This is a genomic window from Ewingella sp. S1.OA.A_B6, from assembly GCF_049889095.1.
GTDB lineage: Bacteria > Pseudomonadota > Gammaproteobacteria > Enterobacterales > Enterobacteriaceae > Ewingella.
This window is the reverse complement of sequence record NZ_JBLJFK010000001.1, coordinates 913,844-1,375,216: the sequence shown is the minus strand read 5'-3', so window position 1 is coordinate 1,375,216 and position 461,373 is coordinate 913,844. Positions and strand designations below refer to the sequence as shown.

The window sequence follows — 461,373 nt, the reverse complement described above, 5'->3', positions numbered from 1 at the left end:
GCGGAAGAAGAGAAAGTATGAAGCATCAGAGCCATCCCATCGTTGTAGTGCGAAGGAAAAAGGGCAAGCACGGCGGTGGGCACCATGGAGGCACATGGAAGATTGCATATGCAGACTTTATGACGGCCATGATGGCATTTTTTCTGGTGATGTGGCTGATTTCGATCTCCAGTCCAAAAGAACTGGTACAGATTGCCGAGTATTTCCGTACTCCTCTGGCGGTGGCGATCACTAACGGTCCGCGTAGCAGTGACGCGACGAGCCCAATCCCCGGCGGCGGCGATGACCCGACACAGCAGGAGGGTGAAGTTCATAAAATGACCCAGTCTGAGGGCGCTATGCGTGAAACCGGTGATTTGCAACGCTTGCAGGAAAAACTCGAGCAGATGCTTATCTCGGACCCGCGTCTGAAGGATTTGCGCCCCCATTTGCTGATCAACCTGACAGAAGAGGGGCTGCGCATCCAGATTATCGATAGTCAGAATCGCCCGATGTTCCAACTCGGCAGCGCGACGGTAGAGCCTTACATGCGCTATATCCTGCGTGCAATTGCGCCGGTTCTGGATGATTTTCCGAACAAGATAAGTTTGGCTGGCCACACCGATGACATGCCCTATGCGATGGGAGAACGTGGCTACAGCAACTGGGAACTCTCGGCTGACCGTGCTAATGCTTCACGCCGTGAAATGATTTCCGGTGGACTAAGCGAAGGAAAAGTTCTGCGTGTAATGGGGTTGGGATCAACCATGCAGTTGAAAAATCATCCGACTGGAGATGCTATCAACCGCCGTATCAGCATTTTAGTTCTTAACAAACATGCTGAAGAAGCGATTGAGCGCGAAAACAGTGAAGGCGAAGCGATTAACATCAGCAACGCCGGGCAACTGAAAAAAATGATGCCGGGTAATGACGCAGTGCCCGCACCTGAAGTACCTAATGCCAAAACGTCGCCAGCACTGACACCACACCTGACGTCTAAAGAGCCAGAGCCTGGCGCGTCAATACCGGCAACGTCTTTACCTTCGACAGAACAACAACCCAAGAATGAGACGGTGAAACCGGTCGTTTCTTCCCCGCCTGACAGACCGACGACGGCAATTCCTGCCGCCGCCGACGTCACGGCGCAACCGGCTTCACCGGCAAGCCGCGATTCACAGCAGAGGTGATCACGTGAGCATGGATATTAGTGATTTTTATCAAACGTTTTTTGATGAAGCAGATGAACTACTGGCGGACATGGAACAGCATCTGCTGTTGCTCGATCCGCTGGCACCTGACATCGAGCAACTTAACGCGATATTCCGCGCGGCACACTCGATAAAGGGGGGGGCTGCTACGTTTGGGTTCTCGGTTCTGCAAGAGACCACGCATTTACTTGAGAACCTGCTCGATGGCGCACGACGTGCAGAAATGAGCCTGAGCACCGACATCATCAACCTGTTTTTGGAAACGAAAGACATTATGCAGGAGCAACTGGACGCGTATAAATCCACCCGGACTCCCGATGCCGAGAGTTTTGAATACATTTGCGCCGCTTTGCGCCAACTCGCTCTGGAAGTTCAGCAGCAGGGGACGCCGGCAGCGGATCTCCACGGGGTGTCTGGCGGATTGGCCATCGGCGCAGCAATACCCACTGTCAAAGGCGGGATGCGTATTTGTCTCTCTGGGCTGAAAGAGGCGGAAATTCCGCTCATGCTCGAAGAGCTTGGCAATCTGGGCGACGTTGAGGATCCATTGCAAACTGCGACCAGCGTCGAAGTAACGCTCATCACTACACTCAGCGAAGATGATATCAGCGCCGTATTGTGCTTTGTGATTGAACCTGAACAGATAAGCTTTAGTTGCAGTGCCGCCAACGATGTGCCGGATGAGGAACCGAAAGCGGTGGCCGTTATCTCGGTGGCCGACGTTGCGGTGGTTGTACCTCGCGAAGCGCCGGTTCTGACCGCCGTGCCAGATGTCGCACAGCATAAGGTCCAGGCACCTAAGGCCCCTGAATCCACCAGTATTCGTGTAGCGGTTGAGAAGGTCGATCAGTTGGTCAACCTGGTCGGCGAACTGGTGATCACTCAGTCGATGTTGGCTCAGCGTTCAGACCTGCTGGATCCGGTAGCGCACAGCGACCTGCTAAACAGCATGGGCCAGCTTGAGCGCAACGCCCGCGACTTGCAGGAATCGGTGATGTCGATTCGTATGATGCCGATGGAGTACGTCTTCAGCCGCTTCCCGCGGCTGGTGCGTGATCTCGCCAGCAAGCTCAACAAGCAGATTGAGCTAACCCTGCTCGGCAGCTCAACCGAACTCGATAAGAGCCTGATCGAGCGGATCATCGATCCGTTAACGCACCTGGTGCGTAACAGCCTAGACCACGGTGTCGAAACCGCAGACGTACGTATTGCCAATGGGAAAAATCCGACGGGTAATCTGACCCTCTCTGCGGAACATCAGGGCGGCAATATCTGCATTGAAGTGACCGATGACGGTGCGGGTCTGAACCGTGAGAGGATCCTCGCTAAAGCGGCATCGCAGGGAATGAATCTTAGCGAAAACATTAGCGACGAAGAGGTCGGCATGTTGATTTTCGCGCCGGGCTTCTCTACGGCAGAAAAAGTGACTGACGTCTCCGGCCGCGGTGTTGGCATGGACGTGGTTAAACGAAATATTCAGGAGATGGGCGGTCACGTTGAAATCCACTCCCAACAGGGTAAAGGCACCACTATCCGCATCCTGCTTCCGCTGACGCTGGCTATTCTCGATGGTATGTCGGTCAAAGTGGGTGACGAGGTATTTATCCTGCCGCTGAATGCGGTGATGGAGTCGCTACAACCGCTGGCCGAAGATCTGCATCCACTGGCCGGTGGTGAGCGGGTGCTCCAGGTACGCGGCGAGTACCTGCCGCTGGTCGAGCTTTATAACGTCTTTGACGTCACTGAGGCCAAAACTGAAGCCACGCAGGCCATTGTCGTTATCCTGCAAAGTGCGGGACGCCGTTACGCATTGCTGGTGGATCAACTGATTGGTCAGCATCAGGTGGTAGTGAAGAACCTTGAAAGTAACTATCGCAAAGTACCGGGTATTTCTGCCGCTACCATTTTAGGCGACGGCAGCGTGGCGCTGATTGTTGATGTATCGGCTCTTCAGGCGCTGAACCGCGATAAACGCGCAGTGAATGCGACTGCGGCATAATAAAATAACTTCAGGCATCGCCTCACCATTGAAATTGGGGAGGCTAAACAATATCTGACCGATTGAAGGGTGATTAACATGGCAGGACTTGCAACCGTGGCGAAAATGGCGGATGAAACTGTAGGACAGGAATTCCTGATTTTTACACTGGCTGATGAAGAGTATGGCATTGATATCCTGAAAGTGCAGGAGATTCGTGGTTACGATCAGGTCACGCGTATTGCCAATACCCCGCCGTTTATTAAGGGTGTCACTAACCTGCGCGGTGTGATTGTGCCGATCATCGATCTGAGGGTGAAATTTGCCCAGAAGAATGTGGTCTACAACGAAAATACCGTAGTGATCGTGCTGAATTTTGAAAACCGTGTCGTCGGCATCGTCGTTGATGGCGTTTCTGACGTGCTATCGCTGACCCAGGAGCAGATCCGCCCGGCCCCTGAATTCGCGGTAACCTTGTCCACCGAATACCTGACCGGCCTCGGCTCATTGGGTGAGCGTATGCTGATTCTGGTTGATATTGAGAAATTACTGAGCAGCGAAGAAATGGCACTTCTTGAGAGTGTGGCGAAAGTATAACGTTTGCCAGTGGGCGGGCGGCCCACGAGCGCTTTTAAATTCAACTTCAACTTCAAGGTCGTGGGCGTCGGGCCACACCGACCAAAACCTTGGGTTGCCACCCAAACTGGCCTTAAGGGTGGCTTATCGCCGCCACCCTTAAGAATCCCGGCTCTTTTAACTGCGCGCTATCGCTGAATCGGGATGGCGGTGTTTCAGGGACCAACGAGATAACCGCAAAATACCGCCGCGTTGCGGTTCCCTCCGTTCGGGTTCCAACCCGCGCCAAATGATGCGCGGTTTTCCACCTCTCCTCCGGCGGCATTTTTGAATGCGGCCCACGCCTTTTTAAAAGACGAACACCCTACGTTTTTGAATTTGAATTTGAATTTAGAAAAGCTTCGGCCGTGTTCAAAATGTCACCGGCAAGTTGGTGGAGAGACAACGTCTTTACCGTTGGCTCGAACCCGCAGCCGGGAAGCCCGCAGGGCTGACATTTTACGGCTATAGCTGTAATACCTGAAACACGGCCATTGTGACCTGCGCAGCTGCTGTTTTTAAAAGAGCCGGAGATTTTTAAGAGGCGCCGCGACAGGCGCCTCTTAAAGCCAGTTTGGGTGGCAACCCAAGGCCTTTAAGTTGAATTAAAACGAAATTTGCCAGCTTTCCAAAAGCTGAAACAAAATTTTCCACCGCTTTTTCAAAAGCGGTATGAAGTTCTCACTTCCCCTGCCGATAACCCTCTTAGATGAATCACATTAAGAAAGGGACAACATGTTTAACCGTATAAAAGTGGTCACAGCTATCGTGATCTTACTCGTGGTATTCGGTGCCTTACAGTTGATTTCTGGCGGACTGTTCTTCCAGTCGCTGAAAACCGATAAAGACAACTTCACCACTTCCCAACAAATTCGCTTACAACAGGCTGAGCTGAACGCCAGCTGGGTGTATCTGTTGCAAACCCGTAACACCCTGAACCGTGCGGGTATCCGCTTCATGCTTGATGCCAACCAGATGGGCAACGGTGCGACGGTAAAAGAACTGACTGACATTGCGCAAAAAGATCTAAACATTGCCGCTGAACATTACGCCAATTATCTAAAGATGCCTGTTGATGCCAGCCAGAACCCGGCGTACGCGGCAGAAGTGAAAAAGAAATATGAAGTGCTTAACGGCGCACTGAACGAGCTGATTGAACTTATTGGCATAGGTCGCATCAATGACTTCTTTGAACAACCGACTCAGCAATATCAGGACGGATTTGAAAAAGCCTTTGTCACCTACATTGACCAGAACGACCGCCTGTATAACGGCGCGGTGCATGTCAGCGAAAACTCCTTCAACCATGCAGTGTGGGTGCTGGGTGTGATTCTTGCGGTGCTGATTTTGTTCATCGTACTCGCGTGGTTTGGCGTGCAACGTATTTTGGTGCGCCCGCTGCGCACGCTGGTTGAGAATATCCGTCACATCGCCCGGGGTGACCTGACGCAGGAGATAACGGTCGCCAGCCGTAACGAAATCGGCCAGTTGGCCGACAGTCTTCGCGATATGCAGGACGAATTGATCCGTACCGTCTCCGGTGTACGTCATGGTGCCGATGCGATTTACAGTGGCGCGAGCGAAATCTCGGCCGGTAATACTGACCTTTCATCACGTACCGAACAGCAGGCTTCTGCTCTGGAAGAGACCGCCGCCAGTATGGAACAGCTGACCGCGACGGTGAAACAGAATGCCGAAAATGCCCGCCAGGCCAGTCAACTGGCACTGAGTGCGTCAGAAACCGCGCAGAAAGGCGGAAAAGTGGTTTCCAACGTGGTGCAAACTATGAATGAAATCGCTGCCAGTTCGAAGAAAATAACCGACATTACGGGTGTTATCGACGGAATTGCTTTCCAGACCAACATTCTGGCATTGAACGCTGCGGTTGAAGCTGCACGTGCCGGTGAGCAGGGTCGTGGCTTTGCGGTGGTCGCCGGTGAAGTGCGCAGTCTGGCACAGCGCAGCGCCCAGGCCGCGAAAGAGATCAAAGGGCTGATCGATGACTCAGTCAGTCGTATCAATACCGGTTCCGTCCTGGCCGAAAGCGCCGGCGAAACTATGAGCGATATGGTGAGCGCGGTAACCCGCGTGACCGACATTATGGGTGAAATTACCTCTGCGTCCGACGAGCAGAGCCGTGGAATTGAACAGGTTGCACAGGCTATTACTGAAATGGACCGCGTCACCCAGCAGAACGCCTCGCTGGTGGAAGAGTCCGCATCGGCTTCAGCTGCACTGGAAGAACAAGCCAGCTTATTAACTCAGTCAGTTGCGGTGTTCATCCTGGGCCAACACCAAAATCAGGCGGTGCGCCAGAACTCATTATCGACCAACAAATTAGCCTTGTTAACTCCGAACCTGTCAGGTTCAAAAGCCGGTACAGGCAGAGCTTCAGATAATTTGACCGAAAATTGGGAAACCTTCTGAGTCACACCGTTTCGCAGGCCGGCACTGTCGCGGCCTGCACCAGAGCAGAGTCAGAACAATTAGAAAAAAGCGCCGGTCAGGTCTGACGCAACAAGAGGTTCACCCCATGTTTAAGCATATCCGTGTGTCCACCTGCTTATTATTACTGTTACTTGTATTCTTTGTGATGCAACTCGCCAGCAGTGGTCTGGCGCTACTGGCCGCGCATACGGATAAATCCAACTTTGAACATATCGCTGGCATCTCCGAACAGCGTGATGCGTTAAATCAGAGTTGGTCGTCGATGTTGCAAACGCGCAATACGCTAAACCGGGCCGCCACGCGTCTGGCACTCAAGCAGCCGCAGGAGAGTGTCACCGGGCTGATGGGTGATGCCCGCCAGAGCCTGAAAAACGCCGAGCAATCTTATCAGACGTTTTTGGCTCAGCCGCGCAGAACTGAGCGTGCCGTTGAACTGACCAAAGTCAATCAGGCCAGTTATCAGCAACTGCATGACATGCTGCAACTGCTCAATGATCTGCTTTCGAAAGGCGATATGCAGGGGTTTCTTGATAGCCCGACGCAAAAATATCAGGACCAGTTCCAAAAAGATGTCTCCGACTATGCCACTTATGTCGGCGGCCGTTTTAACCAGGTAAAAGATCAAACCGCCGCTTCTTACCAGCACGTAGTAATAAGTGCAGTAACCGTGGTGATCCTGCTGCTGGTGATGACTTTACTGGCGCTGGTGATCACCCGCCGTATTCTGTTCCGCCCACTGGACCAAATGCGCAGCCATTTTGATCGCATCGGTGCGGGTGATATCTCGATTCCTATTGCCGTTGAAGGTCGTTACGAAATTAGAATGATGCTTGCCAGCCTGCAGGAAATGCAGGCATCGCTGGCTAATACAGTACGCACGGTTCGTCACGGCGCAGAAGCTATATTCAGCGGCCTGAAGGAGATCTCCGCCGGTAACCAGGATCTCTCCGCTCGCACCGAGCAGCAGGCCTCTTCGCTGGAAGAGACCGCTGCCAGCATGGAGCAACTGACCGCTACGGTGAAACAAAACGCTGAAAATGCCCGCCAGGCTACCCAGTTGGCGCGCGACGCGTCCAATACGGCAGAGAAGGGCGGCGAACTGACCGGCAACGTGGTGAAGACCATGAACGATATTGCCGGCAGCTCAAAGAAAATCAGCGCGATCACCAGCGTTATCGACGGCATCGCGTTTCAGACCAATATTCTGGCGCTCAATGCGGCGGTAGAAGCTGCTCGCGCCGGGGAACAGGGCCGTGGTTTTGCGGTGGTTGCCGGTGAAGTGCGCAGTCTGGCGCAGCGCAGCGCGCAAGCCGCCAAAGAGATCAAAGAGCTGATCGATGAGTCAGTCAGCCGTGTGACACAAGGCTCGGCGCTGGTGGAATCGGCCGGTAATACCATGGATGACATTGTGCGTTCGGTCACCCGCGTGACTGACATCATGGGTGAAATCGCTTCCGCCTCTGATGAACAGAGCAAGGGTATTGAACAGGTATCGGTAGCAGTAATACAGATGGATCAGGTCACTCAGCAGAATGCTGCGTTGGTTCAGGAAGCTTCCGCTGCCGCTCACGCACTGGAACAACAATCAGGACATCTTTCTGAGGTCGTGTCAGTATTCCGGCTGGCCGCAGAAGATAAAAATCCGGCTTCACGCGGAACAGGCATCGCGCAAAGTATACCGCGCCAGGCATCCACCGCGTCATTTTCGCCCGTAAAAGCCTTAGCTTCAGGCCAAGAACCGGGTCGCTGGGAAAAATTTTGATGCCCAATCCTAATACAAATCAGGTACTGGACAACACGTCAATTATGGCGCAGATGATCCAGCGTTTACCGCTATCGGATACCCATTTCCGCCGTATCAGTGAACTGATTTATCAGCGTGCTGGTATTGTGCTGGCGGACCACAAAAGAGAAATGGTTTATAACCGTCTGGTGCGTCGTCTACGGCTATTAGGGATTAATGATTTCGGCCAATATCTGGCCATGCTGGAAAGTGATATCAACAGTGCGGAATGGCAGGCGTTTATTAATTCGCTGACCACCAACCTGACGGCATTTTTTCGCGAAGCACATCACTTCCCGATTCTGGCCGAACATGCCCGTTCACGGCCGAATAACTACAGCGTCTGGAGTACGGCGGCCTCTACTGGTGAAGAACCTTACTCGATAGCGATGACGCTGAGCGAAGCACTTGGGCCACGCATGTCGACCTGTAAAATTCAGGCCAGTGACATTGATACGCAGGTACTGGAAAAGGCGACCGCCGGGGTTTACCGACAGGAGGAGTTGCGCACGTTGAGCGCGCAACAGATGCAGAAATTCTTTTTCAAAGGTACCGGGCCACACAGCGGTCTGGTGCGCATCCGACCTGAACTGGCGCAAATGGTGGCTTTTCAGCAGCTCAATTTGCTGGCGAGCCAGTGGCAGCTCAATGGACCCTTTGACGCCATTTTTTGCCGTAACGTAATGATCTACTTCGATAAAGAAACACAGGAGGCGATTTTACGCCGATTTGTTCCGTTACTTAAGCCTGGCGGTCTGATGTTTGCGGGACATTCCGAAAACTTCAGCCAGATAAGCCGGGAGTTTTATTTGCGTGGCCAGACAGTTTACGGCCTCGCCAAGGAGAGGTAATGAATAAAATCAGAGTATTAAGTGTCGATGACTCGGCGCTGATGCGCCAGTTGATGACCGAGATTATTAACAGTCATCCCGATATGGAAATGGTTGCTACGGCGCCCGATCCGCTGGTGGCCCGTGATCTGATCAAGAAATACAATCCGCAGGTCCTGACGCTGGATGTCGAAATGCCACGCATGGACGGTCTGGATTTCCTTGAGAAACTGATGCGATTGCGTCCGATGCCTGTGGTGATGGTTTCTTCGCTAACCGGTAAGGGATCGGAAATTACCCTGCGGGCACTGGAGCTGGGCGCCATTGATTTTGTGACCAAACCGCAGTTAGGTATTCGTGAAGGGATGCTGGCCTACAGTGAGCTGATTGCTGATAAGATCCGCACCGCATCGAAAGCACGACTGAACAAGAGCGTCAATCTTGAGCAGCCACGCATGCTTAGCTGTGCGCCGCTGCTCAGCAGTGAAAAGCTTATTGCTATTGGCTCATCGACTGGCGGTACCGAAGCGATCCGCCACGTGTTGCAACCGCTGCCACCGACCTGTCCGGCGCTGATGATCACCCAACATATGCCACCGGGATTTACGCGTTCATTCGCCGAACGGTTGAACAAACTGTGTCAGATCACGGTGAAAGAAGCAGAAGACGGCGAACGCGTATTACCGGGTCATGCCTATATTGCACCAGGTGACCGGCATATGGAGCTGGCCCGCAGCGGCGCTAACTATCAAATTAAGTTGAACGACGGCCCGGCGGTCAATCGCCATCGTCCGTCGGTTGACGTGTTATTCCGTTCGGTGGCGCAGTACGCCGGGCGCAATGCCGTTGGGGTGATCCTGACGGGAATGGGCAATGACGGCGCAGCCGGCATGCTGGAGATGCATCGTGCCGGGGCTTATACCCTGGCGCAGAACGAAGCCAGTTGCGTGGTGTTTGGGATGCCGCGTGAGGCGATTGCCACTGGTGGGGTCAATGAAGTGGTGGATCTCAGCCAAATCAGCCAGCGCATGCTGACACAAATATCAGTTGGACAGGCGTTACGTATTTAATTTTCAGACCGTACAGGGCTGAACGAAACAGAATTTTAGGAGCAAAAAAATGGCCGATCCAAACCTGCGTTTTTTGGTTGTAGACGACTTTTCTACCATGCGTCGCATCGTGCGCAACCTGCTTAAAGAGCTTGGTTTTCAGAATGTTGAAGAAGCAGAGGACGGCGTTGATGCGCTGAACAAACTGCGTGCTGGGGGCTTTGACTTCGTGGTATCTGACTGGAACATGCCAAACATGGACGGTCTTGATCTGCTGAAAACCATCCGTGGTGACGCGACGCTGGCTAAATTGCCGGTGTTAATGGTGACTGCCGAAGCGAAGAAAGAGAATATCGTGGCGGCAGCGCAGGCCGGGGCCAGCGGTTATGTTGTGAAGCCATTTACGGCGGCAACGCTGGAAGAGAAGCTCGGTAAAATTTTCGAAAAATTAGGCATGTAGGAGTGAACATGAATAACGTAAATCCTGCAGCAATAACTATGCCCGCAAATGATGCGGCAACCGCGGGCGATATCATTACCCGCATTGGGCAACTGACTCGCATGTTGCGTGACAGCATGCGTGAGTTAGGACTGGATCAGGCTATCGCGCAGGCGGCGGAGGCCATTCCCGATGCACGCGATCGTCTGGACTATGTCGTCACCATGACCGCTCAGGCGGCTGAACGTGCGCTGAACTGTGTTGAGGCCGCCCAGCCGCGCCAGAATAAACTGGAGTCTGGCGCCAAAAAGCTCGATGCGCGCTGGGACCAGTGGTTCGAAAACCCTATCGAACTCTCTGATGCTCGCGAACTGGTGTCTGACACCCGCAGTTATCTGAAAGAAGTGCCGGAACACACCAGTTTCACTAATGCGCAACTGCTTGAAATCATGATGGCGCAGGACTTCCAGGATCTGACCGGCCAGGTGATCAAACGCATGATGACCGTTGTGCAGGAGATTGAAAACCAACTCCTCATGGTGTTGGTGGAAAATATTCCGGAACAAAAAACCAAAGCCAAGCGTGAGAATGATGGGCTGCTCAATGGTCCACAGCTTAAGGCTGAAGGAGCCGGGGTCGTCGCTTCACAAGAACAGGTTGATGATTTACTGGATTCATTGGGTTTTTAGGCCATCCTGCTTACGCGCTCCGTTTGCCAACGTGGGTAAACGGAGCGCGTTTTTTAAGCGCAATTTCCTCATCAAATGAATAACCCCTATTTATCCCCTTTGTTCCATCCATGACTCTTCGCCAGCTTTGTCATGCTATGCGTGAAATTATGCCCGCAGAAGAGACAGGAATCCCCCGGTGGCTGAAGAAAGCGATGTCGAAAAAAGCGAAGCCCCCACGTCCCACAAGCTTGAAAAAGCGCGAGAAGAGGGGCAGATCCCGCGTTCGCGCGAACTGACGTCTATGCTGATGCTGGGCGCCGGTCTGTCGTTGCTGTGGATGTCCGGTGAATCGATGGCCCGTCAGTTGGCGGTGATGATCGCCCAGGGGCTAAACTTCGACCACGATATTATTAGTAATGACCGTCAGATGCTGCAACAAATAGCCGCGCTACTCGGCCGCGCTGTGTGGGCATTACTGCCGGTGATTGGCGGGCTGATTCTGGTTGCGTTAGCGGCACCTTTACTGCTGGGCGGGCTGAACTTCAGCGGAAAATCTTTCGCGCCGAAATTCAGTCGCATGGACCCCGTTGCCGGGATCAAGCGAATGTTCTCCGGTCAGGTATTGGCTGAACTGTTGAAAGCCATTCTGAAAGCGACCATTGTTGGCTGGATATGCAGTCTGTATCTTTGGCATCACTGGCCGGAGATGATGCGTCTGATAGCCCAGCCGACTATTCCGGCGCTGAGCGAAGCGCTGAACATGATCATATTTTGCGGGCTGATGATCGTGCTGGGACTGACGCCGATGGTCGGCTTTGACGTCTTCTGGCAGATCTGGTCGCACATTAAAAAACTGCGCATGAGTAAGCAGGATATTCGCGACGAATTCAAAAGTCAGGAGGGTGACCCTCATGTTAAAGGGCGTATCCGTCAGCAACAACGTGCTATGGCCAAACGGCGCATGATGGCCGATGTACCAAAAGCCGACGTTATTGTTACCAACCCAACTCACTATGCGGTGGCGCTGCAATACAGTGAAAACAAAATGAGTGCACCAAAAGTACTGGCGAAAGGGGCGGGAGACGTCGCCTTACGCATTAAAGAGCTGGGTGCAGAACACAAAATTCCGATGCTGGAGGCGCCCCCGCTGGCGCGTGCGCTTTATCGTCATAGTGAGATTGGCCAACAGATCCCCGCCGCGCTCTACGCCGCCGTGGCAGAAGTGTTGGCGTGGGTTTATCAACTGAAGCGCTGGAAGCGCGAAGGCGGATTGGCTCCGAAGAAACCTGAACGTTTACCCGTGCCTGAAGCACTGGACTTTGCTGGAGAGACAGAAATAAATGGGTAATTTGGCTGCGCTGCTGCGCTTACCAAGCTTTAAAGACACACAGTGGCAGGTGCTGGCCGGACCGATCCTGATTTTGATCATCCTGTCGATGATGGTGCTGCCGTTACCACCGTTTATCCTCGACTTGCTGTTTACCTTCAACATTGCGCTGTCAATTATGGTGTTGTTGGTGGCGATGTTCACGCAGCGCACCCTCGAATTTGCCGCATTTCCGACTATTCTGCTGTTCTCTACCTTGCTACGTCTGTCACTCAACGTCGCCTCGACCCGTATCATTTTGCTGGAAGGTCATACCGGTACGGCAGCAGCGGGGCGGGTGGTCGAAGCTTTTGGCCACTTCCTGGTCGGCGGCAATTTCGCCATCGGTATTGTGGTGTTTATCATACTGGTGTTGATCAACTTCATGGTGATCACCAAAGGGGCTGGGCGTATTGCTGAAGTGGGCGCGCGTTTCGTGCTCGACGGGATGCCAGGTAAACAAATGGCGATCGATGCCGACCTCAACGCCGGGCTAATTGGCGAAGATGAAGCCAAGCAGCGCCGTTCCGAAGTGACCCAGGAAGCCGATTTTTACGGTTCGATGGACGGTGCCAGTAAATTCGTGCGCGGTGATGCCATCGCGGGCTTGATGATCATGATCATCAACGTGGTCGGCGGCTTGCTGGTCGGCGTAATGCAACACAATATGGATGTTGGCCACGCAGCAGAGAGTTACACCCTGCTGACCATCGGTGATGGTCTGGTCGCGCAGATCCCCGCGTTGGTTATCTCCACGGCGGCCGGTGTTATCGTTACGCGCGTAGGGACCAATCAAGACGTTGGTGAACAGATGGTCACCCAACTGTTCCGCAATCCGCGCGTCATGATGCTGAGCGCCTGCGTGCTGGGGCTGCTCGGGATGGTGCCTGGCATGCCGAATTTCGTGTTCCTGTTGTTCACCGGTGGTCTGCTTGGACTGGCATGGTGGACCCGCGGTCAACAACAAAAACCGGCCGTGGCCCAAGCAGTGGCTCCAATCGACACCGACAACAAACAGCTGGTCGAAGCCAGTTGGTCTGACGTTCAGCTGGAGGATTCGCTGGGCATGGAAGTCGGATACCGTCTGATCCCGATGGTGGACTATGCGCAGAATGGTGAACTGCTGGGGCGTATCCGCAGTATTCGCAAGAAGTTCGCGCAGGAGATGGGTTATTTGCCGCCGGTGATCCACATTCGTGACAACCTCGAACTGCCACCGGCCGGTTATCGCATTATGATGAAGGGCGTTGAAATCGGTACCGGTGAAGCGCATCCGGGCCGCTGGATGGCGATTAACCCTGGCAACGCGATAGGCGAATTGCCGGGAGAAATCACACAAGATCCGGCCTTCGGTTTGGCCGCGGTGTGGATTGAACCGGCGCTACGGGAGCAGGCTCAAATTCAGGGCTTTACCGTGGTTGAGGCCAGTACCGTGGTCGCTACTCACCTTAACCACCTGATAAGCCTGCATGCGCAGGAGCTGTTCGGGCGTCAGGAGACGCAAGAGCTTCTCGATCGCGTCTCCAAAGATCTGCCGAAACTGACCGAAGACTTCGTGCCGGGCGTGGTAACCCTCACTACGCTGCATAAAGTGTTGCAGAATCTGCTCGCTGAGAAGATCTCGATTCGCGATATGCGCACTATTATCGAAACCCTGGCCGAACATGCACCAAACCAGAATGACCCGAACGAACTGACCTCAGTGGTGCGCGTGGCGCTTGGCCGTGCCATCACTCAGCAGTGGTTCCCTGGCACTGGGGAGGTGCAGGTTATCGGACTGGATACCTCGCTTGAACGCCTGCTATTGCAGGCATTACAAGGCGGCGGTGGGCTGGAACCCGGCCTTGCTGAACGTCTGTTGACCCAGGCTCAGGCCGCGTTACAACGTCAGGAAATTAACGGTGCGCCGCCGGTTCTGCTGGTTAATCATGCATTACGTGCACTACTTTCACGCTTCCTGCGGCGCTCACTGCCGCAGATTGCGGTGATGTCGAATTTGGAAATGAGCGACACGCGGCAGATCCGCATGACCGCGACCATCGGAGGCGAATAAGCATGAGCAAGGTTTGCGCAGGATTGTTGATAGTGGGTTGGTCAACATCGCTCTTGGCTGCTTCAGGTTCGTGGTCAGACAGCGGGCAGGGCGTGACCCTGCAAAACCGGGGCGTGATGAGTTCAGCACCGGCGCTTAATCCACCTGCCAGCTCGCCCGTCATGCAAACGCCAGCGGCAACCATTGAATCTGTTGGTTGGAACTACCGCTTATTCGGCCCGCAACCTGCGGGGTTGCAGGTCAGATTGTGCAATACCAATAATCGCTGTGCTCAGCTTGATGCCGCCAGTGGCAGTACCCGTGCATTCTACGGTCAATCAGCACAAGCCCCTTTCCGGCTGGTGTTTTATGTCGAAGGTAAAGGCAGGCTCAATCCGCCGCTGCGCATCGTCAGCCAGCAGGTGATGGTGAATTATCGTTAATTTGAACGTCGCTTATGCGGCGTTTTTAATGGTCCGTCAGCAGGTAAACCCCGTCCCATCGCTCGCAGGAAACGCTGCTGAGCGGCCAGTATATCCCCCAACGAAACGCAGTGATATGTCACCCCATGTCGTGGTGCGACGTCTGCAATAATGTCTGATAGCGCGGAATAATGACGATGATTCCAGTTAGGGAAAATATGGTGCGTCAAATGCCGGTTCAGTTCTCCAAGCCAGTAGGAAGCCTGACGCGGACGCGGTACCCAATCAATGGTGGTGGCGAACACATGGCGATAGCGCCCATGTTTGAATTTCCCATCAGCAGGCATATCGTAAAAAGTGCCCATCGCCCAATGGGATCCTAAAATAAGCACCACAAAAATCAGCGATGAGAGCATCTGGCTGCCTAAATAGCACAGCAGCAGCACCTCGGCGCTCATTCCCTGCTGGCGAAGAAACCAGTAAGGAACCGCGAGTGTCAAAAGCAGGTGCAGGGCTTTTGCGGTAAGGAAAATACTCCAGCCGGTCACTCCATGGTAACGCATTCGTGGTTTTACGCGGGTCTTTCCGGCGCAGTCATACCAGTCAAAAAACCAGATAATGCAGGGGAAGGTCAGGGCAGCGACAAACGGCCAATAGTATTGCTGGGCGCGCATAAAGCCTTTTATTCGCTGAAAAGGTGTCTGGCGCAGCACGCCGTTTTCTTCGATATCCAGATCGAAACCTTTCACATTGAGGTGCGCATGGTGACACTCAACGTGCCGTACCCGCCAGCAATCCGGATCCAGCCCCAGTGGAATACAAATCACCATGTTGAGCGCCCGATTAGCCCACTGCTGGCGAAAGAAAGCATTATGTGAAGCATCGTGAACGGCATTTATTGCCAGCATCATGGCGGTAAAAATAAAGCTAATATATCCGCAGGCAAAACCCAGAGTGCTGCCTGCCGTCAGGCTCCAACCGTAAAACAGCCCGCAAAGTGCCACCAGGAAAAGTAATTTACCGATCATCCAGCCATCGGCGAAGCGGTGGTCATTCTTGTCGAGCAGATAGCGGTTCGCTGCCTGTATCAGATCCCGATGCAGGGCCAGATCGTCACGCTGCTGATAGGTTGGGGCCTTTACTTCGGCTGCCATGGACTCTCCGTATGACCGGTCCGCCGATCATTTCCGCTGCCCATGGCTTTAAGGAATTGCTGCTGTTCGCGCATGAGTTGACGATAGCTGATACAACGGTAATTCATGCCGTGCTGGTGGGCTACGTGTGCAATGATTTTTGCCAGCGCGGGGCAGTGGCGATGGTGCCAGCCGGGGAAAAGATGGTGTGTCAGATGCAGGTTAAGCATACCAAACCAATTTTGCAGCCATAACGGTGAAGGCTGCCAGTCACAGGCAGTGGCAAAATTATGTTTATACCAGCCCTGTGGCATTCGTCCGTTGGTTGGGGCATCGAAAAACTCAGCCTGCGCCCAATGGGTACCCAACAGTAAAAATACCACCATCAATGAGGCAATCATCTGACTGATCACATAGCTGGTAATCACCACGCCGGTGCCGATACCATGGGCATATGCTGCCCAGAGCGGGATCACCAGCACTAATAGCAGATGCCCTATTTTGGCGGCGGTAAATAGGAACCAGCCCCGCTTGCCTGGCAGGGCACCTTTTTGTGCCAGCGGCGTTTTCCCCAGTCTGTCTGACCAGTCAAATATCCAGGCAATATAGGGCAGCGAAAGGGCAGCAATCAGCGGCCAGTAAAGGTGCTGAAAACGCATATAAGCACGGTGCTGCTGATAAGGGCTCTGACGGAAGAAGCCGTTCTCTTCGGTGTCCAGATCATAGTGTTCTACATTGGCGTAACGGTGATGAAACTCGACGTGGCGTAAGCGCCAGAAGTCCGGATCAACACCCAGCGGTAGCGTCACCAGGCGTCCAATAATTCGGTTGGCGCGTGGGCTGCGTAAAAACACGTTGTGTGAGGCGTCATGATTAACATTGACGTTCAGTAACATGCCCATCATCACAAACAGCAAATACCCACCGAAGAAGCCCCAACTGCTTTGCTGTGTCAGACAGATGAGGTAGCCGCCAACGCATAGCAGCGCCAGCAGCAAGGCTTTGCAAAGATGAGCACCGTCTGCGAAACGGTGATCCTGTTGCTGTTTAAGGTACGCCTGGGCTTCGCGGTGCAACTGGCGATGAAATGCCTGTTCACCGTCCGGCATAAATACCGGCATCTCTGATGATTTACTCATGATTGGCTATCTGAGATAACTGACTGCGACCCAGGCCTAATGCCAGCGTGACGGCGTGCAGCGCAGCGAGCGGCATCATCAGCAACCAAAACGAATCACGCCAGTGCAGCAGTGCGATGAAAATAAACGGCAGGCTCAGGGTGATGGCCAGCCACAGCACGACGCCCCAGCGCCGACCTTCTGAGATCCCGCCGAGCGCCAGAGTCCCTGCCGCCAGCAGCAAAAACAGACTGATTTGCGGCAGGGCCATCGTGTCGTAGCCGTAGCCAAACCGGTAGACATAGCCAATCACCAGCGAGAACAGCAGCATTGCGCCAATAAACAAACTGGCGACTGAGCAGTGAAACTGTGCTGTTTTCTGCTTAGCGCGGAAGGGCCATTTTAGATAGCGGAAGAAGGGCTGATTGCTGGCCCAGAATGGGTTTTCCGAGTGGCGCTCTTTACCTGCACCGTAGCTGAAATCGCCTTCAGGTAGCGCCGGACAGAACGTCCCGAACCATTTATCCCAGAAAATAAAACTGCCGCCGAAGTTTTTATCCGAGTAAAAACGGTCGTTTACATGATGGATTCGATGATGTGACGGTGTCACAAATATTTTCTCAAGAAAACCTAACTTCGGGGTCAGGGCATTATGGTTAAACAGCTGTAACGTGTAGTGCAGCAGCGACACGCTGATAAAAACGGACAACGGCACGCCGACAATAGCCAGCAGCATAAAGAAAGGAATTGAAGTCAGGGAGGAGTACCACGAATTACGCACCCCGAGAGACAAATTAAAATGCTCCCCCTGATGATGAACCACGTGTACTGCCCACAGTGCGCCAAGCCGGTGATGTAAACGGTGCAACCAGTAAAAACCGAAGTCCCATGCCAACAAAGCAAACAGCCAGACCAGCGGTGCAGGCCAGTGACTCAACCCGTTCAGGCTGAAATGTGCGGCCACCATTCCATAACAAAATATCTCCAATCCACGGAAAAGCCACAGCATGATATGGCCGGAATTAAGGTTAAAAATCACGTCACGCCAGTTCACCGGTTCTTTGCGTATGACTTGTAATATCAAGGCTTCACCCGTAACGACAACCAGCATAAAGATGATGGGAATAATCAAATCCGTCATGGGATTTTTCCTTGTGATGTCGTTCGTGCCGGTCTGACAACACGCCATAACAGCGCGCCGGTGCCCACTGCCAATGCTGTACCGCTCAGTAAATCGACAAACAGATGACGGCGCAACTGTAAAATAGAGAAACCGATCGCCAGCCCCCACAACAGATAAAGCCCCGTTCTTAGCGGACGTTCACGGCGGCTCATGGCCCACACTGCTAATACGGTAAGTGCCATGTGGAGTGAAGGCAGGCAGTTTTGAGCTGAATCAACCTGAACAAGCTGGGCCAGCATTTTCGCGCTGAGTGATGAATCAGGGACAAACGTCGGGTAAAGCAAGGTGGTTGGCCACAGCAGATAGACCGCACCGGAACACAGTGCGGTGATCACCATGGCATTGCGTAGCCAGCGTAACCGCCAGACCGGGCAGGTCAGATAGGCCAGCGGAATAATCAGGAAAAAAGAAAAATAGAACCAGATACCGATGGGATTAAAGGTGACCATCTGGTCGATAAATGACGGAGAGAGCACGGTTCCTGAGCGTTGCAAGGTATCGGTGAGGTTGTAAACCACGCCGACGGCGCCCCAGCCTGTCAACAAGTACCATAAGCGATCACGCATTGCGGGTCTCCTTGCTACGCATTATCCGTCGTTTCTTATGCATGAAATTCTGCGAGATTTCCCCTGCTTGTAATACCCATTGCAATAGCTCGACATCGACTCCCTGCACCGCGAAATACTTTTCCAGTTGCGTTTTACAGTACTCAAGTTCTGCATCACTACAGTCGCTGTGCAGGTGCAATTCCCGCGTATTGTGTTGTACCAGCCGGTAATCGGCAGTGAGCGGCAACGCATTAGCCAGCACGCGGTTGCAGGCATCGGCAAACATCACTCTCTCTGCTTCTTGTTCCGTTCCTGGCAATACCAGCCAGTCATCACAGCGACCTTCAATGCGCTCCAGTGCCAGCGTTACCCGGCCGCAGAGGCAAGGTTGCTGGCGTTTAACCAGTACATCATCCAGGCGGTAGCGAACAATGGGCTGTGTATGGCGGGTAAAGTCGGTGATCACCGGAACAAAGCGATATTCATCGATCCACTCCGGCTCGACGTGAATAAATTCTTCGTTCAGATGCAATGTCCCCAGCTCACAGGTCGCGGCAAGAAAGCCTTCTGTTGCCTGGTAAACTTCGCCAACCTGATGAAAAACCTGTTCTAACAGCTGATGATCCTGTGGCGTGAGCACCTCTGCGACGGAAATCACTTTGTTGACCGTTACGTTCAACTGCTGATTCGTTACCGCCAGCGCCAGTTGCCGCAGGACCTGTGCCGGGGCAACGATGATTGTTGGGGCGAACTGCTGGAGTCGGGCAATTTGTTGGTCGAAAGGTGAGAACAGGTCGAAAAATTCCAGGCTCAGCCAGCGGTTATTGACGCTGTGATAAAGATGATTATCTGCACGCAGAAACATCGCAACGCGTTCCCCACGGCGAAAACCCTCTGGCAGCATTTTTGCCAGCATTCCACCTGCCCACATCTGCTGTTCATGATTGCTGACGACAAACAACCCACGCTGGCCTGAGGTGCCGGAAGACAACCCAACGCTAAAACCTCTCACCTGTGGCGTAAAATCGCGGTCTTGTTCCGCCCGCTGCGCGCAGGCCAGCAGTGCCTCTTTATCTAGCCCGGCAGTATTCATTTGGTTGAAATTGGCCATCATCAGCGCCTTGTTCATTATCGGCCAGTCATGATGATGTGCGGGTTGGTATTCACGAAACCATGGGCTGTGAGAGAGTGTCCGGCGGGCAAACTGACGGAGTTTTTTCTGTTGCCAGACCAGCAGCGCGTTGCGGTCACGAAACGTTAAACGTCGGGTGCGCAGATAGTGCCAGAGCGTGGTCAGCGAAATCATAAATCACCCTCGTGACACAGACGGATCTCTACTTTTCCGCCCAGGGACAACTGGTGCAGTTGGTTAAGCGTATGGTAATACGCTGAGACATCATCCATCACCAGGTGCGCCAGCCGCGACGGGCCCCGCAGACGTTGATAACTGACCGGGGACCAGGCGGCATCGCTGGCCAGCAATACCCAGCCCTGCTCCGTTTGCACAAACGCGCCGATATGCCCGGCGGCGTGACCCGGCAATGGCACCAGGATAATCTCTTGCTGGCTGCCCGGTAAGGCGAAACCCTGCTCAAAGGGGGCGAGTTCAGCGGGCAGCGCTATCTGCTCAAAACGTTCCATAAATGCTAAGCCGGTTTCAAAGTCATCGGGGATCAGGCCTGGAACGAAAGCACGTTTCAGGGCGGCAAACCCGCGTAGTGAGCGGCTTGATTCCCATCCCACAGCGCTGCAAATGGAAGGCACACCAGCGAAATCGCGTAAACCGGCGATATGATCTCCATGGAAGTGGGAGATGATTAGTGCCTGAATGTCCGCCAGTAATATCCCCTGACTTGCCAGTTGGCGAAATAAGGCATCGCCTGAATTAAAATGTACCGGAGTCGTTTTGCGGTACAGGCGGAAAATTCCCTTGGCGGTGTAGTATTCAAAGTGATCGGCATAACCGGTATCCCACAACCAGCGCTTCCCCTGAGCTTCCAGTAACCAGGCTCGGGCAGGAAATTTGCACACCCGCCAACCGGCACCTTTCAGCGCCATGCAGCCAGGATGCAGACAGTAACCCACCTCAAACGTTGTGATGTTAGCCATTGAAACCTCTTTTATTTTGCTGCATGGCTTTGGCGGTCAGGGCGATACCTTCATCAAGGGAATAGACGGGCTGATACTTCAGTTCGCTGGAAGCGCGCGTCTGGCTCAGCGTCATATCAAAGTTGACCGCAGCGACACTGTAACGGGTGAGCATGGGTTCCTTCTGATTAAACCGTGCCACCATCTCCATACTTGCTGCCAGGCTATAAAGCAGAGGATAGGCAACGTTCTTAATGTTGAAGTCGATTCCCAGATGTTCCCCCAATAACTGTCGAAGCATGACTTTCAGTGGCTGAGGTTGGTGGTTGGTTATGTTATAGGCGGCACCTGCTGGCAGCGCCTCCTGAATCGTTGCCAGCCACATGGCCTCAACCACGTTCAGCGAGAACGTGAGATCGAGCAGCGCATCACCGCCGCGCGGCAACCGTAATACCCCTTTTTGCTGGCGAATCTGCTGTAATACGCGCGGCACAATCACCCGGTCATGCGGCCCAAACAGGCCGCGAGGGCGCAAAATTGTAAAATGGGTCTGCGGAAATTGTTGCTGGCGTTGCTGGATATGACCTTCGGCGATGAATTTGCTTTTCGCATAATAATTGGCAAACCGCCTGACACGAAAATCCTCATCAATGTCGGTGTGATGGCTGAAATCAAAGTAAATAGCCGGCGTGGAAATATGGACAAATCGCGGTACGCCAGCCTGGCCGGCTGCGTATGCCAGCCGGTCTGTAACCTGGACGTTGGTGACCATAAATGAGGACTCACTCCCCCAGGGTGACGACTTCGCCGCGCAGTGCCAGACGGCTTCGCACCCCTTGACCAGTGACAGATATTCCGCAGGGGTGGCGTAGTCCAGATCGATGAAATGGAATTCAGCACCCCGTTGAACCAGCTCTTTTCCCTGGCGCAGATCCCGGCCTGTCGCTATCACCTGATGCCCTTTCGCCAGTAGCCATTCGGTAGCGTTACGCCCGAGGCCGCTGGCCGCACCCGTCACTAATATTTTCACGGCATCAGTACCATACCGCCCAGCGTTAAACCTGCTGCGGTTCCCACCAGAGCGACGGGCCTGCCAGGTTTGAAGCGGTCATGGGTGATGGCATAGTGCAGGGCGGTCGGAATGGAAGCTGAGACCTGATTGCCATGTTGACGATAGATATCCACCAGCACGTCTGTAGGAACGTTTAACCGGCGGCGCATGTGTTCCAGTGAAACGTGGCTGGCCTGATGTGGGATCACTGTCGCCAGATCCTCAAGGCAACAGCCAGCGGATGACAGCAGCCGTTGCCAATATCCCTCAATCAGCGCTGCTGCCTGGCGGAACAGGCGTTTTCCGTCCATCTGGAACAGGAAATCACTGTTATCCAACCCGGCGCGCGGGTTGCGGCGTGTCCCTCCGGCACGGATCTGACATAAGTCGATCCCGGCGGGATAGGTCTCCAGTAAGCAGGAGAGAATGCCGCTCTGCCCATCGCCCTGTTCAACAATGGCGCAGGCCGCACCGTCGCCAAGAATAATCGACGACTCTTCATGTTCCCAGTCGATCCCCCGCGATGCGAGTTCGGCGCTGACAATGGCTATGCGTCGATAAGCGCCGGTATTCAACAGGCCGGCGGCAACCTGTAAAGCAGAGATAAAGCTGACGCAACTGGTATTAATATCAAAACTGCTGATGCCCTTTTTCAACGGCGATGCTTTCAACACATGCGCTGCGCTGAAAGGCAGTGCCTGAACCGGGATCGCTGAGGCGTATAACAGCAAATCTATGGACTCAGGAGCAATGGCCTGGCGCTTTAGCGCATCACGCAGTGCAGCAACGGCCAATTCAACCTGACTGGCGCTGTCACTGCCGTGAAAACGGAAGTCGATACCGGAACGTTTTTCAACAAAACCGGCGGGTTTACCCAGTCTCAGATCCAGCTCTGCTGAGGTGACTTTTGTTGCCGGAAGTGCCGCGCCGGTAGCGATGATTTTTAGTGGAATCAGCGGAACGGATAGGGTGCATGCAGGCCCTGTGTTTCCTGGTAGAGTCACAAGTATCCTTATTTAAATCTGCAAATCTGCGGGGGCTTTGCTGGCAGAGAAATAATCGCTGTCAGAACGCATTATGTAACGGCATATTACCGGTTTTTCTGGGGTTCGCTAGCGGGAAATGGAGGGTGGCGTTTGTTTTTTGAGCAAAATGAGTGTGCGCTGGGGAAATCTCTCATCCCCAGGGCTGAAGATGGACGCTGCGGGGTAACTACACCGAAATCTTACGTACGATTTGTCCGCTGACCGAAGTCTGCCCATCAGGACCGTACAATTTTTGCGTTTGGCTGGCATTGAGGATCGCCATTGCCTGAGTGTTGTAGTCGAGTTGTTTATCGAGCAGCATGCCGTTGTGGCGGTTAATGTGGCTGAGTCTTTCACTTAGCTGCACCACAGTCTCCCACATGTCAGCAATTTCGTGCTGACGACTTCCCTGTTGATCTATGCCGTGCTGATCTAAGTAGGGTGCCGATTGCTTAAGCCTGACATCGTGGTCACGACGCTGTTTATCAAGATAGTCTACGGTGGTCAGCAATGAACTTTTCTGCTCGGTGATGTGCTGCAAAGCCACCCCGTTGACACGCCCGGAACATAACAGGGTCTGCTCATGATTGATGATCAAATCCAGAGCACGCAACGTTTCAACCAACATATTCATGGTCTTGATAAAAGTATTCATCGGGCTTTATGACCTTTCAACATAAGTACCTTTCAACGCAAAACCTTCACACTAAATGTTTTTCAGATAGTCCTGGGTGTCTTGCAATAACGCATCGGCGATTTTGCCGGTATCCATCGTCAGTTTGCCATCGCGAATAGCCTGTTTCAGCTCTTCCACACGGGCAGTATTAATGTCTTGAGAGGTAGACTTAGTCAGGATGGCCTGCGCGTCGCTCAGCGTCACGGCGGTACCACTAACCGGAGCCGCAGCGTTACTCTCTTTTTTAGTGGCAGGGGCTGCCACGTCTGAAGGGTCACGCTGTTTGATCGGGCTGACAGACTGTGATGCCTGTGTACGTTCGATGCTCATAATATTTCTCCCAATAGGGCGGATCTGTTGACTGATAACCCGCTAAATAATACGAAAATGCCGCCGGATAAGGCGCTGATATTAGATTATCGTCATTTCACAGGAAAACTTTAGTCTTTATTCTCATAGTGAGGAGAGCCAGTGCGATCTGCATTAGGGTTGATTTAAATCGCGATGCTTACCGTGCCATCCGCACTTACTGTACCGTTAACAATTTGGCCGGACGGCATTCTGACTCGTACGCTTTCAGCGGCGGCGGCATTATTCATGGCTTTACCTGCACTGGATACATTGAAACCGCTGCCGGTCGCCTGTACCTGAACCTGCTGTCCTGCGTGCACCATCCAGGGACGGCGCAGCATCGATAGCGTCAAAGGCTGGCCGATATTAATGTTGCGCAACGTGACTGCGTTCAGCGCCTGCTGGCTATCAATGATAACCCGGGGCGGCAATAAATCCAGCCTTCCGCTTTTTTGTTGCATATCGTTGGCACTGATATGGGCTCCGGAGGAGACATTCCTTGCCGCAACCCAGTAAGTGCCGCTGACCTGTACCTTCGCCTGCACATAACTTTTCTGTCCGTTGCAGTTCACGGCTACTGACACATTACCCCAGCTGCGGGCGTTCTGCGACAGAGAAAACTGCGGCGACAAACATTGTGGCTGGCGGGCCGCAGGGGTGGTGATAATGGTCTTCACCTGCATGGCGCTGCTGGCATATTGTTGTTGGAAAAACTGCTGAATCTGACCGGCAAACAGCGTATCGCTATTAGATGACACCGCCACCGGTTTAACGGGGGCAGCCAGCGTCAGCGCAGGTATCAAACCAAGGCACAACCCCAGTATCCGTTTAAATTTCCCGATCCTCAGCTTGTTCATTCCGCTCCTCGCCCGCCAATAAAAACGTTGTGGATCTCCACTTCTGACGACAAGTCTACCTGCAGCCCCTATTTCCCAATGCGACAAATAGCGTGGCATTTTGCGCTTATTCCCACGATAGGTTGTTGACAGGGAGATTTATGCTGTCGGCTCCAAATTCCCATTTTGCGGAGGGCGCATGCTCGACAAATTGAACGCCGCACTACAGTTCCAACAGGAAGCGCTCAACTTGCGCGCCCAACGGCAGGAAATACTTTCGGCGAACATTGCCAACGCGGATACCCCAGGGTATCAGGCGCGGGATATCGATTTCGCCAGCCAGTTACAGAAGGTAATGGAAGCCGGACGTACCAACGGCAGCGGGATGTCGCTTGCGTTGACCAATACGCATCATATCCCTGCCTCTACCAGCGCGGGCACGGATCTTGACCTGATGTACCGCATCCCCGATCAGCCGTCGATGGATGGAAACACGGTCGATATGGACCGTGAACGAACCAACTTCGCCGATAACAGTGTGCGATATCAGACCGACCTGACCGTGCTTGGTGGCCAGGTGAAAGGGATGATGTCGGTACTTCAAGGATAACCCGCATGTCGATGCTCAATATTTTTGATATCGCCGGATCGGCGCTCTCAGCCCAGTCGCAACGTATGAACGTCAGTGCCAGTAACATGGCCAACGCCGACAGCGTTACCGGCCCGGACGGTCAGCCGTATCGCGCGAAGCAAGTGGTATTTCAGGTTAATGCCGCCGCCGGGCAGGAAACCGGTGGTGTAAAAGTGGCACAAGTGATCGATGACCCGGCCCCGATGCGTCTGGTGTATCAGCCCGGTAACCCGATGGCCGATGCCAAAGGTTACGTGCAAATGCCCAACGTGGATGTGGTCAGCGAAATGGTCAACACCATCTCCGCTTCCCGCAGTTATCAGGCCAACGTCGAGGTGTTGAACACCACCAAGTCGTTGATGATGAAAACCCTGACACTGGGTCAATAACGGAGCGTCTTATGTCAGTTTTAAGCTCGATTAACGACACCGCCGACAACACCATTTCCACGACCGGCACGTCGACCACTAAATCGACCGCAGAAGATCTGTCGAATAACTTTCTGACGTTGCTGGTGGCGCAGTTGAAGAATCAGGACCCGACTAATCCGATGGACAACGCCCAGCTCACCAGTCAGTTGGCGCAGATTAATACGGTCAGCGGCATTGAAAAACTTAACACCACGCTCGGCAGCATTTCAGGCCAGATCAACAGTAACCAGTCTGTACAGGCGACCTCGCTGATTGGTCATGGCGTGATGGTCGCGGGCAAGGCGATTCTGGTCGGTAGCGCCGATGGTAAAGTCAGCACCACGCCGTTTGGTCTGGAGCTGGAACGTTCTGTTGATACCGCCAACGTCACGATTAGCGACGCAACCGGCAAAGTGGTGAAAACCATCAGTCTCGGCGCGCAGACTGCGGGTGTTCACAGTTATACCTGGGACGGTACGCAGGACGACGGTACTGCCGCACCGGATGGCAGCTACGGCTTCAGCGTCAACGCGACCAGCGGTGGCGAGCAGATGGTGGCCACCACGCTAAATTACGCGCTGGTGAATGGTGTCACTAACGACAGTTCCGGCGCACTGCTGGATCTCGGCGTACGTGGCAGCAGTACGCTGGCCAATGTAAGACAGATTTTGTAATTGCATTACGTTTCACACAGCAACATATAAAACCTTTTTAAGAATTCCAACAGCCAACCTCCCTGCAATGTGCAGAATGCAGAGAATAAAGGAATAGACCATGAGCTTTTCCCAAGCAGTCAGCGGCCTAAATGCAGCATCGTCAAACCTGGACGTCATTGGTAACAACATTGCCAACTCCGCCACGTCCGGTTTTAAATCAGCGACCGCGTCTTTTGCCGATATGTTTGCCGGTTCACAAACCGGTATGGGCGTGAAAGTTGCCGCCATCACTCAGGATTTCAGCGACGGCACCACCACCACGACTAACCGTGGTCTGGATGTCGCACTGAGCGGTAACGGTTTCTTCCGCATGACCGACGCCAGCGGTGGGGTATTTTATTCCCGTAACGGCCAACTCTCCCTCGACGAAAACCGCAATCTGGTGAACTCACAGGGTCTGAGCCTGACCGGCTATCCGGCAACGGGTACACCACCGACCATCGCGCAGGGCGCGCAGCCGGTGGCGTTGAATGTTCCGAACACCATGATGATCGCTAAAGCGACCCAAACTGGCACGATGGCAGCCAACCTGAACTCCACTGATAAGACGCCAGTCACCGCGACTTTCAATAGTTCAGACCCGACCAGCTACAACTACGTCAACACCATCACGACCTATGACTCACTGGGTAACTCGCACGACAACAACGTCTACTTCGTCAAGTCAGCCACCGTGGCGAACTCGTGGGATCTTTACTCCCAGGACAGCAGCGTCGCAGGTTCCACCGCGGGCAAAATCGGCAGCCTGAACTTCAGCACTAGCGGCACATTAACCAGTACGGCTGATGCAGCGGGTGTCGTCAGCAACCCGGCGATCCCACTGACTTTGCCAATGAATACGGCTGCCAACGGTGCAGCGACTCCGCAAACTGTGGCACTCAGCTTCCAGGGCAGTATTCAGCAGAACACCGGCAGTAACAGCATCGGTACGCTGAAACAGGACGGTTATGCGGCAGGTCAAATGACCGGTTATCAGATCAACGATGACGGCACCATCGCTGGTGTTTACTCCAATCAGCAAACCCAGCTGCTGGGTCAGATCGTGCTGAGCAACTTCTCAAACCCTGAAGGTCTGAAATCCGAAGGCGACAACGTGTGGTCCTCCACCCAGTCTTCCGGTCAGCCTATCACCGGTCTGGCAGGCTCTGGCGGCTTCGGCAATATGACCAGCGGTGCGCTGGAAGCGTCGAACGTCGATCTGAGTAAAGAACTGGTCAACATGATTGTTGCCCAGCGTAACTACCAGTCGAATGCGCAAACCATCAAAACGCAGGACTCCATCCTCAACACGCTGGTCAACCTGCGCTGATCTTATTAAACGACGCGCAGCAATGACAGACGCAACAGGAACGCACTATGGATCACGCAATCTACACCGCAATGGGCGCCGCCAGCCAAACGCTGAATCAGCAGTCGGTCACCGCGAGTAATCTGGCGAATGCGTCAACGCCGGGTTTTCGCGCACAGCTGATGGCTCTGCGTGCCGTGCCGGTGAACGGGCCAAGTATTGAAACTCGTACGCTGGTGACGGCCTCAACGCCGGGCGCTGACATGACGCAGGGACAGCTCAACTACACCGGACGCCCGCTGGACGTGGCGCTGCAGCAGGATGGCTTTCTTGCGGTGCAGATGCCTGACGGTTCTGAAGCTTATACCCGCAACGGCGATATTCAGGTATCGCCGAACAACCAACTGACGATTCAGGGCAATCCGGTCATGGGCGATAACGGCCCGATCGAAGTGCCACCGAATGCGCAGTTGACCATCTCGTCTGACGGCACGATTGCCGTGCTTGAAGCGGGGGCTGATCCGAACACGATGGGCCAGCTCGGTAAGCTGAAATTGGTGAAAGCGGCAGGTAACGAAGTGGCGCGCGGTGATGACGGCATGTTTCGTCTGACCCCGGCCACGGCGCAAGCCAGAGGTAATGCCCTGCAGGCTGATGCGAGCATCCACGTGATGCCCGGTACGCTTGAAGGCAGTAACGTCAAGCCCGTCGAAACCATGGTTGACATGATCGCCAATGCCCGTCGTTTCGAAATGCAGATGAAGGTCATCCACAGCGTGGATGAAAACGAACAACGCGCCAACGCACTGCTGTCGTTGAGCTGATGACCGCAGAGGAGTAACAACATGATCCCATCGCTTTATATTGCGAAGACTGGCCTGGACGCGCAGCAAACCAACATGGACGTGATCGCCAACAACCTGGCAAACGTCAGTACTAACGGCTTTAAACGTCAGCGTGCGGTATTTGAAGATTTGCTGTACCAGACTATCCGCCAGCCGGGTGCACAGTCGTCTGAGCAGACCAATCTGCCGTCCGGCCTGCAAATTGGTACCGGTGTGCGTCCGGTAGCGACTGAGCGTTTGCATGCGCAGGGCAACCTGTCACAGACCAACAACAGCAAAGATATCGCCATTAAAGGGCAGGGTTTCTTTCAGGTGCAACTGCCTGATGGAACGACCTCTTATACTCGCGACGGCTCATTCCAGGTTGACCAGAATGGTCAACTGGTGACCTCAAGCGGTTATCAGGTGATCCCGGCCATTACCATTCCGGCCAACGCTTTGTCTATCACTGTGGGCCGCGACGGTATTGTCAGCGTTACCCAACAGGGACAGACGGCGGCGCAGCAGGTAGGGCAGATCACGCTGAGTACGTTCATCAACGACAGCGGTTTGGAATCGATGGGTGAAAACCTGTACCAGGAAACGCAAAGCTCTGGTGCGCCAACGGAAAGCACGCCGGGCCTCAATGGCGCAGGTTTGTTGTATCAGGGTTACGTTGAAACCTCGAACGTTAACGTGGCGGAAGAACTGGTCAATATGATCCAGACCCAGCGTGCTTACGAGATCAACAGTAAAGCGGTCTCTACTTCCGATCAGATGTTGCAGAAGCTGACTCAGTTGTAATAACCAAAGACAGTAAAAGCAGGGCACAGCAGACCCATTAAGGTGCTGTGCCCTAAGTATTAAATGTCGATATTTTTAAGACTAAGGCGATATCTGTGGTGACCATGAAATTAACGTCGGTAACCCGCGCAGCCGCTCAGCGGCCTGCTGTGTTGGTCGTGCCGCTTTTGGTGACGTTGCTGCTCAATGGCTGCGCGTATTTACCGCATAAACCGTTGGTAGAAGGCACGACGTCGGCACAACCGGCCCCTGCGGCACCACCGGTTCCGAACGGCTCGATTTTCCAGTCCGTTCAACCGATGAACTATGGCTATCAGCCCCTATTTGAAGATCGTCGACCACGTAATATCGGCGATACCCTGACCATTGTGTTACAGGAAAACGTCAGCGCCAGCAAAAACTCGTCCGCTAACGCCAGCCGCAATGGTGCCAGTAAGTTTGGTGTAGCTGCGGCTCCGCGCTATCTCGCAGGGTTATTCGGTAATGCCCGCGCTGACATGGACATGTCCGGCGACAACACCTTCGGTGGTAAAGGCGGCGCGGCGGCCAACAACACCTTCAGCGGCACGCTGACCGTTACTGTCAGCGAAGTGCTGGCGAACGGCAACCTGCGCGTGGTGGGTGAGAAACAGATCGAAATCAATCAGGGCACCGAATTTATCCGCTTCTCCGGCGTGGTCAATCCGCGCACCATCAGCGGCGCCAATGCCGTGGTGTCAACACAGGTGGCGGACGCCCGGATCGAGTATGTGGGTAACGGCTACATCAATGAAGCGCAGAACATGGGCTGGTTGCAGCGGTTCTTCCTTAATCTCTCGCCGTACTAAGAGGCAATCATGCGAAAAATTTGTACCGCGCTATTGTGTTTAACACTGTCAGCTTTAGTGGCGCTGCCTGCTTTCGCCGAGCGTATCCGTGATCTTGCCAGTGTTCAGGGAGTGCGTGATAACGCCCTGATCGGCTACGGGCTGGTGGTGGGGCTGGACGGTTCCGGTGACCAGACCACCCAAACGCCGTTCACTACCCAAACGCTGACTAACATGTTGTCCCAGTTGGGGATCACCGTGCCTGCGGGCACTAACATGCAGCTGAAAAACGTTGCGGCGGTGATGGTCACGGCAAAAATGCCTCCGTTCTCTAAAAGCGGACAGACCATCGACGTAGTGGTTTCATCGATGGGTAACGCCAAAAGTATTCGCGGCGGCACATTGCTGATGACCCCGCTCAAAGGCGTGGACAACCAGGTTTATGCGCTGGCACAGGGTAACGTACTGGTGGGTGGTGCAGGTGCATCGTCCGGTGGCAGCAGCGTAACCGTCAACCAACTCTCAGGCGGACGCATCACTGCGGGCGCGACCATTGAACGAGAATTGCCCAACACCTTCGGTGCCGAAGGGGTGATCAATCTGCTACTCAATGACGAAGACTTTAATCTGGCGCAGCAGGTCAGTGATGCCATCAACCGCCAGGGCGGCCTGGGTTCCGCTACCGCGCTGGATGCGCGCAATATTCGGGTGATGGTGCCGCGAGGCAATAGCTCGCAGGTGCGAATTCTGGCTCAAATCCAAAACGTTGAAGTGAATGTCGGCCCGATGGACGCCAAAGTGATCATCAATTCGCGTACCGGTTCTGTGGTCATGAACCGTGACGTCACGCTTGATTCCTGTGCCGTGGCGCAGGGGAATCTTTCCGTGGTCGTTGACCGTCAGAATGACGTCAGCCAGCCGAACACGCCGTTTGGTGGCGGTCAGACGGTGGTTACGCCAAACACCAACATTTCCGTTCGTCAGTCCGGTGGCGCACTGCAACAGGTTAAGTCTAGCGCCAGTCTGAACAATGTGGTACGCACGTTGAACGCGCTGGGTGCAACGCCTATCGACCTGATGTCAATCCTGCAGGCGATGAAAACCGCGGGCTGTTTACGTGCCGACCTGGAAATTATCTGATGAGCGATCTGATGTCGATGTCCGGCGCAGCGTATGACACGCAGTCGCTGAATAAACTCAAGCTGGCGGCGCAAAAAGATCCGCAGGCGCATATTGCGGAAGTCGCGAAGCAGTTCGAAGGCGTTTTTGTACAGATGATGCTTAAAAGCATGCGTTCTGCCTTACCGCAGGATGGCCTGCTCAGCAGCGATCAAACCCGGCTTTATACATCGATGTACGATCAGCAAATTGCCCAGAACCTGTCGGCCAAAGGGCTTGGCATGGCTGAAATGATGGTGAAACAGATGACCGGCGGCAATCCTGAGCCTTCTGAAATGGCCGGTACGGTGCCCATGGCGCTCGATAAAGAGGTGCTAAACACCCTGCCGGTGCTGGCGATGGAACAGATGATCCGCAAAGCCATTCCCAATGCGCCTGACCGCACCTCTGGCGGCGCGCCATTGGGGCAGGACAGCGGGCAATTTGTCTCGCGCCTCAGTATTCCGGCTCAGGTTGCCAGTAAAGAGAGCGGGATATCGCATCAACTGATTTTGGCGCAGGCTGCGCTGGAGTCAGGCTGGGGGCAGCGGGAGATCCCCACCACGAATGGTAAACAGAGTTTTAACCTGTTTGGTATCAAAGCTGGCAGCAGCTGGGACGGGCCTACCACCAATATCACCACCACCGAATACACCAACGGCGTGGCAAAAAAAGTACAGGCCAGTTTCCGCGTCTATGGCTCTTATGTCGAGGCCATTGGCGACTACGTGAAACTCTTGTCTAACAACCCGCGCTATGCCCAGGTGATGGCCGCAGGAACGCCGGAGCAGGCAGCTCATGCCTTACAGGCTGCGGGTTACGCTACCGATCCGAACTATGCCGACAAGCTGGTCAGTGTTATTCAAAAAATCAAAGGTGCAGGCCAGCAGGCGGTAAAAGCTTACAGCACCGATTTGAGTAAGATTTTCTGACGATTAACTCTCAAGTTTCATCAGCTAAGGCCGATAACACTTCTAGTTTAGAGCTAAACATCAGTTTAGAGACCAGCAGCAGGGGAATAGGGAGTGCTCCCGATTTTCACAACCCTTAAATTTATAAAAACGTCAGCCGGCGTCACTTTGGGATAAAACACTTATGTCCAACAGCTTGATCAATACCGCAATGAGCGGGCTGAATGCGGCGCAGGCTGCGCTCAGTACGGTCAGTAATAACATCGCCAACGTCAGCGTGGCCGGTTATAACCGCCAGACGGCAATTATTGGCCAGAGCAATGGGACGAATACTGCAGCAGGCTACATCGGTAACGGCGTTAGCGTCAGCAGCATTAACCGTGAATATAATGCGTTTGTTGTGAATCAGTTAATGGGTGCCAGCAACGTTAATAGCGCGCTCTCTACCCAGTATGCACAGGCCGGACAGATTGATGATTTGTTGTCAAACACCACTACCAGTCTTTCGACCGCCATGCAGAAGTTTTTCACCGGCCTGCAAACGCTGACCAGTAACTCAGGCGACAGCGCCGCGCGGCAGGCGGTACTCGGACAGGCTCAGGGGATGACCTCGCAGTTCAACAGTTCAGCGAAATATCTGGCAGATATGAGTAGCGGGGTCAATCAGCAGATCACCGACAACGTCAATCAGATCAATAATTTCGCGGCGCAGATTGCTAAGCTCAACACCCAAATTACCACCACCCGTGGTACGACAGGCCAGGAACCCAACGCGCTGCTCGACCAGCGCGATCAGATGGTCAGCCAGCTAAACGATATCGCGGGCGTGACGGTAACCCAGCAAGATGGTGATGCGTATAACGTCTCTTTCGCCAACGGCGTGCCGTTAGTGCAGGGGTCAAACACCCGCACTATCGTGGCAACCCCGTCCAGTGCAGATACCAGCAAACTGACGGTGGGTGTTACACAGCCGGACGGCACAGTATCTGAAATCGCTGAAAGCCGTATCACGACAGGGGCACTGGGCGGGGTACTGAACTTCCGTAAAGACAATCTCGATCCGGCCATTAACCAGTTGGGTCAGTTAGCGCTGTCGTTGGGCGACAGTTTCAACACTGTCAACCAAGGCGGCTTCGACATGAACGGCGATAAGGGCGGAGACTTCTTCAGCTTCAACCAGCCATCCACCGTCTCCAACATCAAAAACACGGGTAATGCAGTAGTTAGCGCAACCTTCAGCAATGTTTCTGCGGTTAAAGCCAGTGATTACGTAATGTCTTATGACGGCACAGCCTGGACCGCGACCCGTACGTCAGATGGCGCAAAAATTACCCCAACGGCGGGCACTGACACTTCAGGCACCCCAACCCTGAATTTCGACGGACTGGAAGTTTCTGTTACCGGTACACCGAACGCCAAAGACAGCTTCACGGTAAAAACCGTCAGCGGTGTGGCCGGTAGCCTTAATCTGGTAATCACCGACTCTTCAAAAATTGCTGCCGCCAGCGAAGTGGATCCGGTCACCGGTGCCGTGGGCGCCAGTGACAACCGCAACGCCCAGAAATTGCTCAACTTACAAACGGCCAAGCTGGTAGAAGGTAAATCTACGCTGTCAGGGGCTTACGCCAGCATGGTGAGTAACGTTGGTAATCAGGTATCGACTCTGAAAATCAATAATACCGCGCAGACCAACATCGTGACGCAACTGAGTGCGCAACAGCAGTCAATTTCCGGTGTGAATACTGATGAAGAGTACGGCGATTTGCAGCGCTTTCAGCAATATTATCTGGCTAATGCGCAGGTGATCCAGACGGCGTCTACCATTTTCGACGCGATCATCAACATCCGTTAATTAAACACTTTGATGCGATAAGGAATTGATGCTATGCGCCTTAGTACAAATTTGATTTACCAGCAAAATATGGACAGCGTCCTCAATGCACAGTCACGCTGGCAAGATACGAGCGTACAGCTCGCGACCGGTCTGAAGGTTAATAAACCTTCTGATGACCCTCTGGCTGCATCGCAGGCGGTGATGGTTCAGCAGGCACAGGCTGAGAACGATCAGTATGGGGTTGCCCGTACTTTTGCCACGCAAAGCATGAGTCAGGAAGAGTCATTACTACAGAATGTGACATCGAGTATTCAGGACGCACAGACGCTGATTGTTCAGGCCGGCGACGGTACATTGAGCAACGATGACCGTAGTTCATTGGCGACCAAGCTGCAGGGCATTAAGGATCAGATATTGAACCTGGCCAACAGCACCGACGGTAATGGGCGCTATATTTTTGCCGGTTATAACAGCGATAAACCGCCATTTACCACCGATGCCACTACCGGCGCTGTGACCTATAACGGCGGCACGCAATCTATTTCCCAGCAGGTTGATGCCAGCCGCACCATGATCATCAACCATACAGGTTCGCAGGTATTTAATGCGTTGACCGGGGATGCGGTAAAAGAGCCTGACGGTTCGGCGAGTGAGTCTGATCTGTTTAAGACCATTGATACCGCGCTGAAGGCGCTGAAAACGTCGAAAGAAGATTTCCCTAACGATACTGATTACACCGACGCGATTGATAAGACCAACCGTGGCCTGCGTAACTCGCTCAACAATGTGCTGTCTGTACGTTCCGAGTTGGGTACTCAACTGAGTGAACTCGATAAGCTGGACTCGCTGGGAGATGACCGCAAATTGACTAACAGTGACAAACTCAGCTCGCTGGTCAATGCCGACTGGACAGCGGTCATTTCACAATATTCTCTACAGCAGGTTGCACTGCAGGCGTCGTACAAAACCTTCAGTAACATGCAGGGCATGTCACTCTTTAAAATGAACTCCTGATCCTTTCATACTGATCTGCTTTCCAGAACGGAGGGGCAAAGTCTCCGTTCTGACACGCTTTTCTGAGCATGCTTAAACCGGGTGCGCTCAGCTTTGTATGTCACTCTGTGTTGCAAAGAGCAGGGTGGCATACACCTTTTAGCGTTGATCTGTCAGCCCCTCAAGCGTTTCAATCCTCTACGAATTTACCCAAATACTGCTAATAACACCGGAAACAGGAACGGGGCCAGCAGCGAAGTGATGATCCCGCAGATCACCAGCGCCAGCGAACTGAACGCACCTTCCTGAAAATCCACCTCAGCGCAGCGAGCGGTGCCCAGTGCATGTGAGGCCGTACCCATCGCCAGACCGCGTGAGGCTTTGGTCGTGATCTGCAGAATATTCAAAATAATGTGACCAAACACCGCACCTAAAATGCCGACGAAAATAACGCACACCGCACTGATGGCCGGTATTCCGTTGATGGATTGTGCCGTAGCCATAGCTATCGGCGTGGTAACAGATTTTGGCAATACGGACGCCGCTATTTCAGGTGTGGCACCCATCCATAAAGCAATGGCGGTGCCGGTGACCATCGCCACCACGCTACCGATAAAACAAACACTGATGATCGACTTCCAGCGCGCGCGGATCTGATGCAACTGCTCATACAGCGGGAAAGCCAGCGCGACCACGGCGGGTTGCAGCAGGTCGTTGAGTATTTTGCTGCCGGCGAAATAACGGGCATAAGGGATATGGGTGATCAGCAGCAAAGGGATGATGATCACCATCGACATCAACAGCGGATTGAGCAACGGCAGTTTGAGCTTCACCGCCAATTTGCGAGTGCCGAAAAACACCAGCAACGTTAAGGGCAGGGACCACAGAATGTCGATCATGGTTTCTCCTCCGCCTCGCCGGTGACCGGACGCTCCCGGTGAACATAGTGGGAGCAGTAACCGGTGACCAACAACACGATTAGCGTGCTGATAAAGCAGGAGACGACCAGCGGGCCAAACTGAGTACGCAACACATCGTAATAACTCATTACGCCGACACCAATGGGCACGAACAGTAATGCCATATAGCGAATCAGCACATTACAGCCGGGTTTCACCCAGCGATAAGGTAAGATCTGGGTGCAGAGCAGGGTAAACAGGATCAGCATACCAATGATACTGCCAGGGATGGTGAGCGGCAGCAATGATGAAACACCAATACCTGCGTACAGGCAGAGGTAAATCAATACAAATGCCCTGATATACTGCAATAACAGCGTTATGATGTTGCGCATAGCCTTCTTTCCAGTGGGGTGACGTATTCATCATACAATTAAAGCGTGATCTATACCACAAAACTGAGTATGAAATTAATGAATGAGTGTATGCCATTTTTGAGCGAGGAGGCACTTGATATGCAGAAAATTATGCAGAGATTATCGGGTGCGAGTGGATCATGTTCTGGCCATGAAAAATCTTCACAAAGTTACATTACTATTGAATTCCCCACTTTAAAGATAACTCCAGGGGTCATGAGCACTAGAGCAACTGTGGGTATTTTGGCTTGTCCCGTTAATCGGTGGCGTTGTGGGTGGATTGATATATCGATTCCTGCTTCAGAAGAACGAGTAGGTTGTAGGGGAATAAGTAGGATGAACACCAAAAGGCGCTTTTTCGAGCGCCTTTTGGCTTAAGTGCACTTGCTCCATGTACAGTGCTGTCTGTAAGCGAAATTCAACTCATTAAGGGTAATAAACGTTGATACAGCTCACTGAATACCTTGCGACGGGAGCTGTAGGCGAGGTGCCTGACCTTATCCGGCTGGTGGGTTTGTTCTAAAGGCAAAGCTGGCAGTAATTGCGCCAGGGATTTCTGCGGGTTCATGGCAATTTGCGCCAGTCTGGCCGCGCCCAGTGCTGGGCCCACATCCCCACCGGTGCGATATTCGAGAACTTGACCGCTGATATCTGCCAGCATTTGCCGCCAGTAAGGACTGCGCGCGCCACCGCCAATCAGGATGATCGAATCCGGTTTCAGACCGGTGGCATGCAGCGCGTCCATGCCCTCTGCCAGGGCAAAACCTACGCCTTCAAGTACTGCACGGCCGATATCCGCTGGCCCATGCTCATGCGTAAGACCAAACAGCGTGCCTTTGGCCTGCGGGTTATTGTGCGGCGTTCGTTCGCCGGACAGGTAGGGCAGGAACCATACCGGCGTTTCTGAGGGCGTCGATTGCTCAACCAGCTTCAGCAAGTCACCTACCGAGGCCATCCCGGTCAGTTTTGCAGCCCAGTCAAGGCAAGAGGCAGCGCTGAGCATCACGGACATCAAGTGCCAGGTATCGGGTAAGGTGTGACAGAAGCTATGTACGGCCTGTTGTGGATTACTGAGGAAACCGTCGCTAACCGCAAAATAGACGCCTGACGTCCCGAGAGAGAGCATGGCCTGACCTGCACGGTATAAGCCAACACCTACCGCACCTGCCGCATTGTCACCGCCACCCGCAATCACCGGTATGCACCCGATGCCCCAGCGTTTTGCCAGTTCGGCTGAAACTTTGCCCGTCATCTGGCAGCCTTCGAACAGCTCAGGCATCTGCTTCCGATGCAGGAAGCACGCGCTGAGCATGGCGTCACTCCAGTCGCGTTTAGCGACATCCAGCCACATAGTCCCCGCTGCATCTGACATATCAGTGGCAAAATTTCCGCTGATGCGCCAGCGCAGGTAATCTTTGGGTAGCAATACTTTATCTATCTGGTTAAATACCTCAGGCTCATGCTGTTTTATCCATGCCAGTTTAGGCGCTGTGAAGCCCGGCATCATGACGTTTCCTGTGATATGGCGGGATTCGGGCACGGTTTTTTCCAGTTCCAGACATTGTTTAAAACTGCGTCCGTCGTTCCATAAGATAGCCGGGCGTAATATCTCTCCGTGCGCACCGAGCAGCGTGGCACTGTGCATTTGACCCGTCAGGCCAAGGGCTTTGACGGTAGAGAGATCCTGTATTGTTGCCAGCGCCAAAATGGTTCTGTCGGTCGCATTCCACCACTGCTCAGGATCCTGTTCTGACCATAAAGGATGAGGGCGAGAAAGGGTGAGTGATTCGCTGTGAGTGGCGACTACCTGCCCGGATTCGCTGAGCAAAATGGCTTTTACGCCGGATGTACCGAGATCGATACCGAGATACATATTCACCTCTTTCTGCACCCGTTATCCTCGTCATACTTCAAGTAGCATGTGCGTTAGCTGCCCCCATTCCCCCCAGTACCTTGTTATTCATGTTCCTGGGGGGAATGGGCTTGCCGCCTGACTGCAATTCGAATTATGTAGAGTATATCTTCCGGTCGTTTGAAATTTATCGGGTACATTCATCGTGGTTATCACCCGGCAGTTTTCACCGGGACGTTTTATACTCGTCATACTTCAAGCTGCATCTTTGTTGGCCACGCTCACTCACCCGAATCACTTAGTTTACTAAGCTCATCGGGATTCCTTCTCTTGCCGCCTCGATGCACCTCGAATTATTTGGGGTATAGCCATTACGCAGTGATTAACTGAACAGGTAGCGGTTAACCAGATTTTCTAGCTTTTCCTGATGGCCGCTCTGATGCACCGGCGCTAACTGTTGCTGCTGTGCAAACTTCGCCAGTTCATCCAGTGACATTTTACCCTGCAAAATCTGTTGGCCCAGCTCAGTATTCCAACCTGAATAGCGTTGGGCGACGTGCTTGTCGAGTTCACCATCAGCAATCATTTTCGCCGCGACTTTCAGCGCCAGCGCCATGGTATCCATGCCGCCAATATGCCCATAGAACAGGTCATACTTGTCGGTGCTCTGACGGCGAACCTTAGCATCGAAGTTCAGACCACCGGTTGTGAAACCGCCCGCTTTGATGATTTCATACATCACCAGCGCATTCTCTTCAACGCTGTTAGGGAATTGATCGGTGTCCCAGCCACACTGCGGGTCACCACGGTTAGCATCCACGGAGCCAAAGATACCCAAGGCAATGGCGTTAGCAATTTCGTGATGGAATGAATGGCCTGCCAGCGTCGCATGGTTAGCTTCTACGTTAACCTTGATCTCTTTTTCCAGCCCAAATTGCTGCAGGAAGCCATAGACCGAGGCAACGTCATAATCATACTGATGCTTGGTCGGTTCCTGCGGTTTTGGTTCAATCAGTAACGTTCCCTGGAATCCGGTTTTGTGTTTGTGCTCAACCACCAGTTGCATGAAACGACCAATTTGCTCACGTTCCTGGCGTAAATCAGTGTTAAGCAACGTTTCGTAACCTTCACGTCCACCCCAGAGAACGTAATTTTCACCGCCCAGTTGCTTAGTGGCGTTCATTGCAGTGAAGACCTGTGTAGCGGCCCAGGTAAAAATTTCAGGATTCGGATTGGTCGCCGCACCGGCACCGTAGCGTGGATGGGAGAAACAGTTAGCTGTGCCCCACAACAGTTTTACGCCGCTGCTCTCCTGCTTTTGCGCCAGCACGTCGGTCATAACGGCAAAGTTATTGACATACTCTTTCAGCGAGTTGCCTTCCGGCGAAACGTCGACGTCGTGGAAGCAGTAATAAGGCACGCTGAGTTTTTGGAAGAATTCAAATGCCACATCGGCTTTACGTTTTGCCAATTCCAAAGCGTCGCCGGGTTGCTGCCATGGGCGATCAAAAGCCCCCACGCCAAACATGTCCGAACCGTTCCAGCAGAATGTATGCCAGTAGCAAGCGGCAAATCTCAAATGCTCAGCCATGGTTTTGCCGAGAATGATCTCATTCGGATTGTAATGGCGGAATGAGAGCGGGTTTTTGCTGTGAGTTCCTTCGTAGCGAACCGCGTCAAGCTTGTCAAAATAAGCGTGCATTGAAAACTCCTTGGAAACTGGCCCAGACCTGCTGGGAGGTGAGAGCCGTTATCTTCGGAGTTGTGGCGGTGTCTCACAATTACGATATTTAACACTCAAATTAACTTAATTATTATCTGTGCGGCAGATCGCAAAAATAGCCGTTTTTACACCGTTATTTTTATAATTACGAGAGTTCCGGAGAAAGTCGGTGTTGGAAGGGTGTCTATGGCAATCAAACCATGATCTTCATCAAATATTAGAAAAGAAACTAAAAATCGTAATGCTACGGTTAAAATCTGCAATTGCTGAATAATTGCTGAGCGACAACAATTCATTCGCCACAACGTTCCCTGTGGTTGCTTCCACATTTATTTATTTCTCTTTCCCTGCCTCTTTATAAAAAAGGTTTTAGAAGATGAAAATGAAAACATTGTTACTCAGTGCCAGCGCAGCCATACTCCTTTTTAGCCATGTCGGGATGGCAAAAGAAATAAAAATTGGTATGGCAATCGATGACTTACGACTGGAGCGTTGGCAGAAAGACAGGGATATATTTGTGGCGAAAGCCAAAACGCTGGGAGCCGATGTGTTTGTGCAATCTGCCAACGGAAACGAAGAAACACAGATGGCACAGATTGAAAATATGATCAATCGCGGTGTCGATGTGCTGGTGATTATCCCCTATAACGGCGAAGTGCTGAGTAATGTTATTGCCGAGGCCAAACGCGAAGGTATTAAAGTTTTAGCCTATGACCGGATGATTAACAACGCAGATATTGATTTTTATATTTCGTTTGATAACGAAAAAGTGGGTGAATTACAGGCACAAAGCTTGGTTGAGCGCGTGCCACAAGGCAACTATTTCTTGATGGGCGGCTCGCCGGTCGATAATAACGCCAAACTGTTCCGCGCCGGGCAGATGAAAGTGCTAACTCCTTTGATAAAAGAGGGGAAAATTAAGATTGTTGGCGATCAGTGGGCTGATGGCTGGTTGCCGGAAAATGCCCTGAAAATCATGGAGAATGCGCTGACGGCCAATAATAACAAAATTGATGCGGTGGTAGCGTCCAATGATGCGACTGCGGGCGGTGCAGTTCAGGCACTTTCTGCGCAAGGGCTGGCAGGCAAAGTCGCGATTTCTGGACAGGATGCCGATCTTGCCGCCATTAAGCGTATCCAGGCGGGAACGCAGACCATGACCGTTTATAAACCCATCACTAAACTGGCTAATGATGCGGCTGAAATTGCTGTACAACTGGCCAAAGGTGAAAAGCCTAAATCCAACGCAACCTTAAATAATGGTAAGAAAGATGTGCCTTCTTATTTGTTAACGCCTATTCAGGTTGATAAAAATAATATTGAAAGCACGGTGATTGCTGACGGCTTCCATAAAAAATCTGATCTTAAATAATTTTTATTTTTGCACTCTTTCCTTCATTGAGCGGCTCTGACATTTTTTGAATTCTGACAAGAATGTCAGAGTGCTGCGAGGTTAATTATGTCTGGATCGTCTGTATCTGGATCGCCTACGTCTGGATCACCGGGAAAAACCTGCCTGCTTGAGATGCGTAATATCACCAAGCAATTCGGCATGGTAAAGGCCGTCGATAATATCAGTATCCAGCTGGACGCCGGAGAAGTGCTCTCACTTTGCGGTGAAAATGGTTCCGGTAAATCGACCCTGATGAAGGTGCTGTGCGGCATTTATCCTTTTGGCACATTTGACGGAGAGATTTATTTCTCCGGCGAGAAGCTGATGGCAAAAGGTATCCGCGAAACTGAACAAAAAGGCATTGCGATTATCCACCAGGAACTGGCGCTGGTGAAACAGTTGAGTGTTTTGGAAAATATGTTTTTGGGTAACGAGTGGGGGCAATACGGCCTGCTCGATACTGACCAGATGTATTTACGCTGCCAAAGAATGCTGGCACAGGTCAAATTAGATATTGACCCGCATACACTGGTTGCTGAACTGGGGCTTGGCCAGCGCCAACTGGTGGAGATCGCCAAGGCGCTCAATAAGCAAGTGCGGCTATTGGTGCTTGATGAACCGACCGCGTCGCTGACAGAAAGTGAAACGGAGATCCTGCTGGAGATCATCCGTGACCTGCGCAATCACGATATTGCCTGTATTTACATTTCCCACAAACTCAATGAAGTCAGGGCAATTTCCGACAAACTTTGCATCATCCGTGATGGTCAGCATATCGCTACCCGCGAGGCCAGGGGCGTGAGTGAACAGGAGATCATCGCCATGATGGTCGGACGGGAATTGACCGAGCTTTTTCCTCCCCGCCAACGTCAGCCTGGTATCGAGGTACTGCGGGTCGCACATCTGAGTGCGTGGCATCCGGTAAATCGCCATATCAAACGGGTCGATGATGTGAGTTTCACTCTGCATGCCGGAGAAGTTCTGGGCGTCGCCGGGCTGGTTGGCGCAGGGCGAACAGAAACCATGGAGTGCCTGTTTGGTGTCTATCGTGGTCGCTGGATGGGGGAAGTATGGCTGGAAGGAAAGAGAGTCAACCTCACCAATTGCCGTGACGCCATGCGGCATGGCATGGCCATGGTGCCAGAAGATCGTAAACGCGATGGCATTGTGCCGGTGATGGCGGTTGGCAGCAATATCACACTGGCAGCGCTGAGTGATTTCACGTCGGCGGGAGTAATTAGCGATGCTCGCGAGCAGCAAACTATCAGACAATCGATCGCACAACTCAAAATTAAGACCACCACATCCACGCTGGCGATTGGCCGGTTGAGTGGGGGGAATCAGCAAAAGGCCATTCTTGCCCGCTGTCTGTTACTTAAACCCAAGATCCTCATCCTTGACGAGCCTACACGCGGTATCGACGTCGGGGCGAAGCAGGAAATATACAAACTCATCAGTCAATTGGCCTCTCAGGGTATGGCGGTCATTGTTATCTCTTCTGAACTGCCCGAAGTCCTCGGCCTGAGTGACCGGATCTTGGTTATGCATCTGGGGCAGCTTAAAGCCTGTCTTAAAAATGACAATTTAACCCAGCAACAGGTTATGGAATCTGCTTTAAGGAGTGAAATTCATGTCTAAATTTACGTCATCGGGCGCGCCGGTATCGGCGGACGAACCCATAAGAACAGCATCACTGTTCTCGTTACAGCGGCTGAAAAATATCAATTTGCAGGTATATGTCATGCTGGCGGCGATTGCCGTCATCATCGTATTCTTCTCGCTAACTACCGACGGTGCCTATATCAGCGCCCGCAATGTTTCCAACCTGCTGCGCCAGACCGCCATCACCGGCATTCTGGCGGTCGGTATGGTATTTGTCATTATTTCGGCGGAAATTGATCTCTCAGTCGGTTCCATGATGGGTTTACTGGGAGGGGTTGCCGCAATTTTTGATGTTTGGCTGGGCTGGCCGCTACCTCTAACCATTGCGGTGACCTTACTCCTTGGTTTATTACTGGGTGCCTGGAATGGCTGGTGGGTGGCCTATCGAAAAGTACCTTCCTTCATTGTTACCCTGGCCGGGATGCTGGCATTTCGCGGGATACTCATTGGCATCACCAGCGGGACGACCGTCGCGCCAACCACGGCATCAATGTCGCTGATTGGGCAAAGCTATCTGCCTGATGGTGTGGGGTTTGGCATCGGCGTTGTCGCTCTGACGTTGTTTATCGGCTGGCAGTGGCGCAGGCGCAAACAGCGGGCAGCATTGGGACTGCCGCTCACACAGGTGAAAAGTGATATTACCCGGCAGGCGCTAACCGCGGTTATCGCGTTGGGGGCAGTGCTGTTGCTTAATGAGTATCGCGGCGTGCCAACGCCGGTGCTGGTGCTGGTTGCCCTGATGCTCGGCGGTATCTTTATGGCATCACGCACTGCATTTGGCCGCCGTATTTATGCCATTGGTGGCAACATCGATGCGGCTCGTTTATCCGGCGTGAATGTCGAACGGAGCAAGCTGGCCGTATTTGCTATCAACGGCCTGATGGTGGCAATTGCGGGGCTGATCCTCAGCTCGCGATTAGGGGCAGGTTCACCTTCAGCAGGCAACATCGCCGAACTGGATGCCATTGCCGCCTGCGTTATTGGTGGCACCAGCCTGGCCGGTGGTGTGGGCAGCGTGGCCGGGGCGGTGATGGGGGCTTTCATCATGGCATCGCTGGATAATGGCATGAGTATGCTGGATGTCCCGACGTTCTGGCAGTACATCGTCAAAGGCGCGATTTTACTGTTGGCGGTATGGATGGATTCTGCGACCAAACGGCGTTCCTGAATATAGATTTCAAGCCGCAAGTGCGTGGGTTACGTGTGATATTGAACTGATTCATACAGGCCGTGGTGCGAACTACCCGGTTTGTTTTTTGCGTAAATCATCGTAGAGAAACCGGCATGTTTGAAAAGCGTTATCGCATCACATTGTTATTCAATGCCAACAAAGTCTATGACCGTCAGGTCGTCGAGGGTGTTGGCGAATATTTGCAGGCATCGCAAAGCGACTGGGATATTTTCATCGAAGAGGACTTTCGCTGCCGCATTGATAACATACGTGACTGGCTTGGCGACGGTGTAATTGCTGATTTTGATGATCGTGCCATTGAAGGGGTGTTGAAAGGCCTGAATGTGCCGATCGTCGGTGTCGGGGGGTCATACCACCGTGAAGAGGACTATCCACCGGTGCATTACATCGCGACCGATAATTATGCGCTGGTGGAAGCGGCATTTATGCATCTTAAAGAAAAGGGCATTAACCGCTTTGCCTTCTACGGTTTACCCGGCGCTGGGGGCAAGCGCTGGGCTCAGGAACGTGAGCACGCGTTCCGCCAGTTGGTGTCTGCTGAACAATATCAGGGGGTCGTCTATCAGGGAATGGAAACTGCGCCGGAGAACTGGCAGCACGCACAAAACCGACTGGCCGACTGGGTGCAAACCTTGCCACAGCAGACGGGAATTATCGCCGTAACGGATGCCCGCGCCCGCCATCTTTTGCAGGTTTGCGAACAGCTGGATATTCCGGTGCCAGAAAAACTCAGCGTGATTGGCATCGATAACGAAGAGCTGACCCGCTATTTGTCACGAGTTGCGCTGTCGTCAGTGGTGCAGGGCACCAGACAAATGGGTTACCGCGCCGCGAAGCTATTACACCAGCTGCTGAACGAGCGTGAGTTACCGTTGCAACGTATCTTGGTCCCTCCGGTGAAAGTGATGGCACGCCGTTCTACCGACTTTCGTTCACTGCGCGATCCGGCAGTGATCCAGGCGATGCACTATATCCGCCACCATGCCTGTAAGGGCATTAAGGTTGAACAAGTACTGGATGCTATCGGTATTTCACGTTCTAACCTCGAAAAACGATTCAAAGATGAAACCGGTCAAACTATTCATGGTGTGATCCATGATGAGAAGCTGGCGCGAGCGAAGAACCTGCTGGCAGCAACATCGATTTCTATTAATGAGATCTCGCAAATGTGTGGCTATCCATCACTGCAATACTTCTATTCCGTGTTTAAAAAAGGCTATGGCATGACGCCTAAAGAGTATCGTGACCGGCATGGCGAAGTAATTTATTGAGTCGCCTGCCATAAAACAGCCCCACAATAGTTTCATTGCAGGGCTGGGCATATCATTTTACTTATTTAGAGCTTTATCGTCATATTGGTGGTGCCATCGTCAGGCTGAATCAACAAGCCGTTGATATGTACAGTCTGAGACCCTTTGGTTATCTCTGTTACTTTAACCCTATTACGCAAGCACAAGGTCCACCGGTTGGCTTTGCCACTCGAGGTCACGCTTATCACGTCACCGCTGCGCATTATTGTCAGCGTAAATATTTTTTTTCCTTTTAAGTCAATCAGTTGACTTTCTGCGGTGCCGCCATCCTCAAGTTCAAATAAGTGGAATTCTGGCCGTTCGCTGTAATCATAATCAGGCTTCTGGTTGTTGCTGCCGAGCGCCAGTAAGGTATTCGGACGGACATACAGCGGCAAACTGTTGAAGCCGTGCTGCTCACGATGCCAGCGAGATCCCTCTGCCACGTTGTTGTTCAGCAGATGCGTCCAGCGTCCCTGTGGCAAATAAAAATCCACGCTGCCCTGTTCGCTGAACACCGGCGCAATCAGCAGTGCGTCGCCGAGCATATACTGGCGGTCCAGATAGTCGCAGGCTGGATCTTCAGGGAATTCCAGCATCATGGCGCGCATTAACGGCGTACCCTGGCTGGCGGCCTGCGCTGAGGTCGGATACAAATATGGCATCAGACGACATTTCAGCTCAGTGAACTGACGGACGACATCACAGGCTTCATCGTCATAAACCCAGGGTACACGATAGGATTTACTGCCGTGCAGGCGGCTGTGGCTGGATAACAGACCGAAGGCGCACCAGCGTTTATAAATATGTGCAGGCGCGGTATTTTCAAATCCGCCGATATCATGGCTCCAGAACCCAAAGCCGGAGAGGCCGATGGAAAGACCGCCGCGCAGGCTTTCTGCCATAGACTCATAGGTTGCGTAGCAGTCACCGCCCCAGTGAACCGGGAATTGTTGAGCGCCAACCGAGGCTGAGCGGGCAAACAGTACGGCTTCGGATTTGCCGAGTTTATCCTGCAGCGTTTCGTACACCAGCTTGTTGTAAACAAACGCGTAGTGGTTATGCATTTTCTGCGGGTCACAACCGTTGTGCCACACCACGTCCGTTGGAATTCGTTCACCGAAATCGGTTTTAAAACAGTCAACACCCATATCGATTAATCGTTTCAGATGCCCGGCGTACCAGGCACTGGCCTCAGGATTGGTGAAATCTACAATAGCCTGTCCCGGTTGCCATTTATCCCATTGCCATACCCGACCGTCCGGGCGTTTCAGCAGGTAGCCTTTTTCTTTACCTTCTCTAAATAACGGGGATTTCTGTCCGATATAAGGGTTGATCCATACACAGATTTTCAGGCCTTTTTCTTTCAACCGCGTGAGCATGCCTTGCGGATCAGGGAAGGTTTGCGGGTCCCATTCAAAATCACACCATTGGAAGGCCTTCATCCAGAAACAGTCAAAATGGAACACGTGCAGCGGCAAATTGCGCTCGGCCATACCGTCGATAAAGCTGTTCACCGTCTGTTCATCGTAATTGGTGGTGAATGAGGTCGTCAGCCATAGTCCGAATGACCAGGCGGGTGGCAGAGCAGGGCGGCCGGTGAGGCGAGTGTAGCGGTCGAGCACTTTTTTAGGGGTTGGACCGTCGATGACGATGTATTCCAGATATTCACTTTCGACGCTGAACTGCACTTTTGACACTTTTTCGGAACCAACTTCAAACGAAACCGCTTCCGGATGATTGACCAACACACCATAACCACGGTTAGTCAGGTAGAAAGGAATATTTTTATAGGATTGCTCGGTGCTGGTGCCGCCATCCCGGTTCCAGGTTTCAACCATTTGGCCATTTTTGACCAGCGCGGTGAAACGCTCGCCAAGGCCGTAGACCGTTTCACCTACGCCTAAGTCCAGGCGCTCCATCATGTAGTTTCTACCATCGTGCACGTTTTGCACATAGCCGTTGGATTTAGCTACGCTGCCGGTAATGCGCTGCCCGTGACGCAGGAAATCCAGTGACCAGTTTGCGCCTTTGGTGATTTTTACGCTCAGGTCACCGCTGTGTAGCACCGCGAATTGGTCCGTCTCTTCAATGCGCACGTCATGCTGCGATTCGCAAAACAGCGGATAATGCGGGCCGAGGTCCAGACCGCCGTCAAAATGGGTGATCCGTACCCCAATCACGCCAGTTTGCGGCGAGAAAAAGCGCAGGGTAAACAAGGGCGTGTCGAGCTGGTTCGCGCGTTCACTCGCGTCGTGCGGGGCAGCATAGATAATCATTTCTCTGGCCGACTTCTGCACTTCTGAAACATACAGCGGGTGCGTAAGGGTCAGTCCATCCTGTATTAACCAGTTACCGTCGCTGATTTTCATTACTCTCTCCTTTTATCCTTGATTTTCTTTAACTGACAGGATCTCTGGGCTCATGAGCTTAGTACTTGGATTTATAATGTGAGTGTAGAGTTGTAACGGTTACCGGGTTGACCGGCTATTGAGATTTTTAGTTCTGAATTTACGTTTCTTTATTTCTGTGATCAAGCAGGGGAACTGGCGGAGTATCGGGGAGAATTCTTTTACAAAACAGCCCGTTTCAATTTACGGAAAGGGGCTGGATGTTATGGAAAAACGTGTTGGTTACTTCTTATATTTGGCTTCCAGCGTGGCAAACCATGGGGCGGTAAAATCTTCAGACTTGCCCCAGCCCGGAATAATCTTGCTCAAACCGGTCACATTAATGCCACCGCTTTGGCTTTGTAGCAGGGCTTGCGGTATCGCCTGAGCCGGGAACTCATAAGTGGCTGGCGTTTTTTCACCGGCAATTTTCAGCGCGACGATGCGCAGGTTTACCGCACCGATCAGTTGAGTATCGACAGCCGCGGTGATTTTCCACGGGCTCCCTTCCTCGCGCATCATCTGCAAATCCTGATTGGATGCATCAATACTGTAGAGTTTGATTTCAGTGCGGCCGTTTTCCTTCAGCGCTTTATACGCACCTTGGCTGAAGGCATCCCATGCGCCCCAAATAGCGTCAATTTTACCTTTCGGGTATTTGGCTAAAATGGCACCGACTTTATTGGCGGTATCTCCCTGAACATCAGACGAGACTGCGCCGATGGACTCCAGCTGATGAATGCCCGGATTTTGTTTGAGAATTTCTTCATAAGTTTTCTGACGACGTTCCATCGGCGGGAAACCGGCAACCCATAATTTGACGATATTGGCTTTACCGTTGAAATCCTTGACCAGTTGCCCTACGGAGGTATGGGTCAGCGAGGCATCATCCTGACGGGTGACCGTCACACCCGGCGTGTTATCCGGGACTTCAGTATCGAATACGGAGACGGCAATGCCTGCAGCGGTAATGCGCTTCACCAGTTCTGCGGAGTAAGGGCCACGGCCCTGCGACAGGATAATCCCGTCATATTTCTGGCTGATGGCCTGATTGACGAAGTCCTGGAATTTGGCGTCGTCACCGTTGCTGAGGAAGGTGTCGACTTTAAAACCCAGTTTGCGGCCTTCTTTGATGGCACCCGCTAAAAATTGGGTGGTGTTATCGTCAGAACCCAAATTGCGGATCACTGCAACGCGTACCGGACCTTGATGCTGAGCAATCACCGCCGGAACAGCGGCGAGCGTGGTTTCTGCGGCGAACGCAGGGGCAGCGGCCAACAGACTCAGAACCAATAAAGAGGTGGATATTTTTTTCATTAACAACTCCGGCAGGCAGTGAACGCGGTTTCGCAAGGTGGTTTACGGGGCTCAATAAGAGTCACCCAATGTGAGGATGTGCAGAAGTCTGTCTGTCCAGACGTCTATCTGTGCAGGCAGTTTACCCAGTTGTTAATAAATAGGGAATGCTTTGTAGTTAGTATATTTCGTCTCTGCGTTATTCCAGTTTGGAATAGATAATTCGGGGGTTGAACTTCAGCAGCTGACAAATAGAGCTAAGTGTCGGACGTGTCTGCATCCGACACTTAGCTGTAGATTAACTCAGCGGGATCATCACCCGCTTCTGATAAGCCGGGCGCTGTGTCAGTTGTTGATACCAGCGCTCAAGGTTTGGATGAGGCTGACGTTCAATATCCAGCCCGAACCACGCGTACGCCAGGCAGCCCATCGGTATATCGCCAATACCGAATTTGTCTCCGGACAGCCAGGTTTGTTTAGCCAGTACGGTATCGACCACTGGCCATAGTTTCTCAAACGCTGCCATGCCGCTGGCGACGGCTGCCATATCACGCTTACCTTCAGGCGTGCGGATCAGATTGATATAGACCTGGCGGAAGGGAATATTCAGCGAATTACTGGCCCAGTCGAGCCATTTATCCGCCGAGGCGCGCTGCTGCAGATCGTTGCCCCAGAACAGCGGGTTGCCTGAGCGCTCCGCCAGATAGCGTAAAATGGCGTTCGATTCCCACAAAACAAAGTCATCATCCTGCAGGCAAGGTACCAGCCCGTTCGGGTTAAGTGACAAATAGAGCGGTTCGTTGACTTTACCGAAAACGCCGCCGGCGTTTATCGACGTGTACACTTCACCGAGCTCATCCAGCAGCCACAACACTTTCTTCACGTTGGTCGAGTTATCACGACCCCATACTGTCAGCATCTTTACTACTCCCTGAATGAGTTGACTTAGTAAACCAATTTAAAAACCCGCTGAAACTATAGGCGTGAAAAAAGCTTTATGCATCTGTGTTTTGCCACCATGACATTATCGCTGTAACTTCTGCGCTCGTAATAAAGCCCATACGCTGAGCAGCGCGACCGCCATCAGATAGTATCCTGGCGCCAGACTGCTTCCGGTCATCGAGATAAGCAGCGTACAGATGAACGGGGCAAAACCACCGAAAACGGTCACCGCCACGTTGTAACTTATCGCCATTCCGCTTGCCCGGGTACCGACCGGAAATAGGTCAGCCATCATCGAGGGAACGGTGGAGAAATAGACAGATTTTAGCAGGGCCAGCCAGCCAATCAGCAGAATCAACGACAGCGCGGAAGTGTATTGCAGCATTAGCCAGAACGCCGGGTAGATGGTAACTAACAGCAGGATCAGTGACCCCCACATCAATGGCAAACGCCCGACTTTCTCTGCCCATAGCCCCATCAGCGGAGTCACAACGGTCAAAATGATACCGGCAACCAGCGTGGCGCTAAAGCCGACCGAAGACGGCAGATGCAGCGTTTTGGTGGCGTAAGTAGGGACGTAGTTGAGCATATAGTTGATGGCGGTTGAGACCACCATCAGCCCGACAGCAATGAAAAACAGGGACTTCTGCGCCCGGACAATCTGCTTCAACGGCGAATGGTTTTTCTCTGCTTTTTGGAAGCTTTCTGATTCATGAATATGGCGGCGAATATACAAACCTACCGGCCCGATCAGCAGCCCGAAAATAAACGGAATGCGCCATCCCCAGTCTTGCAGTTGAGTTTCGGTTAATACGTGCGCCAGCCCTAAACCAAATGCTGAAGCCATCAGCGTGCTTGCACCCTGAGTGGCAAACTGCCAACTGGCGATGAACGCTTTACGTTCTGGAAAATGCTCAACCAGAAATGCAGTGGAGCTACCAAATTCACCTCCTGCCGAGAAGCCCTGAATCAAGCGTGCAAGCAGGATAAGCAGAGGGGCCGCTACGCCGATAGTGGCGTAAGAGGGCGTGATTACGATGATCAGTCCACCTAACATCATCAGGCTTATTGACATCAGCAGCGAGGCTTTGCGGCCATGGCGATCGGCATAGGCACCTAAGACAATGGCGCCCAGTGGGCGAATAAGGAAAGAGACACCAAAGCTGCCGAAGGTCAGCAATAATGACACTGTAGGGTCAACTGCGGGAAAGTAGGCGTGGGCAATATAACTGGCAAAGAAACCGTAGATGGCGATGTCAAACCACTCCAGTGCATTACCGATACAAGTGGCAAACAAGGTTCTCATCAGGCTCGGTTTACCAGAGGAAACCGTGTTTTGCCCGGCAGTATGCGCAGAAGATTGATTCATTTTGCACCTCCCAGAGCAGCATGTTCTCGATGTTGTTGCAGCAGGGACGTTCCCTGTTCACCCAAGTCCCACAACAGGCGTGTCATGATCTCCAGCCCTTCGCGCGCGACCGAGCGCAGCATATGTTCATTCACGCCATGCTGACCGCACGCCGGGTAAGAATGGGGAACCCACAGCGTCGGCAGTCCGAGGATGTCAGAGAAAACTTCATTAGGTAACGAGCCGCCAAGATTGGGTAACAGGGCTGGTTTTTTACCGCTGCAGTGTTGCATCACGCCGAGCGCCCAGCCAACCAGCGGGTCAGTCGGGTCGAAGCGGGTAGCGGGTGAACCGCGCAAGAATTCGACCTCAACCTGGGAAAATCCCCGTGAATCAAGATGAGCGCGAACGTGCTGCGCCAGGTTTTCCCAATCAGTACCGACGACAAAACGCAACTGACACACAGCAGTTGCCTGACCTGGAATTGCATTCATCGGGCGTTGCGGGTTGCCGGTGAGGAAAGAGAGCACTTCAAGTTGGTTCCAGGCATACAGGCGTTCGGTGGGTGTCAGACCGGGTTCGCCCCAGTTGGGGTCAATGTGCGGGTCGGTATCACCGCCGCCCACGGCGATATCACTCAGGATCTGCCGAATCTGCGGGCTGACAGCCTCAGGTTTCAGGGCATCGACCAGTAACTGACCGTGCTGATTGACCAGGCTGGCCAGCGCATTAGCCAACTGCGTGCCGGGGTTGGTCAGCAAGCCGCCCCAGTTACCCGAATGGTAAGCGTTGTCACGGGCATTTATGCTCAGGCGGAAATTGACCGCACCGCGTGACCCCAGAAACAGCGTTGGGCGAATGGCGCTCAGGCGCGGGCCATCCGAAGCGATCAATAAGTCTGCGCTGAGCGTCTGGGCGTGATCGCGGCATAAATCTGCCAGACCAGGCGAACTGATCTCCTCGCCCATCTCGAACAACACTTTGCAATTGAATCCTAAACGACCGCCGCGGGCCTGAAAAATATGTTCCAGCGCGGCGATATTTATACTGTGTTGGCCTTTATTATCGGCGGTGCCACGGCCATACCAGCGGTCACCTTCCTCCACCAGGTGCCAGGGCTTCAGCCCTTCACGCCAGTGTTCATCGTCGCCGAAAACCACGTCGCCATGGCCGTAGGTGAGCAAAGTGGGCAATGCCGGATCTTCAATCCGGCTGGCTATCAGAAACGGACGTTGCGCGGCGCGAGGATTATCAACGCTGAGCAGTGAGAAGCCCATGGCAGATAACGCCGGTTTGATTTCGTCGTCTAAATAGCGAGCCAGCTCGTTATCACGTGTGCTGCTTTGGCTTTCGGTGGTCATCGCCACGCGGCGCGTCAATGTGGTTTTAAATTCACCCCTGTCGAACCAGGCCAGAGCCTGTGCTGCTGCTTTATCCGCTGTCATAAAGTTGTCCATTGTGTTGGTTGTTTTTTTATCTGTTTTTTTATCCATGTTATCTAAACCAATACGTAGCGTTGCTACAATAATAATAATTGCAACCAACCTTTGCTTTTTGTGCAATGCTGGTTTGCACGTTTATGAAGCAGGGAAAATGAGATGCAAAGTACCGAGATTCGCTATTTTTTGGCCGTTGCTCACACAGGCTCGCTCAGCGCAGCCAGTAAACAATTATTTGTTGCGGTGTCGGCGATCAGCCGGCAGATCCAGCGGTTGGAAGAGCGTATCGGGGATAAGCTTTTTGAACGTCATGCCCGCGGAATGGTGCTCAATGACGCCGGTCAGATCCTGGAAAACCACGTGCGCAAAAGCATGATGGACATGGAGCATGCCATCGGGGAGATTAAGGGGCTGAATGCAGTACGGCGAACGGTTATCCGCATGGCATGCACCGACGGCCCGGCATTTGATCTGCTGCCACAGCTATTTATTCGCTTTCGACAGCGTAATCCTGGCGTCATGTTTTCGCTGAATGTGGGTACGGCGCTGCAGGTGGCTGAGATGATCCGCAGTGGTGAGAGCGAATTCGCGTTGCAGTTCAGCCTGACCGCCGAACGGGGTGTTGAAGTGATCGCGACTTTTCCGGCCCCGGTAAGAATGGTGATGCGTACCGATCATCCGCTGGCCAACACCTCATTACAGTTGGCCGATTTACACCCTTATCCGCTGGCAATGAACGAGCCGGGCAGCACTATCCGCCAGCTGTTTGATTTGTCATGCAGAATGAGTGGAATATTTCTTGAACCGGCGCTCAGCTGTAACCGTTTTTCAACGTTATATGACTTTATGCTACAGACTCCGGGCGCCATTGTGGCTTGCAGTCACTTCTCCATTTTATATAAAGCACGGCGCGATGGGCTTTGTGTGAAACCGGTCAATATTGAGCAACTCAACCAGCGCACATTGCAGTTGCAAACTGTCGCAGGCAAAAGGCGTTCAGCGATGCTGAGCCAATTTATCGAGTTTGTCCGTGATGAACTGACACAAGAAGGTGACCTGTTTCGTCATGAGTTTGGTCTTTAGCTTTCAGACGTGAAAGCGGGTCCAGAGGGAGATAAGCAGCCAGGCGGCCAGTGACCAGCAGATCACGCCGCTAAGCAGGGCGTATGGCAGTTTCATCCAACCGATGAAAAAATAAAGAGAAATCAGATACACCATATAGGGGATCACTGCCCACAGGCCGAAGATGATGGTCGTACGCAGCGCATCAATACTGCGTTCGGTACCGACGATATAATGTGCAATCAGCGCAAAAGTCGGAAACAACGGCAGTAAACCGGCGATGTAATAATTACGTGTTTTTGATAATAAACCGATCGCCACCACCATCAGTGCGCCAATCAATGCTTTAATTACGAGTCCTGTCATGCTATTTCTCCACCGTTTTACCCTGTGCATTGATTACCGATAAGCGTTTTATCGATCTTTAAAATGTTATAGGAGCACAAACTTGCCCGACTCATCGCATGTGGTCAATACGTGGGCGATAGAATAGAAAATGAGCGAAAAAAGCCATCAGGGGCATAAATGACGTTCATTCTAAGAATCTTTACATTGCAATGGTTTCTTCGCGGCCTATAAACCGGTAGCTTTTAGCATCGGTCAACGTCTTATTCGCAATTCATAAAGCTGTTTGAAAGATAAGATAAATTTCAGTTACCCGGACAAAAGCGCTGATAAACCTATGATAACCTCTCCTAAATTAAAACGGACCTTTCTTTGTACACTCGGCGGTGGTTTTATGCTGCTGGCGCTTCCCGCTGCACAAGCAGATACCAACCCTGCCGCCCCGCAGATTAACGCTAAATCTTGGGTATTGATGGATTACAGCAGTGGCAAGGTGCTGGCTGAATCTAATCCTGATACCCGTCTCGATCCTGCCAGTCTGAGCAAAATCATGGTCAGCTACGTGGTCGGCCAGGTCATAAAATCGGGTAAAGTGACGCCGGATGACATGGTCACCGTTGGCCAGGATGCCTGGGCGACCGGTAATCCCGTACTTCGGGGGTCATCGCTGATGTTCCTCAAACCCGGCGATAAAGTGCCGGTATCCGAGTTAAACAAAGGCATTGTTATTCAGTCTGGCAATGACGCCAGCATTGCACTGGCCGACTATGTAGCTGGCAGTCAGGACTCTTTCGTCAACCTGATGAACCGTTATGCCCAACAGTTGAAGCTGGAAAATACCCATTTCAAAACCGTGCACGGCCTGGATGCGGACGGGCAATACAGCTCGGCCCGTGATATGGCGCTGTTATCGCAGGCGTTAATCCGCGACACGCCGGAAGAGTACGCGCTGCATAAAGAGAAAGAGTTCACCTTCAACCATATTCGTCAGATAAACCGCAACCGTTTGTTGTGGAGCACCAACCTGAACGTCGACGGTATTAAAACCGGCTACACCTCAGGCGCTGGCTATAATCTGGTGTCATCTGCCAGCGACCCCAGCGGTATGCGTTTGATTGCGGTCGTCATGGGTGCGCCGAGCGATCGCGTGCGTTTCAATGAGAGTGAAAACCTCCTGACCTGGGGCTTCCGTTTCTTCGAAACCCTGACCCCAATCAAGGCCGGTGATGCGTTCATCAGCCAGCGAGTCTGGTTCGGTGAAGACAAAATGGTACCGCTCGGCGTAGCTGAAAATGCATCGCTGACGACACCTAAAGGGCAGTTGAAAAACCTGAAAGCCAGTTTTACGTTGACTAACAAACAGTTGGAAGCGCCGTTGGCGAAAAATCAGGTTGTAGGTACGGTGGATTTCACCCTGAATGGCAAAGTGGTCGATCAGCGTCCGTTGGTCGCATTGAAAGAGGTCAAAGAGGGCGGGTTCTTCAGCCGAATCTGGGATTTCGTGATGATGAAAATCACCGGGCTATTTGGGTCGATCTTCGGCAAATGATCTGAGAAATAAGAAATATCGGGCGCAGTTTACTGCGCCCGTACTGTTTAGCTTAACCCTGTACCCAGCCCTTGCGAATTAGAATGGCAAAACTGAAGCGATAGAGCTTATCCAGTCCGCCGGAGATTTGCTCTCCGAACAGGTTCCACACCATTTGCGCAAACAGGCACCCAATCATTCCTACCAGCAGTCCGCCCAGCATGTCCATCGGCCAGTGTACGCCGAGATAAACTCTTGACCAGGCGATGCTCAATGCGGTGATGCACAACAGTGCACCAGACCATAAGCGATGCCAGCACAGAAAAGCGATAGCAAAAGTAAAGATGGCGGTGCCGTGGTCGCTTGGGAAGGAGTCGTCAGGCGAATGGTGTAGGAAGTTATAGCCAAAACCCTCGACGAAAGGGCGCGCATGGGGGAAAAGAATCGACAGTGTTTTGGCGGTGGTCATCGCGAAGCCGAGGGCAATCACTGTTTTGGCGACCAGCGCGCGCTGGGAGGCGATATGTTCATGTTGCCCCCAGAGCCATAAACCGATGATCAGCAGCGGCACAATCATTATCATGTCATTGGCCATAAATATGGCCAATTTGATCAAAGCGGTTGATGATTCAGGCGTGGCGTTGATCCAGGTAAAAAGCAGGTGATTTAGCTGTTCCATACCTGAACCCTTAAAGTATCTGTCCGCAAAATTAATATCCTCATTATAAATACTGGCCAAAGAGTGGCCGCAAATTATTCCAGTAACTGACTGACTTCAAATCTGAATTTCGGTTAAACGTTAGATTGTGCGGGGAGCCAGGTAAAGGGAGATCGTCTGAATATTCGACTCCATTTAAGCGTGGTATAGTTTCACGATAAAATTAAGAAAGCCTTAAGGCTTGCGGGAAGGACTAATCCGCTATTGATTGATTGGCTAAGTTGTCAAAAATCCTCGAAAAATCCCTATCCGTCAAAAATCTTTTGCGTCATTTTAATGACCTCTTTAAAACGTTATCCTGCGTGATCACCGACGGTCCTGGTATCGTTATTAACGTCATGGAGAAAGAAACAGTTGAACATTCGTCAAGCGGGTATTGCAGATATTGAGCGGCTGCGCAACATGGGGATGGAGACCTACCGGCACTATTTTGGCGCACTCTGGCAAAGTGCCGCAGAGCTGCAACAGTTTCTGGACAATGATTTCTCAAGCACCACTTTGCAGCAGGGCTTGAGCGACTCGCAGCAGCACTGGTGGCTGGCGACGGATTGCGGGCAGGCGGCAGGCTTTGCAAAAGTCCATTACTATCAGCCGCTTCCTGAGAGCGACCAGCAGGGTGCGATGTTGTGTAAACTGTATTTGCAGCCAGTGGCAAAATCACGAGGTTTAGGCGCGGCGCTGTTTTCCCACGCAGAAATCCAGGCAGTTGAGCGGCAACAGACTTGCTTATGGCTGACTGTACTTCAAAGCAATACCAGCGCAATTCGTTTTTACGAACGTCAGGGTATGTCCATCCACTGCGAAAGCGCTTATGTTACAGAAACGCAGACCACCGGGCTGTGGGTGATGAGAAAGAACATTTTATGAAAAAGGAATTTGGATGATTAAAGTCAAACTCGGCGGGCTTTTTATTACGCTGGAACCGGAAGAAGAGATCCCAGCGGATGAAGAACTGTATGAGCACTACACCTATGTCATCCGTTCGCAGCCACGCGGTTTCGAGATTCTGCGTTATGACGCTTATGCGGGTTGGAATCGTAAGCCAGACCGCTGGTTTTCTAACGGCCATAACGCTTTTGTGTTTGCCTACGAGTCCTATATCCATGAATGGAACCAGGTTGATGGCCGGTTAGGCGGCGTGGCGCAAAAAGTGCAGCGTATTATTTGATCATTTTACTGTCGGAGTGATAATCAGTGGATCACTTTTCAGCCAACAACATCATTGATTTATACCAGCAACACAGCGCCCACTGGGACCGTATCCGCAGTGACCAATGTTATGAAGAATCCTGGTTGAACCGGTTTCTTGCTTTACTGCCTGCCGGTGCCGATATTTTAGACATTGGCTGCGGCTCAGGTAAACCCATCGCAAATTACTTCATGAAGCAGGGTTTTAGCGTGACCGGTGTTGATGCGTCTACATCGATGATCGCCCTCTGCCGCCAGCGTTTCCCCGCGCAAAAATGGCACGTGGCTGACATGCGTGCATTATCGCTGAATCAACGATTTGACGGGCTGGTTGCCTGGGACAGTTTTTTCCATCTTACCCGCGACGATCAACGCAAAATGTTTCCCCTCTTTGGCGCGCACGCCAGTGATAAGGCTGTACTGATGTTCACCAGCGGGTCGGGGAATGGCGAGGCGATAGGGGAGTTTCAGGGAGAGCCTTTGTACCATGCAAGTCTGGCGCCGGAGGAATATCGAACATTGCTGGCAGACCATGGTTTTAGCGTCATCAAAATGATAGCAGAAGACCCGCAGTGCACCGGACATACCATATGGTTGGCGCAGAAAGGGGTTTGATAAGGTGCCAGATGATTTGGCTGTTTGTCTTCACCGAGCCGTTCCGCTGAGCTTAATGCAGAAGTCCTCACTAACATCACATTAAAAGCCTATAGCCTCAATAATAAATGCAATAAATTCAAAGGGCGGTAAAGGTGTGAAAAATAGAGGGGATTTATCTCAATGAAATTTGATAGATGGTCTGTAATTATTAATCTTCTTTTAGATCTTGGAGTGTCGTGCTAATAACCTATTTTTAGTTTTAATGCATCGTATCTTAATGAATTTATTTTAAAGGTGCTAAAATTGAAAAAATTTGCAGAGCCTGCCAGGGATGATGTGAATGAATGGTTAAGGACTTGCCGTGATAAACAACTACCCTATATTATTCTTTTGAAACAAGGGGAGTATTGTTCAATACAATGGGACTACATACAGTTTCGGACGGATATCCAAAAGGTTATTCGCAACCAATCTGTTGAGGTTCGTCTTTTGATGACGGAAATTTTTATTCGACATAGCAATAAAAACTCCACCTTTGAGGGAACGGCATTGATAGGGATTATCAAAGGTATTCGTGCAGAGAATGCAATGCCTCTTGCTGACGAAATGTTTAATTTGCTTAGTAAGCATGCGCATAAGTACAGCCCTGACCAAAAAACTCAAGTTGATTCGAGATAAATACATTCAGCCAGAATGTAAAACCCACACTTCACGCAGGAGAGACAGATGGCATTCGACTGGCACAGCGCTCCTTTAACGCGCACGACACGCGTGAATGAAAACTATAAAAATACACAAAATGTACGACGCTTCATGCTTGAGCAGTGCGGTGCAGGTTTCAAATTCGACCGGGATTTTATGGCCTGGATCCGCAATGACATTTCAAAAAACCTGGGTGATGTAGCGGCTGAATGGAAGCGCCGTCAGGCGTGATGCATTCAATCGAGCCGAACATAAAAGGCTCTAAAAGCAGAAAAGAAAAAACCCGCTAATCTCAGTGGGCCTTTAAAATCAATTAATTACAGTAAATTCAAGGGGTTGATTCTGTGGTGAGTGGTGACAAATTAGGGGTAATGCCTTTGTCTGTCGCCACTTTGTCGCCATTTTTCATGGTGGCTAAGGGGTTGAAGTGCAGGGCAGTTTCCAGGTGTTCTGGGGCGAAGTGCGCATAGCGCATGGTCATCTGAATATCAGAATGGCCAAGGATTCTTTGCAGTACCAGGATGTTGCCACCGGACATCATAAAGTGAGCGGCGAAGGTGTGGCGCAGAACGTGCGTGAGCTGGCCACGCGGTAGAACAATATCGGTTGAATCGATGGCTGCCATGAAGCGGAAATAGCACTCACTGAAAAAGCGGTCACCATCAATGCTGGTGATTTCTTTGTACAGTTCTTTGCTAATAGGTACGCTGCGGTTCTTTTTACCTTTGGTTTTAACAAACGTTATCTTATGAGGCGTTACCTGGGAGCGTGTGAGTTTTTCGGCTTCACTCCAGCGTGCGCCGGTTGATAAGCAAACTTTTACTACCATGGGTAAATCAGGTCTTCCTTTGCTGCAAGCTGCCAACAGAGCGGCTATTTGATCATGTCTCAGCCAGGCCATTTCTTTCTCGGCTACTGCGAACTTACGCAACGTCTCTAACGGATTAGGTTGCTTCCACTCACCCAGCCGGATCAATTCGCTAAACATCCCGCTCAGATAGCTTTGTTCCAGATTGACTGTGACCGGGTCGGCTCCCTGCCGCCAGCGCTCTGAATAGTAGATTTCACCATTGAGCCGTTTGTCACGATAGTGGGCAAAGTCTTTGGCGGTGAAAGTAGTGGCAGGGGGATTACCTAAAGCGTCAACGATGAGGCAGAGTTTTTTATAGGTGCGCTTACCGGCAGACAATGCCTGTCCATGCAGGTTAAACCAAAGCTTGGCGATGTCCTCCATGCTCCGGCGGTCAGTTTTTTCTCCGAGCCAGGGCTTGTTATCAGCCTCATCCATGGTATGACGTTCAAAGGCCAGAGCTTCGCCTTTGGTAGCGAACTGTTTACGTACCCTGCGGCCAGAACGGCCCGCAGGATAGCATTCGCAGATCCATAAGCCGGTTATAAGTTTGCGAACTGCCATTGTCATCCCCTTCTGTGAAAGGGCTATTTAACTGTATATAAAAACAGTGGTCAATGTGCGTTTTAACAAAAACAAACATTACTATTAACCATCATTCTAAATTTTCCAATAACGTAACTGTTTGCGAAAGGCTTAGTGAGTTTTCAAGAGCTCTTCTAAAAGACCAGGTTTCGGTCACGAATTTTGTAAGTATTGTGTTGTAGGAAAGCCCAACTTTACTAATGGATTTAGCTTTGGGAGGTATTCCATTTTTAGCGACGCTATTTTTGCAGGCTTTAGCTAGATTTATTAATTTACTTTTGGGGTCGTCTAAACTGTCGGGTAACCTATCTATTTTTTTTTCGGATATGTTTAGGAAGTTACTAAGACCCTCTCTATCAGCGAGAATCCAGCTCTCAACCTCCCTAGTTGGCACTGAGAAAATGAGATTTTCGTGGCGATTTTTTAAGTTTCTTGTTAAATAAAGAAGGTACTCATCACTTGTCCTGTTCATATCTAAATCGATAACAACTAAAACATTACCGGTGTTAGCTAGAGTGTTAAAATTTTCTATTTTTTTAATTAAATAGCCACATCCCTTTCTCCCAAGCTTATGCAATAAATTAAAATCGCCTAGTTCGGTAAGTATCTTAGAAATAACTTCTTCAGAAAGTATGTCTTCAGTAGCAATTGAAATGTCAATCATCGCTTCACCTTTAATATATCTTTAACATTTTTAGGTGATGTTTTAGGTAGCATTATTTCAGCCGGAGTGAAACCTGAGCTCATGGCATTTCTTTCATTTTCATCTGGAGTTCTGGCTGTAGTACCATTAGTCGATGGTTCAAGGATAATAATGCTGTTAGCATCAATGCTATTGTCAAGGAGAGCTTCACTGTGAGTGCTTAAAATTATTTGTTTTTGGTTTCTAGCACCCTTGAGGGTATTTTCAATTATTTCTGGGATGTATCTCACGATTTCATTGTTTAACGACAACTCAGGTTCTTCTAGAAGAAGTAATTGTCTCTTTTCTAACAAAGACCAAAGTAGTCCAATTAAACGGAGTGTACCATCAGAGAATTGGTCTTCTCTCTGCCACCCGGCATTAGGCCGCCAGTGGTCATATCGGGCCTCAAGATGAGGTAATCCATTGTTATCTTTCTCAAATCGTAATTCTTTGAATTGCGGAACTGCTATTGATAATCCGTACTGAATTTTTCTTAACCAAGCATCTCGAGTTCTTATCGGAGTCGCTGCAATCCTTTCAAGGAAACCTTGTCCAAAAGGGTCATCATCAGGCCTGCTGGTATTTATTTCGCCAGGATATTTAAGCAGTTGAGGTACTAAGTGTAAATAAGTTATTGATGTAAAGAAATCAGACAACTCTCTGAAAAGATTGTTGGCTAAAATTTGTTCAAGATAGGTTTGCGTTAATTGTAAGTTATCTGAGTTATCTCGATCGTTTGGTCTGGATATCAGAGTTTTATTGTTTTTTGTAACTTTCTCTTTGGTTACATTTATCCTTTGACGGCCCTTGCCTTCTGCGCGAAATACTAATTCATAAATCCAATTATTTGAAATAAGTTCTTCGTCTTCAAGATAAAGAGTAATTCCAATTTCTGGTTCATTTCGGGCTTGAAGACAACGAAGTTTTGTAATGCCACCTCTGTCTTCTACTGCTTTTTGTAACCCTCCACCAGATTTTGAAATATCATTCATAAATCGAAAAACATCAAGGATGTTTGATTTTCCAGCAGCATTCGGCCCGATTATGTATGTTCTATCTAACAGAGATACATCAACATTTCTGAAATTTTTCCAGTTCTTTAGCACAACTCGTGAAATTCTCATAAGTTAACGCCTTCCTTTGAAATAACTAACTCTATTTTAAAATTGAAACTGATGTCATTTATTAGACAATCAAATGATGTGTCGCCAGTGCCTACCTTTACCTTTTCACCAGGAATTCTAATGATTTTTCGAATGGATTGTTTTCCATCGATATCAATTAACCAAAGTCCATCATTAATTGATTTTAGTCTTTTTTCTGCGATATAAGTATTTTCAGCATCAATAATAACTAATGGCTCAATAAATTCAGATGTCAGTAATGCTTGGTCTAAAAATATATCTCCTGCATCGAATAGTTGCCCTTCTATCAACTTCAATCTTTGTACTTTCGCAAGGTCAGTCATTGGGTTTTCAAAAGCCGAACCGATACCTGTAGTAAGCCATTCCAACGAAGCTTTAGTTTCCAAAGCACACTGAATTACCCACTCTGCAGGGAATGAATCGCGCATATACCTATTCGCCAATGTTCCCTTACTGACTTCTAAGTGGTCGCAAAGCGCCTGGCGAGTGGTGAAACCATAAGCTTCGACCATACGCTCTATCGCCCCACGTCCGCCTTTTTCCAAATCCATAAGATCACACCATGTATACTTTTTAATTGACGTTACCAAATGGTGATCATATAGTTCCGTTGTCTACAAAACGTGAACCACCACAACTTATAACTTCTAATCACTGCTTAACGAGGAATGTTGCCCCATGAGACCTAACATTTCAATCACTCTGATCACGCCACACGTCACAATTGAACGCTATAGCGAACTCACTGGATTAGCTGAAGATACCATCAACGATATGCTGGCTGATGGCCGTTTGCCACGGCACCGCCTGCGGAAAGATAAAAAGCGCGAAAAAGTCATGATTAATATGGCGCTCTTAACGGTTGATGCGTTATCAAATTGTGACCTTGCGGTTGCTTAGTTCGATATTGCAATACGCTGAGGGTTACAACTATGTTTGATTATCAAACCTCCACACATCAGCATCTGGACATGGCTTGTCGGCGTTTTTCGTTGGCACACAATCTGACAGAGCTTGCCGCCATCATGGGTATTTCCGCCCAGGTGTTACGCAACAAGCTGAATCCAGATCAGCCACACCGCATTACTCTGCAAGAGCTAATCATTCTTACTGATATTACGGATGATTCGGCCGTACTGGATGGCTTGCTGGCGCAGCTTAAATGCTTGCCCGCTGTTCCGATGAATGAAGCCAAGCCTGACAACCTGCCAATACACGCACTGAGTGCAACGGCCGCAATCGGCGTAATTGCCGGTGAGGCCATATCAACTGCGCCTATGACGCAGACACGTAGAAACGCCATTTTAGACCGAGCCAATCAGGCGATCCGCGATCTGTCTTTGCTCGTTGTGTCCGTTGAATCGCGTTTCCATACCGCCCCAGCATTAACCAGCGCCATGGATGTATTAGGTGCGCTTGGTGTCATGCCTGGTCTGAACTGAGGTAATTCGATGCAAATTTTCACACGATTTTTAGTAAAGCAGTCGCCGACAATCCAGTTGCCAAGCCACGGCCATGGTTGGTTGGAGTTGCCGAACGGTCAGCGTTGGCAGCCAATGGCCAGCAAAGTGCAGTTTCTAAGTGGCTGCCGTATGCCAGCCGTTAAGACCAAGCGCCGCCCCTGGTGGTTTCGTCTGATGGGGTTAAGGGGGTAAGCGTGGAAACACAGAAGCCTAAATGGATAGCTGAGGCCCGCAAGATGATTTCGGGCTGTGATAGTCGGGTGAAGCATTACTGGAACAATTTGGATGAGGAAGACCGGCGTTATCTGTGCTTTCTCGCAGGACTTAAGCAGCGTCACATCGAATGCGGTTGGGATGAATTGAGTGAAGCGGATAAAGTTTCTTTGTGGGGCGCGGTGTTGAAGGTCCGGCGATTGCAGCAAGACACATGCTACTTCACCCCAGAGGATTTTAAAGGCGCAGGGGCTTGCCGGGTGGCACGCCGAGAAGTTGAACAAGACATTACAAATTCAATGCACTGAGGTAAGTATGAAAATGATAACGGTAGAGAAAGCAGGGCTTAAGGAAGATTTTATAGCCTGGAATGTTGCACCTAATTATGCCCGTATTTTCCTGGATAAGTGCCAGGAGTTCGACGGTTTGATCGCGCTGTCGCCGCAAATGTTTAATGATTCGATGCACCTTGATAACCCGCACCAGTGGTTTGCAGTGAACTGCGCATTTTGGTGCCGTGTTTATCGAGAGGCCGAAACCAGCAAAGGCCAGCTTGAAGCCCTTGCGTCTATCCGCGCCACTTATTACCTGGCCAATTTTCTTGGGCAGGGTTCCATCACTGTGTTGATCGCTCGTTGGTGGGATTGCGCCAAGCAGCTGCACGGCCTGCATTCGCTGAATGTGTCCCCCGTTGCCCGTCAAAGAATCGAAGTTAAGCACTTTCATTAAGTAACCAACTGCTAAGAATTCCCACGGCTTCCCCTTGGTGGCCGGGGTTTCTTGCTGCCAAAATTTGGAGTTTTTACCATGCAAATGAAACGTAATGATCGCAACCAGTTCCCAGCCCTTTGGAATGGTTTTGATGCCGCAAAGGCTGGATGTGACCAAACCGCCATATTGATTAAAGGTGCACGCGCTGAGGCAATGAGTGATGCAGCGGTGAAATATTCGGGTCACTTGGATCGCCTGGCCACGCATGTGGCTAATGAAGGGTTAAGCGCTACCGAAATTGTGGAGCTTATGCGCCAGGAGTCTGAGCAACTTGGCCGCCTTGGTCGTGAGGCTACATTATGAAAACAGTCCTGAAATGGGCCGGTTCAAAGGTACGCATTATTGAAACCCTGAAACAGCATTTACCTGCTGGCCAGCGCCTCGTTGAGCCGTTCGCCGGTTCCTGCGCCGTGATGATGAATACTGATTATCCGGCCTACCTGATCGCCGATGCCAATCGTGATCTGATCGATATGTATAAGTTGATTGCTCAACAACCCTTTGCATTTATCCAGGCTGCCGAAGCGATATTTGTAACCGGAAATAATGAGGAAGAATACTACCGTTTGCGCTTTGCATTTAACTCAAAGCCGGTTGGGGACAAAGACCGTGCGCCGCTTTTCCTTTATCTCAATCGTCATTGCTTTAACGGTCTGTGCCGATACAACAAAAAAGGAGAATTCAACGTTCCCTTTGGCAAGTACAAAAAGCCTTACTTTCCAAAAGACGAAATTCTGGCCTTTGCCGAAAAAGCCAAGCTGGCCACGTTTATGTGTGGCAATTACAGCGAAGCATTAAATGCTGCGAAATTGGGTGACGTAGTGTATTGCGATCCGCCGTATCTGACGGAATCAGCAAATTTTACGGCGTACTACTCTGACGCATTCGGGCATGAGGAGCACGGGCGGCTTGCCAGAAGTGCCAGACGCCTTGCTGGGCGAGGTGTTCCCGTCGTTGTATCAAACAGTGATGCCAGCATGGTGAGGTATCTTTTTAAGGATTTCTCAATCAGTGAAATCACCGCCCCGCGCTCAATTGGCGCAGCGGCCGGCAGCATTAAATCCGCACAAGAAATTATCGCCAAGCTGTTTCCCGTCGCACAGCTGCCGGAGGTAAGCAGCTGTGAATAGACAAATCATTGATGGCAAATACGCTATATCTTTCTTGAAGCCGCGTAAGACGTCGCCGGTACGCCAATTATCACTGCAACAAATCGTTATCTATAAAGGAGATTCTAAAAATCCTTGTTACGAGGTAATGGCCATTTACGATTCAGAAGTCATTCTGACTTTGGATCTGATCCGTCATCACATGGGGACCGGTGTTTTTGCAGGGGGAATACGTTCACGCGCTGAACTGGGTACTGAGTTTGTGCGGCTGAGCGAGTTATGTGACCTGGCGCTGGTAAACCTCAAGGCGGGTGCTAGTGAACCCGCTTAATCATGAGTCTGGTGCAGGCCATCACAAGCTGCGTCAGTGGCAGCAAGAGCAGTTTTCTCCTGGTGCGCCGGGTGATATCAGTCTGACCGAGCGCCAGTTATGGCACTTGGACAAAACCGATCACGCCTGGCGTGCTAAATATCTGGCAGGGATGCCGGATTATTTGGCGCGTTATTTTGGTCAGCGTTATACCAAGTTAATGGAGGCTGGTCCCCAGGGCCGCCGCCGTGCTAATACGTTTTTACGCACTACGGTAGGTAAAAACGTATTGCCACGTTTGGTTAAAGTGCGCGCACAGTACGCCACTGATTTCCAGGGCGCGGGCGGCGTACATATCCCGTTCCTGAAAGATTTAGAAAAACTCCCTACCTATGGCCGTGACGAAGTTCGCAACCTGGCGCACGTCATTGCCGATTTCATGGCCGAGTCGTTCACCGATTTAATCCGCACCGCTTTCCACGAAGACGCAAAAACGCCAGAAGATATGGAGTTTCGCACGCTGGCAACTTACCGCCATTTGGGTGAGCTGGTTAAGCAAGTGGGAGTCGTTCCACCTTACTGGCAGCCATTCCAGGCTGGCCAATCCTTTACGGTCCGTCACGCCGAGTCTGGCTTGTTGCGCATGATGGCCCCGGATTGGTGGCGTGCGAAGTTAAAACGCATCCGTGATCTACTGCGTGAGCATATGGCCATCGCCGTTGGCCAGGTGCAAAAGGCGGCATCGGCATACGTCAGTCGTTCTGCCCAGGGGGAATGGGTTGAGCAGAAGAAGCGAAACCGTGAGTTCTTTAAATCCCGTGATGCCCAAAATCTGGCAACAGGCGAACGTAAATCCCTGACCGACATGATCGACGGCAGCAATGCTAACCCGGCAAAGCGCCGCTGTGAGCTGATGGTAAGAATGCGCGGGTTTGAGGATTTGGCTGATGAAATGGGCATGGCCGGTGAGTTCTACACCATTACCGCTCCCTCTTCCTATCACGCCGTACACAGCAAGGGCGGGTTTGTTTCTCAGTGGAACGCCGCCAGCCCACGGCAAACACAAAAATACCTCTGCGGTGTATGGGCCAAAGCCCGTGCGGCGTTTTCGCGTGCCGGTATCAGCGTGTTTGGTTTCCGTGTCGTAGAGCCACACCACGATGGGACGCCGCACTGGCATATGCTGCTGTTTATGCGGCCCGCTGACGTTGAGCAGGTACGCGATATTCTTTGCTACTACGCCCGCCTGGAAGACTCCGAAGAACTGCAATCAGCTAAGGCGCTTAAGGCGCGTTTTCACGTTGAGCCTATCGACCCGGAGAAGGGCAGCGCAACCGGCTACATCGCTAAATACATTTCTAAAAATATCGATGGTTACGCCCTGGACGGCGAAGCCGATGACGAAACCGGCGAAAACCTAAAGGACATGGCCAGGGCTGTTTCAGCCTGGGCCAGCCGTTGGCGTATCCGTCAGTTTCAGCAAATCGGCGGTGCGCCTGTCACTGTCTGGCGTGAGCTGCGCCGTATGCGTGACGCCACCTTGGAAAACAAACTGATGGATGCCGTGCTGGCCAGCGCGGACGTGGGCGACTGGGCTGCATACACCCAGGCCCAGGGCGGCGCGTTGGTAAAGCGCCGGGATCTGGTTGTGCGTCTAATGTATGAAATCACTGAGTGCGGCAATGAGTACGCCGAAGATGTGCAGCGCGTGCAGGGGATTTATTCCCCGCTCGTTGGCCGTGGTTCCGAAGTAGAAACACGCCTGGTTAAGTGGGCGATTGTTCCGAAGTTGGCAGCCAGCGAAGCGGCTGCTGCTTTTCCTGGCGGCCCCGCCGCCCCTTGGAGTTCTGTCAATAACTGTACGCAAAGTACGATCACCGCGTTGAAAAAGGGTTTTGGTATTCAGCACCAGGATGGTGATCAGATGGCAAAAGCACTGCTGAGGGGGAATATTGTGCGCCTGGATGATGAAAGCGAGATGGTTTTGCGTGATGGAGAGCTGAGGTTAAGGCCGAGGCGGCAGTACTGCCGTTCATGTGGTGACCTCTTAAAATCCGGTGCATCCTCCTTCGATAAGGAAGGGTATTGTCTGGCCTGTGAAGACGGAGAAAAGCATAAAATCTGTGCATCTAAGCGGGATTTAGATAACACATTCAGCCTATTAGAAATATAGGATTAGTCGTTAGCTTAAAAAAAGCATGCTCGTTGTGCTTTCATCAATGCTAACAATATTGTACTGTACATACATACAGTAATGATTATGTAGGGAGAGGAAGGATTCTATGCGGGATTTGTTTTTTGAGGCCATTGCGTTGCAACGCATCGAACTGGTGACCCGGCTTGTGTCACTGGGTAAATGTGAGGCGGAAGATAGAGCGTTAGTGGTTGATTGGGTGGCGGAGTTGTCGGCCGATTTGGTGAAAAGGTTGGATGAGTATGAAAAACAAAACCCCCAAGATGGGGGCGATGAATCAGGCGGTTTGTTGCAATAGGGAAAGAAGAAGTTGTTTGTCATCACCTTTCAGAGAATCAACCAATCCTTTTAATAAACTGCCCTGAGATTTTGCGCTTGGGCTAATTGTGTGCGAAAAGGTCATATTTACTACAAAGGTATGGCCGCACTCATAATTTGAACAGGCGCAATAAACATCAGAGATATCACGATGTTTGCGCGCCGTTTTTTTTATTACCGCATTAGCCCCGCATTCACGGCACACTACTTTCATTACGCGCATGTTGATGACTCCAGGGGAATAATAACCTGGATAGTTTAGCTTTTTTCGGCTCATTTTTCATCACCGACTTCATCTTCAAACGCAAATTTCAAATATAAATGTTCTGGGATATCCGGCACGTTATTTACTGCATTCATGATCATCCGCTGTAATGGGATAACTTCATCTTTTCGGTAGGTGGTGCGGGATTTCTCCGGGTCAGGCAGTCCGCCCGCATTCACCGGGATAATACCCGCCAGGCCAGCCGGGAAGCGGTGCGCGTTAAGTACGTCCTGGGCGCTGATATTTTTCACGTTATTAAATTCATCGTTCGCGCCAATATCCCCCACGGGAATAAACTGGATCGCTTTTTCGGCTCCGCCTGGAATATTCACAAAGATGGTGGAGAAATTACCAATGCCCTTGGCGCTTTCCAGCCTGTCCGCAATTTCGTCCTCCACTTCATCCGTCATATTCGGGTCATTGGTGTAGATAATGCCGCCCGTGTGCGCCCCGTTGTGATAATAGCGGCGGCGGAAAATCGTCGCCTCACTGTTTAATAAAGCCGAATGGATACCGCTGATATAATCCGGCAAGCCATAAACCTGCTGTTGTGGATCGTACTGCTTCAAGAAAATCACATCTTCCGGCGCGTAAACCAAGGGTTCGCCGTCCTGCAGAACCACAAATTCACCTGTTTTACGCAATCGCAGATAAAGAGACGGCAACGGTGCCAGGCCAATGATGTTGCCGAACCAGTCTCGCAATTTGAGAATGGCCAGGTCACCGAACGAAAGAAAATCAAAGATGCCGCCGCGCAGCTGCTGATGTGTTAGCCCGCCGCCCTGGTAATCAGCCGCCACCATATTATGGCGGGCGTAAATGACGCCGCCGTGCTGGCTGTTTAGGTTACTGAGTTGCGCCAGCGCCAGGCGATCCATGGGTAGTGTGAAATGGTCAAATTCATTGTCGTACCAAATATCACGGTAATTGGTGCCGGTGGTCAAAATTGGCTCCGGCTTGCCCAGGGTGATGATGCTCATTTTTTTGCTGCTGGCGGCGTTTGTCGCCTTCTGGTTTTTTGGTTGGCGTGTTGGTTTGCGCTTGCTCATGCGGCTTTCTTCCCTAATTTCCATTTAGATTTACGTTTGTGCTCAAAGTTAATCGGCTCATTGATAACGGCGTGGGCAATAGCCCAAAAGGCATCCGCATGACCGGTTTCAACGGTGCGATCTGCCTTAAACGTCATGGCATTGCCGCTGGCCGTGCTGGTGTGGCGGATGGCCAAAAATGACGCGGGGATCTCTTTGTTGTCTTTATTCCATTGCAGGCGCTTGGCCCCGATAACATCAATCATCTTAAGTACCAGGCGTGTTTTGGTTTCCATGCCGTAGTGAATGGCCACCGCCTCACGCAGCGCAAAATGCTCAATCAGTTCAAACACGCCGCGCCCGATGCCGGTCACGTCAACGCCGATATAGGTCATGTTGTACTGGCCAAACAGCTTTTTGATCTGCGCCGCCTGATAGCTAAAATTCATTCCTTTCCAGTGCAGAACGCGCAGGACACGGAAAACTTCCACGGCGTGGATCGGGGGTGCAACGATCACAAACGTAGAGGTATCCCCTGAGCGGGCCGGGTCAAAGCCGCCCCAGACTTCCCGGCCACCGAATGGCCGTTCGGCTGTTTCGTCATGATCGTCCCAATCGTCAACATCGACGCCGCACCGTTCCAGGTCGCTGAACTTGAAAACGCTGTCTTTGCTGTCCACGAATACACACATGTAAAGCATGTTGAACGTGTCGCGGTTGTAGCGATTCCGTAGTTTGTCGATGCTGGCCAGGTTGAAGCCACTGCGGATCGCATCTTCCAGCGTAATGACGTAGCGCCACTGCCCATCTGGGCAAAGGCAACCGCCGTTCTGCATTTCCTTGAAGCCAGGGAACTGAACGGCCGTCCTGTTTTTGTCTCCACGCTTCCACTCTTCACCCGTCCAAAACGGGTAAGCCTGGTGCGTTTTGGCGCTGGGTGTGGAAAAGTAGGTGGTGCGCCAATGGTCGTGCGTGGCCATGGCGCTGGCCACTTCGTTGAGCCTGGCGAAGTTCGGCACCCAAAAATATTCGTCGCAGTACAAATGCCCGCTGTAGGACTGCGCAGTATTTTTATTGGTAGACAGAAAACGCATTTCTGCGCCGTTGCTTAAGCGGATCGGGTTGCCGGTCAGTGTCACGCCGAAATACTGTTCTGCAATATTGACGATGTACGAGCGGAAGACCTCCGCCTGTGCTTTGGACGCTGAGAGAAAGATTTGTGGGTCACCGGTTAGCGCCGCGTTTTCAAAGGCTTCAACCGCAAAATACCAGGTGGCCCCAATCTGGCGGCTTTTGAGGATGTTGCGCACTTGCTGCGTGATGTTGAGGCGTAAATGCTTCTGGTACCCAAATAAATGCTCTTCTGCAAAAGCGTCAAAATCATCTTTGGTTAGGCCGGAAATGTCGTTTTTCTTATATTTGCGTTTCTTCGCGGGTTCTCCGTTGTCACCCTCGCTCTGGTATTCTCCTTTACTGCCAGAGGTTGCGGCGGCCATTTTTTCTTTGTGCTTATTGGATTGCGCCCGCAGCTTTACTGCGTGCCCAATCAGCGTATCCATTTCTTTTATTTCTAATTCGGTTTTACCGTCGCGCCCGGTCAGTAATTGATAACGGCGCTCAATGGCTTCCTCTGTGGATTCATGGCTAAGTAAATTCGCCCATTCCCATTTTGTTGCCCAATAGTAAATAATCCGCGCATTGGGCAGATTCAAGTCTCTGGCGATTTCTTTTGGTGTCGCACGCTTCAAATAAAGCGAGCGAGCCACCCCGATTAATTCCTCTGCATAATATGCCACTTATTAGTCCCTTAATTTCTGATTCCTTCGGATAACGCCCATAGCCGTAATTATGCGATGCCTAAATCTTTATTTCGTTAACTTAATATCGGCTCTATTCGTTTAATGGCCATATCCGATATTAACCAGGTGCGAGGGTGTAAATAATTGGCGATACTGCAATCCACGGAAGAAAGGAGATAAATTCCGATATGTCAGGCTCTCAATTAATGACGAATTGGATCTGTATCGCTACCGAAGGGGAAACAGTTGATAAACGTTTTTTAACACGGGAAATGTTAATTGACGCAGCGGAAACCTATAACCCGAACTTATACACCGCATTGCTCTGGCCAGAGCATGAGCGCTACGCAGGGAATGCGGGTGAAGTTCTGGAAGTGGAAGCCGGTGAGGATGATGCGGGGCAGGTCAAGCTATACGCCCGCTTGTGTCCATCGACTGATTTAATTTATGCCAACCGAAATGGAAAGCTTTTGTTTACGTCAGTCGAATTAACGCCTGATGGCAACTTTCGCGGAACAGGGCGGCATTATCTTGAAGGGTTGGGCGTTACAGATGAACCCGCAAGCGTTGGCACTACACGAATGCGATTTAATAAGCGGAAGGATAATTACTTCATCGGTAATAGTTCGCCGCTGGTGATTAACGAAATAAAGGAACTGGATATGGCAGGGAAAGTAAAAAATAAATCAACGTGGCGCAGTCTTTTCAGTATTGAAGACGAACAACCTGTAGTGGAAGAAGTGCCACAGGGCGATGATAAATTGCAAGCGTTAGCCGAAGCGCTGGCGTCATTGGAATCTCGCGTTGCTGCGCTGGAAACCAAAACGGAAGAAACAGATTCAACCGTTGTTGATATTCAAAGCGATGTTGAAACCGTAAAAGGCGTGGTGGATACCGAAGAGTTTGCCCGTCTACGTGACAACCTCCCGGCTATCGTTAAGAACTTTAGCAAGCAGGTGACACCGCTGCCAAAAAGTAACCCCAAAGGCACGAAGACGGAATTTAAATTCTTATAAGAATTTGACCAGGGAAATTATTAACCGCCGATGGCGATTAAGGACAAATAAGCAATGATTTTAAATGCAAAGGCGCGTGGCTTTTTAAAGCAATTCGCGGCGGGCCTGGCTGCGGCCAACGGTCTGGATGTGGGGGAAGTCTCTAATTACTTCTCATTGTCTGACCCGAAAGAAACCCAGCTGCGTGATGCACTGCTGGAAAGCTCTGAATTCCTGAACTGGATCACCGTCGCGGACGTTGATCAGCTGTCTGGCCAGGTGGTGAGCGTGGGCAGTTCTGGCCTGCATACCGGCCGTATTGCTGATGGTCGTTTCCGTCGCCAAGTGGGCGTTTCAGGTAACGATTATAAGCTGGTAGAAACGGACTCTTGCGCCGCGCTGCGTTGGGATCTGCTGTCTATCTGGGCGAACGCCGGTTCAGAAGAGGAGTTCTTCCAACGCGTCACCGCTTTCACCACTCAGGCTTTTGCGCTGGATATGCTGCGTATCGGCTTTAACGGTAAGGAAGTGGCGAAATCTACCGACTACGAAAAGAACCCGAACGGCGAAGATGTGAACATTGGCTGGCATGAAATCGTGCGTCAGTACGAAGCCGGTAAGCAAATCATGACCGATCCGGTCACGCTCGATCAGAGCGGTGATTACAAGTCACTGGACGCGATGGCATCGGATTTGATTAACGCCAAAATTCCGCAGGAATACCGCAATGACCCGCGCCTGGTGGTGTTGGTGGGTGCTGACCTGGTGGCCGCAGAGCAGTACCGCCTGTATCAGGCTGCTGACCGCCCAACGGAAAAAATCGCCGCGCAAATGCTGGAAAGCACCATTGCAGGCCGCCGCGCCATTATCCCGCCATTCATGCCGGGTAAGCGCATGGTGGTTACCACGCTGACCAATTTGCACATCTACACGCAGCGTAATACCCGCCAGCGCAAAGCGGAGTTTGTCGAAGACCGCAAGCAGTACGAAAACAAGTACCTGCGCAATGAAGGTTACGCGGTTGAGTACCTGGAATTGTACGCGGCGATTGATGAAAGCGCGGTGACCATTGGCACCGTGGCCGAACCTGCCGAAAAAGTAGGGGAATAAGCATGATGTCACCCGCGCAACGCCATTCGGCCAAGTGTGCCGCACAGGCCAAATTGAAACAGCGCCAGGCGTTGGACAGTTCGGACAGTATGCATGTGATGGCCGCCGCACTGGAAAAGGACGTGGAGGCGTTGCACGGGCTGACACTGGCGCAAAAGGTAGCCATCAAGCGTGATACCTATTTGCCGCGCTGGATGCCTACGGTTGAAAAGTACCTGGCAGAGGGCGTCATTCAGCGTAACCCCGTTCTGGCCTGGTGTGTGATTTGGCTGTTTGACGTGGGCGATTTGGATGCTGCCCTGGATTTAGCGGATATCGCCATTGAGCAGGGGCAGGACACCCCGGACGCACTGAGAAGCAACTTTGTCACCTTTACCGCTGACACGGTGCTGGCCTGGGCGGAAAACATGGCCAGGGAGGGCCAGCCGATTGAGCCGTATTTCTCCCGCACGTTGACCAACGTGACGGGAAAATGGGAGCTGTACGAGGTGATCCGCGCCAAGTGGTTCAAGTTTGCCGGTATGCGGCAGCTGTTTGACTCGCAAGGCGTACCGCGTCCCACAGTGACGGAAGATGTGGCACTGCTGAAACAGGTTGATGAATTGCTGGCCCAGGCGCACAAGCTGCATAGCGGCTGCGGGGTTGGCACCATGCGAAAACAAATTGCTGCCCGCGTGCGAGCGCTTGATAAGAAATCAGGGGAAACAAGTGAAAAAATTTAAGTTTGAATTAGCGGCGCAGGTAATGATTTTGATCAGCGGTGAGGCTGGCCAGATTAAAGCGCGTGCGGAATACATGAATCATGCCAACGCCTATCTGATCCACTACAAAGCCGCAGATGGTCGCGCCGTAAATAGCTGGTTTGATGAAAACGAGATCCAAGCCGCACAGCATCACTGAGCGACACGGGCCGAAGCCAATAGTTATTTAGTGGCGGGTTTACATGCCCGCACTTTGTAAAGTCTACCGCAAGCCGGGGCGGGCGCGGGGAAGGTAATACCCTTGGGTTATGTACCGTGGATCCCGTTATGCCCGCTTCTCTTTTCGGGGGAATTTTATGTTTAGCGGAACACCGATTGAGTACCAGGATGAGCCGTTAAAAAACGAGGGTTTTTGGCCGGACTTGAACCTGCAAGAGTTTCAGGAACAGCGGAGCATTCCGGCCGATATTGACAGCGGAACGGTGGCCACAGCGCTGCTGACCGCAGCCGGTGAAGTGAATGATTTGCTGGCATTAGTCAGGGACGACTACCAGGCCAAGGGGATTGGCCAGGCCAGCGAAGCGCCAGGCATCAGCATGACGGATGAAAATCTGCTGTGCGCCCGCTACAAACGGGCGGTGTATGCCAGGGCAAAGGCGGATTTGATGGGGGAGTTTGCCAGCATCGGACGCCGAGAAACGCACCCAGGACAGGAAAGCGAGGAAACCCGTAACAGCCTGCTGGCAGAGGGTTCAATTGCTATCCGGGCCATCAAAGGAAAGCGCCGTGTGGGAGTACGCAAAATATGAGCCAGTTGGATGAGCTGACCGCTTTCATCACTGAGTACATGCCAAAACGTACCTTTCAGGGCGCAGGATTTGCCAGTTTCATGGATGAAATGAAATTCATCCCGGCGCAGCGGGATTTAGGGCTGGATCAGTATCGCCTGGCGGTTATCCGCTATGACGCGGCGCTGACCTGGGACAGATTCCCCTATCGCCTGTATGACCCGCGCAATCTGGCCGCGCTGTTGCTGGTCTGGCTTGGGCAGGTTGACCGGTCACTGTTTGAAGAAATGGGCATTGATGATGAATTACCGGATTTCGACATTGATGTGATCGACGAAGAAACGGCGGTGCTGGCCATTTCGGTGCCGATGGTTGAAGCACTGAACATGGTCAAGGATGAAAAGGGAAATATCCCCATGGATGGGGCCATGTGGCGGCTGGCGGATCCTAAAATTTGGCTGGCCAGCGAGGCGCATGTTTACGGCGTGGATAGCCAGGGCGCGCCGATTGGCGGTGAAGCGCCGTGATCCGGGGTGAACTGGACGCCGCACAGCTGAAAGCGTTGCGTAAGCAGCTGAACAACCTGGCGCTAACGCCTAAAAAGCGTCAGCGGTTGTTATGGCGCTTAGCCAAGTATGGATTGATGCCTGCGGCCAAACGTAACGTGCGCAACCAGGCAGGGCCGGACGGACAGAAATGGCAGGGACGCCAGACCAAGCGCAAAGGGAAGATGCTGCGCAATATGCCCAAACTGCTACACATCCGCGAAATGCCCGAAATCGACGGCGTGCGGGTGTACTTAAGCGGCGGCGGTTATCGCAACGGTAAGAAATCCATTGCGGCCGGTACGGTGGGTTATGCCCAGCAAAACGGCATGAACGTGACGGTAAACCGTCGCCAGGTCGAGAAAAAAGGCCGGGCGGCGAGTTTGCCGGCCAGCACACGCCAGGCTAAACGGCTGCGGGCGCTGGGGTACAAGGTCAAAAAGGGCAAGCGGTGGCGTAAGCCAGCGTTTAAGGAAATTCAGGAAAGCATGACGATGGCCAAGGCGGGCCTGTTAATCAGGATGCTGTCCGGTAAGGCGGTAAAATCGTCCTGGTCGGTGGATGTGCCAGCGCGTCCGTTCCTGGGTATTTCGCCAGAGGATTTTAACAAAGCGTTAGCGCGTCAATTGCAGGGCATTGGCTACGGCGCAGGATGAGAGGGAACGGCATGACATGGCCAACGGTTCAAGTTAACCAGGTTAACCAGCTTCAGGGTGAAACCAAAGAGATTGAGCGTGCAGTGTTGTACGTGGGGAAAGGGAAAACCAACGCGGGCAAAACGCTGCCGGTGAATACCCAAACGGATCTAGACGTGTTGCTGGGCGCTGACAGCGTGCTTAAACGTGATGTTAACGCCGCCATGCTGAACGCAGGGCAGAACTGGAGCGGGTTCGTTCACGTGCTGGCAGAAGAGGCGGAAGAGGGCGCGTGGGTGGATGCGGTCATAGCCGCCCAGGCGGTGGCTTCGGTTGAGGGCGTGGTGTTGTCGGATGATATCAGCGATAAAAAGCCGATCAACGACGCTGCCAGTCTGCGTGCCAGGCTGCTGGCAACGATGGGCCGCTGGTGCTGGTTTATCCTGGCGGTGGAAGGGCCGCAGGAGGCAGAGGATTGGTCTAAATATTTGGTGCGTTTGGCTGCATTGCAGGCGCAGATCGCCGCACCGTCCGTGCAACTGGTGCCGCGCTTGTTCGGTAATGAGCCAGGCGTGTTGGCAGGCCGGTTGTGCAGCCGGGCGGTCACCATTGCAGACAGTCCGGCACGGGTGCAGACCGGTGCGCTGGTTGAGCTGGGCCGTGACGACATGCCGGTTGATGGCAGCGGGGTGGCACTGGATTTGGCCACGTTGCAGGCGTTGCAGGAAAAGCGCTTTAGCGTGCCGATGTGGTACCCGGATTACGACGGGCTTTACTGGTCAGACGGCCGCACGCTGGACGCGGAGGGCGGGGATTATCAGGCCATTGAGTACCTGCGCATTGTGGATAAAGCGGCGCGGCGCGTGCGTCTCCAGGCGATTGCCAAGATTGCGGACCGCTCGCTGAACAGCACGCCGAGCAGCATCGCCGCACATCAGGCTTATTTTGCGAAGGTACTGCGTCAGATGGCGGTATCCACGCAGATTAACGGCGTGACCTTCCCCGGCGAAGTCAAACCGCCGTTAGACAGCGACGTGACGATCACCTGGAAATCCGCCACGCAGGTGGAGATTTATATCGTGGTTCGCCCGTATGAATGTCCGAAAGGCATCACGGTCGGTCTGTTACTGGATACCAGCGCCGCAGGGAGCAAATAACCATGAAACGTATTTCAGGGCAATCCACCGATGTGCGCATGGACGGCGATCTGATCCACATCGAAAAGGTGAGTTTGGATATCACCGATAACACATCGGCCGCACAAACCCAGGGCGTACCTGATGGTCATGTGTCGGGTGACGTGGCCGGAGAGGGGGAGATTGAAGTCACCACCAAAGTGCTGGGGCAGCTTACCGCCATTGCACGCCGTGCCGGTTCCTGGCGCGGCATTGAGCCGGTGGATCTGATGTTCTACGCCAAGGCCGGGAACGAAGAGTTAAAGATTGAGGCTTTCGGCTGCAAGCTGGTGTTAAGCAACATTCTGGACGCCGATCCGAAGGGCGGCAGCGTCATGACGCACAAAATTAAGTACTTCATTACCGATCCGAACTTCGTGCGGATCAACGGCGTGCCGTATCTGGAAGACGAAGACACGCGCAACCTGATTGGATAAGGAATGGCAGGGATGCAAGAGCATGAAAAAAGCCTGTTAAGCCTCATTATCCTGGGCGCACTGATTGCCCTGGGTAAGGCGCTTAACAGCAGCGAACCCATTACCGCGAAGCTGTTTGTTGGTCGCATTATTTTGGGTTCGGCCACGTCGGTGGCGGCGGGGGCGGTCTTGATTTGGATCCCCGGTATTTCTCCGCTGGCCATTGCGGGTGTCGGTGCCGCGCTGGGGATTGCTGGCCACCAGGTTGTCGAGGTGTGGCTTAAACGCAGGGGAAGCAGTTTGTTACCGGGGAAGGGAAAACCAGAATGACACTGAGCGAAAAACAGCAGCTGTTTACGCAGCTGATTGCCCAGCTTGTTGAGTGGGCAGGAGAACGCGGCTACCGGCTGACCTTTGGCGAAGCCTACCGCACGCCGGAACAGGCCGCGCTGAATGCCAAAAGCGGCAAAGGGATCGGTAACAGTTTGCACACCCAGCGCCTGGCCGTTGATTTCAATCTGTTTATCAACGGCCAGTACCAGACGAAAACCGAGGCTTATTTACCGTTGGGTGAGTATTGGGAGTCGCTGGGCGGCACCTGGGGCGGACGCTTTAAAACGCGCCCGGACGGGAATCACTTTAGCCTAGAGCATAACGGGGTGAAGTGATGGCTAAGCAGCTGGTGATCGCCGTTCTGGCATTGTTGGCCGCGTTTGCCGCTGGGTGGCGGGTGAATGCCTGGTACGGCGACAGCGTGGAACTGGCGATCGCCAACGCCGCCCACGCTGCCGGTGAATCCTCCCGCCTTGCCGGTGAGAAGGTGGCCAGCGAATCAGGCCGTAAGCTTGAAGAAAAATTGGAGGCGTTGAGAAATGCGCAGCCTGTGGAAATTCGCACCGAAGTGGTTAAGCCGGTATTTACTAACGTGTGCGTGTCTGCTGATTTTGTCAGCCTGTACAACGCCGCCGCCGCCAAAGCCGAACGTGCCTTATCAGGAAAATCTGTTAACCAAATGCCCGGAGAAACTCCCGCGCATTAATGGGGTAACGGGTAAAGATATTGCCGAACCTTTATTAATACTGACGCCGCAATATGCAGATTGCGCGGCGCGTCATAATCAATTAGTCGACGAAATTAACCAGCGAAAGGAAATGTAATAATGAGCAACGTTGTCATGACCGTAAACGGCACAGAATTAACCTTCGAGCCAAACACCACCGCGTATAACAAATTCATTAATGAAATGGCCATGGACAATAAAATGGCCCCGGCAAATAACTACCTGCGCCGCATTGTGGCCTCAGAGTGCAAAGAAGCGCTGGACGTTATTCTGGAAATGCCCGGCGCGGCATTACAAATTGTTGGCTTCGTTAATGACCACTACGCGCCGAAGTTGGATATTGAACTAAAAAACTAGCGGCGCGGGTTCGCGCCATCGAAAATAATGGGCTAGAGCAATACCTTATTTTACGCCGCCATTATTTACCGCATGAAAATGACGATCCTGAAAACTTAGCCCGCGCCGTATGGTTGGATAATCGGCAATGGGAATATAACCGCATTGCCGTGGCGAATGGCATTGCCCTGGCATTTAAAGGCGAGTAATGGCTGATTTAGATTTTACGCTGAGCTTAATTGACCGAATTACGCGCCCGCTTAAACAGGCGCAAACGTCGGTCGCTGGTTTTGCCCAGGAAAGCCAGGCCGCCTTTGGAAAAATGGCGATAGGCATCGGGGCATTGTGGGGGGTAGGGGCGTCGGTGAAAGCCGCGCTAGATCCGGCGATCCAGATGTTTGATGCCATGCAGGAAGCCAGTGCGCGGGGGATTGGTGACAATCCCCTGGCTAAGGTCACCGATGATGCCTTTCGATTCAGCGTGCGTTATGGCGAGTCAGCGGTGGCGTTTGTGCAGTCTTCTGCGGATATCAATGCGGCGGTGGCCGGGCTGACCGAGGGTGAGTTACCCCGCGTCACCTATGTAGCCAACACCGTGGCCAAGGCATTGAAGGGAACGGCAGCGGAAGCGGCTGAATTTATGGGCCAGATGTTCACCCAGTTTGACAACGACGCCGCGCAGATCGGCAAGGTGCAGTTTGCCGAAGAGTTGGCCGGAAAAATGGCCTACATGAAAAACCAGTTCGGCACGGACATGGGCGTGATTAAAGACCTGATGGAAGGTGCGCGCGGTGTCGGTTCAAACTACGGCGTAGGGTTGGATGAACAGCTGGCCGTGCTGGGTGAGTTGCAACGTTCTTTAGGCACGGAAGCCAGCGGATCGTATGAGGGATTTCTCAGTGGTGCGCAGGAAGGTGCTAAAAAGCTGGGATTAAGTTTCCAGGACGCGCAGGGCCATATGCTGTCCATGCCCGCCATGCTGGAGAAACTTCAGGGCAAATATGGCAAGAGCATTGACGGCAACCTCAAGGCCCAGGCTGAGCTAGATGCGGCGTTCGGTGGCAGCGCGGCGGTGATTAAACAGCTTTACGGCAACGTCGATATGTTAAAGCGCAATATCACCGAGCTGGGCAGTAATGACGGCATGAAGCGGGCCACGGAAATGGCCGAGAAAATGACGCGCCCCTGGGACAGATTGACCGCCATCTGGTTTGCCATGCGGGCGGCCATCGGTGCCACTTTGTTGCCGGTGCTCTATCCGCTGGTGAATAAGATTGCAGACGGTGGCGAAAAGCTAACCCGCTGGATGCGGCTATTTCCCAACATTGCGCGGGTGATCGGTTATGCCACGCTGGCGCTGCTGAGCTTTGCGGCGGTGGGCGCGATTGCCAATATCGTGATGGGGATCCACGGTTTTATTATGCTGGGTGTCACGCGGCTTTTGGCCCCTATGTCCAAGCTGCTGGGCATCAACCGGCTGGCCATGGTGGCCAGCAATGCCGTGACGGGGTTATTCAGTAACGGATTGCGGGCGCTGCGCGGCACGTTGTTGGCGGCCAGCATCGCCGCCCGCACCGGGGCTATGTCATTTCTCCTGGTGCTTTCGCCTATCGCGCTGATCGTGGCAGCCATTGCGGGCGTAGTGATCGCGGTGATTAAGTTTTGGCAGCCGATTAAGGCGTTTGTCAGCGGCTTTATCAGCGGGTTCGCTGAGGCGTCCGGGGCATTAGCGCCGTTTAAGCCGCTGTTTTCCGGCATCGCGTCGGCGGTGGGCTGGGTATGGGACAGCATCAAAACGCTGATCGGCTGGTTTGGCAATCTGCTGACGCCGGTGCAGATGACCGAAGGGCAGTTAACCAGGGTGACCACGGTCGGGGAAATGTTTGGGCGTATCGTGGCGAACAGCATCGATATTATTTTGATCCCGCTGGGGCTGGTGATGCGGGCAATTGAAACGCTGTTTGATTTATTTGGCATTCTGCGTGACGGCTGGCTGGACGTGGTGAAATCCTTTGATATTAATTCCCCGGTGGAATCGTTTGAGAAAATCGCCGGTATTATCGGCAACGTATTTTCTAAACTGTGGGATACGTTGAAAGAGTCCTTTGCCGGGACGTATAACTGGATCGTCGAGAAGTTAAATAAATTACCTGGCGTCAATATCGAATTAAAAGATGTGCCAGGCACGCCACCGCCCGGCGTTAATCCTCCGCCAGGGTTTGCGGCCGCAGAAAATAACATGCCAGAAACGGCCATGAAAAAGACCTTGCCGCCGCCGCCCGTGGCGATGGGTAATCAAATGTCTACCGGTGGAATAGTGAAAGGCGTGGATCGTGGCGGATTGAGTAAAGAAATTAACTCGACCACGAAAACCACAATCGATAACAGCAAACAAATCGGCACCGTGAATATTCATCCGGCAAAAGGAATGACACCGGCCGAGCTAATGGAATGGCAGGAATTGGGAGCATGACGGACGCGCTTTATATTGACCTTTTAATTACGGGGCGAAATTTCACGCTGAACGCCGGAAATGAGCCAGGGCTTTGTAATAATAAAATCAGCATTGGGCAGGATATTGTTCACGCCATTATTGAAAGCGGGTTAACCACCAAACTGGTGGCCGAGCGAAGCCCTACGCTACGCGCTGATGTGATAACGCAATTAACGCTATTGATTGAAAGCGATGAGCGAATTATTCCCGGCACGGTCAGCATCACCGAAGAAACGTTAAAAAAGCTGTGGGCGGAAGCGGAAACCTACGATTTCGGCAAAGTCTCTGCGGGGGTGGATTATGAATAACAAACCAACGATTGATTTTGAAAAGGTACTGAGCGACGGCGGAATGCCGACGACGCAAGAGGCCATTGCCGACAAGTTCAACGCCATCGTAAAAGCCGAAGGGTTGATCACCAACACCTCTCGCATGTCGCCGTTCTGGCGGCTGGTGACGGCGATTGTGACCACGCCGGTGCTGTGGATTAAAGACGCGCTGGTGACTACGGTGCTGGCCAACATGTTTCTGGCCACCGCCAGTGGGCAGATGCTGCGCCTCCTGGCATGGGGCGTCAATTTGGAGGCTAAGCCCGCCAGTTTTGCCCAGGGTGTGATCCGCTTTATTAAGGAAGACGCAAAGCAGGCGGTGACCGTGCCAGCCGGAACCCTTATCCAGACCGAGCGCATTAACGGCGTGGTCTATGCGGTCACCGTGGAGGCGGATACCACTCTGGCGGCGGGGGCTAACGATGGGCTGATTGCCGTGACGGCCAGCCAGGCGGGCGGTGCGTTCAACCTGGCACCGGGTTATTACCGCATTTTGCCGGTGGCGGTGACCGGCATTAGCCAGGCAGTAAATGAGGATGATTGGCTGCTGACGCCCGGTGCGGATGAGGAATCGGATGATGAGCTGCGCGAACGCTGCCGCAATCAGTTCAACCTTGTCGGCAATTACCACACCGATGCGGTTTACCGCAGCATGATCGCCAGCGTTGTTGGCCTGAGCGTTGACCGAATTTTCTTTTTGCACGATGCGCCCCGTGGGCCCGGCACGGCCAATGCGTATTTGTTGCTGGACAGCGGCGTGATCTCCCAGCCGTTTATTGATGCGGTCAATGACTATATCAATAGCCAGGGCCACCACGGCCACGGCGACGATATGCAGTGCATGGCGCTGCCGGAAACCAAGCACACCCTGAGCGTTACGCTGTTTGTGACTAACCCGGACAACATGACCGACGAAGAGCGGGCCGGTCTGATCGGTAACGCCAGCAATCTGATCCGCAGCGCGTTTCGTGAAAACGCTGACTACGACGTGAAAAAGACCTGGCCCTATTCGCGTTTCTCTTTTTCCAACCTGGCCAGGGAAATGCACCGGGCGTTTGATGAGGTGGATTCCATCACCTTTTCCCTGGGCGATATCGTCAGTGAGTTAACGGTTCCTCGCCTGTCATCCCTCACGCTGGAGATAAAAAGTGCCTGATTTTCAGACCAAATTAAAAAGCCTGGCGTTGCCGTCATGGATGAGCCAGGGCGAACCGGTCAAGCTGCTGCGGGCCTGCCGGGCATTTTGGCAGGGTGTTTATGAGTGGGTGACGTGGCCGCTGCGTCAGTTCGATCCGCTGACGTGCGCCGAGCCTTTGTTAAGGCTGCTGGCCTATGATCGCGACATAACCCGCTTTAACGGCGAGCCGCTTAGTTTGTTTCGTAAGCGTGTGGCCTACGCCTTTATCAACGCCAGTGACGCCGGTTCTGTGGTGGGGTTTATCGCCATCTTTGCCCGCCTGGGGATCGGTTACGTGGAGTTGCTGGAGCGTCAGCCGGGCATTGATTGGGATGTCATTGTGGTGCGCGTCACTGACAGCCAGATCGCCGATAACACGGAATTGCTGCTGGAAATCATCCGCCAGTATGGGCGCACCTGCCGCCGCTATCAGTTTGAAGTGATCACCACCTCCGGGTTGAATATCCGGGCCGGATGGGATCAGGGGGAGTACGTGTGTTATCCGGCCACCCTTGGCACCGAATCAACCACCGCCACCTTTGGCGCAACATTATCGTAAGGACGCGAAATGTCTCAGACCGTAATTACCGAAGCCTTTGAGCAGTGGAAAGCGCAGCAGGCCACCGATAACAAGCCGGTTGTCCTGGATGAATTTGTGCTGGCTAATGTGCCAGGGCTGGATCCGTCAAAAGCGATTGACCGCAAAGAGGGCTTACCGCCAGCGGCGCAAATTGTTTACCGTCAGACGGTCAGTAAAACTGGCCTGGTGAACGATAACGCCGTGGTGTATTCCGTGACGATGGGTGCGGATGTGGGCGACTTTGCTTTTAACTGGATCGGCCTGGTCAATAAGGCGACCGGCACAGTGGCCATGATTGTGCACGCGCCCGTGCAAAGCAAAGTGAAGAACGCCAACGGCCAGCAGGGTAACGTCTTAACCCGTTCTTTCCTGATGGAGTACAGCGGCGCGGTCAGCCAGACGTTGATCTCAACACCGGCCGCCAGCTGGCAGATTGATTTTACCGCCCGCCTGGCGGGCATGGATGAAGCGCTGCGGTTGGCGAATCTGGACAGCTACGGCGACGGTGCATTTTTTGATGCGGGCTTTTTGGTGGCTAAAACCGGTAGTCAGCATTTTGTCACCCAGGGGCTGGGATATGTCAGCGGCCTGCGTGCGTCACTGGCCGAAAATACCAATATTGCCGTGGCCACTAAGCCAACCAAAGTCTGGGCTGATGTGAGCTTTAGCGGGACATTAACCAGCGCTTACCAGACTGCGATTAAGTTTACCGTGGCCCCAACGCTGGTCAATTACACCACCAACGGCGTAATGCACTACGTGTTTGCGCTGGCCAGTATCGACGCGGCCGGAGTCATTACCGACCTGCGGCCGAAAGGGTCACTGGACGATCAGCAGGGCAGTAAGGACTTTCTGCGCAAAGACCAAAGCCTGGCCGAACTGAAAGCGCTGGGTGCGGTGGCCCAGGCTGAGGCGAGAAAGAATATTGCGGCATTGGCTGAAGACGGCACGGCGGTAGCCGCCACCAAACTGGCGACGGCGCGAAAAATTGCCGGTGTGGCATTCGACGGAACCCAAGATATTAACCTGACGCCGGATAGCGTAGGCGCTCTGCCCTCTGGCGGCACGGCCGTAGCTGCCAACAAGCTGGCGACGGCACGAAAAATTGCCGGTGTGGCATTTGATGGGTCAAAAGATATCAGCCTGACGGCGGCCAACGTTGGCGCTGTGCAGCAGGGCGGCGGTGTCGGGATGTCAAATAACGTGGTGCGTATGGGGTGGGATGGCGCCAAGCTGTTGGCGCAGGTTGATAGCCTCCAAATGGGTGCGCTTTACAGTGAGTACAACAAGCCCACGTCATCCGACGTGGGCGCATTGCCAGCGGCGGGAGGTGATGCCGGTTACGTTGATAATGCCGCCCATTACCGAATCAAGCCGGGCGTATGGGAAGGTGCGGGAGCTTATGCCAGCCAGTACGCCAATAATATTGCCCCGTTTATGGTGCCGAGTGGCTTTGTTGCCATGCGGGATGCCAGCCAGTACCACCCCATCGTCAAAGGAATAGTTGAAACGAAAGGGTTTGGCTATGGCACGGCGATCAGTTTAGGCGCACTGACCTCCGGTGCTGCCAATTTTGCGCAAGCGGCTATTCACGTTATCGGCGATAACGGTATCTCTCAGGCATGGACATTTAACCCAGCGGATGGCGCTTTTCGCAGCGGTGGGGATATTGTTTCCGGGCTAAATATCGTCGCGGGTGGGGGGGTATACGAGTCAGGCGGTGCAGTGCGTGCCTATAGCCCAAATTATCGGCCCTCACCCGACGCTATTGGCGCTATTGCGCGGGATACCTGCACCTATGCTGGGTTTGCAGCGGCTGATCCGCAATTACCCTACATGCGAAATTCAAACAACAATGAGGTTGTTTACCTGGCGCGTCAGGATTGGACGCGGGGAAATTTCGCCACGATAGCTTGGGCCAACAACGATTTACGCAATGACATTTACAACTGGGTTACTCGTAGTTTTGTTACCTCGGTGCGATTGGCCGGTCGAGCCGTCATCGCTGACACTGGGGGGCGTATAGATTTACCCGCTGGTTGCGTGTTTACGGGCATGTCTGGTTCAAACTATAACCCACAAACGTGGGCGGCTTATTCAGCCATACAAATCTGGCTAAATGGTGGCTGGGTCACCATAGGAACGGCATAACATGATGCACATGAAAAAATTGGCGCAGTACACTCCAGAAGAAAATAACTTTGGCGAAAGCGTGTTATTTCTTAAGGATGAACAAGGCGCTGACTGGTATGAAACTCAGAAGAATTTCGCAAAAGACACACTTAAAATCGCTTACAACGATGCGGGGGTGATCTGTTCGGCCTATGAGGATATTTCCAGGCTTTGGCCTATTAACCTTTCCGTGACTGAAATTAAAACGTCAAAAGTGCCTGAAGATTTTGCCATTGATGGTAATTGGATTTTTGACGGCAACAAAATCAAGAAGCGCATAGAAACCAAGGCCGAAGCTACAAAGCAGGCCGACGCAAAACGTGCCGAACTCATTTCACGCGCTACGCAAGTGATCGCCCCCTTACAGGATGCCGTAGAGCTAACGATTGCAACGGATGATGAGGCGGAACGCCTCAAAGCGTGGAAGATCTACCGCATTGCACTGACCCGCGTTAATACCAGCAATCCGTCATGGCCAGAGGTGCCGCAGTAATGTGGCGTAAAGCGACGTTAAGCATTGGCCAAAATATGGCGGCGCTGGCCTGCTCTATTTTGCCGGTGCATCCCTGGGTTTATGGCGTGGGCCAGGAAGCAGGCGAAGGTAGCTATTTAAGCCCAAAGAATGCCACTGAATACCTGGCCAACAAGCTGGAAGGGACGGGCGGAGAAATTACCGCCGTGGTGTTCATGGTCTGCGCCACCACGCATGCCGATTTCATGAAGAGCCTGGCGGCGTTTTCGTCCGTGCTGCCGTTGCCGATATTCTCCCAGGTCACACGCCGGGCGCAGGAGGCCGCCACACTGGCCATCACAAAAATGCAGATCCCCGGCAAGGCGTTGGGTGGGTTACCGGCTGCGGTGCCACTTTCTACCGCCACTAATCGGCTGGCCATGAATGCCCAGCGTATCGCCCAGGCCAAAGCCGAGGCGGCCACCGGGGCCAGCGTTAGCGGTCTGGTGTCGGCACTGTCTGATTTCACCAGCGCCCGCAGTTCGGCCCTGGCGGGTATCGGTCAGGCGTTGGCTAATTTACAGGGCAAAGCGGCACCGGCCTGGGTATTTACGGCCAAAGGTTCTCCGGCGTTTATCGCCAGCGAAATGCGCAAAAACATCCCACAGCAGGATGCCATCTTTACCCTGGCCACGTTGTTTTCTGGCCCGGATTTATCGCCACTGGAGGGCATGATAAATGACGATCACCACCCTGGCGCTTAACGGGGAAGCCATTGCGTTGATGGGCCTGAAAGTGACGCCCACGCTGCAATTTCAGGAAAAAGACCAGTCCGGCCAGTCATCGAGCACGGCCACCGCAGAGCAGGGCATAAAAGCCAAAGAACTGCGGATCTCCGGCATGATCACTTTTCGTAACGCGAAAGTGCTGAAACGTATTTTCGAGCTGGCCGAAGCCAAAGACGCCAGCGGCCAGATGCAAACCTACCGCGTGGCCAACCTGGCCGCCCAGGCGATTAACTTTCGTGAGGGGACGTTTACCGGTGCCGTGGATGCCCCGCCGCAGGACGGAAAAATGGCCTGGTTGGTGACGTTTACCTTGCGGGAAAAAGGCAGCGTGGCCGAAAAACGCGAAGCTCGCGCCGGAGGCAAAACGGCCGCAACCAAGCAGGGCGGAAAAGGTGGGGCGGGCGGAAACGGCGCGGCCGAGGATGAAGATAAATTGAGTTGGTTTGAAAGCAAGGTGCTGAAGCCAATCAATAGCGCGTTGGGGCCAACATGAAACCCGTCAAAAGATTGTACCTGTCAAACGTGGCCGCGCACCTGGTGGACGTTAACCTGGCGCTGGAATTGAGCGCGTGCGGTCGGGGCTTTATCACCGCGCAAACGGATGAGGATTTTACCGGCAAGCTGGTGCGCCTGGACATAGGTTATCCCGATCTGGTGCTGCGTTGGTTTACCGGTTTTGTGGAGCGTTCACAGCCTGCGGAAACCGGCTATCAGCGGCTTTTTGTCCGGGAGTTGGTCGGCGTATTCGAACGCGCTTGGCCATGTTCGTTCCAGCATCCTACGCTGCGAGAGGTGGCCAATTGGCTGACCGAAGAAAGCGGCCTGGAATTTACCGTTCCAGCAGCCAGTTATGCCGATAAGCCGATCCCTCACTTCACGCACAGCGGCACCGGTTATCAGCTTTTGGCCAGCCTGGGCCGCGCTTTCTCTATCAATGATTATATTTGGTATCAGCTTCCTGATGGCGGCGTGTTCGTTGGCAGTGCCGCCGATGCGCTGTTTGCGGGTAAGCCGGTGGATATCCCCAACGAATTTAGCCAGGGAACGGCGGCCGGTAACACCATGACCGTGCCGGTTATTCAGACTCTGCGCCCTGGCGTTGATGTGAACGGCCAGCGGTTAACCACGGTTCGCCTGCATAACGATGATATGGCCATTACCTGGACACCGCGCAATAAGGCCACCGGCCAGGCATTGCAGAAAACGCCGATCCAGCGCCAGGTTGAGGGGGTTTTTCCTGAGCTGGCCAGCGGTCTGCACCTGCCAAAGTTCGCCAGGGTAGAAGCACCCAGCGAAGACGTGAGCAACGGAAATATTGCCGATCCCTATCGTCCGCGCTACGCCGTCGATTTGCAGCTGTTAGACGCAGACGGCAAACCGGCGAAGGATACGCCGATTTATTCCGCCGTTCCCCTGCCGCTGCCGATGGCGGGCAGTGAGTCCGGGATGTTCCAATTTCCGCCCGTTGGCACGCTGGTTGAGGTGGGATTCAACGAGGGGCGGCCAGATAAGCCCTTTGTTCGCCAAACCATGGCCCAGGGTAACAGCCTGCCCGCCGTGAAACCGGGAGAGCAATTACAGCAGCAGCGTGATGGCGTATCCCAGCGCGTGACCACGGCGGGCGATTGGGAGCGCCAGACAGACCAAACGATCAGCGAATCTTCCATGCGTCGGGTTATCCAGGCGGATGAAGAAACCCGCACGCTGGTAGCCCGTGAAACGACCATTCAGGCCACGGATAAAACGATGGTTCTTGGTACATATAAGTTGCTGGCCGGTGCCGTGCAGCAGGTTGCCCAGGGGGATTTCAGCCTGGCCACCCAGGCCAACTATGTGGCCAGCATCCAGGGGAATGCCACTACTGACGTGAACGGCGATAGCACGGTTAACGTTGTAGGCCAACTGGTTGAGAAGGTCGGAAAGTTGCGCAGCAGCGTGGCGGCCGTGCGTCAGGAAGTGATTGCGCCGGTGGTGTGGATCGGGAGTCAGAGCATTAACGTCTGCCAGTTGATGCTGGAAACCCTGGACGTGGTGAAGCAGCTGGCTGAGCTGACGGCGGCACACACGCACCAGGATACCGGAGGGCCGCTGAACATGTTGGCCATCACGGACACTGGAAGTAAGACGACTACACTGAAAGAGAAATATAAACAAGTTATTGGATAGCGATAACTACCTACACTGTTTATTGGAGAACTCCATGGCGTTTCAAACAAGAGTCGATATTCAACAACGTGTTGAGATTTATCAATTTTCCATGTGGGATATAAGAGAAGATATGCCAGTTACATCAAGCCGTTGGGGAACCTCTGGTGCGATAGAACACCACCGCGGCACAGTTCTAAGGGAAACAGGAGTGTTAGTTTCGGCCTCAGATGTTGGGCCTGATGGCTTTACGGTAAAAGGCTATAAACCGAAATAAATAGTATTTCCATCAAAAGCTGCCGCGTGAAGTGAGTCCCATACCGGGAACTACGTCCGCCACAGACTCAACTAAGTCAAGCCCGCCACACGCGGGCTTTTCTTTGCCTGTCATATGCCAGCCTGTAGCGGTCACCACGCGCCGCACCATTCCAAACTCGCCCCGTTCGATTGAAAACGATCAAGCCAACCTGATGGCGCACGCGCAGCGGCACCCCCACGGAACAAAGCAAGAGGTGACGGAAATTGCACTACACCGCACCCGCCTGCGGCTTTTGCGTCAGTTATTTTTTTCAGTTTTGAAATTCTACAAACCACACCGCCAGCCCGCGCCGTGTCTGGGGTTCTGCCGTCATACCCAAACTGAAAAGATTGAAACGGATTTCAGTGTTTTACAGTTTGAACGATCAATGGGGGATCGAGGTAAAAACGCAACGTTATGTAATTAAATAGATTTATTTGCTTTTTGTCATTTAGAAAGATCAATAAAACGATCAAATTGAAGTGGCCGCTAAACGCAGCGAAGCCAGGCGCGGCAAGTGCTGTGGGGGAATTGCAGCGGGTTTGTAAAATTGAAATCTGTGAAATGTTACTTTGGAAAAAGCAGAAGCATTTTTAGATATTTAGGCACTACAAAAAGTGTGGTGCCTATGCTTTTTGTTGAATTGTCTCAGTATGTTGATCATCAACGCTTTGGTGGATAATCAAAGCCTCCGTTCGGATATTTACACCTCAATATCCTCGAAAGGCCCAAACGCCAGCCCTTTATGAAGCCGAAGCGTTTCAGGCAAATAAGTGTGTATTTTGAACAGGAGGGGGTATGTCTGCATCGGCCTCTTATGGAGTCTGGTGCAGACTTACGATACAAAAGTACAAATTGAATACTTAGCCAGCGCAACATTTATTAAGCAGGTTTACGGAATGTGATGACATAGTAATATACAAGTCCCTGCTTATTTGCGCTAAAACAGCCTGGTTTTTCTTCAATCCCGATAGTGTCAACACGCTGGAATTCCCATCCTTCAGCAGCCCAAGTATTAACAACATTCTCAAGGTACTGAGCGGCAATGCCACTTTTATTGTCTTTGGCTTTGACTGAAATGTTCGGCGGTACTTGGACCATTTTATATGTGTACATTCAATTTCCTTATCATCACAAAGATATCTAGACGTTAAATGGCTTTAGTTTCTGTCGCCATTTTAAAGAACAAGGGGTTACGTTTTCACGTAACCCCTTGTTTTATTTGGTGCGGCTGGGGGTGCCAAAAATTACTACATTTTCGGAACGAAGCCATACATTAATTTGGGGTGATGCAAGAATTTTGGTATGAGCAATGGAATAAAGGCGGTAGATCGCTCTCATTACTTAGGGTTAGCAGGTCACTCAGTCGGCTGCCACATGATTCAGTAAGACTGTTAAATTGTCACTGAATACGCGCCCTGTTCATTTTCTTCGTTCTTGCATCTGTCCATTACCACTTTTTACGGCTACAAAGCCAACTACCATCATTTTAGGCCGAACTAAAAATCCAAAGCGGTGTGCAAAAATTGGGTCAAAAAAACCTCCTTTTGCATTTCTGTTACAGACAGATACATCTTACTAAATCATTAAAAAAGTGGCAAGAGGCAGCCATACGTATGGGTTTTAGAAGTTGTGTCGCCACTTTGTCGCCAAAGAGAGTACGATATGTTCTTATGTTTTTGATTCTAAACAATTTTAAAAGCAGAAAAGAAAAAACCCGCTAATCTTGAACCTAAACAGGCGGGATTAGCGGGCTCTCCAAAGTGGGGACTTCAAAGAAAAGCAGTGGCATTAATTAAGACTGCCTTTCCTAAATAAAGTTCGTTCAATGCTGCAAAAATTCAAAAAAATTATTGATTTTTTACATGTTCATTACGAATCAGTGGGTTGTATTATGCCCCGGGCCAAATTATTACGATGAGCGTACCGGCCAACGTCAGCAATACGTTAGCGATAGCGTAGGTTCCGGCGTAACCGAGGGCTGGGATATTACTGCGCGCGGTGTCGCTGATGATCTCCATCGCAGGTGCGCAAGTACGTGCACCCATAATGGCACCGAACAGCAGAGCGCGGTTCATACGCAATACATAAGCCCCGAAGATAAAGCAAATCACCACCGGTACCAGGCTGACAATCAGACCGGAAATCAGCATTTGACCACCAATGACTCCCAATCCCTGACTGATACCCGAACCCGCACTCAGACCAACGCCCGCCATAAACACCATCAGCCCGAACTCTTTAACCATATTTAGTGCGCCCTGCGGGATGTAGCCGAAGGTCGGATGGTTAGCGCGCAGGAAGCCCAGCATGATACCGGCAAACAGTAATCCTGCAGCATTACCAATGCCAAAACTAAAGTTCTTAAACTGGAAGGTGATGAGACCAATCATCAGGCCGACGATAAAGAAGGCGCAGAAGGCCAGCAGATCGGTGACCTGGCTGTGGATCGAAATAAAACCAATGCGCTCAGCCACCGCTTTTACGCGGCGGGCGTCACCGCTGACTTGCAGTACATCACCTTTGTTGAGCACGATGCTGTCATCAATAGGCATTTCAATCTGGCTGCGGATAACGCGGTTAAGGAAACAGCCGTGATCGGTCAGGTTAAGCTGACTGAGACGTTTGCCGACGGCGGTGTTGTTTTTGACCACCACTTCTTCAGTGACAATGCGCATGTCGAGCAAATCACGGTCAAATACTTCTTTACCGTTACGAAAACTCGGATCAAGGCGTGAGTGAGCATCGGGATAGCCGACCAGCGATATTTCATCACCGACCTGCAACACCGCGTCACCGTCCGGTGTTGCCAGAATACCATTGCGACGAATACGTTCGATATAACAGCCCGTTTGGCGGTAAATACCCAGCTCACGCAGGTTTTTACCATCCGCCCAGGCGACCAGTTCCTGACCCACGCGATAGGCGCGAATAACCGGCAGATAGACTTTGCGTTGGCTGTCGGTATCCAGGCCGCGCTCACGGGCAATTTGCTGTGCGCTGGTTGGTAAATCCTGATGCTGTAATTTTGGCAGATAACGGGCGCCAAAAATTAGACTCACCAGCCCGATGAGATAGGTCAGCGCGTAGCCGAGACTTAAATTATCCAGTTCTGTACCGAGCAGTCTATTGCCGCCAAGCGTATTCCTGAGCGTATCGCCCGCTCCGACCAGCACGGGTGTGGAGGTCATCGAACCGGCCAACATACCGGCGGTCAGGCCGATGTCCCAGCCGAAAAATCGCCCGAGCCCGAACGCTAACAGCATGGCGCTACCCACCATCACCAGTGCCAGCATTAGGTAGTTTTTACCATCGCGAAAGAAAATAGAGAAAAAGTTAGGACCGGCTTCGACACCAACACAAAAAATAAACAGCATGAAGCCAAGGTTTAGCGCTTCGGTGTTAATGCTGAAGTGTTGTTGCCCGAGCAGTAGGGATACCACTAATACGCCAATGGAATTTCCTAACTGGACGGACCCCAGCCGGACTTTCCCCAGGCAAAGCCCGAGCGCTAGCACTACGAATAATAACAGGATGTAATTCCCGTTTAACAAACTGATGACGTTTATATTCACAAGGGTAACTTATTGTTTACCAACAAATTCTTGATATGAGAGAGTGGAGGAGATAAATTCGATTGCATTATATTTTAACTGCTAACTCAAAGGCCAATAAAATAGTCAGTGATCATAACAACGCAATTTTTAACGTTATTTTAACCACACTATAGTCATTCAGCCAGAGAAAAGGCGGTAGCAATATCCTGAAAGCATGATTTGTGTTGTATTGGAGCCTGTTGCACCTTGAGAAAGGTACGTGCAATAACAGATAACACCACAAAGCAGAAAGGCGCTCAATGAGCGCCTTTCTGCTTTGTGGTGTTTGTCTACATCATTAACACTGGAACAGTGCCAGGTTCTCTTTTGCATAGGCTTCAAAATCTGTGAAACCACCGATGTGGGCGGAATCGACGAAAATCTGTGGGACGGTTTCAACGGGTTTACCGACTGTTTTTTCCAGATCGGCTTTAGAAATGCCTTCAGCGTGGATATCAATATAACGGAAATTGAAATCGTCACGTTCTTCCGTCAATTTTTCAGCCAACTCTTTTGCACGTACACAATAAGGACAGCCAGGACGCCCGAAAATTACTGCAAACATGGAAGCTCCTTGTTTTTTATGCCAATAAAATGAAAGAAATAAAGTGTAACTTGCTCAATTTTTGTTAAGTACGTCACCTTTCTGTTTCGCTTACTATGCCTGTTACCCATGCTAAAAAAAAGCAGGAAATGCCTTTCGGTCCAATCCATAGAACCTATCGTTATGCTGACAAAAGGTTTTTATTTGTGACGAGTCAATTCGCGAATGCAGCTTTTGTTACAGCAATCAGCCGGCAAGCTATTGCAAAGCGTTGGTGGAGCATCAATGATAATTGATAGTTTGTTTAACCTTTTTCTGTTCAAGGATCTCCAATGACACCCACTATCGACCTCCTGCGCTCTCACCGCTCGATTCGTTCGTTTACAGACCAGCCTTTGTCCGATGAGCAACGTGAAGCCATTATCGGCGCCGCACAGGGGGCATCCACATCCAGCTTTCTACAATGTGTGTCAATTATTCGTATTACCGATCCTTCACTGCGCGAAAAGCTGGTGCAGTTCACCGGCGGTCAGAAGTATGTCGCCAGCGCCGCTGAGTTTTGGGTATTTTGCGCTGATTTCAATCGCAATCAGCAGATCAACCCGGAGGCGGAACTCGGCCTGGCCGAACAGCTGTTGCTGGGTTGTGTTGATACCGCGTTGATGGCTCAAAATGCCATGACAGCGGCAGAATCTCTTGGTCTGGGTGGCGTGTTTATTGGCGGCATTCGTAATCAGGTTGATGACGTGATAGCCCTGCTGAAACTGCCAAAATTTGTCATGCCGTTATTCGGTTTTTGCATCGGTTACCCGGCGCAGGACCATCAGGTAAAACCGCGTATGCCGCAGTCTCTGCTGGTGCATGAGAATAGTTATCAGCCGGTCGACAAGCAAATTTTGGCTGAATATGACGACCAGCTTAACAACTACTACCTGCAACGCGACAGCAATGCACGTCGCGACACCTGGAGTGACTTGATTGTCCGCACGCTGAAAAAGGAACAGCGTCCACATATGCTGGATGCTTTGCACAAACAAGGCTGGATCACGCGATAACGGTGACGGAGTGTCGGATGAAAATAGCTATTCTTTCCTGCGATGGAAATTTGTATTCGTGCAAACGTCTGCGGGAGGCGGCGGAAAGCCGTGATCATGAAATCGATATTATCGATCCCCTGTCTTGCTATATGAATATCAATCCGGCCGCGCCCAGTGTGCATTATCAGGGACGCCAACTGGATAAATATCACGCGGTGATCCCGCGTATTGGTTCCACCATTACATTTTATGGCACCGCCGTACTGCGGCAGTTTGAAATGCTGGGCAGTTTTCCGCTTAACGAATCAGTGGCTATCACCCGTGCACGTGACAAGCTGCGCTCAATGCAGATCCTGGCACGTGAAGGGATTGATTTGCCGACCACCGGTTTTGCCAACGCGCCTGACGATACCTCAGACCTGATTTCGCTGGTGGGTGGTGCGCCGCTGGTAGTGAAACTGGTCGAAGGGACGCAGGGCATTGGCGTGGTTCTCGCCGAAACACGCCAGGCAGCAGAGAGCGTCATTGACGCCTTTCGCGGTCTGAAAGCGCATATTCTGGTACAGGAATATATCAGCGAAGCGCAAGGGCGTGATATTCGCTGCCTGGTGGTCGGTAAGCGCGTTGTGGGGGCAATTGAACGCCAGGCCAAGGCCGGGGATTTTCGCTCTAATCTGCACCGTGGCGGCAAGGCCAACAAGGTTAAGATCACCGCACAGGAAAAGGCTATTGCTATCAAAGCTGCATCTACACTAGGGCTGGACGTGGCGGGCGTTGATATTTTGCGATCAAACCGCGGGCCGCTGGTGATGGAAGTTAATGCCTCGCCGGGTCTGGAGGGCATTGAAAGTACCACCGGACTGGATATCGCTGGCATGATGATCGACTACATCGAACATCGCGCGCTGCCGGGTTTTCGGTTGAAATCTGGAGGATGAGTTTCGATAACACTGACGCATTATTCATTCGATCAAGCAAATTGTTCATCAAGGGCGTTTTGATCATAGCGTTGCCTGGCAATATTCCGTAAGCTATGTCCCCTTCGCGCCTGACGCAGGGGCGCTTTTCTGCTGTTTGATTTCATTGTTTTGAACTTATGAGGCATTTTATGGATTCACTCATCGTCCCTGATTTAGCGCTGCTTCGGCGCTGGCTGGATCAGTTGGGCATCTCATTTTTCGAGTGTGATTCCTGTCAGGCTCTCCATTTGCCGCATATGCAGAATTTCGATGGCGTATTCGATGCTAAATTGGATATTGTCGACAACGTAATTCTGTTTTCGTCACTGGCGGAAGTGAAGCCTACGGCGCTTATTCCGATCGTGGCCGACCTCAGCCAAATCAATGCCAGTTCGCTGACGGTGAAAGCCTTCGTCGATATCCAGGACGATAACTTACCGAAATTGATCGTTTGCCAGGCCTTGTCGATAGCCGTTGGCATCGCCCAGTCCCAGTTCGCTCATTTCCTGCAACAGGCAGAGGAGCAGATGTCGATGATTATCCTCGAAGCACATGCTAACGATATGCTGTTCATGGGTGAGGAAGAAGAGGGCGAGCCGGTCGTCGGCGTGAATGTTCCGCTTCTGCACTAATTCCCTCCGTTACGTCCCAATCACCTTTGTGAGCTGTTACAACCGGATAGGAACTAATTACGCAGAATGCGATTTCAATTTGTACCCGTACCCGTAATGATTGGCGCGTCGGCGATTGTGGCGACGCGTTGTCTGCAATTTATTCTGCTGTTTGATGCCTTGGGGTTGGCGGGTCTTACCGATTTTGTGCGTGCCAGCGCCAGTTCGTGGCTCAACGCGATTATTCTGCTCGCCAGCATGATTATCGTGCTGGTTGAGTGCCGCGCTGCCTATGCCATGATGCGTGGTCGCAATTGGGGACGCTGGGCTTATATCGGCTGTCAGGCGATAGTGGTCAGTTACATGCTGCTGGCCTCTTTTGATTGGTTCGGGCCAAAAATTTTCCGCTTTGATACCGACACCCAGGGCCAGTTTCTCTATGCCTTACTGATGCAGAAACTGCCCGATATCCTGGTGATCTTGTTGCTGTTTATTCCACCCGCCAGCCAGCGATTTTTCCTGCGCCGCAAAGCAGCCTTTAAAGCCGCACGGTGATACACTTCGCGCCAACTTTTCTTCTGTTTTTCAAATAACGGTCATATTTTATGCATTGCGCACTTTATACCGCCGGGACCTGTCGCTCTTGCCAGTGGCTCGATAAACCCTACTCACACCAGTTAGCTGACAAACAGCGGGACCTGAGCCAACTGCTTAATGGTCTGCGGGTCAGAGAATGGCGTGAACCGGTTACCGGTGCGGAAAGTGCGTTTCGCAATAAAGCCAAAATGGTCGTCAGCGGCAGCGTTGAACGGCCGCTATTGGGCATGCTGCATCGCGACGGCACGCCGGTTGACCTGTGCGAATGCCCGCTTTATCCGGCCAGTTTCTTAGCGGTGTTTGTCATGCTGAAAAGCTTTATCGCCCGCGCCGGACTTACCCCCTACAATGTTGCCCGCAAACGCGGTGAGTTGAAGTTTCTGCTGCTGACTGAAAGTCAGAAAAACGGTGACATGATGCTGCGCTTCGTGCTGCGTTCTGAAACCAAGCTGGCCCAGTTGCGTGCCGCCTTGCCGTGGTTACGGCAACAACTGCCTCAGCTGAAAGTGGTTTCGGCCAATATTCAGCCGGTGCATATGGCTATTCTCGAAGGCGATGTCGAGATCCCGCTGACGTCGCAGCAGGCGCTGGAAGAGATGTTTAATCATGTGCCGCTGTTTATCCGCCCACAGAGTTTCTTCCAGACGAATCCTCAGGTTGCTTCAGCGCTTTATGCCACGGCGCGTGAATGGGTGACCGATCTTAATATCAGCAGCATGTGGGATCTGTTTTGCGGAGTCGGTGGGTTTGGTCTGCACTGCGCCACGCCTGAAATGAAACTGACGGGGATTGAAATTAGCGCTGAAGCGATTGCCTGCGCCCGTGAATCGGCGGCAAGATTGGGATTAAAAAACGTAGAGTTCCAGGCGCTGGACTCAACCGGTTTCGCCACGGGCAAAGGTGAAGTACCAGACCTGGTGCTGGTTAATCCGCCGCGGCGTGGTATTGGTAAAGCACTCTGTGATTATCTCAGCCGCATGGCACCGCAGACCCTGCTTTATTCCAGCTGCAACGCGCAAACCATGGCGAAGGATCTGATTCAATTACCTGATTATCACATCGAACGGGTGCAGTTGTTTGACATGTTCCCCCACACCGCACACTACGAAGTGCTGACGCTACTTTCCCGCCGTTAATTGCCAGAAGGTCACCCCGCCAGTTGGCTTAATATTAACACCAGTTTGTCGAACACTTCGCTGAAGAGGTGTTCGCAGAAGGGCGCGATCAGCGGCATCATCATGCCAATCGACAAAAGACCGATACTCAGTGTTACCGGGAAACCGATCACGAACACTGATAGCTGTGGGGTCACTCGGTTAAGCACGCCGAGCGCCATATTGATCGTCAGCAATACCGTGACGATCGGCAGCGCCAGCATCAGGCCACTACTGAAAATTATACTGCCACCTTTGGCCAGCGCCATAAAACCGTTGCCGTTGAGCGGGTGTGAACGTATTGGCAGGGTATGAAAACTGTCTGATAGCATCGAAATCAGCCACAGGTGGCCGTTGAAACTCAGAAACAGCAGTACCGCCAACAGGTTCAGGAATTGCGCCAGAACCGGTGTGTTGAGACGGCTACTGGGGTCGAAGAAGGTGGCAAACGAGATACCCATCTGCAGGCCGATAATTTCCCCCGCCATGCGCACGGCGGAAAACGCCAACTGCATGGTGAGACCAAGCGCGGTACCGATGATAATCTGCTGCGCTGCCAGCCACAGGGCGCCGCTAGAGAACATCGGGACGTCAACGGGGGGTAAACCGGGCGCAATGAGAAACGTGATCATCAACCCGAGGCCGAGTTTAACTTTCTTCGGCACCTGTTTTTCGCCGGTGACAGGCGCAGTGCTGAGCAGTGCCAGAATGCGCAGCAGCGGCCAGAAGTACATGCTCAACCAGCCGGCAAGTTGCGTGCTGTCAAAAGAGATCATCGGTCAGCCGATAATATAGGGCAGGCTGGTAAACAGCGTACGCATGTAGTCCAGCAGCAGGTTAAGCATCCACGGACCGGCGATCACGATAGTGGCAACCACGGCCAGGATCTTAGGGATGAATGACAGCGTTTGTTCGTTAATCTGCGTCGCCGCTTGCAACAGGCTGACAATAAGCCCGGTGACCAGCGCAGCCAGCAGTAAAGGTGCAGCAACGGCCAGTGCAATTCGCATTGCCTGGTTACCCATGGCCATCACCGATTCAGGAGTCATAGAATTCTCTTAAGGATTAGTCTGCATGGGCTCGCTTACTTGCCATTTTCAATCCGGTCAGTGCCCGGAATCCTCACGTACTCCTGTACGCAGCGGTTCCTCCGCGCTGACCGTTTTCAAACTGACTGCGACGCTGACGCCCAACCGTCGTGAAAACAAGGCTGGAAACTTAACTATAAAAACTCTGTGCCAGCGAGCCAAGCAGCAGCTGCCAGCCGTCCACCAAAACAAAGAGCATTAGCTTGAAGGGCAGTGAGATGGTTGCGGGCGGCACCATCATCATCCCCAGTGCCATCAGCACGCTGGCAACCACCAGGTCGATGATCATAAATGGAATAAAGACGGTGAAACCTATCTGGAAGGCCGTTTTCAACTCGCTGGTGACGTAGGCCGGTAACAGGATACGCATCGGTACCGCTTCCGGGCCGGCCAGCGGGGGTAAATTCGCTAAACGTGCATACAGAGCCAGATCGCTTTCGCGGGTTTGACGCAGCATAAACTGGCGCAGCGGTTCAGCCCCTTTATCCATGGCGACCTGCATACTGATTTTATCTTCGCTAAACGGCTGATAGGCGTCGGTGTAGATCTTATCGAAAACCGGCGACATGACAAAAAAAGTCAGGAACAGCGCCAGACCCAGCATCACCTGGTTCGGCGGTGCCGAAGGTGTACCGAGCGCATTGCGCAGCAAACCGAGCACGATAATGATGCGGGTAAAGCTGGTACACATCAGCAGTATGGCGGGCAGCAGTGTCAGCGTGGTGATAAACACCAACGTCTGTACCGGCAAAGACCAGCTTTGGGTCCCGTTAGAAAGCTGCTGGCTGATGATCCCAGGCAGTTGCGCGAAGGCCGCAGGGCTGACCAGTAGCAGCACCGGCAACAGCCAGTGCGTATACCCTTTATATTTCACGTTGCAGCGTTGTTGGCTGCCTTCATTCGCCCCAGTCACAGGGGATGTCCATGCTCCCGGGGACTCATTTAGTTGCCGCCGCGCTGCACCTCGAATTATTTTGGGTATAGAATATTTCAGCGAGCTCATGCCTTATTTCCCGGACGTTTTAACACTTTTTTCAACAACTGACCGAAGTCAGTCGATTTTTGTGACGCTGTCACCTCGCCCGGTGTGGTAGTCACCGGTGGTGCACTCAGCGTATGCAGCAGGGCGATCTGCTGTGAGGTCACGCCAAGTACCAGCCAGGTTTTATTTACTTCAACAGAACCCACTTCCACCACCACGACTTTTTCACCGCGTCCTACCTGACAACTGGCCGTCACTTTGAGTAGCGAGTTATTTTTTGACTGTGGCGCGAAGCCGGTACGTTTCGCCACCCAGCCGATAAATAAAATCAGCAGTAATATACCGCCCAGTACGCTGCTGACCTGCGTCAGTACCGTACTGGTGGGAATGGCGGGAGCCGCCTGTTGCGCGGCAGTGTGCGAGGCTGACGGCGTGAGGTAGGGGGAATCCGGATTGGCGGGCGCGTTACTCATTAGCGGCTCAGACGACGCATACGTTCGGATGGGGTGATGATATCGGTAATACGCACGCCGTATTTGTCGGCGACCACCACCACTTCACCCTGGGCAATCAGATAGCCGTTGATGAGAATATCCAGCGGTTCGCCCGCCAGCCCATCCAGCGACACCACGGAACCCTGCGACAGACGCAACAGTTCTTTGATGGTCATTTTGGTACGGCCTAACTCTACGGTCAGCTTGACGGGAATATCGAGGATCATGTCGATATCTTGCAGGCTTCCGCTACCTTCCTGGGCACCCAGCGCGGCGAACACACCGCTGGTGGAGGGTTTTTCAATGCCGCCCGCCGCTTGCTGTTCGTTAAACGCATCAGCCCATAAATCGTCAACGTTGTCCGATCCGCTGTCAGACGGTTTATTGGTGTCACTCATGGGACTGTTCCTCATCCAGGGAATTCAAAATTGGGTTTATCAAATGTTCAACGCGCAGGGCGTACTGATCGTTCAGAGTGCCATATTTACTGGTCAGAACCGGGACACCGTCGACGTGCGCAATCAGACGATCCGGTTTTTCAATGGGTAGCACATCGCCAGGCTGTAGCTTAAGAATTTGCGACAGCCGCAGCGGAATATCGACGAAGTTTGCCACTAATTCCAGTTGAGAATGCTTAACCTGATGCACCAGATTTTCACGCCACTGGCTCTCTTCATTACGCGAGTTCTCTATCGGCGGGTTGGTCAGCAGTTCGCGAATCGGCTCAATCATGCTAAACGGAATGCAGATGTTGAAATCACCGCTTAGCGCGCCGATCTCGACATGGAACGGGGTGGTGACCACGATGTCATTGGGGGAAGACGTAATATTGGTGAACTTCACCTGTAACTCGGCCCGTACATACTCCACGCTGAGTTTATAGACAGCGCTCCACGCATCCTGGTAGGCATCGAGCGCCAGCGTCAGCATGCGTTTGATCACCCGCTGTTCGGTGTGGGTGAACTCGCGTCCTTCGACTTTTGTCGGGAAACGTCCGTCACCGCCGAACAGGTTATCCACGGCGATAAACACCAGGCTTGGCGCAAACACAAACAGCGCCGAACCGCGCAGCGGTTTCAGGTGGATAACGTTAAGATTGGTTGGCACCGGCAGGTTGCGGGCAAAATCATGGTATGGCTGGATTTTAATCGGGCCGACGGTGATGTCCGGACTGCGTCGCAACAGGTTGAATAGACCCATGCGGAAGTGGCGTGCGAAGCGTTCGTTAATAATTTCCAGCGCCTGCAACCGCTCGCGAACCACGCGTCGCTGGGTGGTGGGGTCAAAAGGTTTTACACCATCGTCAGTTTTACCCGCCTTGGTGTCGACCTCCTGTGGACTGTCGCTGTCACCGTTAAGCAACGCGTCAATTTCCGCCTGTGAAAGAATGCTGTCGGCCATAATTTGATTATCGCAGTATGAAAGCAGTGAAAAGCACGTCGTTGATCACCAGGCTAGGCTGACCTTTGACAAAAGGAGTACTCAGAACTTGTTTAATCTCGGCGATCAGTTGCTGCTTGCCATTCTCACTGGCTAAGTCATCGCTTTTCTGGCGCGACAGCAGTAACAGTAAACGGCTGCGGACTTCCGGCAGGTACTCGCCCAACATGGTGCGATTTTGTTGATCCGACAGTCGCAGGGTCAGGCCAATGTAAAGTACGCGATCGGGGTTGTTATCTGCGTTTTGCAGATTCACGGTAAAGGTATCCAGCGCCAGGAAAATAGGTGGTGCGGGTGGTACGTTTTTCTTAACCTGCTCTGACCCCGACGTCGCGGTCTTATTGTGCAGCATCCACCATGCATAACCCCCGGCAGCACAGGCAGCGAGGGTCACTAAAACCAGCAGGATAATCAGCATCGGGCGTTTACTTTTACGCTTGGTCGAAATGGCAGAGTCAGACATGGATAAGCGAATTTCCTGTTATTTGGGTAAGTCAGATAATTAATTTCTGTTTAGGATTATCCTGCGTATCCCTTCTTTCAATAGTCGGAATAGGCAGGATAAATGTGTCTAGATCACGCCTTAACCCTATTTGGGCATCAGGGTGCTATCTATCAGGCAAAAATATCCACGCCGCTTTTACCGTTAGCCAACTGCTGTAACGAGGCGGGGACCGGCAAGGCCTCGCTGTCAGAAACGCCGCTGATACCGTTAAACGCGGCCCAACTGGAGGCATTACCCTGGGATGAGCCAGACTGCTGGCCGGACTGTTGGAAACCCTGCTGCGGCTGTTGCCACTGCGAGGTATCGCTGCTGACGTTGCTCTGGCTGAGGTTGATACCACTGTCAGCAAGTGAGGTGCGCAACTGTGGCATTGCCGCTTCCAGCGCGGCACGCACACCGCTGTGGCCGGAGACAAAGTGCATCTGCGCCTGACCATCTTCAATCTTCATGCTGATTTGAATCGAGCCTAAATCCTGTGGATTCAGGCGCAGTTCAGCCGTTTGCTGGCCCTGACGATTGAACATCATCACCTGCTGGCCTAACTGCTGCTGCCATTCCGCAGTACCGAGCTGTGCGTTCAATTGTGGAACACTGGGCGCGGTGACCAGGGAAGTGGTGGTTGGCGTGCTGGAAACGGTCGCTGAAGGTGCCGACATGGCTGCGGTATTCGCCTGACTCAGCGTCTGTAACAGGCTGCTATTGTCAGTGCTTTTCTGTTGGACATCCGGCTGGGTGGTGGCGCCTGACGCTGCGGTCATCGCCGCCAGTGCGTTGTTGAAATCAGTCGCGCCGTTGGTTTTACTGGCGGCAGCCGGGCTGTTGCCAGATTTACTGTCAGTCACGGCGGTTTTGTGATTGGCCGTTTTATCGCCATCGGCCAGTAACGCCTTGGCATCGCCACTCAGGCTTTGCAGCAGGGCGCTTTTATCTTTTCCATCATCGGTTTTGGCAAGCGTAGTGCTTTGCGCGGCGGCTGCGGTGACCTGTGGTGCAGGTTGCGCCGCCAGCATGGCGAATAACGCCTGAACCGGCAGGGCACTGGCATCTTCCGTTTTGGCATCACGGACTTTATTTTTATCGTCAGTAATGAGGTTTTTAAGCGCATTAAGGTCGGTGGTTTTCAGGCTACCTGCCGGTAAGCTCTGAACTGCGGCCATGACCTGTTTAAGCTGGGTTTGGTCGAGCAGCGAAAGCGTGCCCGCTTTTGCTCCGGCTTTGACAGCCTGTGCCAGGGCGAGGTTGTCTACGGCCTGATCCTTGCCACTTAGCTGTTTAGCAAACTGCCCACCCGGCAAGCCTGTTTTGGCGCCCAGTTGCGCTTCCAACTGCGTCGCGAAATCGCCGGTTACTGTACCTGTACCCGCCTCCGTCATCAGACTGTCGTCAGTGGCATTGCTGGTTTTGCTGCCGGTGCCTGCGGTTTGGGTGGGTGTCACGGCAGCGGGCACAATATTCATATTCATCAGTGTTTTTTCCTGTTTGTGCCGCGCTGGGCAAACTCATCTGTCTGTTTTTGGTCCATGCGGTTTTCATGCTGGCGTTGTTGTTCGCTGGCACGGCTCTGCAGTGTTTGATAAGCGTTCAATCGCTGCTGTTTTTCTTGCCACTGGTTAACGGCGGCGTTCAGCCGCTGGTTCCATTGCGCCAGCTGTTGGCGGTGCTGATCGATAGCCACTTCCAGCGTCGTAATAAACTGCTGGTAATTCTGCCAGGTGTTGGCCGCGATCCCTGCGGTCATGCTGGTATTGAGCTTCTGCCGGTACTCGCTCTGATAATTGAGTAACATTGACAGCTGTTCTTGTGCCTGATTGTGTGACTGTCTGATCTGACCCAGATGATTGGTGGCCTGATCAAGCGCCTTCTGCGCCAAAGAGCAGAGAGTAATCAATGGGGAAGAGCTTTGCATAAGATCTCCTTAAAGGATTAACCCGGTAACAGCATTTTCAGTTGGAGACAGGCGTCTTCATACGCGCTGCGCTCCATGATGTCCTGCTGTAAAAAATCTTCTATTTGCGGGTAGAGCCGGATAGCACGGTCAAGCAGCGGATCGCTGCCTGCGGCGTAGGCTCCCACGCTGACCAGATCGCGGTTGCGCTGATAGCTGGACAACAGTTGTTTGAAATCACGTACACGTCCGTACTGAGCATCATCAATGAGCGACGTCATGGCACGGCTGATAGAGGCTTCGATATCAATGGCCGGGTAGTGGCCTGACTCAGCGAGACGGCGAGATAGCACCACATGGCCATCAAGGATGGCGCGCGCAGAGTCGGCGATAGGATCCTGCTGGTCATCCCCTTCGGTCAGTACGGTATAAAAAGCGGTGATCGAACCGCCGCCGCTGATGCCGTTACCCGCACGTTCAACCAGTGCAGGCAGTTTGGCGAACACGGAAGGCGGATAGCCTTTGGTGGCCGGGGGTTCGCCAATGGCCAGGGCAATTTCACGCTGCGCCATGGCGTAGCGGGTCAGGGAATCCATGATCAGCAACACGTGCTGACCCCGGTCGCGGAAGTCTTCGGCAATGCGGGTGGCATAAGCGGCCCCCTGCATACGCAATAATGGCGAGACGTCTGCCGGCGCGGCGATCACCACCGCACGGGCGCGGCCTTCATCACCCAAAATATTTTCGATGAAATCCTTCACTTCACGGCCACGCTCACCGATCAGGCCGACCACAATCACGTCAGCCTGCGTATAACGCGCCATCATGCCGAGCAGCACCGATTTACCGACGCCGGAACCGGCGAACAGGCCCATACGTTGACCCCGACCCACGGTCAACAGGGCATTTATGGCGCGCACGCCAACGTCGAGAACGTCAGTAATGGGTGTACGTTGCAGCGGGTTGAAGGGCGGCGTGATCAGCGCAGCACGATAGCCGGTATTCGGCGGTGGCAGGCCATCGAGCGGTTTGGCGCTGCCGTCGAGTACGCGGCCAAGCAGCTGTGGGCCGAGCGGTAACTGTTTGCTGGCGGTATGGCCTTCCGGCGAGATACGGGCATAAACACGTGCGCCGGGCAGGACGCCTTCGACTTCCTCCAGCGGCATTAAAAACAGATACTGGCCGTTAAAACCGACCACTTCGCTTTCCACTTCCTGCACCTTGTCACCGTCATGCCGTTCAATCAGACAGGTGGCACCCAGCGGTAATTGCAGGCCGGTGGCTTCGAGAACCAGACCTGTAGCGCGGGTCAGTCGACCATAACGGCGCAGTGCAGGCGTGCGTTCCATACGCTTCTCGGCGTCATCGAGCGTTTTGAGCAGGCGGGTAAGGCGGGCGGTCATAAGAGTGTACCCGGTGCAGCAAGGCGGCACAGCTCGTGCCAGCGCGTGGCGAGCGACGCGTCCATGTCGCCATCTTCCGCGCTGACTTTGCAACCACCGGCGTGGATCTGACTGTCGGCCAGCAGACGCCAGCCGTGCAGGCTTAACGTCACACCCATCTGTAGTTCAACCCGTTCGAAATCAGCCGGGTTAACCCGCAGCTGTGGCTTGCCTTTGAACATCGGCTCTTGTTGAATTAATTGCTGAATTTGATTGAGCAGGGCGGAGCCGTCGCAAATCGGCGGCTGTCCCAGTACCTGTTTCGCAGCGGTCAGCGCCATCTGCATCAGACGCGAAGCGATCACGCTGTCCAGCGCATCTAGGGTTTGCTGGAACTCGGTCACCATATGCTGCCAGTGTTCGGTCAGAACAGCCTGTTGTTGCTGCCCTTCTTGCATACCCTGTAGTTGTCCTGCTTCCTGACCGGCCTGAAAACCGGCCTGATAGCCCTGCTGCTGACCCGCGTCATAACCTTGTTGATGGCCCTGCTGCTGTGCCTGCATTTGCAGACGTTGCAACTCATTTTGATCCACCTGAACCTGAGTCAGCTCTTCGCTGCTGTCATGCTCATCTTCGGCAAATAGCGGTTCTATCGGCGTCTGGTAAGACGGCGTATTCAAGTCCTTGAGCCTCCACGGCTGCCATGGCAGGGCATTGATTAGCTCGGCCTTCTTCTCCGCGGTGCTTTTTTTCGGCTCGTCCGGTGTATCTTGTGGCGTCAGGTCATCAAACATAAGATTCTTCGCCTCCGCCAATCATCATCTCGCCAGACTCGGCCAGACGACGTACTGTCTGCAGGATAGCTTTCTGTTCGTTTTCCACCAGAGACATGCGCATCGGGCCGCGGTTGGCCAGATCGTCGCGCAGTATATCGGCGGCACGTTGTGACATGTTGCGCAGGAACTTGTCGCGCAGCGGCGCATCGGCCCCTTTCAGTGCAATAAGCAGCGCTTCGCCTTCGATCTCCTGCAACAGCCGCTGGATACTGCGGTCGTCGACATTGACCAGGTTTTCGAACAGGAACATTTCGTCGATGATTTTCTGCGCCAGTTCGCCGTCGTAACCGCGCATGGCTTCGATAACCGCCTCTTCCTGCTGGGATTTCATCAAGTTGATGATCTCCGCCGCAGTGCGAACGCCGCCCATCTTCGCCCGCTTGAGGTTCTGACCGTCGAGCAAGTTGTTGAGCACTTCGGTCAGCTCAGCCAGCGCTGCGGGCTGGACTCCGCCGAAGGTAGCGATACGCAGCATCACGTCGTTGCGCTGACGTTCGTCGAACAACGCCAAAATATCGGCGGCCTGACCACGTTTAAGGTGAACGAGAATAGTGGCGATGATCTGCGGGTGCTCGTCGCGGATAAGATCGGCCGCAATCTGCGGTTCCATAAAGTTGAGCGTTTCCATACCGCTGGTGGTTTCGCGCGACTCGAGAATGTCCTCCAGCAGACTGGAGGCACGCTCTTCGCCGAGCGCTTTGGTCAGCACTGAACGCAGATACTCGCTGGTGTTCACGCTGAGTGCTGCGTACTGCTCTGATTCATCCTCAAATTCACTCAGCACTTCGCTCAGTTGTATATTGGAGATTTGATGGATGTTCGCCATCGCGCCGCTGATTTGCTGAACTTCGCGCGGGCTAAGGTGTTTGAACACTTCCACCGCACGGTCTTCACCCAGCGTGATCATCAGAATTGCGCTTTTTTCAGTTCCAGTCATCGTCATGATTGTTCGTTACTCATCCATTGGCGGATAACCAGGGCGACGATACGCGGATCTTTATCCGTCAGCTCCTGAACACGTTGGGTCTGCACTTCGACACTGACTCGTTGTTGTGAACGTTTACGTTTGGCCAGCTCGTCGTTGGAGAGTTTGACGCTCACGCCACCCTCGGTCGGCGGAGCTGAGGTGGTCACATTGGCGGCGGCCACGGCTTCGCGTTCTGTTTGTTGTTTACGCAACAGTGGGCGAACCATTTTGCGCCACAACAGCCAGGCGACGATCAGCACCAGCAACCAGCGACCGGCGTTCATCAACAGGTCGAAGAAGGCTGGCGATTTCCAGAATGGTTGGGCGGTGGCATCATCCAGTGTTTCATTGAATGGCGTGTTCACCACGTTCAGTGTGTCACCACGGTCGGCGGAGAAGCCCATCGCTTCGCGCACCAGTGAGTCAACTTGCTTAAGTTGCTCATCGGTCAGCGGTTTGGATTTACCGCCCGCGCCTGGCTGATAGTTGACCACGACAGCGGCCGACAGCCGCTGTACGGCACCGGCGCTGTGCTGAGTATGTGTGATGGTGCGATCAAGCTCATAGTTGGTGGTTTCATCGTGACGATTGCTGCTCGGACCACTTGGTGCGGTGGTACGGTTGGCTGCATTATTCTGTGCATTGGCTGGCTGATTCGCCGCCGCGTTCGGGTTGTTAACATTGGTCGCCGCGTTGTTGATAGGCGCGGTTGCCGGGGCAGTAGGCTGATTGCTCAATGCGCCCGGTACGCCACCGATACCTGAACCACCGATTTGATCGCTGGTACTCAACTGGCGTGAACGTACAGCCGTTTTGTCAGCTGACCCGTTTGGCTGATAATTCTCATCAGTCTGCTCGCGGACGGCGTAGTCAATCTGCGCGGTGATTTGCGCGTGAACGTTGCCGTTACCGACCACGGGCTGAAGGATAGACTCGATACGGTGCTGCAGGCGGCCTTCCACTTCGTTGGCATATTTCAGCTGTGCAGCGTTCAGGTCACGCCCGTTGTTGTCGGACTGGGTCAGCAGGCGACCACTTTGATCGACCACGGTCACATTGGCGGGTGGCAGCCCGGAGACGCTGCTCGACACCATATAAACGATGGCATTGATCTGACCATCATCCAGTGCGCGGCCGGATTGCAATGCCAGGGTGACGGATGCAGACGGATTTTTCTGTTCACGTACGAACAGTGACGGTTTGGGAATAGCCAAATGGACTCGGGCGCTTTGCACCGGTCCCAGGGTTTCAATCGTGCGGGAGAGTTCACCTTCCAGTGCGCGCTGGTAGTTAATCTGTTCGCTAAATTGACTGATGCCGAATTTTTCCTGATCCATCAGCTCGAAGCCGACCGCACCGCCTTTTGGCAAGCCGGCAGAAGCCAGCTTCAGGCGCGTTTCATAGACTTTGTCGGCAGGAATGAGGATCGCGCCACCGTTATCAGAAAACTGATAGGGGATGTTCATGGTCGTCAGCTGAGTGACAATGGCGCCACCGTCTTTATCATTAAGATTGCTGAACAGAACCCGGTAAGTCGGTGTCTTGGCCCACAACATCATTACAACAACAATCGCCATTGCGGCCGCAGCAGCAATGGCGATTGGAATTTTCGGGTTAGCCCGCAGTCGATCGATAAACGCAGTCAGTCCGTTTGCAGGAGTGCCAGCACCGGCTATTGCGGAGCTCATAGAAAATTCCTGTTTAGCAGTTGAACGGCGATATTAGTGTTGTGTCGTAACCGATTGTGTCGTAACAAAACGGACTCCCAGATGCGCAAACCTGTTGGGTTGACCTCAACAGGCATTAAATTTTTTATCGTTCCTCTCAGGCAACACAAGAGGAACCTGATTTTTCAGGTAAGCCATTATTTGCCTCCTTATGCAAAGTTAATGGGTCGATAAGCCATGTTTTTTGCGGTCAATTAGCGCGTTTAGGGAAATTCCTATGTGATAGGGTGGCGTCCTGTGAATCTCGTCCGTTTCATATTTCAGGTTTCGGCCCGATCCAGATAGTGACGACAGCAAAAATAGTTACGGCAGCTAAAACTGAGGAATTTATGGCAATTCAAGGCATTGAGAGTGTTTTGCAGCAATTACAGGCCACGGCGTTGCAGGCAGGCATGAAGCAACCGGTCGAACCGTTACAGGAAGCTGGCTTTGCCAGTGAAATGAAAGCGGCGTTGGGTAAAATCAGTGAAACGCAAAACACCGCCAAATTGCAGTCAGAGAAGTTTGAGCTGGGCGTACCCGGCGTCGCTCTTAATGATGTGATGGTCGATATGCAGAAATCCAGCATCTCGCTACAGCTGGGTATCCAGGTGAGAAACAAATTGGTGGCGGCATATCAGGATGTAATGAATATGCAGGTGTAGGGGATTTACTCCGGCATCAGGGCATTAAAATCTTCTTCGTAGAGCGCTTTGCACTCGGCGATAAATTCGGCGTACCCCAGTTCTGAAGTTTGTACCTCGCGGCCCAGTCGGGATTCTAAATCGGTGTGAAACCACTCGAACTCACCGTGTAAAATGCCGGTAAAACCGGTGAGGATCACACACTGTTGTTGAGTCAGCTTAATCATTGAATTTCCTTGTGGTCTTTAAGGCGGATGGCTTTGAAGTGTTCTATCCTCTTATTAATCATCCCGAAAAACAAGGAAACGTAGAATGAACGAGGATATCTTCGAGCAAGCGCCGTTACCCATGCTCACCCGTTTTCAGATCGGTGATAAAGTGAAGCTGCTGACTTTTCCCGTTGGTGTCGAACCGGCAAGTTATCAGTTGGAGGTTACCATCAGTCGCATTCTGGACGGTGAATTTGAAGGGGAGATCGTCCGCGTCTCACCGTTAGGGCGGGTCTCCACTACTCACCGGCATTTTGAGATTGGCGGTTACGTTGAGTTCCACGCCGCCAACGTTCAGGGTATGGCTGGCTAAATTTCCAAACCTCTGAAAAAAAACCAACCCCGCAACCGGAGGGGCTATTTTTTACTGCGTTCAATGCAGCAGGAATAAACAACATAATGCAAAATGACGACATCGTTGAACTGGTTATGTCGGTGAATAATCAGTTGCAGGAGACGACCCTGCAAGGTGTGGTACTGCGCAATCTACTCATTGTGATGTGTAACCACCTGAGTGCGGAACAACGCGGGCACATCAAACAGCAAATGAGGCAAATTCACCATGTGCCTGACGGCCTGAATAACCCAAGTGATAAAGAGATGTTAGTCAGGACGCGTCGCGATGTTGATATCATTCTTGAGATGATTCGGTAACTTTTATTACGCCACGTCATCATGTTCCGACAGATTAGGCTTCCAGCATTTTTTTATGCACCTGTGAGGTGAGCGTTTCGATGCGCTCGGTTAGTTGTTTGGTCATGTTGGTCAGTTCGGTATTTTGTTTCAGCAACTCAATCATATGTTCTGCATTCTGGGCGGCTATGGTCAGGCGTTGCTCGTTGGCCAGCGCCAGTTCTTCACGGTGCTGTGCATCGGCATCCGCGTGGGCTTTATCGCGTTCGGCTTGCCGGGTTTGTGCTAGCAGGATCAGCGGAGCGGCATACGCAGCCTGCAGACTGAAGGCGAGGTTCAGTAAAATAAACGGATACACATCAAACTTCACCAGACCGGTGACGTTAACCACAATCCAAACCGCCACAATCAGCGTCTGGCCACCAAGAAACAGCGGTGTGCCAAAAAAACGCGCAAAGGCTTCGGCCTTCAGGGCAAACCAGCCTTCACCAAAAGTTGGGGTGAGGTGGGCATGTTTACGATGAAAGCGGAAAGGGTCACGTTTTTTGGGCGATGTTTCAGGCGCGTTGGTTTGCATAATAAATCCCGGTAAAAGTGGAAGAGATGAAGGTTGGCTAAAACGTCACGTTTCAGATGACTCATTATTCACACTGTTTGCCCGAATGACGCCATATTATTTTGTATCTGTCATTTACACTTCCAGGTAAAAACCCTTTTTCACGAATTGTCCGATTGTTAGATCACAGATTCTTGACTATCTTTTTATTCATCATCAAAAAGGAGAGAGATATGGGTTTTTGGAGAGTGTTAATTACTATTCTTATGCCGCCATTGGGCGTGCTTATCGGCAATGGCTTGGGCTTACAATTTCTGCTTAACATCGTGCTGACTCTTTGCGGCTACCTGCCAGGTCTTATCCACGCATTCTGGATCCAGACTCGTCAGTAGTATGCAGACAACAAAGCAATCCATGAGACAGGAAACCCGGTTCAGTACCGGGTTTTTTAATGACAGATGTTTTAATAGCATGAATAGAGGTCAGCGTGCAGACTAGAAGAGTGAGAATAGCAGGACAACAGGAAAGCTCATCGGCCAGGTAAACCCGATAATGCCTGAGGTCAACAAGCGGATTTTAAAGGTGCCGCGACTCATTAACAGCGTGAAAATTACCGCCAGAGCTAAACCGCCCCAATAAATTGTTTTAATCACTTCCCACCAAACGTGCAAAACAGACCCCTAAATACGCCAAAGTAAAAACAGTGATCATTGTATGGCGTTAACATTTAGTAATCAATTAGTCAGAGCTATTTGTCGCGTTTTTACAAATTTCACATTTACACCCAATGGTCAGACCCGGTTGTAACTCTGCACTTACCTTTTAAATCAGCCTGTAACGTTATTATAACGGGCGCAAATGACCGCGAATGGACGTTGGCGCGAAACCAAAGCGTTTGCGGAAGCGTTCCGCAAACCGGGAACTGCTCTCGTATCCGACCTGATGAGCAATATTGGAAATCGCCAGATCGGTACATTGCAGCAGACGCAGCGCGTGGGTCATGCGCACATCAATCATCAGATTGCGCAGCACGCTATTTTCCGTTGCCAGACGACGGCGCAGCGTCACTTCGTTCATCTTTAACTGCTCAGCGACTTCCGCAGCGGTAAAAGACTTATGCAGATTATTTATCAGCATATCGCGCACCTGCTGCGTCAAGGTTTCGACCCGCCGACGTGAATAACGGATACCGAGCTGCGACAACCACAATAGTTGTTCAATCATCCTGTGACGCGCAATAATCGGCGGCAGGCTGCTATGCCACAGCATCGATTGGTGGGTATCACTAAATGACTGCTGGAACGCGAGGGGAATATGGGGGATCACCCGAATATCTTCAACGCTGCTTAATGCCCCCTCGAAGGGCGAGGCGTGTAAACGGACATCGCTGAACAGGGAGCTATCCCAGGCCATTATCGCACAGCTAAATACGCCGTTGTCTGACAGCGAGTTGGTCATGCTTACAGTCTGTCCGCTATTAACCGCCAGCATTTCACCGCTGTTAACGCGGGTTTCCTGTAAACCATGGCGGATAATGGAGTAGCCCTGCTGAATAAAAATAAGTTCGGGTTTATCGACAAAAATATTACGGATAAGCAGCCCACTATGCTGTATGAGCAATGATGATGATCCGATCCCTGGAGATACTTTAATTTTACGTACCATCGTGTCTTTGCTCGAAGCAGCACATTATATTGCCGGTATCACCCAATGCCCCAAGACCACTGAACGATTGCCAGTATTCCGCCGGTTAAATGATATCAGAGAGGCGACAGAGAAAAGAAACCGCTAACGGGCTGCTTATTCTCTGTCTCAGAAGTCTTTAATATACACAAGAAATAGGACGAACGGGTAATAAAGGTCTTAACGTATTTATTGCTGATCGCGCATAGCGATTTCGCGATTGGTAAAACGTCCATAGGTCGTGTTGACTTCCTGCTGTTTTACGGACTGACCGATTAACTCAGCCAGTATCTGCATCCGTGCTTGTAGCAATATTTTAATCTGGGTTTCGTTGTCCAGAATACGTCGCAAATGCAGGCGAATCAAATTCTGAACACCTATGGCAACCTCTTCCGACAGGGGCAGAATGGTGGTTGCTTCAACGGCTTTCAGATAGCTGACTTCCAGTTCAACCAGTTCATCCCACTTTTCTTCCTGCGCCAGCGCCAGCATGTGCTCGCTCAACGTCAGGATCATCTTATATTCATTAACCAGGTACTGATGTCGATCCATTATATTGGTCCTGCGACGGGTGATAGTTAGGGCCGATTTGCCGCCAGGCATCGGCAATATTTTCAAGTAAGACTTGCACTTCTGTGATGGCTTGCGAGTCATTATGTAAATTGGCATATAATAAGCGCTGAACCATGTAGGAATAGAGCGCTTCTAACTTATCGACTAAATCCGGATTCCCTTTTTCACGGCTTAATCCAGCCTTGAGACCGCTATCGATAATATTAATCGCTTTCGACAGGGCAGCGCCTTTCTCGGCGATATTACCCTGTTGAATAAAAATACCGGCGCGAATAAGGGCGCTGCGCGCCCCATCAAATAACATCACCACCAGTTGATGAGGCGTTGCACTCATCACCGCACTTTCCACGCCTATCTGAGCGTAGGCCTGAGTTCCTTTAGCCTTATACATAATTTTCTTCCTTACTAACTTGAACTGGATGTGGACATGGCATCGAACTGCTTGGTCAGATAATCCGCCGTACTGTTGAGCTTCTGAATGGCGACGTCGAGCGCAGTGAACTGCGTTTTGTAACGTGCAATAGTGGCGTTGATGCTGTCATTGACCTTGTTGTACTGCTCTGTGAGACCTTTCAGAGTGGTATTAACTGCAGTTTTCGCATTCGCAATCGTGCCAGTGGATGAGTCAAGGTAAGAAACATTGAGGTTATTAAGCTTAGTAATAACACCTGTAGTAGAACCATCACCGAGTAACATAGTTTTTACGTCACTGGTATTATTAGCTAATGCATTGTCAAGCTTGGTACTGTCAACTTTCAGATTGCCCGTACCTGGATCGGTTGTAATACCGATACTGGACAGCGAACTTATCCCGTTAGAGTTGAAAGCAGATGAAACCGCTGATTTCAATTGAGTCTGGATAGTTCTCAGGGCGCTGTCGCCCAACAATGCACCATTGCTTGTGTTTTGAGTGTCCGTATTGCTATCAACGGCTGTGTATTTGGTGAGGCTCGTAAAAGTGGTTTGCAAAGCATTATAAGCGGTGACAAAGGCTTGGATCTTAGTGTTGGCGTCGCTGGTGTCTTTCTTCACCGTCAGTGTCGCTGCACTATCGGTAGTTGCCAGCAGGTTTAGCGTGATCCCTTCTGGAGCATCCGTCACGGTATTGCTCTGGCGTTCCAGTGCAATACCATTTACGCTGAGCTGAGCATTTTTTGCTTCAACGTTCTGGGACATGCCGCCGGTGTTGGTCGCTGAGTCATATCCGACGAATTTATTAAGAGTGTCATCACCGGTAACGCTAAGCGTCATTTTGGAATCAGTGCCAGTATCGTTTGCAGAAACAATCAACTGATAGCTGCCATCAGTCACTTTCAAAATACTGGCAGTCACCCCCGCATCAGCACCATTTATGGCATCACGCATGCCCGCCAGCGATGTCTGGTCGTCAGTTAACGAGATAGTGACTGGCTTGCCATCCCCCTGAGTTATAGACAGGCTACGCGTGCCGTTAGTCGACGTGCCACCCAACGCAGTACTACTGTCTTTCGCGGTACCTGAAACCAAAACCTGAGCTTGTGCCAGCGTTGTTACATTTACTGCATATCTGCCCGCCGCTGCACCTGCTGCAGTGGTCGCCGTAAAAGCGGAAGTATTGCTGGAGGTCGCGGTAGTTGCCGCATACACGTCAGGGCTATTTAGTGCAGCAGTCGCATCTGCAAAAGACTGCAGAGAACTTTGCAAGGTTCCATAGGCCGACAATTTCGCGCTATAGCTGGTTTGGGCGGTAGTAATGGGCGCCAAACGTGCTTTCTCACCGGTCGTCAGGTTTGCCAGCAGAGTATTAAGGTCTAAACCTGAACCGATGCCTAATGAAGAGATAGTGGCCATAAATATCCTTTATGAGTTATTTACCCTACGTAATTGAATTTGCAGCGGCGTCAGCATCGCTTGTGCATGTGAGTCACTGACTTCAGGACTCACTTCCTCGCTGCCTTGCTACAACTCAAACTACTTGGGGTATAAAGAGTCTTTAAGCCCTATCGGCACGATGGAGAAAAAGTTTAATGGATTACAATAAAAAGTAATGGCGTGAATAGCCGGTATAAGGAGGGGTATTTCTCAAAGTAAGAAAATACGCTTTTTTTAGAAATAATCCTAAAGGTTACCGGTGTAGCGCCGATACAAGTTTGGACGGTGATGAACACCGAGGGCAAGCAAGCCCAACCCCCTTAACCAGATTTGAAGGAATACACTCATGGGCCAAGTAATTAATACCAACACGCTGTCTCTGATGACTCAGAACAACATGAACAAATCCCAGTCAGCACTGGGCACCGCTATCGAGCGTCTGTCTTCAGGTCTGCGTATTAACAGCGCCAAAGACGATGCAGCGGGCCAGGCAATTGCTAACCGCTTCACCTCTAACATCAATGGTCTGACTCAGGCTTCACGTAATGCCAACGACGGAATCTCCGTTGCGCAGACCACTGAAGGCTCACTGAGCGAAATCAACAACAACTTACAACGTATTCGTGAGCTGTCTGTTCAGGCGGCTAACGGCACCAACTCCGATACCGACCTGTCTTCAATCCAGGACGAAATCACTTCCCGTCTGGACGAAATCGACCGCGTATCCGGCCAGACTCAGTTCAACGGTGTAAAAGTATTAGCATCTAACCAGACTATGTCTATTCAGGTTGGTTCTAACGACGGCGAAACTATCGATATCGACCTGCAGAAAATCGACTCTAGCACTCTGGGTCTGAGCGGTCTGAACGTTCAAACTGCTAACGTATCTACCGGTAAAGCACTGACAACTGTTCCTATAAGTGTGACGCTGACTGGTGTTGCAGCAGCAGCTACAGCAAAAGATGCTACAGCCACAGCAACTATTGAAAAATCTGAAGACGGCAGTTACTTCGCGAAACTGGCAGCTTCAACTGCGCCAGCCAACGATGGCTACTACTCTGTGACTATCGACAACACTTCTGGTGCTGTGACTATCGGTTCCAAAGTAACTGACCAAACTTCAGTGAAAACTGATGGTGTTTCGCAGACGGCTGTAACGGTAAACAAAGCTATCGATATGACCGATGCATCGGTGACTGCTGTTTCTGGTGCAAAACTTTATCAGGTAACTAACGCGTCAGGAGCCACTGCTTATGCTGTTAAAGGTACTGATAACAAATTGTATTCAGCGGCTGTAGATACTGCGGGTAAAGTGACATTGGATACTGTGACTTACACCGATGCTGCTGGTACTGCAGGTGTTAAAGCTAATGTAATGTTGGGTGGTACTGATGGTTTGAGCAAAGTTGTGACCGTAGGTACTGGTGAGAACACTAAAACCTACAAATCTGCTGACTTGAGCGGCGCAAACTTACAAACTCAAACGCTGAGCTCGATCAAAACCTCTACAACAGATCCGATGGCTGCAATCGACGCGGCAATCGGCCAGGTTGATAAGTTCCGTTCATCATTGGGTGCGATTCAGAACCGTTTCGATTCTGCTATCACCAACTTGAGCAACACTACTACTAACCTGCAATCTGCACAGAGCCGTATTCAGGATGCTGACTACGCAACTGAAGTTTCGGCCATGTCTAAAGCGCAGATCCTGCAGCAGGCGGGTACTTCAGTGTTGGCTAAAGCTAACCAGGTCCCTCAGTCAGTGCTTTCTCTGCTGCAGGGCTAATCGCCTTCCCGCTGAGTATTCAACTGCAAAACCCCGCTTCGGCGGGGTTTTTTTATTCTTTTGGCTCAATATTTTAACTAATTATTACCTTTTAGTATGATGCTGTGAACAAAGTCGCTGCTATAGTTGCCGTCCGTTATTGCTTCGCGGTGTCGACATAATCCAAATAGCCGCGTTTTTCAGTCCTTATTCAGGCGATTGGAAAGGGCTAACGAAAGGATAATAGTACGGACCTTCCCACTGCCAGGTTAGAATAGTGAGCGATCTGTATACCGCCAGCGGCGTGATAGACAAAAATTCTTTATGGCAGCGCTATGTTCCGCTGGTGCGTCATGAAGCCCTGCGTTTGCAGGTACGGCTTCCCGCCAGCGTCGAGCTTGACGATCTGCTGCAAGCGGGAGGCATAGGCTTATTGAATGCGGTTGACCGGTTTGATGCTATGCAGGGCACGGCGTTTACCACCTACGCGGTGCAACGTATTCGAGGCGCGATGCTCGATGAGCTACGCAGCCGTGACTGGGTGCCGCGCAGCGTGAGACGCAATGCGCGTGAAGTCTCAAAAGCGATGCATCAGGCTGAACAGCAGTTAGGGCGACCACCGAGCGAAAGCGAAGTGGCGCAGGCGTTAGATATTCCTATTGAGGAATACCGCCAGATTTTAATGGATACCAACAGCAGCCAGTTGTTCTCTTATGACGAGTGGCGCGAAGAACACGGCGATACAGCAGAAGCATTGATGGAAGGGCACGAAGAGGCCAACCCGTTACATCTCTTACTGGAAGGTAATTTACGCCAGCGGGTGATGGATGCCATTGATGCACTACCAGAACGGGAAAAGATGGTACTGACGCTTTACTACCAGGAAGAGTTGAATTTAAAAGAGATCGGGGCAGTACTGGACGTTGGGGAATCCCGCGTCAGCCAGCTACACAGCCAGGCTATTAAGCGCTTACGGGCGCGTCTGGCTAACGACCACTGATCCGCTTTTTCCTGGCCGGTTAACTACTCGTCATACTTCACGTTGCAGTCACGTTGGTGACTTTTGTGCAACTCGAATTATTTTGGGTATATATTTAAACTTCCTCACCAGGAAAACATTATGTCAGCGGGAATGAAAACGCGGCCGCTCAGCCGCTATCTAAAAGATTATAAACATAGCCAGACTCACTGCTCACAATGCGGTAAAGAACTCGATCGGATGGCGCTGGTGTTTCGCGGTCAGATCATCAATAAAGACGCCATTGCCAAGATGGACCAGCCTATTGATGACGAAGTGTGGAGTAATCTTTCGCAGGAATTGGCCGCACTGTGCCGTTTTTGCAGTGAGATTAGCTGCAACACTCATCCGGCCTATTTTGACATTATGGCGTTCAAACAGTATTTGTTTGAACAAACCGAAATGAATCACAGCACGGTGCGCGAGTATGTTGTGCGACTGCGTCGTCTGGATGAAATTCTGGTGGCCCATAATTATCCCCTTGAACGTACCCGGGGGGAGAGCATCCATGAACGTATTATCAGTGACCTGCCGTTGGCAGCGCATGATAACTACCGTATTGCGTTGCGCAAATATGATCAATATCTGGCATGGCAAAAATCCGCATAACCGTTTTTTGCTAAACGCTTTGCTATCAACAGGCACCTTCGGGTGCCTGTTTTTTTGTGTTGCATGCACGGTAAGATTGTATAAATTCTGTCTATAATCTTTTGATCACAATACAAACAACCTATTTTTATAACCTAATTCATATCAAGCGCTTCAGGGGAACACTGTGCCTGCTAAAATTTCATTAGTTAAACTTCGGCTGGAAGCCTTTCCGCGTTTAGACTTGCTGGGCAGCATGACGCCGCTGGAGAAACTGAACCGTCTTTCAGATTATGTCGGTCGCCCAATTTACATAAAACGTGACGACGTCACGCCGTTGGCTATGGGCGGTAACAAATTGAGAAAGCTGGAGTTTCTGGCGGCTGCCGCGCTTGAAGAGGGCGCGGACACTTTGCTCACCGCCGGGGCTATTCAGTCTAACCACGTCCGCCAGACCGCTGCCGTTGCCGCCAAGCTGGGGATGAGATGCGTGGCGTTGCTGGAAAACCCAATCGGTACCACCCAGGCCAACTACCTCACCAACGGCAACCGCTTACTGCTCGATCTGTTCAACGTCGACGTAGTGATGTGTGAGGCGCTGCATGATCCGATGACCCAACTGACGGATGAAGCCGAAAAACTCGAAGCTCAGGGGTTCCGGCCCTATATCGTGCCGGTTGGCGGCTCCAACGCCCTCGGGGCGCTGGGGTATGTACAATGTGCGCTGGAAATTGCCGAGCAAAGCGCCTCCGGTTTTGTCGATTTCAGCGCCATTGTGGTGGCTTCCGGCAGTGCAGGCACCCACGCAGGACTGGCCGTAGCTCTGCAGCATCTCATGCCAGCCACGCAGCTGATTGGTGTGACGGTGTCACGTACGGCGGAACAGCAGCGGCCCAAAGTTGAGGCCATTGCACGTGATGTTGCCAAAAGACTGCAGCTGGACGCACCTCTGCCGCCGATACATCTGTGGGATGAGTATTTTGGTCCACGCTACGGTGAGCCGAGTGAGGAAGGGCTGGCGGCGATCAAATTACTGGCTGCGCAGGAAGCGATGTTGCTGGACCCTGTCTACACCGGCAAGGCGATGGCGGGTCTGCTGGACGGTATTGAGCGCGGGCGTTTTCCGGGAGACGGGCCGATTCTGTTTATTCATACCGGCGGCGCGCCCGCGTTGTTTGCCTATCACCCTCATATTTAAAATTCCTTTTACGGTCACGAAAAAAGGAATAATCGCAGTGATAAGCGTGGCCTAACGGCCCGCTTATGCCGTCTCAGCAACGCTTATGCTTTTATGCGCTAAGATTAGAGGATTATATTGCTGATAATCTTCCTGCGCGGTGCTAACGTGCGGCAGGTGATGAAAACATGATAACAATTAGACGTTTCCGTCAGTTAAAGAGGTATTAACTTGCCTCAAAGCTGATAACTGAAATTGAATCGAATGAGGTGAATATGGTTTTTTCTACATTACGTCGTCGTTTACTTCTGGGTGCCGTAGCCGTGACGCTGACCAGCGGTATGGTCAGCAACAGCTTTGCTGCCGATGAAGGTCTGCTGGCGAAAGTTAAAGAGCGCGGAACGTTAATTGTGGGCCTCGAAGGCACCTATCCTCCGTTCAGTTTTCAGGGAACCGATGGCAAGCTTACCGGCTTTGAAGTGGAGTTTGCGGAGTCGCTGGCACAGCACATGGGTGTGAAAGCTAAACTGCAACCGACCAAATGGGATGGCATGTTGGCGTCGCTGGAATCCAAACGGATCGACGTGGTGATAAACCAGGTGACCATTTCCCCAGAGCGCCAGAAAAAATATGACTTCTCCACGCCCTATACCCTTTCAGGTATTCAGGTGCTGACTAAAAAGGGCAACGAAGCCAAATTTGCTACCCCTGATGCTCTGAAAGGCAAAAAAGTAGGTGTAGGTCTGGGCAGTAACTATGAACAGTGGCTGCGGGCTAATGAGCCGGGTGTGGATATCCGCACCTATGACGATGACGCCACAAAATCTCAGGATTTGCGCGTAGGCCGTATCGACGCCATTCTGGTTGACCGTCTGGCCGCGTTGGATCTGGTGAAGAAAACGGGTGATACGCTGGCGGTGGCTGGCAAACCGTTTGCGAGTCAGGAATCTGGCGTCGCGTTACGTAAAAATAACCCTGAGCTGCTGGCTGCTATCAATAAAGCCATTGCCGACATGCAAAAAGACGGTTCTCTGGCGAAAATATCAGATAAATGGTTTGGGGCTGACGTCACTAAATAATTCTCGCCATGCCCGTTATTCTTGGGGCTGTTTCTGCGCGTTAGCTGCACGTGTTCGCCTGAATCACTGACTCATGTCAGCTCATCGGGACTCACAAGCTTGCCGCCTTGATACAGCCTCAATTATTTAGGGCGTAGCAATACATTGAAGTTGTAAAAGGCTTAAAGGTTTTAGATGCAAGAAAGTCTCCAACTGGTGCTGGATTCAGCACCCTTTCTATTAAAAGGTACGCTGTTTACCCTTCAACTCAGCTTGGGTGGGATGGTCTTCGGGCTGCTGCTGGGATTTATGCTGGCGCTTATGCGCTTGTCAAAATTCTGGCCTCTTTCATGGTTGTCGCGTTTTTACGTGTCAGTTTTTCGCGGTACGCCGCTTATCGCGCAGTTGTTTATGATCTATTACGGCCTGCCTCAGTTCGGCATTGAGCTGGATCCTATCCCGTCAGCGATGATTGGTTTGTCGCTCAATACAGCTGCTTATACTTCGGAAACCCTGCGTGCTGCGATTTCTTCTATTGAGAAGGGCCAGTGGGAGGCCGCCGCCAGTATTGGTATGAGCCGCTGGCAAGCCATGCGCCGCGTGATTTTACCGCAGGCCGCCCGTACCGCGCTGCCACCGCTGGGTAACAGTTTTATTGGTTTGGTGAAAGATACCTCGCTTGCCGCCACCATTCAGGTCCCGGAACTGTTCCGTCAGGCGCAACTGGTGACCTCGCGCACACTGGAAGTCTTCACCATGTATCTGGCCGCCTCGCTGATTTATTGGGTGTTAGCCACCGTTTTATCCTTCCTGCAAAATCGTCTGGAAGACCGCGTTAACCGTCAGGATCAGGAGCCTTCATGAGTACCATTGACGTTAAACAGCTGACTAAAAAATTCAACGGTCAGACGGTGCTGCACGGTATTGATTTACAAGTGAACTCCGGCGAAGTTGTCGCGATTATCGGGCCGAGTGGCTCCGGTAAGACCACGCTGCTGCGCAGTATTAATCTGCTCGAAGAGCCGGATTCAGGCACCATTACCGTTGGCAACATCCAAATTGACGGCAATCGTCCCATTAGTAAGCAGAAAGAAAACGTCCGCAAGTTACGTCAGCAGGTCGGTTTTGTGTTCCAGAACTTCAACCTATTCCCGCACCGGTCGGTGATAGATAACATCATCGAAGGGCCGGTGATTGTGAAGGGTGAACCGCGTGCCAGGGCCATCGCCTACGCCCGCGAGTTGCTGGAAAAAGTCGGTTTGAGTGGCAAAGAAGACGCCTACCCACGGCGTCTGTCCGGTGGTCAGCAGCAGCGTGTGGCTATTGCCCGTGCGTTGGCGATGAACCCCGCCGTGATTTTATTCGATGAACCCACCTCGGCGCTGGACCCCGAGTTGGTCGGCGAAGTGCTCAATACCATCCGTGCCTTAGCGCTGGAGCGCCGAACCATGGTGATCGTCACGCATGAAATGAGCTTCGCGCGCGATGTTGCCGACCGGGCTATTTTTATGGATGAAGGGCGGATCGTGGAGCAGGGACCCGCGAAAGAACTCTTTTCGAATCCGCAACACCCACGGACTAAGCAATTTTTGGAAAAATTCTTAACCCATTAAGAGCGGATGGCGATTCGCAGACGCTTTTAAATTCAACCTCAACATCAAAACCCTGGGTTGCCACCTAAACTGGCCTCAAGGGGGTCTATCGCCACCCCCAGAATCCCGGGCTGTTTTAAAAACAGCTGCTGCGCAGGTTACGATGGCCGTGTGTCAGGAGCCGCTGTTATAGCCGCACTTCTTGTTTATAAAGAGGCGCCGCGGCGCGGGACTCTCAGTTCGGGCTTCAACCCGCGTAAACCCCGCGCGGTTTTGCGCCTCTCCCTCGACGTCGTTTTGAACGCGGCCGAAACTTTTGTAAATTCAAATTCAAATTCAAATTCAAATTCAAATTCAAACTCAAACTCAAACTCAAGGCTGTTTTTATCTTTTAAAAAAGTGTAGGCCGCATTCAAAAATGGCGCTGAGCAAGTGGTTCGAGACCATAGGCTCGAAACCCGAAGCGAAGGTACCGCCTAAGCGGCAACATTTTGCGGCGATAACCAAGGTGGCTGAAACACGGCCATCCCGATTCAGCGAAGCGCGCAGTTAAAAAAGCTCGGATTCTTAAGGCCCGAGCGACTGCGGGCCTTAAGGCGGGTTTGGGCGGCAGCCCAAGGTCTTGAAGTTGAAATTCAAAGGCCCGTTTGGGTGGCAGCCCAAGGTCTTGAAGTTGAAATTCAAAGGCCCGTTTGGGTGGCAGCCCAAGGTCTTGAAGTTAAAATTCAAAGGCCCGTTTGGGCGGCAGCCCAAGGTCTTGAAGTTAAAATTCAAAGGCCAGTTTGGGCGGCAGCCCCAAGATCCCAGACTATCATCCAATAGTCATCAAACTCGCATTACCCCCGGCCGCCGCCGTATTAACGCTTAGCGAGCGTTCATGCAACAACCGTTCAAGCAGAATATTGTCTTCGCCACGCGCAAACCCCTGCACAGAAACAATCGGTCCGGTCCGCTGGGCAATGACCTTGCATAGATCACATAGCTGATCGGCGTCACCGTGGTAAATCACCGCGTCGAACACCGGCGCATCGGTTTGCCAGTCTTTCGCGAAATCAATCCGTTCCTGCACCGCTTTTGGCAACTGTTTAAACAACTCTTGCTGTAAAGGTGCCTCCGACCACAACACGCGGCAACCAGTGGCAGTAACGGCGGCGAGTTGAATCAACACATCGTCCTGATTATCCGCCAGCGCCAGTACGCGTTCACGCGGTAACAGGGCATAGGTATTACGTTCCCCCGTTGGGCCTGGAAGGATCCGAACCGTACCGCCCTGAGCCGCGAGCGCAAAGCGTTTGCATAGCGCCGCTAACGGCTCGCGGTTTTTCTGGCCCATTGCCCATTGTTGCAGAGCGTGATGGGGTACCAGCAAGGCCTCGCGCAGTGAGATATCCAGCGGCAGTTCCTGATCCTGAACGCTTAGCGCCCGGGACACGGCTTCCAGCGGACGGCTGCACAGCAGGCGATACAGATACAGCGGCCCGCCAGCTTTCGGCCCCGTACCTGACAGCCCTTCGCCGCCAAATGGCTGAACGCCAACCACTGCACCGACCATGTTGCGGTTGACGTACATGTTGCCAACCTTGGCTTTTGACGTAACGCGGTTAATGGTTTCGTCAATTCGGGTGTGAATACCCAATGTCAGACCGTAACCGGCGGCGTTGATTTGCTCAATCAGCGCATCGAGGTCCTGACGCGCGTAGCGCACCACGTGCAGCACCGGGCCAAAGATCTCTTTTTGCAGTTCATCGAAGCTATCCAGTTCGATCAGTGTGGGCATAACGAACGTCCCGCGAGCCCACTCCTGCTGATCCTGCGTATTGTGTTGTGCTGCCTGATAGACCGCGCGGCCTTTGGCACGCATCGCTTCGATATGCTTCTCAATGCCTGCCTGTGCTTCGCTATCAATGACCGGGCCGATGTCAGTAGACAGGCGTTCTGGGTTGCCCATTCGACATTCGGCCATGGCACCGCGCAGCATTTGCAGCGTGTGCTCGGCGACATCTTCCTGAATACACAGGATGCGCAGTGCGGAGCAGCGCTGCCCGGCACTGTCAAAGGCCGATGCCACGACGTCGGTCACTACCTGTTCAGTCAGCGCCGATGAGTCGACAATCATGGCGTTCAACCCACCGGTTTCGGCAATCAGCGGAACAGGGCGGCCCTGCGGGTCCAGCCGTCCGGCAATGCCGCGTTGTAAAATACACGCCACGTCGGTTGAACCGGTAAACAGCACGCCACGTACGCGCTCATCATTAACCAGTTGTGCTCCCACGGTTTCACCCTGGCCTGGCAACAGTTGCAACACGCCAGTGGGAACGCCTGCTTCATGCAGAATGCGTACGGCCTGTGCGGCAATCAGCGACGTCTGTTCGGCCGGTTTAGCCAGCACGCTGTTACCTGCCGCCAGCGCGGCGGCGATCTGACCGCTGAAAATCGCCAGCGGGAAGTTCCACGGACTGATGCAGACAACAGTGCCTAATGGGCGGTGAGTGTTGTTGTCAAACTGCTCGCGGATCTGCCCGGCGTAGTAATGCAGGAAATCCACCGCTTCGCGTACTTCTGCAATGGCGTTATTAAAGGTCTTGCCAGCTTCGCGTACCAGTAGGCCAAGTAGACTTTGCAGTTCGCCTTCCATCAATTCTGCGGCACGTTGCAAGATTGCAGCACGTTCTCCGGGAGGTGTTGCAAACCAGATCGGACCTGCAGCAGCAGCGGCATCGAGTGCGCGGCTCACCTCAGCGTCGGTCGCTTCTCTTACGTGGCCGACGATGTCTTTCGGCTCGGCCGGATTAATGACGGCCGCAAACTGGCCGTCATCAAGTTCGGCGTCAATCATCGGCTGGGCCTGGTAGGGGTGCGCTGCACTGCTCAGGAGGGCGCTGGAGAGCGAGGCCAGGCGGTGTTCGTTAGACATATCCAGGCCGGAGGAGTTAACGCGAGTACGCTCCTCTAAGCCACCTTCTGAGCCTGAGCCGCCATATAAGTGACGCGGTAACGCAATGCGAGGATGCGGCAGGCCAACCTGACCCTCATTGACGGCCAGCGCTTCAACCGCTTTCACCGGATCAGCGACCAGTTCGTCAAGCGGCAATGTGGCATCTGCAATACGGTTGACAAAGGAGGTGTTGGCCCCGTTTTCCAACAGGCGTCGTACCAAATAGGCGAGCAGGGTTTCATGGGTACCCACCGGCGCATAAATGCGGCAAGGGCGGTTGAGTTTGCCTGCGGATACTTTACCGACCACCTGTTCGTACAGCGGTTCGCCCATACCATGCAGGCACTGGAATTCGTACTGTCCCGGATAGTAGTTATTGCCTGCCAACTGGTAAATGGCGGCCAACGTATGAGCGTTGTGGGTAGCGAACTGCGGATAAATTAGGTTCGGTACCGCCAGCAGTTTACGGGCGCAGGCCAGATAAGAGACGTCGGTATATACCTTGCGGGTATAAACCGGATAATCTTCCAGGCCGTCCACCTGTGCACGTTTGATTTCGCTGTCCCAATAGGCGCCCTTCACCAGACGGATCATCAGACGACGGCGGCTACGCTGCGCCAGACCGGTCAGATAGTCGATCACCATTGGGCAGCGTTTCTGGTAGGCCTGAATGACGAAACCGATGCCGTTCCAGCCGGCCAGTTCCGGTTCAAAACAGAGTTTTTCCAGCAGATCGAGGGAGATTTCCAAACGATCGGCTTCTTCGGCATCAATATTGAGACCGACATCATACTGGCGGGCCAGCAGCGTCAGCTCCAGCAGACGAGGATAGAGTTCGTCCATCACGCGCTCGTACTGCGCGCGGCTGTAGCGCGGATGCAGAGCAGAGAGCTTGATAGAGATGCCAGGGCCTTCATAAATGCCGCGCCCGTTGGAGGCTTTGCCGATGGCGTGAATGGCCTGTTGATAGGAGAGCAGATAGGCCTGCGCATCCTTTTCAGTCAGTGCCGCTTCGCCGAGCATATCGTAGGAGTAACGGAACCCTTTCTCTTCGTGTTTACGGGCGTTGGCCAGCGCTTCCGCGATAGTTTCGCCGGTGACAAACTGCTCGCCCATCAGGCGCATTGCCATGTCTACGCCTTTGCGGATCACCGGTTCGCCGCCTTTGCCGATAATACGGCTGAGGGAGCGCGACAGATTGGCTTCATTGTGGGTCGCCACCAGTTTACCGGTAAACAACAATCCCCAGGTTGCGGCATTCACAAACAGTGACGGGCTGCGGCCAAGGTGTGAATGCCAGTTGCCGGTGCTGATTTTGTCGCGGATCAGCGCATCACGGGTTGGTTTATCGGGAATACGCAGCAGCGCTTCGGCCAGACACATCAGGGCCACGCCTTCATGCGAGGAGAGTGAGAATTCCTGTAGCAGGCTCTGTACCATTCCGGCGCGCCCGTTGGCACTCTTTTGGTTGCGCAGTTTGCTGGCCAGATCATAGGCCAGCTTATGCGCGGCCTGATCCATCGGTGCAGGTAGACGGGCTTGCTCCAGTAGCATGGCGACGGATTCGGCCTCCGGGCGACGGTAGGCGGCGGTGATGGCTGAGCGGCTAACCGACTGTGGGAGGATCTGCTCGGCGAAGTCGAGGAAGGGCTGATGTGACTCGATCAAAGCCGGGGAAGGGTGCTCATCGTTTTCGGCCACGTTGCCAGCGTTAAGCGCCGGGATCTCAGGCAGCGCATCGCCATTTTCCAGTCGCTCAAGATAGGAATAAATCGCCTGTTTGATCAGCCAATGTGGTGTGCGGTCAATACCCTGTGCGGCCACTTTCAGCCGGTCGCGGGTGGCCTCATCCAATTTAACGCCCATCGTCGTCATGCCCATCTAGCAACTCCGTAATTAAGGCCCGCAGTCCCTGAAGCCGCAGCATCAATGACCAGAGCATCGCCGTTATGCAAAGTACGTATGTGCAGCAATATCTTCTAAGTTGCAACTTTGTGCAACCTTGTTAAATACATGGTGTGCGGCAACGCTAAAACTCGGTCGATTATTAACATTTTTTGTGGCATGACCATGGCTGTTAGCCCATGGATGTAGAAACTGTGGCAGGTGCAACTGCGGATAATGTAAGGTGCAACCCATCATCATGATAACTGTGACTGGGAATGGTTTTTTGTAATCGATTTGTTAAAAATGTTGAAATTCTACTTTATGTCGCCGAGTATCCGGCCGAATTCGATTTTTAGCTGGAGCTAAAGCCTGTCAGGGACGCATCAGAATTAACCGGCTTTTTCTTTTTTCATAAAGAACTAAGTACAGGACAACACGTGGAGAGCTTGCATGACAATGAATACGCCCATGATGGTGACATTTTGTGTTTATATTTTCGGTATGATCCTGATTGGGCTGATCGCCTATTTGCGGACCAAGAATTTCGATGACTATATTTTGGGCGGTCGCAGTCTCGGTAGCGTAGTGACCGCACTGTCCGCCGGTGCATCTGATATGAGCGGCTGGCTATTGATGGGCTTGCCGGGTGCGATTTTTATCTCAGGCATTTCCGAAAGCTGGATTGCCATAGGGCTTACTGTCGGTGCCTATCTCAACTGGAAGTTGGTGGCAGGGCGTTTGCGGGTGCATACCGAAGCCAATAACAATGCGCTGACTCTGCCGGATTACTTCACGCATCGTTTTGAAGATAAAAGCAAAATGCTGCGTATCATTTCCGCCATTGTCATCTTGGTGTTTTTCACTATCTATTGTGCTTCCGGCATTGTTGCCGGTGCGCGCCTGTTTGAAAGTACCTTCGGCATGACTTATCAGACTGCACTGTGGGCCGGGGCGGCCGCAACGATTCTGTATACGTTTATTGGCGGTTTTCTGGCGGTCAGTTGGACGGATACTGTGCAGGCCAGCCTGATGATTTTCGCGCTGATCCTGACTCCGGTGTTTGTCATTCTTGCGGTGGGCGGTATCGATACCTCAATGATGGTGATCAACGCCAAAAGCCCTGAATATACCGATATGTTTAAAGGGATGAATCTGGTCGCTATTTTGTCACTGCTGGGCTGGGGACTGGGCTATTTCGGCCAGCCACATATTCTGGCACGCTTTATGGCCGCTGACTCTCACCGCACGATCCGCAGCGCACGCCGCATCAGCATGATCTGGATGATCCTCTGTCTGGCAGGTACCGTTGCCGTCGGTTTCTTCGGCATTGCCTATTTCAGCGACAATCCGGGGCAGGCGGGCAATGTGACGCAAAACGGCGAGCGAGTGTTCATTGAACTGGCGAAAATTCTGTTCAACCCGTGGATAGCCGGGGTGTTGCTTTCGGCCATTCTGGCTGCAGTAATGAGTACGTTAAGCTGCCAGTTGCTGGTCTGCTCAAGCGCCATCACCGAAGATCTCTACAAAGCGTTCCTGCGCAAGAATGCCAGCCAGTTTGAATTGGTATGGATTGGCCGCGTCATGGTGCTGGTGGTTGCGCTGGTAGCAATTGCGCTGGCAGCAAACCCTGAAAACCGCGTGCTTGGTCTGGTGAGTTATGCGTGGGCAGGCTTTGGTGCGGCTTTTGGTCCGGTGATCCTGATTTCCGTCATGTGGAGACGCATGACGCGCAACGGGGCGCTGGCCGGTATGCTGGTCGGTGCGATCACCGTGCTGGTGTGGAAGCAGTACGCCTGGCTGGATCTGTATGAAATTATCCCTGGCTTTATTTTTGCTTCGCTGGCGATCTGGATTGTCAGCCTGATGGGAAGTCAGCCGTCTGCCGCCATTGGACAGCGTTTCGACGCTGCCGAAGCGGAATTCAAGACCGTCTGATACTCAATCAGAAACCGCGGAGTCAGGCCTTCTGGCTCCGTTTATTATCATGAGTAACCGCCGTTATTCCCCCCACAGAAATAATCAGCAATAAATTATCGGACTGAAAGCCACGCTGCAGTGCAAAAAATCCTCCACAGCCACTTGTTTTTATTTTTGCAAGAATGATAATCACTATCGTTTTCATTTTACTTATCTTTACACGATAGGTTCGCATTTAAATGTTCAGCATTCCGGTGCCGGGAGTCTCTTTTATGTTCGTCCCCTTTCTCATTATGTTCCGTGAAGGGCTGGAAGCCGCGTTAATTGTCAGCCTGATCGCCAGCTACCTGAAGCGAACGCAGCGCGGGCAGTGGCTCGGCGTAGTATGGATTGGTGTGATTGTCGCCGCGGGCCTGTGCCTGGCGCTGGGCATTTTCATCAATGAAACCACGGGTGAGTTCCCACAAAAGCAGCAGGAGTTGTTTGAAGGCATTGTGGCGGCCGTTGCCGTCTGCATTCTGACCTACATGGTGTTCTGGATGCGTAAGGTGTCACGCTCCATCAAAGTGCATCTGGAAGGCGCGATTGATCATGCACTGAACTCAAACCGCGGGCAGGGCTGGGCACTGGTAGCGATGGTGTTTTTCGCCGTGGCACGTGAAGGGCTGGAATCCGTCTTCTTCCTGTTGGCAGCATTCCAGCAAGATGTCGGTATTGAAGCACCGATCGGCGCCTTGCTTGGCTTAGGCGCGGCTATTGTGCTCGGCTTCCTGATCTACTACGGCGGCGTAAAGCTGCATTTGGCGAAGTTCTTTAAATGGACCAGCCTGTTTATTCTTTTTGTCGCAGCCGGTCTGGCAGCGGGCGCCATTCGCGCCTTCCATGAAGCGGGTTTGTGGAACCGCATGCAGGATGTCGCGTTCGATCTCAGCGGCATGCTGTCCACCCATTCCTTATTCGGCACCTTGCTGGAAGGGATGTTCGGTTATCAGGAAGCGCCGACGGTTAGCGAAGTATCGGTCTATTTCCTCTACCTGATCCCAGCGCTGTTTCTGTTCTTTATGCCCCAGAGTAAACCAGCTGTAGCCGTTCCGGCATCTGCCGGGCAGAAAACGCCACGTTGATTTCGCAAGTCTGCTGTTTATAAAACGATTGCTCATACACCTATTTTCTATCACATCGTCTCTGTCAGGGAGTTGTAAATGTCATATTCATCCCCACTGTTTCGCCATAAAGCTTTACAGGTTGCACTGTTATCTCTGCCAGTCTTTGCGCTGAGCGCCAACGTGTTGGCTGCCGATGTTCGTCAAGTCAAAATTACCGTCAATGATAAACAATGCGAACCGATGGCACTGACCGTGCCTGCAGGTAAAACTCAGTTTGTGGTGCACAATGCCAGCCAAAAAGGGCTGGAGTGGGAAATTCTCAAAGGCGTAATGGTCATCGAAGAGCGTGAGAACATCGCGCCGGGCTTTACCCAGAAAATGACCGCTAATCTTGAGCCGGGCGAATATGACATGACCTGCGGTTTGCTGAGCAATCCAAAAGGCAAGCTGACCGTGACGGCTGAAGGTGCTGCCGTTGCGACCAAGCCTGATGCCATGGCGCTGGTTGGCCCGATTGCTGAATACAAAGTCTATGTGACCCAGCAGGTAGGTGAACTGGTTTCACACACCAAAGCCTTTACCGACGCGATTAAGAAGGGCGACCTGAAAAAAGCTCAGGCACTTTATCCGTCAACCCGCGTTTACTATGAGCGTATCGAACCTATCGCCGAGCTGTTCTCTGATCTGGACGGCAGCATCGATGCCCGTGAAGACGATTTCGAGAAAAAAGCCGAGGATCCTAATTTCACCGGTTTCCACCGTCTTGAAAAAATCCTCTTCGCGGATAAAACCACCCAAGGCACCGAGAAGTTCGCCGATAAGCTCAACATTGATGTGCAGGATCTGCAAAAGCGCATCACCGATCTGACCTTCCCACCAAGCAAAGTGGTCGGTGGCGCCGCGGGCCTGATTGAAGAAGTGGCTTCAAGCAAGATCAGCGGTGAAGAAGACCGTTACAGCCGTACCGATCTGTGGGATTTCCGTGCCAACCTTGATGGGGCACAGAAAATTGTTAACTTGCTGCGCCCGTTGCTGGTGAAGGCTGATAAACCGCTGCTGGATAAAATCGACGCTAACTTCAAAACCGTCGATGCACTGCTGGATAAATACAAAACTAAAGAAGGCTATGAGCATTACGAGAAGTTGTCTGACGCTGACCGTAATGCCATGAAAGGACCGATCACCACACTGGCAGAAGATCTCGCCAAGCTGCGTGGCGTGCTCGGCCTGGATTAATTCCTCATTCGGCCTGCTCCTTCCCCTTTCACGAGGGGAAGGTTGGGATGGGGTGTGGGTTTTAGCTACAGAATCGGCTGCAAACCCCCTCCCAGACTCCCCCTTGGCAGGTGGAGGCGCTAAAAACTAAACCTGAAAACGGCGCAGACTGTGTGAGCTTTGACTTTTTTCGAGAGATCAGCAATGAGTGATAAACACGACAATAAGTTTGATTCACAGGACGTCTCTTCTTCCCGCCGCCGCTTATTGAAAGGCGTCGGTTTATTGGGTGGCGCATTTGCCCTGGGCGGCGCTGCCGCTGCCGGTATTGAAAACGCTTCACCCTCGAAAACTACGGGGTCGAAGCCAGGTTACCAGCCAGGCACCGTTTCCCCTGACGAACGTTGGAGCAAGCAACCCTTCCACGGTGAGCATCAGGCTGGCATTTTGACGCCGCAACAGGCGTCAATGATGCTGATATCCTTCGATGTCTTGGCGACGACCAAAGCCGATCTCGAACGTCTGTTTCGCCTGCTGACGGCACGCTTTGCGTTTCTGACCACCGGCGGCACCGCACCTGAAGTTGACCCAAAATTCCCGCCGATGGATTCCGGTGTGATGGGGCCGGAAATCTATCCGGATAACCTGACCATGACGCTGTCGGCCGGAGATTCGCTGTTTGATGAACGCTTCGGACTGGCGGCGCATAAACCGCTGAAACTGCAACGGATGGCGCGTTTTCCGAATGACTCGCTGGACGCCAAACTGTGCCACGGCGATCTGCTATTACAAATTTGTGCGAACAACAGTGACACCGTGCTGCACGCGCTGCGTGACATCATCAAGTACACACCTGATTTGCTCAGCGTGCGCTGGCGGCGCGATGGCTTTATCTCATCCCATGCTGCGCGCAGTGAGGGCAAGGAGACGCCAATCAACTTGCTAGGTTTTAAAGACGGCACCGCCAACCCGGATGCTAAAGATGCGCCGCTGATGGACAACGTTATTTGGGTGACGCCAGAGCAGGGCGAACCGGCCTGGACGGTGGGTGGTAGCTATCAGGCGACGCGTATTATTCCATTCCATGTCGAATTCTGGGACCGCACGCCGTTACAGGAACAGCAGACTATTTTTGGCCGCCACAAACATACCGGCGCACCGCTGGGTATGGAAAAAGAACATGACGTGCCGGATTATTCTAAGGATCCTGACGGTAAGGTGATCCCGCTCGACGCGCATATTCGTCTGGCCAACCCACGAACAAAAGCCACCGACGATAACCTGATGCTGCGCCGTGGCTACAGTTATTCACTCGGCGTGACGAACTCAGGGCAGCTTGAAATGGGCCTGCTGTTTGTGTGCTTCCAGCACGATCTGGAAAAAGGATTCCTGACCGTACAAAAACGGCTAAACGGTGAGCCGTTGGAAGAGTATATCCGCCCGGTTGGCGGCGGTTTCTTCTTCACGCTGCCTGGCGTGAAAGATGACAGTCACTATCTGGGACAGGCATTGATTGAGGCCTGACTGAGCGACGCCGGCTATTCAAGTCGCCGGCGTCGTTAAAATAGCCAACAGTAATAAACATGCAGCCATAAAGGCACACGCCTAAGGATCTGAAAAAGATCTTTAAAGATCTTGTTGACCTTCTGCTCAAACCTTTTTACATTTCATTAAGAAGTTGGTAACGAATTTTTATAGCAAAGGTGTCAGCTGTCACTATACTGACATTATCAGGCGGTACTTTTAGTGGGTGCGTAATGTTTAGCACCGAACAAAACTAAAAGTTTACTCGGTGTACGGTAAATGGCCGTAAATATCACAGCGGGGATCGCGAATGGGAATGTCCAGTTTTGGGCGCGGATATAAAAATACACTTTTTAACCACACCACTCGTTGTTGTCGCACAAACGCCAACGAGGGCCAAAACGTCGACTCTCTGATATTTACCCGTACGTTTTCTTCTACTTCACGACTATTCCGAATTTTTCCACTCACACACCAGCACCTACGTTGTTTAACTGAACCCACCCTGATATTGAAACTGACTGATTATTTTTCTGGTATGCACACTGGATTGAATGCTGCGTGGGTCAACGGTTGGTCGTTAATGGCAATGCCTCTTCGTGAACAGAAAATAGATCTAAAGAGAATAAGCAACAGATCGTTTATTAATCGATTACGTTTATTTTCCTCTTCACGTTATTCATTGGCTTTACTTGGTCTAAAAGGAGACCAAAACCTCATTTGTTAGTGAAACATAACCGAGCGGGCAACTGCCTTAGCGTTAAGTGAATCAAACTGTAAGGTGCCACTATGGGAAGACAGAAAGAAGTGATCAAAGCTCGTCGTGAAGCGAAACGTGTTATTCGTCGCGATTCACGCAGTCACCGCCAACGTGAGGAAGAAACAGTGACCTCTTTAATACAAATGGGCGGTGTGGAATCGATTGGTATGGCGCGCGATACTCGCGACTCGTCAACAATCCAGGCGCGAAATGAAGCTCAGGGTCATTACTTATCAGCCATAGAGAATAAGCAGTTAATTTTTGCTACCGGCGAAGCAGGCTGCGGCAAAACATTTATCAGCGCAGCGAAAGCTGCTGAGGCATTAATCCACAAAGAGATAGACAGAATCATTGTCACCCGTCCTGTATTGCAGGCAGATGAAGATCTCGGTTTCTTACCTGGTGATATATCCGAGAAATTCGCTCCTTATTTCCGTCCGGTATACGACATTTTAGTCCGTCGTCTGGGGTCGTCATTTATGCAATATTGTTTGCGACCGGAAATAGGCAAAGTCGAAATTGCTCCTTTCGCGTATATGCGTGGGCGTACTTTTGAAAATGCGGTGGTTATTCTGGATGAAGCCCAGAATGTCACGGCCAGCCAAATGAAAATGTTCCTGACCCGTCTGGGTGAGAACGTGACGGTTATAGTTAATGGTGATATTACCCAATGCGATTTACCGCGAGGGGTTATATCGGGTCTCAGCGATGCAATGTCCCGCTTTGAAGAAGACGAGATGGTTGGCATCATAGAATTTGGTAAAGAGGACTGTGTGCGCTCGGAGCTGTGTAGACGCGCTCTGGACGCCTATTCTTAATTCTTATCAATATCAATAATAGAAAGGCCGCCTGGAATAAGGCGGCCTTTTATTTACTTAAAATGCACTTTACTCGAAGGATGAAGAGTTAAAGCATAATGATCATCATATAGGCACAGAACAGCGCCAAATGCGCAGTGCCGTTTAATACATTGGTACGACCGGTCGAGAACGAAATCTGACACAGAATCAGCACCGCCAGCATCACGACGATATTCGCCGGAGCCAGACCGAAAATCAGCTGCTGGCCAGTGAGGGTAGCAATCAGTGTTACCGCAGGTACGGTCAGGGAAATGGTGGCCAGCACTGAACCGAAAAACAGATTCATCGCGCGCTGTACCTGATTTTGCATAACGGCCCTCAACGCACCCAAGCCTTCAGGGGATAGGATCAGCAATGCAACCAGGAAACCAGTGAACTGTGCCGGAGCGTTCAATTCCGTCAGCAATGTTTCCAGCGGATTCGCATTAAACTTGGTCACGGCGATAACCAAGACCAGATGCACAATCAACCACAGAGTATGTGTGAGATTGCTTTTCGAGGAAGGCTTTCCATGACCCTCTTCTTCGCCATCATCTTCATGCTCGTAAATAAACAGGCTCTGGTGGGTCTTCGTTTGAATTAGCAAAAATACGCCGTACATCGCTGCAGAAATCACCGCCACGAACAGGGCTTGTCCGGTGGTGAAATTGCCATCCGGCAGCGCCGCCGGTAACACCAATACGATGATAGCCAGCGGAAAAATCGCCATCAGATACTGTTTGATACCGCCAAGATTCACATACTGCGTAGCAAATTTACGCCCGCCCAGCAGCAGGGAGAAGCCCACCAGACCGGCCATTACGATCATAATTATCGAGAACAGTGTATCGCGCATCAGCGCTGGAGCGGCATCGCCGGTGGCCATTAGGGCGGATATCAGACTGACTTCGAGAATAACCACTGACAGGCTGAGGATCAGGGAACCATAAGGCTCGCCCAGCCGATGGGCTAATACGTCGGCATGGCGCACGACGCTGAATGCGCTGGCGAGAATACCCACCAACGCAATTAAATTGATGCCGACAACGGTGAGAAAGTCGCTGCTATTACTAAAAAATACCAACCCCAATAATGCGACGATGGGAAAAACCAGTGAATATTCCTGATGACGAGATTTATGTTTTGGGGACTCCTGAGATGACACCATGATGATTTTCCTCCTTATAAACACACGCGGCCCCGGATAAACCGGATTCACGAAGCGGCAGTCTTAACCTTGTCAGTCGAGCACAACTGCCAGTACAAAAACACGCTAATATCTAACGATTTAACCCGCTTACTATAGTGGAAAAAGCACTCAATTAACAGAAAAAATGGACTTTGATGAGATAAAATAATCAACAACCGATTTTGTGCAGTACAATCTGATTAATAATGCCAATTAAGCATCTTTTGGTGATTTTATTTTTTTTATAAGGTTATTAAAAACAATGCAATAACAACATAATCATGATTTATAGTGGTTTTGCTTACTTTATTATTTAGTGGTGGTGTATTTACATTAATTTATAGGGGGCTGTAAGTTGTTCCAGCTTAAATAAACTTTGTTTTTTCAATATTTTGTTCGAGTAATCAGTCTGATAACATGTATGGGCGTTAACTTATTTAGCGTAGCAGCCAAACTTCATTATGTGCCAGTTGGCGGTAAGGTGAATTTGACAAATTCAACGACCAGCAGGGTGCGACTACCGGGGAGGAACGGCGCACTGAGTGCACTTCAGGGGCGGGCTTTATTTTGCCATTCGGGTCAACACTTTCTCAATGTTCATAAAAAAGTCACTTAATTTACGTTTTGTGATCACCATCAATCTTGATTGATGGTGCAGAAACGCATAAGGTTTGAACTATTAATAGGATAAAGAAATTCTGCAGCGTAGGCATTTTAACGGAGATGACAGCGTCAACAGCATGGTAAGTACTTTAAGCAGTGGCTTCGATGGAGGGTGTTAATGATGTTAACCCGTGATTTTCTGCGCAATGCAGATTGCAAAACAGCATTCGGCAGCATCGATGAATCGATGTTATTGACCATGGAACAACGCACTGCTTCACTGGACAGCACCCTTGCACGACGTCCGGGCAACAGCCCGGTGTGGATATTTGGCTACGGCTCTTTGATGTGGAATCCGGTGTTCGACTCAGAAGAGGCGCGTCCGGCAATGCTCAACGGTTTTCACCGTGCATTTTGTTTACGTCTGACTGCCGGGCGTGGCACCCACGCGCAGCCTGGACGTATGCTGGCGCTTAAAGACGGCGGACGTACCACCGGCCTGGCGTTCCGCCTGCCCGAAGAGAAGCTGCGCGATGAGCTGGAACTCCTGTGGAAGCGTGAAATGCTGACTGGCTGCTACCGCCCGACCTGGTGCGAGCTGCAACTCGACGATGGGCGTACCGTCACCGCGCTGGTATTTATTATGGATCCCGCGCATCCGCTGTTTGAAGCCGATACCTCCTATCAGGTCATTGCACCGCTTATCGCCAAAGCCAGTGGGCCGCTTGGCACCAACGCCCAATATCTGTTCGCACTGGAAAAAGAACTGGCCAATTATGGTATGCGTGATGACTGCATGAGTGAACTGGTTAATCAGGTGCGTATGCTGCTGTCCGTCTCATCGGGCGAGGGTATTCCGGGCCTCGGTTAAGATTCTGTTTAATGTATCGAATGCCCATGACGCCGCCGAATGATACTGCTCCTTCGGCGGCGTTTTTATTGGTTAACTTGATACTGAATATTTGCCTAAATGCAGTTTTTATAACTATACGACTACTCTTATACAGAATTTGCATAAGGTTAGTCATTAAACGACTTTCTTGTGGGTTAAAGACTCACATACAATTAATAAATTATTAGCAATTTCGCTATGTTGGAGAGTCATCATTATGAGAGCCTTTATCCCTTCCGTTCTGTTTGTTGCTATCGCAGCCAGCTTTACCGTTCAGGCTGCGACACCTGCAAATACCTTGGTTATTGCGCAATCTATCGATGACACATCAAGCTTCGACCCCGCGCAGGGTTTTGAACTGACTACGGTACAAGCATTTAACAATATTTATCAGCGTCTGGTGCAATCTGATCCACACAACCCAATTGATCTGAAGCCGACGCTGGCTAAATCCTGGGAAGCGGGTGCCGACAACCGTAGTCTGACCTTTACTCTGGATCCGAAAGCCACCTTTGCCAGCGGTAATCCGCTGACCGCAGATGACGTTATTTTCTCATTGTCCCGCGTGGTGAAACTTAACCTTGAGCCATCATTCGTCCTGACGCAGTTAGGCTGGGATAACAAAAACGTCGACGGCCTTTTGACGAAAGTCGATGACCATCACGTAAAAATCAGCTGGACTGCTAACGTCAGTCCGTCCTTCGTGCTAAGCCTGCTCTCTGCGCCAGTCTCATCCATCGTCGACAGCAAACAGGTGAAAGAGAATGCCAAAGGTGATGACCTGGGTCACGGCTGGCTGAGCAATCACTCGGCGGGCAGTGGTCCGTATAAAATCCGCACCTATGTGCCGCATGAAGTGTTGGTACTTGACGCCAACCCGACATCGCCTGAAGGCGCGCCGAAGCTGAAAACCATTCTGATCAAAAACGTGCCGGATCCGGCTGCCCGCCGCTTGTTGATTGAGCAGGGCGACGCCGATATAGCGCGCAATCTGGGTGCAGACCAGATGGCCGCACTGGCCAAGACGAAAAACGTTAAACCGCTGGCGATCCCTTATGCCTCATTGTACTTCCTGCAATTCAACGCCAAAGCCTCTCCTGCGCTGGGTAATCCTGCCTTCTGGGAAGCGGCCCGTTATCTGTTTGACTATCAGCGCATCGCCCATGATCTGATGAAAGACAACTTCCAGATCCATCAGGCTTTCCTGCCGGAAGGTTACCTTGGCGCGTTGAATGACAATCCGTACACCTATGACCCGGCCAAAGCGAAAGCCATTCTGGAAAAAGCCGGGTTGAAAGACGTCACGTTCACGATTTCAACCTCTAACCAACCGCCGTACCTGGACATTGCTCAAGCCTTGCAGGCCAGCTTCGCGCGGGGCGGTGTGACGGTGAAACTGGATCCGGGCCTGAGCCAGCAAATTTCCACCAAGGTGAAAGCGCATGACTATGACGCGTATATGTCTTCGTGGGGACCGGATTACTTTGACCCGAACACCAACGCATCGGCCTTTGCATTCAATCCGGAAGATGGCAGCAAAACTCTGGCGTGGCGCGCCAACTGGTCAATTCCTGCACTGAACAAACTGACGCTGGCTGCCATTGCGGAACCGGATCAGGCCAAACGCGTGGCTGATTACCGTCAGTTGCAACTGGAAGTGCAGAAAAACTCGCCGTTCGTCATTGGCCTACAGGCGAAAAGCCTCATCGCCGTACGCGACAATATTCAAGGTTACGTGCAGGGCATCAACCCTGACATGGTCTTCTACAGCAAGGTCACCAAGTAATGACCGACAGTTCAACACCCGCCGGATTCGTCCGGCAGGGTTGGCGTTGGTCAGGCCGTTTATTGACCAGCGTGATATCGCTGGTGCTCACGCTGCTGGGCTTACTGGCCTTTACTTTTACGCTTTCCCATCTCGCCCCCATTGACCCAACGTTGCAAATCGCCGGGGACCATGCCAGCGAAGCAACTTACGCTCAGGTGCGTCACGACCTGGGTCTCGACGAGTCGGTGCCGGTGCAGTTCGGCCGCTATATTCAACATCTGGCGCACGGTGACATGGGCATGTCGCGGACGACCGCGCAGCCGGTGGCCAGTGATTTAGCCCGCACTTTCCCGGCAACGGTTGAACTGGCGACTTGTGCGATCATCCTCGGCGCTTTCTTTGGCATTTCGCTGGCGCTGCTGGCGGTGTGGAAGCCGGGAAGCTGGCTGGATAACGCCGCGCGACTGATCTCACTGCTCGGCTATTCTGTGCCGATTTTCTGGCTGAGCCTGCTCGGCTTACTGCTTTTCTATGCGGTATTGCATTGGGCTGGTGGGCCGGGACGGCTCGATGATGTGTATCTCTACAGCATGGAGCCGAAAACCGGCTTTGTGTTGATTGATACCTGGCTGTCAGGCGACCGCGAGATGTTCTTTAACGCTATTAGCCATATGTGGCTACCGGTCACGGTGCTGGCGATGCTGTCGATGGCGGGGATCACCCGTCTGCTGCGTGCCTCGATGCTGGGTGAAATGAACAAGGAGTACGTGATCCTGGCCCGTTCGAAAGGTGCCGGACGCGGCCGTGTGCTGTTACGTCATGTCTTTCCGAATGTGCTCGGCACGCTGATCACCGTACTGACGCTCTCTTACGCCAGCCTGCTTGAAGGTGCGGTATTGACCGAAACGGTCTTTGCATGGCCGGGCGTTGGGCGTTACCTGACTACCGCGCTGTTTGCGGCTGACACACCGGCTATCCTAGGCGCGACGTTGCTTATCGGCACCTGTTTTGTGCTGCTGAACGCACTGGCTGATGCCCTGACGTATCTGCTCGATCCGCGAACCCGATAACTGGCTGAATACTATGACTCAACGCATTCCCGAACCGTTAACGCAGTCCGATGTCACCCGCACATGGCGACCCGCTTGGCGTATTACCGCACTGTCGATCGGCACTACGCTGGTGATTATCCTGATTGCCTGCGCGCTGCTGGCCCCGTGGCTGGCCCCTTTTGCACCCAACATTCAGCATATCGAGTTGCGTCTGTTACCCCCGTCCTCTGAGCATTGGCTGGGCACCGACGGTTTTGGCCGTGACCTGCTGTCGCGCGTGATTTACGGTGCGCGGCCAACGCTGTTGCTGGTGTCGCTCATTTTAGTGCTGACCATCCCGGTCGGGCTGCTGGTGGGCATCAGCGCCGGATATATTGGCGGTTGGTATGAGCGGATTATCATGCGTATGACCGACATTGTCCTGTCGTTGCCAAGTTTGGTTATCGCACTGGCGCTGGTGGCGATCCTCGGTCCCGGTTTGATGAATGGCGCACTGGCTTTAGCTTTTACCAGTTGGCCGCCTTTTGCCCGTCAGGCGAGGGCGGAAACATTGGCATTACGTCGCAGTGATTATCTGGCGGCAGCGCGTATGCAGGGCATTGGCGGACTGCGTCTGATGTTTGGCCATATTCTGCCGCTGTGCCTGCCAAGCGCTGTGGTGCGCGCAGCACTCAGCCTGGGCGGTATTATTTTGGCGTCGGCCGGCCTTGGCTTCCTCGGTATGGGCATTCAACCGCCGACCGCCGAATGGGGTTCGATGGTGGCAGAAGGCAGTAAGGTGATTTTTGACCAGTGGTGGGTGGCCGCCGCACCGGGTGGCGCCATACTGTTCGCCAGCCTGGCTTTCAACCTGCTGGGCGATGGCCTGCGTGACAAAATGGATCCACGACATGGCAAATGATTTCGAACTAAATCAACAGAAAATCCTGCACAACGACATACTGATCGCCAAAGATCTGACCGTCTATCTGCCAGGCCCGCAACCGGTGGAGCTGGTCAAATCTCTCTCCTTCAGCGTAGGTAAAGAGCGGGTGGCGATGGTGGGGGAATCTGGCTCGGGGAAATCCCTCACGGCGCGTGCGCTGATGGGCCTGTTACCTTATCCGTGCGCGATGCGCGCCAGACAGTTGACGCTGGGCGAACAAGATCTCCTGACCCTGAGCGAGCGCCAGTGGAATCAGTTGCGAGGCAACCGCGTAGCCATGGTGATGCAGGATCCTAAACACGCACTCAACCCGGCCCGTCCGATTGGCTGGCAGGTCGAAGAACCGCTGCGGCTACATACCCATCTGGGGCGTAAAGAGCGGCAAGAGAAAGTGCTGGATATGCTCAATGCCGTGGGGTTGCCGGATCCAAAAAGATTATGCAAACAGTATCCGCACCAGCTTTCTGGTGGCATGGGCCAACGCGCCATGCTGGCGATTGCGCTGATTAACGATCCGCAATGGTTGATTGCTGATGAACCCACTTCGGCACTGGATTTCGATATGCGTGAGCAAGTATTGGATCTTATCGAACGTCTGGTCGAGCAACGTAATATGGGGCTGATTTTGATCAGCCACGACCTGCAACAGGTATCGCAATTCTGTGAGCGGGTACTGGTGATGTACAAAGGCGATCTGCTGGATGAGCTTCCCGCCGACCAACTGGCGCACGCCACGCATCCGTATACACAAACGCTCTGGTCATGCCGTCCGAGTAAATTAACCCATGGCGAACGCCTGCCTGTGCTGGATCGCGCATTGCTTGAATCTTTGAAACAGAAGTCTTCTCAGTACGTTTCATCGCCCGAAGCCTCATTACAGGAGCCACATTCATGAATCAGGTCGTCGCCGAATTTGCCGGTCTCAGCGTCTCGCACCGTCATGGCTATGAGCTACGCACTGTCGTGCATGACGTAGACCTCACCATTAATCAAGGTGAATGTTTCGGCTTAGTCGGGCCTTCCGGTTGCGGTAAATCATCGCTGCTTTGGGTGCTGGCCGGTTTGAATGGGCAGTGGAGCGGTAACCTGACGATGCTTACGCAGAAACTCACGCCAGGTAAACCTTTCACCGGCAGCCTGCGCCGCGACGTGCAGATGGTGTTTCAGGATCCGTACGCCTCGCTGCATCCTAAGCACCGGCTGCGACGTACGTTGGCTGAGCCGCTGAAAATTCTCAAAGAGCAGGGTATTGAGCAGAAAATTGCCGAAGGCTTCCGTCAGGTTGGGCTCGACCCGGACATGATGAACCGTTATCCGCATCAGCTTTCCGGCGGTCAACGCCAACGCGTGGCCATCGTAAGGGCATTGTTGCTCAAACCCAAATTGCTGCTGCTCGATGAACCGACCTCCGCTCTGGATATGTCTGTGCAGGCCGAGATCCTCAATCTGTTAAATGATTTGAAAGCCTCAAGTGATCTGACGATGTTGCTGGTAAGCCATGATGCCGATGTGATTGATCACATGTGTGATAGGGCGGTTCATATGGATAAGGGGCACATCATCGGGTGATGTTGGGCGGCTGCCCAACCTGCTTTATTTTTTAAATTCAAATTCAAATTCAAATTCAAATTCAACTTTAAGGTCGTGGGCTCGCCGCCCACACTGGCCCAAAGGAGGCATAAACGTGCCTCCTTTGGAATCCTGCGTTTTTTAACTGCGCGCTATCGCTGAATCGGAATGGCCGTGTTTCAGTTACCACGGCTATAGCCGCAAAATGCCGCCGCTTAGGCGGTTCCTTCGCTGCGGGTTACAACCCGCGCAAGAGACGCGCGGTTTTCCACCTCTGGCTTAGCGCCATTTTGAATGCGGCCTGAACTTTTAAAACAGAACTCGGCTCGGACATCGGCTAAGCCGGGTGTAGGGAAGGGGATTAATGCCTTTCATTGTCTTAATCTATTTAACTAAAATACGAAGCGTTATTTGTTTTTTCTGTCCTTATTTTTTTACCCCTGTTTACATCACTTAATAATCGCGTATTATGCCGAGAGTAAAAACCACATATTATATAAGGATGTTATATATGGCAATTCCAGCATATTTATGGCTAAAAGATGATGGTGGCGCGGATATCAAGGGGTCAGTTGACGTAAAGGATAGAGAAGGGAGTATTGAGGTACTCAGCTTTATGCACGGTCTGAGTATCCCTACAGATAGTCATACGGGGAAACTGACCGGAACGCGAGTCCACAGTGCGCTTGAATTCGAAAAAGAATTTGATTCTTCCAGCCCCTATCTCTACAAGGCTGTCTCTTCTGGGCAAACTCTAAAAAGTGCATAGATAAAGTGGTATCGTATTAACCACGCCGGACAGGAAGAGGAGTATTTTAATATGTTCCTTGAAAGCGTTAAGGTTGTTTCAGTCAATCCACTCATGCATAACATAAAATCCATTCAGAATATGAACTACCTCGAGTCGGTAACACTTCGTTATGAAAAAATAACATGGAAGTATTGCGATGGAAATATTGTTCACTCTGATTCATGGAAAGAACGAACGTAGTTAATTAATGGCACTTAATGTGCCATTTTAAAATGAGGGATCACAATGAGTTGGGTTTATGATGTCAGAAAAAAATCATTCACACTGGATGGTAAATATCAGTTTAGTGCAATGTATGCAGGTGCGGAAGGGTATAAAAATGATCCAGCACTTGAGTGTGAGATTAATAAGGGCCCATTGCCACACGGTAAATATCATATCGGCCACCCGATAGCAAAACATCCTACTGCCGGGAATTTTGTTATACGTCTCAATCCCTACTCAGAAAATAACATGTGTGGACGTGCTGGATTTCTTATCCATGGTGATAATGGGCGAGGAACAGCATCTAATGGCTGTATGGTTTTAGCTCCAAATTTTAGGAAATTAATTGCAGATAGTGGAGATAAGGAGTTAATTATTAAATGAAAATCATGGCAGCTATTCCTTTTTTTTGGGTTTTGGTATTGTCTGGTTGCCATGTCGCTAATGATGAAATATCTAATCCAGAAGATTTACTTTACAATAAAGTCCTGCATGCAATAAGAATCCAAAATCAGAATATTATAACTGACTCAGAATACGACCAGGTTGTGGGGTATATTTCTAAGGGCGGAAGTAAATGGGTGGCCCTATATCCAAAATTGAAAAGTACCCCTTTCTATGGTGAAACCTCATTTCAAGAGGGATTAAATATTTCAATGGCCTATTCCCTATCTCATAATCCTTCTGAAACTCTTCAGTTTGTCGATAAAGATAATATAGGCAGCATATGCGGTATTCCTTTCATAGAACCAACTAATAACGAAATATATACATACTATCTAAAAACCCGAACAGCAATAGCTTCCAAAGCTGCGGAAAGTCCATGGGCAGAAAAATGCCTATTGCAGCTTGAGAAATCAATGGAATCTATGAATTCACTGTCTGAATAGTAATGTATTGATCGCGTTAGGTGACAACGTCACTGACGCTAGATCGCTGTTAATCCGCTTTATCTGCATAATGCAACGAGCAAATTTTTTATTGATATTTTTTTACCGATGCCGGTAATGCACTGTGGTGGACGGTATTACCGGCCACCACGCTTGTGGCCTACTTGTTGCCAAAGCGGCCGATAATACCTGCTGCTCCCTTGCTGTGACCCTCCAGTTTTTCGAACAATTGGTCTCGGGTTAGACCAGCGGGCAAAGCGTCGGGCGCTAAGTCGGTGGCGATCAGCGTGAAGACGTAATGATGGACACCTGCGTTAACCGGTGGACAAGGGCCGTTATAGTGGCCATTGCCCTGAGTGCTTTTCCCGCCATTAAACCCTTTTGCGGCAGACAAGTCGTTTTGCGCAAAACCTTTCACGTCAGCAGCGATGCCATAAGCAACCAGATGATTCACACCCAGGCCGCCACGGCCCTCGGGATCCACCATCGTCAGAGCCAGACTTTTGGTACCCGCCGGAACATTCTCCCAATTCAGGGCGGGGGATATGTTATCCCCGGTACAGAAGGCGTTACCTTTCATGTTTCCGGCGAATTTCTGCGCCAGTAGCGCGTTGTCCTGAAAATCTGGCGATGAAAGGATAAATATTCCAGCTGCATTTGCCAGCGGTAACCAGACTGCCACCGTGGCGGCAGTGGCTGTTTTTAACATTATTTTAGATGAAAACATTGTTTTTCCTTAAAGGGGATCCGCTTGAAAAGCATAGCAGATGAGAAAAACGCTGTGGGGTAGGAAAAGTATTCACCGGTTTATCTAAGGCATGGGTATTCTTAGTCACACTTCACTATTCGATTCACACTCTTATGCAGATTAGAAACTACGGATATACATTGGGCGCACTGTGCTTCGCCTTGGGTGGCTTGCAATATCTTCTGGCCGAAAAAATTACCGCCCTGAGTTGGGAGGATCCTTTCTACAGCTACGCGGCTAACTACATCAGCGATTTAGGTGTGGCACAGTGCGGGACGATGCCAGATGGCAGAAATTTATGCTCTCCTTTTCATTCCGTCATGAACAGTGGGTTTGTTATCGAAGGCATACTGTTCTTTATTGCCTGCTGGTTGTTAAGGCCCATTTTTAATGGACGGGCGGGGAAACTGTTTCTGGTGTTTGGACTTTTTCATGGATTGGGTGGCGTGATCATCGCTATTTTTCACAGCGAACCGCAAGGCGCGATGCTGGGAAGTGTCTCAGCGCATCAGCTTGGTGCAGTGTTGGCCATTATCGGCGGGAATCTCACCGTGCTGGCGGCGGGATCCAGTCAGTGGCAGAAGCCTGGATGGCGTGGTTTTAGCCAACTAAGCATCGTGTTGGGATGCGCCGGGCTACTCAGCGTGGCGATATTGACCCAGGGAGTTTTGCCGGTGGGCTTGATTGAACGCTGTTCAGTTTACGCCATTACTTTCTGGCAAATTTTTACCGGTATCTATTTGCTGACGCGGGGTAACGTGCTTGGCAGCCAAAGATAACTCAGAATACGAGGTCTTGTGCCGCCCAAACGAAAAACTTCACCAGGAATAGTTATCTTTTATCGCCGCGCTCTTTTAACCAGCGAACCAGTTGACCGACATTATCAGTCTGGAACGCCCGTACGCCCGCTTCTATCAATACGCCCCAAACGCCTTCGGGATCCTGTGCCGCACGGCTATCGCAGAAATCGAGCGAATGAGAGACATCCAGCGTGTTGACCCACACTCTTACGCCAAGGCGTTTCAGCTCGTCTCGGGCGGCAGTTACGTCGGCGAGATCGGTAAAATTAAGCTCAATCATCTGCGCGCCGAACTGCTCTATGTTACGTAAGTCCTGTGCAAACAGGCCCGGACGAGCGTGCAGGATCGGCATAAAGGGGATCCGCTGAGACGCATTACTCAGCACCAGAGGGAAACGCTGCGTTGCCATATCCATTTTGCTTTTTAACAGCACGCCATCGGCCATATTCATGCTGAGAATAAGCGACGCGACGCGGTCTGCATCACGCGGGTACTTAATGTCCACGTTTACCACGATCCGTCCGCGGGCTTCCTCGAGTAACTCTTCCAGTAACGGAATGCGTTCGCCGGTGAGCACCATGCCTTCTCGTCCGTCACTGGCTTTTAATCTGGCGCGGCGCACCGCTTCCAGTGACATGGTCGCCACTTCGCCCTGATAATTACAGGTACGGTCGAGGTGCGCGTCGTGGATCACCACCAGTTGCGAATCGGCGGTGGTTTGCGCATCAATCTCGATAATATCTGCGCCCTGATGAATAGCCTCATGCAGCGCAGCCAGAGAGTTTTCGGCGGTGGTTTGCCACACACCTCGGTGGGCAATGACCAGAACATTCGGGTTTTCGGGACCAATCAACGTGTGAGTAAAGGCTTTCATCATAACTCCTGATATCGGGGGAATTTACCCCGTTACTGTTTGCAGCGTTCGATTACTTTCCTGCGATCGACTGTTCAAAACGGCGTAACAGCACGTTTCCGCGCGTGACCATGTTATCGAGCGATTGTTTCGGTGTTTCCTGCCCGTTCCAGACTTTTTCAAGCTCTTCATCCATGATGGTACGAATTTGCGGCATATTGCCCAACCGCAGACCTTTGGTAAAAGGCAGCGGCGGCTTGTTGAGCATCTGTTTCATGGCGATATCTGCTCCCGGATGGCTTTTATAAAAACCTTGCTCCTGAGTCAGTGCATACGCCGCGTTAGTGATCGGTAAATAGCCGGTGTTCTGGTGCCACTGGGCGGCATTTTTCGGTTCCGTCAGGAAATGCAGAAATTCCGCCACACCTTTGTAGGTTTCAGCCGTTTTGCCTTTAAACACCCATAAGCTTCCACCGCCAATAAAGGCATTTTGAGGTGCGCCTGGCACGCCGTCCTGATAGGGCATCATGCCTACGCCAACATCAAATTTGGCGTAGTGGCGGATGGTGTTTAATGCGGCCGAGGAGGTGGTCAGCATGCCGCAGTCACCGGCGTAAAAATTGTTGGTTGCGTCATTTTGACGGCCATAATAAGAGAAGTCGCCTTTCTTATGCATGGCGTTGAGTTGTTCGATGTGGGCGACCTGCAGGGGGCCGTTGAAATTGAGTTCAGCGTCGGTTCCGTCAAACCCGTTGTTACGGGTCGCTACCGGTAAACCATTCCAGGCACTAAAACCTTCAATCTGGATCCAGCCCTGTTGACCGGCATTGGTGTAGCCACATTTCATTCCAGCCGCGCGTAGTTTCGCGGCATCTTCCGCCAGCTCATTCCAGGTTTTTGGCGGTTGTTCCGGGTTCAACCCGGCTTTCCTGAACGCTTCTTTGTTGTAATAGAGAACGGGCGTCGAGCTGTTAAACGGCTGTGAGATCAGATGTCCAGTCTTGCTGTCGCTGTAATACGCCGCCACTGAAGGCACAAAGTTGCTTTCATCGTTAGGGATCCCCGCGTCTTTAAAAACCTGCGACACCGGCACTACGGCGTTACTGGCCATCATGTTTGGCGTACCGACTTCATACACCTGCAATATATCCGGCGCATTGCCGTTGCGGTAGGCTGAAACACCAGCCGACAGGCCGAGTTCATAGTTGCCTTTATAAATGGGGACTACGTGGTAATCGGGGTGAGTTTGGTTAAAACGGTCCGTCAGTGCGTTGACCTCTTTACCTAAATCACCGTCCATGGAATGCCAGAAAGTCAGCGTGGTTTGTGCCTGTGCGCCAAAGGCCATCATCAACAGTAAGCTAATGCATGTGAGCTTTTTCATCGACTATCCGGTTGGAATGTTTATGGGTATCAAGTGGTTACCTTGGCATGTGTTTGTGACAAACCGGAGGGAAAATAATGAATAAAAAATGACAAAGTGCTCACCGATTTGCCGGTGACATTTTGCACGCGGCCGCATTCAAAACTGAATGTCTCCTGCTGACAAGCGAAAAAAAGGCGCTTTTCAGCGCCCAACACTTGCGATTATGAAGACAAAACCTTAATTACTTTTTCAGCTCTGTTCGCAAATCCTTAACATCAGAGGCCGCCACCGCGGTGGCAGAATTCCCCCAACTGTTGCGAATGTACGTCAGCACGTTGGCGATATCTTCATCGCTCATGTTGGCGTCAAACGACGGCATTGCTGGCGCGGTAGGCAAGGCATTGGTGGCGACCGGGCGGCTGCCGGCTAACACGACGCGGATAAGCGAGGTGGCGTGATCCTGGTTAATCAGTGCAGAGTCAGCCAGACGTGGGAACATGCCTTCTTGTCCTTTGCCGTCCGGCGTGTGGCAGGCTGAACAACGGTCTGCGTAAATATGCCTGCCGGCAACCATTGCTTTATTATCGGCACTCAGAGGTTCCTCTGCTTTGGTGCCACTGTCGTGGCCGCTGTCTTTAAGGTAAACCGCCACGGCTTTAAGGTCTGCATCGGTCCAGTGCTGCGATGAATGCTCAACTTCATCAGCCATCGGCCCGGAGGCAATATCAAAACGGTTAGCTCCGGTCTTCAGATATTGCGTAAGATCCTGTTCGCTCCAGTTGCCAATCCCGGTGCGCTTATTGGTCGTGATGTCCGGTGCGACCCAGTTTTCTATCACTGCGCCTTGCAGGAATTCACTCTCTTTATCACCGCCAATCATGTTTTTTGGTGTATGGCAGGTGCCGCAGTGGCCCAGACCTTCAACAATATAAGCGCCACGGTTCCACTCCGCTGACTTGTCCATCTTCGGCTTATATTCACCTTTGCTGAAGTTAAGCCAGTTCCAGCCCATCAGGCTGGTACGGATATTAAACGGGAAGGGTAACTGGTTAGATTCCACTTCGCTGTGCACCGGCTGCAAGGTTTGCAGGTAGGCCCAGATAGCGGCGTTATCTTCGCGGGTCACTTTGGTGTAAGCAGTGAATGGCATCGCGCCGTACAGGCGTTTGCCACCGTGGCCGATGCCTTCAGACATAGCACGCTGGAAGTCGTCAAAGGTCCATTTGCCGATACCCGTTTCAGCATCCGGCGTGATATTGGCACCCACTAAACGACCAAAAGGTGTCTCGATAGGGACACCACCGGCAAAAGGTTTGGCATCCGGCGTAGAGGCCGTGTGGCAGGCCGCGCAGTCGCCTACGGTGGCCAGATAGCGCCCGCGCTCGACCTGTTCGAATGCGCCATCACCGGCAGCATGTACCATCCCGGATACAGTCAACGCCACCAGTCCGAGTGAGAATGAGGTTAAGGTTTTCATACGATCATCTCTCCCGGTTTTTTCAGGTAACTCTTGCGAATGGCTTCGGCGGCTTTAAATGCCAGCGCACCGACGGTGCCGGTTGGGTTATAGCCTGGGTTTTGTGGGAAGGCCGAAGCGCCGACCACAAACAAGTTGGGCACATCCCAGACTTGCAGATGCTTGTTAACGGAGCTGGTGGTCGGATCGGCGCCCATCACGAAGCCGCCGACAATGTGTGAGGACTGATACGGCGAGCCGTTCCAGTGGCCTTTCATCGGTTTTTCCACATATTGCCGTGGGTTCATGGCTTTAGCGATCTCGCCAACTTTACCGGTGCAATACGCGGCCATTTTTAGATCGTTCTGCGCGAAGTCGAAGGTGACGCGCAGCAGCGGGCGGCCCAGACGGTCTTGATAGTTTGGATCCAGCGACAGGTAGTTCGTTCGCGTGGTGTAGCTGCTGGCCTCACAACCGATCGACATGCTGCTGAGGTAGTTGCTGACCGTGGCTTGCTTCCATTCTTTACCCCATTTCGGCGTTCCCGGCGGAACAGGGCGGTAACCGATGGGCGCGCCACCGATTGGCGTCACGCGGATACTCCCACCGCCAAAGAAACCGAGGCCGGAGTGGTCGAAGTTATCGTTGTTGAAATCATCAATACCCATGCCGACCGCACCTGCGCCAATAAACGGGTTGAAGTTCTTGTCATCGAAGAATAACTGTACGCTGTTGGCGGTCTGATAAGCATAGTTACGGCCGGTGGTGCCGGTGCCGCTGATCGGGTCGTAAGGTTTACCAATGCCAGAAAGCAACATCAGGCGGACGTTTTCGAAGGTGAACGCCGTGACCACGATCAGATCTGCGGGTTGTTCCCACTCGTCGCCGGAGGAGTCGATGTAAATGACGCCGGTGACCTGTTTTCCATCAGGGGAGGTGACGATTTTCATCACTTCGCAGTTGGTGCGCGCTTCGAAATTGTCCTTTCGCATCAGCGAAGGCAAAACGGTGGTGATGGCGCTGGCTTTAGAGTAGTTGGCACAGCCGTAGTTGGTACAGAAACCACAATAAGTACAAGGCCCCATTTTGACGCCAAGTGGGTTGGTGTAGGCTTCAGAAACCAGCGAGGAGGGGACCGGGAAAGCGTTGTAACCCATGTTACGTGCCGCTTCGGCAAACAGCGTCGGGCCGTAGGGCATATCCATTGGTTTGGTTGGATACTCAATCGAGCGCATGCCCTCGTAAGGATTGCCGCCTTCATGGTGCCCGCCGTTGACATTGCTGGCTTTACCGGAAACACCGGCCAGTCGCTCAAAGGAGGTGTAATGCGGTTCCATCTCTTCCCAGTCGGTGCCCCAATCCTGCAATACCAACTCTTCAGGAATGGCATTGGCACCGTACTTTTCGGTCAGGTGGCTTTTGAGACGAAACTCATCAGGCTGGAAGCGGAAGGTGATGCCCGCCCAGTGGTTGCCTGCGCCGCCAGTGCCATTACCCGGGTGGAACGAACCCCATTCGCGCATGGGCAGCGCGGTTTGTGAAGGCGTGTTACGAATGGTGACCGTGTTTTGTGCAGTCTGCACCATCAATTCCTGGCGGCTGCTGTAACGCAGTTCATCGGTGACAGTCGCCACGTTGAAGTCACGGGCAGTATCTCGCCACGGGCCACGCTCGATGGCGACCACATTCAGTCCTTCATCAGCCAGTTCATTAGCAATGATTGAACCGGCCCAGCCGAGCCCAATCACGACCACATCAGTTTTGGGTAATTTCTTTGCCATAATATTTATCTTCGCCCCTAGCTTTTAATCTTCCATGCATCTCCACCGGAGATACTCAGCGGTTCCAGATCTAATTTCTGGTTATGCTTGCTGACGTATTCACGGTAGTCATAGCGTGCGCCCGGAAAACCGAGCATTTTCCACGACACCATGTTGCGGTTTCCGCCATAAATTGGGTCGGCGAAGAAACCTTCCATGGTGTTCTTCAGCGTGATATCAAAGAAAAGTTTGGAATCGATCCCACTCAGGACAATTTTTCCGGCCTCTAAACCACGGAGGATTTCATCTTGCTGATCGCCGGTCAGTTCCTGGAAGGGTTTTTTATGTTGGGCCTGAGTATATTGCTCAAGCGCTGCCAGCCCGAGACGGTAACGCTGTTGCGGCACCAGCGGAGACTGGTCGCCTTGCTCAGGCGTACCTGGCCGGAAAGGGCCTTGCATATAGAGGCGCGAATAGTTGCCGTAAAAGCCGGCCAACTGACGATCGATAAACACCGCACAACCGGCATCTTTGCCGCCTACGCTCAGTTCGTCGGCGGGGATTAGGCGGTCAACAATGGCTTCCAGGGCAGCCGCTTCGGCGTCAGTAAAGAACACCCAACCTTCAGTTTCAATCTGCGGTGGCGGGCTGGCATCAAAGGGGCTCCATATTGGCGTACCTTTGAGCGTAACGGCATTGGCGATTTTAGCTGCCCCAAGCATGGCAGAGGCTGCGGTGAACGTCAGGATTTGCCGACGCGTAACGCCGGGCAAGGTTTTTTTGCTCATCTATGTTCCCTTGTTTTTATAGAGTGCGCACTTCTCACTAACCCGCCGAAGTGGGTTGGTGAGTGGGAGACGTCGTGCTGATAACGTCATTGAACCGTGATGATAGTCACGCACTGCAAATAAAAATTTGCATTCGGGTGGCGTAGCCACATCAAACGTACGTCTTTAGGATAGATGAAAAACACTTGTAAAGAGAATGCGAAAAGATGTTAAAAATGTTATGAAATGTGTGTATTTTGGTTGAGATTCTAGTAGAAACGCGGTTGATTTACATCATCGTGCAAACCTTCGCCGATCGACTAAAAACAGCACCCTAGGGGAGATAAAACGGCATTGAGGGTTGAAATATGCCTACCGTCGGGTAAGATCGAAACTCATTCTTAATTTGTGCAAAATATGACTGAAGTCACGGTTTTTTCTCCCTATTTATTCAAACGAATTGTGCCTGTACTGCGTAGTCCCTTGTTGTTTCTAATGAGTTCAGTTTTTTATACTGCATGCGCCAACGCGCTGACGGTAGACGTCTATCAGCCATTGTCTCATGATGTTGACCTTTCTGCCCCGGCGGGTGATGTGGATTCCCAGTTCAACGTGGGGACTCCGGCCACGGATCCTAACGACTTGCCGAGCCTTGGCAGCGCCTATTACAGACCCTCATCGGGTGCCAGCGCCACTGCAACCAAAATTGCCAACGCCCTCAAGCAGTTCGGTGAACAGAGCACGTCCAGTGATAGCCAGGATCCTTTGCGTGAGCAGGCTGAAACACTGGCACTCACCCAGGCCGCTAAATTGGTGCAGAAAGAGACCAGCAGTCTGCTTTCTCCGCTCGGGACTGCCAGCATGTCACTTGACGTCAGTGGGCGTAATCTTGACGGCAGTTCAGGGCAACTTTTCAGCCCGTTGCATAATAGTAAAAACCTGCTGACCTATAGCCAGGTTGGCGTCAGCAGCTCAACCGATGCAACGGTGGGGAATTTCGGCCTGGGCCAGCGCTGGAGCGAAGGGGCGTGGATGCTCGGGTATAATGCTTTTGTCGATAACGATTTTGACCATCAGCTGACGCGCGGCAGTCTTGGCGCAGAAGCCTGGACCGATTACCTGTATTTTTCCACTAACTATTACCATCCATTCTCCTCCTTCCAGCCCGACAACAGTACCTCGACCCAGCTAAGGCGACAGGCGCGGGGTTACGACATCACTACCAAAGGTTATTTACCGTTCTATCGCCAGATTGGTGCTTCACTGAGCTATGAACAGTATTACGGCGATCGGGTGGATTTGTTCGGCAATGGTACACGGCAGACCAATCCGTCAGCCATGACGTTTGGCGTTAATTACACACCGGTCCCGCTGGTGACGGTGAAGGCAGCCCATCAGGCGGGGCAGGATGGCGATAATCAGGATACCGTACAGTTGTCGCTTAATTATCGTCTGGGCGTGCCGCTGGCTCAGCAACTCTCAGCCAATTATGTGGATGATGCTCACTCGTTACGCGGTAGTCGTATGGACACTGTCGAGCGCAACAATGTGCCGGTGATGGATTTCAAACAGCGCAAAACGCTCTCGCTGTTCCTTGCTACGCCGCCGTGGACGTTACAGCCGGGCGAAACATTAACGCTTAAACTCCAGGTCAGAGCGCTCAATAGATTGACCGCATTGAGCTGGCAGGGTGATACCCAGGCGCTTAGCCTGACGCCGCCGCAGGATAACCGCGATACCGAGGGTTGGAGTGTGATCATTCCGCCGTGGGACAGTTCGCCGGGGGCCAGCAACAGTTACCATCTGTCAGTCACCGCCGTTGACAGCAAGCAGCAGCATGTCACCTCAAATTGGATCACTCTCAACGTATCGCCGCCACCGCTCAGTGTCGGAATGCAAGATCAGGGGCTTAATTTTTAAGCTGTGGGCATGCTGCCCACGGCTGCTTTAAATCTTCAATTTCAATTTCAATTTCAATTTCAACTTCAACTTCAACTTCAACTTCAACTTCAACTTCAAATTCAAGGTCGTGGGCGCCGGCCCACCGCGGGTTAAGGGTGGGAAACGCCACCCTTAACAATCCTGCGTTTTTCATGAGACACCGACAGCTTCGCCGCTGGCAGGGCACGTGTTTCAGCCACTTCCGTTCACGGCGCAAAATGTCACGGCTGCGCCGTCCCCGTATTTCGGGATTCGAGCCTTGGGTCTCGAACCTCTCATCCGGTGCCATTTTTGACTGCGCCTTAGTGGCTATGTAAGTCAAGAGAGAAAATATAAGAAAGGATTGGATTGGGTTGGTTTTGACTTTAGAAAAGCCTCGGCCGCGTTCAAAACGACGTCGAACGAGGGGTGGAAAACCGCACGTTTATTTGTGCGGGTTGTAACCCGAAGAGAGAGCACCGCGCAGCGGCGGAGTTTGCGGCTATAACAAAAGTGCCTGAAACACGGCCATTGTGACCTGCGCAGCTGCTGTTTTTAAAAGAGCCGGAGATTTTTAAGAGGCGCGGCGATAGGCGCCTCTTAAAGCCAGTTTGGGTGGCAACCCAAGGTCTTGACGTTGAATTTAAAAAACGGATTCGGCGCGTTTACGCCTACCCTGGTCGGTGTGGGTCGGCACCCACGACCTTGACCTTAAAGCCCGTTTGGGTGGCAACCCAAGGTGTTGATCCTAAATCACGTTGCTTTGTAACACCCACACCGCCGCTTCGACGCGAGATTTCAGCTTCATTTTTTTCAGCAGATGTTTCACATGGACTTTGACGGTACTTTCCGTAATGTTCAGACGGCGGGCGATGACTTTATTGGGTAATCCTTCGGCGATAAGTTTGATGATATCGCGCTCGCGCGGCGTCAGGGACTGAATGTCCCGGTCACCGCTGGGGCGGCTTTCGCGCAGGCTGGCAGCCAGCACCGGCGTAAGTGCTTCACTCAACACCATCTTACCGGCAGCGGCGTTGTGCAGGGCTGCGAGAAGATCCTCCGGCTCCATATCTTTCAGCAGATAGCCATCAGCCCCGCGTTTGAGCGCTGTAACCACATCATCTTCATGATTCGATACGCTAAACACCACGATACGGCCTGACAGTGAGGTCTGGCGCATTTTGTCCAATGTATCTAGACCGTTCATGCCGGGCATGTTGAGATCCAAAAGGGTCAGGTCTGGATCCAGTTCTTTTGCCAGCTCCACGCCTTGTTCGCCATTACTCGCTTCGCCAATCACCAGCAGCATGGGGTCCAGCGCGATGAGTTGCTTAACGCCATTGCGCAGCATCGGGTGGTCGTCGATCAGCAGGATCGTGGAAGGGGTCATGTCGGTCATACTTGCTCCTGGGGATTAATGGGCAATGCGTCGGGGTGAAAGCGAACGGTAACGTTAGTGCCACCGCTGGCCCTGTGGGCAATGCTGCATTCGCCGTGCAAACTTTTGGCGCGATCCTGCATGATGATCAAGCCATAGTGACTTTGTCGTTCAATATTCTCGGGCAGTCCGCGGCCGTCATCGTCCACCTGCATAAGAATCTGGCCCTTTTCGCAGGTCAGCCTCAGAGAAACTTCGGTGGCATTGGCATGTTTAAACGCATTATTGAGTGCTTCGCGGGCGATGTGCAGCAGATGAATTGCCTGATTCGCCGGTACAGAACGCGGAGGCAGCTGGTAATCAAAGGCAATGTTGACGCCCATTCGACCGGAGAATTCATCCACCGCATGTTGCAGCGCCGCCCGTAAACCCGGCGCATGCATCTTCAGGCGGAAGGTGGTCAGCAATTCCCGCAGCTGTCGGTAAGCCGTATTCAGCTCATCGCGGATTTGCTGAATTAGCAGGCTGTTTTCTTCGCTCAGATTGCCGCCCTGCATCTGCAGACAGGCAATCTGAATCTTCATGCACGAAAGCGACTGGGCCAGCGAGTCGTGCAGTTCCCGGGCGATGGCCGAACGTTCATCCATGAGCATCAATTGCTGCTGATGCTCAGCCTGCCGTGCCAGCATAAGCGAGCTGGTCAACTGCTCCAGCAAGGTGGTGATCAACTGCTGTTGATCGTCGTTAAGCTGGCAGCCCTGAGGCAGTTGAGCCAGTAATACGCCGTAATTTTCCCGTTCGTCGCGCAGGCTCCAGCTCAGTGGCTGGCGCGGATGGCCTGCATTCGGTTCAATATTATCACTCAGCAGATGATGTTGGGCCTGCGTCTGAGTGAGACTTTGGTCTTTATCCGCGGGTTGCGGACTACCAATGTCATTAAACAGCTCGGCGCTGTTGTTCTCGTATAAACGTAGCTGTACGGATTGCAGTGGCGTCAGGGTTTGTAACTCTTCCAGCACGGGGACCAGACGCTGTTCGATCGGTGCGCTGGTGTGCAACTGGCGACTCACGCGGTAGAGAAAATCCAGCACCTGATTCTTCTGTTGCAGATCGGCCGTTTTGTCGGCAACCATTTGCGCCAGACTGTCTACCAGCCGCTCCATTGCCAGCGACATGCTGTTGAGCGACTGGCCGAGAATATCCATCTCATTATGCGGGCGTCGTGCGTCGGCCGCAGAAGAGTGCATGGGCTGATAGCGTTGGCTGAATTCCCCGGCGCTGACCGCATTGGCTTGCGCCAGCAGGCGCCGCCACGGTTCGAGTAACCGGCGGCGTAAAAACCAGATGGTCAGCGCCAGCAGTATCAGGGTTAATGCCAGCAGACCGCGCTGCACCATAGAGATCAGCGCCAAATGGTATTCGGTTTTATGCTCCAGTGCGGCGACCATTTTATCGAGCTGGCTGACGTACACTGCTACATTGGACTTCACCTGATCGGGGTGCTGCGCCCGTTGAATCTGGCCTTTCAGCGTGGTCATCCAGTAACTGCGCAGAGCGTCGAACTCTGGTTGCAGGTTCTCGCTTTGTACGGCATGGCGTAAATCCGAGCTGTCCTGATCCCGCTCCATCTGACGTAAATATACGTCACTCTCTTTTGTCAGGGGGATGGAAGCCAGTAAGCGATAACTTTGCATGCGCAGCGAGCCTGCTTTATTGATGGCATGGGCATTCCCCTGAATACTTTGTGCCATCCAGGCTGCTACGCTCATGCTGCCAATACCCAGCAGGCCGAGCAGCAGCATCAATAATGCAATCTGGCTGACCAGAGAAAGCGGGGTGAGGGCGCGTTTAATCATTAATAGATCCCTGTTGATACATCTTGTGGGACAAACATCTTGCCCGTGGGTACATATTTTTTATTATCCCGGCCTAACCAAAAATACCCCAATGGGAGTACTCACTAATTTCCAGTGCGTATGTGGGGAACGCGGGTGAGTAAAATAATTAACTTCAACATTTTGAATTATAGTTGTTTATTGGCCTGATGTGACCTACTCATAAAGGGCGTGTGTCGTTATAACATCGAAAACTTACTCATCATCTGGTTGATTTATATCAACATCATGTAAGAGAGCACTACCTAGTGTGTGCAGCATTCATAACGCCAATGTTCTGCATACCGAGGTTTCTATGTCGCACACTTCTTCCACACAGACTGAAAAAAAGTCACGGCTGCTCCAGGACTGGAGACCGGAAGATCCGGCCTTCTGGGCTGAAAGCGGTCACAAAGTTGCCAGCCGTAATTTATGGATCTCCGTTCCCTCGCTGCTGCTTGGCTTCTGCGTTTGGATGCTGTTCAGCCTGGTTTCGGTCAACCTTAATAAAGTCGGTTTCAACTTTACGACCGATCAGCTGTTTATGCTGACGGCTATCCCCTCGGTGTCAGGCGCCATTCTGCGCGTCCCTTACTCCTTTATGATCCCGTTGTTTGGTGGCCGTCGCTGGACCGCCATCAGCACTGTATTTCTGATTATTCCTTGTGTCTGGCTGGGCTTTGCGGTGCAGGATATCACCACGTCCTACAATACCTTCCTGATCATCTCCCTGTTGTGTGGTTTTGGTGGTGCGAATTTTGCTTCAAGCATGGGGAACATCAGCTTCTTCTATCCGAAAGCTAAACAGGGCGGTGCGCTGGGCATTAACGGCGGGCTGGGTAATATGGGGGTGAGCGTGATGCAACTGCTGGCACCGCTTGCTATCTCTTTGGGCATTTTTAGCGCGTTCAGCGACCCGCAAACACTGGCCGATGGTAGCAGCATGTGGCTGCAAAACGCGGCATGGATCTGGGTGCCGTTCCTGCTGATCTGTACCGTAGCGGCGTGGTGCGGTATGAATGACCTGGCGTCATCGAAAGCCTCAATCCGCCAGCAACTCCCGGTTCTCAAACGCGGCCATCTGTGGATCATGTGTGTGCTCTATCTGGCGGCATTTGGTTCGTTCATCGGTTTCTCCGCCGGTTTTGCGATGCTGACTAAAACCCAGTTCCCTGACGTGAATATCATGCACTACGCCTTCTTCGGCCCGCTCATCGGGGCGCTGGCGCGTTCAGCCGGCGGTATGCTCTCTGACCGTCTGGGTGGTGTGCGAGTGACTTTCTGGAACTTCGTGGTGATGGCGATCATGGCGGCGCTGCTGTTCCTGACGTTGCCACACGGTGGCGTCGGCGGTAACTTTGCGGCCTTCTTCGGCGTGTTCATGGTGTTGTTCATGACTGCCGGTCTGGGGAGTGGTTCGACTTATCAGATGATTGCGGTGATTTTCCGCAAACTGACCACTGACTCAGCGCTGGCTCGTGGTGATAACGCAGAGTCTGCGCAGCGTGAAGCAGTGACCGACACCGCAGCGGCGCTGGGCTTTATCTCTTCGATTGGTGCAATTGGCGGCTTCTTTATTCCTAAAGCTTTTGGTACCTCACTGGCAATGACCGGTTCACCCGCGGGTGCGATGAAAGTGTTCCTGGTGTTCTATGTTGTCTGCGCGGTGATCACGTGGGGGGTTTACTGGCGTAACCTGAATAAAGGTTTCGCCACCAAAAAACCGCGTTAATTGTTTTATCATTATGGGCCGCAAGGCCAGACTCTGAGGCTGCCTTCTGGCAGCCTTTTTTGTGATTAAGGTCGTTAGGCGATTTCTGCTGGATACGGCGTCGATATGTGCTTTATACGATAATGCTGTCCGTGACTGGCGATGATTTTTTTTCCGGCCGTGAAATGGATTTTTTTCCAATTTGCCGTGTCCCAGGCAACGATATCAATGAGCGCGTCTGCGATGGGTTCACCGACAAGTTGCGACAGATCGTTGAAAGGGGCGATATCACTTATCTCTCTGGTGGCGAAAATAGCCCCGGTGATGTTGTCGCTTAAACGTGCGGCAACCACCGGATATGTTCTGACCTGAGGCCATCCAAATGCTTTAGCTACGTTTTGAAAACCGGCGCTAATGAGAAAGTGATTCAGGCTTTCTGCATCGTGCCACAAATAAAAGGGTGCATAGAGATTCTCTGCACTGTCGGTTTGTAGATCATCGCGGCGCGCATAGAGATACGTTTTAAAAATCAGCCCTGGATAGCCATCCAATAAATGCCCATTGTCGGTGATGCGCTTTTCAATAATCGCCATGTCGTAATCCGCAGGCAGGGTGAAACTGTATTGCATGGCAATCATAATATTGAGCCTTGTGCAGTCGAGAACATGTCTCCGTGACTGAATGACCAATCTTCCGGCTGAGTAAAGCTGACGACGATCATGACATCAGCGGGGGAAATCCCCAGTTGATGATGTAATTTTTCAACCAGATATCGGTATAACGCCTGTTTTTGCGCAGCGTCACGTGGCTTACCTCCCGTAATGTGGAAAAGCAGGAAGTCTTCTGAACGCAGGTCGTCTTGCCCCGACTCTTTTTTTCCACACAAATAGGTTGGGTTAATCACACGCTGACCTCTACTGGCCGGTTCAAACAGTTGAAAGCAATCCTCTTCAGGAACGGAAAATGTGCTGACCAGCGCCTCCTGCAACGTGGCAGATATCACGGATTGCCAGGCATGAATACGGTGAGCCGGCAGAGATATTCGGGTAAATGGCATGGTTATTTTCCTTTTTATTCCAGAATCAGAGGGGAAAATTGGGTCAGGGCTGAAGCCGCCGCTGGCCATCCTGCATAAAAGGCCAGGTGGGTAATTAACTCACTCAACTCCAGTTGAGTTACACCGTTTTTCATCGCCAGAGTCAGATGAAAAGGCAGTTGTTCAACGCGGTTCAGCGCAACCAGAGTTGCGACAGTGATCAGGCTGCGGTCACGTGCCGGGAGTTCACTTCTTTCCCAAAGATCGCCAAACAGCACCTGTTCAGTAAGCTCAGCCAATTTCGGCGTCAGAAGCGCCATGGTTTCCAGTGTCAGTGTTTGAGTGGTGTTTGTGCTCATGTCAGGTTCCTTTTGTCCGGGTGTGAAAAAGAGCATAAGCGGTTATAATTATCCTGAAAATAGAAAATATCAGTAAGTTTAATCCACAAAAACGGGATGATAAGGCATGACTAAACGACCAGTAACGTTCGATGCTGAAGCGCTGCGTAGTTTTGTGGCGGGAATTGAGCTTGGTAGCTTTGTACTGGCCGCTGACCGCTTGGGGCGCTCGACATCTGCCGTAAGTGCTCAATTGAAAAAACTCGAGCAGCAGGCAGGTACGCAATTAGTACAAAAATCTGGCCGGCATTTGATACTGACCGAGAAGGGTGAAGTCATGCTGAGCTATGCGCGGCGGATTCTGAGCCTGAACGATGAAGCCAGTGCGGCCCTGCTGGCCAGTTCGCTGAATGGCAGTCTGAATCTGGGGATGCAGGAAGACTTCGGTGAAACCTTGCTACCGGCCATTCTCGGTACTTTCACCCGTGCACATCCTCAGGTGCAGCTTTCAGCCAGTATTACCCGTAACCAACAATTGCTGGAGGGGATACGCCATAGTGAATTCGATCTGGCGGTAAGTTGGCAAGCCGTTGATGAACCCTGTTTTCCGACCAGTCAGTCTCTCGGGCGTATTGCTTTACGCTGGATTGGCCCTGATCATTTTTCTCTTGAGCACTATTTACACGCGGGTGAGCCGCTGCCTTTACTGGTGTTTGAAGCGCCCTGCTTGATGCGCAGTGCAGCCACCGCTGCGCTGGACCATGCGGGTATCCCCTGGAGGATTGCGTTTACCAGCCGTAGCCTTAGCGGGATCTGGGCAGCGATGTCAGCGGGGCTGGGTATCACCGTGCGTACCGATTTCGGGATGCCTCAGACATTACGCGTCTTAAACGAATTACCCGCACCCGGTGAAGTAGGAATCAGTCTACATCAGAGCCAGTCTCAGCCTGGTGAAGCGGCGAGCTGTCTGAAAGAGGCAATCATTGGCTTTTTTGCGGGCCATCAATAAAGTGCTAACGGTTTTTAAAAGCAGAGAAACGACCTAAGCCGACAGGTGTGTTGATCATCAGTAAAATGCTACTCTGCGGGACCGGCCGATACCGCAACTTACGGAACAACATGACTTTGAAAGCCCCTGACGCCTGGCAAAAGGGCGACCTGATTAATCTATTGATTGCCATTCCAGCTGGGATCATTGCCGCGCTGGTGACTATCGCTTTTCGCGGGGCGATTTCGGGTATTAACGGTCTGATGTTCACTGACGGCAACGACATTACCAAAGCATTTCTCGAATACCCGCGTGCGATATGGCCACTGATCACCACCGTTGGCGGCGTGATCGCCGGTTTCATCCTGCTTTGGGCGCTGAACGTTGAACGCAGACACGGTAACATGCCGGATTATCTCGACGTAATTGACCAGCGTCTGCCGGGGATCCCATTGCGCAGCACCTTGCTGCGGGCGGCTTCCTCACTGGCCAGTATCGCCAGCGGCGGATCGATTGGCCGTGAAGGGGCCATGGTGCAGCTTTCAGCGCTCAGCGGCAGTCTGCTCGGGCGTTTTTCCCGTTTGCGCGTTTTGCATCAGTCGGATGTTATCGCGATGGCGGCGGCTGGCGGACTGGCTGCGGTATATCATGCACCCTTTGCGGGGGCGTTGTTCGTGGCCGAGATCGCCTTTGGCGTGACCGCCGTACAGCGGCTGATCCCGCTGTTTATTTCTGCTTCGGTGGCGGTGCTGACCGTGCGCTCGATCACCGACTACGAACCACTCTATCTTTACTCCACGGCCACTTTCAGCCCATCGGCGGGCGCCATCGTCACCGTGCTGGCGATTGGTGTGGTAACCGGCACGCTCGGGCCACTGTTTATAGGCTCCATCGACAAAGTCCGTCAGTGGATGAAACCCATTTCGCATCCGGTGTTGCGCCTCGGGCTGGGGGGTTTGGCGGTCGGGTTGGTGGCGATGGTGTCACCGCTGGTGCTGGGCAACGGTTTTGAAGTGATCGACCTGATCCTCAACAACGGCGACCTGCAAACCTCGCTGCTGCTGGTGCTGGTATTGAAAATTGTCGCCACGGCGATCACCGTCGGTTCTGGGGCGGTAGGTGGGTTGTTTACGCCGTCGCTGCTGATCGGTGCCGCCAGCGGGGCACTGGTCTGTACTTTCCTGCAGTGGTTGGGCTTTGATCCGGGACCGGTCGGTTTGTATGCAGCAATCGGGATGAGCGCACTGTTGGCGGCGACCAGCCACGCGCCGCTGATGTCGATCATGATGGCGTTCGAAATGACGCTCAACAGTTCGCTGCTGTTCCCGCTGATGCTGGCAACGGCGATCTCCTATGTGGTGGCCTCAAGGTTGAAAACCGGAGGAACCTATCCGGTGTTGTCCCGGCATAATGCGCGTTTTGCTGCGAAAAATGAGTTTGAGTACAGCACCGTTGCCTCGCTGATTTCTCCCTGCTCGAAGATGTACGTTGATGCCACACTCTCTCAAGTGGTCAGCGAAGGGCTGAAGCAGCGCACGCGCTATGTCTACGTGGTTGACCGCGAAGAGCGTTTTCTCGGCGTAGTGCCGACCAACGTACTGGCAAGCGGCATTATTGACGGCAGCCTAAAAACCGACAGCGCAATTGATCCCTTTATCGAACAGGAATTCACCACATTACTTCAGCAGGACAGCTACGAACAGGCATGGGCGATGTTCAGCAACTCGCCGCTTGAGCGTTTGCCCGTATTGGACAACGCGGCATCTCGCCGGTTGCTCGGTGTTATCACTAAGGCAGCGCTGCTCAATAAAGCCAAAGACTTTATGTAAGCGTCAAAAAAACGTTAATTGTCGTCTTTTCTTTTAAACGCGTACCAGCCTGCCAGAAGAGTAAACATTCCCACAATCACCACCAGTAAAATAAAACCGTGGTGATTGTTGGCAAGCGGAATTCCCCCGACGTTCATGCCAAAAAAACCCGCCACAATATTGATCGGCAACGCCAGAACGGTGATAACCGTCAGCACGTACAATGTGCGGTTACTTTGCTCCATCTGGCGTGATGTGATCTCTTCCTGCAACAGCCTGATGCGTTCGGTCAAGGCAATCAAATCGTTCAGCACCACGGAAAATTCTTCGGCAAATTGACGTAAATCCTGTACTACGTCTGGCGCAATCCAGGCCGGAGGACGGTTGAGCAGTCGAAATAGCGCGGTCGGTTCGGGAGCCAGCAAACGCTGGAAGCGCAGCAGCATTCGCCGCAAACGCCCCAGATTGGCGCGGTTCTTCTTTACGTGATGGCTGAGCAGGCGCTCCTCAATGTTGTCAACGTATTGATTGGCGCGGCGGACAATTTGCTCCAGTAAATCCTCCTGTTCCTCCAGTAAATGCACTAATAGCGCTGTCGGTGAGCCAATATTCAAATGTTCCAGTCGTTTGAACAGGCGTTCGATCAATCTCACCGGTTTATGCCGGGCGGTAACGACCAGTTGCTGATGACAGCTTAGCCAGAGTGTAGAGGTTTCATCGCTGGTTTCTTCCGGATCAAAAATCACGTCATTAAGCACGGCCAGCAGTGTGTCATCCAGCCGCTCAATGCGTGTACTTCGTGATCCTTCACGGATCTCCTCGAAGAAAACATCGCCTACGGAAAAATGCTTCTTAAGCCACTTTTCTGACATGGCATGATTGAGATTAACGTGGATCCAGATGAATCCCTGTTCGTGACAGACTTTCTGATACGCCTCCTGCACCTGATGAGAGGAAACGCTTTCGGGCGGTTTGTCAGGGCGAAAAACAAAGCCGTAAATCATTCCTGTGACTTCATTATTGAAATTGAGTACGGCGGGTTTTTCTGTCTGCATGTCAATGTTCTGATGGCGGAAACGGGTGACTCCATTACGCCAGTAATCGGCGTAAATACAATAACCGACATGCTAATTTCACAATTTTGTAATAATTCTAAACGTCTTACCCCTAATTTTCCGCTGTGACGCTCCCGGTGCCAATTTTAGTTATAAACTAATATTTTTGCATTAAAAAACAATAGGTTAATCTTTGATTTCACGATACCTATTTGGAGGTATTTGTCGCTATGTAAATAATTACCTAACGATGAGGCCTTGATCGCAATCAATTAGGCGCGCGGGTTGACTGCATACCCTGAAGGCATATTGAGCAATGACGTTGTATTCCCCGCCATTCACATAATGACAAAGCGCTATAAGCCTTTGCACAGGAGAGTTCCGGATGAGCAAGTTTCTTGACCGGTTTCGCTATTTTAAAACACTAGCTGAACCTTTCGCGGATGGCCATGGCCAAACGCTGAATACCAATCGTGACTGGGAAGACGGCTACCGTAGCCGCTGGCAGCATGACAAAGTGGTGCGTTCCACCCACGGTGTTAACTGTACCGGCTCCTGCAGTTGGAAAATTTACGTCAAGAACGGCCTGGTCACCTGGGAAACCCAGCAGACAGACTATCCGCGTACCCGTCCTGATTTACCAAACCATGAACCGCGCGGCTGCCCACGTGGCGCGAGTTACTCTTGGTATCTCTACAGCGCCAACCGTCTTAAATATCCATTGATGCGTAAAAAACTGATTCAACTCTGGCGCGAAGCCAAGCTGAAATACAGCGACCCAGTGGATGCCTGGGGTTCGATCATCAGTCAGCCTGAACAAGCCAAGCAGTATAAAGCCGCACGCGGTCGCGGTGGTTTTGTGCGTTCCAGCTGGCAGGAAGTCAATGAGCTGATTGCCGCGTCTAACGTCTATACCGCGAAAACATTCGGCCCGGACCGTATTATCGGCTTCTCACCCATTCCGGCCATGTCGATGGTGTCTTACGCAGCGGGTGCCCGTTACCTGTCGCTGATCGGCGGCGTCTGCCTGAGTTTCTACGACTGGTATTGCGATTTGCCGCCAGCGTCGCCGATGACCTGGGGTGAACAAACCGACGTGCCGGAATCTGCCGACTGGTACAACTCGTCATATATTATTGCCTGGGGTTCCAACGTCCCGCAGACCCGTACGCCAGACGCCCATTTCTTCACCGAAGTGCGGTACAAAGGCACCAAGACGGTGGCGATCACGCCGGATTACGCCGAAGTGGCCAAACTGTGTGACCACTGGTTAGCACCGAAACAGGGCACCGATAGCGCACTGGCACTGGCGATGGGCCACGTTATTCTCAAATCTTTCCACCTCGATAACCCAAGCCAGTACTTCATCGACTATGTGCGTCGTTACACCGACATGCCTATGCTGGTCATGCTGGAACCGCGTGAAGATGGCTCTTATGCCGCTGGCCGTATGCTGCGTGCTTCTGACCTGGTGGATAACCTCGGTCAGGAAAATAACCCGCAGTGGAAAACCATCGCTATCGATGAAACCAGCGGCGAACTGGTTTCTCCGCTGGGGTCTATCGGTTACCGCTGGGGCCAGAAAGGCAAGTGGAATCTGCAGGCCCGCGAAGGTAAAGATCAGCAAGAAGTCAGCCTGATGCTGAGCCTGATGGACAAGCGTGACGAGGTGGTTGAGGTTGGATTCCCTTACTTTGGTGGCGCCGTCAGCGAGCACTTCAACAGCGTTGCGCTGGAAGAAGTATTGCTGCACAAGCTGCCGGTTAAGCGCCTGCAACTGGCCGATGGCAGCACCGTGTTGGTCGCCAGCGTCTACGACCTGACCCTCGCTAACTATGGCGTTGAGCGCGGTCTGAATGATGAAAACTGTGCTAAAACCTTTGATCAGGTGAAAGCCTACAGCCCGGCCTGGGCCGAGCTTATCACCGGGGTTTCACAACAAAATATTGTGCGTATTGCGACCGAGTTCGCCGATAACGCCAACAAAACCCACGGCCGCTCAATGATCATCGTCGGTGCCGGTATGAACCACTGGTACCACATGGACATGAACTACCGCGGCCTGATCAACATGCTGGTGTTCTGCGGCTGCGTGGGTCAGAGCGGAGGCGGCTGGGCGCACTATGTCGGTCAGGAAAAACTGCGTCCGCAAACCGGCTGGCAGCCTCTGGCCTTTGGCCTGGACTGGCAGCGTCCGCCGCGCCATATGAACAGCACCTCGTTCTTCTATAACCACTCCAGCCAGTGGCGTTATGAAACTGTCGCGCCGCAGGAGTTGCTGTCGCCGCTGGCAGATAAATCGCAGTTCACTGGCAGTATGATCGATTTCAATGTGCGCGCCGAACGTATGGGTTGGTTGCCTTCCGCGCCGCAGTTGAACGTCAACCCGCTGAATCTGGCGGAAATGGCGAAACAGGCCGGTAAAACGCCGCAGGAATTTACGGTCGACAGTCTGAAGGACGGCAGTGTGCGTTTTGCGGCTGAACAGCCTGATGATCCGCAGAACTTCCCGCGTAACTTGTTTGTCTGGCGCTCGAACCTGCTGGGCTCGTCCGGCAAAGGCCACGAATACATGCTGAAATATCTGCTGGGTACAGAGCACGGTATTCAGGGAGAAGATCTCGGTGTGCAGGGCGGTATTATGCCGGAAGAGGTCGAATGGCAGGCTCAGGGCGGCGAAGGCAAATTGGATCTGGTGGTGACGCTCGATTTCCGCATGTCCAGCACCTGTCTCTATTCCGACATCGTGCTGCCAACCGCGACCTGGTACGAAAAAGACGACATGAATACGTCGGATATGCATCCGTTTATTCACCCGCTGTCTGCCGCCGTGGATCCTGCGTGGGATTCAAAAAGTGACTGGGAAATCTATAAAGGCATCGCCAAAGCGTTCTCCCGTGTTTGTGTCGGCCATCTTGGCGTAGAAACCGATCTGGTGACCCTGCCGATTCAGCACGACTCTGCCGCTGAAATGGCGCAGCCCTTTGGCGTGGAGGACTGGAAAAAAGGCGATTGCGACTTAATCCCTGGCGTGACCGCACCGCATCTGGTGACGGTGGAGCGCGACTACCCGAACACCTACGAACGTTACACCTCGCTCGGTCCGTTGCTGGACAAATTGGGCAACGGCGGTAAAGGGATTAGCTGGAACACCGAAAGCGAAATCGAGCTGCTTAAAAAACTCAACTACACCAAGGCTGACGGTGCGGCTAAAGGGCGTCCGAATATTGACACCGCCATCGACGCCGCCGAAGTCATTCTGACGCTGGCGCCGGAAACGAACGGTCAGGTTGCGGTTAAAGCCTGGGCGGCACTCAGCCAAAACACCGGTATCGACCATACGCATCTGGCGCTGAACAAAGAAGATGAGAAGATCCGCTTCCGCGATATTCAGGCCCAGCCGCGCAAAATCATCTCCAGCCCAACCTGGTCTGGTCTGGAAGATGAACACGTTTCCTACAATGCCTGTTACACCAACGTGCATGAGCTGATCCCGTGGCGCACGCTGTCAGGCCGCCAGCAGATTTATCAGGATCACGCGTGGATGCGTGCTTTCGGTGAGAGTCTGTTGGTGTACCGTCCACCCATTGATACCCGCGCGGCGCAGCCGTTGCTCAATGCCAAACCGAACGGTAACCCGGAAATGGCGCTTAACTTCCTGACACCACATCAGAAGTGGGGCATTCACTCGACTTACAGTGACAACCTGCTGATGCTGACGTTAAGCCGCGGTGGTCCGATTGTCTGGCTGAGTGAGGATGATGCCAAACAGTTGGGTATCGAAGATAACGACTGGATCGAAGCCTTTAACGCTAACGGCTCACTGAGCGCCCGTGCGGTAGTCAGCCAGCGAGTGCCATCGGGGATGACCATGATGTACCACGCGCAGGAACGCATCGTGAACATTCCAGGTTCTGAAATCAGCCAGCAACGCGGCGGCATTCATAACTCGGTGACCCGCGTTTGTCCAAAACCGACCCACATGATCGGCGGCTATGCCCAGCTTTCTTACGGCTTCAACTATTACGGCACTGTGGGTTCCAACCGGGACGAGTTCGTCATTGTGCGCAAGATGAACCGTATCGACTGGTTGGACGACGAAGGTAACGACTACGTGCAGAGCGCGGTTGTACAGAAGAAAGCACAGGAGAAAGCCAAATGAAAATTCGTTCACAAGTCGGCATGGTGCTGAATCTCGACAAATGCATTGGCTGCCATACCTGTTCCGTAACCTGTAAAAACGTCTGGACCAGCCGGGAAGGCATGGAGTACGCCTGGTTCAACAACGTCGAAACCAAACCTGGCCTGGGTTACCCGACCGACTGGGAAAACCAGGAAAAATGGAAGGGCGGCTGGATCCGTAAAATCAACGGCAAGTTGCAGCCGCGTATGGGCGGCAAAATGAATCTGCTGCACAAGATTTTCCTCAACCCACATATGCCGGAAATTGACGACTATTACGAGCCGTTCGATTTTGACTACCAGCATCTGCACACCGCCAAAGAGAGCAAACATCAGCCGGTAGCGCGTCCTCGCTCGCTGCTGACCGGTAAACGCATGAACAAAATCGTCGGTGGCCCGAATTGGGAAGATGATTTAGGCACCGAATTCAGCAAGCGTTCCGCTGACCAGAACTTCGCAAACATGCAAAAAGAGATGTATGGCGAGTTCGAAAACACCTTCATGGCCTATCTGCCGCGGTTGTGCGAACACTGTCTCAATCCTGCCTGCGTGGCGACCTGTCCGAGCGGCGCGATTTATAAACGCGGCGAAGATGGCATCGTGTTGATCGACCAGGATAAATGCCGCGGCTGGCGTATGTGCCTGACCGGTTGCCCGTACAAAAAAATCTACTTCAACTGGAAGAGCGGCAAGTCAGAAAAATGTATCTTCTGCTATCCGCGCATCGAAGCCGGGCAGCCGACCGTCTGCTCAGAAACCTGTGTCGGTCGTATCCGTTACCTCGGTGTGGTGCTGTATGACGCCGATCGTATCGAACAGGCGGCGTCGGTTGAAAACGAGAAAGACCTGTACCAAAGCCAGATGAGTATTTTCCTTAATCCGAATGATCCGGACGTGATCGCGCAGGCTGAGAAAGACGGTATTCCAATCTCCGTGATGGACGCTGCCCGCCAGTCGCCAGTGTATAAAATGGCCATTGAGTGGAAGCTGGCGCTGCCGCTGCACCCGGAATACCGTACGCTGCCGATGGTGTGGTACGTGCCGCCATTGTCGCCGATTCAGTCCGCCGACGATGCAGGTGCACTGCCGCATACCGGCGTATTACCGGATGTCGAAAGCCTGCGTATTCCGGTGCAGTATTTGGCCAATCTGTTGACCGCAGGCGATCCTGAACCGGTGCTGTTGGCGCTGAAAAGGATGCTGGCGATGCGCCACTTTAAGCGTGCGGAAACGGTTGACGGTGTGGTGGATACTTCGGCGCTGGAGCAGGTGGGTCTGAGCGAAGCGCAGGCGCAGGAGATGTACCGCTATCTGGCCATTGCCAACTACGAAGACCGTTTTGTGGTGCCTTCCAGCCACCGCGAACAGGCGCGTGAAGCTTTCCCGGAAGCTAAAGGTTGTGGGTTCAGTTTTGGTGATGGTTGTCACGGCAGCGATACCAAATTCAATCTGTTTAATAGTAAGCGGATTGATGCTATCGACATCGGCGCGAAAACGGAAAGGAACAGCTAATGAACAGTTTACGACTCATCGGCTTGCTGCTTGATTATCCGTCTGAAGACCTTTGGTTACATAAGATGGAACTGATCGAAGCGGTAAACGAATCACCGGAAATGAATACGCAGCAGCGTCTGGATCTGGCGCTGTACATCCATGCCTTTTGCAAACAAGAACTGTTAGATGCGCAGTCTGCGTATACCGGTTTGTTCGATCGCGGCCGTGCCACGTCGCTGTTGCTGTTTGAGCACGTTCATGGTGAATCCCGCGATCGCGGTCAGGCAATGGTGGATTTGATGGAGCAGTATCGCGCTGCCGGTCTGGAGATCGACAGCCGCGAGCTGCCGGACTACTTGCCGCTCTATCTGGAATATCTTTCCACTATGGAGATCACCGAAGCCTGTGACGGTCTGAAAGATATTGCACCGATTCTGGCTCTGCTGGGTGCTCGTTTTCATGAACGTGACAGCGCCTATGCCGGTCTGTTCGATCTGCTGCTGGCTATGTCTGGCAGTGAACTGGCCAGTGAAGATGTGCGTCCCAGCTTGCAACAAGAAGTGCGTGATGACACGCCAGCCGCGCTCGATGCGGTATGGGAAGAGGAGCAGATCAAGTTCCTCGGTGAGCAGAGTTGCGCCAGCGGTGAAGAAGCGGCCCGTCAAAAACGCTTCGCCGGGGCCGTTCAGCCTCAGTATCTTGACCTTGACGCAGGAACATTCCGCGTGACAACGACAGAGGATGTACGGCCATGAATTTCCTCAATACTTTACTATTTGATATCTATCCATACATCTGTGGCACCGTTTTTCTGGTGGGTAGCTGGCTGCGTTATGACTATGGGCAATACAGTTGGCGCGCGGGTTCCAGCCAAATCATGGACAAAAAAGGGTTGCGCATTGCTTCTCCGCTGTTCCATGTCGGTATTCTCGGCATCTTCGCCGGCCACGCCTTCGGGATGCTGACGCCGCACTGGATGTATGAATCCTTCCTGCCGATCGCCGTGAAGCAGCAAATGGCGATGTGGGCGGGCGGTGCCTGCGGTTTGATGACGTTGGTGGGTGGCGCGATGCTGCTCAAGCGCCGTCTGTGTAATCCGCGCGTACGTGCAACCTCAAGCGCGGGTGACATTATGATCATGACCTTGTTGGTTGTTCAGGTTTGTCTGGGCCTTGGCACCATTCCGTTCTCCGCTCAACATATGGACGGCAGCGAAATGATGAAACTGGTGGGCTGGGCGCAGTCGGTGGTGACCTTCCACGGCGGCGCATCCGCGCATCTTGACGGCGTGGCGTTGATTTTCCGTGTGCATATCGTGCTGGGCATGACGCTGTTCCTGTTGTTCCCGTTCTGCCGTTTGGTGCATATCTGGAGCGCACCGGTGGAATATCTCACTCGTCGTTACCAACTGGTGCGTAACCGCCGCTGAACGACAGGGTGCGGGGTATTTTGACAAGAAACAGAAGGGCGCTATGATGCGCCCTTCGCTTTTTTATAATGTTAATGCCTCTATTTACCAAGGATGCTCATCATGGCCATTGAAAGAAAACCCTTCTCCCTGCCGCGTCGATTATTGCGCAACAGTCTGATCCTCATTGTGATCGGCATTGTCGCCGTGGTCCATGGTCTGATTGTTGGCAACAGTGACCCGGCGCTCGGTGGCGAAATGCCACCACAGTTCTTGATGGGGATCTGGTTCATCGTATTTGGGAGCGTGTTGGGGCTTATCAGTTGGGTTGTGATTCGGCGTAAAGCGAAGCAATAGTTTTTATTTTTGATTTCAAATTTAAATTCAAATTCAAGGTCGTGGGCATCGGCCCACACCGGGCAGGCTTCGGATTGCATTCCGAACTTGCTTTTGAAGGTCAAGGTCGTGGGCATCGGCCCACACCGACCAGAGGGCGGCCAATCGCCGCCGCCCTCTGGACTCCCGGGCTCTTTTATGCAGCTCTCGCAGCTGCGCGGGTCACAATGGTCGTGTTTCAGTTATCTCAGCGATAGCCGCAAAATGTCGCCGCTTAGGCGGTACCCTCACTTCAGGTTCGGACCTGCTCGCAATAGACCCGCTCACAGTTTCTCACCGTTCGTTCGGCATCATTTTTGAATGCGGCCGAAGCTTTCTTCACTTCAAAATCGGAACTGTATTTGTCTTTAAAAAAGTATGGGCCGCGTTCAAAACGACGTCGAGTGAGAGGCGTAAAACCGCGTGGGGGTTTACGCGGGTTGAAGCCCGAAATGAGAGAACCGCGCAGCGGCGGAGTTTGCGGCTATAGCCATTGTGCCTGAAACACGGCCATTGTGACCTGCGCAGCTGCTGTCTTTAAAAGAGCCCGGGATTCTTAAGGGTGGCGGCGATAAGCCACCCTTGAGGCCAGTTTGGGTGGCAACCCAAGGTCTTGACCTTGAAGTTGAACTTGAACTTGAACTCAAAGGGAGGGTCGGGAACGCCATTTCCCAATGAACTGAGAACAATTTTCATTTAGACTGACAAGCTTGCCCGCGCCTGGGCTATTCCAATGAGGATCGACGATGCTCCGCCGTTTTTTTGCCTATTACGCCCCCTATAAAAAACTGTTCTACCTCGATTTCGGTTGCGCGATCCTCGCCGGATTATTGGAGCTGGGCTTTCCGATGGCCATTAAAGTCTTCATCGATAAACTGCTGCCAGCTCATGACTTTGTGTTAATTCTGGCAGCGACCGTCGGCCTGCTACTGATTTATATGCTGAACACCGGTTTGATGGCCATCGTCAACTATTGGGGACATGCGCTGGGGGTAGGCATTGAGACGGATATGCGGCGTCAGGCGTTCAGCCATTTACAGAAACTCTCTTTCCGTTATTACGACAACACTAAAACCGGCCATATCATTACTCACGTCACCAAGGATCTGGAGGAGGTGGGGGAAGTGGCGCACCACGGTCCGGAAGACTTGTTTATTGCCATCATGACCTTTATTGGTGCGTTTATCCTGATGGCGACGGTGCATCTGCCGATGGCGCTGATGACCATCGTTATTGTGCCGTTCATGACATTTCTGGTCAGCCGTTACGGCGCACAGATGACTGAAACCTGGCGGCGTCTGTTCGGGCAGGTGGGTAATTTCAATGCAAGGATTGAAGAGAGCATCGGTGGTATCCGCGTCGTGAAAGCTTTTGCAAACGAAGCGCATGAGGAAACACTCTTCGCCAGGGATAATGAAAGCTATCGCACCACCAAGCTGAAAGCCTACCGCATAATGACCGCCAGCCTGACGCTAAGCTACCTCAGCACGCGTTTGATCCAAATTATCATTATGATCGCCGGAACCTGGTATGTAGTGAACGGTCAGCTGAGTTATGGGGGCTTTGTCGGGTTCCTGCTGCTGGTGGAAGTGTTTTTCCGCCCGGTGGCAAAAATCACCTCAGTATTGGAAAGTTATCCGAAAGGCATTGCGGGTTTTAAACGCTTTACCCAACTGATTGACACTGCGCCGGATATTGTTGACCGCCCCAATGCACTGACCGTGGCGCATTTGCGGGGTGATATTAGTTATCGCGACGTGGTGTTTGGCTATACGCCGGCCAGCAAAATTCTCAATGGCATCAATCTTGAGATCAAAGCGGGCGAGACGCTGGCGTTTGTCGGCCCGTCCGGTGCAGGTAAAACCACGCTCTGTTCACTATTACCCCGTTTTTACGAGCTGGACAGCGGGTCTATCACCATTGATGGTATCGACATCCGAGATATGACACAGGTTTCGCTACGCAATAACATTGGGATCGTGCAGCAGGATGTGTTTCTGTTCGGTGGCAGCATCCGTGAGAACATCGCCTATGGCAAACTGGATGCGACGGAATTCGAAATCCGCGAGGCGGCACGCCAGGCACGCCTGGATGATGTGATTGATGCGTTACCTATGGGCATGGACACCGTGATTGGCGAGCGAGGTGTGAAACTCTCCGGCGGGCAGAAACAACGCCTGTCGATAGCGCGCATTTTCCTTAAAAATCCACCCATCCTTATTCTGGATGAAGCCACCTCTGCGCTGGATACGGCGACCGAGCAGGCGATTCAGCAATCACTGGCCGAATTGTCACAGGGGCGTACCACGTTGGTGATTGCCCACCGGCTGGCGACGATTCAGAATGCAGACCGTATTGTCGTGGTAGATAAAGAGGGGATTATCGAGCAGGGCACCCATCAGGCACTGCTGGCGTTACAGGGGCGTTATGCTCAACTCCACGCTGCGCAGTTCCGCCCAGAGTAATTAATTTTTCCTTATATTGTTTTCATCCAAAAAACCTCTTCTTGAACAAGAGGTTTTTTTAGAATAAAAAACACCCAAATCGGTCACCCGCAATATCCTCATTTTGTTCAATTCAATGACCATGGAAACTATTTCTATGCGATGAACGCAAAAAATTTAACTTATTAATATTTTATAAAAGAAAATAAAGAAAAAGGTGATGAGATATAAATCACACTTTATCTTTTTCTGTTTTTTGTATAAGTAAGTCCTATTTTAAATGCTCACCCTGCTATGCATTATTTTGGTGCATCGGTGCTGCCGAAGTTGTTAATTTATTAATGCTTGTTAATGGTATCTAACCTCAGCTGAAAAGTGATCTCGATTACAATTGTTATACAAACCGTTCCTTTTTTTGCACTAAAATGGGGCTATGCACTGTAGTGGTGCATTCCATCATGCAAAATGCGCATATAATCAGTAAGTTATAATTCCCTCCATGAAATATTTAGTAACAACTATTTACTCTAAATTAACTAAAATGCGCGAACTTTTTCATTTTAACTTTTTGTGCTTAATGCTAAGGTTCAAATCGATTTACAGACAGAAGCATTTTAAAACATTTAAAACTCACAGCCTGATATTCCCGTCATATAAAAGAAAGCAGGCATGAGAAATCCTTTATAAAAAAATCAAGGAAACTTAAATAATGATGAAGCGCAGTGTGTTGGCCGTAGTGGTCTCTTTAATCGTTGCATCCTCTGCAGCAAACGCGGCAGAAGTTTATAACAAAGATGGCAACAAATTAGACTTATATGGTCGCGTAAATGGTAAACACCAGTTCAGCGATAACACCGGTTCAGACGGTGATAAAACATACGTGCGTTTCGGTTTTAAAGGCGAAACACAAATTAATGACCAACTGACCGGTTACGGTCAGTGGGAATACAACGTTCAGGCTAACCACGCAGAATCAGCAGGCACCGAAGGCACCAAAACGCGTCTGGGCTTCGCGGGTCTGAAAGTGAAAGATGTTGGGTCATTCGACTACGGCCGTAACTACGGCGTAGTGTATGACGCTATCGCGTTTACCGACATGATGCCTGAATACGGCGGCGACACAGGTTACAGCGACAACTTCATGGTTGGTCGTACTAACGGTGTGGCAACCTACCGTAATAAGGACTTCTTCGGTCTGGTTGAAGGTCTGAACTTTGCTATGCAGTACCAGGGCAAAAATGAGAATGATGGCCGTGCTGGCTCAAAAGCTAACGGCGACGGCTACGGCGCGTCACTGGATTATGAAAACATCGCAGGCAGCGGTATCGGTGCAGTACTGGCAGGTTCTTCTTCTGACCGTACTAATGGCCAAACCAGCGCGACCTACGGTAAAGGCGACAAAGCGACTGCATGGGCAACTGGCCTGAAATACGACGCTAACCAGCTTTACCTGGCGGCGATGTACAACGAAACTCGCAACATGACCAACATCAGCGTGCCTGGTGTCGGCGTGACGCCAGCGCAGGCGGGTTATGCCAATAAAACCAAGGGCATTGAATTTGTTGCTCAGTACCAGTTCGAAAACGGCCTGCGTCCTTCTGTAGGTTACGTCCAGTCTAAAGCGCAGGACATCGAAAACGGTATTGGCGATGCAGACCTGGTGAAATATTTTGAAGTTGGCGCGACTTACTACTTCAACAAAAACATGTATGCCTACGCTGACTACCAGATCAACCAACTGAAAGACGACAACAAACTGGGCCTGAATAACGATGACGTTATGACAGTCTCCCTGACTTATCGTTTCTAAGTTAAAACCACGAGTTATTACCCATTTCTGTGTCTGAAAATGGTAATTCCAAAGGCAGAGCTCATTGGCTCTGCCTTTTTTTATGCCTGTGATGTCGTGCTTGCCAACGTTATTAATTCGCTAAAATCTTACTCTTATCAATTAAATAATTACCTATAACGTAAAGGTATACCCCCCCACTAAACAAGTATTCGCAAGCGTTGCTCCCGCATGAAATAGTCAGTCTCACCGGTGACAAAAACCGGATCTGTTCCCTGACATTTTTTGGAGAGAAACTGACATGCAACATATTCCCATGCCGTATTTGCTGTTCCTCGGTGATGTGATGGATCCGCTGGCGGCGAAAACGGCGCGTGGCATTTACGTCTGGCGTCCTGATTCCTGCGTCGGCCAGATCCGTCTGGCTACAGATTCGGTCTCCCTTGGACTGGAAGAGATGGATATCGCTACTGCCAAAGTGCGGGGCGCAAAAACAATGGTGCTCGGCACTGCCAACTCAGGCGGTAAGCTGCCTGCCCATTGGCTGGACTCGATCAAAACGGCCATCCGCAACGGACTCAATGTCGCCAACGGTCTGCATCAGGGCCTAAACGATATTCCTGAACTGGTAGAACTGGCAAAAGAGCATCAAGTAGAGCTGTTCGATGTCCGTCATATGCGCCCGGCGCTGGATACTGGCACCGGCATTAAACGCAGCGGCAAACGAATTCTGACCGTCGGCACCGACTGTTCGGTTGGCAAAATGTACACCTCGCTGGCGCTCGAAGCCGCCATGCGCGAATTGGATCTTAACGCAGAATTCCGCGCTACCGGGCAGACCGGTGTGCTGGTAGCCGGTGCGGGTATCGCCATTGATGCAGTGATCGCCGACTTTATCTCCGGTGCGGTGGAAGCGCTTTCCCCGGCCAATGATCATAATCACTGGGATATCATCGAAGGTCAGGGCTCGCTGTATCACCCGTCGTTTGCCGGTGTCAGTATGGGACTGATCCATGGTGCGCAGGCCCATCTGCTGGTGATGTGTCATGAACTGGGCCGCCCGCATATGCGTCATTTACCGCACCAGCCGATGCCAACCCTGCGTGAGTGCGTGGACACCAATCTGGCGGCAGCGCAACTGACCAGCCCGAATGTGAAACTGGCCGGTTTCTCCCTCAATACCTCCGGCGTGAGCGAAGAAGAAGCGCGGACAGCGCTGGCGGATATTACGGCGGAATTCGGTGTTCCGGCGACTGATCCGGTACGTTTCGGTATTCAGGAAATGGCGCAGTGGATTAAGGACAACGGCTAATGACCACCATGACTTTTGAAACGCTGGAGCTGCCGCTGTCCCGGCCTTTTGTTATTTCGCGCAGCGCGCGCACTGCTGTTACCGTGGTGCGTGTGCATCTGACTGATGGCGAGTACAGCGGGACCGGCGAGTGTACACCGACGCCACACTATCAAGAGTCGGCAGAGAGCGTTACCGAGCAACTGGTGCTGATCCAGTCACAAATAGAGCAGGGATTAAACCGCGAGGCACTACAACAGGCACTGCCACAGGGCTCAGCACGTAATGCTCTCGACTGCGCATTGTGGAAACTGGATGCCGCACGTCAGGGAAAAACCGTCTGGCAACTGCTGGAAATGACGCCCCCCGCGACGGTTATCACCGCTGAAACACTGAGTCTGGATACACTTGAGAACATGGTGGCCGCCGCTGCAGAAGCGGTTGCAGGTGGCGCTAAGTTGCTGAAGATTAAACTTAACCGCGAGCAGATTGTTGAGAAGGTCGCGGCTATCCGCCATGCGGCACCGCATGCCACGCTGGTGGTGGATGCCAATGAGTCCTGGGCCGGGCTGGATCTCGACAGTCTGTTTCATACCTTGCATGGCTTCAATGTTGCGATGATCGAACAACCGCTGCCTGCCGGTGATGATCACGATCTGGTACGTTGTTTGCATCCGATTCCGGTATGCGCCGATGAAAGCTGCCATCAACGTTCAGACATTGCAAAATTGCGCGACCGTTACGAGATGATCAACATCAAGCTGGACAAATGTGGTGGGCTGACCGAGGCGCTGGCTATGTGCACCGAGGCTAAAGCACAGGGCCTGCGGATCATGGTGGGCTGCATGCTCGGTTCGTCGATTGCCATGGAAGCGGCGCTGCCCGTCGCCGTGCAGGCGGAACGGGTCGATCTCGACGGGCCTATCTGGCTGGCACAGGACGCCGAACCGGCACTGCACTATCACCAGGGTGAAATCTGGTTGTAATTCCCCTGTTTACATCCTAAGGAGACGCTTTTTGAATACAGAACCGGCCACTCAAGACAACCCCAGCGATGCGCAAACTGCGTCAACGGACAAGCCTCACCGGCCCATTCTGCAGGTGAACAACCTGTCGGTCATTTTTTCTGGCCGTCAGGGCCAGACCCAGGCACTAAAAGGCGTTTCCTTTTCTATTAATAAAGGTGAAGTGGTGGCGGTAGTCGGCGAAAGCGGCTCCGGGAAATCGGTCACTTCACTGAGCGTAATGGGCTTGTTGCCTGATTCCGCCCACATTAACGGCGGTGACATCGACTTCTTTACCCGCGACGGCCAGCGTCACCCGCTGGTGGCGGCGTCCGCCGAGGCACGACGCAAACTGCGTGGGCAGGAGATGGCGATGATTTTTCAGGAGCCTATGACCTCGCTCAATCCGGTGCTGCGGGTGGGGGACCAGCTCACAGAAGCGCTGCTCGATCACCATATTTGCGGCAAGAAAGCTGCTCTCGACAAGGCCCGTGAGCTGTTGCGTCAGGTGCGTATTCCTGATGTCGAACGTATTTTACACTGTTATCCGCACGAGCTGTCCGGCGGTATGCGCCAGCGGGTGATGATTGCTCAGGCACTGTCCTGTGATCCTGCGCTGCTGATTGCTGATGAACCGACGACCGCACTCGACGTCACGGTGCAGGCACGCATTCTGCAAATTCTGCGTGACTTGCAACAGGGCACCGATATGTCGGTGATGTTTATTACCCACGATATGGGCGTGGTCGCCGAAATTGCCGACCGCGTGGTGGTGATGTATCAGGGCCGCGTGGTGGAGCAGGGTAGCGTGACCGATATCTTCGCCAACGCGCAGCATCCTTATACCCGTGCTCTGCTGGCTGCGGTGCCAAAACTTGGCGATATGCAGGGTCTGAAATGGCCACGCCGTTTCCCGCTGTTGAACACTTTTTCTTCGCCAGAAACGCAACCGATTGCCCCTGATGATGTTCAGGTCTTAGCGGATCACGGTGATCAAATGACCGCCAATTACGACGTGCCACCGCTGCTTGACGTGCGCGGTTTGCGCGTCTGTTACCCGATCCGCTCCGGCGTGCTTTCGCGGTTAACCAAAGAGGTTCATGCGGTTGAGCAGATCGACTTCTCCATCTGGCCGGGCGAAACACTGGCACTGGTGGGCGAGAGCGGTTGTGGTAAATCCACTACCGGCCGGGCAATTTTGCGCCTGGCGGATAGCCAGTCTGAAAGTATTTATCTCAAAGGCCAGGAGATCACCATGCTGCGCGACCAGCCGTTTCAGGCGGTGCGCCGTCAAATCCAGATGGTATTTCAGGACCCTTATGCCTCTTTGAATCCGCGCTTAACGGTGGGGTTTTCCATTGCTGAACCGCTGCTACTGCACGGACTGGCGAAGTCGTTGGCGCACGCCACTCCCACAGTAAACAAACTGCTCAAAAGCGTCGGGCTGGAGCCGTCACATGCGCGGCGTTATCCGCACGAATTCTCCGGTGGCCAGCGCCAGCGTATCGCCATTGCCCGCGCGATGGCCTTGCAGCCGCAGGTGATTATCGCCGATGAAGCCGTGTCAGCGCTCGATGTGTCTATCCAGGCGCAGGTGGTGAATTTGATGATGGATTTACAGCGCGACACCGGTGTGGCCTGGCTGTTTATCTCCCACGATATGGCCGTGGTGGAGCGCATCGCTAACCGCGTGGCGGTGATGTACCTCGGCCAGATTGTGGAAATCGGCCCGCGGGAGGCGATTTTTAGCTCACCTCAGCACCCTTACACCCGTCGCTTGCTTAGCTCCGTACCGGTGGCGGACCCGTCACGGCGGACGACGCGCAGCTTTGATGATGTGGAAGTGAAATCGCCGGTCCATCCGGCGGGAATGCAGATAGAAAAAATCCAATATCGGCGGGTAAGCCCGCACCATTGGGTGTCAGAGACATAATTCACGCTTATTTTTGGGACACACAGGAGAAGTACATGCAATCGACTTTTTTACGTAAAAGCTTAGTGGCTGCTGCACTGGCACTCTGTTTTGTAGCCTCGGCCCAGGCCAAAGACCTGCGCATCTCCATGTACGCCGACATGACCGGGTTTGACCCGCATGACACCACCGACACCCTGAGTTACTCGGTGCAGAGCGCTATTTTTGAGCGTCTATTCCAGTTTGATAGCAAAATGGCGATCGTGCCGGTACTGGCCACCGATTACACCAGCAACGCTGACGCCACCGAATTCACCATCAACCTGCGCCATGATGTGACCTTCCAGGACGGCACACCGTTTAACGCCGACGCGGTGAAAATTAACCTCGACCGGCTCTCCAATCCTGCCAATCATCTGAAACGTAATGCCCTGTTCAGCATGATTAAATCGGTCGATGTCGTGACGCCGTATCAGGTAAAAATCACCCTAAACAAACCTTTTGGCGCGATGATCAACACGCTGGCGCATCCGTCAGCCGTCATGCACAGCCCGGCGGCGCTGAAACAGTATCCGAACGAGCAGGATCTCAGTGTGCATCCGGTAGGAACTGGGCCGTTTAAATTTGTCGAATGGCAGCAGGGCAAAGACGTCAAGCTGGTGAAGTATGACAATTACTGGCAAAAAGGGTGGCCAAAAGTGGATTCCGTGACGCTTTATCCGACACCGGAAGACTCCACACAGGTAGCAAAACTCAAGTCCGGCGGCGTGGATGCTGTGTATCCGTTACCCTCTGATTTAGTCGATACCGTGAAAAACGATCCTAAACTGGATATTTCGCAAAATCCCGGCATCTACCTTTATTACGTTGCATTCAATACGCAGAAAAAAGAGTTCTCAGACGTGCGTGTGCGCCAGGCAATTAACTACGCCATCGACCGTAATCTGTGGCTGAAAGTAGGTTTTGCGGGTCTGGGTTCGCCATCTACGTCGCCACTGCCGAAAAACGTCCAGTTCTATGAAAAGCAGACCACTCCGGATTACAGCTACAACATTGCTAAAGCGAAAGAGCTGATGAAAGCCGCCGGCTATGAGAAGGGCTTTGATGTTGAACTCTGGAGCTCCAACAAATCCGACCGCATCCGCAGCGGCCAGTTCCTCAAGCAGCAACTGTCGCAGATTGGCATCCGAATCAAACTGGTGCCGATGGATTCCGGCTCACTTAACCAGCGTCTGTGGAGTACGCCGAAACCGGCCGATGCCAAAGTCGAGATGTATTACGGTGCATGGTCAGCGTCAACCGGTGATGCCGACTGGGCGCTGCGTCCGCTGTTCGCCACCGAATCCTGGATCCCGACCGGCTATAACGTCTCTTATTACAGCAACAAGCAGGTGGATGCGGCCATTACTGCGGGCCTGCAAACTGCCGATCCTGCCAAACGCCAGGCGGCCTACGCCGACGCGCAAAAACTGTTGTGGGCAGATGCACCGGTTGCCTACCTTGGCGTACCGGACAATCTGGTCGGCAAGAGCAAAGACCTCTCCGGCGTCTATATGCTGGCAGACGGTTCGTTGATCTTCAATCAGGCAGAGTTTAAGTAATTTTTTCTCCTCCCCCTGCGAAGGGGGGAGGCTGGGAGGGGGTTTACCAACAATTCCAGAGTTGCCTGCTATACCCCGCCCCAACCCTCTTTTCGCAGGGGAGGGAGTTAACTGAATTCACGGGAAACACATTTATGCTGACCTATTTTATACGCCGACTGCTGGAAATGATCCCGGTGCTATTGGTGGTATCGCTGCTGGTTTTTGGTTTCATCAAGCTGCTACCGGGTGACCCTGCGCGCATTTACGCTGGACAGGATGCACCGATTGAAGCGGTGGAGTCAGCGCGGCAACTGCTTGGCCTGAACGATCCGCTGCCGGCGCAGTATTGGCGCTGGCTCGACGGTATGGTGCATGGCGATTTAGGCACGACCTACCGTACCCGTCAGCCGGTCAGCAGCGTAATTGAAAGCGGCTTTATGCCGACGCTATTGCTGGCGCTGGCCGGTTTCACCTGGTCGGTAGTATTGGGGCTGGTGATCGGCGTTGTGTCGGCGCTAAAGCGCGGAAAATGGCAGGATTGGACGCTGATGAGCATGGCGGTCGGCGGGATTTCTATGCCGCCCTTTTGGCTGGGGCTGTTGTTGATCCAGTTCGTCGCCATGCCATTCGGGCTGTTTTCAGTCAGCGGGTTTAACCATCCCAGCGATATCATTTTACCGGCTATTACGCTGGGATCTTCCGTGGCGGCAGTGATGGCGCGTTTTACCCGTTCCGCGTTTCTCGACGTGGCGCAGGAGGACTATGTACGCACCGCCAACGCCAAGGGATTACGCGCGAAGCGGGTGACCTGGAAGCACATCATGCGCAATGCGCTGATCCCGATTATCACCATGCTTGGTCTGCAATTTGGATTCCTGCTTGGCGGTTCGATCATTGTAGAGAGCGTGTTCAGTTGGCCGGGTCTTGGATGGCTGCTGATTGAGTCGATAAAAACGCAGGACCAGCCGGTTATTCAGGCGCTGGTAATGCTGTTTGTGTTCGAATTTATCCTGATTAACCTGCTGGTAGACCTGCTCTATGCGGTGGTTAATCCGGCTATCCGTCTGCGTTAAGGAGGCACTATGACTGAGTCCGTAATTGTCACGCCTGTACCGCAGAACGACGACATCCGTTCCCCCTGGTATGATTTTTTCCACGCGTTTATTCGTCATCCGATGGCTGTTGTGGCGGGTGGATTTATTCTGCTGCTGGTGCTTATCGCCATCTTTGCACCGTGGCTGGCTCCTTATGACCCGATGACGCCGGACTGGATGGCGCTTGGGTCTGGCCCTTCGGCGGCTCACTGGTTTGGCACCGATGATCTGGGCCGCGACGTGTTAAGTCGTATTATTTATGGTTCGCGTATTTCGTTGTACGTTGGCGTCTTCTCGGTAACGCTCGGTATGATCGTTGGCGTGTTCCTCGGACTGCTGGCCGGTTATTACGGCAAATGGCTGGATATGCTGATCATGCGTGGCTCAGACGTGCTGTTTGCTTTCCCTGGTATGCTGCTGGCCATTGCGGTGGTGGCGATCCTCGGCCCCGGCCTTAATAACGTCATTATCGCCGTCGCCGTATTCAGTGTGCCGGTTTTTGCGCGCATCGTGCGTGCCGCCACGTTATCCATCAAACAAAGCCCTTATGTTGAAGCGGTGCGCTGCGTTGGTGCGCCTGACCGGGTGGTGTTGCTGCGCCATATTTTACCCGGCACACTCTCGAACGTGATTGTCTATTTCACCATGCGCATCGGTACCAGTATTCTTACCGCGGCCAGCCTTAGTTTTATCGGCCTCGGCCCTGAGCCGGATGTGCCTGAGTGGGGAAATATTCTGGCAATGAGTCGCAACATGATGATGGCCGGAAAGTGGCATGTCAGCGTATTCCCCGGTCTTGCTATCTTCCTCACGGTATTGGCTTTTAACCTATTGGGTGACGCCCTGCGCGACACGCTGGATCCTAAACTGAAGAAATGACCAAAGAAACCGATGATTTTTCCCGGGCAGGCCTGAATGCGCTGCTCAGGCGCTGGGCTGACAAACGGCAGATTTTTCGCCCGCGTTTTCCCTGCGGACCGACCAACAGTCTGAGCGACGTTACGGGCGTCACCGTCGGCCACAGCACGCTGGCGGTGGGTGACGTGCAGACCGGCGTCACCGCAATTGTGCCTCCGGGCGACAATCTATATGCGCAGCCTTTGGCCTGTGGTGTCTCGGTACTCAACGGTTTTGCTAAACCGATGGGGTTGATTCAGGTGATGGAACTGGGCGAACTGCAAACGCCGATTCTGCTCAGCAACACCTTTGCCACCGGTACTTTATTCAACGCGCTGGTGAAGCGCAGTTGCCAGCAGTTTCCGCAAATCGGCCGCCCGGATGCGACCATCAATCCGCTGATCCTCGAATGCAACGATTTCTATCTCAATGATATTCAGGCGATGGCGGTAACCGAAAACAACGTGCTGGCGGCGTTGGATTCCGCCCGCAGCGACTTCGCCCGAGGCAGTGTAGGCGCGGGGCGCGGCATGAGCTGTTTCGGTCTGAAGGGCGGCATTGGCACTGCGTCGCGCTGGTGCGAGACGCTTAATGCCACGCTTGGCGTTCTGGTACTGGCAAATTTTGGTACGCTGTCTGAACTTACGCTTGATGGCGTGCGGGCTGGCGCGGCGATTCAACAACGTTTAGCGCAGGCTGCACCGCAGGTTGACGCCGGTTCTGTGATTATTATTATGGCCTGTGACCGTTATCTCGACAGCCGTCAACTGACGCGCATCGCCAAACGGGCCGGTGCCGGTTTAGGCCGTCTGGGAAGTCACTGGGGCCACGGCTCGGGCGATATTTCGCTGGCGTTTTCCACTCAGCGTCAGGGCACTCTGACCGCCGAACGGGATCTTGACCCCTTGCTGGCGTTGGCCGCAGATGCCACCGAACAGGCGGTGCAGGACGCCATGCTCAGTGCTGAGTCTGTTACCGGATTTCGCGGCCATCACCGCGTTTCTTTGCGGGATATTTTGGATCACTACAACGAGAACCTATCATGAAAATTTTCATCTCTGCCGATATTGAAGGCGTGGCGGGCGTGATGCGTCCTGAGCAGTGCAGCCCCGGCAATACGGACTATGACGCCGCCCGTGCATTAATGGAGCAGGAAGTGAATGCCGCGATTGATGGCGCATTTGCCGGTGGTGCAACGACCGTTACGGTCGCAGACAGCCACGCGACCATGCAAAACCTGCGGGCTGAAAATATCGATCCGCGAGCGCGTTTGGTTCAGGGCAAACCCCGGGTGTTGTCGATGATAGAAGGCATTGCGCAACAGCAGTACGACGGCCTGATGCTGGTGGGTTTTCATACTGCGGCGGGTGAAGCCGGAGTATTGGCACATACCATCAACGGGCGTGCATTTTACCGTGTAAAACTGAACGGACAGGTGGTCGGTGAGAGCGATCTTTATGCGGCTGCTGCGGCTGAACTCAACGTGCCATTGTGGCTGGTGACCGGCGACGACCAGCTCGAAAGATGGATTAACCAGCACTATCCGTATGCACAGTTTGTTTGTGTGAAACGCGCGATCTCCGCCAACGCCGCTGAATCTGACAGCCCGTCCATTGCCCGCGCCCAGATCCGCAAACAGGCTACCCTGGCCGTCACCAAAGCCGTGCCGGGCATCACCAACCGTTTCTCATCGCCCTATACGCTCGAACTGATGGTGGCTAAACCGGTGTTGGCGGATCTGTTTATGTTAATCCCTGGCGTCGAACGCCTTGATGCCGTTACCGTCAGTTACACCAGCGCCAGCGTTGCGCCCATCATCAGCTTACTCAGTGCGTTCTCCTATCTCGCTTCAACGCAGAAATAAAACAGCGAACCTTTCATCCTTCATGGCGCTGGTGTGTCACCTTCCCGCGACGCGAATGATTTTGGGTATATTGCAATATCGGATTTTGTGAAGAGGCAGGAGCGCATGCGCTTACGTCATATCGAAGTGTTTCAGGCGGTCTTACAGGCGGGCAGCGTCAGCGGTGCTGCGCGGTTGCTTAATGTATCCCAGCCCAATGTCAGCCGGGTGCTCAACCATGCTGAGCAACAACTGGGCTTTACGCTGTTTGACCGGAGCCCGCAGGGATTGATCGTCACGCCGGAAGGCCGACGGCTGATGCCGGAAGTGGAGGCGTTGTTCAGCCACATTCAGGCCATTGGCGTACTGGCCGAACAGTTACGCCAGGGCGAAGGGCAGCATGTTCGTATTGGCTCGGCGCACTCACTGGGCCACAGTGTGATGGCACCCGTGCTGGTGGATTTTCGCCGTCAGATACCCGGCGGTAGCGTTGAACTGGTGACGGGTCATTTCAACACGCTGAGCCAGGACCTGCTGCATTATAAGATGGATTTCGCACTGGCTTTCGGCGAGCAGGTATCATCAGAACTGGTGTCTGAGTCTATCTACCGCGCCGACATGGTGGCACTGTTACCCGCCGACAGCCCGCAGGAAGGACCGGTTTCGCTGAGCTGGCTATGCGACAACGATTTACTGATGCTGCAACAGCAAGACCCTCTCGGTCAGGTACTCAGTCGCGTATTACGTGAAAATGGCCTGACGCCGCGTTCGCAACTGCACATTAAAACCTACTCGGTGATCGCCGATCTGGTGTTGGCTGGCGGCGGTGTCGGTGTGGTTGATACCTTCACCGCCAGGCGTTATAGCGACCAGCTTAAAATCCTGCCCGTCGTTGAAGCTCTGCCGTTTGAAGTGATTCTGCTTAGCCGCAGAGATCAACCTCAAAGTCAGGCAGCACTTAAACTCAAACAACTGATCAGACATAAATTATGGGAGCTGGAGGCATAGAGAACGACGGAAACTCAACACCCGGCTGCGGTTGGAGACTAACCGGACATTGTAGCCCTGGAAATAGAGACAGAACGACTTTTGCCAGGGCCCGTCGGGCATTTCTACCAATAAACGACCCTGGCCGAGCGACGTTAGCGTGCCACGGCTGCGCAGGGGACCAACGCCCATGAGCAACTGGTCACCTTCGATGTCAAACGCCGCTTTTGATTCCGGGTGGAACCAGCAGCCCTGTACTTTCTCCAGACAGTCATTGGGTTCTACCGGTACAAATTGACGCGTTGCATGGCCAATTTCACCCTTTATCGCGTAACCATCCCAGCGCAGACGCATCGGCATATGGGCAGAAAGCGAAATAGCCTCGCCTTCATCCGTCCCCTGATACAGATTATCACCTGCGCCAAGATAGCTGGCGACACCTTGACTGATTTTGAGCCAGTAAGGCTCTGCGACGCTGGCGTAAAGTCCGTCGGGTATGGCGTTGCTGCGTGCGGGTAATGGGCTGCCGAGCAGGGCAGACATGACTTCCAGCGCAGCGCTATAGGCGGCGGTGTCTTCGCGGTTAGAGACCAGCGCGATACCTGCGTTGAGTTGCGGATGCAGCAGGAAATAGGTCTTATAACCTGCATGAGAACCGCCATGGCCGTACACTTTGTGGCCACCAATCTCGACGGAAGTGATTCCCAGCCCATAAGCGGAGAGAATATCACCATGCAGATGGCGCGGAGCGGAGAGTTTTTCCAGCATCCCGGCACCAGGACCGCTGTTCGCTAACAGGCTTTGCAGCCATACCGTGAGCGAGCGCAGGCTGCCGGTCAGGCTGCCCGAGGCTGACAGATGTAACCCAGCGCTGGTGGTTTTCCAGACGGAATTATCCTTCCAGTAACCGGGAATCAGGCCGGGAACCACGTCAAACCAGCTATCCGGCGCATGCAGAGCGATGTCCAGTGGCCGGGCAATGTGCTGTTGCAGCAAGTCTTCGAACAGGATCCCTTTGCTGTTTAAAATGGCTTCAACCAGGCGGTAGCCGGTATTGGAGTAGGAAATTTCAGTGCCCGCCGGGAAGTTCAGCGCACCATCCTGTGACAGGAATTCGAGAATAGCGTCCGGCTCGCTGGCGTCATAGACCGATACGCCCAGCAAGGAGAGCGTTTCACGCACGTCGGGCAAGCCGCCGGTCATGTCCAGCGCCTGACCAATAGTCACCTGCGACATGGGTGCTTTCAACAGGGGTAAATATTGGCCGAGTGTGTCATTGAGGGAGAGTCCTGCATCGCTGTGATACAGCGCCAGCGTGGCGAAAATATGCTTGGTGACCGAGGCATAGCGCACCACATTGTCGATACTGAAACGCTCACCGGTGGTGAGATTGGCCAGACCGCCTGAGGTATGACCCTGAAGCGAACCGCTGTCAAACAGGGTGATAGCCCCCCCCGGCTCACCGGGCTGGTTCCATTTTTCGGTAATACTGTTGGCTGCAGTCAGCGCTGACTGCCACTGTAATGTGTGTTCTGATTTTCTTAGGGTGGATGTCATTCCTGATCCCCTGTAACGTTAATCTGTGATTGAAAGGCAGCCCTGGCTGCCCGTTAAAACCGCGTTGGCGTTGGTTTAACCCGGCTCCTCAAGACTGAGACTTAACGATCGTAACTCTGCCGTATGCGGGTGGGTGACACGTCCTGCCCGTAAATCGTCTGCGCTCAGAAGCTCGACCATTTCACCACCAATCATTACGCCAATTCTGGTGCAAAGATGCGTAACGACCGCCAGGTTGTGGCTGACCAGAATATAAGTCAGTTTGCGGCGTTCGCGCAGGTCGGTCAGCAGGTTGAGGATCTCCGCCTGAACGGAGACATCCAGCGCCGAAGTGGGCTCATCCAGCAGCAGGATCTCCGGCTCTGAAATCAACGCACGGGCAATCGCGACCCGCTGGCGCTGTCCGCCGGAGAGCTGATGCGGAAAGCGAAAACGCACCGCCTGCGATAACCCTACCTCGGTGAGTGCATCGGCAATGCGCTTCTCAATATTGAGAAAACCGTGCACGGTCAGCGGCTCGCTCAGGATGCGGTCAATGGTCTGGCGTGGATGCAGAGAACCATACGGATCCTGAAAAACCATCTGTACGCGGCGGTAAAAGCGTTTCTGGCGTACCGGCAGTTGAGGTTCGCCACCGATGATCATACCGCCGTGCCAGAACGGATATAGGCCGACCAATGCACGTAAAATAGTGGATTTCCCTGAGCCACTTTCGCCGACGATACCGAAGCACTCGCCAGGCGCCACGCTAAAGCTCACCCCTTTTACCACCTCGTTGTCGCCAAAGGAAATGCGTAAATTATCTAAGGTTATCTTATCGTTAGTTTTCTCTATCATCTCACTCATGATGTTTTCCACGCTTCGTCCCGAACCAGCACCGGCAACCGCGCACGCGGATGTTTAAGTGACGGCAGGCATTCCAGCAAGCCGCGGGTATAGGGATGCTGCGCATTGAGCAGTTCACCAGCTTGCAAAGTTTCTACAATCCGACCGGCATACATTACTGCCACGCGATCGCAGAATTTCGACACCAGCGGCAAGTCATGACTGATTAAAATCAACCCCATGCCCCGGCTGGATACCAGGTCGTCAAGCAGGCGTAGGATCTCTGCCTGCACCGTGGCGTCAAGGGCGCTGGTCGGCTCATCGGCGATCATCAGTTCCGGGTCCGGTGCCAGCATCATGGCGATCATCACCCGCTGGCCCATGCCGCCCGACACTTCATGGGCATAACGCTGCGCGACTTTATGGGGTTCACGGATACGCACCTGATCGAGCAAATCGATGGCAGCCTCCATCGCCTGTTTCTTGCTGCCGCCTTTGTGGGTGTGCCAGGCTTCGGCCACCTGTTTGCCAATGGGCATCACCGGATTGAGCGAGTATTTCGGGTCCTGTAAAATAAACCCCACCCGTTTACCACGGATTTGCCGCATCTGTTTTTCGCTGGCATTACGCAGGTCGATGCCGTCGAAAGAGAGTGTGTCGGCACGGCATTTGGCGCTGGAGGGTAGCAGGTTCATCAGGCAGCGCGCCGTCAGGGATTTACCCGAACCACTTTCGCCCACAATGCCGAATTTCTCTTTACCGAGTGACAGTGACACGCCGCGCACGGCGTCAAAACTGCCACTGTGGCTCGTAAAGGTGATGTGCAGATTCTTGATATCGACCAGCATCAGCGTTCCTTAGGGTCAAGGACGTCACGCAGACCGTCACCGAGAAAGTTAAACGCCAGAGACGTGATGAAAATAGCCACGGCCGGGATCAGTGGCACCCACCACTCTTCGAACAGGAAACGTCGGGCGGTGGCGATCATCGCGCCCCATTCCGGAGAAGGTGGCTGTGCGCCCATGCCCAGAAAACCCAGGCTGGCGGCGGTAATAATGATGGAACTCATGTCCAGCGTGATGCGTACCACCAGGCTGGGTACGCACAGCGGCATGATGTGCCGCCAAATGATGCGTGCCGATGTTGCACCGGTCAGCTTGCATGCGGCGATGTAATCCGTGCCGCGCACCTGCATGGTTTCGGCGCGGGCCAGACGTGCATACGGAGGCCAGGCCGTGAGGGCGATAGCCAAAATAGCGCTCTCAATGCCCGGTTTGAGTGCAGCGACAAACGCCAGCGCCAAAATCAAACGCGGAAAGGCGAGAAAAATATCGGTAATGCGCATCAGGATACGGTCCAGCAGGCCGCCGGTATAACCGGCCACGCAGCCAATCAGCAGCCCGATCGGCGCGACAATCACCACAACGGTGATCACCATGCCGAGTGTGATCCGCCCACCGTAAAGTATACGGCTGAAGGTATCGCGACCCAGTTCATCGGTTCCCAGCCAGTGCAGTGACGACGGTTTTGCCAGACGATTAGCCAGGTCCTGAGCACCAGGGTGGTAAGGGGTGAGCAGCGGCGCACAGATTGAAATCAGCAGCACCAGTAGCACGGTAAACAGGCCAATGACAGCCAGAGGATTAGCACGCAGGCCCAGCCACAGGCGGTAACGACGTCCCCAGATGGCTTGCGTTCGTGTCAGAGGCGTATCGGCCAGCAGCCAGGCGCGTGAACCGGCGCGAGGTTGCGGTAAAGCAGAGAGAGTGGTCATTTTACGCGTGGATCCAGAAGTCGGTAGAGGAGGTCGGCGAACAGATTGAGCATCACGTAAATTGCGCCAATCAGCAGCGTGGAGCCAATCACCGGGTTCATATCGGCGTTCATCAGTGACACGGTGAGATACTGCCCGAGGCCCGGCCACGAGAAGACGTTTTCCGTCACCACCGCGCCTTCCAGCAGGCCCGCGTAGGTCAGCGCCAGCACGGTGATCAGTTGTACACCGACAGTCGGGAACGCGTGCTTCCAGATGACGGTTTGCGCCGATAATCCCTTGGCACGGGCGGTGATGACATATTCACCACTTAGGGCGTTGAGCATGAAGGTGCGGGTCATACGGGTGATATACGCCATGCTGAAATAGGCCAGGATCAGCACCGGTTGCACCATGTGCGCCAGCGCGTCCCTGAAAGCGCCTAAATCACCGGCCAGCAGGGTGTCGACCGTGAGCAGCCCGGTCACCTGCGGGATCATGTCCTGATAAATGATGTCCTGACGTCCCGGTCCCGGTGCGATGCCCAGCACCGAGTAGAAAATCAGCAGGCTGAGTAACGCCAGCACGAACACCGGCAGGGAGTGACCGGCCAGACAAACCACGCGGATGGTCTGATCAATCCAACTGCCCTGGCGCGTTGCCGCCCAGACGCCAAGCGGAATGCCGATCACCGCCGCGATAATAATCGCCGCGGTAGCCAGCTCCAGCGTGGCGGGGAAGAAACGAGCAATATCCGTGGTAACCGGGTTGGAGGTCAGGGCGGAGCGGCCTAAATCACCGTGAAACACCTGATTGAGATAGTGGAGGAACTGCATCAATAGGGGCTGATCCAGCCCCATTTCATGACGAACACGTTCGACTACCGCCTGCGGTGCGTTGTCGCCCACCGCAGCCAGTACCGGATCGGTCGGCATGACCCTGCCAATGAAAAAGGTCACCACCGACAAACCGAACAAGGTAAGACAAACGCTGATGCAGGTACTCAGAAAGCCATTGAGTCTCTTGCTCACGCTTTCACAACCTTGTCATATGGGCTGGTGCTCATTACGGTTAACACCACGCCGGAGATTTCATGACGGCAGGCAGCGGTCAGCGTCGGTTGCATCATGATGGCAAACGGACTGTTTTCCATATGTTTAGTCTGCAACTCTTCGTAGAGCTTGATGCGGGTGGCCGGGTCCGGTTCGTGCAGCGCTTTTTGGCTGAGATCGGAAATCGACTGATCCTGCCAGCTGCAACGCCACGCCAGGGTGCGGCTTTTGGTTTTGTCGGTATTATCCGGATTGCTACAGAACGCTTCGGCATTGGAGTTGGGATCAAAATAATCCGCACCCCATTGGGTGAAGGCCAGTTGCTGCTGACGGGCGCGCATTTTGGTCAATACCTGACGGCTCTCGGCGGCCAACAACGTGACCTTGATACCGATCTCAGCCAGATTCGCCTGCAACGCCTGCACGATGTCAGCCTGCGGCGAAGAGGAGTAGTGATCGAGCGTGATTTCAAAACCGTTTGGGAAACCGGCTTCTGCCATCAACGCTTTGGCTTTTGCGACATCACGCTTGTACATGATGGTGTTCACCGCCGCCGGGAAGCCTTCAGGCAGGAAACTCTGATGGACTTTGTGCGTCAGCGGCACGATATGCTGCTGGATGCCGTTGTAATCGATGGCCCATTTGATCGCCTGCCACACTTGCGGTTTGGACAGGTTTGGGTGCGCGGTATTGGCGGAGAGCATCATGGTGCCGGCGATGCCTTTGCGCACCAGCGTGAAGTTTTTATCGTCAACCAGCGGACGCAGTTGCTCAGTGTTCAGGTCACGGGCAATATCGATATCGCCCTTTTTCAGCATCAGCAGTTGCGCAGAAGGATCGACGATGTGGCGCAGGATAATGCGCTGAATCTTACCGGCGTGCGGGTTATTTTTATTGGTTTCCAGAATGACCGACTCACTGACTTTCCAGTCACGCAGTTTGAACGCACCGGAACCGGCGCTGTTTTTCTTCAGCCACGCATTGCCTAAATCGTCGCCCACCTGATTCGCCATACAGGCGGATTTTTGCACGATGCTGCCTACGTTAGCGCTCAGGCAATACAATAGGAAAGATTCTGATGCCGACTCAGCGGTTTTGATCACCAGCGTTTCGGCATCGGGCGCGCTGATAAAGCTGTCGACGTTATCTTTGGTGTAGCCGAACTGGTTGATGATATAGGCAGGGCTTTTGTCCAGTTTCACCGAACGCTGTAAAGAGAACGCGGCATCTTCAGCGGTGACCGGTTTGCCGTCGGCCCATTTGGCTTTCGGGTCCAGCTTAAAGGTGAAGGTTTTCATGTCCGGCGAGGCGGTCCATGACACGGCCAGATCGCCTTCGATTTCGTCAGGGGAAGCCAGTTTAGGCTTCACCAGTTGCTGATAAATATTGCCGGTGATTTCACTGCCTACCGATTCAAAACCTTCGTGTGGGTCAAGACTGGTAATGATGTCGAGTTTAATCGCCATCACAAGGATAGAGGTCGGAGTGGCAGCAAAGACAGGTTCAAAGCTCAGATAGGACAAGACAGGTACAGCAGCAAAACCGGTAACAAATTGACGTCTGGTAACCATAATAACTCCCATGATATTGATAATTATATCAAAAATAGAAAATGATCTTGGCCGAACCTTGACTTGAAAGCACGCTAGTGGCTTTAATTGAATATCAGTCACGCGTTTAAATCGCTGCCATCAGCTCTCAGATAAACTAATCTGAAACATGTGTTCATTTGTTCATTGATAGTGCAATAACATGCGTTGAATGCACCGTGAATAAGCAAACTGTCAGCGGCTTTTGCCATGCTTAACCAAGGGTAGACCTTTTTTATGAATAACGTAGCGCACGAAACTCACGGCCTGATGCCGGTATTTGACGGACATAACGACGTATTGCTGCAACTCTGGACTGAACATCGTCAAGCTGCTGCTCAGACTTTCATAAAAGGACCTGCCAGCGGACAGATGGATTTGCCACGCTGTCGTGAAGCAGGCTTTGCCGGCGGGCTTTTTGCCGCCTGGGTACCGTCTCCACGCTTTGACTCTGCAAGTAGCGTGCCGGATCTGAATATCGACCCCCGCTTTTTGTTGGAAGGCACTCAAAAGCATGCGGATTTTTCTCCAACACCTTCTTTCGAATTTGCGCGTGAGGTCACAATTGGCATGATGGCTTTTTTGCTGCGGATTGAAGAACAGTCGCAGGGCGTGGTAAAAATTTGCCGTTCTGCCCAGCAGATCCGCACAGCGATGCAAAATCAGGCATTAGCTGTCGTTATGCATATTGAGGGTGCAGAGGCGATTGACCCGGACCTCTACATGCTGGATGTGATGTATCAGATGGGGTTGCGAACGCTGGGACCAGTGTGGAGCCGTCCGAATATCTTTGGGCACGGCGTACCGTTTAAATTCAATACGTCACCCGATACCGGACCGGGGCTGACCGAACTGGGTGTGAAACTGGTGCAGGCCTGTAACCGCAAACACATCATGGTGGATTTGTCGCATCTCAATGAGAAGGGCTTTTGGCAGGTGGCTGATGTCTCCAGTGCGCCGCTGGTGGCCAGCCATTCCAATGCATTCTCACTGTGTGCCCAGTCACGCAATCTGACCGATGCTCAGCTTGATGCCATTCAACAGAGTGGAGGCTTTGTCGGCCTCAACTTTGCCACTCCTTTCCTGCGTGAAGACGGAACCCGCGATGCCAATACTGGCATCGATGATTACCTGCGCCATCTGGATTATCTGCTGGAAAAACTGGGTGAAGATCATGTGGGCTTTGGTTCGGATTTTGACGGCGCATCAATGGCACCTTTTATGAAAGATGTCAGCGGCTTACCGGTGTTAATCAACGCGATGCGCGAGGCGGGTTACGGTGAAGAATTGGTGGCAAAAATAGCGCATAAAAACTGGATTAACGTGCTGGAAAAAACCTGGGGTGAGTGAGCTATCCTCCCTTTTATCAGGGAGGATATTGAGGCTTATTCAGCAAACAGCGTCTGCTTCAGTGCGCGTTCAACGCCGCGAAGCTCGGCCAACCCTCTGAGACGACCAATGGCCGAATAACCTGGGTTGGTCTTCTTGTGCAGGTCATCGAGCATCTGATGGCCGTGGTCCGGGCGCATCGGAATAGGGCGCATATTACCCGCACGCTGACGAGTTTGTTCTTCGGCCAGAATCGCTTTGATCACCGCTACCATGTCCACATCACCGTCAAGATGGTCAGCTTCATGGAAACTTCCCGGTGTCGCTTCGCGCTGAGTGGCACGCAGGTGGATAAAATGCACACGGTCGGCGAAGGTGGTCATCATCTTCACCAGATCATTATCTTCGCGCACACCATAGGAGCCGGTACAGAAACAGAAACCATTGTGAATACTGTCAACTGTTTCTTTTAGCCACTGCATGTCTTCAATAGTCGACACAATGCGTGGCAGGCCGAGGATCGGTCGCGGCGGGTCGTCAGGATGCACCGCCAGCTTCAGCCCGTGCTGTTCAGCCACGGGTACGATGCTGCGCAGGAAATGCGCCATGTTTTCGCGCAGCTTGCCCTTGTCAATGTCGTCATAGGTGGCCAGACGGGCGCGGAACTGCTCCAGCGTATAACCCTCTTCTGCACCCGGCAAACCGGCGATAATATTCGCGGTAAGCGTCTCTTTCTGTGCGTCGGTCATCGCGTTGAAGTGAGCGGCCGCCTGAGCCTGCTCATCCGCCGAGTAATACTGTTTTGCGCCTTCGCGCTTTAGCAGATGCAGCTCGAATGCGGCAAAGGCGATATGGTCGAAGCGCAAGGCGCGCGAGCCGTCCGGCAGCAAATAACCCAGGTCGGTGCGGGTCCAGTCCAGTACTGGCATGAAGTTATAACACACCGTATCTATGCCGCAGGCCGCCAGATTGCGGATCGACTGTTGGTAGTTAGCAATGTATTTTTCGACGTCACCGCTGCGGGTTTTGATCTCTTCGTGAACCGGGATACTTTCGACCACTGACCACACCAAATTTTTTGCAGCCAGTTCGGCCTGGCGTTTTTTGATCTCCTCGACCGGCCACACTTCGCCATTGGCAATATGATGCAGGGCAGTGACAACGCCGGTGGCACCTGCCTGTCTTACGTCATCCAATGAAACCGGATCTTTCGGGCCATACCAGCGCCATGTTTGTTCCATGTAAAACTCCTTGTGTTCAAAATGGGTGTACTTAAAACGCGTTACTCTGGTGGAAAATAGGCAATCTGTGACATCACTTGTTTAAGTTTTCTTGACGTGGTGCTGGCAGAACGTTCAAGCTAACCACGTTGCATGGTCAGGTGGTAGGGTGGTCAGGCCACCTGACCTGCATATCATTCAGCATGAAAAGGGTCATTAATGTGATCTGCTCTGCAATTTTTGGATCGCCAGCAATTTTGTCTACGAGTGCCAACCAGAGAACAAGCTTCAGCCGGAGAAAGTAATGGAATTACCTACCCTAAAAGTGGAAAGGCTGTACCGCCAGATTTCAAACGTTCTTATTAACTGTATTAAGAGCGCCCAATTTGCGCCGGGTGAGATGATTCCGTCCGAACGTGACTTGTCTAAACAGCTTGGCGTTAGCCGCTCATCGATTCGTGAAGCGCTGATCGCACTGGAAATTACGGGTTGGATTGAGATCCGCACCGGCAACGGCGTCTATGTCAGCAACCCGTTACCCCTGCAACCGCTAACGGCCATGGAAGAAGAGTTCAGCCTGGAATCGTTGGTCAGGGCGCGCCAGATCTATGAAAGCACTACGGCAGAATTAGCCGCGTTAAACGGCACTAAAGATCAGCGCGAGAGGCTGGTGGAAATTAACCGCGAACTGAGTCAGCTCAACATCAATAACGATGCGTTTCTGGAGCAGGACCGCTGTTTTCATCTGATGATCAGTGAAATGACCGGCAACGACGTGCTGCGTGACATGATGGAGTACCTGTGGGACAAACGAGATTCACGTCGTTTTGTGCGTCTGGAAACCCACTACACCGATACCGGTTTCGCCCGCGAAATGAACACCGACCATCAGGCCATTACCGATGCCATTCTTGCAGGAGATGCGCAGGGTGCAAGGGCGGCGATGCAGGGGCACCTGCAACATGTATTTGATCGGTTATTTAGCGAATAGGTCGGCTTTTAAAAAAGCTTGAGTAAAATTTTTTGAATTCAAATTCAAATTCAAATTCAAATTCAAATTCAAGGTCGTGGGCGTCGGCCCACACCGACCAGAGGGCGGCCAGTCGCCGCAGCCCTCTGGACTCCCGGGCTCTTTCATGAGACTCCTCCAGCTGCGCGGGTCACAATGGCCGTGTTTCAGTCGCCATGGTGACAGCCGCAAAATGTCGCCGCTTAGGCGGTTCCTTCGCTACGGGTTTCGAGCCTTAGGTCTCGAACCACTTGCTCAGCGCCATTTTTGAATGCGGCCACAGATTTTTAAAATAGCACTCGTTCAGGTTTGGTTTTTAGCGCTTGCACCTGTGAAGGACCAGCGCAGATAAAGTTGTGCTTCTGCGTGGTTTCATATTGTTTACCCAGTAAGCGTTGCGTAATTTGGCTTTTTTTAGCAAGAGGCAATAAGGAATAAAGCATGATGGCCATGAAATGGTTAACTCTTGGATTTGTCTGCGTTCTGTTGCTGTCATTCGGCTACAGCTATGCGAAATCTACGCAGGGACGTGAAGAACTTGTTGGCCAGAGTTGGTCAACAGCGCGCCGGGATTCCGCCGGTATAGCCCCCGATCCGCATAAGCTTAAAAATATTGCCATCGTTCAGGTTTATACTGCGCCTACTTACGGCTGGCGCGGGTTGGTGGCAGTGCATCCGTGGATTATCTTCAAGCGTGAAGGGGAAACGCAGTTCACCCGCTATGACGTTGTCAGCTGGGGCAGCACCGATGTGGTTCGCCGCAATTACGCCATTCCCGACGGTTACTGGTTTGGTTCACAACCCAAGCTGCTGTTGGAACATCGCGGTGCACAAGCTGAAATGATGATCCCGAAGATAGAAGCGGCCATCAAAAGTTATCCTTTCCCGCACACCTATCACGCGTGGCCCGGACCGAACAGTAATACGTTTATCGCCCATATCGGTCGGGAAGTGCCTGATTTACGATTGGATCTTCCCTCTAACGCGATCGGTAAAGATTACCGCGCCATTACCAATCCCATTGGCTTACCGCCTTCAGGCCGTGGTGCTCAGGTTTCTATTCTTGGCGTTCTGGCTATTACGTTAGGCGTTGAAGAAGGTATTGAGGTGAATGTTCTGGGGCTTAATCTGGGGATAGATATCAAAGATCCGGCGCTGCGGTTACCGTTCGTGGGGCGCATAGGGTGAGTTTTTTGGGTGGCAGCCCAAACCTGCTTTTAAATCTTTAAATTCAAATTCAAATTCAAATTCAAGGTCGTGGGCTCTTTCATGAGGCTCCTCCAGCTGCGCGGGTCACAATGGCCGTGTTTCAGTCGCCACGGTGACAGCCGCAAAATGCCGCCGCGTTGCGGTGCCTTCATTTCGGGTTCGGACCGGCTCGCAATAACCCCGCTCGCCGTTTCTCACCTCTCATTCAGCGCCATTTTTGAATACGGCCGAAGCTTCTTTAAATTCAAAATTCAAAATTCAAAACCAGCACAATGTTTGTCTTTAAAAATGTCGAGGCCGCGTTCAAAACGACGTCGAGGGAGAGGCGCAAAACCGCGTGGGGTTTGCGCGGGTTGAAGCCCGAACGGAGAGTACCGCGTAGCGGCGGAGTTTGCGGCTATCACAGAAATACCTGGAACACGGCCATTGTGACCCGCGTAGCTGCTGTTTTTAAAAGAGCCGGGGATTCTGAAGGGGCGCGGCGATAGGCGCCTCTTCAGGCCAGTTTGGGTGGCAACCCAAGGTCTTGAAGTTGAAGTTGAATTTAGATTTAAAGATTAAAAATTTGCTTCAGCTTTCCCAAAGCCCAAAAACTTAATCAACTTTTTCTTTAAACTCACAAAGGTCTTCAATCAAACATGACCCACACCGGGGCTTCCTCGCAATACAGGTATAGCGCCCATGCAAGATAAACCAATGATGGCAGTCGAGTTTGAACTCGGCGGGAACCACTTTTAGCAGCTTGTCTTCGACCTCTTCCACGGTTTTTCCTGGGGCAAAGCGAGTGCGGTTGCAGACACGATAAATATGGGTGTCGACGGCGATGGTTGGCCAGCCGAAAGCGGTGTTGAGCACCACGTTAGCCGTTTTGCGGCCGACGCCGGGCAGGGCTTCGAGTGCAGCACGGTCTTCCGGCACTACGCTGTTGTGTTGCTCTAACAGAATGCGGCACGTTTTGATCACGTTCTCCGCTTTGGCGTTGAACAGGCCGATGGTCTTGATGTACTCCCTTACGCCGTCCACGCCCAGCTCAAGCATCGTCGCCGGGGTGTTGGCGACCGGATAGAGCTTCGCAGTGGCTTTATTCACGCTGACATCGGTAGCCTGTGCTGAGAGCAACACGGCGATTAACAGCTCAAACGGCGTGGAGTAAACCAGCTCGGTGGTCGGATGCGGGTTATTTTCCCGCAGGCGGCTGAGTATACTGATGCGTTTTTCTTTATTCATGAAGCATTGCCTGCATTGCCATTTGGCATAGATTGCGCCTGGATGGCCCGTGTTTTTGCTGCCTGTCGGGCTTTCTGGCGTTCATCGATCAGGTATTTACCTGCCAGCAACAAACCAAGGCCGATAAATGCGCCCGGCGGCAGCATCGCCAGCAGGAAGGGGTTATCCAGATGAATCACTTCCACACGCAACACTTTGGCCCAGTTGCCGAGCAGTAAATCAGCGCCGTTAAACAGCACGCCGCTGCCAAGAATTTCACGCATCGAACCCAGTACGAACATTGCCGCCGTCGCGCCGAGTCCGGTCATCATGCCGTCGAGCGCGGCCAAATGCACCGGACTGCTGGACGCGCAGGCCTCGGCCCGCCCAACCACAATACAGTTGGTGACAATCAGTGGAATGAATATTCCCAGCGCCTGATAAAGGCCAAAAGCGTAGGCGTTAATCAACATCTGCACCGTACTGACGACTGAGGCGATGATCAGCACGTAAATGGGAATACGAATTTCATTCGGAACCCAGCGCCGAAAGGCGGAGATCATGGCGTTGGTGCAGATCAACACCAGCGTGGTCGCCAGTCCCAGGCCGAGGGCATTGGTGGCGGTTGATGTCACCGCCAGCAGCGGGCAAAGGCCCAGCAGTTGCACCAGCGAGGAGTTATTGGTCCACAAACCCTGAATAATTATCTTTCTGGCTTCACTCATCACGGGCTCCACATGGGGTGAGGTGGGAAAGCTGAGACGGTACGGTCTCTATAAAAAGCGCAGTGCGTTTCACCGAATGTACCACGGCGCGCGGGGTGATAGTCGCGCCGGTAAACTGGTCAAACATACCGCCGTCTTTTTTAACGGCCCAGCGAGTATCCTCAGGGCTGTTAATGATTTTGCCGGCAAAAGCCTTAATCCAGTCGGAGATGCGCACTTCAATTTTGTCACCTAAACCGGGCGTTTCATGTTGTTCCAACACGCGGGTACCGTAGACTTTGCCATGGAAATCCGCCGCCACCAATAGCTGGATGGCACCGGAATAGCCGTCCGGCGCGGTGGTTTCAATCGCCGCTGCCACGGGAATACCGTCTTTGCGCGCCAAATAGAGGCGGTGGAGCGTTGCGTTGCCCAGAGATGGATCAGTGACGTTGTAACATTCATTTTGCATATCGTTATTATAGACGTCCGACGGGATCACCTCGTCGAAAAGCGTCTTCTGCTGCAACAGTGCCTGATGCTCAATCGTTGGCTTGGTGAGCATGTTGACTACCGCTGTCATGCTGGTCATCAGCGCGCCGAATACCGCCAGCGTCACGCCGTGGCGGCGCATGGTCTGTAATATTTTACCTTTTTCCATGCCGTCCTCAGCGATGCCCGTAAACGCGCGGTTGGGTGTAATGGTCGATCAACGGCACGGTGATATTCGCCAACAATACGGCAAAAGCGATACCGTCAGGATAACCGCCGTAGGTGCGGATCAGCCACACCAACAGTCCAATCAGTGCGCCGAAGATCAAACGCCCTTTGGGCGTTGTCGACGCGGTTACCGGATCGGTGGCAATAAAGAAGGCACCGAGCATGGTGGCTCCGGAGAACAGACCAATCATCGGTGGCGGGTAAGCTTCCGGAGAGAGGCTCCAGGCCAGCGTAGCGCAGAAGGTCATCACCACTAATACGCTGACCGGGATATGCCAGCTAATAATTTTCTTCACCATCAGGAACAGGCCACCGGCCAGAAAGCCAAGGTTGATCCACTGCCAGCCAAGTCCCGCCAGCACACCGCTAAACAGCGGCTCGGCCAACACCTGATCGGCGCTGTGGCCTGAGCGCAGGCCAGTTTTGAAGGCGTCCAGAGGGGTTGCCTGCGTCACACCATCCACATTCATCTGTAACTGATAGGCGGATAAATCCTGACTATTATGGCCGGTAAAAATGGTCATTAACGTGTCAACCAGACCGACAGGGTGATGTTGCAGCGCATCCGGCGGTAACCAGGTCGTCATCTGTACCGGGAACGAGATCAGCAGCACCACGTAACCGACCATTGCCGGATTGAACGGGTTCTGGCCGAGACCACCGTATATCTGTTTAGCGATAACAATGGCAAATATCGTCCCGATCACCACCATCCACCAGGGTGCGAGCGGCGGCAGACTGAGACCCAGTAATACTGCGGTTAACAGCGCAGTGTTATCTCCCAGACGTTTTTTGACCGGCATTTTACGCAACTGTAAAACAGCACCTTCAGTCAGCAAGGCGATGATCATCGCCAGTGCCAGTTGTACCAGCGTGCCATAGCCAAAGAACCACACCTGCGCCAGCAGGCCCGGAATACAGGCTAAAATAACCATCAACATAATGGTGCTGGTGCTTTGCCGGTTATGGGTGAAAGGAGAACTCGCGATTCTGAAGGCCATCTATTCCTCGTTCGACATTGTCTGAGCGGCGGCTTTACGCGCCTTAACCCGGGCGATCGCAGCAGCCACGGCGGCCTTACGGGGATCGCTTTCTTGTTGTGTTGGTTCTGCTGTCACTTCTTCAGACGCCTCTTGCTGTCCGGCAGCTTTTTTGGCCTTAACCCGTGCTATAGCAGCAGCCACAGCGGCCTTACGGGGATCGCTTTCTTGCTGGGAGGGTTCTGCTGTTACTTCCTCAGACGCTTCTTGCTGTGTCGCCATTTTTTTGGCTTTAGCGCGGGCGATTGCAGCCGCCACGGCAGCTTTGCGTTTGTCATCGGCGCCAGATTCCATTGGTGACGTTGTCACCGATAGGGTGCTGTCGGTGGCTTCTACCACCACGCCAGTCGTTGCAGCTTTTTTAGCTTTCACCCTGGCGATAGCCGCGGCCACGGCGGCTTTACGGGCGTTGTCATCGCCCGTCTGAACCGGTGCTGACGGTGTCGTGATCGGCTCTGCAGCCACCGGAATGTCCTGTGTCGCTGCCGCTTTTTTAGCTTTGGCGCGTGCTATAGCTGCGGCCAGTGCCGCCTGACGCGGATCGGTTTGGTTGACGGACTCATGTTTCGCTTCCTCAGTCGGAGCCGCAGCGTTGTCTGCGTTTACTTTTTCAACCGGCGGTGTATTGAGCTTCACCGCAGATTTTTGGTGCTTCTCTTCACGAGCCTGTTTTTCTCGTTCCATACGGGCCTGTTTGGCTTCAAAACGCGCTTTGGCCTCGGTGGCCTTGGCAGTTTCTAAATCCACGGCGCGGATCTCGGCTTTTTCCTGACGGTAATACTGTACCAGCGGAATATTACTTGGGCAGACGTAGGCGCAGGCACCGCACTCGATGCAGTCAAAAAGATTATGGTTGCGCGCTTTCTCGTGCTCCTGACCTCGACTGAACCAATAGAGCTGCTGTGGCAGTAAACTCGCAGGGCAGGCATCCGCACACAAGCTACAGCGGATGCAGGCTTCTTCTGGTTCCTGCGCGCCCATTTCACTTTCAGAAGGTGCCAGCAGACAGTTCGATATCTTCACCACCGGCACATCAAGAGATGGCAGAGTGAAGCCCATCAGCGGGCCGCCCATGATCACCATCTTCTGCGTACCCTGTGGCCGCAGAGCGCCCTCGACCATTAGGTCGGCAATGGGCGAACCAAGAAGAGCCCAGACGTTGCCTGGTTTTGCCATCGCTTCGCCGGTCAGCGTGACGACGCGTTCAATCAGCGGTTCGCCGTTGATAATCGCGCGTTTAATGGCAAACACCGTCCCGACGTTTTGCATTAATACGCCGATGTGCGACGAATGGTGGCCTTTGGGAACTTCAAGGCCGGTCAGTATTTTGGTCAGTTGCTTGGCACCGCCGGAAGGGTACTTGGTCGGCACCACGCGTAACTCGATGGTCACACCGTCAGTCTGCTCGGCTTTAATGGCTTTTTTCAGCGCCCTGATGGCTTGAGGCTTATTGTCTTCTATGCCAATGATCACCCGCTCAGGATTCAGCATATGACAAAGAATACGCGTGCCTTCGAGGATCTCTCCGGCGTGTTCCTGCATCAGCCGGTCATCGGCGGTGATGTAGGGTTCGCATTCGGCAGCATTGAGGATCAGCGTACGGGTAGAAGTCAGCCCGCCCTGCAGTTTGCTGGCGGTCGGGAACCCGGCACCGCCCAGCCCGGCAATGCCGGCCTGATGAATACGTGCATTGAGCTGGGCAGCGTCGAACTGGCGAAAATTTGTGACAACGTCACGATCAATCCAGCGGTCTTCGCCATCGGCGCGAATCAGAACGCACAGCTCTTTCAGCCCGGATGGATGCGCGGTGATATGCGGCTCAATGGCGGTGATCACCCCTGAGGTTGGCGCATGAACCGGCACGGTGCGGCCACTGCCTGTGGTCAGCGGTTGGCCTTTTAATACCCGGTCACCGGCTTTCACACACAGCTCACCTTCGGGGCCGAGATGCTGTTGAAGAGGAATGATAAAGCGCTCAGATAACGGGGCACGGCGCAGCGGCACGTGGCTGGACTGAGTCTTCATTTCCGGCGGATGAATACCACCGTTGAAGTCCCACAGCTTGTCTTTTTTGAGCGCGGAAAACAGATTAAACATGGTGTTCCGCTTACTCCGCATGAATGACGTGCACCGGAATGGATTTCATATCCCACTTCCAGTTGGCGGTGGTGGTCTTAATCGGCAGCATTTCTATACAGTCGGTCGGGCACGGCGCAACACACAGGTCACAGCCGGTGCATAAATCAGTGATCACCGTGTGCACCGCGCGGGTGGCACCCACGATGGCGTCCACCGGACAGGCCTGAATGCATTTAGTGCAGCCGATGCAGTTACTCTCGTCGATGTAAGCCACTGTGCGTACTGGTTCGGCGGCAGCGGCGTCATCACCCAGCGGTTGTGGCTCAACGTTGAGCAGTGCGGCGAGCTTCAGCATGACCGCTTCGCCACCGGGCACACATTTATTGATATTGTCGCCATTGGCAACCGCTTCAGCATAAGGTTTGCAGCCAGGGTAGCCGCATTGCGCGCACTGGCTTTGTGGCAGAATATCGTCAATCTGATCCACCACAGGATTGCCTTCAACGGCAAAGCGGCGCGAGGCGTAACCCAGCAGCAGCCCGAAGACCAGTGCCAGTGCCGTCAGCGCAACTATCGCAATCCACAGTTCAAACATTAGAATTTCACCAGACCGGTAAAGCCCATGAAGGCGAGTGACATCAGTCCTGCCGTGACCAGTGCAATCGACGAGCCTTTGAATGGCGCAGGGACATCAGCCACGACCAGGCGTTCACGGATAGCGGCAAACAGCACCATCACCAGTGAGAAACCGAGCGACGCGGCAAAGCCGTACAACGCCGACTGCATGAAATTATGGGCCTGATTGATGTTCAGCAGAGCCACGCCAAGCACGGCGCAGTTGGTGGTGATTAATGGCAGGAATATACCGAGCAGACGGTAAAGCGGCGGGCTGGTTTTGCGAACCACCATTTCGGTGAACTGTACCACCACGGCGATCACCAGAATAAAAGCCATGGTGCGCAGGTAAACCAGATCCAGCGGCATCAGCACGAAGGTGTTGACAATCCATGAGCAGATACTCGACAACGTGATGACGAATGTTGTGGCTAATCCCATGCCAATGGCAGATTCGAGTTTTTTGGATACGCCCATAAACGGACATAAACCGAGAAACTTAACCAAAACAAAGTTGTTCACCAGCACGGTGCCGACGAACAGTAACAGGTATGAAGTCATGACATTGCCTGAAGATAACTGAAAATAGATCGACGCCTGACCGAGCAGGTCAACCGCCACCACCGCTTATTATCTGAAATAAGCGCCCCCTGGACAACGGGGTAACCGCAGGGTTATTCGGTAAACGTCTCTTTCACCCGGTGTGAGCGTTTGAAATAAGGCACCAGCAGGGCGGCTGCCAGTAGCGTTAATAATAGATTACGTACCGCCATGTCGTCGTTAACCGGCGAGAAGGCGAAGGCTTTAACCGCCAGTAATACGGTACATAGCAGCCAAATGATAAACATTTTCGGTACATGCCGGGTGCGTTTGCAAAACTGCCACAGCAGCGCGATGGTGAAGGCACCCATCGCCAGGGTGGTGACGATCGAGAAATACCATTGCAGGGTGAATGCCTGCGAATTGGTCAGCAGATATTCCCGCGATTCAGGCACGAACAATGCCATGGAGAACAACACCAACATCAGCGCGACGCTCATCAGCGTAACAATCAGGTACGCCAGCGGAGCCAACAGCCAGCCGCCAATGCGTGGTTTGCTGTTTTCCTGCGTGATCGGTTGTTGAGACATAGTCAGCCTTCGGTTCGGTGCAAGATGATTACGGTATCGTCCATTCAATTGGGACAACCCATCTTATAAGGCGCAGAAGTTTACCCTGAGATGTCTAACGGCTCTATCGTATTTATGTGATCGAGTATTTTGGGGTGGCGGCCCTGAACCGCTTTTAACTGCAAATCTGGCTTTAATTTCAACGCCAAGACCTTGGGTTGCCACCCAAACTGGCCCAAAAGGAGGCGTAAACGCGCCTCCTCTTGGAACTCCTGCGTTTTTCTCTGAGACACCGACAGCTTCGCGGCTAGCATGGAACGTGTTTCAGCCACTTCCGTTCACGGCGCAAAATGTCACGGCTGCGCCGTCCCCGTATTTCGGGATTCGAGCCTCAGGTCTCGAACCTCTCATCCGGTGCCATTTTTGACTGCCCCTTAGCGGCTATGTAAATCAAAAAACAAAGAAGAAAAGAAGATGGTCTGTGTTTGTCTTTTAAAATATCGAGGCCGCTTTCAAAAATGCCGCTGAATGAGAGGTGAGAAACGGCGAGAGTCTTTTTTCGAGCTGGTCCGAACCCGAAATGAAGGAACCGCAACGCGGCGGTGTTTTGCGGCTATAACTGAAATACCTGAAACACGGCCATTGTGACCTGCGTAGCTGCTGTTTTTAAAAGAGCCGGAGATTCTTAAGAGGCGCGGCGATAGGCGCCTCTTAAGGCCAGTTTGGGCGGCAACCCAAGGTCTTGATTTTAAAAAGCCAGTTTGGGCGGCAACCCAAGGTCTTGATTTTAAAAAGCCAGTTTGGGCGGCAACCCAAGGTCTTGATTTTAAAAAGCCAGTTTGGGTGGCAACCCAAGGTCTTGAAGTTGAAGCTAAAAGTGAAATTAAAAAGCAGGCTTGGGCAGCAGCCCAAAACCTGCTCTTAAAACGGCCCGACTTTCCGCAAAGTCTATTTACCGCAAAGTTTAAAATAAACCTCATTCCAGCGAATTTGATTCTTGAAATCCGCCAACGTGGTGTCGTTATCAATCACCAGCAGTTCCATATTATGCATGTCGGCATACAGACGCAGATGGTCAATATCCAGCGCCTGTGAGAACACCGTATGGTGTGCGCCGCCGCCAAGGATCCAGGTTTCTGCTGCGGTAGCCAGCGTTGGCTGGGCTTTCCAGATGGCACGCGCTACCGGTAATTTTGGCAGTTCGTGTGGTTGTTCGACGGTATCGACCAGATTAACCAGGAGACGGAAGCGGTCGCCCATATCAATCACGCTGGCGTTAACGGCCGGACCGGCAGGGGTGGAGAAGATCAGTCGTGCCGGATCCGCTTTACCGCCTATACCCAGGTACTGCGCGTCGAGCAGGGGTTTCTGCTCTTTGGCGATGCTCGGACAGACTTCGAGCATGTGCGATCCGACCACCAGATCATTGCCGGTTTTGAAGTTGTAGGTGTAATCCTCCATAAATGAGGTGCCACCTTTCAGTCCACCGGCCATCACTTTCATGATGCGCAGCAGGGCGGCGGTTTTCCAGTCGCCTTCACCACCAAAACCGTAACCTTTTTGCATCAGACGCTGAACCGCCAAGCCTGGCAACTGCTTCATGCCGTGCAAGTCTTCGAAGTTAGTCGTGAATGCGTGGAATCCACCCTGTTCGAGGAAGCGTGTCATGCCCAGCTCGATTTTTGCTGCGTCGAGCAGGTTCTCACGGCGTTCACCATGCAGTTTAACCGTGTCGGTCAGGCGGTAGCTGGCTTCATACTCGTCGACCAGTGTATCAATGTCACTTTTGCTGACTTCATTGATCACTGCCACCAAATCGCCGATACCAAAGGCGCTGACGGTATAACCAAACTGAATTTGGGCCGCGACTTTATCGCCTTCAGTCACCGCAACCTGACGCATATTGTCGCCAAAACGCGCGACTTTCAGATTCTGACTCTCATTTTTCGCCGCGGCGACGCGCATCCACTGGCCAATGCGACGATGGGATTCGCCATCCTGCCAGTGACCCGCCACTACGCTGTGCTGCTGACGCATACGCGCACCGATGAAACCGAACTCGCGACCGCCGTGTGCAGTCTGGTTGAGGTTCATAAAGTCCATGTCCATAGTGTCCCACGGCACTTCGGCATTGAACTGGGTATGGAATTGCAACAGTGGTTTATGCAGGATGGTTAATCCGGCAATCCACATCTTGGCCGGAGAGAAGGTGTGCAACCAGGTGATCAGGCCGACACAAGACTGGCTGTAGTTGGCTTCGCGGCACAGTGCGGTGATTTCGTCCGGCGTGGTGACCAGCGGTTTAAGTACCAGTTTGATGGGCAGACCGGCTTCACTGTTCAGGCCATTGACCACCTTTTCGGCATTCTCTTTCACCTGACGCAATGTTTCCGGGCCATAGAGGTGCTGACTGCCAATCGCAAACCAGACTTCGAGATGTTTAAACGCGTCCATTTGTTACTCCTGCAAAATAAGAGGGTGAATTCAGTGAGTCGTTTTTGCTGCAAACAGCGGCTCAGTCGAGCTGCACCACTGCTGATAACGTTCATAAAGTTTCTGGTATTGCGCCACGCGCTGCGGGTCTGGCAACAGGGTACGTTCGATGCTACACGCCATGTTTTTCTGCGCGGCAGGAACGTCGGTAAATTCTCCGGCGGCGACGGCGGCAAAAATAGCGGCACCCAGCGCACAGCACTGATCTGATGCCACAATTTGCAGCGGACGGTTCATCGCATCGGCGCACACCTGCATGATCACTGGCGATTTACGTGCAATGCCGCCGAGGGTCAGAACGTTTTCTACCGGAATATCCTGCTGCTCGAAGCACTCCATGATGGCGCGCGCACCGAAGGCGGTGGCGGCGATAAATCCGCCAAACAGTTCAGGTGCCTGGGTGCCGAGATTAATATCGGTGATCACCCCTTTCAGACGCTGGTTGGCGAAAGGTGTACGGCGTCCGTTGAACCAGTCCAGCACCAGCGGCAGGTTATCCAGCGATGGATGGGCCGCCCATGCTGCAGTCAGGTCCGGCAACAGGTTTTTCTGTACCTCAGAAAGTACCGGTTTAAGTTCAGGATGCGCGTGCATTGCCTGCACCAGCGGCCAGCTCAGCAGACGGCTGAACCAGGCGTACATATCGCCAAACGCCGACTGTCCCGCTTCCATGCCGATCATCCCCGGCACGACGCTGCCTTCGACCTGGCCGCAAATCCCGCCAATGGCGCGATCCTTAACCCGGTCAATGTCGGCAATTAAGATGTCGCAGGTGGAGGTGCCAATCACTTTCACCAGCGTATAAGGTTGTGCGCCTGCGCCAACGGCACCCATATGGCAGTCGAAAGCACCGCCTGACAGTACGACACTCTGCGGCAGGCCCAGACGCTGCGCCCATTCGGCGGTCAGCGTACCGACCGGTTGCTCAGCGGTGGAGGTGTCAGTGAACAGCGGATAAGGCAAGTCTTCTACCAGCAGAGGATCGAGTGCGCTGAAGAAGTCGCGCGGAGGCAGGCCGCCCCACGAAGGATGCCACAACATTTTATGACCCGCGCTGCAACGTCCGCGGACCATGTCAGCCGGAGCGGTCGTGCCGGAAAGCAGGGCGGGCACCCAGTCGCACAGCTCAACCCAAGACGCCGCCGCTTCACGCACGGCGGCATCCTGGCGGGAAACGTGCAGGATTTTGGCCCAGAACCATTCGGAAGAGTAAACGCCGCCGATGTAGCGGGAGTAGTCGGGGAAATCGCCGCTGCGGCACAGGCGGTTGATCTCTTCGGCTTCTTCAATGGCGGTGTGGTCTTTCCACAACACGAACATCGCATTGGGATTGTTTTCGAATTCTGGACGCAGTGCCAATACCTGACCTTGTTCATCGACCGGTGCGGGTGTTGAGCCGGTCGAGTCCACGCCGATACCCATAATTTTGGCGCTGCGCTCAGCGCCGAGGCGCTGGACCAGATTCACAATCGCCTGCTCCATTGCCTCTATATAGTCACGTGGATGATGGCGGAACTGGTTTTGCGCCGCGTTGCAGAACAGACCCTCCTGCCAGCGCGGATAATAGACAACGTCGGTGTCGATCTCCGCGCCGCTCTGACAGTCCACGGCCAGCACCCTGACGGAGTCGCTGCCAAAATCCAGACCAAGAGCAATTGCACCTTGCGTCATTCTTCTCACTCCCAAAAATATGGATGAATATGTCTGATGATCATCCTGTGCGCGAGTGAGTGAGATGCGTGAGGAGGCGTTAGCTACAAGTATGCACAATCCTGCTCCTCATGATGTTTATGTGAAGTTAGTCAAAAGTTAACGCTTGGCTAAAATCGCTATATCTATGCACGATCCTGCTGTAATCCCCAAGTGTGATAGCGCTCTATCTTCCGGCGCTAATTTCCCGTTAAAACTGTTACGGTCCTATTTGGCTAAACAGCAAACCTGTTACCAGAATTGCCGGTATACGGCACCTAAAAGCAGATTGGTTTTTTGGCTACACCCTACTGATAACGTTTTCACGCTGGTCCCGGCCTGAGTCAATTCAGCGGAATGCAGCGTAAGACAACTATAAAAAGTCGGAGAACATCATGCATAAATTCACTAAGACGTTAGCGATGGCAGGTTTTGCTGTCCTTATGTCACATTCAGCTATGGCAGAGACCATGAAGCTGGGCTTTCTGGTTAAGCAGCCGGAAGAGCCATGGTTCCAGACTGAATGGAAGTTTGCGGATAAAGCAGGCAAGGATCTGAACTTCCAGGTGATCAAAATTGCGGTGCCGGACGGCGAGAAAACGCTGAACGCTATCGACAGCCTGGCTGCCAACGGTGCGAAAGGTTTTGTTATCTGTACGCCTGACCCGCGTTTAGGGCCTGCGATTATGGCCAAAGCCCGCAGCTACGATATGAAAGTGATTCAGGTCGATGACCAGTTTGTGAATGCCAAAGGCAAACCGATGGAAGAAGTGCCATTAGTGATGATGGCCGCGACTAAAATCGGCGAGCGTCAAGGGCAGGAACTGTATAAAGAGATGCAAAAACGTGGCTGGAATGTCGCAGACACCGGCGTCATGGCTATCACCGCCGATGAACTCGATACCGCACGTCGCCGTACTTCCGGGGCAATGGATGCGCTGAAAGCGGCTGGCTTCCCGGAAAAACAAATTTACAAAGTACCGACTAAGTCCAACGACATCCCTGGCGCACTGGATGCCGGTAACTCCCTGTTGGTACAACATGCAAAAGTGAAAAACTGGCTGATCCTTGGCATGAACGACAACACCGTTTTGGGTGGCGTGCGTGCAACGGAAGGTCAGGGCTTTAAAGCGGCTAACGTGATTGGCATTGGTATCAACGGCGTTGACGCGGTGAACGAGCTGTCGAAAGGTGCGCAAACAGGTTTCTATGGTTCTCTGCTGCCAAGCCCGGATATCCATGGCTATAAAAGTATTCAGATGCTTCATGACTGGGTGAGCAAAGGCGTTGAGCCACCGAAATTCACCGAAGTTACCGACGTGGTGCTGATCACCCGCGATAACTTTAAAGTTGAATTGAAGAAGAAAGGCTTGATGTAATTTCTTTGTCATCATCCGGGTTGCAGAGGTGTTGACTGCGCTCGCTCGCCCCGGTCGTTTAGTTAACTAAGCGATTGGGGATTTTTGAACTTGCCGCCTTTCTGCCGTCCGAATTATTTAGGGTAAATAGGTTTCGCTACTCACTTTGTTTCGTCTTTTGGTGATTACTATGACTCAGCAAACACTTCTCAATGCCTCAGTGCTGAAACCGTCTTTGAAAGAGTTTGGTGCCGACGCGCCTTACCTTGAATTCCATAATATTGGCAAGACGTTTCCCGGTGTGAAAGCACTGGATGGCATTACGTTCGACTGCAAAGCCGGACAAATTCATGCCCTGATGGGTGAAAATGGCGCGGGCAAGTCCACGCTGCTCAAGATCCTCAGTGGTAACTATCAGCCTTCGCAGGGTGAAATCCATATCAAGGGTCAGCCAATGAGTTTTACCCACACCACGCAAGCGTTAGATGCCGGTGTGGCGATTATTTATCAAGAGCTGCATCTGGTGCCGGAAATGACGGTGGCAGAGAACATCTATCTGGGACAGTTGCCCAGCAAATACGGCATGGTGAATCGCAAACTGTTGCGTTATGAAGCCAAAATTCAGTTGGAACATTTGGGCCTGGATATTGATCCAGATTTGCCGCTGAAATATCTGTCAATCGGTCAGTGGCAGATGGTGGAAATCGCCAAGGCGCTGGCGCGTAACGCCAAGATCATCGCCTTTGATGAACCCACCAGCTCGCTATCAGCCCGTGAAATCGAGCAACTGTTCCGCGTTATCCGTGAATTGCGCGCTGAAGGGCGGGTGATTTTGTATGTCTCACACCGTATGGAAGAGATCTTCGCGCTCAGCGATGCGGTTACCGTATTCAAAGATGGCCGTTATGTCTGCACCTTTGATGATATGACACAGGTGAATAACGAGAAGCTGGTGCAGGCTATGGTTGGGCGCAATTTGGGCGACATCTATGATTATGCCCCGCGCCCGCACGGCGAGATACGTTTGCAACTCGACGCGGTCAAAGCGCCAGGTGTCAAAACGCCGATTAGTCTCAGCGTGCGTCAGGGGGAGATCGTCGGGCTGTTCGGGTTGGTAGGCGCCGGACGCAGCGAACTCATGAAAGGGTTGTTCGGTGGCACCAAAATCACCACAGGCACCGTATCGCTTGACGGCGTAGCGCTTAATATTCGTAAACCCGCAGATGCTATCCGTCAGGGGATCATGCTATGCCCGGAAGACCGTAAAGCTGACGGCATCATCCCTGTTCACTCCGTGCAGGACAATATCAATATTAGTGCACGGCGTAAAAGCGTTATCGCAGGTTGCCTGATCAATAATAAGTGGGAAGCGCAGAACGCCAAAAAGCACATTCTCTCGCTGAATATTAAAACCCCAAGTTCGCAGCAACTGATCATGAATCTGTCCGGCGGCAATCAGCAGAAAGCCATTCTCGGGCGCTGGCTATCGGAAGACATGAAAGTGATCCTGCTCGATGAACCGACGCGCGGAATCGACGTCGGTGCCAAGCATGAAATCTATAACGTGATCTATGAGCTGGCGAAGCAGGGCATTGCCGTGCTGTTTGCCTCAAGTGACTTGCCCGAAGTACTGGGGCTGGCAGACAGAATCATTGTGATGCGCGAAGGCGCGATTTCCGGCGAGTTGTTGCATGACGACGCCACTGAAGAAAAAGCATTAGGGCTGGCTATGTTAAGAACGCCAGAATTAACACCTGCCGAATAGGCTATTTTACTTGCCATGTTGAGCGGGCCGCCGTACCCGGGATCGCCACGTACTGAATGTACGTTGGGTCACGACGCGCAGCACCCGCCCAAACTGTCTGCGACAATTACGCCTATTCGATAGGTGTGCAGGAGCATTAAATTATGTCATCTATGACCACAAATTCAGGTAAACCGGAGCAGTCCTCTGCCGCATCACGTGGCGGCCAGGGCATTATGCGTATATGGGACAGTTACGGCATGCTGGTGGTGTTCGCGGTACTGTTTCTTGCCTGCAGTATTTTTGTGCCAAATTTCAGTTCGTTCATTAATATGAAGGGTCTGTTGCTGGCGGTTTCTATGTCCGGCATGGTGGCCTGCGGCATGCTTTTCTGTCTGGCCTCTGGCGATTTTGACCTGTCGGTTGCCTCGGTCATTGCCTGTGCTGGTGTCACCACCGCGGTGGTGATTAACCTAACTGAAAGTATGTGGGTGGGTATCGGTGCCGGTTTGATCCTGGGAATGCTGACCGGTTTACTGAACGGGTTTGTTATCGCCCGGCTGAAAATCAATGCGCTGATCACCACGCTGGCGACGATGCAGATCGTGCGCGGTCTGGCTTATATCATTTCTGATGGTAAAGCAGTGGGGATCGAAGATGAGCGTTTCTTTGCGCTGGGTTATGCCAACTGGTTTGGCTTGCCTGCGCCGATCTGGTTAACTGTCGTTTGCCTGATCATTTTCGGCCTGCTGTTGAATAAAACCACCTTTGGGCGAAACACGCTGGCGATTGGGGGTAATGAAGACGCCGCGCGACTGGCGGGTGTGCCAGTGGTGCGTACTAAGATCATCATCTTTATGTTGTCCGGTCTGGTTTCGGCGGCGGCAGGGATCATTTTGGCATCGCGTATGACCAGCGGCCAGCCGATGACCTCTCTGGGTTATGAGCTGATCGTGATATCTGCCTGCGTCTTGGGTGGCGTGTCGCTCAAAGGCGGTATCGGTAAAATTTCCTACGTGGTGGCGGGTATTCTGATTCTTGGCACGGTGGAAAATGCGATGAACCTGCTGAACATCTCACCGTTCTCGCAATACGTTGTGCGCGGACTTATCCTGCTGGCGGCGGTGATCTTTGACCGCTACAAACAGAAAGCCAAAAGCGCGGTGTAAAGTCATTCCCCTCGATAATAGGAAGTGTGACGGGGATGGGTGATAACGTTTTCACACGGTGTTTAACGCTTTGACGGGTTAAATACCGTAAAACACAGCTTTTGTTCACGTTTTTGCAACGTTTTCTGGCAGCGCTTTCATCGGTCGATAGAATAAAAGAAAACCCGCCCCAGTGTGATTTTTCAGGAGGTCCCGATGTATCACCGCATGATCCAGGATCAACAGCAAAACCCGTTGTTACCCGGTTACAGCTTTAATGCTTATCTGGTGGCGGGGATGACGCCAATACTGGCAGACGGGCCTCTGGATTTCTCCATTGATCGGCCCGGTGGCATGAAAGGCTTTATCCTCAATCTGACGGTCAAAGGCCAGGGGAAAGTGTTTGATGGCGAAGACACCTTCTACTGTAACCCCGGCGATCTGCTGCTATTCCCACCGAAAGCGCGACACCTTTATGGCCGCTCGGTCAACAGCGATTGCTGGTATCACCGTTGGGTCTATTTCCGTCCACGTGCTTACTGGACCGATTGGCTGGAATGGCATACTAAAACCAATGACGTCGGGCGGCTTTCACTGCCTAATAATACATTGCTGCTGGAGTTTGACCGTCTGTTCGCCAATATTGAGCAGACGCAAAAGTCCGGGCGTCGTTTTTGTGAAGAGCTGGGGATGAATCTGCTGGAGCGCCTGTTACTGCGCGCGATGGAAGAAGACCCGCAAAGCCCGCAGAAAATCATGGATCCACGGGTGATAGAAGCCTGCCAGTTTATTACCGGTAATCTGGCCGGAGAACTGCGCATTGATGAAGTGGCACGCCATGTCTGCCTGTCACCGTCCCGACTGGCGCACCTGTTCCGCGAGCAGGTGGGGATCAACATTCTGCGTTGGCGTGAAGACCAGCGGGTGATCCGCGCCAAACTGCTTTTACAGACCACGCAGGAGTCCATCGCGACCATTGGCCGCGTGGTCGGTTATGATGATCAGCTCTATTTCTCCCGGGTATTTCGCAAACGGGTGGGCGTCAGTCCGAGTGATTTCCGCCGCCGTAGCGTGGAAACCAACTACCCGGCGAAACCTTACCGTTCTCACCCGTCCCATGAACCGGAAAATGTCTCGGCGTATCAGTTTTGATAGTGCATTATCAAATCAGGTTGAAGCCTGATAATAAAAGGATAGAGAAATGACTGATACGCTACGTGTCGGGCTGGTGGGCTACGGTTTCGCCAGCAAAACCTTTCACTCACCGCTGATTTCAGGTACGCCGGGCTTAGTGCTTGCGGCGGTATCGAGCAGCGATGCCTCTAAGGTTCATGCCGACTGGCCGAGTGTCGCCGTGGTCGACTCGCCGGAGAAAATCTTCGCCGATCCCACCATCGATTTGGTGGTGATCCCCACCCCCAATGACACGCACTTCCCGCTAGCGCAGCAGGCGCTGGAAGCCGGTAAGCATGTGATTGTCGATAAGCCTTTTACTGTGACGCTCGGAGAAGCACGCTCGCTGAACATTCTGGCTCAGGAAAAGGGCAAGTTACTGTCGGTATTCCACAACCGCCGCTGGGACTCTGATTTCCTCACCGTGAAGGCCTTGATAAAAGAGGGTGTTCTGGGTGATATCGTCTACTTTGAATCACATTACGATCGCTTCAAACCGCAGGTACAGGAACGCTGGCGCGAGAACGAGCAGCTCGGCAGCGGTATCTGGTACGATCTGGGTTCGCATCTGCTGGATCAGGCCTTACAGCTGTTCGGTATGCCGGATACGATCCAGTCAGACCTCGCCATCGTGCGTCCGGGCGGCAAAGCCGTGGATTACTTCAACACTGTGTTGACCTACGGCCGCCGTCGCGTGGTACTGCACAGTACGGTTTACGCCTCGGCTGAAACGGCACGTTTTATCGTTCAGGGCGAAAAGGGCAGTTTTGTAAAATACGGTCTGGATACTCAGGAAGACAGTCTGAAAGCGGGCATTCGTCCGCCACAGGCCAACTGGGGTCAGGATAAGCGTGATGGGGTGTTGACGCTGAGTTTCGATGGAGTACAGGCCGATAAACATCTGCCAACGCTGCCGGGAGATTACCCGGCGTACTATGCTGGCGTGCGCGATGCTATTCTCGGCAAGGGCGATAATCCGGTGCCAGCCGTCGATGCGATACAGGTTATGGAGCTGATAGAACTGGGTATTCACTCTTCTTTGCAGCAGAAAACATTAAACGTCGTTAAAGGTTAAAGGTTCTCAGAGACAAAACGCGTACTGCGAAGGGGGCGCATTTTTTATTTCTGGCATTAAAATTAAACGATGAATACCTCTTCGCTTTTTTGCCAATGCATGATGTTCATCGTTGATTTCACTAGGTGAAATATTGATATATTAAGGGCAAAAATGCTGCCCCTGTGGCGGCGATATCCCCTTCAAGCTTACTGAGCAGAATCCGGGGATAAGCAGCGGGTTCCCAACGATGCTCACGTGGCGTGGGCGGCACGTCGAGCAGCAATTCGCCCAATTTTTTCGGTAATTCGCCGCCAAATACAATGGCTTCTGGGTCGATCACTGCATGAAGGGCATCAATGGCACGATTGAGTTGGGGAGCGATCTCCTTCACCCACTCTTTTACCCCTGGCCATTGAGGATCAAATTCAGTGTATAGCGTTGAGATATCGCCAACTGATATGCCATGGCTCTGTAAACGTTTGAGTAATTCTCCCAATGCAGGACGATGTGAACCTTCTTCATTGGTGTATATGCGGCTGATTTCACCCGCGTTACCAAATGAACCTTTCAGCGGTTTTCCGTCAAGAATAATCCCTCCGCCAAAACCATAATTGAAAGAGAAATAGCCGAAGCTCGAAAACTCCAAACCTGCGCCAAGAAAGGCTTCGCCAATCGCGCCCGTGGTTGCGTTATTCTCAGTCCACACGGGCATTTCAAACAGCGTGGTGATCTCTTGCTTCAAATCAATCAATGCCCAGTCACTCAGCGGTTCCGGCGGGCAGAAAAGGCGTTCCGCTCCCACAAAATAGCCCGCCAGAGCAAAGCCAATGCCGGCAATTTTAGTCGTCGGCAGTTGGTGCTTTTGCAACACATCGAGCACGTGTTTCTTAATCTTAAGCAGCGTGCGGGCAGAGTCCACAGGCTGAATATACAGCAGTTGATAATCCACAACCGATCCAGCGAGATCACAAACCGACACCGCCACGCTATCGGTATTGACCGAGATACCAATGCTGTAGCGCGCGCGCTCATTGAGCAACAGCACACGACTTGGTTTCCCCCGGCCATGTACGACGCTTTCGCCGATGAAAAGAAATCCCTTCTCTTCAAGCCCTTCAACAATACGATGGACAGAGGACTGCGTAAGGTTAGTCAGTGGCATAACCGCAGAACGCATAATTCCGCTGTTGCGCCTGACAATCTCCAGAATAATGCGCTCATTGGTGGAAAGTTGTTGTCCTGGAGACTTATCAATTTTTTTATTCATCTAGTCACTCATTTCACCGGCATTTATGAGAGTTGCTGAAACGCTTATCGTCTGTTCCTGTCCCTTCACGCTTATTACCCGTTACGCATAAAAAGATGTTTAGACAACTTACTACTCAATTAAGTGATCATGCAATTCATTAATATTGATGAGAATAATAAACTTCATAAATCTTTAACCTCTCTGTTATTGCACTTTTTCTCTGCTGGTCATTATTATGCGAAACAGATAATAACATATAGTTATTATATATGTGCTTGATACCGATAGGCTAGGAGCCACCAAACTGTGAGTAACCTTAATATCAATGCTGCTCAGTTGCGACTGGGCAATTTTCAAGTGCTGGACGGCATAACATTTTCTGCCAACAAAGGTCAGTTCATCACTATTCTTGGCCCTTCGGGATGCGGTAAAACCACACTCCTGAAAGTCATTGCCGGTTTTCTTGCTCTTGATGCAGGCTCTGTTCTGATAGATGGCCGCGATGTGTCAAGTGTGCCGCCTGAGTTTCGTAACACCACCATGTGCTTCCAGTCATATGCGTTATTTCCCCATCTGAGTGTGGCGGAAAATATCGCATTTGGCCTGCGGCAGAAAAAAGTTCCCCGACCAGACATTAAAAGCCGGGTGGAAGGGATAGCACGAAGGGTTTCACTGAGCGCGCATCTTAGCAAACTCCCTGCACAGCTTTCTGGCGGTCAACAGCAGCGTGTCGCACTGGCTCGTGCGCTGGTCGTTCAACCTGGCGTTGTCCTGTTCGATGAGCCGCTGTCCAATCTCGATGCACAACTGCGAAATCTTGTCAGGCTGGAAATTCGCCAGCTACAACGCAGCTATGGATTTACCGCCGTCTACGTGACTCACGATCAGGAGGAGGCACTCGAAATGTCTGATCAGATCATTGTGATGAATGCGGGGAAAATTGAGCAAATGGGTACACCTCATGAGATCTACTACTCGCCGGTAAACCGCTTTGTCGCTAATTTTATCGGCATTGCAAATATTATGGTGGCACAAGTCCTCGCTCAGGACCGCAGTAAAAAACAGTATAGGGTTTCTACTGCACTGGGCGTATTTACTGTTGAATCCAACACACCGCCTCAGGGAAGTGAGGTGTACGTATTTTGGCGACCGGAAGATGCCGTGCTTGTTCACTCACTTAGGGAAGCACCAAACACAGTCCTGTTTACTGTGACATCCACCCGATTTCTGGGGAATATCAGCGACCTCAGTATAAAACGGGATACTCACCGTAACGATGATACCGAGTGGCGCGTACAGCTACCTGGACAGGTCACTCAGGAGGAGGGCGAGCAGGTGTTTTTCTCCCTTCCGCCGCAGAAACTTCGCTTTCTGGCGGAGCGTGTTCAGTGAAGCGGTTATCTATGATCCTGCCTTATTTGCTGATCCTGCCGGTACTGGGGCCTATCCTGGTATTCATGTCGTTGGTTATCGGCATGGCAGTTTCACAATCATTTGGCCTGTATAACTTCGCAGGTAAAGACCATTTATCCCTCGCCTATTGGCAAGAATTATCCGTAAACCCGCAGTTTTGGCGGGCGCTGGCTTACTCCGCACGCATCGCCACAATCAGTGCATTGCTGGCAGTCACGTTGGCGTATCCGCTGGCGTTATGGCTGCGTAAACCGTTTCCAGGTTCAGCATTGATCAGTGGCCTGCTTAAAGCGCCGTTGATGATCCATGGTCTGGTGGCCGCGCTTTTGTTTATCAACATCATTTCATGGCAGGGACTCCTCAATCTCACATTGCTAAAGCTCGGTTTGATTGACCATCCGCTGCGCATGCAAAATGACAGTATGGGGATAGGCGTGGTCTTTTTACAGGTCTGGAAGCAGATGCCTTTCGCACTGCTTATTCTGTCGGGGGCTGTTCGTGGCATCAGTGAAGACTTGCTTTATGCCGCACGTGATCTCGGCGCATCATGGTTTGCCCGTTTTCATCAGATACTGCTTCCGCTGACACTTCGTGCGGTGCAGGTATCACTGATCCTGATTTTTATCGGGGCAGCAGGGGACTTTGCTTTTCAAGTTGTTGCAGGACCCACCTCGGTAAATTCTCTGGCACAGTTGATGGTGAGAATGCAGGACAGCGGCGACAGTGGCTGGAATCTGGCTGCTGTGGTCGCGGTCGTATTGATGTTGTTATCACTGGTCGGCTCTTTGCTGATGGCGACGTTAATACAAGTGATTGTGAACATCGGGAGGTCAGCATGAGACCTGATAAGTTGTACGCCAGGCTGTCTCACAGTCTGTTGATTTTCGCCGTCATCGCGATTTTTTTCCTTTGGTTTATTGTGCCACTGGCGCTGACCGCGCTCTGGTCTCTGGTCGATATTCAACATCCCTGGGCCTGGCCCAATGTACTGCCACCTATGCTATCTCTGAGGCGCTGGAATGAAGTGTGGAACACAACGGCTCTTCCACAGGCGTTAACCAACAGTTATCTGTTGGCTCCGGGTGTAGCCCTGTGCACTTTATTATTAGCCAGTCCCGCCGCTTACGCATTTGGCCGACTGAACTTTTATGGCAAAGGTGTTGCGCAAATGTTGGTGCTGATCCCACTGGTCATCCCTGGTTTCGTGGTTGCGGTGTTCTTCGCTTCGCTGCTGATTCACCTGGGCATTCATTCGCGCTATCTGGCAATTATGATCAGCCATACGGTCATATTTTTGCCGTATGCCGTACGCATTCTAACGTTGTCCTTCACGCTTGTACGTCAGGACGTGATTGATGCTGCTCGCGATTTGTCAGCCTCGAGGCTGACGTGCTTTCGCACGGCTTACTTACCGGTGATCCGGCCTGGACTTTTTGCATCACTTATCGTGGTTTTCATTTTGTCGATAGAAGAGTTTGCACTGTCATACATTATAGGCTCACCGGATTTCACCACAGTACCGACCATTCTTTATTCCTATCTTGGTTACAATTTTATTCGCCCTAATGCCGCAGTGGTTTCGCTGACGCTGATTGTGCCTAACGTGTTGATGATGCTATTTGCGGAACGCTTAATGCTTAGCAATCCGCTGGCACAGGTCAGCAGTAAAGGCTAGACAGAGTGCCTTCATGTTCGGGAGACAGTTATCATGTTGAAATATATTATTAAATTTTGTTGCATAGGATTTCTGAGTCTGTCAACCGCATCGGCGCAGGATCTCCAGTCAATGAATTGGACGCAAATTGAACAGCAAGCAAGGAAGGAAGGACAGGTTAACTGGTTCAATTGGTATTTTCAGGATCGTTTTCGCCAGCAGGTCGCTAGTTTTGAAAAGCAGTATGATATCAAAGTGGTGATCTCTGACGGGGATGCACAGGCCAACATTAACAAGTTTCTGGCCGCTAAAAGCCAGAAAATAGGTGACATCGATGTTTTATCAGTAGGTGGCGCTGCTTTCAATATGTTGTCGCCGCAAAAGACTTTTTGGGGACCACTCAATACTCTGCTTCCTGATAGCGGGCATCTGAAATACCAAATTGAAGGCACGGATAGCCACGGTTACGGCGTGGCATTCTGGGGTAATCAATCCGGTATCGCATATGACCCTCAGCGGATAAAAGAGGAAGATTTACCACGCACTTTACGGCAGTTTGCTGCATTTATGGCGTTACATCCCAGCGAGTTTGGACTTAATGCTGAAAATGGCGGCTCAGGACCTGCCTTCGTCGAGGCAGTGGTTCGCACGCTAACGCCATCAGTAGATTACGCCTCCGGCAAGGCGGATGACGCAACGCTGGCGCGCTTTGCTCCAGTATGGAATTGGTTCAACCAGCAAAAGAGCCGTTTCGTGATAACCGCTTCCAACGCAGATAGCCTGTCGCGCCTGAGTGCGGGTGAGTTTTTGCTGGTACCAGCATGGGAAGATTATGTCGCCGGTTTACAGAAAAAAGGCGAGATATCAACCCGGATCCGCGTTTATATCCCCGATTTCGGCATGCCGGGCGGTGGCAACATGGTGGCTATTCCTGCTAATGCACCGCATAAAGCTGCCGCATTGTTGTTTATCCACTGGCTGACCTCGCCGGCAACCCAAAAAAGCTTGAATCAGACTTTTGCCGCTGTGCCGCAAAACGATCTGGCCGTCGCCAGCGTATCGTTGATCGCGCAGGCCGACAGACAGAAGAGCTTTACCTGGGCTGCGCATCCATTAGGCGATCGTATCAAACAGCAATTTATACAAAATGTTATTTTGAAATAAATAAACTCGCCGTCAGTGATATAGCCGTTATCTTCCTTTTTAAAAGAGGGGTCACATTCAGGAGATATTTATCGCAGCATGCATAGTCTGAAGTCTCACTAAATCGTTCCACAACGAAGTATTGCTAAATAACGTGAACAGTCGTTAGGGTTCTCTGCGTTTCTACATTTGTTTAATAGCGATAAGAAAAATCGTGGAGAAAAATATTATATCTTTTTTATGGCAGATTAATCTATGCGCAAACGAATCATTATCAGCAGTTTAATAAGCATTGTCACTCATCTAATTATCAACGCATCAGCAAATGCCAGTGAAATTTATAATAAAGACGGTAACCGCCTCGATCTCTATGGCAAAGTCGATGCACGCCACGTTTTTTCTGATAACAAACCAGAAGATGGAGACGAAACCTATATACGCATGGGCTTTAAAGGCGAAACGAAAATTAATGATGAGTTAGATGGCTATGGTCAGTGGGAATATAACTTCAACGGTAATAAAAGCGAAGGAAGCGATGCTCAGACCGGTAATGCCACCCGTCTTGGGCTAGTGGGGTTGACGACGAAAAAATATGGCTCTCTGGAGTATGGCCGCAGTTTGGGGGCTTTGTACGATACTGAGTCTTACACTGATATGATGCCGATATATGGCGGAAATAGTTGGGCGCGCAACGATAACTTTATGTCCAAACGCTCAACAGGGCTAATAACATACCGTAATCAGGGGCTTTTTGACTTGGTTCCAAACTTGGGGATTGCTGTGCAATATCAGGGAAAAAATGAGCGCAGCGATGTGACGCGATCCAACGGTGACGGCGTGGCCATGTCAACGCAGTACTCTTTCAATAACGGCATTTCCATTTCCGGTTCTTGGGGGCAATCTGACAGAACGGACGGGCAGCAGGCCGATGGTCAGGGCGGTCAGGCATCTGCCTGGGCCTCTGCTATCAAGTACGATCAAAACCAAATCTACCTTGCTGCAATGTATAGCGAAACAAAAAATATGACACCTTATACCAACACCCTTTTTGCCAGTAAAACTAAAAACCTGGAGTTGGTGACTCAGTACCAGTTTTTGAATGGTTTACGGCCATCTGTCGGTTTTGTGATATCACGTGGGTCTAACCTGGCCGCCTCTGGTAACAGCAGTGAAACATTTACAGGCGGCGATGAAAATCTTTTGAAATATATCGAGGTGGGAAGTAACTATTACCTGAATAAAAACATGGTTCTTTATGCTGATTATAAAATTAATCTCTTGAAGGATAATGTTTTCACCCGGACAGCAGGTGTAAGTACAAGTAATAGTGTTGGCATTGGTATGGTGTATCAATTCTAATTCCGCATATCAATTCGTTGTTAGATAGTGTTTGTGAATCTTAGCAGGAAGGTCGCTCCCCGCCGGGGTGGGGTATTATGCCTATTATATGTCTTTACTTCGGCAATAGGCTTCCAGTAACGGCGCATCGGCCGGTGCCAGTTCAAATCGAAAGGCTTCATGTGGCGGAGTCCAGGCAATTTCAGAGTGACACTGTAACGAAATGATGTTGGTAAACCCGCTAACCCGCCAGGCATGCAGGCGGATGATGCGCCCAGGTTGCTGAAAATCGTGACTGGCTCTCCACTCTTCCACCCGTGCGGCGATCCCCAGCTCTTCCTGTAATTCGCGGATGAGCGCCTGCGGCTGGCTTTCCCCGTCTTCAACTTTTCCGCCGGGGAACTCCCACAATCCGGCCTGATCGCCAGAGGCGTCGCGACGTGCGAGCAGGATGTTGCCATCCTGTTCAATGATTGCTGCGACGACATCAATAACTTTCATGGCCGGAACCTTATTTCAGATCGAACTCAGCCCAAACCGGTGCGTGGTCAGAGGGTTTCTCCATCGCACGAATATCGTAATCAATGCCGGTGGCAATACAGCGGGATGCCAGAGGCTGGCTGGCCAGCAGCAGGTCGATGCGCAGACCACGGTTCTCATCGAAGCCGCGCGAGCGGTAATCAAACCACGAATACTTATCAGCAGCGTCCGGGTTAGCGGCGCGGAAAGTATCAACTAAACCCCAGCCTTTCAGCCGTTCCATCCATTCGCGCTCCTCCGGCAGGAAAGAGCATTTGCCGGTGCGTAACCAGCGTTTACGACTGTCCTCACCTATACCAATATCTAAATCGGTCGGGCTGATATTGACATCGCCCATCACCAGCACCGGTTTCTCCACCGACATGTGTTGTGTCAAGTAATCCTGCAAATCTTGATAAAAGCGCTGCTTGGCGGGGAATTTGGTCGGATGGTCACGGCTTTCGCCCTGTGGAAAGTAGCCATTAATCACGGTCAGCAGGCCCTGCGGCGTTTCAATATCTGCCATGATGATGCGGCGCTGTGCCTCTTCCTCGTCACCCGGAAAACCACGGCGCACGGCAACAGGTTGTTGCTTGGTTAACATGGCAACGCCGTAGTGCCCTTTTTGCCCATGATAAAAGACGTGATAGCCGTGCTGGCTGACTTCTTCCAGCGGGAACATATCGTCATGCACTTTGGTTTCCTGCAAACCGATAACGTCAGGCTGATGCTGTTCGATGATCGCGGCGAGCTGATGCGGGCGAGCGCGCAATCCATTGATATTAAATGAGATGAACTTCATAGTCGGGAACCATTTGGCGATGAAATTAGGTGTCGATGTTAGCAGATTATTTTTCCGAATGGTACGTGGAGCCCGCTGTAAAGCTACGCTTGCGTAGGGTTGTGCGGTGCATGGCAACCGTTCATAACACTGTGCGACTCAGACATTTAGTGGAAATTTCTGTCAACATTTTGTGACAGTCTCTTCTTTGGCTGTATATGAAAGAGTATTATGCCCCAAGCGATTTCCGCACCGACAGAAAAAGGTCAACACTGATGCGTCTGGAAGTTTTTTGCGAAGACCGCCTGGGTCTTGCCAGAGAGTTACTCGATTTATTGGTGCTACGCAGCATCGATTTGCGCGGCATTGAAATTGCCTCCATTGGTCGTATCTACCTCAATTTTTCCCAACTGGACTTTGATACTTTTCGTGCACTGATGGTCGAAATTCGCCGTATTGAGGGCGTAACTGACGTACGCACCGTACCTTTTATGCCATCGGAGCGTGAACACCGTGCACTGCGGGCGCTGTTAGCGTCTATGCCAGAACCGGTGTTTTCTATTGATATGAAAGGCAAAGTTGAGCTGGTCAACCCGGCAGCACAGGCACTGTTCGAACTCGATGAAGATAAAATCCGCCAGCAGACCGCCGCCAGCCTGATCCCAGGTTACAACATTACGCGTTGGCTGGAGCATGACAGCCAACGTCCGCACGCCGAACGGGTGGTGATCCGCAGTCAAGACTTCCTGATGGACCTGACGCCAATTCAGTTTAATGACGATGAACGTCAAGTCAGCGAAGTGGTGGGTGCGGTGGTCATGCTTAAATCTGCTGCGCGGATGGGACGTCAGTTGCAGGATTTAGCGGTTAATGATGACAGTGAGTTCGACCACATCGTGGCGGTCAGCGGCAAAATGCGACAGGTGCTGGATCAGGCACGCAAACTGGCGATGCTCGATGCGCCATTGCTGATCGTCGGTGATACCGGCACGGGCAAAGATTTGTTGGCACATGCCTGCCATCTGCGAAGCGCACGGGGCAAGAACGCGTTTCTGGGCCTCAACTGCGCGTCGTTGCCGGATGAAGTGGTTGAGAGCGAACTGTTTGGTTATGCCGCAGGCGCTTATCCAAATGCGCTTGAGGGTAAAAAAGGCTTCTTCGAACAAGCCAATGGCGGTTCAGTCCTGCTGGATGAGATCGGCGAAATGTCGCCACGTATGCAAATTAAACTGCTGAGGTTCCTTAACGACGGCACCTTCCGCCGCGTTGGCGAAGAACATGAAGTGCGCGTTGACGTGCGGGTGATGTGCGCCACGCAGAAGAATCTGGTGGAACTGGTGCAGCGTGGTGAATTCCGCGAAGATCTCTACTATCGGCTCAACGTACTGTCGCTGACTTTACCGCCGTTACGTGAACGTCAGGCTGATGTCATGCCGTTGACCGAACTGTTCGTGGCGCGACTTGCCGATGAGCAGGGTATGCCCCAACCAAAACTTTCACCGCAGCTGGCGAATTATCTGACCCATTACGGTTGGCCTGGCAACGTCAGGCAGTTGAAAAATGCCATTTACCGCGCGTTGACCCAGCTCGAAGGCGGTGAACTGCGCCCGCAGGATATTGTATTGCCAGATTTCGATGCGGAAGTGACGCTCGGCGAAGAGGTGCTGAACGGCTCGCTTGATGACATTAGCAAGCGTTTTGAGCGTTCGGTGCTGACCCGTCTTTACCGCACTTATCCCAGTACCCGCAAACTGGCCAAGCGTCTGGGGGTTTCTCATACCGCCATTGCCAACAAACTGCGTGAATATGGTTTAAGCAGCAGAAAGTCTGACACCCGCGACGAATAAGCTGTCTGTTTCTGGCGATAATAAAGAAAAAGCCCTGCATTGAACCGCAGGGCTTTGTTGTTTAGTGTTTACGCGGCGCGCAATTATTTTTTTAGCACGGCCAGTGCAGCGTCATAATCAGGCTCGGTGGTGATTTCATCTACCAACTGGCTGTACAGTACGTTGTCCTGACCATCCAGCACCACCACTGCACGAGCAGTCAGTCCTGAAAGAGGACCATCAGTGATCGCGACACCGTACTCATTTTTGAATTCGCCGCCGCGCAGGGTGGAGAGGGTAACTACGTGTGACAAGCCCTCAGCGCCGCAAAAACGTGACTGTGCAAACGGCAGGTCAGCAGAAATACACAGCACCACGGTGTTGTCGATTTCGCCAGCCAACTGATTGAATTTACGCACAGAAGCGGCACAAACGCCGGTATCAATGCTTGGGAAAATATTCAACACCTTGCGTTTACCCACAAAACTGCTCAGGCTGACATCAGAGAGATCTTTTGCGACTAAAGTGAAAGGCTTGGCAACGTCGCCTTGTTGTGGAAGCTGGCCAGCAACGCTGACAGGGTTGCTCTGAAAATGTACTGTCTGGGTCATGGTATTTTCCTTTGTACAGATGAGACAAACGGCAATCAGTTTAGGGTATCAAATGTAAATTTGGTATATAAAGTTTGCTAATCATTTTAGTGAACTATGTTGAGTGGTGACCTTCGCGCATCAGCCGAAGGCAGCGTAAAGAGTCGTCAGGAGCATCAATGAGAAGTGTGCGCTTTTATCCGCAAGCCTGGCCGTTGCATACGGCCTTTGTTATTTCCCGTGGCAGCAGAACTGAAGCGCGGGTGGTTGCCGTAGAGATAGAAGAAAACGGTGTGCGCGGTATTGGAGAGTGCACGCCGTATCCGCGTTATGGCGAAAGTGAAAGCAGCGTGATGGCGCAAATTGCCAGCGTTCTTACGGCGATTGAGCAGGGTGCGGGTCGCGCAGAATTGCAGAATCTACTGCCTGCCGGTGCTGCGCGCAATGCGCTTGACTGCGCATTGTGGAACCTCGAAAGTCAGCTGACTGGCCAGACGCTGTGGCAACTGACCGGCATTACGCCGCTCTCTTGCATCAGTATGGCGCAAACGCTGAGTGTGGATACGCCGGAAGCGATGGCCGAGGCCGCCAGCACCCATCAGAAAAAGGGGGCGACGTTGCTGAAGATTAAACTGGATGACCATCTGATCACCGAGCGTATGGTGGCTATTCGCAGTGCCGTGCCTCAGGTTACGCTCATTGTTGATGCCAATGAGTCGTGGCAAAGCGAAGGGTTGGCGGCGCGTTGTCAGTTGCTGGCGGATTTGGGCGTCATGATGCTCGAACAGCCTCTACCCGCCGGGCAGGATGAGATGCTGGAAAACTTTATTCACCCGTTGCCGATTTGCGCCGATGAAAGCTGCCATACGGTTGAGGATTTGCCGGGTCTGAAAGGGCGCTATGAGATGGTCAATATTAAGCTTGACAAAACCGGCGGGTTGACCGGCGCGTTGGCTCTGGCACAGCAGGCGCGTGAGCAGGGTTTTGACATCATGCTCGGCTGCATGCTGTGTACGTCGCGTGCGGTTCGCGCTGCGTTGCCGCTCACCGTCGGGGCCAGATTCATTGACCTGGACGGCCCGACCTGGCTGGCGCAGGATGTTGAACCTGCGCTGGCTTTCCACTGCGGCGTGATTGACCTCAGCGCGTCACAATAGTTTTACAGGTCGGGTGCTACAGGTCACCGCTATTGTGCCACGCCGGTCAGTAAATCCACCAGCGCCTGCAGGTAGACTTCACTGGCGTAGTCGGCGGAAACCGGCGGATATTCTGCGGTAATGCAAGGCAGACTGATATCCGTACACCAACTGCCAAAAGAACCCGGCGTGGCATAACCAACGCTGGTCACCAGCGGCAGCTCGAAGGCCTGCGCCAGCCATGCGCCAAGAGTTGAACTGTGTGGATCTTCGATGCAGGCCAGAGGCTCATGGAAGGTCACTACCCATTTTGGGGTCAGTTTTTGGATCAAATGACACAGTGCCTGCGTCTCCAACTCAGAACCCGCCTGGACGCCGGTTGACAGCAGTACGTCCCGTTCATCAGCCGCGCTGTTCCAGCGATATACCGTTTCGCCGCTTTGCCAGTTGGCGCTGGGAAAGTTGCGATTGAGGTCAACTCCGTTAGCATTGGCCCGCAGCCCTAACTGACAACCATCTGGGTTAACCGCCAGCACCACGTGATGCCTGAGCCGAGTCGGTTCAATGCAGCGCAGGGCACAGGACAGTGACACCACCGCTGCGGTTTCGTCTCCGTGGGTACCGGCCAGAATCAGCCCGGTGGTGTGATCGGGTTCGTTTGCCGGGAAGTAGATCAGCGGCGCACCAAGCAGGGATTTGCCATAAGGCGTGCCGAGATTGCTTAATCGTCCACGCAGGGGTCGGGGGCGAATGTCAGTCATAAATGTGTTCCAGAACAGATATGGGATCAGGATGGCTTTTTTTACCGCAGTTTGCCGCCGGAATGTAGCTTTATTGTTTCGTGTCGGACATTTAATACCTTTTCTTTTCTTTCTCCGTTTTCTTCGCTGAAGTTTTGTGCGCTAAGACCGATCTATAGCGAATTTTTATAGGGTATCAATTCAATGAATGATACAACTCCTGAACATCATTAAATCAATCGGTTGTCAGGGGAAGTTCATGCTTGAGGGAAAACTGTTTCGTCCATTTTCTTACACGGTTTGCGGCGGGTTGATCGCGCTCTTTTTGGGTACTGCGACGGCGGCTCAGGTTCCAGCCGGAACGCAGCTTGCCGATAAGCAGGAGATCGTTCGTCACATTAAAGACGAGCCCGCCTCGCTGGATCCCACCAAGGTGATCGGTTTGCCAGAAGCCCAGGTGGCGCGCGATCTGTTTGAAGGGCTGGTGAATCAGGATGCTAACGGTAAAAATGTGCCAGGCGTGGCAGAAAGCTGGCGGACTCAGGACAATCAGACCTTTATATTCACCCTGCGAAAAAATGCCCGCTGGTCTAATGGCGATCCGGTCACGGCCAAAGACTTTGTCTACAGCTGGCGGCGTCTGGTGGATCCGAAAGGCTTATCGTCCGGTGCATGGTTTGCCGGTCTGGCCGGCATTCAAAATGCTGATGCCATTATTGCCGGCAAAATGCCGGTGGACCAACTGGGCGTGACAGCCATCAGTGATACCCAGCTTAAAGTGCAGTTGGTGCGCCCGGTGCCTTATTTTGTCAGCCTGCTGGCAAACTTCAGTTTGTTCCCGGTACATCAGGCCACGGTGGAGAAATTTGGTGAAGACTGGACTAAACCCGGCAATCTGGTGGGTAACGGTGCCTACGTGCTTAAAGAGCGTGTGGTCAATGAAAAGCTGGTGCTCGAGCCTAATCCTTACTATTGGGACCATGCCCATACCGTGCTGACCAAAGTTACCTTCGTGCCGATCAACAAAGAGTCGAATGCGACCAAACGTTATCTGGCTGACGATATCGACATCACTGAATCCTTCCCGAAAGATCAGTACCAGAAGCTGCTCAAAGATATTCCGGACCAGGTTTATACGCCATTCCAGCTAGGGACCTATTACTACGCTTTTAATACCCAACGGGCACCGACCAATGATATGCGCGTGCGTAAGGCCCTGTCTTACAGTATTGACCGCAAAATCATCGCTGAAAAAGTGTTGGGCACCGGCGAAATACCGGCTTATCACTTCACGCCGGATGTCACCAACGGCTTCAAGCCAACGCAAAGTGTTCTCCAGCAGTACTCGCAGGACGAGCTGAATGCGCAGGCGAAAAGTCTGCTGGCGGCGGCAGGTTATGGTCCCAATAAACCGCTCAAGTTGACGCTGCTGTACAACACATCTGAAAGCCACCAGAAGATCGCCATTGCCGTGGCATCGATGTGGAAAAAGACGCTGGGTGTTGACGTCAAACTGGTCAATCAGGAGTGGAAAACCTACATTGACAGCCGTAATACCGGTAATTTCGACGTGATCCGCGCTTCGTGGGTAGGCGATTACAACGAAGCCTCCACTTTCCTGTCGCTGCTGACCTCAACCCATAACAGCAACATCAGTAAATTTAGCAACGCGAGTTACGACAAAGCCCTCAGCGACGCCAGCCGGGAAACCAACGACGCCCGCCGCAACACAGATTACAACCAGGCTGAGCAGATCATCGCCGAGCAGGCTCCGATCGCACCAATTTACCAGTACACCAATGGCCGTCTGATTAAGCCTTGGGTGAAAGGTTATCCGATCACTAACCCTGAAGACGTGGCTTACAGCCAAGAGATGTATATTCTTAAGCACTGATTTCCCACATCAAAAAGGCAAAGAGCGCCGGAATTAACCGGCGCTCTTTTTTTGCTATAAGCTAATCAGTCCAGATCAAGGCATTCGGCTTGCAGCGTGATGCCTCAGTTGGCCGAAACGCAGGAATCAACCGAAGGTTCCTCAGGTTGGTGTTAAACGCTAAACTGGGGAATATAACGAATAAAGCAGCGAGGAATGTCGTGGAAGTCATTAAGGGCAAAGATCTTCAGGTTTCTGATGCAGTGTACGCCTATCAGTTAGATGGCAAAGGTGGCGTAAATGAAATTAATACCCAGTGTGTCGCCAGTGATGAAAAACCGTGCTGGCTGCATCTGGACTACACGCTGCCCGCCAGCGAACAGTGGATCAACACGACGCCAATTCTGCCTGACAACGTGCGTGAAGCATTGGCCGGTGAGAGCGTCCGCCCGAAAGTTCTACGCATGGGCGAAGGAACGCTCGTTACTCTGCGCAGTATCAATCTCAATGCCAATTCACGCCCTGATCAATTGGTCACCATCCGCGTTTACCTCACTGATAAAATGATCGTCTCTACGCGCCACCGCAAAGTTTTTTCGATGGACGAGATGATCTCTGACATGCAGCACGGCACCGGCCCAACCGATACCGGCAGCTGGTTGGTGGATATGTGTGATGCGCTGACCGACCACACCAGTGACTTTATCGAAGATATGCATGACAAAATCATTGATATCGAAGATGACCTGATGGAGCAACAGGTGCCTGAACGTGGCCAGATGGCGCTGTTGCGTAAGCAACTGATTGTTCTGCGTCGTTACATGTCGCCACAGCGAGATGTGTTCTCCCGTCTTGCCAGCGAACGCCTGCCGTGGATGACCGATGATGAGCGCCGTCGTATGCAGGAGATTGCTGACCGACTGGGACGCGGACTGGATGATCTGGATGCTAACATTGCCCGTACAGGCGTGCTGGCGGATGAAATCGGCTCGCTGATGGCCGATGCACTCAACCGACGGACCTATACTATGTCAATGCTGGCGATGCTATTTTTGCCCACCACTTTCCTTACCGGACTGTTTGGGGTCAACCTCGGCGGTATTCCGGGTAATACATCCCCTTATGGATTTACCCTTTTCTGTCTGTCATTGCTGGTTCTGGTAGGCGGTGTCGCCTGGTGGCTGAAGAGAAGTAAGTGGTTATAGTCGGGAGAGTAGGCGAAAAAAAGCCGGTCAGAAGACCGGCGTCATTCGAATTAAAGTATCTAGCGGATTAATTCTAAAAAATTTGAAATAAGACAATATGGAGCACAACGCCCATCGCTTGACGTTGCATTCACCTGCGGGATAGATACTGGACTCGTTGCGCTGCGTATATGTTGATTTCGCGCAATCTTTTTGGGGTTTTGTCGCCAGTTGGCGGTTTGCTAGTCATCCTGAGATGCATCTGCGTTTATTTTGATCGAACTGGGAGATTTTTATGTCACCGTTTGAACGTATTCATCAGGCCTACAATGATGTTACTCAAAACACGCTGAAGCTGTGGGAGCGGTCTGATGGATGCGGCTCCGTGCGTGACAAGCCTTTTTATCATCCGACTAAGTTGGCATTTTCCAGCGGTAACCGACCCGAACTGGGTCCTGAGCTGTTGCTACTTCTCAGCGCGATGCAAGAAGTAACACAAGACGATCCGTTAGCGGATCTCAATCCTGCCAGTGGCGTGCATTTTAGCTTTTTCCCTATTTCTAATGCGCTCTATGACAGTGTGGGACAGGCTGATGAGCGGGAAGAGGTTGCCGCTATTTTTAACCGCTGCTGCGCCGGTCATGTCATGCACATCAGCCAACTACGCCTGGTGGCGCTGCCTAATCAGATCTTATTGGCGGGTATTCCCGATCAGCAGAGTCTGGACGTTCGAAAACGTCTTGCTGGCGCGCTGCTGGACTCAAGGTGGCAAGACAACGTTAGAGCGCGTTACCCTTCTGGCGATATCCCCCAGCTTTTCTGGCACAGCACGTTATTGCGTTATAACGCTGAGTTTATTTCTCCCGAGCTGCATGCTCTCTTTCTGCGTTTTCAGAACCACAACTTCGGTGATATTTCATTGCCGGTCAGGCTGGTTATGTGTAACTACAACTGGCAGCAGGTGGAATTTCTGGCTTGAAACGCGGATAAAAAAAGCCCGCTTCAATATGAAACGGGCGAGTTTTGTAGTACTGCTTTTTTTATTGTTTTGAATTATTTAATTTCGAATACGTTTAAACGTTCAATTGCTGCGACGTTTTCATCATGTTGCGGCTGCCAGCCAACGGGCTGCATCGGAATATCTTCGCGGTCAAACGCAATATCACCGCCGTCTACCACTTCACTGCCGTGCCGAATGCCTTTGAAATCAAACAGGCTGGCGTCGTTAAGATGCGATGGCACGACATTCTGCATGGCGGTAAACATGGTTTCGATTCGTCCCGGGTATTTTTTGTCCCAGTCATTGAGCATGTCACCAATCACCTGACGTTGCAGGTTAGGCTGTGAACCGCAAAGGTTACAAGGAATGATAGGATATTCACGCTCAATGGCAAAGCGTTCAATATCTTTCTCACGACAATAAGCCAGTGGGCGGATCACGATATGCTTGCCGTCGTCACTCATCAGTTTCGGTGGCATGCCTTTCAGTTTGCCCCCGTAAAACATATTAAGGAACAAAGTTTGTAAAATATCATCGCGGTGATGACCCAGCGCGATTTTGGTACAACCCAGTTCCGTGGCCGTACGATACAAAATACCACGACGCAGGCGTGAACAGAGTGAGCAGGTCGTTTTGCCTTCCGGGATCTTCTCTTTCACGATCGCGTAAGTATCTTCGGTGACAATCTTATATTCCACGCCCAGGTTATCTAAATAGGCGGGTAAAACATGCGCCGGGAAACCCGGTTGTTTCTGGTCAAGATTAACCGCAATCAGGTCGAAATTTACCGGTGCGCTCTGTTGCAGATTACGTAAAATCTCCAGCATGGTGTAGCTGTCTTTGCCGCCGGACAGGCAGACCATAATACGGTCACCTTCTTCAATCATGCCGAAATCTGCAATGGCTTTACCCACGTCACGACGCAGGCGCTTTTGCAGTTTATCAAGATTGTATTTCTGTTTTGGAATTGGAGTTGTCACAAAGATCTCTTTCGCATTAGCAATTGCGGCGCAGTCCGCCTGACTCTATGCGCAGTAGGGTACGTATTTTGCCACTGAAAGTCAGTCATATTTTGTGAAAAAATGGGCTTTTTATGCGCCGAAGCGCGCCTTCCTGCGAATATCCGCAGGAAGGCAAGGTGCAGATTAGCGATGCGTTGTGACCGCATCTGTTTTGTCGGCCTGCACGGCTTTGGCCGCTCGCGCACCGCGTTCGGCACTACGATGTAACACCCAGCCAAAGATCAGGATAGACAGAGCACAAATCAGGAACAACCCACGACCCCACAGCGGATTAGGCACCAGAACCATTAGCAACAATCCGCCTCCCATGTACATGGATATTTTACCGATCTTGTCGCGTTGCAGGCGGTCAAACTCATCCTGTTCCTTATCGGCATAGACCGGCAATTTCATATCGGTAAAGAACTTATTGCGGATGGTGGTGCGTTCTGTGGCCTGCTCTTTGTAAAATAGGGTAGTAAGACAGAAGAAGCCGCCGGTAAAGACCATGTGCGAGAAGATATTCCACATGATGGCGATGTCGAGCATTTCCCGTTTGGTGAAGTTCATCCCCAGCAGTTTGACCACGTCCGGCGCGGTAAACACGTTGACTATCACGTAAGAAACCATCAGCCCAAACAGTACCGTTGCCCAACCTGCCCAGTCGGGCGTTTTACGGATAAATACCCCGAGGAACAGTGGCACCACAATAGGTGCCTGCATCAGTGTACCGACTTTCATCATCAGATCGAACAGGCTGACAGTCTGCATGGTGTGCATATATTGTGCGACCAAGATCACCAGCACGCCGTTGACCAGACAGATAGCCTGACCGACCCGGACTTGATACTTTTCACTGCGTTCTGCATTGCGGTTAACGATGGGCGTCCAGAAGCTACGCACGAAAATCCCCGAGTTGCGGTTCAGCGCTGAGTCCATCGATGACATAGTGGCAGCAAACAAACCGGCCATCAGCAGACCCACGGTGCCGAGTGGCATCGCGCGTTCGGCGAAAATCAGGTACACCGCATCAGTGGCATTTTTACCCAGTTCAGGGTGCGCGGTGGCGGCATCAGGATAAAGGATCGCCACGGCCCACGGTGGAATAAACCAAATTAGCGTTCCCACGAACATCAGCACCAGCGCAAACAGCGCGGCTTTCTTGGCATTGAAGCTGTCTTTGGCATTCAGAAAACGGTAGGAGTCCTGCAGGTTATTGATGCTCTGCACGTTTTTAATAAAGAAGAACAGGAAGCAGGCAACCAGCAGCGAAATGTAATGCGGCCCGACGTCCGGCCCGGTAATAAATCCTGAAGGGAATTCGGTCACCAGATTGACTGGCCCACCGACTTTCACCAGGGCCACCACCGCACAGGCAATCGAGATAATCGCCACTACCAGCGTCTGAACAAAGTCACTGGCAACCACGCCCCAGGCTCCGCTCATCAGCGAAATCAACAGCACGACTATTCCTGTGACCCAGAGTGTCAATGTAATGTCATGTTTGAACACCGCGCTGGCAAATACCGCCAGACTATTGAGCCACACGCCGGCGCTGAGAATGCTTAACGGGATGATCATCCAGGTAAAAAACTGCTCATTGCCTTTACCGAAACGGTGGTTGATCGCTTCAGTGGCGGTATCCACGCGCAACTGGCGAAAGCGGGTGGCAAACCACCACCAGGCCACCAGATAACCAAATACGTTACCGGCGAATACGCTGACGACATTGAAGCCGTAGCGGTAGGCCTGTCCAGCTGCACCGGTGAAGGTCCATGCACTAAATTGGATCATGAAGGCAGTCGCGCCCACCATCCACCACAACATGCGCCCGCCACCGCGGAAATAGTGGCTGGAGGAACCGGAAGCCATCTTCTTAAACGCGTAACTGATCGCAATCATTAACACGAAGTAACCAATCATCACTAGAACGTTAATATCCATCGTCGTTAATCTCTTCAGTGTAGGGTGAGGTTTTTATGGTTATCTTTTGGTCAGAGTTAATGAGCAATAGTAGGAGAGTGATTTGAAATTAAAAGTACTACAAATAAGAAAGGCCATATTTGTTGCCAGTATGTGACAATGGTCACTTCATGGGCATTAATGCGCGATAAAAAGGTGCAAAAGTCGTTTTTAGGGTGGCTAACTTAATCTGCTTCTGCTTTATTTGTATTACTAAAGTGAATGAGCAAGACGATCGCACATGGGGAAAATGCATGAAAGTCTCTGTTTTAATGATAGGCGTCAGTGTGATGTCCGGGCTATTTTCTAGTGTGTCACTGGCTGCGGCAGAACCTGCATTCCTGAATACAGCACAGTTGGCGGTGATTAAACAGCAACTGAGCGACCACCAGGCTGCGCCACAAACAGCAGCGGCTTATAAACAGCTACTGGCAACCGCCGATAACGCGCTGGGCAAACCCAATCTCAGTGTGACGGATAAGGGCATGACGCCCCCCAGCGGTTCGAAGCATGACTACCTGAGTCTGAGCGCTTACTGGTGGCCGGATGACAGTAAGCCTAATGGTTTACCGTGGATCCGTCAGGACGGCAAGGTCAATCCGGCCAGCAAAAATGATCAGAGTGATGGGGTGCGGCTGGCCGATTTCACCGCGCGGGTACAGAACCTGACGTTAGCCTGGTATTTTTCCGGTGAGCAAAAATATGCCGATAAAGCTGCCAGCCTGTTACGCGGCTGGTTTATCGACCCGGATACTCGCATGAATCCTAATCTCAACTTTGCGCAGGGTGTACCAGGCATTGCGCCGGGGCGCAATTCCGGCGTACTAGACGGGCGCTACTTCTCAACCCGCATTGTGGATTCTGTGGTCCTGCTGCATGGTAATCCCGCGTGGAAAGCGACCGACGAACAGGCATTTCGTCAATGGATGACGGAGTATTTGGTGTGGTTACAGGGCGATAAAATCGCTAAAAAAGAGAGCCGCACTCAGAACAACCACGGCAATTGGTATGTGACGCAGGTGGCGGGTATTGCCTGGTATCTCGACCAGCCGCAGGTCATCAGGCAGATGGCGACCCTGATGAAAAGCAAACTGGATCTGCAACTGATGCCCGATGGCACTCAGCCCGCTGAGCTGGCGCGCACCCGCTCTTTCCATTACAGCTACTTTGACCTGCAGGCCATCAGTCTGATGGCCATACTGGCGCAGAAAAAGGGTATCGATCTGTGGAATTACCAGACGCCGCAGGGGGGTAGTGTCATCAAGTCGCTAGATTTTATGGCGAAATACACTGACGCCGCCAAACCGTGGCCGTACAAAACTATGGACCGCATCAGCATACGGCCGGTGCCGCTGCTCTCGTGGGCGGATAATGCGACCGGTTCCGCCCGCTACCAGCAGCAGATCCGCAGCGCGACTTTCCACCTGCCGCCAGCCGGTGAGAAACTCAAAGGCGGCTATCATGCTGACGTTACGCGCGGTGCAATAATAGAAGCCGAACGTGAAACCTGGCTGCTCTCCCTGCCGTCGTGGGCCAAAGGCTATGTCGCGCCCAAACCGGCGCTGAGAACCGGGGACGCGTCATCATGACCGACTGGAAGCCGCTATTTATCTCACCTGATGAGGCGCAGCAACTGCGCGCCGAGCTTGAGGCTGACTCGCTGATGGGCCACGTGCTGCGCGAGCAGATAGTCGCCCTTGATAGCTATATCGCGCAGCCGGTTGAGATCCCAGGGCATGGGGAAGCTGGCGGGCCAGAACATGCGCATCACAAGCAGAACTACCTCTACATCAATCTGGCCGGGCGGCTGTTTATGATTTGCGGGCGGCAGGCTTACCGGGATTTTGCGCTAAACCTACTCAACGGCTACGCGGCCATTTACCCCTCGCTTGGCAGCAACGTCAGTAAAGACAGCAATGCGCCAGGGCGTCTTTTTCACCAAACACTCAATGAAAACATGTTCATGCTCTACGCAGTGGAGGGTTATCACTGCATTATGCCGACGCTTACCGCCGCTGAGTGCGATCTCATTGAAAGCCAGCTGTTTTGTGTCATGGCCGATGACGCCCTGACGCGACATGCCAAAGATTTCGACATCGTGCATAACCACGGCGTTTGGTCTGTTGCCGCGGCGGCAGTGTGTGGGTATGTCATGGGCGATCGCAAACTGGTGGAGAAGGCCCTATATGGGCTGAAAGGTGACAGTGAAAGCGGCGGATTTTTTGCCCAACTCTCTCAGCTGTTTTCCCCTGATGGCTATTATATTGAAGGACCGTATTACCAGCGTTTTGCGCTACGCCCTATGCTGTTGCTGGCCGAAGCTATTTATCGTCGCCAGCCAGAATTACAGATTTATCAATTTCGCGGGCAAATCATCCGTAAAACCTGCGAAGCCCTGATGCAGTGCGCGTTTCCTGACGGCACGCTGCCGGCGCTCAATGACGCCTCAAAGAGCATGAATATTCATGATGACGGTGCGGTGGTGGCGGTCAGCGTCTGTTTCCATCGCTATGGTCACCATCCCCAGTGGATCGCCACGGCCTGCCAGCAAAGCAATCTATGGGTGAGTGCTGCGGGGTTGGCGCTGTCAGTTGCGATGCAAGACCAGCCAGTGCCGCAACACAACTGGGGCAGCCTGACCTTGTCGGATGGGCCGGAAGGCGAGCAGGGTGAGTTGGCGATTTTACGGCATCAAGATGCACGCGGTGATCTCTCTATGGCATTGATGTGGTATGGCCAACACGGCAGTATTCCCCGGCTGCATTCTGCGCTGAACCACGGGCATTTCGACGGCCTGCACCTGAGTCTGTTCAACAACGGGCGTGAGTCGCTGCGTGATTATGGTTTCGGGCGCTGGGTTAACGTTGAACCCAAGTTCGGCGGACGCTATATCCCGGAAAACAATAGCTACTGTAAGCAAACGGTCGCCCACAATACGTTGGTGGTGGATGAGCAGAGCCAGAACCAGGGGCAGAGTAGTGAAGCGGAAAAGCGCTGGGGAGAACGTCACTTTTTTGTGACCGATCATCCGGACGGACAGGGCATGAGCGCCCGTCTGCATGGTTACTATCCGGGTATCATGATGCAGCGTACCGTGCTGATGCTGCACCTGCCTGAGTTCGAACAACCTTTACTGGTGGATGTGTTCCGCGTCATCAGTGCGTTAACCCATCAATATGATTATTGCCTGCATCATCTCGGTCAGTTTGTACGCAGTGATGCCGAACTTCAGGTTTCAGAAACGCTCAGACCACTGGGCACCCACCATGGCTACCAGCATCTGTGGGACTGTGCGCGGGCAGACGTTGCCGCCGGTGAGTCGGTGTTGTTCAGCTGGCTGGATGGTCACAGCTACACCACGCTGGTGAGTGCGATGCCGTCCGGTGGTGAATTGATAGTCGCTCGCAGCGGTGCCAGCGATCCGCATTTTAACCTGCGTAATGAACCGGCTTTATTGCTGCGCCAGCATGGCGCGAATGCGCTGTTTGCCAGCGTAATTGAAAGCCACGGATCCTTTGATGAAGCGACGGAAACATCTCGCGATGCACGAGGGAAAGTCGCACGTGTCAGTGTGTTTTCGCACAGCGCGGCACAGTCCGAAATACATATCTACTGCATTGACGCACGTATTTTACGGGTGATGATTAATAACCATGACATTCCCGATGCGGGTGCAGAGTTCAGCACAGCGTGGATGTCATGATGCTATCCGTTTTCAATTCATCTTTTTCAGAAAAAAATGTCCCTACACCTTCCATCCTGTTAAAGGAGTTTTTATGTTCAGTGATCTAAAAAACAAACGCGTGTTAATTACCGGCTCAACTAAAGGGATCGGTTTAGCGACAGCGCAGGCTTTTGCTCGTGCAGGTGCCAAAGTCGGCCTTAACGGGCAACGCAGTGATGCCAGTCTTCAGGCTCTTGCCAAAGAGGTGGCAGCGCTGGGTGGTGAGGTGGAGTATTTCGCCGCAGACCTGACGCAAACCGAACAGTGTGAACAACTGGTTACCGCTTTTGTTGAACGCTTCGGCGGTATCGACGTATTAATCAATAACGCCGGTGGCTTGGGTGGACGAAAAGGTCTGGAAAGTATTGACGACGAATTTTATAAGCATGTGATGGATCTCAATGCCCGTTCTGCGCTGATGGTCACTAAATATGCTATTCCTCATCTGCGCAGCGCCGCCAAACAAAGTGGTAACACCACCTCGGTGATCAGCACCGGTTCGATTGCCGGTCGCGAAGGCGGTGGCCCAGGTGCGGCAATTTATGCGGCGTCAAAAGCCTGGCTGCACAATATTCACCGCAACTGGGTGAAAGAGTTCACCAAAGACAATATCCGTTTCAACGTGGTTTCTCCCGGTACCATCGATACGGTTTTCCATGCGGATAAAAGCGCAGAAGTACGCGACAAAATTTCCAGTGGCATTGCCATGGGCCGTTTTGGCACCAGTGAAGAACTGGCACCTAGCTTCTTGTTCTTCGCCTCGCACGCCTGCAGCGGTTACATTACCGGGCAGATCCTCGATGTTAACGGCGGACAAATGGCTCCGTAAGAGGCAAGGCCGTGAAACGGGACGCTGCACCGTGCAGCGTATCGTGGCTTCGGCTATCATAACCGCGGTTAAGCGCAGAAATTAAGGGATGATGAATGAGTATGCAGTTCGAGACTGCCGTGGGCATGACCCGGGGCCTGAATACCCATATTGCGCGCGACATTGCCCGCAAGATCCTCTCCGGCGAGCTTGCCCCGGGAGCCATATTGCCGAGTGAAGTTGAACTGGGTGAACAGTTTGGCGTCAGCCGCACTGCGCTACGTGAAGCGTTAAAATTGCTGACCTCCAAAGGGTTGCTGGAGTCTCGCCCTAAAATCGGTACCCGCGTCAAAGAGCGGCCACTGTGGAATATGCTTGATCCGCAGTTGCTGGACTGGATGCAGGGCATGGATGCGACCGAAGAGGTCTATCACCAGTTTCTTGAGTTCCGTCGGGCGATTGAGCCTCACGCCACCGCGCTGGCTGCCGTGAATGCCAATAAAGAGCAGCGTATTGAGCTGTCACGAATTTACCGGCAAATGTGTCAGGTTGCAGAACAGTTTGATCAAGCGCAGTGGGTGGAGATCGATACCCAGTTTCACCGCACGATCTTCATCGCCTCCGGCAACTGTTTTTATGTGCCGTTTGGTAATGTGCTGACCACTATTTTCAAGTGGTTCATTTCATACTCATCCAAAGAGGGCGGGATGTGTCTCAATGAGCATAAACTGATTTATGAGGCCATTATGGCCGGTGATGAAGGCGCGGCTTATAGCGCGTCGCTGAGTTTGATGAAAGGGCACAAGCATCGACTTCACGTTTAAGTTTGGGGTGCAGCCCAAGAATATTTTTTAACTTTAACTTAAAATTCAAGGCCGTGGGCGTCGGCCCACACCGACCAAAGGCCCGCAGTCGCTCGGGCTTTTGGAGTCCGAGCTTTTCTAAATTCAAAACCCACACCCCATCCCAACCTTCCCCTCGTGAGAGGGGAAGGAGCAAACCCTGTGCTGTTTTAAAAGCCAAGGCCACGTTCAAAACGACGTCGAATGAGAGGCGCAAAACCGTAATAGAACGCGGGATTGGTAAGGGGATTCGTTTCAATCCCCTTATCCCGGTGTGGGCCGGTGCCCACGACCTTGAGATTGACGTTGAATTTGAATTTAAAAAAGCGGGGTAGAGCCGCCACGCCCAATAAACTTTATAAAATCGCTTATTTTTAGGAAAAAGTTGATATTAATTTGCAACAATGCTAGACGGCTGACGAATTGCTCAGATAAGATGGGCGCTGCTAATTTCCCTTGTCATTTCTCTTCAGGAGCCGCACTGATGATCACTGCGTTACGCGTTTTACTGGCCGGAGCCGTTTTGGTATTGGCAGCTTGCAGCAGTCATGATGACTCAGCCGACGTTCCCCAGAAAGGTAACAGCGTGAACATCAGCAACCATAGCGTGAATATGGACACTCCGGCATATGCAGCCTGTTCAATGGCGGGTGGGCAATTACGTCTTGCGCCACAGCTTGACGGCAGCCGTGTTGGCATGTGTTCGATGTCTAATGGTCGACAGTGCTCTGAAGCAGCACTGATGCAAGGGCGCTGTAGTGCTGGTTAATGGGTTGTCACCCAAACTGCCCTCAAGGGTGGTCTATTGCCATTCCACCTCACTGTTTTTACAGATTAAAACGATCTCTTGCTTGTTCCTTCACTTGCAAAGAGGAAGGTCGGGAGAGGGTTTGGCTGGCGATTCTGTAGTTAAAACCCACACCCCATCCCGGCCTTCCCCTCGCAAGAGGGGAAGGAGTCACCGAAAACCGTACTCAAACAGTTATAATATTCCCGCAAATCTCGCCCTTCTCCAATTGTGAAACATTCTGAAGTGTCGTTTCTGAAATACTGATCAATGCATCGCTGGTCAGAAATGCCTGATGTCCGGTGAACAACACATTGTGACACGACGATAGGCGACGGAATACGTCATCGAGTATCACCTCGTTAGAGTTGTCCTCGAAGAACAGGTCGCGCTCGTTTTCATATACGTCCATACCCAATGCGCCGATTTTTTGTTTCTTCAGCGCCTCGATGGCTGCGGTGGCGTCGAGCAGCGCACCTCGACTGGTATTCACAATCATGACCCCGTCCTTCATTTTGTCGAAAGAGGTTGCGTTGAGCAGGTGATGGTTTTCAGGCGTTAGCGGGCAGTGCAGCGAGATGACGTCAGATTCGGCGTATAGCGTATCAAGATCGACATATTCTGCGCCGAGCTCCAATGCCAGAGGACTCGGGAACGGATCATAAGCCAAAATGCGCATGCCGAAACCTTTCAGGATACGCATGGTGGCAACGCCAATCTTACCGGTTCCAATAATGCCTACGGTACGCTGATGCATGTTGAAACCGATCAATCCTTCAAGTGAGAAGTTAGCTTCCCGGGTGCGCTGATAAGCGCGGTGAATATGGCGGTTAAGGCACAACATCATGCCTACGGTGTGCTCAGCTACGGCTTCTGGAGAATAAGCCGGTACGCGAACCACTGAAATCCCCAACTCTTTGGCTGCTTTCAGGTCGACATTGTTAAATCCCGCACAGCGCAGCGCCAAAGTTTTAACACCTAAGGCTTTAAATTCATGCAACACTTCACTGCAGCAGTCGTCGTTAACGAAAATACAGACGGCATCCGCCCCAATGGCGTTTTTAGCCGTGTGCGGCGACAGCAGAAAATCAAAAAACTCCAACTCGTAGCCGTAGTGCTGGTTCACCAGTTCAAGGTATTTACGGTCGTAATTTTTAGTACTGTAGACAGCTATTTTCATTCATTTTCTCCATGACAGACTTTAAAGTAGACACTCTAATTATGGTATCTTATAGAGGTATAGTGAAATACAAGGCATTTCATGAGGAAAGGATTGAAAAAATTCGTATTGGTGTGTCTGTCCACCGTGCTGATCTTGCTATTACTGATGCTGATATTATGGAAAACCATTCCGCGTTGGCTACCCGCACTGGCACAGTACTGGATCCCTGCAGGCACCAGCCTGAGCCTTTCTGCTTCTCCGCACTGGTCCGACGGCGTGTTATCGCTTCCCGGTCTGAGTTATAAGGCGGGAGATTGTGAACTGGTTCTGGCAAAAAATGTTCGTCTGAACCAGGTCAGCGGCAATTGGGCTTTAGCGATGGACGCCCTCACAGTCGATACCCTCTGTTTGCGCAATATTCCTGCCAGCGCCGGTAAACCACTTACGTTTGCGGATATCCAGAACACGCTGCCTTTCGGCTCAGTGACGGTTAAACAACTGTCCATAACGCCATGGCAACGCTATGCCGGTGAGTTACATCTGGAAAATGACGGTACTTCTCAGCATCTCTCGCTGCAGGGAAAGATGCTGAAACTTGACGCCGTGCTCGATAATCAACAACAGCTTACCATCAATTCACTGAGCCTGACGCCGCCGGGTAGTGAGGTGCCGCTGTCACTCAGCGGAAAAGTAACTTTACCCGCGACCGTTGATCAGCTTCCGCAAACTGGCGAACTGCATGCCGAAATGCAAACCGACCCGTTACCACGGCCGTTGGATATCACGCTGCAATGGCAAAAAATGCAGGGCGTTATTACGCTGGCAGAAAAAGACGCGTCTGAGCCGCTTGTGACCTTGCCATGGCAACTGCAGGGCAAGCAGCTACGCATTACCCACGGGCAATGGCGCTGGCCCTATGCCGCTCAGCCTCTTGCCGGTGGCATTAATCTGACCCTCAGCGACTGGAGCGATACTTTTGATCAGACCCAGATTGCTGCCCGTCTGAATGTGCTGACCAAAGGGCATAATGGGAAGGCCAATGTAGTGTTGACGCTCGGACCGGGTAAAATCGGCCTGCTCGACAGCGATCTGGCTTTCCAACTGACGGGGCAGGCTAATTTATTGACGACTTCACTGAGTGCCTCGTTGCCGGGAACCCTCAGGGGCTCGGTGCTCAATCCTGAACTTGCCCTACGAAGCGGTGCGTTGCTGCGGGCATGGGGGAAACCGTCTCCAGAGCTGACCTTGCAGGATGCACGCTGGCCACTGGCGGGCGTGAAGGTTTCTGCTGACGGGGTAAGCGGTCCGCTGCAGGCAATTGTTAAAGCGCGTGACAGCTACTGGGGCGCGTTTGATCTGCACCTGAATGGTAAATCACACAACTTCTGGCCTGATCAGGGGATGTGGGATTTTAACTATTGGGGCAACGGCAAACTGCCGCCGCTGGCCGGACGCTGGGATATGTCGGGTAAAGGCAGCTGGCACGATAATCTAATCACACTCGCATCACTGTCGACCGGGTTCAATCGTCTGCATTATGGCCTGATAGACGTTGATGCACCTCGTCTTACGCTTGAAAAACCGCTGATCTGGCGGCGCCCAGTATCAAAACGTTATCAGGATCAGCTTCCCACACTGCCGTTGCAGTTTGGTGGCGCAATAAAACTGGTAGCGAAAAAAATAGCGCTGGAGAATGACGGTTATCTGCCACCGGCCGAACTGCAGCTACAGCTCAGCGGCACTGACCCGCGGAATTTCAATCTGCGGGGCATGCTGGACGCTAACCCCATCGGGCCGATTCGTTTGCAGGGCCGCTGGGACGGCGAACGTCTGCGTGGAGAGGGCTGGTGGCCTAAGCAACAACTGACCGCATTCCAGCCGTTATTGGCGCCCGATTTAGGCATAAAACTGCGTGAAGGGTCTTTCTATGCGCAAACGGCGTTTTCAATGGCGCGCGGGCAGGGCTTTATTGCCGGTGGTCACTGGGTGGTTAAAAACGGTGGAATGTGGTTAGCGGACGGCGACCTTAGCGGCATGGATTTCAGTCTCTCTTATCGGCTGAAAAATCAGATCTGGACGCTGGGTGTCAAAGAGCCTGTGATGCTGCGTGTCCGTGAAGTAAATAACCTCGCTAAACTGGAAAATGTTACGGCTGACTTGCAGGGCAGTTACCCATGGAGTGAAGCATCGCCGCTAACGCTCAGCAATCTGGGTGTCGATATTCTGCGTGGTCACGTCAGCATGTCGGCACTGCGTATGCCGCAGCATGACGCGGCGGTGCTCAAACTGGAAAAAATCAATTTAAGTGAACTTTTCACTGTACTCAAACCCAAACAGCTGGCGATGTCTGGCAATGTGGACGGCGAACTGCCGCTCTATGTGAATGATCCGAAATGGATCATCCGTAACGGCTGGATTAAAAACGACGGTTGGCTGACGCTGCGCCTGGATCCGCAATTTGCTGATGCCATGGCCAGCGGCAATATTGCCAACCGGCTGGTAATTGAATGGATACGCTATATGGAGATCCGCCAGATGCAGGCGAAGGTCAATTTGGATAATCTTGGCGAACTGACCATGACTTCCCATGTTGTGGGCGCGAATACGTCAGAGAAACAGGATCGCGAAGTGATCCTCAATTATAGCCATCAGGAAAATGTTTATCAGCTTTGGCACAGTCTGCGTTTTGGTGACAACCTGCAAGAGTGGCTGCAACAGCAGATCTCCTTGCCGGCGAACTCGCTGCCTCATCAATCTGATGCTATTTCTACCCGTGCTAAAAAGGACACTGATTTGAGGACGACACAATGAAGCCGCTATCTGCTTACCGCACGTCGGTTTGTATCCTTCTGACGCTCTCTGTTTTGCTGCTGAACGGCTGTGTGCCACGTATTGAGTTATCGGCACCGAAAGAGCCAATCACCATCAACATGAACGTCAAAATCGAACATGAGATCCACATCAAAGTCGATAAAGACGTGGAAGACTTGCTGAAAAACCAAAGCAATCTGTTCTGATTCGGGAGGCGGTATGCGTTCATTAAACGTTAACATTTTAAGGGTTAGAAGGTCAGCACAGGTTCTTCTGGCCTCAGTGCTGTTATTGAGTACCACCGCTTTCGCCTTAACGCTGGATGAAGCCAAGCAGCAGGGGCGTGCTGGCGAAACGCTGTCAGGTTATCTGGCACCGGTCAAGCAGGATGCAGAAACGTTGGCGCTGGTTACTCGAATAAATGAAGGACGTAAGCAACAGTATCAGCAGGTGGCGCAAGATAATCAGGTTACCACTAATGATGTGGCAAAATTGGCAGGGCAGAAACTGGTGTCCAGAGCCGGTAAGGGCGAATGGGTAAAAGGCATCAACGGACAGTGGTTGCAAAAATAACGCCCCTCTTTTTTAGGGTTGTTAAATAAAACAGGCAAAAAAAGCGCGCTTTCCAGCGCGCAATAGGTTTATCACAACAACTTCAGGAAGGATGTTAGACAACAGTTTTTGAGGGTAATCCATCCTTACTGAATGTGATAATACGTAGAGTAATTAAGCTGCGGCCACTTGTTTGATGGCGGCATCAATGGCTTCTTTAGCTGCGGCCTGAGCTTTGGTGGCCACTTCTGGCCCGTAGGCGATACCTTCGGCAAAGATGAATTCTACGTCGGTCATTCCCAGGAAGCCCAGGAACAGAGACAAGTAAGGTGTCACCAGATCGGTAGGGGTATCTTTATGGATACCACCACGGCTGGTCAGAACGATAACCTGCTTACCTTTCACCAGACCTTCAGGGCCTTTTTCGGTGTATTTGAACGTCACACCGGCACGGGCTATCAGGTCAAAATAGTTTTTCAACTGAGTCGAAATATTGAAGTTATACATTGGTGCGGCGATAACAATCACGTCATGCGCCTGTAATTCTTCAATCAGCGTATTTGACAGGGCCAGTGCTTCTTCCTGGCGTGGCGTCAGTACCGCATCAGAAGGGCGCATTGCACCAACCAGTTCACCATCCAGAACCGGGACTGGCTCAGCAGCCAGGTCACGCACGGTAACTTGTGATCCACTGTTAGCGGACTGATATTGCGCGACGAAATAGTCAGTCAGTTGGTTTGACTGAGAGAAGTTCGCCAGAATGCTTGATTTCAGAACCAGTACTTTGCTCATGTAAAAAATCCTTAACTGTGCATGTAACAAGAGCGGATGCCCTGTGAATAGCAGTTACTCTATTCACAAATGTCATTCAGTGATAGCGCAATAATTCGAGGGCTACGTTCGAATTATTTGAATGAATAGGAACAGCTTACAAAGAGCGACCACTTTTCAGCATCCTTAATAGCTTGTGTTAACATATCGGCAAACAGGTATGCATTAACCCGCCTGAACCCCATTCAAATTCAGCCGACGGAAGCACTTATTTATTTGGTCGGCTGGCTTGCAACAAGGAATACCGAACGTGAAATCTCCGCTCGCGGCACTGTCAGCGCAATTAGACGGACTGATGCTACGTGACCGGCAACGCCTGCAACGACGTTTGCAGGGTGCCAAAACGCTATTGAATAAACCTGGCCATGATCCGCAAGCGCTGGAAAAGCTAACCGCCGAACTCGAACCTTTGATTGCCCAGAGTTTACATAAGGTCAGGGCGCGCGAAGCCTCACGGCCAAGAATCAGCTATCCGGAAAATCTGCCGGTCAGTCAGAAGAAGCAGGATATCTTCAATGCCATCCGTGACCATCAGGTGGTGATCGTCGCCGGTGAAACGGGTTCGGGTAAAACCACGCAAATCCCAAAAATTTGTATGGAGTTGGGGCGTGGCATTACCGGCATCATTGGCCATACCCAGCCACGTCGGTTGGCGGCGCGCACCGTCGCCAACCGTATTGCCGATGAGCTGGAAACCTCGCTTGGCGGTACGGTCGGTTATAAAGTGCGATTCAACGATCAGGTCGGCGAGAATACGCTGGTCAAGCTAATGACGGACGGTATATTGCTGGCGGAGATCCAACAGGATCGCATGCTGATGCAGTACGACACACTGATCATCGATGAAGCGCATGAACGCAGTTTGAATATCGATTTTATCCTCGGTTACCTGCGTCAGTTACTGCCCAAGCGTCCTGATCTGAAAGTCATTATTACCTCGGCGACCATCGATCCTCAGCGTTTCTCTAAACATTTTAATAATGCACCGATTATTGAAGTCTCAGGAAGAACCTATCCGGTGGAGGTGCGTTATCGCCCGGTGGCGGATGATGCCGAGGATACCGATCGCGATCAACTGCAGGCTATTTTTGATGCCGTGGATGAGTTGGGCCGTGAAAGTCCGGGAGATATCCTGATTTTCATGAGCGGTGAACGCGAAATTCGCGATACCGCCGATGCGCTAACCAAACTGAACCTGCCACACACTGAGGTTCTGCCGCTCTACGCACGTCTGTCGAACAGTGAACAGAACCGCGTGTTCCAGTCACACGCAGGCCGCCGTATTGTGCTCGCGACTAACGTGGCGGAAACCTCGCTCACTGTACCGGGCATCAAGTATGTGATCGATCCGGGCACGGCGCGGATCAGCCGCTACAGTTTCCGTACCAAAGTGCAGCGACTGCCGATCGAGCCGGTGTCGCAAGCTTCAGCCAACCAACGTAAAGGGCGTTGCGGGCGCGTTTCTGAGGGGATATGTATTCGTCTCTATTCCGAGATGGATTTCCTCTCACGCCCTGAATTTACCGATCCTGAGATCCTGCGTACCAACTTAGCGTCGGTTATTTTGCAGATGACCTCGCTGGGATTGGGCGATATTGCCGCGTTCCCGTTTGTTGAAGCGCCGGATAATCGCAACATACAGGATGGCGTTCGGCTGCTGGAGGAGTTGGGCGCGATTAACAATGCGCAGGATGGGCGCTATACGCTGACGCCGTCCGGTCGCCAACTGGCACAGCTGCCGGTGGACCCGCGTCTGGCGCGAATGGTGTTGGAAGCGCGCAAAGATGGCTGCGTACGCGAAGTGATGATTATCACTGCGGCACTGTCGATTCAGGATCCGCGTGAGCGGCCGGCCGACAAAAAACAGGCTTCAGATGAAAAACATCGGCGCTTTGCCGATAAAGACTCTGACTTTCAGGCCTTCGTCAATTTATGGGATTACCTGAAAGAGCAGCAAAAAGAACTGTCATCTGCCCAGTTTCGTAAAATGTGCCGCAGCGATTATCTCAATTATCTGCGTGTGCGCGAATGGCAAGACATCTATACCCAACTGCGTCAGGTGGTGAAAGAACTGGGTTTGCCTGTCAACAGTGAGCCAGCGGATTATCGCAGTATTCACTGCGCTTTGCTTACCGGGCTGTTGTCACATATCGGCCAGAAAGATGTGGATAAACACGAGTACACCGGCGCGCGAAATGCCCGCTTTGCCATTTTCCCTGGCTCTGGCCTATTCAAGAAGCCGCCGAAATGGATCATGGTGGCTGAGCTGGTGGAAACCAGCCGCCTGTGGGGACGCATTGGCGCACGTATCGAACCGGAATGGATTGAGCCACTGGCTCAACATCTGGTGAAAAGCAGTTACAGCGAACCGCACTGGGAGAAGGCCCAGGGTGCCGTGATGGCGACCGAGAAAGTTACCCTGTTTGGCCTGCCGATTGTGGCGGCGCGCAAAGTGAATTACGGCACTATCGATCCCGTTGTGTCACGCGATCTATTTATCCGTCACGCGCTGGTGGAAGGCGACTGGCAGACGCGCCACGCTTTCTTCCGTGCTAACCTCAAACTGCGTAGTGAAGTGGAGGAGCTGGAACATAAGTCGCGCCGCCGCGATATCCTGGTCGACGAAGAGACGCTGTTCCTGTTTTACGAACAGCGTATTGGTCAGGAAGTGGTATCAGGGCGACATTTTGATAGTTGGTGGAAAACCCAACCCGCCGACAGCCTGAACTTTGAAAAAAGTATGCTGATTAAAGAGGGGGCGGGTAATATCAGCGCGCTCGATTACCCCAACTTTTGGCATCAGGGCAACATTAAATTGCGCGTGACCTATCAGTTTGAGCCTGGCACTGATGCCGACGGTGTGACGGTGCATATTCCACTGCCATTGCTCAATCAAGTGGAACAACAGGGCTTTGACTGGCAAATTCCGGGTATCCGCCGTGACCTGATCATGGCACTGATTAAGTCGCTGCCCAAGCCCGTACGTCGCAACTTTGTCCCTGCGCCAAACTATGCTGACGCGCTGCTCGGGCGCCTTAAACCCTTTGAGTTACCGCTGCTTGAGACCATTGAGCGCGAGCTGCGAAAAATGACTGGAGTGACAGTGTCACGCGAGCAGTGGCAGCTTGAACAGGTGCCTGAACATCTGAAGATGACGTTCCGTATTCTGGACGATAAAAACAAAACGCTGCGCGAAGGCAAAGACCTCACGGCGCTGAAAGCGGGCCTGAAAGAGCAGGTGCAGCAGACGCTGTCCGCGGTAGCTGACGACGGGATCGAGCAGAGTGATTTGCATGTCTGGAGTTTCGGCACGTTGCCAGAGCGCTATGAACAAAAGCGCGGCGGCTATGAAGTGAAGGCCTATCCGGCGCTAGTTGATACCAAAGACAGCATCGCCATACGTTTATTCGACAGCGAACTGGAGCAGCAGCAGGCCATGTGGGCAGGTGTCCGCCGTCTTCTGTTGCTCAATATTCCTTCACCTATCAAGTATCTGCATGAGAAATTGCCGAATAAAGCCAAACTCGGACTCTATTTCAATCCTTATGGCAAAGTGCTGGATCTGATAGACGATTGCATCGCTTGCGGAATTGATAAATTAATAGCTGAAAGTGGTGGTCTGGTATGGAAAGAGGAGGAGTTTGGTCGTCTGCATGAACATGTCCGCGCCCATCTTAATGAAGCAGTGGTGCACATTTCGGTGCAAGTTGAGCAAATTCTGACGGCGGTATTCAGCATCAATAAGCGCCTGAAAGGCCGAATTGATATGACTATGGCACTGGCACTCTCTGACATTAAGAGCCAGGTCTTCGGGCTGATTTATCGCGGTTTTGTGACGCAAAATGGCTGGAAACGCCTGCCGGACACGCTGCGCTACTTGAATGCTATCGAAAAACGGATGGACAAACTGCCGGTTGATCCACACCGCGACCGTGCGCAGATGCTTAAAGTCGAACACGTTCAGAAACTGTGGCAACAGTGGCTAAATAAACTGCCGCCAGTGCGACTGCAAAGCGAAGAGGTGAAAGAAGTACGCTGGATGATTGAAGAGCTGCGTGTCAGTTACTTTGCCCAGCAGTTGGGAACGCCATATCCTATTTCAGACAAGCGTATTTTGCAGACCATGGATCAGTTGGCGTAAAAGAGAGATGCCCACAGAGAAGCGATTTCTCTGTGGTTTTTCTTGCTGACTAAGGTGTGACCGGCGCAGCGCTGATCACGCCAGAAGAGAGCTTATTCAACGCTTCCCTGATAGCAGGAACGGCCAGAGCGCGGTTGTCAGCCAAATAGCGGTCCTGAGCTGCCGGGGCTGAACTCTGTATGCCGATCAGGGACCACTTATCACCACTTTTTAGTAACAACGGTGAACCGCTATCGCCAGGCAGCGTATCGCAACGGTGTGACAATACGCCAGGCTGTGCCCAACCGGTCACTAAACAATCTTCATGACTGTACAAATCGTCCAGATGATCTTCTGGATATCCCGCCTGAGTGACTTTTCTGCCGTTTTGTTTTAATGCTGCAGTCAGCTTGTCGCGGCTGCCTTCCCACAGGGGAAGCGGGGTGATAGGGAGTGCAATGTGGGTATCGGTCAAACGCACCAAGGCAAAATCAAATGGAGCCGCTTTGGGCGGTACAATCCAGCCGTCACCGTCGGCTTTAAGTTTCTTGCCGAGTTTAGGGTCAACCAGAGTTTCAAGAGCGGTTATCTGATAGCGCCATTTCTGATGATGAGAAATAAAACGCAGGGCCACGACTTTATCTATTTTGCCCGGAGGAGCCAGTACACAGTGACCTGCCGTCAGCACCAGATGTTTGGAGATAAGCGTCGCGGTGCATAAATTACCACTTTGTGTTTCTATCTGACCGATAGCCTGCCATGGCCACTGGCGTGCATCAGCAACCAGTGAGCGCTGGTCATGGCCAAAAAACAGAGCTGTTTTCTCTTTCACACTGATCGCTGGCGCGTCAGAATCTGAATCTGGCTCAGGAACATCAGCGTGAGCAGAGGGAAGGGAAAAACAGAAAAAGCACAAAACAAAGGGTAACGCGATGCGCATAAAATTCTGACCTTGAAGACAGGGAAATCCCTTGAATCATTGATTATGGAGTGATTATAGACGCTTGCAACATTCAGCGTAGGTATCTGGTTATTTCGTCAACTTTAAAATATTAAACACGAAAACACGTCGGGCCGAGCGGGTGATATTACAAATAGAAAAACAGTGTGATAAGGCCGCAAAGGATCAGAGTACTTAGGGTGATTTCAAACAGGTATCGGCGCAGCATCTTCCATCAATACCTCAAGATTAAAACTGGAGAAAAAAACACCCGGCGAACCGGGTGTTAGATAATCAGTCTTTATAGCGATGAGGGCATACCCTCTAATAAGACGTTTTACTTATGCTGCTGGTGTTGCTTTTGCAGCTGGAGCCGCTTTTTTAGCGTGTTTCACGTGTTTTTTAGCTGCTTGCGCTTTCTGAGCTACTGGCGCCGCTTTTTTAGCATGTTTCACGTGTTTTTTAGCTGCTTGCGCTTTCTGAGCTACCGGAGCTGCTTTCTTAGCATGTTTCACGTGTTTCTTAGCAGCCTGAGCTTTCTGGGCTGGTTTCTTGTGCGCTTTTTTAACTACGTGCTTAGTCGGTGCTTTTGCAGCAGGAGCAGCAGTAGTGGTGGTGGTTGAAGCAGCAGCTGCTGGAGCAGCGGTAGTTTCAGCAGCGAAAGCAACAGAAGACAGACCCATTGCAGCGGCAACAACCAGAGCTAATACTTTTTTCATGTTAAATTCCTCAGAATGTTTGGTTAAGTGTCCACCCCACTGCGGGGTCGGTAGAAGAATACTAGGCTGCGCCGAACTCTTTGTAAGTGAGTGAATGGTTTCGGCGTGTAACGCGATGTACAGGGGGTTTACTCTATATAAATCAATATATTGATTTAAGGCGGGGATATGATTCACATAAAAAACATTATTTTAGTTACAACATTCAATAAATGCTATGTACTTCAACACTCTTTTAGCCCGTAAATTGTTGTGAAATAGGAAGATCTGCAAAATTTATAAAAAGAATTCTTCACCCGAAGGTGATTGCAACCTTGATGCCTTACTACCGTTAATTATAAATAAACTGGTTTTTAGCTTTATTTGTGTATTTTCAACGAAGCGCGCAGTGGAAGAGGCGGGGATTCTGAAGGGGCGCGGCGAGCGGCGCCTCTTCAGGCCAGTTTGGGTGGCAACCTAAGGTCTTGGTCTGTGTGGGCCGATGCCCACAGTTTTGATTTAGAAAACTACTTTGCAATAAAAAGCATCAAAGATAACGATTTTCCAGATGCTTGCGGAAATAGGCCGGGTTCAGCGTTTCCCCCGTCGCGTTCTTAATCAATTGATCGGTGCTGAAACGGCTGCCGTGCTGCCAGATATTCTGCTGCAACCACTGGAACAGGGCCGTGAGGTCACCGCGGGCGATGTCATCCTGCAATGTGGGGATAGCATTGTTGGCACACTGGAAAAGCTGGGCAGCATACATTGCGCCGAGCGTATAAGTTGGGAAATAGCCGAAGCCGCCATCAGTCCAGTGAATATCCTGCATACAACCGTTACGGTAATTACCGACAGTATCAGTGCCGAGGTACTCCTTCATCTTGTGACTCCACAATGCAGGAATGTCTTCGACTTCAATTTCACCTTCAATGAGCGCTTTTTCAATTTCATAACGTAAAATAACGTGTGCCGGATAGCTGACTTCATCGGCGTCAACACGGATTAAGCCCGGTTGTACACGTTGATTGAGCCTAATGAAATTGCTTTCATCCAGTCCTTTACGCTCACCAAACTGGGCACTAACCAACGGGTAAATGGATTTCAGGAAGGGTTCGCTGCAACCGAGTTGCATCTCAAACAGCAGACTTTGTGATTCATGCACGCCCATTGAGCGGGCATTGGAGACCGGCTGTCCGAGCCACTCTTTAGGGAGGTTCTGCTCATAACGAGCGTGGCCAGTTTCGTGAATGACACCCATCATGGAACTGAGAAATTCATCTTCATTGTAACGGGTGGTGATGCGCACATCCTGAGGTACACCGCCGCAGAACGGATGAGCGCTGATGTCCAGACGACCCGCGTCAAAATTAAAGCCCAAACGCTCCATTACCGCCAGACCCAGCTGACGCTGTTTCTCAATATCGAAAGGACCGGCCGGAACGATGCAGGATTCTGTTTTCTGCTTTTCCACCACTTTTTGCAGGAGTTCCGGCAACCAAGTTTTCAGATCACCAAATAACATATCCAGCTTCTTCGAGGTCATCCCCGGTTCGTACATGTCAAGCAGGGCGTCATAACGGCTGATCCCGGTGGCCTCGGCTCGCAACGTGGCTTCCTGACGGCTCAGACGCACCACTTCACGCAAGTTGTCTGAAAAACCCTCCCAGTCGTTAGCTTTACGCTGCACACGCCATGCGTGCTCGCAGCGGGCGCCGGCCAGTGACTTTTCCTGCACCAGACTTTCCGGCAATAAAGCTGATTGCTGATACTGACGGCGCATTTCGCGCAGATTAGCTAACTCCACATCATTCAGTGCTTCGTTTCCTGCCTGTTCGAGCCACTCACCGACCTGTTTAGCCGTGAGGACCTGATGAGACAGCACGCTGATTTCAGCCAGTGCCTCAGAACGAGACTGACTGCCTGCTGACGGCATCATGGTCGCCATGTCCCAGCCAGCGATAGCGGACAGGTGGCTGAAACGGGAAAGTCGTGCGAAGGTGGCGCGCAGTTGTGAATAGGCTGTTGTCATTATTTACTCCCTTCTTAGCGTGGTTCTACATTCAGATTAAAAACGGTTTTAACAGGCCAGGCGAAACGGATGCAGGCGCCGCCGAGGGAAGGGCTGGCATCGACGCTGACACGGCCCTGATAGGCAACCGCGATAGAGTGGACAATCGCCAGACCGAGACCACAACCCCCGGTGGCGCGATCGCGGCTGGGGTCAAGGCGAACAAAGGGTTCGAATATACGCAGGCGTTCTTCAACAGGAATACCAGGGCCATCATCCTCAACCTGTAAACTTGCTTCCTCACCCTCAAGCCACAGGCTGATGCGTAATTGCTTATTGGCGTAGCGCAGGGCGTTATTGACCAGATTGTCTAACACGCGCTCCATCAGGCGCAGGTCCACGCCGCCGAAATCCACATTTTGCGGCACAGATAACACAATATCTTTTTCAGCATTCATCAGGCTGAAATCATCGACCTTATCGGTTAACCAGTCAGCCAGACTCACCTTCTCCAGATTTAATGCTACCTGTGGACGATCAAGCCGTGCATAGGTCAGCAATTCGTCGATCAGCGCTTCTAGCTGTCCAATATCTCGATTGATCGCCAACTGCTCGGCCTCAGGAATATTTTCGCTAATGGCCAGGCGGTAGCGGAGCCGGACAAGCGGAGTACGCAACTCATGGGCAATACCATCGATCAACTGCTTCTTACTGGCAATCAACGTATTAATGTTGTCGGCCATCTGGTTGAACGCGATACCCAGACGGTTGAGGCTCGAGGTTGAGTCAAAGTTGGTTCGCTCATCCAGATATCCATTACCCAGCCGCTGTGCTGAGTTTTCCAGTTTCAGCAAATCTTTCCAATGTGGGCTCATCCAGAGGAACACCGGCACCGCAAGTGATAGGCCAATCAACATCATCAGGGCTAAATCCAGAATGCGCATTTCGTGCATGTAAAACAAATAAGGGATGGGACCGACGACTAAAACATAATGGCTACGCGGTACGCGTTGGATAAAGGTGTATTCATCATCCAGCGCAATAATCTCACCATCTTTGAGGCGCTTGTCCATATCAGGCGGGAGAACGCGTTTGCCCAAGGGTTCAATGTGTAACTTAAACGAGAGGTTGAGATCGAGCGTATTGATGGTTTTATTCCAGTCTTTAATCGGAATCTCACGCAATTCGCTACGCATCAGATAGAGCGAACTTTTCATCAGGTCATTCATTGATTGCCGGCCAGTACGTTCGGCGGTGACTTTATAGACCAGACCGACCAGCATCGACATCACCAGAAAGCAAACCAGCAACAGCAGAAAAAACTGGATGAAAAGCTTTTTCATTCTTCGCCTTTCTCCCAGGCATTCGGTGCAAAAAGATAGCCTTTGTTACGCACGGTTTTTATACGGAAAGGCTCCAGGGCGTTGTCGTAAAGTTTGCGGCGCAGGCGAGATATCGCCACATCAATGCTGCGATCCAGTCCGTCATAGCTGACTCCGCGCAGATTTAGCAGTAAGGCTTCGCGATCCATAATTCGCCCGGCATGGGTGGCAAGTTCCCACAGCAAATCAAAATCTGACGTCGAAAGAATGATGGTTTCATCAACCAGCGTGACTTCGCGGTTTACCGGATCAATACAGAGTTGGCCGAAATGCAGCGCGTTACCGCTTTGCAACGGTTTAGCTGGTTTATCGTCACCCGCTGACTGCGGTGCGTGCTGACGTAAATGCAGACGTAAGCGGGCCAGCAATACGGCAGGTGGCGTGGTTTTCAGGATGTAATCGTTCGCCCCCATTTCAAGTGACAGAATATGATTCATGTCGCTGTCCAGCGAGGTAAGCAGGACTATAGGGCCGCTGTAAGTAGGGCGTAGATCGCGGCATAGCGTCATGCCGTCTTTACCGGGGAGCATAATATCGAGTAATACCAGATCGGGTTTTTCGCGTGCAATACGATCCTGCGCGGTGTCACCACGGGGTTCAACCAGAACGTCAATATCATGTTTGCCTAAATAGGCGGCAATCAGGTTGCCGACTTCTGCATCATCTTCTACAAAAACGATTTTATTCATTGGCTTGCTGCTAATAGATGTCCGTTGGTCAGCATAGCCCGTGTCGTTCGCGAGTGCTATGAGACATGCGTAATAGAAAGTGACAGTTTACAGACAGAAACGCTGACGACGGTTAAAAATTTTCAATTTAGCGTATTAATTAACCCAGATCGTGACGTATATTTTATCTGATGGAACCGGCTTTCATGACGTGTAAATACTATCGTAACGAAAAGCTTTCACACGACAAAAAAGGGTTAATCTAACTGCCTGAACTGACTGGCATAGTATCAGTGATATATGCCATCATAGGGCTGAATAGACTTAACGTTAAATATTTGGCTACATTATACTAATCTAACTATTCTTCGTGCGTTTAACCGTGCTAACACTGGCCAGGAGAGGAAAAGGGGATGAGCGAAAGTCGCCTGATACCCGATGTACGCAGTGAAAAAGCCTCCTTTGACTATATGGAATATCTGTCAGCATCGTGCAAAAAGCAGTGGAGCTTTCTGGATGCGATTTATGGTGTGATGCCGTTCTTTGGCATGGTTCTCAAATCGCGTACCTCGCAGGAAAAAAATAAGCAGGAAAGCTTACGAGAATTGGCACTTCAGGTGGTTTCAACTCAGGTTAGCGATGAGACCAATATTGTGCGTCTGGTTGAATTGGCTGAACAGCAGGGTTTTTATGCCATAGAAATAAATCTGCCTTATGCCCTGAAAGAAGATCAGCTGACAGCAATAAAAATTGAATGCAAACATTTGCTTCAATTATCTCAGAATAATGAGATCCTGACGGTGCAAATCCTACAGATCCCCGCACAGCATTAGCATTATCCGTTTTAAATGCGTATAACCCGATTGATTATTCAGTCAATACATAGCACAAAGGCAGCCAACGGCTGCCTTTGTTATTACCAACAGGAGAGCTTACTTGAACAAGTCAGCACTGACTGTCAGGTTACCACCACTCTTGTTCGACCACTGGCGGGTTACATGGTAGAACTTTGCTCCCTTCGCCGCCGCACGGTTGCCGACTTCCTGCGATACATCCGTGACACTGTTGAAGTGACCAGTGAAGGTGATCGAGTCAAAAGGTACCATTTGTGCTGCTGTCACGTTATTCACTTCCTGAATCTTCGCACCATTTACCGCAGTCACTGTGTAACGCTGACCGGTTGAGGATTGAGTTTCATAGAAGCGACCAACGTCACGGCTTGGGCTAGTAGAAGAGGCTACGCCTGGAATTTCCACTTTCTTCGCTGCTGCGCCACCGGCCGCCAGCGCTGCTTTACCGGCTTCGGAATCTGCCGGAATCGCGTCTGGATCCTGAACGACACGTTTTGGTGCATCTTTCTTGTATATAAACGCTGTAATGTACTGGTTGCCGCCGCTGTTGGCATCAATCTGGCGGACGATAAAGAAGGCGTCAGCCCCTTTCTCTTTCGCCGCTTTAGTGATGGCATCATTAACGTCAGGCTGGCTTCGGTAGAAACCGCCGACGGTCACGGTGTCATAAGGCTCAAGCAGGTAGGCTTCTTCTTTTGGTAATTCTTTTACGCCATTGATCACACGGTAATGGGTTGTCTTACTGACTTCAGCCGCATCTTTTTTATAGATGTCCGCGACAACGCGCCAGTTACCACTATTGCCTGAGCTGTTTGTATCCTGAATATAAAAATAATCTGCACCCAGCGTATCCGCACGGCGGGAAACAGCATCTGCCGCGTCGCCCAGCGTATTAAAACGACCGGAAACAACAATGCGATCAAAGGGTTTGATGGCTGCTGCTTTTTTTGGAGCTATTTCTTGTGCTGCCTGTGCTGCTGACAACGCGGAAATAGCCGTTAGAGTTAAACACAGGGCCGATGCGATGATCGTTTTAGTCAGCTTCATAAAAATCCTTTCACCTTGCGCAGTAATGTTGAAACGTGCTGAATTCTTGATGTGTAACAAGTTAGCGGCCGATTATTGCATGTAACAATACCGAGTGTCTCAGTAATTTATGTCATTCGCGATGTCGGTAACAGCTAGCTGTATCACTTTTTTTTCTATTCATAAGTTATATAAGTTTAGTGAACAAACTAAGTAGTGAAATAAATGTTAATTATTCACTATTTGGTTACTTTTATGCCGATGGTGCGTGGATTAAAGTGAGAAGGTAAAAGTGATAGATGTGGGAATTCTTGCAGAAAATAGATTTTTGAGTCGGTGTTTTACAGCTTTTGCAGCACCTTTATGACTTGCCGCGTCAAATTGCTAATTAATTCGCTGACTATCACTGTGATACGTAGATTATTGATTAGAAATTCAGTAGGTTATAAATGACTGTTTAAACAGTTTCCGTACGGTAAGAATCCACAGGTCTTAAAAAGCAATGTTATGTCGATGACACTACTCATCAATGAAAAGGATGAAGGGAATACTATGCGTATTGGTGTACCAAGAGAACGGTTGACCAATGAAGCCCGGGTCGCAGCCACGCCGAAAACGGTGGAACAGCTGCTCAAACTCGGCTTTACGGTCGCCATCGAGCAAAGTGCCGGGAAACTGGCCAGTTTTGATGACGCAGCCTATCAGGAAGCAGGCGCTGAAATTGTCAGCGGAGATGAAGTTTGGCAATCCGATATCGTGCTCAAGGTGAATGCACCTGAAGGCGATGAAATTCAAAAATTGCAGGCTGGCACCACCCTGGTAAGTTTTATCTGGCCGGCACAAAATCCAGAACTTATTCAGCAACTCGCTGAGCGCAATATCACCGCGATGGCGATGGACTCCGTTCCCCGCATCTCCCGTGCGCAGTCCCTGGATGCCCTAAGCTCAATGGCTAATATTGCGGGTTACCGCGCAATTGTTGAAGCCGCCCACGAGTTTGGCCGCTTTTTTACCGGACAAATTACCGCTGCCGGTAAAGTACCACCTGCGAAAGTCATGATCATCGGTGCGGGCGTTGCCGGCCTGGCTGCGATCGGTGCTGCGGGGAGCCTGGGCGCTATCGTCCGTGCTTTTGATACCCGTCCTGAAGTTAAGGAGCAAGTGCAAAGTATGGGCGCGGAGTTCCTTGAACTGGACTTCGAAGAAGAAGCGGGCAGCGGTGACGGTTATGCCAAGGTCATGTCAGAAGCCTTTATTAAAGCTGAAATGGCCCTGTTTGCAGCACAAGCGGCTGAAGTAGACATCATTGTCACCACCGCGTTAATTCCAGGCCGACCGGCACCGAAGCTCATCACCAAAGAGATGGTCGCGGCCATGAAATCGGGCAGTGTGATCGTCGATCTGGCGGCACAAACCGGTGGTAATTGCGAACTGACCGTGGCTGACCAGATCACCGTGACGCCGAATGGTGTCAAGATTATCGGTTACACTGATTTGCCAAGCCGTTTACCGACCCAGTCTTCTCAGCTTTATGGCACCAACCTGGTGAATCTGCTGAAATTGTTGTGCAAAGAGAAAGACGGCAATATCGAAGTAGACTTCGAAGACACCGTGGTGCGCGGCGTAACCGTGGTGAAATCCGGCGAAGTGACCTGGCCTGCGCCACCTATTCAGGTCTCTGCGCAGCCTCAGGCCAAAAAAGCAGAGCCGTTGCCAAAAGTAGAAGCCAAACCCTCTTCGCCTTACACCAAATATATCATTATGGCCGTGGCCATCATCCTGTTTGGCTGGCTGGCGAATGTGGCGCCGAAAGAGTTCCTGTCTCACTTCACGGTATTTGCTCTGTCTTGCGTAGTGGGTTACTACGTGGTGTGGAACGTAAGTCACGCATTGCATACGCCGCTGATGTCGGTCACCAATGCCATTTCAGGAATTATCGTCGTTGGCGCGGTGTTGCAAATTGGACACGGCGGCTGGGTCAGCGTTCTGTCATTTATTGCAGTACTGATTGCCAGTATCAATATATTCGGCGGATTCACCGTCACTCAGCGCATGCTGAAGATGTTTCGTAAGAATTAAGGGGTAGCATATGTCTGGGGGATTAGTTACAGCAGCCTATATCGTTGCCGCTATTCTGTTCATATTCAGCCTGGCTGGATTGTCAAAACACGAAACATCTAAACAGGGCAATATTTTTGGCGTGACCGGGATGGCCATTGCATTAATTGCCACCATTCTCGGGCCTGACTCAGGCAACGTTGGCTGGATCATCATTGCGATGGTGATTGGTGGTGCGATTGGTATCTATTTGGCGCGTAAAGTCGAAATGACTGAAATGCCGGAGTTAGTCGCGATTCTGCACAGTTTCGTCGGTCTTGCGGCGGTTCTGGTCGGCTTTAACAGCTATCTGGATCACGGCTCAGTTCCGATGGACGTTGTGATGGAGAATATTCATCTGACTGAAGTGTTCCTGGGGATCTTCATCGGTGGCGTGACCTTCACCGGTTCTATTGTGGCTTTCGGCAAACTGCGTGGCATTATTTCTTCTAAGCCGCTAGCTCTGCCGCATCGTCATAAATTGAATCTGGTGGCGTTGGTCATCTCTTTCCTGCTGATGATCACCTTCATTCGTACCGACAGCGTTGGCCTGCAAGTGTTCTCACTGTTGATCATGACTCTGATTGCGCTCGGCTTTGGCTGGCATTTAGTTTCATCAATCGGTGGGGCAGACATGCCGGTCGTAGTGTCGATGCTTAACTCTTATTCGGGTTGGGCGGCGGCGGCGGCGGGCTTCATGCTCAGCAATGACCTGCTGATTGTTACCGGTGCGCTGGTTGGTTCTTCCGGTGCGATTCTCTCCTTCATCATGTGTAAAGCGATGAACCGTTCGTTTATTAGCGTGATTGCCGGCGGTTTTGGTACCGATGGTTCCTCAACCGGTGATGCAGACGAAATGGGTGAATATCGCGAAGCCAGTGCGGAAGATGTGGCGGAAATGCTCAAAAGTGCGAGTTCGGTGATCATCACTCCGGGCTATGGCATGGCAGTCGCGCAGGCGCAATATCCGGTGCAGGATATTACGGCTAAGCTGCGCGCGATGGGCATCAAAGTCCGTTTTGGTATTCATCCTGTGGCAGGTCGTTTGCCGGGGCATATGAACGTATTATTGGCTGAAGCGCGTGTCCCGTATGACATCGTGCTAGAAATGGACGAAATTAACGACGACTTTACCGACACTGACGTGGTGCTGGTAATTGGCGCGAACGATACCGTTAACCCGGCCGCTCAGGAAGATCCGCGCAGCCCAATTGCCGGTATGCCGGTGCTGGAAGTGTGGAAAGCGCAGAACGTCATTGTCTTTAAACGTTCAATGAATACAGGTTACGCTGGCGTTCAGAATCCGCTGTTCTTTAAAGAGAACACGCAGATGCTGTTCGGTGATGCTAAAGATAGCGTAGAAAATATCCTCCGCGCGCTGTAGTACCGCGTTTTGACCTTTACCCGTATTTACGTTTTAAAAAGCATTAAAAAAGCCAGTTCATGATGAACTGGCTTTTTCTTTGGGGCTATCTACGCAGATATCTGCTCTTATTCGTTGTCCTGTTCTTCGATATCTTCGGCGGTGATAGGGCACTCAAAATCGTCTGGCTTAATCGCTAACAGATCGCATTTCAGATGGTCGATCACCTGTTCCGTGGTATTACCGAGAAACGCCGCAGACAATCCTGTGCGGCCAATAGTACCGATGACTACAACGCCTGCCTGCAGATGCTCGGCGAGGTCGGGGATAACTTCCTCCGGCAATCCTTTTTCCACGTGAGTAAATTTTTCGTCCAGCTGGAATTTCTGCCGCAGGGCTTTCATGGCAATTAAATGCTGACCACGAATGGCATCGTTATAGACGCTCGGATCAAAATCGGGCAATTCGATGGCAATATTGATCGGTGTGACCGGATAGGCTCCAACCAAGTGCACTTCCGTCTGATTGATATGCTCGGCCAGTTCGATGGTTTCTTGTACTAATTTAATGTTAAGCGGATCATGGTAGGACTCTTCGCTGGAGAGATTAACAGCCACCAACGCCTTTCCGCTTTCCGGCCATGCCTGGTCTTTTACCATCCACACCGGGCATGGGCATTTACGCAGTAAATTCCAGTCGGTTGGGGTGAAAATGACGGACTCCAGTCGGTCATGCTGATGGGCCATTTTCAGTAGCAGATCGTGCTTAGCGGCAAGAACTTCCTGGATGATTGCTTCGAAAGGTTTGTTATTCCATACCACTTTGATCTCAATCGGAATGCCAGCCTCAACATAGTAGTGGCACTGTTCGGCAATCCACGCCTCGCGCTCGGTGATCACGCTTTGCCGCATGGCTAATCGCTCGTCAGGGGAGAGCATAGTGGTCATTTCATAGGAGAAGTCATAAATTGACAGGAAGGCTTTTATGCGCCCGCCGTTTCTCTGGACCAGATAAACTGCACGACGTAGCGCGGGTTGGTCGTCCTGATTGGGGTCAATTGCGACCAAAATATTCTGATACTTAGCCATGGGGCACTCCTTAACACCTGTGATTGAACAGCGTTATAGCTCAGTGTATTAAGTACAGAGTAAACCAAGATTAAGCAATCGGACAGCGGATAAGTTCAGTCGGATCAACAAATTATTCTTTTTGAAAATCCGACCAACTGGGTTATGCGGTAACGGCGACGGATTGACCCGCCAATTGAGAAAGCAGGGCATGATTCTCAATAGTAATATATTTGCCTTTAACGCTCAGCATCTCTGATTTCTGGAAGCGCCCCAATAAACGGCTGATGGTTTCTACCGTCAAGCCCAGATAATTACCTATATCACCACGGGTCATGGTCAGGCGGAATTCGCGCTGAGAAAAACCACGCTCAGCGAAGCGGCGGGAGAGGTTGTAAATAAATGCGGCCAGTCTCTCTTCTGCATTTTTCTTCGACAGCAGCAGGATCATATCCTGATCGCCTTTAATTTCACCGCTCATCAAACGCATAATTTGCTGGCGCAAATTGGGCATTTTACCTGAGAGATCATCCAGCGTTTCGAAAGGTATTTCACACACCATTGATGTTTCCAATGCGAGTGCAAAGCTTGGGTGCTGTAAACCACCAATCGCGTCGAATCCGACCAGGTCGCCAGCCAGATGGAAGCCGGTGATCTGCTCATCGCCTTGTTCTGTGATGGTGTAGCTCTTGATAGTCCCGGAGCGGATGGCGTACAAGGATTTCAACGAATCGCCGGCCTTGAACAGAGCCTGACCTTTTTGGATCGGTTTCTTCCTTTCGATAATATTGTCGAGCTGATCGAGTTCGTGTTCATTGAGCGTGAAAGGAATACACAGCTGGCTGATACTGCAGTCTTGGCAGTGGATGGCACAACCACCAGATTGGATACGACGAATAATACGTTTTTCCGGGATCATAAGATTCACTCTGGCAATATTGATATGAGTCAATTTTAACATCTTTTGCCGGAATTTATAAGTAGGATAATTTAGGTGAAAGGGATGAATTGATAGGAAACCTTGTTTTTAGCAAAAATTATTTTCTTATTATTTGATCTCGACCCCAAAAAAGACGATCGAGGATCACTCGATTCAGAAATAAACGTAATGTTTTAAAAAAATATTTGTTGTTGATTCATTAAATAACCTTCATGAATCAGTAACCACTTCTTCCTGTCAACGCCACCAGCATATCCGGTCAGAGTGCCGTTGCTGCCGATAACCCGATGACAGGGTACGACAACGCTTATCGGATTTGAACCATTAGCCAGCCCTACTGCTCTGGACGCGCCCGGATTACCCAGCTGAGCCGCCATTTGGCCGTAAGTCATTACCTGTCCGCAGGGGATAGTGCGCAGCATCTGCCATACCTGACGCTGGAATTCAGTTCCGGCAGTGGCGACGGGCAGGGTATCAATTGCATGCAGATCTCCGGAGAAATAATCTTGGATCCGCAGACGAACCTTAGTATCAACGCTACCCGGATTAAGACTAAAACCATTTTTCGCGCCAGACTTTGCTTTCTGGTTCACCACAGGGCTGGCTGAGACTTCCACACCATAGTGGCGTACCAATAGCTGCATCATGCGATGATGGAAATCAGCCCACTCAAGCGCACGCAGGTGGCCCTGAATGTCCGTGATAATGTCCAGTTCACCGAGCGGGGTATCAATGGTTTCACTCACTAATGTCAGCATCAGATTTCTCCAAAAAAGCGACAGGCATTATTGCACGGGGCGAGTTTGTTTTCGACTTTAATACCCAAGACTCGCGTAACCCCTTACAATGCACAACTTACTTTGCTTTCGTTTGGCCTTTGTTTACTTATCAGGACATGTAATGCTGTCAGAGTCGCTAGGGTTTCCACTGGAAACTACCGCTATTTTTATTGTTGTCGCCGTTTGTGCGCTACTCATCGATATTTTTGCTCACCGCAGCCACAAGCCAATAGGTCTGAAGAGTGCGTCGATATGGACGCTTTTCTGGGTATTGGTATCCCTCTCATTTGCTGGTTTTCTCTATTTCCATCACGGTAAAGAAGTCGCCAGCCTGTTCCTGACCGGGTATGCCCTCGAGCAGGTGTTATCGATAGATAACCTGTTCGTAATTATGGCGATTTTTGCCTGGTTTAAAGTCCCGGACGGTTACCGCCACCGTATTCTCTATTGGGGTGTGATCGGCGCTATCGTGTTCCGCGGCATTTTTGTGGTGATCGGCACCAGCCTGCTGGCACTTGGTCCGTGGGTGGAAATGGTATTTGCGGTGATTATTCTGTGGACGGCTATTTTGATGATGCGCGCCGGAGATGACGACGATGCTTCCGATGACTATTCCGACCACATCGCCAACCGCTTAGTACGCCGTTTCTTTCCGGTTTATCCGAAACTCATCGGGGCGCACTTCCTGGTTAACAGCCAGCAAATTGAAGCCGAACTGGCAAAACCTGAGAACAAAGACTTCAGTTTTCAGGTTAAGAAGGGCATCCGTTATGCTACGCCGCTGCTGCTGTGTATTGCTGTTGTGGAGATTTCAGATCTGATGTTTGCGTTTGACAGCGTACCCGCGGTGATCGCCGTCAGCCGGGAGCCACTGATTGTCTATTCGGCCATGATGTTTGCCGTGCTGGGTCTGCGTACTATGTACTTCGTGCTGGAAGCGCTGCGTAAATACCTGCGCCACCTTGAGAAATCGGTGATCTTTCTGCTGTTCTTTGTGGCAGCCAAACTGGCTTTAAATTCCAGCGATCATCTGTGGCAACACGGATATAACATCAGTGCGCTGGCAAGCCTGTATGTGGTGCTCGGTGTTTTGGCGGTGGGTATTGTAGCCAGTCTGTTGTTCCCCGGTGGTAAAAAAACGGCCGAATAAAAATGCCCCAACAATAGAAAAATTCACGAAAAAAAACGGGACGCATAAAGCGTCCCGTTCTACGTTTGAATATTTAAGGCAACTACACATCCCCTTCATTATCCTGCTCCACAGCCTCGTGCAGGCGTTCCAGAATATCAGGAAAGGCTGATTGCACACGGCTCCAGCTCGGAATAAACGGCTTCTCGCTGGGTGTATCCACAAAGGCCTGGCCGGCTTCCATGATTGCCCCCGAAAATAACTCTACTGCAGACTCTTCACTATGACGGTCAAACGACAGGCCATTCATCTTGGCATCATGCTCAAAGGCATCAATCATATCCAGTGCGTTACGGTAGTAGGTCGCTTTCAGAATACGGAAAGACTCGCTGGTGATACTCACGCCAAGGATAGCCATCTTACGGTATAGCGCTTTGGTGATATCAATACTCATTCGCTGCAGACCGGTGCTGGCATCCTCTTCAGACATAGGCTGATGTTTGTGATCGTAGTTATTGGCAATATCAACCTGACAAATTCGCTTGGTGGCAGTATTGCGGTGTAACTCCGATAGCACGCCAATCTCGAGACCCCAATCACTTGGAATGCGTAAATCATTTAGCACATCCGTACGCATTGCGAACTCGCCGGAAAGTGGGTAGCGGAATGAACGCAGGTATTCGAGGAAATCCGAGTGTCCGTAAACGATTTGCAAGGATTTCAGCAGAGGGAAGACCAACAGGCGTCCTACGCGACCATTAAATTTACCTTCCGCGACGCGGGCGTAATAACCCTTACAAAAATCGTAATGGAAGTTAGGATTAGCCACCGGATACATCAAACGTGCCAGCATATCGCGGCTATACGTGACAATGTCACAATCGTGCAAGCCAACGACCGAGGTACGACGTGAAGACAAGGTGTAACCCACGCAGAACCATACGTTACGACCCTTGCCGGGTTCCATCGGCGACAACCCCTCTTTTTGTAACTCTTGATCCAGCGCAGTCAAACGTGGACCATCGTTCCATAAAATACGGTGGCGCTGTGGCAGACGGGAGAAGAATTCCCTGGCAAACAAAAACTGATCGCGGTCAGCGCGGTCCAGCCCTATCACAATTTCTTCCAGATAGGGCACTTTGCTCAGTTCATCAACAATGTTGCTCAGTGCCGGGCCTTCAAGCTCTGAAAACAGCGAAGGCAGAATCAATCCCATCGAGCGGCGACCGGAAAATACCTGAAGATCATACTCCAACTCTTCCGTCTTACGGTTAGTCAGATTATGGAAATTAGTAATGACACCATCCTGATAAAAATCGCTCATCTGTACTCTCCAATTTTAGTTTTGGTAAAATTATTGGAATCAAAGTGATACAACAACTGCTATCCCTTCAGTTATCCCTTAAGACAATTTGATTTTCATTTAGTCGCAATAAAGTGGTCCAGTCCTTGCTGCCAACCTTCCGGGCCATATAGCGTGGTGCGGTAAACATTTTTATCTTCTTTGTTCAGCGGCATATCCTGATCGTGATGACCTAAAATCACCACCGCAAAATCCACCGCTTCAAGCATCGAAATATCATTGGGACCATCGCCCAGGCCGAGGGTGACCGTCACCTGGCCTCGCCGTTGTTGGTACTGTTCTGCCAGCCACTGAACCGCCTGACCTTTGCCAGCGTTCTGACCCATAACGTGCCAGAATCTCCCACCGCGAGTCAGTGCCAGTCCTTCTTCCCTCAGCAGCTTTTCCATGTGGGAGAAATCCAGAGTATTACCAAACCACATAAGCGGCTCAGAGGCATCTCGTTGCATCGCCAGCCCGGCATTGGCCAGTGTCAGACCGGTCCAGTCAGCCACCTGCTGAGGTTTAACATCACCAAATCCACGGAATTCAAAATCGTAACGTTTACGCAGGTCCACAAGGACGTCGCGGATACGCTGGTAGTCAGCCCCAATAAGGTGATGAGCGCCATTATCATCATCTGGCATATGAATCAGCGCGCCGTTTTCAGCAATAAATGGCAGGTGGTTTAGCTTTAGCGATTGCTGTAATGCCGAGACTTCCGCTGAAGTTTTACTGGTAGTAATGATCACCGGAATATTATGCTCTGCCAGCCGATCAAGCCACGCTTGCGCGGGTGCCCAACTGTAGTCATGGTGGTCGAGCAGTGAACCATCGAGGTCGGTAAAAATAATCAGGGGATCATCAAGGTAGGGCATTATTTCTCCTCAATTTATTAAGGAATCTTATATAACCAATGAGAATTATTTCCTGTTCCAATCAATCAGTATATACGGAAAAATCAGATTTATGGGTTGCAGCCAGGTTACGCTGCATTTTAGTCGAATGGTTTCAGCCCCTATTTTTGTCGCCATCTGCCCACCGCACTGGCTTGTGTAGCATCCTGCCGACGCACTCATTTTCAGGTAAAATAGTGCGGTAATAGCAGGAAAAATCCGGTCAAGCGTCGTTGTTGATCTGTGGTTTAAGTGACTTCAATTACTGTTCAGACACTTTTTACCGCCTCTCTTGGTACGCGGTGAGTTTTCTTAAGCGAGTTATTCATGCCCGATTTACACAATCTTCATCTCCGCCAGGCAGCCCGCCTGATTTGCCTTATGTTTGGCGTCAGCCTGCTGGCCTCTTGTGACAACGTCACGGATGAAGCACGAAATACCTTGGTTATTGAAGGCAAAACCATGGGAACCTTCTACCGTGTCAGCCTGGCAGGTGTTGATAACAGCCGTGAAGCCGCACTGCGTCAACAAATCGAAGCGCAACTGGCGGAGGATGACCATCAACTGTCAACCTATAAAGCCGATTCAGTTCTGTCACGCTTTAACCAATATCAGGGCAGTGTGCCGCAACGCATCAGTGCAGGCATGGCAGACATTATCGTGACGTCGCTGCGCATCGGGCAAAAAACCTCAGGCGCGATGGATATCACTGTCGGACCACTGGTTAACCTGTGGGGCTTTGGGCCGCAGAAACAGCCAATTAAAACCCCAACCGACACCCAGATTGAGGCAGCCCGCCTGCAAATAGGTTTACAGCATTTGAAAGTGATTCAGCAGGAAGACGGGGAGTATCTGCAAAAAGACCAACCGAACATGTATGTTGACCTATCCACTGTGGGAGAAGGCTACGCGACAGACCACCTGGCGCGCCTGATTGAAGGCAACGGTATCAGCAACTATTTGGTATCCGTCGGAGGCGCGGTGGTATCCCGGGGTTATAACGCCAAAGGGGCTCCGTGGCAGGTGGCAATCCAGAAACCAACCGACAAAGAATCGACCGTTCAGGCAATTGTTGATTTGCAGGGCATGGGCATCAGTACGTCGGGCAGTTACCGCAACTATTACGAGCTTGATGGTCAACGCTTGTCGCACATTATTGATCCGGCGACCGGTCATCCTATTACTCATAAACTGGTTTCTGCCACGGTGATTGCACCTACGGCATTGGAAGCCGACGGCTGGGACACCGGGTTAATGGTCTTGGGCACGAAAAAAGCCATGGCGCTGGCCGAAAAAGAACATCTGGCGGTCTACCTGATCACGAAAAAAGGCGACAGTTTTGAAGTCCATATGACGCCGCAATTTAAAGCCTATCTAAAAGCACCAGAATAATTTCGGTCAAAGGTCGTTGCGCAGAGAAAATTGAGAAGGAAGAGGTGATCACTCAGAAGCGTCAGGCGATAGGTCGTGAGAAAGGGTTGGGGGAAGGGCTCGCGATGCTGCTTCAGATTTTGGATGCCTGAAACAGCGCCGACGATTTACTGCAATACGTTATTATTTCGCGCTACTGATTAACTCGAACAAAACGACGGTGCGTGACGGGCAGATATATTCTCGGCCAAAATCGAAATTATGCTCGTTAACATCATCCGGCTGGAAGGTATCGAGAATATGCCGCCAGCTTTCGCCATGTGCCACTGAGGGCAGGCTAAATACCACTTCTTCATGTGCCGCGTTGAACAGCAGCAATACGGTACTCAGCGAACCATAGCGTAGCAGACCCGTGGGCTGTGCACGGCCATCAAGTAGCATGGCGATGCTTTTAGCATGCGGATCGGCCCAGGCTTCTTCGCTCATCTCCTCGCCACGCGGCTGGAACCAACTGACATCCTTCACGTTGAGCTTTTCATGCACTGCACCCGTCAGAAAACGTCCACGGTGGAGGATTGGGAACCGCTTTCTCAGCGCAATCAGCCGGTAGGTAAACAAGATCATCGATTTGCCTTTTGCTTCGATATTCCAGTTCACCCAGGCGATGTCGGTATCCTGACAATAGGCATTGTTATTACCGTTTTGTGAGCGTGCAAATTCATCGCCAGCCAGCAGCATTGGCGTACCCTGCGAAAACAGCAACGTCGCCAGCAAGTTTCTCATCTGCCGTTGGCGCAACTCATTGATTGACGGATCATCCGTCGGCCCTTCGGCCCCGTAATTGGCCGAAATATTGTTGTCGCTGCCATCATTTCCCTCCTCACCGTTGGCCGCGTTATGCTTATTTTCATACGACACCAGATCATTAAGTGTAAAGCCGTCGTGTGCGGTAATGAAGTTGACCGAAGCATAAGGCTTGCGACCCCGGTGGTTGAATATGTCGGCCGAACCGGAGAGCCTGGTGGCAAACTGTGCTAACTGACCTTCGTCACCGCGCCAGAACTTACGCGCTGAATCACGGAAGCGGTCATTCCATTCGGTCCAGCCCGGGGGGAAACCGCCGACCTGGTAGCCACCGGGGCCGCAATCCCAGGGTTCTGCAATCAGTTTGCATTGACTGAGGATCGGATCCTGGCGGCAGGTATCGAGGAAACCGCAGCCTTCGTCAAAACCATAACTTTCACGCCCGAGAATGGTGGCTAAATCGAAGCGGAAACCGTCTACCTGCATTTCGGTGGCCCAGTAACGCAAGGAATCGGTGACCATCTGTAATACCCTTGGGTGGCTGAGATTCAGCGTATTGCCCGTGCCGGTATCATTGATGTAGTAGCGCTTATTATCCGGCATCAGCCGGTAATAACTGGCGTTGTCGATCCCCTTAAACGATAGCGTCGGACCGAGTTCATTACCTTCAGCCGTATGGTTGTACACCACGTCAAGGATCACTTCGATCTCTGCGGCATGCAGCGTGGCAATCATCTGTTTAAACTCATTGACCGTATGAGTTGCCATATACTGTGGGTGAGGCGCGAAAAAGCTCAGGGTGTTGTAACCCCAGAAATTGTGCAGGCCTTTATCCTGCAAGTGGCGGTCATCGGTAAATGCGTGGATTGGCATCAGCTCGATAGAGGTAATGCCCAGCGATTTGATGTAATCGACTATTTGCGGCGTACTCAACCCTGAGAAGGTCCCGCGCATATGTTCCGGTACCGCCGGATGCCGCATGGTATAGCCACGCACATGGGTTTCGTAAATTAATGTCTCCTCCCACGGAATATGGTTTTTGCGCGAACGCGCCCATGAAAAGGCGGGGTCGATTACCCTGCATTTCGGCAAAAATTCAGCGCTATCACGGTTATCAATATGCAGATCTTTTTTATCACTCTGTAGGTCATAGGCGAACAGTGCATCGTCCCATTTCAATTCGCCCACGATTTGCTTGGCATAAGGGTCAAGCAACAGTTTGGCTGGGTTGAAGCGATGTCCATCATGCGGTGCATAAGGACCGTGGACGCGGTAGGCATAGAGTAGGCCGGGCCGGGCATCCGGCAGATAACCGTGCCACACCTCGTCGGTATATTCCGGCAATTCAATCACGTCGTACTGCTCGCCCTCATCGGTAAACAAACACAGCTCAACTTTGGTCGCATTGGCAGAGAACAGCGCAAAATTGACCCCCAACCCGTCCCACGTGGCGCCGAGCGGAACCGGCAAGCCTTCACGGACGCGGGTTTGATGGCCGGAGTCAAAGCCTTTAACAATTTCGCCATCGCTATAAGGGTGAATGATCCGCACGCCGGCAGCATCCACGGCGACATCAACCTGAGCATGGCTGAGCACCCGCTGCGGTGATTCGGGAAGGGCGGCGGTAGGGTTACTGATTTTTTTTTGTGAAGTTTTTGCCATTCTTGTCGTCACTCCTGAACCAGGGAATCAGAATAAATTCTGAATAATTATTGAGCGAAGAGCGTTCGTGGCTGAAATGGCATCTGCACAAACCCATCAAGGAGTGTAGTCGGATTAATATACTTTTGCTGCTGTACTCTCTCTGCATCGGCTTTTTCGTTACGTTTATTTTCACCGAAAAATCATAAGTTGCGCTATAAAATCATTTTGTCGTTATCAACTCAGGAGCCGTTATGAGAATTGCGCTGTTAAGCCACGTCGAGCTCGATGCGGGCTATCCCGCCCGCTACGAAGAAGCCGGATTCATCCTGCATTACGCCACAACGGCAGCCAGTCGTGCCAATATCGACCCACAATTAGCTGGGCAGATCCGCGCCGTACTGACCATCGGTAGTATTGGGTTGAACGGCGAAGAAATGGATAGACTGCCTAATCTGGAGATTATCTGCGCACAGGGAGTGGGTTTTGAACACATCGACATTCAGGCGGCGGCAGCGCGGGATATCACCGTTACCCACGGGCCAGGCACAAATAATTCCGCCGTGGCCGACCACGCGCTGGCTTTGATGTTAGCAGTAACGCGTCACATACCGCAGATGGACGCCGCTGTTCGGCGCGGTGAGTGGACCGCCTCACGTTGGAATGTACCGGGCATGTCCGGCAAAAAAGTGGGCATCATCGGTCTTGGCAATATAGGGGAACAAATTGCCTTACGCTGCGTGGGCGGCTTTAACATGGGAGTCGGTTACCACAACCGAAATCCGCTGGCTGGCAGCCCGTGGCGCTATTTTAAAACCATTATCGAACTTGCCGAATGGGCAGATTATCTGGTCGTCGCCACACCGGGCGGAAAGGGTACGGTAAAATTGGTGGATGCCGCCGTCTTGCAAGCGCTGGGTGAAAGTGGATTCTTAATCAACATTGCACGGGGAAGCGTGGTGGACAGCGCTACCCTGATTAGCCATCTGCAACAGAAAAAAATCGCCGGTGCGGCACTGGACGTAGTAGACGGTGAACCGACTGTGCCTGCCGATATGCTACCCCTGACCAATCTGATCCTCACGCCGCACATTGCCGGACGTTCACCCGAAGCGGTGGAGAATATGATGTCTCTCGTTATCCAGAACCTGACCGCACATTTTACCGGCCAGCCGGTAACCACGCCCATTCCTGTCTGAGATCTTATTCATCGCTTCTCTCTGGACGCCGGTTTATGGCGTCTTCTTAGCTGCTTTAGTCGGAAAAAGCATAAGTAACCATCTTTTCGTATTTGTCCTGTGCTGCAACAGACCGTAACAATAGGGCCACGCATAACAGATTGATGCACATTTACGCAAAACCAGAGGCAGAACACGGTGAATTTCCAACAGCTTAAAATCATTCGCGAATCAGCCAGATGTAATTACAACCTGACGGAAGTTTCCAACATGTTGTTTACCTCGCAGTCGGGGGTCAGCCGGCATATTCGCGAACTGGAAGATGAGCTGGGCATGGAGATTTTTATTCGCCGTGGCAAGCGTCTTCTGGGCCTGACCGAGCCGGGCAAAGAGCTGCTGGCCGTCGCCGAGCGCATTCTCAATGAAGCGCAGAATATCCGTCGCCTGGCTGATATCTTTTCCAAAGAGGATGCAGGGGTGCTGACCATCGCCACCACCCATACTCAGGCACGCTACAGTCTGCCAAAAATAATAAAGGCCTTCCGCGTACTTTATCCTGCCGTGCGGTTGGAATTACAGCAGGGTTCGCCACAGGAAGTGCTGGCAATGCTACTGGGTGGGCAGGCGGATATTGGCATCGCGAGCGAAAAGCTGATAAATGATCCGGGCGTGGCTGCCTTTCCTTATTACCGCTGGCACCATGCGATTGTGGTCCCGAACGGGCACCCGCTGGTGAATCAGCATCCTGTCACTCTGCAGCAGCTTAGCGAACAGTCATTGGTTACCTACCGTCAGGGAATTACCGGCCGGTCGCGGATTGATGAAGCTTTCACCCGTGCTGCATTAAACCCCGATATTGTACTCAGTGCGCAGGACTCTGATGTGATAAAAACCTATGTCGAACTTGGATTGGGTGTCGGTATCGTGGCGGATAAAGCTTACGAATCTCAGCGCGACGGCGCTCTGACACTGCTCAACGCCGAACATCTTTTCGACGCTAATACCGTCTGGTTGGGACTCAAAAGGGCGCAGCTACAGCGCAACTATGTCTGGCGCTTTATCGAACTCTGTAACCCAAGATTGTCAGTCACTGAAATAAAAGAGAAGGTTTTTGCACAACCGCAGGGGAGCGAGGTAGTTATTGATTATCAGATATGAGGGAGTTTCAGCAAGCAGTTGCTAGAAAGTGAAGTTAAAGAGAAAGGCGCAGCATCTGCGCCTATCGCTACAACACTTGATTATTATTGTGCAGGTGCATCTTGACTGGTGCCCGTTTTGGCACTGTCATCCACACTGTCAGACGTTTTGGTGTAGACGATTTTCTGTGAGTCATTCTGACAATGACCGACTACCTGACCACCGGCTTGGTCGGCTTGATCATTGGCAACGATATCCAATTTGAAATTGGATTCAGGTAAGCCATTAGCGACGATTTTTTGGGTGATATCTGCTTTAACGGTTTCACATGAAGCCTGAACCGCTAAAGGTGCGAGGGCCAGAATGGCCAGTCCTGCTAACAATGTTTTTTTCATCATCCAATCCTTTTTTTAACTTATTCGCAATGAGATAGACCGTATCAAATAGTTTAGCAGTTAAGACACGACAAAGGGTCTCTGAGCATATCTTTCTCCTGTTAAACCACAATTTTTATGGCGCCATTAATTGGCGACCTGTACGGCGGTCGAGGCAGCGCTCAGTATTTGGCTCCCAATACGCATTCAGGTTCTGACTGGCCTGGCATTTATCGCGCAGATCAACAGCCTGATCAAACTTGTTGAAGCTCTTGGTAGCGCGCTGGTTAATGGAGTGGCGCAATTGCTGCGTATCATTCCACTGCTCTTTGCTCTGGCGTGCCTCTTCATTACTCATTGCGTCATTGCCTGAACCACCAAACACGCAGGTGCCGCCCGCGCAATTAGTGGCAGCCTGTGCAGAAACCTGCCAACTTGCCGCCATGACCAGCAGGGCGACCGGTAATAACCGGCGAGTCATTCGGGTCATAAACATTGTATTCATTAGCTCTTCCTTATAGGTTTACACATCGCTCAAGCGAATACTTAAATTATAACATCGCCACCAGGAACGTCACCTTTTGACACCCCTTCGGTTTCTTTCCCATTGAACTACGGGCTGTAAATCTCACTATGATCAAAACGTCTTTGCTCTTTTTCGCGACTGCGTTGGCGGAAATCATCGGCTGTTTCCTGCCTTTTTTATGGCTGCGAAAGGGAGCCAGCGCTTGGTTACTGTTTCCTGCGGTACTTAGTCTGGCGCTGTTTGTCTGGTTGTTGACGTTACATCCAGCGGCAAGCGGGCGGGTATATGCTGCCTATGGTGGTGTGTATGTAGTGACCGCCATGTTGTGGCTGCGCTTTGTCGATGGTATAAAACTCAGCCATACCGACTGGCTGGGCGCCTGTGTAGCGCTGGGAGGAATGCTAATCATTGTCTACGGCTGGAAAACGAGTTAATGATGATAATGCATTAACTATCCGGCATAAAAAAAGCGCCGCAGGGCGCTTTTTTCGATCAAAGAAGGCGCATTATGCGTCACGGTGGACCTGCAAACCCGCCAGAGACTGACTTACTGGCATCATTTCAATACTGTTAATATTGACGTGAGCGGGTAGTGTTGACACCCAGAACACCGATTCAGCGACGTCAGCGGCGGTCAGCGGATTAGCATTGTCGTAGGTTTTGTTGGCTTTCTCGTCGTCGCCCTTAAAGCGCACATTAGAGAACTCAGTCCCACCGCACAGACCCGGTTCAATATTGGTTACACGAACATGCGTACCGTGTAAATCTGAACGCAGGTTGTAGCTGAACTGACGCACAAAGGCTTTGGTGGCGCCATAAACGTTACCACCGGCATACGGCCAGTTTCCGGCAGTAGAGCCAATGTTAATGATGTGTCCGATGTTGCGCTCAACCATGCCCGGCAGCACAGCGCGGGTCATATACACCAGGCCTTTAGCATTGGTGTCGATCATGTTTTCCCAGTCATCCAGATCGGCTTTATCTGCCTTCTCCAGGCCCAACGCCAGACCGGCATTGTTGACCAGTACGTCAATGTTGCGCCACTCGGCAGGTAGCGCGGCAATGGCTTCTTCAATTGAAGCGCGGTTGGTCACATCGAGCTGAACAACATACAGTGCGTCGCCCAACTCTTGTTTCAAATCGTCCAGACGTTCTTTACGACGACCGCTGGCGATCACTTTATGACCAGATTTTACAAATTTACGCGCGATTTCCGCGCCAAAGCCAGCGGTTGCGCCAGTTACAAAAATAATCATCCCAATGTTCCCTAATTGTTTTCGCATTAAAAGGTGAAGCTGCACCCAGTATTAGCATAAAAGAGAGAAAACCGGCAGTGCTACACCGGTTTTCAGGATGGTTATAGGGTTATTTATTTCTTCAGGTAGGGGGCTAAAAGTGAAAGGTCAGCCTTCGATAAACGATCTGACGCGGTCCATGCCTGATGCCAGTAGGGATAGAGTAACGGCAACTGGCTCACGCTGTCCAGACGCTCAATCTCCTGCTGATTAAGGAACAGATCGGCGGATTTAAGATTATCCTTAAGCTGCTCTTCACTGCGCGCACCAACAATCACTGAACTGACGACCGGTCGAGAAATCAGCCAGGCCAGCGCGATTTGCGCCGCCGAGACGCCACGTGATTCGGCGATCTCAACCAGTACATCGACAATGTCATACAGTGCGTCTTCATCACGAACCGGAGGCTCTCCCCAATCAGCCAGATGGCGGGTACCTTCAGGCTTAGCCTGGTTACGACGATACTTACCCGACAGTAAACCGCCGGCCAGCGGGCTCCATACCAGCACACCTAGCCCTTGATCCTGACTTACCGGCAGTAATTCGTACTCAGCTTCCCGGGCCTGTAAGGTGTAGTGGATCTGTTGGCTGACCGGGCGGATATAGTGATTGGCCTGTGCCACACCGAGCGTTTTCATTATGTGCCAGGCGGAAAAGTTCGACACACCGATATAGCGGACTTTGCCGCTGCTGACTAAATCGTCGAGCGCACGGAGCGTTTCATCCAGTGGCGTCTGACCGTCCCATTGGTGCAGTTGATAAAGATCGAGATAATCGGTGCCGAGTCGCTTCAGGCTGGCTTCACATGCGCGAATAATATGGTGGCGCGATGAGCCGCGATCGTTCGGGCCTTCGCCCATCGGGAAACGAGCCTTACTCGCCACCAACACGTCATGGCGTTTTTCGCCCAGCGCTTTGCCGAGGATCTCTTCCGACAGGCCGCCTGAGTAAACATCCGCGGTATCAAAGAGATTGACCCCCGCATCGATACATAAACCAATCTGACGTTTGGCTGTTTCGGTGTCAGTCTGCCCCGTTTTGGCGAATTTCCCCTGACCTCCAAAAGTCATCGTGCCCAGACTGAGAACGGACACTTTCAGGCCGGAGTGGCCCAGTTGACGGTATTCCATTGCTTGTCTCCTTCACGAACGTTGATAAAGCGAAGCGTCGGCAGCGCCGAAGTTTCCCATAATAAATCTTCCCGCCATCCGTAAAGGCAATGTGTATGCGGGCGGGAATGACTATTTCTTATCCCAGGCGCGCTATTATCGTTGACGCACTACAGTCATGACTTGAGTTTCACATCAAACTTGCCCGCCTGATAATCAAGGATAGCCTGATTGATCTCCTCCACGCTGTTCATCACGAACGGACCGTGAGACACAACAGGCTCATTGATTTTATCGCCATGACCAAACAGGAAAACAGCATCATCAATCGCGGTAATGGTCACGCTGTCGTCGCTGCTATCCAAATCAATCAGATGCCAGGCCTGTGCCATTTCCCCATCAATGCTCAGGCGGCCTTTGACCGTGTAGAGGAAAACCTGACGCTCAGCGGGAGCAGGGAGGGTAATTTCACTGCCCGCACTGAGCTGACCGGTCATCATAACTATACCGGTTAAAGAAGAAACAGGCCCAGTCACACCTGACAGACTGCCAGAAACCAGGCTGATGGAACCATGCCCTTTACTAAGGGTAATCATCGGAATTTCATCGGCTTGCAGGCCAACGTAGCTGGGCGTGGTCATTTTCAGATAGGACGGTAAGTTAATCCACAGCTGCAAAATTTCAAGTTCTCCGCCGCTGCGTTTGAATGATTCTGGTGAAAGTTCAGCATGAATCAGCCCAGATCCGGCCGTCATCCACTGTACGCCGCCGGTGCCGATTATACTTTCGTGGCCGCCGGTATCACTGTGTGACAGTTCACCACGCAGTATAAAAGTCACGGTTTCGAAACCACGATGCGGATGCGGACCAAAAGGCAGCCCGAGATTATTCGGAGCATAAACCTGTGGGCCATGATGATTAAGAAACAAAAAGGGGTCCAGATTTTCGAGCTCAGGACCGGGGACAGGGCGACGGGTTTGCAGGTCGCGGATATCATCGCGGTAGGCTTTATACTGTTGGGTTATTTTACGTGTCATAGAGAAGCTCCGAAAAGAGGTCTGGTAATACTCAATATAGTGATCAGACTACCTTTTCACGACGCATGTGTCACAGCGGAATTGATGGAAGGATAATACAATTCAGAGGGATCAAGGGGCACAGAAGGCTGCGCCCACGGAAGAAGTCAAATCACTTTTGAGGAGAAATCTTTTTTCACTTCACTTTCAATATAAGTGTTCAGGCCCCAACCAGCGCGAGCCAGTTCTTTCATTTTTTCAAGATGTTCCGGACCAGGATGGCGGATATCATAAAGGTAGACGTGGTGGTCTTTGAAGCGAACTTTGATCGAATTACTGTCAATCTGGAAACCGGTGACAGCTGAGTCTCCGCTTTTGTTAGCATAATTTTCCATGTTCAATCCTTTTTGATAAATAGATACTCTCACTATTAACCATTTTCAGCGGCAACATTTATGGTGAAAGCTCACATATACGAGGATTGATGATAAATGAGGGCAGGGAAGTTCAGATAGATCAACGGGGATCGTTTTCGATCTTGGCTTTTATTTGCTTTCACTTTATCGCGTGCAAGGTGTCCTGTTCGATAAGCGCCGCTACTTCTTTAGGATGAAACGCATAGACGGAATAGCTGGCACTGGCGATTTCAATTGCATAACTATGCGCACGTTTCACTCCACGCTTTTAATTAGCGCTGAACTTGCCGCTGTAGCCAGCGCAGTGAAGGAAAGCGTAGAACCTAAAGCAATAGCCAACAACGTAAGTTTAGTTAATAAATTCACGGTAAATATTTAGTAAAATCAGTGAGATAAACAGAAACTTCCGGTTTAATAAAACAGTTAAAGCCTTGGGTAACTTACCGTTGGAGTGGCCTGGAGATGACAGAAATGACACTAACCCGGAGTTTATGGCTCAGAGGGAGGTGTGATCTGAGCAATTCTGGCGGGTAATCATACTGCCAGAATTACATATTTCACGTAGCGCTGTCTCTGGCGATTGGTTTTCTGGAGCGTGCCAATAGCATTCGAGATCCGAGTCCGAGGGCCAACGCTGACGAGTCATCAACAATGGGATAGGGTAAGGTATTGGAAACACTGTAGAAAGGCTGTTTCAATAACACATAGTACATTTAACATAATATACATTATGCGCACCAATCATGTGCTCGTCCGGAGCCGCGGGCCTTGCCAGCCTAAAGGCCTGTATTGGGATAAACGAAAAAGACGCCGGGCAAAAAATCCCAGCGTTCACTGAATCAGGTCTCTGTTCTTGCAGCAACTCCTGCGATAAATATTTCACGCAGACCTTCACTGCAACATTCCTGGACATCAAGAAAAGACAGAATCTATAATTTATTTATCACTGTTAACATCATCAGATTTGATGCTTCCAGCGAGCTCTTTCTCAAGCGATGAAATGTACTTTTTAACCATTTCGTAGTTCTGTCGTCCGTTGCCATTACTTTTCCAGGTATCTCTTTCCCTGCGAGCCTGTTTTAAATCGAACTCGATTTTCTCAACTGTGCGTGTCATTTCTACTACTCCTTAAAGGACAAAAACTTTTTTTCACTGACTTTGTCAGGGAGACGATTATCACATCAATTTAAAGAATCACGTAGTATTAACAAGGGGCATGCCAAATAGTACGTAACATCGTTTATCCAATCAGTCAGCCATTACTCATCACCATGTCGATGAAATTATCACGAATTAAGTCCGGTATACGCTCATCCCAGGCAATACCCACTTTCCAGCTTACAAAACTCCCTGTTAAGGGGATCCGGTTAATCGTGGTCGGAGCGATATGCATAATACTCTCAGGGAGGATTGCCACGCCAATACCGGCAATAACCAGCGCCAGTAGCGTTTGAATATCGCCAGCCTCCTGCGTTGACGACGGAAAAAGCTGGGCAGACTGTAGAAACATATCCGTTTGTGCATTCAATCCGCGGCCACGTTCGGTATATAACCGTAACAATGGCAGCCGGTTTAACCAGTTTTCCACTGAGAATTCATCATCTCCGGGCGTCACCATCACTAACCGGTCTTCGAATAAGGCATGATGCTGCAGCGGCGCTTTAGCCGGAACCCGCACAAAACCGATCTGCAATTCTCCATTTCCTAACAATTCATACTGTTTGGTTGACGGTATATCTTCCAACATCACATCAATGTCGGGATATAAACGCCGAAATCTGGCAATGCATTCCGGGGCGAAATAGAAGCTGGATAAGCCAAATCCGAGAGCGATCCGCCCTTCACTGCCCTTCACAACCTGCTCGGCATGCCGGATAAAACTGTCGGTCTGTTTGAGCACTTTTATCGCTTCAGGAAGTAATTGCTGGCCACCCATAGTTAACTGACTTCCATGGCGACCCCGGGTGAATAACAGAATATTTATCTTCGATTCCAACAAGTTAATTTGTTTGGTCAGCGCTGGTTGAGTCATCGAAAGGGCCAGCGCGGCTTGCGCATAATTGCCCTTTTCTGCCAGTGTCACAAAAGCTTTAAGCAGCTTTGCGTTCATTTATTACATTCCATTGAGTAATCAAAAGTAGAAAATAATTCATTATAAAGTTATCAGTGAAGTTGCTGTAATACCACTGCTTTATATGAATAAAAGCTCCCGCTGATTTATCTTTGGAGAAATGCCATGAGTGAACCGCTTCCGATTAAAGCCGCTGTTGTTCAATTCCAACACCAGGCCGGCAATAAGAAATATAACTTGCTGATGATTGAAAAATTCATTGAGCAGGCTGCCTTACAGGAAATACAGATGTTAGCCTTCCCTGAAATGTGCATCACTGGCTACTGGCATGTGCCAAAACTGCCCGATGATGAGGTGGAAGCGCTGGCAGAGTCGCTGACGACCAGTACTTCGCTGGCCCTGGTTCGCTCTCTGGCCGCGAAACATCGGATGATGATTTGTGTGGGTTTAATTGAGCGTGCCGATGACGGCCGTCTTTATAATGCCTATGTTGCCTGTATGCCTGATGGCACTTCCCATACACATCGCAAACTCCACGCTTTTGAGCACCAAACTATCAGCTGCGGTGACAGCTATACCGTTTTTGATACGCCTTGGGGGGTAAAAGCGGGAATATTAATCTGCTGGGACAACAATCTGGTCGAGAACGTCCGCGCCACTACGTTGCTGGGGGCTGATATCCTGATTGCACCTCACCAAACGGGCGGTACAAATTCACGCAGTCCGCATGGCATGAAGCCGATTTCTCTGGATCTGTGGGAACAACGTGCGGAACGTAAAGCAGAGATGACGGCGGCGATCCGCGGTGTCAGTGGCCGTGAATGGCTGATGCGCTGGCTCCCTTCTCGCGCCCACGATAACGGCATTTTCATTCTTTTTAGCAATGGTATCGGTGCTGATGATGACGAAGTTCGCACAGGCAACGCCATGATCCTCGACCCTTATGGCCGGATTGTGAAAGAAACCGATATCGCTGCCGATGTTATGGTCACCGCCGATCTCGATCTCTCGCTGATCCCCATGAGCTCCGGCCGTCGCTGGATATACGGACGCCGTCCTGACTTGTACCCTATCCTGACCGAACGCCAGGGTTATGAGCGGGATGCGATGACGGCGCGTTTCTCAGAGGAAGAAACCGGGGTTAAAAAAAGCTGATTGGTGGGCTGCATTTTTATTGTGTTTATTCGACTCAGGGATCATAAAATGCCCTAATGGTATTCTCAATAAAATGAAATTTGTCAGCAGCAACAGGAAACTCTATGAAAAACATCACCTTCTACTCCCGTTTTGAACATGACATTCTGGCGGGCCATAAAACCATCACTCTGCGTGAAGCGAGCGATGCACAATTTGTTGCAGGTGATAAGGTGCGGGTTTCGCGGTATGAAGATGACGTTTTTTTTTGCAATGTTCAGGTGATCGCCGTCACGCCAGTGCAGTTCGATGAGCTTCATCAGCGCCATGCCGATCAGGAAAACATGACGCTGACGGAACTGAAACAGGTGATTTCGGCGATATATCCCGGCCTGAACGAACTCTTTATGATTGAATTCCGTCTTATCTGATCAGCTGTTCCAGCGTGAAGCGCGGATCACCGAGCAGAAATTACCTTTCACAAACTGCGGTTCCTTGTCGCCAATCACGTCGGCTTTTACGTTACCAAACGTTGTATCAGGTTTGTTTTTAATCCCATCATAGAATGCCTGAATAATATCTTCTTTAAAATCAGGCGTTCTTGGGTGTGCGGCCACCACTTGTTCGCGTACCTTATCGTCGTATCCTACGTAGTTTATTCCCAGCACATCCATTTCTACGCCTGCGGTCACCAGTGCAATCACCGGATCCATAAATTCCGGAATACCTGGTGTGGTATGTAAAGCAATTGCCGTCCAGACTTTGTCGATATCCTGCGCGGACACCCCGTATTGGCGCATAAACTCCCGTGCGCTGTTCGCCCCATCCACTTCAAACCGTTTATCGCAGCTGCAATGTTCATGCATCAGGCCCATATCATGGAACATGCAGCCGATATAGAGCAACTCCTGATCAACACTCAGGCTACGCTGCTGCCCGGCTAACGCCGCCCAATAATAAACACGGCTGGAGTGGTGAAACAACAGCTCGGACTCCGTGTCGCGAACCCGTTCAGTGGCCTCACGCGCCATTTTACTGTCAGGAATACGGATACCGTTAATGTTCAGACTCATGATATTGACCCTCGTTAAGACAGTGACTTTCATTGTGTCAAAGCAGAATAGGCGTCATGATGAATGTCATCAATCATCGCATAGCGACTAATCAAGACATTTGCGTACATACGTGACAGCAAAAAGGAGGAAAGCGGCTGATGATCAAAAATATTGTTGTTCTTGCTGTCCCAGGCGTCCAACTGCTGGACATTTCGGGGCCTCTGGATGTATTTGCTGAGGCAAATACCCAGCTCGGGCGGCAGGTTTACCGACTACAGGTGATGGCGCTAGATAACCAACCGGTGATTTCATCGTCCGGCGTGCGCCTGCTGGGCGATATGTTTCTACAGGATGAGAATCTGCCGCCGATTGACACCTTTCTGATCGCCGGCGCACCGGCACTGGACACCTTTCAGCCTGGTGCGGAAATGCTCTCAGCGATCCATCATCTGGCACAGAAATCTGTGCGTTATGGCTCGGTATGCAGCGGTGCCCTGCTGCTGGGAGCGGCCGGGTTGCTGGATGGCCGGCGAGTCACTACTCACTGGGCCGTGGCCGCAAAACTCGCCCACGACTTCCCGCTGGCACAGGTCGATGCCGACGCGATTTTTTTGAGTGATGGCCCGCTCCGCACCGCCGCTGGCGTGACGTCTGGGTTGGATCTGGCATTGAATATGGTTGAGGAAGATTTAGGTCGGGAAGTGGCCATGTCCGTGGCGGCGCAACTGGTGATGTTTTTCAAACGCCCCTGCGGACAGTTGCAATTCAGCCGCCACGGTAAGGCGTCAGTGAGCGGGCGTTCAGCCCTACAGCACCTGCAACGCTGGGTGATGAGTTCGCTGGATTCGCCGCATAATGCACAAACGATGGCGGCGCATATGGGCGTCAGCGTCAGGCATCTGACGCGTCTGTTTAATCAGGCGATCGGACTCACCCCTGCGGGATGGTTGGAGCAGCAGCGTATTGCGCGCGCGCGCGAACTGCTGGAATTGACCGCTCTTGCCGTCAAACAGATTGCAGACAACTGCGGATTCTCCAGCGTAGACATCTTACGCCGGGCCTTTGTGCGGCAGTTAAACGTGACACCGTCACAGTATCGCCGTTTTTATGCCCCTGAAGCGACCTGAGCGCGGCGAAAGCAGTCAGGATGATGTGTGTTAATCAGCCCGGTGGCTTCCATCCAGGCGTAGACAATGGTCGGGCCGACAAAGGTAAAACCGCGTTTTTTCAGGTCGTTGGAAATACGTTCAGACAGCGCATCTTTGGTCGGCACCGGACCAACATGTTGAATGGGTTTTCCTCCCACCTGCGACCAGATCCACTCGCTAAACTCTTCGCCTGCCTGTTGCATTGCAAGATACGCACGGGCGTTTTTCACCACCGCATTAATCTTGGCGCGGGATCGAATAATGTCGGCGTTACCCACCAGTCTTTCGATATCTTCCTCCGTAAACTGTGCGACTTTTTCGGGTTCGAAACCGCAAAAGGCTAACCGGAATGCGTCGCGCTTTTTCAAAATAATGCGCCACGACAGCCCGGCCTGAAAGCCGTCGAGCATCAGTTTTTCCCACAATGACTGGCTGTCATAGTTCGGCTTGCCCCATTCATTATCGTGATAATCCAGCATCATCAGGTCGGAGAAACCCCAGTGACAGCGGGGTTGGTTGTCAGGCAAAACGAGTTCGGCGGCCATCAGGTCACATCATCCTTTATTTGAAATCGGCGTAAGGCACCAGCGGCTGTGGCGGTATATCCAGATCGCCCTGCCAGCCGGACAGTGAATAGCGTGCATACAGCAGGAAATGGCTCGGCGTGTAATCTTTCGCCTGCTGGATATCGATGCTTGCGCCGACAGTCCAGTGCGATGTCAACCGCCTCTCAACCAGCGCCTGAGCGGTATAACCGAAGCCGGAGCTGCGACTCCCCTGTTCTACTGCGTCTTTATCCGACAGCGTATCGGGGATCAGATTCTGTAAAGGATAGCGTTTTTGATCACTGGTCGAGGATGCAGACCAAGAGACCGACCCACCGACTTGCCATGACCAATTATCCGTCCGTTGGCGATAATTAACAGGGACTGACAAAGAGAAATATTGCTGTGGACTGTAATAACCGCCCTGTCCCAGGGTGTAGCCGCTGAGGTCTTTCTGGTAATGCCACAGCATCGAGTTAAGTCCGACGGTGGCACGGCGATTATCTTCATTAATGACTTTGTAGTAATAGCCGCCCAGTAGACGTTCACGGCTATTGTCAGCCACGTTTTTACCGGTAAGTTGATGCGCGCTGATGTCACCCCAAAGCCCATGGGCTTGGCCCTGATCGTAGCTCAATCCCAGACTGACACCGGTTGCGCGCACACCGCCCCACGTGGTGCCGGTGTTTGGGTCTTTCGCACCGGCAAAGGAGAGTAACGAGCTGGAAATGGAGCGCCGAGACGCCGTTGCCGTCCAGCCGATATCGCGCCAGTCACTGCTGTACGCCAGACTGCCGACCCAATCCACCACCGGGAAACCAAGCGGCGTGGTGCCGAGATCGCCTTCCCATTGATTGTCTTTATACCCTGCACCGAAACTCACGCCCTTAGCTTGCTGCTTTTGATCACTGCTGCATTCAACATTACAGGTTCCGAAAGATGCGCTGTAATTGCCATTTTCGTTGTTAAAGGTGCCGTTATTCATACGCACAATGTCAGAACGCAGAAAAGCACGCCCCTGATCCCAAGGCATATCGGCCTGCAACATGGCGGTATTAGCTTTGAGATCGGATTTACCCGGTGTGCCTTTGTTTCTTGACACGTCCTGATCAAGGGTGAAATTGACATCCTGCTTACGATACAAATCATGGGCATCAGAGCGAATACCACGTTTGAGCCAGTCATCCGTGGGGTTGTTGCGTGTCAACACGGTATAGCTGTCATTGTCTGCTGGTGTTTCAGAAGTGATGCCGCTGGCAACCATCGCTTGTTGGTAATCTTTACGTGCGGCCTGAGGGTGGCCAGTTTGTTGTTCCAGACGTGCGGTATCGCGGAAAATAAGTGCTTTATCCTGACCGGCTGGTAACCGGGCTGCCGCCGTAGTGAGGGGTCGTAATAACGCAGCAGCTTTTACCGTTTCGCCTACGTCGTGCCACGCCATTGCCACACGGCGTTGTTGGTTGAGGCTCAGTCTGCTGGCCGGAAGTTTCGCGGTTTGCAACTGAATTTTAGCCTCGTCGATGTCGCCACGGGCAGTCAGTTGGTCAATATCATTGAGGATTTTATCAAGGATAATACGGTGCGCCATCTCGCGCGCATTGTTATCCCACTGCGCCTGCGGCAAGGTATGTAAATGGTTAAACGCTGCGGTATCGCGATCGGTGCCGGAAAGATAAAGCGAATAGGCGTAGACCTGCTGCGGATCAGCCGGACGTCTTGCGGCCAGCCGTTCAAATGCCGCGTCAGCGTCACCCTGTCGACCTATTTCAGTCAGCGCATTAGCGTAGTGATAGGTTGCCCACACGTCATCGGGATTGTGCTGCAAGATTTTCTCATCGCTCTGTGCCGCCTGAGACCACTGGCGGTTGGCAGCAAAACGCTCTGCATCGGCACTCAGTAAATCGTCCTGAATGCCCTGCTGTTTATCACTGAGCCTGGCGCGCTGGGCGGCCGGTAACGTGTTCAGATAGTCGAGGGCTTTTTGCGGCGATTGGCGCTGATAAATATTGATCAACCCGCGCTGGGCACTGCTGTTATCGTGTTCAATACTGAGCGCCCTGCGGTAAGCCTGTTCGGCCAGGGCATCATCATGGCCCATAACGGCGACATCCCCCTGGCCAATCCGTGCCCAAGGGTCACGCGGGTCAATGCGCTGCGCCCGCTGGTAATGAACGCCTGCTTGATTGAGATCATTGGCTTTCAGGGCTTTATCGCCCTGCTCGATTTCCAGCCAGTAGCGGTTAGACTGGATCAAGCTAGTCCATTTCCCATTGTTATAGCCATCCTGCCCGGCATTTTTTGCCTGCTCGAACAGGCTGAGAGCCTGCGCATGTTTGCCTGCACGCGAATAGGCTAATCCCATAGCGCCAAGCACTTCGGCATCGTTGGGTTTCTCTTCCAGCGCTTTCTTCAGCGGGGCAATTGCCCCGGTTGATCCACCGCGGGCAATCTGCGCCAGCCCGGTCACGCGTGCCTGATAGTGCGGGTCAGCCAGCATCGCCCGTTGACGCTGTAATTCCTGCTGCGCGGCGATCGCCGCTGCGCCGGTGTCGAACACCCCCATAAAACGTTGCAGATCTGCCACGCTTTGGTTGCTGACCGGCTGCGATTTAATCTGTGCCAGCCACATGTCTGCCGCCGCACCACGCCCCTCATTGCTGTTTGCTACCTGTTTTAACAGTGAGACAGCCTGCTCTGAATTGCCCTGTTCAAAGGCCATTTTAGCCAGCTCCAGTCGCAGGCTGACATCGCCAGGATATTGAGTATTGAGCGCCAGCAGCTGTCCTCGCGCCTGCTCTTTTTGCCCGGGGATCCGGCCGACCAATAACCAATATTCCACCGCCAGGTCCAGCGTCGGCGGCTGCGCGGCAAATAGTGCGTCATACTGCGCGCGGGCCTCGGACAGACGCCCTGCGGTTGCCAGTAAGCGCGCCTGTTGCAGCTGTTGTTGCACTTCTGGCTTGGCCATTTTCAGGCTGAGCTGTGCCTGATGGTAGATGTCCGAATCAGGCGCAACCTGATGGATTTTCTCCAGCTGTTGTTGCGCCAGTACCTGATTGCCCTCACGCAGCGCCAGGCGCAGGCGAGCAGACAACACCTGAGGGTTCTCAGGTGCCATCAGTTCCAGACGGTACAGCGACTGCCGCACCAGATCGTCCTGATGACTGGCTTCGCCAACGCGAACTTGCTCCAGCAGCCACTGCTCCGGTGCCACTTCGGCAGCACGACCCGTATCCGGCAAAAGTGTCAGCCCTAATGTCAGTGCCAGCAGACTCAATCTGAGTGGCGAGCTTCGCGGTAAAAACGGTGAGTTAACCACCTGATTAATCCTGATCGTCGGAAGATAAACGGCGACGGCTCAGCGCACGTAACCCGCTCCACAACATAATAGCAATCAGTACCACGGCAAACATGGCCATAAAGGCCAGCAGCACCGGATGAGTCGCCAGTGTGTTCCACACGCGCTCCCACCAAGGTAAATGGCCGACGTAATAAACATCGCCGACTTTCAGGCTGTTCACACCAGAATCACGGAAAATAGCCACTGAACCAAATACCAGCGCCTTCTGTTTGCTGTCCTGCAGGCTTTTATTCAGCATATCGAAACCTTGCGGGCTGTTAGCCAGCAACGCCACGATACTGCGCTGATCATGATAGGGCGACTGTAGTCCGACAATGGCGGAAATGGGCCCCTGCGCAGTGATTTGCGTATCGGTATCGGCGGCGGCATCGCTGGCAGGTGCAGTACTTTCTGGCAGTGCAACCTGGCGTGACGGGATATTGACCGCACTGCGCGTAGCGTCAATTAACAAGCTGGCCTTTTTCTCATCTTTCATGCTGCCATCAGGCAGGTCGGCCGGCAGTGCGCCAATCATTAGCAGGTCAGCGTCGGTCGTTTTGGCCTTCGACCAATCATCGCTTAATGACATACCCACCGCAGGATAACCGGTCAACGCACCGATGTTGCCGAGCGTATCAAGTAGGGTTGTCACTTGAACTGTCTGCGGCTGATTTTTCACCAGCACCAGCGTTTGCGACAGATCGGCCAAACGGCTAAATGGGAAACCGGCGTTGGCGAAAGCACGCAGGTCCGGCATGGCCATAAAGTGACGGTAGCCGGAGAAGTCGATGGTCGAGCTATCGTCGATCACCACATGATTTGGCACGGTTGTATAGGTTTCGCAGCGCCCTTCGGTACCGCTCGCCAACAGTGACGTGTAATCAAAATCAAAACGCATCTGGTTAACCGCACCGAGTTTGAGCGCAGGGATCATCAGATCTTTATGGTCATCCAGTAGCCCCTGCAGAAGGGACAAATGCAGCAGTTGCGAATCTTGATCGTGGCCCGGGATCAGCGTGAAATCCTGCACAAACTGGTTGTTCAGGCTAATACTCACACGCGACGTATTTTTAAGCTGCGGCGAGGTATAGCGGTATTTCAGCCGCATATCTATCCCGTTACTGTTAATGAGGAACAGGTCAGGAGGCAGGTTCATGTTCAGGGTGATCGGATTCGGTTGAATGCCATCTGCCTGCAATTGTTCGGCGTACTGTTTCAGCTCGCCGAAGTGCATTGGCCGATCGGTTCGCACCCAGTTTGGTGCATCGTAAGGCTGGCGTGGCTGTAACTGCTCAACGTGATCAATGTTGATAGTTTGACCACGGAACAGCATATTGCCCTGCGCAATGCCTTTGACGGCGGTCAGTAAATCTTTGTCGTCCCGGCCCAGGATCAACAACATTTTGACATAGGGATTGTCCGGGCGGCTGACCATTTGCACGGTCGGCCCTTTCACCGGCGGCATCTCTTTGAGGAAGCCAGGGCGCTTATCATTAGTGGCAAACACCACTGCGTGGCTGTCGGGCAGTTGGTTGTAGAGCACCGGGAAATTCTGGCCGCGCCACTGCGCTTTGGCACCAAACCATGATGCCAGAATGGCGGCCGCTTGCTGCTGGCTGGCGTCCGGCGATGCAGTAAATACCATCGGCAGAGACAATGGTCGCGTATCCCGCGCATCAAAGAACGGTACCGGGAAGTGAGATAACTCGTTGCTCAACGGTAACTTCTGATACTGCAGCGACAGCGAACTCCCCTTGCCTATTTCCAGCCACAGCGTGCTGTTAGCCGGATTTTCACAAATATTCTGATAATGACCGATGAACTCCAGACGGATCCGGTTGAAGTCGGTGATATAACGCGGATCGATAACCATCTGCAGATGATTTTGCTTACCGAGTTGATCCTTATCGATGACTTCCACGCCCATCAACTGGTCATTGAGATAAACCTTGAGGTGCGACTGCACGGGAATAAGTGACGGAGACGGCGTGAACTCCAGGTTCAGGGTAGCTTGTGTCACCACTTCATCACCGCGCACGCCAAATTCAATCTGGCCGTTCGGCTGGAATCCGCGCAGCGTCATGGCACCCGGCGCAGGCGCAATGTCCTGAAACGCTAACGTTACATCACGGACCGGTGCTCCGGGGATGCTCACTGGAGCAAGAGCGGGTGCGACGCCCGGCAGCGCTGGTTGCATAACAACATTGCTGACAGGGGCCAGAGTGGCCGGTGTTTCAGCACTGAAAACCGGTGCCGTGATACCCAATGCCGCAGCGATAAAAGTGACCCAGGGAAGTATTTTCATTGTTTCATCATCATCAAGGTTGATTCTCTGGTTGGACGGGCAGCGGCGGATTACGTGGAAGAAATGACATTACCCAGCGGCTAAAAGTATTGGTTCGGGCGATAAAGGGTCGATAACGATGTGGCGCAATATCAAGTATGCGCATGTATCCCCGCAGCCCTAACCCCAAAACGTCACGCAAACTTTCCAGCGGTTTGTCCTCTGGGAAACTGTCTTCACGCACCACCCAGCTGTCGGCGCGGGCAAATGTACATTGAATAAAATCAACCTGCTGCTGAGTGCTCATTTTCTGTAGTTGAATGCCAACGTGGTGCCCAAACACCCGGCTCACACTGCACGGAAATGCATATTCCTGTTGTCCACGGTGCAGCAACAGCGTCACGCTCTCTCCTGGCTGGAACAGCGCCGCGTTTTCGGTTTCGATCCCGGCGCCGCTATCTGAGAAGTCCTGTAAGGTACAGGCAAAAATATGCCCTTCTGCCCTTGCCAGAGCGGCCGGTAGCGAAACCTCAACGCGGTGGGCCTGACGAACCTGTTTCGATTCAAAGGCCACGGCAATCGCACCGCCGAGAATAATCATGTTGTAAATCACCCAGGCCAGACTTATCAGTACGGTGTAAAACTCCTCCGTATGGCCATAAACCAGACGCCAGATACCGACAACAAAACCGGCTAAATTTAATAGCATCAGAATTTGATATGGTCGGGTTATCTTCCAGTCAACGTAGTCGTGATCGTTCTTGCCGCCTTTGGCAGTGACGTTAAAGGCCCCTGCATGGGGATTAAACAGCGCTACCGTGGTCGGCCGTGCGATGTACCACGCCAACACGGTTTCGTAGATCTCGCTCCAAAACGAATGCCGATATTTTCCCTGAACTCTTGAGGTAGCAAGGCTGGCATGGACCATATGTGGCAGTACATAAAGTGCGATGGCCAGCGCTGGCGCATAGATTATATATGCATGCATTAACAGGAAGGCCAACGGTGCCGTCAGGAAGATTAAACGCGGGATACCGGCCAGAAAATGCAGCATCGCATTGGCATAGCACAGCCGCTGCGCCAGTTTTAAACCTTTGCCAAACAGCGGATTATCGAGACGGAAAATTTGCACCATGCCCCGCGCCCAGCGGATGCGTTGGTTTACGTGGGCCGCCAGACTTTCCGTCGCCAAACCGGCCGCCTGGGGAATCCGGATATAGGCCGATGTATGTCCGTGACGATGCATGCGCAGCGACGTATGGGCATCTTCGGTGACGGTTTCAACCGCAATGCCACCTATTTCATCCAGTACGGTGCGGCGTAATACGGCGCACGAACCGCAAAAGAAGCTGGCATCCCACAGGTCATTACCATCCTGCACCAGCCCGTAAAACAGTTCACCCTCGTTAGGGATTCGGCGCATACGGCCAATGTTGCGCTCGAAAGGATCGGCGGAGAAAAAGTGATGTGGCGTCTGCAACATGCCGAGTTTTTTATCTTTAAAGAACCAGCCCACGGTCAGTTGTAGAAAGGAACGGGTTGGCACGTGGTCGCAGTCGAAGATCGCGACTAATTCGCTCTGACACTGCTTCAGAGCATTATTGATGTTGCCCGCTTTAGCATATTCATGTGTCGCACGCGCAATATACTTCACGCCGATTTCGCGGGCAAACGCAGCGAAATCAGGCCGATTACCGTCATCCAGCAGCCAGATGGTCAGCTTCTCTTTTGGCCAGTCAAGGCCCAGTGCGGCATACAGGGTCGGCTTCACCACGCTCAACTCTTCGTTGTATGTGGGTACCAGCAGATCAACGGTGGGCCAGCCAGAAATGTCCTCCGGCATCGGTACAGGTTTGCGGTTCAGCGGCCAAATGGTTTGGAAATATCCCAACACCAACACGGTCCAGGAATACGTTTCAGCCGCCAGCAGGAGTAAACCGCAGATCAGGCTGACTGGGTCGTCCCAGTTAAGCGTCGACGTGTAGCGCCACCACAGATAGCGACAAGAGATGGTCAGCGATAACACAATCAACATTAGTGCAGGAAAGCGCCCCGGAATGCGGCGCACCAGCATGGCAATGCTCCACAGCAGCACGACGAAAATAAATTGCGCCAGATAGCCGAAGGGTTGAGAGATACAGAACATCGCCACCACGACCGCGATCGTTCCGCCAACGATCATCATCAAACGTTTGGCAATACCGCTTATTCCCCCTATTTGTACCCGCACATCTTCCTCCAGCGGACTCTGCGACATACGGACGGGAATGGCGTTCAGCCAGGAATGCACTTTCTCGCGAAGGCGCTGCGGCCAGTCGCTGATAACAATATGTCCTCGTACTCCGCCAGCGGGAATAACCAATAATAGCCACAGGGTTTGCAGCAGATAGCGCAGAGGGTCGAGAGGACGTGGATGCACTGCCGAAATATGCGGATACCAGCGGTAACGTTCAGCACGGATCCGCTGCCAGGTTGGCGATTCAAAACGCAGCAGTAGCCACCCCGTTGCGGCACAAAATACCATGAATAACGCAGCAAGAGAGGATGCACCGTTCTGTCGGTACAGGCGATAACGGTTTTGTAGCACCGTCGCCACCGGCGGCATCAGAAATGCGCGTAACAGGCGGCTCATTTACCCGTGTTCCGCAAGTGAATCAAACACCAGTTAGCCAGCGTGATGATATCCTGCGCGCTTTGGCTATGCGGATGCAGTTCACCTAACGGTTGCTTACCGGCCAGGGATTCGGCCATCGCTTCGTCACGGTGCAAAATAAACGGCAGCAGTCGCGGCAGGCTCTGCTGCCACAACAACAGAATATCCTGCTGTAACTGACTGCCGGGTGCGAACTGGTTTACCAGATAATGACTGTTGGTGGGTAAAGACTGTTGATGCAAATGGACGTGGGACTGCGAGTCTGCGTGAAGTAGTATCAGGACGTGGTCAGCTATCGAAAAGGCCTGTGCTTCACGCAGAGGATCCCCGGAGGGGACATCCAGCAGGATCCAGTCGTAAACGGCGGTGTTGTGGATTTGGGTCAGGTTGCTTTGCCAGTCACAGTTAACCTGCGCCTCTTCTCTCACCGGCAACTGGCCGAAAGGCAAAAAGTCGAGACGAGAATTATAGCGCATAGCCCCATGTTGCCAGCCTAACCCGGCACGTTCAGCTGAGGTCCAGCCTCGCGCAGAGTCGTAGGGCATCGCGAAATGGAGGCGGAGAAGATTAGCAGCAGAAAAGTCAATTGCCAGCACTTTCTCCCCCAGTTGGGACAATGCCCAGGCTAATGCAGCAGTGGTTGAGGTAGTGCCGGTTCCGCCACGGATCCCTTGCAGAGCAATAACTGACATCAGCTCAGACCTCTTCGGCAGATTTTGGCATATCAATAAGTGCTAACTCGGCCAATAAAGGCCAACGTTGCAGGATTAGTGGGGTTTTCTGCTGACTAGCAATGTCGATATAATGCAATTTTGGTAGCGAAAAAAGGTGACTCAAGACTAATAAATCATCATTTTTGTCTTGGTTGACATCATCGCCAACGCTCTTAATAGCTGCAGATCGTTCTCGCCCCAATTACGCACACCTCATTTGCAAGAAAACATTCCTCAGCTATCTCTAAATATAGCTTAATGTTCCAAGTAAAGTCTTAAGCAAGATTATTATTTACAGTGCTGACTGGTTATTTAATCTGGCAATGTATAGAATTTATTATACTCATATTTTGGGATTGTGTCTCAAGCAGACGTTCAATCAAAATTACCTGAGACTTTCATCAGACAGATCTACCCTACAGACTTAATTCAGGTAAACCAAAAAATGGCACTTTCCTTTCCTTTCGGCATGAAAAAATTTTGGAATGAATCAGCTGAAATGCAGACATCAGGTCTGTACTGGGTCAACACACACAGTCAGGATGATGCGCATGAACTTGGTGGACAGGTGCTTGAAGCACAGGCAGAAGATATTGTCACCACGTTTATTTTCCCTATGGATAATACTATTCCGGGAAACGTCACGCAGACTCTGACTCAGGATAATATCTTTGTTTCCAAAATATTATCCAAAACCTCAACGGCTTCTTTTTACCAACTCGCCAATGGCAAAAAAGCTTTTCGCTCTTTACCTGATGATTTAAACCGTGTAAGCAGTACCCAAAATCAATTGATTGTTTTATTTTTTCCGGCTACAGCATGGCAAAACCTCAGCGACAAAGAGTTTGGAATGTGGTTAAAGGGAATGTCAGCGCTGGCGCAGCATAAAAACTGTGTGCTGCTTATTATCTGCCACGGCCTTAGCAGCATCCTTAAGGCCCAGCTTAATTCGCATCATCGCCTTATATATGGACTGTCGAGCTTTCAAACCGATATAGTTCCTGCTCAGTTTGTTATTTCCTGGTGGCATAATAATTTTGGTGTTGAGGCGAATAACGCTTATTTACTAGAAAAACGTGAGAACGGTTGGGGAATAATGTCGCAATCTAGTGTAGAGAACGACACCAATACCCTCAGCGACGACCAGTGGCTATACCTGGCACAGCGTGAAGTTCTGGAAGGTGCGCCACCCTTGTCAGAGAACTGGCAACTGTTTGATGATAACGCCGCTCTGACTGAGCGGGGGATGCATGCGCGGGCCGCCACCCTAATTTTTTCCCTGCGCAGTAATGACGAAGTGGAAATCCTGGCTCGGCAGATTCACTCCCTGCGTATCCAGCGCGGTAATAGACTGAAAATTGCCGTCCGTGAGATGAACGCCTCGTTGCGTTATATTGACCAGCGTCTTTTGCAGGCCTGCGGCGCAAACCTGGTGGTTCCACATGCAGCACGGTTGTCCAGTTTTCTCACCCTGCTAGATGATATCCAACAGCTGAGTTTTATGCGTTATATCGCTGCAGACATTGAGAAACTGCTTGAGGGCAGACTGCCTACGCATCATAAAGGCTTCCTGCCACTGCCAACCTTCTGTGAAGTGATGCAGTCCATCTGGCGCCACACGACGTTGACCACAGAAGCTCGCGGGGTACTGATCTCCCTGCGTCCGGTCTCAGGCATTTTGCCACAGCAGGCCATTTCTCTGTGCCATTTACGCCGTGATGGCGATGTGATCACTCTGACCGAACGTCATTTGTATCTCTTCCTGTCAAATTGTCAGGTCAGTGATGTGGAGAACGTATTGAACTCTCTGTTCAGTCTGCCCGTTGATGAGATTTTTGCCAGCCGCACGTTCTGGCACCAGGATCGCGACATTCAGTCCGAAGTTCGCAGACTGGCTGCGAAAAAAACCTTACCGGAGCAGGCTCTGCGGCCACAGCAGGTCAGTGCTCCGGTCAGCCACCCGCAGCAACGCGCTTCGGTTCATCTGCCCGAGCCGCTGACCCTTACACTCAGTAATACTCCGGTCAGCCGTTCCGTGGCAGAAACGACACGCCATCTTAATAAATCCCTTCGCGACGAGCAGGAATAACTTCTATGAATATCAATGATATTATTGAGATTTTTATTTTAGCAGCGGTGATCTTCATCCCTTTCGGCATGATGCTGCACCGTCGTCTGCCAATATGGAAAAGGAACTTTGCAGCGCGCTATCTCTCTCCGCGCTACCTCACCCCTGTCACGGCTAAACATCTGAAAACACCCGTCGCGAAGACCGCTGACAATAGCGCAGCGGCAGCGCTACTTTCTTTGAACGGGAAATCAAATACACCATCATGAATGACCTTAAACCCGTTTTACCACAGTTGCGGATCTGGCAGTCCTGGCGTGGGTTAGGTGCCTGGAACTATTATTTCCTGCTTAAATTTATTCTGCTCTGGCAGGGCTATCTCAATTTTGATGCGCTGAGTAACTTGGTGTTTGTGGCGTGCCTGCTTTTTCCTCTGCCGTTGCTGCGTTTGCATCGCTGGCGTCTGTGGCTGGCCCTGCCGTTTGGGTTAGCTCTGTTCTATCACGACACCTGGCTGCCTGGCTGGCGCTCAATCGTCAGCCAGGGGGCTGAGATGACCGGTTTCAGTCTGGATTATCTGCTTGAACTGGCTGACCGTTTTATTAATTGGCAATGGGTGGGCGCGGCGTTCGTCCTGCTGGTCGGTTATCTGTTCGTTTCGCAGTGGATACGCATCACTACGCTGACCGTTGCCGTGCTGTTGTGGCTTAACTTCAGCCTGCTGGTGATGCCAGGATTGTCCCCTACGCCGGCCAATGCTGTCGCTAATAAGCCAACGCCCGCAAGTGTTTCGGCCATAGTGACCCAGGCAGCCGAACCGCTGCCAAATACGGTCAGTGGTCCGCCAACTAATGAAAATCTCAACGCCTATTTGCGGCAATTTTATCAGCGCGAACATGCCCGCAAAATACAGTTCCCAGCCACTTTACCGGCGGATGCCCAGCCGTTCGATCTGTTGGTGATCAACATCTGTTCCCTGGCATGGGCCGATCTGGACGCAGCGAATCTATCGAATTCGCCGCTGTGGTCACGTTTTGACATGGTGTTCAGCAACTTCAACTCTGCCACGGCCTACAGCGGGCCGGCATCCATTCGCTTGCTACGTGCCAGCTGCGGTCAATCGTCCCATCACGACTTGTATCAAACTGCAGGTCAACAGTGTTATCTGTTCGACGATCTGGCCAAGCTCGGATTTAGTTCACAACTGGCCATGGATCACACGGGGGAATTCGGTAACTACATTGGTAATTTGCGTGATGATGCTGACATGCAGTCCCCGATCATGTCACAGGTGGGTCTCGATCATGAACTCACCTCGTTTGACGGTTCACCAATCTTTAATGATGGTGAATTGTTCAGCCGCTGGCTCGCCAAACAGCAAAAAACCGGGACAGCGCGCACGGCAACCTTCTTCAACCTTATCCCGTTGCATGATGGTAACCGCTACGTTGGCAGTAACAAAGGCGCTGATTACCGTTCACGTGCACAAACTTTGCTTAATCAATTGAATACTTTTATGGATCAATTGGAGAAGTCAGGCCGCAGAGTGATGCTGGTTGTCGTGCCTGAGCATGGAGCAGCACTAGTAGGTGACAAGATGCAGATCTCCGGTCTGCGGGATATTCCAAGCCCGGGTATTACTCATATTCCTGTTGGTGTGAAGTTCTTCGGTATGCAGGCCACTCACCCTTCGGCCCCGTTGAAAGTCGATCAACCAAGCAGCTATATGGCAATTTCAGAATTGGTAGCGCGTTCGGTTGATGGCAAACTCTTCATCGCCCCGGCGGTGGACTGGAAGATGTTAAGCGCAGATCTGCCGCAAACACCGCTGGTGTCTGAGAATGAGAACGCGGTAGTGATGGAGTATCAGGGGAAAATTTACATCCGTCTGAACGGCGGGTCGTGGGTGCCTTACCCGCAATAGAGATAATCAGGACCCTGGGGCGACTCATGGGTCCTGACGATGCTGACATGGGCCGCAATGGCCCACTAAGCGAGAACTAGATTAAAGATTTCGCCTGTTTCAGAACCTCGTCGCAGGCTTTCTGCTTCACTTTTTCTTTCACCTGCGTCAGGCCACCGCCCAGATTATTCAAATCAAAGGTTTGGCCTTTACCGGTTTGCAATAATCCCCCTAAACCGTTTTGATAATCCTGGCTTTGCGCTCCGGAAGCGCTCTGAATACCCAGTTTACTCAGCAGTTTATCTTTCACACCTTCAGTGCTGGTCTGAGATAAAACGTTATTTTTGACACAATATTGCAAGATACCCGCCGCATTGGTGGCACTTTTGGCCGTCAACGCGTTATTACTACCGTTAAGCAAAGAAGTGAGTGACTCGGTAGAATTATTGCTGCCGCCGCCCTTGCTCAACTCCTGATTAGCCGCATCCTGCAATGAGCTCAACAAGTTATTGGCCTGTGCGGCGTTGGTTAATAAACAAACGCTTACAGCAATAGCCAATACGACTGTTTTTAATGCTTTCATGTATAGCTCCATTAATTTCACAATCAGACTTTGACTGATAAAAAGACCCATAAATATTGGAGCCTATCGGCCATTTCATCAATAGGACAACGTCGCTGAATACTTCGGATAGCGCATTTTTATTGAATACGAGGCTGTTGTGCTAACCACAAAGCCGCAGCGTTAAAGAAGTGTTGGGCCAACGGCGTCGCGCGTTCAGTTTCGGACACCACCATCGCGGCGTGTCGGCTCATTGGCGGAATATCCAGTGCACAGCGCTTCAGCGCCGGATGCATTTCATCAATCAGATGACCGCGAGGGACCAGTGCACAGCCCAGCCCGACAAAAACGCCCTGCATCAGTTGGAAAATCGACGTGGTTTCCAACGTCGGGCGTAACTCAAGCCCAGCCTGACGAAAATGACTGTCCAGATAACGACGAAAATAACGGCTCGGCTCTGACAAACAGAGCGGCAGGTTTACTGCCTCTTCAGCACTGAGATGCGCCGCGTGGTTAAGCTGGGGGAAATGGTCAGGGTGATAAACGACATCCACGCCGCCGTCATCGATAGGTACCACCTGAAAGCGCAGTTCATTCAGCGTAGAGAATTCAAAAAAACCAATGCCGATATCAACTGCATGGCTGTTTAATGCTTCGATAAGCTGATCGGCACTGACCTCCACGACGCGGTAGTCCAGCCCGGGATGTTCATCAGTGACCGCCTTAATCAACCGGGCCAGTGAAATGCTGCACTGAGGCATGATGCCAATACGCAGCGTACCGCTCAGTCCTTGCTTAAGGGATTCGACATCCCGCTTCAGCCCTTCATATACCGCAACGATTTCCCGTGCCCAACCCAGTACCCGCAAACCTTCTGCGGTAAAACCTTCGAAGTTATTACCACGGTTAATCAGGTTGAGATCTAACTCTTTCTCCAGATTTTTTAGACGCATCGACAACGTCGGCTGGCTGACAAAACTCGCCTGCGCCGCCCGGCCAAAATGCCGTTCACGTTCAAGGTTACAGAGGTAGATCAGTTGCTTAATATCCATACGGGGAGTGAGGCTGTGCCTTAAATAGGAAGATTATTATTGATTATATCGGGTTGCATGCCGAACTCGCTTTTAAATCTTTAAATTCAAATTTAAAGACCTTGGGTTGCCACCCAAACGGGCCTCAAGGGTGGCTTATCGCCGCCACCCTTGAGAATCCCGGGCTCTTTTAACTGCGCGCTATCGCTGAATCGGGATGGCCGTGTTTCAGATATCTTGGCTATGGCCGCAAAATACCGCCGCGTTGCGGTGCCTTCATTTCGGGTTCGAGCCATAGGTCTCGAACCTCTCATTCAGCGGCATTTCTGAATGCGGCCTCAACATTTTGAAAAGCAGATACAGTCCGGTTTTTGAATTTGAATTTGAATTTAAAAAAGTATCGGCCGTGTTCAAAATGTCACCGGCAAGTCGGTGGAGAGACAACTTTTTTACCGTTGGCTCGAACCCGCAGCCGGGAAGCCCGCAGGGCTGACATTTTACGGCTATCACTGCGGTAGCTGGAACACGGCCATTGTGGCCTGCGCAGCAACGGAGTGAATAAAACGCGGGATTGGTAAGGGGATTCGTTTCAATCCCCTTACCCCGGTGTGGGCCGGCGCCCACGACCTTGAACTTGAATTTAAAAGCCAGTTTGGGCGGCGAGCCCAAGAAAGCCAGTTTGAGCGGCTTAGAGCTTCAGCTTAATGTAATCAATCGCGCGGCTGATAAGCCCGCCCTCGGCGACATCTTCCAGCGCAACCAACGGGATAGTTTTGATGATTTTGCCATTATCAACGATGTTAATGGTGCCAAGTTCTTGGCCTTTTTTCAGCGGTGCGTCAATCTGTGAGTTACTCAGTACATATTGCGCTTTCAGTTTGTCAGCATCAGATTGCGGTACGCTGATGAATACGTCGCTGAGTGAACCCACTTTTACCTGCGGACGCTCGCCAAACCACACTTTCTCATCGGAAACGGTCTGCCCGGCTTTGAAAATCTGTTTACTGGTGTATTCACGGAAGCCCCAGGTCAGCAATTTCCGCGCTTGTTCCTCGCGCCCTTTTGAGCTTTTACCTCCCATCACAACGGCTATCAAACGACGGTCGCCTTCGGTCGCTGAAGCAATGATATTAAAACCGGCGCTTTCGGTATGGCCGGTTTTAAGGCCATCTACTTTGAGATTTTTGTCCCACAATAGACCGTTACGGTTTTGCTGAGTGATGTTGTCATATGTCAGCGATTTTTCGCTGTACATGCGATATTCCTCAGGCTCCCCGCCAATGATGGCTCGTGAAAGTTTAGCCAGATCGTAAGACGTGGTGTATTGCCCAGGGGCATCCAGGCCGTGGACCGTTTCGAAATGGGTATTGGTCAGGCCCATCGTTGTCACGTACTGGTTCATCAGGCCAACAAACGCGTCCTGACTTCCTGCTACGTAATTCGCCATCGCCACGCAGGCATCATTGCCAGACGTAATAATGATCCCACGAATAAGATCCCTGACTGACACGCGGTCACCCGGTTTGAGGAACATCAGCGAAGAGCCTTCCAGACTTTTATTACCGGCAACCCAGGCTTCTTGTGGCACAGTAACCATATCGTTCATGGCGATTTTGTTTTTATCCAGCGCGCGGTCGATAACATAACCGGTCATCAGTTTAGTCAGGCTGGCTGGATTACGGCGGTCGTCCGGGTTACCTGCCGCCAGAACATCGCCACTGGCGTAATCCATCAATACGAATGAGGCCGCATCAATACTCGGAGGGACGACAGGGAAATCCAGAGGGGCAACAGCTTGTGCAGCGCCTGCTGACAACATCAGTACGCCGGTTAATACAGTCAATACACTACGTTTCACGAATTGTTCCTTTAAAACGCCAAAATTGCCTGCTAATCGCCCAGAAAATCTGCAAAAACGGGCCACAGGCAAACACGGCTGAAAATAATTGCCGCATGGTGCACCAATAAGACGTTGAACAAAACCCCCTTTACTTTGCCAGTCATTTCATAGTGAAACGGTTTTGTTACAACTCGCAGAAATTTTAGCCGACATGCGTTTTTTGTCAGCAAAAAAGCTCACTGGCGATGCCCGGCCAGTGTGAACCCGATAATATGAGCGATTAGCTTTATCTATCGTATGATTGCAGCATTCGATTAGACGCCCTTCCCATCTTCGACCTAAACTTGTGACATAAATTTAACAATCGACTTAACAATTCATCTAAGCCGGTTGCATTCCATTCAAATGCAAGACACCTGCGAAGCCTATAAAATGAAATTCAAAACTGAGATAAAACCCTATACGGCGGCGGCTGGCGGCTGGGGTTCACTGGAAGCGACCACCCGTTACGTGTTTGACAGTAAAAAAGTCCTCTCCAACCTGCGTAACCTGATGCGCGTTAATAAAGGGCGGGGTTTTGACTGCCCGGGTTGTGCATGGGGCGACGATAATCACAGCACCTTCAGCTTCTGTGAAAACGGCGCCAAAGCCGTCAGTTGGGAAGCAACGCGTAAAGCGGTAGAAGTAGAATTCTTTGCTCAGCACAGCGTCAGTAAACTGCGCGAGCAGAGCGACTACTTCCTCGAATATCAGGGTCGGCTAACCCACCCACTGCGTTACAACCGCGCCACTGACCATTACGAGCCAATTAGCTGGGACGCCGCTTATTCACTGATTTCCAGCCATCTGAAAGGGTTAACCAGCCCTGATGAAGCGGATTTCTATACCTCCGGGCGCGCCAGTAATGAAGCTTCCTATCTTTATCAGGTATTTGGCCGCATGTTCGGTACCAACAATTTCCCCGACTGTTCCAACATGTGCCACGAAGCCAGCGGTGTCGGCCTGAAGCAGAGCATCGGCGTGGGTAAAGGGACTATTCGCCTGGACGATTTCGAGAAAGCCGACGCTATTTTTGTTTTCGGCCAGAATCCAGGTACCAACCACCCAAGAATGTTGCACAGTTTGCGCCACGCTGCCGATCGCGGTGCGAAGGTGGTCAGTTTCAACACCCTGCGTGAACGTGGTCTGGAACGCTTTGCCGATCCGCAGAAACCGTTGGAAGTGGTGACCACCAAATCCGGCCGCATCAGCTCTGCCTATTACCAGCCGAATCTGGGCGGGGATATGGCCGCAGTGCGCGGAATGGTTAAGGCGTTACTGGAAGCCGATCGCGACCGCGTGGCATCGGGTCAGGGCACCATTTTTGATGCCGAATTCATCGCGCAGAACACCGCAGGCGTGGAAGCGTATCTGGCGGTTGTCGATGTGACATCCTGGAAGAAAATTACCGAACAATCAGGATTGTCCGAGGAAGATATCCGCGAAGCTGCATCAATTTATGTACAGGCTGAACGGGTGATCTGCACCTGGGCGATGGGCATTACCCAACACAAACACTCGGTGCCGACCGTCCGTGAAATCACCAACCTGCAACTTCTGTTTGGACAACTGGGTAAACCGGGTGCGGGTCTGTGTCCGGTTCGTGGTCACAGTAATGTGCAGGGTAACCGCACGATGGGTATCGACGAAAAAGCGCCAAAATCGCTGCTTGATGCGATGGAAAAACACTTCAACTTTACCCCTCCCCGCCATCCGGGCCATAACACCGTGGAAGCGCTGGAAGCCATGTTGACCGGTGACGCGAAAGTCCTTATTTGTCTTGGCGGTAACCTGGCCGCAGCGGCACCGGATACCCTGCGGACACACCGCGCCCTAAGCAATCTTGACCTGTCAGTGCAAATCAGTACCAAACTAAATCGCAGCCACTTAACGCCAGGGCGTGAAGCACTCATCCTGCCGACGCTGGGACGTACCGAACTTGATATGCAGGCCACCGGCTCGCAGTTTATTACCGTCGAAGACTCCTTTAGCATGGTGCATGCTTCAGAGGGCGTCGGTATTCCGCTGTCGCCTGAGCAGCGCTCAGAAACGGCGATTGTCTGCGGTATCGCCAATGCCGTTCTGGGTGACAAATTCCTCGACTGGATGAAGCTGGCAGATGACTACAACTTGATCCGTGATCACATCGAAGCCACTATCCCAGGTTTTAACGATTTTAATGCACGTTGCGATATCAGGGGCGGTTTCTATTTGGGCAATGCAGCGGCGGAGTTGAACTTCAATACGCCGACCGCTAAAGCCAATTTCAGTGCGGCGCTGCTACCGGATCAACTGATCCCGCAGGGCAATCAGGAGGCACCGTTCACCCTGCAAACCCTGCGTTCGCATGACCAATACAACACCACCATCTACGGCCTTGATGATCGTTACCGTGGCGTTTACGGGCAGCGCGAAGTGCTGTTTATTCATCCACTGGATCTGGCGGAACTGGGTATGCAGGACGGCGAACTGGTAGAAATTGAGACGCTGTGGACCGACGGCGTGGAGCGTAAAGTCACGGGATTCAAACTGGTCAGCTACGATATTCCGCGCGGCAATTTGGCGGCTTACTACCCGGAAACTAACCCGCTGGTGCCGATGTCCAGTTTCGGTGATCAGACCCACACACCAACCTCTAAAGCGATTCCGGTTGCCATCCGTCGCTGCCAACCAAAAGTCGAACGACAACGTATCGTCTGACAGGTTATGCGAGGCATCGCGAAAAAGTCCCTTTTCACTTCATGGATATGCGGTGAAAAGGGAGATGCTACTTGCCCGCAGGAGCCATTTCGCGTAAAACTATCTGCCGCTAATCGAGCCATTCTAACCCCACCCCTGGACGATATGTTTCAAGATAACCCGCTGCTCGCGCAGCTAAAACAGCAACTTCACTCTCAGACTCCACGCCTTGAAGGCGTTGTTAAAGGAACTGAGAAAGGCTTTGGCTTTCTTGAAGTAGACGGTCAAAAAAGTTACTTCATCCCGCCGCCGTACATGAAAAAAGTCATGCACGGCGACCGTATAATTGCCTCTTTGCAGACCGAAAAGGAACGTGAAGTGGTTCAGCCTGAAACGCTGGTTGAACCATTCCTGAGCCGTTTTGTCGGTCGCGTCACCAAAAAAGATGACCGCCTCTCCATTATTCCTGATCATCCATTATTGCGTGATTCCATTCAGTGTCGCGTTACTCGCAACATCAATCACGAAGTGAGCGATGGCGACTGGTGTGTGGCTGAAATGCGCCGCCATCCGCTGAAAGAAGGCGATAACAGCTTCCAGGCTGAGATCACCGAGTGGATCACCACCGGTGTCGACGATCTGGCACCATGGTGGGTTACGCTGGCTCGACACAACCTTGAGCGCGAAGCGCCTAAGGCCGAAATCGCTGAGATCCTCGATCAGGGTCTGACCCGCGAAGACCTGACCGCCCTGCCGTATGTGACCATCGATAGCGGCAGTACTCAGGATATGGATGACGCACTGTATGTGAAAGACAACGGTGACGGCACCCTGCAACTGAATATCGCGATTGCCGACCCTACTGCCTATGTGTCTGAAGGCAGCGAGCTCGACAACATTGCCAAGAAGCGTGCATTTACCAACTATCTGCCGGGCTTTAACATCCCGATGCTGCCGCGTGAACTCTCTGACGACATTTGCTCACTGTGGCCAGACGTTCAGCGTCCGGTACTGGCATGCAGCGTTACGCTGTCGGCTGACGGTGCACTGGGCAGCGATATCCGCTTCTTCTCTGCCACCATCGAATCTAAAGCCAAACTGGCTTACGACGACGTCTCCGACTGGATCGAGCAGGAAGAGAAAAGCGTCTGGCAGCCCAATAGTGATGCCATCGCCGATCAAATCCGTCTGCTGAAGCGTCTTTGTGACCTGCGCAGCACATGGCGCACCGAGCACGCGCTGGTGTTTAAAGACCGTCCTGACTTCCGCTTCGTACTGGGTGAGAAAGGTAATGTGCTGGAGATCATCGCTGAGCATCGCCGTATCGCCAACCGTATCGTAGAAGAATCGATGATCGCAGCAAACGTCTGCGCCGCTATCGCCCTGCGCGATAGCCTCGGTTTCGGCGTATACAACGTGCATACCGGGTTCGATCCGCTTCTGGTAGAAAATGCAGTCACCGTATTGCAGGCCAACGACGTGGAAGCCAATGCCGAAGAGTTGTTGACCCTGCCAGGCTTTTGCGCGCTGCGACGTAAGCTTGACGCGATGCCAACCCAGTTCCTCGACAGCCGTATTCGTCGTTTCCAGACGTTTGCTGAAATCAGTACCACGCCGGGACCACACTTTGGTCTGGGTCTGGAAGCTTACGCAACCTGGACTTCACCGATCCGTAAGTACGGCGACATGGTGAACCACCGTTTGCTAAAAGCGATGATCCTGCAGCAGCCTGGTGAGAAACCTCAGGATGAGATGACTATCCAGCTGGCTGAGCGTCGTCGTGCTAACCGCATGGCCGAACGCGATGTCGGTGACTGGCTCTACGCCCGTTATCTGGAAGATAAAGTCGGTACTGATACTAAATTCAGCGCTGAAGTTATTGACGTCACCCGTGGCGGACTGCGCGTACGCCTGCAGGATATCGGCGCTGTTGCCTTCATCCCTGCTCCGTTCCTGCACAGTGTGCGCGATGAACTGGTTTGCAGCTTCGATACAGGTACCGTGCTGATCAAAGGCGAAGTCGCCTATCGTCAGAGCGATATCATCGACGTACAGATTGCAGAAGTGCGCATGGAAAATCGCAATGTGATCGCCAAACCAGTGGTTTAATTTCTCTGGTGTGAAGCTTTTGCTTACGCGATAAAAAACCGGTCATGGGAAACCATAGACCGGTTTTTTTTAATGTCAAAAACCTTAAAAATTTGAATAATTAAAGTGAATTTGGTCGCAGTTTAAAAAATCACTCATTTATTTTTAAAAGTCTCTGCTGGCTCCCTGCATCAAACAACTGCATCCTCGCTGTATCAATATTGACCCATAACCGGCTGCCCGGGTGGCTTGCCGATCTCACCATGCTGTACACGCTGACTGGCTCGCCGGCAATGGTTCCATGAATAAGTTCGCTCAGACCGGTGGGTTCAATCAGCGTAACATCCAGAGGCAGCGCACCTGCCTCACCTTCGGCGGCGAGTACAATCGCTTCCGGCCGCACACCATAAATGACGGGTTTACCACTTTGTAATCCGGTGATGTTCAGATCAACCGGCAGTGATAAGGTCGGGCTGATCCGTACTAGCGGACCCCAGTCACCAAGTTCCAGCGTACCTTTGATAAAATTCATTGATGGCGAACCTATAAAGCTGGCAACGAACTGGTTGGCCGGTGTGTCATACAACTCGAGTGGCGTACCCACCTGTTGGATCAGACCATGGTTGAGCACGACAATGCGGTCAGCCAACGTCATGGCTTCGACCTGATCGTGGGTGACATACACAATGGTATTACGCATTCTCTGATGCAAGCTTTTGATCTCAATACGCATCTGCCCGCGTAGTTGAGCATCAAGATTAGACAGTGGTTCATCAAATAGAAACACCTTCGGTTCGCGTACTATCGCCCTGCCCATCGCCACGCGCTGACGCTGCCCGCCGGAAAGCTCTTTCGGGCGGCGATGCAATAGCTCGGTCAGGCCAAGGATCTCGGCGGCTTTGTTAACGACAGCGTCGATTTCGGCTTGCGGACGCTTTTGCACTTCAAGACTGAACCCCATGTTGCGTGCTACCGTCATGTGCGGATAAAGCGCGTAACTTTGAAACACCATCGAGATATCACGGTCTTTCGGGGCGACCTGATTCATTAGCCGCGTGCCGATGCGGATGTCCCCCGACGTCGCCAGCTCCAGCCCGGCGATAGTGCGTAGCAGCGTGGATTTCCCGCAGCCGGATGGGCCGACCAGCACCACAAATTCGCCGTCTTTGATGGTCAGGTTGATGTGCCGCAGCACTTCGACGTTGTCGTAACGTTTTTGGAGATCGGAAATCGTAATCTGAGCCATAAAATTATCCTTTTACCGCACCGGCCGTCAGTCCCTGAACCAGGTAACGCTGAATGAACGCAAAAAACAGGCAAGCGGGAATCAGCGCCAACACGGCCGCCGCCATCATGTCACCCCAGGAAACTGCAAACTTCGACACAAAACTCAGCAAGCCGACCGGGAACGTCATCACATCGTTTTTGTTGATTAACATCAGGGAGAACAACAGTTCGCTCCACGCGGCAGTAAACACAAATCCCAGCGTGGCGGCCATCCCCGGCAGGGTCAGCGGGATGATCACTTTGCGCAGCGCCATAAAACGGCTGCATCCTTCGAGCATCGCTGACTCCTCCAGATCTTTCGGAATGCTGTCGAAAAATGATTGCATCAGAAATGTCGCGAATGGCACATTAAACGCTGTATAAATCAGAATTAACCCCAGCAGGCTGTTGGTCAGCCCCAGCGGTGCCATCACTTTGTAAATCGGCGCCAGGATCATCACCAGCGGGAACATCTGCGTGAACAGCAGCAATGCGGCCATCACCGTTTTGCCTTTGAAAGTAAAACGGGAAAACGCAAAGCCCGCACCTGCGGCGATCACCGTGGTCAAAAATGCCGTGCCAAACGACACGATCAGGCTATTGAAGAAATAGAGCGGAAACTGGCTTTCGGTAAATACGCGCTGAAAATGCACCAGCGTCATCTCACCCGGCCACATCTTCACGCCTTCGCTATAGAGCAGTTTGTCCGGCGTGATCGAAATTTTGATCAGCCAGTAAATCGGAAACAGCGCGAACAGCAGATAAAACAGGATCCCCAGCCGGTGCCCGCCTTTGCGCAGCCAGAGTCCTAATGACAATGCATTCATGTGGCTCTCCTTTTTATTTTAATAACTGATGGCGGATGCGCAGTAATACCAGCGCGTAAAGCGTCATTAGCACCAGCAGGAATACCGCCATCGCCGAGGCATAGCCAAAATCGAGTTTGCGATAGGCGGTAGTGAAAATGAAACTCGAGAGAATTGACGTGGAATTCGCCGGGCCGCCGTCGGTCATCACCACAATCAGATCGGCGAAATTGGCGATCCAGATGGTGCGCAACATCACCGTGATGGCAATCATCGGTGCAAGGAACGGCAGCGTGACTTTACAAAATTGCTGCCAGCCGGACGCGCCGTCCATGGCTGCCGCTTCGTATAAATCTTTAGGGATCGACTGCAATGCTGCCAGCAGCGTGATCGCAAAAAACGGAATGCCGAACCAGACGTTGGCCACCACCGGCCCGTACAGCGCCAGTTGCGGATCGGACAGGATGTTGTACGGCTCAGAAATGATGTGCAGATCGGTCAGCCAGTACGGCAGCACGCCAATGACAGGATTGAGCAACCATGCCCAGGTCAGGCCGGAAAGAAACGCCGGAACCGCCCACGGCAGGAACACCAGCGCCTGTACCCAGCCGCGCCCGGCAAATTCACGGTTAAGCAACAACGCTAGCCCGAGACCCAGCACGAACTGCAAGACCAGCGACGTCAGCGTCCAGTTGAATGTGTGACGCAGCGCGGCGTAAAAATGTCGGTCGTCAAACATGGTGCGAAAATTGTCCAGCCCGACCCAGCCGGTATCGGACGGATTAAGCAGCTGAATATTCTGAAACGCATAAGAAATACCGATCGCCATCGGGACAAAGATAAACAGCGCGATCAGCACCAGCGTCGGGCTGAGGTACACCCAGGGTTCCAGCAGCGCCCGCAAACGGGGAAAGCGCGGCGCGGCAGCGGTGTCTGGTGGTGAAACTTCCAACATCATGACGCGTCTCCATTGATTGGGAATAGACACTCTGGCAGTATTTTGCCGGAGCCGGTGAGCCTTACTTCTGCGTAGCCAGCCACGCTTTCTGTTCTTTGGTCAGGTACTTCGCCCAGTCTTTCACCATGCTTTCGGTGTCATTCTGGCCGAGCAGCGTTTCCTGCGAACTGTCTTTGACGATAACCGAATTGAAATAGCCCCAGCCTTTAAGGTGCGTCGGCATCGTCAGCGGGATGTAATCCGGGCTGTTCAGCTCGGCAAACCATCCTGCAAACTGCGGCGCATGGTAATAAGCGTCCTGCTCCGCACCTTTGTAAATCGGCAGCGTGCCGACGAATTTCGACCACGTCAGGTTGTTTTCTTTGTTACTGAGGAAAGAAATCAGATCCCAGCTTTGATCCTGATTTTTGCTTTGTTTGAACATCGACCAGCCGGTGTAACCGATGGTCGGATAGGCTTTGCCGTTCGGCCCCAGCGGCATCGGCGCGACGGAGAAATCGTCCGGGTTCATGCTGTTTTTGATGGCGATTAATGCGTCCGGATCCTGATCGAGCATCGCACACTTACCGGAATAGAAGCTGGAGACGATTTCATTAAAGCCCCAGTTCACGCTATCTTTCGACGCATAGCCTTTCTGGTACATGTCCACCAGGAACTGGGCACCTTTGATGGCACCCGGTTGCGTCAGCGTGCTGTTACCTTCTTTGTCGAAGAACTCCGGCGAGCCGTTCATTGCCGCCATAAACATCATCCATGCATTGGTGCCACCGACGCCGCCGCGCATACAATAGCCGCTGATGCCGTTGCCGAGCGCGCTGATTTTCTTCGCATCGGCCATAAATTCATCCATGGTTTTCGGCGGCTCAGTCAGACCAGCCTGCTGGAAGAGTTTCTTGTTCCAGAACATCGCCCGCAGATAGAAACCGTAGGGGATCATGGTGGCGGTGCCGCCGGACGAACGCGCCATGGTCAGCGTTTTGTCGGTCAGATCCGGCGTACCGTTCCAGTTTTTCAGGCGCGGTTCGAGATCCGCCAGCATGCCGTTACTGGCGTACAACCCCTGCCAGGTGTCGGGCATTTCCACGACGTCCGGGTATTGTCCACTCTGGATCATGGTGCCGAGCTTTTCAAACGCCTGCCCCCACGGCAGCGATACCACCTCGATCTCGACGTCCGGGTGTTGCGCTTTGTAGACTGTTAACATTTTTTGCAGCATTTCCGTACGCGCAGGGCTGGTGATCACTTCCACTAACGTCAGTTTGGTGGCGGCAAAACTGGCGCAGGAAAACAGGCTGACGCTGAGGGCCAGCAGGCTGAGCACATGAGGTTTCGGGTGTCGCATAATCTTGATTCTCCACGGAGCAAAGGGTCGGATCACAGGAACATTCTTTGAGACAAATCTTTAGGAACAGGCACTTTCGATGGCGTTTTTCAGGTCGCGCCACAAATCCTCGATATCTTCCAGTCCGATGGAAATACGGATCACCCGCGGCGACACGCCGAAATCAATCGCCGAATTGAATTCACCCGCCTGATTCAGCACAGAGATCGCTGGCATCACCAGGCTTTCAAAACCGCCCCAGCTGACGCCCATGCGGAACAGCTTCAGCGCGTTGCAGAACGTCGGAATGTCGATGCAGTCGCTGAGTTCGAAAGAAAATAGGCCGCTATAGCCTGTCAGGATCGAGGTAGGCAGCGGATCTAAGCCGGGATGATTGACCTGCGTAATGCGCGAATAACCTTGGAGACGGCGCGCCAGCTCAAGGGCGCTTTCATGATGTTGGCGCATCCGCAACGGCAAGGTGCGCAGGCCGCGCAGCAGCAACCACGCTTCGTTGGCAGAAAGTTTGCCACCCAAAAACGGGCTGATATAACGGCTGATGGCAGTGATGCGTTCGCCACTGGAGATCACCAACCCGGCCACCACGTCGCTGTGCCCACTGATGTACTTCGAGGCGGAGTGGATCACCAGATCGATGCCCGCCGCCAGCGGTTTTTGGAAAATCGGCGACGCCCAGCTGTTGTCGATCATCGTCGTCACGCCGTGTTTTTTAGCCAGTTCCGCAATCGCCCGCAGATTCTGTTCGCCCATCACCCAACTGTTAGGGCTTTCTAGATAAAGCAGCTTCGCGCCCTGTATTGCTTCTTCTAAAACGGCCAACGAACTGCCATCGATGAATTGTGATTCAATCTGAAAACGGGTGCAGAATCCGCGCAAGAAGCGGTAGGTGTCAGGGTAAACGTGGTTTACGCATACCACTTTGTCGCCGGGACCGGCCACGCTGAGAATGGCGTTGCTGATCGCCGCCATGCCGCTGCCAAAGGCCAGACATGCTTCGCCACCTTCGAGCTGCGCGACTTTTTTCTGCAACTCCACCACCGTCGGGTTATCGACTCGGGAATACAATGCGTGGTCGCTTTCGCCGCGAAAACGGGCGATCATGCTGTCATAATCGGTGAAGCTGAATAATGAAGACTGGTAAATCGGCGGCGAAATCGCACCGCGATCGTGACGTGCGTCGTGAACTAAACGGGTACTTTCGGACAACTCATCGTGCTGGCTTTTATCATCTTGCTGCATTGATCACTTCCTTCATGTCACGTTCAGTTATGTTAAGAATGTCGTTACTCAGCCTGCGCGCGGCTTCGGGTTCACGGCGCGCGATAGCTTCAAATAAAGTACGGTGCAGCGGGAAAGAGTCACTGAATAGCGCCTGCTCCGGCGGTGATTCGAAAAAGGCGTGAAGCAGGTCGTAAATTCCGCCGACCATTTGCAGCAGCAGCGGGTTGTGTGCGGCGGTATAAATCGCGGCATGGAACTGCCAGTCTTCTGCCCCGGCGGAACCGACGCTGAGATGGACTTTCTCCATCACATCCAGCTTTTGTTCGATAAACAGCAAATCGCTTTCCGTCGCCCGCACCGCCGCCAGCGCCGAGGCTTCGCATTCGATGATCCGGCGCACTTCCAACGCGTGCAGCATGGTGGCGGAGTCATTTTTAAAGCGCAGCGACAGGAAGCTGTCGTTGGCGGTGACTTCCGATTGCAGAAACGTTCCGCTGCCCTTTTTACGTACAATAATGCCCAGCGCTTCCCAGCGTTTTAGCGCCTCGCGCACGGTGTTGCGGCTCACCGCCAATCCTTCGGCTAGCACACGCTCAGGCGGTAATTTCTCCCCTACGCAGGTGCCGGACTGCGCCACATAACGGGTCAGCGCATCGAGTACCAATATGTCACTCTGCTGTGGCGCTATCGGGTGAAGCAAATTGAAATCATTTTGCATGGTGCGTCTCAATGGATATTGGTCCAACAACTCAACCTATTTAGAACGAAGCAAAATACTTGCCAGTTTTCATATTTAAATCAACGTGTTGTTTTTATTGAAAATAAAATAAATTTCATACGTATTTAAAAAAATAAGGTCAGGCTGCTGTGCATAATAAGGGGCATATCACGTAGGAAATGTGCCATCAAGATCCCTGCCTGATGGCATTGAGAGGCACATCCCATTGACCTGAAAGGGCGCAAATGATAATTATTATCAAATAATTTCAATGCTGATGGACGCTTTTTATGATGCTCAATTCAGAACATCCTCTCGCTTCTTGCTGCATCGTGGGTGGCGGTCCTGCGGGTTTAATGCTCGGCTATTTACTGGCCCGAAAAGGCATTCAGGTGACAGTGCTGGAAAAGCACACTGACTTCCTGCGCGACTTTCGCGGTGACACTATTCATCCTTCGACATTGGAGATCATCTGGCGACTGGGTTTTCTCGAAGAATTTTTGCAGCTACCTCACCAAAAGGCCGAAAAGTTGTATGGTGAGATCGACGGCAAAGAGACCACGCTGGCGGATTTCAGTCACCTGCCGACGCAGTGCAAATTCATCGCGTTTATGCCGCAGTGGGATTTCCTCAACTTCATCGCCCGTAAAGCGGCGTTGCTGCCGAATTTTCATCTGATTCACCGTGCGCAGGTGCTGTCGTTGTCAGAAGAGCAAGGTCAGGTCACCGGCGTGATTGCCGAGGTGGAAGGTAAAACGCAGCATTTCATCGCTGATCTGGTGGTCGGGTGTGATGGTCGCAATTCGGTGGTGCGTGAGCAGGCTGGCATGGAAATTCGACGATTTGGCTCACCGCGCGACGTCCTGTGGCTGAAGATCAACAAGTGCCCCAACGATCCGCAGTGGGCAATGGGGCATCGTGGCCCAAAGAAAAATTTCATCATGATCGATCGTGGTGATTTCTGGCAGTGCGGTTATTCTATTGCGAAAGACAGTCTTGAACCGCTCAAAGCGCAGGGTTTAGCGCCCTTCCTTGATTTGCTGACCGAGGTTTCACCCTTTGAGCTTGAGCGTTTGCAAGAAGACATCACCGGTTGGGACGACGTACGTCTGCTGGTGATCCGCATTGACCGCCTGAAAGAGTGGGCGAAACCAGGTTTACTGTGTATCGGCGATGCTGCCCACGCCATGTCGCCGATTGGCGGCGTCGGCGTGAATCTGGCGATCCAGGACGCGGTGGCAACCGCCAATATTATTACGGCTCCGCTGCTTGGCGGTACGCTCAGCCTGCGGCATCTCAAACGGGTCCAACGCCGCCGACTTTTCCCGACCTGGGCCACCCAATCTTTGCAAATCATGATAAGTAAAGCCGGGCAAAAGAAACGCCGCAAACCCCCAGGTCGCATGGAGTTGTGGCTGAGGAATAGAAAGTTTATACCCTTTTTGTTTGGCCGTTTGATCGGCATTGGGTTTTATCGGGAAATGCCAAAAGGGTTGTAGCTTTTGGAAAAAGGTGTGGGAACTGTTTTCAAACTCAGCACGTTTAGGCTGCCACCCAACCCAATTTTCATCCACATGAACCGAAGTGGTATCATTCCCACATTATTGAATTAATCTGAGAATACCCCATGCCGCAATCTGATCCGTTACTGCAATTACGGGACGTCAGCTTTTCGCTCAATAACCGGACTTTATTAGAACCGGTGTCATTTAATCTCAATCCTGGCGAGTTCACTCTGCTGACCGGGCCTTCGGGCAGCGGCAAAAGCACGTTGCTGAAAATCATTGCGTCACTGCAAACGCCAACCGGAGGAACTCTGCATTTTAAAGGGGAGGATATTTCCGGGCTTAAACCTGAACCCTACCGCCAGCAGGTTTCGTATTGTTTCCAGACACCGACGCTGTTTGGCGAAACGGTGCAGGATAATCTGGCGCTGCCGTATGAAATTCGTGGCAAGAAAAAAGATGTCAGTGCAATGAAACAGTGGCTGACCCGAGTAAATTTGTCTGAAGATGTGTTGCAGAAAAAAATTCTGGAACTGTCCGGCGGGGAAAAACAGCGTGTCTCGTTATTGCGTAATTTACAATTTATGCCTGATGTCCTGTTGCTGGATGAGGTCACCAGCGCACTGGACGAAGATAATAAGCAGAATATCAATCAAGTCATTGCCGATTTAGTCCGTGACCACTCGCTTGCCGTGCTGTGGGTTAGCCATGATCGGAACGAAATTCGCCATGCTCAAAACGTTATTACCCTGAACCGCCACGCCGAAGAGAAAGCCACGCATGAACCAGCATAATATTACGAACGAATCCCTGGCGCTGGCCCTCACTTTGGTGGTTGTCGCCCTGCTGGTCAGTAAAAAAGAGAAGCTCGGCCTGGAGAAAGACATCGTTTGGAGCGTAGCCCGCGCTATCGTCCAGTTGGTGATTGTCGGCTATGTGTTGAAGTATATCTTTGACGTTAACAACGGCTGCCTGACGGTCCTGATGGTATTGTTCATCTGCGTTAATGCGGCGCTGAATGCCAAAAAACGCAGTCGTAATATCGATAACGGCTTTGTGATTTCGTTTATCGCGATCGCTACGGGAACCACGCTTACGCTGGCCGTTCTGTTGCTGAGCCGTTCAATTGAATTTTTACCGATGCAGGTGATCCCAATTTCAGGGATGATCGCCGGGAATGCTATGGTCGCGGTCGGTCTGTGTTATAGCAACCTGAACCAGCGTTTTATGGATAACCAACAAAAAATCCTCGAAATGCTCAGTTTAGGCGCATCGACTAAAATTGCGTCCGGGGCGCTTATTCGTGACAGTATTCGCTCGGCGATGATCCCAACCGTCGACGCCGCCAAAACCGTCGGGTTGGTCAGCCTGCCGGGCATGATGTCAGGATTAATTTTCGCCGGTATTGATCCTGTTAAGGCCATTAAGTACCAAATTATGGTGACATTTATGCTGCTAGCTACCGCCAGTTTATCGACAATTATAGCGGGCTATCTCTCCTATCGGCGTTTTTACAATGAGCGTGTGCAGTTACGAGTTATGAAATAGAATCCACGGATTCAACCACTTATTTGATCAAAATTTCAGGGATGAAAATGTCACCGTTACAAAAACTTGACCAATATTTAATTCTTGAGCGGACTGTTCGCCCTATCGGCGGGTCACGGCGTTTTCTGACTGAGTTTATCTTTTTTGGGGTCAAAGAGGCTCGCGCATGTCTCTTTGTCGGACTGTTTTTCCTGGCCGTTTTTCTCGTGCCGCGAAGCGGGTTGTTCCATGTTCCCCGCTACGATGTGCTGCTGCTGATCGCGCTGTTTATTCAAGTCTGGATGGTAACCAGCAAGCTGGAAACTCTGGATGAATTCAAAGCGATTATGCTGTTCCACGTAGTAGGTTTTACTCTTGAAGTCTTCAAAACATCATCAGGGATACGCTCATGGAGTTATCCCGATTTCGCCTACAGCAAACTGTTTGGCGTACCACTGTTTTCCGGGTTTATGTACGCGGCGGTGGGCAGTTACATGATCCAGTGTTGGCGCTTGTTCGATATGAAAGTGCGGAATTACCCGCCTTATAGTCTGGCTGCAATCGCTTCTCTTTTGATTTACCTAAACTTTTTTACTCATCACTATATCGGCGATTTTCGCTGGTATATCACCGCTTTGGTATTTGGTCTGTATGCCCGCAGCTATGTGGTGTTCATGCCTTATGACATCCCACGCCGTATGCCGCTGCTACTGGCTTTTGTATTGATTGGGTTCTTTATCTGGCTGGCAGAAAATATCAGTACCTTTTTTGCTCTTTGGTATTACCCGAATCAGGTGGTCACTTGGTCAGGTGTGCACTTGGGGAAATGGAGTTCATGGGCACTCCTGGTGATCATGACATTCACCATGATCACCTGTCTGAAGCACATCAAGAAACATGTCCATATTCCGGTGTGAATATGTTTTTTAGATTTCAGTTCCATGAGGAGCGCGAACGACGCGGGCAACCCCGAACATTTCAGCTTCAGGCTCGATTATTTGCGACAGCCTGTGGACCGCACGTCGCTGGTTACCATGCAGGCGCTGTTACAACCCTTGTTGGAAGCTATGCTGCACTGGAGTGTTAAGACTTATGGCCGATAATTTATGCACTATTACCCCGACGCTGGCTTCTCTTTAATCGTAACCCAACGCATAAAAGCCAGCATGAGCGCCGGTTCTGACGTTTGAGTTGACGCCTTTCCAATAAAGGCAAATTGTCACTCGCCTGACATAAATTCGTCATCCGTATCTCTTAAGCTCCTGCGTAACAATAAATCCCAAAGAGGATAGTTCCCCATGCCAACGCCAGCCCCTAACGTTGCGGGTGCACACAACTGCGCGCCTGTTTTGCCCGCTATCATTGTCCATCAGGTAAGCCAGTTTTTCGGGGCTAACCAAGTACTCAATCATGTCAATATTGAGGTGCCCAAAGGCACTATCGTCGCATTGCTCGGTCCTTCCGGATGTGGCAAAAGCACCCTGCTGAAATTGCTGGCGGGTCTTTTACATCCATCATCCGGGGAAATCTATTTTGGTGAGACATGCATGGCAGCTGACAAATTCAGCCTGCCTCCGGAAAAGCGATCGCTGGGCATGGCTTTTCAGGACTATGCGCTGTGGCCACACATGAGCGTCTACCAAAACATTGCTTTCCCTCTGCAAATGCGTGGCGTGCGTGGGGTTGTTCAGCGTGAAAAAGTGATGGCAACGCTTGAGCGGGTCGGCCTGGCAGATTTTGCATTGCGTCGCCCTGGTGAGTTGTCCGGCGGGCAACAACAGCGCGTGGCACTTGCGCGAGCAATCGTAGCTGAGCCGCAAATTCTTCTGTTTGATGAGCCGCTTTCCAACCTCGATCGTGATTTGCGTGAAAGCCTGTGTGAAGAGATGGCAACCCTGCTGCGCCAGCTTGGCACTACGGCGGTTTACGTCACCCACGATCCGAATGAAGCCCAAACGCTGGCGCACTGCATCGCTCGGATGGAACATGGCCGTATCGCACGTATAGATCAGATTGAATCTTCCCGTATTGCTCCCTTTGTTGCTTAACCTCTGATGGAAAATGACTGATGAATCGCACGCCAACTTCACTCAAAACAGGCTTAATCACGGCAATGACTCTTTCTTTCGCAATGGCCGCGGGCAGTGCAAATGCGCTGACCCTTTACACTGCCGGTCCCGGATCGTTGGCAAAAAAACTGGCAGCAGGTTATGAGAAACAGACCGGTGTCAAAGTAGACGTATTCCAGGCCACTACCGGTAAAGTGATGGCGCGACTGGATGCCGAACAGGCCAATCCACATGCTGACATTTTAATCTCTGCATCGTGGGACACTGCGGAAGATCTGCAAAAACGTGGCTGGCTGCTGGCTTATCAAAGCCCAAATGCCGCGCAGGTTCCTGATCAATTCAAAACCCCGTATTACGTTGCACAAGGCATTTCTGCGCTGGCGATCATCTGGAACACCAAAAGCGGCACGTCGGAACCAAATGACTGGGCAGATTTAGCCAAGCCAGAATTCAAAGACAAAGTCACCACGCCAGACCCTGCGCTGTCCGGGGCTTCTCTGGATTTGCTGATCGGCTTACAGAACGCCAAGCATGAACAGGCATGGAAACTGTTCGACGATCTAAAAGCCAACGGCATGGTGATTGCTGGCCCTAATGCACAGGCACTGACGCCGGTGCTGCAAGGTGCAAAAGCCGCGGTCTTCGGCGCAGTAGATTATGTCTCTTACAGCAGTGTGCAAGACGGCGAAGCGATCAAAGTCATCTTCCCAGAGACCGGGACGGTGATTGCGCCGCGGCCAATGATGATCCTTAAATCAAGCAAAGAACAGAAAGAAGCTAAAGCCTTTATCGATTACGCCTTGTCAGACGAAGGTCAAAAGCTGGTCGCTGATGCCTGGCTAATGCCTGCCCGTACTGACATCGATGCAAAACGTCCATTGTTTAAAACTCTGAAAATTTTACCAGAAAATGCACAACCCTCGGCTTCGCGCAAAGAGGTGCTGGACCGTTTCGCCAGCCTGTTTGGTCAACGCTGAGTCAATAATATTCAGGGCTGAATAGTCAGCCCTGACGTCATACATTTCCCGTAACAGCAGCTAACACCCTATGATGAGTAAGCATTTTTTTCTTCCTGCCCTCACCTGCGTCGCACTATTGCTCTTAGTTGCGCTGCCGGTGACATTTGTCATTTTGCAGGCGATTTTCCCGCATCTCGACAGCGGTCTGTTTAACGATGCCTTCAGTGCATTCAGGCGTTTATTCATGGATGCCCAGCTGCGTGAAATGGTGAGCACTACGCTGAAAGTGGGTATTGGCGTAGCAGTATGCAGCGGCATTATTGGTATTCCTCTCGGGGCACTGCGTGGGCTATTCGTACTGCCTGGCGCCGTACTGTGGGATTTACTTTTCCTAATTCCCTTCATGGTGCCACCCTATATTGGCGCACTTTCATGGATGCTGGCTTTGCAAACCAATGGTTATGTCGAACAACTGTCCTTGCTGCATCTGAATGATTTTTTGTTTTCCCTGCCCGGTATCGTGGCGGTGATGACGCTGAATGTGTTTCCGGTGGTGTATTTCGCGGTATCGCGCAGCATGGCCGCCAGCGGCAGTCGTCTGGCGGATGTGGCGCGGATCCATGGTGCAGGCCCGTGGCGGGCATTTGTGCGCGTAACTTTACCGCTGGCGCTGCCCTCGATGGCCTCAAGCCTGCTACTGGCGTTTACGCTGTCGATCGAAGAATACGGCGTGCCGGGCGCACTGGGCACCCGAAGCGGCGTCAATCTCCTGACCACGGGTATCGAGCAGCGTCTTGCTGACTGGCCGGTGGATATGCCTGGCGCATCAGTACTGTCGTTGGTTTTGGTCGCGCTGGCACTCTGCGCCTATTGTGTTCAACGTGCGGTGCTCGCTGGGCGTAATGTCGAAACCCTGACCGGCAAACCGACGGACGTCGTCGCTAAACCGCTGGGAGGCGGCAAATGGCCATCTATAATCTTGTTTACGTTAGTCGCGCTGGTCAGCGTCGCCCTGCCGTTGATGTCGATGACCCTCACCGCGTTTTCCGGCACGTTGTCTGGCGGGATCGCATGGCAAAACCTGACGCTACGGCATTATGTGGCACTGTTCGACGCTGATGGCGACGCGCTTTCGGCACTCGGCACTAGCCTCAGTCTGGCGCTGGGAACCGCACTTATTGCAGGCTCAGTCGGTTTGCTGGCATCGTGGCTGGTCGTCGTTCGGCGGGTGCGCGGTGCGGTTGCCATTGATGCGTTATCACTGCTGCCCGCTGCGCTGCCGGGCATTGTGGTCGGCGTTGGGCTGATTCTGGCGTGGAACCGCGGTTTTTGGCCGATCACGCCTTATAATACCTGGGCTATTTTACTGCTGGCCTATTGTTGTCTGCTGTTGCCCTATCCGGTGCGCTACGTCAGCGCCGCCATGAAGCAAATTGGCAGTAATCTCGACGCCGCAGCGCGAGTGCACGGTGCTAGTGCAGCTCAGGCACTGTGGCTAATTCTACTGCCGCTGGTTTTCCCCAGCCTGCTGGCCGCCATGATGATGGTATTTGCAGTCGCATCTCGGGAGTTGGTGACATCCCTGTTGCTGGCGCCCGCTGGTGTACAAACTGTCTCAGTGTTTGTATGGCGACAGTTCGAGCAAGGCTCCGTGGGGGATGGCATGGCGATGGCATCTATCGCGGTGTTGATCAGCTTATCGTTGATGTTGGCGGCGGTGCGGCTACAGACACGCCATTGGCGACCAGCCTGATAACCGCTTAACGTATTAAATTCAATTTCAAAACCTTAGGCTGCCAGCCGCAGGCTTGAGCTTGGCTTTTAAAAAATGCCCAACATACGTTTCTACTAAAAGTCGTTCCTACTTCAGCAGCACCTCATATTGCGGATTAAATTCATCGAAGATCGGCAGTGCCGCCGCACCCAACGCGGCGGTGTTACTGCCGGACATGCCCATCCGCAGGCGCATGCCATGTGGGTAACGGCTGCGCACCGAACTGTAGAGCGGTGACAGACGTTTGATCAACTTTTCGACCAGCAATTGCGGCATCATGCCGCCGATAATCACGCATTCGGCGTCGAACACACACTCCATAATATTAATGGCCTGACAGGCGGGTTCAATCGCAGTGTCCAGCCAACGGTCGAAGGTTTCCTCATCCACCTGCAGTAAATCTTCCGGCGTTGCGCTGGCAGGATCCAGCCCGCAGGCTTCATAGGCCGCCTGAAGTGAGAGATAGCGTTCGAGGCAGCCCTGGTTGCCGCAGTAACATTCGCGACCACCCGGTTGCACCACCATGTGACCGACCTCGCCCGCATTGTGTGCATGACCGGTATAAATTCGCCCGTCGGTGAAGATGCCTGCACCGAGTCCGGTGCCGATATAAAGATAAACAAACGAGGTAAGTTGCTTGGCGATACCATGAAAACGCTCGCCTATTGCCGCTACGGTGGCATCGTTTTCAAGCCGCACCGGCCAGCCGGTCGCCGTGCTCAGACGCGCTTCGACGTCGATATTATCCCAGCCGTGCAAGGTGGTAGGCCCTTCGGAAGAGATCCCTTCAACGCCAAACGGTCCTGGCATGACGATGCCGATGCCCAGCATTTTTCGCCAATCGATTTTTACCTGTTGGCGCATTTCTTGCAATATTTTCTCAATCATGGACAGCGTGGGTTCCGGCTGCGGTTTTTTTACCGCCACCAGATGACGAAAGCGCACGTTTCCGGTGAGATCAACCAGCACAATTAGCAGCGATTGATGATCAAGATGGATGCCTATCGAGTAGGCACTATTAGGATTGAGTGTCAGTGGCGTTGCTGGCTGTCCACGACCGCCCGCCCTGCGTGGCAGATGTGATGAGAGGATCCCCGCGGCTTCGAGTTCAGCGGCGATATTAGAAACGGTTTGCGGCGTCAACGATGTCAAACGGGCGATTTCGGCGCGGGTCAGTTCGCTGTGGAGGCGAATTGCTTCGATTACCACACGGCGGTTGTGAGCACGAGCGTGTTCGAGGTTAGTTCCAGACGTTGCCATAACTGCCTATGCACCAAGGGAAATCTTACAGGCAGTATGCTGGTAGATATTTGAGCAATCAAATTGATTTTATAATTACGATGGGTCGACTGAATGTGTTCAGAATGACGGCGCTATCACAGCAATGAATGTTATGGCTGTGTTAATAGTATTCGATAGAAGTTATTAAACACCGACACTCTTCTTGAAATACCACATGTAGCAAAGGCAGGGATGCTGCTCCACCCGGAGCCAACAGCGGGATTTTTTTAACGCCGATTAAAGCAATCAAATTGATTTAATTATCTTAACGACCGGAGATGAATACATGACTATGCGATTAACCCCTGCCGCCACCTTGTGCGCCCTTTCGGCGCTGGCTTTTAGCTACAGCACCAATGCGGCTGAGACGACTCTCAGTGCGCTGTTCATGACACAGGCGGCATACAGCGAAGCCGATATCCGCGCTATGACGGCGGATTTCACCAAGCAGCATCCTGATATCAAAGTGAATCTGGAGTTCGTTCCTTACGAAGCGCTGCACGACAAAATCGTTGCCGCACGCGGCGCCGGTGCCAACGGTTATGACATCGTGCTGTTCGATGCCATCTGGCCGGCAGAATTCAACAAGTACGGCTTATTGCAAGATGTCACCTCGCGCATCAGCGGTGATGAAAGTAAAAAAATCTTCGATGGTGCGATCTCCACCGTGACTTATAAAGACAAACGCTGGGGCATGCCGTGGATCCTCGACACCAAATATTTGTATTACAACAAAGCCATGCTGGCAAAAGCCGGGATCACTACCCCGCCGACTACCTGGGCTGAGGTCGAGAAACAGTCTGAGATCCTTAAAGCAAAAGGCATCGTTAAATTCCCGCTGGTCTGGAGCTGGTCACAGTCAGAAGCACTGCTGTGTGACTACACCACATTGGTTTCTGCGTTCAAAGGCAATTTCTATCAGGACGGCAAGCTAAACTTCACCAATTCCGGTGCGATGAAAGCCGTCGATTTCATGAAGGAGACGCTGGATAAAGGACTGACCAATCCGAACTCACGTGAATATCTGGAAGAGGACGTTCGTAAGTCATTCTCCAACGGTGACGCAGCCTTCGCGCTGAATTGGACGTATATGTACAACATGGCGAATGACCCAAAGCAGAGCAAAGTGGCTGGTCAGGTGGGTGTTATTCCTGCTCCGGGTTCGGTGGCAGGTCAGGCATCGGGCGTCAACGGCTCAATGGGTCTGGGTATCGCCAAGGCCAGTACCCATCCGGATCAGGCTTGGCAGTACATCACCTATATGACTTCGCAGCCGGTGCAGGACAAATACGCCAAGCTGAGCCTGCCAATCTGGAAGTCCTCTTATGATGACCCCGCGGTGCAAAAAGATCAGGAAGCGCTGATTGCGGCGGCGAAAATTTCGCTTAACGTGATGCTTTCACGTCCGATAACGCCGGATTACTCACGTTTATCGAATATTTTGCAACAAAATCTGCAAGGCGTACTGCAAGGTAAAGTCACCGCAAAAGACGGTATGGCCACGGCCACCGCCGCTGCCGATCGTTTACGTTGAGTTTCATTTGAAGACAAACACCACGCCCGGAGTATTTCGGTATGAAGGGCGAACCAACACCACGGAAAATGAACATGCTGACCTTGTTTCAACGTGAACGTAGACAAGCCTGGTTGCTCCTTGCGCCCATGTTGTTAATGATGTTTCTGCTGACGGCCTGGCCGCTGGCTCGCACACTATGGCTCAGTTTTACCGACGCAGGACTTATCGGTGACGGCACGGCGCCAAATTGGGTGGGCAGCGACAACTTTATTTATGCCCTGACGGACCCGGATTTTCGCGCGGCACTTTGGCGCACGCTGTACTTCACCATTGTTTCGGTGATTTTCGAGGGCATTATCGGCGTGCTGGTTGCACTGCTGCTCAATCAGCAGTTTTGGGGCCGCAGTGCGCTGCGCGTGCTGGTCATTTTGCCCTGGGCGCTGCCGACGATCGTCAATGCCACCATGTGGCGACTTAATTTCAACCCGGATTACGGCAGCATCAACGCCCTGCTGACCCAGCTTGGCGTGCTGGACAACTACCGCAGTTGGCTGGGAGATACATCATCGGCACTGAATGCGGTGATGTTTGCAGATATCTGGAAGAATTATCCGTTGATCACCCTGCTGACGCTGGCCGCATTACAGACCATTCCTGAAGACTTGTTTGAGGCCGCCCGGCTGGATGGCGCTTCACCCTGGCGACGCTTTTGCAAAATCACCTTTCCGGCGATTGCGGCTCCTCTGGCCGTGGCGCTGGTTTTGCGCACCATCGACGCCTTCAAAGTCTTCGACATTATTTATGTTATGACCCGTGGTGGCCCGCTCGACAGTACCAAAACGGTCAGTTTCTTTGTTTATCAGGAGTCTTTCAGCTATTTGCGGGCCGGCAGCGGTGCAGCTTATGCCATTCTAATGACCCTGATTTGCGCAGTATTAATCATGATTTATCTGCTGATGCTGCTGCGTCAGCGTCGTTCAGGGAGCGTTGAATGAAATCGAAGATTCGCCTGATTCTGCGTTACGTCTTCGCTTTGCTCTTGGCACTGTCGATTCTGGGACCACTGTTGTGGATGTTTTTGATGAGCGTCAGTTCGGCAGAGGACCTGACCCGGATTCCGCTGGAGTGGCTGCCGCGTCATTGGGACTTCAGCCGTTATACCCGTCTGTTGACCTTGCAGGCCGGTCAACCTGGCGTGCTGTTCCTTCATGCACTGGGTAATAGCCTGCTGGTTGCCTGCGGCGCGACGCTGATCTCGCTGCTGCTGGCGATCCCCGCAGCCTACAGCTTTTCCCGCTATCCCGGACGTAACGGCTGGCTGTTCGGCAGTCTGGCAATCTACATGGTGCCACCGGTGGCCTTCGTACTGCCGCTCTACTTTATTTTGCAAAAGCTGAGCCTGCTTAATACTCACCTTGGACTGGTGCTGGTCTATTGCTCGATGATTTTACCCTTCCTGACGTGGATGCTGAAAAACCAGTTTGATGCCCTGCCGGTCGATATCGAACAGGCCGCTCGTCTTGACGGGTTGCGTTACTGGCAAGTTTTGCTGCGCATTACGTTACCGCTGGCAAAACCGGCACTCGGTGCTTCAGCCATGTTCGGCTGGTTACTGGCATGGGATGAATTCTTCTACGCTCTGCTGTTTACCAACAATATCGATGCCCAGACCTTACCGGTGACGATTGCCGGATTTACCGCCGGGCGTGCTACCGATGATGGCCTGATCGCCGCCGTCGGTATTCTGGCGGCCATTCCGCCATTATTTATTGCCTTGTGGTTGCAGAAGACGCTGGTCAGTGGCTTAACCAGCGGCGGCAGCAAAGGCTAAGCGCCCTATCTATTAAAAGATCAAGAGGTTATGGAAAGATCAAAAAATGAATAAACCTGAAATACAGGCCACGCTTTACGTGGTGGGCAATCTGAACGTTGACTTGATCATGAGCACGCTACATCAGTGGCCGAAAAAAGGCACCGAAGCGATGCTCGACAGCAGCTCGTTGCGACCTGGTGGCTCAGCAGGTAACTGCGCGTTGGCGCTCGCAGCGCTGGGAACGCCGCACCGGTTGGTGGTTAATCAGGGCAACGACCAGTTCACAGGATGGCTGGCGAGCCTGTTCCCGGAAAGCGCGCCGAACTGGCCGACCGTGAATTGCGAAACCTCGCTGACCTTTGGCGTGACGCATCCCGATCACGAACGCACCTTTTTTAGCAATCAGGGGCACATCGTCCGGCTCAACCTTGACGATGTGCTGCTGCAACTGCCGACCCAGGCAAAGACGGGAGATTGGGTCCTGCTGTGCGGCACCTTTCTCTGTACCCGCCTGTTCCAGCAATATGCTCCTCTGCTGGAGACGCTGAAAAAGCGCGGCTATAAAGTGGCAGTAGACAGCGGCTGGCCACCGCAAGACTGGAGTGATGCACTGCGTCATCAGATTGAACCCTGGTTGGGTTATTGCGATGCGCTGCTGCTCAATGAGGTCGAAACCCTCGGCATGGCCAACGGACAAACGCTGGATGCAAGTGCAGCTTATTTATTGAAATACATGGCCCATAACGCTTTTGTGGTGGCGAAGTGTGGTCCTGATGGTGCGCGTTTGTGGTCAGCAGATCACCAACGGCACCAGACTGCTGACGTCGTCGCCGTGGTTGACACTATCGGTGCTGGTGACAGTTTCAATGCCGGTTTTCTTTCGGCGCTGATGTACGGTTTGGACCATCAACAGGCATTGCAATGGGGCGTGCGCGTAGCCGGTGCAGCGATCAGCAGTAGTCCCCGCCAGTATCCTGACTGGCAGGCATTGGTTTCACTTGGCGGAGAATCATTAAATGGCATTGGTTGAATTAGTAAAAGTCGTCAAAAATTATGGCAAACAGCAGGTGCTGAAACCGCTGGATCTAATCATTCATGACGGTAGCTTTACGGTTTTGGTTGGGCCGTCCGGCTGCGGAAAATCTACCCTGCTGCGTTTACTCGCCGGGCTGGAGTCACTGTCAGACGGCGACATTCTGCTCGATAAAGTGCAGATCAATAATTTGGACCCGGCGGACCGAGATATTGCGATGGTGTTCCAGTCCTACGCGCTCTACCCGCACCTGACGGTGGCCGAAAATATGGCTTTCCATATGCAGGTCAAAAAAGTGCCAAAAGCCGAGCAGCAGACAAAAGTACTGCAGGCTGCCAAAGTGCTGGGGATTGACCATTTGCTCAAGCGTTTGCCGAAAGATCTCTCCGGCGGCCAGCGACAGCGCGTGGCGATGGGCCGTGCGCTGGTGCGTAATCCGAAAGTGTTTCTCTTCGACGAACCTTTGTCGAATCTCGATGCGCAGTTACGCATGGAGCTACGTGCCGAAATTAAATCAGTACATCAGCAGTTTCGCACCACCACCGTGTATGTGACGCACGATCAGGTTGAAGCCATGACGCTGGCCGACAACATTGTCGTGATGAAAGACGGCTATATCGTGCAACAAGGTTCGCCGCTGTCGATTTATGACAAACCAGTCAATACTTTTGTTGCGCGGTTTATCGGTTCTCCACCGATGAACCTGCTGGAAGGCCGGTTTAATGAAGTGAACGGCACGCCGGGTGTGAGCTGCGGCGAGCTGTGGTTCCCGCTGCCGCCGAAATGGTGGACACAGGCCCGTCAGGCCGAAGGTCAGCCGGTGACACTGGGTCTGCGTCCGCACGATGTTAAAATCGTCGACAGCAGTCATCAACCTGCGGCCCAACTGCGTCTGCTGGAAGTGACCGGCGAAAGCAGCCTGTTGCACGTCACCTGGAGCAACTTCCCGTTGCACGTACAGTGCACGGGACGCGCCAGCGTCACGGTGGATCAACCCGTCTGGCTGGAAGCCAACAGCGCGAATATTCATCTGTTCAATGCACAAAGCGGTGTTCGGTTAGAGAGCGAGTAAGAATGGCAGCAATGTTCGACACCAGACGTTAATGAGTAATATAAGTTACAGTCATTGAAAAAAATAATCATTAGGCGTAATATTTTACTCATAGACTATTGAGGAGCTGCATATGCAAGATTTAACGTTACAGGCTTTCCTTAGTAATGAATGGGCTGACATTGCTCGTATTACGTTTCCCGAAAGTGAACAAAATGATTACCGCGTTACAGAATTGGACTATCAATCTGAGTATGCGATAGACAATCTGGATCTTGATGACAACCATGCTGTTTCACTCAATCATCCGGTGTCCCTTTTCTTTGAGGATGGCGGGCATCACGGCTGGATGAGATTTCTTGATGACATAATTCCTAGTGGGGCCAGCAGACGTTATTGGGAAAGATATCTGGATCTTGAAGGACTCACGCCCGATCAGAAGAATTTCGTGATACTGAAATATGGCACCATTTCTCCTGTCGGCAACCTAAGAATCAAAGAATCATTGCCTGAATTCAATCCACTGGCTGAGACACTTTTCTTCTCAGTCGATGATGTTAAAAACAGAGCAGGTGATTTCCTGGATTATGCTCAGCTCAGGGGTGCGGCAGCCGGGGGAGCAACAGGTGCGGGAGGAGAGGCACCAAAGCTGTTGCTTCGTTATGGTGGAGAGCAGCGCATATGGATCGATACTTACCAACATAACCCTGCTAACAGAGACATTCACTATCTTGTGAAATATCCACGTGGAACACGTAGTGAGGTCGACTGCAATATCTTGAGGGCTGAGTTTCATTACTATCAGGAACTGGCAGATATGGGCTTTGAAACCATCCCGACCCAACATATGCGTCTGGAGGAAGGTTTGCATTACCCTTCCCTATGGTTACCACGATTTGATGTCTCTTTCGAAAATGACACCCAGGTTAAGCGGTTTGGCCTCGAGTCTGTTTACTCAATCCTGAGAAAAGCGCCGGGTGTTACGCTATATCATGAAGAAACAATCAGGAGTCTGGTCGAAAAAATCAAACAAAGTAATATGGTTAAAACACAAAGTTTTCAATTTGATACAGCAGCTTTTGTAATCGAATGGGTACGTCGTGATTTGCTTAATATTATTTTTGGCAATAGTGATAATCATGGGCGGAACACATCCTTCCTGAAGGATGAAAACAGCATAAAACTGGCACCTATTTACGATTTTGCCCCCATGAAAGCAGACCCGGAAGGCATAACGAGAACAATGAAATGGGCTCAGCCTATAGAGATTGGCGGCGAATATGACTTCATCAAAATTTCCCAGGCACTTGCCGATCTTATACCCGCAGAAGCATTGTTGCAGGCGCTCAGGCAGACAGCTAAACAATTATTGGATCTGAAAGAAAGATTGGTAAAAAGGGGTGTTCCCGAACAAATCGTTACGATGCCTGCTATAGGTTTTAACTTTACTCAGGAAAAACTAAACCGGTGGGGTTTGCTATGAAAGATCAAGAAAATGTGACTATTCCGGTAAGCGAAACCATCAAAGAGATTCGCGAAAAACAAAATGCTATGCAACATCCCACTAGCTTAAAAGCCCTGGCTTCAGACAAATTGGGTTCTCCTGCCTTAGCGGACAAACCATCGCGTAAAAGAGTGTCAAAAACAGCCAAGCCAGCGAGCACGCAAGAAAGGCAGTCGGCAATGAATACCATTATCCGAAAACTGTTGCTTGGAGATATCACTCAGGGTAATGCCTTAAAAACACTAAGGTCAGATATTCTTGGGTTACAACAAAATGCCTTTGCAGATTTAGTGACAGTGTCACGCAAGACGCTGTCTGAAGTAGAAAACGACCGGGGCAATTACACTTCTGAGATAATCAATAAGCTCTTCAAACCCTTCGGGCTTAAAGTGGGGCTAGTCCCCACCTCCCGGCATCGTCTCGCCACAATATTCAAAGAAGGCAAGCCAGAATGAATGCCCTCTAAAATGGTGCCTTGTTTTACGCTTCATGGTCCGTTTCTTTTGCTTTAAGCCAAAGACCAAACTCTTTCACCACAGAAACCACTTTCTCCAACCTGAAACCGTCTTCAGTTAGCCGGTAGACCACCTTGACGGGCACCTCTGCATAGACTGTCCTATTGACCAAACCGGCACTTTCCAGATCGCGTAAGTCCAACGTCAACATACGTTGTGAAATCCCCGGAATATCACGCCTCAACGCGTTAAATCGCTTAGGTTTCTCCAGTAAATAGGAGACGATCAACAGCTTCCACCGGCCACCCAGCAGGTTCATCGCGCACTCAACAGAGCATCCTGAAACGACAGATTTCATTAATCTTCCTAAGTATAAAATATGTACCTACATTACAATAATGTGCCTTCTATAAAAATACAACCACGGCTGTTAGGCTGTATTTCCGATGGGGTTATTACTGACATACGCAGGAAGAAGACGCATGAAACTCTATATATCACCGGGCAGTTGTTCGCTCTCACCTCATATTGCGCTGCGCGAAGCTGGGCTGGATTTTGAACTGGTCAGGGTAAATACCCGCGAGCACACCACTGAAGATGGGCGCGATTATTATAAAATTAACGAACTCGGCTATGTACCTGCATTAGAAATTCACCCGGGAGAGGTTCTGCGTGAAGGCCCGGCGATCATTCAGTACATCGCCGACTTAGCTCCCGACTCAGGGCTGGCACCGGCTAATGGCACACTTCCACGTTATCGGTTGCAGGAATGGTTGTCGTTCCTGACGACGGAGATCCACAAAGGTTTTCTTCCCCTGTTTTACCCTGGTAAATGTGGGGAGTATTTCGCAATGACACAGGCCAAAATGGCCCATCGTTTTAGCTGGATAGATCGCCAACTGGCCAAGACTCCTTATCTTATGGGTGAAAAATTCACGATTGCTGATGGTTATCTGTTTGCGTTGATTCATTGGGGAAAAGCGAGCTGGTTCACCTCTGTTTACCACCTCGAGGTGGATCTTACTGAAATGAAGCATCTCGAAAATTGGTACAAAAAAGTGCTGGCTCGCCCGGCTGTTTTAGCTGCCGTGGCCGCTGAAGGACTTACGCTGTCCTGATTGTCTTGATATTCTGCGACTTTGAGGTGGCATTGATAACGGAATCGTTGGCGGGATAAACCGTCAACGACAACGTGCAGTTTCTTCCATTATTGGCACAATCCCAAAATTGCCAATATAATCAGTTCATTCATTCACCCACGTTATATTAAGGAGGATTGCCATGCTGACCCGTGAATTATTTTTAATTTCACTCGTCCTTAGCGATCGTCACTGCTCAAGCGTTACCGGTATCGTGCTGCGATAACCTGCTTGAGCGAAGCTAACTGACAATCTGAATACTTCCCTCCGGCTCATCGGTTATCGTCGGCTTTATTGACGAGAGGCATTGTTATGCCTGTAAACCTTGAGTAAGCATTATGACTTTACTATCTGCACAATCCCTTTGTTTCGATAATACCTTCGGCCCTCTGTTGGCTGAGATCTCTTTTGGCCTGAAAAAAGGCGACCGCATCGGGCTTATCGGCCATAACGGCTGTGGCAAAAGCACCCTGCTGAAAATCCTCAGCGGCGATCTCGACGCCACGTCCGGCACCCTCACCTTGTCAAATCAGTGCCTGATGGCGCGTGTTGAACAGCATCTGCCTGCTGAGCTACATAATTGCACGCTGCTTGACGCAGTGCTCAACCAGCTACCGGACAGTTTGCATCAGTACGAACGCTGGCAGGCCGAAGTACTGTTGGTCAGCCTGGGATTTGATGAAGCAGCCTGGACGCTGACCGCGGGTACCCTCAGCGGCGGGCAGCACACGCGCCTGCTGTTGGCCCGTGCACTGATCCGTCAGCCAGATTTATTGCTGCTCGACGAACCCAGCAACCATTTGGATCTGCCCACGTTGCTGTGGCTTGAGCAGTTTCTTCAAAAATGGGGCGGCAGCTTTGTGCTGGTGTCCCACGACCGCAGCCTGCTGGATAACGTCACCAACTGCACCTGGATTTTGCGCGACAAAACGCTGCAATTTATCCGCCTGCCCTGCACACTGGCGAGGCAAGCTCTGGCGGAAAAGGATAGCGCCGATGCCCACCGCCGTCAGGCTGAGCAAAAGGAAATTGACCGCGTGGCTAAAAGCGCTAAACGGCTGGCAATCTGGGGCAGTGTCTACGACAACGAAAAGCTGGCGCGCAAGGCCAAACAGATGGAGAAACAGGTCGACCGGATGAAGGATGACCAGACTGAGGTCACCGCCGGGAATCTGTGGAAGCTGCATCTGAAAGGTGAAGCATTACCGGCCGACCGCGTGCTGGCGATGTCTGCCTTGCAGGTACGGCCTGCGACAGATGCGCCAGTGCTGTTTGAACTGGATGAACTGTGGGTGAAAAGCGGCGATCGTATTGCATTGGTCGGGCGCAACGGCTGCGGTAAATCCTCACTGCTGCACAGCTTATGGCGGGCATTTTGTCAGCCGGAAAGTCCTCAATCGGGCGTGGTATTCCACCCAAAAGTGCGTGTGGGTTACTACGATCAGAGCCTGCATCAGTTGCGTGATGAAAACACCTTAAGCGAAGCGCTCGCGCCTTTTGCAGCGCTGACGGAAGACCAACGGAAAATGGCGCTGATTGGTGCCGGTTTTCCTTATATGCGCCATCAGCAAAAAGTGAGCACATTGAGCGGTGGTGAGCGGTCACGGTTGCTGTTTATTGGCCTGACGCTGGCGAACTATTCGTTACTGTTGCTTGATGAACCGACCAACCACCTGGATATGGAAGGCAAAGAGGAGTTAGCGGATACGCTGAAAACATTCAGCGGTGCAGTGCTGCTGGTGTCCCATGACCGTATGCTGATTGAGCAAAGCTGTGATCGTTTCTGGTTAATCGATAAATGTCGGTTACAAGAATGGCACCAGTTGGCACCGGTGTATGACATTTTGGCTGATGTGCCTGTACCCGCCAAGGTGACAGCATCAATGCAGAATGTAGATTCAATAATATTGCCGGAAACCGAGGAGGAGCGCCTGCTGGCGACGCTGTTAGCGTTGGAAAGTAAGCTGGAAGAGGATCTGTCACGTAAAGTAAGACACCAGAAGCCAGAATTGCAACGCCAGTGGCAGCAACAAATCGCTCAGCTCAGCGTTCTGCTGGATTTGAGCTAAACATTCTCCAGCACTCAGCTAACGAGCCTGAACGCTTGATGGGCCAAAAGCATCTGAAGTTCTAATAAAATGAAACGGCGACCTTTCTGAACGCATCGCAGATTGATATGCAGAAAGGCCGCCTCAGCCCTTATTGGCTTACCGCGTCACGAACCGGCGTATCGCCACCGCGCAATTCCCACTGCTGCCCGATAGAGTTTGGTGCCTGCAATACTGCCACCACAACCAGTGCGACGTCTTCGCGCGTCACATCACCCCGACCGGCATCTGGTGACAATGTCACTAATCCCGTTGCCGGCGCATCAGTCAATGGGCCGGGACGAATGATAGTCCAGTCCAGCCCACTCTTACGCAGTTCAATGTCAGCATCACGTTTGGCTTCAATATAAGCTTTCCAGACCGGATCCGTGTCGGGCTTAATCGGGCTATCAACACCGATAGCGGAAATTTGCACGTAGCGGCGGATACCGGCTTGTTGTGCCGCCTGTGCCAACAGACGTGAACCGGCATAATCAACGCTGCGTTTGCGTTCAGCATTGGAACCCCCACCTGCTCCGGCGGCAAATACCACGGCATCCACGCCCTGCAGGCCGCTTGCCAGCTGGTCTGCGGTAGCATTTTCGATATCCAGCAGCAGTGGCTCCGCACCGAGTTTTCTCATGGCGGCCACCTGTTCTTCTTTACGCACGATGCCAATAGCGCCCACTCCCTGCGCAACCAGGTGTTTGATGATCAACTGGCCAATTTGGCCGTGCGCACCTACTATTGCGACCTTGGTCATAAATCCTCCCATTTTATTTACGTCTTTTTGTATATCTAACGTTAACTCTAGCACAGGGTTTTCCCTGTGGTTTTCTCACCCACCGATTGGCATTGACGGGAACCAAGCAAAACGTGCTAACCTAAGCTGAGTAATTATTTCAAATTGAAACTATTGACGAGAGGATCCTGTGACTACCTCCAGCCACCCTGAAGCTCGCTCCCCAACCCTGCGTTTTTTGCCCGAAACCATCCATATAGGCCGCCAGTTGCGCACTTATTGCGATGCGCGATTTAAAACCATTGGTCTGACGCTGGCCCGCGGTCAAGTGCTGTTGCACCTTGAGGAAGCCAAAGGCCGCTTGCCGCAGGGCGAACTGACAGCCTTGCTGGAAGTGGAGCATCCTACGGCCATTCGCCTGTTTGATAGTCTGCAGGCGCTGGGTTATTTGGAGCGTTGCCCAGGTGAACCCGATCGCCGTTCGAAAGATATTGTGCTCACCGATACCGGTATGGCGCTGGCTAATGAGGTGCGTTCAATCACTGATGAGATCCTGATCCGCGTAATGCAGGGCATTCCCGAAAAAGACGTAGTTGTCGCGCGTCAGGTTATGGCAAACATCGCTTCAACCCTGGCAGCCTTGTAGCTCGTCAATGCCTGTGAGAACTGTCAGCGGCGGTGCGCCAGCGATCTGACAACCCAGTCGCCTAAGGTCTGAACGATCTGCACCATCACCACCAACACAACAATGGTGGCAACCATCACCTGGTTATTAAACCGTTGGTAACCATAGCGGATCGCCAGATCCCCTAACCCACCACCGCCAATGACCCCAGCCATTGAAGAGAAACCGATCAGCATGACGATGGTCAGCGTCAGGCCCGCCAGCAGAGCAGGCAGCGCTTCGGGCAGCAGCACGGTAAAAATAACGTAGCGCAGACCGCCTCCCATGGCCTGAATAGCTTCGATGCGGCCTTTATCCACTTCATTCAGTGCATTCTCAACGATGCGCGCAAAAAACGGGATAGCACCGAGCGTAATAGGCACCACGGCGGCAGTGCTGCCGAGCGTGGTGCCGACAATCAGGCGGGTCAGCGGGATAAGGGCAATCAACAGGACGACAAAGGGCAGTGAGCGACCAATATTCACCACGGTTCCCAATATGGCGCTCAGTTTAGGCAAAGGGCTTAACCCATGCCGGCGGCTGATGAACAGTAAAATGCCCAGCGGTAAACCGACCAATAACGTGAAGAACGTCGCCAGGGTAACCATATACAGCGTTTCGCCCGTGGCATTGAGTACCAGGTCGTAAAGTTCGTTCCACGCTAAACTGTTTCTTATACCCATTCGGCTTTCACTCCGCGCTGATTTAAAAACAGCATCACTTCAGACAAATCCACACCACCCAGCGGTGGCTTGAAACCTACACGTAAACGTCCTACGCGCTGACCTGCAATAGACTCCACCCCACCACCAAATAGCGTCACGCCAACGCAGTGCTCCTGCGCCAGCGAACTGAGAACAGGCGACGCCAGCAGAATGTCGTAGAACGTTAGTTCTGCCACCGGTAGCAGCGGGTTGACAGGTAGCTCGGGAAAACCACAGTCCGGCATCAGCGCTTGCCCGAGCCGTGAGTGAGGATCGGCCAGCAGTTTGGTTATCGGGCCACTCTCCCGTAATTTACCGGCCTCCAGCAGCGCCGCATGGTCACAGATGGATTTCACTACGTTAAGCTCGTGGGTGATAAGTACAATCGTCAGCCCGAGTTGCTGATTAATATTGCGCAATAACGCGAGAATAGAATCTGTGGTTTCCGGATCAAGCGCGCTGGTGGCTTCATCTGATAACAGGTAACTGGGCCGTGCAGCCAATGCGCGGGCGATACCGACCCGTTGCTTTTGTCCACCGGAAAGCTGTGAGGGAAAAGCCTGGGATTTGTCGCTCAATCCAACCAGATCCAGCAGTTCCGCCACGCGTTTTTTGCGTTCACTGCGTCCAACACCGGCGATGTGCAGTGGCACTGCGACGTTATCGCTGACGTTGCGTGCATGCAGCAGATTGAAGTTCTGGAAAATCATGCCAATACGCTGGCGCTGTAACCGCAAGTCTTTGTCGCTTAGCTGTGTGAGATCGCGGCCATCCAGCAGAATGCGGCCTGAATCAGGCCGCTCCAGTAAGTTCAGACAGCGTATCAAAGTGCTCTTCCCTGCGCCGCTGCGGCCAATTATGCCGAACACCGCACCGTCGTTGATGGTCAAAGAGACGTCCTGCAATGCCGGACCGCCCTGTCCCGCGTATTGTCTGGTCAGATGTTCGGCCACAATCATGATTTATCGCCAGCAGCAGTAACCGGGATCACTGAACCCTGGTATTTATCGGTGATGAATTTTGCCACTTGTGGAGATTCGAGATCTTTCGCCAGTTGTTTAATCCGCGGATCAGATGCCAGTTTTTCACTGGTGACCAGAATATTAGCGTAAGGATTGCCCTTGGCTTTCTCCAGACCCAACGCATTTTTGGCCGGATTTAGCCCCGCTTCCAGCGCGTAGTTACCGTTAATGACGGCCAGATCGACGTCATCCAACGAACGTGGGATTTGCGGCGATTCAATTTCAATAATTCTAAGGTGTTTCGGATTTTCCGCGATATCTTTCGGCGTTGCCTGATCTTTCGCCGGGTCATCAAAGCCCGGCTTTAAGGTGATCAGCCCTTGATCGCGCAGCAGATAGAGTGCGCGGCTCAGATTGGTGACGTTATTAGGCACGGCCACTTTGCCGTTATCCGGGATTTCTTGGTAACTTTTGTATTTGCTGGAGTAGATGCCTAGCGGCTCAATATGCACGTTGGCAGCCACGGCAAACTTGACACCCAGTGCCTGTTCTTGTGAATGCAGGTACGGCAAATGCTGGAAATAGTTGGCATCCACGTCGCCGTGCGCCAACAGTTCATTGGAGTTCACACCATTGGGGATTTCGATGATTTTCAGATTCAGACTGGGATCAATTTTCTGTACGTAAGCCAGAATTTCGGCATGCGGCACCGGATCCGCCGCGACCCTCAAAGGTTCTGCGGCAAAGGCCGACACCGATGCAACCAGCGCGGCGGCGGCGGCGGTGAAACGCCCGATCATTGACGGGGAAATAGACCAACCTTTAACCACAATTCTCAGCATAGATAACCCTTAATATTGTTGTTTTATTGTGTGATATACATAAAAAATCATCATGCCGTGGCGGTCAGAATGTCAGCGTAATAGCGCTGTGCCACGTCGGGATGTGAACGTAAACGGCCTTTAAGATAGTTAAAGCCAACATCGCGGAATAAAGGATTGAGAGGATCGCTGGCCGGTCCGCGTGCATCACGGGCGAGTGCTGCCGGTAGCGGGAACAGCGGAACGATGGCATCTAATTGCGCCCCAAGGAAAAAAGCCAATGAGAGACGTTCCTGGCCGGCTGGGGGTGAAACCACACGGTGAACCGTGGCACGCAGATAACCGTTGGTCGCCAGTTCCAGCAATTCACCAATATTAACGACCAGTGTGTCCTCGACCGGTGCCGCATCAACCCAGTGCCCCTCTTCTACCTCGACCTGCAATCCGCGTTGCGTGTCTTGCAGGAGAAAGCTCAGGAAGCCGGAATCTTTATGCGCCCCAACACCTTGCCCACTCTGACCTGCACTGTGGCCCGGGTAACGGATCAGCTTGATATGTTCATTCGGTTTTTCGCCATACAGCGGGTCGAAGGTTTTTTCAGGCAGTTGCAAGGCCAGTGCAAAGGCACGTAGCAGGCGCAGAGACATTTCGGTCATCTCTTTTTGCCAGCGCAATAATAGCGGGCGCAGTTCAGGGAGTGATTGTGGCCACTGGTTTGGTCCCTGTAATCTGGCCCAGCCTGGGGTATCGGCATCAATGGGCAAAGGTTGGCGCTCCGCCCCTAGGTCAAACTGTTCTCGCCAGTCCGGCTCGCCACGGGTTATTTCAGACGCGGCCCGGTTATAACCCCGAAAATGCGGGGAGTTAATCATGCCGACAGCCAGCTTCTGTTCGTCCGGTAGCCCGAAAAAGGCCCGCGACGCCAGCTGTACATCATTCAATAATTGCTTATCTACGCCATGTCCCTTCAGGTAGAAAAAACCAATATCACGCGCAGCCAAACGCAGTTGTGCCAAGAACGCCTCGCGTGATTTACCCGGCTCCGCAAACTGCGCGAAATCAATCAAGGGAATGCTGCTGATATTATTTTCCAATATAGCCTCTCCAATATAGCCTCTCCAATATAGTGCCTCCAGTATGGAGTCATGGAATAACGCTAACATTAGCGCGGCATAGCGTTATAATATTTAAAACGACTAAGATATGACCTTATTAATACAGCAAAAAAAAACAGTTTAATCACGGGGTGATTTTATTTTACTTAACTGAATAGTAAGGATTTTAATTAACACAAATGAATAATATGACTAGCTATATTCAGCCCGTGGGTTAGGTTTTGTGATTAATTGCTAAGGTCTTTCATCGAGAACACGGTGAGAACCCAATTTATAAACAGCCGTATTCAATCAAAGGAGGAAGCGCTATGTGTATCTGTTTTTTCTGGTACTTGAATAACGGTAAACAGCGCTGAGATACTGCCCACCCTCTCCGGCATCAACATCGACAATGGATCATCGACGCTCTTCTGGCGTAACATGCAGCCTTATGACGTTATGATTTACATCAAATTAACAACCCAGTCTAAAAATCAATACGGGCTGCTCAGGAGAAAATGTGGTCGGAAATAAGAGCAAAGTGATACTGATTGGCATGATTTCAGCCATGTTTATTCTCATGGTAGTGATGTTAGGTTCAGTTTATGTCTATCCGATGTGGATGCAACGTACTACGCCGCAGGCCTGTGCCAGTATTACGCCACAGAATGCCATCGACAGCGTAACAGCTGACTTCATGCAAAACCGCATCCCTAACTGGGGCAATGATAAAGACCATATTGGCACCGCCGTTCCTGTGCTGGCTTTCATTGGCGATAATGTAAAAGAATATCAGGGAACCTACCGCGTACCTTTCACCGCCAAAGGTCCGGATGGCGAACTGCATTACGTTGGGAATTTTAACTGCACGAATCATTATATTAAGTATTCGACAGCCGACTAACGTCCGTGAGTTTTGGGGGGCTGCCCAAACAGACCAAAAGGTGGCAGTCGCTCCCACGACCTTGAATTTGAAATTTGAAATTTTCCAGGATTTTCTAAAAATCCAAAATTTCACTTCACATCACACAGATCTTAACTAGAATGCAAACCGTTATCATTTGCATTTTCAGGGAAAGTTCACGTGTTTGTTAAAAGAAATCGAAATATCGCCACGAGCGGGTTGAAAAAATCCGTACTGGCGCTGGCAATATTGCACTGCGCACCGCTGCTGGCGGCCAGTGAGGTCACTCCACAGGGCGATACGTTGACCGTCACTGCTGACGGCAACTCGCCCTATTCAACAGACTACAGCGCCAATCAGTCCTCCACTGCCAGTAAAAGCAATACGCCGCTTAATGAAACGCCGCAGTCGGTGATCGTGGTGACGTCATCGATGATCAACGACTATCAGATGACGTCACTCGACGATGCGATGAAATTTGTCAGCGGCGTTACCCAGGGCAATACGCTGGGCGGCATTGAAGATGGCTTCGTAAAACGCGGTTTTGGCTCCAACAGTGACGGGTCGATCCTGCTTGATGGCGTACGCAGTAATCAGGGGCTTGGATTTAACGCCACGACCGATCATGTTGAAGTGCTGAAAGGCTCTGCGTCGTTGTTATACGGGATCCAAAACCCCGGCGGCGTGATCAATGTCATCAGTAAAAAGCCCCAATACGACTGGAATACCCGGGTGAGTGGCAGCACAGGTGGGTTTGGCGGCGGCAGCGGTGCAATTGACGTGACGGGCCCACTGGGCAACGGTTTTGCTTTTCGCATGATCGCCGAAAGGCAGTCCGAAGATTACTGGCGTAACTTCGGTAAAGATCAGCATACCCTGCTTGCTCCCTCCCTCAGTTGGTTCGGTGATAAAGCCAGTTTCAATATCAGTTATCAAGAGTACAAATACGATATTCCCTACGATCGCGGAACTGCCTTTATTAATGGCCAGCCGATTGATATTCCCTATGATCGCCGTCTCGATGAGCAGGCAAACCACGCCTGGGGGAAAAATAAACGCCTGAATACCACCTGGGAATACGAACTGAGCCCTGAGTGGAAAACACGTCTGACCTACGCCTGGATGCAGCGCCGCTATGACAGTAACGAAGTGCGCGCGACGGCTATCGACACCACCACCGGTGCTGTGACGCGCCGTGCGGATGCTAACCGCGGTTTCAACCATCAGACCGATTACACCGCTTGGGATTGGATCGGAAATCAACAAATCTTCGGCATGACGCATGACCTGTTGCTGGGCGTGGACTATGAGAAGAACGAAACATACAAGCAGTACTCTTATCGTGGAAAGGGGAACAGCACGTTCAATATGTATAACCCGGTGTATGGCGTGTCGCCGGTGACTGACAGCAGTACCTATAGCGACGCCCAAAGTAATATGCGCAACACACTGTATAACAAGTCAGCCTATTTCAAAGACAGCATTCATTTTACCGATCAATGGATTGGGGTGATCGGTGCCCGTTACCAGCATTACAATCAGAAAGCCTCATACGGATTTGTGAATCCGACACAAAATCTGGATAACACCGATAACAAATTCCTGCCACAGCTGGGGCTGGTCTATAAACTGACGGAGGATTTGTCATTTTATGGTAATTTCAGCCGCTCGTTTACGCCGTCAACCGACACTGATGATGATGGCAATGTGTCGCAGCCGGAGCTGGGCACAACTTATGAAGTGGGTACAAAATGGCAGGTCTCGCCGCGCATCGATGCCACGCTGGCGCTGTATCGCATTGATGAGAAAGACATGTCAGTGTTTATCAACGGCGTGACGCGCAGCATTCCAAAGGCGCGTTCGACCGGTGCTGAACTGGAAGTGAACGGTGAAATTGCTACCGACTGGAACGTCAGCGCCAATTACAGCTATGACAAAACTGAGATCATCCAAGATAACGTCAACCCGGATAACATCGGCAACCGTCTGGTGAATGCGCCGACGAAAATGGGCAGCCTGTATCTTAGCCACACGCTGCGTTGGGTGCCCGTTCAGGGTGATGTACGTATCGGCGGCGGTGCTCGTTATGTCGGTAGCCGTTCGGGGGATCCGGAAAACAGTTTCACCATGCCATCTTATACCGTAGCAGATGCTTTTATTGCCTGGGACAGCCCGCTGTTAGGGAAACATACCCAACTGAAGCTGAACATTAATAACCTGTTCGATAAGGAATATTACTCATCGAGCGCGGGTAATCTGCGCGTCATCGAAGGCGAGCCGCGCAATGTGGTGCTCTCAGCAGTGGTTGATTTTTAAAAAATGGTGATGGTAGTGAGATAATGGTTTAGGGCGCAGCGTGCTGCGCCCTTTGCTTTATTTAAGCGGAATCCAGAAGGTCCCACTGAACGGGATTGGCAGAAATTGCGCATAGAGATCTTTTACTGTTTGCTGCGGATCTATATCCGCAAAAAGTTGCGGGTAAAGTGCTTTAGCAAACACTTCGACATCAACAACATGATACGGGCTGAGGTAGAAATTATGCCACACCGCGTAAGCACGCCCTTCTCTGACCGCCGCTAAATTTGAGATCAACGGCTGTTTGTCCATCACCTGACGAAAACTTGCCTGCGCCTGTTCGGCTGATACCAGTGGCCCTAGCATAATCTGTGCCTCCGATTTTCCATCCGGGCTGCCCATGCCTGTACTGATATAAACATCAGGGTTAGCGGCAATGACCGCTTCAGGATTCATCTCACCGTAGACACTCTTAAATGCGCCTCCGCCGATGTTGTCCCCTCCGGCGAAACTAAGTAAATCGGCCAGATTGCCGCGGGAAACCGTGGTGCAGCAGCTTTCACGCCGGCCAGGTTGCAGTTGCAACATCACGCGGGTTTTCTTCCCGTGATACTGCGCGATGCGCTGTTTAATCCGGTCCATATGTTGCTGATAAAAAATGATAAACCGCGCCGCTTTTTGCGGGCTGTTCAGCACGTCACCTAACAATTTAACACTTGGCACCGTGTTGTTGACCTGATCAACGCGTAAATCGACGTAAATCACTGGGATCCCAGCGCGGGTCAGGCTGTCCAGCATCTGGTCATGGTCAGAAGGTTGTTTAGCGTAACGCGGAAGAATGACTAAATCCGGCTTCAGTGCGATCACTTTCTCCGGGTTCATCTGAGTGAAATTGTTTTTACCAAACTGAGGGATGTAAGCAATCGAGGGAAACGCCTTGATATATAGCTGCCAGCTTTGCGGGTCGAGATTTTGCATATCGCCTGGCCAACCCACCACATTTTTGGCCGGATCACCGTCTTGTATCAGACTCAACGTATAGAGCATGCGGCTTTCACCGAGCACAATACGCTGAGGATTATCCGGGACTACAACAGTACGGTCAGACAGGTCAACAACCGTTTTGGCCTGTGCCAACCCCGTGACGATCAGACTCGCAAATAACAATATCCGGCAGGAAATACGCATAACGTCTCAGAATTTAGTAAACAGATCGAAATGATAGTGATTATCGTTAATTACTGCAATTACCCGGTAACGTTACATCTCCTTCTCCCAACGCTAATTGCATCAGTACCGTGTCAATCCAACGGCCATGCTTGAAGCCCACGCTTTTCAACGTGCCTATGATCTCAAACCCCAGTGACTTATGTAGTCTGATTGACCCCAAATTACTGCTGTTGCCAACGTTGGCAATCATCTGACGCCAGCCGTCCTCAGTCGCCCGTTTTATCGCTTCCCGCATCAAGAGTTTACCGATTCCCTTACCCTGATGGTTTTCGCCGATATATACCGACCCTTCGCAGGTAAAACGGTAGGCATAACGTGGTCGGTAAGGTGCAAGATAGCTGTAGCCCAGCACCTGACACTCTCGTTTAGCGACCAGATACGGCAGGCCTTTATCGAGAATATTTTCGCGCCGTGACAGCATTTCAGTTAGCGTGGGCGGTTCCGTTTCAAAAGAGGCAATTCCGTGGGTCACATGATGAGCGTAAATCTGCTGGATTTGCGCCATATCAGCAATGCTTGCATCGTGCAGCCTGATGGTTTCACCCGGTGAAACAGACATATTCTTTCTCTTCGTCAATGAATGAGGTTTCAATTGTTAAAGAAAGAATATTCCTGAGTCAGTAAATTGGATAATAAGTAAAACTTATCTCTGGTTTTTTACCGGGTGACTGTTGAGATGTGCTCAATAAAAAATCGCTTTGCCGGATTTTGGCATCAAGTTTGTGGATTCACGCGTTATCACTGAGTTTTTTACCCGAAAACGGCTACACTGGAGGACACTTTCCTCACACGGATGCCCGTAAATGAAAAGATTGACTCAGCAAGATATGACGGAAAGCGAACAGCGCGAACTTAAAACGCTGCTCGACCAGAGCCGCAAAGCCCAGGGGCGCGACCTGACTAACTCCGAAACCAACAGAATTAAAGACAACTACATCGACAAACTCATGGAAGAGAAAGAGAAAGTTGCCGCCAAAGCACGCGCAGAAAAACGCCGTGCAAAAGCTGTTCCCAGCACGTCTGCGACCTATGACTGGACCGCCAGAACACATCCACGTGGCCGTCGTTAAAAGATTCAAAACGGGCTCAGTGGAACGCTGAGCCCGTCCGTGGATTCAGCGCTTATCATTCAATGATGTAAAGCCCTGCGTTCCATCCCTTTCCATCGGCACCGCTAATCCATACTCACAGCTTATGCTAATTGCTCGTTTTTAAAATGCAGCAGCGACAAGTCGATATATTTCGCCATATCACGGGATTCCGCACGCGGTAAATAGGGAATTTCACCGAGTAACGGCGCAGGTATATTATTACTAATGGCATCGATCGTTTCCTGATAATGAGAAAGGCACGGATTGATTCGATTTGCCACCCAGCCCACCAAAGGCAAACCATCGTTAATGATCGCCTGAGCGCTTAATAATGCATGGCTAACACAGCCTTCCTGAATACCAACCACCAAGATGACCGGTATATTTTGCTGACGAACCCAATCAGAATAAAAACGATCCGGAGTGATCAGTGTTTTCCAGCCATCACAGCCTTCAACGACCACGGCATCCCCCCCTTCAAGCATAAAATTCAAACCTGACGTCATTATTTCAAAAATATTTTCAGGAATATTACTGACGTAAATATCTTCATCTAATAAAGCTAACGGTGTTATTTTTTCGTAAGGATAAGAAATAGTTGAGGAGTTTTGCAGCGTTACCGCGTCTTTATTTCGGATACCGTCTGCCAACTCCTGGCTTCCTGTGGCGACAGGTTTATAGCCCAATGCACACTTACCTTGCGCTGCCATGGCCTGAAGCAAAGCACGAGTGACGATGGTTTTACCTACACGAGCATCCGTACCCGTGACGAAAAAGTGCGTTAACATGAAATTCAGACTCCGGGATCTCTCCGTTTAACTAAGAAATTACCTCCGACTGGAGGGTCAGAGACAAAGTGATAGGTTCAAAGTTTAGGCGATAGGATACGAGAACGATTTGCGTTAGCGCAATGTTTTGGTTGCTGAGATGAATAATCAGGGAAATAATATTTCTATTACTTTTAATATAAACTCTACATGTTAATTCATGGCGATAATTAACCCTGCAATAACGTAATTAACAATGAGCCATTATACAGTGCATCTTTGACCAATGCGGCACCGGGCATTGTTCCCTGGTTATAGAACTCTGTCGATTCTAGTTTGATATTTTCACTATAAGAAGGCAGCGATTGTTGCTGAATACAGGACATAATCGCCGGATGCAGAATCTCTTTGGCGAAATTGAGTGGTGAACCAATCAGGACTTTTTCAGGATTAAATAAATTCACCATGATTGCCAGTATTCGCCCCACGCTATGGCCGACACTGACTATGACATCGCGGGCCAATTGATCGCCTTGGTTAGCGGCCTCACACACGGCTTCGACAGTCAGCGGCACCCCCTGCAAACTAGAACCGGCGGCGGTCACCAGACGCTGACGAACCAGGTCAAGAATATTGTCAATACTGGCCACGGTTTCCAGACAACCATGGTTGCCGCAGTAACAGCGCTTGCCGTAGGGGTCAACCTGAGTGTGGCCTATCTCAACCACACTGCTGCTGCCCGCGTGTAAAACACGCCCACCGGTTATCACTCCTGCTCCGACGTTGTGGTCAATCACTACCTGAATGACATTCTTACAACCCCGGGACGCACCATACAGCGCCTCCGCCATGGTCCAGGCACCGATATCATGCTGCACAAACACCGGCAAACCGGTGTGTGCGCCGAGTGTACTACCCAGCGGCATTTCATTTACGTCAGCATAAAATGGCATACGGTGAACCACGCCAGAGCGGGCGTTGATCATGCCGGGTAAAGTGATGGCGATCGCCGTGAGACGTTCGAGTTTGTTCTGATAGCGGATAAAAAATCGATCAATCTCGCCGATAATACGGTCAAGTAGCGGTAATTCAGCATCTGCGGGAAGCGGTAGCACGTCTTCAACCACCAGTTTACTGCTGAGATCGCGTAAACCAAGGGTAATAAAGCCCAGACTGATACGTGCAGAAAGGTAGTGCCAGGCTTCAGTATCCAGCATCAGACCAATGGCCGGACGCCCACGGCTACCGGGGTCCTGAAACTCAGTTTCCTTAACCAGGTGCGCCTGCAATAATTCACGGACAATTTTGGTAATACTGGCGGGAGCAAGCTGCGCTTTTTTAGACAGCTCGATACGCGAAACTGGCCCAAACTGATCGATCAGCCGGTAAACAACACCGATATTGGTTTGCTTGATTTGATCAATGTGTCCGGGTAGCCCATCAGGGTTCACAGGAGAAACTCCGTTATTTTTCGCGCTTCAAAATAAAGATTAATGGGTATGTTGAGGTTTTTGCCATATGTCGTCAACTATTTGATTCGTTATGTGATTTAGTGCACATATTGGTCAGAAACTTGATAGTAATCGAATGGAAAAACAGCAGTTTCATGGCCATTCGACCCGCCTCATTAATTTCACAAATGATTTAGCAACAGCAACAATGGCGCCAATAGCGATGAGTTTACATCCAAACATAAGCATATTTACTTCCGGATAGATTAGACAAAGTAAGTCGTCCTGTTAAAATTTTCATACATTTACAACTTTAGTTGTATGAAATGCGTTTGCTAAGGATCTTAAGTGACTACCACCGGACGTCAGTCTGCTGTATCAGATTCCAGCCATCTTTCGGTCAATCAGCACAATTCGGTTAACGATGACCCAATACTCTCTGTCACATCCTATTCTGCGCGGTCTAAAAAGCCGTTCATCAAACGCGGCACGCCGCAGTTTATTCGGGTGACGCTTGCACTGTTTTCGGCCGGTCTGGCGACCTTCGCTCTGCTGTATTGCGTGCAACCCATTTTACCCGTGCTGTCACATGACTTCGGCGTGTCTCCGGCCAACAGCAGTCTATCGCTGTCATTGTCGACCGGTCTGATGGCGATAGGTTTACTTTTTACCGGGCCGGTCTCCGACGCTGTTGGGCGTAAATCGGTCATGGTGGTCGCGCTGATGCTGGCGGCAATCTGTACGCTGATTTGTGCATTTATGCAAAGCTGGAACGGTATATTACTGATGCGCGCACTTGTGGGTCTATCCCTCAGCGGCGTTGCCGCAGTTGCTATGACCTATCTGAGTGAAGAGATCCACCCCAGCGTGGTGGCCTTCTCGATGGGCCTTTATATCAGCGGTAACTCGATCGGTGGTATGAGCGGGCGTCTGGTCAGCGGCGTGCTGACCGATTTTTTTTCATGGCGTATTGCGGTGGCAGTCGTCGGGCTGTTTGCGCTGGCGTCAGCCATCATGTTTTGGCGTATTTTGCCGCCGTCGAAACATTTTCGTGCCAGCTCTCTGAAACCCCGGAAAATGTTGATTAATTTTAAGCTACATTGGCGCGACAGAGGGTTGCCAATGTTGTTTGCCGAAGGTTTTTTATTGATGGGCAGCTTCGTTACCCTATTTAACTACATAGGTTATCGACTGCTCAGTTCGCCCTATTATCTTAGCCAAGCGGTGGTTGGCCTGATCTCAGTGGTTTACCTGATGGGCACCTACAGTTCGCCAAAGGCGGGTGCGCTGACCGGTGTTTATGGCCGTGGCCCGGTATTGATGGGTTCTACCGCGCTGATGTTGATCGGGATCCTGATCACTGCATTCTCACCCGTGTGGGCGATTTTCATCGGCATGATTTTAGTCACCGGTGGTTTTTTTGCTGCCCATTCTGTAGCGAGCGGCTGGATTGGGCGCCGCGCCCGTCGTGCCAGAGGTCAGGCATCGTCACTCTATTTATTCTCCTACTACGCCGGTTCTAGCGTTGCAGGGACTCTTGGCGGTTACTTCTGGAAAAGCTTTGGCTGGTACGGCATAACCGCGTTTATCAGTTCGATGCTGGTCGTGGCGATCATCGTTGGATACCGACTGATGAATCTGGAGGAGGAAGCCCGCACAGTTCCAGATCTAAAATCTTAATTGAATCTAAGGCTAAATCTAAGGGGCGTTGTGCCCCTTCAACTTCTGCCTGACACTATGACACTGGATTGAATGCGATGGATATAATTGAGGTGTGCACGCTGAGTTGTTTTATACTAAATTGCATGTTGTAACTAAATGGAGAGTATATGGCCCATTATGACCTGATTGCCCGAATGAACGAGTGCTTCAACGAACTCGAACTGGCTTTGGGCGATCTCAGCCGGTTTTTAAAACAGATCGATTTATTGCAGGCCCGCGTATTCAGTTTGCCCGATATTGCTAAAGGTGAAGAGCTCAACCCAGCCGAACGTATTCAGGTTACCCACCACACCGGTGAGGCAGCCCACCAGCTCGCGCTACAACATTTTCAGAATCTGTTTATTCATCATCATGGCGAGAATATCAGCAGTAAATCTGCCGTTCGTCTGCCTGGAGTACTGTGCTACGCGGTCGATGCAGCAGAACATCAGGCCGCCCTGCTGTTGATTGAAGAAGTAAACAAATTAAAAGCTGAGTTGGAGCATATTGTCACGGTGGAATCTGGCCTGGCCAGGGAGCAGCGCTTTGAGTTCGTGCATACCCACCTGCGCGGGTTGATCACGCTAAATGCCTACCGGACAATATCCTTCCTGAATGACCCTGATTCCGTGCGTTTTGGTTGGGCAAATAAGCACATTATAAAAAATGTCAGCCGTGGAGAAATTCTGGCTCAATTGGATAAAAGCCTGACCGCTGGACGTTCAGTACCGCCTTACAGTCGCGATCAGTGGGCAGATAACATTACTCGCGAGATAAATGACGTTAAGCGCATTCCTGAACATGCCATCCTGAAAATCAAACGCCCGGTGAAGGTACAACCCATCGCCCGCGTGTGGTATCGCAACAGCCAGAAACAGGTGCAACACCCCTGCCCAATGCCGCTTATCGCTTTGTGTTTGAAAACGCCGACCGTCCAGCCGCCTAAAATTGGCGAATTGTTGGATTACGATGCTGGCACAGTGAAACATAAATATAAACCGGTGGCGCAGTCGCTCAATCTGCTAATTAAAAGGTTACACCTTTACACGGATTGGTCGGCGGACCAATTGGACGCTTAAGGTTTGGGGCGGTTGCGTTCCTCTGTCGCTTTTTAAATTCAACGTCAAAACCTTGGGTTGCCACCCAAACTGGCCTCAAGGATGGCTTATCGCCACCACCCTTGAGAATCCCGGGTTCTTTTAAAAACAGCACCTGCGCTGGTCACAATGGACATGTTTCAGGAATTTCCGTTATAGCCGCAAACTCCGCCGCTGCGCGGTGCTCTTATTTCGGGTTCGGATCAGCTCGAAGAAAACTCTCACCGTTTCTCACCACTCATTCGACGTCGTTTTGAACGCGGCCTTGGCTTTTTTAAAAACGAATACAAGTCTGCTTTTGAATTGGAATTTGGGTTTGGGTTTGGGTTTGGAGTTTTAAAGAAGCTTCGGCCGCATTCAAAATGTCACCGGCAAGTCGGTGGAGAGACAACATCTTTACCGTTGGCTTAAGCCGAGCGTAGCGAGACAACGTCGCACTGCGACGGCCCGAAGGGCGAGGCCAAAGGTCGAGTAAACCCGCAGCCGGGAAGCCCGTAGGGCTGACATTTTGCGGCTATTATTGCGGCCCCTGAAACACGGCCATTGTGACCAGCGCAGCCTCGATGCTACAGCAGCAAAAAACGCAGGATTCCAAAGGGTTTCGTTTAAAACCCTTTGGGCCAGTGTGGGCGGCGAGCCCGCGACCTTGCATTTAAATTTGTAACTAAAAGGTGATAAAACTGACCCCAGTTTACCCCTTCATACTTCCTACCATATCTTCTGGCCGTACCCATTCGTCAAACTGGGCTTCGGTCAGATAACCGAGCTTCAGCGCGGAGGCTTTCAGCGTCAGCCCTTCTTTATGGGCTTTCTTGGCGATCTCTGCCGCTTTGTCATAACCAATATGGGTATTAAGCGCCGTCACCAGCATCAGTGACTCATTGAGCAACTGAGTGATACGGTCACGTACAGGTTCGATACCTACCGCACAATGCTCGTTGAAACCACGCATGCCGTCGGCCAGCAAGCGGATGGATTGCAGGAAGTTGTGGATCACCATCGGGCGGAAAACGTTCAGCTCGAAGTTGCCAGATGCGCCACCGATGTTAACCGCTACGTCATTGCCCAGCACTTGCGCGCACAGCATAGTCATCGCTTCACACTGGGTCGGGTTTACTTTACCTGGCATGATGGAACTGCCTGGCTCGTTTTCCGGAATGGCAATCTCACCGATGCCGCAACGCGGGCCCGAAGATAACCAGCGAACGTCGTTGGCAATCTTCATCAATGAGGCTGCCAGGCCTTTCAGCGCACCATGTCCATGCACAAGTGCATCGCACGTTGCCAGAGCTTCAAATTTATTAGGCGAGGTCACAAACGGTTGTTTGGTTTGTTCAGCCAGTGCTTTGGCAACGCGTACCGCGTATTCCGGATGGGTATTCAGACCGGTTCCCACCGCCGTACCACCCAATGCTAATTCAGCAATATGCGGGATACTGGCTTCGATATGTACCATGCTGTGGGCCAGCATCGCGACCCAGCCAGAAATTTCCTGGCCCAGTGTCAGCGGTGTTGCGTCCTGCAAGTGTGTACGACCGATTTTAACAATATCTTTGAAAGCTTCAGATTTCGCCGCCAGCGTTTTGTGCAACTCTTTCAGTTCAGGCAACAGCGTTTCACGCAGTTCAATCACTGCAGCCACATGCATTGCCGTAGGAAAAACGTCATTAGAACTTTGGCTCTTGTTCACATCATCGTTGGGATGAATTTTACGCCCTTCGCCGCGCTCGCCACCGAGGATCTCACTCGCCCGGTTAGCCAGCACTTCGTTCATATTCATGTTGGTTTGCGTGCCGGAACCGGTCTGCCAGATAGCCAGCGGGAACTCAGTGGGGTGCTTGCCAGCCAGCACTTCATCGGCAGCAGCAATAATGGCATTGCCCCGTTCGGCCGGCAGCAGGCCTAAATCCATATTCACGCAGGCTGCCGCACGCTTGGTTTGCGCCAATGCATGGATCAGAGCTTCTGGCATTTTTTCAGAAGAGATACGGAAATGTTCGAGTGAACGCTGCGTTTGAGCACCCCAAAGCTTATCCGCCGGTACGTCGATAGGACCCATTGAGTCTTTTTCAATGCGAGTCACTGCTGCCATTACTGTCTCCTTAGCACTCTTAAATGAATGTTTATAATCTCTCCGCCTCGCGCTCCCATACGTTGTATTTAGCGGCGGCCCGACGAGTATAATGGCATATATCGAAGAGGCATAATGCCGTAGTGACGGAATTCTGGGATTTAGCTCTCACCGGAATTTTTCTTCATCTTTGTCATCAGGAGTTGCTTAAGCGGCTTAGGTCATTGTTTACTACGCGCAGAGTTTTATTTACTTCATCCCCTACATGATTGGGAGCTCAGGACGACATATGCAAAAAATGAATAATGGCGTACAAAATTACGCCTGGGGCAGTACTGACGCATTGACCAAACTGTATGGCATGACCAACCCTGACAACAAACCGATGGCAGAATTGTGGATGGGTGCCCACCCTAAAAGCAGTTCTAATGTCATCAATGCACAAGGGCAGGAAATTTCCTTACGCACTCAAATCAGTGCCAACCTTGAACAACAGCTAGGTAAGAAAGTTGCAGAACGTTTCGGTGAGCTACCATTCCTGTTTAAAGTGCTCTGCGCCGATCAGCCGCTTTCGATCCAAGTTCATCCAAGCAAGCGGGCTGCTGAAATAGGTTTCGCCAAAGAGAATGCCGCTGGAATTGCGATTGATGCGGCAGAACGTAATTATAAAGATCCGAACCATAAACCTGAACTGGTCTACGCCCTGACGCCTTTTCAGGCGATGAACGGTTTTCGCGAATTAAGTGATATTGTTTCGCTGCTGCAGCCGGTATCTGGCGCCAACCCACACATTGCTGAATTCCTCACGCATCCTGACGTAGACCACCTGCGAATCCTATTCGCCGGTTTGCTCAGCCTGGAAGGTGAAGCAAAGTCGTTGGCACTTGGCGTACTGAAGTCCGCACTGGATAATCAACAAGGCCAGCCATGGGATACCATACGCAGCATCCGTGTTTTTTACCCGGATGACAGCGGTCTGTTCTCGCCGTTGCTACTCAATGTGATCACCCTGCAGCCGGGCGAAGCCATGTTCTTGTATGCCGAAACTCCACATGCTTATTTGAGTGGCGTTTCACTGGAGGTGATGGCCAATTCTGACAACGTACTACGAGCAGGACTGACCCCTAAATATATTGATATTCCTGAATTACTGGCTAACCTCAAGTTCACCGCCAAACCTGCCAGTAATTTGCTGAGCACGCCGGTTGAGCACGGCGCTGAACTTAACTTTCCGATTCCAGTCGAAGATTTCTCTTTCTCTATTCACAACCTGTCCGCTACAGATCAGGTGCTGGAACAGCAGAGTGCCGCGATTATTTTCTGTATTGAAGGTCAGGCAGTGCTGGTAAAAGGGGAGCAGACTCTGGTGCTGAAACCAGGTGAATCTTGTTATCTGGCTGCCATAGAATCGCCAGTGAGTATCAGTGGTAATGGCCGTATTGCACGGGTGTTCAACCGGATTTAGTCTTCAATTCGGATAGGTCGATGAGGCAAAATACCTAATTTCAGTGAAAAATTTGCCATTTAGGTCCTACTTCACCCACAATAAATAGCGCCGTAAGGCGTTTTTTATTGTGGGGACATTTTCTAAGGATGAACAGAGCTATGAAAAAATCGTTAGTCGCTGTAAGCGTCATTGTGGTCCTTGGCGCAGCCTGGACAGGCGTCTCGTGGTATACCGGTAAAATGGTCGAGCAGCATATGGTTGAGGTGGCCGCCAATGCCAACAGCCAACTCCAGTCTTCATTCCCTAAAGCCGGCGTTAACGTTTCTTATCAGGATTACCATCGTGGCCTGTTCTCCAGCCAGGTACGTATCGTTCTGAAACCGGATGCAGCGGCAGCCGCGGCAGGAACTAGCGTGCTTAAAACCGGTGATGAAATTGCCTTTATCGAAACCATCGATCACGGCCCTTTCCCGGCAGCGCAGTTGAAAAAATTCAACCTCATCCCAAGCATGGCGTCAGTGCATTCCGAACTGCAAAACACCCCAACCCTGAAGCCACTGTTTGACGTTACCAAGGGTAAATCTCTGGTGACGGCTGACACCCGCGTGTCTTACAGCGGTGGGAGTTCTTCGGCTATCAACATCATTCCGGTTGATTACGACAAGAATACCAGCAAGCTGCAGTTTGGCGGGGCGGATATCAATGTCGCCGTCGATAAAGATCTGACTAAAGTGTCCTTCGATGGCAAAAGTGACAGCATCGCGTTGACCTCACAAAATCAGTTCGGTCAGCTTGAGAAAGTCACCCTGAATGGTTTCTCCATAGACAGTAATACTCATCAGGGCCAGTCTAAAGTCAGCGTTGGCGATCAGAATCTGACCGTTAAACAAATCCTGGTGAATGTCGATGGTAAAGATGCGGCGTCTCTGGATAATTTCAAACTGGTGAGTAAATTCAGTGAAGATGGTAGCAATATCAAGGGTCAGCAAGATTACACCCTTGATGCGGTGAAAATTCAGGGCGCTGATTTCGGATCCGGTAAATTGACGGTGAAAGTCAGCGGCCTTGATGCTGCGGCGCTGAAAGCCTTCTCTGACAAATACAACCAACAGTCCCAGCAATTACTGGCGCAGTCGAATGAGATTGATCCGGCGGCTTACGAGCAGAGGATAGCTGAACTGTTTACCACTAGCCTGACACCGTTGCTCAAGGGCAACCCTAGCATCAGTATTTCTCCACTGAGCTGGAAAAACAGTAAAGGTGAAAGCAGTTTCAACCTGCTTGTTGACATGAAAGCACCGGCCGCAGATTCTCAAATCCAGAGTGGCGACCAGCTGATTTCACAGTGGGTAAACAAAGTTGACGCAAAACTGACCATCCCGGTAGCTATGGCAACTGAAATGACCATGCAGACCGCTAAGCTTCAGGGTTACAGCGGTGATGATGCGGAGAAACTGGCAAAACAGCAGGTTCAGGGCATCGCGGCGATGGGACAGATGTTCAAAATTACCACGCTGAAAGATGACACCATTTCCAGCAGCTTCCAGTATGCAGACAATCAGGTAAATCTGAATGGCCAGAAAATGACCCTTCAGGAGTTCATGGGTCTGTTTGGCGTCTTCGGCGGTAACGGCGTTGCGCCGCAAACTGAAGCCCCAGAGCCACTGGCACCGCCGGTCGCTCCTGTTGCGCCGAATGCTCAATAAGTACTGACTGAATTAGAAATTGATACATCATGCATAAGCCCGTCTCCGGACGGGTTTTTTTGGTCTGAGCATTAATAAAGCGTTCGGTGCTATGCATATCCACGTTCAATCAGGCCGAACAGAATAGTAATACGCTTTTTTAGGGCAAGATGTGAGAAGTGTTGCGCAACAACATTCCCTTCCTGCCGATTAACCCGTTATAATGCCTCGCACTTTCTGGCAATAATGAGTGCACACCATGATAGACCCTCGCCTTCCTCTGACGGATATTCATCGCCACCTTGATGGCAACATCCGCGCTCAGACTATTCTCGATTTAGGCCGCCAATTTAATCTCACCCTGCCCGCCAGTGAAATCGATACTTTGCGCCCGCACGTTCAGGTGATGGAGACCGCACCGGATCTGGTGAGCTTCCTGCAAAAACTCGACTGGGGGGTGAAAGTTCTCGGCGATCTCGATGCCTGCCGCCGGGTCGCACAGGAAAACGTGGAAGATGCGGCCAGAGCCGGTTTGCACTACACCGAGCTGCGTTTTTCACCTTATTACATGGCCATGACGCACCAACTGCCCGTGGCTGGCGTGGTAGACGCTGTGATAGAAGGGATCCGCCGTGGCTGTCAGGAAAATGACATCGACGTGCGCCTGATTGGTATCCTGAGCCGCACGTTTGGTGAGGAAGCCTGCCTGCAGGAGCTGGACGGTTTACTGGCGCATCGCGACGGTATTACCGCCCTCGATCTGGCCGGTGATGAGCTGGGTTTCCCGGGCAGCCTGTTCCTCAGTCATTTCAATAAAGCCCGCGATGCGGGCTGGCGTATTACCGTTCATGCCGGTGAAGCCGCAGGTCCTGAAAGCATCTGGCAGGCCATCCGTGAACTGGGCGCCGAGCGTATCGGTCACGGCGTAAAAGCGGCAGAAGATACCGAGCTAATGGACTTCCTGGCAAAACATCAGATTGGCGTTGAATCTTGTCTCACCTCAAACATCCAGACCAGCACCGTCTCCTCACTGGCGCTCCATCCCTTGGCGGTGTTTCTGCGTCACGGCGTGTTGGCTTCTATCAATACTGACGATCCGGCGGTTCAGGGTATCGAAATTGAGCACGAATACCGCGTTGCCGCTCCTGCAGCCGGACTGACCGCCGCAGAGATACGTCAGGCGCAGGAAAACGGCCTGACGATGGCATTTTTGAATGATGCAGAGAAAGAGGCGATTCGCGTCAAAGTGAAAGGGTAATGTTGTCTCAGGGGCGCAGTATTTTTTATACCTTATATGCGAAGTGCTGCGCCCTTTTCTTGTTTTAGATCGGTAGAAACCAATAGAACAGTAGAAACCAAGCACCCGGCTTATTTTTTCAACTGCTGCCATTTCAAATCGTTAGTCCCCACCACCTGCGGGTCCCGCACACATTGTAAAACCACACTGTCAGCGGTGACGACAGCACCTTCGCTGTAGCTCGTATTGTCGTAAATGCAGCAGCGGTGGCAGGTCGGCGCACTGTTCTGGTTGTTGCCACTGTTATTCCAGATTTGCGGCGGCAGCGGCACGACGACATCCGCGCTATTACTGCTCATCCCGGCACGGTTCGCTATCGCTGATGTTGTCAGCAGGGATGAACTGACCAACAGTACCATTATCAATTTATTCATCATGTGTCGCGTCCTTCCCTTTGGAGGGTGCCTTGCGGCGTTTAGGTGCACTTTTGGCGCTTTTAGTTTTAGCACCCGTAGCGGCTTTGCCAGAACCCGCTGGTTTAGACGGAATAGTACGAAATGCCGATGAAACCCGGGTAGTTTTGGCCTGCACAATCAGGTTTTGTAAGGTCGCGACCAGAGGTTGCATAAAATCCTGATAGCGGCAATTTTTCTCGCTAATGCGGGTCAGAGTCGATTCCCAATCAGCCGTCATATCGGGCCTGCCCGCAATATCAGGCAGCGAATGGATCAGCGCACGTCCGGTATCGCTGGAATGGATATAGCGCCCTTTTTTGTATAAAAACTCGCGACGAAAGAGCAATTCAATAATTCCCGCGCGGGTTGCTTCGGTGCCTAACCCGTCAGTGGCGCGCAGGACTTTTTTCAGCGCTTTATCCTGAACAAAGCGTGCAATACCCGTCATCGCAGACAGCAACGTGGCGTCAGTAAAAGGCCGTGGTGGCTGAGTTTGCCGCTCGACCACTTCACCTCTTTCACACAGCAATTCATCCCCTTTAGCAACCACTGGCAACGGCGTGCCTTCGTTCTCTTCGTCACGCTCTTTGCTACCAAGCAGGGTGCGCCAGCCGGCCTCAGCCAGAAAACGCGCCTTGGCAATAAATTTTCCACCGGCGATATCAAGATCAATCACGCACTTGCGGAATACCGCATCCGGACAGAACTGCATCAGATATTGACGCGCCACCAGGTTATAAATTTTTTGCTCATCGTCAGTCAGGTTGACTTTACTGCTGCGCGCTGTCGGAATGATGGCGTGGTGAGCATCGACCTTTTTGTCGTCCCAGCAGCGGTTGCGCCGGTCAGTGTCTACAGCCGGTTGCGGTAGCAAATCAGGCTGATGAATACTAATGGCGTTGAGCACAGCATGTCGCGCCGCGAAATGCTCATCAGGTAAATATCGGCTGTCGGAGCGCGGATACGTAATCAATTTGTGCGTTTCATACAAACGCTGGCAAATATCAAGAATTTGCTGGGCACTGAGAGCGAAGGCCTTCGAGCCTTCAATCTGCAGTGCCGACAACGAAAACGGCAGTGGCGCAATGTCGTTTTCTCGCTTGTCATTATAATGGGTAACTAAAGCAGGCTGACCGGCGATGCGTGCCACCACGTGATCGGCCAAAGGACGATGTAATAACCGCCCTTCTTCGTCCTGATATGGCTCGCAGGATTCACTCGGTTGCCACAGCGCCACAAAGCGCTCATCAGTTGGCGTTACGATGTGGGCTTTCACCTCGAAATAATCTTTAGAGACGAAGTTTTCAATCTCTTCATCACGGCGCACCACCAAACCCAGCACCGGAGTCTGCACGCGCCCGACCGACAGCACGCCGTTGTATCCGGCGTTGCGCCCAAGGATGGTATAAGCACGAGTCATGTTGATGCCATACAACCAGTCAGCACGGGAACGCGCCAGCGCCGAGACGCACAGTGGTATGAAATCCCGGTTGTCACGCAACCGCTCAATAGCACGCTCAACCGCCTGCGGGTTGAGATCGTTGATCAGGCAGCGCTGAACGTTTTGACGTTTTTCTGCTGTCAGTTCAAGGTAATCCAGAACTTCATCCACCAGCAGTTGACCTTCGCGATCCGGGTCACCTGCATGGATAACCTGTGTAGCCTCCAGCAGCAGTTTTTTGATCACGTTGAGTTGTTTGGCGACTGACGAACGCGGCTGAAGCTGCCATTTTTCCGGGATGATGGGAAGATCGTTGAGCGTCCAGCGGGCGTAACGGCTGTCGTAGGCGTCAGGCTGCGCTTGTTCGAGTAAGTGACCGACGCACCAGGTTACAACCTGATCGTTGCCACAGGCGATAAAACCGTCACCACGACGATGAGGTTTGGGCAGTACATCAGCAATAGCGCGAGCGAGGCTGGGTTTTTCGGCAATAAATAAACGCATCAGGCGGCACGCTCAATTTTCCGGCCCGCCATTGTCCGTATCATTGCCTTATCAATCATCATCCCTTCCTTTATTCACAGCATCGTCTGGTTTCAGGTTTGAGTATGTTAGCTGTTGATGAAGCAATTGGTAAGCAGTGAAGCCGTTCAGAGCAGGATATTCGCTCACAAAGTCAGCGAATATACGGTTTATCGGACTATCTCCCGATAAACCGGTGGAATTCTAAGCAGGATCTCTTAGAAATAAGAGACAAAAGACGAACTGTCGGCGGGAATAATTTGCGTACTGGATTTTAACTGTGGGGTACCGAGATAGAGGAATCCGACGATTTTATCATTCGGACCACATTTAAAGGCCTGACGCACATCGGAATGATCGGTCCAGGCACCGGTGCGCCAGATGCCATTAAAGCCCTGCGCCAGCGCCGCCATTTGCATAGCCTGTACTGCACAGCCGGCAGACAAAAGTTGCTCCCACTGCGGCACTTTCGGACTTTCTTTACAAGCCGCAATAATGGTAATGATTTGTGGCGCACGCAATGGAGCCTGCGTTGCCTTTTCGATGGCCTTCTCGTCAGCGCCATCTTTGATCGCCGCGGCACGCAATAACTCACTAAAGCGAGTCAGCCCCTCATTTTCAGCAATCACAAAGCGCCACGGCTGTAATGCTCCGTGATCGGGTGCGCGCATGCCAGCATTGATGATGTTTTGCAGTACTTGGCCAGAGGGCGCTGGTGCGGCCAGACGGGAAGCCGAACGGCGGTTCACTAATAAGTCCAGAGCATCCATAAATCTCTCCTTTAAGATAATCTGATAATGATAGGCATTTACGTCAAGTTAACATAGGCACACGCCGTTTTACCAACCGGAGAACGCTATTGAGGAGGGATCACTGTTCAGCGCAGCATCATTGATAAATTCTGAGATGATTTAAAGCTGACATTTTCCGGGCAGGTCATTAGGATAGCGATACTTTTACCGTATTGTTGGAGAGACCATGCGTACATTGTGGCGAATTATCGCCGGTTTTTTTAAGTGGACCTGGCGTCTTCTTAATTTCGTCAGAGAGTTTATTCTCAACCTGTTCCTGGTCCTGATCATTCTGGTCGGTGTTGGGATCTATTTTTCATTTCAGGACAAACCCGTTGATACCACCAAAGGTGCGCTGCTGGTAGACCTTAGCGGTACGGTGGTTGATAAGCCGTCCGTCAATAATAAAGTACGTCAGTGGGGCCGCGAACTACTCGGAACCTCCAGTAACCGTTTGCAGGAGAACTCACTGTTTGATCTGGTGGATACCATTCGTCAGGCTAAAGATGACAAGAACATCACCGGCATGGTGTTACAGCTAACCGACTTTACCGGCACCGATCAGACCTCGTTGCAGTATATCGGGAAAGCTCTGCGTGAGTTTCGTGATACCGGCAAGCCAATTTACGCCATTGATGACAGCTACGACCAGTCACAATACTACCTTGCCAGCTATGCCAATAAGATTTACCTATCGCCACAGGGCGCGGTTGATCTGCACGGTTTCGCGACCAACAACCTCTATTACAAATCGTTGCTCGAAAAGCTGAAAGTCACCACCAATATCTTCCGTGTTGGCACTTATAAGTCAGCTGTTGAGCCGCTAATTCGTGATGACATGTCCCCTGCTGCGCGCGATGCTGACAGCCGTTGGATTGGTGGGCTTTGGGGTAACTACCTCAATACAGTTTCTGCTAACCGTCAGCTCACGCCTGAACAACTGTTCCCGGGTGCAGCAGGCGTGCTGGCAGGCATGCAAAAAACCGGCGGCGATATGGCGCAATATGCGCTGAACAGCAAACTGGTGGACGCGCTTGCCTCACGGAATGAGGCCGAAAACGACATGGTAAAAGCCTTCGGTTGGAATAACAAAACCAAGGACTTCAATCTCACCAGTATTTATGATTATTCACCGAAACCAAAACCAGACAACACCGATCCACAAATCGCAGTGATCTTCGCCAATGGCGCGATTAACGATGGTGAAGAACAACCGGGCGCGGTTGGCGGTGATACCACCGCCCAGCAGATACGCGATGCCCGTCTGGATCCAAAAATCAAAGCCATCATCTTACGCGTCAACAGCCCAGGCGGCAGCGTGAGTGCATCGGAAGTGATACGTTCTGAACTGGCCGCGGCCCGGGCTGCGGGTAAGCCTGTTGTCGTTTCAATGGGCGGCATGGCGGCATCCGGCGGTTATTGGATCTCCACGCCGGCGAATTATATTATTGCCAGTCCGAGTACGCTGACCGGTTCTATCGGTATCTTCGGCGTGATCAACACCTACCAGAACACATTGGATAACTTTGGCGTTCACACCGATGGTGTAGCAACCTCACCATTGGCAGATATTGCGTCCACCAAAGCGCTGCCGCCGGAGTTCTCTCAGATGATGCAGATGAACATCGAGAACGGTTATAAAACCTTCCTCGGTCTGGTCGCCAAAGCACGCAACAAAACACCTGAGCAGATCGACGAAATTGCCCAGGGTCACGTGTGGATTGGTTCTGATGCAAAAAACAACGGACTTGTTGATCAGCTTGGCGACTTCGATGACGCAGTGAAGAAAGCCGCTGAACTGGCTAAATTGCCTAAATGGCAGTTGAATTGGTACGTCAGTGAACCCAGCCTGACCGATATGGTGTTCTCACAAATCAGCGCTTCAGCACATGCTATGTTGCCTGCTGCGGTTCAGGCTTACCTGCCTGCACCGGTCAGCAAAATAGCACTGGAACTAAAATCCCAGGCTGACCTGTTCAATAACATGAACGATCCGCAAAACCGTTATGCTCTGTGCCTGACCTGCGGTGATGTGAAGTAATATTTGTTGTCTGTAAAGCTAAGCCCGGTGCTCATTCATCCAAAGTGAATCACCGGGCTTTTTTATTTTGGGGCAAGCGCAGATACCTTTATACTCAGGCACATCATGCACCCACTTATTTAACACAAAGAATCCTGTTAATGACCAAAAAATCTATCTATGTCGCTTACACTGGCGGCACCATCGGAATGCAACGATCTGAAAATGGCTACATTCCGGTTTCAGGGCACTTACAACGCCAACTGGCTTTAATGCCTGAGTTCCACCGCCCGGAAATGCCTGAGTTCACCATTCAGGAGTATGTGCCGCTGATGGACTCTTCTGACATGACGCCGGAAGACTGGCAGCATATCGCCGATGATATTCAGGCCAATTACGACCAATATGACGGTTTTGTGATTTTGCACGGCACCGACACGATGGCGTTCACTGCCTCAGCGCTCTCTTTTATGCTGGAAAATCTCGGTAAGCCGGTAATTGTGACAGGGTCACAAATTCCACTTGAGGCATTGCGTTCTGACGGGCAGATCAATCTTCTTAATGCGTTGTACATCGCAGCCAATCATCCGGTCAATGAAGTCACTCTGTTCTTTAACAATCGTTTGTATCGTGGTAACCGCAGCACCAAAGCTCACGCCGATGGTTTCGACGCTTTCGCATCACCCAATCTTGCGCCGCTGCTGGAAGCGGGTATCCATATCCGCCGGCTGTCTACGCCATCGCTACCGGTGGTGGCGGGTACGCTGAAGGTACATGACATCACCCCGCAGCCAATTGGTGTTGTCACGATTTACCCGGGCATTTCTGCTGAGGTGGTACAAAACTTTCTGATGCAGCCCGTTAAAGCGCTTATTCTGCGCTCCTACGGGGTCGGCAATGCACCACAAAAAGGCGACCTGCTGAAAGTGCTAAAAGAGGCATCTGAACGCGGCATCGTGGTAGTCAACCTGACACAATGCATATCGGGTCGGGTCAATATGGGCGGTTACGCCACCGGCAATGCCCTGGCGCATGCCGGTGTGATCAGTGGTTTTGATATGACCGTCGAAGCTGCGCTGACTAAACTCCATTATCTGCTCAGCCAACCGTTATTACCGGAAGAGATCCGTACGTTGATGCAGCAAGACCTGCGCGGCGAGCTAACCGAATAAGGAGTCTTGATGAAAAGCGCTTTGTTATTAGTCGATCTGCAAAATGATTTCTGCCGTGGCGGTGCGCTGGAGGTGAAGGATAGTGATGCGGTGATAAGCGTCGCAAATCAGGCCATCAAGGTCTGTAAGGATCAGGGGATCGACGTGGTGGCTTCACAGGACTGGCATCCGTATAACCACGGCAGTTTTGCTGTAAATGCAGGCACTGAACCATGGACTGCAGGTGAACTCGACGGACTGTCGCAAGTATGGTGGCCAGTACACTGCGTACAGGAGCAGCACGGCGCTGATTTTCATCCGCTACTGCACCGCGATGCCATTGACTATGTGGTACGCAAAGGCCAAAACGCCGGAATTGATAGTTATAGCGCGTTCTTCGATAACGGCCACCGTGCTCCAACCACACTGCATGGCTGGCTACAGCAGCAGCAGATTGAACAGGTGTTGGTAATGGGTCTGGCGACCGATTATTGCGTCAAATTTACGGTGCTGGACGCACTGGAATTGGGCTACCAGGTGTCACTGTTGGTTGAAGGGTGCCGGGGGGTAAATATTTCTCCACAAGATAGTCAGCAGGCTATAGAAGAAATGCAGCGTGCCGGCGCGACAGTGCTTGCACTGGACTAAACGACTTTACTCTTTCGACAGAATGTACAAGGGCGCAATCAAGCGCCCTTGGTGTCGGGATCTACTCAGGTTTAATACGGATTAATGTTTCCTGCGCAAATTGCTGCTTCAGTTCCTGCTTCGACTTGGTGACAATCTGCCCGTCAGTGCCAATACTCATATGCTGAGCATCACTATTATGGCGCGCCTGGTACAGCATCACCATCTGTAAGCTGTTGTCTTTTTGCTCCGATGTCAGCGCTACGCCATCAGGCCACTTTCCCAACTCGACTGCCTGCGACAGGCGCTGATAAATCTCCGGCGTCATCACGCCGACCAACTCATTAATTTCCATCAACAGCTCTCTTCATCTCGGCTGATTATTCACCTAAGGATGAATAATGGCTGAATCGATTTTGTCGTTTAAATTACATGCCCATTAACACTCAACCGGCCGTTGTGTCACCGTTCTCGCCATCGGTGAAACTCATTGACGCGGAATTGACACAATAGCGGTCACCCGTAGGCTCTGGGCCGTCAGGGAAGACGTGACCGAGGTGGGCACCGCAGTTGGCACAGCGAATCTCAACCCTTTCCATATTGTGTGTATTATCAGTGAGATAATTAATTGCGTCATGGGTGACCGGTTGATAAAAACTTGGCCAGCCACATCCGGAGTCAAACTTGGTATCGGAGTAGAACAGCGGTGAGTTGCAAACCAGACAATGGTAGATCCCATCGCGCTTGTTATGCAGTAGTTTACCGGAGTACGGACGTTCAGTTCCGTGCTCTTGAGTCACATAATGTTGTACTTCAGTGAGTTGCACTTGCGGAGTCGGTTCTTTGGGTTCATTGGCCATGGTTGTCATTCTCTGCCAGGTAGGGAAATCAACTAAAATAACAGCTAATAATAACAAAAAATTAACAACGAGTCTGCCTGTTTTGGCTTAAACTGTGTGCCATCGGCGTTAAGTAAGAACAGTGTGCGACATAAATCACATATTTGTTGTTACTGCACTTTATATTCGGCATATCGTCCCCATGTAGGTTATAGCCGATTAAAAAACGGAATGTGCAATATCAGAGCAAAAGTGAGTCTGAGCTTTGACTTACAGCAAGAATTGACACGATTCCGCTTGACGCTCAGCGAGGTTTTTGTAATTTTACAACCAACCTTTTATTCACTAAAAAATAGCTGGTGGAATATATGACTATCAAAGTAGGTATCAACGGTTTTGGCCGTATCGGCCGCATTGTTTTCCGTGCTGCTCAAGAACGTTCTGACATTGAGATCGTAGCAATCAACGATCTGTTAGACGCTGAATACATGGCATACATGCTGAAGTACGACTCAACACATGGCCGTTTTAACGGCACCGTTGAAGTTAAAGACGGTCATCTGGTTGTTAATGGCAAAACCATCCGTGTTACTGCTGAGCGTGACCCAGCTAACCTGAAATGGAACGAAGTTAACGTTGACGTTGTTGCTGAAGCTACTGGCTTGTTCCTGGATGATGCTACTGCACGTAAACACATTGCAGCTGGCGCGAAGAAAGTTGTTCTGACGGGTCCATCTAAAGATGACACCCCTATGTTCGTTATGGGCGTAAACCATAAAGAATATAAAGGTCAGGAAATCGTTTCTAACGCATCTTGCACCACTAACTGCCTTGCACCACTGGCTAAAGTTATCAACGACAACTTTGGTATCGTTGAAGCCCTGATGACCACTGTTCATGCAACTACCGCAACGCAGAAAACTGTCGATGGCCCGTCTCATAAAGACTGGCGCGGCGGCCGTGGCGCATCTCAGAACATTATCCCTTCTTCTACCGGTGCAGCTAAAGCAGTAGGTAAAGTTATTCCTGCTCTGAACGGTAAACTGACGGGTATGGCATTCCGCGTTCCAACTCCTAACGTATCTGTAGTTGACCTGACTGCACGTCTGGAAAAAGGCGCGTCTTACAAAGATATCTGCGCAGTAATCAAAAAAGCAGCGTCTGAAGGCGACCTGAAAGGCGTTCTGGGCTACACCGAAGACGACGTTGTTTCTACCGATTTCAACGGTGAAAAACTGACGTCTGTGTTTGATGCTAAAGCAGGTATCGCGCTGAACGACAACTTTGTGAAACTGGTTGCCTGGTACGATAACGAAACTGGCTACTCAAACAAAGTTCTGGATCTGATTTCACACATCTCCAAATAATTGGCCGATGTGATGAACTGATTGAAGGGCGACGTCAAGTCGCCCTTTTGCTTTCTGCATAACAGTAAGCACCAAAGGTCAGTGAAGCAGCCGTTCATCACCGGTCTGGATTTATAATAAAATCACAGGACCCATCTCATGACAGCACAACTATTTACCCTTCCCGTTTTGAAAACCATTACGCCGGTGATCAGCCAGCGTCAGATTGATGAATTACCCGTTCTGGTGATCGACCATCCTAAAGTACGCGCAGCCATTACCCTGCAAGGTGCACATCTACTGGCCTATCAGCCACAGGGTGAACAGCCAGTATTGTGGATGAGCAGCGAATCTGCGTTTAAAAATGGCGTGGCTATTCGCGGTGGCGTACCGATTTGCTGGCCATGGTTTGGCCCGGCTGGCCAACCTTCCCATGGTTTTGCACGCATTCTTGCGTGGGAGTTGACCTCTCATCAGGAAAATGAGCAAGGCGTAGAACTGATTCTGACCTTGAAACAGAGCGCGGAGACCCTCAAGCTATGGCCGCATGATTTCACCCTCACCGCCCGCTTTGAGCTTGGCGCCGAGTGCCATATTGAGCTGGAATCAGACGGTGATTTTGAAACGACCAGTGCGCTGCACGCTTATTTCAATATTGGCGATATCGATAAAGTAAAAGTGTCAGGGTTGGGTAGAAACTACATAGATAAAGTGGATGGTGGCAAAACAGCCCAGCAACAAGGTGCATTGACTTTCAATGGCCAGACTGACCGCATCTTTACTACGCCGGAGGCCACCAGTCTGATTATCGACTCTTCACTGGAACGAACCTTGGTGATAGAACATCATTTCAACAGTGATGTGGTGGCCTGGAATCCAGGTGCCGAACTGTCCGCAAGCATGAAAGATATGGCTGATAACAGCTACAAAACCATGGTTTGTGTTGAAACAGCTAGCGTGAGCGCACCACAAAAAAGCACCTCAGCTACACCAGCGAAACTGGCAATGACCATCAGCCAGCGATAGTTGCCTTTCCATACTGTTATTCCACGCACCACAAATGTGCAAATGGGGCATAAAGCCCCATTAAGTCACCTTCAGCGCACCAATTTAACGCATTGACGCCTTAGAAACTGTACGTCACGCCGGTCCATAGTACGCCGATATAGTTTTTCTCAACCATTGGGCTGTCTGTTACTTCGCTAGCTAAACGAATATAACGGCCAGTAAAGAAACCTTGCCACTCTTTGGTGAAATTGTATTTGGCAGAAAGCTCTACATAAGGACTGAAACTGTCGCCAGGCGAGTAGGAACTCAAGCCACTACGGCGTGATTCATTACTGTTAATACCGTAATAATATTGGTTCTGATTACTGCTGTTCCATGCCACACCGACACCGGGAACCAGCGCCCAGTTGTCCGCATGGAATGCATACAGATATGCGACATCAGCCACTAAACCATCGCTGTTATCCAGCACATCGCCATTGAAGGTGGTACGCAGTGTCCCCCAATCCTCATTATGGGAATAAGCCAGTCCCCCCATCAAAGTGCCACGACGTTTGTCCAGGCGCTTCATTTGACTGTCGTCGGAATCGCTCGGATTAAAACCAAATGGCAGATAAGTGGCGGTCAGGCTGAATTTATTTTTGTCATCTTTCCACAGGTAGTAACCGGCAGTCAGCGTATGGAAGTAAAAATCATCGCTTTCGTAACTGATGATAGGAATCGGGTAAACTTTAGTATCATAACCGCGATACGGGTTCGGGCTGACTAAAACAGATGCGCCCAGTGACCATGTGTCAGCCACGGCCGCGTGGCTGAACATAATGGCAGTCGCTGCGATAGACAGTGCTCTGAAATGCGTACCTTTCATTGTGAATAAATCCCTTATTGTAAAATACCGCCATCAGTGTATGCGAAGAGTTATCCCTCCGCTTAGCAATTTCAGTGATACTTTTACTTGCTCATGAAAACCAAGACGATCGCTTAATCTATATGCAAAGTATGAAATAAAAATGACTAAAAGAGTTTCATCACCCTCTCACCCCACGCCCTGCAAGGCTTTAAAGTAGAAGTCCCTTAAGTGAGTCATTGATATATCTTAAAAAATGGGAGGACGGTAGAGGAAATTTTTCTAATGCCAAACTACGCTTATTAATAGATGAAAGACTCCATCTAAGGCGCTTCCCGACCCGCGGGTACCTGACCGGCCACTTTCAGGTCTATCAGTACCAAGAATGGGTTTCTGCAAGTTGGCATGAGGGTTGCTGTACTGAGGTGGGGAGCTTTCCTCCGGGAGCAGATAGATTCCTAACGCTCTCATTTACCTGTGCTATTAACGAAGGACGGGCATCGTATGAACATATTTGACCATTATCGCCAGCGCTATGAGGCTGCCAAGGACGAAGAGTTCACACTTCAGGAATTCCTTACGATTGCTAAGCAGGATCGCAGCGCCTATGTCAACGCCGCAGAACGTCTGCTGATGGCAATCGGTGAACCAGTCATGGTAGACACCGCGCTTGAACCACGCTTGTCGCGTTTATTCTCTAACCGGGTGGTGGCCCGTTATCCTGCATTTGAAGAATTTTATGGAATGGAAGATGCTATCGAACAGATAGTTTCCTATCTAAAACACGCCGCGCAAGGGTTGGAAGAAAAGAAACAGATCCTTTATTTACTGGGCCCGGTGGGTGGTGGTAAATCCTCTCTGGCTGAACGTCTGAAAGCCCTGATGCAGCGAGTGCCGATTTATGTGTTAAGCGCTAACGGTGACCGCAGTCCGGTCAACGATCATCCGCTGTGCCTGTTCAACCCACAGGAAGATGCCACTATTCTTGAAAAAGAGTACAACATCCCTACCCGCTATCTGGGCACAATTATGTCCCCATGGGCTGCCAAACGTCTGCACGAATTTGGCGGAGATATCACCAAATTTAAAGTCATTAAAGTTTGGCCTTCCATCCTGGAACAGATCGCTATCGCCAAAACTGAACCCGGCGATGAGAACAATCAGGACATCTCCGCGCTGGTTGGGAAAGTGGATATCCGAAAACTGGAGAACCATGCGCAAAACGATCCCGATGCTTACGGTTATTCTGGCGCCCTATGTAGGGCTAACCAAGGGGTGATGGAGTTCGTCGAGATGTTCAAAGCGCCGATCAAAGTGCTCCATCCGCTGCTGACCGCGACGCAGGAAGGTAACTACAACGGAACTGAGGGGATTTCAGCCCTGCCGTTCAACGGCATCATTCTTGCCCACTCCAACGAATCAGAATGGGTGACCTTCCGTAATAACAAGAATAACGAAGCCTTCCTTGACCGCGTTTATATCGTCAAAGTGCCTTACTGCTTGCGCGTGTCGGAAGAGATGAAAATCTATGACAAGCTGCTCAGCAACAGTGAACTGGTGCATGCACCTTGTGCCCCTGGCACGCTGGAAACGCTGGCCCGCTTTTCTATTTTGTCCCGACTCAAAGTACCGGAAAACTCCAGCAGCTATTCCAAAATGCGGGTGTATGACGGTGAAAGCCTCAAAGACACAGACCCTAAAGCCAAGTCTTATCAGGAGTATCGTGATTATGCGGGTGTGGATGAAGGCATGAACGGCCTCTCGACGCGTTTTGCTTTCAAAATACTGTCGCGCGTCTTCAACTTCGATCACGCAGAAGTCGCGGCTAACCCGGTTCACCTATTTTATGTACTGGAACAGCAGATTGAGCGCGAGCAGTTTCCGCAGGATATCGCAGAAAAATATCTTGAGCACCTGAAGGGGTATCTGATCCCGAAATATGCTGAATTCATCGGCAAAGAGATTCAGACCGCCTATCTGGAGTCCTACTCAGAATATGGCCAGAACATTTTCGACCGTTATGTCACTTACGCCGATTTCTGGATCCAGGATCAGGAATATCGCGATCCGGATACCGGCCAGCTGTTTGATCGAGAGGCGTTAAATGCTGAGCTGGAGAAAATTGAAAAACCAGCCGGGATCAGCAATCCGAAGGACTTCCGGAACGAAATAGTCAATTTCGTGTTGCGCGCAAGAGCACAAAATAGCGGGCGTAATCCGAACTGGACCAGTTACGAGAAATTGCGCACGGTGATTGAGAAAAAAATGTTCTCAAATACCGAAGAATTACTGCCAGTTATCTCGTTTAACGCTAAAACATCAACCGATGAACAGAAGAAACACGATGACTTTGTCGACCGAATGATGGAAAAAGGATATACACGCAAACAGGTTCGTCTGTTGTGCGAATGGTATCTACGCGTGAGAAAATCCTCATAACCGAGGATCGATGGCAACGTCGTTTGGGGGAAATATGACGTACTTTATTGACCGCCGACTGAATGGCAAGAATAAAAGCGCGGTTAACCGCCAGCGCTTTTTGCGCCGCTATAAATCGCAAATCAAACAGTCGATTGCCGAAGCCATCAACAAGCGTTCGGTTACCGACATCGACAGTGGGGAGTCCGTTTCGATCCCCATTGAAGATATCAACGAACCTATGTTTCATCAGGGGCGCGGTGGCTTACGTCACCGCGTTCACCCCGGTAATGATCACTTCGTCCAGAATGACCGCATCGAGCGCCCGCCGGGAGGTGCTGGTGGCGGGAGTGGCAAAGGTGACGCCAGTCAAGATGGTGAAGGTCAGGATGAGTTCTCCTTCCAGATCTCTAAAGATGAGTACCTTGATCTTCTGTTCGAGGATCTGGCGCTGCCCAATTTACAGAAAAACCAACACCGACAGATAACCGAATATAAAACCCACCGCTCCGGTTATACCTCCAATGGCGTACCTGCCAATATCAGTGTGGTGCGATCACTACAAAATTCACTTGCCCGACGCACCGCGATGACGGCAGGAAAAAAACGGGAGTTGCGCGCACTGGAATCCACGTTGACCGAAGTGGAAAACAGCGAACCGGCGCAACTATTAGAGGAGGAACGGCTGCGCAAGGAGATTGCAGAGTTGCGGCAGAAAATCGCCAAAACGCCGTTTATCGACACCTTTGATTTACGCTACAGAAACTATGAACGTCGCCCGGAACCTTCCAGCCAGGCAGTGATGTTCTGTCTGATGGATGTCTCTGGCTCCATGGATCAGGCAACCAAAGATATGGCCAAACGGTTCTATATTCTGCTTTATCTGTTCCTGAGCAGAACCTATAAAAACGTGGACGTGGTCTACATCCGGCACCATACGCAGGCGAAAGAAGTCGATGAACAGGAATTCTTCTACTCGCAGGAAACTGGCGGCACCATTGTATCCAGTGCGCTCAAATTGATGCATGAAGTTATTCTGGAACGCTATGACCCGGCGATTTGGAACATCTATGCAGCGCAGGCGTCTGATGGTGATAACTGGGCTGATGACTCACCGTTGTGTCATCAGGTTTTGGCACAAAAACTGCTCCCGATGGTGCGTTATTACAGCTATATCGAGATAACACGTCGCGCTCACCAGACGTTATGGCGCGAGTATGAAGTCCTAAAAGAAAAGTTCGGTAATTTCGCTATGCAACATATCCGCGAACAAGAGGATATTTATCCAGTATTCCGCGAGTTATTCCACAAGCAGGTTCAGAATAACTAACCATAATTTTTAAAACAGCCGGTTAAATTTTTTTCCGGCTGTTCCCCTTCCCACACAATCAAATCGTGTCAATCAAGTCTTCCAAAGTTTGGCATTGAGGTAAATGACGTCTGTTGGGGAGCTGATGATAATGCGGATAAGGTGATGGCCATAGTCAGTTATCCGGCAAAAAGTGACACTAAAGCTTTAGACAGAAAATATATTCAGAGCAATGATTTTAAGGAGGATATGGCAGATTTTGATCTCTCTAATATTATCCGCGTGGAAAAGTTTTGGATTAGTGAACGTCTTTTATAAACGTCAATATTGTCATCTACCTTCTTATATCCCAATTAAAAAGCCAGCAGAACAATATACTGGCTTTATTATTACTTAATATTTACGGTACCGCCCAGGCATCGAAATTACATGCCGTAGACCAGATTTATCGAGGTCACGGTATCCGTCTTATCCGGAGCACTTGCCGGTGGTTTAGTGTTATACGTCACGTCATAAGCGACTTTCAGTGAGAAATGGCTATTAATGGCCACTTTCAATGCAGTCTCTGAGTTGTAAGTGGTTTCATCGTTCGCCAGCACGGAGAATGCCTGGGTGAACTGGGCTGTATCACTGATTTTATAACCGTATACGCCAGAACCATAAACCAGAGCACGCGTGGAATTCCCACCCTGCTGATACTCATCGTGACGAACACCAGGACCCGCTTCCAGATTCAAAGTATGAACCGGCCCGTTCCAAATCTGACGACCGTAACCCACTGTCCCAACATCACGTGCGCGATAGCCGTTGTAACGGTCACTGAGCCAGCTGCCCTGACCAAACACGTAGTTGCTGTCGTCAAGGTTATAACGACTACGAGCACCGGCCTGATATTTCTCAGAAGAACGCACACCTGACGATGAGGCGTTACGTGCAGAACCCCAGATACTGTTGGCTGTGCTGGTGTTAAACCACGTCATGGTGGTATCAGCACTCAGCAATGAGTTAGTGGTGTTACCGGTCTGCGCCGAGTAACCAGCCTGAATATTGCCTTCGAAAGGTTTTTTAGCCGTGGACGGATCGTCCATCGAGGTAAAAATGGTGGTATCTGCAAGGCTTGTGATACTGAACAACGCTGCACCGCATACTACGGCGTAGGCAGGTAAACGACGTACAACCTGAAAAAACATTTTGCTTCCCCAATAAACTTAAGGCTAATAACACGCCATAGCGCTAGAACTTAACTAAAATTAACAGTACTCATCGAAATAACTCTGCCATTTATTAAGTTCCCTTAACCAAGCCTGGCAACTCCCTTCGATGACGCACGGACCCACATTCAAACATACAAAACTCGAACGAATATACAGCACCTTGGGGCTGATATCCTTTTTTTACGGGATTTTTTAGACAGTTCCGAGTGACAGCGATCTTCTGCAATAGAAACAACCAAAATCATTACACTTTGTTAGCCCTTTCTTTAAATTCAGCCCTGAATAATGATTTATTCACTCGCCTAAAAGGTCGCGTGCTCAATATCTACACTTGAAAGAACGGATTCCTGTCTAACCCCTAAACGGTATCTTGTCCTTTTGAGCAGAGCGAGTTAGCTTTAGAGCAGTTTACAACATCTTATTGCACCGCGAGTTCCTCGCCGGCTGCATTCAGGAGGAGTGGTCATGGCTTTACAACAAGAGATTATTCAGGCTCTGCACGTTAAACCGAATATCGATGCGGCACAGGAAGTTCGCGTTAGCGTAGATTTCCTAAAAAATTATCTGCTGGCGCATCCCTTTATCAAATCACTGGTACTGGGCATCAGCGGCGGGCAGGATTCTACTCTCACCGGTAAACTTTGCCAAACGGCAATTAGTGAGTTACGGGCACAAACCGCCGATGATAGTTACCAGTTCATTGGAGTACGTTTACCCTACGGCGTGCAGGCTGACGAGTCCGACTGTGTAGATGCCATTGACTTTATCAAACCCGATCAAGTTCTTACTGTGAATATCAAAGAAGCAGTGCTGGCCAGTGAGGCCACTCTGCGAGCGATAGGCATAGAGTTAAGCGACTTTATAAAAGGCAATGAAAAAGCACGCGAACGCATGAAAGCGCAGTACAGCATCGCGGGGATGAAGAAAGGCGTGGTGGTCGGCACCGATCACGCGGCAGAGGCTGTGACAGGTTTCTTCACCAAATATGGCGACGGTGGCACCGACATCAATCCGCTTTTTCGCCTGAACAAACGGCAGGGGAAAGCACTTCTCCATTATCTCGGCTGCCCTGCACATTTATACACCAAGGTACCGACAGCTGACCTGGAAGAAGACCGACCTTCTCTGCCAGATGAAGTGGCACTTGGCGTTACCTACGAGTTGATTGATGATTATCTCGAAGGCAAAAAAATTGACGACAAATCCGCGGCTATTATTGATGGATGGTACCAGCGTACTGAACATAAACGTCAGCCGCCGGTCACGGTATTTGACGATTTCTGGAAGAAAAAATAACCTTCGACTGAACACCAAAGAGTCACGGGCACCACGGCAGTAGTGCCCTGATCTTATTAATTATTTTACCGCCAATATTTAACCGCCTCTTTCCATCCTCGGATGAAATCATTACCCTTATTCTTCCTTTCAAACATGGACTGTGATGTTTTCTATGCAAAAGTTCCTTTTTCTGCTATTAAGCCTTGTCCTGCTGGGACCTTTAGGGATCGATCTCTATCTGCCAGCTATTCCGGCTATCGCCCAAGGGTTAAACAGTTCCGAGGAGGTGATTCAATCCTCTATTTCATTGTTCATTCTGGTCATGGGATTAGGTCAACTCATTGCAGGGCCACTGGTCGACCGCTTTGGTCGCCGCCCGATAGCCATAATCGGCGTATTGGTCTACCTGGTCGGCGCTGCCGTTGCCGCCACGTCGGTATCATCATTCATGTTTATGCTTTCACGCGTCATTCAGGGCTTGGCCGTTTGCTGCACATCAGTGGTTATTTTCAGCGGCGTGCGCGACCGCATGAGCGGCAACGATGCAGCGCGGGCTTACGGTTTTCTTAACGGCACATTGAATATTATCCCGGCCTTAGCCCCGTTGATTGGCGGGTTGATCGCCCAATATTATGGCTGGCGCGCACCTTTTTGGGCGCTGTCGGGCTACACCATCGCAGTGCTGATCCTGATTTTGATCAAGTTGCCGGAAACCCGTCCCGTCGATACACAATCGGGTGGCGTTCTACCGTTTAAACAATACGCGAGGATTTTGCTTAATAAACGCTTCATTACTTTTGCGGCCGTCAATGCAGGTGCAATGGGCATGGCACTCACCTATGTCTCTTTGGCACCGACGGTGCTGATGAGTCAGGCCGGGCTGACTCCGTTTGAGTTCTCATTGGTATTTGGTGCCAACGGTTTCTGGATCATGGCAGTGAGCTTTGTTGCTAATCGTATTATCCAAAAAGTGGGGAGACCCCTTTGTCTGGCGAGCGGAAGCCTGTTGATGTTTATGGGATGCGCAGGGTTAATAGCCGGTCTGACACTGGTTGCCCCCGAAGCGCAACACGCCACGTGGCTGTATATGGTGCCTGTTGCCAGCGCCTGTGCTGGTCTGGCATTCCTGATGGGCCCGGCCACAAGTTATGCGCTGGAGCCGTTTTCCAATGAAGCGGGCGTTGCGTCAGCTTTAGTCGGGTCGGTACAAATGACGGGAGGCGCACTGTTCGGTTTTGTTGCAATGGCTCTGCCATTGCAACCCAAACTGAGCCTTGCGCTGGTGATGATGGCCGGAGGATGCCTGGCACTGCTTGCGCGTCGGGCCAGTAAGTCCTCAACGGGCCGTCTGACCCGCCTGGGTTAAATTTTTTACCCTACCGGATGCATCTTATGAACAGTAGGATGGGTTGCCGCAAAGTCCGCACTGTAACGTTCAACGGCCAGATCATCAGCAGGGATCGCCGGTGTGACACCTGACATAATGTCTGCCAACAGCTGACCGGAGCCGCATGCCATGGTCCAGCCCAGCGTACCGTGGCCGGTGTTGAGGAAAAGATTTTTGATCCGAGTTTTGCCAACAATCGGCGTACCGTCTGGCGTCATCGGCCGTAGCCCGGTCCAAAAAGTGGCCTGTTCAATATTCCCACCGTGCGGATAAAGATTCCGCACCACCATTTCCAGCGTCTCACGCCGCGCTTTGGCTAACTGGGTATTGAATCCGACGATTTCAGCCATTCCGCCCACACGAATCCTATCATCAAAACGAGTAATAGCGATTTTGTAAGTCTCGTCGAGTACGGTGGAATATGGCGCAGAAGCGGGATCGGTTATAGGGATCGTCAGCGAATAGCCTTTCAGCGGATACACCGGAATGGATATCAAATCGGCCAGTAACGATGTGGAATAGGAACCAAAGGCCACCACATAAGCATCACCCTTCACGACCTCAGCACCGCACTGCACGCCGGTTACCTGCCCATTGTCGACCAATAACTTATCTACGCGGCGGTTGAATTGGAAGACAACCCCTGCCTGACGCGCCATTTCTGCCAGTTGACGAGTAAACAGCTGACAGTCACCGGTTTCGTCGTTAGGCAAGCGCAACCCTCCCGTCAGCTTGTGGGTAACCTTTGCCAGCGCAGGTTCGACGGTCGCTAGGTGGTTAGCTTCAAGCAACTGGTAAGGCACGCCAGCTTCCTGCAAAACAGCAATATCTTTAGACGCGCTTTCAAACTGCTGCGCAGTACGGAACAGCTGCAATGTGCCACCCTGTCGCCCTTCGTACTGAATGCCAGTATCTTCGCGTAATGCTTTCAAACAGTCGCGACTGTATTCAGCCAGTCTGACCATTCGGCTTTTGTTGGTTTGGTAGTGATCCATATTGCAGTTGCGCAGCATTTGATACATCCATTGCAACTGGAAGCGACTGCCATCAAGGCGTATAGCCAAGGGGGCATGGCGCTGAAACATCCATTTAATGGCCTTCAGTGGAACACCAGGAGCCGCCCACGGCGCGGCATAGCCAGGGGAGATTTGTCCGGCATTGCCTGCGCTAGTTTCTTCCGCAGGTCCGGCCTGCCTGTCGATTACGGTGACCTGATGACCGGCCTTCGCCAGATACCAGGCACTGGCGACACCGACGACGCCACTGCCCAAAATTACCACGCGCATACTCAGCTCCAGTTAAAGGCAATATAAAGCATAATATTCTGTGACCAAGAAACTAACCTGATGGTGAAAAACCGCCAACATCAACAGCTATAACCGTGAGGTATTTCACAATTATTTATCCTTGATCTGAAGCTATTTTTCAATAGCTGCTTAAAAATAACAATTAAGCGCAATATTCAACCTCTCATAGCGTGAAATTAAGATGACGACTGCGGTAGTCATCATGGGTTACTGCTCAGCATTAGTGTTTAACCTCTCGATTATTTCGTTATTTAACTCTGCAATACTCACCATTTATCAGAATATTATTCTAATAAAATGATATTGACTGATATCTGCGCATTTAAGGTTAATGCATTGACTGTTTGGCACCCGAGGAGAATGATGGTTCTACCCTTTTCGCCCGACTGCCCCCTTTTACCGCGGTGCGAAAAGCTAAAAAAGCCCGTGACTTCAAACTGATCCTGCATAACCTCTGGATTGAGCTACGATTATCTAGGGGCGCGCAAATGAGTAAGGAACAGTTCTGAATTAGACACGCAGCTGCGTCCGTAACTGAATGAAGGTGGCGGCTTATGACGACAAAGACCCAGGAACATAATACTGAAGATAAATGCCTGAGCGATGAACCGGACTGGACGTTTGAGTTATTGCAGACTTACCTCGAGGAAATTGATCGGGTCGCGAAGTCATACCGGCTTGAAACCTATCCGCACCAAATTGAAGTCATTACTTCCGAACAAATGATGGATGCCTATTCCAGCATCGGTATGCCGATAAATTATACGCACTGGTCTTTCGGCAAGAAGTTTATCGAAACTGAGCAGCGCTATAAGCACGGTCAGCAAGGGTTGGCGTATGAGATTGTCATCAACTCTAACCCCTGTATTGCCTATCTGATGGAAGAAAATACCATGACCATGCAGGCTTTGGTGATGGCGCACGCCTGTTACGGGCATAACTCTTTCTTTAAGAACAACTATTTGTTCCGCAGCTGGACCGATGCGAGTTCAATTGTGGATTACCTGCTCTTTGCCCGTCGCTACATTAGCCAGTGCGAAGAACGTTATGGTGTTGAAGAAGTGGAGCGATTGCTCGACTCATGCCATGCCCTGATGAACTACGGCGTTGACCGTTACAAAAGACCGCAGAAAATTTCACTGCTGGAAGAGAAGGCCAGGCAGGAAAGCCGCGAGACCTATCTGCAAAGCCAGGTAAACTCACTGTGGAAAACGCTGCCACGCAAAGACAACGTGGATGCACCGGAACAAATTCGCCGTTTTCCATCCGAGCCGCAGGAAAATATCCTCTATTTTATGGAAAAAAATGCGCCGCTTCTGGAGTCATGGCAGCGAGAAACCCTGCGTATTGTACGAAAAATCAGCCAATATTTTTATCCACAAAAACAGACACAGGTCATGAACGAAGGCTGGGCAACCTTCTGGCATTACACCATCCTTAATCATCTGTACGACGAAGGAAAAGTGTCAGAGAAATTCATCCTGGAATTCCTCCACAGCCATACCAACGTGATCTTCCAGCCGCCATACAACAGCCCTTATTATAATGGAATAAACCCTTATGCACTGGGGTTTGCCATGTTCCAGGACATTAAGCGTATCTGTCAGTCACCGACAGACGAAGATCGTTACTGGTTCCCGGACATCGCCGGATCCGACTGGCTGGATACGCTGCATTTTGCTATGCGCGATTTCAAGGATGAGAGCTTTATCAGCCAGTTCCTGTCACCGAAAGTTATGCGTGACTTCAAACTTTTCACCGTACTCGACGATGATCACAATAATTATCTGGAAATCGCGGCAATTCATAATGAAGAAGGTTACCGGGCGATCCGCCAAGAGTTATCAGCTCAGTACAATCTGAGCGATCATGAACCTAACATTCAGGTCTGGAATGTGGATTTGCGTGGTGATCGTTCTCTGACGCTGCGTTACATCCCGCAGGACCGCGCTCCGCTTGACAAGAGTTGTCGGGAAGTGATGAAACACATTCATCGCCTGTGGGGCTTTGATTTATTCATGGAGCAGTTAAATGAAGACGGTGGCGTAGAATTACTGGAACGTTGCCCACCTCGCCCGACACCGCTGTGATTTTAAGCGGTCGGTTATGTCCACAAAAAGGGCGCATTGCGCCCTTTCCTTTCTAAATCCAACGGAGTGCCTGAATGACTAACGTTTTTTGTCAGTCAGATCGCCAGGCATCGCGCTTTGCATACTGTGCCAGATTTCACCACTCTGACGGCCATAATCACGTACGCAATCAACAATTTGATCATGGCTCTTTTCATCGCAAATGCGAGATAGTTTCTGATAAAAAGCAATCGCCAGTTTACGAGCCTCAGGGTTGGAGAAATAATAACGACCAACGCGGGTATATAAGCCACGTAATCCGTTAATAATCAGACCGTAAATTGGGTTGCCTGAAGCAAAAGCAAGACCACGAAATATCCCGTAATCTAACTCGTTAAAGGCTTCAGAGCTATCAGAGACTCCCTGCGCTTTTGCAAGAACCTGCTGTGTCTCTTCTGGATTACGTCGCATCGCTTTGCGAATAAAAATGGTGGCAATATTGGTTCTGACAGAAAGAAGATCATCGATGAGTTGCGGCACGCTGTCGTGATCCAGACGAGCCAAGGTTTCCAGAATACTCAGCCCCGATGTTTCCCAGAAATTATTGACTTTGGTCGGTTTTCCATGCTGAATCGTCAGCCAGCCATCGCGTGCAAGCCTCTGTAAAACCTCACGTAATGTGGTGCGTGTTACGCCAATTAATTCTGAAAGTTCGCGTTCAGCAGGTAGAATAGTTCCCGGCGCAAAGCGGTTGTTCCAAATACTTTCAATGATGTACTCTTCGGCGAAACCGGCAGGACTTTGTGCCTTAATAACCATGTTTTTTACGTTCCGTTTAGGACTTTTTATAAGCGATGTATTTCGGCTCATCATACCAGACGAAAATCTCATGTTATAGCGCCCTTTCGGTACTTATGTTGAAACTGTGCATAGCTTGGCACTATCTTCCTTTAACTAAGCAGTTCCAGAACAATTTATTCATTTCACTCGCCTTCGACGGTTGAATTGACTAGCCTATAAGCTTGATTTCTTTGTATTACATTCAGGAGAGCGATAACAGCATGGATATGACTTTTAGACGCGCATTCGTCAAAAACTTCCTTGGCCAATCACCGGTTTGGTATAAGTTGACGATCATAGCCTTTCTTATTATTAATCCTTTAATCTATTTTCTGGTCAACCCTTTCCTGGCGGGCTGGCTGTTAGTCGTGGAGTTCATTTTCACCCTGGGTATGGCACTCAAATGTTACCCATTACAGCCCGGCGGGCTGCTGGCCATTGAAGCCGTGATGATTGGCATGACCAGTGCTGAGCGCATTCGCGAAGAGATCGCGTCGAATCTTGAAGTGCTCTTGCTATTGATTTTCATGGTCGCTGGCATCTATTTCATGAAGCAGTTGCTACTGTTTGTCTTCACAAAGTTATTGCTGAACATTCGTAGCAAAATCATCCTTTCACTCTCTTTCTGCCTGGCCGCCGCGTTTCTTTCCGCATTTCTGGATGCACTGACGGTGATCGCCGTGGTGATCAGTGTCTCTGTCGGCTTCTATTCTATTTACCACCGCGTATCGTCCAACAGTGACGAACAAAGCGATGTGAACGATGACAGCCGATTTGCCGAAGATCAGCATCATGCCACGCTGGAACAGTTCCGCGCTTTCCTGCGTAGCCTGATGATGCATGCCGGGGTTGGGACCGCACTTGGTGGTGTGATGACCATGGTTGGCGAGCCGCAAAATCTGATCATCGCTAAATCAGCAGGCTGGCAATTTGCAGATTTCTTCATCCGCATGTCGCCCGTTTCCGTACCTGTTTTCTTCTGCGGGCTGCTGGTCTGCTTTCTGGTAGAGCGCTTTAGCGTGTTTGGTTACGGCGCACAATTACCCCAGCCGGTGTTTGATATTCTGAAAGAATATGACCAGCAAAACAGCAAAAAACGCGATAAACAAGAGCGTATTAAACTGTTTGTACAAGCCGTTATTGGCGTATGGCTGATCGCTGCGCTGGCTTTCCATTTGGCCGAAGTAGGACTTATCGGTTTGTCGGTCATTATCTTTGCCACTGCCCTATGTGGTGTGACAGATGAGCATGCCATCGGTAAAGCTTTCCAGGAGGCGCTGCCGTTTACCGCATTATTAACGGTGTTCTTTGCCATCGTCGCGGTGATCATTGAACAACACTTATTTACCCCGATTATTCATTTCGTACTACAAGCTAAGCCTGACGACCAGCTTTCTCTGTTTTATCTGTTTAACGGCCTGCTCTCTTCGGTTTCTGATAATGTCTTCGTCGGTACGGTATATATCAACGAAGCGAAGGCGGCGTTGCAAAATGGCGTTATTTCTGTGCAACAGTTTGAACTGTTGGCCGTTGCTATCAATACCGGCACAAACTTACCCTCTGTTGCCACACCCAACGGTCAGGCTGCGTTCCTGTTCCTGCTGACGTCATCTCTCGCACCACTTATTCGCCTTTCGTATGGTCGCATGGTGTGGATGGCACTGCCTTACACTGTCGTTATGACCCTGGCTGGCTTATTTTGTGTTCAATACTTATTGCCTGATATGACTGCATGGTTCAGCGCGATGCACTGGATATCTTTGCCCAATCTTAACGAAGTGATCCCCACTCATTGATAGCCTTGTACAGGGCTTTAGAATGACTGGATGCAGTAACGCGCTGGATTAAATGCAACCGCTTTACACCGGTACTGATGAGTGCGGTTTATGCACTATTTTTGACTGAATTTGAAATCAACGGGCTGGCAGCAGTGATAAATTGGTTTACACTGCTTGCCAGTAGCTTACCGCATGGAAAAAACAAACTATGTTGCAATATCTTAATCGCTGCTCGCAAGGGCGCGGTGCTTGGCTTCTGATGACATTAACCGCCCTGGTTCTTGAACTCGTTGCTCTTTATTTTCAGCATGTCATGTTATTAAAACCTTGTGTCATGTGCATTTATGAACGTTGTGCACTGTTTGGCATTATGGGCGCTGGTATTGTGGGTGCGATTGCTCCCAAAACGGGATTACGTTATGCAGGCATTCTGATTTGGATCTACAGTGCGTATGAAGGGATACGTCTGTCATGGGAACACACCATGATCCAACTGCATCCGTCCCCTTTCGCCACCTGTGATTTTGCAGCGCGTTTCCCTAGTTGGTTACCGCTGGATAAATGGTTGCCGTCGGTGTTTGTTGCTTCTGGGGATTGTGCTGAAAAACAGTGGCAATTCCTGAGCCTCGGAATGCCACAGTGGTTAGTGGTGATATTTAGCGTATTTATGCTAATTGGCTTGCTGGCATTGATTGCCCAGTTTGTTAAGCCTAAACGTCGCGATTTGTTTAGTCGTTAAGATAAACAGTATTTTAAAAGATTGGAAACGAAAGAGGCGCCTGAAACGGCGCCTCTTTTACATACGTTGAATCTTACTTTGTACGCCACAGACGCAGTTGACCATACCATCCACTGTCAGTTTCATATTCTTGTCGAGTACCATTAACATCAATAACGGCAGAGGCAGAACGGCCGGTCATCGTACAGGCAGGACTAACCCTGATATTCCGCTGGCCGTTAATCAGGCGCAGATCGACATATTCGTTGAATTGAAGGGCTGCAACCAGTTTGCCATCCACACGGACATACAGCGGGCAGGTTCTCTCAAAAGGCACCAGAGTCCACTGATCCATCCGGTGAAGCCGGACGATAGTTTTACCCTGCATGGCTTTATCTTGATCAATGTTGTTCTGCTCTGGGCTCTGCGTTTTGTTGGTCTGGCTTTCAGTCACTACAGCAGCATTAAGGACTTGCGGGGCTGGCTGATACGGATTCTTACCCGAACAACCGACCGCCAACAACACAGCCAGCGCCATAAACGTTCTTTTCATTGTAGTTTTCCTGAATTGACGAACCCATTGGTACACAGATATTTGATGCGGAAATGATAGCAGCGGGAGAAACTAAGGCAATACATCATATACAGAATGCCGACTTTTCGTCTTTTTCAGAAAAACAAAACCACTTCATACAGGCTCATAAGCCTGACAAAATTGTGCCGTAGGGCAACAAAATGAAAAACACGGCACTCTCATGGTTTTAATTGTTTACTAATTCCATAGCTTTAGACATAATCGCCGTCCACTTCATGTAGCAATGATTGGTAGGCCTCGAGTGTTTTATATACTCGGGGCCTTTTCGTTTCTGCGGTTACTTAGCCCAGCTTGGTTTATTCATAATGTGGTCCTGCCAATCTTCGACATCATCTTCACGCACGGCGATATAGCGGACTGAAATCCGTTCGGTATGCATCGCGGATTTGGACGACTTATTCAGCAATGGGTGCCAAGGCAGTAATGGATTTCCCTCACCAATCAGACGATACGCGCAAGTTGGCGGCAACCAGTCAAAAGTGGTTAGATTCTCACGAGTCAGCTTGATGCAATCTTCTTCCAGAGTGAAACGACGGTCATAATTTCGGCATTGGCAGGACTTAATATTCAGCTGATTGCAGGCTACGTTGGTGAAATAAATTTCGTCCGTATCTTCGTCAATCAACTTATGTAAGCAGCATTGCCCGCAACCATCGCACAACGCTTCCCACTCTTCGTCTGTCATCTCAGACAGTTTTTTTTGCTGCCAAAAATTGGGTTCAGTCATGGTGGCATCCGGGTTTAGTAAAATAAGGGGGCTTATATAAACACTTTAGTGCAGAGATGCAAGTAAAGCTGCCCGAAAATATTCAGGACAGCTTTTTCTATTGACCTATTTGCGTGCAGCAGGTCAGAAAGGATCAAATAACGCGGGTAGTCACACTTTTGCCATTGACCGAGGCCTGAATTGTATCACCAACGGCCATAGGGCCCACGCCCTGTGGTGTCCCCGTAAGAATGATATCTCCGGCGCGCAGCGTAAAGAAACGGCTCATGTAGGCGATCAACGGCAGAATTTTGGTCAACATGTCCCGGCTGTTTCCACTCTGGCGAACTTCACCATTGACGATTAGCTGCAACTCAGCGGACTGGGCATCACCGAACTCGCTGACAGGAATGAAACCGCTGATCGGACAGGAACCGTCAAAACCTTTGGCTTTTTCCCACGGCTGGCCGGCCTTTTTAAACCCCGCCTGCAGGTCGCGTAATGTCAAATCCAGTGCCAAAGCGTAACCGGCGATGGCGTTAGCTACCCGATCTTCACTGGCCTGCTTAAGCGGAGTGCCGATCAAGATAGCCAGCTCAACCTCATGATGAACTGACCCCAGACTGGTTGGGATCACAATAGGTTGACGAATGTCACACAGTGCCGTTTCAGGTTTGATAAACAAAACCGGTTCAGCAGCTACCTGACTGCCCATCTCTTTAATGTGGTCAGCGTAATTACTGCCGACACACACTACTTTATTCACCGGAAAATCAAGCAGCGCACCGTTCCAATCTCTGTGTTGATACATGGAAAACTCCTAAAAATGTCAGTCATCCACCGAAGGGGTTTTTGCCCACCGGAGCCAAAGGTGCCTGAGTGGCAGGTGCAGCAGGCTCAACCTGCTTCAGGGGCTCGGTCGGTACGGGCGCCTCTGCCTGAACCTGCTCTGCCACAATAGCATCAGCCATCATACCGATGCTCAGCGCGAAATAGGTCGAACGATTCCAGTGCATTATGGTGCGGAAATTATCATAGACCAGGAACGCACGCCCCTGGAGATCATCAGGAGTGATTATCCAGGCACGGGTGGCTGTTGATGTCAGCTTGCTACCCTCTTTCTGCGTCACGCCCTTTTGCTGCCAAAAGCTTGCCGTATGCATCTGGTTGTTTTTCAAACCAGCCAGATTGGCATCAAAACCTGCAGGCAATTTCACTTCCTGGCCCCAGGTCTGATCCCCTTTCCACCCCTCGGTCGAAAGATAATTGGCGGTAGAAGCGAAGACATCATGGGTGTTTTTCCAGATATCTATCTTACCGTCACCGTCACCATCAGCACCGTAGTTCAGATAGGAGGTCGGCATAAACTGTGACTGGCCCATCGCACCCGCCCACGAGCCTTGCATCATTTCACTGGTAGCATGGCCGGAATCGACAATTTTCAGAGCAGCCATGAACTCTTTGGTAAAGAAGGCTTCACGACGACCTTCAAAGGCCAGCGTCGCCAGCGCGGAGAAAACATCTTCCTTACCCTGTATCTTGCCGAAGTTACTCTCCATGGCCCACAACGCAACGATATATTGTGGTTGCACGCCATAGCGATCGCTGGCCTGCGTCAGGGCAGCCAGGTTGGCTTGATACTGAGTTCTGCCCTCGGCGATTTTACGTTCCGTTAGAACGCGCGCCAGGTAGTCGTCAAGCGTCGTTTTATTCTCCAACTGGTTACGGTCTGAGTTAATCACCCGATCGATAAAATGAATATTGGCGAAAGCGCTGTCGATAGTCTGCTGGCTAATACCTTGCTGACGGGCCTGAGTTTTAAGTTGATCGACATATCCCGGAAACTCAGCAGGATCGCGCCCCTGCTGAGCCAGCGTAGTTTTAGTGACATTTTCGGTGGCCGGTGCCTGCACCGTTGTCGCCACGGTGGTGGTCTGAGTTTCATTGGCTACGCTTTCCTTTACACAACCGCTCAGGATTACGCTAGTCACTAAAACGGCCAATATCGACAATTTCATCACTTTGTTCCTTATTATCTCTATGACTCTGGGTTTTCATCAACCTGAAGGAGCGCAGAGATGAATGCAAGACGACAGCTCCGAATTTACAAAAACACACCAATAACGAGCACCTTCGGTTTATTTTTCACCGTTTTGAAGGTGCATATTCAATAAACTTTCCATCGGCGGCGGCACTTGCAAATAATAACCTTGTTCTTCGAGGGACTGTTTTACTTTCTCAATATCTGCAATCGCTAATTTTTCTCGTTGACCGAGGTTTATCACCATTGAGAACTGCGGCTTGCCAAAACCTTGCATTAATTCTTCAGGAACGCGCGAGAAATCGTCTTTTTTTTCGACATACAGGTAAGTCTGATCACGTTTGTTACTTCTATAGATGGCACAAAGCATTTTTTTAACTCTACTTTATTGAAACGGCGGCTTGCCTAGATATAACTGTAACTATAACATGCTTATCGTACATCGGAATATCGCCCCCCGAGTTGTATTCTGGGGATTAAAAAGTTGCTGAGACTGAGTCAGGATAGATGTCACAATCGCCAATAGAACTAAAAGGCAGCAGTTTCACCTTATCGGTTGTTCATTTACATAGTTCACAACCCGAGGTTATTCATCAGGCATTGCAGGACAAAGTGGAGCAAGCCCCTGCTTTCCTCAAAAATGCCCCTGTTGTTATCAACGTCGCGGCGCTCACAGGCGAAGCGAACTGGAAAGACATTCAACAGGCTGTCTCTTCTGCTGGTTTTCGCGTTGTTGGTATCAGTGGTTGCAAAGATGAACGTCAGAAACGCGCCATCTCCCGCACCGGTTTACCGTTGCTGAATGAAGGCCGCGCCCAGCGTATCGCCGCAGAGGCGCCGGTACCCGTTGTGCCAGACAATGCGCCAGCGAAAACCCGGATCATCAGCACGCCAGTCCGCTCTGGCCAACAGATTTATGCCCGTAACAGCGATCTCATTGTTACAAGTAGCGTGAGCGCCGGTGCGGAACTTATTGCCGATGGTAACATCCATATTTATGGCATGATGCGTGGCCGTGCACTCGCTGGAGCCGCTGGGGATGCAAATTGCCAGATTTTTTGCACGCACCTCGGAGCTGAGCTAGTCTCAATCGCAGGGCAGTACTGGTTGAGTGATCAAATCCCGTCCGACTATTCCGGACAGGCGGCACGCCTCAGCCTGTTGAATAACGTGTTAACCATACAACCTTTAAACTAAGCCCTTTTGACAAGGAATCCTTTCATGGCACGCATTATAGTTGTTACATCGGGTAAAGGAGGCGTTGGCAAAACCACTTCAAGCGCAGCCATTGCTACCGGTTTAGCTCAAAAAGGCAAGAAAACCGTGGTCATCGATTTTGACATCGGTTTGCGTAATCTTGACTTGATCATGGGCTGTGAGCGCCGAGTTGTTTATGATTTCGTCAACGTGATCCAGGGTGATGCCACGCTTAATCAGGCACTTATCAAAGATAAACGCACTGATAATCTGTTTATTCTACCTGCTTCACAGACGCGTGACAAAGACGCATTGACCCACGCAGGCGTAGAAAAAATCCTCAACGACCTGAATGATATGGGATTCGATTTCGTGGTCTGTGACTCACCAGCGGGTATCGAAACCGGCGCGCTGATGGCGTTGTATTTCGCTGATGAAGCGGTGATCACCACCAACCCTGAAGTCTCCTCAGTTCGTGACTCTGACCGCATCTTGGGCATTTTGTCATCAAAATCCCGCCGTGCGGAAAAAGGTTTAGAGCCAATTAAAGAACACCTGCTTCTTACCCGTTATAATCCGGGCCGCGTTAGCCGCGGGGACATGCTCAGTATGGAAGATGTCCTTGAAATTCTTCGCATTCCGTTATTGGGTGTGATCCCTGAAGATCAGTCTGTACTGCGTGCGTCCAACCAGGGCGAGCCGGTTATTCTGGATCAGGAATCCGATGCGGGTAAAGCGTATGATGACACCGTCAGCCGTCTGCTTGGTGAAGAACGTGCGTTCCGTTTTATTGAAGAAGAGAAGAAGAGTTTCCTGAAACGCCTTTTTGGGGGATAAACCATGGCCTTGTTAGATTTCTTTCTGTCCCGCAAAAAGCCGACAGCCAATATAGCCAAGGAACGGCTACAAATCATCGTAGCAGAGCGTCGCAGGGGGGACAGTGAACCGTCCTATTTACCCGAACTCAAGCGCGATATTCTTGCGGTGATTTGTAAATACATCAAGATTGACCCCGAAATGCTCCAGGTGCAGTTCGAGCAAAAAGGTGATGATATTTCGGTACTTGAACTTAATGTGACATTACCGGAATCAGAAGAAACACCTAAATGACAGCACTAGAACCGTTGTGTTTGAAGGTGTTTTATTCAATATAGTAGCCCCCTGACCTTCAGGGGGTAACTGTATAGATATACAACACTCGCATATCTATCGCTCTTCCTGCATTTATTCCTTTACTACTATTTCTAACCGGCTAATAGCGCAAAAAAACCTTTGAGACTCATCCCATTTCCTGTCGTCAAGATCATAATATACTGTTAAAATTGCCCTAATCGGTGAACATTTTCGCAGTAATATTTGATGCTCAATTAAATAAAAAACAAATAAAAAAGGCAGACCATTATCTGCCCTTCTGATTATTTCTCGTTATTTCCGTGTAAAATCCTGACTGAATTTTAATACTCGTTTAATATTTCACTTAATTTATCGGCCAGCAGTTTTCCTCGCCATCCGCTTATAAGTTCTGGTTGATGATCTTTGGTTGTTAGTTTCCAATGCCAACTTAACAACCGGTTAATTTGGCGACGTGACGCCAATAATTCTACGCTAAGCTTGCTCTCTTCACTGACAGTCTGGATCAGCGCCTTAATATCCTTAAACACCTTGCGATAACCTGGTTGATCAATCAGGTTTGACAGAGGTTCAGGCAGTTCGCTCTCATCCATTTCATTGGCTTCAGCCACCAATGCAACCAGTGTACGTCCATGGTAACGGATCTCCGGGCCACTCAAGCCCAGAGCTTCAAGCTCACCGAGCGATGTTGGTTGATAACGTGCAACTTGCCAGAGGTTCTCTTCGCGAACCACGAAGTTTACGGCCAGATCACGTTGGCGGGCCTGCGTTAACCTCCAGGATGCCAGCTTCTGCAAACAGGCTAATTGTCGTGGGCGCAACTGGAAGGCATTGGTGATTTCCACATAAGCCTGCTCAGGTTGCAGAACCTCAGCACGGCGGCGACACAGTGCCAGGCATTCGTCCAAAGCTGCGTCCATCCAACCTGCTTCTTCGGTTTCATGCATCAATTGCGTAGCCAGAGGCAACAAATACCAGACATCTGCGGCGGCATACACACATTGTTTTTCGCTAAGCGGACGGGCGATCCAGTCAGTGCGTGATTCGCTTTTATCCAGCTCAACGCCCGTTGTTTCCTGAACCAAACGGGCAAAGCCACAGGATAAAGGTCGACCACTGAAGGCGGCCAGAATTTGGGTGTCAATTAATGGAACGGGCAACACGCCAAAGGCATTAAGAAACACTTCGAGATCTTCGCTGCCGGCGTGGAGGAACTTCACCACATCCGGATTGGTCAGCAGATCGATAAAGGGCTGCCAGGCCGTGATCGGCAACGGGTCAATCAGAGTGAGTGTTTCACCATCAAATAATTGGATCAGTCCCAACTGCGGGTAGTACGTGCGGGTTCTGACAAATTCGGTATCAAGTGCAATATGACTGTGTGCCTGCGCCTGAAGGCAAACTTGCTCCAGCGCGTCATTGGTGGTGATTAACTGATAGTTCAAACTTTAGTTCTCTTCAGAATATACCCGTCATTCTGTTTGAATGAACTGGATATCATAGGGTTATTACGTGACAACGCCGGACATCGCCGGCGTTGTGAGAGTCTGCTCGCAAATACTGCACCTGCTCAGCGCTACGCTGCGTCCTGCGCCTTATCAGACTTAGGCTTATTCTGCTCATCGCGAAGTTCGCGACGAAGAATTTTGCCCACATTCGATTTCGGTAATTCATCGCGAAACTCAACAATTTTCGGTACTTTATAGCCCGTCAACATACGACGGCAGTGTGCCAGCAACTCTTCGGCGGTGAGCGATGGATCCTTCTTCACCACGCAAATCTTGACGACTTCGCCGGATGATTCACTGGCAACCCCGATAGCAGCCACTTCAAGCACTTTATCGTGCTGAGAGACGATTTCTTCAATCTCATTAGGATAAACATTGAAACCTGAAACCAGGATCATGTCTTTTTTACGATCTACGATGCGTAAAAAGCCCTGCTCGTCCACTGTAACGATATCACCGGTTGAGAGCCAGCCATCTTTTAATACCTCATCGGTGGCGGCCGGACGTTGCCAATAACCTAGCATCACCTGCGGCCCGCGGATTAACAGTTCACCCGGTTCGCCCATGGCCACTTCATGACCATCATCATCAACCAGTTTCACCTCTGTTGAGGGTACCGGCAAGCCAATGCTGCCACTATAGTGTTTCAAATCATAGGGGTTACCGGCCACCAACGGAGAACACTCTGTTAGCCCATAGCCTTCAAGCAAATGCTTACCGGTAAGTTTTTCCCATTTGTCCGCCACCGATTTCTGCACCGACATCCCCCCACCAACCGAAAGGCGCAGCGTAGAGAAATCCAGCTCACGAAAATCTTCATTGTTAAGCAACGCGTTGAACAACGTGTTTACCCCGCTGATGGTGGTAAACGGGTATTTCGCCAGCTCTTTTACCATGCCCGGAATATCACGTGGATTAGTGATTAACAGACTACGCCCGCCCAGTTCAATGAAGAGCAGGCAATTCACCGTGAGCGCGAATATATGGTAGAGCGGTAACGCTGTTACCACCAGCTCATAACCCGGTATCAGCAGCGGCGAATAAGCGGCTTTCGCCTGTTCGAGATTCGCCTGCATATTACGGTGGGTTAGCATCGCGCCTTTCGCTACACCCGTGGTACCGCCGGTATATTGCAGGAAAGCTAAATCACTATTGATGACATCCGGCTTGATATACTGCATCCGGCGGCCTTTTTGTAGCACGCTGCGAAATGAAATGGCATTAGGCAGATGGTATTTCGGCACCAGTCGTTTAATATATTTGACGACAAAATTAACCAGTGTGCCTTTCGCGGCTGAGAGTTGATCCCCCATGCGGGTGAGGATCACATGCTTAACCTGCGTCTTGAAAACCACTTTTTCCAGCGTATGGGCAAAGTTAGACACAATGACAATCGCGCTCGCGCCGCTGTCGTTGAGTTGATGTTCAAGTTCACGCGGCGTATACAGTGGATTCACATTGACTACCACCATGCCAGCACGTAACACGCCAAACAGGGCTATCGGATACTGCAAAAGATTCGGCATCATCAACGCAACACGATCGCCCTTCTTCAACCCCAATTCATTTTGCAAATAAGCGGCAAATGCGCGGCTACGCTCTTCTAGCTTACGAAACGTCATCACCTCGCCCATATTGATGAACGCCGGGCTATCTGCATAACGTAGGGCGGCATTTTCAAACATCTCAACCAGTGAGCTGTAGCGATCCGGATCGATATTCTCAGGAACATCTGAGGGGTAACGTTTTAGCCAAACCTTTTCCAAGGTAATACTCCTGAAATCATGCGTTATCGTCATGGCAATGTGACAAGTCCGATCACATCTTTAACAATATTTTAACTCAGCATACCAGTTGCGTTTTAAACAATGTTCAGGTTGAGAGGCCGGTCACTAATTTTGCTGAGCCTACATGGATCAAAAAAGAAAAAGGCGACCAGAGCCGCCTATAAAAGTCTGATTTACCGTTTTTTTGCCGGTGGCCGTGGTTTATTCGGTGACGATGGTTTCGACCCGTGCCGGTTGTGCATCATACCAGCCGGGGCCATAGCTTCGCCCCCAGCGTCGATCAAAAGGACCTCCATATCCCCAGCCCCATGGTCCCATCGGTTGTGGCGGCATCACCACCTGTTGGGTAAGGCGCCAGCGTTTGAAACTATTAACATTGACCGTAACAAACTGATACGACGTCTGCCCAATAGTGCCCTCTTCAGCGCCGGTAATTGGGCCAACAACGGTCACCAGCTGACCTTTGAAATCTACCGGATCGACGAAGCCATTCACATAAGCATGAATACGACCCAGCGAAGCAGCACCGAGAATTGGTCTTGCTGCGTCATCAAGCGGCATGGTGGCAATCTCAAGGCGCGTTTTGTTTTTCTCGTTGGTAATGCCCACGACTTTGCCACCGAAACGGGACTCCTGACCGACATACACCTGCGGCGCACCCTGCACGACTTGCAGATTCATTTGCGGTGTATCCGTTGTCCCACGAATATCATCGGGGACGGTAACACAACCAGACAACAATAAAACACTCAGGCCAATGGCGCTTAGGGGCAGAACCGAAAACCGTGGAACAATTGACCACTTACGCATAGCGATAACTCCTGGAAGACACTGTTAATTTTGACCACGGTTTACTGTACAAGTTGCCATAACTTACCGGCCAGGAAGCTTTTTCCATGTCACTTCATTGCGTAAATAAACAGGTTCCGCTTGCTCCGGAGTGACGCGGACGCCGCGTTGCCACATTTGCAGAGCCAATGGCAGCATATCTTCAGCCTGGGGCAGGCTCATTTTCCCCTCATATAATTCGGCGACTAATGACTCTCCCAGTAAATGCGGATAAGTTCCCCAACCGGTACCCACGGTGGCAAAACGACCGGTAAAGTTAGCGGCGCGCAGTTGCAACTGTTCAGGTTTGATCACTGCTTCACTCTGTTCGCCCTGCCAGTCGCCGTCTTCGTTGTAATAGTATTCCCCCCAATAGACGTCGCCCATGCGAGCATCAATGGCGGCTAATACCCGCTCAGCACCGGTCAGGCGATGTGCGCCTTGTGCCATGGTCATCAGGGTAGAAACCGGCAACAGTGGCAGCTCTGCGCCATATGCCAGGCCCTGAGCGACACCAATGCCGATGCGCACGCCGGTGAAGCTGCCAGGCCCGCGGCCAAATGCCAGGGCGTCCAGTTGATTTAGCGTAAGCCCGGCTTCAGATAATATCTGCTGCACCATAGGCAGAATACGCTGCGTGTGTTCGCGTGCGCAGAGTTCGAAATGAGCGAGCGTCTCGCCATCGTTGTAAAGCGCAACCGAACAGGCTTCTGTCGCCGTATCAATTGCTAAAATTCGCGTGGACATGCCAAACCTCAGGCGGGAAAAAGTAGTTAAAGGTCATAAATAAGCAGTTAGAAGCCTTTTTCGGGACGTTATTCTAGCATAGCCGGTGGCCTATTTCTGCTGTTAGCCATTTTGCAGAAAGTGGATCGCCTTGGCTAAATCACGGGTGCGCGGCGTGGGAGGCAAACTGTTCAGGAACACTTCGCCGTAAGGACGCATCACCAAACGGTTATCGCAGATAATCATCACGCCACGATCGTCGGTATCCCGGATTAAGCGCCCGACGCCCTGTTTAAGCGTGATCACCGCATCGGGTAGCTGCACCTCGTTGAACGGGTCCCCTCCACGCAGGCGGCAATCTTCGATACGCGCTTTCAGCAGCGGGTCATCCGGTGAGGTAAACGGCAATTTGTCGATGATCACGCATGAGAGCGCCTGACCACGCACATCTACCCCTTCCCAGAAGCTGCTGGTTGCCACCAGCAAAGCATTACCGGCTTCGACGAACTGGGCCAGCAACTGCCCTTTACTGGTTTCCCCCTGCACCAACACCGGTAACGTAGTACTGGCACGAAACTCTTCCGCCAGTTCGCGCATCATCAGGTGCGATGTGCAGAGGAAGAAGCAACGACCTTGGTTAGCTTCAATTAGCGGCAACAGCATTTTGGCCAGTTGGCGCGAACCACCACGCTCATTAGGCGATGGCAGGAAACGTGGCACGCAAAGCAACGCTTGATTGGCATAATCAAAAGGGCTGGCCAGCAGTAAGGTCTCGGCGTTATCAAGCCCAAGGCGGGCGGTAAAATGATGCAGTTGATCGTTCACCGAAAGCGTGGCGGAAGTAAAAATCCATGCCCCCGGTTTGTCGGCCATCATTTCACTGAATTTATCGGTCACCGACAACGGTGTCAGTGCCAGCACAAAGTGGCGCGAGTTGCATTCATACCAGTAACTATAACCGGGGATAGTGACATCTTTCAGGCGTTTAAGACGGTTGCGGTACACCGTCGCCCGTTCAAATGCCGCATCTAATAACGCCGAACGACCGAGTGACAGTTTCACCACGTCGTAGCACAACTCGAGTGCGTCATCGAGCAGCAACAGGGCGCGCTGAATAGCCGGTTGGTTGAGAACGTCACGCAGGTTACCGCGAAATCCAGGCTCGCCTAACGCCAGACGAAAATCCATGGTGCTTTGGCTCAGACGGTCAGCACTCTTTTGCAACTGGACCGAATCACGCACTTCCGTGCGGTAAGCAATAGTAATGTCTTTTGCCATATCCAATAGCTGACGGCTGGTGATCTGCTGACCGAAATACTGACTGGCGATATCGGGAATTTGGTGTGCTTCGTCGAAAATCATCACGTCGGCGGTCGGAATTAACTCACCGAAGCCGCTCTCTTTGACCACCATATCAGCCATAAATAGATGATGATTTACTACCACTACGTCAGCATCCATTGCCTTACGCCGGGCTTTGACCACGAAGCACTCTTTGTAGGCCGGGCAGTCGCTGCCGAGGCAATTATCGTTAGTGCTGGTCACCAGCGGCCAGACGTAACTGTCTTCGGCCACCACAGCGCAAGTACTAATGTCACCTTCTTCAGTCATGCTTGACCAATTACGCAGATGAACTAAATCGCTCAATGACTGGCTGGCAAGATCTCCGCCGGACAGGGACTGCTGCTCAAGACGTTCAATACACAGGTAGTTCGAGCGTCCTTTCAGCAACGCCAGTTTGCCCTTGAATTTCAGCGCGCTGGCAACTTTGGGTAAATCGCGAGAATAGAGTTGGTCCTGCAGTGCTTTGGAACCGGTAGAGATAATCACTTTTTTACCAGAGCGGAGTGCCGGGGCCAGATAAGCATAGGTTTTACCCGTACCGGTGCCCGCTTCCACCACCAGCCCCTGTTTGTTGTTGATCGCCTTGTTGACGGCCTGCGCCATCAGACGCTGAGGTTCACGCGGTTTAAAACCTTCAATTTTCTGCGCTAACGCGCCGTCTGGTGCAAAATCGTCTGTCACGCTGTTTCTCTACCTGTACGGATCAGCAGTGATTATGCCAACCCAACAGCTCCACGGCTACCGCCATCTGCCAATCCAACGTAATCCGTCTTTGTGTTACCCTTAAACACCATCATTAGAAAGCGACTGAAGGAGCGAAAACTATGAGTATCGAACGTATCCGGCCCGAGCCACGGATGTCAGATGTGGTTATTCACAACGAAACCATTTACTACACCGCGGTGCCGGAAAGTCTGGATGCTGACGCTAAAGATCAGACTGCAGAAACGCTGGCCATTATCGATACCGTGCTGGCTGAGGTGGGTTCTGACAAAAGCAAAATCCTCGATGTCACGCTGTTTTTGGTCCACAAGGAAGACTTCAGCGCGATGAACGAGGCCTGGGACACCTGGGTCTCTCCGGGCAACGCACCGGTTCGCTGCACGGTGCAAGCCAACCTGATGAACCCGAAATATAAAATTGAAATCAAGCTCATCGCCGCCCGTTAAGCGCTGATTTCAGACATAAAAAAACCTCCTGCTGGAGGTTTTTCTCATTATGAAGACCCAAAATCATTCGAGTTGCATCAAGACGGGCCAGGCCAGCCCAGAGACAACGTGAAGAATGATAGGTGTTTAGGCCTTGGCGCCTGCGACGGCTTCACGAGCCAGTTGCGTGATACGCTCATAATCACCACTTTCCAGCGCATCAGCCGGAACCAGCCAAGAGCCGCCGATGCACAGCACACTTTTCAGCGCCAGATAGTCACGATAGTTATTTGGCGTAATGCCACCGGTTGGGCAGAAACGCACCTGCGGGAACGGACCAGCAATCGCCTGTAACGCTTTGACGCCGCCATTGGCTTCCGCTGGGAAAAATTTGAACTCACGCAGACCCGCGTCCAGACCCATCATCAGCTCAGACACGGTACAGATGCCCGGGATCAACGGAATAGAACCCGCGTTAGCGGCTTTCAGTAAAGCATCAGTCAGACCTGGGCTGATAGCAAACTGCGCGCCTGCTGCCGTTACTTCTGCCAGTTGCTCAGGGTTGAGTACTGTCCCAGCACCAATGATTGCGTCAGGCACTTCTTTAGCAATCGCTTTAATAGCATCCATCGCGCACGCGGTGCGCAGCGTAACTTCTAGCACGCGAACACCACCCGCGACGAGCGCTTTGGCCAGTGGAACCGCATGTTCAAGTTTATTGATAACAATCACCGGAACAACCGGGCCGGACGTCAGAATGTGTTCCGCGCTTGTTTTCCAATTTTTCATTTTTGTCTCCATTCATGCCCGTGGGCATCGTTGTGATTGATGGCGTGCCCCTGCCACAGGGCCTGCAAAATGCAGGTTACCGACCACACCCACAATACTCTTCATCCTTCAAATCGCAGGGGTGTTGGCTGCCTTCACTCACCCGAATCACTTACGGAAGTAAGCTCATCGGGATTCGTTCAGTTGCCGCCTACCTGCAATTCGAATGATTTGGGGTATTAAAACTTCAATAAAAAACCGCGGCGTCAGCAACGGTTTCAGAAAATACTTTCACGCCGTCCAGTAAACGTTGACCGGCGTTTGCTGTTGATTAAGCACGGCGCGCACCGGCATCTCATTGACATCAGTACCTTTCTCCGCTCGCTCATAGACTTCACGCTTCACCTCGCCCATCAGATACAGATAGATGTTACGGCTGTCCAGCAGCATGGGTAAAGTCAGGGTTATTCGGTCGAGCGGCGCAGTGAGCGGCGTAATGCCCATGCATGTTCGGCCTGAATCGAGCGCCAGCGCGGTGAATAGATTTTTCGCACCAGGGAACAGCGACGCTGTATGACCGTCATCGCCCATACCTAGGATCACCACATCGATAGGACGAGGCAACGCCCTCAGGGCCTGCTCAGTTTCAGCGGCGCCTTCAAAAGGCGATGTAGCCTCATTTTTCAAACCAATAAAGGTGGCTGATGCGGCCAACCCCTGCAACAAGTGTTCTCGCACCAGTTTTTCATTGCTGGCGTCGTTGTCGGGGCTTACCCAGCGCTCATCGGCCAGCGAAATGACCACCTTGCTCCATTCCAGCTCCTGGCGCTGGAGCTGCATAAACAGATCGAGCGGTGTACGACCGCCCGACACCACCAGACTGGCTTTGCCGTTTGCCGCAATCCCCTGACGAAGGGCATCCGCAATTTTTCCAGCGAAGTTTTGGGTTAGCGCCAGTGCGCCGGAAAATTCGACAAAATTAGCCATCAGTTCCCCTTTACTCAAACTCGTTCCAGGAACGACCGTCACGGGTGATCATGGCCACTGACGCGACGGGACCCCAGGTTCCGGACTGGTAAGGTTTTGGTGATTCACTTTCGGCAGCCCAGGCATTCATAATGGAATCGACCCATTTCCAGGCTTCTTCTACTTCGTCACGACGAACAAACAGCGCCTGAATACCGCGCATAGTCTCCAGCAGCAGACGTTCGTAAGCATCAGCGATGTGCTGCTCGTTGAATGTCTCTGAGAAGCTCAGATCCAGTTTGGTCGTTTGCAGGCGATGCTTGTGTTCCAGACCCGGTACTTTGTTAAGCACTTCGATCTCAATGCCTTCATCCGGTTGCAGACGGATGGTCAGTTTGTTTTGCGGCAACTGTTGATAGGAATCACGGAACAGGTTCAGCGCAGGCGTTTTGAAGTAGACCACAACTTCTGAGCATTTAGTTGGCAGGCGCTTACCCGTACGCAGATAGAACGGCACACCCGCCCACTGCCAGTTGTCGATATCGACGCGGATAGAAACGAAGGTTTCAGTGGTACTGGTTTTTTTCGCGCCTTCCTCATCCAGGTAGCCAGGCACTTTTTTGCCCTGAACAAAACCGGCGGTGTACTGGCCACGCACGGTATTTTCGCGCACGTTGGTTTGATCAATGCGGCGCAGAGAACGTAGCACTTTCACTTTTTCATCACGGATACGATCGGTACTCAGGTCGGCCGGTGGCGACATGGCGATCATGGTTAGAATTTGCAGCAGATGGTTCTGGATCATGTCGCGCATTTGACCCGCGTCATCGAAGTAACCCCAACGACCTTCGATACCCACCTCTTCAGCCACGGTGATCTGGACGTGGTCGATGGTGCGGTTGTCCCAGTTACTGGCAAACAGGTTGTTGGCAAAACGCAGCGCCAGCAGGTTCAGAACGGTTTCTTTACCCAGATAATGGTCGATACGGTAAACCTGAGACTCGGCAAAGTATTCCGCCACCTGATCGTTAATCACCTGAGAAGACTCCAGTGAGTGCCCCAGTGGTTTTTCCATTACGACGCGCGACGGCTCTTTATTAAGTCCGGCTTCACCCAAGCCACGGCAGATGGCCCCAAAGTGACTTGGCGCAATCGCGAAATAGTTAATAGTGGCGCGATTCTTCTGGTCGAGCATTTTACCCAACACTTTGAAATGCTTGACATCATTCACATCAAGATTGCAGAAATCTAAACGGGCGCTGAGTTTATCCCACAACTCTGGCTCCATTTTTTCCTTCATGAAGGTGGTCAACGCTTCTTTGACAATTTCGGTATACGCCGCTTTGTCCCACTCTGCACGACCGACACCGATGATTTTGGTATCAGGATGAATGTGGCCAGCTTTCTCTAGCTGATACAGGGATGGCAACAGTTTGCGACGAGCAAGATCGCCTTTCGCACCGAAAATAACCAGGTCACAGGCCTGGGCTGTTTGGGTTACCGCCATGTTCTTCTCCTTAGTGCAAGAGTGCAGGATATATTGTAATTTTATTTCAGCAATAATGTACTCTGATTGGTTGGCGTCCGTAAACCTCGATCTAAAACGTTAATAAATGAATAAAAACTACATATATTGTCACAGATGTTAAATTCGCCGCCAAAAGCGCCTAATTATGTAATTTTATGACAAATATGGAGAAGATTTACCATACTGAAATTTAGATCCCGGTCATACTCTGAGGATAAAAGCTTAAAATTCACCACATTGCTTCTGCCAACCCCATCAGGCTCGTAGTATATTTTCATCAAACCGACATGATTTCCTCTTTTCATAGAAATCGTTGAAACCTATGAGTGGCACGCGAATGAATACATTGGAAAAAATCCAAAGTCATCTGGACATTCTAAGCAAGTCTGAAAGAAAAGTTGCTGAGGCCATTCTTGCCTCCCCGCAGACCGCCATCCATTGCAGCATTGCCACCCTTGCCCATATGGCCGGTGTCAGTGAACCCACTGTAAACCGTTTTTGCCGCCGGCTCGATACCAAAGGCTTTCCTGATTTCAAATTGCATCTGGCCCAGAGTCTGGCAAATGGCACGCCTTATGTGAACCGTAATGTTGAAGAAAATGATGGCGCAGACGCTTACACCAGCAAGATTTTCGAATCCACTATGGCGACGCTGGATCAGGTGAAAAACACCCTGGATATCAGCGCAATTAACCGCGCGGTTGACCTGCTTACTCAGGCTAAAAAAATCTCTTTCTTTGGACTGGGCGCATCGGCAGCCGTGGCGCACGATGCGATGAACAAGTTTTTCCGCTTCAATATTCCCGTGGTCTACTTTGATGACATCGTCATGCAACGTATGAGCTGTATGAACTGTACTGAAGGAGATGTTGTGGTGCTCATTTCTCACACTGGCCGTACTAAAAGCCTGGTCGAACTGGCGCAACTGGCACGGGGAAATGACGCAACGGTGATCGCAATCACCTCACAAAGTACCCCGCTCGCCCATGAAGCCACGCTGGCTCTGCTGTTGGACGTCCCTGAAGACACCGACGTCTATATGCCGATGGTGTCACGTATTGCACAGCTGACCCTGATCGACGTGCTGGCAACTGGTTTTACTTTACGCCGTGGCGCAAAATTCAGGGATAATCTAAAGCGGGTCAAAGACGCACTGAAAGAATCACGCTTTGATAAAGGCACACAAGTTTCCAATCTTTTCGACTAAGCGTAGTCTCAATGATAAAGAAATTCTTACTGTTTTTTTTGCAACACACTTGTTCACCAGTCAACGGAGTAATACATGTCCAGAAGGCTCAGAAGAACCAAAATTGTTTGTACCCTAGGCCCCGCTACCGATCGCGACAATAATCTGGAAAAGATCATTGCTGCCGGTGCCAACGTCGTTCGTATGAACTTCTCTCACGGCACTGCTGAAGACCATGTTATTCGCGCCAATAAAGTGCGTGAAATCGCAGCCCGTCTTGGTCGCCACGTGGCGATCCTCGGTGACCTGCAGGGTCCTAAGATTCGTGTTTCTACCTTTAAGGAAGGCAAAGTCTTCCTTAATATCGGTGATAAATTCCTGCTCGATGCCAACATGAGCAAAGGTGAAGGCGATAAAGAAAAAGTCGGCATTGATTATAAAGGCTTGCCTGCTGACGTCGTGCCTGGCGATGTTCTGCTGCTCGACGACGGCCGCGTACAACTGAAAGTGCTCGAAGTTCAGGGTATGAAGGTATTCACAGAAGTGACTGTCGGTGGCCCGCTGTCCAATAATAAAGGCATCAATAAGATGGGCGGCGGTCTGTCTGCCGAAGCGCTGACCGAAAAAGACAAAGCTGACATCATCACTGCCGCTAAAATTGGCGTCGACTATCTGGCCGTCTCCTTCCCGCGCACCGGCGAAGACCTAAACTATGCCCGCCGTCTGGCACGTGATGCCGGCTGTAATGCGCAAATCGTCTCTAAAGTAGAACGCGCCGAAGCCGTCGCCTCTGACGAAGCCATGGATGACATCATTCTGGCCTCGGACGTGGTCATGGTAGCGCGCGGGGATTTGGGCGTAGAGATTGGCGATCCGGAATTGGTGGGTATCCAGAAAAAACTTATCCGTCGCGCCCGTAAGCTCAACCGTGCAGTTATCACGGCGACACAGATGATGGAATCGATGATCACCAACCCGATGCCAACCCGCGCGGAAGTCATGGACGTCGCCAACGCAGTCCTTGATGGTACCGATGCTGTGATGCTTTCGGCAGAAACAGCGGCGGGTCAGTACCCGGCTGAAACCGTAGCCGCCATGGCGCGCGTTTGTCTGGGTGCTGAGAAGATCCCCAGCATTAATGTGTCAAAACACCGACTGGATGTGGAATTCGACAACGTGGAAGAAGCTATTGCGATGTCCTCCATGTATGCCGCCAACCACCTGAAAGGCGTCACCGCTATTATTGCCATGACAGAATCTGGCCGCACCGCCCTAATGATGTCACGCATCAGCTCGGGCTTGCCGATTTTTGCCATGTCCCGTCATGAACATACGCTGAATCTCACCGCTATCTACCGTGGCGTAACGCCGGTGTTCTTCGACAGTAACAGTGACGGTGTGGCCGCGGCGCACGATGCCATCATTCTACTGCGCGACAAAGGTTACCTGCTATCGGGCGATCTGGTTATCGTGACGCAGGGGGATGTCATGAGCACCATCGGCACCACCAATACCAGCCGTGTATTACAGGTTGATTAATCCGATGCCCCTATAAAGCGGGCGGGTTAATTCGCTTTTAATTTATTTTTCATTATTAATGCCAGTTCATGTGAGCTGGCATTTTTTATTGTCTTTTTTATGGTCGCCCTTATTTTTTCCTGACTATTATCCCCACGCCCACAATAAACAAAACCCCACTATTCTTACGCAATGAACGAAATAACATCAATAGTTGCGATTTAAATAAGGGTAAATATTCCAAATTGAATTTATTTCAACTCAATCAGAACATCATTTGGAATAATAAACACGGAATCATCTGATGGATTTTATTTTTCATACCGTAATTACTTTAATATTACGTGATGCATGTCACATAAAAAAATTAACTTTGCTACTTTCTGCTGAATGAACACCACTGACATTGAATGATAATGATTTGCATTTATAATGTCTCTCATTGGTTAATTGCCTGCTAATCTCTAAACAAAGGAATTTACACAAAACTAACATCTGTTAATTTTATTTAAATAAGCATTTAAAAACAAAAATTGCGTCTATGCAGGGCACTCCCCTGCCTGATAATAAATCGCGTTACTCAACTATCCCGACAATGGCCGGCGGCTTCCCCATGCCTGCTGAAGCCAAAAAGGGAAAAGACAGGAATCAGCATGAGCCAGATAAATTATTCTGAAACAGCGCCTTCATCGTCGTTAATACCACGAAATCAGGGTCTTATTTTCAATCAAAATAGCACTGAAGAGTGGCAAGCACAGATTGAAAATGGCCTTGAGATAATCAAAAACCATATTAATGGCAAGGAAAAACCCTTTTCGGGGATTTCGCCTGCTGAATTAGCCGAACAATTTCGCCATATTGATCTGACCCAGCCTTTACCCGGCACACGACTGGCTCTTGAAGAACTGGACGATTTATATCTGCAACATGCTGTCTATTTCCACCATCCAAAATACCTGGCTCATCTCAATTGCCCAACCGTCGTTCCTGCCCAACTGGCGGAATTATTTATCAGCGCTATTAACTCTTCTGTCGATACCTGGGACCAAAGCGCAGGTGGCACGCTGATCGAGCAGAAGGTGATCGACTGGACATTGGATCGCATTCAGTTCGGCCCGCAATCAGACGGTATTTTCACCAGCGGCGGCACACAGTCGAACCTGATGGCGATGCTGCTGGCGCGTGACGATTACTGCAAACGAACTCTGCCTGGGCACAGCATCAAATATCAGGGCCTGCCACCGGAAGCTAACCGATGGCGGATTTTCAGCTCGCAGGTCAGCCATTTCAGCATTCAGAAATCTGCTGCCCTGTTGGGACTCGGCTATGACGCCGTGGTGCCCATCACCTGTGACAGCGCATTTCGTATGGACATCAACGCACTGAAGCAAGAGATCGCCCGCTGCCACACCGAAGGGCTGATCCCCATTGCCATCGTCGCCACCGCAGGTACCACAGATTTCGGCAGTATCGACCCTCTGAACGGTATCGCAGATATATGCCGCCATGAAAAAATCTGGATGCACGTGGACGCCGCCTACGGTTGCGGCCTGTTGGTTTCCCCGCAGCATCGTCAGCGCATCGACGGTATTCAGTTGGCCGACTCAGTGACCGTTGATTACCACAAGTCCTTCTTCCAGCCGGTCAGTTGCAGCGCATTCCTGCTCAATGATCAAAAGCATTTTGAGCACGTTACCTGCTACGCCGACTACCTCAATCCGTTAAGCGCAAAACTGGAAGGCACGCCGAATCTGGTCAATAAAAGTATTCAAACTACCCGACGTTTTGACGCGCTGAAAATGTGGCTCACGCTACGCATCATGGGTCAACAAGCGCTGGGTGAACTCTTTGACACCTTACTGGCGCTGACCACAGACGCACATCAGCAACTGGTTAATCATCCGAATATCGAGGCTCTGCATCATCCCGAACTGAGCACGTTGGTGTTCCGCTTCGTCCCCCGCCAATCACTGTCCGACGAGCAGATTGATGGCGTGAATGCCGATATCCGTAAAGCCATCTTCCGCGCCGGTAGCGCGGTAATTGCGGGAACCAAAGTGAATCAGCGTCAGTATCTGAAATTTACCCTGCTCAACCCGATGACCACTCAGGAAGACATCGCTGACGTTATCAGTTTGATTGTGCATTACGGCAAGAAATTAAGCCGTGCAGCGCTGAGCACGGAACAAGGTCAATAACAGGAATTCACCATGCCAAATCTTAACAGTAGTCACAAAACCTATGATTTCATCGCCATCGGTATTGGGCCGTTTAACCTCGGACTGGCCTGCCTGACTGAGCCGGTGAAAGATCTGGACGGTCTGTTTCTTGATCAAAATGATGGCTTTGACTGGCACACCGGCATGATGCTGGAAAGCGCCATGCTGCAGACGCCGTTCATGGCCGATCTGGTGACGCTGGCAGACCCCACCAGCCGTTTCAGCTTCCTCAATTACCTCAAGCAAAAAGGCAAAATTTACTCGTTCTACATCCGTGAAAATTTCTTCATGATGCGCAAAGAGTTTAACCAGTATTGCCAATGGGCCTGCCAGCAACTGACTAATCTCCAATTTTCTACCCGCGTAGAACGGGTGACCTGGAGTGAAGAGGCGCAGTGCTATCTGGTGCAGGCACAATCAACCAAAGACGGGGAAAAGCAGCTCTATCGCGCCAGAAAACTGGTGCTCGGCACAGGCCCTTCGCCGTGGCTGCCGTCCTGTGCACGCGGGGTGAGTCAACAGGTGCATCATTCGAGCACCTACCTGCCAAACAAAGAACAGGTACAGCAATCTACGTCCGTTACCGTGGTTGGCAGCGGCCAGAGTGCGGCAGAAATTTTTTATGACCTGCTCTCTGATATCGAAAAATATAATTATCAGCTGACCTGGGTGACCCGCGCGCCACGCTTTTACCCGTTGGAGTACAGCAAGCTAACGTTGGAGATGACCTCGCCAGAATACATCGACTATTTTCATGACCTACCGATGGGTAAACGCGACCAACTGAACCGCGAGCAGAAAGGCCTCTACAAAGGCATCAACATTAGTTTAATCAATGATATCTATGACCTGATGTACACCAAGCGCCTCGACGGTCCGCTGAACGTCAATCTGTATACCCATTCCGAACTCACCGGAATGGCATGCAGTCACAGCGGTGAACTGGAGATGACCTTCCTGCAACAGGAGCAACAGCAGGAATACTGTCACAGCACGAGCTCAGTGATCCTCGCCACCGGCTATGGTTACCGCCCTCCTCAATGCATTGAGGGAATACATTCGCGCATTCAGTGGGATGACGCAGGTCGTTACGCCGTTAACCGCAACTACAGCATCGACGCGCATAACCAGATATTCGTCCAGAATGCCGAGCTACATACCCACGGCTTCGTCACACCCGATCTGGGCATGGCCTGTTACCGCAACAGCAGCATTATCCGCGCCATGCTGGGTGAAGATGTCTACCCGATCGAACAAGCTATTGCCTTCCAGACATTTTGTGCCCGTGGGCTGGGTGAGTAATGGCCGTCAAGGAGCATAAACATGTTTGAAACTCAATCCAAAATCCTGTTTTCCCGTTCACGGCAAGCCGGTGAACTGACGCTGCGTCCGCTGGTTTTTCCGCAAGATGCCGACCTGCTGCACATCTGGATGACGCAGCCTTATGCCCATTTTTGGGGAATGCAAAATAGTCATCGTGATGAGGTCGACACTTTCTACCGCGAACTGACCGCGAATAACCCGCGGGCGGCTCTGATGGGAGAATGCGATGGCAATCCGGCGTTTTTGATTGAATGTTACCCGGTACAGGATGACCCGCTGCATGAACATTACGACGTGCAGCGCGGTGATATTGGCATGCATATTTTGCTATCACCGCCTGACCAGCCGGTACCGGGCTTTAGCTGGCAGGTTTTTTCCACGGTGATGGAATATCTGTTCAGTCGGCCTGACGTACTGCGCGTGGTGGTCGAGCCCGATGTACGCAATGACAAAATACACCGGCTGAACAAGCGTGCCGGTTTCCAGTATCAGCACAAAATCGAACTGCCCCATAAAACTGCCTGGCTGGCATTCTGCCAGCGCGACGATTATTTACTGGCCCGCCAGAAGGAACAACGAATGAAAACCGATTCTGCCATGCAAACAGGTCAGCATTTGCAACCGCAACACTGGGGCAAAGCTAACGCGCTGTTACTGCGCAAGTGCCTGTCCGAGCTGGCTCACGAACGGCTGATCGAGCCGGTAGTTCTGAATCAGTCAACTGACTGGACCAACTACCAGCTTGCCGTTCCTGGCAGCGAAGTCGAATATCGCTTCCGCGCGCGCCGTCTGCCCCTGAATGACTGGCTGATTGCTGCAGACAGCATCCAATGCCTCGATAACCTGTCGCCGCAGCCGCTCGACGCCTTGCAATTCATCATCGAATTCGCCGAACAGATTGGTATCTCACAGGCCATGTTACCGACCTACATGGAAGAAATTTCCAGCACGCTGTATGGCAGCGCATGGAAACTGGAAAATAATCACACCACCGCCAAACAGCTCAGCCACGCGGATTTCCAGACGGTAGAAGCCAACATGACCGAAGGGCATCCGAGTTTTATTGCCAATAATGGCAGAATTGGTTTCGACGCTGCTGATTACGTGCGATATGCGCCGGAAGCCGCCAACCCGCTGAAACTGGTGTGGGTGGCGGTGCATCATGACAAAGCGCATTTCGCCAGCGTGGAAGGTTTGCCTTATGAGAGATTGATTGCCGAGGAACTGGGCGACGCACAGATCCAGGCCTTCACCGCAACCCTTACCGGGCGAGGCCTCGACCCGAAAAGTTATTACTTCATGCCGGTACATCCCTGGCAATGGCAGAACAAATTGCTCACCGTTTTTGCTCCGGACATCGCCCGCAACTTCCTGATTTATCTGGGTGAAGGTGATGATCGCTATCTGGCGCAGCAGTCGATCCGCACCTTTTTTAACGCCAGCCAGCCGACGCACCGTTATGTGAAAACGGCTCTGTCGATCCTCAACATGGGCTTTATGCGCGGGCTATCGCCGTATTACATGGCGACGACGCCGGGTATTAATGAATGGCTGGCCGATCTGGTGGAAAATGACGCCTACCTACAAGCTAATGGATTCAGCATCCTGCAGGAAGTGGCGTCACTGGGTTATCACAATCACTACTTTGAGCGGGCAATTCAGGGCGATAGCGCCTATAAAAAAATGTTCGCTGCCCTGTGGCGTGAAAACCCGGTGGCCCTCCTGAAGCCGAACCAGCGCCTGATGACAATGGCTTCCCTGCTGCATACCGATTTCAACGGCGATGCGCTGATTGGCGAAATGATCGCTTCTTCAGGGCTGGACGCCACCGAATGGCTAAAATGCTACACCACAGCCTACCTCAGCCCGCTGCTGCACTGTTTCTATAAGTATGACTTGGTGTTTATGCCGCATGGCGAAAACCTGATCCTGTTATTCGAGAACAATGTGCCGGTCAAAGCCTATATGAAAGATATTGCCGAAGAGATCGCGGTGATGAATCCCAACGCCAACCTGCCGGAAAAAGCTAAACGCCTGGCGGTCGACGTACCGGAACAATTGAAGATCCTGTCGATTTTCACCGACGTTTTCGCCGGCGTATTCCGCTTTATTTCACGCATTCTGGAAGAGCAGAACCTGATGAAAGCTGATGATTTCTGGCACGTCGTCGCCGACACCGTGCACGACTATCAGCAGCATTATCCTGAGCTGGCGGAGAAATTCGCTCGTTACGACCTGTTCTGCCCGGCGTTTATTCACTCGTGCCTGAATCGCCTGCAACTGGCGAATAACCAGCAGATGATCAATCTTTCTGATCCCGCGCAGAACCTTAAGTTTGCCGGTACGCTGGATAACCCGATTGCCCGTTATAAAAACTGATCATTCTTTATTTTGACGTTATTTTCAGCGCGGCTTTCTCAGGCCGCGTTTTTTAGTTTTATTGGAAACACAAAAGAGAGTGTCTTTATGTCATCCATATTCCAACCCGCCGAACAACTGAAACCACGCCAGTGGCTGTTTCCGTTGTCGTTGGTGCTTTTTGAATTCGCCACCTATATTGCTCATGACATGATTCAGCCCGGTATGTTGCAGGTCATCAGCGATTTCAGCGCCAGCTCAGACTGGGTATCTACCTCACTGACGGCTTATTTATGTGGCGGGATTATGCTGCAATGGCTGCTCGGCCCATTGTCTGACCGTATCGGCCGCCGGCCGGTGCTGCTGACCGGCGTGGCGTTTTTTGTTGTCACCTGTTCGGCCACGCTGCTGACGCAAAGTATTGAACAATTCATTCTGATGCGATTCCTGCAAGGTATGAGTCTGTGCTTTATTGGCGCAGTGGGTTATGCCGCTATTCAGGAAGCCTTCAGCGAAAGTCTGAGCATCAAGCTGATGGCACTGATGGCCAACATTACGCTGATAGCCCCGCTGCTTGGACCACTGGCTGGTGCCACCTTTATTCATTATGCGCCGTGGAAAGCGATGTTTGCTCTGTTTGCACTGGTGTCGCTTATCGCCTGGTGGGGACTATGGCGCAGTATGCCGGAGACTGCGCCACGCGACGGACAGCCATTTTTACTTCGCCGAGTACTGGCAGATTATCAGCACGTGATGACTCATAAAGCTGTAGTGTTTGGCGCACTGGCCATTGGTTTCGTCACGTTGCCGCTGCTGGCATGGGTGGCACAATCCCCGGTGATATTAATCCAGGATGCGGGAATGTCACCTCTCCAGTACGGTTGGGTGCAAGTCCCTATTTTTGTCGGTCTGATCGCTGGTAACCTGACATTGAGCAAACTGAGTGGCAAAGTAAAAATCACGACGCCAATCTGGCTTGGCGTTATCCCGGTGGTGCTGGGTTTGGCTATCACTGCCGCCAGTGCAACATTTTTCGACCATGCCTGGAGTGGCATTATTGCTGGTCTGAGCCTGTACGCGTTAGGTTCTGGCCTGGTTAACGCCGGATTGTACCGCCTGACACTGTTTGCCAGTCCGGTTGGAAAAGGTACTGTCGCCGCCGCATTGGGGCTTATCACTATTGTGGTTTTCGTATTGGGGATTGAGATTGCCAAGCAACTTTATTTTGCCGGTGGCAACAGCCTGTTTACTCAGTTTGGATTATTAGCGGGAGCCGCCGGGGTGATGTGCATCATGATGTTTATGCGGGGAAGGTGTTAGCTTTTTGGAAAAGCTAAAGTAAAACTTTAAGGTCAAAACCGTGGGCTCGCCGCCCACACTGGCCTTAAGATCAAGACCGTGGGCGCTGGCCCACACTGGGGTAAGGGGATTGAAACGAATCCCCCTTACTAATCCCCCGTTTTATTCACTCCGTTGCTGTTTTTAAAAGAGCCGGAGATTTTTAAGAGGCGCGGCGATAGGCGCCTCTTAAAGCCAGTTTGGGTGGCAACCCAAGGTTTTGACCTTGAAGTAAGGTTTGAATTTGAAAGCGGCTTAGGCCCGCCCGCCAAATCACTTGGGATATAGCTCATCCCGCGAATAAGGTTCAGTCTCGCCGGGCTTACGGGTTTTCAGTAATTTGAGGATCCAGGTGTACTGCTCAGGGTTAGGGCGAACCAGCATCTCGACCTCTTCGTTCATACGGCGTGCAACCTGCTGGTCATCTGCATGCTCTAAATCATCCATTGGCGGACGGATATATATATCCAAACGATGTTCACGCCCGTTATACACCGGGAACATCGGCACGATCGCAGCACGACAAACTTTCATCAACCGCCCGAGGGCTGGCAATGTAGCCTTATAGGTGGCGAAGAAATCAACAAATTCACTGTGTTCAGCACCATGATCCTGATCGGGCAAATAGTATCCCCAATGTCCCTGACGAACCGAAGTGATAAACGGCTTGATGCCATCATTGCGGGCGTGCAGCCGTCCACCATAGCGGCAACGAACGGTATTCCACAGATAGTCAGTCAACGGGTTTTTCTGATTATGGAACATCGCGGCAATCGGCTGACCACTGGCCGCCAATAACATAGCCGGAATATCCACTGCCCAACCGTGTGGCACCAGGAAAATGACGTTTTTACCATCGGCCTGCATTTGATCAATAATTTCTTTGCCATGCCAGCGAACCCGGCTCAGAACTTTTTCAGGTTTTCGGCAAGCCAGTTCAGCCATCATCACCATTGACTGCGGCGCGGCGGCAAACATTTCATCAATGATATGTTCACGTTCTGGCTCTGGCATTTCAGGCATGCAGTAAAGCAGATTTATCCGCGCGCGGCGGCGGGCACCTTTTGCCAGCTTGCCGGCAAAGCGCCCGAGAACGCCTAAAATCGGGTCGCGAATTTTTGCGGGAACATAAGCCATTCCAGCCATTGCGCCCACGCCCAGCCAAACCCCCCAATAACGCGGGTGATAAAAGGCTTTCTGAAATTGCGGAATAAATACGGCGGTCGATTTTTTCTCTGGCTGCATAAACGGCTCTGAATACAATTTTTTAAGACAACAATCGTTCAATGATAAGTGCAACGCACTCATTTGCAAAGAAACTCACGACGTTATGTTAATGAAGCAACACTAAAAACGGGCAAAAACACACTGATAAACCGTGTGTTTTGCCCGTTCGCGGAAAGCAGGAACTACTGAGTCTACAACTCAGTTAAGTTTCAATTGAGGAGTAACCTGCTTAACGGTCGCAAGATAATCGCGGCGATCTTTACCGGTCAGTCCTTCAGAACGCGGCAGTTTAGCAGTCAACGGATTGACGGCTAGCTGGTTAATCCACATTTCAAAGTGCAAATGCGGACCGGTAGAACGGCCAGTGTTACCGGACAACGCAATGCGGTCACCGCGTTTAATCGTCTGACCCGGTTTCACCAGTATTTTACGCAGGTGCATATAACGGGTCATATATTGGCGCCCATGGCGGATGGCCACATAGTTACCGGCAGCACCGTCATGTTTAGCAACGATTACTTCACCATCACCCACCGCCAGGACCGGCGTACCAACAGGCACAGCAAAATCTACGCCACGGTGCGGTGCAATACGGCCGGTGACCGGATTGAGACGACGCGGATTGAAATTGGAGGAGACACGGAACTGTTTGATGGTCGGGAAGCGCAGGAATCCTCGTGCCAGCCCGCTGCCGTTACGGTCGTAGAATTTGCCGTCTTCTGCGCGGATAGCGTAATAATCTTTGCCGCTGCTAAGCATACGAACGCCCTGTAACTGGCTTTGTTCACTTTTGCCATCAAGCATTTCGCGGGACATCAATACGGAAAATTCATCACCCTTACGCAGTTTTTTAAAATCAAGCTGCCACTGTAAGGCTTTTACTACCGAACTGATTTCAGCGCCGGTCAGGCCTGCCGCTCTGGCGCTGGTGACAAAGCTACCGTCCAATTTCCCCTTCAGAACATTATCTTTCCATTCGCCTTTTATCGTTTCCAGGCTGGATTTAAATCCATTGCCAGAACGATCATAGGTATAGGTATCGCGACGGGATTTCTCCCAGGTCATACGCTGTAATTCGCCGTCGTCATTGAGGGTCCACGACAATTGCTGGCCGACTTTAAGGTTACGCAGATCGCTGTCGGCTGAGGACAGTGCAGCGATCTCAGACATATCGACACCATACTGGTTCAGAATGCTGCTCAGCGTATCGCCGGTTGAAACCACATACTCGTGTACGCCATTTTCCGACTCTACTTTTTCGTCGAGATCATCTTGCGGGATATCTTCAGCAGGCGCCGGTTGATCGATAGGTTCACTGGCCTCAGGAAGCAGCGAGCGCACTTGTTCGCTATCGAGCTGAATATGTTTAACGATAGGCTTATTGTCATAAGAATCGTATTCTGGATGGTGAACGAAGGGTTTCCAGACTGCCACAGCAAGTGTGACGACGGTAAGCGACCCCAGCAAAACGCGGTGGGGCCGTGGAAGATTGTTATACGCCAAAGCGATAGAACGGGCTATCAGCTGCACTTTAATACTGTCCTTTTAATCTTACTTCAGGCAGCTCACGTACTGGTTAGTCAGATGTGACAGGAAGTTCACATAACTGTCCTTACCCAATGCGATCCCGCTCCCCAGCGGATCCAATGTGCCCATACGCACTGTTGTTCCCTGGGCAACGGCATTAATTACGGCCGGCCTGAATTGTGGTTCAGCAAAAACACAGACTGCCTTTTGCTCAACCAACTGAGTTCGAATGAGATGTAATCGCTGCGCACCGGGTTGAATTTCGGGATTGACCGTAAAGTGGCCAAGTGGCGAAAGGCCGAAATGCTTTTCAAAATAGCCATAGCCGTCATGAAAAACAAAGTATCCCTTACCCTGCACAGGCTGCAGCATCTTACCAAGGTTTTCGTCAACTTTTGTCAAGCTATCTTCAAACTGTTTTAAGTTGGCGTCTAATTTGTCTTTCTTCTGCGGCATAAGTTCCAATAATTTTGCATGAATTGCGATCGCAGTCTGTTTTGCAATCTCAGGGGACATCCACACGTGCATATTGTACTCACCGTGATGATGTTCATCCGCGTGCTGATCCGGTGCTCCGTCGTGGCCATGATTGTGCTCATCCTCATCGCCTTTCTGAAGAAGAGGTTTAACGGTATTTAACGTGGCGATTTCGACCTGACGGTTTGGTGATAACTGCGCAGTGGATTTGGTCATAAAAGCTTCCATCTCCGGGCCAACCCATACCACCAGATCGGCACGGCGGATTTTTTGTAAATCGGATGGGCGCAGGGCGAAGTCATGCGGTGAGGCACCATCAGGTAACAATATCTCTGTCGGTGTTACACCATCAGCAATTGCTGAGGCGATAAACCCCAGCGGGCGGACGGAAGCGACCACCGATGCTTGTGCCGTCGTGATACCGCAACCTGAGACTAACGCTGCGGCTAATAACATTCGTTTAAAGTTCTTAGTGTTTTGTATCATAGGGCATCAACTCATCATCATTAGGTTGAAAACTGGTTATTTATGCGAAAACGCAATATTATAACATTCGATTTGTTCTGCAAGACATCACTGACATGCCCACTTTAGCCACACTACACAATATCTCGGTCACTTTCGGCTCCCGACACGTGCTGTCGGATATCTCGCTGACGCTGCAACCCGGAAAAATTCTTACCCTGCTAGGCCCGAACGGCGCGGGGAAATCTACGTTAGTACGCGTTGTGCTTGGTCTGGTTCCCCCCACCAGCGGCACTCTCACCCGGCAGTCTGATCTACGCATCGGCTACGTGCCGCAAAAATTACATCTTGATGACACCATGCCACTGACCGTCAGCCGCTTTATGCGTCTGAAGCCCGGCGTGAAGCGTCAGGATATTTTACCGGCGCTAAAACGTGTGCAGGCCGCTCATCTGATTGATCAGCCGATGCAAAAACTTTCCGGCGGTGAAAATCAGCGCGTTTTACTGGCTCGGGCATTGATGAATAGCCCGCAATTGCTGGTGCTTGATGAACCGACCCAAGGGGTTGACGTTAACGGACAGCTGGCGCTGTATAACTTGATCGACAGTCTGCGACGCGAACTCGGCTGCGCGGTGCTGATGGTATCCCATGACTTGCATCTGGTGATGGCAAAAACGGATGAGGTTTTGTGTCTGAACGAGCACATCTGCTGCTCTGGTTCGCCGGAAGTCGTGTCGATGCATCCTGAATTCATTGCCATGTTTGGCAACCGTGGTGCTGAACAACTGGCCATTTATCGTCATCATCACAATCACCGTCATGATTTAAAGGGAAAAGTTATTTTGCGTAATAGCGGAGGCCGTGACGCATGATTGAGTTATTACTGCCCGGCTGGCTGGCCGGTATTTTGCTGGCAACGGCAGCGGGTCCGCTGGGCTCGTTTGTGGTCTGGCGACGCATGTCTTATTTTGGCGATACCCTCGCCCATGCCTCATTGCTCGGCGTGGCCTTCGGCCTGTTGCTCAACATCAATCCATTTTATGCGGTGATCGTCGTTACCTTATTACTGGCCCTTATATTGGTCATGCTTGAACGTAAGCCGCATCTGGCCGTCGATACACTGCTCGGCATTATGGCGCACAGCGCGCTGTCGCTGGGTCTGGTGGTGGTCAGTCTGATGTCTAATGTGCGCGTCGACCTGATGGCCTATTTGTTCGGCGATCTGCTGTCAGTGACATTCAGCGATATCTGGATGATTGCCATTGGCGTAGTAGTAGTGATCGCCGTGCTGTGCTGGCAATGGCGTTCGCTGTTGTCGATGACAATCAGCCCAGAGCTGGCTCACGTTGATGGCGTAAATCTTCAACGTACGCGCATTATGCTGATGCTGGTGACGGCATTGACTATCGGCCTGGCGATGAAGTTTGTCGGAGCGCTTATCATCACGTCACTGTTGATTATCCCGGCGGCTACGGCGCGCCGTTTCGCCAAAACCCCAGAGCAGATGGCACTGATTGCCATTGCGGTCGGCATTCTGGCCGTTACCGGTGGGCTGAGCTTCTCAGCATTTTATGACACACCGGCCGGGCCGTCAGTGGTGCTGAGTGCAGCGATCATGTTTGTGCTCAGTTTGACCAAAAAACAGGTGGCATAACCTTGATTGAATAAATAGCCCGGCCTGATAAGCACCATAAAAATGGACGCCACATTGAGCGTCCATTTTTTGTGAAGAAGCAGCCTCTTTAGGTCTATTCAGGACGCGTCATACCGAAGTGTTTATAGGCATGATTGGTTGCCATACGTCCGCGTGGCGTACGCTGAATAAAACCTTGCTGAATCAGAAAAGGTTCAATCACGTCTTCGATGGTTTCGCGCTCTTCGCCAATCGCTGCTGCCAGATTATCGAGGCCGACCGGGCCGCCGGTGAATTTATCAATGATCGCCAGCAGCAGTTTGCGGTCCATATAGTCGAAACCTTCAGCATCTACATCCAGCATATCCAGCGCACCGTTGGCGGTATCGCCGTTGATGGTGCCGTCGCCTTTGACTTCAGCGAAATCACGCACGCGACGCAGCAGACGGTTGGCAATACGCGGTGTACCTCTCGAGCGGCGGGCTATCTGATGTGCGCCCTCTTTCGAAAGCTGTAAACCCAAACAGTTGGCGCTGCGCCCAACGATGTGCTGTAAATCCGCAACCTGATAAAATTCAAGGCGCTGCACGATACCGAAGCGGTCACGTAATGGCGATGTCAGGGAACCGGCGCGGGTAGTCGCACCAATTAGCGTAAAGGGCGGGAGATCAAGTTTGATGGAGCGGGCGGCTGGGCCTTCGCCAATCATGATATCCAGCTGATAATCTTCCATCGCCGGATATAAAATCTCTTCGACAACTGGCGATAAACGGTGGATTTCATCGATAAACAATACGTCATGCGGCTCAAGATTGGTGAGCATGGCTGCCAGATCGCCGGCCTTTTCCAAAACCGGGCCCGATGTGGTGCGCAAATTCACGCCCATCTCGTTCGCTACAATATTCGCCAACGTCGTTTTACCGAGGCCAGGAGGACCAAAAATCAACAGGTGATCGAGCGCATCACCACGCTGTTTTGCCGCCTGTATGAATATTTCCATTTGCGAACGAACGTGAGGTTGACCGACATATTCCGAAAGCATCTTGGGGCGTATTGCCCGGTCGATGACCTCTTCTTCGTTGATCACATCAGGTGAAATCAGGCGGTCTGCTTCTATCATCTCTTACCTCACAGAGCCGCGCGTAAGGCGTCTCTAATCAACGTTTCACAATCCACGCCCGGCTTGGTCACTTTACTGACCATTCTGCTGGCTTCAGGTGGTTTGTAACCCAGAGAGATTAGCGCTGAGACGGCTTCGCCTTCTGCGTCAGACTCTTTTGCTTGTGACATCGATGCAGGCAGTGTGATATCAGAGCTATTATTAAACAGATCCCCGTTTAATCCTTTAAAGCGATCTTTCATTTCGACCACGAGCCGCTCTGCCGTTTTCTTACCCACGCCCGGTAATTTGATCAGCGTTGTTATTTCTTCTTTCTCTACGGCGCTCACGAACTGCTGCGCCGACATACCGGAGAGAATCGCCAGAGCCAATTTTGGCCCAACACCATTCACTTTAATCAGTTCACGAAAAAGCGCACGTTCCTGCTTGTCGTTAAAACCGTACAGCAGCTGTGCGTCCTCGCGAACGATGAACTGCGTGAAAACGATAGCCTCTTTGCCCAGATCAGGTAATTCATAAAAACAGGTCATCGGCATATGTACTTCATAGCCCACGCCGTTTGTTTCTAACAGCACCAGCGGTGGCTGCTTTTCCAGAATAATACCTCTGAGTCGACCTATCACTTTCACCTTCCTCTGTTGATTTTACCTGACTGACTTTACCTAAATGAATACCGCGCTGTTTATATCATAAAAAAGGCTGGATGAATATCCAGTCCATTCGTTTTCAGATAGCTATCGCATTCTGCCACGCGTCATTTGTAATTTGTCGCTGCTGAGGCGAATAGCATTCTGGCTCATATGGCAATGCGTAATGGCAATTGCCAGCGCATCGGCGGCATCCGACTGAGGATTGGCCGGTAATTTCAACAACGAACGCACCATATGCTGCACCTGAGACTTTTCGGCTGCGCCGGTGCCCACCACCGTTTGTTTCACCTGACGCGCTGCGTATTCGAAAACCGGTAGGTCCTGATTCACCGCCGCCACAATCGCAGCTCCGCGAGCCTGCCCGAGTTTCAGTGCTGAGTCAGGGTTTTTAGCCATAAAAACAGATTCAATGGCAAAAAAATCAGGGTGAAATTGGGTGATGATTTCGCTGACGCCAGCATAAATCAGCTTCAGGCGTGTCGGCATGTCATCCACTACCGTGCGGATACACCCGCTGCCGAGGTAACTCAGTTGTCGCCCTGTCTGGCGGATAATGCCATAGCCGGTAACGCGCGAACCGGGGTCAATCCCCAGAATTATAGCCATAGCCAATCAACGCCTTGTGTTTCGTTTTGTTTGAATGGAGGGAAGTATATACCCAAAGTAATTCGAGTTGCAGGGAGGGTAAGTGGATAGCCAGCCGGTGAAGACGTCACCGGCTAGAGAGAGCGTTACAGCGTTTCTGCGATCTCGTCGGAGATTTCACCATTGTGGTAAACCTCCTGCACGTCGTCACAATCTTCCAGCATGTCAATCAGACGCAATAGTTTTGGTGCAGTGTCTGCATCCATGTCAGCCTTGGTCGATGGGATCATGGTGACTTCCGCGGAGTCAGATTTGAAGCCAGCGGCTTCCAGCGCATCTTTTACATCACCCAGACTTTCCCAGGCAGTGAAGACGTCTATTACGCCATCATCATAAGCCACAATATCGTCGGCACCCGCTTCCAGAGCCGCGTCCATCACGGTGTCTTCATCCAGACCCGGAGCGAAAGTGATCACCCCTTTTTTGGTGAACAGATAGGAAACTGAGCCGTCAGTACCCAGATTACCACCAGTTTTGTTGAAAGCATGACGCACTTCCGCCACGGTACGGTTACGGTTATCACTCAGGCATTCCACCATAACGGCTGAACCACCAGGGCCATAACCTTCATAAATGATGGTTTCCATGTTGGTGTCTTCGTCACCACCAACACCACGCGCAACCGCACGGTTCAGGGTATCGCGGGTCATGTTGTTGGCAAGCGCTTTGTCAATTGCAGCACGCAAACGCGGGTTAGCGCCCGGATCGCCGCCGCCCAGTCTCGCAGCAGTTACCAGCTCACGAATGATCTTGGTGAAAATTTTACCGCGTTTTGAATCTTGCGCCGCTTTGCGGTGCTTGGTGTTGGCCCACTTACTGTGACCTGCCATAAAAATATCTCCAGTTAGTCTAATCAGACTCAATAGTTACAAATTCTTCAATCGCCTGCTGGTTACTCGGGGACACCGTCAACGCCGCCGCGGCGGGTTTGTCGAGCCACTGGTACGCGAGATGTTCTGTGATTTCCACATCCCGCTCTTCAGGCAGTGCCAGGCAGAACCAATGTTCTTTATTACGGGTCACGCCGGGAGCATAGCGATAACGCAAATGAGCAAATAGCTCAAACTCCACGCAACGATGACAGTTCAGTAACGGGAGATTCTCACCGGCAATATCGATACCGACCTCTTCCATCACTTCACGCTGCGCGGTGTCTGCCGGGGACTCATCTCCTTCAAGACTGCCGGTAACCGACTGCCAGAAATTCGAGTCATCCCGTCGTTGAAGCATCAGCACCCTGCCGGTGTTGCTGGCGTAGATGACGCACAGTATCGACTCAGGACGCTTATGACTCATTAGTTATTCTCTGAATCTGTGTCCGGCTTCACTTCTTTTGCTGCGTCTTTTTTCACAACGACCGCAATCCCCAGTTCCAGCAGCGATGTCGGGTTGGCAAAGCTTGGCGCTTCAGTCATCAGACAGGCGGCTGCGGTGGTTTTCGGGAAAGCAATAACGTCACGAATGTTATCGGTACCGGTCAGCAGCATCACCAGACGGTCAAGGCCAAACGCCAGTCCGGCGTGCGGAGGTGCGCCGTATTTCAGGGCATCAAGCAGGAAACCAAACTTCTCGCGCTGTTCATGTTCGTTGATACCCAGAATGCCAAACACGGTTTGCTGCATTTCACTGCGGTGAATACGCACAGAACCGCCGCCCACTTCGTAACCGTTGATCACCATGTCATAGGCGTTGGCAATAGCAGAAACCGGATCCGCTGCCAGTTCTTCTGCCGTCATCTCTTTCGGCGCGGTAAACGGGTGGTGCATGGCTGACAGGCCCCCTTCATCGGTATCTTCGAACATTGGGAAGTCGATCACCCACAGCGGTGCCCAGCTATCTTCTTGGGTGATTTTCAGGTCACGCCCCACTTTCAGACGCAGCGCGCCGATAGCGTCAGTCACGATTTTCGCGCTGGCAGCACCGAAGAAGATCATGTCGCCATCTTTTGCACCGGTACGGCCGATCAGCACAGTCAGTAGCTCTGCATTGAGGAACTTCGCGACCGGGCTCTGGATGCCTTCCAATCCTTTGGCAATCTCATTGACCTTGATGTAAGCCAGACCTTTCGCGCCATAGATTTCAATAAACTTGGCATACTCATCGATCTGTTTACGGCTAAGCGTAGCCCCGCCTGGAACGCGTAATGCAGCAACACGACCTTTCGGATCGTTGGCAGGGTCGGCAAATACTTTGAATTCGATATCTTTGAGCAGATCAGCTACGTCAACCAGCTCCATTGGATTACGCAGGTCGGGCTTGTCTGAACCGTAACGGCGCATGGCTTCCGCGAAGGTCATGATTGGGAAATCGCCCAGATCCACACCTTTCACTTCAGTCCATAGTTCGCGGGCCAGTTTCTCCATCACTTCACGCACTTGTTCTGCGCTCATGAAAGAGGTTTCGACATCGATCTGAGTAAATTCAGGCTGACGGTCAGCACGCAAATCTTCGTCCCGGAAGCATTTCACGATCTGATAATAACGGTCAAAACCGGACATCATCAGCAGCTGTTTAAACAGCTGTGGGGACTGTGGCAGCGCGTAGAATTTCCCTTTATGCACACGACTTGGAACCAGATAGTCACGTGCGCCTTCCGGCGTGGCTTTGGTCAACATCGGGGTTTCGATATCGAGGAAATCATGGGCATCCATGAAACGTCGCACCAAGCTGGTAATTTTTGCGCGTGCTTTTAGGCGGTTAGCCATTTCAGGGCGGCGCAGATCCAGATAGCGATATTTCAGACGCGCTTCTTCAGAGTTGACGTGGTTGGAGTCCAGCGGTAGGGACTCTGAACGGTTGATGATATTTAGGTTGCTGGCAAACACTTCCACTTCACCGGTCGCCATGTCTTTATTAAACTGGCTTTCAGGTCGCGCACGCACGGTGCCGGTAATTTGAATACAGAACTCGTTGCGCAGTTCAGAAGCCAGCTTGTACGCATCGCCCTGATCCGGGTCGAAGAAAACCTGAACGATGCCTTCACGGTCACGCATATCGATGAAAATCAAACCGCCCAAATCACGACGACGATTAACCCAGCCACACAACGTCACTTCCTGGCCCGCGTTGGACGCATTCAGTTTTCCACAATATACAGTACGCATAACGGTATCCTTTTGATCCCACTACCCGGCCTTACGGCACACGGGTACAGAAACGGTTATTCACTCTGGTCGCCCACTCGCAAAAACTGCGGCACGCGGAATAGGTTTTATTCGGCTCGAAAAAGGCGGCTATTATAAAGGAATTTCCTTCTCAGGATAAGAGCGAAGACGCGTCGCACGCAGCTGATTACTATCGTTAACCTCTGCAACACAATATTTAACAAAATTATCCACATTCGAGTCTGTGCCTTAGCATAAACTCACCGCAACTTTTTTATAGGTAGCAGACAAACGATTTTACGATCTCATCCCTTATCTAACACCTTCTACGTTGAAAACTCCGGGAGATAAAAACCATGAAACTCGACCCACAAACGACCGCACTGGTGTTGATCGACTTACAGAAAGGTATTTTGCCTTTTGCTGGCGGCCCGCACACCGCTCAACAGGTTCTGGACAACGCGACGGAACTCGCTAACCGCTTTCGTCAACTGGGCGCGACGGTAGTGATGGTGCGCGTTGGCTGGTCCAACTCTTTTGATGAAGCGCTGAAACAGCCTGTCGATATCCCGGCTGCTGCGCCAGCAGGCGGCTTACCCGCTAACTGGTGGGAATTCCCGGAGCAGTTAGGCGTCACCGACAGCGACCTGCTGGTGATCAAACGTCAGTGGGGCGCATTCTATGGCACAGATTTGGATCTTCACTTGCGCCGCCGTGGCATCAAAAGCATCGTGCTGGCGGGTATTTCGACCAACATCGGTGTGGAATCTACGGCACGTAACGCCTGGGAACACGGCTATGAGCTGGTGATCGCCGAAGATGCGTGCAGTGCGCACAACAACGAACACCATCAGTCCAGTGTAAAGTTCATTTTCCCACGCATTAGCCGCGTGCGTTCGACTGCCGAAGTGCTTGCCGCTCTGTCAGAGTAACGCTACCCTGCCTGCGGGTCACCACTAAGAGGATCGTCGGCATGTATATTGGTTTACCGCAGTGGCACCACAGCGCGTGGGCTCGCATCGGGTTGCGCGATTTGGCTGATTACGCACGGTATTTCAACTGTGTCGAAGGGAACACGACATTTTATGCACTGCCCAAACAGGAAGTGGTGATGCGCTGGCGCGACATGACGCCCGAAACGTTCCGCTTTTGTTTCAAATTTCCCTCGGCCATTAGCCACCAGGCTGCGCTGGCCCATTGTCAGGAAGAGGTCGATACCTTTTATCGCACACTGGAACCACTCGGTGAACGCATCGGGCAGTTATGGTTGCAACTTCCTGCGGCCTTTGCGCCACAGCATCTGGACCGTTTATGGCAGTTCGTCGACGCGCTGCCATCAGGCTTCGACTACGGTGTGGAAGTGCGACATCCGCGTTTTTTTGCTAAAGGTGAGGAAGAGCTGATGCTGAATCAGGGATTGCATCAGCGGGGCATTAATCGCGCGATCCTCGACAGCCGCCCGGTTCATAGTTCGACATCCGTTACCGAGGCGGTGCTCGAAGCCAAGCGTAAGAAACCTGTTCTGCCGCTGCACGCACTGGCGACGGCTTCCCGCCCTATCGTCCGTTTTATTGGTGGGGATGTGCTGGAGGATAACCGCCCTCTGTTTGTACAGTGGATCAAAAAACTCAGCGCGTGGGAATCGCAGGGCTTATCACCCTATTTATTTATCCACACACCGGACTGCACTGATGCACCGCAGCAGGCTCGCAGCCTATGGCAGCAACTGTGTCAGCAGATACCCTCTGTCCAACCTGCACCCGACTGGCCGGAGCAGGACTCCCTCTTCTGAGCAACCTTTTTCACCCCCCCGCTTTTTGATGCGCTTTTTCGGCGTATCTCTTTATTCGTCGCGACAGTGATTTGTTGTGTCGTTATCATTGTCCTGAATTTTTGCAGGCAAAACTTTCCAATCGCCTGAGCGTTTTCCTGCATGGCCATTTTTTCGGTATCAAGATAAAGTGGCCATGGCACTTAACTACTCCTGTAATATCGAGGTTGTAAAATGATCAGCGCGTTATATGTCGTGCTCTCCGCCGTATTATTGCTTAAATTATCTTTTGATGTGGTCAGACTGCGTATGCAATATCGAATTTCCACGGGTGACGGTGGTTTGTATGAGTTGCAAACCGCTATTCGAGTGCATGGGAATGCGGTGGAATATCTGCCAATCGGCTGCTTATTATTGATTATGATGGAAATGAACGGTGCTGAGGCCTGGATGGTGCATCTCTGCGGCTTGATGCTGATCGTTGGACGCCTGTTTCACTATTACGGTTTGAAAAATCGTGAATTCACCTGGCGCCGCAACGGAATGGGCGCCACTTATATTTCCCTGCTGCTCATGGTGGTGGTGAATATTATTTATCTGCCGTGGTCGCAGTTTTTAAATATTCGCTGGTAACAGTTTGCTGGCATCAAAGCGCCGGGAAAGAATCACTGAAACCTTGTGTTAAAGCAATAACGGCACATTTTATCGGTATCTGCTAACTATGGACTCTGTTAAAATATGTCCTCAAAATTTCGCCCCTTCACTTTTTGGTCTGACTCAGCACTATGGCTAACCACGATACTCTTTTTTCTGCACCGATAGACAAACTCGGCGACTGGACGTTTGATGAGCGCGTTGCCGAAGTCTTCCCGGACATGATCCAGCGCTCCGTACCGGGTTATTCCAATATTATTTCGATGATTGGTATGCTGGCCGAGCGTTTTGTACAGCCTGACAGCCGGGTCTACGACCTGGGGTGTTCGCTGGGTGCCGCCACGCTCTCAATGCGTCGTAATATTAAAGTCGCGGGTTGTGAAATTATTGCTGTCGACAACTCCCCTGCCATGGTTGAACGCTGCCGTCGCCACATCGACGCGTTCCGGGCCGATACCCCAGTGAACGTCATTGAAGCTGATATCCTTGATGTCGAACTGAGCAATGCGTCGATGGTCGTGCTCAATTTCACCCTGCAATTTCTGCTGCCAAACGATCGTCAGCGCCTGCTCAATCAGGTATATCAGGGCATGCGGCCCGGTGCTGCGCTGGTACTGTCGGAAAAATTCAATTTTGAAGATACCAACGTCGGTGAACTGCTTTACAACATGCATCACGATTTCAAGCGGGCCAACGGCTACAGCGAACTCGAGATAAGCCAGAAACGCAGCATGCTGGAAAATGTGATGCTGACAGACTCAGTTGAAGTCCATAAGGCGCGGTTAAAACAGGCCGGCTTTGAGCACGCCGAAGTGTGGTTCCAGTGTTTCAACTTTGGTTCGCTCATTGCAGTGAAAGCCGGAGAGGCAAAATGATCGAATTTGGTGACTTCTATCAACGCATTGCCAAAGGTCCCCTCAGCCCATGGCTGAATACCTTGCCCTCACAATTAACTGCCTGGCAGAAAGAGTCACTGCATGGCAAGTTCAAGATGTGGTTCAACGCCGTTGAGCGTCTGCCGCTGTTACAGCCTGAAAACCTGGATCTTTTGCACAGCGTCAGCGCCAGCAGGCTGGCGCATCTGCCGCAGGGCCAACGTGAAGGCGTTGAAAACCTGCTGCGTAACCTGATGCCATGGCGCAAAGGTCCGTTCTCGCTTTATGGTGTAGAGATTGATACCGAATGGCGTTCTGACTGGAAGTGGGATCGTGTTTTGCCACACATCTCACCGCTGGCGGGCCGCACCATTCTGGATGTGGGCTGTGGCAGCGGCTATCACATGTGGCGGATGATTGGTGCAGGCGCACATCTGGCGATTGGTATCGATCCGATGCAACTTTTCCTCTGTCAATTCGAAGCTGTCCGCAAGCTACTGGGTGGCGATCAGCGTGCGCATTTGTTGCCGCTGGGCATTGAGCAACTTCCTGAACTTAATGCCTTTGATACCGTGTTTTCGATGGGGGTGCTGTACCATCGTCGCTCTCCGCTGGACCATCTGTATCAGTTGAAAAACCAACTGCTGAATGGCGGAGAACTGGTGCTGGAAACGTTGGTCGTGGAAGGAGATAGCCAGCAGGTTTTGGTTCCCGGTGACCGCTACGCGCAGATGGGCAATATTTACTTCATTCCTTCAGCAGAAGCGCTGAAAGACTGGTTAATCAAGTGTGGTTTTGTCGATGTGCGTATTGCCGACGTCAGCGTCACGACAGTGGAAGAGCAGCACCGTACTGACTGGATGACCAGCGAATCATTGGCCGAATTCCTCGACCCGAAGGATCCGACAAAAACCATTGAAGGGTATCCGGCTCCGCGCCGTGCACTGCTGATCGCCCGCAAGCCTTAAGCATCGACGTTATTCCGGCTAGTCAACTAATCTCAAAAAAATGGCGGTTTATATAACCGCCATTTTTATGTATTCCAAACCTGTCTACACCCTGTTCAAGACATTACCCTACCGGAAGGGCACGAAGAGGTGCGTTATCAATGACCGGTATCTGGCTTAACCAGGTGCGTTCAGTAAATACGACAACGCTGTCTGCGCCGGTAGGTGTTCCGCAGGCACGGCAGATCAGCGCGTTCACCGCCACATCCATCGGTTTGGTTTTATTCACCGTAAAGCGATCGCACCCGCAGTGATCACAATAAATTTGCATATCAGGCATAATTGTTCGCATTAGGATTAATACCTATTGCAATCTCCAAAAAAAAACAAGTAATTCATTGCATTCAAGATAGCTAAAGCATTGGGAAAATGCGAGTAACTGAACGGTTTAATGTGTTTTTAGAGCATTAAAAAACCAATTGCATTTATGAACACCATGTTTTTCCGGGGGAACCATGGGTAAGAACTATCAACGTTCAGACACGGAGTACATATGCTTTAGAGTCACTCCGGGTGATCCCATCTTCGCAGACTGAAAAGCGTTTGTTTGAAATATCAGTGAGTTGAGGCTTTATTTTTTACTTCAATCTGAGATCAACCTTTAACGATACAGGCAGTCCTTAATAAGGATATCTCGCTGACTTTCATTTGCATCACTAAAGGAATAGCGAGTATTGGTGGATTTAGTTTTCTTATCTTTCGATGTGTACTTACCACTTACAACATAGTTCGGCGGTAATGCTGTAAGTGCATCCGGTTTAAATATATTCTCTCGCTGGTCAGAGACCCCCTCCTTCACCCAACGAAACGATGTGATTCGTAACCAGGCAACGCACAAAACCAACCCTAAAATAGGATCTGCTTCAACATAGCCATCTCTTACTCATAATGGAATTGGTAATTATACCCAGAGTTAGAAAGTTAGTTTAATATTTAAACGCCTTTCTTCCCGTCATGCCAAAAAATAAAATTAATTTACCATTCAACTGAATGGTAAATGGATAAAAATTATGCGTTTCTTAATTATTCAGAACGTGAATGCATTCTGTGCAGGTCTTCGCATCCCAGCAGCGCACGGCTTGAGCCATGATTATTTAGCAACAAACAGCGAATATTGCGACATCATGAATGCAGGGTGTTTAGACAATATTTAACAAAGATACTGCATGATACTTCATCCGGTTTTTATTCATCGGTAAGTGTGAAAATAAAAACGCTAGGTTCTATTAGTAAATACAGTATAAAAGGTAAATTAACGTGAAGAAAATTATCGCATTTTTGGCTGTTTCGTTCATCGCAATGACACTGGCTGGCTGCTCGAGTGATTATGTAATGCAAACTAAAAGCGGCGAAATGATTGTTACTCAAGGAAAGCCAAAAACCGACAAATCAACCGGACTGGTAACTTATAAGGACGCAGGCGGTAATGTACACGAAGTAAATCGCGATCAAATTCAGGCAATCATCGAAAAATAAGACTTCTCAACCTCAGTGGTCACTCTCGTTTTTGCCATATCGGTTTTGATTTATTGATGGGCTTGATTGAATCTATACAAAGTCTGATGGGCCGACTTAAACTGCCCGCGGCACGATGAAGTTCGCACCTGCTGAGCCTTAAAAAAATCGTCGGCTTCAAAGCGTGCTTTTTTATGTCAGATTCTTCATCTGCAGGCCGCTGTACCGTCCATGTCATCAATAATCAGCCATCGCAGAACCAGAGGATAACTCGGTTATTCCTAAGAGCTAACAGCCTGTCACTGTTAGCTCTTTTTATTGGCTATGGGGCTTCACGCCGTGCGTGACAACTGATCGCTAAATTCTAATGCCGTTTTCATCGCCGCAACGATATCCCCGTCCACACAATAACGGCTGAACTCATCGAAATCGGTATCAGAACTCATCGTCACGCCAGCTTTACGATAGCGCATCGGAGACGGTACCTGACGGCCGGCAGAGCTGTGCAACTCGCTCAAACCGATGTCGACAAACTTTTGCAAGTTAGTCAGACGCACACCTGCACCTGCCATAATGATTGGCCCACGGCTCAGCTGATTCAGCTCCCGTAACATCGACAAACCCACCTCAGCATTTTGCTGCTGGCCGGAAGTCAGAATGCGTGCAACACCCAGCTGCGTCAGTTGCTCCAGTCCCACCTTCGGGTTAAGGCACATGTCGAATGCCCGATGGAATGTCACCGCCAGATCACCGCAGAGTGCCATCACCTCAGACATTTTAGGTATATCAATGTGCCCTTCCGAGTCCAATATGCCGATGACCAGACCGGGGAAACCGAGATCGCGAATACAGGCCACGTCACTTTTCAATACTTCAAATTCGCTTTGGCTGTAGCAAAAGTCCCCGCCCCGAGGACGAACGATCGGATGCACCGGGATAGTGACTTTCTCCCTTGTCAGTTTTAAGGTTCCGTAGCTTGGCGTGATACCACCATCGGCCTGACTTGCGCACAGTTCAACACGATCGGCACCCGCTTGTTCAGCCGTTAACGCGCAGTCGACGCTATAACAACACACTTCTAACTTAGTCATGTGATCTCTCCTGATAACGGCATTATGCTACAACACTTGTCTGTAACGGGCCATGTCGCGTAGGCTTAAACATGAGCATTCCCGCCCAATTACCTGCTTTGGAAAGTTAACTATGACACTCAATTTTGATCAATGGGTAGACCGTAGTCACAGCGATAGTGTTAAGTGGAATAAATATAAAGAACAGGATGTCATCCCTCTTTGGGTGGCTGACACCGACTTCACAGCTCCCCCACAGGTGATTGCAGAACTGCAGCAGCGCGTGGCCGAGGGCGTTTTTGGCTATGGTTTTACGACGCCCGAGCTGATTGCTCTTTTTGTGCAACGCATGAGCGATCTTTATCAATGGTCAATCAAACCGGAATGGATTATCTCACTGCCGGGACTGGTATGCGGGCTCAATGTCGCTGTTCGGGCGAATACGACCCGGCAAGAGGCCAGTTTACTGCCCTCACCAATCTATCCGCCTTTTGTTCAGGCCGCCCAGTCCGAAGGACGTCAATTTAAAAGCATCCTGGTAAAAGAACAGCAACAACGTTGGGTGGTCGATTTAAACGACGCCAGCCTGCAACTGGACGGCAGTGAAAAACTGCTCATGCTCTGCAATCCTTATAATCCGGGCGGTACCGTGTATCGCAGGGAAGAGCTGTTACAGCAACAGGCGTTCGCTCAGGAAAACAACCTGGTGGTTTGTTCCGATGAGATACATTGTGACTTGTTACTGGAGCCCGGCCTGCAACATATTCCGTTTGCCTCACTGAATGAGGATGCTGAGCAGCGCTCAATAACCCTGATGTCACCGTCAAAAACCTTTAATCTGGCCGGACTTGGCGCCTCGATGGCCATTATTCCCAACGCAGCACTGCGCAGGAAATTTCAGGATACGGCAAAGGGTATTGTTCCTCACGTCAACATTTTGGCCTACGTTGCCGCCACTGCGGCCTATCGGGATGGCGCCAGATGGCTGGAAGAGCAACTTGACTACCTGCGAGGCAACCGGAATTTGGTCACCCGACGCATCAATACAATGCACGGTTTACGGATGCTGCCAATTGAAGGGACTTACCTCGGCTGGATAGACGCTTCTGCACTGCCGGTAGGAGACCCTTACCGCTTCTTTGTAGAAGCCGGAGTCGGTTTTACTTCCGGGGCTGACTTTGGCAACCCCCGGTTTGTGCGCATTAACCTTGGTTGCCAGCGGGCGCTGCTCGAAAAAGCACTGGACCGGATGGACATCGCGCTTTCAGGCCTGGACTGCTAATTTATTTCCTGTTCACTGGCCACGATATCGCGCAGGCTGTGCGGGTGAAACTTGATGGTGACCGTACCATCCGTGATGGCCAGCGTCGGGTTCGGTAACCGCTCATACTCACCCTTTGGCAAACTTTGTTTTAATTTAATGCCCGGTGCCACTAAGGCTTGATCTGCCAGTTGCTCCAGTGCCCGGGCATAGAACCCTTCTTCTCCACCGCTCAGCACCAGTTCAATATGTTCCCAGCCGTCATGCGGATAACGTTTTCCCCCCGGATAAGGCAGCTCAACCAAATCAATACTTAACGGCCCGACGCTTAGCGGCTCATCCAGTGAAAACAGACAAATAGGGCGACCGTTGATCTCGGTTTCATTGAGCAAAGTAGCACACTGTGCCAGGCCTTCACGCCAGCGGTCAGCGGTGGCGTTCTGATGACAGCGCAGCGAAATGTGGTCCGCGTGATAGGCGGATAAATCGAGCTGCAATTTCTCAGTAAATGAGGCTAGCGCGTCAACAAAGCGTGGCATATCGTTGACCAAGTCTGCCAACACGGTGACCTGTTTCATTTTCAACATGGTAGCTATTTCCTTATTAGTAATCACTGTCGGCGGCTAATTTACACAGGCTTTCATTACGTTGCCAGATACATGCCGCAGAATAGGTTTTTGCTCCGTTCTCTTCATGCGGCAATACTGACTCCGCAAGGCTAATATGATATAAACACGCATCATTTTTCAGTTCATCCGCAGCAGGATGAATAGTAAACAACCACGTTCCCTACCCTAAAGCATCCAAGTTGCAGGAAGGCGGCAAACGCATCTGCGGCGCGGCGTTTTATGGGTATACAGTTATAAGGTAATCCGGTGAATATACAGGCACTTCTTTCCGATAAAGTCAGCCAGGCGATGACCACAGCAGGCGCGCCTGCTGATAGCGAAGCGCAGGTCCGTCAGTCTGCCAAGGCACAGTTTGGTGACTATCAGGCTAACGGCATAATGTCAGTGGCTAAAAAACTGGGTATGGCACCACGACAACTGGCTGAGAAAGTCGTTGAACTGTTAGATCTGAGCGGTATCGCCTCCAAAGTTGAAATTGCCGGCCCGGGCTTTATCAATATTTTCCTCGACCGTGGCTTCGTTGCCGCTAACGCTGACAGCGCACTGCAAGATGCCAGGCTGGGCATTTCTCCGGTTGAGCAACAGACTATCGTCATCGACTATTCCGCACCCAACGTCGCCAAAGAGATGCACGTTGGCCATATACGCTCCACCATCATCGGTGACGCTGCCGTTCGTACCAATGAGTTACTCGGTCATAAAGTGATCCGCGCCAACCACGTGGGTGACTGGGGTACGCAGTTCGGGATGCTGATTGCCTATCTGGAAAAAATACAAAACGAACACGCCGGTGACATGAACCTGGCCGACCTCGAAGAGTTCTATCGTGCTGCGAAGAAAAACTATGACGAAGATGAAGAGTTTGCTGCTCGCGCACGAGGCTACGTTGTTAAACTTCAGGGCGGTGACGAGTATTGCCGAAAAATGTGGCGCAAGCTGGTTGACGTCACCATGGCGCAGAACCAACTGACTTATAACCGTCTGAACGTGACACTGACACAAGACGACGTGATGGGTGAAAGTCTGTACAACGACATGCTTCCTGGCATCGTGTCTGACCTGCAGGACAAAGGTCTGGCAGTAGACAGTGAAGGTGCGGTAGTCGTCTATCTTGATGAGTATAAAAATAAAGACGGCGACCCGATGGGCGTTATCATCCGTAAAAAGGATGGGGGTTACCTTTACACCACGACGGACATTGCCTGTGCGAAATACCGTTACGAAACGCTGGGTGCCGATCGCGTTCTGTATTATATCGACTCCCGCCAGCATCAGCACCTGATGCAAGCCTGGACCATCGCCCGCAAAGCCGGCTATGTTCCAGACTCAGTGGCGCTTGAGCACCATATGTTCGGCATGATGCTGGGCAAAGATGGCAAGCCGTTCAAAACACGCTCAGGCGGTACGGTGAAACTGTCTGACCTGCTGGACGAAGCGATAGAACGCGCACGTAAGCTTATCACCGAGAAAAATCCGGAGCTGAAAGACGCCGAAGAGTTTGAGAAGTTAGTCAATGCGGTGGGTATCGGTGCTATCAAATACGCTGACCTGTCAAAAAGCCGGACTACCGATTACATATTTGACTGGGACAACATGCTGGCCTTTGAAGGCAACACTGCGCCGTATATGCAATACGCCTACACCCGCGTAGCGTCAATCTTCAAACGCGCAGGTATTGACGTCAACAGCCTGACGCAACCAATAGTGATTAGTGAAGATCGCGAAGCCGCACTGGCTACCCGCCTTTTACAGTTCGAAGAAGTCCTGACCGTGGTAGCCCGTGAAGGCACACCGCATACCATGTGTACCTATTTGTACGACGTTGCGGGCCTCTTTTCCAGCTTCTATGAACACTGCCCAATTCTGAATGCAGAAGATAAAACCAGCCGCAACAGCCGCCTGAAACTGGCCCTGTTAACGCAGCGCACGCTGAAGACCGGGTTAGATACTCTGGGTATCGAAACAGTCGAACGGATGTAATATCCCCTCACCTTTCAGGCTGACTGATACAGTCTGAAAGATTTTGAAGCGGTAGGTTTTGAACAAATGAAAGGGCGATGTGATCGCCCTTTTTTATTGATTATTTTTCGTGATAGAAGTGCTGAAGGTTAATCCAGACGACGGGCAAACTCTTTAACACGAAAACCGAGCAGGCCAAGTACGCCAAAATAGGCCACCACGCCTACGACAACAACCGCCAACAGACGTGCCAGTCGATATGCCATTCCGCCCACATCCCACGCAGGCATCAGAGTCATCATGCCTATCAGCGCAGCCGACATCACCACCACTGCGACGACCAGTTTGATCAGGAATATACGCCAGCCCGGCTGCGGTTGGAAGATATCCTGTTTTCGCATTTGCCAGTAAAGCAAACCTGCGTTCAAACAGGCGGCCAGACCAATCGACAGAGACAGGCCCGCGTGTTTTAGCGGACCGATAAACGCCAGGTTCATAAGCTGCGTTGAGGCCAGCGTGATAATCGCAATCTTAACCGGCGTTTTGATGTCCTGACGAGAATAGAAGCCTGGCGCCAGTACTTTCACGACAATAAGCCCCATCAGGCCGACGGAATAAGCCACCAACGCGTGCTGGGTCATCAGGGCGTCGAAAGCGTTGAATTTGCCATACTGGAATAATGCGATGGTCAGGGGTTTCGCCAAAATACCCAACGCGACGGAACTCGGCAAAGCCAGCAAGAAGCACAAGCGCAGGCCCCAATCCATCAGGCGGTTATATTCCATATGGTTTCCGCTCGAGAAGCTACGCGCCAGTGAAGGGAGCAGAATGGTCCCCAGAGCAACCCCAAGCACTCCGGATGGAAACTCCATCAGGCGATCGGCGTAGTACATCCATGACACTGAGCCTGATACCAGAAATGAAGCAAAAATGGTGTTGATGATCAAAGAAATCTGGCTAACTGAAACCCCAAGAATTGCTGGCCCCATTTGACGCATTACTCGCCAGACACCTGCATCTTTTAGGTTCAGGCGCGGCAACACAAGCATGCCAATTTTCTTCAGATGCGGCAGTTGGTAACCCAGTTGCAGCACGCCGCCGACAACCACAGCCCAAGCCAATGCCATCACTGGGGGATGGAAATAAGGCGCGGCAAACAGCGAGAAACCGATCATGCTGACGTTAAGAAGCGTCGGCGCAAAAGCTGGGATTGAGAAGCGGTTCCAGGTGTTAAGAATCGCCCCCACCAGCGACGCCAGTGAGATCAGCAATATATAGGGAAAAGTAACCCGCAGCAGTGCACTGGTCAGTGCGAATTTATCCGGTGAATCTACAAATCCCGGCGCGGTAATATAAATCACCCACGGTGCAGCAAGCATCCCCAGGATAGTGACCAGGGCCAATACAAGTGTGAGCAAACCCGAAATGTAGGCGACAAATGTTCGCGTAGCCTCTTCACCCTTCTGGGCTTTGTATTCGGCCAGAATCGGCACAAAAGCCTGAGAAAATGCGCCTTCAGCAAAAATACGACGTAGCAAATTGGGGAGTTTGAATGCCACAAAGAAGGCATCGGTGACCATCCCCGCACCGAAAACGCGCGCCACAATCGCATCGCGGGCAAAGCCTAATACACGTGAAAACATCGTCATTGAACTGACGGCGGCCAAAGATTTCAGTAGATTCATGTCATTTGTTCTTAGTTGCCAGTCATTAAACAACCGCGCCTGCGGTAACAGGCGTGGTGGCAATAACCGGCAGGGTTCTAACGTGCGCCATAGTTTACGCATACCAAATGCAATAGCCACTGGCAGTTGTTATATAATATTACCTGCCAGCACTCAGGCGGTTATCCCGTTATTTTTCAGAATCTTACCGATAATACGCTGAGCATAAATCCCCTCCTCGGCACTGGTTTGCGGGGCAGTATGATTAGCGGCACAGTCAATGAAGTGATTGATCGCCCCTTCAAATCCGCGCTCAGCCAGCGTGGTCTGCCAACTAGCAAGCGGCAACTGACTGATAATGTCGTGTTTCTCCTCCTGCCACTGTTTCATATCACGAAGCTGATAGACCGCACCCTGCGTCACCGCCTGCACACTTTCCCGCGAGCTTCCCGCCTGACGGTGCATTGAGGTGGTTACAATGCTGCCGTGACAATTGAAGTGGTGCTCGGCATAGATAAGCTGGTTGTGATCGTTAACGGTGAGTTGGCCGCTGAGCAAGTTTGCCTGACCTCCCGCCAGCCACAGTGCAGTGTCCACTACGTGCAGGTAATCATCTAGCAGCGTGAAGCGCAGATCGTTTGGCCCTACGCTGTCCGACCGGTGTTTATCCATGCGCAGTGAGGCAGCCGGCTGCTGTTCAAGTTGCTGTTTCAGCTGCACGTAGCGTGGGGCAAAACGCCGGTTAAAACCGACCATCAGAGTTTTACCCGCTTTGTGCGCCTGTTCAATCAGGCTTTCTGCCTGATCCAGCTCTGCAGCTAACGGTTTGTCGACGTAGACATGAACGCCCTGCTGCAACAGCTGGCTGACTACCTCGAAATGCGAGGAGGTACTACTATGCACAAACACCGCGTCACACTGAGACGCCAGCTCATCCAGGCGCGAGAAGCAGCGCATACGGTAGCTGTCGCAAACTGACTGAGCTTTTTGCTGATTGGGAGAGAACCCGCCCACCAACGTCCAATTTTCTTCATGGCTGAGCACCGGCAGATAGGCTTTTTGCGCAATTCCACCCAGCCCGACGAGGCCAATTCGTAGTGTAGTCATCTGTTTCCCTCAGCCCGCCAGCTGTTCCAGAAGGCGGTCCAACCGCTGTTTAAGTTCGGCCACGTCAGTTTCAAGAACGGCGACACGGTCTTCAATAACACGACCATCGATAACAAAGTGTCCCGCCGCTGGCGCACCCGATAGATCGTCTTCTGCTGCGGTGGCGACGTCACTCACTTCGCCACTGAACAGATGCATGAAGCGGCTTTCACGCTTGCCCGGCTCTCGTGCCAGACGTACGCAGAAAGGGCCATCTTCACGATTCGCCAGGCCGGTGAGTGTTTGTTCCACTTCACTGACATCCGCAAAATCATGCAGCCGGCTGGTGCGGGTACGCAGTTCACCCGTTGTCTGTGCACCACGTAAAAGCAGGGTGGTGACAACGGCCACTTCCTGCGGTGAGAATTTAAGGTTGCCGAATTCTGAATTACAAAAACGATGCTCATATTTCATTGTACGACTGCCGCTATAAGTGCGGATAATGTGTTTGCGCAGCAGTAAATCCAGCGTCTGCTGCACTTCACTTTCGCTCAACTCTAACACCGGTTCACGGTTAGTTTTCTGATTGCACGCCGTGGTCAGACCGTTGAGCGTCATCGGATATTGTTCTGGTGTGGTGAGCTGTTTCTCCAGCAAACAACCCACCACGCGGGCTTCTTGGGCACTCAACTCATGCTTCATGCGGGTTCCTTAACGAGGGGAGGTCCATTCCTGATAAGTCAGGGCGGTCAAAATATGATCTTGCCACTTACCGTCGATCAATAAGTAATCTTTGGCGTAACCTTCGCGCTCAAATCCCAAACGGGTGAGAAGATCCCCGCTGCGCTGATTGTGCGGCATATAGTTGGCCATAATACGGTGCATTTTCTGTTGGCGCTGCATATAGCGGATCAACGATTGTAGCGCCTCTAACATTAGCCCCTGCCCCTGCCATTTTTCGCCCAGTGAGTAACCGAGGAAACAAGCATGGAATGAGCCACGCAGGACATTGCTGAAATTAGCCACGCCTTGCACGTTATTCTCATCGGGGTCAAGCAGGATGAAGTAATAAGCATTGCCCTGTTTTTGCATCTCGGTGATCAGCCCAAGACGGGCCTGCCAACCGGATGGATAACAGTGACTTTCATCCCTGACGGGTTCCCAGGGCTTCAGAAACTGGCGGTTTTCAACATAGTAATCCGCCATGCGTTGCGCATCCCGCTCATGAACTAAACGCAGGACCATCCGGTCAGTAGTAAGCCGCACCCTAGGTGTGGCAGATTTATAGCCAAACATCCCTTCCCTCCATAGTCCGCACGGGCCGATAAAAGTATTGATAGAAAACCCAATATCAGGCCTGTCCACTCACTGTCAGTGGTCAATTCTGCCAGTCTCCGCGCGGCTTGACGATAAAAAAATATTATTGCTGAGCCATTGCGTAAAACGCTGGTCACATCTCTGGCCGACGCCAGTGTTCGTAGCCATTGTATGCGCTTCGACCGCCCAGGGCTGGCTACCGGGATGTCATTAGTGATAACGGCGGCAGTTTGATCTCCCTGGCTTTTTTAACCATACTTCACCATGCGTCGTAACCCGGTGGGCTTTATCCTTCACCCTACAGGCCTGCCACGGATAAAGGAGCACTGCATTATGAAACTCTACATCTACGAACATTGTCCCTTCTGCGTTAAAGCTCGCATGATTTTCGGTCTGAAAAATATTCCCATTGAGATCAAAGTCATGCCAAATGACGACGAAAAAACGCCGATTTCGATGGTTGGTAAAAAGAGTGTGCCTATCCTGCAGAAAAAAGATGGCAGCTTTATGCCGGAAAGCATGGATATTGTGCATTACATCGATAAAAGTGATGGCAATCCGCTACTAACCGGCGGGACCAATCCTGCGATTGCCGCTTGGCTGCGTCAGGTGTCGGAATATACCTCGAAATTGCTGCTCCCGCGCTTTGCCATGGCCCCGCTGGAGGAGTTCTCAACTCCAGTAGCCCGCAAATATTTCAGCGATAAAAAACAGGCCCAAATAGGTGACTTTAAGGAGCATCTGAAGCACTCAGAGGGTTTGGTCAAAAAGATCAGCAATGATCTGCGGGCGCTGGATAAACTGATAGTTGAACCTAACGCTGTAAACGGTGAATTATCAGAAGATGACTTCAGCCTGTGGCCACTGTTACGTTCGCTGACGATTGTTCAGGGTATTGAGTTGCCCTCCCGCGTTCAGGCATATCGCGATAATATGGCAAAACAGACTCAGGTAAATCTGCTGACCAGCATGGCCAGTTGATTTTTAGCCGGAGCTTTGCTCCGGCAACTTCCCGCCGTTCGCACATTTTCCTCTTTTAATCTTTGTCTCAAGCACTTAGGCTAATCGGCGTTGTCTGATAGGCATAACGTTTTTAATAGACCATGCTGGCAAGGTTGTTTATATCTGTCGTTGCATAGACATTTTGCCGCGTTACGTCGCTGAGGAATAAATGAGAAAGTTATTTTTAGGGGCCGCTGCCCTGATGTTTGCCGGCCTGCTTGCCGGCTGTAACCAGCTCACGCAATACACGTTGAGCGAACAGCAAGTGAATGACTATTTACAAAAGCATAATGATTTTCAGAAACAGCTGGGCGTGCCTGGTTTGGTTGATGCGAAAATTATCCTTACCAATCTTAACAGCCAGATTGGCCGCGCTGAGCCTGGTAAAGTGACCCTTACCGGCAATGCCAGCGTAGATGTGTCCTCGCTATTTGGGCAGCAAAAAGCCGACATGACCCTGACGTTGAAAGCGCAGCCCTCTTTCGATAAGGAAAAAGGGGCGATTTTCCTCAAAGATATGGAAGTGGTGGATTACACCATCAAGCCTGAGAAGATGGACTCAGTGATGAAAGGGTTGATGCCGTATCTCAACCAGTCGCTGAAATCCTATTTCGATCAGACACCGGCGTATGTGCTCAATGGCGATCACAGCAAAGGCGAGGCGATGGCGAAGAAATTGGCCAAAGGTCTGGAAGTCAAACCGGGTCAACTGGTGATCCCTTTTACTGACTAAGTCCTCCAACTGCATAAAAAAGCCCGGCATGAAATTTCATCGCCGGGCTTTTTACTTTGAAACTGAAGAAGAATTACTGCTCGTCTTCTTCGTCGCCTTCCAGGTCCTGTGGTGCCGCTTCATCCAACTCATCACGCATAACCTGCAGCGCTTCACGGCTGATTTCAGCCAGTGTACGGTAGAAACCGCTGGTCGCATGAGCTTCTACTTTACCCAGGAACTTACCGCACCACGGGAATAAAAACGTGTCGAACAGAGTCGTTTGCGCCACCACTTCATCTTCCGTTGACTGATCTTCCAACCACGATGCTGCCAGCAGCATGGAGCCAAAATGGTCAGCAGGCGTTTCACCGAGGGGCATCCCGCGCTGTTGCAGGAAGGTGCGTACATCCAGTTCATTGGCACCGTCAACATAGTCGCTGCGATACGGTGATACAGCGCATTCAGCACCGACAAACAGGTGGTTAAATTCAGCAGCCAATGCTTGTGGATCGGCACTTTGCTGCAGGCGAACCAGCAGCGCATCCTGCTCCAGCGGCCAATGCTCAAGCAATTTTCCTTGCTGGATCAGGCCGAACAGAGGCTCCAGCAGCGGATCTTGTGGCTGGCGGTAAAACAACGTGCCGAGTACGCGGCAAACAACGGAAAATTCATTCATATCGGCAACCTGCTAAGCCTGAGGGAAAAGGGAAAGATAAAACGGCCGTGACAATGTCACAGTTCGCTTAATTCAGCAATGGGCGTTCGACCACGGGCTTGCAGAAAATCGAGAAAGCGTCGCGGGCTGACGTTGAGAATACGGTCATCAGGGAACTCTGCTTCACGCAAAATCCGTTCACAATGTTCGAATCCGCCCAGTGAATAGGCAATGTGGGAGTCGGACCCTAGCGCCAGCCAGCCTCCCGCCTCTTTTACAGCCTGCACGATGGCACGGCAATTCGGCTCACTGCCTTTACGGGAGTGCGTAAATGACGAGTTATTCAGTTCGAGTGCCACATTATATTTGGCCGCGGCCGCCGCCACTGCGGGAATATCTATTGGGTAACGCGGGTTGCCCGGATGACTAATGATATGCACGTCACCACCGGCCATCGCCGCAATCATCGCCGCCGTGTGAGTTTCTTTATCGGAAGGAGGCATCACCGGTTCGTGGAACCCGGCAATAATAACATCAATGGCGTCGAGCATCGGACCCGTACAGTCGATATCACCCGCAATATTTTTTATATTTGATTCAATACCGCGCAGAATACCCACTCCGTCAACCACCCGCGGCCAGACCTGCATATTCATAAAATGCCAGTAGTGTGGGGCATCCGCCATGTCAGGGCCATGGTCAGTGATAGCAAACAACCTGATGCCCTTTCCTTTTGCTTCATCTATATAGTCATGCAGCGTGCTGTAAGCGTGCGTGCTGGCGACAGTGTGCATATGTAAATCAACCGGATATGGCATGTTAGCTCCCTCAAGTAGTCAGTCACAGCGGCGATGTTCGCTGTGACTGTATTATTTTAGCAGACTCTTGTACTGACTAACGCAACGGACTAATAGGCTTAATAACCCCGGTCGAGGTCAACTAACCCGGTCGGTGCTCGCCCCTCTTCGATTGCCACAATATTGGCGGCAATGTTGTCCATCGCCTGCTCAGGCAAAGTATTAGCACCGATGTGCGGAGTGATGCTAACACGTGGATGTGACCAAAAAGGGTGCATGCCCGGAAGTGGTTCTTCAACAAATACGTCCAGCGTCGCCGCGGCGATCTGCCCGCTGTCGAGCGCGCGCAGTAAATCGCCCTCAACCAGATGTACCCCGCGCGCCAGGTTAATCAGGTAGGCATGGTCGTGCAGATGGCCGAATAGACTCTTATTCAGGATGCCTGCTGTTTGCGGCGTATTGGGCAATAGGTTTATTAGCAGCTTGCAGCCACTGGCGAAATCATGCAGTTGATCGTCACCAAAGTAGCTTTTAACGCCCGGGATCTCTTTAACACTGCGGCTCCAGCTACGAACCTGAAACTGCATACCGATCAGTTTTTCCGCCACGCAACGGCCAAGAACGCCAGCACCCATAATGCCAATGGTGAAATTATCATGCTGATGCGGCGTCAGCGGACGCCACTGTTTTTGTTGCTGGAGCAGTTGGTACTCATCCATCCGGCGGAAATAACGCAGCACAGAACCCAACGCATATTCCTGCATCTGCAACGACATGCCGGTGTCTTCGAGGCGCAGTAACGGCACGCCTGGTGGTAATGTCCCCGGTTGACGCTGCTCCTGCGAAATGATGGCATCTACCCCGGCGCCAAGGGCGAAGATACCTTTGAGGCTGGTGCGAGACATCAACATATCGTGAGGTGGCTGCCAGACCAGGGCGTAATCAGCGGGTATGGCATCACCCCGATGCCATACCCGGACGCTGGCCTGAGGTATTCTCTTACTTATTCCGTCAATCCATTGTTTCGAATCAAATGTAGGGTGGTAAAAAATAATGTTCATCATGGTTTGCCTCCTAAGCTCTGATAGATTTCCTCGAATATCATCAGGATGCAACCCAAAGATGCACAAAAAGAACAGGCCCCGTAAACGGAGCCCGTGAGATCATTCATTTATGCCCGGAATAGAAAGCTGTATTCAGGTAGGAACCCGTTGGATCAACCGACGCAACAGTGGGATCAGCACCACCAGCGCACAACCAACCGCCAGCGATCCCCATCCCAGCGCACTGAATACTGAACTGTAACCCGGATTGGATATTAGCGGCGTACTGCCAGTATTTTGTGGCATCAGACCGGAAATATAACTCGCGAGGACCGAGGCGACACCGGTCACCATCATCCAACAGCCCATCATCACGCCCTGATAACGGGCCGGTGCCAGTTTACCGATCATCGCATAACCAATAGGCGAAATAAGTAATTCACCGATACTTTGCAGAATGTAGCTGATGGCAATCCATTTAAACGCCACCAGGCCATCTCCCCCCGCGAGACTTATCCCCCAAGGCAGCACCAGCATACCCAGCCCCATGCAAAACAGTGAGGCGGAGAATTGCAGCGGAATATCCAGTTTCCAGCCACGACGACGCAGGAGTTTAAACCACAGCGCCATCAGCGGGCCACCCACCACGATCACCAAGGTATTAATATTTTGCACCCACTGCGGCGCAACGCGGATACCATAAACGTTCAGGTCGATATTATTTTCTGAGAACAGCATCAGGCCCATGGGTGCCAACTGATAAAGTGTCCAGAACACCAGCGAACCCATTGCCAGAATCAGATAGGCGCTCATCCGGCGGCGCTCGCCATGGTGACGATGACGGAACGTGATTAGTGCCATCACGATGAAAATCAATATGCCGAGTAAGACGACGAAATAACTGCTGAATTCCGCATGTGTCAGCAGCACGCGGATGACCGGTACCAGCACAATCAGTACCGCGATGCCGAGCGCCATGCGGCGCAGAAATTGGCTGCGGCTGACCTCTTTTAGCGGCGTGCTGATGTCAGCCAGAATGCGCCAGCGCGTGAAGGTCACGATAATCGCCAGCATGTTGCCCAATGTGGCAAACAGGAACAGGGCTTGATAGTTTTCGCTCAGCTGGAAATAACCGGCTACAGCAAAACCAATGAAGAAGCCAAGATTCATCCCGGCATAATTCCACAGGAAAGCTGACTCGCGGCGGTCATCGTCCGGCGCAAAACGCTGAGTGAGCATCATGTTCAGGCAAGTCACATTCAGACCACTGCCGGTAAGGAACATCGCCAGCCCCCAATACAGACCGGCCACGCCTTCCGTAGCAATCAGCCCGCAGCCAAATACCTGCAACACCATGCCGAGGACAAACAGGTTACGGTTACTCAGATAGCGCCCGCCAAGGTAGCCGCCAAACATATGCAACCCATAATTGAAGGCACCAAATACTCCCATGATCGTATTGGCGTTCGTTTCGCTAAAGCCCAGACGCTTGGTCGCATACAGCACCAGCGTGGAGTACAACACCGCAAAACCAAGCGTTGAAAAAGTTTGAATAAAGAATAGCGTGCCGGAACCTGCCGGAATAACCTGTCGATGGGCGTGGTGCGGCGATGCCGCATTCGGTGAATGACTCAAGTGTGACCCCGTCTTGCATTTAACGTTGAGTAAACAAAATACGATCCGCCAGACCCTTATTTTTATGTGGTTTTTTATGAGGCAAATCGCTGAAGGGCATTGTTATACCCCCAGGACTTTCGTTTTTCACAACTTATTTTGCCATTTGCTTCGCCGATTAACTGTTTGCGTGATAATTATGCTTTTATGCATCCAGACTTATTATTCCCCGCCTATTATTAGTGAGATTAATAATGGGAGACTATTACTTTAATTTGTTCGACCCTCTGCCATTTTTTGCTCTGTAAATCAGCAAATTGCTTTAAGTTTGAGTAAACGGATCGAATCATGAAAAAGAGTGTTGACGCTGGGGCTGCTTTTCCCCTACATTAGCGCCGGTCAGCAGTGCTACGGCGCTGTGCGACTTACGGTGAGGTGTCTGAGTGGCTGAAGGAGCACGCCTGGAAAGTGTGTATACGCTAACGCGTATCGAGGGTTCGAACCCCTCCCTCACCGCCATATAAATGATAAAGGGTCCTGATGAGAATCAGGGCCCTTTATCATTTATATGGCTGACAATCGACATAATTCCTGCTGTTAGTCGCAGATTGCCGATGTCTTAACCATCAAAACCTGAACCCGTAAATTTTTCTTGACCCATCAGGCCGCTCTCCCTATAGTAGCGCCCCGTTGCACTGATCAGCGATGTAACGACTACGGTGAGGTGTCTGAGTGGCTGAAGGAGCACGCCTGGAAAGTGTGTATACGCTAACGCGTATCGAGGGTTCGAACCCCTCTCTCACCGCCATATAAAAGCAGAAAGGCCCAGATGAAAATCTGGGCCTTTCTGCTTTTATATATTGCAAATGGCGCTGGGGATTGCCACATGCTGGCGAAAAACCGTTAATAGATACACCCCCCTTATTCCGGCCCATCCTGTTGTCCATTGATTTATATCTACAACATCTTCACTAAAAAGGCGTATGGTGCGCAATAAACCACGACGAGTCTGCCAGACCCGCCTTTTTTAGTGACAGTTATCAGGTGGATCCTCCTTGCTATGAATACCTCAGCTAATCGCCCTCTGCGTCTTTTCAGCGCCCTCATCGACGCTTGCATCAGTGAAAAATATACTGTTCAACGCCTGCTAAAAGATGCCATTGCCGGTGTCACCGTCGGGATCATCGCCATCCCGCTGGCAATGGCGTTGGCTATCGGCAGCGGTGTTCCTCCTCAATACGGCCTTTATACCGCAGCAGTAGCCGGGATCATCATTGCCATTTGCGGCGGTTCGCGGTTCAGCGTCTCTGGCCCCACCGCCGCCTTCGTGGTTATCCTCTATCCGGTATCGCAGCAATACGGCTTATCAGGTTTGCTGCTGGCAACACTCATGTCCGGGGTGATGCTGGTACTGATGGGGCTCGCACGCTTTGGCAGGCTGATTGAGTATATTCCATTACCGGTGACGCTGGGTTTCACCTCCGGGATCGGCATCACTATCGGCACCATGCAGATAAAAGATTTCTTCGGCCTGAGCGTAACCACCATGCCAGAACATTACGTCGGCAAAGTACTGGCGCTGGTCCAGGCGATGCCTACACTGGATATTGGCGATGCGCTGATTGGTATCGTGACTTTAGGGGTTTTGGTTCTGTGGCCTAAACTTGGCCTACGCGTTCCCGGACATTTACCGGCGCTGCTGGCAGGTTGTGCGGTGATGGCGGTCTTCATGCAGATGGGCCATCCGGTGGCCACCATCGGTTCACGCTTTCATTATTTATTGCCGGACGGTTCTCAGGGTAGTGGGATCCCAGGAATCTTACCGCAATTTACCCTCCCTTGGTTACAAAGCGGCAGCCACGGGTTGAGCCTGGATCTGGTTCAGGCACTCATGCCGGCTGCCTTTTCTATGGCGATGCTCGGGGCCATTGAGTCCCTGCTCTGTGCAGTGGTGCTAGACGGTATGACCGGCACAAAACATCACTCGAACAATGAGCTGATCAGTCAGGGTATTGGTAATATCATTACCCCGTTCTTCGGCGGGATCACCGCCACGGCTGCCATTGCCCGTTCGGCAGCTAATGTCCGCGCCGGTGCTACCTCGCCAGTCTCCGCCATTATTCACTCCCTGCTGGTCATTCTGGCGTTGCTGGTGCTGGCCCCTTGGCTTTCATGGTTGCCGCTGGCCGCGATGGCAGCCCTGCTGTTGATGGTTGCGTGGAACATGAGTGAAGCGCACAAGGTCATTAACCTTCTGCGACGTGCGCCTAAGGATGACATTCTGGTGATGCTGACCTGTATGAGCCTCACCGTATTGTTTGACATGGTGATTGCCATTACCGCCGGGATTGTGATGGCGTCGCTGCTGTTTATGCGCCGTATAGCTAAAATGACCCGCCTGACTGACGTACCCGGAGATTACGGCGCCGACGAGTGCGTACTGCGCATCAGCGGGCCGCTGTTTTTTGCCGCCGCCGAACGCATTTTCACTGAGTTATCGGCACGCAGTGGTGGCGCACAGCGCATTATTCTGGTTTGGGACCGCGTAGCGCTGCTGGACGCCGGTGGTTTGAGTGCGCTGCAAAATTATATTGAAGGATTACCGAAAGGCGTGGAACTGGTGATCACTGACATTCCCTACCAGCCGCTTAAGACGCTTGCCCGCGCCGGTGTGAAGCCTATCTTCGAACGGCTCAGTTTCTACAGCTCGCTTTCAGAAGCACTTCTCGATCCGCAACCACGCTAAGCAACGCGGAAAGCAAAAAGGCGCCCCTTTGAAGGTCGCCTTTTTATTTTGGTACTAACAACAACGCCGAAAACTTTTGCTTATTTGCTGGTATCCAGTACATCAAAGCTTTTAACCAGATCATCAATGGCTTTCATCTGAACCAGGAACGGTTCCAGTTTAGCCAGCGGCAATGCGGAAGGACCGTCGCATTTCGCATTCTCAGGGTCTTCGTGTGCTTCGATAAACAGACCTGCAATCCCTACAGCCATACCGGCGCGAGCCAGTTCGGCAACCTGCGCACGACGGCCACCGGAAGCAGCACCAAACGGGTCACGGGTTTGCAATGCGTGGGTTACGTCGAAGATAACGGGATGCCCGCCAGTGGCGTTGATCATCACGTTGATGCCCAGCATGTCGACCACTAGATTGTCATAACCAAAGTTGCTACCGCGATCGCACAAAATGATCTGATCGTTGCCACCTTCTTTGAATTTATCCACGATGTTACCCATTTGGCCTGGGCTGACAAACTGTGGTTTTTTCACGTTAATCACCGCACCGGTTTTTGCCATCGCTTCAACCAGATCAGTTTGGCGGGCCAGGAACGCAGGTAACTGAATCACATCAACCACTTCGGAAACAGGCTGTGCCTGCCAGGATTCATGGACGTCGGTGATGATTTTGACGCCAAAAGTCTTTTTCAGCTCCTGGAAAATCTTCATACCTTCATCAAGCCCTGGCCCACGGTAAGAGTGGATGGACGAGCGGTTGGCTTTATCAAAAGACGCTTTAAACACATAAGGAATGCCCAGTTTCTGCGTGACAGTGACGTAATGTTCGCAGACACGCATTGCCATATCGCGTGATTCCAGCACATTCATACCGCCGAACAAAACAAACGGCAGGTCGTTGGCGACGTTGATATCTTTAATGCTAACCACTTTCTGTTTCATGCTTTGGCCTTATTAAGAGTCAATCCGGTACAGTAATATAGGTAATTGGCTGTATTAAAACGCTAATTAGGTCATTGACCTCTGAAAATTCGTTGCAGATTGTAACTCAGTGCAGCGTCACTTGCTTGTGTTCAATGGCGTGGATCTGCATTTTTATCACTTCAGAAATCGGATCTTCAGGGCACTGTTCGACAAAATAATTTAAATCAGAAATCGCGATGTGATTACAGTCCAGCAGCGCATAAATCAAACCGCGATCGCGAATTTCGTAAGGATCCTCGGGATCAAATTCCAGCACGGCCTCACTTGCGCGCAGTGCCAGCTCAATCTGTTTCTCATCCATCAGCGCCGCTTTAAGCGTATCCAGCATTTTACGCACGATAACGGTATTCTCGGCTTCCTCGAGATCGTCATCTTCAATTTCTGCACTTACACCCAAATTACCCTTCAGCCACACGTGCAGGATATGTTCGCTGAGCGTGTCGCCATTGATCGGGTTCACCAGCCACATTTCTTCATCGAGCCAGTCGGCACGCATAATAAGTTGAGTCGGGAAGATAACCGGCATCAGCGGTAAATCCAACTGATGGGCAATATGCAGGAAAATGATACCCAGCGAAACTGGCGTTCCCTGGCGCGACGCCAGCACTTTGTCCAGCCAGATAGCATCCGAAAGGCGATAAACGCCGCCCGCCCCACCAAAACCCCAGGTGCGGTAGAACAACTTAATTAACACTTCAAGTTGTTGATCTTGGTTGAGATCCTGCGGCACCACGCGGCGCGCCTCATCAACCAATGACTGTAACTGACGATTGACCTCTTCGGCATTGAAATCAAAACGGATAGCCTGCGTCACCAGGATGACACCCTCGCTCAGCGGCGAGGTGTTAAATTCAAAATCAGCAATCGCACTCATAATTATCCCAATAGAAGCGGTATTTTGGTTACGGCTAGCTTCACGATCAAATATAAGCACCCCAGTGCCAGAATAAAGGCAATCCAGCGCGTTGTTTGACTGCGTGGACGTTTACTCAAGGCAACAAACCCAAGAAGGATATAGATGATAACGCCAAAAAGCTTTTCGGTCAGCCAGGTTCCCTGCGGGCTGAACGGATAGAAGTGAGTAATAAAAATCAGTGCAACACCGCTCAATAGCAATAACGTATCGACGGCGTGTGGCATGATTTTAACCCAACGTTTCTGCAGCATAGCAGAACCGGCCCATTTCCAGAAAAAACGCAACACGAACAATATTATGCTCAGCATGATGGTGATTACATGCAGATTTTTAACCCAAATATATGACGACATTTCCAGCATCCTTGTTAAGAAAATAAATGCCCTGCTGCCTGGCCGGTCACTGCTTTATTCTTTAACGCGTGAATCAGTGTTCCACTGCCCCAGACTGACCCGATCGTTGCCGCCATAATCTTTTACAGTGCTAACGTCACGGTAACCCGTCTGACGGAATAATGTCTGCACCTCCACAGCCTGCTGCCAGCCATGTTCAAGCAACAACCAGCCGCCTTCTTCAAGATACGCGCTTGCCGACTGAATAATATGCGCCAGATCGGCAAGACCGGCATTTTCGGCCACTAACGCACTGGTCGGTTCAAAACGTACATCACCTGCAGATAAATGCGGGTCGGCGGCATCAATATAAGGAGGATTACTGGCGATCAGCGCAAAACGCTGTTGGGGAACGGGCGTAAACCAGCTGCCCTGTAGGAAACAGGCATTGGCAATCCCCAGTTTCTGCGCATTATACTGCGCCAGTTTGACTGCGTCGGGATGCAGATCGATACCGATGATTTGACAATCCGGCCGCTCGCTGGCGATGGCCAGCGCAATAGCGCCCGTTCCTGTACCCAGGTCTAGAATATTTACCGCTGCTGTTTGAGAAAGGCGCAACAAAGCCTGCTCAACCAAGCATTCAGTATCTGGACGGGGGATTAACGTCGCGGGGGAAACGCTCAGGGGCAGCGACCAGAATTCGCGTTCACCCACAAGATACGCCACAGGCTCACCCTGTTCGCGCCGCGCCAGCAGGGTTCCAAGCTGTTCTGTTTGGCTGGCCGTCAGCTGAGTTTCGCCGAAAGCCATAATAAAAGTACGTGCTTTGCCGGTAACAAAACCCAGCAAAATTTCCGCATCCCGCTTGGGGCTTTCGCCCGCAGCCAAACGTCGGGTGGCATCAGCGAGCCAGCTCTGGAAATCCATTACTCCTGCTCGGACAGCGCTGCGAGCTGGTCAGCCTGATATTCCTGCACAATCGGTTGGATCAACATATCCAGCTTACCTTCCATCACCTCATCCAGACGGTAAATCGTCAGGTTGATGCGATGGTCGGTCACACGCCCCTGCGGGAAGTTGTAAGTACGATTACGATCCGAACGGTCACCCGTTCCCAGCAAGTTACGACGAGTAGATGCCTCTACTTCATGGCGTTTCGCCATCTCTGCGGCGCGAATACGCGCACCAAGTACCGACATCGCTTTGGCTTTGTTTTTGTGCTGCGAACGTTCATCCTGGCACTCCACCACAATACCGGTAGGCAAGTGGGTAATACGAATCGCGGAGTCGGTGGTGTTGACGTGCTGACCACCTGCCCCTGATGAACGGAAGGTGTCGATTTTCAAGTCACCGGCGTTGATCTCCGGCATTTCGGCTTCCGGCACTTCCGGCATCACCGCTACGGTGCAAGCGGAAGTATGGATGCGTCCCTGAGACTCGGTTTCAGGGACACGCTGAACGCGGTGCCCGCCTGACTCAAACTTGAATTGACCATAAACACCATCGCCCGAGACTTTAGCAATCACCTCTTTATAACCACCATGCTCACCTTCATTAGCGCTGACAATCTCGACTCGCCAGCGGCGCGCTTCGGCGTAACGACTGTACATGCGGAACAGGTCACCAGCGAAAATAGCGGCCTCATCACCGCCGGTACCGGCACGTATCTCCAGGAAACAGCCACGCTCATCATCAGGATCTTTCGGTAACAGCAGTAACTGAAGCTGCTGCTCCAGCTCTTCCAGTTTGGCTTTACTGCTTTTGATCTCGTCCTGCGCCATTTCGCGCATTTCTTTATCAGTAAAAGTCGGGTCGTCGAGCATCTCTTCGGCGGCCGCTAAATCTTCCTGTGCCTGACGCCAGGCCAAAAAACACGCTGAAACATCGGTCAGCTGTGCGTATTCACGGGAGAGATTACGGAATCTGTCCTGCTCGGCAATGACGGAGGCATCGCCGAGCATCGCCTGTACTTCTTCATGGCGTTCTTGTAACACTTCCAGTTTGGCAAGAATAGAAGGCTTCATGCGTGGTGTTTAACCCTGTGAGAAAAGAGAACTATTGCTGATCCAGCCCGAGGCTGTCGCGTAAAATTTGCAAGCGTTCGACATCACCATCGCTGGCGGCCTGTTGCAAAGAGCGGGTGGGAGCGTGAATGAGACGGTTAGTTAATTTGTGCGCTAATTCGTGGATAACTGCGGTGACATCTGCGCCTTGTGCAATCGCCGCCAGCGCTTTGGCTTCGGCTTCGGCACGGACGAGATCGGCGCGGGAGCGGTAATCTCGAATAATCTCCACCGCGCCCTGCGAACGCAACCATGCCATGAAATTAGAGCTTTCCTGCTCAACAATAGATTCCGCCTGAATTGCTGCGGCCTTACGCTGAGCCAGATTGTTTTGAATAATGCTGTGCAGGTCATCAACGCTATAAAGGTAAACGTTAGCGAGTTTGCCCGCTTCCGGTTCAATATCGCGCGGAACAGCGATATCCACCATCAGCATCGGCTGATTGCGACGGATTTTGAGCGCCCTTTCCACCATGCCTTTGCCGATGATCGGCAACGGACTGGCAGTGGAACTGATAATAATATCCGCTTCAGCCAGGCGAGAATCGATATCCTGCAGGGTGATGACTTCAGCGCCGACTTCATCCGCCAGGAACTGCGCACGCTCGCGGGTACGATTGGCAATCATCATATGGCGAACTTTATGTTCATGCAGATGACGTGCCACCAGCTCGATGGTTTCACCAGCACCAACCAGCAATACTGTGACGTCAGACAGGGATTCAAAGATCTGGCGCGCCAGCGTACAAGCCGCGAAAGCCACAGATACGGCGCTGGCGCCGATATCGGTTTCAGTGCGCACACGTTTGGCGACGGAGAAGGATTTCTGGAATAAGCGCTCAAGTTCTCCGGAAACGGCATGCCCGTGCTGAGACTCAGCAAAGGCTTTTTTTACCTGACCTAAAATTTGCGGCTCGCCGAGCACCAGCGAATCAAGGCCACTCGCTACGCGCATCAGATGACTGACGGCGGCGTTATCCTGATGCCAGTAAAGGCTTTTATTGACTTCATCAACGCTGAGGTGGTGATAATCACACAGCCAGGTAACCAGCTGTTCCTGAAGATTTCCCTGTTGCTCTACACTGAGATATATCTCTGTTCGGTTACAGGTAGACAACACAACACCGCCCTGCACCAGCGGTTGCTGGAGCAGGCTCGAGAGCGCCTTTTCAATGGTTTCGGGCGAAAAACTTACCCGTTCACGCAATGAAATCGGTGCGGTTTTATGATTGATACCTAATGCAAGCAAGGTCATAGGGAAGCGATTATCGAATAATACCTATGTTGGTATGGATTTACGTATTGAGGCGCATTCTACAAGATGCGCGGGATCAATTAAAGCTAAGCAGCATTATCCGTTAAAGATGATCACGTATTTTAGCACCATCCCCACCAAAGCTCCTCTGCAAGCTTCCTCACGCCTGATTTCTGCGATCGCCAACCCGCATTATTTTTCTCGTTACTCATCTGCATTCAGCTCGATTTTGCTCCAAAATGCCTCACGCATTTTTAAGACGTCGATACCCTCCCACCAATCTAAAGTCGTTTAAGGCTTAATATTCTCCGCCTCTGGTTAACCTTTTTCGGTGTTGTTCGGGATAATTCCGGTGCCCGGCCTGATGAACTACACTCATAATCAGCACAATATATTAATGACTGGCCATCATCTGGCATCTCCTTCGGATATATCGCACTATTGTATTGCAATTCCCCAAGTATATTATTTTCTATCAACAAGATATCTGGTTGGCTCAAAAACCCACCTGTTGAATGCCTGAAGTGTCGCGCGCGCTTTGGGCTTCTTGCTCATGGTTTGACACATCCCAAAGCCCATGATAATTTTTAACACTAGCTCAACAACTCTATGATTGTTATCATGCATACTATGTGATTCTTCAATACTGGACACAAGATGTCGCCCACCGGCAAATATAGAAAAACCGTACGATCAAATAACGTGCTGCACCGGTTTGCCCTATCATACGGGCCGGGACTCTTTATCATGACCATTTTATTGGCAACCTGCCTGAGCATAATACTCCAGCACAGAGATTCGGCAAATAACACCTTGGATACCGGACAATGCCTTATCGCTAAGGGAGTATCAGGTGTATTCCAAGAGATTGAGCACATGTTTCGCGTGGCCTATCGCTTTATTTTCAAAGCATGTGAATAGAGACAGTGCGGAAATTTAAAGGATAATTAATCCAAGAGAGTATTTAATCAATTCGAGTCGATTCATAAATAAACTCATCATCACTCCCAGATACACCACGTAATACATTGCTAACAACACGGCAACAAGCAGAGCTATTTTATCCTGCTGCTTCAGTTTATTACTCAAAATTACTGTCCATTTTAAAATCAGTCAAACATAGTTAATGCTACAGTTGTCTCCACAACCTAACAGCCCAGCAACACCAGAACGCAAAGAACACGGGGGTAGAAAATGCGGCTAAAAGAATTAGGTCTACGCAAACAGCCAGTGAACATTTGATCTCCTCCCTGAAAGCTCATGGCACGATAAAGGGGATGATCAACGCTTAGGTGGCTTTCTTATTTATAGAACCACAGGAAAATGCTTATTTTTTTGAAAACGCGCGCCGCGCCAGTGTGTTAAACTGACGTCTGATTTCTCAGCATCCAAGGACTTAATCCGTTATGCCAATGCGCAAAGCCAACCTACTTCGCCTTCTTCCTCTTGCCAGCCTGGTACTTGCCGCCTGTTCCTTCAATACTCCAAAAGGCCCGGCAACCAGCCCGACTTCGCCGCAGTGGCGTGAGCACGAAGCGCAGGTTAAAAAGCTGGAGCATTATCAGACTCGCGGTTCTTTTGCCTATATTTCGGATAAACAGAAAGTCTATGCCCGCTTTTTCTGGCAGCAATACTCCCCGGACAGCTATCGTTTACTGCTGACCAATCCACTTGGCAGCACTGAGATGGAGCTCAAAGTACAAAGCGGCATCGCTCAGATAACTAACAATCAGGGCAAGAAATACACCAGCGACAATCCTGATGAGATGATCCGGAAACTGACCGGCATGTCGATTCCGCTGGCTAATCTGCGTTTGTGGATGCTCGGTCTGCCGGGCGATGAGAGCGACTTCACCCTCGACAGCCAGTATCGCTTGTCGCAAGTTAACTACAGCCAGCATGGCCTGAAAGGCAAAGTGGTATATCAGAGCTACAGCGATGATGTTAAACCTTCGTTGCCCGATCGCCTGGAACTCACTCAGGATGAGCAGCGCATTAAATTGAAAATGGACAGCTGGACCTTAAACTGAGATGACGCAATTGTGGCCTTCACCGGCTAAACTAAATTTATTCCTCTATATCACCGGGCAACGCGCTAACGGTTACCACGAACTGCAAACTTTGTTTCAGTTTGTCGACTTCGGCGACAGCCTCGGTTTTACAACGCGCACCGACGGCCAGATTGTACTCACCACGCCGGTCGACGGCGTGGCTGACGACGATAACTTGGTGGTGCGCGCTGCACGTTTGTTACAGAAAAGCAGCCAGACGACCCAAGGCGTGAACATTGCACTGACTAAGCGGATCCCGATGGGTGGCGGCCTTGGTGGCGGTTCATCCAATGCTGCAACCGTACTGATTGCGCTCAACACGCTGTGGAGTTGCGGTTTGCGCGATGAGCAGTTGGCGGTATTAGGCCTGTCACTGGGTGCCGATGTGCCAGTCTTTGTGATGGGACATTCGGCTTTTGCTGAAGGTATTGGCGAGGTCCTGCTTCCTGTCGAACCACAGGAAAAATGGTATCTGGTTGCTCACCCCGGAATTCATATTCCCACTCCGGCCATTTTTGGTGATCCTGAACTCATTCGAAATACCCCAAAACGTCCGATTAATGTGCTTTTAAGCACAGCCTGGACAAATGATTGCCAACCGATTGCGAGAAAACGATTTTGCGAGGTTGAACAGCTTGTTTCTTGGCTGTTAGAATACGCGCCGTCACGTATGACTGGTACGGGTGCTTGTGTGTTTGCTGAATTCAACTCAGAGCATGAAGCCCGTGAGGTTTTGCGTCAGGTTCCTGCGTGGGTTTCGGGTTTTGTGGCAAAAGGCGTTAACGTCTCTCCCCTTCACTCTTATCGCGCAGTACTGTTGAGGGACGCGGGCAAAGCGTAGAACCATCACAGTCCCGTTATCTGTGTCTGTTCTTTGCCAGCCTCTCAGTGGGCAACAGAGTTATTTTTTGCTTTAACGTTTTGATGTACCGTAGTATTTTTTCTCGTAAGCATAATGCTGTGGCACCGCTCACCGCCCGGTGGTGTCATAAGCCGATGTCTTCCCTGGACGCAAGCCTGAGGTTCTTCTCGTGCCTGATATGAAGCTTTTTGCTGGTAACGCCACCCCGGAACTAGCACAACGTATTGCCAACCGTTTATACACCAGCCTTGGTGACGCCGCCGTCAGTCGTTTTAGTGACGGTGAAGTAAGTGTGCAAATCAACGAAAATGTACGTGGTGGGGATATTTTCATTATCCAATCCACCTGCGCGCCTACTAACGATAACCTGATGGAACTGGTCGTAATGGTTGATGCCTTACGCCGCGCTTCCGCCGGCCGTATTACTGCCGTCATTCCTTATTTCGGTTATGCACGTCAGGATCGCCGGGTACGTTCAGCCCGTGTGCCAATCACTGCTAAAGTCGTTGCAGACTTCCTTTCCAGCGTGGGGGTTGACCGCGTTCTTACCGTAGATTTACACGCCGAGCAGATTCAGGGCTTCTTTGACGTTCCGGTTGATAACGTGTTTGGCAGCCCAATCCTGCTGGAAGACATGTTGCAACAAAATCTGGAAAACCCGATCGTAGTTTCCCCAGATATTGGCGGTGTTGTCCGCGCCCGCGCCGTTGCCAAACTGCTTAATGACACCGACATGGCTATCATTGATAAACGCCGCCCACGCGCAAACGTTTCTCAGGTGATGCATATTATTGGTGATGTAGCAGGACGAGACTGTGTTCTGGTTGATGATATGATCGATACCGGTGGTACGCTCTGTAAAGCGGCTGAAGCACTGAAAGAACGCGGTGCGAAGCGTGTATTCGCTTACGCGACTCACCCGATCTTCTCTGGCAACGCGGTGGAAAATATTAGAAACTCTGTCATCGATGAAGTCATTGTTTGCGATACCATTCCGCTGTCAGCTGAAATTCGCGCGCTGAAAAAAGTGCGTACTCTGACACTTTCAGGCATGCTGGCTGAAGCAATTCGTCGCATCAGCAATGAAGAATCTATCTCTGCCATGTTCGAACATTAATCACTCGCCCTTCACGTTGCTGAAGGGCTGATTGAAATATCGAATAAAAGAAAACCCCGTTATGGCTTTCGCGATAACGGGGTTTTCTTTTATTCAAAATCTAGAATCAAAATCGGCAACCAAAACTTACTGACAACTCATTATGGATGACGATGGTTTTTACGACAGCGAGGATCGTAGTGACGCACCCAGAAATAACGGTCAGCAACGCGCTCGCGCCCGCCGATTCTGGCACCTGCCAGCCAAAGTATCGCGCCAAGAAAAATACTGGCTACCGCGCCATGGGCCAGAAGCTGCGGTAAACCCAGATTAGGTAATAAGTTAAGGATGGAGTATCCCACTCCGACGACCATAGTGACCAAGCCAAGCCCCATCAGTAAATTGCCTAATGTTGCTGCGGTTTTACGTTTCATATGTTACCTCCTGTAATACATCTATAAAACAGCCATGCTTATCTGTTTTTGCTTATTAAAGTGTAGTTGGCAACCCTATTTAACTTTGCGGTAGCGATCACAGTCATGAAACATCGAATGACAAATCTTTACGCTTTTCTGCTATTTACCTTCGAATGATGAATAATACGTCATAGATATTATTAACCCTCAAAAGTAATAAACGTTAATTCCCTCCGTGGGTTTGGCACAGCTGTGTTGCGCAGGTAAACTAGCGATCTGAACGTCACCTCATGAAGAAGCGAAACCAACGTGAGCAGTATTAAATTAATTGTGGGTCTGGCCAATCCTGGCACGGAGTACGCCCAAACACGACATAACGCCGGTGCCTGGTATGTGGACCTTCTCGCCCGGCAACACAATCAGCAGTTAAAAGAAGAGAGTAAATTTTACGGCTATACTGCGCGCCTGTCGCTGGCGGGGCAAGACGTTCGCCTGCTGGTACCGACGACTTTCATGAATCTCAGCGGTAAAGCGGTGCTGGCGATGAGTAACTTTTATCGCATCGAGCCGGATGAAATTCTGGTTGCCCACGACGAACTGGATATTCCGCCCGGCGTAGCAAAAATCAAACTCGGTGGCGGCAACGGCGGCCATAATGGCCTGAAAGATATTCAGAGCAAACTGGGAAATAACCCGAACTTTTACCGCCTTCGAATTGGCATTGGCCATCCGGGCGATAAAAACAAAGTGGTGGGATTTGTGCTCGGCAAACCTCCGGCTAGCGAGCAGAAACTGATTGATGATGCGATTGACGAGTCCCTGCGTTGCACCGAGATGCTAATGAAAGAAGGTCTGGAAAAGACAGTTCAGCGCCTGCACAGCTTCAGGGCGCAGCTATAATCCGGCGTTAAAAAGGGGTTCACACTGTGAACCCCGTTCTATTCTCCCCTAAAATCAGAGCGTATCTTCTGCCACGTAGTATTCAGGATCATCCAGTTCGTGGCTGCAAAATGGCCCGGCTTTCTTCAACAAACTCACGCAGTCGCTGCTTAAATGGCGCAGTCGGATAGCTTTCCCTGCCTCCAGATAGCGTGCGGTCAATTTGTCAATTGCCTCAACCCCACTTGAATCCATCACTCGCGTACCCGCAAAATCCAGCACCACGTTCTGCGGGTCATTCTGTGGGTTAAACAATTCGGCAAAAGCGGCAGAAGAGCCAAAGAACAACGGGCCGTCGAGCTTATACACCGTCAGTTCGCCCTGCGTTTTATGTTCGCGGATCCGGATACGCGCCTGTTGCCAGGCAAAGACCAACGCCGAGATAATCACGCCGCTGATCACCGCCACCGCCAGATCGGTAAAGATAGTGATCACGGTGACGATCACCATCACTAATGCATCAGCTTTTGGCATACGCCGTAAACGGCGCAGTGAACTCCACTCAAACGTGTTGTAGCACACCACCAGCATGATCCCCGCCAGCGCCGCTACCGGCAGCAGGCCGATATAACCAGACAGGCTAACCACAAATAGGATCAGCAGAATGGCACCCACAATGCCGGAGATACGCCCACGCCCGCCGGAACTGAAGTTGATGATCGACTGCCCAATCATTGCACATCCGGCGAAACAGCCGAACAGGCCGCAAAGAGTATTGCCGGCGCCCTGCGCAATACTTTCACGGTTCCCGTTGCCTTTATGCCCCCCCATCTCATCAAGCACCGTCATGGTTAACAGCGATTCGATCAGGCCGACTAAAGCGATCACTACCGCATACGGCAACACGACTTTGATCATCTCAAGATTGAACGGTACAACCGGCAGGTTGAAGTGCGGCAAGGCACCGGAGATGTCTGCCAGATCACCCACCCGCAGCGTCTGCAGATTAAAACCAATCGCCACTGCCGATACCGCAATCAACGCTGCCAGTGAGGCCGGAATAACGTTGGTCAGTTTGGGGAATACCAACACCACCAACACTGCCAGCAGCACCAGCCCGTACATCAGCAGCCCCTGCCCGGCTATCATATGTAACTGTGCCAGCATGATCACAATCGCCAGCCCGTTAACAAAACCGTGGATCGCCGGGAGCGGAACCAAACGAATGAATTTACCCAACCGGAACACGCCAATCAGTATCTGGATCACACCGGCAAAAATCGTCGCCCACAACACGTACCCCATGCCGTGCTGCGCCGCGAGGCTCATCAGCACCACGACGATAGAACCCGCTGCACCTGAAACCATGCCCGGCTTACCGCCAAATAATGCGGTCACCAACCCGATGATAAACGCCGTATGCAGCCCGACAATCGGTGACAAACCGGCCACCAGCGAGAACCCGACGGCTTCCGGGATCATAGATACCGCCACCACAAATCCTGCCAGCGTTTCATTCTTCACTTCCGATATTTTCAAATCACGCAGGCTAAACATAGGTATCCAATTTATTTCCAGTCAGTTAAATAATTGCGACAAGTATCTAAAAATGGACGGAGTGAGGCAAGGAGTGATTGTTCCTCAAGTATCTGAGACCTTGACCAGCCTGAAGGACGACGGGTATTCGAGAAAAAGTGCTATTGCGTGTATAATGCGGCCTATTGTGGTCATTACATCGTGCAATTAACATTAATTGCTTGATTATTAAGATATTTAAGGTGAGAGCGACATGGGATTCAAATGCGGTATCGTGGGTCTGCCGAACGTCGGTAAATCAACTCTGTTCAATGCGCTGACTAAAGCGGGTATCGAAGCAGCTAACTTCCCGTTCTGTACCATCGAACCTAACACCGGCGTAGTGCCAATGCCTGATTCACGGCTCGACCAGTTGGCCGAAATCGTAAAACCTCAGCGTATTCTGCCCACTACCATGGAATTCGTCGACATTGCAGGTCTGGTAAAAGGCGCATCTAAAGGTGAAGGCCTGGGCAACCAGTTCCTGACCAACATCCGTGAAACCGAAGCCATAGGCCACGTGGTGCGCTGTTTCGACAACGACAACATCATCCACGTAAATAACCGAGTTGATCCGGCTGACGACATCGATGTTATCAACACCGAACTGGCCCTGTCAGATCTCGATACGTGTGAACGCGCTATGCACCGCGTGCAGAAGCGTGCCAAAGGCGGCGACAAAGACGCCAAAGCCGAACTGGCGGCGCTGGAAAAATGTCTGCCACAGCTTTCAGACGCCGGTATGCTGCGTGCGCTGGACCTGACCGATGAAGACAAAGCGGCCATCCGCTATCTGAGCTTCCTGACGCTCAAACCAACCATGTACATCGCTAACGTCAACGAAGACGGTTATGAAAATAACCCCTACCTCGACATCGTACGTAAAATTGCCCTGGCTGAAGGCTCCGTTGTGGTTGCCGTATGTGCCGCGGTTGAATCTGACATCGCTGAACTCGAAGATGCCGATCGTGCAGAGTTCATGGCTGAAATGGGCCTGGAAGAGCCGGGCCTGAACCGCGTGATCCGCGCCGGTTACGACCTGCTGAACCTGCAAACTTACTTCACCGCTGGCGTGAAAGAAGTGCGTGCATGGACTATCCCTGTAGGTGCAACCGCCCCGCAGGCAGCCGGTAAAATTCATACCGACTTCGAAAAAGGCTTTATCCGTGCCCAAACCATCGCTTTCGACGACTTCATCAATTACAAAGGTGAACAAGGCGCGAAAGAAGCTGGAAAAATGCGCTCAGAAGGCAAAGATTACATTGTTAAAGACGGCGACGTGATGAACTTCCTGTTTAACGTCTAAATATAATATGTTGTCTCATGAGGTTGCACTAAACCTTTAGAAGATCAACAAACCTAATAAAATCCACGCACTTGCGTGGATTTTTAAATAACGCTCTGTTTGTCTTCGTTAATCAATAATGAACCCTGTTTCTACAACACCGGCTCAGGCCGACGTGCCTCTGCGAGGGCAGTTTTCAGCTCACTCGCGGTCATCCGTACACAATAGGAAGGCATTCCGCGCTGGAAACGCCAGCCTTCAGAAAGTACGCCGGCGTCTACCACGTCAAAACCAAACGTATCGTAAAGCACTGCGACGACTTTTTTAGTATCGGCGTCTTCTCCGGCAAGAGGCAGTGCGCGGCGCGCAGAGTCTCCGGCAGGCAGGCCGTCATTTTCAAGATCGGTCATCTGTATCGCATTGAAGGCCTTTGTGATGTTCGCTTCGGGAAGGAAGTGGGCAAGATATTCACTGGTAGTGGTAACCTGCTGATCAAGCTCTGCCACCTGCCCATCGCGCTCGGGGTAATAGTTAACGGCATCTATTACCCGTTTTCCTGAGAGTTCTGTGTGCGGTAATTGTCCCAGCGCGGTCAGTGGCACCGCGATCACCACAATCTCACCAAAGATGGCAGCCTCAGTGGCGGTGCCGATTTCACAACCAATCATCGGCTTCAGGCTAAACAGCGTCTGTGGCCCCCGGGAATTGCTGAGCATGACCTGATGTCCTGCCTTGATCGCCAGCTTCGCTATCGCACGTCCTACAAAACCTGCTCCGATAATGCCTATTTTCATGATTCTCACCTTTCATTTATCTGTCAGAAGGTTAAGAATAATTCGACACTCAGCATTGATAAATCCTCATTATCAGCATAGACAAACAACAAACAGGAGCGAATCTTGGACCGGCTTACCAGCATGAATGTTTTCGTCAGGGCCGCCGAGCTGGGATCATTCGCAGCGGCGGCGAACGCATTACGCATTTCGCCACAGATGGTGGCAAAACATATCGCCCGGCTTGAAGCGCGTTTGGGCACCGCACTTCTGAGCCGGACAACCCGTCGTCAGCATCTGACGGATATTGGCCGCAGCTACTATGAACGCTGCAAGATCGTACTTGCCGAAGCAGAGGCCGCAGATGCTATCGCGCTCGACATGAAAGCTACGCCGTCTGGCATCATCCGCGTCAACGCCCCCGTGACGTTTGGTGCCTCGATGCTGGCTCCTTTTATTACGCAATATCTGGATAAGTATCCTGGCACTCAGGTTGAACTCACGTTGAACGATCGCCTCGTCGATCCGGTCGAGGAAGGCTATGAAGTTATCCTGCGTATTGGTGAGCTCAATGACAGCCAAATGATCGCGTATCCCCTGCGACCTTACCGGCTGATCGCCTGTGCATCCCCCGGTTATCTTGCACAAAATGGCATGCCGAAAACGCCTGCCGAGCTGCTTCATCACGCCTGCCTCGTGTATGGCATTTGGTCACCTCAGGCACCTTGCCGTTGGCTATTCCGTAAAGAGGGGAAAGACGAAGAAATCCAGCCCGAAGGCCGTTTTCGTTCCAACGACTGGCGAGCTCTTCTGCAAGCTGCGGTCAGAGGATATGGCGTCACACTGGGGCCGGAGGACGTACTGAATGAGGAAATCAACGCCGGGCGGCTGGTGCAAGTGTTACCTGATTACGAAGGGCCTTCACGGCCCATGCATATACTCACACCAGCAGGATTGCGACAAACCGTCAAAATCAGCAGTTTTATCAAAGCGGTTAAAGAGACTTTTAGCGCTCAAAATAATAATGCGGCGGTCAGATACCCGTGAACATGAATTTGTTGATGTCAGGCACTGAATGTGCACAGTTCTTTAGAAACGGGCATTGCTTCGGGCAATCCCTTTGCTGCAGAGATTTCCTCCGCAAGCTGCGGGGACCTATACATCCCCACCACCTCTCCGACAATCAACAGCGCGGGTGTCGCAACCCGATTCACCGCAACACTCTCCGCCAGTGCGTCCAGCGTGCCGGTGATCACCCGCTGTTCGGGCTGAGTCCCGCGCTCAACGATCGCCACCGGCGTTGAGGCTGACAGCCCGTGCGCGATAAGCTGTTGGCTGATATTGCCGCTGTTGGCGATCCCCATATAAAACACCAGCGTCTGACTCGCCATCGTGAGCGTTGCCCAGTCGATATCCGCTTCGCCCCGCGCGCAGTGTCCGGTGACAAAACGCACCGACTGCGCAAAATCGCGGTGCGTCAGCGGAATGCCGCTGGCAGCGGCGCAGCCCATCGCCGCCGTAATGCCCGGCACGATGTGGCACGGAACGTTATGCTGCTGGCAGTGCACCATCTCTTCACCGCCGCGACCAAAGACAAAGGGATCACCACCCTTTAAGCGCACAACCCGGTGACCGGCCTGCGCCAGATCCACCAGGAGCTGATTGATTTCGGCCTGTCCGAGCGTGTGATCACGCGTCGATTTACCGACGTCGATGCGCAGCGCACCGGTTGGGATCAGTGTCATGATCGGTTCCGACACCAGGCGGTCGAACACCACAACATCTGCCTGCTGGATAACCCGCAACGCTTTTAGCGTCAGCAGTTCGACATCCCCCGGCCCGGCACCGACCAGCCAGACTTCGCCACGACACACAGGCTGACGTCGGTTCGACAGCGCAAAGATCCCATTAATCTGCTGCACCTGTAATACGTTTTCGAGGATGTTCATTGGTTGTCTCCCACCGTCAGCGTCGAGCGCTGACCGGCAATAGCTTTTTGAGTTCAGGAATGCATGAGCCGCAGTTGGTACCGCACTTTAGTTTTTCGCCGAGCTGTTGCACGCTATGACACCCTTGTCGTACCGCGTCGGCGATGGCCATTTCGCCCACGGCAAAACAGCTGCAAATCATCGCGCCTGTTGGCGCTTTGCCACTTCCTGCGACGCCTGCCAGCAATGCCAGGCGCTGCTGTGCTGTGCGCGGTGGCAGTATGAAAGCCGCCACTACTGTCTGCCGATCAGGCACTGGCCGTTTACGGTGCGCATAAAACGCCAACTGCAATTCGCCGTCTGACCACGCCAGCAGATTGAAGCCATCATCGCCCAGACGAGCAGACTGGCAAACCCAACGGTCAGTGCCAAACTGCACGTTGATCCACGCCATCCAGTCTTCCGGCTGCGAGGAGTCGGCCAGCTGGTAGTGCATCACGCCCGGTTGGGTGATCAGGCTCCAGTACGCCGTGACGGGCGGTGTTATCGGTTGGTCGTCGATAGCAACCGGTTCACGACGGATAAAAAGTTCGGCCTGCCACGCGGCTTTCCAGCGGTGCAGGCTAACCGGCATATGCTTACTTTCCGGCTGGCCCGAAAGCGGATCGGTGTGCGCTTCAATCAGCGCATTCACCCTGGCCTGCTGGCTGAACTGGCTATTCCAGTGCATCGGGACAAAAACGCTGCCGCGTGGTTGCATGCTGTCGGCCTGAGCGCGCAGCAATAACCAGCCGTGCGATGAGGCGACGCGCACCAGATCGCCGGACTGGATGTGTGGCGCGTCGTCAGGATGAAACTGGCAAAACGGCTCGCTGATGTGTTGCATCAGGCGCGCCGATTTACCTGTGCGCGTCATCGTATGCCACTGGTCGCGTACTCTGCCGGTGTTCATCACCAGCGGATAAGCCGGCGTCGGTTGGTTCACCGGCAAACGCGGCGTGATGGCGATCAACCGCGCTTTGCCATCGGGGTGAAAGAATTTGTGGTCGGTGAACAGCCGCGCAGTACCCTGTGGATTGGCAGCGTTTACCGGCCACTGCACCGGCTGCATGTCATCCCATTGCAGGTTGGTCAGCTGTTCCAGCCCGCTGATATCAAATGCCCGCGAGCCGTGATTCTCAAAGCCCGAAAGCGCCGCGTGTTCGCGGAAAATTTCCGCCGGATGCTGATACGCAAATGCTTCAATGAAGCCTAAACGTCGGGCCACCTGACAGAGGATCCACCAGTCCGGTTTGGCTTCTCCCGGCGCAGGCAAAAAGGCGCGCTGGCGCGAAATGCAGCGCTCGGAGTTAGTGACGGTGCCATTTTTCTCGCCCCAACCGAGTGCAGGCAGGCAAATATGCGCGACACGCGTGGTGTCGGTATCGCGCATGATGTCGGAGACCACCACCAATGAACATCTTGCCAGCCCGGCGCGCACGCGATCGGCATCCGGCAGTGACACCAAGGGATTGGTGCCCATGATCCACACCGCTTTTATCTGGCCTTCTTCGATAGCGCGGAACAGATCCACCGCATTCAGCCCGGCAGATTGTGTGACGCCGTCACTTCCCCAGAAACGCCTGACGCGGTCGATCTCCTGCGGCGTGAATCCCATATGCGACGCCAGTTGATTCGCCAGCCCGCCGACTTCCCGTCCGCCCATCGCGTTCGGTTGTCCGGTGATCGAAAACGGCCCGCAGCCTGCGCGGCCCATCTTGCCGGTCGCCAGATGTAAATTAATGATGGCATTGCACTTATCGACGCCAGAACTGGACTGATTGATGCCCATCGAATACAGCGTCACCAGCTTATCGCTGCCGGCAATCATCTGATAAAACGCCACCAGCTGCGCCGGCGCCAGGCCGCAGAAATCGACGGTTTTGGCCAGCGTCCACTCCTGCGCCGCCCGCAGGGTTTCTGCCGCGCCCTGCGTGTGGTGTTGCAGAAAATCCATATCCAGTTGGCCGCTTTCCGCCATCGCGTTCAGCGCACCACAAAACAGCGCGGCATCGCTGCCCGGACGCAACGGTAGATGTAAATCGGCAAGGTCGCAGGTGGCGGTGTGACGCGGATCGATAACAATAATGCGCATCTCTGGCCGGTCTTTTTTCGCCTGAGCCAGCCGCTGATACACCACCGGATGGGCCCAGGCAGTGTTCGAACCGGTGAGGATCACGCAGTCGGCCAGCTCCAGATCCTGATAATTACACGGCACTGCATCGGCACCGAACGCACGCTTGTAGCCGACCACCGCCGACGCCATGCACAGCCGCGAGTTGGTATCCATATTGCCCGCGCCGATAAAGCCTTTAATCAGCTTGTTGGCAACGTAATAGTCTTCCGTCAGCAACTGGCCTGAGCCGTAGAATGCCACGGCCTGCGGGCCATATTCACGGATCACCGCCTTCAATCCAACGGCTACGGCGTCTAACGCCTGCGGCCAACTGACCGGCTGGCGGTTAATTTCCGGCCTTAAAAGACGGCCATGCAAATCCAGCGTTTCGCCCAGTGCGCTGCCTTTGACGCACAGACGCCCGAAGTTAGCCGGGTGTGAACCATCGCCGCTGGCGGTATAACCTTCCGCCTGCGGCTGCATGTTCACGCCGCAACCGACGCCGCAATAAGCGCAGGTGGTTGAAGTCACGGCTTTATTCATAGGCTGACCGTCTCGATGATATCTACCGTTTGCACGGCTGGCATCACCGGCTGTTCCTGCACCCAGACGCGCCCGCCGTCCACTTTCACTGGCCAGACGCTCAGCGTGCTTTGCGCATCATCCACGCTGCGGCCATCCAGCAGACGGAAACGCTGTTTGTACAGCGGTGAGATCACCACCGGCTCGCCCTTCACGTCGCCCACCAGCCCGCGCGCCAGCACGTTGGCGTCGCTGTCCGGCTCGTGGTTGCTGAGAGCAAACACCTGCTGCGGATGATCCGGCAAATAGAACAACGCGATCTGCCGGTTTGCCAGCCGCGCCGCCATACCGGCATTTTCCGGTATGGCACTCAACTCGCACAGATCCACCCAACCTTGTACCGCCATCACCGGTTGATTCACTACCACTGGCGGCAGCGCGGCGCGTTCTTTGGTGGTCGCCGGTCGCACCTGCTGACGCTCCTGCACCATCACCACCGCTTCGTCCGGCTGGTCGCTGTTGACGAAAGGTCTGAACAGCGCCAGACGATCGGGATCGGCCAGCGTGGTCTGCCATTCGCACTGATAAGTACCGACCACGGCGTTCATCTCGCTTTCCAGCTCAGCGCCGATATGCAAGCTGTCTTCCAGCACCACCTGACGCAGATAGTTCATGCCACCTTCGAGATTGTCCATCCAGGTGCTGGTGCGTTGCAGACGGTCGGCGGTGCGAATGTAAAACATCAGGAAACGGTCAACGGTACGGATCAGGTCTTCCGTGCTGATGTCCTGCACCAGTAAATCGGCATGACGCGGCTTCATGCCACCGTTGCCGCACACATACAGGTTCCAGCCCTTATCAGTGGCAATCACGCCGACGTCTTTGCTTTGCGCTTCGGCACATTCGCGGGTACAGCCGGAGACCGCCATTTTGATTTTGTGCGGTGAGCGCAGCCCCTTGTAGCGGCTCTCCAGTTGCAGCGCCAGCGCGGTGGAGTCCTGTACGCCGTAGCGACACCAGTTCGAACCGACGCAGGATTTCACCGTGCGCAACGATTTGCCGTAG

The 461,373-nt window shown here is 51.7% G+C and carries 428 protein-coding genes, 2 tRNA genes and 2 pseudogenes (2 of these 432 only partly in view); 234 read left to right on the top strand and 198 right to left on the bottom strand.

Annotated features, from left to right (window positions below):
- The 13 genes from motA to ACMV8I_RS06525 all read left to right on the top strand — a co-directional run.
- On the top strand, positions 1 to 21 hold the end of the coding sequence (motA, locus tag ACMV8I_RS06585; RefSeq protein WP_498864370.1) for a flagellar motor stator protein MotA. The gene continues 867 nt to the left of window position 1, outside the view; only the last 21 of its 888 coding nucleotides appear in the window; its start codon lies off the left edge, out of view; it ends in the stop codon at positions 19 to 21.
- Positions 18 to 1,166 (top strand): flagellar motor protein MotB, encoded by a 1,149-nt coding sequence (motB, locus tag ACMV8I_RS06580; protein WP_498864369.1) that lies wholly within the window; start codon positions 18 to 20, stop codon positions 1,164 to 1,166. The genes motA and motB overlap by 4 nt, the downstream gene beginning before the upstream one ends.
- A gap of 10 nt (positions 1,167 to 1,176) precedes the next feature.
- A complete protein-coding gene (cheA, locus tag ACMV8I_RS06575) occupies positions 1,177 to 3,186 on the top strand; it encodes a chemotaxis protein CheA (RefSeq protein ID WP_498864743.1) in 2,010 nt (669 codons plus the stop codon).
- A 78-nt stretch (positions 3,187 to 3,264) separates the two neighbouring features.
- On the top strand, positions 3,265 to 3,762 hold the full coding sequence (cheW, locus tag ACMV8I_RS06570; RefSeq protein ID WP_498864368.1) for a chemotaxis protein CheW: 498 nt from the start codon (positions 3,265 to 3,267) through the stop codon (positions 3,760 to 3,762).
- 753 nt (positions 3,763 to 4,515) lie between these two features.
- Positions 4,516 to 6,207, top strand: a complete 1,692-nt coding sequence (locus tag ACMV8I_RS06565; RefSeq protein WP_498864367.1) for a methyl-accepting chemotaxis protein — start codon at positions 4,516 to 4,518, stop codon at positions 6,205 to 6,207.
- A 106-nt stretch (positions 6,208 to 6,313) separates the two neighbouring features.
- On the top strand, positions 6,314 to 7,990 hold the full coding sequence (locus tag ACMV8I_RS06560) for a methyl-accepting chemotaxis protein (RefSeq protein ID WP_498864366.1): 1,677 nt from the start codon (positions 6,314 to 6,316) through the stop codon (positions 7,988 to 7,990).
- Entirely contained in the window at positions 7,990 to 8,862 is an 873-nt protein-coding gene (cheR, locus tag ACMV8I_RS06555) for a protein-glutamate O-methyltransferase CheR (RefSeq protein ID WP_498864365.1), read from the top strand. The genes ACMV8I_RS06560 and cheR overlap by 1 nt, the downstream gene beginning before the upstream one ends.
- Complete coding sequence (locus ACMV8I_RS06550; RefSeq protein WP_498864364.1) at positions 8,862 to 9,911, top strand: protein-glutamate methylesterase/protein-glutamine glutaminase; 1,050 nt, start codon at positions 8,862 to 8,864, stop codon at positions 9,909 to 9,911. Before cheR ends, ACMV8I_RS06550 begins: the two co-directional genes overlap by 1 nt.
- Before the next feature lie 49 nt (positions 9,912 to 9,960).
- Positions 9,961 to 10,350: a chemotaxis response regulator CheY gene (gene cheY / locus ACMV8I_RS06545; RefSeq protein WP_498864363.1), complete on the top strand. Its 390-nt coding sequence runs from the start codon at positions 9,961 to 9,963 to the stop codon at positions 10,348 to 10,350.
- A gap of 38 nt (positions 10,351 to 10,388) precedes the next feature.
- Positions 10,389 to 11,018 (top strand): protein phosphatase CheZ, encoded by a 630-nt coding sequence (cheZ, locus tag ACMV8I_RS06540; RefSeq protein WP_498864742.1) that lies wholly within the window; start codon positions 10,389 to 10,391, stop codon positions 11,016 to 11,018.
- Positions 11,019 to 11,196: 178 nt separating this feature from the next.
- Positions 11,197 to 12,348: a flagellar biosynthesis protein FlhB gene (gene flhB, locus ACMV8I_RS06535; protein WP_498864362.1), complete on the top strand. Its 1,152-nt coding sequence runs from the start codon at positions 11,197 to 11,199 to the stop codon at positions 12,346 to 12,348.
- On the top strand, positions 12,341 to 14,419 hold the full coding sequence (gene flhA / locus ACMV8I_RS06530; protein WP_498864361.1) for a flagellar biosynthesis protein FlhA: 2,079 nt from the start codon (positions 12,341 to 12,343) through the stop codon (positions 14,417 to 14,419). Before flhB ends, flhA begins: the two co-directional genes overlap by 8 nt.
- Positions 14,420 to 14,421: 2 nt before the next feature.
- Entirely contained in the window at positions 14,422 to 14,841 is a 420-nt protein-coding gene (locus tag ACMV8I_RS06525; RefSeq protein WP_498864360.1) for a flagellar protein FlhE, read from the top strand.
- Here the strand turns inward: ACMV8I_RS06525 and ACMV8I_RS06520 are convergent.
- From ACMV8I_RS06520 to flgA, 11 genes are all read right to left on the bottom strand, one after another.
- Complete coding sequence (locus ACMV8I_RS06520) at positions 14,838 to 15,974, bottom strand: fatty acid desaturase family protein (protein ID WP_498864359.1); 1,137 nt, start codon at positions 15,972 to 15,974, stop codon at positions 14,838 to 14,840. The two genes, ACMV8I_RS06525 and ACMV8I_RS06520, sit on opposite strands and share 4 nt — an antisense overlap.
- Positions 15,959 to 17,092: a fatty acid desaturase family protein gene (locus ACMV8I_RS06515; protein WP_498864358.1), complete on the bottom strand. Its 1,134-nt coding sequence runs from the start codon at positions 17,090 to 17,092 to the stop codon at positions 15,959 to 15,961. The genes ACMV8I_RS06520 and ACMV8I_RS06515 overlap by 16 nt, the downstream gene beginning before the upstream one ends.
- Positions 17,085 to 18,212 (bottom strand): sterol desaturase family protein, encoded by a 1,128-nt coding sequence (locus ACMV8I_RS06510; RefSeq protein ID WP_498864357.1) that lies wholly within the window; start codon positions 18,210 to 18,212, stop codon positions 17,085 to 17,087. The genes ACMV8I_RS06515 and ACMV8I_RS06510 overlap by 8 nt, the downstream gene beginning before the upstream one ends.
- Positions 18,209 to 18,820, bottom strand: a complete 612-nt coding sequence (locus tag ACMV8I_RS06505) for a phosphatase PAP2 family protein (protein ID WP_498864356.1) — start codon at positions 18,818 to 18,820, stop codon at positions 18,209 to 18,211. The genes ACMV8I_RS06510 and ACMV8I_RS06505 overlap by 4 nt, the downstream gene beginning before the upstream one ends.
- Positions 18,813 to 20,108: a F390 synthetase-related protein gene (locus ACMV8I_RS06500; protein ID WP_498864355.1), complete on the bottom strand. Its 1,296-nt coding sequence runs from the start codon at positions 20,106 to 20,108 to the stop codon at positions 18,813 to 18,815. The genes ACMV8I_RS06505 and ACMV8I_RS06500 overlap by 8 nt, the downstream gene beginning before the upstream one ends.
- Positions 20,105 to 20,911: an MBL fold metallo-hydrolase gene (locus ACMV8I_RS06495; protein ID WP_498864354.1), complete on the bottom strand. Its 807-nt coding sequence runs from the start codon at positions 20,909 to 20,911 to the stop codon at positions 20,105 to 20,107. Before ACMV8I_RS06495 ends, ACMV8I_RS06500 begins: the two co-directional genes overlap by 4 nt.
- On the bottom strand, positions 20,904 to 21,920 hold the full coding sequence (locus tag ACMV8I_RS06490) for an NAD-dependent epimerase/dehydratase family protein (protein ID WP_498864353.1): 1,017 nt from the start codon (positions 21,918 to 21,920) through the stop codon (positions 20,904 to 20,906). Before ACMV8I_RS06490 ends, ACMV8I_RS06495 begins: the two co-directional genes overlap by 8 nt.
- Positions 21,917 to 22,945 (bottom strand): 3-oxoacyl-[acyl-carrier-protein] synthase III C-terminal domain-containing protein, encoded by a 1,029-nt coding sequence (locus ACMV8I_RS06485; protein ID WP_498864352.1) that lies wholly within the window; start codon positions 22,943 to 22,945, stop codon positions 21,917 to 21,919. The genes ACMV8I_RS06490 and ACMV8I_RS06485 overlap by 4 nt, the downstream gene beginning before the upstream one ends.
- Before the next feature lie 208 nt (positions 22,946 to 23,153).
- Positions 23,154 to 23,621 carry a flagella synthesis protein FlgN gene (locus ACMV8I_RS06480; RefSeq protein WP_498864351.1) on the bottom strand — a complete coding sequence of 156 codons (468 nt, stop codon included), beginning with the start codon at positions 23,619 to 23,621 and terminating at the stop codon, positions 23,154 to 23,156.
- A 51-nt stretch (positions 23,622 to 23,672) separates the two neighbouring features.
- A complete protein-coding gene (gene flgM, locus ACMV8I_RS06475; RefSeq protein WP_498864350.1) occupies positions 23,673 to 23,972 on the bottom strand; it encodes a flagellar biosynthesis anti-sigma factor FlgM in 300 nt (99 codons plus the stop codon).
- A 164-nt stretch (positions 23,973 to 24,136) separates the two neighbouring features.
- On the bottom strand, positions 24,137 to 24,850 hold the full coding sequence (gene flgA / locus ACMV8I_RS06470) for a flagellar basal body P-ring formation chaperone FlgA (protein WP_498864349.1): 714 nt from the start codon (positions 24,848 to 24,850) through the stop codon (positions 24,137 to 24,139).
- 178 nt (positions 24,851 to 25,028) lie between these two features.
- Between flgA and flgB the strand changes: the two genes are divergently transcribed.
- From flgB to flgL, 11 genes are all read left to right on the top strand, one after another.
- Positions 25,029 to 25,439 carry a flagellar basal body rod protein FlgB gene (gene flgB, locus ACMV8I_RS06465; RefSeq protein ID WP_498864348.1) on the top strand — a complete coding sequence of 137 codons (411 nt, stop codon included), beginning with the start codon at positions 25,029 to 25,031 and terminating at the stop codon, positions 25,437 to 25,439.
- Between the two features lie 5 nt (positions 25,440 to 25,444).
- Positions 25,445 to 25,849 carry a flagellar basal body rod protein FlgC gene (flgC, locus tag ACMV8I_RS06460; RefSeq protein ID WP_498864347.1) on the top strand — a complete coding sequence of 135 codons (405 nt, stop codon included), beginning with the start codon at positions 25,445 to 25,447 and terminating at the stop codon, positions 25,847 to 25,849.
- Positions 25,850 to 25,860: 11 nt separating this feature from the next.
- Positions 25,861 to 26,544, top strand: a complete 684-nt coding sequence (gene flgD / locus ACMV8I_RS06455; protein ID WP_498864346.1) for a flagellar hook assembly protein FlgD — start codon at positions 25,861 to 25,863, stop codon at positions 26,542 to 26,544.
- Between the two features lie 100 nt (positions 26,545 to 26,644).
- Complete coding sequence (flgE, locus tag ACMV8I_RS06450; protein ID WP_498864345.1) at positions 26,645 to 27,895, top strand: flagellar hook protein FlgE; 1,251 nt, start codon at positions 26,645 to 26,647, stop codon at positions 27,893 to 27,895.
- 47 nt (positions 27,896 to 27,942) lie between these two features.
- Positions 27,943 to 28,698 carry a flagellar basal body rod protein FlgF gene (locus tag ACMV8I_RS06445; protein WP_498864344.1) on the top strand — a complete coding sequence of 252 codons (756 nt, stop codon included), beginning with the start codon at positions 27,943 to 27,945 and terminating at the stop codon, positions 28,696 to 28,698.
- Between the two features lie 21 nt (positions 28,699 to 28,719).
- Positions 28,720 to 29,502, top strand: coding sequence for a flagellar basal-body rod protein FlgG (gene flgG, locus ACMV8I_RS06440; RefSeq protein ID WP_498864343.1), 783 nt, complete (start codon positions 28,720 to 28,722; stop codon positions 29,500 to 29,502).
- A 104-nt stretch (positions 29,503 to 29,606) separates the two neighbouring features.
- Entirely contained in the window at positions 29,607 to 30,329 is a 723-nt protein-coding gene (locus ACMV8I_RS06435) for a flagellar basal body L-ring protein FlgH (RefSeq protein ID WP_498864741.1), read from the top strand.
- Between the two features lie 9 nt (positions 30,330 to 30,338).
- Positions 30,339 to 31,448 carry a flagellar basal body P-ring protein FlgI gene (locus tag ACMV8I_RS06430; RefSeq protein ID WP_498864342.1) on the top strand — a complete coding sequence of 370 codons (1,110 nt, stop codon included), beginning with the start codon at positions 30,339 to 30,341 and terminating at the stop codon, positions 31,446 to 31,448.
- The gene (flgJ, locus tag ACMV8I_RS06425) at positions 31,448 to 32,398 is read left to right on the top strand and encodes a flagellar assembly peptidoglycan hydrolase FlgJ (protein WP_498864341.1); all 951 of its coding nucleotides are present in this window, start codon (positions 31,448 to 31,450) and stop codon (positions 32,396 to 32,398) included. Before ACMV8I_RS06430 ends, flgJ begins: the two co-directional genes overlap by 1 nt.
- A 163-nt stretch (positions 32,399 to 32,561) precedes the next feature.
- Complete coding sequence (gene flgK, locus ACMV8I_RS06420) at positions 32,562 to 34,229, top strand: flagellar hook-associated protein FlgK (protein ID WP_498864340.1); 1,668 nt, start codon at positions 32,562 to 32,564, stop codon at positions 34,227 to 34,229.
- 33 nt (positions 34,230 to 34,262) lie between these two features.
- Positions 34,263 to 35,225 carry a flagellar hook-associated protein FlgL gene (flgL, locus tag ACMV8I_RS06415; protein WP_498864339.1) on the top strand — a complete coding sequence of 321 codons (963 nt, stop codon included), beginning with the start codon at positions 34,263 to 34,265 and terminating at the stop codon, positions 35,223 to 35,225.
- Positions 35,226 to 35,410: 185 nt separating this feature from the next.
- On the opposite strand, the gene ACMV8I_RS06410 is transcribed toward flgL, so the two are convergent.
- Complete coding sequence (locus tag ACMV8I_RS06410) at positions 35,411 to 36,103, bottom strand: CidB/LrgB family autolysis modulator (RefSeq protein ID WP_498864338.1); 693 nt, start codon at positions 36,101 to 36,103, stop codon at positions 35,411 to 35,413.
- Positions 36,100 to 36,498, bottom strand: coding sequence for a CidA/LrgA family protein (locus tag ACMV8I_RS06405; protein WP_498864337.1), 399 nt, complete (start codon positions 36,496 to 36,498; stop codon positions 36,100 to 36,102). The genes ACMV8I_RS06410 and ACMV8I_RS06405 overlap by 4 nt, the downstream gene beginning before the upstream one ends.
- Before the next feature lie 241 nt (positions 36,499 to 36,739).
- On the opposite strand from ACMV8I_RS06405, the pseudogene ACMV8I_RS06400 reads away from it, so the two are divergent.
- A pseudogene (locus ACMV8I_RS06400) lies at positions 36,740 to 36,835 on the top strand (aquaporin); the annotation flags it as partial.
- A 102-nt stretch (positions 36,836 to 36,937) separates the two neighbouring features.
- On the opposite strand, the gene xylB reads toward ACMV8I_RS06400, so the two are convergent.
- Together xylB and xylA are read right to left on the bottom strand one after the other, a co-directional pair.
- A complete protein-coding gene (xylB, locus tag ACMV8I_RS06395) occupies positions 36,938 to 38,392 on the bottom strand; it encodes a xylulokinase (protein WP_498864740.1) in 1,455 nt (484 codons plus the stop codon).
- Between the two features lie 361 nt (positions 38,393 to 38,753).
- Positions 38,754 to 40,073, bottom strand: coding sequence for a xylose isomerase (xylA, locus tag ACMV8I_RS06390; RefSeq protein ID WP_498864336.1), 1,320 nt, complete (start codon positions 40,071 to 40,073; stop codon positions 38,754 to 38,756).
- Positions 40,074 to 40,470: 397 nt separating this feature from the next.
- Here xylA and xylF point away from each other — a divergent pair, with 397 nt between their 5' ends.
- The 4 genes from xylF (at position 40,471) to xylR (ending at position 45,612) form a co-directional block, all read left to right on the top strand.
- The gene (gene xylF, locus ACMV8I_RS06385; protein WP_498864335.1) at positions 40,471 to 41,466 is read left to right on the top strand and encodes a D-xylose ABC transporter substrate-binding protein; all 996 of its coding nucleotides are present in this window, start codon (positions 40,471 to 40,473) and stop codon (positions 41,464 to 41,466) included.
- An 87-nt stretch (positions 41,467 to 41,553) separates the two neighbouring features.
- Positions 41,554 to 43,125, top strand: coding sequence for a xylose ABC transporter ATP-binding protein (locus tag ACMV8I_RS06380; RefSeq protein WP_498864334.1), 1,572 nt, complete (start codon positions 41,554 to 41,556; stop codon positions 43,123 to 43,125).
- On the top strand, positions 43,118 to 44,317 hold the full coding sequence (xylH, locus tag ACMV8I_RS06375; protein WP_498864333.1) for a xylose ABC transporter permease XylH: 1,200 nt from the start codon (positions 43,118 to 43,120) through the stop codon (positions 44,315 to 44,317). Before ACMV8I_RS06380 ends, xylH begins: the two co-directional genes overlap by 8 nt.
- A 116-nt stretch (positions 44,318 to 44,433) precedes the next feature.
- A complete protein-coding gene (gene xylR / locus ACMV8I_RS06370) occupies positions 44,434 to 45,612 on the top strand; it encodes a D-xylose utilization transcriptional activator XylR (protein ID WP_498864332.1) in 1,179 nt (392 codons plus the stop codon).
- A 65-nt stretch (positions 45,613 to 45,677) separates the two neighbouring features.
- On the opposite strand, the gene yicI is transcribed toward xylR, so the two are convergent.
- From yicI to ACMV8I_RS06345, 5 genes are all read right to left on the bottom strand, one after another.
- Complete coding sequence (gene yicI / locus ACMV8I_RS06365) at positions 45,678 to 48,002, bottom strand: alpha-xylosidase (protein WP_498864331.1); 2,325 nt, start codon at positions 48,000 to 48,002, stop codon at positions 45,678 to 45,680.
- Positions 48,003 to 48,263: 261 nt separating this feature from the next.
- Complete coding sequence (locus ACMV8I_RS06360; RefSeq protein WP_498864330.1) at positions 48,264 to 49,337, bottom strand: sugar ABC transporter substrate-binding protein; 1,074 nt, start codon at positions 49,335 to 49,337, stop codon at positions 48,264 to 48,266.
- Positions 49,338 to 49,614: 277 nt separating this feature from the next.
- Positions 49,615 to 50,235: a glutathione S-transferase family protein gene (locus ACMV8I_RS06355; protein WP_498864329.1), complete on the bottom strand. Its 621-nt coding sequence runs from the start codon at positions 50,233 to 50,235 to the stop codon at positions 49,615 to 49,617.
- A gap of 105 nt (positions 50,236 to 50,340) precedes the next feature.
- The gene (locus tag ACMV8I_RS06350) at positions 50,341 to 51,627 is read right to left on the bottom strand and encodes an MFS transporter (protein WP_498864328.1); all 1,287 of its coding nucleotides are present in this window, start codon (positions 51,625 to 51,627) and stop codon (positions 50,341 to 50,343) included.
- Positions 51,624 to 53,051 carry a M20 family metallopeptidase gene (locus tag ACMV8I_RS06345; protein ID WP_498864327.1) on the bottom strand — a complete coding sequence of 476 codons (1,428 nt, stop codon included), beginning with the start codon at positions 53,049 to 53,051 and terminating at the stop codon, positions 51,624 to 51,626. The genes ACMV8I_RS06350 and ACMV8I_RS06345 overlap by 4 nt, the downstream gene beginning before the upstream one ends.
- Positions 53,052 to 53,204: 153 nt before the next feature.
- Here ACMV8I_RS06345 and ACMV8I_RS06340 point away from each other — a divergent pair, with 153 nt between their 5' ends.
- The gene (locus ACMV8I_RS06340; RefSeq protein ID WP_498864326.1) at positions 53,205 to 54,128 is read left to right on the top strand and encodes a LysR family transcriptional regulator; all 924 of its coding nucleotides are present in this window, start codon (positions 53,205 to 53,207) and stop codon (positions 54,126 to 54,128) included.
- A 3-nt stretch (positions 54,129 to 54,131) separates the two neighbouring features.
- Here ACMV8I_RS06340 and ACMV8I_RS06335 read toward each other — a convergent pair whose 3' ends face one another.
- Positions 54,132 to 54,473 carry a GlpM family protein gene (locus ACMV8I_RS06335; RefSeq protein WP_498864325.1) on the bottom strand — a complete coding sequence of 114 codons (342 nt, stop codon included), beginning with the start codon at positions 54,471 to 54,473 and terminating at the stop codon, positions 54,132 to 54,134.
- A gap of 316 nt (positions 54,474 to 54,789) precedes the next feature.
- On the opposite strand from ACMV8I_RS06335, the gene ACMV8I_RS06330 reads away from it, so the two are divergent.
- The gene (locus ACMV8I_RS06330; RefSeq protein ID WP_498864324.1) at positions 54,790 to 56,001 is read left to right on the top strand and encodes a serine hydrolase; all 1,212 of its coding nucleotides are present in this window, start codon (positions 54,790 to 54,792) and stop codon (positions 55,999 to 56,001) included.
- Between the two features lie 52 nt (positions 56,002 to 56,053).
- On the opposite strand, the gene ybjG is transcribed toward ACMV8I_RS06330, so the two are convergent.
- Positions 56,054 to 56,659 (bottom strand): undecaprenyl-diphosphate phosphatase, encoded by a 606-nt coding sequence (ybjG, locus tag ACMV8I_RS06325; protein WP_498864323.1) that lies wholly within the window; start codon positions 56,657 to 56,659, stop codon positions 56,054 to 56,056.
- A gap of 393 nt (positions 56,660 to 57,052) precedes the next feature.
- Between ybjG and ACMV8I_RS06320 the strand changes: the two genes are divergently transcribed.
- The 5 genes from ACMV8I_RS06320 to ACMV8I_RS06300 all read left to right on the top strand — a co-directional run bounded on the left by ACMV8I_RS06320 (position 57,053) and on the right by ACMV8I_RS06300 (position 59,416).
- Positions 57,053 to 57,565 (top strand): GNAT family N-acetyltransferase, encoded by a 513-nt coding sequence (locus ACMV8I_RS06320; RefSeq protein ID WP_498864322.1) that lies wholly within the window; start codon positions 57,053 to 57,055, stop codon positions 57,563 to 57,565.
- A gap of 13 nt (positions 57,566 to 57,578) precedes the next feature.
- Positions 57,579 to 57,866 carry a hypothetical protein gene (locus tag ACMV8I_RS06315; protein WP_498864321.1) on the top strand — a complete coding sequence of 96 codons (288 nt, stop codon included), beginning with the start codon at positions 57,579 to 57,581 and terminating at the stop codon, positions 57,864 to 57,866.
- Positions 57,867 to 57,892: 26 nt separating this feature from the next.
- Positions 57,893 to 58,501 (top strand): class I SAM-dependent DNA methyltransferase, encoded by a 609-nt coding sequence (locus ACMV8I_RS06310; protein ID WP_498864320.1) that lies wholly within the window; start codon positions 57,893 to 57,895, stop codon positions 58,499 to 58,501.
- Between the two features lie 285 nt (positions 58,502 to 58,786).
- Positions 58,787 to 59,161, top strand: a complete 375-nt coding sequence (locus ACMV8I_RS06305) for a hypothetical protein (protein WP_498864319.1) — start codon at positions 58,787 to 58,789, stop codon at positions 59,159 to 59,161.
- A 48-nt stretch (positions 59,162 to 59,209) separates the two neighbouring features.
- Positions 59,210 to 59,416, top strand: a complete 207-nt coding sequence (locus ACMV8I_RS06300) for a DUF6434 domain-containing protein (protein WP_498864318.1) — start codon at positions 59,210 to 59,212, stop codon at positions 59,414 to 59,416.
- Positions 59,417 to 59,513: 97 nt separating this feature from the next.
- Here ACMV8I_RS06300 and ACMV8I_RS06295 read toward each other — a convergent pair whose 3' ends face one another.
- From ACMV8I_RS06295 to ACMV8I_RS06280, 4 genes are all read right to left on the bottom strand, one after another.
- Positions 59,514 to 60,599 carry a phage integrase gene (locus ACMV8I_RS06295; protein WP_498864317.1) on the bottom strand — a complete coding sequence of 362 codons (1,086 nt, stop codon included), beginning with the start codon at positions 60,597 to 60,599 and terminating at the stop codon, positions 59,514 to 59,516.
- 91 nt (positions 60,600 to 60,690) lie between these two features.
- The gene (locus tag ACMV8I_RS06290; protein ID WP_498864316.1) at positions 60,691 to 61,284 is read right to left on the bottom strand and encodes a hypothetical protein; all 594 of its coding nucleotides are present in this window, start codon (positions 61,282 to 61,284) and stop codon (positions 60,691 to 60,693) included.
- Positions 61,281 to 62,429 (bottom strand): AAA family ATPase, encoded by a 1,149-nt coding sequence (locus tag ACMV8I_RS06285; protein WP_498864315.1) that lies wholly within the window; start codon positions 62,427 to 62,429, stop codon positions 61,281 to 61,283. Before ACMV8I_RS06285 ends, ACMV8I_RS06290 begins: the two co-directional genes overlap by 4 nt.
- Positions 62,426 to 63,001 carry a phage repressor protein CI gene (locus ACMV8I_RS06280; RefSeq protein ID WP_498864314.1) on the bottom strand — a complete coding sequence of 192 codons (576 nt, stop codon included), beginning with the start codon at positions 62,999 to 63,001 and terminating at the stop codon, positions 62,426 to 62,428. Before ACMV8I_RS06280 ends, ACMV8I_RS06285 begins: the two co-directional genes overlap by 4 nt.
- Before the next feature lie 127 nt (positions 63,002 to 63,128).
- Between ACMV8I_RS06280 and ACMV8I_RS06275 the strand changes: the two genes are divergently transcribed.
- From ACMV8I_RS06275 to ACMV8I_RS06230, 10 genes are all read left to right on the top strand, one after another.
- Positions 63,129 to 63,350: a regulator gene (locus ACMV8I_RS06275; RefSeq protein WP_498864313.1), complete on the top strand. Its 222-nt coding sequence runs from the start codon at positions 63,129 to 63,131 to the stop codon at positions 63,348 to 63,350.
- Between the two features lie 32 nt (positions 63,351 to 63,382).
- A complete protein-coding gene (locus ACMV8I_RS06270) occupies positions 63,383 to 63,892 on the top strand; it encodes a phage regulatory CII family protein (RefSeq protein ID WP_498864312.1) in 510 nt (169 codons plus the stop codon).
- A gap of 9 nt (positions 63,893 to 63,901) precedes the next feature.
- Positions 63,902 to 64,105 carry a phage filamentation protein Fil family protein gene (locus tag ACMV8I_RS06265; RefSeq protein ID WP_498864311.1) on the top strand — a complete coding sequence of 68 codons (204 nt, stop codon included), beginning with the start codon at positions 63,902 to 63,904 and terminating at the stop codon, positions 64,103 to 64,105.
- Between the two features lie 2 nt (positions 64,106 to 64,107).
- Positions 64,108 to 64,434, top strand: a complete 327-nt coding sequence (locus tag ACMV8I_RS06260) for a hypothetical protein (protein ID WP_498864310.1) — start codon at positions 64,108 to 64,110, stop codon at positions 64,432 to 64,434.
- A 7-nt stretch (positions 64,435 to 64,441) separates the two neighbouring features.
- A complete protein-coding gene (locus ACMV8I_RS06255) occupies positions 64,442 to 64,855 on the top strand; it encodes a hypothetical protein (protein ID WP_498864309.1) in 414 nt (137 codons plus the stop codon).
- Positions 64,856 to 64,933: 78 nt separating this feature from the next.
- A complete protein-coding gene (locus ACMV8I_RS06250) occupies positions 64,934 to 65,200 on the top strand; it encodes a DUF2732 family protein (RefSeq protein ID WP_498864308.1) in 267 nt (88 codons plus the stop codon).
- Positions 65,197 to 66,027 carry a Dam family site-specific DNA-(adenine-N6)-methyltransferase gene (locus ACMV8I_RS06245; RefSeq protein ID WP_498864307.1) on the top strand — a complete coding sequence of 277 codons (831 nt, stop codon included), beginning with the start codon at positions 65,197 to 65,199 and terminating at the stop codon, positions 66,025 to 66,027. Before ACMV8I_RS06250 ends, ACMV8I_RS06245 begins: the two co-directional genes overlap by 4 nt.
- A complete protein-coding gene (locus ACMV8I_RS06240; RefSeq protein WP_498864306.1) occupies positions 66,020 to 66,337 on the top strand; it encodes a DUF5405 family protein in 318 nt (105 codons plus the stop codon). Before ACMV8I_RS06245 ends, ACMV8I_RS06240 begins: the two co-directional genes overlap by 8 nt.
- Positions 66,324 to 68,489: a replication endonuclease gene (locus ACMV8I_RS06235; RefSeq protein WP_498864305.1), complete on the top strand. Its 2,166-nt coding sequence runs from the start codon at positions 66,324 to 66,326 to the stop codon at positions 68,487 to 68,489. The genes ACMV8I_RS06240 and ACMV8I_RS06235 overlap by 14 nt, the downstream gene beginning before the upstream one ends.
- 109 nt (positions 68,490 to 68,598) lie before the next feature.
- Positions 68,599 to 68,808, top strand: coding sequence for a hypothetical protein (locus ACMV8I_RS06230; RefSeq protein ID WP_498864304.1), 210 nt, complete (start codon positions 68,599 to 68,601; stop codon positions 68,806 to 68,808).
- Here ACMV8I_RS06230 and ACMV8I_RS06225 read toward each other — a convergent pair.
- Genes ACMV8I_RS06225 through ACMV8I_RS06215 form a run of 3 tightly spaced genes read right to left on the bottom strand, consistent with a single transcriptional unit; the run spans position 68,788 to position 71,917 of the window.
- Positions 68,788 to 69,051, bottom strand: a complete 264-nt coding sequence (locus ACMV8I_RS06225; RefSeq protein ID WP_498864303.1) for an Ogr/Delta-like zinc finger protein — start codon at positions 69,049 to 69,051, stop codon at positions 68,788 to 68,790. The genes ACMV8I_RS06230 and ACMV8I_RS06225 overlap by 21 nt on opposite strands.
- Before the next feature lie 50 nt (positions 69,052 to 69,101).
- Positions 69,102 to 70,142, bottom strand: a complete 1,041-nt coding sequence (locus ACMV8I_RS06220) for a phage portal protein (RefSeq protein ID WP_498864302.1) — start codon at positions 70,140 to 70,142, stop codon at positions 69,102 to 69,104.
- Positions 70,139 to 71,917: a terminase large subunit domain-containing protein gene (locus tag ACMV8I_RS06215; protein WP_498864301.1), complete on the bottom strand. Its 1,779-nt coding sequence runs from the start codon at positions 71,915 to 71,917 to the stop codon at positions 70,139 to 70,141. Before ACMV8I_RS06215 ends, ACMV8I_RS06220 begins: the two co-directional genes overlap by 4 nt.
- Positions 71,918 to 72,108: 191 nt before the next feature.
- Between ACMV8I_RS06215 and ACMV8I_RS06210 the strand changes: the two genes are divergently transcribed.
- From ACMV8I_RS06210 to ACMV8I_RS06090, 25 genes are all read left to right on the top strand, one after another.
- Positions 72,109 to 72,936: a GPO family capsid scaffolding protein gene (locus ACMV8I_RS06210; protein WP_498864300.1), complete on the top strand. Its 828-nt coding sequence runs from the start codon at positions 72,109 to 72,111 to the stop codon at positions 72,934 to 72,936.
- A 54-nt stretch (positions 72,937 to 72,990) separates the two neighbouring features.
- Positions 72,991 to 74,025 (top strand): phage major capsid protein, P2 family, encoded by a 1,035-nt coding sequence (locus tag ACMV8I_RS06205; RefSeq protein WP_498864299.1) that lies wholly within the window; start codon positions 72,991 to 72,993, stop codon positions 74,023 to 74,025.
- A gap of 2 nt (positions 74,026 to 74,027) precedes the next feature.
- Complete coding sequence (gene gpM, locus ACMV8I_RS06200) at positions 74,028 to 74,747, top strand: phage terminase small subunit (protein WP_498864298.1); 720 nt, start codon at positions 74,028 to 74,030, stop codon at positions 74,745 to 74,747.
- The gene (locus ACMV8I_RS06195) at positions 74,734 to 74,925 is read left to right on the top strand and encodes a hypothetical protein (protein ID WP_498864762.1); all 192 of its coding nucleotides are present in this window, start codon (positions 74,734 to 74,736) and stop codon (positions 74,923 to 74,925) included. Before gpM ends, ACMV8I_RS06195 begins: the two co-directional genes overlap by 14 nt.
- Before the next feature lie 157 nt (positions 74,926 to 75,082).
- Entirely contained in the window at positions 75,083 to 75,535 is a 453-nt protein-coding gene (locus tag ACMV8I_RS06190) for a head completion/stabilization protein (RefSeq protein ID WP_498864297.1), read from the top strand.
- A complete protein-coding gene (locus tag ACMV8I_RS06185) occupies positions 75,532 to 76,041 on the top strand; it encodes a phage tail protein (RefSeq protein ID WP_498864296.1) in 510 nt (169 codons plus the stop codon). The genes ACMV8I_RS06190 and ACMV8I_RS06185 overlap by 4 nt, the downstream gene beginning before the upstream one ends.
- On the top strand, positions 76,038 to 76,715 hold the full coding sequence (locus ACMV8I_RS06180; protein ID WP_498864295.1) for a phage virion morphogenesis family protein: 678 nt from the start codon (positions 76,038 to 76,040) through the stop codon (positions 76,713 to 76,715). The genes ACMV8I_RS06185 and ACMV8I_RS06180 overlap by 4 nt, the downstream gene beginning before the upstream one ends.
- Positions 76,716 to 76,726: 11 nt before the next feature.
- On the top strand, positions 76,727 to 77,851 hold the full coding sequence (locus tag ACMV8I_RS06175; RefSeq protein WP_498864294.1) for a DUF2586 domain-containing protein: 1,125 nt from the start codon (positions 76,727 to 76,729) through the stop codon (positions 77,849 to 77,851).
- Positions 77,852 to 77,853: 2 nt separating this feature from the next.
- Positions 77,854 to 78,306, top strand: a complete 453-nt coding sequence (locus ACMV8I_RS06170) for a phage protein (RefSeq protein WP_498864293.1) — start codon at positions 77,854 to 77,856, stop codon at positions 78,304 to 78,306.
- 12 nt (positions 78,307 to 78,318) lie between these two features.
- Positions 78,319 to 78,615, top strand: a complete 297-nt coding sequence (locus ACMV8I_RS06165) for a phage holin family protein (RefSeq protein WP_140473180.1) — start codon at positions 78,319 to 78,321, stop codon at positions 78,613 to 78,615.
- Complete coding sequence (locus tag ACMV8I_RS06160) at positions 78,612 to 78,953, top strand: M15 family metallopeptidase (RefSeq protein WP_498864292.1); 342 nt, start codon at positions 78,612 to 78,614, stop codon at positions 78,951 to 78,953. Before ACMV8I_RS06165 ends, ACMV8I_RS06160 begins: the two co-directional genes overlap by 4 nt.
- Positions 78,953 to 79,324 carry a hypothetical protein gene (locus tag ACMV8I_RS06155; protein ID WP_498864291.1) on the top strand — a complete coding sequence of 124 codons (372 nt, stop codon included), beginning with the start codon at positions 78,953 to 78,955 and terminating at the stop codon, positions 79,322 to 79,324. The genes ACMV8I_RS06160 and ACMV8I_RS06155 overlap by 1 nt, the downstream gene beginning before the upstream one ends.
- On the top strand, positions 79,269 to 79,442 hold the full coding sequence (locus ACMV8I_RS06150; RefSeq protein WP_498864290.1) for a hypothetical protein: 174 nt from the start codon (positions 79,269 to 79,271) through the stop codon (positions 79,440 to 79,442). Before ACMV8I_RS06155 ends, ACMV8I_RS06150 begins: the two co-directional genes overlap by 56 nt.
- 2 nt (positions 79,443 to 79,444) lie before the next feature.
- A complete protein-coding gene (locus ACMV8I_RS06145; RefSeq protein WP_498864289.1) occupies positions 79,445 to 79,702 on the top strand; it encodes a putative phage tail assembly chaperone in 258 nt (85 codons plus the stop codon).
- Between the two features lie 17 nt (positions 79,703 to 79,719).
- On the top strand, positions 79,720 to 79,890 hold the full coding sequence (locus ACMV8I_RS06140) for a DUF6890 family protein (RefSeq protein WP_498864739.1): 171 nt from the start codon (positions 79,720 to 79,722) through the stop codon (positions 79,888 to 79,890).
- A complete protein-coding gene (locus ACMV8I_RS06135) occupies positions 79,890 to 82,154 on the top strand; it encodes a phage tail tape measure protein (RefSeq protein WP_498864288.1) in 2,265 nt (754 codons plus the stop codon). The genes ACMV8I_RS06140 and ACMV8I_RS06135 overlap by 1 nt, the downstream gene beginning before the upstream one ends.
- Positions 82,151 to 82,483: a DUF2590 family protein gene (locus ACMV8I_RS06130; RefSeq protein WP_498864287.1), complete on the top strand. Its 333-nt coding sequence runs from the start codon at positions 82,151 to 82,153 to the stop codon at positions 82,481 to 82,483. Before ACMV8I_RS06135 ends, ACMV8I_RS06130 begins: the two co-directional genes overlap by 4 nt.
- Entirely contained in the window at positions 82,476 to 83,660 is a 1,185-nt protein-coding gene (locus ACMV8I_RS06125) for a baseplate J/gp47 family protein (RefSeq protein ID WP_498864286.1), read from the top strand. The genes ACMV8I_RS06130 and ACMV8I_RS06125 overlap by 8 nt, the downstream gene beginning before the upstream one ends.
- Positions 83,653 to 84,240, top strand: coding sequence for a hypothetical protein (locus ACMV8I_RS06120; RefSeq protein ID WP_498864285.1), 588 nt, complete (start codon positions 83,653 to 83,655; stop codon positions 84,238 to 84,240). Before ACMV8I_RS06125 ends, ACMV8I_RS06120 begins: the two co-directional genes overlap by 8 nt.
- Positions 84,241 to 84,249: 9 nt before the next feature.
- Complete coding sequence (locus ACMV8I_RS06115) at positions 84,250 to 86,412, top strand: phage tail-collar fiber domain-containing protein (RefSeq protein WP_498864284.1); 2,163 nt, start codon at positions 84,250 to 84,252, stop codon at positions 86,410 to 86,412.
- A gap of 1 nt (position 86,413) precedes the next feature.
- Positions 86,414 to 86,926, top strand: a complete 513-nt coding sequence (locus tag ACMV8I_RS06110) for a tail fiber assembly protein (RefSeq protein WP_498864283.1) — start codon at positions 86,414 to 86,416, stop codon at positions 86,924 to 86,926.
- The gene (locus ACMV8I_RS06105) at positions 86,926 to 87,648 is read left to right on the top strand and encodes a hypothetical protein (RefSeq protein ID WP_498864282.1); all 723 of its coding nucleotides are present in this window, start codon (positions 86,926 to 86,928) and stop codon (positions 87,646 to 87,648) included. The genes ACMV8I_RS06110 and ACMV8I_RS06105 overlap by 1 nt, the downstream gene beginning before the upstream one ends.
- On the top strand, positions 87,623 to 88,165 hold the full coding sequence (locus tag ACMV8I_RS06100; RefSeq protein WP_498864281.1) for a baseplate complex protein: 543 nt from the start codon (positions 87,623 to 87,625) through the stop codon (positions 88,163 to 88,165). The genes ACMV8I_RS06105 and ACMV8I_RS06100 overlap by 26 nt, the downstream gene beginning before the upstream one ends.
- Positions 88,162 to 89,838, top strand: a complete 1,677-nt coding sequence (locus ACMV8I_RS06095; protein WP_498864280.1) for a type VI secretion system Vgr family protein — start codon at positions 88,162 to 88,164, stop codon at positions 89,836 to 89,838. Before ACMV8I_RS06100 ends, ACMV8I_RS06095 begins: the two co-directional genes overlap by 4 nt.
- Before the next feature lie 34 nt (positions 89,839 to 89,872).
- Positions 89,873 to 90,094 (top strand): hypothetical protein, encoded by a 222-nt coding sequence (locus ACMV8I_RS06090; protein ID WP_498864279.1) that lies wholly within the window; start codon positions 89,873 to 89,875, stop codon positions 90,092 to 90,094.
- 684 nt (positions 90,095 to 90,778) lie between these two features.
- Here ACMV8I_RS06090 and yidD read toward each other — a convergent pair.
- From yidD to ACMV8I_RS06070, 4 genes are all read right to left on the bottom strand, one after another.
- Positions 90,779 to 90,994, bottom strand: a complete 216-nt coding sequence (yidD, locus tag ACMV8I_RS06085) for a membrane protein insertion efficiency factor YidD (protein WP_498864278.1) — start codon at positions 90,992 to 90,994, stop codon at positions 90,779 to 90,781.
- Between the two features lie 3 nt (positions 90,995 to 90,997).
- Positions 90,998 to 91,231: a DUF4177 domain-containing protein gene (locus ACMV8I_RS06080; protein WP_498864277.1), complete on the bottom strand. Its 234-nt coding sequence runs from the start codon at positions 91,229 to 91,231 to the stop codon at positions 90,998 to 91,000.
- A 776-nt stretch (positions 91,232 to 92,007) separates the two neighbouring features.
- On the bottom strand, positions 92,008 to 93,690 hold the full coding sequence (locus ACMV8I_RS06075) for an aspartate:alanine antiporter (RefSeq protein WP_498864276.1): 1,683 nt from the start codon (positions 93,688 to 93,690) through the stop codon (positions 92,008 to 92,010).
- Between the two features lie 319 nt (positions 93,691 to 94,009).
- Positions 94,010 to 94,276 (bottom strand): GrxA family glutaredoxin, encoded by a 267-nt coding sequence (locus ACMV8I_RS06070; RefSeq protein ID WP_498864275.1) that lies wholly within the window; start codon positions 94,274 to 94,276, stop codon positions 94,010 to 94,012.
- A gap of 311 nt (positions 94,277 to 94,587) precedes the next feature.
- Between ACMV8I_RS06070 and nfsA the strand changes: the two genes are divergently transcribed.
- From nfsA to rlmC, 5 genes are all read left to right on the top strand, one after another.
- Positions 94,588 to 95,310 carry an oxygen-insensitive NADPH nitroreductase gene (gene nfsA / locus ACMV8I_RS06065; RefSeq protein WP_498864274.1) on the top strand — a complete coding sequence of 241 codons (723 nt, stop codon included), beginning with the start codon at positions 94,588 to 94,590 and terminating at the stop codon, positions 95,308 to 95,310.
- Between the two features lie 17 nt (positions 95,311 to 95,327).
- Positions 95,328 to 96,230 carry a 30S ribosomal protein S6--L-glutamate ligase gene (gene rimK / locus ACMV8I_RS06060; RefSeq protein WP_498864273.1) on the top strand — a complete coding sequence of 301 codons (903 nt, stop codon included), beginning with the start codon at positions 95,328 to 95,330 and terminating at the stop codon, positions 96,228 to 96,230.
- 170 nt (positions 96,231 to 96,400) lie between these two features.
- Entirely contained in the window at positions 96,401 to 96,883 is a 483-nt protein-coding gene (locus ACMV8I_RS06055; RefSeq protein ID WP_498864272.1) for a YbjN domain-containing protein, read from the top strand.
- Between the two features lie 66 nt (positions 96,884 to 96,949).
- Positions 96,950 to 97,417, top strand: coding sequence for a YbjO family protein (locus tag ACMV8I_RS06050; protein WP_498864271.1), 468 nt, complete (start codon positions 96,950 to 96,952; stop codon positions 97,415 to 97,417).
- A gap of 50 nt (positions 97,418 to 97,467) precedes the next feature.
- Complete coding sequence (rlmC, locus tag ACMV8I_RS06045; protein ID WP_498864270.1) at positions 97,468 to 98,595, top strand: 23S rRNA (uracil(747)-C(5))-methyltransferase RlmC; 1,128 nt, start codon at positions 97,468 to 97,470, stop codon at positions 98,593 to 98,595.
- An 11-nt stretch (positions 98,596 to 98,606) separates the two neighbouring features.
- Here the strand turns inward: rlmC and fliR are convergent, their stop codons facing one another.
- The 13 genes from fliR to fliF form a co-directional block, all read right to left on the bottom strand.
- Entirely contained in the window at positions 98,607 to 99,389 is a 783-nt protein-coding gene (gene fliR / locus ACMV8I_RS06040; protein WP_498864269.1) for a flagellar biosynthetic protein FliR, read from the bottom strand.
- A 3-nt stretch (positions 99,390 to 99,392) separates the two neighbouring features.
- Positions 99,393 to 99,662, bottom strand: coding sequence for a flagellar biosynthesis protein FliQ (fliQ, locus tag ACMV8I_RS06035; RefSeq protein WP_188473745.1), 270 nt, complete (start codon positions 99,660 to 99,662; stop codon positions 99,393 to 99,395).
- A gap of 169 nt (positions 99,663 to 99,831) precedes the next feature.
- The gene (fliP, locus tag ACMV8I_RS06030; RefSeq protein ID WP_498864738.1) at positions 99,832 to 100,575 is read right to left on the bottom strand and encodes a flagellar type III secretion system pore protein FliP; all 744 of its coding nucleotides are present in this window, start codon (positions 100,573 to 100,575) and stop codon (positions 99,832 to 99,834) included.
- A 125-nt stretch (positions 100,576 to 100,700) separates the two neighbouring features.
- The gene (gene fliO, locus ACMV8I_RS06025; protein ID WP_498864268.1) at positions 100,701 to 101,156 is read right to left on the bottom strand and encodes a flagellar biosynthetic protein FliO; all 456 of its coding nucleotides are present in this window, start codon (positions 101,154 to 101,156) and stop codon (positions 100,701 to 100,703) included.
- Complete coding sequence (gene fliN / locus ACMV8I_RS06020) at positions 101,156 to 101,575, bottom strand: flagellar motor switch protein FliN (protein WP_498864267.1); 420 nt, start codon at positions 101,573 to 101,575, stop codon at positions 101,156 to 101,158. Before fliN ends, fliO begins: the two co-directional genes overlap by 1 nt.
- Positions 101,568 to 102,578: a flagellar motor switch protein FliM gene (gene fliM, locus ACMV8I_RS06015; protein ID WP_498864266.1), complete on the bottom strand. Its 1,011-nt coding sequence runs from the start codon at positions 102,576 to 102,578 to the stop codon at positions 101,568 to 101,570. The genes fliN and fliM overlap by 8 nt, the downstream gene beginning before the upstream one ends.
- 7 nt (positions 102,579 to 102,585) lie before the next feature.
- Positions 102,586 to 103,080, bottom strand: coding sequence for a flagellar basal body-associated protein FliL (gene fliL, locus ACMV8I_RS06010; protein ID WP_498864265.1), 495 nt, complete (start codon positions 103,078 to 103,080; stop codon positions 102,586 to 102,588).
- 152 nt (positions 103,081 to 103,232) lie between these two features.
- Positions 103,233 to 104,585, bottom strand: a complete 1,353-nt coding sequence (locus tag ACMV8I_RS06005; RefSeq protein WP_498864264.1) for a flagellar hook-length control protein FliK — start codon at positions 104,583 to 104,585, stop codon at positions 103,233 to 103,235.
- Positions 104,585 to 105,028, bottom strand: coding sequence for a flagellar export protein FliJ (gene fliJ, locus ACMV8I_RS06000; RefSeq protein ID WP_498864263.1), 444 nt, complete (start codon positions 105,026 to 105,028; stop codon positions 104,585 to 104,587). Before fliJ ends, ACMV8I_RS06005 begins: the two co-directional genes overlap by 1 nt.
- 17 nt (positions 105,029 to 105,045) lie before the next feature.
- A complete protein-coding gene (fliI, locus tag ACMV8I_RS05995; RefSeq protein ID WP_498864262.1) occupies positions 105,046 to 106,410 on the bottom strand; it encodes a flagellar protein export ATPase FliI in 1,365 nt (454 codons plus the stop codon).
- Entirely contained in the window at positions 106,407 to 107,183 is a 777-nt protein-coding gene (fliH, locus tag ACMV8I_RS05990; RefSeq protein ID WP_498864261.1) for a flagellar assembly protein FliH, read from the bottom strand. The genes fliI and fliH overlap by 4 nt, the downstream gene beginning before the upstream one ends.
- The gene (gene fliG / locus ACMV8I_RS05985) at positions 107,176 to 108,168 is read right to left on the bottom strand and encodes a flagellar motor switch protein FliG (protein ID WP_498864260.1); all 993 of its coding nucleotides are present in this window, start codon (positions 108,166 to 108,168) and stop codon (positions 107,176 to 107,178) included. The genes fliH and fliG overlap by 8 nt, the downstream gene beginning before the upstream one ends.
- Positions 108,165 to 109,880, bottom strand: coding sequence for a flagellar basal-body MS-ring/collar protein FliF (gene fliF, locus ACMV8I_RS05980; RefSeq protein ID WP_498864259.1), 1,716 nt, complete (start codon positions 109,878 to 109,880; stop codon positions 108,165 to 108,167). Before fliF ends, fliG begins: the two co-directional genes overlap by 4 nt.
- Positions 109,881 to 110,248: 368 nt before the next feature.
- Between fliF and fliE the strand changes: the two genes are divergently transcribed.
- Positions 110,249 to 110,563: a flagellar hook-basal body complex protein FliE gene (gene fliE / locus ACMV8I_RS05975; RefSeq protein WP_498864258.1), complete on the top strand. Its 315-nt coding sequence runs from the start codon at positions 110,249 to 110,251 to the stop codon at positions 110,561 to 110,563.
- A 5-nt stretch (positions 110,564 to 110,568) separates the two neighbouring features.
- Here the strand turns inward: fliE and ACMV8I_RS05970 are convergent, their stop codons facing one another.
- The gene (locus ACMV8I_RS05970) at positions 110,569 to 110,769 is read right to left on the bottom strand and encodes a DUF7736 domain-containing protein (protein ID WP_498864257.1); all 201 of its coding nucleotides are present in this window, start codon (positions 110,767 to 110,769) and stop codon (positions 110,569 to 110,571) included.
- A gap of 85 nt (positions 110,770 to 110,854) precedes the next feature.
- On the opposite strand from ACMV8I_RS05970, the gene ACMV8I_RS05965 reads away from it, so the two are divergent.
- Positions 110,855 to 111,124 carry a hypothetical protein gene (locus ACMV8I_RS05965; RefSeq protein WP_498864256.1) on the top strand — a complete coding sequence of 90 codons (270 nt, stop codon included), beginning with the start codon at positions 110,855 to 110,857 and terminating at the stop codon, positions 111,122 to 111,124.
- A gap of 86 nt (positions 111,125 to 111,210) precedes the next feature.
- On the top strand, positions 111,211 to 111,465 hold the full coding sequence (locus ACMV8I_RS05960; RefSeq protein WP_498864255.1) for a hypothetical protein: 255 nt from the start codon (positions 111,211 to 111,213) through the stop codon (positions 111,463 to 111,465).
- 34 nt (positions 111,466 to 111,499) lie between these two features.
- Here ACMV8I_RS05960 and ACMV8I_RS05955 read toward each other — a convergent pair whose 3' ends face one another.
- On the bottom strand, positions 111,500 to 112,021 hold the full coding sequence (locus ACMV8I_RS05955) for a DUF1003 domain-containing protein (RefSeq protein WP_498864254.1): 522 nt from the start codon (positions 112,019 to 112,021) through the stop codon (positions 111,500 to 111,502).
- A gap of 212 nt (positions 112,022 to 112,233) precedes the next feature.
- Here ACMV8I_RS05955 and ACMV8I_RS05950 point away from each other — a divergent pair, with 212 nt between their 5' ends.
- Positions 112,234 to 112,392 carry a YqaE/Pmp3 family membrane protein gene (locus ACMV8I_RS05950; protein WP_498864253.1) on the top strand — a complete coding sequence of 53 codons (159 nt, stop codon included), beginning with the start codon at positions 112,234 to 112,236 and terminating at the stop codon, positions 112,390 to 112,392.
- A gap of 102 nt (positions 112,393 to 112,494) precedes the next feature.
- Here ACMV8I_RS05950 and ACMV8I_RS05945 read toward each other — a convergent pair whose 3' ends face one another.
- The 5 genes from ACMV8I_RS05945 to fliD form a co-directional block, all read right to left on the bottom strand.
- Positions 112,495 to 112,653, bottom strand: a complete 159-nt coding sequence (locus ACMV8I_RS05945) for a GhoT/OrtT family toxin (RefSeq protein WP_498864252.1) — start codon at positions 112,651 to 112,653, stop codon at positions 112,495 to 112,497.
- A gap of 190 nt (positions 112,654 to 112,843) precedes the next feature.
- Positions 112,844 to 113,620 (bottom strand): helix-turn-helix transcriptional regulator, encoded by a 777-nt coding sequence (locus ACMV8I_RS05940; RefSeq protein WP_498864251.1) that lies wholly within the window; start codon positions 113,618 to 113,620, stop codon positions 112,844 to 112,846.
- Between the two features lie 252 nt (positions 113,621 to 113,872).
- Positions 113,873 to 114,235, bottom strand: coding sequence for a flagella biosynthesis regulatory protein FliT (gene fliT / locus ACMV8I_RS05935; protein ID WP_498864250.1), 363 nt, complete (start codon positions 114,233 to 114,235; stop codon positions 113,873 to 113,875).
- A complete protein-coding gene (gene fliS / locus ACMV8I_RS05930) occupies positions 114,210 to 114,647 on the bottom strand; it encodes a flagellar export chaperone FliS (protein WP_498864249.1) in 438 nt (145 codons plus the stop codon). The genes fliT and fliS overlap by 26 nt, the downstream gene beginning before the upstream one ends.
- Before the next feature lie 14 nt (positions 114,648 to 114,661).
- Entirely contained in the window at positions 114,662 to 116,086 is a 1,425-nt protein-coding gene (fliD, locus tag ACMV8I_RS05925) for a flagellar filament capping protein FliD (protein WP_498864248.1), read from the bottom strand.
- 367 nt (positions 116,087 to 116,453) lie between these two features.
- Between fliD and ACMV8I_RS05920 the strand changes: the two genes are divergently transcribed.
- The 7 genes from ACMV8I_RS05920 (at position 116,454) to tcyN (ending at position 123,326) form a co-directional block, all read left to right on the top strand.
- The gene (locus ACMV8I_RS05920) at positions 116,454 to 117,893 is read left to right on the top strand and encodes a flagellin N-terminal helical domain-containing protein (RefSeq protein WP_498864247.1); all 1,440 of its coding nucleotides are present in this window, start codon (positions 116,454 to 116,456) and stop codon (positions 117,891 to 117,893) included.
- Positions 117,894 to 118,149: 256 nt separating this feature from the next.
- Positions 118,150 to 118,872 (top strand): RNA polymerase sigma factor FliA, encoded by a 723-nt coding sequence (locus ACMV8I_RS05915; protein ID WP_498864246.1) that lies wholly within the window; start codon positions 118,150 to 118,152, stop codon positions 118,870 to 118,872.
- A gap of 120 nt (positions 118,873 to 118,992) precedes the next feature.
- Positions 118,993 to 119,499, top strand: coding sequence for a flagella biosynthesis regulatory protein FliZ (gene fliZ, locus ACMV8I_RS05910; RefSeq protein ID WP_498864245.1), 507 nt, complete (start codon positions 118,993 to 118,995; stop codon positions 119,497 to 119,499).
- Between the two features lie 166 nt (positions 119,500 to 119,665).
- Positions 119,666 to 120,676, top strand: coding sequence for a D-cysteine desulfhydrase (locus ACMV8I_RS05905; RefSeq protein ID WP_498864244.1), 1,011 nt, complete (start codon positions 119,666 to 119,668; stop codon positions 120,674 to 120,676).
- 254 nt (positions 120,677 to 120,930) lie between these two features.
- Positions 120,931 to 121,734, top strand: coding sequence for a cystine ABC transporter substrate-binding protein (gene tcyJ, locus ACMV8I_RS05900; protein ID WP_498864243.1), 804 nt, complete (start codon positions 120,931 to 120,933; stop codon positions 121,732 to 121,734).
- A gap of 174 nt (positions 121,735 to 121,908) precedes the next feature.
- Positions 121,909 to 122,577, top strand: coding sequence for a cystine ABC transporter permease (tcyL, locus tag ACMV8I_RS05895; RefSeq protein ID WP_498864242.1), 669 nt, complete (start codon positions 121,909 to 121,911; stop codon positions 122,575 to 122,577).
- Complete coding sequence (gene tcyN, locus ACMV8I_RS05890; protein WP_498864241.1) at positions 122,574 to 123,326, top strand: L-cystine ABC transporter ATP-binding protein TcyN; 753 nt, start codon at positions 122,574 to 122,576, stop codon at positions 123,324 to 123,326. The genes tcyL and tcyN overlap by 4 nt, the downstream gene beginning before the upstream one ends.
- Positions 123,327 to 124,116: 790 nt before the next feature.
- Here the strand turns inward: tcyN and putA are convergent.
- Positions 124,117 to 128,121, bottom strand: a complete 4,005-nt coding sequence (putA, locus tag ACMV8I_RS05885) for a trifunctional transcriptional regulator/proline dehydrogenase/L-glutamate gamma-semialdehyde dehydrogenase (RefSeq protein ID WP_498864240.1) — start codon at positions 128,119 to 128,121, stop codon at positions 124,117 to 124,119.
- Between the two features lie 456 nt (positions 128,122 to 128,577).
- On the opposite strand from putA, the gene putP reads away from it, so the two are divergent.
- Positions 128,578 to 130,062 carry a sodium/proline symporter PutP gene (putP, locus tag ACMV8I_RS05880; protein WP_498864239.1) on the top strand — a complete coding sequence of 495 codons (1,485 nt, stop codon included), beginning with the start codon at positions 128,578 to 128,580 and terminating at the stop codon, positions 130,060 to 130,062.
- Positions 130,063 to 130,084: 22 nt separating this feature from the next.
- On the opposite strand, the gene ACMV8I_RS05875 is transcribed toward putP, so the two are convergent.
- Complete coding sequence (locus tag ACMV8I_RS05875; protein WP_498864238.1) at positions 130,085 to 130,249, bottom strand: hypothetical protein; 165 nt, start codon at positions 130,247 to 130,249, stop codon at positions 130,085 to 130,087.
- Positions 130,250 to 130,316: 67 nt separating this feature from the next.
- Between ACMV8I_RS05875 and efeU the strand changes: the two genes are divergently transcribed.
- From efeU to phoH, 4 genes are all read left to right on the top strand, one after another.
- Positions 130,317 to 131,168 carry an iron uptake transporter permease EfeU gene (efeU, locus tag ACMV8I_RS05870; RefSeq protein WP_498864237.1) on the top strand — a complete coding sequence of 284 codons (852 nt, stop codon included), beginning with the start codon at positions 130,317 to 130,319 and terminating at the stop codon, positions 131,166 to 131,168.
- A 78-nt stretch (positions 131,169 to 131,246) separates the two neighbouring features.
- Positions 131,247 to 132,386, top strand: a complete 1,140-nt coding sequence (gene efeO, locus ACMV8I_RS05865) for an iron uptake system protein EfeO (protein WP_498864236.1) — start codon at positions 131,247 to 131,249, stop codon at positions 132,384 to 132,386.
- 183 nt (positions 132,387 to 132,569) lie between these two features.
- Positions 132,570 to 133,889, top strand: coding sequence for an iron uptake transporter deferrochelatase/peroxidase subunit (gene efeB, locus ACMV8I_RS05860; protein WP_498864235.1), 1,320 nt, complete (start codon positions 132,570 to 132,572; stop codon positions 133,887 to 133,889).
- Between the two features lie 789 nt (positions 133,890 to 134,678).
- Positions 134,679 to 135,467 (top strand): phosphate starvation-inducible protein PhoH, encoded by a 789-nt coding sequence (gene phoH, locus ACMV8I_RS05855; protein WP_498864234.1) that lies wholly within the window; start codon positions 134,679 to 134,681, stop codon positions 135,465 to 135,467.
- Between the two features lie 88 nt (positions 135,468 to 135,555).
- On the opposite strand, the gene chaA is transcribed toward phoH, so the two are convergent.
- Positions 135,556 to 136,656 carry a sodium-potassium/proton antiporter ChaA gene (gene chaA / locus ACMV8I_RS05850; protein WP_498864233.1) on the bottom strand — a complete coding sequence of 367 codons (1,101 nt, stop codon included), beginning with the start codon at positions 136,654 to 136,656 and terminating at the stop codon, positions 135,556 to 135,558.
- Between the two features lie 805 nt (positions 136,657 to 137,461).
- Here chaA and ACMV8I_RS05845 point away from each other — a divergent pair.
- From ACMV8I_RS05845 to ACMV8I_RS05805, 9 genes and pseudogenes are all read left to right on the top strand, one after another.
- Complete coding sequence (locus tag ACMV8I_RS05845; protein WP_498864737.1) at positions 137,462 to 138,151, top strand: gamma-glutamylcyclotransferase; 690 nt, start codon at positions 137,462 to 137,464, stop codon at positions 138,149 to 138,151.
- 238 nt (positions 138,152 to 138,389) lie between these two features.
- Positions 138,390 to 139,958: an ABC transporter substrate-binding protein gene (locus ACMV8I_RS05840; protein WP_498864232.1), complete on the top strand. Its 1,569-nt coding sequence runs from the start codon at positions 138,390 to 138,392 to the stop codon at positions 139,956 to 139,958.
- On the top strand, positions 139,958 to 141,010 hold the full coding sequence (locus ACMV8I_RS05835) for an ABC transporter permease (RefSeq protein WP_498864231.1): 1,053 nt from the start codon (positions 139,958 to 139,960) through the stop codon (positions 141,008 to 141,010). The genes ACMV8I_RS05840 and ACMV8I_RS05835 overlap by 1 nt, the downstream gene beginning before the upstream one ends.
- A gap of 13 nt (positions 141,011 to 141,023) precedes the next feature.
- The gene (locus tag ACMV8I_RS05830; RefSeq protein ID WP_498864230.1) at positions 141,024 to 141,893 is read left to right on the top strand and encodes an ABC transporter permease; all 870 of its coding nucleotides are present in this window, start codon (positions 141,024 to 141,026) and stop codon (positions 141,891 to 141,893) included.
- On the top strand, positions 141,883 to 142,812 hold the full coding sequence (locus tag ACMV8I_RS05825; protein ID WP_498864229.1) for an ABC transporter ATP-binding protein: 930 nt from the start codon (positions 141,883 to 141,885) through the stop codon (positions 142,810 to 142,812). The genes ACMV8I_RS05830 and ACMV8I_RS05825 overlap by 11 nt, the downstream gene beginning before the upstream one ends.
- Positions 142,809 to 143,486 (top strand): ABC transporter ATP-binding protein, encoded by a 678-nt coding sequence (locus tag ACMV8I_RS05820; RefSeq protein ID WP_498864228.1) that lies wholly within the window; start codon positions 142,809 to 142,811, stop codon positions 143,484 to 143,486. Before ACMV8I_RS05825 ends, ACMV8I_RS05820 begins: the two co-directional genes overlap by 4 nt.
- Before the next feature lie 511 nt (positions 143,487 to 143,997).
- Positions 143,998 to 144,477, top strand: a pseudogene (locus ACMV8I_RS05815) (Hcp family type VI secretion system effector).
- A gap of 45 nt (positions 144,478 to 144,522) precedes the next feature.
- Positions 144,523 to 144,885 (top strand): tlde1 domain-containing protein, encoded by a 363-nt coding sequence (locus tag ACMV8I_RS05810; RefSeq protein WP_498864227.1) that lies wholly within the window; start codon positions 144,523 to 144,525, stop codon positions 144,883 to 144,885.
- Positions 144,882 to 145,391 carry a hypothetical protein gene (locus tag ACMV8I_RS05805; RefSeq protein ID WP_498864226.1) on the top strand — a complete coding sequence of 170 codons (510 nt, stop codon included), beginning with the start codon at positions 144,882 to 144,884 and terminating at the stop codon, positions 145,389 to 145,391. Before ACMV8I_RS05810 ends, ACMV8I_RS05805 begins: the two co-directional genes overlap by 4 nt.
- 160 nt (positions 145,392 to 145,551) lie before the next feature.
- On the opposite strand, the gene ACMV8I_RS05800 is transcribed toward ACMV8I_RS05805, so the two are convergent.
- On the bottom strand, positions 145,552 to 146,100 hold the full coding sequence (locus ACMV8I_RS05800) for a YbhB/YbcL family Raf kinase inhibitor-like protein (protein WP_498864736.1): 549 nt from the start codon (positions 146,098 to 146,100) through the stop codon (positions 145,552 to 145,554).
- Between the two features lie 179 nt (positions 146,101 to 146,279).
- Here ACMV8I_RS05800 and ACMV8I_RS05795 point away from each other — a divergent pair, with 179 nt between their 5' ends.
- The gene (locus ACMV8I_RS05795; RefSeq protein ID WP_498864225.1) at positions 146,280 to 146,918 is read left to right on the top strand and encodes a DUF998 domain-containing protein; all 639 of its coding nucleotides are present in this window, start codon (positions 146,280 to 146,282) and stop codon (positions 146,916 to 146,918) included.
- A gap of 52 nt (positions 146,919 to 146,970) precedes the next feature.
- Here ACMV8I_RS05795 and ACMV8I_RS05790 read toward each other — a convergent pair whose 3' ends face one another.
- The 5 genes from ACMV8I_RS05790 to ACMV8I_RS05770 all read right to left on the bottom strand — a co-directional run bounded on the left by ACMV8I_RS05790 (position 146,971) and on the right by ACMV8I_RS05770 (position 153,162).
- Entirely contained in the window at positions 146,971 to 147,813 is an 843-nt protein-coding gene (locus tag ACMV8I_RS05790; RefSeq protein WP_498864224.1) for a glycerophosphodiester phosphodiesterase family protein, read from the bottom strand.
- 52 nt (positions 147,814 to 147,865) lie between these two features.
- Positions 147,866 to 149,176: a sn-glycerol-3-phosphate ABC transporter substrate-binding protein UgpB gene (ugpB, locus tag ACMV8I_RS05785; RefSeq protein WP_498864223.1), complete on the bottom strand. Its 1,311-nt coding sequence runs from the start codon at positions 149,174 to 149,176 to the stop codon at positions 147,866 to 147,868.
- A gap of 223 nt (positions 149,177 to 149,399) precedes the next feature.
- Positions 149,400 to 150,635 carry a c-type cytochrome gene (locus tag ACMV8I_RS05780; protein WP_498864222.1) on the bottom strand — a complete coding sequence of 412 codons (1,236 nt, stop codon included), beginning with the start codon at positions 150,633 to 150,635 and terminating at the stop codon, positions 149,400 to 149,402.
- Positions 150,632 to 152,395, bottom strand: coding sequence for a GMC family oxidoreductase (locus ACMV8I_RS05775; RefSeq protein ID WP_498864221.1), 1,764 nt, complete (start codon positions 152,393 to 152,395; stop codon positions 150,632 to 150,634). The genes ACMV8I_RS05780 and ACMV8I_RS05775 overlap by 4 nt, the downstream gene beginning before the upstream one ends.
- 17 nt (positions 152,396 to 152,412) lie before the next feature.
- Complete coding sequence (locus tag ACMV8I_RS05770; protein ID WP_498864220.1) at positions 152,413 to 153,162, bottom strand: gluconate 2-dehydrogenase subunit 3 family protein; 750 nt, start codon at positions 153,160 to 153,162, stop codon at positions 152,413 to 152,415.
- A gap of 474 nt (positions 153,163 to 153,636) precedes the next feature.
- On the opposite strand from ACMV8I_RS05770, the gene ACMV8I_RS05765 reads away from it, so the two are divergent.
- The gene (locus ACMV8I_RS05765) at positions 153,637 to 155,061 is read left to right on the top strand and encodes a YchO/YchP family invasin (RefSeq protein WP_498864219.1); all 1,425 of its coding nucleotides are present in this window, start codon (positions 153,637 to 153,639) and stop codon (positions 155,059 to 155,061) included.
- Here ACMV8I_RS05765 and ACMV8I_RS05760 read toward each other — a convergent pair.
- The 3 genes from ACMV8I_RS05760 to narX form a co-directional block, all read right to left on the bottom strand.
- Positions 155,051 to 155,236, bottom strand: a complete 186-nt coding sequence (locus ACMV8I_RS05760; protein WP_498864218.1) for a hypothetical protein — start codon at positions 155,234 to 155,236, stop codon at positions 155,051 to 155,053. The two genes, ACMV8I_RS05765 and ACMV8I_RS05760, sit on opposite strands and share 11 nt — an antisense overlap.
- Before the next feature lie 573 nt (positions 155,237 to 155,809).
- On the bottom strand, positions 155,810 to 156,460 hold the full coding sequence (gene narL, locus ACMV8I_RS05755; protein ID WP_498864217.1) for a two-component system response regulator NarL: 651 nt from the start codon (positions 156,458 to 156,460) through the stop codon (positions 155,810 to 155,812).
- On the bottom strand, positions 156,457 to 158,295 hold the full coding sequence (gene narX, locus ACMV8I_RS05750; protein ID WP_498864216.1) for a nitrate/nitrite two-component system sensor histidine kinase NarX: 1,839 nt from the start codon (positions 158,293 to 158,295) through the stop codon (positions 156,457 to 156,459). The genes narL and narX overlap by 4 nt, the downstream gene beginning before the upstream one ends.
- A 334-nt stretch (positions 158,296 to 158,629) precedes the next feature.
- Here narX and ACMV8I_RS05745 point away from each other — a divergent pair, with 334 nt between their 5' ends.
- On the top strand, positions 158,630 to 160,045 hold the full coding sequence (locus tag ACMV8I_RS05745; protein WP_498864215.1) for a NarK family nitrate/nitrite MFS transporter: 1,416 nt from the start codon (positions 158,630 to 158,632) through the stop codon (positions 160,043 to 160,045).
- Between the two features lie 74 nt (positions 160,046 to 160,119).
- Here the strand turns inward: ACMV8I_RS05745 and ACMV8I_RS05740 are convergent, their stop codons facing one another.
- From ACMV8I_RS05740 to ACMV8I_RS05730, 3 genes are read right to left on the bottom strand one after another with little or no spacing between them, the layout of a single operon-like run.
- Positions 160,120 to 160,662 (bottom strand): DUF4865 family protein, encoded by a 543-nt coding sequence (locus ACMV8I_RS05740; RefSeq protein WP_498864214.1) that lies wholly within the window; start codon positions 160,660 to 160,662, stop codon positions 160,120 to 160,122.
- On the bottom strand, positions 160,659 to 161,081 hold the full coding sequence (locus ACMV8I_RS05735; protein WP_498864213.1) for a tautomerase family protein: 423 nt from the start codon (positions 161,079 to 161,081) through the stop codon (positions 160,659 to 160,661). The genes ACMV8I_RS05740 and ACMV8I_RS05735 overlap by 4 nt, the downstream gene beginning before the upstream one ends.
- Positions 161,082 to 161,095: 14 nt before the next feature.
- Positions 161,096 to 161,419: a carboxymuconolactone decarboxylase family protein gene (locus ACMV8I_RS05730; RefSeq protein WP_498864212.1), complete on the bottom strand. Its 324-nt coding sequence runs from the start codon at positions 161,417 to 161,419 to the stop codon at positions 161,096 to 161,098.
- A 106-nt stretch (positions 161,420 to 161,525) separates the two neighbouring features.
- On the opposite strand from ACMV8I_RS05730, the gene ACMV8I_RS05725 reads away from it, so the two are divergent.
- Positions 161,526 to 162,407, top strand: a complete 882-nt coding sequence (locus ACMV8I_RS05725) for a LysR substrate-binding domain-containing protein (RefSeq protein WP_498864211.1) — start codon at positions 161,526 to 161,528, stop codon at positions 162,405 to 162,407.
- A gap of 110 nt (positions 162,408 to 162,517) precedes the next feature.
- On the top strand, positions 162,518 to 164,215 hold the full coding sequence (locus tag ACMV8I_RS05720) for a chloride channel protein (protein ID WP_498864210.1): 1,698 nt from the start codon (positions 162,518 to 162,520) through the stop codon (positions 164,213 to 164,215).
- 14 nt (positions 164,216 to 164,229) lie between these two features.
- Here ACMV8I_RS05720 and ACMV8I_RS05715 read toward each other — a convergent pair whose 3' ends face one another.
- On the bottom strand, positions 164,230 to 165,249 hold the full coding sequence (locus tag ACMV8I_RS05715; protein ID WP_498864209.1) for a transporter: 1,020 nt from the start codon (positions 165,247 to 165,249) through the stop codon (positions 164,230 to 164,232).
- Between the two features lie 385 nt (positions 165,250 to 165,634).
- Between ACMV8I_RS05715 and ACMV8I_RS05710 the strand changes: the two genes are divergently transcribed.
- From ACMV8I_RS05710 to ACMV8I_RS05635, 16 genes are all read left to right on the top strand, one after another.
- Complete coding sequence (locus tag ACMV8I_RS05710; protein WP_498864208.1) at positions 165,635 to 169,411, top strand: nitrate reductase subunit alpha; 3,777 nt, start codon at positions 165,635 to 165,637, stop codon at positions 169,409 to 169,411.
- The gene (gene narH, locus ACMV8I_RS05705) at positions 169,408 to 170,943 is read left to right on the top strand and encodes a nitrate reductase subunit beta (RefSeq protein ID WP_498864207.1); all 1,536 of its coding nucleotides are present in this window, start codon (positions 169,408 to 169,410) and stop codon (positions 170,941 to 170,943) included. Before ACMV8I_RS05710 ends, narH begins: the two co-directional genes overlap by 4 nt.
- Complete coding sequence (gene narJ / locus ACMV8I_RS05700) at positions 170,943 to 171,680, top strand: nitrate reductase molybdenum cofactor assembly chaperone (RefSeq protein WP_498864206.1); 738 nt, start codon at positions 170,943 to 170,945, stop codon at positions 171,678 to 171,680. The genes narH and narJ overlap by 1 nt, the downstream gene beginning before the upstream one ends.
- Positions 171,677 to 172,354 carry a respiratory nitrate reductase subunit gamma gene (gene narI, locus ACMV8I_RS05695; protein ID WP_498864205.1) on the top strand — a complete coding sequence of 226 codons (678 nt, stop codon included), beginning with the start codon at positions 171,677 to 171,679 and terminating at the stop codon, positions 172,352 to 172,354. The genes narJ and narI overlap by 4 nt, the downstream gene beginning before the upstream one ends.
- 102 nt (positions 172,355 to 172,456) lie before the next feature.
- Positions 172,457 to 172,690 (top strand): LPXTG cell wall anchor domain-containing protein, encoded by a 234-nt coding sequence (locus tag ACMV8I_RS05690; RefSeq protein ID WP_498864204.1) that lies wholly within the window; start codon positions 172,457 to 172,459, stop codon positions 172,688 to 172,690.
- A gap of 764 nt (positions 172,691 to 173,454) precedes the next feature.
- Positions 173,455 to 175,173, top strand: a complete 1,719-nt coding sequence (locus ACMV8I_RS05685) for an ABC transporter ATP-binding protein (RefSeq protein ID WP_498864203.1) — start codon at positions 173,455 to 173,457, stop codon at positions 175,171 to 175,173.
- A gap of 688 nt (positions 175,174 to 175,861) precedes the next feature.
- Positions 175,862 to 176,962, top strand: a complete 1,101-nt coding sequence (locus ACMV8I_RS05680; protein ID WP_498864202.1) for a porin — start codon at positions 175,862 to 175,864, stop codon at positions 176,960 to 176,962.
- A 280-nt stretch (positions 176,963 to 177,242) separates the two neighbouring features.
- A complete protein-coding gene (gene dgcN / locus ACMV8I_RS05675) occupies positions 177,243 to 178,253 on the top strand; it encodes an N-acetyltransferase DgcN (RefSeq protein ID WP_498864201.1) in 1,011 nt (336 codons plus the stop codon).
- Positions 178,253 to 179,218, top strand: coding sequence for an N-acetyl-D-Glu racemase DgcA (dgcA, locus tag ACMV8I_RS05670; protein ID WP_498864200.1), 966 nt, complete (start codon positions 178,253 to 178,255; stop codon positions 179,216 to 179,218). The genes dgcN and dgcA overlap by 1 nt, the downstream gene beginning before the upstream one ends.
- 115 nt (positions 179,219 to 179,333) lie before the next feature.
- Entirely contained in the window at positions 179,334 to 181,169 is a 1,836-nt protein-coding gene (locus ACMV8I_RS05665) for an ABC transporter ATP-binding protein (RefSeq protein WP_498864735.1), read from the top strand.
- Between the two features lie 35 nt (positions 181,170 to 181,204).
- Positions 181,205 to 182,749, top strand: a complete 1,545-nt coding sequence (locus ACMV8I_RS05660; RefSeq protein WP_498864199.1) for a glutathione ABC transporter substrate-binding protein — start codon at positions 181,205 to 181,207, stop codon at positions 182,747 to 182,749.
- A gap of 134 nt (positions 182,750 to 182,883) precedes the next feature.
- Positions 182,884 to 183,804 carry an ABC transporter permease subunit gene (locus ACMV8I_RS05655; protein WP_498864198.1) on the top strand — a complete coding sequence of 307 codons (921 nt, stop codon included), beginning with the start codon at positions 182,884 to 182,886 and terminating at the stop codon, positions 183,802 to 183,804.
- A 9-nt stretch (positions 183,805 to 183,813) separates the two neighbouring features.
- A complete protein-coding gene (locus ACMV8I_RS05650) occupies positions 183,814 to 184,704 on the top strand; it encodes an ABC transporter permease subunit (RefSeq protein ID WP_498864197.1) in 891 nt (296 codons plus the stop codon).
- Complete coding sequence (locus ACMV8I_RS05645) at positions 184,701 to 185,768, top strand: P1 family peptidase (protein ID WP_498864196.1); 1,068 nt, start codon at positions 184,701 to 184,703, stop codon at positions 185,766 to 185,768. The genes ACMV8I_RS05650 and ACMV8I_RS05645 overlap by 4 nt, the downstream gene beginning before the upstream one ends.
- Positions 185,765 to 186,586: a M55 family metallopeptidase gene (locus ACMV8I_RS05640; protein WP_498864195.1), complete on the top strand. Its 822-nt coding sequence runs from the start codon at positions 185,765 to 185,767 to the stop codon at positions 186,584 to 186,586. Before ACMV8I_RS05645 ends, ACMV8I_RS05640 begins: the two co-directional genes overlap by 4 nt.
- 105 nt (positions 186,587 to 186,691) lie before the next feature.
- On the top strand, positions 186,692 to 187,573 hold the full coding sequence (locus ACMV8I_RS05635) for a LysR family transcriptional regulator (RefSeq protein ID WP_498864194.1): 882 nt from the start codon (positions 186,692 to 186,694) through the stop codon (positions 187,571 to 187,573).
- Here the strand turns inward: ACMV8I_RS05635 and ACMV8I_RS05630 are convergent.
- From ACMV8I_RS05630 to ACMV8I_RS05605, 6 genes are all read right to left on the bottom strand, one after another.
- A complete protein-coding gene (locus ACMV8I_RS05630; RefSeq protein ID WP_498864193.1) occupies positions 187,553 to 189,109 on the bottom strand; it encodes a serine hydrolase domain-containing protein in 1,557 nt (518 codons plus the stop codon). The genes ACMV8I_RS05635 and ACMV8I_RS05630 overlap by 21 nt on opposite strands.
- Positions 189,110 to 189,184: 75 nt before the next feature.
- Positions 189,185 to 189,955, bottom strand: coding sequence for an ABC transporter ATP-binding protein (locus ACMV8I_RS05625; protein WP_498864192.1), 771 nt, complete (start codon positions 189,953 to 189,955; stop codon positions 189,185 to 189,187).
- Entirely contained in the window at positions 189,952 to 190,782 is an 831-nt protein-coding gene (locus tag ACMV8I_RS05620) for an ABC transporter ATP-binding protein (protein ID WP_498864191.1), read from the bottom strand. The genes ACMV8I_RS05625 and ACMV8I_RS05620 overlap by 4 nt, the downstream gene beginning before the upstream one ends.
- The gene (locus ACMV8I_RS05615; RefSeq protein ID WP_498864190.1) at positions 190,782 to 191,708 is read right to left on the bottom strand and encodes an ABC transporter permease; all 927 of its coding nucleotides are present in this window, start codon (positions 191,706 to 191,708) and stop codon (positions 190,782 to 190,784) included. Before ACMV8I_RS05615 ends, ACMV8I_RS05620 begins: the two co-directional genes overlap by 1 nt.
- Positions 191,705 to 192,718, bottom strand: coding sequence for an ABC transporter permease (locus tag ACMV8I_RS05610; RefSeq protein WP_498864189.1), 1,014 nt, complete (start codon positions 192,716 to 192,718; stop codon positions 191,705 to 191,707). The genes ACMV8I_RS05615 and ACMV8I_RS05610 overlap by 4 nt, the downstream gene beginning before the upstream one ends.
- Positions 192,715 to 194,310 carry an ABC transporter substrate-binding protein gene (locus ACMV8I_RS05605; protein WP_498864188.1) on the bottom strand — a complete coding sequence of 532 codons (1,596 nt, stop codon included), beginning with the start codon at positions 194,308 to 194,310 and terminating at the stop codon, positions 192,715 to 192,717. Before ACMV8I_RS05605 ends, ACMV8I_RS05610 begins: the two co-directional genes overlap by 4 nt.
- 255 nt (positions 194,311 to 194,565) lie before the next feature.
- On the opposite strand from ACMV8I_RS05605, the gene ACMV8I_RS05600 reads away from it, so the two are divergent.
- On the top strand, positions 194,566 to 195,678 hold the full coding sequence (locus ACMV8I_RS05600) for a dipeptidase (RefSeq protein WP_498864187.1): 1,113 nt from the start codon (positions 194,566 to 194,568) through the stop codon (positions 195,676 to 195,678).
- 35 nt (positions 195,679 to 195,713) lie between these two features.
- Here the strand turns inward: ACMV8I_RS05600 and uxuA are convergent, their stop codons facing one another.
- A complete protein-coding gene (gene uxuA, locus ACMV8I_RS05595; RefSeq protein WP_498864186.1) occupies positions 195,714 to 196,898 on the bottom strand; it encodes a mannonate dehydratase in 1,185 nt (394 codons plus the stop codon).
- Between the two features lie 283 nt (positions 196,899 to 197,181).
- On the opposite strand from uxuA, the gene ACMV8I_RS05590 reads away from it, so the two are divergent.
- Together ACMV8I_RS05590 and ACMV8I_RS05585 are read left to right on the top strand one after the other, a co-directional pair.
- Entirely contained in the window at positions 197,182 to 197,868 is a 687-nt protein-coding gene (locus ACMV8I_RS05590; protein ID WP_498864185.1) for a FadR/GntR family transcriptional regulator, read from the top strand.
- Positions 197,869 to 198,327: 459 nt separating this feature from the next.
- Positions 198,328 to 199,074: a DUF3750 domain-containing protein gene (locus tag ACMV8I_RS05585; RefSeq protein ID WP_498864184.1), complete on the top strand. Its 747-nt coding sequence runs from the start codon at positions 198,328 to 198,330 to the stop codon at positions 199,072 to 199,074.
- A 615-nt stretch (positions 199,075 to 199,689) separates the two neighbouring features.
- Here the strand turns inward: ACMV8I_RS05585 and nth are convergent.
- The 10 genes from nth to ACMV8I_RS05535 form a co-directional block, all read right to left on the bottom strand.
- Positions 199,690 to 200,322: an endonuclease III gene (nth, locus tag ACMV8I_RS05580; protein ID WP_498864183.1), complete on the bottom strand. Its 633-nt coding sequence runs from the start codon at positions 200,320 to 200,322 to the stop codon at positions 199,690 to 199,692.
- The gene (locus tag ACMV8I_RS05575; RefSeq protein WP_498864182.1) at positions 200,319 to 201,026 is read right to left on the bottom strand and encodes an electron transport complex subunit E; all 708 of its coding nucleotides are present in this window, start codon (positions 201,024 to 201,026) and stop codon (positions 200,319 to 200,321) included. Before ACMV8I_RS05575 ends, nth begins: the two co-directional genes overlap by 4 nt.
- Complete coding sequence (gene rsxG / locus ACMV8I_RS05570) at positions 201,019 to 201,651, bottom strand: electron transport complex subunit RsxG (protein ID WP_498864734.1); 633 nt, start codon at positions 201,649 to 201,651, stop codon at positions 201,019 to 201,021. The genes ACMV8I_RS05575 and rsxG overlap by 8 nt, the downstream gene beginning before the upstream one ends.
- A 22-nt stretch (positions 201,652 to 201,673) precedes the next feature.
- Complete coding sequence (gene rsxD / locus ACMV8I_RS05565) at positions 201,674 to 202,726, bottom strand: electron transport complex subunit RsxD (RefSeq protein WP_498864181.1); 1,053 nt, start codon at positions 202,724 to 202,726, stop codon at positions 201,674 to 201,676.
- On the bottom strand, positions 202,727 to 204,862 hold the full coding sequence (gene rsxC, locus ACMV8I_RS05560; protein ID WP_498864180.1) for an electron transport complex subunit RsxC: 2,136 nt from the start codon (positions 204,860 to 204,862) through the stop codon (positions 202,727 to 202,729).
- 10 nt (positions 204,863 to 204,872) lie between these two features.
- On the bottom strand, positions 204,873 to 205,439 hold the full coding sequence (gene rsxB, locus ACMV8I_RS05555; RefSeq protein ID WP_498864179.1) for an electron transport complex subunit RsxB: 567 nt from the start codon (positions 205,437 to 205,439) through the stop codon (positions 204,873 to 204,875).
- Positions 205,439 to 206,020, bottom strand: coding sequence for an electron transport complex subunit RsxA (rsxA, locus tag ACMV8I_RS05550; protein WP_188473833.1), 582 nt, complete (start codon positions 206,018 to 206,020; stop codon positions 205,439 to 205,441). Before rsxA ends, rsxB begins: the two co-directional genes overlap by 1 nt.
- Before the next feature lie 113 nt (positions 206,021 to 206,133).
- Complete coding sequence (locus tag ACMV8I_RS05545) at positions 206,134 to 206,589, bottom strand: DUF2569 domain-containing protein (RefSeq protein WP_498864178.1); 456 nt, start codon at positions 206,587 to 206,589, stop codon at positions 206,134 to 206,136.
- A 927-nt stretch (positions 206,590 to 207,516) separates the two neighbouring features.
- Complete coding sequence (araA, locus tag ACMV8I_RS05540) at positions 207,517 to 209,022, bottom strand: L-arabinose isomerase (RefSeq protein ID WP_498864177.1); 1,506 nt, start codon at positions 209,020 to 209,022, stop codon at positions 207,517 to 207,519.
- 30 nt (positions 209,023 to 209,052) lie between these two features.
- Positions 209,053 to 210,732, bottom strand: coding sequence for a ribulokinase (locus ACMV8I_RS05535; protein ID WP_498864176.1), 1,680 nt, complete (start codon positions 210,730 to 210,732; stop codon positions 209,053 to 209,055).
- Between the two features lie 413 nt (positions 210,733 to 211,145).
- Here ACMV8I_RS05535 and ACMV8I_RS05530 point away from each other — a divergent pair, with 413 nt between their 5' ends.
- From ACMV8I_RS05530 to ACMV8I_RS05510, 5 genes are all read left to right on the top strand, one after another.
- The gene (locus ACMV8I_RS05530; protein ID WP_498864175.1) at positions 211,146 to 212,129 is read left to right on the top strand and encodes an arabinose ABC transporter substrate-binding protein; all 984 of its coding nucleotides are present in this window, start codon (positions 211,146 to 211,148) and stop codon (positions 212,127 to 212,129) included.
- A gap of 169 nt (positions 212,130 to 212,298) precedes the next feature.
- Complete coding sequence (gene araG, locus ACMV8I_RS05525; protein WP_498864174.1) at positions 212,299 to 213,873, top strand: L-arabinose ABC transporter ATP-binding protein AraG; 1,575 nt, start codon at positions 212,299 to 212,301, stop codon at positions 213,871 to 213,873.
- 143 nt (positions 213,874 to 214,016) lie between these two features.
- Positions 214,017 to 215,021, top strand: coding sequence for an L-arabinose ABC transporter permease AraH (gene araH, locus ACMV8I_RS05520; protein WP_498864173.1), 1,005 nt, complete (start codon positions 214,017 to 214,019; stop codon positions 215,019 to 215,021).
- Between the two features lie 195 nt (positions 215,022 to 215,216).
- A complete protein-coding gene (gene araC, locus ACMV8I_RS05515) occupies positions 215,217 to 216,152 on the top strand; it encodes an arabinose operon transcriptional regulator AraC (protein ID WP_498864172.1) in 936 nt (311 codons plus the stop codon).
- A 49-nt stretch (positions 216,153 to 216,201) separates the two neighbouring features.
- Positions 216,202 to 217,248, top strand: coding sequence for an oxidoreductase (locus ACMV8I_RS05510; protein WP_498864171.1), 1,047 nt, complete (start codon positions 216,202 to 216,204; stop codon positions 217,246 to 217,248).
- Between the two features lie 121 nt (positions 217,249 to 217,369).
- Here ACMV8I_RS05510 and ACMV8I_RS05505 read toward each other — a convergent pair whose 3' ends face one another.
- Positions 217,370 to 218,497, bottom strand: a complete 1,128-nt coding sequence (locus tag ACMV8I_RS05505) for an ROK family transcriptional regulator (RefSeq protein ID WP_498864170.1) — start codon at positions 218,495 to 218,497, stop codon at positions 217,370 to 217,372.
- 288 nt (positions 218,498 to 218,785) lie between these two features.
- Between ACMV8I_RS05505 and ACMV8I_RS05500 the strand changes: the two genes are divergently transcribed.
- The 5 genes from ACMV8I_RS05500 (at position 218,786) to ACMV8I_RS05480 (ending at position 224,048) form a co-directional block, all read left to right on the top strand.
- The gene (locus tag ACMV8I_RS05500; protein WP_498864169.1) at positions 218,786 to 219,871 is read left to right on the top strand and encodes an ABC transporter ATP-binding protein; all 1,086 of its coding nucleotides are present in this window, start codon (positions 218,786 to 218,788) and stop codon (positions 219,869 to 219,871) included.
- 11 nt (positions 219,872 to 219,882) lie between these two features.
- Positions 219,883 to 220,731: an ABC transporter permease gene (locus tag ACMV8I_RS05495; protein ID WP_498864733.1), complete on the top strand. Its 849-nt coding sequence runs from the start codon at positions 219,883 to 219,885 to the stop codon at positions 220,729 to 220,731.
- Positions 220,728 to 221,567, top strand: a complete 840-nt coding sequence (locus ACMV8I_RS05490; RefSeq protein WP_498864168.1) for an ABC transporter permease — start codon at positions 220,728 to 220,730, stop codon at positions 221,565 to 221,567. Before ACMV8I_RS05495 ends, ACMV8I_RS05490 begins: the two co-directional genes overlap by 4 nt.
- A gap of 111 nt (positions 221,568 to 221,678) precedes the next feature.
- A complete protein-coding gene (locus ACMV8I_RS05485; RefSeq protein WP_498864167.1) occupies positions 221,679 to 222,710 on the top strand; it encodes an extracellular solute-binding protein in 1,032 nt (343 codons plus the stop codon).
- Between the two features lie 234 nt (positions 222,711 to 222,944).
- On the top strand, positions 222,945 to 224,048 hold the full coding sequence (locus tag ACMV8I_RS05480; protein ID WP_498864166.1) for a porin: 1,104 nt from the start codon (positions 222,945 to 222,947) through the stop codon (positions 224,046 to 224,048).
- A gap of 84 nt (positions 224,049 to 224,132) precedes the next feature.
- Here ACMV8I_RS05480 and ACMV8I_RS05475 read toward each other — a convergent pair whose 3' ends face one another.
- Both ACMV8I_RS05475 and xthA read right to left on the bottom strand, forming a co-directional pair.
- Positions 224,133 to 224,528, bottom strand: coding sequence for a pyrimidine (deoxy)nucleoside triphosphate diphosphatase (locus ACMV8I_RS05475; RefSeq protein WP_498864165.1), 396 nt, complete (start codon positions 224,526 to 224,528; stop codon positions 224,133 to 224,135).
- A gap of 10 nt (positions 224,529 to 224,538) precedes the next feature.
- The gene (gene xthA / locus ACMV8I_RS05470) at positions 224,539 to 225,348 is read right to left on the bottom strand and encodes an exodeoxyribonuclease III (RefSeq protein WP_498864164.1); all 810 of its coding nucleotides are present in this window, start codon (positions 225,346 to 225,348) and stop codon (positions 224,539 to 224,541) included.
- Positions 225,349 to 225,602: 254 nt separating this feature from the next.
- On the opposite strand from xthA, the gene tyrR reads away from it, so the two are divergent.
- Positions 225,603 to 227,174, top strand: a complete 1,572-nt coding sequence (gene tyrR, locus ACMV8I_RS05465; protein WP_498864163.1) for a transcriptional regulator TyrR — start codon at positions 225,603 to 225,605, stop codon at positions 227,172 to 227,174.
- A gap of 83 nt (positions 227,175 to 227,257) precedes the next feature.
- Here the strand turns inward: tyrR and tpx are convergent, their stop codons facing one another.
- Positions 227,258 to 227,764 carry a thiol peroxidase gene (gene tpx, locus ACMV8I_RS05460; RefSeq protein WP_498864162.1) on the bottom strand — a complete coding sequence of 169 codons (507 nt, stop codon included), beginning with the start codon at positions 227,762 to 227,764 and terminating at the stop codon, positions 227,258 to 227,260.
- A 158-nt stretch (positions 227,765 to 227,922) separates the two neighbouring features.
- Here tpx and ycjG point away from each other — a divergent pair, with 158 nt between their 5' ends.
- Entirely contained in the window at positions 227,923 to 228,900 is a 978-nt protein-coding gene (gene ycjG, locus ACMV8I_RS05455) for an L-Ala-D/L-Glu epimerase (protein ID WP_498864161.1), read from the top strand.
- Positions 228,901 to 228,929: 29 nt separating this feature from the next.
- On the opposite strand, the gene mpaA is transcribed toward ycjG, so the two are convergent.
- On the bottom strand, positions 228,930 to 229,640 hold the full coding sequence (gene mpaA / locus ACMV8I_RS05450) for a murein tripeptide amidase MpaA (RefSeq protein ID WP_498864160.1): 711 nt from the start codon (positions 229,638 to 229,640) through the stop codon (positions 228,930 to 228,932).
- Between the two features lie 238 nt (positions 229,641 to 229,878).
- Between mpaA and ACMV8I_RS05445 the strand changes: the two genes are divergently transcribed.
- From ACMV8I_RS05445 to ACMV8I_RS05435, 3 genes are all read left to right on the top strand, one after another.
- Positions 229,879 to 231,513 (top strand): ABC transporter substrate-binding protein, encoded by a 1,635-nt coding sequence (locus tag ACMV8I_RS05445; RefSeq protein ID WP_498864159.1) that lies wholly within the window; start codon positions 229,879 to 229,881, stop codon positions 231,511 to 231,513.
- A 200-nt stretch (positions 231,514 to 231,713) separates the two neighbouring features.
- Positions 231,714 to 232,697 carry a zinc transporter ZntB gene (gene zntB, locus ACMV8I_RS05440; RefSeq protein WP_498864158.1) on the top strand — a complete coding sequence of 328 codons (984 nt, stop codon included), beginning with the start codon at positions 231,714 to 231,716 and terminating at the stop codon, positions 232,695 to 232,697.
- Positions 232,698 to 232,971: 274 nt separating this feature from the next.
- The gene (locus tag ACMV8I_RS05435; RefSeq protein WP_498864157.1) at positions 232,972 to 233,655 is read left to right on the top strand and encodes a hypothetical protein; all 684 of its coding nucleotides are present in this window, start codon (positions 232,972 to 232,974) and stop codon (positions 233,653 to 233,655) included.
- A 74-nt stretch (positions 233,656 to 233,729) separates the two neighbouring features.
- On the opposite strand, the gene ttcA is transcribed toward ACMV8I_RS05435, so the two are convergent.
- Both ttcA and ACMV8I_RS05425 read right to left on the bottom strand, forming a co-directional pair.
- Entirely contained in the window at positions 233,730 to 234,656 is a 927-nt protein-coding gene (gene ttcA, locus ACMV8I_RS05430; protein ID WP_498864156.1) for a tRNA 2-thiocytidine(32) synthetase TtcA, read from the bottom strand.
- A gap of 165 nt (positions 234,657 to 234,821) precedes the next feature.
- The gene (locus ACMV8I_RS05425) at positions 234,822 to 236,621 is read right to left on the bottom strand and encodes a sodium:solute symporter family transporter (RefSeq protein WP_498864155.1); all 1,800 of its coding nucleotides are present in this window, start codon (positions 236,619 to 236,621) and stop codon (positions 234,822 to 234,824) included.
- A 308-nt stretch (positions 236,622 to 236,929) separates the two neighbouring features.
- Between ACMV8I_RS05425 and ACMV8I_RS05420 the strand changes: the two genes are divergently transcribed.
- The 5 genes from ACMV8I_RS05420 (at position 236,930) to ACMV8I_RS05400 (ending at position 242,782) form a co-directional block, all read left to right on the top strand.
- Complete coding sequence (locus ACMV8I_RS05420; RefSeq protein WP_498864732.1) at positions 236,930 to 238,228, top strand: alginate lyase family protein; 1,299 nt, start codon at positions 236,930 to 236,932, stop codon at positions 238,226 to 238,228.
- Positions 238,225 to 240,342, top strand: a complete 2,118-nt coding sequence (locus ACMV8I_RS05415; protein WP_498864154.1) for a heparinase II/III domain-containing protein — start codon at positions 238,225 to 238,227, stop codon at positions 240,340 to 240,342. Before ACMV8I_RS05420 ends, ACMV8I_RS05415 begins: the two co-directional genes overlap by 4 nt.
- Before the next feature lie 73 nt (positions 240,343 to 240,415).
- Entirely contained in the window at positions 240,416 to 241,192 is a 777-nt protein-coding gene (locus tag ACMV8I_RS05410; RefSeq protein ID WP_498864153.1) for an SDR family NAD(P)-dependent oxidoreductase, read from the top strand.
- 95 nt (positions 241,193 to 241,287) lie between these two features.
- Positions 241,288 to 241,995, top strand: a complete 708-nt coding sequence (locus ACMV8I_RS05405) for a FadR/GntR family transcriptional regulator (RefSeq protein WP_498864152.1) — start codon at positions 241,288 to 241,290, stop codon at positions 241,993 to 241,995.
- A 502-nt stretch (positions 241,996 to 242,497) separates the two neighbouring features.
- Positions 242,498 to 242,782 (top strand): putative hemolysin, encoded by a 285-nt coding sequence (locus ACMV8I_RS05400; protein ID WP_498864151.1) that lies wholly within the window; start codon positions 242,498 to 242,500, stop codon positions 242,780 to 242,782.
- 205 nt (positions 242,783 to 242,987) lie between these two features.
- On the opposite strand, the gene ACMV8I_RS05395 is transcribed toward ACMV8I_RS05400, so the two are convergent.
- Positions 242,988 to 243,980: a 2-hydroxyacid dehydrogenase gene (locus ACMV8I_RS05395; RefSeq protein ID WP_498864150.1), complete on the bottom strand. Its 993-nt coding sequence runs from the start codon at positions 243,978 to 243,980 to the stop codon at positions 242,988 to 242,990.
- Between the two features lie 81 nt (positions 243,981 to 244,061).
- Between ACMV8I_RS05395 and ACMV8I_RS05390 the strand changes: the two genes are divergently transcribed.
- Genes ACMV8I_RS05390 through ACMV8I_RS05380 form a run of 3 tightly spaced genes read left to right on the top strand, consistent with a single transcriptional unit; the run spans position 244,062 to position 247,346 of the window.
- Positions 244,062 to 246,773, top strand: a complete 2,712-nt coding sequence (locus ACMV8I_RS05390; RefSeq protein ID WP_498864149.1) for a YdbH family protein — start codon at positions 244,062 to 244,064, stop codon at positions 246,771 to 246,773.
- Positions 246,770 to 246,979, top strand: a complete 210-nt coding sequence (locus tag ACMV8I_RS05385) for a YnbE family lipoprotein (protein WP_498864148.1) — start codon at positions 246,770 to 246,772, stop codon at positions 246,977 to 246,979. The genes ACMV8I_RS05390 and ACMV8I_RS05385 overlap by 4 nt, the downstream gene beginning before the upstream one ends.
- A 13-nt stretch (positions 246,980 to 246,992) precedes the next feature.
- Positions 246,993 to 247,346 carry a YdbL family probable chaperone protein gene (locus ACMV8I_RS05380; RefSeq protein WP_498864147.1) on the top strand — a complete coding sequence of 118 codons (354 nt, stop codon included), beginning with the start codon at positions 246,993 to 246,995 and terminating at the stop codon, positions 247,344 to 247,346.
- A 153-nt stretch (positions 247,347 to 247,499) separates the two neighbouring features.
- Here the strand turns inward: ACMV8I_RS05380 and ACMV8I_RS05375 are convergent, their stop codons facing one another.
- The gene (locus ACMV8I_RS05375; protein ID WP_498864146.1) at positions 247,500 to 248,117 is read right to left on the bottom strand and encodes an FMN-dependent NADH-azoreductase; all 618 of its coding nucleotides are present in this window, start codon (positions 248,115 to 248,117) and stop codon (positions 247,500 to 247,502) included.
- Positions 248,118 to 248,406: 289 nt separating this feature from the next.
- Here ACMV8I_RS05375 and hrpA point away from each other — a divergent pair, with 289 nt between their 5' ends.
- Positions 248,407 to 252,297, top strand: a complete 3,891-nt coding sequence (gene hrpA / locus ACMV8I_RS05370) for an ATP-dependent RNA helicase HrpA (RefSeq protein ID WP_498864145.1) — start codon at positions 248,407 to 248,409, stop codon at positions 252,295 to 252,297.
- 49 nt (positions 252,298 to 252,346) lie between these two features.
- Here hrpA and ACMV8I_RS05365 read toward each other — a convergent pair whose 3' ends face one another.
- From ACMV8I_RS05365 to rstA, 6 genes are all read right to left on the bottom strand, one after another.
- A complete protein-coding gene (locus ACMV8I_RS05365) occupies positions 252,347 to 253,216 on the bottom strand; it encodes a trypsin-like serine peptidase (protein ID WP_498864144.1) in 870 nt (289 codons plus the stop codon).
- 148 nt (positions 253,217 to 253,364) lie between these two features.
- Positions 253,365 to 253,445: a small membrane protein YdgU gene (ydgU, locus tag ACMV8I_RS05360; protein WP_498864731.1), complete on the bottom strand. Its 81-nt coding sequence runs from the start codon at positions 253,443 to 253,445 to the stop codon at positions 253,365 to 253,367.
- Between the two features lie 112 nt (positions 253,446 to 253,557).
- On the bottom strand, positions 253,558 to 253,935 hold the full coding sequence (gene asr, locus ACMV8I_RS05355) for an acid resistance repetitive basic protein Asr (protein WP_498864143.1): 378 nt from the start codon (positions 253,933 to 253,935) through the stop codon (positions 253,558 to 253,560).
- Between the two features lie 526 nt (positions 253,936 to 254,461).
- Positions 254,462 to 255,943, bottom strand: coding sequence for a carboxypeptidase M32 (locus tag ACMV8I_RS05350; RefSeq protein WP_498864142.1), 1,482 nt, complete (start codon positions 255,941 to 255,943; stop codon positions 254,462 to 254,464).
- A 14-nt stretch (positions 255,944 to 255,957) separates the two neighbouring features.
- Entirely contained in the window at positions 255,958 to 257,265 is a 1,308-nt protein-coding gene (gene rstB, locus ACMV8I_RS05345) for a two-component system sensor histidine kinase RstB (protein WP_498864141.1), read from the bottom strand.
- Positions 257,262 to 257,993, bottom strand: coding sequence for a two-component system response regulator RstA (gene rstA, locus ACMV8I_RS05340; protein ID WP_498864140.1), 732 nt, complete (start codon positions 257,991 to 257,993; stop codon positions 257,262 to 257,264). Before rstA ends, rstB begins: the two co-directional genes overlap by 4 nt.
- A 392-nt stretch (positions 257,994 to 258,385) precedes the next feature.
- Between rstA and ACMV8I_RS05335 the strand changes: the two genes are divergently transcribed.
- Positions 258,386 to 258,805, top strand: a complete 420-nt coding sequence (locus tag ACMV8I_RS05335; RefSeq protein WP_498864139.1) for a hypothetical protein — start codon at positions 258,386 to 258,388, stop codon at positions 258,803 to 258,805.
- 99 nt (positions 258,806 to 258,904) lie between these two features.
- Here ACMV8I_RS05335 and ydgH read toward each other — a convergent pair whose 3' ends face one another.
- On the bottom strand, positions 258,905 to 259,870 hold the full coding sequence (gene ydgH / locus ACMV8I_RS05330) for a DUF1471 family protein YdgH (RefSeq protein WP_498864138.1): 966 nt from the start codon (positions 259,868 to 259,870) through the stop codon (positions 258,905 to 258,907).
- Positions 259,871 to 260,401: 531 nt separating this feature from the next.
- Here ydgH and pntA point away from each other — a divergent pair.
- Complete coding sequence (pntA, locus tag ACMV8I_RS05325) at positions 260,402 to 261,928, top strand: Re/Si-specific NAD(P)(+) transhydrogenase subunit alpha (RefSeq protein WP_498864730.1); 1,527 nt, start codon at positions 260,402 to 260,404, stop codon at positions 261,926 to 261,928.
- 10 nt (positions 261,929 to 261,938) lie between these two features.
- Positions 261,939 to 263,330, top strand: a complete 1,392-nt coding sequence (pntB, locus tag ACMV8I_RS05320) for a Re/Si-specific NAD(P)(+) transhydrogenase subunit beta (RefSeq protein ID WP_498864137.1) — start codon at positions 261,939 to 261,941, stop codon at positions 263,328 to 263,330.
- Between the two features lie 107 nt (positions 263,331 to 263,437).
- On the opposite strand, the gene uspE is transcribed toward pntB, so the two are convergent.
- The 3 genes from uspE to ogt all read right to left on the bottom strand — a co-directional run bounded on the left by uspE (position 263,438) and on the right by ogt (position 266,074).
- Positions 263,438 to 264,397, bottom strand: coding sequence for a universal stress protein UspE (gene uspE, locus ACMV8I_RS05315; protein WP_498864136.1), 960 nt, complete (start codon positions 264,395 to 264,397; stop codon positions 263,438 to 263,440).
- A 142-nt stretch (positions 264,398 to 264,539) separates the two neighbouring features.
- Complete coding sequence (fnr, locus tag ACMV8I_RS05310; RefSeq protein ID WP_498864729.1) at positions 264,540 to 265,295, bottom strand: fumarate/nitrate reduction transcriptional regulator Fnr; 756 nt, start codon at positions 265,293 to 265,295, stop codon at positions 264,540 to 264,542.
- Positions 265,296 to 265,489: 194 nt separating this feature from the next.
- Complete coding sequence (gene ogt / locus ACMV8I_RS05305) at positions 265,490 to 266,074, bottom strand: methylated-DNA--[protein]-cysteine S-methyltransferase (RefSeq protein ID WP_498864135.1); 585 nt, start codon at positions 266,072 to 266,074, stop codon at positions 265,490 to 265,492.
- A gap of 142 nt (positions 266,075 to 266,216) precedes the next feature.
- On the opposite strand from ogt, the gene ACMV8I_RS05300 reads away from it, so the two are divergent.
- Positions 266,217 to 267,245, top strand: coding sequence for a TerC/Alx family metal homeostasis membrane protein (locus ACMV8I_RS05300; protein WP_498864134.1), 1,029 nt, complete (start codon positions 266,217 to 266,219; stop codon positions 267,243 to 267,245).
- 82 nt (positions 267,246 to 267,327) lie between these two features.
- Here ACMV8I_RS05300 and ACMV8I_RS05295 read toward each other — a convergent pair whose 3' ends face one another.
- Both ACMV8I_RS05295 and ACMV8I_RS05290 read right to left on the bottom strand, forming a co-directional pair.
- Complete coding sequence (locus ACMV8I_RS05295) at positions 267,328 to 268,548, bottom strand: glycosyltransferase family protein (RefSeq protein ID WP_498864133.1); 1,221 nt, start codon at positions 268,546 to 268,548, stop codon at positions 267,328 to 267,330.
- A 95-nt stretch (positions 268,549 to 268,643) separates the two neighbouring features.
- Positions 268,644 to 269,444: a mannosyl-3-phosphoglycerate phosphatase-related protein gene (locus tag ACMV8I_RS05290; RefSeq protein WP_498864132.1), complete on the bottom strand. Its 801-nt coding sequence runs from the start codon at positions 269,442 to 269,444 to the stop codon at positions 268,644 to 268,646.
- Between the two features lie 399 nt (positions 269,445 to 269,843).
- Here ACMV8I_RS05290 and apbE point away from each other — a divergent pair, with 399 nt between their 5' ends.
- The gene (apbE, locus tag ACMV8I_RS05285; RefSeq protein WP_498864728.1) at positions 269,844 to 270,854 is read left to right on the top strand and encodes an FAD:protein FMN transferase ApbE; all 1,011 of its coding nucleotides are present in this window, start codon (positions 269,844 to 269,846) and stop codon (positions 270,852 to 270,854) included.
- 162 nt (positions 270,855 to 271,016) lie between these two features.
- On the opposite strand, the gene glgX is transcribed toward apbE, so the two are convergent.
- Complete coding sequence (glgX, locus tag ACMV8I_RS05280; RefSeq protein ID WP_498864131.1) at positions 271,017 to 273,299, bottom strand: glycogen debranching protein GlgX; 2,283 nt, start codon at positions 273,297 to 273,299, stop codon at positions 271,017 to 271,019.
- A gap of 233 nt (positions 273,300 to 273,532) precedes the next feature.
- Between glgX and ACMV8I_RS05275 the strand changes: the two genes are divergently transcribed.
- Together ACMV8I_RS05275 and cbl are read left to right on the top strand one after the other, a co-directional pair.
- Positions 273,533 to 274,477: a 2-hydroxyacid dehydrogenase gene (locus tag ACMV8I_RS05275; protein WP_498864130.1), complete on the top strand. Its 945-nt coding sequence runs from the start codon at positions 273,533 to 273,535 to the stop codon at positions 274,475 to 274,477.
- 177 nt (positions 274,478 to 274,654) lie between these two features.
- Entirely contained in the window at positions 274,655 to 275,614 is a 960-nt protein-coding gene (gene cbl / locus ACMV8I_RS05270) for an HTH-type transcriptional regulator Cbl (protein WP_498864129.1), read from the top strand.
- 83 nt (positions 275,615 to 275,697) lie between these two features.
- Here cbl and ACMV8I_RS05265 read toward each other — a convergent pair whose 3' ends face one another.
- Together ACMV8I_RS05265 and ACMV8I_RS05260 are read right to left on the bottom strand one after the other, a co-directional pair.
- Positions 275,698 to 275,988, bottom strand: a complete 291-nt coding sequence (locus ACMV8I_RS05265; RefSeq protein ID WP_498864128.1) for a DUF1161 domain-containing protein — start codon at positions 275,986 to 275,988, stop codon at positions 275,698 to 275,700.
- 115 nt (positions 275,989 to 276,103) lie between these two features.
- Positions 276,104 to 276,472, bottom strand: coding sequence for a DUF1283 family protein (locus ACMV8I_RS05260; protein ID WP_498864127.1), 369 nt, complete (start codon positions 276,470 to 276,472; stop codon positions 276,104 to 276,106).
- Between the two features lie 128 nt (positions 276,473 to 276,600).
- Here ACMV8I_RS05260 and ACMV8I_RS05255 point away from each other — a divergent pair, with 128 nt between their 5' ends.
- Complete coding sequence (locus ACMV8I_RS05255; RefSeq protein WP_498864126.1) at positions 276,601 to 276,927, top strand: YnfA family protein; 327 nt, start codon at positions 276,601 to 276,603, stop codon at positions 276,925 to 276,927.
- A gap of 72 nt (positions 276,928 to 276,999) precedes the next feature.
- Here the strand turns inward: ACMV8I_RS05255 and ydfG are convergent, their stop codons facing one another.
- From ydfG to ACMV8I_RS05225, 6 genes are all read right to left on the bottom strand, one after another.
- Positions 277,000 to 277,749, bottom strand: coding sequence for a bifunctional NADP-dependent 3-hydroxy acid dehydrogenase/3-hydroxypropionate dehydrogenase YdfG (gene ydfG, locus ACMV8I_RS05250; RefSeq protein ID WP_498864125.1), 750 nt, complete (start codon positions 277,747 to 277,749; stop codon positions 277,000 to 277,002).
- Positions 277,750 to 277,862: 113 nt separating this feature from the next.
- The gene (locus ACMV8I_RS05245; protein WP_498864124.1) at positions 277,863 to 278,918 is read right to left on the bottom strand and encodes an aldo/keto reductase; all 1,056 of its coding nucleotides are present in this window, start codon (positions 278,916 to 278,918) and stop codon (positions 277,863 to 277,865) included.
- A gap of 155 nt (positions 278,919 to 279,073) precedes the next feature.
- On the bottom strand, positions 279,074 to 279,934 hold the full coding sequence (locus ACMV8I_RS05240; protein WP_498864123.1) for a pirin family protein: 861 nt from the start codon (positions 279,932 to 279,934) through the stop codon (positions 279,074 to 279,076).
- 146 nt (positions 279,935 to 280,080) lie between these two features.
- Positions 280,081 to 280,308 carry a hypothetical protein gene (locus ACMV8I_RS05235; protein ID WP_498864122.1) on the bottom strand — a complete coding sequence of 76 codons (228 nt, stop codon included), beginning with the start codon at positions 280,306 to 280,308 and terminating at the stop codon, positions 280,081 to 280,083.
- Between the two features lie 957 nt (positions 280,309 to 281,265).
- On the bottom strand, positions 281,266 to 281,445 hold the full coding sequence (locus ACMV8I_RS05230) for a hypothetical protein (RefSeq protein ID WP_498864121.1): 180 nt from the start codon (positions 281,443 to 281,445) through the stop codon (positions 281,266 to 281,268).
- Between the two features lie 136 nt (positions 281,446 to 281,581).
- Entirely contained in the window at positions 281,582 to 282,439 is an 858-nt protein-coding gene (locus tag ACMV8I_RS05225) for a LysR family transcriptional regulator (RefSeq protein WP_498864120.1), read from the bottom strand.
- A gap of 126 nt (positions 282,440 to 282,565) precedes the next feature.
- Here ACMV8I_RS05225 and ACMV8I_RS05220 point away from each other — a divergent pair, with 126 nt between their 5' ends.
- Positions 282,566 to 283,555: a nitrilase family protein gene (locus ACMV8I_RS05220; protein ID WP_498864119.1), complete on the top strand. Its 990-nt coding sequence runs from the start codon at positions 282,566 to 282,568 to the stop codon at positions 283,553 to 283,555.
- A gap of 104 nt (positions 283,556 to 283,659) precedes the next feature.
- The gene (gene yqfB, locus ACMV8I_RS05215) at positions 283,660 to 283,965 is read left to right on the top strand and encodes a N(4)-acetylcytidine aminohydrolase (RefSeq protein ID WP_497232127.1); all 306 of its coding nucleotides are present in this window, start codon (positions 283,660 to 283,662) and stop codon (positions 283,963 to 283,965) included.
- Here yqfB and ACMV8I_RS05210 read toward each other — a convergent pair whose 3' ends face one another.
- A complete protein-coding gene (locus ACMV8I_RS05210; protein WP_498864118.1) occupies positions 283,966 to 284,607 on the bottom strand; it encodes an HD domain-containing protein in 642 nt (213 codons plus the stop codon).
- A gap of 140 nt (positions 284,608 to 284,747) precedes the next feature.
- Here ACMV8I_RS05210 and ACMV8I_RS05205 point away from each other — a divergent pair, with 140 nt between their 5' ends.
- On the top strand, positions 284,748 to 285,716 hold the full coding sequence (locus tag ACMV8I_RS05205) for a GlxA family transcriptional regulator (protein ID WP_498864117.1): 969 nt from the start codon (positions 284,748 to 284,750) through the stop codon (positions 285,714 to 285,716).
- Here ACMV8I_RS05205 and ACMV8I_RS05200 read toward each other — a convergent pair.
- The 6 genes from ACMV8I_RS05200 to bcsR are packed head-to-tail and all read right to left on the bottom strand — an operon-like array spanning position 285,695 to position 295,450.
- Complete coding sequence (locus ACMV8I_RS05200; protein ID WP_498864116.1) at positions 285,695 to 286,282, bottom strand: DNA-3-methyladenine glycosylase I; 588 nt, start codon at positions 286,280 to 286,282, stop codon at positions 285,695 to 285,697. The genes ACMV8I_RS05205 and ACMV8I_RS05200 overlap by 22 nt on opposite strands.
- Positions 286,283 to 286,298: 16 nt before the next feature.
- Positions 286,299 to 289,559 (bottom strand): cellulose synthase subunit BcsC-related outer membrane protein, encoded by a 3,261-nt coding sequence (locus tag ACMV8I_RS05195; RefSeq protein ID WP_498864727.1) that lies wholly within the window; start codon positions 289,557 to 289,559, stop codon positions 286,299 to 286,301.
- A gap of 46 nt (positions 289,560 to 289,605) precedes the next feature.
- Positions 289,606 to 291,927 carry a cellulose biosynthesis cyclic di-GMP-binding regulatory protein BcsB gene (gene bcsB, locus ACMV8I_RS05190; RefSeq protein WP_498864115.1) on the bottom strand — a complete coding sequence of 774 codons (2,322 nt, stop codon included), beginning with the start codon at positions 291,925 to 291,927 and terminating at the stop codon, positions 289,606 to 289,608.
- Between the two features lie 13 nt (positions 291,928 to 291,940).
- Positions 291,941 to 294,538, bottom strand: a complete 2,598-nt coding sequence (bcsA, locus tag ACMV8I_RS05185; RefSeq protein ID WP_498864114.1) for a UDP-forming cellulose synthase catalytic subunit — start codon at positions 294,536 to 294,538, stop codon at positions 291,941 to 291,943.
- Positions 294,535 to 295,251, bottom strand: a complete 717-nt coding sequence (bcsQ, locus tag ACMV8I_RS05180) for a cellulose biosynthesis protein BcsQ (RefSeq protein ID WP_498864113.1) — start codon at positions 295,249 to 295,251, stop codon at positions 294,535 to 294,537. Before bcsQ ends, bcsA begins: the two co-directional genes overlap by 4 nt.
- Positions 295,252 to 295,255: 4 nt before the next feature.
- A complete protein-coding gene (bcsR, locus tag ACMV8I_RS05175) occupies positions 295,256 to 295,450 on the bottom strand; it encodes a cellulose biosynthesis protein BcsR (RefSeq protein ID WP_498864726.1) in 195 nt (64 codons plus the stop codon).
- Between the two features lie 267 nt (positions 295,451 to 295,717).
- Between bcsR and bcsE the strand changes: the two genes are divergently transcribed.
- Genes bcsE through bcsG form a run of 3 tightly spaced genes read left to right on the top strand, consistent with a single transcriptional unit; the run spans position 295,718 to position 299,264 of the window.
- Positions 295,718 to 297,361 (top strand): cellulose biosynthesis protein BcsE, encoded by a 1,644-nt coding sequence (gene bcsE, locus ACMV8I_RS05170; RefSeq protein ID WP_498864112.1) that lies wholly within the window; start codon positions 295,718 to 295,720, stop codon positions 297,359 to 297,361.
- A 5-nt stretch (positions 297,362 to 297,366) separates the two neighbouring features.
- Positions 297,367 to 297,609, top strand: coding sequence for a cellulose biosynthesis protein BcsF (bcsF, locus tag ACMV8I_RS05165; RefSeq protein ID WP_498864111.1), 243 nt, complete (start codon positions 297,367 to 297,369; stop codon positions 297,607 to 297,609).
- Positions 297,606 to 299,264, top strand: coding sequence for a cellulose biosynthesis protein BcsG (gene bcsG / locus ACMV8I_RS05160; protein WP_498864110.1), 1,659 nt, complete (start codon positions 297,606 to 297,608; stop codon positions 299,262 to 299,264). Before bcsF ends, bcsG begins: the two co-directional genes overlap by 4 nt.
- A 76-nt stretch (positions 299,265 to 299,340) precedes the next feature.
- Here bcsG and ACMV8I_RS05155 read toward each other — a convergent pair whose 3' ends face one another.
- From ACMV8I_RS05155 to ACMV8I_RS05145, 3 genes are all read right to left on the bottom strand, one after another.
- Positions 299,341 to 299,826 (bottom strand): YjjA family protein, encoded by a 486-nt coding sequence (locus ACMV8I_RS05155; protein ID WP_498864109.1) that lies wholly within the window; start codon positions 299,824 to 299,826, stop codon positions 299,341 to 299,343.
- Between the two features lie 119 nt (positions 299,827 to 299,945).
- Positions 299,946 to 300,857 carry a LysR family transcriptional regulator gene (locus ACMV8I_RS05150; protein WP_498864108.1) on the bottom strand — a complete coding sequence of 304 codons (912 nt, stop codon included), beginning with the start codon at positions 300,855 to 300,857 and terminating at the stop codon, positions 299,946 to 299,948.
- 667 nt (positions 300,858 to 301,524) lie between these two features.
- Positions 301,525 to 302,694, bottom strand: a complete 1,170-nt coding sequence (locus tag ACMV8I_RS05145) for a serine hydrolase (protein ID WP_498864107.1) — start codon at positions 302,692 to 302,694, stop codon at positions 301,525 to 301,527.
- A gap of 414 nt (positions 302,695 to 303,108) precedes the next feature.
- Between ACMV8I_RS05145 and ACMV8I_RS05140 the strand changes: the two genes are divergently transcribed.
- Entirely contained in the window at positions 303,109 to 305,415 is a 2,307-nt protein-coding gene (locus tag ACMV8I_RS05140) for an FdhF/YdeP family oxidoreductase (protein ID WP_498864106.1), read from the top strand.
- A 144-nt stretch (positions 305,416 to 305,559) separates the two neighbouring features.
- Positions 305,560 to 307,503: an exoribonuclease II gene (locus ACMV8I_RS05135; RefSeq protein WP_498864105.1), complete on the top strand. Its 1,944-nt coding sequence runs from the start codon at positions 305,560 to 305,562 to the stop codon at positions 307,501 to 307,503.
- A 130-nt stretch (positions 307,504 to 307,633) separates the two neighbouring features.
- Here the strand turns inward: ACMV8I_RS05135 and ACMV8I_RS05130 are convergent, their stop codons facing one another.
- The 6 genes from ACMV8I_RS05130 to ACMV8I_RS05105 all read right to left on the bottom strand — a co-directional run bounded on the left by ACMV8I_RS05130 (position 307,634) and on the right by ACMV8I_RS05105 (position 313,793).
- Positions 307,634 to 308,728 (bottom strand): ABC transporter ATP-binding protein, encoded by a 1,095-nt coding sequence (locus tag ACMV8I_RS05130; RefSeq protein ID WP_498864104.1) that lies wholly within the window; start codon positions 308,726 to 308,728, stop codon positions 307,634 to 307,636.
- Between the two features lie 4 nt (positions 308,729 to 308,732).
- Positions 308,733 to 309,575 carry a carbohydrate ABC transporter permease gene (locus ACMV8I_RS05125; protein WP_498864103.1) on the bottom strand — a complete coding sequence of 281 codons (843 nt, stop codon included), beginning with the start codon at positions 309,573 to 309,575 and terminating at the stop codon, positions 308,733 to 308,735.
- 13 nt (positions 309,576 to 309,588) lie between these two features.
- A complete protein-coding gene (locus tag ACMV8I_RS05120) occupies positions 309,589 to 310,512 on the bottom strand; it encodes a carbohydrate ABC transporter permease (protein ID WP_498864102.1) in 924 nt (307 codons plus the stop codon).
- Between the two features lie 61 nt (positions 310,513 to 310,573).
- Positions 310,574 to 311,854: an ABC transporter substrate-binding protein gene (locus tag ACMV8I_RS05115; RefSeq protein WP_498864101.1), complete on the bottom strand. Its 1,281-nt coding sequence runs from the start codon at positions 311,852 to 311,854 to the stop codon at positions 310,574 to 310,576.
- Between the two features lie 60 nt (positions 311,855 to 311,914).
- Entirely contained in the window at positions 311,915 to 313,093 is a 1,179-nt protein-coding gene (locus ACMV8I_RS05110; protein WP_498864100.1) for an aminotransferase class I/II-fold pyridoxal phosphate-dependent enzyme, read from the bottom strand.
- Entirely contained in the window at positions 313,080 to 313,793 is a 714-nt protein-coding gene (locus tag ACMV8I_RS05105) for a FadR/GntR family transcriptional regulator (RefSeq protein WP_498864099.1), read from the bottom strand. Before ACMV8I_RS05105 ends, ACMV8I_RS05110 begins: the two co-directional genes overlap by 14 nt.
- Positions 313,794 to 314,083: 290 nt before the next feature.
- On the opposite strand from ACMV8I_RS05105, the gene ACMV8I_RS05100 reads away from it, so the two are divergent.
- The 7 genes from ACMV8I_RS05100 (at position 314,084) to ACMV8I_RS05070 (ending at position 321,606) form a co-directional block, all read left to right on the top strand.
- A complete protein-coding gene (locus ACMV8I_RS05100; protein WP_498864098.1) occupies positions 314,084 to 315,292 on the top strand; it encodes an FAD-dependent oxidoreductase in 1,209 nt (402 codons plus the stop codon).
- Positions 315,293 to 315,420: 128 nt separating this feature from the next.
- Positions 315,421 to 316,092 (top strand): iron efflux ABC transporter ATP-binding subunit FetA, encoded by a 672-nt coding sequence (gene fetA, locus ACMV8I_RS05095; RefSeq protein ID WP_498864097.1) that lies wholly within the window; start codon positions 315,421 to 315,423, stop codon positions 316,090 to 316,092.
- Positions 316,079 to 316,846, top strand: coding sequence for an iron efflux ABC transporter permease subunit FetB (gene fetB / locus ACMV8I_RS05090; protein WP_498864096.1), 768 nt, complete (start codon positions 316,079 to 316,081; stop codon positions 316,844 to 316,846). The genes fetA and fetB overlap by 14 nt, the downstream gene beginning before the upstream one ends.
- 47 nt (positions 316,847 to 316,893) lie before the next feature.
- A complete protein-coding gene (locus ACMV8I_RS05085) occupies positions 316,894 to 317,742 on the top strand; it encodes a DUF817 domain-containing protein (RefSeq protein ID WP_498864095.1) in 849 nt (282 codons plus the stop codon).
- Positions 317,743 to 318,123: 381 nt separating this feature from the next.
- Entirely contained in the window at positions 318,124 to 318,873 is a 750-nt protein-coding gene (locus tag ACMV8I_RS05080) for an ABC transporter ATP-binding protein (RefSeq protein WP_498864094.1), read from the top strand.
- Positions 318,874 to 318,893: 20 nt separating this feature from the next.
- Complete coding sequence (locus tag ACMV8I_RS05075; RefSeq protein ID WP_498864093.1) at positions 318,894 to 319,871, top strand: ABC transporter substrate-binding protein; 978 nt, start codon at positions 318,894 to 318,896, stop codon at positions 319,869 to 319,871.
- 73 nt (positions 319,872 to 319,944) lie between these two features.
- The gene (locus tag ACMV8I_RS05070; protein WP_498864725.1) at positions 319,945 to 321,606 is read left to right on the top strand and encodes an ABC transporter permease; all 1,662 of its coding nucleotides are present in this window, start codon (positions 319,945 to 319,947) and stop codon (positions 321,604 to 321,606) included.
- 108 nt (positions 321,607 to 321,714) lie between these two features.
- On the opposite strand, the gene ACMV8I_RS05065 is transcribed toward ACMV8I_RS05070, so the two are convergent.
- Positions 321,715 to 322,887: an ROK family transcriptional regulator gene (locus tag ACMV8I_RS05065; protein ID WP_498864092.1), complete on the bottom strand. Its 1,173-nt coding sequence runs from the start codon at positions 322,885 to 322,887 to the stop codon at positions 321,715 to 321,717.
- Positions 322,888 to 323,194: 307 nt separating this feature from the next.
- On the opposite strand from ACMV8I_RS05065, the gene ACMV8I_RS05060 reads away from it, so the two are divergent.
- The 7 genes from ACMV8I_RS05060 (at position 323,195) to ACMV8I_RS05030 (ending at position 330,280) form a co-directional block, all read left to right on the top strand.
- Positions 323,195 to 324,442 (top strand): extracellular solute-binding protein, encoded by a 1,248-nt coding sequence (locus tag ACMV8I_RS05060; RefSeq protein WP_498864091.1) that lies wholly within the window; start codon positions 323,195 to 323,197, stop codon positions 324,440 to 324,442.
- Positions 324,443 to 324,516: 74 nt separating this feature from the next.
- Positions 324,517 to 325,419 (top strand): carbohydrate ABC transporter permease, encoded by a 903-nt coding sequence (locus ACMV8I_RS05055; protein WP_498864090.1) that lies wholly within the window; start codon positions 324,517 to 324,519, stop codon positions 325,417 to 325,419.
- Entirely contained in the window at positions 325,416 to 326,255 is an 840-nt protein-coding gene (locus ACMV8I_RS05050) for a carbohydrate ABC transporter permease (RefSeq protein ID WP_498864089.1), read from the top strand. The genes ACMV8I_RS05055 and ACMV8I_RS05050 overlap by 4 nt, the downstream gene beginning before the upstream one ends.
- A 46-nt stretch (positions 326,256 to 326,301) precedes the next feature.
- On the top strand, positions 326,302 to 327,267 hold the full coding sequence (locus ACMV8I_RS05045; RefSeq protein WP_498864088.1) for a carbohydrate kinase family protein: 966 nt from the start codon (positions 326,302 to 326,304) through the stop codon (positions 327,265 to 327,267).
- The gene (locus ACMV8I_RS05040; protein WP_498864087.1) at positions 327,254 to 328,342 is read left to right on the top strand and encodes an ABC transporter ATP-binding protein; all 1,089 of its coding nucleotides are present in this window, start codon (positions 327,254 to 327,256) and stop codon (positions 328,340 to 328,342) included. The genes ACMV8I_RS05045 and ACMV8I_RS05040 overlap by 14 nt, the downstream gene beginning before the upstream one ends.
- A gap of 112 nt (positions 328,343 to 328,454) precedes the next feature.
- Positions 328,455 to 329,804 (top strand): type II toxin-antitoxin system HipA family toxin, encoded by a 1,350-nt coding sequence (locus tag ACMV8I_RS05035; protein ID WP_498864086.1) that lies wholly within the window; start codon positions 328,455 to 328,457, stop codon positions 329,802 to 329,804.
- Positions 329,801 to 330,280, top strand: coding sequence for a helix-turn-helix transcriptional regulator (locus ACMV8I_RS05030; protein WP_498864085.1), 480 nt, complete (start codon positions 329,801 to 329,803; stop codon positions 330,278 to 330,280). Before ACMV8I_RS05035 ends, ACMV8I_RS05030 begins: the two co-directional genes overlap by 4 nt.
- Before the next feature lie 25 nt (positions 330,281 to 330,305).
- Here the strand turns inward: ACMV8I_RS05030 and ACMV8I_RS05025 are convergent, their stop codons facing one another.
- Positions 330,306 to 330,638 (bottom strand): winged helix-turn-helix transcriptional regulator, encoded by a 333-nt coding sequence (locus ACMV8I_RS05025; protein ID WP_498864084.1) that lies wholly within the window; start codon positions 330,636 to 330,638, stop codon positions 330,306 to 330,308.
- A gap of 124 nt (positions 330,639 to 330,762) precedes the next feature.
- Between ACMV8I_RS05025 and gstA the strand changes: the two genes are divergently transcribed.
- Positions 330,763 to 331,398: a glutathione transferase GstA gene (gene gstA, locus ACMV8I_RS05020; RefSeq protein ID WP_498864083.1), complete on the top strand. Its 636-nt coding sequence runs from the start codon at positions 330,763 to 330,765 to the stop codon at positions 331,396 to 331,398.
- Positions 331,399 to 331,754: 356 nt separating this feature from the next.
- Entirely contained in the window at positions 331,755 to 333,488 is a 1,734-nt protein-coding gene (locus ACMV8I_RS05015) for an ABC-F family ATP-binding cassette domain-containing protein (protein WP_498864724.1), read from the top strand.
- 130 nt (positions 333,489 to 333,618) lie between these two features.
- Here the strand turns inward: ACMV8I_RS05015 and ACMV8I_RS05010 are convergent, their stop codons facing one another.
- A complete protein-coding gene (locus tag ACMV8I_RS05010; RefSeq protein ID WP_498864082.1) occupies positions 333,619 to 334,269 on the bottom strand; it encodes an NAD(P)H-binding protein in 651 nt (216 codons plus the stop codon).
- A gap of 169 nt (positions 334,270 to 334,438) precedes the next feature.
- Here ACMV8I_RS05010 and ACMV8I_RS05005 point away from each other — a divergent pair, with 169 nt between their 5' ends.
- Entirely contained in the window at positions 334,439 to 334,894 is a 456-nt protein-coding gene (locus ACMV8I_RS05005; RefSeq protein ID WP_498864081.1) for a MarR family winged helix-turn-helix transcriptional regulator, read from the top strand.
- A 23-nt stretch (positions 334,895 to 334,917) separates the two neighbouring features.
- Here the strand turns inward: ACMV8I_RS05005 and ACMV8I_RS05000 are convergent, their stop codons facing one another.
- The 4 genes from ACMV8I_RS05000 to ACMV8I_RS04985 all read right to left on the bottom strand — a co-directional run bounded on the left by ACMV8I_RS05000 (position 334,918) and on the right by ACMV8I_RS04985 (position 338,481).
- Positions 334,918 to 335,595: a methionine ABC transporter permease gene (locus tag ACMV8I_RS05000; protein ID WP_498864080.1), complete on the bottom strand. Its 678-nt coding sequence runs from the start codon at positions 335,593 to 335,595 to the stop codon at positions 334,918 to 334,920.
- The gene (locus tag ACMV8I_RS04995; RefSeq protein WP_498864079.1) at positions 335,586 to 336,575 is read right to left on the bottom strand and encodes a methionine ABC transporter ATP-binding protein; all 990 of its coding nucleotides are present in this window, start codon (positions 336,573 to 336,575) and stop codon (positions 335,586 to 335,588) included. Before ACMV8I_RS04995 ends, ACMV8I_RS05000 begins: the two co-directional genes overlap by 10 nt.
- Positions 336,572 to 337,378 (bottom strand): MetQ/NlpA family ABC transporter substrate-binding protein, encoded by an 807-nt coding sequence (locus tag ACMV8I_RS04990; protein WP_498864723.1) that lies wholly within the window; start codon positions 337,376 to 337,378, stop codon positions 336,572 to 336,574. Before ACMV8I_RS04990 ends, ACMV8I_RS04995 begins: the two co-directional genes overlap by 4 nt.
- 92 nt (positions 337,379 to 337,470) lie before the next feature.
- Positions 337,471 to 338,481 (bottom strand): isopenicillin N synthase family dioxygenase, encoded by a 1,011-nt coding sequence (locus tag ACMV8I_RS04985; RefSeq protein ID WP_498864722.1) that lies wholly within the window; start codon positions 338,479 to 338,481, stop codon positions 337,471 to 337,473.
- 532 nt (positions 338,482 to 339,013) lie between these two features.
- On the opposite strand from ACMV8I_RS04985, the gene ACMV8I_RS04980 reads away from it, so the two are divergent.
- Positions 339,014 to 339,397 carry a YebF family protein gene (locus ACMV8I_RS04980; RefSeq protein ID WP_498864078.1) on the top strand — a complete coding sequence of 128 codons (384 nt, stop codon included), beginning with the start codon at positions 339,014 to 339,016 and terminating at the stop codon, positions 339,395 to 339,397.
- 249 nt (positions 339,398 to 339,646) lie between these two features.
- The gene (locus ACMV8I_RS04975) at positions 339,647 to 341,713 is read left to right on the top strand and encodes a TonB-dependent siderophore receptor (protein ID WP_498864721.1); all 2,067 of its coding nucleotides are present in this window, start codon (positions 339,647 to 339,649) and stop codon (positions 341,711 to 341,713) included.
- 57 nt (positions 341,714 to 341,770) lie between these two features.
- On the opposite strand, the gene ACMV8I_RS04970 is transcribed toward ACMV8I_RS04975, so the two are convergent.
- Complete coding sequence (locus ACMV8I_RS04970) at positions 341,771 to 342,880, bottom strand: ABC transporter substrate-binding protein (protein ID WP_498864077.1); 1,110 nt, start codon at positions 342,878 to 342,880, stop codon at positions 341,771 to 341,773.
- A 46-nt stretch (positions 342,881 to 342,926) separates the two neighbouring features.
- A complete protein-coding gene (locus ACMV8I_RS04965; protein ID WP_498864076.1) occupies positions 342,927 to 343,481 on the bottom strand; it encodes a GNAT family N-acetyltransferase in 555 nt (184 codons plus the stop codon).
- A gap of 244 nt (positions 343,482 to 343,725) precedes the next feature.
- Between ACMV8I_RS04965 and ACMV8I_RS04960 the strand changes: the two genes are divergently transcribed.
- Positions 343,726 to 343,992, top strand: coding sequence for a YjbD family protein (locus ACMV8I_RS04960; protein ID WP_498864075.1), 267 nt, complete (start codon positions 343,726 to 343,728; stop codon positions 343,990 to 343,992).
- A 122-nt stretch (positions 343,993 to 344,114) separates the two neighbouring features.
- Here the strand turns inward: ACMV8I_RS04960 and bioD are convergent, their stop codons facing one another.
- Together bioD and mlc are read right to left on the bottom strand one after the other, a co-directional pair.
- On the bottom strand, positions 344,115 to 344,801 hold the full coding sequence (gene bioD / locus ACMV8I_RS04955; RefSeq protein WP_498864074.1) for a dethiobiotin synthase: 687 nt from the start codon (positions 344,799 to 344,801) through the stop codon (positions 344,115 to 344,117).
- A gap of 209 nt (positions 344,802 to 345,010) precedes the next feature.
- Positions 345,011 to 346,231: a sugar metabolism global transcriptional regulator Mlc gene (mlc, locus tag ACMV8I_RS04950; protein WP_498864073.1), complete on the bottom strand. Its 1,221-nt coding sequence runs from the start codon at positions 346,229 to 346,231 to the stop codon at positions 345,011 to 345,013.
- A gap of 432 nt (positions 346,232 to 346,663) precedes the next feature.
- Here mlc and ACMV8I_RS04945 point away from each other — a divergent pair, with 432 nt between their 5' ends.
- Positions 346,664 to 347,911, top strand: coding sequence for an MFS transporter (locus tag ACMV8I_RS04945; RefSeq protein WP_498864720.1), 1,248 nt, complete (start codon positions 346,664 to 346,666; stop codon positions 347,909 to 347,911).
- A gap of 149 nt (positions 347,912 to 348,060) precedes the next feature.
- Complete coding sequence (gene tus / locus ACMV8I_RS04940) at positions 348,061 to 349,011, top strand: DNA replication terminus site-binding protein (RefSeq protein WP_498864072.1); 951 nt, start codon at positions 348,061 to 348,063, stop codon at positions 349,009 to 349,011.
- A gap of 709 nt (positions 349,012 to 349,720) precedes the next feature.
- On the opposite strand, the gene fumC is transcribed toward tus, so the two are convergent.
- Entirely contained in the window at positions 349,721 to 351,121 is a 1,401-nt protein-coding gene (gene fumC, locus ACMV8I_RS04935) for a class II fumarate hydratase (protein ID WP_498864071.1), read from the bottom strand.
- Between the two features lie 268 nt (positions 351,122 to 351,389).
- On the opposite strand from fumC, the gene manA reads away from it, so the two are divergent.
- The 3 genes from manA (at position 351,390) to add (ending at position 355,490) form a co-directional block, all read left to right on the top strand.
- On the top strand, positions 351,390 to 352,565 hold the full coding sequence (gene manA, locus ACMV8I_RS04930; protein ID WP_498864070.1) for a mannose-6-phosphate isomerase: 1,176 nt from the start codon (positions 351,390 to 351,392) through the stop codon (positions 352,563 to 352,565).
- A gap of 140 nt (positions 352,566 to 352,705) precedes the next feature.
- A complete protein-coding gene (locus tag ACMV8I_RS04925; protein WP_498864069.1) occupies positions 352,706 to 354,253 on the top strand; it encodes a YdgA family protein in 1,548 nt (515 codons plus the stop codon).
- A gap of 238 nt (positions 354,254 to 354,491) precedes the next feature.
- The gene (add, locus tag ACMV8I_RS04920) at positions 354,492 to 355,490 is read left to right on the top strand and encodes an adenosine deaminase (RefSeq protein WP_498864068.1); all 999 of its coding nucleotides are present in this window, start codon (positions 354,492 to 354,494) and stop codon (positions 355,488 to 355,490) included.
- 110 nt (positions 355,491 to 355,600) lie between these two features.
- On the opposite strand, the gene ACMV8I_RS04915 is transcribed toward add, so the two are convergent.
- The 3 genes from ACMV8I_RS04915 to ACMV8I_RS04905 all read right to left on the bottom strand — a co-directional run bounded on the left by ACMV8I_RS04915 (position 355,601) and on the right by ACMV8I_RS04905 (position 358,657).
- A complete protein-coding gene (locus tag ACMV8I_RS04915; RefSeq protein WP_498864719.1) occupies positions 355,601 to 355,903 on the bottom strand; it encodes a DUF1496 domain-containing protein in 303 nt (100 codons plus the stop codon).
- Positions 355,896 to 357,869 (bottom strand): DNA topoisomerase III, encoded by a 1,974-nt coding sequence (locus tag ACMV8I_RS04910; protein ID WP_498864067.1) that lies wholly within the window; start codon positions 357,867 to 357,869, stop codon positions 355,896 to 355,898. The genes ACMV8I_RS04915 and ACMV8I_RS04910 overlap by 8 nt, the downstream gene beginning before the upstream one ends.
- Positions 357,870 to 358,105: 236 nt before the next feature.
- Positions 358,106 to 358,657: an NAD(P)H nitroreductase gene (locus ACMV8I_RS04905; protein ID WP_498864066.1), complete on the bottom strand. Its 552-nt coding sequence runs from the start codon at positions 358,655 to 358,657 to the stop codon at positions 358,106 to 358,108.
- A gap of 208 nt (positions 358,658 to 358,865) precedes the next feature.
- Between ACMV8I_RS04905 and sppA the strand changes: the two genes are divergently transcribed.
- From sppA to pncA, 3 genes are all read left to right on the top strand, one after another.
- The gene (gene sppA / locus ACMV8I_RS04900; protein WP_498864065.1) at positions 358,866 to 360,719 is read left to right on the top strand and encodes a signal peptide peptidase SppA; all 1,854 of its coding nucleotides are present in this window, start codon (positions 358,866 to 358,868) and stop codon (positions 360,717 to 360,719) included.
- Between the two features lie 140 nt (positions 360,720 to 360,859).
- A complete protein-coding gene (ansA, locus tag ACMV8I_RS04895) occupies positions 360,860 to 361,870 on the top strand; it encodes an asparaginase (protein ID WP_498864064.1) in 1,011 nt (336 codons plus the stop codon).
- A gap of 9 nt (positions 361,871 to 361,879) precedes the next feature.
- The gene (gene pncA / locus ACMV8I_RS04890; RefSeq protein WP_498864063.1) at positions 361,880 to 362,497 is read left to right on the top strand and encodes a bifunctional nicotinamidase/pyrazinamidase; all 618 of its coding nucleotides are present in this window, start codon (positions 361,880 to 361,882) and stop codon (positions 362,495 to 362,497) included.
- Positions 362,498 to 362,558: 61 nt separating this feature from the next.
- Here the strand turns inward: pncA and ACMV8I_RS04885 are convergent, their stop codons facing one another.
- Positions 362,559 to 362,831, bottom strand: a complete 273-nt coding sequence (locus ACMV8I_RS04885) for a YeaC family protein (RefSeq protein WP_498864062.1) — start codon at positions 362,829 to 362,831, stop codon at positions 362,559 to 362,561.
- 91 nt (positions 362,832 to 362,922) lie between these two features.
- Positions 362,923 to 363,336, bottom strand: a complete 414-nt coding sequence (gene msrB / locus ACMV8I_RS04880) for a peptide-methionine (R)-S-oxide reductase MsrB (RefSeq protein ID WP_498864061.1) — start codon at positions 363,334 to 363,336, stop codon at positions 362,923 to 362,925.
- Between the two features lie 347 nt (positions 363,337 to 363,683).
- Here msrB and gapA point away from each other — a divergent pair, with 347 nt between their 5' ends.
- Together gapA and ACMV8I_RS04870 are read left to right on the top strand one after the other, a co-directional pair.
- Positions 363,684 to 364,682, top strand: coding sequence for a glyceraldehyde-3-phosphate dehydrogenase (gene gapA, locus ACMV8I_RS04875; protein WP_498864060.1), 999 nt, complete (start codon positions 363,684 to 363,686; stop codon positions 364,680 to 364,682).
- Between the two features lie 138 nt (positions 364,683 to 364,820).
- Entirely contained in the window at positions 364,821 to 365,687 is an 867-nt protein-coding gene (locus tag ACMV8I_RS04870; protein WP_498864059.1) for a D-hexose-6-phosphate mutarotase, read from the top strand.
- Between the two features lie 100 nt (positions 365,688 to 365,787).
- Here the strand turns inward: ACMV8I_RS04870 and ACMV8I_RS04865 are convergent, their stop codons facing one another.
- Positions 365,788 to 366,537 (bottom strand): MipA/OmpV family protein, encoded by a 750-nt coding sequence (locus ACMV8I_RS04865; protein WP_498864058.1) that lies wholly within the window; start codon positions 366,535 to 366,537, stop codon positions 365,788 to 365,790.
- A 483-nt stretch (positions 366,538 to 367,020) separates the two neighbouring features.
- Between ACMV8I_RS04865 and yeaG the strand changes: the two genes are divergently transcribed.
- The 3 genes from yeaG to ACMV8I_RS04850 all read left to right on the top strand — a co-directional run bounded on the left by yeaG (position 367,021) and on the right by ACMV8I_RS04850 (position 370,561).
- Positions 367,021 to 368,955 carry a protein kinase YeaG gene (gene yeaG, locus ACMV8I_RS04860; protein WP_463736492.1) on the top strand — a complete coding sequence of 645 codons (1,935 nt, stop codon included), beginning with the start codon at positions 367,021 to 367,023 and terminating at the stop codon, positions 368,953 to 368,955.
- A 34-nt stretch (positions 368,956 to 368,989) separates the two neighbouring features.
- Entirely contained in the window at positions 368,990 to 370,264 is a 1,275-nt protein-coding gene (locus ACMV8I_RS04855; RefSeq protein WP_498864718.1) for a YeaH/YhbH family protein, read from the top strand.
- Positions 370,265 to 370,408: 144 nt separating this feature from the next.
- Positions 370,409 to 370,561: a hypothetical protein gene (locus ACMV8I_RS04850; RefSeq protein ID WP_498864057.1), complete on the top strand. Its 153-nt coding sequence runs from the start codon at positions 370,409 to 370,411 to the stop codon at positions 370,559 to 370,561.
- A 107-nt stretch (positions 370,562 to 370,668) separates the two neighbouring features.
- Here the strand turns inward: ACMV8I_RS04850 and ACMV8I_RS04845 are convergent, their stop codons facing one another.
- On the bottom strand, positions 370,669 to 371,433 hold the full coding sequence (locus ACMV8I_RS04845) for a DUF481 domain-containing protein (protein WP_498864056.1): 765 nt from the start codon (positions 371,431 to 371,433) through the stop codon (positions 370,669 to 370,671).
- Positions 371,434 to 371,922: 489 nt separating this feature from the next.
- Between ACMV8I_RS04845 and nadE the strand changes: the two genes are divergently transcribed.
- Together nadE and ACMV8I_RS04835 are read left to right on the top strand one after the other, a co-directional pair.
- On the top strand, positions 371,923 to 372,753 hold the full coding sequence (nadE, locus tag ACMV8I_RS04840; protein ID WP_498864055.1) for an NAD(+) synthase: 831 nt from the start codon (positions 371,923 to 371,925) through the stop codon (positions 372,751 to 372,753).
- Between the two features lie 154 nt (positions 372,754 to 372,907).
- Positions 372,908 to 374,101: a multidrug effflux MFS transporter gene (locus tag ACMV8I_RS04835; RefSeq protein WP_498864054.1), complete on the top strand. Its 1,194-nt coding sequence runs from the start codon at positions 372,908 to 372,910 to the stop codon at positions 374,099 to 374,101.
- Between the two features lie 5 nt (positions 374,102 to 374,106).
- Here the strand turns inward: ACMV8I_RS04835 and ACMV8I_RS04830 are convergent, their stop codons facing one another.
- Complete coding sequence (locus ACMV8I_RS04830) at positions 374,107 to 375,408, bottom strand: D-amino acid dehydrogenase (RefSeq protein WP_498864053.1); 1,302 nt, start codon at positions 375,406 to 375,408, stop codon at positions 374,107 to 374,109.
- 575 nt (positions 375,409 to 375,983) lie between these two features.
- Between ACMV8I_RS04830 and ACMV8I_RS04825 the strand changes: the two genes are divergently transcribed.
- Positions 375,984 to 377,519: a SpoVR family protein gene (locus tag ACMV8I_RS04825; RefSeq protein ID WP_498864052.1), complete on the top strand. Its 1,536-nt coding sequence runs from the start codon at positions 375,984 to 375,986 to the stop codon at positions 377,517 to 377,519.
- 78 nt (positions 377,520 to 377,597) lie between these two features.
- On the opposite strand, the gene fadR is transcribed toward ACMV8I_RS04825, so the two are convergent.
- On the bottom strand, positions 377,598 to 378,317 hold the full coding sequence (fadR, locus tag ACMV8I_RS04820; RefSeq protein WP_498864051.1) for a fatty acid metabolism transcriptional regulator FadR: 720 nt from the start codon (positions 378,315 to 378,317) through the stop codon (positions 377,598 to 377,600).
- Positions 378,318 to 378,559: 242 nt separating this feature from the next.
- Here fadR and nhaB point away from each other — a divergent pair, with 242 nt between their 5' ends.
- Together nhaB and dsbB are read left to right on the top strand one after the other, a co-directional pair.
- Positions 378,560 to 380,134: a sodium/proton antiporter NhaB gene (gene nhaB, locus ACMV8I_RS04815; protein WP_498864050.1), complete on the top strand. Its 1,575-nt coding sequence runs from the start codon at positions 378,560 to 378,562 to the stop codon at positions 380,132 to 380,134.
- A 190-nt stretch (positions 380,135 to 380,324) separates the two neighbouring features.
- Positions 380,325 to 380,855 carry a disulfide bond formation protein DsbB gene (gene dsbB / locus ACMV8I_RS04810; protein ID WP_498864049.1) on the top strand — a complete coding sequence of 177 codons (531 nt, stop codon included), beginning with the start codon at positions 380,325 to 380,327 and terminating at the stop codon, positions 380,853 to 380,855.
- Positions 380,856 to 380,928: 73 nt separating this feature from the next.
- Here the strand turns inward: dsbB and ACMV8I_RS04805 are convergent, their stop codons facing one another.
- From ACMV8I_RS04805 to ACMV8I_RS04785, 5 genes are all read right to left on the bottom strand, one after another.
- Entirely contained in the window at positions 380,929 to 381,387 is a 459-nt protein-coding gene (locus tag ACMV8I_RS04805; protein WP_498864048.1) for a hypothetical protein, read from the bottom strand.
- Between the two features lie 319 nt (positions 381,388 to 381,706).
- Positions 381,707 to 382,156: a YcgN family cysteine cluster protein gene (locus ACMV8I_RS04800; RefSeq protein ID WP_498864047.1), complete on the bottom strand. Its 450-nt coding sequence runs from the start codon at positions 382,154 to 382,156 to the stop codon at positions 381,707 to 381,709.
- A 133-nt stretch (positions 382,157 to 382,289) separates the two neighbouring features.
- A complete protein-coding gene (locus tag ACMV8I_RS04795; RefSeq protein ID WP_498864046.1) occupies positions 382,290 to 382,946 on the bottom strand; it encodes a fumarylacetoacetate hydrolase family protein in 657 nt (218 codons plus the stop codon).
- Between the two features lie 22 nt (positions 382,947 to 382,968).
- Positions 382,969 to 384,153 (bottom strand): lytic murein transglycosylase, encoded by a 1,185-nt coding sequence (locus ACMV8I_RS04790; protein WP_498864045.1) that lies wholly within the window; start codon positions 384,151 to 384,153, stop codon positions 382,969 to 382,971.
- Positions 384,154 to 384,273: 120 nt separating this feature from the next.
- The gene (locus ACMV8I_RS04785; protein ID WP_498864044.1) at positions 384,274 to 384,546 is read right to left on the bottom strand and encodes a YcgL domain-containing protein; all 273 of its coding nucleotides are present in this window, start codon (positions 384,544 to 384,546) and stop codon (positions 384,274 to 384,276) included.
- 137 nt (positions 384,547 to 384,683) lie between these two features.
- On the opposite strand from ACMV8I_RS04785, the gene minC reads away from it, so the two are divergent.
- The 3 genes from minC to minE are packed head-to-tail and all read left to right on the top strand — an operon-like array spanning position 384,684 to position 386,483.
- Entirely contained in the window at positions 384,684 to 385,373 is a 690-nt protein-coding gene (minC, locus tag ACMV8I_RS04780; RefSeq protein WP_498864043.1) for a septum site-determining protein MinC, read from the top strand.
- Between the two features lie 24 nt (positions 385,374 to 385,397).
- The gene (gene minD / locus ACMV8I_RS04775) at positions 385,398 to 386,210 is read left to right on the top strand and encodes a septum site-determining protein MinD (RefSeq protein ID WP_498864042.1); all 813 of its coding nucleotides are present in this window, start codon (positions 385,398 to 385,400) and stop codon (positions 386,208 to 386,210) included.
- A gap of 3 nt (positions 386,211 to 386,213) precedes the next feature.
- Entirely contained in the window at positions 386,214 to 386,483 is a 270-nt protein-coding gene (gene minE, locus ACMV8I_RS04770; RefSeq protein WP_188471480.1) for a cell division topological specificity factor MinE, read from the top strand.
- 344 nt (positions 386,484 to 386,827) lie between these two features.
- On the opposite strand, the gene rnd is transcribed toward minE, so the two are convergent.
- The 5 genes from rnd to yoaA all read right to left on the bottom strand — a co-directional run bounded on the left by rnd (position 386,828) and on the right by yoaA (position 393,378).
- Positions 386,828 to 387,949, bottom strand: a complete 1,122-nt coding sequence (rnd, locus tag ACMV8I_RS04765; protein ID WP_498864041.1) for a ribonuclease D — start codon at positions 387,947 to 387,949, stop codon at positions 386,828 to 386,830.
- A gap of 131 nt (positions 387,950 to 388,080) precedes the next feature.
- Entirely contained in the window at positions 388,081 to 389,778 is a 1,698-nt protein-coding gene (gene fadD / locus ACMV8I_RS04760) for a long-chain-fatty-acid--CoA ligase FadD (protein ID WP_498864040.1), read from the bottom strand.
- 222 nt (positions 389,779 to 390,000) lie between these two features.
- A complete protein-coding gene (locus ACMV8I_RS04755) occupies positions 390,001 to 390,609 on the bottom strand; it encodes a Slp family lipoprotein (RefSeq protein WP_498864039.1) in 609 nt (202 codons plus the stop codon).
- Positions 390,610 to 390,672: 63 nt separating this feature from the next.
- Positions 390,673 to 391,374: a tRNA (adenosine(37)-N6)-threonylcarbamoyltransferase complex dimerization subunit type 1 TsaB gene (gene tsaB / locus ACMV8I_RS04750; protein ID WP_498864038.1), complete on the bottom strand. Its 702-nt coding sequence runs from the start codon at positions 391,372 to 391,374 to the stop codon at positions 390,673 to 390,675.
- A 102-nt stretch (positions 391,375 to 391,476) separates the two neighbouring features.
- The gene (gene yoaA, locus ACMV8I_RS04745) at positions 391,477 to 393,378 is read right to left on the bottom strand and encodes a DNA repair helicase YoaA (protein ID WP_498864037.1); all 1,902 of its coding nucleotides are present in this window, start codon (positions 393,376 to 393,378) and stop codon (positions 391,477 to 391,479) included.
- A gap of 143 nt (positions 393,379 to 393,521) precedes the next feature.
- Between yoaA and ACMV8I_RS04740 the strand changes: the two genes are divergently transcribed.
- Positions 393,522 to 393,866: a RidA family protein gene (locus ACMV8I_RS04740; protein ID WP_498864036.1), complete on the top strand. Its 345-nt coding sequence runs from the start codon at positions 393,522 to 393,524 to the stop codon at positions 393,864 to 393,866.
- Between the two features lie 126 nt (positions 393,867 to 393,992).
- Here the strand turns inward: ACMV8I_RS04740 and ACMV8I_RS04735 are convergent, their stop codons facing one another.
- The 3 genes from ACMV8I_RS04735 to zwf all read right to left on the bottom strand — a co-directional run bounded on the left by ACMV8I_RS04735 (position 393,993) and on the right by zwf (position 397,086).
- Complete coding sequence (locus ACMV8I_RS04735; RefSeq protein ID WP_498864035.1) at positions 393,993 to 394,634, bottom strand: bifunctional 4-hydroxy-2-oxoglutarate aldolase/2-dehydro-3-deoxy-phosphogluconate aldolase; 642 nt, start codon at positions 394,632 to 394,634, stop codon at positions 393,993 to 393,995.
- Between the two features lie 270 nt (positions 394,635 to 394,904).
- On the bottom strand, positions 394,905 to 395,600 hold the full coding sequence (gene pgl / locus ACMV8I_RS04730) for a 6-phosphogluconolactonase (protein ID WP_498864034.1): 696 nt from the start codon (positions 395,598 to 395,600) through the stop codon (positions 394,905 to 394,907).
- Positions 395,601 to 395,610: 10 nt separating this feature from the next.
- A complete protein-coding gene (zwf, locus tag ACMV8I_RS04725; protein WP_498864033.1) occupies positions 395,611 to 397,086 on the bottom strand; it encodes a glucose-6-phosphate dehydrogenase in 1,476 nt (491 codons plus the stop codon).
- A 358-nt stretch (positions 397,087 to 397,444) separates the two neighbouring features.
- Between zwf and ACMV8I_RS04720 the strand changes: the two genes are divergently transcribed.
- The 6 genes from ACMV8I_RS04720 to ACMV8I_RS04695 all read left to right on the top strand — a co-directional run bounded on the left by ACMV8I_RS04720 (position 397,445) and on the right by ACMV8I_RS04695 (position 407,031).
- Complete coding sequence (locus tag ACMV8I_RS04720; protein WP_498864032.1) at positions 397,445 to 398,314, top strand: MurR/RpiR family transcriptional regulator; 870 nt, start codon at positions 397,445 to 397,447, stop codon at positions 398,312 to 398,314.
- Between the two features lie 75 nt (positions 398,315 to 398,389).
- On the top strand, positions 398,390 to 399,832 hold the full coding sequence (gene pyk, locus ACMV8I_RS04715; protein WP_498864031.1) for a pyruvate kinase: 1,443 nt from the start codon (positions 398,390 to 398,392) through the stop codon (positions 399,830 to 399,832).
- Positions 399,833 to 400,464: 632 nt separating this feature from the next.
- Positions 400,465 to 402,009 carry a pyridoxal phosphate-dependent decarboxylase family protein gene (locus ACMV8I_RS04710; RefSeq protein ID WP_498864030.1) on the top strand — a complete coding sequence of 515 codons (1,545 nt, stop codon included), beginning with the start codon at positions 400,465 to 400,467 and terminating at the stop codon, positions 402,007 to 402,009.
- A gap of 12 nt (positions 402,010 to 402,021) precedes the next feature.
- Positions 402,022 to 403,332 carry a lysine N(6)-hydroxylase/L-ornithine N(5)-oxygenase family protein gene (locus tag ACMV8I_RS04705; protein ID WP_498864029.1) on the top strand — a complete coding sequence of 437 codons (1,311 nt, stop codon included), beginning with the start codon at positions 402,022 to 402,024 and terminating at the stop codon, positions 403,330 to 403,332.
- A gap of 21 nt (positions 403,333 to 403,353) precedes the next feature.
- Positions 403,354 to 405,732: a GNAT family N-acetyltransferase gene (locus ACMV8I_RS04700; protein WP_498864028.1), complete on the top strand. Its 2,379-nt coding sequence runs from the start codon at positions 403,354 to 403,356 to the stop codon at positions 405,730 to 405,732.
- Between the two features lie 87 nt (positions 405,733 to 405,819).
- Positions 405,820 to 407,031: an MFS transporter gene (locus ACMV8I_RS04695; protein ID WP_498864027.1), complete on the top strand. Its 1,212-nt coding sequence runs from the start codon at positions 405,820 to 405,822 to the stop codon at positions 407,029 to 407,031.
- Positions 407,032 to 407,322: 291 nt separating this feature from the next.
- Here the strand turns inward: ACMV8I_RS04695 and lpxM are convergent, their stop codons facing one another.
- The 3 genes from lpxM to znuA all read right to left on the bottom strand — a co-directional run bounded on the left by lpxM (position 407,323) and on the right by znuA (position 410,766).
- On the bottom strand, positions 407,323 to 408,294 hold the full coding sequence (gene lpxM, locus ACMV8I_RS04690; RefSeq protein ID WP_498864026.1) for a lauroyl-Kdo(2)-lipid IV(A) myristoyltransferase: 972 nt from the start codon (positions 408,292 to 408,294) through the stop codon (positions 407,323 to 407,325).
- A gap of 180 nt (positions 408,295 to 408,474) precedes the next feature.
- Positions 408,475 to 409,806, bottom strand: a complete 1,332-nt coding sequence (gene mepM / locus ACMV8I_RS04685; RefSeq protein ID WP_498864025.1) for a murein DD-endopeptidase MepM — start codon at positions 409,804 to 409,806, stop codon at positions 408,475 to 408,477.
- 21 nt (positions 409,807 to 409,827) lie between these two features.
- A complete protein-coding gene (gene znuA / locus ACMV8I_RS04680; RefSeq protein WP_498864024.1) occupies positions 409,828 to 410,766 on the bottom strand; it encodes a zinc ABC transporter substrate-binding protein ZnuA in 939 nt (312 codons plus the stop codon).
- A gap of 95 nt (positions 410,767 to 410,861) precedes the next feature.
- Between znuA and znuC the strand changes: the two genes are divergently transcribed.
- Entirely contained in the window at positions 410,862 to 411,620 is a 759-nt protein-coding gene (znuC, locus tag ACMV8I_RS04675; RefSeq protein ID WP_498864023.1) for a zinc ABC transporter ATP-binding protein ZnuC, read from the top strand.
- Positions 411,617 to 412,402 (top strand): zinc ABC transporter permease subunit ZnuB, encoded by a 786-nt coding sequence (gene znuB / locus ACMV8I_RS04670; protein WP_498864022.1) that lies wholly within the window; start codon positions 411,617 to 411,619, stop codon positions 412,400 to 412,402. Before znuC ends, znuB begins: the two co-directional genes overlap by 4 nt.
- 94 nt (positions 412,403 to 412,496) lie before the next feature.
- Here znuB and ruvB read toward each other — a convergent pair whose 3' ends face one another.
- From ruvB to aspS, 6 genes are all read right to left on the bottom strand, one after another.
- Positions 412,497 to 413,501, bottom strand: a complete 1,005-nt coding sequence (gene ruvB / locus ACMV8I_RS04665; protein WP_498864021.1) for a Holliday junction branch migration DNA helicase RuvB — start codon at positions 413,499 to 413,501, stop codon at positions 412,497 to 412,499.
- An 8-nt stretch (positions 413,502 to 413,509) separates the two neighbouring features.
- The gene (ruvA, locus tag ACMV8I_RS04660; RefSeq protein WP_498864020.1) at positions 413,510 to 414,124 is read right to left on the bottom strand and encodes a Holliday junction branch migration protein RuvA; all 615 of its coding nucleotides are present in this window, start codon (positions 414,122 to 414,124) and stop codon (positions 413,510 to 413,512) included.
- Between the two features lie 111 nt (positions 414,125 to 414,235).
- A complete protein-coding gene (gene ruvC / locus ACMV8I_RS04655) occupies positions 414,236 to 414,757 on the bottom strand; it encodes a crossover junction endodeoxyribonuclease RuvC (protein ID WP_498864019.1) in 522 nt (173 codons plus the stop codon).
- Positions 414,758 to 414,882: 125 nt separating this feature from the next.
- Complete coding sequence (locus tag ACMV8I_RS04650; protein WP_498864018.1) at positions 414,883 to 415,626, bottom strand: YebC/PmpR family DNA-binding transcriptional regulator; 744 nt, start codon at positions 415,624 to 415,626, stop codon at positions 414,883 to 414,885.
- A gap of 19 nt (positions 415,627 to 415,645) precedes the next feature.
- The gene (gene nudB / locus ACMV8I_RS04645) at positions 415,646 to 416,092 is read right to left on the bottom strand and encodes a dihydroneopterin triphosphate diphosphatase (RefSeq protein ID WP_498864017.1); all 447 of its coding nucleotides are present in this window, start codon (positions 416,090 to 416,092) and stop codon (positions 415,646 to 415,648) included.
- Complete coding sequence (gene aspS / locus ACMV8I_RS04640; protein WP_498864016.1) at positions 416,092 to 417,900, bottom strand: aspartate--tRNA ligase; 1,809 nt, start codon at positions 417,898 to 417,900, stop codon at positions 416,092 to 416,094. Before aspS ends, nudB begins: the two co-directional genes overlap by 1 nt.
- A 356-nt stretch (positions 417,901 to 418,256) precedes the next feature.
- On the opposite strand from aspS, the gene ACMV8I_RS04635 reads away from it, so the two are divergent.
- The 5 genes from ACMV8I_RS04635 (at position 418,257) to cmoB (ending at position 422,168) form a co-directional block, all read left to right on the top strand.
- Entirely contained in the window at positions 418,257 to 418,832 is a 576-nt protein-coding gene (locus tag ACMV8I_RS04635; RefSeq protein WP_498864015.1) for a hydrolase, read from the top strand.
- A gap of 41 nt (positions 418,833 to 418,873) precedes the next feature.
- Positions 418,874 to 419,692, top strand: coding sequence for a DUF72 domain-containing protein (locus ACMV8I_RS04630; RefSeq protein WP_498864014.1), 819 nt, complete (start codon positions 418,874 to 418,876; stop codon positions 419,690 to 419,692).
- Between the two features lie 213 nt (positions 419,693 to 419,905).
- Entirely contained in the window at positions 419,906 to 420,304 is a 399-nt protein-coding gene (locus ACMV8I_RS04625) for an MAPEG family protein (RefSeq protein ID WP_498864013.1), read from the top strand.
- A 152-nt stretch (positions 420,305 to 420,456) separates the two neighbouring features.
- On the top strand, positions 420,457 to 421,200 hold the full coding sequence (gene cmoA / locus ACMV8I_RS04620; RefSeq protein ID WP_498864012.1) for a carboxy-S-adenosyl-L-methionine synthase CmoA: 744 nt from the start codon (positions 420,457 to 420,459) through the stop codon (positions 421,198 to 421,200).
- Positions 421,197 to 422,168, top strand: a complete 972-nt coding sequence (cmoB, locus tag ACMV8I_RS04615) for a tRNA 5-methoxyuridine(34)/uridine 5-oxyacetic acid(34) synthase CmoB (RefSeq protein WP_498864011.1) — start codon at positions 421,197 to 421,199, stop codon at positions 422,166 to 422,168. The genes cmoA and cmoB overlap by 4 nt, the downstream gene beginning before the upstream one ends.
- A 103-nt stretch (positions 422,169 to 422,271) precedes the next feature.
- Here the strand turns inward: cmoB and ACMV8I_RS04610 are convergent, their stop codons facing one another.
- Entirely contained in the window at positions 422,272 to 422,487 is a 216-nt protein-coding gene (locus ACMV8I_RS04610; RefSeq protein ID WP_498864010.1) for a hypothetical protein, read from the bottom strand.
- A 977-nt stretch (positions 422,488 to 423,464) separates the two neighbouring features.
- On the opposite strand from ACMV8I_RS04610, the gene ACMV8I_RS04605 reads away from it, so the two are divergent.
- Positions 423,465 to 423,683, top strand: coding sequence for a YgdI/YgdR family lipoprotein (locus ACMV8I_RS04605; protein ID WP_498864009.1), 219 nt, complete (start codon positions 423,465 to 423,467; stop codon positions 423,681 to 423,683).
- A 311-nt stretch (positions 423,684 to 423,994) separates the two neighbouring features.
- Here the strand turns inward: ACMV8I_RS04605 and cutC are convergent, their stop codons facing one another.
- On the bottom strand, positions 423,995 to 424,753 hold the full coding sequence (cutC, locus tag ACMV8I_RS04600) for a copper homeostasis protein CutC (protein WP_498864008.1): 759 nt from the start codon (positions 424,751 to 424,753) through the stop codon (positions 423,995 to 423,997).
- 112 nt (positions 424,754 to 424,865) lie between these two features.
- Between cutC and ACMV8I_RS04595 the strand changes: the two genes are divergently transcribed.
- Positions 424,866 to 426,014, top strand: a complete 1,149-nt coding sequence (locus tag ACMV8I_RS04595; protein ID WP_498864007.1) for a MalY/PatB family protein — start codon at positions 424,866 to 424,868, stop codon at positions 426,012 to 426,014.
- Here ACMV8I_RS04595 and ACMV8I_RS04590 read toward each other — a convergent pair.
- A complete protein-coding gene (locus ACMV8I_RS04590; protein ID WP_498864717.1) occupies positions 426,011 to 426,571 on the bottom strand; it encodes a VOC family protein in 561 nt (186 codons plus the stop codon). The two genes, ACMV8I_RS04595 and ACMV8I_RS04590, sit on opposite strands and share 4 nt — an antisense overlap.
- 297 nt (positions 426,572 to 426,868) lie before the next feature.
- Between ACMV8I_RS04590 and argS the strand changes: the two genes are divergently transcribed.
- Positions 426,869 to 428,602, top strand: a complete 1,734-nt coding sequence (gene argS / locus ACMV8I_RS04585) for an arginine--tRNA ligase (protein WP_498864006.1) — start codon at positions 426,869 to 426,871, stop codon at positions 428,600 to 428,602.
- 128 nt (positions 428,603 to 428,730) lie between these two features.
- Here the strand turns inward: argS and murJ are convergent, their stop codons facing one another.
- The 4 genes from murJ to rimJ form a co-directional block, all read right to left on the bottom strand.
- Complete coding sequence (gene murJ / locus ACMV8I_RS04580; RefSeq protein WP_498864005.1) at positions 428,731 to 430,266, bottom strand: murein biosynthesis integral membrane protein MurJ; 1,536 nt, start codon at positions 430,264 to 430,266, stop codon at positions 428,731 to 428,733.
- Positions 430,267 to 430,419: 153 nt separating this feature from the next.
- Positions 430,420 to 431,352 (bottom strand): Gfo/Idh/MocA family protein, encoded by a 933-nt coding sequence (locus tag ACMV8I_RS04575; protein WP_498864004.1) that lies wholly within the window; start codon positions 431,350 to 431,352, stop codon positions 430,420 to 430,422.
- Between the two features lie 9 nt (positions 431,353 to 431,361).
- The gene (locus ACMV8I_RS04570) at positions 431,362 to 432,033 is read right to left on the bottom strand and encodes a DUF480 domain-containing protein (RefSeq protein ID WP_498864003.1); all 672 of its coding nucleotides are present in this window, start codon (positions 432,031 to 432,033) and stop codon (positions 431,362 to 431,364) included.
- A gap of 9 nt (positions 432,034 to 432,042) precedes the next feature.
- Positions 432,043 to 432,627 (bottom strand): ribosomal protein S5-alanine N-acetyltransferase, encoded by a 585-nt coding sequence (rimJ, locus tag ACMV8I_RS04565; protein ID WP_498864002.1) that lies wholly within the window; start codon positions 432,625 to 432,627, stop codon positions 432,043 to 432,045.
- 354 nt (positions 432,628 to 432,981) lie between these two features.
- On the opposite strand from rimJ, the gene grxB reads away from it, so the two are divergent.
- Positions 432,982 to 433,629, top strand: coding sequence for a glutaredoxin 2 (gene grxB, locus ACMV8I_RS04560; RefSeq protein WP_498864001.1), 648 nt, complete (start codon positions 432,982 to 432,984; stop codon positions 433,627 to 433,629).
- A 190-nt stretch (positions 433,630 to 433,819) separates the two neighbouring features.
- Positions 433,820 to 434,383, top strand: a complete 564-nt coding sequence (locus tag ACMV8I_RS04555) for a lipoprotein (RefSeq protein ID WP_498864000.1) — start codon at positions 433,820 to 433,822, stop codon at positions 434,381 to 434,383.
- A gap of 73 nt (positions 434,384 to 434,456) precedes the next feature.
- Here ACMV8I_RS04555 and ACMV8I_RS04550 read toward each other — a convergent pair whose 3' ends face one another.
- The 4 genes from ACMV8I_RS04550 to ACMV8I_RS04535 all read right to left on the bottom strand — a co-directional run bounded on the left by ACMV8I_RS04550 (position 434,457) and on the right by ACMV8I_RS04535 (position 438,495).
- A complete protein-coding gene (locus ACMV8I_RS04550) occupies positions 434,457 to 435,041 on the bottom strand; it encodes a TorD/DmsD family molecular chaperone (RefSeq protein ID WP_498863999.1) in 585 nt (194 codons plus the stop codon).
- Positions 435,042 to 435,097: 56 nt separating this feature from the next.
- Positions 435,098 to 435,838 carry a phosphatase gene (locus tag ACMV8I_RS04545; RefSeq protein WP_498863998.1) on the bottom strand — a complete coding sequence of 247 codons (741 nt, stop codon included), beginning with the start codon at positions 435,836 to 435,838 and terminating at the stop codon, positions 435,098 to 435,100.
- A 98-nt stretch (positions 435,839 to 435,936) separates the two neighbouring features.
- Entirely contained in the window at positions 435,937 to 436,878 is a 942-nt protein-coding gene (gene ghrA / locus ACMV8I_RS04540) for a glyoxylate/hydroxypyruvate reductase GhrA (protein WP_498864716.1), read from the bottom strand.
- A 135-nt stretch (positions 436,879 to 437,013) separates the two neighbouring features.
- Entirely contained in the window at positions 437,014 to 438,495 is a 1,482-nt protein-coding gene (locus ACMV8I_RS04535) for a peptide MFS transporter (RefSeq protein WP_498863997.1), read from the bottom strand.
- A 408-nt stretch (positions 438,496 to 438,903) separates the two neighbouring features.
- On the opposite strand from ACMV8I_RS04535, the gene ACMV8I_RS04530 reads away from it, so the two are divergent.
- The 3 genes from ACMV8I_RS04530 (at position 438,904) to dauA (ending at position 441,220) form a co-directional block, all read left to right on the top strand.
- Positions 438,904 to 438,993, top strand: a tRNA-Ser gene (locus tag ACMV8I_RS04530).
- 199 nt (positions 438,994 to 439,192) lie between these two features.
- Positions 439,193 to 439,282, top strand: a tRNA-Ser gene (locus ACMV8I_RS04525).
- Between the two features lie 252 nt (positions 439,283 to 439,534).
- Positions 439,535 to 441,220, top strand: a complete 1,686-nt coding sequence (gene dauA, locus ACMV8I_RS04520; protein ID WP_498863996.1) for a C4-dicarboxylic acid transporter DauA — start codon at positions 439,535 to 439,537, stop codon at positions 441,218 to 441,220.
- A gap of 80 nt (positions 441,221 to 441,300) precedes the next feature.
- On the opposite strand, the gene kdsA is transcribed toward dauA, so the two are convergent.
- The 6 genes from kdsA to hemA all read right to left on the bottom strand — a co-directional run bounded on the left by kdsA (position 441,301) and on the right by hemA (position 446,766).
- Positions 441,301 to 442,155, bottom strand: a complete 855-nt coding sequence (gene kdsA, locus ACMV8I_RS04515; protein WP_498863995.1) for a 3-deoxy-8-phosphooctulonate synthase — start codon at positions 442,153 to 442,155, stop codon at positions 441,301 to 441,303.
- Between the two features lie 106 nt (positions 442,156 to 442,261).
- Positions 442,262 to 443,071, bottom strand: a complete 810-nt coding sequence (gene sirB1, locus ACMV8I_RS04510) for an invasion regulator SirB1 (protein ID WP_498863994.1) — start codon at positions 443,069 to 443,071, stop codon at positions 442,262 to 442,264.
- A 2-nt stretch (positions 443,072 to 443,073) separates the two neighbouring features.
- Positions 443,074 to 443,466, bottom strand: a complete 393-nt coding sequence (locus ACMV8I_RS04505) for a SirB2 family protein (RefSeq protein WP_498863993.1) — start codon at positions 443,464 to 443,466, stop codon at positions 443,074 to 443,076.
- A 54-nt stretch (positions 443,467 to 443,520) separates the two neighbouring features.
- Positions 443,521 to 444,375 (bottom strand): peptide chain release factor N(5)-glutamine methyltransferase, encoded by an 855-nt coding sequence (gene prmC / locus ACMV8I_RS04500; protein WP_498863992.1) that lies wholly within the window; start codon positions 444,373 to 444,375, stop codon positions 443,521 to 443,523.
- The gene (prfA, locus tag ACMV8I_RS04495; protein WP_498863991.1) at positions 444,375 to 445,472 is read right to left on the bottom strand and encodes a peptide chain release factor 1; all 1,098 of its coding nucleotides are present in this window, start codon (positions 445,470 to 445,472) and stop codon (positions 444,375 to 444,377) included. The genes prmC and prfA overlap by 1 nt, the downstream gene beginning before the upstream one ends.
- 31 nt (positions 445,473 to 445,503) lie before the next feature.
- On the bottom strand, positions 445,504 to 446,766 hold the full coding sequence (hemA, locus tag ACMV8I_RS04490) for a glutamyl-tRNA reductase (protein WP_498863990.1): 1,263 nt from the start codon (positions 446,764 to 446,766) through the stop codon (positions 445,504 to 445,506).
- 1,406 nt (positions 446,767 to 448,172) lie between these two features.
- Here hemA and lolB point away from each other — a divergent pair.
- From lolB to prs, 3 genes are all read left to right on the top strand, one after another.
- Positions 448,173 to 448,796 (top strand): lipoprotein insertase outer membrane protein LolB, encoded by a 624-nt coding sequence (gene lolB, locus ACMV8I_RS04485; RefSeq protein WP_498863989.1) that lies wholly within the window; start codon positions 448,173 to 448,175, stop codon positions 448,794 to 448,796.
- Between the two features lies 1 nt (position 448,797).
- Complete coding sequence (ispE, locus tag ACMV8I_RS04480; RefSeq protein WP_498863988.1) at positions 448,798 to 449,658, top strand: 4-(cytidine 5'-diphospho)-2-C-methyl-D-erythritol kinase; 861 nt, start codon at positions 448,798 to 448,800, stop codon at positions 449,656 to 449,658.
- 190 nt (positions 449,659 to 449,848) lie between these two features.
- Positions 449,849 to 450,796, top strand: coding sequence for a ribose-phosphate diphosphokinase (gene prs, locus ACMV8I_RS04475; protein ID WP_104921955.1), 948 nt, complete (start codon positions 449,849 to 449,851; stop codon positions 450,794 to 450,796).
- Positions 450,797 to 450,936: 140 nt separating this feature from the next.
- Here prs and ychH read toward each other — a convergent pair whose 3' ends face one another.
- On the bottom strand, positions 450,937 to 451,209 hold the full coding sequence (ychH, locus tag ACMV8I_RS04470; protein ID WP_498863987.1) for a stress-induced protein YchH: 273 nt from the start codon (positions 451,207 to 451,209) through the stop codon (positions 450,937 to 450,939).
- Positions 451,210 to 451,500: 291 nt separating this feature from the next.
- On the opposite strand from ychH, the gene pth reads away from it, so the two are divergent.
- Positions 451,501 to 452,091 (top strand): aminoacyl-tRNA hydrolase, encoded by a 591-nt coding sequence (pth, locus tag ACMV8I_RS04465; RefSeq protein ID WP_498863986.1) that lies wholly within the window; start codon positions 451,501 to 451,503, stop codon positions 452,089 to 452,091.
- A gap of 54 nt (positions 452,092 to 452,145) precedes the next feature.
- Here the strand turns inward: pth and ACMV8I_RS04460 are convergent, their stop codons facing one another.
- Positions 452,146 to 453,627: a SulP family inorganic anion transporter gene (locus tag ACMV8I_RS04460; protein WP_498863985.1), complete on the bottom strand. Its 1,482-nt coding sequence runs from the start codon at positions 453,625 to 453,627 to the stop codon at positions 452,146 to 452,148.
- Between the two features lie 232 nt (positions 453,628 to 453,859).
- Here ACMV8I_RS04460 and ychF point away from each other — a divergent pair, with 232 nt between their 5' ends.
- Positions 453,860 to 454,951, top strand: coding sequence for a redox-regulated ATPase YchF (gene ychF / locus ACMV8I_RS04455; protein WP_498863984.1), 1,092 nt, complete (start codon positions 453,860 to 453,862; stop codon positions 454,949 to 454,951).
- Between the two features lie 131 nt (positions 454,952 to 455,082).
- Here ychF and ACMV8I_RS04450 read toward each other — a convergent pair whose 3' ends face one another.
- Entirely contained in the window at positions 455,083 to 455,724 is a 642-nt protein-coding gene (locus tag ACMV8I_RS04450) for an NADPH-dependent F420 reductase (RefSeq protein ID WP_498863983.1), read from the bottom strand.
- Positions 455,725 to 455,829: 105 nt separating this feature from the next.
- Here ACMV8I_RS04450 and ACMV8I_RS04445 point away from each other — a divergent pair, with 105 nt between their 5' ends.
- Entirely contained in the window at positions 455,830 to 456,750 is a 921-nt protein-coding gene (locus ACMV8I_RS04445; RefSeq protein WP_498863982.1) for a LysR family transcriptional regulator, read from the top strand.
- Between the two features lie 17 nt (positions 456,751 to 456,767).
- On the opposite strand, the gene cobA is transcribed toward ACMV8I_RS04445, so the two are convergent.
- The 3 genes in view from cobA to nirB are tightly spaced (at most 16 nt apart) and all read right to left on the bottom strand, a layout consistent with a single transcriptional unit that may run on beyond the window.
- On the bottom strand, positions 456,768 to 457,652 hold the full coding sequence (cobA, locus tag ACMV8I_RS04440) for a uroporphyrinogen-III C-methyltransferase (protein WP_498863981.1): 885 nt from the start codon (positions 457,650 to 457,652) through the stop codon (positions 456,768 to 456,770).
- A gap of 16 nt (positions 457,653 to 457,668) precedes the next feature.
- Positions 457,669 to 460,329: a nitrate reductase gene (locus ACMV8I_RS04435; RefSeq protein ID WP_498863980.1), complete on the bottom strand. Its 2,661-nt coding sequence runs from the start codon at positions 460,327 to 460,329 to the stop codon at positions 457,669 to 457,671.
- Positions 460,326 to 461,373, bottom strand: the end of a protein-coding gene (gene nirB, locus ACMV8I_RS04430; protein WP_498863979.1) for a nitrite reductase large subunit NirB. It continues 3,194 nt past the right edge of the window; only the last 1,048 of its 4,242 coding nucleotides appear in the window; the start codon falls outside the window, past its right edge; the stop codon is at positions 460,326 to 460,328. The genes ACMV8I_RS04435 and nirB overlap by 4 nt, the downstream gene beginning before the upstream one ends.

What these genes read in the sequence shown, in the direction of transcription:
- ACMV8I_RS05410 (WP_498864153.1), top strand. Translation starts at nt 240,416, where the DNA reads ATGTTCAGTGATCTAAAAAACAAACGCGTGTTAATTACCGGCTCAACT.
- ACMV8I_RS04700 (WP_498864028.1), top strand. Translation starts at nt 403,354, where the DNA reads ATGTTTGAAACTCAATCCAAAATCCTGTTTTCCCGTTCACGGCAAGCC.
- tyrR (WP_498864163.1), top strand. Translation starts at nt 225,603, where the DNA reads ATGCGTCTGGAAGTTTTTTGCGAAGACCGCCTGGGTCTTGCCAGAGAG.
- ACMV8I_RS04870 (WP_498864059.1), top strand. Translation starts at nt 364,821, where the DNA reads ATGACAGCACAACTATTTACCCTTCCCGTTTTGAAAACCATTACGCCG.
- uspE (WP_498864136.1), bottom strand. Translation starts at nt 264,397, where the DNA reads ATGGCTAAGTATCAGAATATTTTGGTCGCAATTGACCCCAATCAGGAC.
- fliL (WP_498864265.1), bottom strand. Translation starts at nt 103,080, where the DNA reads ATGTCTGACTCTGCCATTTCGACCAAGCGTAAAAGTAAACGCCCGATG.
- ACMV8I_RS06435 (WP_498864741.1), top strand. Translation starts at nt 29,607, where the DNA reads ATGAAATTAACGTCGGTAACCCGCGCAGCCGCTCAGCGGCCTGCTGTG.
- ACMV8I_RS06130 (WP_498864287.1), top strand. Translation starts at nt 82,151, where the DNA reads ATGACGGACGCGCTTTATATTGACCTTTTAATTACGGGGCGAAATTTC.
- xylH (WP_498864333.1), top strand. Translation starts at nt 43,118, where the DNA reads ATGTCTAAATTTACGTCATCGGGCGCGCCGGTATCGGCGGACGAACCC.
- ACMV8I_RS05025 (WP_498864084.1), bottom strand. Translation starts at nt 330,638, where the DNA reads ATGAAATCTGTCGTTTCAGGATGCTCTGTTGAGTGCGCGATGAACCTG.
- flgD (WP_498864346.1), top strand. Translation starts at nt 25,861, where the DNA reads ATGTCAGTTTTAAGCTCGATTAACGACACCGCCGACAACACCATTTCC.
- xylA (WP_498864336.1), bottom strand. Translation starts at nt 40,073, where the DNA reads ATGCACGCTTATTTTGACAAGCTTGACGCGGTTCGCTACGAAGGAACT.
- znuB (WP_498864022.1), top strand. Translation starts at nt 411,617, where the DNA reads ATGATTGAGTTATTACTGCCCGGCTGGCTGGCCGGTATTTTGCTGGCA.
- ogt (WP_498864135.1), bottom strand. Translation starts at nt 266,074, where the DNA reads ATGCTGACATTAGTGAGTGAAACCATTGATACCCCGCTCGGTGAACTG.
- nudB (WP_498864017.1), bottom strand. Translation starts at nt 416,092, where the DNA reads ATGAGTCATAAGCGTCCTGAGTCGATACTGTGCGTCATCTACGCCAGC.
- ACMV8I_RS05115 (WP_498864101.1), bottom strand. Translation starts at nt 311,854, where the DNA reads ATGCGACACCCGAAACCTCATGTGCTCAGCCTGCTGGCCCTCAGCGTC.
- ruvC (WP_498864019.1), bottom strand. Translation starts at nt 414,757, where the DNA reads ATGGCTATAATTCTGGGGATTGACCCCGGTTCGCGCGTTACCGGCTAT.
- ydfG (WP_498864125.1), bottom strand. Translation starts at nt 277,749, where the DNA reads ATGATTATTTTTGTAACTGGCGCAACCGCTGGCTTTGGCGCGGAAATC.
- tcyN (WP_498864241.1), top strand. Translation starts at nt 122,574, where the DNA reads ATGAGTACCATTGACGTTAAACAGCTGACTAAAAAATTCAACGGTCAG.
- ACMV8I_RS05040 (WP_498864087.1), top strand. Translation starts at nt 327,254, where the DNA reads ATGGCATTGGTTGAATTAGTAAAAGTCGTCAAAAATTATGGCAAACAG.
- rstA (WP_498864140.1), bottom strand. Translation starts at nt 257,993, where the DNA reads ATGAATAAAATCGTTTTTGTAGAAGATGATGCAGAAGTCGGCAACCTG.
- ACMV8I_RS06230 (WP_498864304.1), top strand. Translation starts at nt 68,599, where the DNA reads ATGCGGGATTTGTTTTTTGAGGCCATTGCGTTGCAACGCATCGAACTG.
- ACMV8I_RS05495 (WP_498864733.1), top strand. Translation starts at nt 219,883, where the DNA reads ATGATCCTGCCTTATTTGCTGATCCTGCCGGTACTGGGGCCTATCCTG.
- uxuA (WP_498864186.1), bottom strand. Translation starts at nt 196,898, where the DNA reads ATGGAACAAACATGGCGCTGGTATGGCCCGAAAGATCCGGTTTCATTG.
- ACMV8I_RS06255 (WP_498864309.1), top strand. Translation starts at nt 64,442, where the DNA reads ATGAAAATGATAACGGTAGAGAAAGCAGGGCTTAAGGAAGATTTTATA.
- ACMV8I_RS05715 (WP_498864209.1), bottom strand. Translation starts at nt 165,249, where the DNA reads ATGCAGACAGAAAAACCCGCCGTACTCAATTTCAATAATGAAGTCACA.
- sirB1 (WP_498863994.1), bottom strand. Translation starts at nt 443,071, where the DNA reads ATGAGTGCGATTGCTGATTTTGAATTTAACACCTCGCCGCTGAGCGAG.
- glgX (WP_498864131.1), bottom strand. Translation starts at nt 273,299, where the DNA reads ATGGCAAAAACTTCACAAAAAAAAATCAGTAACCCTACCGCCGCCCTT.
- bcsA (WP_498864114.1), bottom strand. Translation starts at nt 294,538, where the DNA reads ATGAGCCGCCTGTTACGCGCATTTCTGATGCCGCCGGTGGCGACGGTG.
- kdsA (WP_498863995.1), bottom strand. Translation starts at nt 442,155, where the DNA reads ATGAAACAGAAAGTGGTTAGCATTAAAGATATCAACGTCGCCAACGAC.
- ydgU (WP_498864731.1), bottom strand. Translation starts at nt 253,445, where the DNA reads ATGCTGCGCCGATACCTGTTTGAAATCACCCTAAGTACTCTGATCCTT.
- ACMV8I_RS06430 (WP_498864342.1), top strand. Translation starts at nt 30,339, where the DNA reads ATGCGAAAAATTTGTACCGCGCTATTGTGTTTAACACTGTCAGCTTTA.
- ACMV8I_RS04595 (WP_498864007.1), top strand. Translation starts at nt 424,866, where the DNA reads ATGACACTCAATTTTGATCAATGGGTAGACCGTAGTCACAGCGATAGT.
- fnr (WP_498864729.1), bottom strand. Translation starts at nt 265,295, where the DNA reads ATGATCCCGGAAAAACGTATTATTCGTCGTATCCAATCTGGTGGTTGT.
- ACMV8I_RS04785 (WP_498864044.1), bottom strand. Translation starts at nt 384,546, where the DNA reads ATGCTTTGTGCCATCTATAGAAGTAACAAACGTGATCAGACTTACCTG.
- ACMV8I_RS04625 (WP_498864013.1), top strand. Translation starts at nt 419,906, where the DNA reads ATGATCAGCGCGTTATATGTCGTGCTCTCCGCCGTATTATTGCTTAAA.
- araG (WP_498864174.1), top strand. Translation starts at nt 212,299, where the DNA reads ATGACTCAGCAAACACTTCTCAATGCCTCAGTGCTGAAACCGTCTTTG.
- narI (WP_498864205.1), top strand. Translation starts at nt 171,677, where the DNA reads ATGAATTTCCTCAATACTTTACTATTTGATATCTATCCATACATCTGT.
- motB (WP_498864369.1), top strand. Translation starts at nt 18, where the DNA reads ATGAAGCATCAGAGCCATCCCATCGTTGTAGTGCGAAGGAAAAAGGGC.
- rimJ (WP_498864002.1), bottom strand. Translation starts at nt 432,627, where the DNA reads ATGTTTGGCTATAAATCTGCCACACCTAGGGTGCGGCTTACTACTGAC.
- aspS (WP_498864016.1), bottom strand. Translation starts at nt 417,900, where the DNA reads ATGCGTACTGTATATTGTGGAAAACTGAATGCGTCCAACGCGGGCCAG.
- znuC (WP_498864023.1), top strand. Translation starts at nt 410,862, where the DNA reads ATGCCCACTTTAGCCACACTACACAATATCTCGGTCACTTTCGGCTCC.
- ACMV8I_RS06515 (WP_498864358.1), bottom strand. Translation starts at nt 17,092, where the DNA reads ATGAGTAAATCATCAGAGATGCCGGTATTTATGCCGGACGGTGAACAG.
- ACMV8I_RS05575 (WP_498864182.1), bottom strand. Translation starts at nt 201,026, where the DNA reads ATGAGTGAAGCCAGAAAGATAATTATTCAGGGTTTGTGGACCAATAAC.
- ACMV8I_RS06560 (WP_498864366.1), top strand. Translation starts at nt 6,314, where the DNA reads ATGTTTAAGCATATCCGTGTGTCCACCTGCTTATTATTACTGTTACTT.
- ACMV8I_RS06270 (WP_498864312.1), top strand. Translation starts at nt 63,383, where the DNA reads ATGTTTGATTATCAAACCTCCACACATCAGCATCTGGACATGGCTTGT.
- ACMV8I_RS06080 (WP_498864277.1), bottom strand. Translation starts at nt 91,231, where the DNA reads ATGTACACATATAAAATGGTCCAAGTACCGCCGAACATTTCAGTCAAA.
- flgA (WP_498864349.1), bottom strand. Translation starts at nt 24,850, where the DNA reads ATGAACAAGCTGAGGATCGGGAAATTTAAACGGATACTGGGGTTGTGC.
- flgC (WP_498864347.1), top strand. Translation starts at nt 25,445, where the DNA reads ATGTCGATGCTCAATATTTTTGATATCGCCGGATCGGCGCTCTCAGCC.
- ACMV8I_RS05380 (WP_498864147.1), top strand. Translation starts at nt 246,993, where the DNA reads ATGCGTTCATTAAACGTTAACATTTTAAGGGTTAGAAGGTCAGCACAG.
- ACMV8I_RS04710 (WP_498864030.1), top strand. Translation starts at nt 400,465, where the DNA reads ATGAGCCAGATAAATTATTCTGAAACAGCGCCTTCATCGTCGTTAATA.
- lpxM (WP_498864026.1), bottom strand. Translation starts at nt 408,294, where the DNA reads ATGCAGCCAGAGAAAAAATCGACCGCCGTATTTATTCCGCAATTTCAG.
- ACMV8I_RS05725 (WP_498864211.1), top strand. Translation starts at nt 161,526, where the DNA reads ATGACTAAACGACCAGTAACGTTCGATGCTGAAGCGCTGCGTAGTTTT.
- ACMV8I_RS04905 (WP_498864066.1), bottom strand. Translation starts at nt 358,657, where the DNA reads ATGGATGCTCTGGACTTATTAGTGAACCGCCGTTCGGCTTCCCGTCTG.
- ACMV8I_RS05800 (WP_498864736.1), bottom strand. Translation starts at nt 146,100, where the DNA reads ATGTTAAAAACAGCCACTGCCGCCACGGTGGCAGTCTGGTTACCGCTG.
- flgB (WP_498864348.1), top strand. Translation starts at nt 25,029, where the DNA reads ATGCTCGACAAATTGAACGCCGCACTACAGTTCCAACAGGAAGCGCTC.
- ACMV8I_RS05490 (WP_498864168.1), top strand. Translation starts at nt 220,728, where the DNA reads ATGAGACCTGATAAGTTGTACGCCAGGCTGTCTCACAGTCTGTTGATT.
- fliG (WP_498864260.1), bottom strand. Translation starts at nt 108,168, where the DNA reads ATGACGATGACTGGAACTGAAAAAAGCGCAATTCTGATGATCACGCTG.
- gstA (WP_498864083.1), top strand. Translation starts at nt 330,763, where the DNA reads ATGAAACTCTATATATCACCGGGCAGTTGTTCGCTCTCACCTCATATT.
- fumC (WP_498864071.1), bottom strand. Translation starts at nt 351,121, where the DNA reads ATGGCAGCAGTGACTCGCATTGAAAAAGACTCAATGGGTCCTATCGAC.
- ACMV8I_RS04545 (WP_498863998.1), bottom strand. Translation starts at nt 435,838, where the DNA reads ATGCCATATCCGGTTGATTTACATATGCACACTGTCGCCAGCACGCAC.
- ACMV8I_RS06405 (WP_498864337.1), bottom strand. Translation starts at nt 36,498, where the DNA reads ATGCGCAACATCATAACGCTGTTATTGCAGTATATCAGGGCATTTGTA.
- ACMV8I_RS05735 (WP_498864213.1), bottom strand. Translation starts at nt 161,081, where the DNA reads ATGCCATTTACCCGAATATCTCTGCCGGCTCACCGTATTCATGCCTGG.
- ACMV8I_RS04990 (WP_498864723.1), bottom strand. Translation starts at nt 337,378, where the DNA reads ATGATCGGGCGTTTCACCGCCGCCGCCGCCGCGCTGGTTGCATCGGTG.
- ACMV8I_RS04830 (WP_498864053.1), bottom strand. Translation starts at nt 375,408, where the DNA reads ATGCGCGTGGTAATTTTGGGCAGTGGCGTCGTCGGTGTCGCCAGTGCC.
- bcsF (WP_498864111.1), top strand. Translation starts at nt 297,367, where the DNA reads ATGAATATCAATGATATTATTGAGATTTTTATTTTAGCAGCGGTGATC.
- dauA (WP_498863996.1), top strand. Translation starts at nt 439,535, where the DNA reads ATGAATACCTCAGCTAATCGCCCTCTGCGTCTTTTCAGCGCCCTCATC.
- ACMV8I_RS05590 (WP_498864185.1), top strand. Translation starts at nt 197,182, where the DNA reads ATGGAATTACCTACCCTAAAAGTGGAAAGGCTGTACCGCCAGATTTCA.
- ACMV8I_RS04910 (WP_498864067.1), bottom strand. Translation starts at nt 357,869, where the DNA reads ATGCGTTTATTTATTGCCGAAAAACCCAGCCTCGCTCGCGCTATTGCT.
- ACMV8I_RS06350 (WP_498864328.1), bottom strand. Translation starts at nt 51,627, where the DNA reads ATGAATCAATCTTCTGCGCATACTGCCGGGCAAAACACGGTTTCCTCT.
- pyk (WP_498864031.1), top strand. Translation starts at nt 398,390, where the DNA reads ATGTCCAGAAGGCTCAGAAGAACCAAAATTGTTTGTACCCTAGGCCCC.
- ACMV8I_RS05050 (WP_498864089.1), top strand. Translation starts at nt 325,416, where the DNA reads ATGAAATCGAAGATTCGCCTGATTCTGCGTTACGTCTTCGCTTTGCTC.
- ACMV8I_RS05760 (WP_498864218.1), bottom strand. Translation starts at nt 155,236, where the DNA reads ATGAAAAACGCAGGATTGTTAAGGGTGGCGTTTCCCACCCTTAACCCG.
- ACMV8I_RS06175 (WP_498864294.1), top strand. Translation starts at nt 76,727, where the DNA reads ATGACATGGCCAACGGTTCAAGTTAACCAGGTTAACCAGCTTCAGGGT.
- ACMV8I_RS05245 (WP_498864124.1), bottom strand. Translation starts at nt 278,918, where the DNA reads ATGGAATACCGTCAACTGGGCCACTCCGGCCTGAAAGTGTCCGTTCTC.
- ugpB (WP_498864223.1), bottom strand. Translation starts at nt 149,176, where the DNA reads ATGAAAAAGCTCACATGCATTAGCTTACTGTTGATGATGGCCTTTGGC.
- hemA (WP_498863990.1), bottom strand. Translation starts at nt 446,766, where the DNA reads ATGACCTTGCTTGCATTAGGTATCAATCATAAAACCGCACCGATTTCA.
- ydgH (WP_498864138.1), bottom strand. Translation starts at nt 259,870, where the DNA reads ATGAAGCTGACTAAAACGATCATCGCATCGGCCCTGTGTTTAACTCTA.
- ACMV8I_RS04740 (WP_498864036.1), top strand. Translation starts at nt 393,522, where the DNA reads ATGAGTATCGAACGTATCCGGCCCGAGCCACGGATGTCAGATGTGGTT.
- tpx (WP_498864162.1), bottom strand. Translation starts at nt 227,764, where the DNA reads ATGACCCAGACAGTACATTTTCAGAGCAACCCTGTCAGCGTTGCTGGC.
- ACMV8I_RS06330 (WP_498864324.1), top strand. Translation starts at nt 54,790, where the DNA reads ATGATAACCTCTCCTAAATTAAAACGGACCTTTCTTTGTACACTCGGC.
- flgJ (WP_498864341.1), top strand. Translation starts at nt 31,448, where the DNA reads ATGAGCGATCTGATGTCGATGTCCGGCGCAGCGTATGACACGCAGTCG.
- ACMV8I_RS05105 (WP_498864099.1), bottom strand. Translation starts at nt 313,793, where the DNA reads ATGCAAAATGATTTCAATTTGCTTCACCCGATAGCGCCACAGCAGAGT.
- efeB (WP_498864235.1), top strand. Translation starts at nt 132,570, where the DNA reads ATGAGTGATAAACACGACAATAAGTTTGATTCACAGGACGTCTCTTCT.
- ACMV8I_RS04460 (WP_498863985.1), bottom strand. Translation starts at nt 453,627, where the DNA reads ATGTTTAGCCTGCGTGATTTGAAAATATCGGAAGTGAAGAATGAAACG.
- ACMV8I_RS05650 (WP_498864197.1), top strand. Translation starts at nt 183,814, where the DNA reads ATGACTGAGTCCGTAATTGTCACGCCTGTACCGCAGAACGACGACATC.
- fliI (WP_498864262.1), bottom strand. Translation starts at nt 106,410, where the DNA reads ATGACCGCCCGCCTTACCCGCCTGCTCAAAACGCTCGATGACGCCGAG.
- nadE (WP_498864055.1), top strand. Translation starts at nt 371,923, where the DNA reads ATGGCTTTACAACAAGAGATTATTCAGGCTCTGCACGTTAAACCGAAT.
- bioD (WP_498864074.1), bottom strand. Translation starts at nt 344,801, where the DNA reads ATGTTAACGCACTTTTTCGTCACGGGTACGGATGCTCGTGTAGGTAAA.
- tcyL (WP_498864242.1), top strand. Translation starts at nt 121,909, where the DNA reads ATGCAAGAAAGTCTCCAACTGGTGCTGGATTCAGCACCCTTTCTATTA.
- fadR (WP_498864051.1), bottom strand. Translation starts at nt 378,317, where the DNA reads ATGGTTATTAAGGCACAAAGTCCTGCCGGTTTCGCCGAAGAGTACATC.
- tus (WP_498864072.1), top strand. Translation starts at nt 348,061, where the DNA reads ATGGCCCATTATGACCTGATTGCCCGAATGAACGAGTGCTTCAACGAA.
- ACMV8I_RS05780 (WP_498864222.1), bottom strand. Translation starts at nt 150,635, where the DNA reads ATGAAAACCTTAACCTCATTCTCACTCGGACTGGTGGCGTTGACTGTA.
- ACMV8I_RS05155 (WP_498864109.1), bottom strand. Translation starts at nt 299,826, where the DNA reads ATGAAAGCATTAAAAACAGTCGTATTGGCTATTGCTGTAAGCGTTTGT.
- ACMV8I_RS05030 (WP_498864085.1), top strand. Translation starts at nt 329,801, where the DNA reads ATGAAAGATCAAGAAAATGTGACTATTCCGGTAAGCGAAACCATCAAA.
- ACMV8I_RS06100 (WP_498864281.1), top strand. Translation starts at nt 87,623, where the DNA reads ATGACGATCACCACCCTGGCGCTTAACGGGGAAGCCATTGCGTTGATG.
- ACMV8I_RS06565 (WP_498864367.1), top strand. Translation starts at nt 4,516, where the DNA reads ATGTTTAACCGTATAAAAGTGGTCACAGCTATCGTGATCTTACTCGTG.
- ispE (WP_498863988.1), top strand. Translation starts at nt 448,798, where the DNA reads ATGACGCAATTGTGGCCTTCACCGGCTAAACTAAATTTATTCCTCTAT.
- cheA (WP_498864743.1), top strand. Translation starts at nt 1,177, where the DNA reads ATGGATATTAGTGATTTTTATCAAACGTTTTTTGATGAAGCAGATGAA.
- ACMV8I_RS06185 (WP_498864296.1), top strand. Translation starts at nt 75,532, where the DNA reads ATGAGCCAGTTGGATGAGCTGACCGCTTTCATCACTGAGTACATGCCA.
- bcsB (WP_498864115.1), bottom strand. Translation starts at nt 291,927, where the DNA reads ATGAAAATACTTCCCTGGGTCACTTTTATCGCTGCGGCATTGGGTATC.
- nfsA (WP_498864274.1), top strand. Translation starts at nt 94,588, where the DNA reads ATGACACCCACTATCGACCTCCTGCGCTCTCACCGCTCGATTCGTTCG.
- ycjG (WP_498864161.1), top strand. Translation starts at nt 227,923, where the DNA reads ATGAGAAGTGTGCGCTTTTATCCGCAAGCCTGGCCGTTGCATACGGCC.
- yqfB (WP_497232127.1), top strand. Translation starts at nt 283,660, where the DNA reads ATGAAAAACATCACCTTCTACTCCCGTTTTGAACATGACATTCTGGCG.
- pntB (WP_498864137.1), top strand. Translation starts at nt 261,939, where the DNA reads ATGTCTGGGGGATTAGTTACAGCAGCCTATATCGTTGCCGCTATTCTG.
- araH (WP_498864173.1), top strand. Translation starts at nt 214,017, where the DNA reads ATGTCATCTATGACCACAAATTCAGGTAAACCGGAGCAGTCCTCTGCC.
- pncA (WP_498864063.1), top strand. Translation starts at nt 361,880, where the DNA reads ATGAAAAGCGCTTTGTTATTAGTCGATCTGCAAAATGATTTCTGCCGT.
- ACMV8I_RS04850 (WP_498864057.1), top strand. Translation starts at nt 370,409, where the DNA reads ATGGCCATAGTCAGTTATCCGGCAAAAAGTGACACTAAAGCTTTAGAC.
- ACMV8I_RS04555 (WP_498864000.1), top strand. Translation starts at nt 433,820, where the DNA reads ATGAGAAAGTTATTTTTAGGGGCCGCTGCCCTGATGTTTGCCGGCCTG.
- ACMV8I_RS06410 (WP_498864338.1), bottom strand. Translation starts at nt 36,103, where the DNA reads ATGATCGACATTCTGTGGTCCCTGCCCTTAACGTTGCTGGTGTTTTTC.
- ACMV8I_RS06050 (WP_498864271.1), top strand. Translation starts at nt 96,950, where the DNA reads ATGCGATTTCAATTTGTACCCGTACCCGTAATGATTGGCGCGTCGGCG.
- ACMV8I_RS05510 (WP_498864171.1), top strand. Translation starts at nt 216,202, where the DNA reads ATGACTGATACGCTACGTGTCGGGCTGGTGGGCTACGGTTTCGCCAGC.
- ACMV8I_RS05075 (WP_498864093.1), top strand. Translation starts at nt 318,894, where the DNA reads ATGAATCGCACGCCAACTTCACTCAAAACAGGCTTAATCACGGCAATG.
- lolB (WP_498863989.1), top strand. Translation starts at nt 448,173, where the DNA reads ATGCCAATGCGCAAAGCCAACCTACTTCGCCTTCTTCCTCTTGCCAGC.
- ACMV8I_RS06275 (WP_498864313.1), top strand. Translation starts at nt 63,129, where the DNA reads ATGAGACCTAACATTTCAATCACTCTGATCACGCCACACGTCACAATT.
- ACMV8I_RS05600 (WP_498864187.1), top strand. Translation starts at nt 194,566, where the DNA reads ATGAATAACGTAGCGCACGAAACTCACGGCCTGATGCCGGTATTTGAC.
- minD (WP_498864042.1), top strand. Translation starts at nt 385,398, where the DNA reads ATGGCACGCATTATAGTTGTTACATCGGGTAAAGGAGGCGTTGGCAAA.
- ACMV8I_RS04965 (WP_498864076.1), bottom strand. Translation starts at nt 343,481, where the DNA reads ATGTCTGTTTCACCGGGTGAAACCATCAGGCTGCACGATGCAAGCATT.
- fliH (WP_498864261.1), bottom strand. Translation starts at nt 107,183, where the DNA reads ATGTTTGATGACCTGACGCCACAAGATACACCGGACGAGCCGAAAAAA.
- ruvB (WP_498864021.1), bottom strand. Translation starts at nt 413,501, where the DNA reads ATGATAGAAGCAGACCGCCTGATTTCACCTGATGTGATCAACGAAGAA.
- ACMV8I_RS05535 (WP_498864176.1), bottom strand. Translation starts at nt 210,732, where the DNA reads ATGACGCAAGGTGCAATTGCTCTTGGTCTGGATTTTGGCAGCGACTCC.
- flgL (WP_498864339.1), top strand. Translation starts at nt 34,263, where the DNA reads ATGCGCCTTAGTACAAATTTGATTTACCAGCAAAATATGGACAGCGTC.
- ACMV8I_RS05240 (WP_498864123.1), bottom strand. Translation starts at nt 279,934, where the DNA reads ATGACACGTAAAATAACCCAACAGTATAAAGCCTACCGCGATGATATC.
- ACMV8I_RS06245 (WP_498864307.1), top strand. Translation starts at nt 65,197, where the DNA reads ATGAAAACAGTCCTGAAATGGGCCGGTTCAAAGGTACGCATTATTGAA.
- flgE (WP_498864345.1), top strand. Translation starts at nt 26,645, where the DNA reads ATGAGCTTTTCCCAAGCAGTCAGCGGCCTAAATGCAGCATCGTCAAAC.
- ACMV8I_RS06005 (WP_498864264.1), bottom strand. Translation starts at nt 104,585, where the DNA reads ATGAATATGAATATTGTGCCCGCTGCCGTGACACCCACCCAAACCGCA.
- ACMV8I_RS06280 (WP_498864314.1), bottom strand. Translation starts at nt 63,001, where the DNA reads ATGGATTTGGAAAAAGGCGGACGTGGGGCGATAGAGCGTATGGTCGAA.
- ACMV8I_RS05920 (WP_498864247.1), top strand. Translation starts at nt 116,454, where the DNA reads ATGGGCCAAGTAATTAATACCAACACGCTGTCTCTGATGACTCAGAAC.
- ACMV8I_RS05585 (WP_498864184.1), top strand. Translation starts at nt 198,328, where the DNA reads ATGATGGCCATGAAATGGTTAACTCTTGGATTTGTCTGCGTTCTGTTG.
- ACMV8I_RS05810 (WP_498864227.1), top strand. Translation starts at nt 144,523, where the DNA reads ATGAGTTGGGTTTATGATGTCAGAAAAAAATCATTCACACTGGATGGT.
- ACMV8I_RS05605 (WP_498864188.1), bottom strand. Translation starts at nt 194,310, where the DNA reads ATGGTTACCAGACGTCAATTTGTTACCGGTTTTGCTGCTGTACCTGTC.
- ACMV8I_RS06090 (WP_498864279.1), top strand. Translation starts at nt 89,873, where the DNA reads ATGGCGTTTCAAACAAGAGTCGATATTCAACAACGTGTTGAGATTTAT.
- putP (WP_498864239.1), top strand. Translation starts at nt 128,578, where the DNA reads ATGACAATGAATACGCCCATGATGGTGACATTTTGTGTTTATATTTTC.
- ACMV8I_RS06115 (WP_498864284.1), top strand. Translation starts at nt 84,250, where the DNA reads ATGTCTCAGACCGTAATTACCGAAGCCTTTGAGCAGTGGAAAGCGCAG.
- zwf (WP_498864033.1), bottom strand. Translation starts at nt 397,086, where the DNA reads ATGGCGGTAACCCAAACAGCCCAGGCCTGTGACCTGGTTATTTTCGGT.
- ACMV8I_RS05960 (WP_498864255.1), top strand. Translation starts at nt 111,211, where the DNA reads ATGCAAAATGACGACATCGTTGAACTGGTTATGTCGGTGAATAATCAG.
- fliF (WP_498864259.1), bottom strand. Translation starts at nt 109,880, where the DNA reads ATGAGCTCCGCAATAGCCGGTGCTGGCACTCCTGCAAACGGACTGACT.
- ACMV8I_RS05000 (WP_498864080.1), bottom strand. Translation starts at nt 335,595, where the DNA reads ATGGGTATAAGAAACAGTTTAGCGTGGAACGAACTTTACGACCTGGTA.
- rsxB (WP_498864179.1), bottom strand. Translation starts at nt 205,439, where the DNA reads ATGTTTGAACTGTGGATTGCGATAGTTGCGCTGACGGCACTGGCACTG.
- ACMV8I_RS06500 (WP_498864355.1), bottom strand. Translation starts at nt 20,108, where the DNA reads ATGATTTCGCTGACCACGCTCTGGCACTATCTGCGCACCCGACGTTTA.
- ACMV8I_RS04995 (WP_498864079.1), bottom strand. Translation starts at nt 336,575, where the DNA reads ATGATTGTGGCCGAACATCTGACCAGACAATACGCGGGACAGGGCGGT.
- ACMV8I_RS06505 (WP_498864356.1), bottom strand. Translation starts at nt 18,820, where the DNA reads ATGCGTGATCGCTTATGGTACTTGTTGACAGGCTGGGGCGCCGTCGGC.
- grxB (WP_498864001.1), top strand. Translation starts at nt 432,982, where the DNA reads ATGAAACTCTACATCTACGAACATTGTCCCTTCTGCGTTAAAGCTCGC.
- ACMV8I_RS05125 (WP_498864103.1), bottom strand. Translation starts at nt 309,575, where the DNA reads ATGAATGCATTGTCATTAGGACTCTGGCTGCGCAAAGGCGGGCACCGG.
- ACMV8I_RS06055 (WP_498864272.1), top strand. Translation starts at nt 96,401, where the DNA reads ATGGATTCACTCATCGTCCCTGATTTAGCGCTGCTTCGGCGCTGGCTG.
- ACMV8I_RS04695 (WP_498864027.1), top strand. Translation starts at nt 405,820, where the DNA reads ATGTCATCCATATTCCAACCCGCCGAACAACTGAAACCACGCCAGTGG.
- rimK (WP_498864273.1), top strand. Translation starts at nt 95,328, where the DNA reads ATGAAAATAGCTATTCTTTCCTGCGATGGAAATTTGTATTCGTGCAAA.
- ACMV8I_RS06360 (WP_498864330.1), bottom strand. Translation starts at nt 49,337, where the DNA reads ATGAAAAAAATATCCACCTCTTTATTGGTTCTGAGTCTGTTGGCCGCT.
- yeaG (WP_463736492.1), top strand. Translation starts at nt 367,021, where the DNA reads ATGAACATATTTGACCATTATCGCCAGCGCTATGAGGCTGCCAAGGAC.
- apbE (WP_498864728.1), top strand. Translation starts at nt 269,844, where the DNA reads ATGTTTGGCGTCAGCCTGCTGGCCTCTTGTGACAACGTCACGGATGAA.
- ACMV8I_RS05365 (WP_498864144.1), bottom strand. Translation starts at nt 253,216, where the DNA reads ATGCGCATCGCGTTACCCTTTGTTTTGTGCTTTTTCTGTTTTTCCCTT.
- ACMV8I_RS06220 (WP_498864302.1), bottom strand. Translation starts at nt 70,142, where the DNA reads ATGAGCAAGCGCAAACCAACACGCCAACCAAAAAACCAGAAGGCGACA.
- flgM (WP_498864350.1), bottom strand. Translation starts at nt 23,972, where the DNA reads ATGAGCATCGAACGTACACAGGCATCACAGTCTGTCAGCCCGATCAAA.
- ACMV8I_RS05265 (WP_498864128.1), bottom strand. Translation starts at nt 275,988, where the DNA reads ATGAAAAAAACATTGTTAGCAGGACTGGCCATTCTGGCCCTCGCACCT.
- ACMV8I_RS05060 (WP_498864091.1), top strand. Translation starts at nt 323,195, where the DNA reads ATGACTATGCGATTAACCCCTGCCGCCACCTTGTGCGCCCTTTCGGCG.
- bcsE (WP_498864112.1), top strand. Translation starts at nt 295,718, where the DNA reads ATGGCACTTTCCTTTCCTTTCGGCATGAAAAAATTTTGGAATGAATCA.
- ACMV8I_RS05645 (WP_498864196.1), top strand. Translation starts at nt 184,701, where the DNA reads ATGACCAAAGAAACCGATGATTTTTCCCGGGCAGGCCTGAATGCGCTG.
- minC (WP_498864043.1), top strand. Translation starts at nt 384,684, where the DNA reads ATGTCACAATCGCCAATAGAACTAAAAGGCAGCAGTTTCACCTTATCG.
- ACMV8I_RS06160 (WP_498864292.1), top strand. Translation starts at nt 78,612, where the DNA reads ATGACACTGAGCGAAAAACAGCAGCTGTTTACGCAGCTGATTGCCCAG.
- fliS (WP_498864249.1), bottom strand. Translation starts at nt 114,647, where the DNA reads ATGTATAAGGCTAAAGGAACTCAGGCCTACGCTCAGATAGGCGTGGAA.
- rlmC (WP_498864270.1), top strand. Translation starts at nt 97,468, where the DNA reads ATGCATTGCGCACTTTATACCGCCGGGACCTGTCGCTCTTGCCAGTGG.
- ACMV8I_RS05130 (WP_498864104.1), bottom strand. Translation starts at nt 308,728, where the DNA reads ATGGCTCAGATTACGATTTCCGATCTCCAAAAACGTTACGACAACGTC.
- yicI (WP_498864331.1), bottom strand. Translation starts at nt 48,002, where the DNA reads ATGAAAATCAGCGACGGTAACTGGTTAATACAGGATGGACTGACCCTT.
- dgcA (WP_498864200.1), top strand. Translation starts at nt 178,253, where the DNA reads ATGACCACCATGACTTTTGAAACGCTGGAGCTGCCGCTGTCCCGGCCT.
- rsxC (WP_498864180.1), bottom strand. Translation starts at nt 204,862, where the DNA reads ATGTTTAATCTGTTTTCCGCGCTCAAAAAAGACAAGCTGTGGGACTTC.
- ACMV8I_RS06340 (WP_498864326.1), top strand. Translation starts at nt 53,205, where the DNA reads ATGCAAAGTACCGAGATTCGCTATTTTTTGGCCGTTGCTCACACAGGC.
- mpaA (WP_498864160.1), bottom strand. Translation starts at nt 229,640, where the DNA reads ATGACTGACATTCGCCCCCGACCCCTGCGTGGACGATTAAGCAATCTC.
- ACMV8I_RS04795 (WP_498864046.1), bottom strand. Translation starts at nt 382,946, where the DNA reads ATGTATCAACACAGAGATTGGAACGGTGCGCTGCTTGATTTTCCGGTG.
- ACMV8I_RS05445 (WP_498864159.1), top strand. Translation starts at nt 229,879, where the DNA reads ATGCTTGAGGGAAAACTGTTTCGTCCATTTTCTTACACGGTTTGCGGC.
- ghrA (WP_498864716.1), bottom strand. Translation starts at nt 436,878, where the DNA reads ATGAACATTATTTTTTACCACCCTACATTTGATTCGAAACAATGGATT.
- ACMV8I_RS05300 (WP_498864134.1), top strand. Translation starts at nt 266,217, where the DNA reads ATGCTGTCAGAGTCGCTAGGGTTTCCACTGGAAACTACCGCTATTTTT.
- ACMV8I_RS05485 (WP_498864167.1), top strand. Translation starts at nt 221,679, where the DNA reads ATGAATTGGACGCAAATTGAACAGCAAGCAAGGAAGGAAGGACAGGTT.
- ACMV8I_RS06290 (WP_498864316.1), bottom strand. Translation starts at nt 61,284, where the DNA reads ATGATTGACATTTCAATTGCTACTGAAGACATACTTTCTGAAGAAGTT.
- ACMV8I_RS06380 (WP_498864334.1), top strand. Translation starts at nt 41,554, where the DNA reads ATGTCTGGATCGTCTGTATCTGGATCGCCTACGTCTGGATCACCGGGA.
- ACMV8I_RS04855 (WP_498864718.1), top strand. Translation starts at nt 368,990, where the DNA reads ATGACGTACTTTATTGACCGCCGACTGAATGGCAAGAATAAAAGCGCG.
- ACMV8I_RS05070 (WP_498864725.1), top strand. Translation starts at nt 319,945, where the DNA reads ATGAGTAAGCATTTTTTTCTTCCTGCCCTCACCTGCGTCGCACTATTG.
- ACMV8I_RS05150 (WP_498864108.1), bottom strand. Translation starts at nt 300,857, where the DNA reads ATGGATATTAAGCAACTGATCTACCTCTGTAACCTTGAACGTGAACGG.
- murJ (WP_498864005.1), bottom strand. Translation starts at nt 430,266, where the DNA reads ATGAATCTACTGAAATCTTTGGCCGCCGTCAGTTCAATGACGATGTTT.
- araC (WP_498864172.1), top strand. Translation starts at nt 215,217, where the DNA reads ATGTATCACCGCATGATCCAGGATCAACAGCAAAACCCGTTGTTACCC.
- ACMV8I_RS06520 (WP_498864359.1), bottom strand. Translation starts at nt 15,974, where the DNA reads ATGGCAGCCGAAGTAAAGGCCCCAACCTATCAGCAGCGTGACGATCTG.
- ACMV8I_RS05110 (WP_498864100.1), bottom strand. Translation starts at nt 313,093, where the DNA reads ATGCAGCAAGATGATAAAAGCCAGCACGATGAGTTGTCCGAAAGTACC.
- ACMV8I_RS05475 (WP_498864165.1), bottom strand. Translation starts at nt 224,528, where the DNA reads ATGAAAGTTATTGATGTCGTCGCAGCAATCATTGAACAGGATGGCAAC.
- ACMV8I_RS05625 (WP_498864192.1), bottom strand. Translation starts at nt 189,955, where the DNA reads ATGAGTGAGATGATAGAGAAAACTAACGATAAGATAACCTTAGATAAT.
- pntA (WP_498864730.1), top strand. Translation starts at nt 260,402, where the DNA reads ATGCGTATTGGTGTACCAAGAGAACGGTTGACCAATGAAGCCCGGGTC.
- ACMV8I_RS06295 (WP_498864317.1), bottom strand. Translation starts at nt 60,599, where the DNA reads ATGGCAGTTCGCAAACTTATAACCGGCTTATGGATCTGCGAATGCTAT.
- fliZ (WP_498864245.1), top strand. Translation starts at nt 118,993, where the DNA reads ATGTCAGCGGGAATGAAAACGCGGCCGCTCAGCCGCTATCTAAAAGAT.
- flhA (WP_498864361.1), top strand. Translation starts at nt 12,341, where the DNA reads ATGGGTAATTTGGCTGCGCTGCTGCGCTTACCAAGCTTTAAAGACACA.
- ACMV8I_RS05965 (WP_498864256.1), top strand. Translation starts at nt 110,855, where the DNA reads ATGAACGAGGATATCTTCGAGCAAGCGCCGTTACCCATGCTCACCCGT.
- ACMV8I_RS05790 (WP_498864224.1), bottom strand. Translation starts at nt 147,813, where the DNA reads ATGAAAGCCTTTACTCACACGTTGATTGGTCCCGAAAACCCGAATGTT.
- ACMV8I_RS05875 (WP_498864238.1), bottom strand. Translation starts at nt 130,249, where the DNA reads ATGAAAACGATAGTGATTATCATTCTTGCAAAAATAAAAACAAGTGGC.
- ACMV8I_RS05660 (WP_498864199.1), top strand. Translation starts at nt 181,205, where the DNA reads ATGCAATCGACTTTTTTACGTAAAAGCTTAGTGGCTGCTGCACTGGCA.
- ACMV8I_RS05635 (WP_498864194.1), top strand. Translation starts at nt 186,692, where the DNA reads ATGCGCTTACGTCATATCGAAGTGTTTCAGGCGGTCTTACAGGCGGGC.
- ACMV8I_RS05295 (WP_498864133.1), bottom strand. Translation starts at nt 268,548, where the DNA reads ATGAGCGATTTTTATCAGGATGGTGTCATTACTAATTTCCATAATCTG.
- rsxA (WP_188473833.1), bottom strand. Translation starts at nt 206,020, where the DNA reads ATGACTTCATACCTGTTACTGTTCGTCGGCACCGTGCTGGTGAACAAC.
- ACMV8I_RS05140 (WP_498864106.1), top strand. Translation starts at nt 303,109, where the DNA reads ATGAAATTCAAAACTGAGATAAAACCCTATACGGCGGCGGCTGGCGGC.
- bcsQ (WP_498864113.1), bottom strand. Translation starts at nt 295,251, where the DNA reads ATGTCAGTTATTGCTCTGCAAGGGATCCGTGGCGGAACCGGCACTACC.
- ACMV8I_RS05805 (WP_498864226.1), top strand. Translation starts at nt 144,882, where the DNA reads ATGAAAATCATGGCAGCTATTCCTTTTTTTTGGGTTTTGGTATTGTCT.
- ACMV8I_RS06135 (WP_498864288.1), top strand. Translation starts at nt 79,890, where the DNA reads ATGGCTGATTTAGATTTTACGCTGAGCTTAATTGACCGAATTACGCGC.
- xylB (WP_498864740.1), bottom strand. Translation starts at nt 38,392, where the DNA reads ATGTATCTCGGTATCGATCTCGGTACATCCGGCGTAAAAGCCATTTTG.
- ACMV8I_RS05395 (WP_498864150.1), bottom strand. Translation starts at nt 243,980, where the DNA reads ATGAAAATAGCTGTCTACAGTACTAAAAATTACGACCGTAAATACCTT.
- ACMV8I_RS05955 (WP_498864254.1), bottom strand. Translation starts at nt 112,021, where the DNA reads ATGCAAACCAACGCGCCTGAAACATCGCCCAAAAAACGTGACCCTTTC.
- minE (WP_188471480.1), top strand. Translation starts at nt 386,214, where the DNA reads ATGGCCTTGTTAGATTTCTTTCTGTCCCGCAAAAAGCCGACAGCCAAT.
- tsaB (WP_498864038.1), bottom strand. Translation starts at nt 391,374, where the DNA reads ATGTCCACGCGAATTTTAGCAATTGATACGGCGACAGAAGCCTGTTCG.
- ACMV8I_RS06315 (WP_498864321.1), top strand. Translation starts at nt 57,579, where the DNA reads ATGATTAAAGTCAAACTCGGCGGGCTTTTTATTACGCTGGAACCGGAA.
- yidD (WP_498864278.1), bottom strand. Translation starts at nt 90,994, where the DNA reads ATGTTGCGCTGGCTAAGTATTCAATTTGTACTTTTGTATCGTAAGTCT.
- xylR (WP_498864332.1), top strand. Translation starts at nt 44,434, where the DNA reads ATGTTTGAAAAGCGTTATCGCATCACATTGTTATTCAATGCCAACAAA.
- ACMV8I_RS04755 (WP_498864039.1), bottom strand. Translation starts at nt 390,609, where the DNA reads ATGCGTAAGTGGTCAATTGTTCCACGGTTTTCGGTTCTGCCCCTAAGC.
- ACMV8I_RS05405 (WP_498864152.1), top strand. Translation starts at nt 241,288, where the DNA reads ATGAGTATGCAGTTCGAGACTGCCGTGGGCATGACCCGGGGCCTGAAT.
- rsxD (WP_498864181.1), bottom strand. Translation starts at nt 202,726, where the DNA reads ATGGCCTTCAGAATCGCGAGTTCTCCTTTCACCCATAACCGGCAAAGC.
- ACMV8I_RS06495 (WP_498864354.1), bottom strand. Translation starts at nt 20,911, where the DNA reads ATGGCTAACATCACAACGTTTGAGGTGGGTTACTGTCTGCATCCTGGC.
- ACMV8I_RS04705 (WP_498864029.1), top strand. Translation starts at nt 402,022, where the DNA reads ATGCCAAATCTTAACAGTAGTCACAAAACCTATGATTTCATCGCCATC.
- ychF (WP_498863984.1), top strand. Translation starts at nt 453,860, where the DNA reads ATGGGATTCAAATGCGGTATCGTGGGTCTGCCGAACGTCGGTAAATCA.
- ACMV8I_RS04835 (WP_498864054.1), top strand. Translation starts at nt 372,908, where the DNA reads ATGCAAAAGTTCCTTTTTCTGCTATTAAGCCTTGTCCTGCTGGGACCT.
- efeO (WP_498864236.1), top strand. Translation starts at nt 131,247, where the DNA reads ATGTCATATTCATCCCCACTGTTTCGCCATAAAGCTTTACAGGTTGCA.
- ACMV8I_RS06355 (WP_498864329.1), bottom strand. Translation starts at nt 50,235, where the DNA reads ATGCTGACAGTATGGGGTCGTGATAACTCGACCAACGTGAAGAAAGTG.
- ACMV8I_RS06170 (WP_498864293.1), top strand. Translation starts at nt 77,854, where the DNA reads ATGAAACGTATTTCAGGGCAATCCACCGATGTGCGCATGGACGGCGAT.
- ACMV8I_RS05385 (WP_498864148.1), top strand. Translation starts at nt 246,770, where the DNA reads ATGAAGCCGCTATCTGCTTACCGCACGTCGGTTTGTATCCTTCTGACG.
- add (WP_498864068.1), top strand. Translation starts at nt 354,492, where the DNA reads ATGATAGACCCTCGCCTTCCTCTGACGGATATTCATCGCCACCTTGAT.
- ACMV8I_RS04450 (WP_498863983.1), bottom strand. Translation starts at nt 455,724, where the DNA reads ATGAAAATAGGCATTATCGGAGCAGGTTTTGTAGGACGTGCGATAGCG.
- nhaB (WP_498864050.1), top strand. Translation starts at nt 378,560, where the DNA reads ATGGATATGACTTTTAGACGCGCATTCGTCAAAAACTTCCTTGGCCAA.
- ACMV8I_RS06300 (WP_498864318.1), top strand. Translation starts at nt 59,210, where the DNA reads ATGGCATTCGACTGGCACAGCGCTCCTTTAACGCGCACGACACGCGTG.
- ACMV8I_RS06335 (WP_498864325.1), bottom strand. Translation starts at nt 54,473, where the DNA reads ATGACAGGACTCGTAATTAAAGCATTGATTGGCGCACTGATGGTGGTG.
- ACMV8I_RS05135 (WP_498864105.1), top strand. Translation starts at nt 305,560, where the DNA reads ATGTTTCAAGATAACCCGCTGCTCGCGCAGCTAAAACAGCAACTTCAC.
- efeU (WP_498864237.1), top strand. Translation starts at nt 130,317, where the DNA reads ATGTTCGTCCCCTTTCTCATTATGTTCCGTGAAGGGCTGGAAGCCGCG.
- fliQ (WP_188473745.1), bottom strand. Translation starts at nt 99,662, where the DNA reads ATGACTCCTGAATCGGTGATGGCCATGGGTAACCAGGCAATGCGAATT.
- ACMV8I_RS05275 (WP_498864130.1), top strand. Translation starts at nt 273,533, where the DNA reads ATGAGAATTGCGCTGTTAAGCCACGTCGAGCTCGATGCGGGCTATCCC.
- ACMV8I_RS04885 (WP_498864062.1), bottom strand. Translation starts at nt 362,831, where the DNA reads ATGGAAATTAATGAGTTGGTCGGCGTGATGACGCCGGAGATTTATCAG.
- ACMV8I_RS05375 (WP_498864146.1), bottom strand. Translation starts at nt 248,117, where the DNA reads ATGAGCAAAGTACTGGTTCTGAAATCAAGCATTCTGGCGAACTTCTCT.
- cheZ (WP_498864742.1), top strand. Translation starts at nt 10,389, where the DNA reads ATGCCCGCAAATGATGCGGCAACCGCGGGCGATATCATTACCCGCATT.
- ACMV8I_RS05415 (WP_498864154.1), top strand. Translation starts at nt 238,225, where the DNA reads ATGACCGACTGGAAGCCGCTATTTATCTCACCTGATGAGGCGCAGCAA.
- ACMV8I_RS05230 (WP_498864121.1), bottom strand. Translation starts at nt 281,445, where the DNA reads ATGACACGCACAGTTGAGAAAATCGAGTTCGATTTAAAACAGGCTCGC.
- ACMV8I_RS05100 (WP_498864098.1), top strand. Translation starts at nt 314,084, where the DNA reads ATGATGCTCAATTCAGAACATCCTCTCGCTTCTTGCTGCATCGTGGGT.
- ACMV8I_RS04865 (WP_498864058.1), bottom strand. Translation starts at nt 366,537, where the DNA reads ATGAAAGGTACGCATTTCAGAGCACTGTCTATCGCAGCGACTGCCATT.
- ACMV8I_RS05335 (WP_498864139.1), top strand. Translation starts at nt 258,386, where the DNA reads ATGAGCGAAAGTCGCCTGATACCCGATGTACGCAGTGAAAAAGCCTCC.
- ACMV8I_RS04790 (WP_498864045.1), bottom strand. Translation starts at nt 384,153, where the DNA reads ATGAAATTGTCGATATTGGCCGTTTTAGTGACTAGCGTAATCCTGAGC.
- fliN (WP_498864267.1), bottom strand. Translation starts at nt 101,575, where the DNA reads ATGAGTGACACCAATAAACCGTCTGACAGCGGATCGGACAACGTTGAC.
- ACMV8I_RS06205 (WP_498864299.1), top strand. Translation starts at nt 72,991, where the DNA reads ATGATTTTAAATGCAAAGGCGCGTGGCTTTTTAAAGCAATTCGCGGCG.
- ACMV8I_RS05615 (WP_498864190.1), bottom strand. Translation starts at nt 191,708, where the DNA reads ATGACCACTCTCTCTGCTTTACCGCAACCTCGCGCCGGTTCACGCGCC.
- ACMV8I_RS06190 (WP_498864297.1), top strand. Translation starts at nt 75,083, where the DNA reads ATGTTTAGCGGAACACCGATTGAGTACCAGGATGAGCCGTTAAAAAAC.
- ACMV8I_RS05220 (WP_498864119.1), top strand. Translation starts at nt 282,566, where the DNA reads ATGAGTGAACCGCTTCCGATTAAAGCCGCTGTTGTTCAATTCCAACAC.
- cmoA (WP_498864012.1), top strand. Translation starts at nt 420,457, where the DNA reads ATGGCTAACCACGATACTCTTTTTTCTGCACCGATAGACAAACTCGGC.
- fetB (WP_498864096.1), top strand. Translation starts at nt 316,079, where the DNA reads ATGAACCAGCATAATATTACGAACGAATCCCTGGCGCTGGCCCTCACT.
- cobA (WP_498863981.1), bottom strand. Translation starts at nt 457,652, where the DNA reads ATGAACATCCTCGAAAACGTATTACAGGTGCAGCAGATTAATGGGATC.
- ACMV8I_RS05120 (WP_498864102.1), bottom strand. Translation starts at nt 310,512, where the DNA reads ATGATGTTGGAAGTTTCACCACCAGACACCGCTGCCGCGCCGCGCTTT.
- ACMV8I_RS05055 (WP_498864090.1), top strand. Translation starts at nt 324,517, where the DNA reads ATGCTGACCTTGTTTCAACGTGAACGTAGACAAGCCTGGTTGCTCCTT.
- cmoB (WP_498864011.1), top strand. Translation starts at nt 421,197, where the DNA reads ATGATCGAATTTGGTGACTTCTATCAACGCATTGCCAAAGGTCCCCTC.
- ACMV8I_RS05480 (WP_498864166.1), top strand. Translation starts at nt 222,945, where the DNA reads ATGCGCAAACGAATCATTATCAGCAGTTTAATAAGCATTGTCACTCAT.
- ACMV8I_RS04800 (WP_498864047.1), bottom strand. Translation starts at nt 382,156, where the DNA reads ATGACTGAACCCAATTTTTGGCAGCAAAAAAAACTGTCTGAGATGACA.
- ACMV8I_RS05640 (WP_498864195.1), top strand. Translation starts at nt 185,765, where the DNA reads ATGAAAATTTTCATCTCTGCCGATATTGAAGGCGTGGCGGGCGTGATG.
- chaA (WP_498864233.1), bottom strand. Translation starts at nt 136,656, where the DNA reads ATGGTGTCATCTCAGGAGTCCCCAAAACATAAATCTCGTCATCAGGAA.
- prfA (WP_498863991.1), bottom strand. Translation starts at nt 445,472, where the DNA reads ATGAAGCCTTCTATTCTTGCCAAACTGGAAGTGTTACAAGAACGCCAT.
- ACMV8I_RS06525 (WP_498864360.1), top strand. Translation starts at nt 14,422, where the DNA reads ATGAGCAAGGTTTGCGCAGGATTGTTGATAGTGGGTTGGTCAACATCG.
- ACMV8I_RS06285 (WP_498864315.1), bottom strand. Translation starts at nt 62,429, where the DNA reads ATGAGAATTTCACGAGTTGTGCTAAAGAACTGGAAAAATTTCAGAAAT.
- ACMV8I_RS05740 (WP_498864214.1), bottom strand. Translation starts at nt 160,662, where the DNA reads ATGATTGCCATGCAATACAGTTTCACCCTGCCTGCGGATTACGACATG.
- ACMV8I_RS06210 (WP_498864300.1), top strand. Translation starts at nt 72,109, where the DNA reads ATGTCAGGCTCTCAATTAATGACGAATTGGATCTGTATCGCTACCGAA.
- ACMV8I_RS05390 (WP_498864149.1), top strand. Translation starts at nt 244,062, where the DNA reads ATGAGGAAAGGATTGAAAAAATTCGTATTGGTGTGTCTGTCCACCGTG.
- ACMV8I_RS06550 (WP_498864364.1), top strand. Translation starts at nt 8,862, where the DNA reads ATGAATAAAATCAGAGTATTAAGTGTCGATGACTCGGCGCTGATGCGC.
- ACMV8I_RS04915 (WP_498864719.1), bottom strand. Translation starts at nt 355,903, where the DNA reads ATGAATAAATTGATAATGGTACTGTTGGTCAGTTCATCCCTGCTGACA.
- ACMV8I_RS05065 (WP_498864092.1), bottom strand. Translation starts at nt 322,887, where the DNA reads ATGGCAACGTCTGGAACTAACCTCGAACACGCTCGTGCTCACAACCGC.
- ACMV8I_RS04925 (WP_498864069.1), top strand. Translation starts at nt 352,706, where the DNA reads ATGAAAAAATCGTTAGTCGCTGTAAGCGTCATTGTGGTCCTTGGCGCA.
- ACMV8I_RS04720 (WP_498864032.1), top strand. Translation starts at nt 397,445, where the DNA reads ATGAATACATTGGAAAAAATCCAAAGTCATCTGGACATTCTAAGCAAG.
- narL (WP_498864217.1), bottom strand. Translation starts at nt 156,460, where the DNA reads ATGACCGACATGACCCCTTCCACGATCCTGCTGATCGACGACCACCCG.
- ACMV8I_RS04650 (WP_498864018.1), bottom strand. Translation starts at nt 415,626, where the DNA reads ATGGCAGGTCACAGTAAGTGGGCCAACACCAAGCACCGCAAAGCGGCG.
- ACMV8I_RS04590 (WP_498864717.1), bottom strand. Translation starts at nt 426,571, where the DNA reads ATGAAACAGGTCACCGTGTTGGCAGACTTGGTCAACGATATGCCACGC.
- ACMV8I_RS05840 (WP_498864232.1), top strand. Translation starts at nt 138,390, where the DNA reads ATGAGAGCCTTTATCCCTTCCGTTCTGTTTGTTGCTATCGCAGCCAGC.
- cutC (WP_498864008.1), bottom strand. Translation starts at nt 424,753, where the DNA reads ATGACTAAGTTAGAAGTGTGTTGTTATAGCGTCGACTGCGCGTTAACG.
- ACMV8I_RS05680 (WP_498864202.1), top strand. Translation starts at nt 175,862, where the DNA reads ATGATGAAGCGCAGTGTGTTGGCCGTAGTGGTCTCTTTAATCGTTGCA.
- ACMV8I_RS04550 (WP_498863999.1), bottom strand. Translation starts at nt 435,041, where the DNA reads ATGAATGAATTTTCCGTTGTTTGCCGCGTACTCGGCACGTTGTTTTAC.
- ACMV8I_RS05950 (WP_498864253.1), top strand. Translation starts at nt 112,234, where the DNA reads ATGGGTTTTTGGAGAGTGTTAATTACTATTCTTATGCCGCCATTGGGC.
- ACMV8I_RS05830 (WP_498864230.1), top strand. Translation starts at nt 141,024, where the DNA reads ATGACTCAACGCATTCCCGAACCGTTAACGCAGTCCGATGTCACCCGC.
- fliE (WP_498864258.1), top strand. Translation starts at nt 110,249, where the DNA reads ATGGCAATTCAAGGCATTGAGAGTGTTTTGCAGCAATTACAGGCCACG.
- ACMV8I_RS06095 (WP_498864280.1), top strand. Translation starts at nt 88,162, where the DNA reads ATGAAACCCGTCAAAAGATTGTACCTGTCAAACGTGGCCGCGCACCTG.
- xthA (WP_498864164.1), bottom strand. Translation starts at nt 225,348, where the DNA reads ATGAAGTTCATCTCATTTAATATCAATGGATTGCGCGCTCGCCCGCAT.
- ACMV8I_RS05630 (WP_498864193.1), bottom strand. Translation starts at nt 189,109, where the DNA reads ATGACATCCACCCTAAGAAAATCAGAACACACATTACAGTGGCAGTCA.
- ACMV8I_RS05010 (WP_498864082.1), bottom strand. Translation starts at nt 334,269, where the DNA reads ATGACCAAGGTCGCAATAGTAGGTGCGCACGGCCAAATTGGCCAGTTG.
- ACMV8I_RS06250 (WP_498864308.1), top strand. Translation starts at nt 64,934, where the DNA reads ATGCAAATGAAACGTAATGATCGCAACCAGTTCCCAGCCCTTTGGAAT.
- flgK (WP_498864340.1), top strand. Translation starts at nt 32,562, where the DNA reads ATGTCCAACAGCTTGATCAATACCGCAATGAGCGGGCTGAATGCGGCG.
- fliD (WP_498864248.1), bottom strand. Translation starts at nt 116,086, where the DNA reads ATGGCCACTATCTCTTCATTAGGCATCGGTTCAGGTTTAGACCTTAAT.
- ACMV8I_RS04505 (WP_498863993.1), bottom strand. Translation starts at nt 443,466, where the DNA reads ATGTCGTCATATATTTGGGTTAAAAATCTGCATGTAATCACCATCATG.
- znuA (WP_498864024.1), bottom strand. Translation starts at nt 410,766, where the DNA reads ATGATACAAAACACTAAGAACTTTAAACGAATGTTATTAGCCGCAGCG.
- ychH (WP_498863987.1), bottom strand. Translation starts at nt 451,209, where the DNA reads ATGAAACGTAAAACCGCAGCAACATTAGGCAATTTACTGATGGGGCTT.
- narH (WP_498864207.1), top strand. Translation starts at nt 169,408, where the DNA reads ATGAAAATTCGTTCACAAGTCGGCATGGTGCTGAATCTCGACAAATGC.
- sppA (WP_498864065.1), top strand. Translation starts at nt 358,866, where the DNA reads ATGCGTACATTGTGGCGAATTATCGCCGGTTTTTTTAAGTGGACCTGG.
- ansA (WP_498864064.1), top strand. Translation starts at nt 360,860, where the DNA reads ATGACCAAAAAATCTATCTATGTCGCTTACACTGGCGGCACCATCGGA.
- ACMV8I_RS05710 (WP_498864208.1), top strand. Translation starts at nt 165,635, where the DNA reads ATGAGCAAGTTTCTTGACCGGTTTCGCTATTTTAAAACACTAGCTGAA.
- narJ (WP_498864206.1), top strand. Translation starts at nt 170,943, where the DNA reads ATGAACAGTTTACGACTCATCGGCTTGCTGCTTGATTATCCGTCTGAA.
- ACMV8I_RS06070 (WP_498864275.1), bottom strand. Translation starts at nt 94,276, where the DNA reads ATGTTTGCAGTAATTTTCGGGCGTCCTGGCTGTCCTTATTGTGTACGT.
- ACMV8I_RS05730 (WP_498864212.1), bottom strand. Translation starts at nt 161,419, where the DNA reads ATGAGCACAAACACCACTCAAACACTGACACTGGAAACCATGGCGCTT.
- ACMV8I_RS06110 (WP_498864283.1), top strand. Translation starts at nt 86,414, where the DNA reads ATGATGCACATGAAAAAATTGGCGCAGTACACTCCAGAAGAAAATAAC.
- putA (WP_498864240.1), bottom strand. Translation starts at nt 128,121, where the DNA reads ATGGGCATGACGACGATGGGCGTTAAATTGGATGAGGCCACCCGCGAC.
- ACMV8I_RS04635 (WP_498864015.1), top strand. Translation starts at nt 418,257, where the DNA reads ATGAAACTCGACCCACAAACGACCGCACTGGTGTTGATCGACTTACAG.
- flgG (WP_498864343.1), top strand. Translation starts at nt 28,720, where the DNA reads ATGATCCCATCGCTTTATATTGCGAAGACTGGCCTGGACGCGCAGCAA.
- ACMV8I_RS04435 (WP_498863980.1), bottom strand. Translation starts at nt 460,329, where the DNA reads ATGAATAAAGCCGTGACTTCAACCACCTGCGCTTATTGCGGCGTCGGT.
- ACMV8I_RS05970 (WP_498864257.1), bottom strand. Translation starts at nt 110,769, where the DNA reads ATGATTAAGCTGACTCAACAACAGTGTGTGATCCTCACCGGTTTTACC.
- cheY (WP_498864363.1), top strand. Translation starts at nt 9,961, where the DNA reads ATGGCCGATCCAAACCTGCGTTTTTTGGTTGTAGACGACTTTTCTACC.
- ACMV8I_RS06145 (WP_498864289.1), top strand. Translation starts at nt 79,445, where the DNA reads ATGAGCAACGTTGTCATGACCGTAAACGGCACAGAATTAACCTTCGAG.
- ACMV8I_RS05200 (WP_498864116.1), bottom strand. Translation starts at nt 286,282, where the DNA reads ATGGCCGCCGAACTCGTTTTGCCTGACAACCAACCCCGCTGTCACTGG.
- ACMV8I_RS05400 (WP_498864151.1), top strand. Translation starts at nt 242,498, where the DNA reads ATGATCACTGCGTTACGCGTTTTACTGGCCGGAGCCGTTTTGGTATTG.
- fliR (WP_498864269.1), bottom strand. Translation starts at nt 99,389, where the DNA reads ATGATCTCTTTTGACAGCACGCAACTTGCCGGCTGGTTGAGCATGTAC.
- dgcN (WP_498864201.1), top strand. Translation starts at nt 177,243, where the DNA reads ATGCAACATATTCCCATGCCGTATTTGCTGTTCCTCGGTGATGTGATG.
- bcsG (WP_498864110.1), top strand. Translation starts at nt 297,606, where the DNA reads ATGAATGACCTTAAACCCGTTTTACCACAGTTGCGGATCTGGCAGTCC.
- ACMV8I_RS05745 (WP_498864215.1), top strand. Translation starts at nt 158,630, where the DNA reads ATGTCGCACACTTCTTCCACACAGACTGAAAAAAAGTCACGGCTGCTC.
- narX (WP_498864216.1), bottom strand. Translation starts at nt 158,295, where the DNA reads ATGATTAAACGCGCCCTCACCCCGCTTTCTCTGGTCAGCCAGATTGCA.
- ACMV8I_RS05435 (WP_498864157.1), top strand. Translation starts at nt 232,972, where the DNA reads ATGTCACCGTTTGAACGTATTCATCAGGCCTACAATGATGTTACTCAA.
- ACMV8I_RS06265 (WP_498864311.1), top strand. Translation starts at nt 63,902, where the DNA reads ATGCAAATTTTCACACGATTTTTAGTAAAGCAGTCGCCGACAATCCAG.
- ACMV8I_RS06125 (WP_498864286.1), top strand. Translation starts at nt 82,476, where the DNA reads ATGAATAACAAACCAACGATTGATTTTGAAAAGGTACTGAGCGACGGC.
- ACMV8I_RS05545 (WP_498864178.1), bottom strand. Translation starts at nt 206,589, where the DNA reads ATGTCTCAACAACCGATCACGCAGGAAAACAGCAAACCACGCATTGGC.
- ACMV8I_RS04610 (WP_498864010.1), bottom strand. Translation starts at nt 422,487, where the DNA reads ATGCCTGATATGCAAATTTATTGTGATCACTGCGGGTGCGATCGCTTT.
- gapA (WP_498864060.1), top strand. Translation starts at nt 363,684, where the DNA reads ATGACTATCAAAGTAGGTATCAACGGTTTTGGCCGTATCGGCCGCATT.
- fliO (WP_498864268.1), bottom strand. Translation starts at nt 101,156, where the DNA reads ATGAGTAACGCGCCCGCCAATCCGGATTCCCCCTACCTCACGCCGTCA.
- ACMV8I_RS06445 (WP_498864344.1), top strand. Translation starts at nt 27,943, where the DNA reads ATGGATCACGCAATCTACACCGCAATGGGCGCCGCCAGCCAAACGCTG.
- ACMV8I_RS06510 (WP_498864357.1), bottom strand. Translation starts at nt 18,212, where the DNA reads ATGACGGATTTGATTATTCCCATCATCTTTATGCTGGTTGTCGTTACG.
- dsbB (WP_498864049.1), top strand. Translation starts at nt 380,325, where the DNA reads ATGTTGCAATATCTTAATCGCTGCTCGCAAGGGCGCGGTGCTTGGCTT.
- asr (WP_498864143.1), bottom strand. Translation starts at nt 253,935, where the DNA reads ATGAAAAAAGTATTAGCTCTGGTTGTTGCCGCTGCAATGGGTCTGTCT.
- ACMV8I_RS05620 (WP_498864191.1), bottom strand. Translation starts at nt 190,782, where the DNA reads ATGCTGGTCGATATCAAGAATCTGCACATCACCTTTACGAGCCACAGT.
- ACMV8I_RS05835 (WP_498864231.1), top strand. Translation starts at nt 139,958, where the DNA reads ATGACCGACAGTTCAACACCCGCCGGATTCGTCCGGCAGGGTTGGCGT.
- ACMV8I_RS05765 (WP_498864219.1), top strand. Translation starts at nt 153,637, where the DNA reads ATGAGTTCAGTTTTTTATACTGCATGCGCCAACGCGCTGACGGTAGAC.
- rstB (WP_498864141.1), bottom strand. Translation starts at nt 257,265, where the DNA reads ATGAAAAAGCTTTTCATCCAGTTTTTTCTGCTGTTGCTGGTTTGCTTT.
- cheR (WP_498864365.1), top strand. Translation starts at nt 7,990, where the DNA reads ATGCCCAATCCTAATACAAATCAGGTACTGGACAACACGTCAATTATG.
- ACMV8I_RS05685 (WP_498864203.1), top strand. Translation starts at nt 173,455, where the DNA reads ATGCTCCGCCGTTTTTTTGCCTATTACGCCCCCTATAAAAAACTGTTC.
- ACMV8I_RS05225 (WP_498864120.1), bottom strand. Translation starts at nt 282,439, where the DNA reads ATGAACGCAAAGCTGCTTAAAGCTTTTGTGACACTGGCAGAAAAGGGC.
- manA (WP_498864070.1), top strand. Translation starts at nt 351,390, where the DNA reads ATGCAAAAAATGAATAATGGCGTACAAAATTACGCCTGGGGCAGTACT.
- xylF (WP_498864335.1), top strand. Translation starts at nt 40,471, where the DNA reads ATGAAAATGAAAACATTGTTACTCAGTGCCAGCGCAGCCATACTCCTT.
- ACMV8I_RS05080 (WP_498864094.1), top strand. Translation starts at nt 318,124, where the DNA reads ATGCCAACGCCAGCCCCTAACGTTGCGGGTGCACACAACTGCGCGCCT.
- araA (WP_498864177.1), bottom strand. Translation starts at nt 209,022, where the DNA reads ATGGACGCGTTTAAACATCTCGAAGTCTGGTTTGCGATTGGCAGTCAG.
- ACMV8I_RS05235 (WP_498864122.1), bottom strand. Translation starts at nt 280,308, where the DNA reads ATGGAAAATTATGCTAACAAAAGCGGAGACTCAGCTGTCACCGGTTTC.
- ACMV8I_RS04735 (WP_498864035.1), bottom strand. Translation starts at nt 394,634, where the DNA reads ATGAAAAATTGGAAAACAAGCGCGGAACACATTCTGACGTCCGGCCCG.
- fliM (WP_498864266.1), bottom strand. Translation starts at nt 102,578, where the DNA reads ATGGCCGACAGCATTCTTTCACAGGCGGAAATTGACGCGTTGCTTAAC.
- ACMV8I_RS04825 (WP_498864052.1), top strand. Translation starts at nt 375,984, where the DNA reads ATGACGACAAAGACCCAGGAACATAATACTGAAGATAAATGCCTGAGC.
- ACMV8I_RS05425 (WP_498864155.1), bottom strand. Translation starts at nt 236,621, where the DNA reads ATGGATATTAACGTTCTAGTGATGATTGGTTACTTCGTGTTAATGATT.
- ACMV8I_RS05845 (WP_498864737.1), top strand. Translation starts at nt 137,462, where the DNA reads ATGTTAACCCGTGATTTTCTGCGCAATGCAGATTGCAAAACAGCATTC.
- ACMV8I_RS06155 (WP_498864291.1), top strand. Translation starts at nt 78,953, where the DNA reads ATGGCTAAGCAGCTGGTGATCGCCGTTCTGGCATTGTTGGCCGCGTTT.
- ACMV8I_RS06105 (WP_498864282.1), top strand. Translation starts at nt 86,926, where the DNA reads ATGTGGCGTAAAGCGACGTTAAGCATTGGCCAAAATATGGCGGCGCTG.
- ACMV8I_RS04570 (WP_498864003.1), bottom strand. Translation starts at nt 432,033, where the DNA reads ATGAAGCATGAGTTGAGTGCCCAAGAAGCCCGCGTGGTGGGTTGTTTG.
- ACMV8I_RS04575 (WP_498864004.1), bottom strand. Translation starts at nt 431,352, where the DNA reads ATGACTACACTACGAATTGGCCTCGTCGGGCTGGGTGGAATTGCGCAA.
- ACMV8I_RS05820 (WP_498864228.1), top strand. Translation starts at nt 142,809, where the DNA reads ATGAATCAGGTCGTCGCCGAATTTGCCGGTCTCAGCGTCTCGCACCGT.
- ACMV8I_RS05035 (WP_498864086.1), top strand. Translation starts at nt 328,455, where the DNA reads ATGCAAGATTTAACGTTACAGGCTTTCCTTAGTAATGAATGGGCTGAC.
- phoH (WP_498864234.1), top strand. Translation starts at nt 134,679, where the DNA reads ATGGGAAGACAGAAAGAAGTGATCAAAGCTCGTCGTGAAGCGAAACGT.
- ACMV8I_RS05210 (WP_498864118.1), bottom strand. Translation starts at nt 284,607, where the DNA reads ATGAGTCTGAACATTAACGGTATCCGTATTCCTGACAGTAAAATGGCG.
- ACMV8I_RS04805 (WP_498864048.1), bottom strand. Translation starts at nt 381,387, where the DNA reads ATGAAAAGAACGTTTATGGCGCTGGCTGTGTTGTTGGCGGTCGGTTGT.
- ACMV8I_RS05655 (WP_498864198.1), top strand. Translation starts at nt 182,884, where the DNA reads ATGCTGACCTATTTTATACGCCGACTGCTGGAAATGATCCCGGTGCTA.
- ACMV8I_RS06345 (WP_498864327.1), bottom strand. Translation starts at nt 53,051, where the DNA reads ATGACAGCGGATAAAGCAGCAGCACAGGCTCTGGCCTGGTTCGACAGG.
- ACMV8I_RS06480 (WP_498864351.1), bottom strand. Translation starts at nt 23,621, where the DNA reads ATGAATACTTTTATCAAGACCATGAATATGTTGGTTGAAACGTTGCGT.
- ACMV8I_RS05205 (WP_498864117.1), top strand. Translation starts at nt 284,748, where the DNA reads ATGATCAAAAATATTGTTGTTCTTGCTGTCCCAGGCGTCCAACTGCTG.
- msrB (WP_498864061.1), bottom strand. Translation starts at nt 363,336, where the DNA reads ATGGCCAATGAACCCAAAGAACCGACTCCGCAAGTGCAACTCACTGAA.
- ACMV8I_RS06165 (WP_140473180.1), top strand. Translation starts at nt 78,319, where the DNA reads ATGCAAGAGCATGAAAAAAGCCTGTTAAGCCTCATTATCCTGGGCGCA.
- ACMV8I_RS05045 (WP_498864088.1), top strand. Translation starts at nt 326,302, where the DNA reads ATGAATAAACCTGAAATACAGGCCACGCTTTACGTGGTGGGCAATCTG.
- ACMV8I_RS05350 (WP_498864142.1), bottom strand. Translation starts at nt 255,943, where the DNA reads ATGACAACAGCCTATTCACAACTGCGCGCCACCTTCGCACGACTTTCC.
- ACMV8I_RS05530 (WP_498864175.1), top strand. Translation starts at nt 211,146, where the DNA reads ATGCATAAATTCACTAAGACGTTAGCGATGGCAGGTTTTGCTGTCCTT.
- ybjG (WP_498864323.1), bottom strand. Translation starts at nt 56,659, where the DNA reads ATGGAACAGCTAAATCACCTGCTTTTTACCTGGATCAACGCCACGCCT.
- ACMV8I_RS05690 (WP_498864204.1), top strand. Translation starts at nt 172,457, where the DNA reads ATGGCCATTGAAAGAAAACCCTTCTCCCTGCCGCGTCGATTATTGCGC.
- ACMV8I_RS05290 (WP_498864132.1), bottom strand. Translation starts at nt 269,444, where the DNA reads ATGCCCTACCTTGATGATCCCCTGATTATTTTTACCGACCTCGATGGT.
- fetA (WP_498864097.1), top strand. Translation starts at nt 315,421, where the DNA reads ATGCCGCAATCTGATCCGTTACTGCAATTACGGGACGTCAGCTTTTCG.
- nth (WP_498864183.1), bottom strand. Translation starts at nt 200,322, where the DNA reads ATGAATAAAGAAAAACGCATCAGTATACTCAGCCGCCTGCGGGAAAAT.
- gpM (WP_498864298.1), top strand. Translation starts at nt 74,028, where the DNA reads ATGATGTCACCCGCGCAACGCCATTCGGCCAAGTGTGCCGCACAGGCC.
- ACMV8I_RS06225 (WP_498864303.1), bottom strand. Translation starts at nt 69,051, where the DNA reads ATGCGCGTAATGAAAGTAGTGTGCCGTGAATGCGGGGCTAATGCGGTA.
- ACMV8I_RS04970 (WP_498864077.1), bottom strand. Translation starts at nt 342,880, where the DNA reads ATGCGTATTTCCTGCCGGATATTGTTATTTGCGAGTCTGATCGTCACG.
- pgl (WP_498864034.1), bottom strand. Translation starts at nt 395,600, where the DNA reads ATGGCTAATTTTGTCGAATTTTCCGGCGCACTGGCGCTAACCCAAAAC.
- ACMV8I_RS05260 (WP_498864127.1), bottom strand. Translation starts at nt 276,472, where the DNA reads ATGAATACAATGTTTATGACCCGAATGACTCGCCGGTTATTACCGGTC.
- ACMV8I_RS05255 (WP_498864126.1), top strand. Translation starts at nt 276,601, where the DNA reads ATGATCAAAACGTCTTTGCTCTTTTTCGCGACTGCGTTGGCGGAAATC.
- ACMV8I_RS05770 (WP_498864220.1), bottom strand. Translation starts at nt 153,162, where the DNA reads ATGAGCAAAAAAACCTTGCCCGGCGTTACGCGTCGGCAAATCCTGACG.
- ACMV8I_RS05825 (WP_498864229.1), top strand. Translation starts at nt 141,883, where the DNA reads ATGGCAAATGATTTCGAACTAAATCAACAGAAAATCCTGCACAACGAC.
- tcyJ (WP_498864243.1), top strand. Translation starts at nt 120,931, where the DNA reads ATGGTTTTTTCTACATTACGTCGTCGTTTACTTCTGGGTGCCGTAGCC.
- cheW (WP_498864368.1), top strand. Translation starts at nt 3,265, where the DNA reads ATGGCAGGACTTGCAACCGTGGCGAAAATGGCGGATGAAACTGTAGGA.
- ACMV8I_RS04960 (WP_498864075.1), top strand. Translation starts at nt 343,726, where the DNA reads ATGAAAAGATTGACTCAGCAAGATATGACGGAAAGCGAACAGCGCGAA.
- ACMV8I_RS04845 (WP_498864056.1), bottom strand. Translation starts at nt 371,433, where the DNA reads ATGTTTTTTCAGGTTGTACGTCGTTTACCTGCCTACGCCGTAGTATGC.
- fliT (WP_498864250.1), bottom strand. Translation starts at nt 114,235, where the DNA reads ATGGATCGACATCAGTACCTGGTTAATGAATATAAGATGATCCTGACG.
- prmC (WP_498863992.1), bottom strand. Translation starts at nt 444,375, where the DNA reads ATGGATTTCCAGAGCTGGCTCGCTGATGCCACCCGACGTTTGGCTGCG.
- ACMV8I_RS05720 (WP_498864210.1), top strand. Translation starts at nt 162,518, where the DNA reads ATGACTTTGAAAGCCCCTGACGCCTGGCAAAAGGGCGACCTGATTAAT.
- fliJ (WP_498864263.1), bottom strand. Translation starts at nt 105,028, where the DNA reads ATGCAAAGCTCTTCCCCATTGATTACTCTCTGCTCTTTGGCGCAGAAG.
- ACMV8I_RS05775 (WP_498864221.1), bottom strand. Translation starts at nt 152,395, where the DNA reads ATGGCAAAGAAATTACCCAAAACTGATGTGGTCGTGATTGGGCTCGGC.
- ACMV8I_RS04630 (WP_498864014.1), top strand. Translation starts at nt 418,874, where the DNA reads ATGTATATTGGTTTACCGCAGTGGCACCACAGCGCGTGGGCTCGCATC.
- ACMV8I_RS05420 (WP_498864732.1), top strand. Translation starts at nt 236,930, where the DNA reads ATGTCCGGGCTATTTTCTAGTGTGTCACTGGCTGCGGCAGAACCTGCA.
- ACMV8I_RS05085 (WP_498864095.1), top strand. Translation starts at nt 316,894, where the DNA reads ATGTCACCGTTACAAAAACTTGACCAATATTTAATTCTTGAGCGGACT.
- ACMV8I_RS05505 (WP_498864170.1), bottom strand. Translation starts at nt 218,497, where the DNA reads ATGAATAAAAAAATTGATAAGTCTCCAGGACAACAACTTTCCACCAAT.